361 protein-coding genes, 9 pseudogenes and 2 riboswitches (2 of these 372 only partly in view) are annotated in these 461373 nt (G+C 38.6%); of the genes and pseudogenes, 282 read left to right on the top strand and 88 right to left on the bottom strand.

Going from position 1 to position 461373, the window contains the following annotated elements; genetic code table 11:
- Positions 1-303, top strand: the end of a protein-coding gene (locus ACM26V_RS16460) for a Ku protein (protein ID WP_416147821.1). 540 nt of this gene lie to the left of the window's left edge; the window shows 303 of its 843 coding nt (coding positions 541-843); its start codon lies off the left edge, out of view; the stop codon is at positions 301-303.
- A gap of 69 nt (positions 304-372) precedes the next feature.
- Here the strand turns inward: ACM26V_RS16460 and ACM26V_RS16455 are convergent, their stop codons facing one another.
- Together ACM26V_RS16455 and ACM26V_RS16450 are read right to left on the bottom strand one after the other, a co-directional pair.
- A complete protein-coding gene (locus ACM26V_RS16455; protein ID WP_416147820.1) occupies positions 373-903 on the bottom strand; it encodes a YcxB family protein in 531 nt (176 codons plus the stop codon).
- Positions 904-979: 76 nt separating this feature from the next.
- The gene (locus ACM26V_RS16450) at positions 980-1810 is read right to left on the bottom strand and encodes a biotin/lipoate A/B protein ligase family protein (protein ID WP_416147819.1); all 831 of its coding nucleotides are present in this window, start codon (positions 1808-1810) and stop codon (positions 980-982) included.
- Between the two features lie 141 nt (positions 1811-1951).
- On the opposite strand from ACM26V_RS16450, the gene ACM26V_RS16445 reads away from it, so the two are divergent.
- The 3 genes from ACM26V_RS16445 (at position 1952) to ACM26V_RS16435 (ending at position 4190) form a co-directional block, all read left to right on the top strand.
- Entirely contained in the window at positions 1952-2176 is a 225-nt protein-coding gene (locus ACM26V_RS16445; RefSeq protein WP_416147818.1) for a DUF1450 domain-containing protein, read from the top strand.
- 202 nt (positions 2177-2378) lie between these two features.
- Positions 2379-3683 carry an HD domain-containing protein gene (locus ACM26V_RS16440; protein WP_416147817.1) on the top strand — a complete coding sequence of 435 codons (1305 nt, stop codon included), beginning with the start codon at positions 2379-2381 and terminating at the stop codon, positions 3681-3683.
- A gap of 3 nt (positions 3684-3686) precedes the next feature.
- Positions 3687-4190, top strand: a complete 504-nt coding sequence (locus ACM26V_RS16435) for a YwgA family protein (protein WP_416147816.1) — start codon at positions 3687-3689, stop codon at positions 4188-4190.
- A gap of 57 nt (positions 4191-4247) precedes the next feature.
- Here the strand turns inward: ACM26V_RS16435 and ACM26V_RS16430 are convergent, their stop codons facing one another.
- The gene (locus tag ACM26V_RS16430) at positions 4248-4433 is read right to left on the bottom strand and encodes a 2-hydroxymuconate tautomerase (RefSeq protein WP_416147815.1); all 186 of its coding nucleotides are present in this window, start codon (positions 4431-4433) and stop codon (positions 4248-4250) included.
- Between the two features lie 299 nt (positions 4434-4732).
- On the opposite strand from ACM26V_RS16430, the gene ACM26V_RS16425 reads away from it, so the two are divergent.
- Positions 4733-5275 (top strand): YwhD family protein, encoded by a 543-nt coding sequence (locus ACM26V_RS16425; RefSeq protein WP_416151899.1) that lies wholly within the window; start codon positions 4733-4735, stop codon positions 5273-5275.
- Between the two features lie 415 nt (positions 5276-5690).
- On the opposite strand, the gene ACM26V_RS16420 is transcribed toward ACM26V_RS16425, so the two are convergent.
- Entirely contained in the window at positions 5691-7802 is a 2112-nt protein-coding gene (locus tag ACM26V_RS16420) for a transglycosylase domain-containing protein (protein ID WP_416147814.1), read from the bottom strand.
- 232 nt (positions 7803-8034) lie between these two features.
- Here ACM26V_RS16420 and speE point away from each other — a divergent pair, with 232 nt between their 5' ends.
- On the top strand, positions 8035-8865 hold the full coding sequence (speE, locus tag ACM26V_RS16415) for a polyamine aminopropyltransferase (protein ID WP_416147813.1): 831 nt from the start codon (positions 8035-8037) through the stop codon (positions 8863-8865).
- A gap of 11 nt (positions 8866-8876) precedes the next feature.
- Entirely contained in the window at positions 8877-9749 is an 873-nt protein-coding gene (gene speB, locus ACM26V_RS16410; RefSeq protein WP_416147812.1) for an agmatinase, read from the top strand.
- Between the two features lie 337 nt (positions 9750-10086).
- On the opposite strand, the gene ACM26V_RS16405 is transcribed toward speB, so the two are convergent.
- Positions 10087-10773 carry an MOSC domain-containing protein gene (locus ACM26V_RS16405; protein WP_416147811.1) on the bottom strand — a complete coding sequence of 229 codons (687 nt, stop codon included), beginning with the start codon at positions 10771-10773 and terminating at the stop codon, positions 10087-10089.
- Between the two features lie 263 nt (positions 10774-11036).
- Between ACM26V_RS16405 and ACM26V_RS16400 the strand changes: the two genes are divergently transcribed.
- On the top strand, positions 11037-11474 hold the full coding sequence (locus ACM26V_RS16400) for a DUF1934 domain-containing protein (protein ID WP_416147810.1): 438 nt from the start codon (positions 11037-11039) through the stop codon (positions 11472-11474).
- Positions 11475-11480: 6 nt separating this feature from the next.
- A complete protein-coding gene (gene argS, locus ACM26V_RS16395; protein WP_416147809.1) occupies positions 11481-13148 on the top strand; it encodes an arginine--tRNA ligase in 1668 nt (555 codons plus the stop codon).
- 201 nt (positions 13149-13349) lie between these two features.
- On the opposite strand, the gene ACM26V_RS16390 is transcribed toward argS, so the two are convergent.
- Both ACM26V_RS16390 and ACM26V_RS16385 read right to left on the bottom strand, forming a co-directional pair.
- Complete coding sequence (locus ACM26V_RS16390) at positions 13350-13652, bottom strand: TIGR04104 family putative zinc finger protein (RefSeq protein ID WP_416147808.1); 303 nt, start codon at positions 13650-13652, stop codon at positions 13350-13352.
- Between the two features lie 191 nt (positions 13653-13843).
- Positions 13844-14029, bottom strand: coding sequence for a hypothetical protein (locus tag ACM26V_RS16385; protein ID WP_416147807.1), 186 nt, complete (start codon positions 14027-14029; stop codon positions 13844-13846).
- Between the two features lie 609 nt (positions 14030-14638).
- Here ACM26V_RS16385 and ACM26V_RS16380 point away from each other — a divergent pair.
- Both ACM26V_RS16380 and ACM26V_RS16375 read left to right on the top strand, forming a co-directional pair.
- Entirely contained in the window at positions 14639-14809 is a 171-nt protein-coding gene (locus ACM26V_RS16380; RefSeq protein WP_416147806.1) for a XapX domain-containing protein, read from the top strand.
- 62 nt (positions 14810-14871) lie between these two features.
- Positions 14872-15648 carry an alpha/beta fold hydrolase gene (locus ACM26V_RS16375; protein ID WP_416147805.1) on the top strand — a complete coding sequence of 259 codons (777 nt, stop codon included), beginning with the start codon at positions 14872-14874 and terminating at the stop codon, positions 15646-15648.
- A 125-nt stretch (positions 15649-15773) separates the two neighbouring features.
- Here ACM26V_RS16375 and ACM26V_RS16370 read toward each other — a convergent pair whose 3' ends face one another.
- A complete protein-coding gene (locus tag ACM26V_RS16370) occupies positions 15774-17714 on the bottom strand; it encodes a heavy metal translocating P-type ATPase (RefSeq protein WP_416147804.1) in 1941 nt (646 codons plus the stop codon).
- A gap of 230 nt (positions 17715-17944) precedes the next feature.
- Positions 17945-19141, bottom strand: a complete 1197-nt coding sequence (cls, locus tag ACM26V_RS16365; RefSeq protein WP_416147803.1) for a cardiolipin synthase — start codon at positions 19139-19141, stop codon at positions 17945-17947.
- Between the two features lie 68 nt (positions 19142-19209).
- Between cls and ACM26V_RS16360 the strand changes: the two genes are divergently transcribed.
- From ACM26V_RS16360 to ACM26V_RS16335, 6 genes are all read left to right on the top strand, one after another.
- Positions 19210-19419: a hypothetical protein gene (locus ACM26V_RS16360; protein ID WP_416147802.1), complete on the top strand. Its 210-nt coding sequence runs from the start codon at positions 19210-19212 to the stop codon at positions 19417-19419.
- Positions 19420-19682: 263 nt separating this feature from the next.
- Positions 19683-21794, top strand: a complete 2112-nt coding sequence (locus ACM26V_RS16355) for a heterodisulfide reductase-related iron-sulfur binding cluster (protein ID WP_416147801.1) — start codon at positions 19683-19685, stop codon at positions 21792-21794.
- A 604-nt stretch (positions 21795-22398) separates the two neighbouring features.
- Positions 22399-23577, top strand: a complete 1179-nt coding sequence (locus ACM26V_RS16350; RefSeq protein ID WP_416147800.1) for an acetyl-CoA C-acetyltransferase — start codon at positions 22399-22401, stop codon at positions 23575-23577.
- 131 nt (positions 23578-23708) lie between these two features.
- Positions 23709-24848: an acyl-CoA dehydrogenase gene (locus ACM26V_RS16345; RefSeq protein ID WP_416147799.1), complete on the top strand. Its 1140-nt coding sequence runs from the start codon at positions 23709-23711 to the stop codon at positions 24846-24848.
- Positions 24849-25085: 237 nt separating this feature from the next.
- The gene (gene rpoE, locus ACM26V_RS16340; protein ID WP_416147798.1) at positions 25086-25589 is read left to right on the top strand and encodes a DNA-directed RNA polymerase subunit delta; all 504 of its coding nucleotides are present in this window, start codon (positions 25086-25088) and stop codon (positions 25587-25589) included.
- Positions 25590-26069: 480 nt separating this feature from the next.
- A complete protein-coding gene (locus tag ACM26V_RS16335) occupies positions 26070-27671 on the top strand; it encodes a CTP synthase (RefSeq protein WP_416147797.1) in 1602 nt (533 codons plus the stop codon).
- A 686-nt stretch (positions 27672-28357) separates the two neighbouring features.
- Here the strand turns inward: ACM26V_RS16335 and ACM26V_RS16330 are convergent.
- Positions 28358-28885, bottom strand: a complete 528-nt coding sequence (locus ACM26V_RS16330; RefSeq protein WP_416147796.1) for a DUF2529 family protein — start codon at positions 28883-28885, stop codon at positions 28358-28360.
- A gap of 527 nt (positions 28886-29412) precedes the next feature.
- On the opposite strand from ACM26V_RS16330, the gene ACM26V_RS16325 reads away from it, so the two are divergent.
- The 10 genes from ACM26V_RS16325 (at position 29413) to ACM26V_RS16280 (ending at position 38544) form a co-directional block, all read left to right on the top strand.
- Entirely contained in the window at positions 29413-29781 is a 369-nt protein-coding gene (locus ACM26V_RS16325; RefSeq protein ID WP_416147795.1) for a response regulator, read from the top strand.
- 270 nt (positions 29782-30051) lie between these two features.
- Entirely contained in the window at positions 30052-30915 is an 864-nt protein-coding gene (fba, locus tag ACM26V_RS16320) for a class II fructose-1,6-bisphosphate aldolase (protein ID WP_416147794.1), read from the top strand.
- 100 nt (positions 30916-31015) lie between these two features.
- On the top strand, positions 31016-31660 hold the full coding sequence (gene fsa, locus ACM26V_RS16315) for a fructose-6-phosphate aldolase (RefSeq protein ID WP_416147793.1): 645 nt from the start codon (positions 31016-31018) through the stop codon (positions 31658-31660).
- 200 nt (positions 31661-31860) lie between these two features.
- Positions 31861-33147 carry a UDP-N-acetylglucosamine 1-carboxyvinyltransferase gene (locus ACM26V_RS16310; RefSeq protein WP_416147792.1) on the top strand — a complete coding sequence of 429 codons (1287 nt, stop codon included), beginning with the start codon at positions 31861-31863 and terminating at the stop codon, positions 33145-33147.
- 482 nt (positions 33148-33629) lie between these two features.
- Complete coding sequence (gene rho, locus ACM26V_RS16305; RefSeq protein WP_416147791.1) at positions 33630-34901, top strand: transcription termination factor Rho; 1272 nt, start codon at positions 33630-33632, stop codon at positions 34899-34901.
- Positions 34902-35092: 191 nt separating this feature from the next.
- Positions 35093-35335 carry a type B 50S ribosomal protein L31 gene (locus ACM26V_RS16300; RefSeq protein ID WP_416147789.1) on the top strand — a complete coding sequence of 81 codons (243 nt, stop codon included), beginning with the start codon at positions 35093-35095 and terminating at the stop codon, positions 35333-35335.
- Between the two features lie 356 nt (positions 35336-35691).
- Complete coding sequence (locus ACM26V_RS16295) at positions 35692-36315, top strand: thymidine kinase (protein ID WP_416147788.1); 624 nt, start codon at positions 35692-35694, stop codon at positions 36313-36315.
- Between the two features lie 415 nt (positions 36316-36730).
- On the top strand, positions 36731-37291 hold the full coding sequence (locus ACM26V_RS16290) for a hypothetical protein (protein ID WP_416147787.1): 561 nt from the start codon (positions 36731-36733) through the stop codon (positions 37289-37291).
- Between the two features lie 157 nt (positions 37292-37448).
- Positions 37449-37988 carry a hypothetical protein gene (locus ACM26V_RS16285; protein ID WP_416147785.1) on the top strand — a complete coding sequence of 180 codons (540 nt, stop codon included), beginning with the start codon at positions 37449-37451 and terminating at the stop codon, positions 37986-37988.
- Between the two features lie 115 nt (positions 37989-38103).
- Positions 38104-38544 (top strand): hypothetical protein, encoded by a 441-nt coding sequence (locus ACM26V_RS16280; RefSeq protein ID WP_416147784.1) that lies wholly within the window; start codon positions 38104-38106, stop codon positions 38542-38544.
- Positions 38545-38656: 112 nt separating this feature from the next.
- On the opposite strand, the gene ACM26V_RS16275 is transcribed toward ACM26V_RS16280, so the two are convergent.
- Positions 38657-39988: an FAD-dependent oxidoreductase gene (locus tag ACM26V_RS16275; RefSeq protein ID WP_416147783.1), complete on the bottom strand. Its 1332-nt coding sequence runs from the start codon at positions 39986-39988 to the stop codon at positions 38657-38659.
- A gap of 238 nt (positions 39989-40226) precedes the next feature.
- Between ACM26V_RS16275 and prfA the strand changes: the two genes are divergently transcribed.
- From prfA to ACM26V_RS16210, 13 genes are all read left to right on the top strand, one after another.
- Positions 40227-41297, top strand: a complete 1071-nt coding sequence (gene prfA / locus ACM26V_RS16270) for a peptide chain release factor 1 (protein WP_416147781.1) — start codon at positions 40227-40229, stop codon at positions 41295-41297.
- Positions 41297-42193: a peptide chain release factor N(5)-glutamine methyltransferase gene (prmC, locus tag ACM26V_RS16265; RefSeq protein WP_416147780.1), complete on the top strand. Its 897-nt coding sequence runs from the start codon at positions 41297-41299 to the stop codon at positions 42191-42193. The genes prfA and prmC overlap by 1 nt, the downstream gene beginning before the upstream one ends.
- Before the next feature lie 378 nt (positions 42194-42571).
- The gene (locus ACM26V_RS16260) at positions 42572-42667 is read left to right on the top strand and encodes a putative holin-like toxin (RefSeq protein ID WP_416147779.1); all 96 of its coding nucleotides are present in this window, start codon (positions 42572-42574) and stop codon (positions 42665-42667) included.
- Between the two features lie 562 nt (positions 42668-43229).
- A complete protein-coding gene (spoIIR, locus tag ACM26V_RS16255) occupies positions 43230-44000 on the top strand; it encodes a stage II sporulation protein R (RefSeq protein ID WP_416147778.1) in 771 nt (256 codons plus the stop codon).
- Positions 44001-44138: 138 nt separating this feature from the next.
- The gene (locus ACM26V_RS16250; RefSeq protein ID WP_416147777.1) at positions 44139-44588 is read left to right on the top strand and encodes a GNAT family N-acetyltransferase; all 450 of its coding nucleotides are present in this window, start codon (positions 44139-44141) and stop codon (positions 44586-44588) included.
- A 286-nt stretch (positions 44589-44874) separates the two neighbouring features.
- Positions 44875-45927, top strand: a complete 1053-nt coding sequence (locus tag ACM26V_RS16245) for an L-threonylcarbamoyladenylate synthase (RefSeq protein WP_416147776.1) — start codon at positions 44875-44877, stop codon at positions 45925-45927.
- A 75-nt stretch (positions 45928-46002) separates the two neighbouring features.
- Positions 46003-46551: a manganese efflux pump MntP family protein gene (locus tag ACM26V_RS16240; RefSeq protein WP_416147775.1), complete on the top strand. Its 549-nt coding sequence runs from the start codon at positions 46003-46005 to the stop codon at positions 46549-46551.
- 140 nt (positions 46552-46691) lie between these two features.
- Entirely contained in the window at positions 46692-47357 is a 666-nt protein-coding gene (locus tag ACM26V_RS16235) for a low molecular weight protein arginine phosphatase (RefSeq protein ID WP_416147773.1), read from the top strand.
- Positions 47358-47390: 33 nt separating this feature from the next.
- A complete protein-coding gene (rpiB, locus tag ACM26V_RS16230) occupies positions 47391-47828 on the top strand; it encodes a ribose 5-phosphate isomerase B (protein ID WP_416147772.1) in 438 nt (145 codons plus the stop codon).
- Between the two features lie 54 nt (positions 47829-47882).
- Entirely contained in the window at positions 47883-48446 is a 564-nt protein-coding gene (locus ACM26V_RS16225) for a TIGR01440 family protein (protein ID WP_416147771.1), read from the top strand.
- Between the two features lie 2182 nt (positions 48447-50628).
- On the top strand, positions 50629-51894 hold the full coding sequence (gene glyA / locus ACM26V_RS16220; protein WP_416147770.1) for a serine hydroxymethyltransferase: 1266 nt from the start codon (positions 50629-50631) through the stop codon (positions 51892-51894).
- Positions 51895-52165: 271 nt separating this feature from the next.
- Entirely contained in the window at positions 52166-52795 is a 630-nt protein-coding gene (gene upp, locus ACM26V_RS16215) for a uracil phosphoribosyltransferase (RefSeq protein WP_416147769.1), read from the top strand.
- Between the two features lie 282 nt (positions 52796-53077).
- A riboswitch (cyclic di-GMP riboswitch) is annotated at positions 53078-53179 on the top strand.
- Positions 53180-53212: 33 nt separating this feature from the next.
- Positions 53213-53389: an anti-repressor SinI family protein gene (locus tag ACM26V_RS16210; protein ID WP_416147768.1), complete on the top strand. Its 177-nt coding sequence runs from the start codon at positions 53213-53215 to the stop codon at positions 53387-53389.
- A 39-nt stretch (positions 53390-53428) separates the two neighbouring features.
- Here ACM26V_RS16210 and ACM26V_RS16205 read toward each other — a convergent pair whose 3' ends face one another.
- Positions 53429-54106, bottom strand: coding sequence for a Crp/Fnr family transcriptional regulator (locus ACM26V_RS16205; RefSeq protein ID WP_416147767.1), 678 nt, complete (start codon positions 54104-54106; stop codon positions 53429-53431).
- A gap of 352 nt (positions 54107-54458) precedes the next feature.
- Between ACM26V_RS16205 and ACM26V_RS16200 the strand changes: the two genes are divergently transcribed.
- The 11 genes from ACM26V_RS16200 to ACM26V_RS16150 all read left to right on the top strand — a co-directional run bounded on the left by ACM26V_RS16200 (position 54459) and on the right by ACM26V_RS16150 (position 65017).
- Positions 54459-56834: a S8 family serine peptidase gene (locus ACM26V_RS16200; protein WP_416147766.1), complete on the top strand. Its 2376-nt coding sequence runs from the start codon at positions 54459-54461 to the stop codon at positions 56832-56834.
- A 448-nt stretch (positions 56835-57282) separates the two neighbouring features.
- Entirely contained in the window at positions 57283-57516 is a 234-nt protein-coding gene (locus ACM26V_RS16195) for an AtpZ/AtpI family protein (protein ID WP_416147765.1), read from the top strand.
- Positions 57513-57893, top strand: a complete 381-nt coding sequence (locus ACM26V_RS16190; RefSeq protein ID WP_416147764.1) for an ATP synthase subunit I — start codon at positions 57513-57515, stop codon at positions 57891-57893. Before ACM26V_RS16195 ends, ACM26V_RS16190 begins: the two co-directional genes overlap by 4 nt.
- Positions 57894-58000: 107 nt before the next feature.
- Positions 58001-58723 (top strand): F0F1 ATP synthase subunit A, encoded by a 723-nt coding sequence (atpB, locus tag ACM26V_RS16185; RefSeq protein ID WP_416147763.1) that lies wholly within the window; start codon positions 58001-58003, stop codon positions 58721-58723.
- A 150-nt stretch (positions 58724-58873) separates the two neighbouring features.
- Positions 58874-59095 carry a F0F1 ATP synthase subunit C gene (gene atpE, locus ACM26V_RS16180; RefSeq protein ID WP_416147762.1) on the top strand — a complete coding sequence of 74 codons (222 nt, stop codon included), beginning with the start codon at positions 58874-58876 and terminating at the stop codon, positions 59093-59095.
- Between the two features lie 135 nt (positions 59096-59230).
- The gene (gene atpF, locus ACM26V_RS16175) at positions 59231-59728 is read left to right on the top strand and encodes a F0F1 ATP synthase subunit B (protein WP_416147761.1); all 498 of its coding nucleotides are present in this window, start codon (positions 59231-59233) and stop codon (positions 59726-59728) included.
- Complete coding sequence (locus ACM26V_RS16170; RefSeq protein ID WP_416147760.1) at positions 59725-60279, top strand: F0F1 ATP synthase subunit delta; 555 nt, start codon at positions 59725-59727, stop codon at positions 60277-60279. Before atpF ends, ACM26V_RS16170 begins: the two co-directional genes overlap by 4 nt.
- A gap of 11 nt (positions 60280-60290) precedes the next feature.
- Positions 60291-61790 (top strand): F0F1 ATP synthase subunit alpha, encoded by a 1500-nt coding sequence (gene atpA, locus ACM26V_RS16165; protein WP_416147759.1) that lies wholly within the window; start codon positions 60291-60293, stop codon positions 61788-61790.
- Between the two features lie 141 nt (positions 61791-61931).
- Positions 61932-62828: an ATP synthase F1 subunit gamma gene (atpG, locus tag ACM26V_RS16160; RefSeq protein ID WP_416147758.1), complete on the top strand. Its 897-nt coding sequence runs from the start codon at positions 61932-61934 to the stop codon at positions 62826-62828.
- Positions 62829-62980: 152 nt separating this feature from the next.
- On the top strand, positions 62981-64387 hold the full coding sequence (gene atpD, locus ACM26V_RS16155; protein ID WP_416147757.1) for a F0F1 ATP synthase subunit beta: 1407 nt from the start codon (positions 62981-62983) through the stop codon (positions 64385-64387).
- Between the two features lie 231 nt (positions 64388-64618).
- Positions 64619-65017 (top strand): F0F1 ATP synthase subunit epsilon, encoded by a 399-nt coding sequence (locus tag ACM26V_RS16150; protein WP_416151898.1) that lies wholly within the window; start codon positions 64619-64621, stop codon positions 65015-65017.
- A gap of 1323 nt (positions 65018-66340) precedes the next feature.
- Here the strand turns inward: ACM26V_RS16150 and ACM26V_RS16145 are convergent.
- A complete protein-coding gene (locus tag ACM26V_RS16145) occupies positions 66341-67207 on the bottom strand; it encodes a nuclease-related domain-containing protein (protein WP_416147756.1) in 867 nt (288 codons plus the stop codon).
- A 2013-nt stretch (positions 67208-69220) separates the two neighbouring features.
- On the opposite strand from ACM26V_RS16145, the gene ACM26V_RS16140 reads away from it, so the two are divergent.
- The 26 genes and pseudogenes from ACM26V_RS16140 (at position 69221) to ACM26V_RS16015 (ending at position 92764) form a co-directional block, all read left to right on the top strand.
- Complete coding sequence (locus ACM26V_RS16140) at positions 69221-69592, top strand: NADH-quinone oxidoreductase subunit A (protein WP_416147755.1); 372 nt, start codon at positions 69221-69223, stop codon at positions 69590-69592.
- The gene (locus ACM26V_RS16135) at positions 69583-70110 is read left to right on the top strand and encodes a NuoB/complex I 20 kDa subunit family protein (RefSeq protein ID WP_416147754.1); all 528 of its coding nucleotides are present in this window, start codon (positions 69583-69585) and stop codon (positions 70108-70110) included. Before ACM26V_RS16140 ends, ACM26V_RS16135 begins: the two co-directional genes overlap by 10 nt.
- Positions 70107-70586, top strand: coding sequence for an NADH-quinone oxidoreductase subunit C (locus ACM26V_RS16130; RefSeq protein ID WP_416147753.1), 480 nt, complete (start codon positions 70107-70109; stop codon positions 70584-70586). Before ACM26V_RS16135 ends, ACM26V_RS16130 begins: the two co-directional genes overlap by 4 nt.
- A gap of 14 nt (positions 70587-70600) precedes the next feature.
- Positions 70601-71713 carry an NADH-quinone oxidoreductase subunit D gene (locus ACM26V_RS16125; RefSeq protein ID WP_416147752.1) on the top strand — a complete coding sequence of 371 codons (1113 nt, stop codon included), beginning with the start codon at positions 70601-70603 and terminating at the stop codon, positions 71711-71713.
- Positions 71713-72672 carry an NADH-quinone oxidoreductase subunit NuoH gene (nuoH, locus tag ACM26V_RS16120; protein ID WP_416147751.1) on the top strand — a complete coding sequence of 320 codons (960 nt, stop codon included), beginning with the start codon at positions 71713-71715 and terminating at the stop codon, positions 72670-72672. Before ACM26V_RS16125 ends, nuoH begins: the two co-directional genes overlap by 1 nt.
- 4 nt (positions 72673-72676) lie before the next feature.
- A pseudogene (locus tag ACM26V_RS16115) lies at positions 72677-73063 on the top strand (NuoI/complex I 23 kDa subunit family protein); the annotation flags it as partial.
- Positions 73064-73563: 500 nt separating this feature from the next.
- The gene (locus ACM26V_RS16110) at positions 73564-74061 is read left to right on the top strand and encodes an NADH-quinone oxidoreductase subunit J (RefSeq protein ID WP_416147749.1); all 498 of its coding nucleotides are present in this window, start codon (positions 73564-73566) and stop codon (positions 74059-74061) included.
- A 1-nt stretch (position 74062) separates the two neighbouring features.
- Positions 74063-74383 (top strand): NADH-quinone oxidoreductase subunit NuoK, encoded by a 321-nt coding sequence (gene nuoK, locus ACM26V_RS16105; protein WP_416147748.1) that lies wholly within the window; start codon positions 74063-74065, stop codon positions 74381-74383.
- 136 nt (positions 74384-74519) lie between these two features.
- Positions 74520-76520, top strand: a complete 2001-nt coding sequence (gene nuoL / locus ACM26V_RS16100; protein ID WP_416147747.1) for an NADH-quinone oxidoreductase subunit L — start codon at positions 74520-74522, stop codon at positions 76518-76520.
- Positions 76517-78049 carry a complex I subunit 4 family protein gene (locus ACM26V_RS16095; RefSeq protein WP_416147746.1) on the top strand — a complete coding sequence of 511 codons (1533 nt, stop codon included), beginning with the start codon at positions 76517-76519 and terminating at the stop codon, positions 78047-78049. Before nuoL ends, ACM26V_RS16095 begins: the two co-directional genes overlap by 4 nt.
- Positions 78050-78054: 5 nt before the next feature.
- Positions 78055-79515, top strand: a complete 1461-nt coding sequence (locus ACM26V_RS16090; RefSeq protein WP_416147745.1) for an NADH-quinone oxidoreductase subunit N — start codon at positions 78055-78057, stop codon at positions 79513-79515.
- Between the two features lie 657 nt (positions 79516-80172).
- Positions 80173-80406: a DUF1146 family protein gene (locus ACM26V_RS16085; RefSeq protein WP_416147744.1), complete on the top strand. Its 234-nt coding sequence runs from the start codon at positions 80173-80175 to the stop codon at positions 80404-80406.
- Between the two features lie 559 nt (positions 80407-80965).
- Positions 80966-82294: a UDP-N-acetylglucosamine 1-carboxyvinyltransferase gene (gene murA, locus ACM26V_RS16080; protein ID WP_416147743.1), complete on the top strand. Its 1329-nt coding sequence runs from the start codon at positions 80966-80968 to the stop codon at positions 82292-82294.
- 780 nt (positions 82295-83074) lie between these two features.
- Entirely contained in the window at positions 83075-84175 is a 1101-nt protein-coding gene (gene spoIID / locus ACM26V_RS16075; protein ID WP_416147742.1) for a stage II sporulation protein D, read from the top strand.
- A gap of 118 nt (positions 84176-84293) precedes the next feature.
- On the top strand, positions 84294-84608 hold the full coding sequence (locus tag ACM26V_RS16070; protein ID WP_416147741.1) for a hypothetical protein: 315 nt from the start codon (positions 84294-84296) through the stop codon (positions 84606-84608).
- A gap of 3 nt (positions 84609-84611) precedes the next feature.
- Entirely contained in the window at positions 84612-84920 is a 309-nt protein-coding gene (locus tag ACM26V_RS16065; protein WP_416147740.1) for a hypothetical protein, read from the top strand.
- Between the two features lie 55 nt (positions 84921-84975).
- Positions 84976-85797 (top strand): peptidoglycan DD-metalloendopeptidase family protein, encoded by an 822-nt coding sequence (locus ACM26V_RS16060; protein WP_416147739.1) that lies wholly within the window; start codon positions 84976-84978, stop codon positions 85795-85797.
- A 386-nt stretch (positions 85798-86183) separates the two neighbouring features.
- Positions 86184-86471 (top strand): sporulation transcriptional regulator SpoIIID, encoded by a 288-nt coding sequence (spoIIID, locus tag ACM26V_RS16055; RefSeq protein WP_416147738.1) that lies wholly within the window; start codon positions 86184-86186, stop codon positions 86469-86471.
- Between the two features lie 287 nt (positions 86472-86758).
- Positions 86759-87763: a rod shape-determining protein gene (locus ACM26V_RS16050; RefSeq protein WP_416147737.1), complete on the top strand. Its 1005-nt coding sequence runs from the start codon at positions 86759-86761 to the stop codon at positions 87761-87763.
- Positions 87764-87824: 61 nt separating this feature from the next.
- A complete protein-coding gene (locus ACM26V_RS16045) occupies positions 87825-88649 on the top strand; it encodes a flagellar hook-basal body protein (RefSeq protein ID WP_416147736.1) in 825 nt (274 codons plus the stop codon).
- Positions 88650-88702: 53 nt separating this feature from the next.
- Positions 88703-89533: a flagellar hook-basal body protein gene (locus ACM26V_RS16040; RefSeq protein ID WP_416147735.1), complete on the top strand. Its 831-nt coding sequence runs from the start codon at positions 88703-88705 to the stop codon at positions 89531-89533.
- 99 nt (positions 89534-89632) lie between these two features.
- Complete coding sequence (locus ACM26V_RS16035) at positions 89633-90493, top strand: DNA-directed RNA polymerase subunit beta (RefSeq protein WP_416147734.1); 861 nt, start codon at positions 89633-89635, stop codon at positions 90491-90493.
- Between the two features lie 138 nt (positions 90494-90631).
- Positions 90632-91066 (top strand): 3-hydroxyacyl-ACP dehydratase FabZ, encoded by a 435-nt coding sequence (fabZ, locus tag ACM26V_RS16030; RefSeq protein WP_416147733.1) that lies wholly within the window; start codon positions 90632-90634, stop codon positions 91064-91066.
- A 906-nt stretch (positions 91067-91972) separates the two neighbouring features.
- Entirely contained in the window at positions 91973-92140 is a 168-nt protein-coding gene (locus tag ACM26V_RS16025; protein ID WP_416147732.1) for a hypothetical protein, read from the top strand.
- 131 nt (positions 92141-92271) lie between these two features.
- Positions 92272-92565 (top strand): hypothetical protein, encoded by a 294-nt coding sequence (locus tag ACM26V_RS16020; protein ID WP_416147731.1) that lies wholly within the window; start codon positions 92272-92274, stop codon positions 92563-92565.
- A gap of 58 nt (positions 92566-92623) precedes the next feature.
- Positions 92624-92764 carry a hypothetical protein gene (locus ACM26V_RS16015; protein ID WP_416147730.1) on the top strand — a complete coding sequence of 47 codons (141 nt, stop codon included), beginning with the start codon at positions 92624-92626 and terminating at the stop codon, positions 92762-92764.
- A 91-nt stretch (positions 92765-92855) separates the two neighbouring features.
- Here ACM26V_RS16015 and ACM26V_RS16010 read toward each other — a convergent pair whose 3' ends face one another.
- Positions 92856-94511, bottom strand: coding sequence for a Na/Pi cotransporter family protein (locus ACM26V_RS16010; RefSeq protein WP_416147729.1), 1656 nt, complete (start codon positions 94509-94511; stop codon positions 92856-92858).
- A 434-nt stretch (positions 94512-94945) separates the two neighbouring features.
- Here ACM26V_RS16010 and ACM26V_RS16005 point away from each other — a divergent pair, with 434 nt between their 5' ends.
- The 3 genes from ACM26V_RS16005 to ACM26V_RS15995 all read left to right on the top strand — a co-directional run bounded on the left by ACM26V_RS16005 (position 94946) and on the right by ACM26V_RS15995 (position 98398).
- Positions 94946-95143 (top strand): hypothetical protein, encoded by a 198-nt coding sequence (locus ACM26V_RS16005; protein ID WP_416147728.1) that lies wholly within the window; start codon positions 94946-94948, stop codon positions 95141-95143.
- 725 nt (positions 95144-95868) lie between these two features.
- Positions 95869-97485, top strand: coding sequence for a peptidoglycan-binding protein (locus ACM26V_RS16000; RefSeq protein ID WP_416147727.1), 1617 nt, complete (start codon positions 95869-95871; stop codon positions 97483-97485).
- Between the two features lie 130 nt (positions 97486-97615).
- Complete coding sequence (locus ACM26V_RS15995) at positions 97616-98398, top strand: hypothetical protein (protein WP_416147726.1); 783 nt, start codon at positions 97616-97618, stop codon at positions 98396-98398.
- A gap of 361 nt (positions 98399-98759) precedes the next feature.
- On the opposite strand, the gene ACM26V_RS15990 is transcribed toward ACM26V_RS15995, so the two are convergent.
- A complete protein-coding gene (locus tag ACM26V_RS15990; RefSeq protein WP_416147725.1) occupies positions 98760-99776 on the bottom strand; it encodes a peptidoglycan-binding protein in 1017 nt (338 codons plus the stop codon).
- Positions 99777-100091: 315 nt separating this feature from the next.
- Complete coding sequence (locus tag ACM26V_RS15985) at positions 100092-103130, bottom strand: peptidoglycan-binding protein (RefSeq protein WP_416147724.1); 3039 nt, start codon at positions 103128-103130, stop codon at positions 100092-100094.
- Positions 103131-103463: 333 nt separating this feature from the next.
- Between ACM26V_RS15985 and ACM26V_RS15980 the strand changes: the two genes are divergently transcribed.
- The 19 genes from ACM26V_RS15980 (at position 103464) to ACM26V_RS15890 (ending at position 137908) form a co-directional block, all read left to right on the top strand.
- Positions 103464-104921, top strand: a complete 1458-nt coding sequence (locus tag ACM26V_RS15980) for an acylphosphatase (protein ID WP_416147723.1) — start codon at positions 103464-103466, stop codon at positions 104919-104921.
- 501 nt (positions 104922-105422) lie between these two features.
- Positions 105423-107057, top strand: a complete 1635-nt coding sequence (locus ACM26V_RS15975; RefSeq protein ID WP_416147722.1) for an acylphosphatase — start codon at positions 105423-105425, stop codon at positions 107055-107057.
- Positions 107058-107347: 290 nt separating this feature from the next.
- Entirely contained in the window at positions 107348-108463 is a 1116-nt protein-coding gene (locus ACM26V_RS15970; protein WP_416147721.1) for a glycosyltransferase, read from the top strand.
- A 17-nt stretch (positions 108464-108480) separates the two neighbouring features.
- Positions 108481-109605 (top strand): glycosyltransferase family protein, encoded by a 1125-nt coding sequence (locus ACM26V_RS15965; RefSeq protein ID WP_416147720.1) that lies wholly within the window; start codon positions 108481-108483, stop codon positions 109603-109605.
- A gap of 23 nt (positions 109606-109628) precedes the next feature.
- Positions 109629-110399: a glycosyltransferase family 2 protein gene (locus ACM26V_RS15960; RefSeq protein WP_416147719.1), complete on the top strand. Its 771-nt coding sequence runs from the start codon at positions 109629-109631 to the stop codon at positions 110397-110399.
- Between the two features lie 41 nt (positions 110400-110440).
- Entirely contained in the window at positions 110441-111226 is a 786-nt protein-coding gene (locus ACM26V_RS15955; RefSeq protein WP_416151897.1) for an ABC transporter permease, read from the top strand.
- Positions 111227-111240: 14 nt separating this feature from the next.
- The gene (locus ACM26V_RS15950; protein ID WP_416151896.1) at positions 111241-112749 is read left to right on the top strand and encodes an ABC transporter ATP-binding protein; all 1509 of its coding nucleotides are present in this window, start codon (positions 111241-111243) and stop codon (positions 112747-112749) included.
- 15 nt (positions 112750-112764) lie between these two features.
- The gene (locus ACM26V_RS15945; RefSeq protein ID WP_416147718.1) at positions 112765-115296 is read left to right on the top strand and encodes a glycosyltransferase; all 2532 of its coding nucleotides are present in this window, start codon (positions 112765-112767) and stop codon (positions 115294-115296) included.
- Entirely contained in the window at positions 115286-117940 is a 2655-nt protein-coding gene (locus tag ACM26V_RS15940; RefSeq protein WP_416147717.1) for a glycosyltransferase, read from the top strand. Before ACM26V_RS15945 ends, ACM26V_RS15940 begins: the two co-directional genes overlap by 11 nt.
- Entirely contained in the window at positions 117933-119360 is a 1428-nt protein-coding gene (locus ACM26V_RS15935; RefSeq protein ID WP_416147716.1) for an ATP-grasp fold amidoligase family protein, read from the top strand. The genes ACM26V_RS15940 and ACM26V_RS15935 overlap by 8 nt, the downstream gene beginning before the upstream one ends.
- Positions 119357-120988, top strand: a complete 1632-nt coding sequence (locus ACM26V_RS15930; protein WP_416147715.1) for an acylphosphatase — start codon at positions 119357-119359, stop codon at positions 120986-120988. The genes ACM26V_RS15935 and ACM26V_RS15930 overlap by 4 nt, the downstream gene beginning before the upstream one ends.
- Positions 120989-121014: 26 nt before the next feature.
- Positions 121015-122649, top strand: a complete 1635-nt coding sequence (locus ACM26V_RS15925; RefSeq protein WP_416147714.1) for an acylphosphatase — start codon at positions 121015-121017, stop codon at positions 122647-122649.
- Positions 122650-122691: 42 nt separating this feature from the next.
- Entirely contained in the window at positions 122692-123747 is a 1056-nt protein-coding gene (locus ACM26V_RS15920) for a CapA family protein (protein ID WP_416147713.1), read from the top strand.
- 37 nt (positions 123748-123784) lie between these two features.
- Complete coding sequence (locus tag ACM26V_RS15915) at positions 123785-125479, top strand: acylphosphatase (protein ID WP_416147712.1); 1695 nt, start codon at positions 123785-123787, stop codon at positions 125477-125479.
- Positions 125480-125598: 119 nt separating this feature from the next.
- Complete coding sequence (locus ACM26V_RS15910) at positions 125599-128751, top strand: peptidoglycan-binding protein (RefSeq protein ID WP_416147711.1); 3153 nt, start codon at positions 125599-125601, stop codon at positions 128749-128751.
- Positions 128752-128850: 99 nt separating this feature from the next.
- Positions 128851-131304, top strand: coding sequence for a peptidoglycan-binding protein (locus ACM26V_RS15905; protein ID WP_416147709.1), 2454 nt, complete (start codon positions 128851-128853; stop codon positions 131302-131304).
- A gap of 127 nt (positions 131305-131431) precedes the next feature.
- Entirely contained in the window at positions 131432-135208 is a 3777-nt protein-coding gene (locus ACM26V_RS15900) for a peptidoglycan-binding protein (RefSeq protein ID WP_416147708.1), read from the top strand.
- A gap of 306 nt (positions 135209-135514) precedes the next feature.
- On the top strand, positions 135515-136927 hold the full coding sequence (locus ACM26V_RS15895; protein WP_416147707.1) for a sugar transferase: 1413 nt from the start codon (positions 135515-135517) through the stop codon (positions 136925-136927).
- 36 nt (positions 136928-136963) lie between these two features.
- The gene (locus tag ACM26V_RS15890) at positions 136964-137908 is read left to right on the top strand and encodes an NAD-dependent epimerase/dehydratase family protein (RefSeq protein ID WP_416147706.1); all 945 of its coding nucleotides are present in this window, start codon (positions 136964-136966) and stop codon (positions 137906-137908) included.
- A 260-nt stretch (positions 137909-138168) separates the two neighbouring features.
- Here ACM26V_RS15890 and ACM26V_RS15885 read toward each other — a convergent pair whose 3' ends face one another.
- Positions 138169-139203: an LCP family protein gene (locus tag ACM26V_RS15885; protein ID WP_416147705.1), complete on the bottom strand. Its 1035-nt coding sequence runs from the start codon at positions 139201-139203 to the stop codon at positions 138169-138171.
- Positions 139204-139756: 553 nt separating this feature from the next.
- Between ACM26V_RS15885 and ACM26V_RS15880 the strand changes: the two genes are divergently transcribed.
- Entirely contained in the window at positions 139757-141544 is a 1788-nt protein-coding gene (locus ACM26V_RS15880) for an SH3 domain-containing protein (RefSeq protein WP_416147704.1), read from the top strand.
- Positions 141545-141645: 101 nt separating this feature from the next.
- Here the strand turns inward: ACM26V_RS15880 and galU are convergent, their stop codons facing one another.
- A complete protein-coding gene (gene galU / locus ACM26V_RS15875; RefSeq protein WP_416147703.1) occupies positions 141646-142542 on the bottom strand; it encodes a UTP--glucose-1-phosphate uridylyltransferase GalU in 897 nt (298 codons plus the stop codon).
- Between the two features lie 373 nt (positions 142543-142915).
- Between galU and ACM26V_RS15870 the strand changes: the two genes are divergently transcribed.
- From ACM26V_RS15870 to ACM26V_RS15825, 10 genes are all read left to right on the top strand, one after another.
- Entirely contained in the window at positions 142916-144007 is a 1092-nt protein-coding gene (locus ACM26V_RS15870) for an LCP family protein (RefSeq protein WP_416147702.1), read from the top strand.
- A 433-nt stretch (positions 144008-144440) separates the two neighbouring features.
- Positions 144441-145397 (top strand): carbohydrate ABC transporter permease, encoded by a 957-nt coding sequence (locus ACM26V_RS15865; RefSeq protein ID WP_416147701.1) that lies wholly within the window; start codon positions 144441-144443, stop codon positions 145395-145397.
- Between the two features lie 57 nt (positions 145398-145454).
- A complete protein-coding gene (locus ACM26V_RS15860; protein WP_416151895.1) occupies positions 145455-146234 on the top strand; it encodes a carbohydrate ABC transporter permease in 780 nt (259 codons plus the stop codon).
- 29 nt (positions 146235-146263) lie between these two features.
- A complete protein-coding gene (locus tag ACM26V_RS15855; protein ID WP_416147700.1) occupies positions 146264-147673 on the top strand; it encodes an ABC transporter substrate-binding protein in 1410 nt (469 codons plus the stop codon).
- Between the two features lie 109 nt (positions 147674-147782).
- A complete protein-coding gene (locus tag ACM26V_RS15850; protein ID WP_416147699.1) occupies positions 147783-149564 on the top strand; it encodes a cache domain-containing sensor histidine kinase in 1782 nt (593 codons plus the stop codon).
- Positions 149565-149580: 16 nt separating this feature from the next.
- Positions 149581-151191, top strand: a complete 1611-nt coding sequence (locus ACM26V_RS15845; RefSeq protein ID WP_416147697.1) for a response regulator transcription factor — start codon at positions 149581-149583, stop codon at positions 151189-151191.
- Positions 151192-151471: 280 nt separating this feature from the next.
- A complete protein-coding gene (locus ACM26V_RS15840) occupies positions 151472-152113 on the top strand; it encodes a YesL family protein (protein ID WP_416151894.1) in 642 nt (213 codons plus the stop codon).
- A gap of 293 nt (positions 152114-152406) precedes the next feature.
- Positions 152407-154245 carry a hypothetical protein gene (locus tag ACM26V_RS15835; protein WP_416147696.1) on the top strand — a complete coding sequence of 613 codons (1839 nt, stop codon included), beginning with the start codon at positions 152407-152409 and terminating at the stop codon, positions 154243-154245.
- 227 nt (positions 154246-154472) lie between these two features.
- Positions 154473-155018: a DUF6036 family nucleotidyltransferase gene (locus ACM26V_RS15830; protein WP_416147695.1), complete on the top strand. Its 546-nt coding sequence runs from the start codon at positions 154473-154475 to the stop codon at positions 155016-155018.
- A 4-nt stretch (positions 155019-155022) separates the two neighbouring features.
- Positions 155023-155526, top strand: coding sequence for a hypothetical protein (locus tag ACM26V_RS15825; protein ID WP_416147694.1), 504 nt, complete (start codon positions 155023-155025; stop codon positions 155524-155526).
- A 379-nt stretch (positions 155527-155905) separates the two neighbouring features.
- On the opposite strand, the gene ACM26V_RS15820 is transcribed toward ACM26V_RS15825, so the two are convergent.
- Together ACM26V_RS15820 and ACM26V_RS15815 are read right to left on the bottom strand one after the other, a co-directional pair.
- Positions 155906-157762, bottom strand: coding sequence for a DUF2264 domain-containing protein (locus ACM26V_RS15820; protein WP_416147693.1), 1857 nt, complete (start codon positions 157760-157762; stop codon positions 155906-155908).
- Positions 157763-158051: 289 nt separating this feature from the next.
- Entirely contained in the window at positions 158052-158243 is a 192-nt protein-coding gene (locus ACM26V_RS15815; protein WP_416147692.1) for a hypothetical protein, read from the bottom strand.
- A 470-nt stretch (positions 158244-158713) separates the two neighbouring features.
- Here ACM26V_RS15815 and ACM26V_RS15810 point away from each other — a divergent pair, with 470 nt between their 5' ends.
- A complete protein-coding gene (locus tag ACM26V_RS15810; protein WP_416147691.1) occupies positions 158714-164053 on the top strand; it encodes a peptidoglycan-binding protein in 5340 nt (1779 codons plus the stop codon).
- An 870-nt stretch (positions 164054-164923) separates the two neighbouring features.
- Complete coding sequence (locus ACM26V_RS15805) at positions 164924-168298, top strand: peptidoglycan-binding protein (RefSeq protein ID WP_416147690.1); 3375 nt, start codon at positions 164924-164926, stop codon at positions 168296-168298.
- 527 nt (positions 168299-168825) lie between these two features.
- Here ACM26V_RS15805 and ACM26V_RS15800 read toward each other — a convergent pair.
- On the bottom strand, positions 168826-169776 hold the full coding sequence (locus ACM26V_RS15800; RefSeq protein WP_416147689.1) for an LCP family protein: 951 nt from the start codon (positions 169774-169776) through the stop codon (positions 168826-168828).
- A gap of 273 nt (positions 169777-170049) precedes the next feature.
- On the opposite strand from ACM26V_RS15800, the gene ACM26V_RS15795 reads away from it, so the two are divergent.
- From ACM26V_RS15795 to ACM26V_RS15725, 15 genes are all read left to right on the top strand, one after another.
- Positions 170050-170796 (top strand): YveK family protein, encoded by a 747-nt coding sequence (locus ACM26V_RS15795; RefSeq protein WP_416147688.1) that lies wholly within the window; start codon positions 170050-170052, stop codon positions 170794-170796.
- A complete protein-coding gene (locus tag ACM26V_RS15790) occupies positions 170786-171487 on the top strand; it encodes a CpsD/CapB family tyrosine-protein kinase (protein ID WP_416147687.1) in 702 nt (233 codons plus the stop codon). Before ACM26V_RS15795 ends, ACM26V_RS15790 begins: the two co-directional genes overlap by 11 nt.
- Positions 171488-171672: 185 nt before the next feature.
- Entirely contained in the window at positions 171673-172437 is a 765-nt protein-coding gene (locus tag ACM26V_RS15785; RefSeq protein WP_416147686.1) for a tyrosine-protein phosphatase, read from the top strand.
- Between the two features lie 909 nt (positions 172438-173346).
- Positions 173347-175167: a polysaccharide biosynthesis protein gene (locus ACM26V_RS15780; RefSeq protein ID WP_416147685.1), complete on the top strand. Its 1821-nt coding sequence runs from the start codon at positions 173347-173349 to the stop codon at positions 175165-175167.
- 22 nt (positions 175168-175189) lie between these two features.
- Positions 175190-175834 carry a sugar transferase gene (locus ACM26V_RS15775; protein WP_416147684.1) on the top strand — a complete coding sequence of 215 codons (645 nt, stop codon included), beginning with the start codon at positions 175190-175192 and terminating at the stop codon, positions 175832-175834.
- Positions 175831-176697, top strand: coding sequence for an NAD-dependent epimerase/dehydratase family protein (locus ACM26V_RS15770; RefSeq protein ID WP_416147683.1), 867 nt, complete (start codon positions 175831-175833; stop codon positions 176695-176697). Before ACM26V_RS15775 ends, ACM26V_RS15770 begins: the two co-directional genes overlap by 4 nt.
- Positions 176698-177807 (top strand): glycosyltransferase family 4 protein, encoded by a 1110-nt coding sequence (locus ACM26V_RS15765; protein WP_416147682.1) that lies wholly within the window; start codon positions 176698-176700, stop codon positions 177805-177807.
- On the top strand, positions 177804-179183 hold the full coding sequence (locus ACM26V_RS15760) for a nucleotide sugar dehydrogenase (protein WP_416147681.1): 1380 nt from the start codon (positions 177804-177806) through the stop codon (positions 179181-179183). The genes ACM26V_RS15765 and ACM26V_RS15760 overlap by 4 nt, the downstream gene beginning before the upstream one ends.
- A 1-nt stretch (position 179184) precedes the next feature.
- Positions 179185-180171, top strand: coding sequence for an SDR family oxidoreductase (locus tag ACM26V_RS15755; protein WP_416147680.1), 987 nt, complete (start codon positions 179185-179187; stop codon positions 180169-180171).
- Between the two features lie 38 nt (positions 180172-180209).
- Positions 180210-181031, top strand: coding sequence for a glycosyltransferase (locus ACM26V_RS15750; RefSeq protein WP_416147679.1), 822 nt, complete (start codon positions 180210-180212; stop codon positions 181029-181031).
- A 1031-nt stretch (positions 181032-182062) separates the two neighbouring features.
- On the top strand, positions 182063-183442 hold the full coding sequence (locus ACM26V_RS15745) for a hypothetical protein (protein WP_416147678.1): 1380 nt from the start codon (positions 182063-182065) through the stop codon (positions 183440-183442).
- Positions 183443-183487: 45 nt separating this feature from the next.
- The gene (locus tag ACM26V_RS15740; RefSeq protein ID WP_416147677.1) at positions 183488-184879 is read left to right on the top strand and encodes a lipopolysaccharide biosynthesis protein; all 1392 of its coding nucleotides are present in this window, start codon (positions 183488-183490) and stop codon (positions 184877-184879) included.
- A gap of 189 nt (positions 184880-185068) precedes the next feature.
- Positions 185069-186229, top strand: coding sequence for a polysaccharide pyruvyl transferase family protein (locus tag ACM26V_RS15735; protein ID WP_416147676.1), 1161 nt, complete (start codon positions 185069-185071; stop codon positions 186227-186229).
- A 4-nt stretch (positions 186230-186233) separates the two neighbouring features.
- Positions 186234-187868 (top strand): cytidylyltransferase domain-containing protein, encoded by a 1635-nt coding sequence (locus ACM26V_RS15730; protein WP_416147675.1) that lies wholly within the window; start codon positions 186234-186236, stop codon positions 187866-187868.
- A 12-nt stretch (positions 187869-187880) separates the two neighbouring features.
- Positions 187881-188954 (top strand): N-acetylneuraminate synthase family protein, encoded by a 1074-nt coding sequence (locus ACM26V_RS15725; protein WP_416147674.1) that lies wholly within the window; start codon positions 187881-187883, stop codon positions 188952-188954.
- Positions 188955-189462: 508 nt separating this feature from the next.
- Here the strand turns inward: ACM26V_RS15725 and galE are convergent.
- The 5 genes and pseudogenes from galE to ACM26V_RS15700 form a co-directional block, all read right to left on the bottom strand.
- On the bottom strand, positions 189463-190482 hold the full coding sequence (gene galE, locus ACM26V_RS15720) for a UDP-glucose 4-epimerase GalE (protein ID WP_416147673.1): 1020 nt from the start codon (positions 190480-190482) through the stop codon (positions 189463-189465).
- A gap of 597 nt (positions 190483-191079) precedes the next feature.
- Complete coding sequence (locus ACM26V_RS15715; RefSeq protein ID WP_416147671.1) at positions 191080-192153, bottom strand: EpsG family protein; 1074 nt, start codon at positions 192151-192153, stop codon at positions 191080-191082.
- A gap of 298 nt (positions 192154-192451) precedes the next feature.
- Positions 192452-192721 (bottom strand): annotated as a pseudogene (gene tnpA, locus ACM26V_RS15710) (IS200/IS605 family transposase); the annotation flags it as partial.
- Between the two features lie 62 nt (positions 192722-192783).
- Positions 192784-193263, bottom strand: a complete 480-nt coding sequence (locus ACM26V_RS15705; RefSeq protein ID WP_416147670.1) for a competence protein ComK — start codon at positions 193261-193263, stop codon at positions 192784-192786.
- Between the two features lie 369 nt (positions 193264-193632).
- A complete protein-coding gene (locus ACM26V_RS15700; RefSeq protein ID WP_416147669.1) occupies positions 193633-193923 on the bottom strand; it encodes a helix-turn-helix domain-containing protein in 291 nt (96 codons plus the stop codon).
- 725 nt (positions 193924-194648) lie between these two features.
- Between ACM26V_RS15700 and ACM26V_RS15695 the strand changes: the two genes are divergently transcribed.
- From ACM26V_RS15695 to ACM26V_RS15645, 11 genes are all read left to right on the top strand, one after another.
- The gene (locus ACM26V_RS15695) at positions 194649-194954 is read left to right on the top strand and encodes a T7SS effector LXG polymorphic toxin (RefSeq protein ID WP_416151893.1); all 306 of its coding nucleotides are present in this window, start codon (positions 194649-194651) and stop codon (positions 194952-194954) included.
- A gap of 115 nt (positions 194955-195069) precedes the next feature.
- A complete protein-coding gene (locus ACM26V_RS15690) occupies positions 195070-196926 on the top strand; it encodes a pre-toxin TG domain-containing protein (protein WP_416147668.1) in 1857 nt (618 codons plus the stop codon).
- A gap of 1 nt (position 196927) precedes the next feature.
- Positions 196928-197329, top strand: a complete 402-nt coding sequence (locus tag ACM26V_RS15685; protein ID WP_416147667.1) for a contact-dependent growth inhibition system immunity protein — start codon at positions 196928-196930, stop codon at positions 197327-197329.
- 211 nt (positions 197330-197540) lie between these two features.
- The gene (tnpB, locus tag ACM26V_RS15680) at positions 197541-198713 is read left to right on the top strand and encodes an IS200/IS605 family element RNA-guided endonuclease TnpB (RefSeq protein ID WP_416147666.1); all 1173 of its coding nucleotides are present in this window, start codon (positions 197541-197543) and stop codon (positions 198711-198713) included.
- Positions 198714-199090: 377 nt separating this feature from the next.
- On the top strand, positions 199091-199219 hold the full coding sequence (locus ACM26V_RS15675) for a DNA/RNA non-specific endonuclease (protein ID WP_416151892.1): 129 nt from the start codon (positions 199091-199093) through the stop codon (positions 199217-199219).
- Positions 199220-199233: 14 nt separating this feature from the next.
- Positions 199234-199692, top strand: a complete 459-nt coding sequence (locus tag ACM26V_RS15670; RefSeq protein WP_416147665.1) for a DUF600 domain-containing protein — start codon at positions 199234-199236, stop codon at positions 199690-199692.
- Between the two features lie 122 nt (positions 199693-199814).
- Positions 199815-200924, top strand: coding sequence for a hypothetical protein (locus ACM26V_RS15665; RefSeq protein WP_416147664.1), 1110 nt, complete (start codon positions 199815-199817; stop codon positions 200922-200924).
- Positions 200924-201442 carry a hypothetical protein gene (locus ACM26V_RS15660; protein WP_416147663.1) on the top strand — a complete coding sequence of 173 codons (519 nt, stop codon included), beginning with the start codon at positions 200924-200926 and terminating at the stop codon, positions 201440-201442. Before ACM26V_RS15665 ends, ACM26V_RS15660 begins: the two co-directional genes overlap by 1 nt.
- A 315-nt stretch (positions 201443-201757) precedes the next feature.
- On the top strand, positions 201758-202066 hold the full coding sequence (locus ACM26V_RS15655; protein ID WP_416147662.1) for a hypothetical protein: 309 nt from the start codon (positions 201758-201760) through the stop codon (positions 202064-202066).
- Positions 202067-202499: 433 nt separating this feature from the next.
- The gene (locus ACM26V_RS15650; RefSeq protein ID WP_416147661.1) at positions 202500-202727 is read left to right on the top strand and encodes a hypothetical protein; all 228 of its coding nucleotides are present in this window, start codon (positions 202500-202502) and stop codon (positions 202725-202727) included.
- Complete coding sequence (locus ACM26V_RS15645; RefSeq protein WP_416147660.1) at positions 202688-202975, top strand: hypothetical protein; 288 nt, start codon at positions 202688-202690, stop codon at positions 202973-202975. The genes ACM26V_RS15650 and ACM26V_RS15645 overlap by 40 nt, the downstream gene beginning before the upstream one ends.
- 374 nt (positions 202976-203349) lie before the next feature.
- Here the strand turns inward: ACM26V_RS15645 and ACM26V_RS15640 are convergent.
- Positions 203350-204500 (bottom strand): IS3 family transposase gene (locus ACM26V_RS15640; RefSeq protein WP_416147659.1). Its coding sequence is split into 2 segments (ribosomal slippage): positions 203350-204242 and positions 204242-204500, totalling 1152 coding nucleotides; the frame shifts between segments, so codons are not numbered across the junction.
- A 175-nt stretch (positions 204501-204675) separates the two neighbouring features.
- On the opposite strand from ACM26V_RS15640, the gene ACM26V_RS15635 reads away from it, so the two are divergent.
- The 4 genes from ACM26V_RS15635 to ACM26V_RS15620 all read left to right on the top strand — a co-directional run bounded on the left by ACM26V_RS15635 (position 204676) and on the right by ACM26V_RS15620 (position 208162).
- Positions 204676-205125 (top strand): SMI1/KNR4 family protein, encoded by a 450-nt coding sequence (locus ACM26V_RS15635; protein ID WP_416147658.1) that lies wholly within the window; start codon positions 204676-204678, stop codon positions 205123-205125.
- Positions 205126-206398: 1273 nt separating this feature from the next.
- Positions 206399-206980 carry a CGNR zinc finger domain-containing protein gene (locus tag ACM26V_RS15630; RefSeq protein WP_416147657.1) on the top strand — a complete coding sequence of 194 codons (582 nt, stop codon included), beginning with the start codon at positions 206399-206401 and terminating at the stop codon, positions 206978-206980.
- Between the two features lie 125 nt (positions 206981-207105).
- On the top strand, positions 207106-207660 hold the full coding sequence (locus tag ACM26V_RS15625) for an HPP family protein (RefSeq protein ID WP_416147656.1): 555 nt from the start codon (positions 207106-207108) through the stop codon (positions 207658-207660).
- Between the two features lie 25 nt (positions 207661-207685).
- A complete protein-coding gene (locus tag ACM26V_RS15620; protein WP_416147655.1) occupies positions 207686-208162 on the top strand; it encodes a DinB family protein in 477 nt (158 codons plus the stop codon).
- 200 nt (positions 208163-208362) lie between these two features.
- Here ACM26V_RS15620 and ACM26V_RS15615 read toward each other — a convergent pair whose 3' ends face one another.
- From ACM26V_RS15615 to ACM26V_RS15600, 4 genes are all read right to left on the bottom strand, one after another.
- On the bottom strand, positions 208363-208914 hold the full coding sequence (locus ACM26V_RS15615) for a hypothetical protein (protein WP_416147654.1): 552 nt from the start codon (positions 208912-208914) through the stop codon (positions 208363-208365).
- A 319-nt stretch (positions 208915-209233) separates the two neighbouring features.
- Positions 209234-209509, bottom strand: a complete 276-nt coding sequence (locus tag ACM26V_RS15610; protein ID WP_416147652.1) for a hypothetical protein — start codon at positions 209507-209509, stop codon at positions 209234-209236.
- A gap of 733 nt (positions 209510-210242) precedes the next feature.
- Positions 210243-211274, bottom strand: a complete 1032-nt coding sequence (locus ACM26V_RS15605; protein ID WP_416147651.1) for a FecCD family ABC transporter permease — start codon at positions 211272-211274, stop codon at positions 210243-210245.
- Complete coding sequence (locus ACM26V_RS15600; protein ID WP_416147650.1) at positions 211271-212266, bottom strand: FecCD family ABC transporter permease; 996 nt, start codon at positions 212264-212266, stop codon at positions 211271-211273. The genes ACM26V_RS15605 and ACM26V_RS15600 overlap by 4 nt, the downstream gene beginning before the upstream one ends.
- 120 nt (positions 212267-212386) lie before the next feature.
- Here ACM26V_RS15600 and ACM26V_RS15595 point away from each other — a divergent pair, with 120 nt between their 5' ends.
- The 9 genes from ACM26V_RS15595 to ACM26V_RS15555 all read left to right on the top strand — a co-directional run bounded on the left by ACM26V_RS15595 (position 212387) and on the right by ACM26V_RS15555 (position 224228).
- Positions 212387-213367: an ABC transporter substrate-binding protein gene (locus ACM26V_RS15595; protein WP_416147649.1), complete on the top strand. Its 981-nt coding sequence runs from the start codon at positions 212387-212389 to the stop codon at positions 213365-213367.
- A gap of 606 nt (positions 213368-213973) precedes the next feature.
- Positions 213974-214879: a 2,3-diaminopropionate biosynthesis protein SbnA gene (gene sbnA, locus ACM26V_RS15590; RefSeq protein WP_416151891.1), complete on the top strand. Its 906-nt coding sequence runs from the start codon at positions 213974-213976 to the stop codon at positions 214877-214879.
- Positions 214880-214948: 69 nt separating this feature from the next.
- Complete coding sequence (gene sbnB, locus ACM26V_RS15585) at positions 214949-215983, top strand: 2,3-diaminopropionate biosynthesis protein SbnB (RefSeq protein WP_416151890.1); 1035 nt, start codon at positions 214949-214951, stop codon at positions 215981-215983.
- A 216-nt stretch (positions 215984-216199) separates the two neighbouring features.
- On the top strand, positions 216200-218020 hold the full coding sequence (locus ACM26V_RS15580) for an IucA/IucC family protein (RefSeq protein ID WP_416147648.1): 1821 nt from the start codon (positions 216200-216202) through the stop codon (positions 218018-218020).
- Positions 218017-219810 carry an IucA/IucC family protein gene (locus ACM26V_RS15575; RefSeq protein WP_416147647.1) on the top strand — a complete coding sequence of 598 codons (1794 nt, stop codon included), beginning with the start codon at positions 218017-218019 and terminating at the stop codon, positions 219808-219810. Before ACM26V_RS15580 ends, ACM26V_RS15575 begins: the two co-directional genes overlap by 4 nt.
- A 202-nt stretch (positions 219811-220012) precedes the next feature.
- Positions 220013-221929: an IucA/IucC family protein gene (locus ACM26V_RS15570; protein WP_416147646.1), complete on the top strand. Its 1917-nt coding sequence runs from the start codon at positions 220013-220015 to the stop codon at positions 221927-221929.
- A 2-nt stretch (positions 221930-221931) separates the two neighbouring features.
- Positions 221932-223134 (top strand): type III PLP-dependent enzyme, encoded by a 1203-nt coding sequence (locus ACM26V_RS15565; protein ID WP_416147645.1) that lies wholly within the window; start codon positions 221932-221934, stop codon positions 223132-223134.
- A gap of 13 nt (positions 223135-223147) precedes the next feature.
- Positions 223148-223906, top strand: a complete 759-nt coding sequence (locus tag ACM26V_RS15560; protein WP_416147644.1) for a ParB N-terminal domain-containing protein — start codon at positions 223148-223150, stop codon at positions 223904-223906.
- A 118-nt stretch (positions 223907-224024) separates the two neighbouring features.
- Positions 224025-224228: a hypothetical protein gene (locus ACM26V_RS15555; protein WP_416147643.1), complete on the top strand. Its 204-nt coding sequence runs from the start codon at positions 224025-224027 to the stop codon at positions 224226-224228.
- A gap of 403 nt (positions 224229-224631) precedes the next feature.
- Here the strand turns inward: ACM26V_RS15555 and ACM26V_RS15550 are convergent, their stop codons facing one another.
- Together ACM26V_RS15550 and ACM26V_RS15545 are read right to left on the bottom strand one after the other, a co-directional pair.
- On the bottom strand, positions 224632-224796 hold the full coding sequence (locus ACM26V_RS15550) for a hypothetical protein (protein WP_416147642.1): 165 nt from the start codon (positions 224794-224796) through the stop codon (positions 224632-224634).
- A gap of 216 nt (positions 224797-225012) precedes the next feature.
- Positions 225013-226124, bottom strand: a protein-coding gene (locus ACM26V_RS15545; protein ID WP_416147641.1) for an IS3 family transposase whose coding sequence is annotated in 2 segments (ribosomal slippage) — positions 225013-225875 and positions 225875-226124 — 1113 coding nt in all. Because the reading frame shifts where the segments join, the coding sequence is not laid out codon by codon here.
- Between the two features lie 614 nt (positions 226125-226738).
- Here ACM26V_RS15545 and ACM26V_RS15540 point away from each other — a divergent pair.
- The 3 genes from ACM26V_RS15540 to ACM26V_RS15530 all read left to right on the top strand — a co-directional run bounded on the left by ACM26V_RS15540 (position 226739) and on the right by ACM26V_RS15530 (position 228237).
- On the top strand, positions 226739-227005 hold the full coding sequence (locus tag ACM26V_RS15540; RefSeq protein ID WP_416147640.1) for a type II toxin-antitoxin system Phd/YefM family antitoxin: 267 nt from the start codon (positions 226739-226741) through the stop codon (positions 227003-227005).
- On the top strand, positions 226992-227312 hold the full coding sequence (locus ACM26V_RS15535) for a type II toxin-antitoxin system RelE/ParE family toxin (RefSeq protein ID WP_416147639.1): 321 nt from the start codon (positions 226992-226994) through the stop codon (positions 227310-227312). The genes ACM26V_RS15540 and ACM26V_RS15535 overlap by 14 nt, the downstream gene beginning before the upstream one ends.
- Positions 227313-227580: 268 nt before the next feature.
- Positions 227581-228237, top strand: a complete 657-nt coding sequence (locus tag ACM26V_RS15530) for a hypothetical protein (RefSeq protein WP_416147638.1) — start codon at positions 227581-227583, stop codon at positions 228235-228237.
- A 79-nt stretch (positions 228238-228316) separates the two neighbouring features.
- On the opposite strand, the gene ACM26V_RS15525 is transcribed toward ACM26V_RS15530, so the two are convergent.
- The gene (locus ACM26V_RS15525) at positions 228317-228796 is read right to left on the bottom strand and encodes a competence protein ComK (RefSeq protein WP_416147637.1); all 480 of its coding nucleotides are present in this window, start codon (positions 228794-228796) and stop codon (positions 228317-228319) included.
- A gap of 1152 nt (positions 228797-229948) precedes the next feature.
- Between ACM26V_RS15525 and ACM26V_RS15520 the strand changes: the two genes are divergently transcribed.
- Both ACM26V_RS15520 and ACM26V_RS15515 read left to right on the top strand, forming a co-directional pair.
- A complete protein-coding gene (locus ACM26V_RS15520; RefSeq protein ID WP_416147636.1) occupies positions 229949-230944 on the top strand; it encodes a hypothetical protein in 996 nt (331 codons plus the stop codon).
- A 66-nt stretch (positions 230945-231010) separates the two neighbouring features.
- Positions 231011-232087, top strand: a complete 1077-nt coding sequence (locus ACM26V_RS15515; RefSeq protein ID WP_416147635.1) for a S8 family serine peptidase — start codon at positions 231011-231013, stop codon at positions 232085-232087.
- Between the two features lie 381 nt (positions 232088-232468).
- On the opposite strand, the gene ACM26V_RS15510 is transcribed toward ACM26V_RS15515, so the two are convergent.
- Entirely contained in the window at positions 232469-232969 is a 501-nt protein-coding gene (locus ACM26V_RS15510; RefSeq protein ID WP_416147634.1) for a competence protein ComK, read from the bottom strand.
- Between the two features lie 1166 nt (positions 232970-234135).
- Here ACM26V_RS15510 and ACM26V_RS15505 point away from each other — a divergent pair.
- Together ACM26V_RS15505 and ACM26V_RS15500 are read left to right on the top strand one after the other, a co-directional pair.
- Positions 234136-234408, top strand: a complete 273-nt coding sequence (locus ACM26V_RS15505; protein ID WP_416147633.1) for a hypothetical protein — start codon at positions 234136-234138, stop codon at positions 234406-234408.
- Positions 234409-235254: 846 nt separating this feature from the next.
- On the top strand, positions 235255-235503 hold the full coding sequence (locus ACM26V_RS15500) for a hypothetical protein (RefSeq protein ID WP_416147632.1): 249 nt from the start codon (positions 235255-235257) through the stop codon (positions 235501-235503).
- Between the two features lie 38 nt (positions 235504-235541).
- Here the strand turns inward: ACM26V_RS15500 and ACM26V_RS15495 are convergent, their stop codons facing one another.
- Positions 235542-235859 (bottom strand): helix-turn-helix domain-containing protein, encoded by a 318-nt coding sequence (locus tag ACM26V_RS15495; protein WP_416147631.1) that lies wholly within the window; start codon positions 235857-235859, stop codon positions 235542-235544.
- A 365-nt stretch (positions 235860-236224) separates the two neighbouring features.
- On the opposite strand from ACM26V_RS15495, the gene ACM26V_RS15490 reads away from it, so the two are divergent.
- The 7 genes from ACM26V_RS15490 (at position 236225) to ACM26V_RS15460 (ending at position 244576) form a co-directional block, all read left to right on the top strand.
- Complete coding sequence (locus ACM26V_RS15490; protein ID WP_416147630.1) at positions 236225-237532, top strand: extracellular solute-binding protein; 1308 nt, start codon at positions 236225-236227, stop codon at positions 237530-237532.
- A gap of 19 nt (positions 237533-237551) precedes the next feature.
- Positions 237552-238925: a carbohydrate ABC transporter permease gene (locus ACM26V_RS15485; RefSeq protein ID WP_416147629.1), complete on the top strand. Its 1374-nt coding sequence runs from the start codon at positions 237552-237554 to the stop codon at positions 238923-238925.
- Positions 238926-238935: 10 nt separating this feature from the next.
- The gene (locus ACM26V_RS15480; protein WP_416147628.1) at positions 238936-239778 is read left to right on the top strand and encodes a sugar ABC transporter permease; all 843 of its coding nucleotides are present in this window, start codon (positions 238936-238938) and stop codon (positions 239776-239778) included.
- A gap of 43 nt (positions 239779-239821) precedes the next feature.
- Positions 239822-240976 (top strand): glycoside hydrolase family 53 protein, encoded by a 1155-nt coding sequence (locus ACM26V_RS15475; protein ID WP_416147627.1) that lies wholly within the window; start codon positions 239822-239824, stop codon positions 240974-240976.
- A 347-nt stretch (positions 240977-241323) separates the two neighbouring features.
- Positions 241324-241881 (top strand): hypothetical protein, encoded by a 558-nt coding sequence (locus ACM26V_RS15470; protein ID WP_416147626.1) that lies wholly within the window; start codon positions 241324-241326, stop codon positions 241879-241881.
- Between the two features lie 176 nt (positions 241882-242057).
- On the top strand, positions 242058-242402 hold the full coding sequence (locus ACM26V_RS15465) for a hypothetical protein (RefSeq protein ID WP_416147625.1): 345 nt from the start codon (positions 242058-242060) through the stop codon (positions 242400-242402).
- A gap of 509 nt (positions 242403-242911) precedes the next feature.
- Positions 242912-244576, top strand: coding sequence for a glycoside hydrolase family 53 protein (locus tag ACM26V_RS15460; protein ID WP_416147624.1), 1665 nt, complete (start codon positions 242912-242914; stop codon positions 244574-244576).
- A 241-nt stretch (positions 244577-244817) separates the two neighbouring features.
- Here the strand turns inward: ACM26V_RS15460 and ACM26V_RS15455 are convergent, their stop codons facing one another.
- Positions 244818-248483 (bottom strand): DEAD/DEAH box helicase, encoded by a 3666-nt coding sequence (locus ACM26V_RS15455; RefSeq protein WP_416147623.1) that lies wholly within the window; start codon positions 248481-248483, stop codon positions 244818-244820.
- 402 nt (positions 248484-248885) lie between these two features.
- Between ACM26V_RS15455 and ACM26V_RS15450 the strand changes: the two genes are divergently transcribed.
- From ACM26V_RS15450 to ACM26V_RS15430, 5 genes are all read left to right on the top strand, one after another.
- Complete coding sequence (locus ACM26V_RS15450) at positions 248886-249206, top strand: hypothetical protein (RefSeq protein WP_416147622.1); 321 nt, start codon at positions 248886-248888, stop codon at positions 249204-249206.
- A gap of 326 nt (positions 249207-249532) precedes the next feature.
- On the top strand, positions 249533-250612 hold the full coding sequence (gene wecB, locus ACM26V_RS15445; RefSeq protein WP_416147621.1) for a non-hydrolyzing UDP-N-acetylglucosamine 2-epimerase: 1080 nt from the start codon (positions 249533-249535) through the stop codon (positions 250610-250612).
- A 332-nt stretch (positions 250613-250944) separates the two neighbouring features.
- Entirely contained in the window at positions 250945-251715 is a 771-nt protein-coding gene (locus tag ACM26V_RS15440; protein ID WP_416147620.1) for a hypothetical protein, read from the top strand.
- 3 nt (positions 251716-251718) lie between these two features.
- Positions 251719-252951 (top strand): glycosyltransferase family 2 protein, encoded by a 1233-nt coding sequence (locus ACM26V_RS15435; RefSeq protein ID WP_416147619.1) that lies wholly within the window; start codon positions 251719-251721, stop codon positions 252949-252951.
- Position 252952: 1 nt separating this feature from the next.
- Positions 252953-253930 carry a hypothetical protein gene (locus tag ACM26V_RS15430; protein ID WP_416147618.1) on the top strand — a complete coding sequence of 326 codons (978 nt, stop codon included), beginning with the start codon at positions 252953-252955 and terminating at the stop codon, positions 253928-253930.
- A gap of 145 nt (positions 253931-254075) precedes the next feature.
- Here ACM26V_RS15430 and ACM26V_RS15425 read toward each other — a convergent pair.
- Together ACM26V_RS15425 and ACM26V_RS15420 are read right to left on the bottom strand one after the other, a co-directional pair.
- Positions 254076-254488 (bottom strand): annotated as a pseudogene (locus ACM26V_RS15425) (competence protein ComK).
- Between the two features lie 458 nt (positions 254489-254946).
- A pseudogene (locus ACM26V_RS15420) lies at positions 254947-255357 on the bottom strand (Lrp/AsnC family transcriptional regulator).
- A 117-nt stretch (positions 255358-255474) separates the two neighbouring features.
- Here ACM26V_RS15420 and ACM26V_RS15415 point away from each other — a divergent pair.
- Together ACM26V_RS15415 and ACM26V_RS15410 are read left to right on the top strand one after the other, a co-directional pair.
- A complete protein-coding gene (locus tag ACM26V_RS15415) occupies positions 255475-256236 on the top strand; it encodes an MBL fold metallo-hydrolase (RefSeq protein WP_416147617.1) in 762 nt (253 codons plus the stop codon).
- Positions 256217-256345: a hypothetical protein gene (locus ACM26V_RS15410; RefSeq protein ID WP_416147616.1), complete on the top strand. Its 129-nt coding sequence runs from the start codon at positions 256217-256219 to the stop codon at positions 256343-256345. Before ACM26V_RS15415 ends, ACM26V_RS15410 begins: the two co-directional genes overlap by 20 nt.
- Positions 256346-256662: 317 nt before the next feature.
- Here ACM26V_RS15410 and rbsB read toward each other — a convergent pair whose 3' ends face one another.
- The 7 genes from rbsB to ACM26V_RS15375 all read right to left on the bottom strand — a co-directional run bounded on the left by rbsB (position 256663) and on the right by ACM26V_RS15375 (position 263203).
- Positions 256663-257595: a ribose ABC transporter substrate-binding protein RbsB gene (rbsB, locus tag ACM26V_RS15405; RefSeq protein WP_416147614.1), complete on the bottom strand. Its 933-nt coding sequence runs from the start codon at positions 257593-257595 to the stop codon at positions 256663-256665.
- A 13-nt stretch (positions 257596-257608) separates the two neighbouring features.
- Positions 257609-258553, bottom strand: a complete 945-nt coding sequence (locus ACM26V_RS15400) for an ABC transporter permease subunit (RefSeq protein ID WP_416147613.1) — start codon at positions 258551-258553, stop codon at positions 257609-257611.
- Complete coding sequence (locus ACM26V_RS15395) at positions 258540-260039, bottom strand: sugar ABC transporter ATP-binding protein (RefSeq protein WP_416147612.1); 1500 nt, start codon at positions 260037-260039, stop codon at positions 258540-258542. Before ACM26V_RS15395 ends, ACM26V_RS15400 begins: the two co-directional genes overlap by 14 nt.
- Before the next feature lie 16 nt (positions 260040-260055).
- Entirely contained in the window at positions 260056-260445 is a 390-nt protein-coding gene (gene rbsD / locus ACM26V_RS15390) for a D-ribose pyranase (protein ID WP_416147611.1), read from the bottom strand.
- Positions 260442-261338: a ribokinase gene (gene rbsK / locus ACM26V_RS15385; RefSeq protein WP_416147610.1), complete on the bottom strand. Its 897-nt coding sequence runs from the start codon at positions 261336-261338 to the stop codon at positions 260442-260444. Before rbsK (ACM26V_RS15385) ends, rbsD begins: the two co-directional genes overlap by 4 nt.
- Positions 261335-262324, bottom strand: coding sequence for a LacI family DNA-binding transcriptional regulator (locus tag ACM26V_RS15380; RefSeq protein WP_416147609.1), 990 nt, complete (start codon positions 262322-262324; stop codon positions 261335-261337). The genes rbsK (ACM26V_RS15385) and ACM26V_RS15380 overlap by 4 nt, the downstream gene beginning before the upstream one ends.
- 372 nt (positions 262325-262696) lie before the next feature.
- Positions 262697-263203, bottom strand: a complete 507-nt coding sequence (locus ACM26V_RS15375; protein ID WP_416147608.1) for a hypothetical protein — start codon at positions 263201-263203, stop codon at positions 262697-262699.
- A 458-nt stretch (positions 263204-263661) separates the two neighbouring features.
- Between ACM26V_RS15375 and ACM26V_RS15370 the strand changes: the two genes are divergently transcribed.
- The 3 genes from ACM26V_RS15370 to ACM26V_RS15360 all read left to right on the top strand — a co-directional run bounded on the left by ACM26V_RS15370 (position 263662) and on the right by ACM26V_RS15360 (position 266781).
- Positions 263662-264435, top strand: a complete 774-nt coding sequence (locus tag ACM26V_RS15370) for a DUF5995 family protein (protein WP_416147607.1) — start codon at positions 263662-263664, stop codon at positions 264433-264435.
- A gap of 695 nt (positions 264436-265130) precedes the next feature.
- On the top strand, positions 265131-266027 hold the full coding sequence (locus ACM26V_RS15365) for an ABC transporter ATP-binding protein (protein WP_416147606.1): 897 nt from the start codon (positions 265131-265133) through the stop codon (positions 266025-266027).
- Positions 266020-266781, top strand: a complete 762-nt coding sequence (locus tag ACM26V_RS15360) for an ABC transporter permease (RefSeq protein WP_416147605.1) — start codon at positions 266020-266022, stop codon at positions 266779-266781. Before ACM26V_RS15365 ends, ACM26V_RS15360 begins: the two co-directional genes overlap by 8 nt.
- Positions 266782-267159: 378 nt before the next feature.
- On the opposite strand, the gene ACM26V_RS15355 is transcribed toward ACM26V_RS15360, so the two are convergent.
- Complete coding sequence (locus ACM26V_RS15355; protein ID WP_416147604.1) at positions 267160-267288, bottom strand: Atu4866 domain-containing protein; 129 nt, start codon at positions 267286-267288, stop codon at positions 267160-267162.
- A gap of 80 nt (positions 267289-267368) precedes the next feature.
- On the opposite strand from ACM26V_RS15355, the gene ACM26V_RS15350 reads away from it, so the two are divergent.
- The 10 genes from ACM26V_RS15350 (at position 267369) to cntE (ending at position 277332) form a co-directional block, all read left to right on the top strand.
- Complete coding sequence (locus tag ACM26V_RS15350; protein WP_416147603.1) at positions 267369-267545, top strand: helix-turn-helix domain-containing protein; 177 nt, start codon at positions 267369-267371, stop codon at positions 267543-267545.
- Between the two features lie 255 nt (positions 267546-267800).
- A complete protein-coding gene (locus tag ACM26V_RS15345) occupies positions 267801-268634 on the top strand; it encodes a diaminopimelate epimerase (RefSeq protein WP_416147602.1) in 834 nt (277 codons plus the stop codon).
- Positions 268635-268658: 24 nt separating this feature from the next.
- Positions 268659-269450, top strand: coding sequence for a nicotianamine synthase family protein (locus ACM26V_RS15340; protein WP_416147601.1), 792 nt, complete (start codon positions 268659-268661; stop codon positions 269448-269450).
- A 29-nt stretch (positions 269451-269479) separates the two neighbouring features.
- Entirely contained in the window at positions 269480-270778 is a 1299-nt protein-coding gene (locus ACM26V_RS15335) for an opine metallophore biosynthesis dehydrogenase (RefSeq protein WP_416147600.1), read from the top strand.
- Between the two features lie 157 nt (positions 270779-270935).
- On the top strand, positions 270936-272552 hold the full coding sequence (gene cntA / locus ACM26V_RS15330) for a staphylopine-dependent metal ABC transporter substrate-binding lipoprotein (RefSeq protein ID WP_416147599.1): 1617 nt from the start codon (positions 270936-270938) through the stop codon (positions 272550-272552).
- A gap of 180 nt (positions 272553-272732) precedes the next feature.
- Positions 272733-273665 carry a nickel/cobalt ABC transporter permease gene (gene opp1B / locus ACM26V_RS15325; RefSeq protein ID WP_416147598.1) on the top strand — a complete coding sequence of 311 codons (933 nt, stop codon included), beginning with the start codon at positions 272733-272735 and terminating at the stop codon, positions 273663-273665.
- Complete coding sequence (gene cntC / locus ACM26V_RS15320; RefSeq protein ID WP_416147597.1) at positions 273666-274562, top strand: staphylopine uptake ABC transporter permease subunit CntC; 897 nt, start codon at positions 273666-273668, stop codon at positions 274560-274562.
- Positions 274563-275390: a staphylopine uptake ABC transporter ATP-binding protein CntD gene (gene cntD, locus ACM26V_RS15315; RefSeq protein ID WP_416147596.1), complete on the top strand. Its 828-nt coding sequence runs from the start codon at positions 274563-274565 to the stop codon at positions 275388-275390.
- Positions 275377-276123 carry an ABC transporter ATP-binding protein gene (locus ACM26V_RS15310; RefSeq protein WP_416147595.1) on the top strand — a complete coding sequence of 249 codons (747 nt, stop codon included), beginning with the start codon at positions 275377-275379 and terminating at the stop codon, positions 276121-276123. The genes cntD and ACM26V_RS15310 overlap by 14 nt, the downstream gene beginning before the upstream one ends.
- Before the next feature lie 45 nt (positions 276124-276168).
- Positions 276169-277332, top strand: a complete 1164-nt coding sequence (cntE, locus tag ACM26V_RS15305; RefSeq protein ID WP_416147594.1) for a staphylopine family metallophore export MFS transporter CntE — start codon at positions 276169-276171, stop codon at positions 277330-277332.
- Between the two features lie 954 nt (positions 277333-278286).
- Here the strand turns inward: cntE and ACM26V_RS15300 are convergent.
- Both ACM26V_RS15300 and ACM26V_RS15295 read right to left on the bottom strand, forming a co-directional pair.
- Positions 278287-279810, bottom strand: coding sequence for a hypothetical protein (locus ACM26V_RS15300; protein ID WP_416147593.1), 1524 nt, complete (start codon positions 279808-279810; stop codon positions 278287-278289).
- Positions 279811-279813: 3 nt separating this feature from the next.
- Positions 279814-280398: a hypothetical protein gene (locus ACM26V_RS15295; RefSeq protein WP_416147592.1), complete on the bottom strand. Its 585-nt coding sequence runs from the start codon at positions 280396-280398 to the stop codon at positions 279814-279816.
- 38 nt (positions 280399-280436) lie between these two features.
- On the opposite strand from ACM26V_RS15295, the gene ACM26V_RS15290 reads away from it, so the two are divergent.
- The 4 genes from ACM26V_RS15290 to ACM26V_RS15275 all read left to right on the top strand — a co-directional run bounded on the left by ACM26V_RS15290 (position 280437) and on the right by ACM26V_RS15275 (position 284211).
- Positions 280437-280643 (top strand): hypothetical protein, encoded by a 207-nt coding sequence (locus ACM26V_RS15290; protein WP_416147591.1) that lies wholly within the window; start codon positions 280437-280439, stop codon positions 280641-280643.
- A gap of 1110 nt (positions 280644-281753) precedes the next feature.
- A complete protein-coding gene (locus ACM26V_RS15285) occupies positions 281754-282458 on the top strand; it encodes a hypothetical protein (RefSeq protein ID WP_416147590.1) in 705 nt (234 codons plus the stop codon).
- 240 nt (positions 282459-282698) lie between these two features.
- Positions 282699-283280 (top strand): TetR family transcriptional regulator, encoded by a 582-nt coding sequence (locus ACM26V_RS15280; protein ID WP_416147589.1) that lies wholly within the window; start codon positions 282699-282701, stop codon positions 283278-283280.
- Positions 283281-283293: 13 nt separating this feature from the next.
- Positions 283294-284211 carry a cation diffusion facilitator family transporter gene (locus tag ACM26V_RS15275; protein ID WP_416147588.1) on the top strand — a complete coding sequence of 306 codons (918 nt, stop codon included), beginning with the start codon at positions 283294-283296 and terminating at the stop codon, positions 284209-284211.
- Between the two features lie 390 nt (positions 284212-284601).
- On the opposite strand, the gene ACM26V_RS15270 is transcribed toward ACM26V_RS15275, so the two are convergent.
- On the bottom strand, positions 284602-286203 hold the full coding sequence (locus ACM26V_RS15270) for an ATP-binding protein (protein WP_416147587.1): 1602 nt from the start codon (positions 286201-286203) through the stop codon (positions 284602-284604).
- A gap of 366 nt (positions 286204-286569) precedes the next feature.
- Between ACM26V_RS15270 and ACM26V_RS15265 the strand changes: the two genes are divergently transcribed.
- The 7 genes from ACM26V_RS15265 to ACM26V_RS15235 all read left to right on the top strand — a co-directional run bounded on the left by ACM26V_RS15265 (position 286570) and on the right by ACM26V_RS15235 (position 294079).
- On the top strand, positions 286570-287331 hold the full coding sequence (locus ACM26V_RS15265; RefSeq protein ID WP_416147586.1) for a transposase: 762 nt from the start codon (positions 286570-286572) through the stop codon (positions 287329-287331).
- Between the two features lie 926 nt (positions 287332-288257).
- The gene (locus ACM26V_RS15260; RefSeq protein WP_416147585.1) at positions 288258-288983 is read left to right on the top strand and encodes a glycerophosphodiester phosphodiesterase; all 726 of its coding nucleotides are present in this window, start codon (positions 288258-288260) and stop codon (positions 288981-288983) included.
- A gap of 88 nt (positions 288984-289071) precedes the next feature.
- On the top strand, positions 289072-289926 hold the full coding sequence (locus ACM26V_RS15255) for a metallophosphoesterase family protein (protein WP_416147584.1): 855 nt from the start codon (positions 289072-289074) through the stop codon (positions 289924-289926).
- Positions 289919-290986: an ABC transporter ATP-binding protein gene (locus ACM26V_RS15250; RefSeq protein ID WP_416147583.1), complete on the top strand. Its 1068-nt coding sequence runs from the start codon at positions 289919-289921 to the stop codon at positions 290984-290986. The genes ACM26V_RS15255 and ACM26V_RS15250 overlap by 8 nt, the downstream gene beginning before the upstream one ends.
- A 2-nt stretch (positions 290987-290988) precedes the next feature.
- Positions 290989-291861, top strand: a complete 873-nt coding sequence (locus ACM26V_RS15245) for a carbohydrate ABC transporter permease (RefSeq protein WP_416147582.1) — start codon at positions 290989-290991, stop codon at positions 291859-291861.
- 15 nt (positions 291862-291876) lie between these two features.
- Complete coding sequence (locus ACM26V_RS15240; RefSeq protein ID WP_416147581.1) at positions 291877-292704, top strand: carbohydrate ABC transporter permease; 828 nt, start codon at positions 291877-291879, stop codon at positions 292702-292704.
- Between the two features lie 79 nt (positions 292705-292783).
- Positions 292784-294079, top strand: coding sequence for an ABC transporter substrate-binding protein (locus ACM26V_RS15235; protein WP_416147580.1), 1296 nt, complete (start codon positions 292784-292786; stop codon positions 294077-294079).
- A gap of 651 nt (positions 294080-294730) precedes the next feature.
- On the opposite strand, the gene ACM26V_RS15230 is transcribed toward ACM26V_RS15235, so the two are convergent.
- Together ACM26V_RS15230 and ACM26V_RS15225 are read right to left on the bottom strand one after the other, a co-directional pair.
- On the bottom strand, positions 294731-294820 hold the full coding sequence (locus tag ACM26V_RS15230) for a hypothetical protein (RefSeq protein WP_416147579.1): 90 nt from the start codon (positions 294818-294820) through the stop codon (positions 294731-294733).
- 627 nt (positions 294821-295447) lie between these two features.
- Positions 295448-296434 (bottom strand): LacI family DNA-binding transcriptional regulator, encoded by a 987-nt coding sequence (locus ACM26V_RS15225; RefSeq protein ID WP_416147578.1) that lies wholly within the window; start codon positions 296432-296434, stop codon positions 295448-295450.
- A 325-nt stretch (positions 296435-296759) separates the two neighbouring features.
- Here ACM26V_RS15225 and ACM26V_RS15220 point away from each other — a divergent pair, with 325 nt between their 5' ends.
- The 9 genes from ACM26V_RS15220 to ACM26V_RS15180 all read left to right on the top strand — a co-directional run bounded on the left by ACM26V_RS15220 (position 296760) and on the right by ACM26V_RS15180 (position 309811).
- Positions 296760-298121 (top strand): ABC transporter substrate-binding protein, encoded by a 1362-nt coding sequence (locus ACM26V_RS15220; protein WP_416147577.1) that lies wholly within the window; start codon positions 296760-296762, stop codon positions 298119-298121.
- A gap of 72 nt (positions 298122-298193) precedes the next feature.
- Positions 298194-299081 (top strand): carbohydrate ABC transporter permease, encoded by an 888-nt coding sequence (locus tag ACM26V_RS15215; protein ID WP_416147576.1) that lies wholly within the window; start codon positions 298194-298196, stop codon positions 299079-299081.
- Positions 299081-299908, top strand: a complete 828-nt coding sequence (locus ACM26V_RS15210; RefSeq protein ID WP_416147575.1) for a carbohydrate ABC transporter permease — start codon at positions 299081-299083, stop codon at positions 299906-299908. Before ACM26V_RS15215 ends, ACM26V_RS15210 begins: the two co-directional genes overlap by 1 nt.
- 18 nt (positions 299909-299926) lie before the next feature.
- Positions 299927-301408 carry a glycoside hydrolase family 32 protein gene (locus ACM26V_RS15205; protein ID WP_416147574.1) on the top strand — a complete coding sequence of 494 codons (1482 nt, stop codon included), beginning with the start codon at positions 299927-299929 and terminating at the stop codon, positions 301406-301408.
- A 227-nt stretch (positions 301409-301635) separates the two neighbouring features.
- Positions 301636-302583, top strand: coding sequence for a carbohydrate kinase family protein (locus tag ACM26V_RS15200; protein WP_416147573.1), 948 nt, complete (start codon positions 301636-301638; stop codon positions 302581-302583).
- A gap of 14 nt (positions 302584-302597) precedes the next feature.
- Entirely contained in the window at positions 302598-304067 is a 1470-nt protein-coding gene (gtfA, locus tag ACM26V_RS15195) for a sucrose phosphorylase (RefSeq protein ID WP_416147572.1), read from the top strand.
- Positions 304068-304173: 106 nt separating this feature from the next.
- Positions 304174-304956 carry an alpha/beta hydrolase gene (locus tag ACM26V_RS15190; protein WP_416147571.1) on the top strand — a complete coding sequence of 261 codons (783 nt, stop codon included), beginning with the start codon at positions 304174-304176 and terminating at the stop codon, positions 304954-304956.
- 892 nt (positions 304957-305848) lie between these two features.
- A complete protein-coding gene (locus tag ACM26V_RS15185) occupies positions 305849-307195 on the top strand; it encodes a glycoside-pentoside-hexuronide (GPH):cation symporter (RefSeq protein ID WP_416147570.1) in 1347 nt (448 codons plus the stop codon).
- A gap of 51 nt (positions 307196-307246) precedes the next feature.
- A complete protein-coding gene (locus ACM26V_RS15180; protein WP_416147569.1) occupies positions 307247-309811 on the top strand; it encodes a beta-mannosidase in 2565 nt (854 codons plus the stop codon).
- A 135-nt stretch (positions 309812-309946) separates the two neighbouring features.
- Here the strand turns inward: ACM26V_RS15180 and ACM26V_RS15175 are convergent, their stop codons facing one another.
- The gene (locus tag ACM26V_RS15175; RefSeq protein ID WP_416147568.1) at positions 309947-311179 is read right to left on the bottom strand and encodes an AraC family transcriptional regulator; all 1233 of its coding nucleotides are present in this window, start codon (positions 311177-311179) and stop codon (positions 309947-309949) included.
- A 630-nt stretch (positions 311180-311809) separates the two neighbouring features.
- On the opposite strand from ACM26V_RS15175, the gene ACM26V_RS15170 reads away from it, so the two are divergent.
- From ACM26V_RS15170 to ACM26V_RS15150, 5 genes are all read left to right on the top strand, one after another.
- Positions 311810-312961 carry a PrsW family glutamic-type intramembrane protease gene (locus ACM26V_RS15170; protein ID WP_416147567.1) on the top strand — a complete coding sequence of 384 codons (1152 nt, stop codon included), beginning with the start codon at positions 311810-311812 and terminating at the stop codon, positions 312959-312961.
- Between the two features lie 142 nt (positions 312962-313103).
- Entirely contained in the window at positions 313104-313793 is a 690-nt protein-coding gene (locus tag ACM26V_RS15165; RefSeq protein WP_416147566.1) for a response regulator, read from the top strand.
- Positions 313790-314797 carry a sensor histidine kinase gene (locus ACM26V_RS15160; protein ID WP_416147565.1) on the top strand — a complete coding sequence of 336 codons (1008 nt, stop codon included), beginning with the start codon at positions 313790-313792 and terminating at the stop codon, positions 314795-314797. Before ACM26V_RS15165 ends, ACM26V_RS15160 begins: the two co-directional genes overlap by 4 nt.
- A gap of 103 nt (positions 314798-314900) precedes the next feature.
- On the top strand, positions 314901-315662 hold the full coding sequence (locus tag ACM26V_RS15155) for an ABC transporter ATP-binding protein (RefSeq protein WP_416147564.1): 762 nt from the start codon (positions 314901-314903) through the stop codon (positions 315660-315662).
- Positions 315652-317595 (top strand): FtsX-like permease family protein, encoded by a 1944-nt coding sequence (locus ACM26V_RS15150; protein WP_416147563.1) that lies wholly within the window; start codon positions 315652-315654, stop codon positions 317593-317595. The genes ACM26V_RS15155 and ACM26V_RS15150 overlap by 11 nt, the downstream gene beginning before the upstream one ends.
- A gap of 418 nt (positions 317596-318013) precedes the next feature.
- Here the strand turns inward: ACM26V_RS15150 and ACM26V_RS15145 are convergent, their stop codons facing one another.
- A complete protein-coding gene (locus tag ACM26V_RS15145; RefSeq protein ID WP_416147562.1) occupies positions 318014-322615 on the bottom strand; it encodes a hypothetical protein in 4602 nt (1533 codons plus the stop codon).
- 923 nt (positions 322616-323538) lie between these two features.
- The gene (locus ACM26V_RS15140; protein WP_416147561.1) at positions 323539-323673 is read right to left on the bottom strand and encodes a hypothetical protein; all 135 of its coding nucleotides are present in this window, start codon (positions 323671-323673) and stop codon (positions 323539-323541) included.
- 387 nt (positions 323674-324060) lie between these two features.
- Between ACM26V_RS15140 and ACM26V_RS15135 the strand changes: the two genes are divergently transcribed.
- The 10 genes and pseudogenes from ACM26V_RS15135 (at position 324061) to ACM26V_RS15090 (ending at position 345471) form a co-directional block, all read left to right on the top strand.
- Positions 324061-330594 (top strand): Cna B-type domain-containing protein, encoded by a 6534-nt coding sequence (locus ACM26V_RS15135; RefSeq protein ID WP_416147559.1) that lies wholly within the window; start codon positions 324061-324063, stop codon positions 330592-330594.
- A 225-nt stretch (positions 330595-330819) separates the two neighbouring features.
- Positions 330820-330936 (top strand): annotated as a pseudogene (locus ACM26V_RS15130) (hypothetical protein); the annotation flags it as partial.
- A 589-nt stretch (positions 330937-331525) separates the two neighbouring features.
- On the top strand, positions 331526-332854 hold the full coding sequence (locus ACM26V_RS15125) for an ABC transporter substrate-binding protein (protein WP_416147558.1): 1329 nt from the start codon (positions 331526-331528) through the stop codon (positions 332852-332854).
- 111 nt (positions 332855-332965) lie between these two features.
- Positions 332966-333820: a carbohydrate ABC transporter permease gene (locus ACM26V_RS15120; RefSeq protein WP_416147557.1), complete on the top strand. Its 855-nt coding sequence runs from the start codon at positions 332966-332968 to the stop codon at positions 333818-333820.
- Entirely contained in the window at positions 333817-334650 is an 834-nt protein-coding gene (locus ACM26V_RS15115; RefSeq protein ID WP_416147556.1) for a carbohydrate ABC transporter permease, read from the top strand. The genes ACM26V_RS15120 and ACM26V_RS15115 overlap by 4 nt, the downstream gene beginning before the upstream one ends.
- Before the next feature lie 15 nt (positions 334651-334665).
- The gene (locus ACM26V_RS15110; protein ID WP_416147555.1) at positions 334666-336393 is read left to right on the top strand and encodes a beta-galactosidase; all 1728 of its coding nucleotides are present in this window, start codon (positions 334666-334668) and stop codon (positions 336391-336393) included.
- 13 nt (positions 336394-336406) lie between these two features.
- The gene (locus ACM26V_RS15105) at positions 336407-338656 is read left to right on the top strand and encodes an alpha-galactosidase (protein ID WP_416147554.1); all 2250 of its coding nucleotides are present in this window, start codon (positions 336407-336409) and stop codon (positions 338654-338656) included.
- A 5-nt stretch (positions 338657-338661) separates the two neighbouring features.
- Positions 338662-340605, top strand: coding sequence for a beta-galactosidase (locus tag ACM26V_RS15100; RefSeq protein ID WP_416147553.1), 1944 nt, complete (start codon positions 338662-338664; stop codon positions 340603-340605).
- An 88-nt stretch (positions 340606-340693) separates the two neighbouring features.
- A complete protein-coding gene (locus ACM26V_RS15095) occupies positions 340694-341677 on the top strand; it encodes a LacI family DNA-binding transcriptional regulator (RefSeq protein WP_416147552.1) in 984 nt (327 codons plus the stop codon).
- 302 nt (positions 341678-341979) lie between these two features.
- Entirely contained in the window at positions 341980-345471 is a 3492-nt protein-coding gene (locus ACM26V_RS15090) for an alpha/beta hydrolase-fold protein (RefSeq protein ID WP_416147551.1), read from the top strand.
- Between the two features lie 97 nt (positions 345472-345568).
- Here the strand turns inward: ACM26V_RS15090 and ACM26V_RS15085 are convergent, their stop codons facing one another.
- Entirely contained in the window at positions 345569-347098 is a 1530-nt protein-coding gene (locus ACM26V_RS15085) for a gluconokinase (protein ID WP_416147550.1), read from the bottom strand.
- 30 nt (positions 347099-347128) lie between these two features.
- Positions 347129-347986, bottom strand: a complete 858-nt coding sequence (locus ACM26V_RS15080; RefSeq protein ID WP_416147549.1) for a MurR/RpiR family transcriptional regulator — start codon at positions 347984-347986, stop codon at positions 347129-347131.
- 220 nt (positions 347987-348206) lie between these two features.
- On the opposite strand from ACM26V_RS15080, the gene gnd reads away from it, so the two are divergent.
- The 4 genes from gnd to ACM26V_RS15060 all read left to right on the top strand — a co-directional run bounded on the left by gnd (position 348207) and on the right by ACM26V_RS15060 (position 352490).
- Complete coding sequence (gene gnd, locus ACM26V_RS15075; RefSeq protein WP_416151889.1) at positions 348207-349106, top strand: phosphogluconate dehydrogenase (NAD(+)-dependent, decarboxylating); 900 nt, start codon at positions 348207-348209, stop codon at positions 349104-349106.
- Between the two features lie 99 nt (positions 349107-349205).
- Positions 349206-349685, top strand: coding sequence for a tripartite tricarboxylate transporter TctB family protein (locus ACM26V_RS15070; protein WP_416147548.1), 480 nt, complete (start codon positions 349206-349208; stop codon positions 349683-349685).
- A gap of 100 nt (positions 349686-349785) precedes the next feature.
- Positions 349786-350847 (top strand): tripartite tricarboxylate transporter substrate binding protein, encoded by a 1062-nt coding sequence (locus ACM26V_RS15065; protein WP_416147547.1) that lies wholly within the window; start codon positions 349786-349788, stop codon positions 350845-350847.
- Positions 350848-351008: 161 nt separating this feature from the next.
- Positions 351009-352490 carry a tripartite tricarboxylate transporter permease gene (locus ACM26V_RS15060; RefSeq protein WP_416147546.1) on the top strand — a complete coding sequence of 494 codons (1482 nt, stop codon included), beginning with the start codon at positions 351009-351011 and terminating at the stop codon, positions 352488-352490.
- 199 nt (positions 352491-352689) lie between these two features.
- On the opposite strand, the gene ACM26V_RS15055 is transcribed toward ACM26V_RS15060, so the two are convergent.
- A complete protein-coding gene (locus ACM26V_RS15055) occupies positions 352690-353232 on the bottom strand; it encodes a DUF6155 family protein (RefSeq protein ID WP_416147545.1) in 543 nt (180 codons plus the stop codon).
- A gap of 212 nt (positions 353233-353444) precedes the next feature.
- Positions 353445-354425 carry an iron-hydroxamate ABC transporter substrate-binding protein gene (locus ACM26V_RS15050; RefSeq protein ID WP_416147544.1) on the bottom strand — a complete coding sequence of 327 codons (981 nt, stop codon included), beginning with the start codon at positions 354423-354425 and terminating at the stop codon, positions 353445-353447.
- Between the two features lie 232 nt (positions 354426-354657).
- Between ACM26V_RS15050 and ACM26V_RS15045 the strand changes: the two genes are divergently transcribed.
- The 15 genes and pseudogenes from ACM26V_RS15045 (at position 354658) to ACM26V_RS14975 (ending at position 371444) form a co-directional block, all read left to right on the top strand.
- Positions 354658-354783: a hypothetical protein gene (locus ACM26V_RS15045; protein WP_416147543.1), complete on the top strand. Its 126-nt coding sequence runs from the start codon at positions 354658-354660 to the stop codon at positions 354781-354783.
- Between the two features lie 284 nt (positions 354784-355067).
- Positions 355068-355950: pseudogene (locus ACM26V_RS15040) on the top strand (RNA-guided endonuclease TnpB family protein).
- A 177-nt stretch (positions 355951-356127) separates the two neighbouring features.
- Complete coding sequence (locus tag ACM26V_RS15035; protein ID WP_416147542.1) at positions 356128-356856, top strand: nucleotidyltransferase family protein; 729 nt, start codon at positions 356128-356130, stop codon at positions 356854-356856.
- 911 nt (positions 356857-357767) lie between these two features.
- Positions 357768-358715 carry a carbohydrate ABC transporter permease gene (locus tag ACM26V_RS15030; protein WP_416151888.1) on the top strand — a complete coding sequence of 316 codons (948 nt, stop codon included), beginning with the start codon at positions 357768-357770 and terminating at the stop codon, positions 358713-358715.
- The gene (locus ACM26V_RS15025) at positions 358715-359554 is read left to right on the top strand and encodes a carbohydrate ABC transporter permease (RefSeq protein ID WP_416147541.1); all 840 of its coding nucleotides are present in this window, start codon (positions 358715-358717) and stop codon (positions 359552-359554) included. The genes ACM26V_RS15030 and ACM26V_RS15025 overlap by 1 nt, the downstream gene beginning before the upstream one ends.
- Before the next feature lie 127 nt (positions 359555-359681).
- Positions 359682-360302 carry a YesL family protein gene (locus ACM26V_RS15020; protein WP_416147540.1) on the top strand — a complete coding sequence of 207 codons (621 nt, stop codon included), beginning with the start codon at positions 359682-359684 and terminating at the stop codon, positions 360300-360302.
- 202 nt (positions 360303-360504) lie between these two features.
- The gene (locus ACM26V_RS15015) at positions 360505-361851 is read left to right on the top strand and encodes an ABC transporter substrate-binding protein (protein WP_416147539.1); all 1347 of its coding nucleotides are present in this window, start codon (positions 360505-360507) and stop codon (positions 361849-361851) included.
- A 396-nt stretch (positions 361852-362247) separates the two neighbouring features.
- On the top strand, positions 362248-362376 hold the full coding sequence (locus ACM26V_RS15010) for a sugar phosphate nucleotidyltransferase (protein WP_416147537.1): 129 nt from the start codon (positions 362248-362250) through the stop codon (positions 362374-362376).
- A complete protein-coding gene (locus ACM26V_RS15005; RefSeq protein WP_416147536.1) occupies positions 362360-362593 on the top strand; it encodes a hypothetical protein in 234 nt (77 codons plus the stop codon). The genes ACM26V_RS15010 and ACM26V_RS15005 overlap by 17 nt, the downstream gene beginning before the upstream one ends.
- Positions 362580-362957 (top strand): nucleotidyltransferase family protein, encoded by a 378-nt coding sequence (locus tag ACM26V_RS15000; protein ID WP_416147535.1) that lies wholly within the window; start codon positions 362580-362582, stop codon positions 362955-362957. Before ACM26V_RS15005 ends, ACM26V_RS15000 begins: the two co-directional genes overlap by 14 nt.
- 159 nt (positions 362958-363116) lie before the next feature.
- Positions 363117-364052: a M14 family zinc carboxypeptidase gene (locus ACM26V_RS14995; protein WP_416147534.1), complete on the top strand. Its 936-nt coding sequence runs from the start codon at positions 363117-363119 to the stop codon at positions 364050-364052.
- 336 nt (positions 364053-364388) lie between these two features.
- The gene (locus ACM26V_RS14990; protein ID WP_416147532.1) at positions 364389-367382 is read left to right on the top strand and encodes a peptidoglycan-binding protein; all 2994 of its coding nucleotides are present in this window, start codon (positions 364389-364391) and stop codon (positions 367380-367382) included.
- A 541-nt stretch (positions 367383-367923) separates the two neighbouring features.
- The gene (locus tag ACM26V_RS14985; RefSeq protein WP_416147531.1) at positions 367924-369120 is read left to right on the top strand and encodes a hypothetical protein; all 1197 of its coding nucleotides are present in this window, start codon (positions 367924-367926) and stop codon (positions 369118-369120) included.
- A 255-nt stretch (positions 369121-369375) separates the two neighbouring features.
- Positions 369376-370563, top strand: coding sequence for a TVP38/TMEM64 family protein (locus ACM26V_RS14980; RefSeq protein WP_416147530.1), 1188 nt, complete (start codon positions 369376-369378; stop codon positions 370561-370563).
- Between the two features lie 596 nt (positions 370564-371159).
- Entirely contained in the window at positions 371160-371444 is a 285-nt protein-coding gene (locus ACM26V_RS14975) for a hypothetical protein (protein WP_416147529.1), read from the top strand.
- 158 nt (positions 371445-371602) lie between these two features.
- Here ACM26V_RS14975 and rbsK (ACM26V_RS14970) read toward each other — a convergent pair whose 3' ends face one another.
- On the bottom strand, positions 371603-372496 hold the full coding sequence (rbsK, locus tag ACM26V_RS14970; RefSeq protein WP_416147528.1) for a ribokinase: 894 nt from the start codon (positions 372494-372496) through the stop codon (positions 371603-371605).
- Between the two features lie 282 nt (positions 372497-372778).
- On the opposite strand from rbsK (ACM26V_RS14970), the gene ACM26V_RS14965 reads away from it, so the two are divergent.
- Positions 372779-373309, top strand: coding sequence for a D-glycero-alpha-D-manno-heptose-1,7-bisphosphate 7-phosphatase (locus ACM26V_RS14965; protein WP_416147527.1), 531 nt, complete (start codon positions 372779-372781; stop codon positions 373307-373309).
- Between the two features lie 233 nt (positions 373310-373542).
- On the opposite strand, the gene ACM26V_RS14960 is transcribed toward ACM26V_RS14965, so the two are convergent.
- The gene (locus ACM26V_RS14960; RefSeq protein WP_416147526.1) at positions 373543-374817 is read right to left on the bottom strand and encodes an MFS transporter; all 1275 of its coding nucleotides are present in this window, start codon (positions 374815-374817) and stop codon (positions 373543-373545) included.
- A 405-nt stretch (positions 374818-375222) separates the two neighbouring features.
- Here ACM26V_RS14960 and ACM26V_RS14955 point away from each other — a divergent pair, with 405 nt between their 5' ends.
- The 7 genes from ACM26V_RS14955 (at position 375223) to ACM26V_RS14925 (ending at position 385172) form a co-directional block, all read left to right on the top strand.
- Positions 375223-376227 carry a sugar-binding protein gene (locus tag ACM26V_RS14955; RefSeq protein ID WP_416147525.1) on the top strand — a complete coding sequence of 335 codons (1005 nt, stop codon included), beginning with the start codon at positions 375223-375225 and terminating at the stop codon, positions 376225-376227.
- Positions 376224-377666, top strand: coding sequence for a sensor histidine kinase (locus ACM26V_RS14950; RefSeq protein ID WP_416147524.1), 1443 nt, complete (start codon positions 376224-376226; stop codon positions 377664-377666). Before ACM26V_RS14955 ends, ACM26V_RS14950 begins: the two co-directional genes overlap by 4 nt.
- Before the next feature lie 17 nt (positions 377667-377683).
- Positions 377684-379258: a response regulator gene (locus ACM26V_RS14945; RefSeq protein WP_416147523.1), complete on the top strand. Its 1575-nt coding sequence runs from the start codon at positions 377684-377686 to the stop codon at positions 379256-379258.
- A gap of 353 nt (positions 379259-379611) precedes the next feature.
- Positions 379612-380697, top strand: coding sequence for a D-xylose ABC transporter substrate-binding protein (gene xylF, locus ACM26V_RS14940; RefSeq protein WP_416147522.1), 1086 nt, complete (start codon positions 379612-379614; stop codon positions 380695-380697).
- Positions 380698-380754: 57 nt separating this feature from the next.
- Positions 380755-382272 carry a xylose ABC transporter ATP-binding protein gene (locus ACM26V_RS14935; protein ID WP_416147521.1) on the top strand — a complete coding sequence of 506 codons (1518 nt, stop codon included), beginning with the start codon at positions 380755-380757 and terminating at the stop codon, positions 382270-382272.
- Entirely contained in the window at positions 382269-383417 is a 1149-nt protein-coding gene (locus tag ACM26V_RS14930) for a sugar ABC transporter permease (RefSeq protein ID WP_416147520.1), read from the top strand. Before ACM26V_RS14935 ends, ACM26V_RS14930 begins: the two co-directional genes overlap by 4 nt.
- Positions 383418-384311: 894 nt before the next feature.
- Entirely contained in the window at positions 384312-385172 is an 861-nt protein-coding gene (locus ACM26V_RS14925; protein WP_416147519.1) for a hypothetical protein, read from the top strand.
- Between the two features lie 92 nt (positions 385173-385264).
- Here the strand turns inward: ACM26V_RS14925 and ACM26V_RS14920 are convergent, their stop codons facing one another.
- Positions 385265-386269, bottom strand: coding sequence for a Gfo/Idh/MocA family protein (locus ACM26V_RS14920; RefSeq protein WP_416147518.1), 1005 nt, complete (start codon positions 386267-386269; stop codon positions 385265-385267).
- 361 nt (positions 386270-386630) lie between these two features.
- Here ACM26V_RS14920 and ACM26V_RS14915 point away from each other — a divergent pair, with 361 nt between their 5' ends.
- A complete protein-coding gene (locus tag ACM26V_RS14915; protein WP_416147517.1) occupies positions 386631-387155 on the top strand; it encodes a VanZ family protein in 525 nt (174 codons plus the stop codon).
- A 69-nt stretch (positions 387156-387224) separates the two neighbouring features.
- On the opposite strand, the gene ACM26V_RS14910 is transcribed toward ACM26V_RS14915, so the two are convergent.
- The 3 genes from ACM26V_RS14910 to ACM26V_RS14900 all read right to left on the bottom strand — a co-directional run bounded on the left by ACM26V_RS14910 (position 387225) and on the right by ACM26V_RS14900 (position 389745).
- Positions 387225-388664: a hypothetical protein gene (locus ACM26V_RS14910; protein ID WP_416147515.1), complete on the bottom strand. Its 1440-nt coding sequence runs from the start codon at positions 388662-388664 to the stop codon at positions 387225-387227.
- Positions 388651-389214: an RNA polymerase sigma factor gene (locus tag ACM26V_RS14905; RefSeq protein ID WP_416147514.1), complete on the bottom strand. Its 564-nt coding sequence runs from the start codon at positions 389212-389214 to the stop codon at positions 388651-388653. The genes ACM26V_RS14910 and ACM26V_RS14905 overlap by 14 nt, the downstream gene beginning before the upstream one ends.
- Positions 389215-389280: 66 nt before the next feature.
- The gene (locus ACM26V_RS14900; protein WP_416147513.1) at positions 389281-389745 is read right to left on the bottom strand and encodes a rhodanese-like domain-containing protein; all 465 of its coding nucleotides are present in this window, start codon (positions 389743-389745) and stop codon (positions 389281-389283) included.
- A 141-nt stretch (positions 389746-389886) separates the two neighbouring features.
- On the opposite strand from ACM26V_RS14900, the gene ACM26V_RS14895 reads away from it, so the two are divergent.
- The 18 genes and pseudogenes from ACM26V_RS14895 (at position 389887) to ACM26V_RS14810 (ending at position 407364) form a co-directional block, all read left to right on the top strand.
- Complete coding sequence (locus tag ACM26V_RS14895; protein WP_416147511.1) at positions 389887-390036, top strand: helix-turn-helix domain-containing protein; 150 nt, start codon at positions 389887-389889, stop codon at positions 390034-390036.
- A 76-nt stretch (positions 390037-390112) separates the two neighbouring features.
- Positions 390113-390223: pseudogene (locus tag ACM26V_RS14890) on the top strand (helix-turn-helix domain-containing protein); the annotation flags it as partial.
- 144 nt (positions 390224-390367) lie between these two features.
- Positions 390368-391281: pseudogene (gene tnpB, locus ACM26V_RS14885) on the top strand (IS200/IS605 family element RNA-guided endonuclease TnpB); the annotation flags it as partial.
- A gap of 120 nt (positions 391282-391401) precedes the next feature.
- Positions 391402-391581, top strand: coding sequence for a hypothetical protein (locus ACM26V_RS14880; RefSeq protein WP_416147510.1), 180 nt, complete (start codon positions 391402-391404; stop codon positions 391579-391581).
- Between the two features lie 51 nt (positions 391582-391632).
- Positions 391633-392097, top strand: a complete 465-nt coding sequence (locus ACM26V_RS14875) for a LysR family transcriptional regulator substrate-binding protein (protein ID WP_416147509.1) — start codon at positions 391633-391635, stop codon at positions 392095-392097.
- 47 nt (positions 392098-392144) lie between these two features.
- Positions 392145-393002 carry an aldose epimerase gene (locus ACM26V_RS14870; RefSeq protein WP_416147508.1) on the top strand — a complete coding sequence of 286 codons (858 nt, stop codon included), beginning with the start codon at positions 392145-392147 and terminating at the stop codon, positions 393000-393002.
- Positions 393003-393117: 115 nt separating this feature from the next.
- Positions 393118-394017 carry a hypothetical protein gene (locus tag ACM26V_RS14865; RefSeq protein ID WP_416147507.1) on the top strand — a complete coding sequence of 300 codons (900 nt, stop codon included), beginning with the start codon at positions 393118-393120 and terminating at the stop codon, positions 394015-394017.
- A gap of 138 nt (positions 394018-394155) precedes the next feature.
- Positions 394156-394695, top strand: coding sequence for a hypothetical protein (locus ACM26V_RS14860; RefSeq protein WP_416147506.1), 540 nt, complete (start codon positions 394156-394158; stop codon positions 394693-394695).
- A 267-nt stretch (positions 394696-394962) separates the two neighbouring features.
- A complete protein-coding gene (locus ACM26V_RS14855; RefSeq protein WP_416147505.1) occupies positions 394963-396675 on the top strand; it encodes a sensor histidine kinase in 1713 nt (570 codons plus the stop codon).
- On the top strand, positions 396676-397809 hold the full coding sequence (locus tag ACM26V_RS14850) for a helix-turn-helix domain-containing protein (protein ID WP_416147504.1): 1134 nt from the start codon (positions 396676-396678) through the stop codon (positions 397807-397809). It begins immediately after the preceding gene.
- A gap of 128 nt (positions 397810-397937) precedes the next feature.
- Positions 397938-399197 carry an ABC transporter substrate-binding protein gene (locus tag ACM26V_RS14845; RefSeq protein ID WP_416147503.1) on the top strand — a complete coding sequence of 420 codons (1260 nt, stop codon included), beginning with the start codon at positions 397938-397940 and terminating at the stop codon, positions 399195-399197.
- A gap of 102 nt (positions 399198-399299) precedes the next feature.
- Positions 399300-400181 carry a carbohydrate ABC transporter permease gene (locus ACM26V_RS14840; RefSeq protein ID WP_416147502.1) on the top strand — a complete coding sequence of 294 codons (882 nt, stop codon included), beginning with the start codon at positions 399300-399302 and terminating at the stop codon, positions 400179-400181.
- Complete coding sequence (locus ACM26V_RS14835) at positions 400181-401002, top strand: carbohydrate ABC transporter permease (RefSeq protein ID WP_416147501.1); 822 nt, start codon at positions 400181-400183, stop codon at positions 401000-401002. Before ACM26V_RS14840 ends, ACM26V_RS14835 begins: the two co-directional genes overlap by 1 nt.
- A 21-nt stretch (positions 401003-401023) precedes the next feature.
- Positions 401024-402418, top strand: coding sequence for a glycoside hydrolase family 32 protein (locus tag ACM26V_RS14830; RefSeq protein ID WP_416147500.1), 1395 nt, complete (start codon positions 401024-401026; stop codon positions 402416-402418).
- Positions 402419-403522: 1104 nt separating this feature from the next.
- Entirely contained in the window at positions 403523-404803 is a 1281-nt protein-coding gene (locus ACM26V_RS14825; protein WP_416147499.1) for an extracellular solute-binding protein, read from the top strand.
- 28 nt (positions 404804-404831) lie between these two features.
- Positions 404832-405713 (top strand): carbohydrate ABC transporter permease, encoded by an 882-nt coding sequence (locus tag ACM26V_RS14820; RefSeq protein WP_416147498.1) that lies wholly within the window; start codon positions 404832-404834, stop codon positions 405711-405713.
- Positions 405710-406564 carry a carbohydrate ABC transporter permease gene (locus ACM26V_RS14815; protein ID WP_416147497.1) on the top strand — a complete coding sequence of 285 codons (855 nt, stop codon included), beginning with the start codon at positions 405710-405712 and terminating at the stop codon, positions 406562-406564. Before ACM26V_RS14820 ends, ACM26V_RS14815 begins: the two co-directional genes overlap by 4 nt.
- A 155-nt stretch (positions 406565-406719) precedes the next feature.
- A complete protein-coding gene (locus ACM26V_RS14810; protein ID WP_416147496.1) occupies positions 406720-407364 on the top strand; it encodes a YesL family protein in 645 nt (214 codons plus the stop codon).
- Here ACM26V_RS14810 and ACM26V_RS14805 read toward each other — a convergent pair.
- The 7 genes from ACM26V_RS14805 to ACM26V_RS14775 all read right to left on the bottom strand — a co-directional run bounded on the left by ACM26V_RS14805 (position 407361) and on the right by ACM26V_RS14775 (position 416353).
- Positions 407361-408272: an ROK family protein gene (locus ACM26V_RS14805; protein ID WP_416147495.1), complete on the bottom strand. Its 912-nt coding sequence runs from the start codon at positions 408270-408272 to the stop codon at positions 407361-407363. The two genes, ACM26V_RS14810 and ACM26V_RS14805, sit on opposite strands and share 4 nt — an antisense overlap.
- A gap of 15 nt (positions 408273-408287) precedes the next feature.
- Positions 408288-409721, bottom strand: coding sequence for a glycoside hydrolase family 1 protein (locus ACM26V_RS14800; protein WP_416147494.1), 1434 nt, complete (start codon positions 409719-409721; stop codon positions 408288-408290).
- 24 nt (positions 409722-409745) lie between these two features.
- Complete coding sequence (locus ACM26V_RS14795; protein ID WP_416147493.1) at positions 409746-410624, bottom strand: carbohydrate ABC transporter permease; 879 nt, start codon at positions 410622-410624, stop codon at positions 409746-409748.
- A gap of 22 nt (positions 410625-410646) precedes the next feature.
- Positions 410647-411519, bottom strand: a complete 873-nt coding sequence (locus ACM26V_RS14790; protein WP_416147492.1) for a carbohydrate ABC transporter permease — start codon at positions 411517-411519, stop codon at positions 410647-410649.
- A 90-nt stretch (positions 411520-411609) separates the two neighbouring features.
- Entirely contained in the window at positions 411610-413157 is a 1548-nt protein-coding gene (locus ACM26V_RS14785) for a response regulator transcription factor (protein WP_416147491.1), read from the bottom strand.
- A 19-nt stretch (positions 413158-413176) separates the two neighbouring features.
- Positions 413177-414946 (bottom strand): sensor histidine kinase, encoded by a 1770-nt coding sequence (locus tag ACM26V_RS14780; RefSeq protein ID WP_416147490.1) that lies wholly within the window; start codon positions 414944-414946, stop codon positions 413177-413179.
- A gap of 90 nt (positions 414947-415036) precedes the next feature.
- Positions 415037-416353, bottom strand: a complete 1317-nt coding sequence (locus tag ACM26V_RS14775) for an ABC transporter substrate-binding protein (RefSeq protein WP_416147489.1) — start codon at positions 416351-416353, stop codon at positions 415037-415039.
- 565 nt (positions 416354-416918) lie between these two features.
- On the opposite strand from ACM26V_RS14775, the gene ACM26V_RS14770 reads away from it, so the two are divergent.
- From ACM26V_RS14770 to ACM26V_RS14750, 5 genes are all read left to right on the top strand, one after another.
- The gene (locus ACM26V_RS14770; RefSeq protein WP_416147488.1) at positions 416919-421916 is read left to right on the top strand and encodes a bacterial Ig-like domain-containing protein; all 4998 of its coding nucleotides are present in this window, start codon (positions 416919-416921) and stop codon (positions 421914-421916) included.
- 386 nt (positions 421917-422302) lie between these two features.
- Positions 422303-422938 (top strand): pyridoxamine 5'-phosphate oxidase family protein, encoded by a 636-nt coding sequence (locus ACM26V_RS14765; protein WP_416147487.1) that lies wholly within the window; start codon positions 422303-422305, stop codon positions 422936-422938.
- A gap of 82 nt (positions 422939-423020) precedes the next feature.
- Positions 423021-423215, top strand: coding sequence for a hypothetical protein (locus tag ACM26V_RS14760; RefSeq protein WP_416147486.1), 195 nt, complete (start codon positions 423021-423023; stop codon positions 423213-423215).
- A gap of 180 nt (positions 423216-423395) precedes the next feature.
- The gene (locus ACM26V_RS14755) at positions 423396-423866 is read left to right on the top strand and encodes a hypothetical protein (RefSeq protein WP_416147485.1); all 471 of its coding nucleotides are present in this window, start codon (positions 423396-423398) and stop codon (positions 423864-423866) included.
- A gap of 208 nt (positions 423867-424074) precedes the next feature.
- Entirely contained in the window at positions 424075-426735 is a 2661-nt protein-coding gene (locus tag ACM26V_RS14750; protein WP_416147484.1) for a cation-transporting P-type ATPase, read from the top strand.
- A 472-nt stretch (positions 426736-427207) separates the two neighbouring features.
- Here ACM26V_RS14750 and ACM26V_RS14745 read toward each other — a convergent pair whose 3' ends face one another.
- Complete coding sequence (locus ACM26V_RS14745; protein WP_416147482.1) at positions 427208-427330, bottom strand: hypothetical protein; 123 nt, start codon at positions 427328-427330, stop codon at positions 427208-427210.
- 226 nt (positions 427331-427556) lie between these two features.
- Positions 427557-429041, bottom strand: coding sequence for a methyl-accepting chemotaxis protein (locus ACM26V_RS14740; protein WP_416147481.1), 1485 nt, complete (start codon positions 429039-429041; stop codon positions 427557-427559).
- Positions 429042-429463: 422 nt separating this feature from the next.
- Here ACM26V_RS14740 and ACM26V_RS14735 point away from each other — a divergent pair, with 422 nt between their 5' ends.
- Positions 429464-429634, top strand: a complete 171-nt coding sequence (locus tag ACM26V_RS14735; protein WP_416147480.1) for a hypothetical protein — start codon at positions 429464-429466, stop codon at positions 429632-429634.
- 542 nt (positions 429635-430176) lie between these two features.
- On the opposite strand, the gene ACM26V_RS14730 is transcribed toward ACM26V_RS14735, so the two are convergent.
- Entirely contained in the window at positions 430177-431064 is an 888-nt protein-coding gene (locus tag ACM26V_RS14730; protein WP_416147479.1) for a helix-turn-helix domain-containing protein, read from the bottom strand.
- A gap of 630 nt (positions 431065-431694) precedes the next feature.
- Positions 431695-432153: a hypothetical protein gene (locus tag ACM26V_RS14725; RefSeq protein WP_416147478.1), complete on the bottom strand. Its 459-nt coding sequence runs from the start codon at positions 432151-432153 to the stop codon at positions 431695-431697.
- Between the two features lie 202 nt (positions 432154-432355).
- On the opposite strand from ACM26V_RS14725, the gene ACM26V_RS14720 reads away from it, so the two are divergent.
- Positions 432356-433057 (top strand): HAD family hydrolase, encoded by a 702-nt coding sequence (locus ACM26V_RS14720; protein ID WP_416147477.1) that lies wholly within the window; start codon positions 432356-432358, stop codon positions 433055-433057.
- 143 nt (positions 433058-433200) lie between these two features.
- Here ACM26V_RS14720 and ACM26V_RS14715 read toward each other — a convergent pair whose 3' ends face one another.
- Positions 433201-434313, bottom strand: coding sequence for a hypothetical protein (locus ACM26V_RS14715; RefSeq protein WP_416147476.1), 1113 nt, complete (start codon positions 434311-434313; stop codon positions 433201-433203).
- 237 nt (positions 434314-434550) lie between these two features.
- Here ACM26V_RS14715 and ACM26V_RS14710 point away from each other — a divergent pair, with 237 nt between their 5' ends.
- The 6 genes and pseudogenes from ACM26V_RS14710 to ACM26V_RS14685 all read left to right on the top strand — a co-directional run bounded on the left by ACM26V_RS14710 (position 434551) and on the right by ACM26V_RS14685 (position 445101).
- Positions 434551-436587: an ATP-binding protein gene (locus ACM26V_RS14710; protein WP_416147475.1), complete on the top strand. Its 2037-nt coding sequence runs from the start codon at positions 434551-434553 to the stop codon at positions 436585-436587.
- Positions 436588-436873: 286 nt separating this feature from the next.
- Positions 436874-436954: riboswitch (ZMP/ZTP riboswitch) on the top strand.
- Between the two features lie 229 nt (positions 436955-437183).
- Positions 437184-438383 (top strand): phosphoglycerate dehydrogenase, encoded by a 1200-nt coding sequence (locus ACM26V_RS14705; RefSeq protein ID WP_416147473.1) that lies wholly within the window; start codon positions 437184-437186, stop codon positions 438381-438383.
- A gap of 1522 nt (positions 438384-439905) precedes the next feature.
- Positions 439906-442632 carry a carbohydrate binding domain-containing protein gene (locus ACM26V_RS14700; protein ID WP_416147472.1) on the top strand — a complete coding sequence of 909 codons (2727 nt, stop codon included), beginning with the start codon at positions 439906-439908 and terminating at the stop codon, positions 442630-442632.
- A gap of 128 nt (positions 442633-442760) precedes the next feature.
- Positions 442761-443453: pseudogene (locus ACM26V_RS14695) on the top strand (family 16 glycosylhydrolase); the annotation flags it as partial.
- A 66-nt stretch (positions 443454-443519) separates the two neighbouring features.
- Positions 443520-443846 carry a carbohydrate-binding protein gene (locus ACM26V_RS14690; protein WP_416151887.1) on the top strand — a complete coding sequence of 109 codons (327 nt, stop codon included), beginning with the start codon at positions 443520-443522 and terminating at the stop codon, positions 443844-443846.
- Between the two features lie 175 nt (positions 443847-444021).
- Complete coding sequence (locus ACM26V_RS14685) at positions 444022-445101, top strand: LacI family DNA-binding transcriptional regulator (RefSeq protein ID WP_416147471.1); 1080 nt, start codon at positions 444022-444024, stop codon at positions 445099-445101.
- Positions 445102-445560: 459 nt separating this feature from the next.
- Here ACM26V_RS14685 and ACM26V_RS14680 read toward each other — a convergent pair whose 3' ends face one another.
- From ACM26V_RS14680 to ACM26V_RS14665, 4 genes are all read right to left on the bottom strand, one after another.
- On the bottom strand, positions 445561-446418 hold the full coding sequence (locus tag ACM26V_RS14680) for a GNAT family N-acetyltransferase (protein WP_416147470.1): 858 nt from the start codon (positions 446416-446418) through the stop codon (positions 445561-445563).
- 1298 nt (positions 446419-447716) lie between these two features.
- Complete coding sequence (locus tag ACM26V_RS14675; RefSeq protein WP_416147469.1) at positions 447717-448100, bottom strand: DUF302 domain-containing protein; 384 nt, start codon at positions 448098-448100, stop codon at positions 447717-447719.
- A 61-nt stretch (positions 448101-448161) separates the two neighbouring features.
- Positions 448162-448488 carry a rhodanese-like domain-containing protein gene (locus ACM26V_RS14670; RefSeq protein WP_416147468.1) on the bottom strand — a complete coding sequence of 109 codons (327 nt, stop codon included), beginning with the start codon at positions 448486-448488 and terminating at the stop codon, positions 448162-448164.
- Between the two features lie 28 nt (positions 448489-448516).
- Positions 448517-448876 (bottom strand): rhodanese-like domain-containing protein, encoded by a 360-nt coding sequence (locus ACM26V_RS14665; protein WP_416147467.1) that lies wholly within the window; start codon positions 448874-448876, stop codon positions 448517-448519.
- A gap of 456 nt (positions 448877-449332) precedes the next feature.
- Between ACM26V_RS14665 and ACM26V_RS14660 the strand changes: the two genes are divergently transcribed.
- Positions 449333-449764 carry a hypothetical protein gene (locus ACM26V_RS14660; RefSeq protein WP_416147466.1) on the top strand — a complete coding sequence of 144 codons (432 nt, stop codon included), beginning with the start codon at positions 449333-449335 and terminating at the stop codon, positions 449762-449764.
- Positions 449765-449910: 146 nt separating this feature from the next.
- Here the strand turns inward: ACM26V_RS14660 and ACM26V_RS14655 are convergent, their stop codons facing one another.
- Together ACM26V_RS14655 and ACM26V_RS14650 are read right to left on the bottom strand one after the other, a co-directional pair.
- Complete coding sequence (locus tag ACM26V_RS14655; RefSeq protein WP_416147465.1) at positions 449911-451917, bottom strand: LuxR C-terminal-related transcriptional regulator; 2007 nt, start codon at positions 451915-451917, stop codon at positions 449911-449913.
- Positions 451918-452458: 541 nt separating this feature from the next.
- Complete coding sequence (locus tag ACM26V_RS14650; RefSeq protein WP_416147464.1) at positions 452459-453052, bottom strand: hypothetical protein; 594 nt, start codon at positions 453050-453052, stop codon at positions 452459-452461.
- A 246-nt stretch (positions 453053-453298) separates the two neighbouring features.
- Between ACM26V_RS14650 and ACM26V_RS14645 the strand changes: the two genes are divergently transcribed.
- Both ACM26V_RS14645 and ACM26V_RS14640 read left to right on the top strand, forming a co-directional pair.
- A complete protein-coding gene (locus ACM26V_RS14645; RefSeq protein ID WP_416147463.1) occupies positions 453299-454771 on the top strand; it encodes a type II secretion system protein in 1473 nt (490 codons plus the stop codon).
- Positions 454772-454826: 55 nt separating this feature from the next.
- Entirely contained in the window at positions 454827-455720 is an 894-nt protein-coding gene (locus ACM26V_RS14640; protein ID WP_416147462.1) for a hypothetical protein, read from the top strand.
- 210 nt (positions 455721-455930) lie between these two features.
- Here ACM26V_RS14640 and ACM26V_RS14635 read toward each other — a convergent pair whose 3' ends face one another.
- From ACM26V_RS14635 to ACM26V_RS14615, 5 genes are all read right to left on the bottom strand, one after another.
- Positions 455931-457250, bottom strand: coding sequence for a hypothetical protein (locus ACM26V_RS14635; protein WP_416147461.1), 1320 nt, complete (start codon positions 457248-457250; stop codon positions 455931-455933).
- Complete coding sequence (locus tag ACM26V_RS14630) at positions 457240-458316, bottom strand: DUF58 domain-containing protein (protein WP_416147460.1); 1077 nt, start codon at positions 458314-458316, stop codon at positions 457240-457242. The genes ACM26V_RS14635 and ACM26V_RS14630 overlap by 11 nt, the downstream gene beginning before the upstream one ends.
- Positions 458317-458391: 75 nt before the next feature.
- On the bottom strand, positions 458392-459360 hold the full coding sequence (locus ACM26V_RS14625; protein ID WP_416147459.1) for an AAA family ATPase: 969 nt from the start codon (positions 459358-459360) through the stop codon (positions 458392-458394).
- A 355-nt stretch (positions 459361-459715) separates the two neighbouring features.
- Positions 459716-460510 carry an ABC transporter ATP-binding protein gene (locus ACM26V_RS14620; protein ID WP_416147458.1) on the bottom strand — a complete coding sequence of 265 codons (795 nt, stop codon included), beginning with the start codon at positions 460508-460510 and terminating at the stop codon, positions 459716-459718.
- Positions 460497-461373: the 3' portion of an ABC transporter permease gene (locus tag ACM26V_RS14615; RefSeq protein ID WP_416147457.1), read on the bottom strand. It continues 137 nt past the right edge of the window; the window shows 877 of its 1014 coding nt (coding positions 138-1014); its start codon lies beyond the right edge, outside the window; the stop codon is at positions 460497-460499. The genes ACM26V_RS14620 and ACM26V_RS14615 overlap by 14 nt, the downstream gene beginning before the upstream one ends.

Raw genomic sequence — 461373 nt, 5'->3', positions numbered from 1 at the left:
GATCAGAATATCACGAAAAAGGAACTAAGCACTGCACTGATGTTAATCAAACAATTGACGACCGAGTTTGATCCTGAGAAATACAATGATGACTATCGAACCGCCTTAATGGACCTGATTGACGAGAAGCGATCCGGGAAGGATACTGTTGAAACGAAGGATCCACAGAAACCAGCCGCTTCAAATGTAACCGACCTAATGTCTGCTTTACAAGCATCCGTTGATAAAACAAAAAAGAAATCAGCTAAAACAACTGCAAGGAAAAAACCGTCAACGCAAACGAAAATAAAGAAGAACGCCTAGTAGGGATAGAGAACTTCGAATCTTAAACGGAGGAGGTCCCCTTGTGAGGACCTCCTCAGATAACAGACTCTATTTAAAGCCTCTCATCTTTTCCTCACCGACATGTTTATTGACAAGAGCTTTAAACAGAGTAATATCTTTTTGCGAACCAAAAAATCGCTTCGGCATCACAAGAACTTTGTTTTTAGAAATATACACCCGAAACATCTCCTTATGTTCGTATGCTTTCAAAATATCCGCCCACTCAATATAAACATTCGATTTTTTGATCTGCTGATTGATCCCCTCATCGCTATAAATGTATCTTAATTCATTTTTAATCATCTGATCGCTTTTGAATTCTTTCCGTATTCGAAAAGTGATCAAAAGTATTAAAATCAACGTTGTAATTCCAGCGACAATTGCAGCAATAACCAATGATATCAGTAAAACAAGCGAGGGACTTCCTGAAAAAACGGAGGTAATAAGCATGCTGAAAACGAGTAATAGAGCAAAGAGAAAGAATCCAATTAAAATATTTTTTTGATGATGAAAGTTGTGTTGTTTGAAATCTTTATACGATAAAGTTCCTTTAATAGAAACCTTTTCCATGTTAGACATACTTGATCCACCTTTTAAGAAAAAATCTGTTTTGATTTGCTTGCACTTTTGCCGAGACACAGACGGCATTTTTAAATCAGGGAGAAACGATTTGATTTCGCTTCAGCATGCGCGTAACATTATCTTCATAGCGATCCCAGTCCGTAGAGTTCAACTCATACATTGCTAACTGATCACTCAGTTTTTGCAGACGTAAGAGGATTCGGTGATTCAACTCATCTGAAGTAAATCGATGACCAGATAATTCTTCGAGTGACGCCATTTTTTCAGGATCAATCCGAGGGTAGTGAAATTTCGTTGCAGCACCATTTACGGCTCGATTGTAAAACTCACGAATGAGATGAGCACGATCAGAACCGCTCCCATTCATCGCTAAATAAATTTGAACAGCAACCCCACCACGCAATCGTCGTTGGGAAATCCCAGCAAATTTCTGGCCATTGACACTTAAATCAAAGCGACCAGGACAATAAGATTCTTTGATTTCCCCGTCCACAATCGATTCTCCTAATTCATCAAGGACAGAGCGAGTAAATGCGACCATCAGATCATACCCGCGGTCAATTGTCAGTCCCTTTTCTTCTCGGAAAACAAGCGACAGATTATAGATCCCAGGGTCAAGCACGACAGCTAGTCCACCTGAATTACGAATAATTACCTGATAGCCTTTTTCGGTTAAAAAATCGATGCCAGCTTGAATAAACGGGAGGCGACTGTCCTGAATTCCTAACACAATCGTTCGATCATGTACCCACGAGCGGGCGATAGCTGTATCTTCTAATTCTGCTGCACGACGACATAACGTGTCATCCATCGCAAACGAATACATCGGGTTCATCGATAATCCTGACACTGATTGGTCGAAAAATAACCAATTCTTCCGATACAGTAATTGTTGAATATTCATTGTTGTAACTCCTCTACGAACACTTTTCCATTCGTGAAAATTATATCATATTTGTTAAGAACGTTTTGTGAATTCTATTGCATTATCTCACTAAAAAGTTGTAAAATAAATCCGATGTCAATCGGAAGGTGTGGTTAATTAATGGCAAATAAATTTGATATATGTGATGAATGCCAGGCCACGAATATTAAAACACTCATACCGAAGTTGAAGGAACTCGATCCTGAAGCAAATATTTATGTGGCTTGTCAGTCTTACTGCGGCCCAGGCAGAAAGAAAGTTTTCGCGTTTGTAAATGAGCGTCCTGTCTCTGCTTTAGATGAAGATCAACTGTTGGAAAAAGTGAAAAAACGAATGAAAAAATAAACGAGCTCAACAATATAAAAATGACCATCAAATAGCGTGCTAATTTGATGGTTATTTTGTTGATAAAGAAGAATCACCTGATTTTTGCAGTCAATCAAAAAATGACTCTATTTCTTCCCCGCAATAATCCTGTATAATATAACCAGACAAACGAACGAGATAAGCAAGTGCGAGTCGTACATAATGAAAGGGGTAGACCTAAATGAACAGGCCAGACGGAAAATTAGAAGAAGAAAAAGTCTTTAAAGACCCCGTTCATCGCTATATTCACGTGGATGACGAGCTGATTTGGCAATTAATCGGGACGAAAGAATTCCAAAGGTTACGGAGAATTCGCCAGTTGGGAACGACTTATGTTACGTTTCACGGCGCCGAGCATACGCGTTTTAACCACTCGCTCGGAGTGTATGAAGTGATGCGAAGAATGGTGAAAAACTTACAGAAAAACAGCGAATGGGACGAAGACGAACGTCTAGTTTGTTTAGCGTCTGCTTTGCTTCACGATGTCGGACACGGCCCATTCTCGCACTCCTTTGAACATATTTTCCATTTGGATCACGAAAAATGGACAAGGAATATTATCACTGGAGATACAGAAATCAACGAAGTTTTACAGAAGATGGGCGATGATTTCCCCACAAAAGTGGCAAATGTCATTGCGAAGACCTATGATAATAAACTACTGGTCAGCCTGATTTCTAGCCAAATCGATGCCGACCGGATGGATTATTTGCTGCGCGATGCGTTTTACACCGGTGTCAGTTACGGCCAATTTGACATGGAGCGCCTGCTGAGAGTCATGCGTCCGGACGAAGATCAAGCTGTGTTCAAGCATAGCGGCATGCACGCCGTGGAAGATTACATCATGAGCCGATATCAGATGTATTGGCAAGTCTATTTCCACCCAGTAACAAGAAGTGCGGAAGTTATTCTTAGTAAAATTCTTCATCGTGCCAAAGAGTTACTTGCTGACAATTACCCATTCAAAATCACGCCAGTTCATTTCAAGTCGATGTTTAATGATGAAGTGACCCTCAATGATTATTTAAAGTTAGATGAATCAATCATTTTATACTATTTTCAAGCCTGGGAGGAAGAAGATGACCCGATTTTAAGCGACTTGTGCAAGAGATTTATGAACCGTCGCCTGTTTAAGTACGTCGAATGTGATCCAAGTAAACAAGTAGTTATTTGGGAAGAGCTTAGACAACTTTTCGAAAAAATCGGGTTGAATCCAGATTATTATTTAGTGATTGATTCCTCATCTGATTTACCATATGACTTTTACCGTCCAGGAGAAAAAGATGAGCGCGTACCAATTTATTTATTAATGCCAAACGGAAGTCTAAGTGAACTTTCTCGCCAATCGGATGTTGTCGAAGCCATTTCAGGCAAGAAACGAACCGATCATAAACTCTATTTTCCGAAAGACTTTCTCACGGATGAGACAAGTTTTCCAGAAGAGAAACGGCGAATTATGGCTTTACTCTTGAGTCAGGAGGAATAACAAATGCTTCACGAACACGGAAAACTACTTGCTTTATTAAAACAAACAGGAGAGATTGTTGGTCGAAAAAAATTGCAGAAGATGGTTTACATCGCGCAAAAAATGAATCTTCCTTTTCACGAAAAGTACCAGTTTCATATGTTTGGGCCATACTCTGAGGAACTATCGCTACGAATGGAAGAAGTGTGTCAGCTTGAATTTGTTTCTGAAGTGAAAGAAAAGAAATCAGGCTATCAGCAATATCGTTATCAACTTTCAGAAAAGGGAAATAACTTTTTAGAAATGGTCGCATCTGATTTCCCGGATGCAACGGCAATGCTATCTGATATGAATGAGCGAAGCGCGAAATTTCTTGAGTTGGTTTCCACGGTGCTGTATTTCGAAGACTTTTCGAGAGAAGAAGTGACGAACAAAGTTTTTACATTAAAGGCGAAGCAAAATTACACAGAGCAAGACATGGACGAAGCTTATAATTACATTGCTCGTTTGCAGAAGACAGCAATTTAGGAGGTCAGCTCTTTCAAAAAAGAATCCTTGATTATAATCAAGGATTCGATTTCATTTCTATTTATCACTGGCGCGTGTGCCGGCGACACCATAATGGTTCGGCGACATTTCTTCAATAATTACTGATACCTTTTCTTTCGGTGCTTTCGTTGTTTCAGAAACCGCAGCTGTCACTTTTTCGACCAGTGCGCGTTTTTGCTCGTCATCACGACCTTCTAACATTTTCACAGTTACAATAGGCATTCTTATAATCTCCTTTCACAACATGTTTTGTAGATTGGCTCTGTTGGTAAAAAACGTTATGCAGTATTTAGTTTAGCACAACATCCTTACAAAAGTGAGACAATTCCCTCATCTATCGACCTTTCCCCTATAAAAAACTAGATTTTCTCGGTGTGCATCTTGTGCATCATAAAAACGTAGTATGATAAACTAAAGCAAAGAATAGTAATGTGGGTAATTTTTCGGTAACTTTTTATACCGCATGTAATAATAGCGAGTTTAATCGCTCAGATAAAATGAACGGAAGTGAGGGATCGATCATGAATGAAGAAGATAAGCAAAAGAATGAAAAAATCAAAAAAATGAGCAAAAGTTTCAATATCCTGAGTGGAGATTCGACTGACGGACACGGTGGTTACGGAGTCGGAACATTGAACTTAAATAATATTACCCCTGTTTTTGTTAATGTAGACGAAGGTACAGCTGAAGTTGATATGGGCGCGCTTCATGCTCGTAGTGCGGTAGAAAAAGGTATCAAATTTTTGAAAACGAAAGAGGAAGTCCCAAATGGCCGACCTTTTTGGCTCGTTTGGGTGACAGTTGAGCCTGTAACTGGTGGACCAGCATATGTCGGAGTAACCGGATGCGAAATGACAGTTGACAGAAGCATACGTCGAGGCTATAAAAGTCTCCCCGAACATGTGAACAATATGGATAAGTCATTGAAGCGAAAGATTATCGTGTCACAGATGGATGACCGTTCAAAATCGATCCTTAAAGATTTTCTAGAAAACTTTGATAATGGCATGTGGGAGCGTGCTGACGATCAGTTAAAAAAAGATTTAGCTGTTGAAGAGAAATAGCATATGGTGAAGTGATGGTGCCTATGAAAAGGGAGAATGTGAACAATTTGTGAACTTAGTTATTTCACTATTGCTAGAAAGAAGTAACTTTTGTAAAATTAACTCCACACACATTTTCATAAATGCACTAAGACAGAAGAACAGACGAAGGTGGACTCGGCGCCCCTTCGTCTGTTTTTCTGTCTTCATTTGTTAGGTAGGACAAACAAATGTGCCGTTTGATTTGGGTTTCCTTCACGAGAGGAGCAGAGTCTGAAGGGAACGAAACGAAGAGTAGCGTTCCCTTCAGGAGAGAGTGAAGATCCGAAGGGAACAGAAAAAGCTAGATAGTTTCTTTTATATCCGCATAGCTACGTGAAGGGAACGCAATTCTCCAGCAATAAGATACAACTAAGTAGCGGCGAGATTAACGAAGCTAGTTAATCCAATCGACGAAGCGATCCAACCATTTCTTTTTCTTTTCGTCTTCTCGCTGTTTGTATTTCTCCGCCATCTCTTCATCGTACGACTCTTCTTGTTCCACTTCCTTGATATGCTCCGTACAATATTCTGTTGGTTCCGTGCCGTTAAAGAATAGCGTCGGTCTGCTAACTGGGCAGTCTTCCGTAGCCAACAGGCCATTATACGGATTAATCTCGACTTCAGTCACATTTTTTGGAAGGTCAAAAGTCAATTTTAACTCCCCGTCTAACGCTTCTTTCATAAATGACGCCCAAATTTCTTTCGCATGACGAGCATCTCCACTTTTCAAATCACGCGCATCATCATAGCCAGTCCACACGCCAGAGACAAGTTGTGGTGTGTAACCAATCATCCAACTGTCCCAGTCCGTCGAACCACTTTTTCCGGCAACAGGTCGGTCGAGGACATCAGAAATACTCCCACCTGTAACTGCTGCATAATCGCTGCTTAACTCCGGTTCAAACATGCCTTTCATCAAATTAGTCATAATCGCTGTGTAAGCAGGATTTAATTCTAGTGTTGGTTCTTGCCTTTCGGACTCTGCATCGAATAATACATTGCCATCGCGATCTACGATTTTTTCGACAAAGTGGGGTTCCATCTGATAGCCTCCATTGGCGAACGGACTGTAGCTATTGATTAATTCTAGGACACCGACATCACTCGACCCTAACGCAAGAGACGGAACCGCTTTTAAGTAACTTTTGATACCAAACTGAGCGGCAGTTTCCTGCAAATCTTCAAACCCTAACAGGAAGTGTGTTTTCATTGCAAAAATATTGTCTGAGACAGCTAATGCCTGAAGCATTGTAATGTAATCATCGGCGTAACGTTGATTGAAATTGCCCGGTGAATAATCTTGACGACCTTCATCATAGATGAAGGTCGTTTCTTCGCTTTTTAACATTGAATTGGGACGAAGACCATGTTCAAGCGCAGCATAATACAAAAACGGTTTCATCGTAGAACCAGGCTGCCGACCGGCTTGGACCGCACGGTTGTAGGGACTTTCTTGATAGTTTTTCCCACCAACAAGCGTTTTTACTTTGCCTGTCCGTGGATCCATTGCGGCAAAGGCTATTTCTAGTTCATGATCGCCTTTCATTTCATTAGCGATGATCTCTTCAGCCTGTTTTTGCATTTGAGGATCTAAGGTCGTGTGAATAGTAAGACCTCCACCAACAATCACGCTAGGATCGATATTGTATTCTTCTGTAAGTTGATGACGTACGGCATCCTGGAAATAAGGAGCAACCCGTTTGCCATCCATACTCTGATCACCGGAAAAAGTTAGTTGCTCAGACTTGTATTCAATTTGCTCATCTTCGGAAATGTAGCCTGCCTCTGTCATCGAATGAAGTACAATTCCCTGCCTTTCAAGAGAAAGATCTTCATTTAACAACGGTGAATACACGCTTGGCCCTTTTGGAATACCTGCAAGGACTGCCGCTTCACTGTAGCTCAGATCCTCAGCGCTTTTTTGAAAATAAAGGTTTGAAGCCGCTTCAATTCCATAAGCTCCATGACCGTAATATATCGTATTTAAATAGCCTTCGAGAATATCTTTCTTGGAGTAGTGGAGTTCCAATCTTAATGCGTACATCGCTTCATTCCATTTTCGCATCCATGTTTTGTCATGTGTTAAAAATAAATTGCGCGCATATTGCTGTGTAACCGTGCTTGCACCTTGTGCCTTTGAACCAGATTGAAGGTTAGCAAGAATTGCACGGGTAATTCTGATCGGATCAAACCCATAATGGTCGTAAAAACGCCGATCTTCAATTGCCAGCGTCGCTTCAACAATCGGGTCACCCATATCCTCATATGGAATCCAATATCGGTTCTCCCCTTGATGAAATTCACCGATGATCTCACCGCTTGCAGAATAAACGACCGTCGTTTCAGGGACCGTAAGCGATGGTGCTTCCATCTGATACGCATAGAAAACAAGCGCACTAAGTGCCATAAAGCCAAAAAAGACCGACAATACTCCAGCCCAGACTACTTTTTTCCATTTTGATATACGCCGACGCTTCCAATACGCCGTCCTCGTCATTGTATCCATTCTGTTTTGCCCCCTAAAAACTCCAATAGCTAGATTAACAACTCGATTCGACTAATAAGCTAATTGTTTCCAGTTTCTTATGATTTCCACAGTTTTCCACAAAACTATCGCAACTATACGTGATTTCGGTATTTAGGAAGGGGAACAAGTTTCTTTTTAGGGTTGATTCAGCTATAATTTTCTAGTAGCTTCAGTTGATAAGAGAGATAATCAGATAAATGGGGTGGCTAGATTGAGTATTTGGTTTACAGAAAAGCAAACAGAGCATTTTGGTATTACCGCAAAAATCAAGCAGACGTATGTGAGTGAAAAGACGGAGTTTCAACAACTTGATATGGTAGAAACAGAAGAGTTTGGCAACATGCTTCTCCTTGATGGTATGGTGATGACGACGGAAAGAGATGAATTCGTTTATCACGAAATGATGGCTCACGTTCCACTTCACACACATCCAAACCCGAGAAATGTCCTCGTTGTTGGTGGGGGAGATGGCGGAGTGATTCGCGAAATCTTGAAACATCCAGAAGTCGAAAAAGCAACACTTGTTGAAATCGATGGGAAGGTCATCGAGTATTCCAAGCAGTACTTGCCAACTATTGCAGGTAAACTCGATGATCCACGCGTAGAAGTCAAAGTAGATGATGGCTTTATGCACATCGCCCAAAGTGAAAATGAATATGATGTGATCATGGTCGATTCAACAGAACCAGTAGGACCTGCAGTTAGTCTTTTTACAAAAGGGTTTTATGAGGGGATTGCGAAAGCGCTCAAAGAAGACGGTGTGTTTGTTGCGCAAACAGACAACCCGTGGTTCCAACAGGAACTTATTAAAACAGCCTATCGTGATGTGGCGGAAACATTCCCGATCACGCATCTTTATACAGCAAATATCCCCACTTACCCAAGTGGCTTGTGGACATTTACGCTCGGTTCAAAAACGCATGATCCTTTAAAAATTTCAAACGAGCGTTTTCATGATTTGGAGACGAAATATTACACGAAAGACATCCATCATGCTGCCTTCGCCTTGCCAAAGTTCGTGGCTGATTTAGTTGAAAAATAGGGGGAATGGCTATGTTTTTTGATGAAGGATATTCAGGAAGAAAATTTATTATGGCAGATAAATCCTACGTGGAAAGTGACATTGTTTTGTTCGGTATGCCGATGGATTTCACTGCTAGTTTTCGCCCGGGATCACGCTTCGGTCCGAATCGTATTCGCGAAGCATCGATCGGCCTAGAAGAATACAGCGTCTATCTCGACCGTCATCTAGAAGAATTGTCGGTGCATGATGCTGGTGATATGCTACTCCCTTTTGGTAACGCGGCGAAAAGCATTGATATGATCGAGTCGTTTGCCGATCAACTCATAAAAGACGGGAAATTTCCAGTAGGACTCGGGGGCGAACACCTCGTCACATGGCCAATCATTCGATCGATGTTCAAAAAATACGGAGACCTTGTAGTCATCCATATCGATGCGCATGCCGATTTACGAGAAGAGTATGAAGGAGAAGTTTTGTCCCACTCGACACCAATCAGAAAATCTTGTGAGCTAATTGGAGCCGAGAATGTTTACTCATTTGGGATCCGTTCGGGGATGAGTGAAGAGTTTCAATATGCCCAAGAATCAGGCATGCATATGAGTAAATTTGATGTCGCCGAGCCTTTGAAGCAGGCTCTTCCAGAGCTTTCGGGACGCTCCGTTTACGTTACGATTGACATTGACGTACTCGATCCAGCATTCGCGCCTGGAACCGGGACCGCCGAAGCCGGAGGAATTACTTCGAAAGAATTACTCGAGGCGATTCATTTGATTGCCGGCTCGGATGTGTGTGTCGTTGGCTGCGACTTAGTGGAAGTCGCACCAGCATATGACCCTTCCGAACAAACCTCAATCGCCGCCAGCAAATTCATCCGCGAAATGCTATTAGGATTTAATAAATAAGTATTCATCTGTTACCTCATTTTGGTTGAAAAACTGATTTGGGGTATTTTTTGTTGGGGGTTGTTGTTGGTACCGGTGCTAGGCTGATTTTGAGGGGACTTGTGGCCCATGTGAGCTAGAATATGGGAGGAGGGGGCACCACATGAGGGAGCGGCTTGAGCCCCCGGCACTTCAACACAAATACGATTTTAACAATTTATATCGATCAAACTAAAAACACACTCATAAAATAAGTGTGCTTTATATGATAGTATGACAGCCAACCGATCACTTAAATAGCATTTCTCACATCACATTCCCCGTCATACAATAAAACTTTCATTCATCTCTAGCCAGTCTAAATCCCCTTTAATCTTCCTCTTGTATCCTCTACCGCACCATTTAATCGTTTCGCCAAAGTTTCTCTCCAACTGGCAGATAGCTCATCGACTTCTAAAATTTTATTAATGCCCTCTATGTTCTTTTTATCGTGATGCATAATTTGATTAGCGAAGGATATTGTTACGTTTTTCGGATGTTTTCTAATAAGTTTGATAGACATATCTTTTGATACCAAGCCTTCTTGCAAAACTCTAAAATAATAGCCAGTATAGCCTGAGTCTTGAAACCACAATGGTAATTTTGGCTCTTTATATCTTTTAGCTAACTTGTGACAAGGTTGACGCGGTTGTGTAACTTGAACTTGTGTTTCACCTAATTGATACACATCACCGATACATACTTCTTCTTCTGTCAGACCATTAACTGTAATGTTTTCGCCAAAAGCTCCATATGAAAGGGGGATTTGTAATTTATTTGTCCAATAGGGGTAATGATTATAAGAATAGACGCATACTGCTTTATCTACTCCACCATGATGAACAAGGTCAGCTTGGCCGTCGCCTGCAAAATTTTCTTTAGATAAAAATATAGGTTTATTTACCTCTTGTTTATGAATGCCAGTTAATAGTTCCTTTTCATGATTCTGCATGTTCCTAGGCATTCCGACATTAATTGATACCAACTTATTCAAATGAAAGTCCATAGTTTTCCCTCCACATATTTATTATAACAAGCTATCTTTTTGTGAAAAAAATTGAATCGATTTTTTACGTTATCAATATCCTAATTTTAACATAAAGATCGAAATACTTCTTTTAATCACACGATGACAACGCACCGATTACTTTTTAACTGAGGAGCAACAACCCGTTTCAAAACCATTTATGTCTACCTCTTGAACTTATCCCATTTATTTCGTTATAATAGTAGAGTTATTAACTAGGAAGGATTAGGTGATCAAACGCCATGTCTTCAAGCGGATTAGCTGTGAACATAGAAATGAAAACAACCATCAAGGATGGAAAACGTAAAGAAGTCCATACGATGGAAGCGACCGGTGAACTGTTTCAACGTGGACAACTGACCGTGCTTCGTTTTTCAGAGCCGAAAGAAGAGGGCGAAGAGCAAGCAACGACTCAGATAGTGAGGCTTAGCCGAGATGGAATGACCGTTCAGCGCAAAGGTGCGATCACGATGAATCAACGCTTTCTTCCGGGAGTTGAGACGGAAGGAATGTACAATAGCGCGTTTGGACCTATGAGCATGTTGACGAACACAAAAAAAGTGAATTATGACTGGGATCAAGACACTCGCAAAGGATATATTGCCTTGCAATATCATCTCGTTTTACAAGGGTCTGATACTGGGAATTACGATATGTACGTGAAATTTAAGGAGGTCTAGTGGACGATGAGCCAAGTAGAACAGTTAAAAGAGGGATTGAAACTGGAGCTAATAGCTGCTGTGAAAAAAGCAGGTCTAGCGACTGAGGAGCAAATACCAAATATCGTCATTGAAAAACCGAAAGAAAAAACGCACGGAGATTTTGCATCAAATATTGCGATGCAGCTAGCTAGCATTGCTAAAAAATCGCCAAAAATGATTGCGGAGGATATCGCAGCTAACTTTAATCACGAGTTGGCAAAAACAGAGAAACTTGATATCGCCGGGCCGGGTTTCATTAATTTTTTCATGAAAAATGATTACTTAACAGACATTGTTGCAACAGTTCTCGAACAAAAAGAGAAATTTGGTGAATCGAACCTTGGCAAAGGGAAAAAGATTCAAGTCGAGTTTGTTTCAGCCAACCCAACCGGAACGCTCCACCTTGGACATGCGCGTGGTGCGGCAGTTGGGGATTCCTTATGCCATGTGTTAGAAAAATCAGGCTATCAGGTAGCGCGAGAGTATTACATTAATGATGCAGGAAACCAGATTGATAATTTGACACTTTCCCTTGAGGCGCGCTACTTGCAAGAGATAGGCGAAGAGGCAAAAATGCCTGAGGGTGGTTATCAAGGCAAAGATATTATTGGCTTTGCTAAAGAAATTGTTGAGTCGTATGGCGATCGCTTCAAAGGGGAAGCGGTGGAAGAACGACGAGAATTTTTCCGTGAGTATGGATTAAAACGCGAGCTTGATAAGTTAAAAAATGATTTAGCTGATTTCCGTGTCGCATTTGACAACTGGTTTTCAGAGACGTCTCTTTATACAGATGGCAAGGTGACAGAGGCGCTGAAAGACTTGACAGATCGCGGAGAAACATTTGATCAAGACGGGGCAACGTGGTTCCGTTCAACAGCTTACGGTGACGATAAAGATCGAGTCCTCGTGAAGAGTGACGGCACCTATACGTATTTAACGCCAGATATTTCGTACCATAAAGACAAATTTGCTCGTGGATTTGATGAGTTGATTAACATTTGGGGAGCGGACCACCACGGTTACATTCCACGAATGAAAGCGGCAATTCAAGCACTCGGTCACGATAAGGACGAGCTGGATGTCAAGATCATTCAGATGGTTAATTTATTTGAAAACGGCGAAAAAGTTAAGATGAGTAAACGTACAGGAAAAGCTGTCACGATGCGCGAATTAATGGAAGAGGTTGGCATTGATGCGACTCGATATTTCTTTGCGATGCGCGCGGCCGATACACATTTGGACTTTGACTTGGATTTAGCCAAATCAAGCTCAAACGAAAACCCGGTTTACTATGTGCAATATGCTCACGCTCGAATTTGTAGCATGATTCGCCAAGCAGCTGACAAAGGGTACAACGTGAGTTACTCTGCCGACCTTTCAAGCCTTGTTGCGGAAAAAGAGCAAGATTTGATGAAAAAAATCGGTGAATTCCCTGAAGCGATTGCTGATGCAGCGAAACGTCGGTCACCACATCGCATCACGAATTATGTTCATGAATTGGCTCAAGCGTTGCATAGTTTTTACAACGCAGAAAAGGTGATTAGCGACGACGAAGCTCTAACCCATGCTCGTCTAGCTTTGATGGAAGCCGTCAGAATCACACTAAATAACGCGCTTGATCTTATTGGAGTCAAAGCTCCGGAAAAAATGTAATTTCATATAACCAATAACCCACTCTTCGATTCGAAGAGTGGGTTATTGGTTATAAGTAGAGAGGTAGAGTGACTTGTGCCCCATGGCGAGCTGAATCAGGAAAGAAGGGTCACAAGAGCTTTATGCGAGCGAGATCCAAAAAAATACTGAACAAGAAGAAACCTCTTTTTGTTCAGTATTTTAAAATCCCTTGTTATTTTTCTACCATCTGACAGGGTCTTCATCATTTGATAATTCTATATATAACGGAGAAAGTCCGATTGTTAATAAAGCAAATCCAATAATTAAAAACAACGATATGATAGCTGATACATTAAAGAACATAGGAAGTAGCATTGGAGACAGGATGAAAAGGGTACAAATAAAATTGTTTCTTTTTGATTTAGTAGTGAGATATTGTGTTTTCCCACAATGAGGACATTTCATACCGATGTCTATAGTGAATCCACTTTTCAACGTTTGTTTCCAAGTCCATTTCTTATAACAATTTTGACAAGTAGGCAAGTTGTCACACTCCTTTCAATTTCAACCAAACAAACCTACACTGTTCATAAAAGTAGTTGTTGTTTGCATCCCCACTTTTAATTAAAGCTAAAGATAACTACTAAATAATCCCGCCTACCTCTTTCGGAAAACGAATCGACGAATTTAAGGAGATTCGGCATTTCAACACTGGAAAGAGAAGTTATTCATGCCTAATCAAAAAACACGTAATAGACAACTCCTGAAAGCGCAAATAATGGTATTAGGCACAATAAAGTCTTTTTAAAAGTATTAATAAAGGGATGAAAACCTGCACCTCTGTCCTCGTACGTCGCGAACTCTAAACCCGTCCAAACAATTGTTATAATGACTAAGCCTAAACCAATGAACCAATTCACTACATACACCCCCGAAATTTACTCATTAATATAGTTACGAACAACATTCGTTTAGGTTGCATTGGATAACCATTTTTTGCGGCGGTTGCAGAATTTCAGTTACCATCAATCCACCAAAAAATAGTTTTCAGAAAATTTCATAGAAACTCTTATCCTATAAAAAACATCGCGTACCTCTATTAATAATCAATTCTACAGAAATCAGCAAAATCCTTTCTTTCCCCAAAAAATTCCCAAATTTTCTTCCCCATCACCGTAGCTGAAAATGTTTTGACGTGTTAGAAGATCTGCCTAGAATCAGTGAATTTCAACTTTTGGTAGATTCATTCCACTATTATGTCAAATAATTTAACATAAATGATGCAGAACTATAGATGTACGTACCTCTTTCTGTTAGGATAGGAAGGACCATAAATATATAAGGTAGCTAAGTCACTGTGATGTGAAATTTCTACAATTGAGTATACAAACAAGTAAATGGAAAGTATAAGTGTATTCAATAGTTATCATTCGGTTCGAAGTCGACTGCTTTCTAAGCATCAACTTCCTTGTCCAGTCCCACTTAGCGACAGCTGCACTGTTTGAATAAAATTAAGAAGGTGAATAGAAATGCAAGAAATATTATTAGCTTTACTCGCTGGTTTAGTCGTCGGGTTTCTCTTTGCACTTATTAAACTGCCGATTCCAGCACCACCAGCTTTGCCAGGCGTGATCGGAATATTTGGTGTTTATTTAGGCTTCAAATTGTTTCAATGGGTATCCACATCATTTTTTGGATAAAAAATTCTTGAACGGCATAAGCTATCGACAATGATCGAACATACCGATGGAGGGTGAAGCGAATGCCGTGGACAACAGGCCGGAAGAAAGCCGCAATATATTATGAAAAGGAGGGGAAGGGGATTCCGCTCCTTTTTGTGCATCCTCCTTCGATGGGGCACGTTACATTTCGCCGCCAAAAAACAGGGTTGGCAAAATATTTCACAGTTATCACAATGGACCTTCGAGGTAACGGCAGAAGCAACCATGATAATCAGCCTCTTACAATGGAACTATTGGCAGATGATGTCGTACGTGTGTTAGATGCAGCGAAAGTGAAAAATGCCGTTATTTGTGGCTATTCAAACGGAGGTTCGATCGTGCAGGAAACGGCGATTCGTTATCCTTGCCGCGTACGTGGGATCATATTAATGGGAGGATTTTCTGAAGTGAATAGTTTTTTGCTTCGAAACGAATTTCGACTGGGCATTCTCGCAGCAAAAGCAAAACAGATTAGCTTAATCGCGGCTGTCCTATCATTGGCTCATGAACGAGAGGCGAGCAAAAAAGAAGATTTATCGAGTTATATCAAAAAAATGTCGCCAAAATTATTAGAGGAATATTATCGACTTGGGCTCGCGTATACTGCGACGGATCGATTACATAAGATACACTGTCCTGTCCTCCTCCTTTACGGAAACAGAGATGACTATGTTCATCACTATAGACATGCGTTCCGAACATGCGCATCAGGCCCTGTCCACACGGTACTCGTCGGAGATGTTGGCCATCAACTTCCGACCAAACGAGCCTCAGCAGTAAAGCAAGTCGTCAGACAGTTTGTTGCCGGGCGTTTTTGAAAAAAATGTTTCCTAAATTCCATTTAGGAGAATAAAACGGAAAAAACGATGGAAGTGCTTACCACTCCGCAAAAGAAGTGCGCACTTTCATCGTTAGCATTTTCACATATAACTTCCAATCGATACTATTTCAACAAACGTAAGCCATTTAGAATAACAAGAATCGTACTCCCTTCGTGGGCAATAACACCAAGTGGGAGGGAAAGATTTTGCGCGAAATTTGCCGCTATCAATAACAGAATCACAGATACAGAGAATACAAGATTTTGCTTGACGATCCGATTTAATTTCTGCGAAAGCTTAAAGGAGGAATTGATTTTTTTGAGCTCACTCTTCATCAAAACAATGTCGGCTGTCTCAATCGCAACATCAGTACCCGACCCCATCGCAATGCCAATATCCGCTTTCGCCATCGCAGGAGCATCATTGACACCATCACCAACCATTACAACCGAACCGTATTTCTCTCGCAAACGGTCGATTTCAGCAACTTTACGTTCCGGAAGACAGTGAGATACCCAGTCATCGAGCCCGGATTCATCCGCGATCGACGCTGCTGTTGCCTCGTGGTCACCAGTAATCATAATCGTTTTAATACCAAGCTTATGCAAACTAGCGATCAACTCCTTCGCTTCGACCCTCACTTCATCTTTAATTGCAACCATTCCGACTACTTGATCGTTTCGAGCAATGTAAACGACTGTTTTTCCTTGAGATTGCCATGACTTAGCGAGAGGCTGATTAACGGTGAAATCTTCCATCAACTCACCTTGCCGCATCATGTCGTAGTTGCCAATCATCCACGTCTCATCAGAAATCTGTGCTCTCACGCCATAACCTGTGACATCTTCACTCTCCAGCACCGTTTCGTTCCCATCGACTGCTCGTTTTGTACCGAAATGGACGACCGCCTTTGCTAACGGATGATTCGATTGCTTTTCGATTGAAACAGCATTATTTAAAACTAACTGCTCACTAACACCATCGGAAACGTGAAAGTCGGTCACTGTTGGTTCACCTTTCGTCATCGTGCCCGTTTTATCGAAAGCAATTGCCTGTGCTTTCGAAAGTTGTTCTAAATACGTCCCACCTTTCATCAAAACACCTCGCCTTGCACTGTTCGAGATAGCAGCAAGTAGTGCAGGCATCACCGACGCGACCACAGCACAAGGCGACGCCACGACAAGAAGAACCATCGCCCTATAGAAAGTATCTTGAAAAGGAGTGCCAAAGATGAACGTCGGGACAACAAGCATGAACGCAACGAATGTAATCACGGTGATCACATAAGGACCTTCCACCTTTTCAATAAACTGTTGCGCAGGCGGACGACTCGACTTTGCCTGTTCAACGAGACGAATCATTTTTTGAAAAATCGAGTTAGCGTTCTCTCTCGTGACTTCAACGACAATCGATCCCCGTCCATTCATCGTGCCATTAAACACGTCATCGTTTATTACTTTGTCGACCGGAACCGCTTCACCAGTAATTGTCGATTCATCAATCGATGTCGTGCCGCGAATCACGACACCATCAGCAGGAACACGTTCGCCACCGCGAATCATAATCAGATCACCCACAGATAACTCATTAACAGGAACAACCTCAACTTCATCAAGATTAAGTCGATTAGCCTCCATTGGTGCCATTTCCACTAATGCTGATAAATCTTTTTCACTCTTTTGCCACGTGTACGTTTCCAGTGCGCCGCTTAATGAAAAAATAAAAATAAGAACTGCACCTTCATTCCAATACCCAATCGACGCAGCACCTAAAGCTGCAAGCAGCATTAAGATTTCGACATTTAACGAACGATTTTTGATTAAATCCGCTAACCCTTCTTTTGTTTTGAAAAATCCGCCAACTGCGTAAGATATAACGTAGAAAATGACTGCTAAGGAAACTGGAGCCCCTTCATAAATCTCTGTGAGGAAACCTGCAAGCAGAAAAGCCCCACCTCCTAAAGCAAGCACTAATTGCCGATGAGTAACGAGTTTTTTGAGTAAAGGTGGGGTAGTAAAAGGTAGTTGAGAAACGGGATTCGGTTTTACTCGATCTAATTCCATCTAAATCAGTCCCTTCGAATGTTGAGAACGACTATCATCATCATTTCGGCCGTAAAACTAGAAATTGCTGCCACCTATTGGTGACAGCAAAAAAGCTCAGTGCATATATAGAGTTTAATTTTTGAATGTTCCTGTTGTTAAAAAGTATATTCCCTTTCCCGAAAAAAAGAAACAGATATTATTGAAGTAGGTTAAACCTTTTTACAAGTTTGTCAGCGATGTGACGAAGTTCATAGAAATGGCGATAAAAGTGTAGCCACTTTTTCTTTCAATTTTTCTAAAACAGACCGATTTTCGATGTCTTTTAACGTGATTTTTTCAGCACTCTCATAAAAATCTTTCTCAACTTCCTTCTTCGACGGAGCAACCCAGCTTTGCTTGTCGATAATACAATTGATTTCATTATTTACATGAAAGCTACGTTTATCAAAATTCGATGTTCCAATATCCATTAGTCGATCGTCAATAATGATTATTTTTGAATGGTAAAAACCTTGATAAAATTGACGGATGTCTGCACCTGCCTTTATCAACTCTGAGAAATAAGGATAACCCGCATCCTTCACAAGCGGATGATCAGGATATTTTGGGACAAGTACTTTTACATTTACACCAGCCTCGGCAAGTTTGACGAGCTTGTTTTTCACAGACTCACTGGGAATGAAATAAGGAGTGCCAATAAAAATGGAATTCTCAGCTCTATCTAACATGTCATGAATTGAGTTGATAATGTGAGAGCCATCAGAGGGAATGATCTGAATTGGAATATCTCCAGGTCGTATTGGCTTTTGCTTAATATCTCCCATCTCATGCTGAGTCTCTGAAGCACCGTTCCAATCGATCAGAAATTGTTGTTGCAAATCCTCGCTCGCTGCTCCTTCTATGCAAAGGTGATAGTCGCGCCATCGCCCCATTTTTTCATCTCTTCCCAAATACTCATCGCCGATATTATACCCACCTATGTAACTATGCGCGCCATCAATGATGGTAACTTTGCGATGATTCCGCTGATGAATTGAATAAAACAGAAACGGAAACGACGGGGTATTTGTCTTTGCCAATTCTACACCGGCTTTTTTCAACGAGACCTTCGCCTTTTTTGAAATCTTATATCCAGCCCAATCAACGAGTAGTTTAACTTGAACGCCTTCCGAGGCTTTTTTCTTTAGCAAATCGAGGAATTTCGTGCCAATATTGTCATCGCGAAAAATATAAAATTGCATGTGTATCTGATGTTTGGCTTTATCAAGGTGCTGGAGCATGTGATCAAATAACTTATCGCCTTGCGAAAAAAAGTGAATATCGCACTGCCGAATTTTAGCAGGGGCTTGTTTTTTAATTCGAGATTGATGAAGACGTGTACCAATGTTTAAATCAACTGTAATCCAAACAACAAGGAACACAAGTACGATAGTAATAATACCCATATCAACCCAACTTTCGAAAAGAGAATATCAGAAATATGATTCCCAAACACCCCTCAATTCAACCATTTTTGGAAAAACAGGACGATTCCGTTCGCAATAAGTTAAGAAAAAGATCCGAATGCCTAAAACTTAAGCCGAACAAAGCAGGAAAGCAGGGAGTAGGGATTGAATCAGCGAGATTAGAGCCGAACGAAGCGGGAAAGCGAGGAGTAGGGATTAAACTAGCGAGATTAGAGCTAAATCCAAAGCTAAATAGTTATATTTGGCTTGAAAGATGAACGGACGAGACACTACGAGAGGAAGAAGCGAGAGGAGTGACCAGAAAGAGGAAGAATCAGGACACTGCGAGAGTAAGAATCATGTGCGGTGTCCAAGAAGCATGAGAATCGAGACACTCGGCAGGAGGAACGCATCCGCAGTGTCCACCAAAAAAATCTTTTTAATAAATATTTATGAATGAATACTCATTCATCGATTTTTATGCTATAATAAAAATCAAATTGATCAACAACTTCTGATTAAATCGAAAGGAGCTGGTTCTATGAACCCGATTATGATTAACTGGATTATGTTCATTCTTGTAACCGGTTACGCGGTCTACTTGTTCGCATCCTTAGTTCGAACGAGGATGGAATATATCAAGCTCGGAAAAAAAGCAGAGTTTATTATGACGATGAAAGAACGTAAAGAAGCCATGATAACGATGGTGTTTGGCCAAAAGAAATTATTGAAGGATAAGAAAAGTGGGATTATCCACATCATGTTCTTCTACGGATTTTTACTCGTACAATTTAGTGCAATTGACGTGATTTGGAAAGGCCTCAGTCCCAGCCCTGGTGGACACTTGCCGCTAGGCCCTTTATATCCATTTTTTACATTTTTCCAAGAGCTCGTTGTACTAATGATCTTAGTAGCTGTCGTATGGGCGTTCCACCGCCGATATGTCGAGAAACTCGTTCGCCTCAAGCGCAACTTCAAAGCGGGGCTTGTCTTGATTTTTATTGGAGGGTTAATGATATCCAAATTGTTTGCCAAAGGAATGGAAATGATTTGGTTAGACAAATCAACCACGATCGCGGAGCCAATGGCATCAACGATTGCAACAGTTTTTGCTGGCATCAGTCCGACAGTTGCATCGGTAGGTTTTTTCATTTTTTGGTGGGCACACTTGCTGTTTCTCCTCACATTCCTCGTCTACATTCCGCAATCCAAGCACGCGCACTTAATTGCTGGACCGGCGAATGTATGGTTAGGTCCGACGCACAGACGAGGGCAACTTGAAGCGATTAATTTTGAAGACGAAGAAGCAGAGAAATTTGGAAAAAATCAAATTGAAGATTTTGACCAAAAACAGCTAATCGATTTGTATGCATGTGTCGAATGTGGTCGGTGTACGAATATGTGTCCCGCTACCGGAACAGGGAAGATGCTGTCACCGATGGATCTTATTTTAAAAATGCGCGATCACTTAACGGATAAAGGGGCGGCAGTTACGTCACGAAACCCGTGGATGCCAAGTTTCGCTTTCAGCAATACGAAGGGAAATCAACTTGCAGCAACGGGAACAGAAGAAGCCGCAGCAGCACTCGATTTTAATCCGTACGACGTTAATTTAATTGGCGATGTCATCACAGAAGAAGAAATTTGGGCCTGTACAACGTGCCGAAACTGTGAAGATCAATGTCCGGTTATGAACGAACACGTGGATAAAATCATCGACATGCGTCGTTATCTCGTTTTAACAGAAGGTAAGATGAAACCAGAAGCGCAGAAGACGATCCAGAACATTGAGAAACAGGGAAATCCATGGGGAATCAACCGAAAAGAACGTGAAAACTGGCGCGACGGACGCGATGATATCGACGTACCGACAGTAAGAGAAATGAAAAAACGTGAGGAAGAATTTGAATACCTATTTTTCGTAGGATCGATGGGTTCTTATGACAAGAGAAGCCAGAAGGTCGCTCAGTCGTTTGCAAAAATCATGAATGAGGCAGGTATTAAATTTGCGATTCTAGGAAACAAGGAAAAGAACTCCGGGGACACACCTCGTAGAATCGGAAATGAATTCTTGTTCCAAGAACTAGCTACAGCTAATATTCAAGAATTCGAGAAAAATGATATTAAAAAAATTGTGACGATGGATCCGCATATTTACAATTCATTCAAAAACGAATATCAAGACTTTGGATTGGAGGCGGAAGTCTTCCACCATTCAGAGCTATTGTTCCAATGGATTCAAGAAGGACGAATTAAACCAACTCATGAAGTTAACGAACAAATCGTCTATCACGATTCGTGTTATCTTGGCCGTTACAACGATGTATACGATCCACCACGTGAAATTTTAAAAGCGATTCCAGGAATTGAATTAGTAGAAATGGAACGTAACCGCGAGAATGGAATGTGCTGTGGTGCAGGTGGCGGAATGATGTGGACGGAAGAAGATACAGGGACACGTGTCAACGAAGCTCGAACAGAGCAGGCGTTAGAGACGAAATCTAGTGTCATCGGCAGTGCCTGTCCATACTGCTTAACGATGATGAGTGATGGCACGAAAGCGAAAGAAGTAGAGGAAGAAGTTAAAACGATGGACATCGTCGAAATATTAGAAAAGTCGATTGTGAAAAAGGACGATCCAGTTCCTGTATAACAAAATAATCAAGCCAAACTATGATACTAGAATAATAGATTGATTTCGGATGTCTTAGCAAATTTGCGAGGCATCCGATTCCTCCTTAGAAAGGGAGGAAACAGAGCTTGAAGCCGGGTTGTTGTGCCCATTGTCGAGTCAATTCGGAATCAAGGGTCATAAGAGAGAGCAACTTGAGCCCCATATCGAGTGGATTTGAGAAGGAAGGGTCACAAGAGAGAGCGTCTTGTGACCCTTGGCGAGTGGATTTGGAAAAGAAGGGCCACAAGAGAAGGCGACTTGAGCCCTTTGTCGAGTCAATCTGGGAAGGAAAGGTCACAAGAAGAAGCGACTTGTAACCCATAGCGAGCTAATTTGGAAAAGAAGGGCTACAAGAAGAAGCGTCTTGAGCCCATTGTCGAGTCGATATGGAAAAGAAGGGTCACAAGAGAGAGCATCTTGTGACCATTGGCGAGTGGATTTGAGAAAGAAGGGTCACAAGAAGAGGCGTCTTGTGCCCCATGGCGAGTCAATCTGGATAAGACACGGATTTCGATCATATATAAGGAAAGAGAGCGTGATTTTTAGCAGAGAAAAAGGATTATTATAAAGGGGGAAACGGTGTATGGGCAAGACGGTCATTGTCAGTGGGGCACGGACACCTGTCGGGAAATTAGGGGGTGCCCTAGCCAGCTTTACAGCATCAGAGCTTGGTGGAAAGGCGATCAAAGCAGCGCTTGAGCGAGCGCGGCTAGCAGGAAAGGATATAGATCACGTTATTCTTGGATCAGTCCTGCAAGGCGGACAAGGGCAACTCCCCTCGCGACAAGCAATGCACGAAGCTGGAATCCCGTGGGAGACGGAAACGGAAACGATTAATAAGATGTGTGCTTCAGGGATGAGAAGTGTGACATTGGCGGATATCCTTATTCGCGCGAAAGAATACGATACGATCGTTGCAGGTGGAATGGAATCAATGAGTCAGGCACCATTTTTCGTCAAAGGGGCGCGATTTGGTTTAAAAATGGGCGAGCAATCATTCCACGACTTGATGGTTCACGACGGATTGACGTGTACGTTTACAGGCGTTCATATGGGAACCTTCGGAAATGCGACCGCACTAGAACACAACATTTCACGCAAAGCGCAAGATGAGTGGTCGTATCAAAGCCATCAAAAAGCGGGGGACGCAATCGCATCAGGCAACTTCACGGAAGAAATTGTTCCAGTAGAAGTGCCACAACGAAAGGGAAATCCACTTGTCGTAGAACACGATGAGTCACCGAGAAAAGATACCTCGCTTGAACGGTTAGCGAAATTGAGTCCGGTATTCGGGAAAGACGGAACGATCACCGCGGGGAACGCTCCTGGCGTCAACGATGGCGCGGTAGCTCTCGTCGTCATGTCTGAAGATAAAGCGCAAGAAAAAGGCCTCAAACCTTTAGCGACAATTGTCGCGCATACACAACTAGCAGTCGAGCCGGAAAACTTTCCGAAGACACCCGGACTTGTAATAAATAAATTACTAAAGAAAACAGGCAAGTCTGTTGCAGACATTGATTTACTTGAAGTAAACGAAGCATTCGCAGCGGTCTCTTTAGCAAGTGAACAAATTGCTGGACTGGACCGAGATAAAATGAACGTTAATGGAGGCGCGGTTGCTCTTGGACACCCGATTGGTGCGAGTGGTGCGAGAATTATCTTGACGCTTGCTTATGAACTGAAACGCCGTGGTGGTGGAATCGGGATTGCTGCGATCTGCAGTGGAGGCGGCCAAGGCGACGCGGTGATGATTGAAGTGTAACGAACAAAGTCGCATACATGTTTCTGAAAATAATAGAAACGTTTACACGATTCGAAATTCAGCGTATTGACATCAATCATCATTCGGTGAAAAACTGCGGCAACATATATGAATACAAGGGGGAAAAGACAGTGAATTTTCAACTAACGGAGGAGCAAGACATGATTCGCAAAGTGGTCCGTGATTTTGCCAAGAATGAAGTAGAACCTTCAGCGGCAGACAGGGATGAGGAAGAGCGTTTCGATCGGGCGATTTTTGATCAGATGGGGGAGCTTGGGTTGACGGGTATTCCGTGGCCTGAGGAGTATGGTGGGATTGGCGGCGATTATATTAGTTATGTTGTTGCTGTGGAGGAGCTTTCACGTGTTTGTGCGTCAACGGGTGTGATGCTTTCGGCTCATTTGTCTTTGGCGGGTTGGCCGATTTATACGTTTGGAACGGAGGAGCAGAAGCAACGGTTTCTTCGTCCGATGGCGGAGGGAAAGAAGTTGGGAGCGTATGGACTGACGGAGCCTAGTTCGGGTAGTGATGCGGCGAATATGAAGACGACGGCGAAACGTGATGGGGATGATTATATTCTAAATGGCTCGAAAATTTTTATAACGAACGGCGGGGAAGCTGATACATATGTTGTGTTTGCGATGACGGCTGCGGACGAGAAGCATAAAGGGTGCACGGCGTTTATCATAGAAAAAGGGATGCCAGGTTTCACGATGGGTAAAAAGGAAAGGAAGCTTGGCATTCGATCTTCACCAACGTTAGAAATTATTTTTGACGAGGTTCGTGTGCCTGAAGCGAATCGACTCGGGGAAGAGGGGGAAGGTTTTAAGATTGCAATGATGACGTTGGATGGTGGCAGAAACGGGATCGCGGCTCAGGCAGTTGGAATTGCGCAAGGGGCGCTTGATGCGGCTGTCGACTATGCGAAGGAGCGGAAGCAGTTTGGCAAGCCGATCGGTGCTCATCAAGGGATTGCGTTTAAGCTTGCTGACATGGCAACGAAGGTTGAAGCGTCACGTTTGTTGACGTATCAAGCGGCGTGGAAGGAATCGGAGAAGTTACCATACGGGAAAGAATCGGCGATGTCAAAGTTGTTTGCTGGAGATTCGGCGATGGAAGTTACTACGGAAGCGGTGCAGGTGTTTGGTGGCTATGGCTACACGAAGGATTATCCGGTCGAGCGTTATATGCGCGACGCAAAAATCACGCAGATTTATGAAGGGACAAATGAAGTGCAACGTCTTGTTATAGCAAAAATGTTGTTGAAATAATTTAATCGGGGAATGCAAGGTAGTTGCTTATTGGCGGCTACCTTGTTGTACTTTTCCGCCGTTATTTCAATATTTTTTTTGTAAACTTCACCTTCCTATAGCATAAATGGTATCATTGTGTTTATAATGGAAGGTATGGATTTAAGACCCAACGACAATGATTTTTAAGATAGCAGTGGTTTGATCACTGTAGAGAAATGAATTAGTGAATAATATATAGGGTGAAAGGAAGTGCCAATGATGATGAAGTTAAAAGATTATTCAAAAGAGCAAATTAGTGAAGTGTCCATGATTGAAGTGGCATTTGCATTGCTATTTGAACAGAAAAAGCCGGCGGAGTATCATACGTTGCTCAAGCGTGTTGGTGAAGTGAAGGGGTTACCCGATGAATTTTTGACACAACGAATTTCCCATCTATACACAGAAATGTCTGTTGATGGTCGTTTTGTTAACCTTGGAGACAATAGTTGGGGGCTTCGTTCATGGTATCCATTCGATCAAACGGAAGAGGAGCTTTCGCAGGCAGCTACGAAAGTACGTAAACAGAGAGCGAAGGATAAAGAAGACGAAGGTAAGTTTGATGAGGATCCAGAAGATTACGATGAGTTCGAAGATTTGGAAGATGAGTTAGACGATCTTGCTAATGAAGAAGATACAGATTTTGCAGATCTTGATACGGAAGAATTTCCTACTGATGTCGTCGATAAATCGGATGATGATGACGAAGAAGAGGACAAGTAACAAAATTGAAGCTTGACTTTTCAGTGAGATCTCGCTAAAATCATTTTTGGGCTTCACAAAACTTTTTATTAAAAAAACGTCAAAATAGATAGAGAAATTTCGAATTCGGAAGATTCTCTCACTAAAACAAAAGCGCCCCCTCTGTACACTTTTAGGAGAGGGGTCTTTTGTTTTTTATACTTTATAGGAGTTTTGCTTCTGCGAAAACGGTAGAAGAAATCCAAGTATTCAGTTGATTTATAAGGATTTAAGGATTTTTTTCCTATGCTATCAAACAATAATGGCGACAGATGTAGGGTGGAATCAAATAAATTTGGTTTCCTCATAATAAGTGCGAAATCGTAAACATCTACCCCAAGTATGATTGGTGGAATAAAAAGATTCTGGTAAATGTTGTTGATTTTCGAATGTTACGTCATCATCAGAGAATTTCAACAAGGTTCGATAACAGAGTCAATAAAAAAAGCGAGGGATTGGACTATGTCAACGAAGTATATTTTTGTTACAGGCGGAGTGGTATCGTCATTAGGAAAAGGAATTACAGCCGCATCTCTTGGTCGATTATTGAAAAACCGTGGAATGAAAGTGACGATTCAGAAGTTTGATCCGTACATCAACGTAGACCCTGGAACGATGAGCCCATATCAGCACGGTGAGGTATTTGTCACCGATGATGGTGCAGAAACCGATTTGGATTTAGGGCACTATGAACGATTCATTGACATTAATTTAGGAAAGTATAGTAACGTGACGACGGGAAAAATTTATTCTACTGTTTTGCAAAAGGAACGTCGTGGAGACTATCTAGGTGGAACGGTCCAAGTCATCCCTCATATTACGAATGAAATTAAAGATCGCGTTCTCCGCGCAGCACATGAAGGTAGCCCAGATGTGGTTATTACTGAAATTGGCGGAACCGTCGGAGATATTGAAAGTTTGCCTTTCCTTGAAGCAATTCGCCAAATCAAAGGTGATGTAGGCGCAGAAAATGTTATGTACATACACTGTACGCTAATCCCTTATTTGAAAGCTGCTGGGGAAATGAAATCGAAACCGACACAACACAGTGTGAAAGAATTAAGAAGTTTAGGAATTCAGCCAAATGTGATTGTCGTCCGTACGGAGCGTCCTGTCCCAGAAGAGATGAAAGACAAGATTGCGCTTTTCTGTGATATTGATAAAAATGCTGTGATTGAAATGCAAGATGTGGATACGTTGTACAAAGTACCTCTTGCGCTTCAAGATCAAAAATTAGATGCGTTTGTTTGCAATTACCTAAATCTTAATTGTAAAGAAGCGGACATGACAGAGTGGATCGGTCTCGTCGACAAAGTGACGAACTTATCAAAAAAAGTACGCATCGCATTGGTAGGGAAATATGTTGCACTTCCTGATGCCTATTTATCAGTTGCTGAAGCGTTGAAACATGCAGGATTTATGTTTGATGCGGATGTTGAAATTGAATGGGTCAATTCAGAAGAAGTCACAAATGAAAACATGGCTGAGAAATTGTCGAATGTTGATGGCATCTTAGTTCCTGGTGGCTTCGGTGATCGTGGAGTTGAAGGGAAAATAAAGGCGATTGAATATGCGCGTTTGAACAATGTTCCATTCTTTGGAATTTGTCTCGGTATGCAGTTAGCTTCTGTGGAATTCGCACGCAATGTTCTTGGCTTTGAAGATGCAAATTCTGCTGAGTTGAATCCAGAAACTAGCCACGCAGTTATTGATTTGTTACCGGAACAGAAAGACGTCGAAGATTATGGTGGCACACTTCGCCTTGGTCTATATCCTTGTAGGCTTGAAGAAAATACGAGAGCTTATGAAGCATATGATGAACAGGTGATTTATGAACGTCACCGTCATCGCTATGAGTTTAATAATCAATATCGTGAAGCAATGGAAGCGAAAGGCTTTATTTTCTCTGGGTTAAGTCCAGATGGACGCCTTGTAGAGATTGTTGAACTAAAAGATCATCCTTACTTCGTGGCGTCACAATTTCACCCAGAGTTTGTATCTCGTCCGACGAGACCACAACCATTATTCAGGGAATTTATCCGCGCGAGTGTAGGGGAAAAATAAAGAGTATGATTTATCCGCCATGGAAGGGACTCCTTGTCCTTTCTATGGCGGTTTTTTTTGGTTGGGGGGGAGGCGGAAGTTGCTGTTATTATAGTTTGTGCCCTAAGCAAGCTGGATTCAGGAAAGAAGGGTCACAAGAGGAAGTGTCTTGAGCCCTAAGCGAGCGGAATCTGGAAAAGAAGGGTCACAATCGGTAGCGGCATGTGCCCCAAGCAAGCCGAATTTGGAAAAGAAGTGTCACAAGAGGAAGCGTCTTGAGCCCTAAGCGAGCGGAATTCAGGAAAGAAGTGTCACAAGCGGAAGCGTCTTGAGCCCTAAGCGAGCGGAATCTGGAAAAGAAGGGTCACAAGAGGTAGCAGCATGTGCCCCAAGCAAGCGAAATTCAGGAAAGAAGTGTCACAAGAGGAAGCGTCTTGAGCCCTAAGCGAGCGGAATTCAGGAAAGAAGTGTCACAAGAGGAAGCGTCTTGAGCCCTAAGCGAGCGGAATCTGGAAAAGAAGGGTCACAAGAGGTAGCAGCATGTGCCCCAAGCAAGCGGAATCTGGAAAAGAAGTGTCACAAGAGGCAGCAGCTTGAGCCCCATGCGAACTGGATCCAGGAAAAAAGGGTCACAAGCCAAGAGTTGCCGCACCACCAATCCTTCCAATCAAAAAAGACCGGACTTAAACTCAAGTCCGGTCGTTACTTCAATCTAACTCATCGTGTTCCTCCAATATTTCCATTACCGAAAAATACAACTGATAGTAAAGCTGAAGCGCGACCAACAGATGAGGTCTGCCTATTTTCTGACCTGATTCCATTGGAACAAGACCATGAACGACGCCAGTACAAAAAGAAAAATCGACTTTTTCAAACAAATTAAATTCTTTCACCGATTCCTTGTTTGAATAAATGGCAATTACATTAGCTCCTACTTCGCTAGCTCTCTCTATTAGCGAACTGATTACCGCTCCCGAAAGATTCCTAGTGGCGACAATAAATGTATCCATTTTTGAAAATGTCGTCTCCTCGTCAGCGCGAAGACTTCCTTTCCATTTGTCTTCTCCGACACAAGCTTGTGATACGACGCCTTTCAGTTCATGTTCTCCGTACCAAAAAATCTTTCCATCACTTATAATACTTTGTGCAATTACTCGAGCAGCATCCTCTAAATCTTCTTCATATTGCGCAAGTTTATCGACTAACCCCTGTGTTTGAGTAGTAAAAATTTTCATACTAATTTGGTCCTTTCTCGTTACAGATTGATAAGATAAATTTATAATTGTGTCATTAGTATAATGAGAAACATAAACTTTCACAGAAAGCGAGGTTGCAGAAAGCGAGGTTGCTCGTTTCAGCACCCCTCTCTCTATGCAGATCGATTTATAATTAAAGATAAGGGATGGTATGATTATAATTTAATTTTACCAGTCAACAAAATGAAAAGCACGAAAGTTAGTGTCCAAGAGAGATATAACAATTCGACAAGATTTCCGTTCGTTAAAAAGCACAAACCTAGTAATCTCATTGCTTTGTAGCGAATGTTTCTATATAATTATAACAATAGTCATAGTGATAAAGAAATAAATTCTGGAAAAGTAAAAAGATGCTAGTTCATCCCACAAAAGTATGAAGGATTTTTTTGCTTGCGCAACGAAATAAAATAAAGAGAATAAGAGAAAATTAATAAAGTTTGTTAATGATTTTGGTTTCTAGTGCGGATATCACTATAAAGATAAAGTGAATTGAGGGAGGGTCTACTATGAGTGAGAAATTGTTAATAGTTGATGACCAATTTGGGATAAGGGTGCTTTTAAAAGAAGTTTTTGAGAAAGATGGGTACGAAACATTTGATGCAGCTAACGGAAATCAGGCGCTGTCAATTATTAAAGAGGAAGAGCCGGACCTCGTTCTGTTGGATATGAAAATCCCTGGAATGGATGGATTAGAGATTTTAAAAGAAATTCGAAAAAGAGAAATGAAAGTTAATGTCATTATGATGACAGCATATGGTGAATTAGAAATGATTAATGAAGCGAAAAAACTAGGAGCATTAGCGCATTTTGCAAAACCATTTGACATTGATGATGTCCGAAATAGAATTAGTGAATTTTTCAAAACTATTAAATAATTTTTACTTGTACATGAATTTTTCATATTCTATTCGTGAAAAATACAAGCTATGTGCTATAATAGCTTTGTAAGTCTGCCTATTAGGTGAGTTGTATTCCATGATATTTCGTGGCTTTTTACATAAAACGTCCGAAATGTACAAATGATCGGATCAAGGAGTCGTCAACGGGCTCCAGTTAATCCTGTTATTTGTATGTTTGTTTTGTGAAATTCATCTACAGACACAGACAGACTAATACGCACGAGAATTCAAAGGAGGAAACAAAGAATGCCTTTAGTATCAATGAAAGAAATGCTTGAAACAGCAAAAGCAAACTCGTATGCAGTTGGACAATTTAACGTAAACAACTTGGAGTTTACACAAGCTATTTTACAAGCAGCAGAAGAAGAGCAATCTCCAGTAATTTTAGGTGTTTCAGAAGGAGCAGCGCGTTACATGGGTGGATTCCACACAGTTGTAGCGATCACTGAATCTTTGATGGCAGAGTATGAAACAACAGTTCCTGTGGCAATTCATTTAGACCACGGTTCAAGCTTTGAGAAGTGTGTTGAAGCGATGTACGCAGGTTTCACTTCTGTTATGATCGATGGATCTCACTTAGTACTCGATGAGAACATTGCATTAACAAAAAGAGTTGTTGAAGTAGCTCACACGCTAGGAATTTCTGTAGAAGCTGAACTTGGCCGAATTGGTGGACAAGAAGATGATCTCATCGTTGATGATGCAGAAGCAGCATATGCTATTCCTTCAGAGTGTGACCGCTTAATCCGTGAAACAAACGTTGACTGTTTCGCACCGGCACTCGGTTCTGTTCACGGTCCTTACAAAGGTGAACCAAACCTTGGCTTTGATCGCATGGAAGAAGTTTCTAACTTAACTGCTGTTCCACTTGTTCTTCATGGTGGTACAGGGATCCCAACTCACGACATCAAAAAAGCGATTTCTTTCGGTTCAGCAAAAATCAATGTAAATACTGAAAACCAAATCACTTCTGTAAAACGTGTTCGTGAAGTATTAAATGAAAATCCAGATATGATCGATCCTCGTAAATATCTTGGACCAGCTCGTGAAACAATTAAAGAAACAGTTATCGGTAAAATGCGTGAGTTCGGTTCTTCAGGGCAAGCGTAAAATCAATAAATACAGGATAGCACCAACAAAGTTGGTGCTATTTTACCACATATAAAGAAAGCGCTATCATGAAAAAATTATAAGATCGGACTGATAAAAGATGAAATTTTTCATTGATACGGCTAATTTGGCTGAAATAAAGGAAGCAAATGCATTAGGAATATTAGCAGGGGTCACGACAAACCCCTCACTTGTTGCAAAAGAGGGAGTAGATTTCCACGAGCGGCTAAAAGAGATTACCAGCTTCGTTTCAGGGTCTGTTAGTGCCGAAGTGATTGCTACAGATGCTGAAGGAATGATTGAAGAAGGAAAAGAACTAGCAGCAATTGCTCCTAATATCACTGTGAAAGTACCGATGACATTAGAAGGTTTAAAGGCTGTTCGGGCGTTCAGCCAGCTTAATATTAAAACCAATGTCACACTCGTTTTTTCTGCAAATCAAGCGCTTCTTGCAGCAAGGGCTGGCGCTTCCTATGTTTCACCATTTCTTGGTAGACTAGATGATATTGGTCATAATGGTTTAGAAGTGATTTCTGCCATTTCTGAAATTTTTATTATTCATGATATTGATACAGAAATTATTGCCGCTTCGATCCGCCATCCACAACATGTGACAGAATCAGCTTTAAGAGGAGCTCACATTGCAACAATTCCCTTGAAAGTGATTGACCAACTTGTGAAACACCCATTAACGGATTCGGGGGTAGAAAAATTTCTTTCTGACTGGAATAATGCGAAAAAATAGGTTATGTTTGATAATTAACGAAAACGAGAATATGATAGAAGAAAAGACACCTTCATTAGGTGTCTTTCGATTTCTAGCAACTGTTTAAAATATTCTCTAAATTTATTTTCTAATTGACCTTTACATCGTGTAAAATAAGAGATAAGAAATTTTATCATGAATTACGAATAATTAATGCAAGACAGAAGGGAAGCTGTTTTATGGAAAAACTATTGATCGAAGGCGGCCATCCATTGGAAGGGACCGTTCAAATCAGTGGCGCAAAGAACAGTGCCGTAGCTCTTATTCCAGCTGCGATACTGGCAGACTCTACAGTAACAATTGATAATTTACCGGACATATCTGACGTGGAGACACTTGCTTATTTACTCGAAGAGATCGGCGGAAGCACAGAACTTTCTGATGACACACTTGTCATCCACCCTGAAAATATGTTCTCCATGCCACTTCCGAATGGACGAGTAAAAAAATTAAGAGCCTCCTATTATATGATGGGCGCAATGTTAGGGAAATTTAAAAAAGCAGCTATTGGGCTCCCCGGGGGATGTAACCTTGGACCTCGGCCGATTGATCAGCATATTAAAGGATTCGAAGCATTAGGAGCGAAAGTCACGAATGAACAGGGCGCAATTTATCTTCAAGCAGATGAATTAGTTGGAGCTCGGATTTATCTCGATGTCGTTAGTGTAGGTGCAACAATTAATATTATGCTAGCAGCTGTGAAAGCGAAAGGTCAAACAGTCATTGAAAACGCCGCAAAAGAACCAGAAATTATTGATGTGGCTACACTATTAACAAGCATGGGTGCCAATATCAAAGGTGCTGGAACAAATGTCATACGAATTGATGGTGTGGATAAACTGAATGGTTGTCGCCACTCCATTATCCCGGATCGTATTGAAGCAGGTACGTATATGATTATTGCCGCCGCTATGGGCAAAGGCGTTACAGTCGACAACGTCATTCCGCTCCATTTAGAATCGGTGAGCTCTAAACTCCGTGAAATGGGAGTACATGTAGAGGCGAGAGATGATTCTATTTATATAGAAAGCCACTCAGTTCTCTCACCAGTAGATGTGAAAACCCTCGTTTATCCTGGTTTTGCCACCGATTTGCAGCAACCATTTACGAGCTTACTAACGAAATCGGATGGTTCTAGTATTGTTACGGACACGATTTACTCAGCAAGGTTTAAGCATATTGATGAGTTAAGGCGTATGGGAGCAAGCATTAAAGTAGAAGGTCGCTCAGCCCTCGTTAATGGAGGAACTCGCCTGCAAGGCGCCAAAGTGAGAGCAAGTGACTTACGGGCAGGAGCAGCCCTCGTCGTTGCTGGATTGATGGCAGAGGGTGTAACCGAAATTACTGGCGTGACCCACATTGATCGAGGATATGCCTTTCTTGAGGAAAAACTAAAAGGGCTCGGAGCTAATATTTGGCGTGAACCGCTGAATGCGGAAGAGTTAGAAGAAGTGAAAAGCTCTTAATCGGCTTAACATGGCAAAAAACTATTGTTACGATTTATTTTTGGTGAAATAGTCATTCTAGTATCTGCCTCTCATTTATGAATTCGTTGCAGGACTGAACATACGTCATCACGAACTGGTATTTAAGTGGACAAGGTTTATTTGTCGCATCCAATGCCGTTGGAAACTTATATTTAATCCTTCACTGAGGGGGTGATCCCCCTCAGTTCCCTATTAAACATGACTTGTTTTCAGAAGAGAAGTATGCTTAGATAAGGAGTGGACGAAGCTAGATAACAAACTCTCGCTTGCCCATCTATTTAATAATGAATGGCAAAAATTTAACATTCATACCTCACGATCCTTCTTCATTAGCTACTGGTTACTTCAAATAAATTCACCCGGAAAAAGAGCAGTTAACCTTAATGACTAATTTTAGTGATCGTTTATACGATGTTAAGTAAATAGAATGAAAGTAATAAAGAAAAGGTGTGATGAAACGCATGAGCGTGACTTTAAAACAAATGGAGCACTTGAAACTGAAGGAATTATACGAACTGGCAAAGGAACACAAAGTTCAATACTACAGTCAATTATCAAAAAAAGAATTGATTTTTGCGATATTCAAAAAACAAGCAGAAAATGAAGATTTGATGTTTATGGAAGGGATATTGGAAATCATTACAGCAGAAGGATTTGGTTTCTTACGGTCAAACACATACAAACCAAGTTCGCAAGATATTTATATTTCCGCCTCGCAAATTCGCCGTTTCCAACTAAGAAATGGGGATACCGTTTCAGGTAAAGTGCGGAAACCAAAAGAAAATGAACGTTACTACGGACTACTTCAAGTAGCAGCAGTCAATGGTGAAGACCCCGAGAAGGCGAAAGAAAGACCTCATTTCCCTCAGCTCACTCCGTTATACCCGGAGGTTAAGCTAACACTAGAACATCAGCCGGACATGATAGCTTCTCGAGTATTGGACATGATTTCTCCTGTAGGATTTGGTCAACGTGGACTGATCGTTGCACCACCTAAAGCCGGAAAGACTTTATTATTAAAAGAAGTAGCAAATAGTATTGCGAAAAACCACCCTGATGTCGAACTTATGGTGTTATTGATCGATGAACGACCTGAAGAAGTAACAGATATGGAACGTTCGATTAAAGGCGAAGTCGTTAGCTCTACGTTCGACGAAGTCCCAGAAAATCATATCAAAGTCGCAGAGTTAGTTCTCGAGCGCGCAATGCGCCAGGTAGAATCAAAGAAGGACGTCGTCATCTTGATGGATAGTCTTACCCGTCTAGCACGAGCTTATAACCTCGTTGTTCCACCAAGTGGACGAACGCTTTCCGGAGGGATTGATCCCGCTAGTTTCCATCGTCCAAAACGTTTCTTTGGTGCAGCAAGAAACATTGAAGAAGGCGGTAGCTTAACGATTCTAGCTACAACTCTAGTAGAAACAGGATCGCGCATGGATGATGTGATCTATGAAGAATTCAAAGGAACCGGCAACATGGAATTACACCTCGATCGTAAATTGGCAGAACGAAGAATTTATCCAGCGATTGACATACGCCGTTCAAGCACTCGTAAAGAGGAGCTCTTATTACCGAAAGATCAAATTGAGAATCTATGGGCGATTCGAAAAACGATGAATGACCAACCAGATTTCTTAGATCGCTTCTTGAAAAAAGTTCGCAATACCGAAACGAACGAAGAATTTTTCAAAGCTCTCGAGCAGGAAAAATCAGGTAAGCCTAGTCGCAAATAGAACCGGAATCTCCCTCACTATGGATAGGCGGATTTTGTTTACGCGTTAAAGAATGACGAAGTTTTTTTCATAGCGCCTATTGCATTTAAGGCAATCTGTTGTTATAATTTCGTCATGTGTGAAAAAGGTCTAATATAGACTGGAATCGTAACTCTGTTTCGAAAGATTCAGGGCGGAAGGAGATGAAAAGCATGAAACAAGGAATTCACCCAGAATATCGTCAAGTTGTCTACAAGGATACAAGTACAGGCTTTATGTTCTTGACAGGATCAACTCGTTACTCAAAAGAAACAGTTGAGTGGGAAGATGGTAACACATACCCATTACTCACTGTTGAAGTAAGTTCTGATTCCCACCCATTCTACACAGGTAAGCAAAAGTTTGCCGATGCAGGTGGACGTGTGGACAAGTTCAGAAAGAAATACGGTATGTAATTACCAACGACATAATCAAAACAGGCAAGGATTGCCCTTGTCTGTTTTTTTATGATTAATTTAGAATATTAGCCTAAAAGGCACGCATGAAAAATCAGGGATTTCATCAGAGGCGAGATCCAGAAATGTTTCTCATAATCAAGTGAAACACCGAAAGATTTTAAAAAAAGTAATTCGTCCTAATTCTTAAAAATCCATTGTTTTGTGGAACAATCCACGACTATAATAGAGGAGTCACCTTTCAACATATTGTGGCATTTAATGTGAGGATTATTGTAAATACTTAGAAATTGGTTTTATATAAATCATTGTGAAATAAAAATCAAGCAAAGTTTTAAAAGAACGGGAGCGGTATCATGCATTTAACAAGAAGAGAAGGCTGGCTAGAAATGGTTTGTGGAAGTATGTTTTCTGGAAAGTCAGAAGAACTGATTCGTCGTGTGCGCAGAGCTAGTTTTGGCCGCCAAAAAATTCAAGTTTTTAAACCGATTATGGATAATCGCTACAGTGAAAAAGAAGTCGTTTCACATAATGGAACGAAGGTTTATGCGATACCGGTCCAACAAGCAACCGATATTCTTGATCACCTTGAAAAAGATACACAAGTTATTGCGATTGATGAAGTGCAATTTTTTGACGACAAAATAATTGGGATTGTTCAATATTTAGCTGATGAGGGCAGTCGCGTTATTGTTGCTGGTCTTGACCAAGATTTCCGTGGAGAACCATTCGGTTGTGTGCCGGCACTCATGTCTCTCGCAGAAACGGTGACAAAACTTCAAGCGATTTGTTTATCATGCGGATCTCCTGCAAGCAGAACGCAGCGTCTCATTGATGGGAAACCTGCATCTTTCGACGAACCGATTATCCTCGTTGGTGCATCCGAGTCTTATGAACCACGTTGTCGCCATTGTCACGAGGTTCCAGGAAGCCCAGTTCTCGACGACATCAAAGAGCAGACAATCACGACGAGTAACTAATTGAGTTGGTTCTCGTGACGGAACAGGTAACGAGCAATGATTAAAAGACTAATAGTCATTTTTAATTAACCGTAATTTCAACCCCCTCGCATTTGCGAGGGGGTTTTGTTTTTGTATGAAGTAAGAAGTTGTGGAGAGGACGAACTAGTGCGATCTAGAAGCGTGTGTTGGGAAGGTAACAAGGAGAGGAGTCTTGTGGCCTAAAGCAAGCGAAATCAGGAAAATAGGGTCAAGACAAGACGACATAACATGTGCCTCTATCCGAAAAAGATGGAACAAGTCGAAAAAACCACCTCCGAACTAGCGACATCCCCTACAAGTCGACCCCCCCCAACTAAAACGAACAATTTATATCCATTTGTTTGTATGGATTGGCACTCTTACGGAAAATATGTAATGTAAGAGGTGATTAAAAATGAAAACAAAAAATATCATGATTATTTTGATGATAGGACTCTTATTCACAAGTGCAGCAGCATGCAATCGACCGAACCCTCCAGAAGCGGAGCTAAATAACCAAGCCGAGTCGTATACTTCTCCACATGCGCAAGGTTATATTCAAGTCCATCCACATCCTCACGGTGGTGAGAACGTTACAAAGAGCCTATTCGAAACAGAGGCAGTGAGTTACGAACCAACAGATCAACAAGCTCAATCCTACGATAAGGCGATTGAAACGATTGACGAGATAGGAGCCGAAACAGGTTATAGCCCACTAAACGAGCAAAGCGATGCAGAGGTTGAAGAGGAACAACGTCAACTAATAGAAAATGTGATTCGTGACATGGATGAAGTGACGCCGATCTCGGTTACCATCATTGATGGACGAGCTTGGGTGAATGTATCATATGAAAGATCTCTAACACCTGAAGAAGAAGAGGAGAAAAAAGCTTTCATTTTAAGTGAATTAGACAGAAAAAACCCTGAGTACGAATATGAAGTAAAAATATACGGTCAAACAGAAGACAATTTTTAAAGAGGTTGATGACCGAACCAACGACACTTGCCGAATAACTGTATTGCCGCCCATCTGATTAGCTGATTTTTTTCCAATAATCTACGCATATAAACTCTATATTGTTTTGCATGAAAAAATCTCCTACGGAAAACCTATAACGTAAGAGGTGATTAAAATGAAAGCAAAACAAATGATGATTTGTTTAACGATAATAGCTTGTTTTTTAGGCGCGTGCAATAACCAGAATCCCCCTGAAGAAGACGAGAATGTTCAAGGTCAAGCAGACGGGCAATTCCAAGAAATCGACCCGGAACAGACGGCACCAAAAAAAGATTGGATGAAAAGTTTGTTTGGCCCAGGGCCAGCTAATTACGGATTTATCGGTCATAGATCCGACCCCTATGATCCAGAAATTGAATCAAATGTAACTGGAAAAAGCTTTCGCTCACTTAATGCCCCTAGACAGACAGACGGTGATGATCAAAACCTGATTGAGGCAACTATTTTAGACTTGCCTGGGTATACTCCTAACTATGTCATTCTGGTTGGTGGGCATGCATGGGTAAATGTGACAGCTGAAACGGGTTTGAACCAAGAACAACTAGAGCAACAAATAGCTTATATCAAACGGGAATTGACGAAAGCGAATCCTCGCTACGAGTACGAAGTGACTGTTAATGGAGCGACAACAGGGAAGGAAGAACCGACTTTTTAAAAGGTAGCCAAACGAAGTGGGATTGCAATGCGTCGATACCGTTTACAGTATGGAAAAACGCCCTTATGGGAAACCTGTAACATAAGAGGTGATCTCAATAAAAACGCAAAAACTCATGATCAGTTTATCGATAGTGTTGTTTTTAATAACGGCTTGCAATAATCCGAAGCTACCTGAAGAAAATGAAAACGTCCGAGGTCAAGCAGCTCAGTACCAAAATCAGCTCCGTCAAGGTATGGCGAAAACCGATGAGTGGATGGAAAATATATTTGAAGATGGCTTAACTAACTATACTGGAGAAGGGTTTCCCTCTGTACATGTCCCAGAAGAAAACGCGGGTGACTATCAACTCGTTATTGAAAATATCATTTACGACATACCGGGAGTCACTCCGGGACAAGTAATTGTTGTAGGGGAACGAGCATGGGTAAATGTATCATTTGAAAGAGAACTGACGGAACCAGAAGCAGCGGAACAAATAGCTAATATTAAGGAACAATTAAATCAGGCAATCCCTAACTTGCACTACGAAGTCATCATTAACGAATTCATCTAACCCAAAAACCCTAGCCCTAGGCTCAAACAACCCGAAAGGCAGCAACTATTTACCAAGTAGTCGCTGCCTTTCTCACATATTATCGGGACAAGTTAACTTGCGCGACTAAAACCTAGATTCTCCGAGCGCCTTGTTGCAACGGATCCCACACAGAATTAAAAGGTGGAGCATAACTAATATCCAAATTTTCCATATCCTCTGTCGTCATCTGATGATAAAGAGCCGTCGCAGCAACGTCAATTCGCTTATCAACCCCCGTTTTGCCAACAGCTTGTACCCCCAACAAACGATCGGATACCTTATCTTTGATCATCCGAATATACATTACATCAGCTCCAGGATAATACCCCGCGAAAGGAGCCGTCTCGTAACCAATCACCTCATAGTCAAGCCTTAAATCCTCCGCTTCTTTCACACTTAAACCCGTCTTGCCAATCGTCAAATCAAAGAACTTCACAATCGACGTACCAACCATCCCTTTGAACGTTTTCGATCCACCAGAAATATTCACACCAGCCACACGTCCTTGCTTGTTCGCATGAGTTCCCAACGGTATGTAATCCGCATGTTCCTTGATCCGATGATATTGCGTAGCACAATCACCAGCAGCATAAATATGTTTCACATTCGTTTCCATAAAGGGATTCACAAGAATCGCGCCAGATTCGTGCAAATGAATACCCGATTTTTCCACAAACGCACTATTTGGTTCGACACCAACCGCAACGACGACCATATCCGCTTCATACTCGCCTTTATCAGTCCGCACAACCTCCACACGAGAATCGCCCTCAAACGACCTGACAGACTCTCCTAGCACGAGCTCAATCCCATTAGCAATTGCCTCATCTTGAATATACTCACTCACCTCAGCATCATATACAAGCCCGAGACGATCAGCTAAATCGATGATTCTTACCTTCTTTCCCTGCATAGCTAAGTTTTCCGCCACCTCAAGTCCAATATAACCACCACCAACGACAGTCACGTTAAGGACATCCTCTTTCATATCAGCGACAATTCTCTCCGCATCTGGAATCGTCTTTAGCACATGAATCCCAGCTAAATCTCTCCCCTCAAACGGCGGCATCACAGGCGAAGCACCAGAAGCAATCAACAACTTATCATACTTCACAGAAAACGTATCATCCGAACCATCAAGCACTCTCCCCCTTACAACACGATTTTCCGCATCGAGTTCTTCAACCTTATGATAAATCCGCGCATCTATCCCGAATTTTTCCTCGAAGACCCCCCGCTCACGTGCAATCAATGAATCACTGTCACGAACAATCCCACCAATATAATAAGGCAACCCGCACTGCGCATACGAATATACCGCCCCCATCTCAAGCACCGTCACATTCCAATCAGGCTCAGCACGCACCACCTGCATCGCCGCACTCATCCCAGCCGCATCGCCACCGATAATTACCACATTCATCCTAATTCCTCCTCTTCGAAAAATCGAGTCTAGTGTATTAATAAAACAATCGCAAAATCGCTCTCTAAATACGTCTACTACAAGTATTCCACTATTATGCTGATTAAAAACATATACGATTTAGGGTATAAGATAAAATCAGGTAAATCCAATCGAAAAGAATAACAGATTGATTTTAACGAACTTAGGTCCTATACTATAGAAAGACTGAAATAGTCATTAAAATGAGGTGAAGAATGTGTTTGACCGCCTACAATCTGTAGAAGATCGATATGATAAACTGAATGAACTGCTTTCAGACCCAACAGTTACAAGCGATACAAACAAACTCCGCGAGTATTCAAAAGAACAATCAGATATTCAAGAAACAGTGGAAGTGTATCGCCAGTACAAAGACGTAAAAAGCCAAATCGCCGAAGCAAAAGAGATGTTTAACGACAATCTTGACGATGAAATGCGCGAAATGGTGAAGATGGAATTAGAAGAATTGGAAGACCAAATCCCGCAAATAGAAGATAAACTACACTTTCTTTTATTACCAAAGGATCCAAACGACGACAAAAATGTTATCGTTGAAGTTCGTGGAGCCGCAGGGGGAGATGAAGCTGCATTATTTGCCGGTGACCTGTTCCGCATGTATTCCCGCTACGCTGAAATTCGCGGCTGGAAAATGGAAGTCATCGAATCGAACGAAACAGGCATTGGTGGCTTTAAAGAAGTTATCTTCATGATCAACGGCAAAGGCGCCTACTCACGCATGAAATACGAAAATGGCGCTCACCGCGTACAACGTGTGCCGACCACCGAATCAGGTGGACGTATTCATACGTCTACAGCAACCGTCGCCGTCTTACCTGAAGCCGAAGAATTTCAAGTTGACGTCCACGAGAAAGACATCCGCGTTGACACATTTACATCGAGCGGACCAGGCGGACAAAGCGTTAACACAACGATGTCAGCCGTGCGATTAACTCACTTGCCAACCGGAACCGTCGTACAGTGCCAAGACGAGAAATCGCAAATCAAAAATAAAGAAAAAGCGATGAAAGTTTTACGAGCAAGAATTTACGACAAACTGCAAAAAGAAGCACAAGCCGAAATTGACGAGGACAGAAAATCAGCGATCGGAACAGGCGACCGCTCCGAGCGAATTCGCACATACAACTTTCCACAAAGTCGCGTAACTGATCACCGAATCGGTCTGACACTTCAGAAACTCGACACGATTCTCGAAGGCAAAATCGACGAAATCATCGAAGCGCTTATCGTAGAAGAACAATCATCACTCATGGAAAACCTGGACACATAATGATGAGTCCAAACGAAACAACCAAAGTATACGAAGCCCTTAACTGGGCTTCGTCTTTTTTAGAAGCCAACCAATACGAACGACAAATCGGCGATCGACTCCTGCAGCACCATACAGGCTGGACACGCACACAACTGCTCACCGAACTACAAACCGAGCTCACAAGCACCGTTCACTCCCAATTCGTTCGCGACGTAGAACTCGCAGCAACCGGCATTCCCGTCCAACACATTACAGGCAACGAAACCTTTTACGGACGCGAATATGCCGTCAACCAACACGTCCTCATCCCGAGACCCGAAACCGAAGAACTCATCGAAGCAGTCTTAGCCGCAATCGATGACCTTTTCGCAGACCTTGCTGGGAAAAATCAAGCGGAACCGCTGCAAATCATCGATGTCGGGACAGGTAGCGGAATCATTGCTATCACGCTAGCATTAGAGCTCGCACACAGTCGCGTTCTCGCATCAGATATAAGCACCGAAGCCCTCGCTGTCGCGAAACGGAATGCAACCAACCTTGCAGTGAACATCACGTTTTGCGAAGGTGACTTATTAACACCGTTTCTCGAATCGAACGAAAAAGCTTCGATTATCGTGTCCAACCCACCCTACATTCCAGAAGGGGATCGGAAAGAGATGAAGTCGAACGTTACTGATCACGAACCAGAGAACGCCCTGTTCGCAGGGGGAGACGGCCTCGATATTTATCGACGCCTCGTCAAGCAAATCCCAAATATCTTATTAACACCAGGCATCGTCGCCTTTGAAATCGGCCACGACCAAGGCGAATCCGTTCGTCAGCTACTCGCAACCGAACTACCAACGAACGCAGACATTCAAATCATTAACGACATCAATAATAACCAACGCATCGTCCTAGCCAAAGTTAAATAATCAACAAAAAGTCAGCTCGCTACTTAGCAGCTGACTTTTTGCGTGCCGAGCACTCGCACCGATATTGAGCGCCCCTCTTAGTTGTAAAAGCAAGGTGGAAGACATTTGATATGTCACTTTGTGGGCGGAGTATGTAAAGGAGGATATATGATATCAAGAGCAACATCCGTAATTCTAATTTGTTTAGTGAATTGAAGTATGGGACAGGCGGATTTGTGGAAGAATTAAAAGATTGGATTGACAAGAATAAACCATAAGTAATGCGTGGGAATAATTGTAAAAAATCATCTATTACTCATGATAAAACCAACATTAGTAGAAGGGAATTTGATATAATAGACGGTAGCAAGTGTTACTTACAGGGTGGCGATAAGACCGATGAATGTATTAATGTTACTTTTCACTGCAGGTATTTTCATCTTAGCGTTATTGACATTTGTTGTAATGCTTATCGAAAAAATCGCAAAAAAATAACCCATCCTGTGCTTTGACGGGCGTGGAGGGTTACTTTTTTGTTAGAAATAACGGAAAGTAGAGTTAAAAGCCGACCGTTAATCATTGGTTGTAACATTTGTTAGAGTCAAGATGTTAATCGCATCTTGGCTTGTTCTATTGTATACATTTCTAACTAAATTATACCTATGTCGACTTGTTTAAGTCAAGGTATACCTTATACAAAATATATACGATTTTCTGATGTATGTAAATTGTACAACTGTCATTTTACTTAGAAGTGAGTAAATGAACCAACATTATATTTCATAGATAATACTGTAGATACGTGATGTGAACGGAATGAATAATAACGTTTCAGACGATCATATTTCGCTCACCACAATGAGTAGGGATTCTAAAGTTCTTCGAGAGAAACTTAAATATATAGATTAAGTTGGGTCAACTGAATAACTTAGGTTTCTTCAAGGATGATTCACTTTTATCAAACAACAAACTTACCTTATGTCTCAATTTGTCGGACGATTCCCCGTTTAAGCAAACCCCAACCTGCCGAGAATGATTAGCATGAGGGGGAATCATCATGGTTAACAAAATAAAGTCAAATTACAAGTTTACGAGAATTGCAAGAATGCCATTATACGTAGTTTTTATTGTTTCATTATTATTTTTAAATTGGGAAGCACATTTCTTTTATCCAAACTATGCAGGGGCAAGCGTGTTATCGATGTCGGCTATGGTCGGTGCCGAAGAGGAAGCAATTCCAGAAGAGTCGATTCGTCTCAGAATTAAATCAAATAGTAACTCACCGGTCGATCAACAAGTGAAAATCAACATTCGCAATGAAGTCAATAAGGAAATTAGCATGTGGACAGGGAATATGGGCGATGTGCAAGATGCACGCAGAGAAATTCAGGCGCGTATCCCAGAGCTCGAAACGATTGTCAGCGATGAGTTAGAGAAACTTGGGGTACAGACATCTTCCCGTGTCTCGCTTGATTACACTGATTTTCCAACAAAGCAATATGGAAGCAGAGTATATCCAGAAGGAGAATACGAAGCTGTTTTCATCGAACTAGGCGATGGCCTTGGGGATAACTGGTGGTGCGTCTTATTCCCACCGCTATGTTTTGTCGATGTTGCCGAGAAAGATGAAGAAAAAACGATCTACTCAACAAATAATCAACAGCAAGAACAGGAACACATAGAACAAGACAGTGAACAGGTGAACGAAAAAGATCGTGAAAAATCGGGACGTGATCGAGAAGAAGTCCAAGAAGACGAAGAAGAAATAGAAGTGTCTTTCTTCGTAGTTGATGTCGTAAAAAGCCTTTGGTCAAAATTACCTTGGTAAATTTGAGAGGTTGTCCACAAGATATCCACAACGTCGATCAAAAGAGTGGATAACTACGTCGGCAAAAATTATTCATAATCCCAAATGTCTTGAATAGTTTATAGTACAAGCTATTTTTAGAGAAGGAAGGGATCTTGAATGAGCGTGATTATCCGAGAAGCAGTCGAAGAAGATGTGCTACGAATACAACACTTTATTAGCAAAGCAGGAGTATCAAGCTCCTTTGTTCTAAATGACTGGCAACCATTTATCGTCGCTGAAGACAACCAAAGAGAACTGATTGCGACAGCAGCATTGCAACCTGTAAACGACAACGAGACGTTGATCCGATCTGTCATCGTTGACGCAGACAAAGTTAATGGAAGTTTTGTATTGAAAATGCTAGAAACAGCAATACAATATGCGTGGCAAAAAGATGCATCCGTCGTTTATGTGATGGCAACCCAGGCAGGCGATATGCTTGAGAAAATAGGATTTAAAAAAGTACGAGAAGCAGACCTTTCGAAGGAACTTAAGGAAGTACCTGAAGTTGCTACTTATCTTGAAAAGAAAGATTATTTGTATGGACAAGCAAAGAAATGTGGATAAACAATTGACTTATACCCACTCTTCCACATAATTATCCACAGGATCGGCAACGTTATCCACAGATGCATGTGGATAACGTTGTTTTTTGCGATTTTTGAACATGATTGCTTGGCCCTCTTTAAAAAAAATTGTGAAGTACCATTCACGACGAAAATGACAAAGGGCATTCGAAGTAGCTTAGCCCATAGTTATAATCTAGCTAAATCTCCTTCAAGAACCTTCGTTGCTACGCTTGACATTAAACACAATCAAACGGACAATAATGAGCAGCAAGGAGGATGAAATAATGAGAAATCAACAGACAAAACAGTGGGTTGTGGATAACGATGTGGATAGTGTACTAACATCGACAGAAATTCTTGAAGCAGCCCAGCAAATCATACATAATCACGTCGTTGCGTTCCCAACAGAAACAGTTTACGGATTAGGAGGGAATGCAAAATCTGATGAAGCGATTACGCGTATTTTTGCCGCGAAAGGTCGCCCATCGGATAATCCATTGATTGTCCACATCGCAACAAAAGATCAAGTTGAGAAGTACGTGGAACAAATCCCGGCAAAAGCGAGACAATTAATGGACGCTTTCTGGCCAGGCCCTCTAACGATCGTTTTCAGACATAATCATACGTTATCAACAAAAGTAACAGCAGGTTTGCCTACGGTTGCGATTCGTATGCCTGATCACCCTGTTGCGTTAGCACTAATTCATGCAGCGGACTTACCGATTGCTGCCCCGAGTGCGAACAGATCTGGTCGGCCGAGTCCGACAACCGCGGCTCACGTGAACGATGATTTAAATGGTCGAATTGCTGGGATTCTTGATGGAGGACCGACTGGGGTTGGTGTTGAATCAACCGTTGTCGACTGTTCGTCAGAAGATGTCATGATTCTCCGCCCAGGAGGAGCGACGAAAGAAGCGATCGAACGTGTAATTGGCGAAATTACCGTTGATCCAGCGCTAACACAACTTGACGAGGCGCCTCGCTCGCCTGGAATGAAATATACACACTACGCACCAACTGCTCCATTAACCCTTGTGGATGGAGATTTTCGTTATTTTTGCGAAAAGATCAATGACGCTCGTGCTGAAGGGAAAAAAGTAGGCGCGTTGATAACGGATGAATATCGTGGTGAGACGAATGCTACGAAGGAGGTACTCCTCGGTTCTGTCAACAACTTATCCACAGTTGCCAAGCAGTTGTATCCTTCGTTAAGGTCGTTTGCTGAAGATGAGGTTGATGTGATTTTCGCGCAAGTATTTCCTGAAACGGAGCTTGGCAGTGCGATTATGAATCGACTCAGAAAGGCAGCAGGTGGAACGGTCGTACGTCAACGGTAAAATTCACCGCAAATTAGCGATACTAAATTGCCTTGGACATGCATAAATTGAAGTAGTTGTCCAAGGAGGGATTTTGTGTTTAATGAACTGATAACAATTGGCATCATGGCGATTGCGCTAAGCATTGACGCATTCTCCATATCAATCGGGTTAGGATTATTAGGAATTAAATATCGTAGGATGGCGCTGATTGGCTTAACTGTTGGTGTATTTCACGCAGCGATGCCCCTGTTTGGCATGCTAATCGGCAGAATTCTTTCGCAATATATGGGGACTGTTGCATTTTTTATTGGCGGGAGTGGTCTTGTGATTTTAGGGGTGCAAATGGTCCTGTCAAGCTTCCGATATGAGCAGTCGTTGATTTTTTCACCTAGAGGGCTCGGTCTACTTATTTTTGCTGTTAGCGTGAGTATTGATAGTTTTTCGGCAGGATTAAGTTTGGGGATGATCGGTCTAAAAACAGGGGTCACTGTGGCAAGCATTGCTATTGTCAGTACTTGCTTCACTTGGGCAGGACTTGTCGTCGGCAAAAAAGTCGGACCCTTGGTTGGAAAACGAAGTGAATGGATTGGCGGTTTGGTTTTGATCTATTTTGGGGTAAAAATGATAGTAGGGGTATCCTAAATCAATAAAAGCGTGAGGAAAACTTTTTCCTCAAAATAATTCCCTAATTGTGATAGAATAATGGGAAGATGGTCCTTACTGGCTCGTATAACAGAACAACAGGAACGGCAAAAAAGTAGATAAAGAAGGAAGTGAATAAAATGGAGAGAATCCTTTTTGTTTGTACAGGAAATACGTGCCGTAGTCCCATGGCAGAAGCAATATTTGAAAGCAAAAAACAAACGGAGAACTTTGAAGCGCGCTCTGCAGGTATTCATGGAATCGAAGGGATACCAATGTCAGAAGGTTCAAAAGCGGCGCTTGCGAAACGTGGAATCATTGAAAGTCATCAATCCTCGACTCTTACCGAGGAGTCGATTCGTTGGTCTGATATCGTCTTAACGATGACGGAGACGCATAAACGGCTTGTATTGGAGCAGTTTCCTGAATTAGCGGACCGTGTCTATACACTAAAAGAATATACGTTAACCGATCCAGAGTTACTCAAGAAAATTGAGGACTTAAAGGACCACACGGCACAACTTGAATTAAAGCGAGCCTCTTTTTTAGCGGCAAATCAAGATAAAGTCGAGGAGTATAATCAAAAGAAAGAAGTTAATAACCAAGAGAGCTTAGAAGCACAGTTATTAGATCAACTGCATCCGCACCAAGCTGCGATTGACCGCATCGAGTGGGACTTGCCATCATTTGATATCCTAGATCCGTTCGGCCACGATCAAGATATTTATGAAAAAACGCTCCTGGAAATCGAATCAGCAATTGAAAAACTTCTTGAGAAACTAGATCAAAATGAGGAATCTAACTAACAACTCTTTAAGAAAAAATGGAGGTAACTATTAATGAAAATTGCAATTGGGTCTGACCATGCAGGTTATGCCTTAAAAGAAGATATTATTAATGTCATCAAAGAATTAGGACACGAAGTCAAAGATGTCGGCTGTGATTGTGCGGATTCCGTTGATTACGCAGATTTCGGAATTCCAGCAGCAGAAATGGTTGCTAACGGAGAAGTCGACCGTGGCATCATTATTTGTGGGACAGGCATCGGCATGTCGATTTCAGCAAACAAAGTAAAAGGGATTCGTTGCGCACTCGTTCATGATCTTTTTTCGGCAAAAGCAACGAGAGAACATAACGATTCGAACGTGTTAGCGATGGGGGAACGTATCATCGGGCCAGGGCTTGCGCAAGAAATTACCAAAGTTTGGCTAACTACTGAATTTGAAGGTGGCCGCCATGCGAGACGTATCGGAAAAATTACAGAATATGAAGCTTAATGAAGGGTGATTTCATCCTTCATTTCTTTCTATCTTTAATGAGGAGGGATTGTTATGAATGACTCATTCACAGGGCAATTGGCGGCAAAACTGACGGAGGCGCTAAACGAATTTCAGCAAGTTGCTCAACTTGGCGAAGATGACCTATTCGTGATTGGCACAAGCACAAGCGAGGTGATCGGAAAACACATCGGTAGCGCCGGAACAACCGAAGTCGCGACTGAATTGTGGACTGCTTTAGATGCTTTTCGTGAAAAAACGAAGGTACAACTCGCTTTTCAATGCTGTGAACACTTGAATCGTGCACTCGTGCTTGAAAGAAAGGTTGCAAAGCAGCACAACTTAACTCCCGTATCTGCGGTTCCTGTACCAAAAGCAGGTGGCTCTATGGCATCGTTTGTTTTCAAAAATATGATGGATCCCGTTGTCGTAGAAGAAATTGCCGCTGACGCGGGCATCGATATTGGTGACACCTTTATTGGCATGCATTTGAAAAAAGTTGCCGTTCCTATTCGCACGTCGGTGAAACAAATCGGTGAAGCGCATTTAACGCTTGCACGAACAAGGCCAAAACTAATTGGCGGCGAGAGAGCCGTTTACACATTAAGTGAGTGTTAACAATCATAAAAAAGGAAACACAGTGTAACTTTAAATGGTTCGGTTTCGGTGGAGAAAATAAAAATAACCAATCAAAAAGAGTGCAAAACGTATAGTGATTTGCTCTCTTTTTTGGCTAGTACTTGGGTGGGAAATGCTTCTATACATAATTTAAGAATATTGCATTTATTTTTTCTCTCGTTTTTTATTAATTGATTTAGCTAAATATACAATGATAAAAAAGATGAGATACAAGATGAAAATTAAAATAATAATAGAGCTGACAATATTGCCATATCCATAGAGATGAATAAATATCCAATTAATTGTAATAAGTAATAGCGCTAGTATCAGTTTTGTCCAATAATACTTATTAGGGTCTAAGAGGAATTTCTTTATGTTATTCGCCAAACTATCACCTACCTTGTTTGATGTGAAAGAAAAGAAAATGTGTCTTTTTAAACATTATCTGATAACAAATATAGGTTTATTGGCAGTAAATCCATCCTATAGGTGAATTAACTGAATCTTACAATCATTATCGATTTAATCCAAATTCGATAGTCTACTTTTAACCAAGATTACTTTAGAATACATAGCTCCATGCTATCGTATACTCTTAATTTGGGCAATCTGTGTGATTATTTTCGATTTTAATGTGATAATTAAGCTGTTATTTCACAATTTCTCCTCAGTGTCGGAACTACTTAGGCACAACACGGAGGATTTTTTTGGTTTGGGTATTGCCAGAAGAAACTATTTAATCTTTGGTGTAGTGGGAAAGGAACGGAGGTAGTTGTGACCCATGCGAGCTAATTCTAGAAAGGAAGGGTCACAAGAGAGAGCGAGTTGTGCCCCATGCGAGCTAATTCAGGAAAGGAAGGGTCACAAGAAGGAGCGTCTTGTGCCCAATGTGAACTATTTCAGGAAAGGAAGGGTCACAAGAGAGAGCGAGTTGTGCCCCATGCGAGCTAATTTCAGGAAAGGAAGGGTCACAAGCTGGAGCGTCTTGTGCCCCATGCGAGCTAATTCAGGAAAGGAAGGGTCACAAGAAGGAGCGTCTTGTGCCCCATGCGAGCTAATTCAGGAAAGGAAGGGTCACAAGCTGGAGCGTCTTGTGCCCCATGCGAGCTAATTCTGTAAAGGAAGGGTCACAAGAAGGAGCAGCTTGTGACCCATGCGAGCTATTTCAGGAAAGGAAGGGTCACAAGAAGGAGCAGCTTGTGACCCATGCGAGCTATTTCAGGAAAGGAAGGGTCACAAGAAGGAGCAGCTTGTGCCCCATGTGAGCTAATTCTGTAAAGGAAGGGTCACAAGAAGGAGCGTCTTGTGCCCAATGCGAGCTAATTCAGGAAAGGAAGGGTCACAAGAAGGAGCGTCTTGTGACCCGTGCGAGCTAATTCTAGAAAGGAAGGGTCACAAGAGAGAGCGAGTTGTGCCCCATGCGAGCTATTTCAGGAAAGGAAGGGTCACAAGAAGAAGCAGCTTGTGCCCAATGCGAGCTATTTCAGGGAAGGAAGGGTCACAAGAAGGAACGTCTTGTGACCCGTGCGAGCTAATTCTAGAAAGGAAGGGTCACAAGAGAGAGCGAGTTGTGCCCCATGCGAGCTATTTCAGGAAAGGAAGGGTCACAAGAAGAAGCAGCTTGTGCCCCATGCGAGCTAATTCAGGAAAGGAAGGGTCACAAGAAGGAGCGTCTTGTGCCCCATGCGAGCTATTTCAGGAAAGGAAGGGTCACAAGAAGAAGCAGCTTGTGCCCCATGCGAGCTAATTCAGGAAAGGAAGGGTCACAAGAAGGAGCGTCTTGTGCCCCATGCGAGCTAATTCAGGAAAGGAAGGGTCACAAGAAGGAGCGTCTTGTGCCCCATGCGAGCTAATTCAGGAAAGGAAGGGTCACAAGAAGGAGCGTCTTGTGACCCTTGGCGAGTAGAATTGGAAAGAAAGGGGCGCAAGATACAGCACTAACTAAATAAATGTATCTGCTTAGCGAAAGATAAACGCCAAAGCCGAAATGTTACAGCCATAATAGTCCGAAGATTCGTCATTTTTCAAATTGAAAACGAATTCATTCGTCTGACAAGTGGTTTGCCCTTTTACAATGGAGGAAGAACAGTATAAAATAAAGAACAGATTGAAAACTAGAACACGTATGACCAAGTATCAACAAAGTTAGCGTGAATGAGTTCAGGGAGGGTTTTGACTAATGGCAACAGAAAACAATCAAGCTTTAAGTCACGTAAGTGCGCAAGACAAGGATGTTTTTAATGCAATGCAAGATGAGTTAAAGCGTCAACAAGACAACATAGAATTAATCGCATCGGAAAACTTTGTATCAAAAGCAGTCATGGAAGCACAAGGATCTGTCTTAACGAACAAATACGCAGAAGGTTACCCGGGAAAACGATACTATGGCGGATGCGAACACGTAGACATTGTGGAAAATATCGCTCGTGATCGAGCCAAAAAACTTTTTGGTGCAGAATTTGTAAATGTTCAACCCCATTCGGGTGCACAAGCAAATATGGGAGTTTACTTTGCTTTTCTTGAGCAAGGAGATACAGTGCTCGGCATGAATTTGTCGCACGGTGGTCACTTAACACACGGAAGTAAAGTCAACTTTAGTGGGAAGCAATACAACTTCGTCGATTACGGTGTTAACAAAGACACTGGTCTCCTCGATTATGAAGATGTGCGTGCTAAAGCAATTGAGCACAAACCGAAAATGATCGTCGCTGGAGCAAGTGCCTATCCGCGTGAAATTGATTTTGCTAAATTCCGTGAAATAGCCGATGAGGTTGATGCATACTTAATGGTTGATATGGCTCACATTGCTGGATTAGTTGCAACAGGTGATCATCAAAATCCGGTTCCTTTTTCTGATTTTGTGACGACAACAACGCACAAAACCCTCCGTGGACCACGTGGTGGGATGATTCTTTGTAAAGAAGAATATGGAAAGAAAATTGACAAAGCGATGTTCCCAGGCCTTCAAGGTGGACCGCTTATGCACGTGATCGCTTCAAAAGCGGTCGCACTTGGTGAAGCACTACAAGACGATTTCAAAAAGTATTCTGCGCAAGTCAAAATGAATGCCGCAGCACTTGCCGCCTCTCTGAAAGAGGAAGGCGTCGATCTCGTCTCTGGAGGAACGGATAATCATTTAGTATTACTTGATTTGAGAGGATTATCTTTGACAGGAAAAATCGCCGAGGAAGCGTTGGACAAAGTGGGGATTACTGCGAACAAAAATACGATCCCGTTTGACCCAGAAAGTCCTTTTGTTACGAGTGGTTTGCGCATTGGTACGGCTGCTGTGACATCTCGTGGTTTTAAGGAGAGCGAATTGCAGAAGGTCGGTAAGATTATTGGCCTTGTGTTGAAGAATGTGGAAGATGAGAATGTGTTGAATAATGCGAAGGATGCGGTTCTTGAGTTAACGGGACGCTTCCCGCTTTACGCAGATGAATAAATAATTGATGAGCAGCTGTCGGTTTTTTGGCAGGTGCTCTTTTTTGTTGATGGGATTCTAAGTTGACTCTTGAATATAACTGTTGTTTTGTGTAGAATTTCTTAGGAGCGTGTAAGTGATTAATGAATCTTTTTGTACTTTAAGAATGTTTAACTTTGTTAAAGGATTAAAGTATAAGATAAACTAAGGCTTTCGCCATGAAGGATTTGGCGAGAAGCCAAGTTTTTCTAGTAAAAATAAATGGATTCTATCTATAAAGGAGCGGGTTTTAATGGGTAAAGTGTATGTGTTCGATCATCCTCTCATTCAACATAAGTTAACGTATATTCGCAAGAAAGAGACTGGTACAAAAGAGTTTCGCGAATTAACAAATGAGATTGCTGGGTTGATGGCTTTTGAAATCACGAGAGAGCTTCCGCTTCGTAATGTTGAGGTGGAAACGCCGGTAGCAATGGCGAATTGCCAGACGATTGCTGGTAAAAAATTAGGAATTATTCCGATTCTTCGTGCAGGGCTAGGTATGGTTGATGGCATCATGGGGTTAATTCCTGCAGCTAAAGTGGGACATGTTGGTTTGTACCGCGATCCTGAAACGTTGATGCCGGTGGAATATTATGTGAAGCTTCCAAAGGATATTGAGGAACGTGAATTGATTGTTGTTGATCCGATGCTTGCAACTGGTGGTTCAGCAATTGAGGCAATCAATGTCGTGAAAAAGCGTGGTGGGAAAAACATTAAATTGATGTGTCTCGTCGCGGCACCTGAGGGCGTTGAAGCGATGGAGAAAGCTCATCCTGATGTGGATATTTATCTTGCGGCGTTGGACGAGAAGTTAAACGACCACGGCTACATAGTACCAGGCCTAGGTGACGCTGGAGACCGCTTGTTCGGAACGAAGTAATTGGCGAACTTATCACGTTTAATAGCATAGGTTATCTTAGAGGAAAAGCAGACGCTTTTTCTCTTTCTTTGGTTAGACTGAAGCTTAGCGTATTCAGAAATTAGTGGAATGTGGTGTTGGTACAAATGGAATGTCTGCCGCATTGTTGAGATTTTTCATATATTTCAAAAAATGTAAGTTAGCTAACATCTTTTGATAGTTAAATTGTGTAAAATAAAATGAAAGATTGATTATCTGTCAATAAGAAATCCTTGATTTAAAGCACACAATCATTTTTCTTTTACTAGTAAAAGGCAAACCTGTCGAAAGGCAGAGACGCAAAGCTTTGGGTCTAAAGGTGCACCAAGTCGAGTAGCTTGCACCAATGATTGCCAGGCCTCCTTAGTTTAAAAGAATTATAGGAAAGGGGGCGTGGTGATGGTTAGAAAAAGTATTAACGCAGATTTGGACAAAGAGTGGCAGAGTTTGATGATCAAAGCAAAAAATCAAGGGATGACGGCAGAGGAAGTTAGAAATTTCCTTCAAGATCGAAGAAGTGCATTTTCTCGAAGCATTGTAGAACAGACGAAGCGACAAAAGAGCTCATCTGCTTAATTAAGCAGATGAGCTAATGAAGAAAATGATAAGACTTTGTTATCGATAATCAGCAACTTTCTCATTCATGTTTAATTGATAAAAACCATTTTTACGCCTAATAACATTGTTTTCTTCAAGATTTTTAACTATTAGACTAATCGTTTCTCTTGATGAGCCAACCATTGTTGCCAAATCAGCTTGAGTTAATTTTACTGAAGCAGTCAGCCAAGAGTCATCAGAAGTAGCTAGCGAATGAGTTAATTTGTTAAGGATGAAAAGCAATCTATCTTCGACTGGGTCCAAGGCAATTTTTTCACTTAATTGGTACGTATTTTGTAAGCGAACAGTTAAGATATCGAGTAGTTTCAAGGCGACTGACGGATTTCTAGTTAAAAAGAGGGTGAACTGCTCATTGCTTATGCAACAAACATGACATTCTCCTATCGTTTCTACATAATAGAAATCACTATCGGGAGATGATTTACCGATAGAGCCAAACATATTGCCATCAGTGAAAATATCGAGCGTAAATTGTTTGCCAGCTTGATTTACTCGGTACAAACGGACTTGTCCTTTTTTGAGAAGATAAACAGTGTTTGTTGGTGTATTCGGAGAGGCGACAATTGTTCTTTTTGGATGAATCATCTCCTTACTCATCTCTCCTAGCATAATCAGTTCTTTTTCAGGTAACTCCCTTAACAAGTTAAAATGAGATAATAGATTTAATTTGTCCATAACCACAACTCCTCAAAAAAATCAAAATACCCAATGCAGAGTATTATTTTACCATATTTCCTAGACGATTCCCCAATATTATTTGGAAAATTCAAGAGGTGCCTCTTTTTATGGTTGTAAAAAGCAGTGTGAGCTTGTTGAGTTTAACAGGATATGATATCGCTCGAATCCCTTAAAAGAAGGTTTCCCCAGACATTCCTGTGAACCAGCAACCGCACCCTAAGACTCACTCTGCAACTCCTCGCAACAAAACTCACCACCTTAACCAGTTACAATCTCATTTCAATGGATAAAAGAGCAATAAATAGTAAAAGATAGAGGGGCAGGAAAAGTGACGAAAGGGGATTTAATATTGAACAAACGTTTTAACCTTCGCTCTCTATATAAACAAATTAGTCTCATAGCGCTAATCATTCTTTGCCTCACCGCGGTACTATTTCCGCTTATAGGCAGCGCACAAAATGACACCTATGATCGACTCGAGCATCCGAGATCAATTGAAATCAACAACAGTAACAATAACAACGACGAACAAGAGACGATCACCTTTCCCGATCGGCCCGAAATTCACGATGGCGTCCTGCCGATCAGTACGACAAATGATCAACCAGCAATTTATATTATTGAAGCAAAAAACAATCCAAAAAAACTAGCAAAAAAAGTAGAACAAACGATAGAAGGTGCAGAACGAAGAAAGATGTTCAAGCACATTTTTAACGGATTTTCGATACAACTTTCCGAAGAACAAGCCAACAAAGTCGCAGCACTAGACGAAGTCGCAAGCATCGATAAAGTCGCATTCTATCAGCCCTACGTTGATGAAAGCATTCCATTTATCGGCGGAACTTCAGGGAACACGAACAGCCTATTTACTAGGGGAGACGACAACTTGACAGGTAAAGGTGTAAAAGTTGCCGTCATTGATACCGGCGTTGATTATGCCCACCCCGATTTAAAAGATAATTATCACGGAGGCTTTGATGTCATCGATCAAGACGACGACCCGATGGAAACAAAGAAAGAACAAGGGGTCCCGACCATCCATGGCACTCACGTCGCCGGAATCATATCAGCTAACGGAAAACTAAAAGGCGTTGCACCCGAATCAGAAATTCATGCCTATCGCGCGCTCGGACCTAACGGAATGGGCACAACCGAACAAGTCATCGAAGCAATCGAGAAAGCCGTCGAAGATGAAGTTGACGTCATAAACTTATCACTCGGCAACACAGTCAATGGACCCGATTGGCCAACGAGCAAAGCACTTGATCAAGCCGTCGAAAAAGGAGTAGTTGCCGTTACATCGAATGGAAACAGCGGGCCAAATTTATGGACAGTCGGCTCCCCAGGCACATCAGCAAAAGCAATTTCAGTCGGAGCATCAACACCACCAATGAAAGTCCCATACTTGATTACCGACACCGACCGCAAAACAGAAATCGTCGTTCAACCAATGCAAAACGCAACAAAATGGAAATTTCAACGCTCCTATCCAATCATAGACGTCGGCCTCGGCAAAGAAGAAGACTATGAAAACATCGACGTGAAAGACAAAATCGTTTTGGCGAAACGAGGGATTATCAGTTTTACAATCAAAGCGAAGATTGCGCTAGCAAATGGGGCGAAAGGGGTGATCGTATACAATCATCAGCCCGGCGAATTCGCCGGCATGCTCGAAGAACCCCTGGATATTCCAGTCATCAGCGTTCCAAAAGAAGATGGCGAACGACTGACAAATATCATTAAACAAAATGATCAAGAGCAGATTCGCACGATTTATCGTGAAGAAGAAGATCGCATCGCACCGTTCAGCTCTCGTGGTCCTGTCACACATACGTGGGAAGTGAAACCAGATCTCGTTGCCCCTGGAGTCGAAATTGACAGCACGATTCCAAGCGGATATTTGGACTTGAACGGTACGAGTATGGCATCCCCACACGTTGCGGGAGCCGCAGCTTTGCTCATCGAAAAATATCCAGACTGGTCACCTGAACAAATTAAAGCTGCCCTGATGAACTCCGCGAAAGTGCTGACTGATGAAGAAGGAAATCCTCATCCACCACACATTCAAGGAACAGGGAGAATTCAACTCGATCAGGCATTATCGACAGAAACACTCGTATATCCAGCGCAACTCAGCTTTGGACAGTGGTTGAAAACGGATAGTCGATTACAGAAAGACGTAACCTTGACGATTGAAAACCTCTCGGACGAACGAAAAAAATATACGATCGAACCACCCTTTGAGGTACCAGACGGGATTCAGTGGAAAGTTCCTTTCTCCGTTTGGATCGAGCCAGGTGAAAAAAAAGAAGTAGAGGTTAGCATCGATGTATTTCCTTCCGTTTTTGAAGCAGGAATCTACCACGACCGTATCTCGGTAAAAAGCGGAGATGATGTGACAGAAATCCCATATTTATTTTTTGTCGAAGAACCTAATTATCCAAGGTTGATGTCGTTTATGTTTGAAAATGAAACGGAGAAAAATCAGTATCATTATGAAGTGTATTTGCCAGGAGGTGCCGATGAACTAGGAATTGCCCTCTATGATCCTGATACATTTCAATTCATTTCCTATTTAGATGTCGAAGAAGAGGTCCACCGTGGCATGTTTGAAAAAGACCTCATCGTCGAAGAAGTGCCACCTGGAATCTACAAAGCATTAATATTTGCCAAAAAAGGAGATCAAGAAGACACCGTCGAACAAATGCTCTATCTTGGTGAATGACTAGTGCGTGACCGAGAGCAAAGTGTCTAAGTTTTTAGGGGGTAGCGGAATGGAAGGAGCCTATTAAATTGAGTGCCGCTAACCCTAGTACCTTTCTAAAAAAAAATTCTATGAATTGGTCTTGTTTTTAAAAACAACAAAAACCTTATGTAAATCATTGAAACATTAAAAAAATATATTTTCTAGGAATTTCACAACACACGAGAGCAAAAATTATGTATAATAGTAAACGTGCGAAAAGTCACTATTTGTAGATTTTCTGACAAATAAATTGTAGATTTTAAATTGCGGATCTGCAAACGTTTTATCAAATGAGGAATCCGTTTACAAATAGTTTCTACAACACAGTGATATATTGACACAGAACCACGCCTGTTGTACGATTACAAAGGATGTCTACCATATTAAAAAATGTTGAACGTAGCTTCAACAGACTAGGTGGGGAACGATGTCTGAACCTTCCAAGAATCGTCATTTAATGAAAGCCTTCGCACTCATGACGACGATCAGCTCTTACTTTGTTGGCTCGATTTTATTGGGCATTTTTGGTGGGAGATGGTTGGATAATCAGCTGAATGGTGACGGACTATACCTTGTTATAGGGATGCTTGTCGGTTTAACGACCGCAACTTACGGTATTGTCAAAGCAATTCAGCAATTTATGGGAGACGATCGATCATGAATGACATTCGCGTCTTAATTAAGCGTTATTCCCTTTACACATCGATTATCATCGTTTTGATGGTGGTCGTAGCTTTGTTTGCGACTGAATCGACATTTTTCTTAGGAATGGCCTTTGGGACAAGCTTTAGTTTAGTTATATTGTTAAGTACATACTTTCAGGTGAAGCGTATTGGGAAGTCAATGCAAGACAGGAAATATCGGTTTTCAGTTGGAACGCTAGGGCGAATGGCCGCTGTGGTGACAGCGATTATCGTAGCTCAGCAATTTCCTCACTACTTGAATCTAACAGGAGTGATCATCGGTTTAGCAGTAACGTATATCATCCTCTTGATAGATCCTATTCTCCAGATTAAAGCATTTGCAGAAGAAGAGTGAGAGGGAAAACTGCCTGTTTTAAAAGTGGTAGCTAAGGTAATATTCATGCACCAACTTAAAAAACAGCATGTACGCTCCTTGCAATTAGAGAAAAGAGGTGAAAAGGATTGGATAGTAAGTTTTTAAAATTTGATCTGTTTGGGGTTCCGTGGTTAACGGTGAATGTTCCTAACTTGATCTTGGTCACTGTTGCGATGACAATTGTCTTCTTTATTGCCTTTTTCATGTCTAGGAAGATTCAGATGTATCCGACAGGTGCGCAAAACATGTTAGAGTGGCTCACTCAATTCGTCAAGAACATTATCAGCAGTACGATGGATTGGAAGCAAGGCAAGAACTTTGTCATGCTCGGGATTACATTAATTCTCTATGTTTTCGTATCAAACATGATGGGTGTTCCTTTTGAACTTGCCACAGAAGAACACTATGTTTGGTGGAATTCACCTACATCAAATCCTGTATTGACGATCTCGTTAGCAGCCTTTGTCATTGTGCTGACTCATATTTATGGGTTGAAATTAAAGGGGCCGAAAGAATACGGGAAAGATTATTTCCGTCCGGCTGTGTTCATGGCACCATTCAAAATTATTGAAGATTTCTCAAACACACTGACACTCGGAATGCGTCTTTACGCCAACATTTTTGCAAAAGAAGTACTGATGTTGATGATTGTCGGTCTTGGTGCATCTAGCGTGGTTTGGGGATTTGCTATGTTTTTTCCACTCGTTGTTTTCCAGGCATTCAGCGTGTTTATCGGGTCATTACAAGCGTTTATCTTCTGTATGCTGACAATGGTTTACATGTCGCATAAAGTAAGCGAAGATCACTAAAATTGAGGTTGAATTTGTAAAAAATAAGTAACTATTAATCAACCAAAGCAAGACACAATTTCTTGAATAAGAACTCTTTTACATAAACATAAGTAAAGAGTGATTTATTTTATAAAAAAAATATATTATCAAAATAGGAGGATTTTTATTATGGGTACTATCGCTATTGCAGTCGCAATTGTAGCAGGTGTAGCAGCTATCTCAGGAGCTTTCGGGGTGGCAATCGTTGTCAAAGCAACACTTCAAGGGATTACACGTCAACCGGAAATTCGCGGTCCACTTCAAACAATCATGTTCATTGGTGTACCATTGGTTGAGGCGCTTCCAATCTTCGCCATCGTTATTGCCTTTATCCTCATGGGTAACATGTAAAACAATTTTTTAAGAAAAGCGTTAGTCAGCCACTTAGGCTAAGCAACGCTCAAGAAAAGTGGCGAAGAAGGTTATCCAAACAATCTTCGCCACTCCTTTTAATAGGAGTGACTGAGAAAAAAGGAGGCGAAATCGTTGTTTGATGTCAATGAAATTGAATGGATCAATGCCGCTTATCAACTCGTAGCATTTCTATTTTTGCTATTTCTTTTGAAAAAGTTTGCATTCGGTCCAATTATGGACATGATGGAAAAGCGTGAAAACCACGTGGCCGATCAAATTGCTTCCGCGGAAAAGAACCGTAAAGACGCTGAGAAATACTTAGCAGAACAACGGGAGGCGATCCAAGCTGCCCGCCAAGAAGCAAAAGAAATTGTCGAAAATTCAAAAATAATGAGCGATCAACAAGCGAAAGATGTATTAAAAGATGCTAGAAACGAAGCAGAACGCATGAAACAAGCAGCTATATCTGAAATTAATACAGAGAAAGAACAAGCCATCTCTGCCCTTCGTGAACAAGTTTCGACCTTGTCTGTACTTGTCGCATCGAAGGTCATCGAGAAAGAGCTCGATGAGAAAGAGCAAGAGAGACTCATTCAAGAGACACTTAGAGAAGTGGGCGGAAACCTATGAGGAGACACCCAGTAGGTTACCGTTACGCCTATGCGATGTTTGACCTTGCCGAACAGCAAGGAACTCTCGTAGAGACGTTAGAAGACCTTGAAGTTGTATCACAAGTATTTGAGGATACGAACCTTCTTGACGAAGGGTTTAGACATCCAAACATTACGGACACTCAGAAGAAGAACATCCTAACGGAAGCTTTTTCAGAGAAAGTCAGTACACATGTGTTACATCTTTTGCTATTGCTCATTGAAAATAAAAGAATTGATGTACTACATCCAATTGTGGATAACTATAAGCAACTCGCAAATCAAGCACAAGGCATCGCTGAAGCAACAGTACAATCAGCGAAACCGTTAAGTGAACAAGAACAAGAGACAATTGCCGGAGTTTTTGCTATCCGAGCAGGTAAAAGAAAGTTAAATATTACTAATATCGTAGATAAAGAAATCATCGGTGGACTCAAAGTTCAAATTGGAGATACCGTTTATGATGGAAGTGTCTCAAACCAACTTGCACGTATTAAAACGCGCATGATACACGGGAACGTTAGTAGATAGGGGTGAACGAAATGAGCATCAGAGCAGATGAAATTAGCTCGCTGTTAAAAAAGCAGATCGAAGGCTATCAATCTGAAATTGAGGTTAACGATGTAGGGACCGTCATCCGTGTCGGGGACGGGATCGCCGTGGCTCACGGCCTAGAAAACGCCATGGCCGGCGAGCTACTAGAATTTTCAAACGGTGTCATGGGAATGGCACAAAACTTAGAAGAAAACACAGTTGGTATTATCATTCTCGGACCATTTAGAGATATTCGCGAAGGAGACGAAGTTCGTCGAACAGGACGAATCATGGAAGTTCCTGTAGGCGAAGAACTTCTTGGACGCGTTGTTAATCCACTAGGTCAACCGCTCGATGGATTGGGTCCAACTAAAACAAATAAGACTCGTCCAATTGAAGGTGGAGCACCAGGTGTTATGGACCGTAAATCGGTACACGAACCACTGCAAACAGGTATCAAAGCGATTGACTCGTTGATTCCAATCGGTCGTGGTCAGCGTGAGTTGATCATCGGTGACCGTCAAACTGGTAAAACATCGATCGCAATCGATACAATTATTAACCAGAAGAAAGAAGATATGATTTGTATTTATGTCGCTATCGGACAAAAAGAATCAACGGTAGCAGGTGTTGTTGATACACTTCGTCAGCACGGCGCGCTTGATTACACGATTGTTGTAACAGCAAGTGCTTCACAGCCCGCACCACTTCTTTTCCTTGCACCATATGCAGGGGTAACAATGGGTGAGGAATTCATGTATAACGGCAAGCACGTGCTTGTCATTTATGATGACTTAACGAAGCAAGCAACAGCATATCGTGAACTTTCCTTATTACTTCGTCGTCCTCCAGGCCGGGAAGCTTTCCCAGGGGATGTATTCTACCTTCACTCGCGTCTATTAGAACGCGCAGCGAAGCTTAGTGATGCGAAAGGCGCTGGTTCATTAACCGCCCTTCCATTTATCGAAACGCAAGCAGGTGACTTAGGAGCTTATATTCCAACCAACGTCATATCGATTACAGACGGACAGATTTTCCTTCAGTCCAACCTGTTCTTCTCAGGTGTTCGACCAGCGATTGACGCAGGTTTATCCGTATCACGTGTTGGTGGTTCAGCCCAGATCAAAGCGATGAAGAAAGTTGCCGGGACACTTCGTCTCGATCTAGCTTCTTATCGAGAACTGGAAGCCTTCACGCAGTTCGGTTCAGACCTTGATGCTTCGACGCAGGCGAAGTTAAACCGTGGTGCGCGAACGGTTGAAGTATTAAAGCAAGGCCTTAACCAACCACTTACAGTCGAAAAACAAGTATTCATCCTTTTTGCCTTAACAAAAGGCCTCTTAGATGATGTGGAAGTAGACGATATTCGTCGCTTTGAATTGGAAATGTACACATTCTTAGATCACAATCGAAAAGAGCTCCTGGCGCAAATCAAAGACACTGGAACACTAGCTGATGAAGCTGATATGAAGAACGCGATCGAAGAATTCAAGAAAACATTCCAATAAAAATAAAGAACCGACTAAAAAGAGGATAAACGGCTAGCAATGATAACGAAGGCGAGAATCGAGATTCAACAAAAGAGTCAACATCCTCGCCGAAACGTTACCGAAGTGCTTGCGCGTTTCAACAAAAGGTGGTGAAGAACGATGGCCTCTTTAAAAGATATAAAAACAAGAATTGGATCAACGAAAAAGACGAAACAAATCACCAAGGCAATGGAAATGGTCTCGGCTTCCAAGCTTAATAAAGCACAAGGAAAAGCAGAAGCTTTCCAGCCTTATACAGATAAAATTCGTGAAGTAGTCGCAAGTATAGCAGCCGGTTCAGACGATTCAGAAAGCAATTTGCACCCGATGCTAACGGATCGTGAAGAAGTCAAAAAAACAGGTTATATTGTTATCACATCAGACCGCGGTCTATGTGGCGCTTATAACAGCGGCTTACTGAGAGAAACGATGAAAATAATTAATAAACGACACAAATCAGCAGATGAGTACGGAATCATCGTGATGGGACGAGTCGGTCGTGATTTTTTCAAAAAACGTCACATGCCGATCTTTCAAGAGATTGTTGGTTTAGCAGATCAACCGGATTATACAGACATCAAAAACATAGCTTCAACTACTGTACAAATGTTTGAAGATGAACTATTCGATGAAGTGTATATCCATTACAACCATTTCTTAAGTGCGATTAGCCAAGAAGTTACTGAGTCAAAGCTGCTACCATTGACGAGCATCACCGAAGAAAGTGACGGAGAAGACGGAACGCAAGCGGCACAGAACTTAGATTATATCTATGAACCAGATGCCGGAACGATTCTCGAGAAACTACTCCCTCACTACGCAGAAAGCTTAATCTTCGGCGCATTACTTGACGGGAAAGCCAGTGAATTTGGGGCAAGAATGTCCGCCATGCGTTCTGCTACAGACAATGCAGACAACATGATCGGCGACTTGACCCTCAGTTATAACCGGGCACGCCAAGCAGCAATTACACAAGAAATCAACGAAATTGTCGGTGGAGCCTCAGCGCAAAGCTAAGCAACTCCCCCTTCATACACATAATCGCTTTTAAATTGTTATTTTTTTGCAAAGGTGACTTAGGTCAACTCCGGCCATTGTTGACGCAGCTTACACATGCGACTCCAGATAAGCCGAGTCTAGGCCCACCTTTCTGAGAAGGAGGAAAGAAGATGAATAAAGGACGCGTCACTCAAGTAACTGGTCCCGTTGTCGATGTTCAATTCGAACGCGGACAATTACCGATGATTTATAACGCAATTAAGATTGACTATAAAGCCCAATCTTCCGGAGAAGTCGACGTTGCTCTTACGTTAGAGGTTGCCCTTCACCTAGGTGATGACACCGTTCGGACGATTGCGATGGCATCAACAGACGGCCTCGTACGTGGCATGGAAGCTGTCGATTTAGGCGAGCCAATTTCCGTACCCGTTGGTGACGACACACTCGGACGAGTATTTAACGTACTCGGGGAAAACATTGACCTCGATGAACCGATCAATCCAGGTGTTCAACGTAATCCTATTCACCGTGAAGCACCCGTTTATGAAGAACTATCAACACAAACAGAAATTCTCGAAACAGGAATCAAAGTTGTTGACCTACTTGCACCATACGTAAAAGGTGGAAAAATCGGTCTCTTCGGTGGTGCCGGTGTAGGTAAAACCGTACTCATTCAAGAGCTGATCAACAACATCGCCCAAGAGCACGGCGGGATTTCCGTCTTCGCTGGCGTTGGTGAACGTACTCGAGAAGGAAATGACTTGTACTACGAAATGAAAGACTCTGGCGTTATCACAAAGACAGCCATGGTTTTCGGCCAAATGAACGAGCCACCAGGTGCACGTATGCGCGTAGCCCTAACCGGTCTGACGATGGCAGAACATTTCCGTGATATAAAAGGAGCCGACGTGCTACTTTTCATCGACAACATTTTCCGCTTCACCCAAGCAGGTATGGAAGTATCGGCCCTCCTAGGACGTATGCCATCCGCCGTTGGTTATCAACCGACCCTATCAACCGAAATGGGTCAACTACAAGAGCGAATCACATCAACAAAGAAAGGGTCCGTCACATCGATCCAGGCCATCTATGTCCCAGCCGATGACTATACAGACCCAGCACCAGCAACAACATTCGCCCACTTGGACGCAACAACAAACCTAGAGCGTAAACTTTCGGAAATGGGTATCTACCCAGCCGTGGATCCACTCGCATCTACTTCACGCGCACTCTCCCCAGAAATTGTCGGAGACGAGCATTACAACGTAGCACGAGAAGTCCAAATTACGCTCCAGAAATATAAAGAACTACAAGACATCATCGCCATCCTAGGTATGGACGAACTATCAGAAGAAGACAAACAAACAGTAAGCCGTGCCCGTCGAATCCAGTTCTTCCTATCCCAGAACTTCCACGTGGCCGAGCAATTTACAGGACAAAAAGGCTCATACGTCCCAGTCGAAGAAACCATTAAAGGATTCCGCCAAATCCTCGACGGCAAACACGACGACGTACCAGAAGACGCATTCCGCCTAGTCGGAAGCATCGAAGCCGTACTAGAAAAAGCAAACAACTAATCAACAACCAAGCATGACAACAACAACTCATGCAACAGAAAGCGAGCGATAACCGCCAACCATCAACCGCAAAGATTTTTCGGAAAAATCTCGACGGCAACTTCCTTATCAAGGTAAAAAGAATTCCTGATCTAGATCACCGAGTTCACGTACACGGAGATAAGCACGTTGCCACTGCGTTGATAGTTAGACGAATCGTCCCTTTCAAAAGGAGGGTGAACCGTGAAGACGATGCAAACGAATGTCGTCACTCCTGATGGCAGTGTATACAGTGGAGAGACAGAGATGGTAAGTGTAAAAGCAGCAGAAGGCGAGCTGGGAATACTCCCAGGTCACTTACCTTTAGTTACACCACTTACCATTGGTGCCGTCCGCATCAAGAAGGATTCAAAAGTGGAACTCCTCGCCGTCAGCGGCGGCTTCATGGAAGTCCGACCCGACGAAGTCAACATACTCGCCGAATCAGCCGAACGGCCATCCGATATCGATATTTCTCGCGCACGTGCTTCGAAAGAACGCGCACAACGCCGCCTTGATGAAGCCAAGCGAGATAACATCGATTTCAAACGCGCCGAAATGGCCCTAAAGCGAGCCGTCAACCGCCTAGAAGTCTCCGAAAACAAAATATAAATTAGATTAAGCGCCAATTGAGCCGGAATTTCCGGCTTGGATGGCGCTTTTTTGTATGATCCGGGAGTCGATTGAGATAGGAAGGGTCACAAGCGGGAACGTCTTGTGCCCCATGCGAGCTCATTCTGGAAAGGAAGGGTCACAAGCGGGAACGTCTTGTGCCCAATGTGAGCTTTTTTTGGAAAGGAAAGGTAACAAGAGGAAGCATCTTGTGCCCCATACGAGATCATTCTGGAAAGGAAAGGTAACAAGAGGAAGCATCTTGTGCCCCATACGAGATCATTCTGGAAAGGAAAGGTAACAAGAGGAAGCATCTTGTGCCCCATGCGAGTTCATTCTGGAAAGGAAGGGTCACAAGAAGGAGCATCTTGTGCCCCATGCGAGCTCATTCTGGAAAGGAAAGGTAACAAGAGGAAGCATCTTGTGCCCAATGCGAGCTCATTCTGGAAAAGAAGGGTCACAAGCGGGAACGTCTTGTGACCAATGCGAGCTCATTCTGGAAAGGAAGGGTCACAAGCGGGAACGTCTTGTGACCAATGCGAGCTCATTCTGGAAAGGAAGGGTAACAAGAGGAAGCATCTTGTGCCCAATGCGAGCTCATTTCGGAAAGGAAAGGTAACAAGAAGGAGCGCCTTGTGCCCAATGCGAGCTCATTCTGGAAAAGAAGGGTAACAAGCCGGAACGTCTTGTGCCCAATGCGAGCTCATTCTGGAAAGGAAGGGTCACAAGTGGGAACTTCTTGTGCCCAATGCGAGCTCATTCTGGAAAGGAAAGGTAACAAGAGGAAGCATCTTGTGCCCAATGCGAGCTCATTCTGGAAAGGAAAGGTAACAAGAAGGAGCGCCTTGTGCCCCATGCAAGCTCATTCTGGAAAGGAAAGGTAACAAGAGGAAGCATCTTGTGCCCAATGTGAGCTCATTTCGGAAAGGAAAGGTAACAAGAAGGAGCGCCTTGTGCCCCATGCAAGCTCATTCTGGAAAGGAAAGGTAACAAGAGGAAGCATCTTGTGCCCAATGCGAGCTCATTCTGGAAAGGAAAGGTAACAAGAGGAAGCATCTTGTGCCCAATGCGAGCTCATTCTGGAAAAGAAGGGTCACAAGCGGGAACGTCTTGTGACCAATGCGAGCTCATTCTGGAAAGGAAGGGTAACAAGAGGAAGCATCTTGTGCCCAATGCGAGCTCATTCTGGAAAAGAAGGGTTACAAGAGAGTCATTCGTATAACAGGATTTGAACTGGTGAATCAAAAAGGGTAATTAGTTTAGTTTAATCATCATAAATGAAGGGAGAATCGAATTCGATTCTCCCTTCATATAAGTATTTAATCATTTTAAGTCTCTATTAACAAAGTAAGTGGCGGGGCCATAGCCAACTTTATTAAAATTTCGCATTAAAAATTTACGGACTGTTTTTTTACTAGCTTTAAGATTTATCCAATCCATAATTAATTTTGTAGTAATCTGACGATCTGGAAAAAGTTGTTGAAACTCAGTAACGCTCCTTTCAATTCCAATATTTTTAAATTCACTCCTCCCACATGCTTCACAAACAAATTTTCTTTTTTGCGAAGACATAAATGACTTACAACGACTACATGTAACCCCTTTTTTAAGTGTGTCAAAATGATATTCAGGTAAGCGTTTGTAGGGAGATTCTTCTATTTGCGAAGCCAAAATTTTGGTCGCTAAGTCAAAATGCCTCTGGGTTACCTTAGGATTATTTGAAACATTTAATTTGTTTATAAATGAATTTATCTGACTTGGTAAAATAATGGGAATATTCATAGAGGCTTGGAATAACGTAAATTCAGGGTTCGTAAAAACTACATAAGGTAACAAGTCGATTTTTGGTCCCCGAAATGAGTACAGCAATTTTCTGAAATTCGTTTCGGCCCGTTCAACTTGATGTATTGGATTTTGTACATTTGCTTCGTATCGGGTTAACCATTTTTGAGTTTTATTCTCAATATAATAATCTCCATTAAAATATTTAACCTCAAATATCATAATTCCTTTTGAGTAAATGATCAAAGAATCAATTTGGAATTCACTCTGATTCACTTTAAATAAAAGGTCATTCAGTATAATGGAATCCATTGTTAAGTTTTCTAGCCAAGAGTCAAAGATCAATTCCCCTTGATACCCTTTCTCCATATTTTCAAATTCACGAACAACATTTTCTGAAAAAGCCATTCGAGGGTATAACATTCGAAGTAACGCTAATTCCTTACGCAGCTTGCGGGGTTTCATTATCATAAAACACCATCCTACCTTAGTTTTATGGAAAATGTGTAATTTTCTATCAACATTTACGCCTAGCCCAAACTTAACGACCACCTCTCATCAATTCCGCCAAACTTAACACACCAGATAGGCGCCGACTAGCTAGCACCCACCCGGTTCCACACACTCCACCAACTTCAAAAAATCATGCCGACAAACGATAATACCCACATATTGATTAATAACCTTGCGCGCAGAATTGAATATAATTTCTCCTTTTCTCGTCATTGGTGCCCCAAAATGAACGAATAAGAGGGGTGAAATTCATGAATGGCGGAAGATTTCTATCTTTCACAGAATCAAGATCTGACTTCAAGAAAAGATGATAGCTACTCCATTTGTAGTCTTCTGGATTACGCACAAGATTAATATCAACTGGGATGAAATGAATACCACGGCTAATAAGAAGCAATTCCCGAGGTGAATAAGCAGGTATAGATTTAAAACATTGAACAAACAAATTGCCCCGTAATTTGTACTTCCAATTATAATAGTCGGTGTAATGCCTCTTAAGAAAACTTAAAATATACGAGTATTCAAGGTATTCCGACTTCATTAGTAAATGAAAATGAGTTTTCATAAGAATGTATGAATGGATTTGAAAAGGGTAAATTCTGTTGGCTAACTCTAACAACCTAATAAAATAGCGGAAATCTTCATCATCTTTGTAAAGAAAATTATTGCGCTTTGATCTACATGTAACATGATAAGGTATTGTATGAATCCATTCGATCTTTTTGTACTGCATCATTTCCAACCCCTTTAATTAGTATAGTGGTACATATATATACACGAATGCTAATGGCTAGCGAAAAACATGAGTTATCACTGTACCAATCAACATGAGTGAACATAAAGATATCCTCACAAAAATCCAATAGATTCAGTTCTAAATAGTGAACAAGTGAGCAAAGGACTATAAATTAGGGAAGTTTGATTGTACAAAAAGAAAATGTAGTGGAGTCACAAAGAGGATTAGTAAGTACAATCGTAGAAGAAAATATTTACAAAATTATAATATAATATAAAATCTGATAAATCAAGCATATACCTAAAAAAATTACAAATATTTCTACGTAATTCGCCAGCAATGGAAAAAATACAGCATAAGTTTTACCCGTATGCGCATTATGTAAGTAATTTTAAAAAGGATATACCGCAAGAAAGACTATCATGTTCTTGTGCCCCGTGTCGAGCTGATTCTGGAAATAAGTGTCACATGAGAGAGCATCTTGTGCCCCATGTCAAGCTGATTCTGGAAAGAAAGGCCACAAGACTAACCCACAAATCCTAATGAGAATACCCACCCAAAAAACAAATTTTTAATTGTTCCAATAATCACTAAACGGACACAATTGCGAGACTAAACAGACACATATGTTTCATAACCCGCCTGTTACACTTAACAATCGAATGCTGTTACAACCCTTGAGAAACATTTCACAATCAATCAAATCAATCACAAATCCTATAAGGGAGCGCCTCAACTACATTAGCATTATCCAAATAAGAATTTTCACAACAGAACAAGAACAAGTGATATTAATCACATAATCGAGCCCGAAAATAACAGAAGGATCAAATCAACGAAACACAAATATAGCAATTATATAAATAATAACTATCATTTAATAATAATTATCGACAAAATCATCCCGAAACCAACCCCAAAACACCCCCGTCCCACTCACTAACCACCACCTGAATACCCCACTAAACCCTTACACACCAACGACCTGAGAAAACACACCACATAAATCCTGCCAATAATACATACACTTTAATACTATTACCACTGTAGTTACATTTCTTATCTGAGAATTCAGAATAATATAGACATAAAATTCATAGCTTTGTTATAATTTGAGGGAGAGTTAAGTTAAAGGTTCACATCAAGATTATAATACGGAGGGGAGTGAACGTATGGCGCTAGGTGCTTATTACGACAATTATATTCTCGTCTTGATTTTCATGCTATTAGGGGTTGCACTACCGGTAGTATCTCTAACGTTTGGAAGATTTGTAAGACCAAAGAACCCGTACAAACACAAATTAACAACGTATGAAAGCGGGATAACACCTGAAGGAGATGCACAAGTACGTTACCACGTGGCCTACTACATAGTAGCGCTAGAATTCATCATTTTTGACATTGAAACCGTTTTCTTAATCCCATGGGCTGTCACGCTAGATCAGCTAGGTTGGGTCGGTTTAAACATGATGTTAGTATTCATCGTAATCCTAGCATTAGGACTCGCTTATTCTTGGAAAAAGAAGGTGCTAGAATGGAACTAAAAGGATTTCAAGAATCAGAACAGTATGATCCTAGAATTCTCGAAGACGTCGATAAAAACGTCTTTTTCACAAAAGTAGATCAGTTAAAAGCTTGGTCACGCACAAGATCTTTCTGGCCATTAAGTTTCGGCCTCGCCTGCTGCGCCATCGAAATGATGGGAACCGGCGGATCACGTTATGACTTTGACAGATTCGGCGTCATCTTCCGGGCATCACCAAGACACTCAGATGTAATGATCGTCGCAGGAACCGTAACAGGTAAAATGGCACCAGTCCTAAGAACACTATACGACCAAATGCCTGAGCCTAAATGGGTAATTGCAATGGGATCCTGCGCAACCTGTGGTGGCCCCTACAAAGAAGCCTACAGCGTTCTTAACGGGGTAGACAAAATTGTTCCAGTCGACGTTTACGTGTCCGGTTGCCCACCAACTCCACCAGCCCTGCTCGACGGCGTAGACAAATTACGCGAAAAGATTCGCATGGAAGCCAGAGGAGAGAGGGTGCCAAAAGGATGAGCCAAGAAACTCTCGACCGCATCGCCGAAAAAATCACAACACTCCACGGCCAAGATTCGATCAAAGAAGCAAAGCTTAATTTCGGGAAACCAATGATTATTGTCGATTCGGAGACTTGGAATATCGCAACAGCCAAACTTCTCCACGATGACGAATCACTCCAGTTTGATTTCTTGACCTGCATTACAGGCGTGGATTACGAGGAGCATATGGAAGTGATTTATAATTTCTACTCAACAACATTAGACCAGTATTTATATGTGAAAGTACAAACATCCAGAGAGGAACCAACTGTTATGTCGGCAGATCCAATCTGGAAATCAGCAGATTACATGGAACGTGAGACGTTTGATCTATTGGGCATTGATTTCCCAGGTCACTGGCGTTTGAAACGTATTTTACTAGAAGACGATTGGGAAGGTTATCCGCTCAGAAAAGATTATATAACAGACAAAAAAGCTCTGGGCTTGGATTAGGGGGTGCAAATGAAATGTCGGAATTAAAAACAGAAACGATGACGCTCAATATGGGTCCACAGCATCCTAGTACACACGGAGTTTTCCGGTTGAAGCTAGAAGTTGATGGAGAAACGATCAAAGAAGCAACCCCGATCATGGGATACCTTCACCGTGGATCTGAAAAACTAGCAGAAAGATTTCTCTACTCACAGTTTATTCCTTATACAGACCGCTTGGATTATATGAATGCCATGACGAATAACTACATCTATTGTTCTGCCATTGAAGAATTACTCGAATGGGAAATTCCCGAAAGAGCAGAGTATCTACGTGTCATTACAATGGAACTGAACCGGATTGCCAGTCACCTTGTTTGGTGGGGGACATATTTGCTTGATATTGGAGCAATGAGCCCATTTTTATACGCGTTCCGTGACCGTGAAACGATTCTTGACCGCCTCAACGAAATCAGCGGTGCAAGAATGACGTTCAACTATCACCGCATTGGTGGAGTAAAATGGGATGCACCAGAAGGTTGGATTGAAAAAGTGCAAGAAACAGTGAAAGAGTTATATGACAACATCGCTCAGTTTGACAAGCTTGTTACGGGAAATGAAATTTTTCAAGCAAGAACGATCGGAGTCGGAATATTGTCAAAAGAGGACGTCATTAACTGGGGATTGTCTGGTCCAATTGCAAGAGGAAGTGGGATTGCGCTTGATGTGCGTAAATCAGAACCATATTCCGTTTACGATCAGTTTGATTTTGAGATTCCAACACGCGAAGAAGGAGATGTCTTCGCAAGATATAAAGTACGACTTGAAGAAATGTTCCAGTCGTTAAGAATTATTGAGCAAGCATGTGAGAAAATTCCTGAAGGCGACATCATCACGAAGAAGGGCAAAAGACTAATGATGATCAAACCACCTGCAGGAGAAGTTTATCGCCGCGCTGAAGCTTCAAAAGGAGAAATTGGGGTCTATGCGGTAAGCAATGGAAAAAATAAGCCATACCGAATTAAACTTCGTCGTCCATCTTTCGTTAACGTATCGATCCTTCAACACATGTTAGTTGGCGAATCGATTCAGAATCTCGTTGCGATCTTTGGAAGTTTAGACGTCGTTCTCGGGGAGGTCGATGCATAGTGGATTATGTAATGATGTTTTTGTACGCACTCGCTGTTTTGATGGTACTGCTTGGCGGGGTAACCTTTGCAATCCTTGCCGAGCGGAAAGTGATTGGAGCAATCCAGTTAAGACCAGGGCCGAACCGACATGGACCTTGGGGACTGTTTCAAACCGTCGCTGACGTATTAAAACTGTTGTTAAAAGAGGATATCATTCCGACAAAAGCAGACAAACCGATTTTTGTTCTTGCACCAGTATTGGCTTTTGCACCTGCATTCGCCGTCACGGCAGTGCTTGTGTACAGTAGTTCCGTTGGTGGGGCGGACATCAACATCGGAGTCCTTTATTTCTTAGGTGTCTCGTCGATCACGATGTTAGGAGTCTTAATGGGGGGATGGAGTTCCAATAACAAATATGCGTTATTAGGATCAATCCGTGGTGTCGCTCAAATGGTCAGTTACGAGCTCCCACTCATCCTCTCTATTATCGGGATTATCATCATGGTAGGCTCGCTTAACCTGACAGACATTGTTATGTACCAAGATAGAATGGGCATGTGGTTTATCATTCCGCAATTTCTTGGGTTCTGTGTTTACATGATCTCATCTATTGCCGAATTAAACCGTTCGCCATTTGACTTACCAGAAGCTGAATCAGAGCTAGTTGCCGGATATTTTACCGAATATACAGGATTTCGTTTCGCGATGTTTATGCTTGCAGAGTATACGTATGCAATTGCGATTGCCGGACTTGCTACAATCCTATTTTTGGGAGGATGGTTAGGACCTGCGTTTTTACCAGGAATCGTTTGGTTTCTATTAAAAGTCTGTGGTGTCATGTTCATTTGGTTCTGGCTAACAGCAACATTGCCACGAGCTCGTGTTGACCAGCTCATGAATTTCGGCTGGAAAGTGCTCATCCCGATAGCATTGCTCAACATTGTGATTACGGCGATTATCAAAGTGTGGATGGGGTGATAAAATGTTTCGATTATTAAAAGGATTCGGTGTAACCTTAAATTATTTTACAAAAAAGAATATTACCATCCAGTATCCAGAAGAAAAAGTGGTTATGCCTGAAAGATTCCGCGGAATTCAACGATTTTTTCCGGAAAAGTGTATCGTATGTAACTTATGTGTCACGGCATGTCCAACAGACGTGATCACACTGACAGGAAAAAAGGACGAAGAAAATCCAAAGAAGAAGATTATTGATACTTACAATATCGACTTCCAAGGCTGTATCTTGTGTGACTTCTGTACAGAAGTATGTCCAACGGATGCGATTGTCATGACCGCACGTTACGATAACTTAAGCGAATTCAACCGGTCGTCACACTTCAAAGATATTGAATGGCTAACGGATAACCACGTATATGGAAACTACACAGAGCCAGATCCAAAGGAAGAAGCGGAAAAGAAAGAGAAAGAAGCTAAAGCAGCGGCGGAAAAGAAAGCAAAAGCAGAAGCTAGGAAGAAAGAAGCTGTAACTGCAGGAGCACCCGAAGATGGCAAGTCAGAATCGAAACCAACAGCTGAGAAACCAACGTCGGATGCTACAAAAACCGACGATAACGCAGATGCGCCGCAACCGAAAACGAATCTAAAATCAGAATCGCAATCAAAATCAGAGCCAAAACCAACAGCAGAATCAGACAGCAAGCCGGCGGAAAAGAAAGAGTCTGATCCGCAATCACAAGCAAAATCAGAATCAATCGGAAAATTAGCGGATAAGTTTGAGGCGAAATCGACAACCAAGTCAACGACTGAATCAACGACTGAATCCGCAACACAGGAAACCGAGAAGCAAAATAAACCGACCGAAAACACTGAAAACAAAGGCGATGAGGAAGGGAGAGGTGACAACAAGTGAACACGCAAATGATCTTCTTCATTGTCCTAGCACTTATCGCGATAGTGACTGCCGTCTTGGTTATGGGCCTAAATCGCATTGCTCACCGAGTTGTCTCGATGGCCTTCAGTTTTTTTGCAGTAGCCGGGATTTACTTCCTATTAGGCGCAGAGTTTATTGGGATTATCCAAATCATGGTTTACGTCGGGGCAATCACGATCTTGTTCATTTTCGGGATGATGATGACCGACCACAGAGACATTGGCTTCGGTCCTGATCCACGAAAAGCACAACAAGTACTAAGCTTTGTAGGGGTTGCGACTTTATTAGGGATTATGCTTTACGGGATTTTTTCGATGGATTTGCCAACAGCAGAACCGTACGTCGGTACTGTTGAGTCAATCGGGTTGGAGCTTTATGGCCACTATTTCATCGCATTTCTCGGATCAGGTTTCCTATTAACTTCTGCTCTCATCGGAGCCGTTGTGATCGCAAGAAAGGAGGCCGACGAATAATATGGTGCCTATTCATCTCTATTTGGCCCTCGCAGCCATTTTATTTTGTATCGGATTGTTCGGGGTGTTAACGAGACGTCATCTAGTCATTGTCCTTGTCAGTATTGAACTTATGCTTAATTCAGTGAATATTAACCTCGTAGCCTTTTCAGCAATTGGCCCGTTTGCAAATATATCAGGGCAAGTATTTACGCTATTTGTCATTACTGTTGCGGCAGCAGAAGCAGCAGTAGGATTAGCGATATTAATCGCCTTGTATCGCAACCGAAACTCGATCGATGTCATCAAACATGACTTGTTGCGCGGAAAGTATTCAACATAAACATAGAAACAGAATCTGTGCTTAAAAAGCAGAACGGAAAACGTGATTTTTCCAAGGCAAGCAATGGACTTTGTTGACCTGAGAAGCTTTTAACACCCTTTAATAGAAAGAGACTAATCGAAGAAAAGGTGATGGTATGATACAAAATGCCTGGTTAATCCCGGTTTTTCCGCTTATCGCCTTCCTAATTCTGCTATTCATAGGTAAATATCTTAAACAGAAAGCCTCCTATGTTGGAATAGCGGCGTTGGCTCTATCGTTCATCGTTTCCGTAATGGTCTTGTTTGAACGAATTGGCGGAGAAACTTACACATACGTAATTGATTGGATAACCTTTGGGGAAAGCACGATCACCATGGGCTATGAGGTCACATCATTAAATGCGATGATGCTTATCGTCGTGACCCTCGTCAGCTTAGTTGTTCACATTTTCTCCCGCGAATACATGCATGACGACAAACGGATTCACATTTTTTACGCGTATCTCGGGTTGTTTTCATTCTCAATGCTAGGTCTCGTCTTAGCACCGAACGTTTTACAGCTATTTATTTTCTGGGAGCTCGTTGGACTTTGTTCCTTCTTACTCGTAGGATTCTGGTTTTTCAAACCGGAGGCCGCAGCAGCTGCAAAAAAAGCGTTTTTAACGACGCGCATTGGGGACGTAGGTTTATTTATCGGTTTAGCGATCCTTTTCAATCAAACCGGAAGTTTCGACTACGCCGACATTTTCGCAGCGGTTGAGAACGGATTAATTAACGATACGATGATAACAACAATCGCGTTACTCATCTTCATGGGTGCCGTTGGTAAATCAGCACAGTTTCCACTGCACGTCTGGTTACCAGATGCAATGGAAGGGCCAACACCAGTCAGTGCCTTGATCCACGCAGCAACAATGGTTGCCGCAGGGGTTTACTTAGTTGGAGTGATGTATCCATTGTTTTTAGCATCACCAACGGCGATGACCGTCGTCGCTTACACAGGGGCAATCACCGCATTTTTAGCTGCAACGATGGCACTTGTGATGACCGATATCAAGAAGGTCCTAGCATACTCAACTATCAGTCAGCTCGGATTTATGATTCTAGCATTAGGTACAGCCGGCTATGTCGCAGGATTGTTCCACCTAATGACACACGCATTCTTTAAAGCACTACTTTTCCTCGGAGCGGGAAGCGTGATTTACGCGGTCCATCATCGGCAAGATATCCGAGACATGGGCGGCCTTTGGGGAAAAATGAAAATAACTTCTATCACATTTTTAATCGGGTCATTGGCGATTGCCGGGGTGTTCCCGTTAGCAGGGTTTTGGAGTAAGGAAGAAATTCTCGCTTCTGCTTTAATCAATGGAGATGGATTCTTGTTTGCAATCGCACTCGTGACAGCATTTATGACTGCCTTCTATATGTTCCGACTGTTTTTCAAAACATTCACAGGCGAATATCGCGGTGGCGACCACGACGATGCGGATGCTAATGATCCAGGCGTCGATGCCCAAGGGGCAGCAGACGTGGCAGAAGCAGATAATCCTCGTGATGAATCGATGGATGAAGAAGCACACGTCGCACCAGCAGAAGATCATCACGATCATCACGCGCCGAAAGAAAACTCAGGTTTTATGACATTCCCGTTAATCGTGTTGGCTACGTTAGCCGCCGTTGCTGGTCTCGTTAATCTACCTATGTTCGGTCATCCGCTTGAAGGCTTCTTAACCGAAGGACTCAATCTCGGAGCGCAACCACACGGAGCACTTTGGCTTGCAATCCTATCCTTAGCCGTCGCAGCTGGAGGGATCGCACTCGCATGGGCAATGTACTATAAAGGATCGATTTCAGAAGATTACTTTACTAGTAAAGCGCCTGGCGTTCATAAGCTATTGCTCAACAAATATTATTTAGATGACGTCTATGTAACTGTGTTTGCCCGACCGACCGTCGCAATTGGACGATTCTTCTGGGAAATGGACAAAAGCATCATCGATGGCATTGTCAATCTAATCGGCCGCATAACGAGCAATACAGGTCGTTCGGCAGGCCGGCGACATAATGGCCAGTTACAAACGTACGGTCTCGTGTCGATCCTCGGAGGAATTGTTGTCATCGCACTTGCCTTCGTTCTAAGGGGGTATTTCGGATGATGGTAAACATCTTGACATGGTTAGTCTTTATTCCGTTAATTGGGGCCTTGCTCATCTTGACAATCCCAAAAGAAAACGTCAATGTCATTCGTTCACTCGCTGTCATGACATCAGGAATCGCACTAATCATCTCGCTTGTTGTCTGGGCAGGATTTGAACGCGGCGTTTCCGGACTACAATATGCAACGACATCCGAATGGTTCAACATTGGCTACTTACAATTTAACTTTGAAATTGGCGTAGATGGATTATCCGTCCCACTACTCGTCCTAACAACGATAGTGACAACGCTAGCAATGTTCGCATCCTTCTCAATCGAAAAACGAGTCAAAGAATTTTACATCTGGACACTCGTTTTACTGACAGGAATGCTCGGAGTTTTTGTCTCACTCGACATGCTGCTCTTCTTCCTATTTTTCGAGCTAACACTCATTCCGATGTTCTTCCTAATCGGCATATGGGGCGGAAAAGCGAAAGAATACGCATCGTTTAAATTCTTGATTTATACAGGACTCGGAAGTGCGATCATGTTTATGACCTTCATCGCCATGTTCTACGTCGCGTTTGAAGCAATGAACTATCAAAACACAACCTTTAGCATGATAGTCATGGCCGAAATCTTTGCAAATCCAGCAAACCCAGAAGTGCTAACAGGCGCCGTAAAAGGCGGACTATTCCTAGCCCTGTTTGTTGCCTTTGCGATAAAACTTCCAGTATTTCCATTCCACACTTGGTTGCCAAACGCCCACGTTGAAGCACCCACAGCTGTCAGCATGATTCTTGCGGGTGTACTGTTGAAAATGGGTGGTTACGGACTAATCAGGATCGGTATTGGGATTCTGCCAGATCAAGCCGCACGATTTGCTACATTGATTGCCATTTTGGGTGTGATTAACATCGTCTATGGAGCATATTTAGCGCTCGTGCAAACAGATTTAAAATCTTTAGTAGCCTACTCAAGTATCAGCCACATGGGGATTGTACTAATAGGAATTGCCTCGTTTACAACCGTAGGCATGCAAGGGGCAGTCTTCCAACTCGTCTCACACGGATTCATTTCCGCGTTGCTATTCTTTATGGTTGGAGCCATTTACGAACGAACGAAAACACGTACGATCTCAGAACTTGGTGGAATATCCAAGTCCGTACCAATTTTAGCTGGGTTCATGCTCGCAGCAGCAATGGCTTCAGCCGGTTTACCAGGACTTTCCGGATTTGTTAGTGAATTGCTTGCTCTCATCGGAATTTTTGGGGCATCCGCAGATATCCTTCCGCATGCAGCGACATTTGGTGTCCTTGCAGGATTTGGAATTATCTTAACGGCTGCTTACTTATTATGGGCGATGCAACGGACAACATTTGGTCCGATGAAAGATAAATTTATCGGCTTACCAGATGCACGTCCAATGGAATATGTACCAATGATTGGTTTGCTCGCGTTAAGCATTGTCATTGGCGTATACCCACACATTCTAAGTGACGTCATCAACACTACAGTAATCGACATCGTGTCGAAGATAGGGGGTTAAAGACAATGACAGCTTTTGATGCCAACTGGTCTTTATTAACTCCGGAAATGGTCTTAGGCGCTTTAGCCTTATTAGTTTTCACGATCGACTTTATGACAGGCATTCATGGAAAAAAACCGTTTATCGGAAAACTATCTGTGATTTCCTTGCTCGTTACGGCCGTTGTTGTTATTTTTATGAAAGGCAACGGAGGTCAAATTGCCGATCTTTACTTTGTAGACTCTTTTGCAATGTATTTCAAGCTCATCATTTTAATTGGTGTAGCGATGGTGATTATGATCAGCATGAATTACCTTGATCGTAATGAAGAAGTGTATCAAGGAGAATATTATTCGATCCTCTTGTTTGCAACCTTAGGTGCGATGATCATGGTATCGTCAGCAGATTTGGTCACGTTGTTTATCGGACTAGAAATCTTAAGTATTTCTTCTTACGTCCTCGCTGGCTTTAAGAAACATAACCGGCATTCAACGGAAGCGGCAATTAAATATGTCATCCTTGGTGGAACGGCTTCCGCCTTTATCCTTTACGGTATGTCGTTTTTATACGGACTGACAGGATCGACAAGCCTAGTTGAAATCGGGCAAGCAGCACCAACGTTGTTCGCTGACTATACCGTAATAATGACGATAAGCTTGATCTTTATGCTTGTCGGATTCGGATTTAAAATCTCGATCGTGCCATTTCATATGTGGGCACCTGACGTGTATGAGGGTGCGCCAACGCCGATCACTGCGTTTCTATCGGTCGTATCAAAAATCGCTGGATTCGCCATCGTTCTCCGCGTGTTCATCTACGGATTCATCGAGGTGCATGAAGAATGGACGATGATCATTGCGGTATTGGCAGCAGTATCGATGATTTTAGGAAATGCTATCGCCTTAACACAAAAAAATACGAAACGATTAATGGCCTATTCTGGAATAGCGCAAGCAGGATATCTACTCGTACCGATTGCTGCATTGCCAATAATTGGAGCCTTTTCGCTCAATGCGATTATCTTCTATAGTATTGCTTACTTGATGATGACGCTCGGTGCGTTTGCCGTTATCACGCTCGTCACAGAAGATGCTGGAACGACAGAGTTGAGCAGCTTTGCCGGATTGTTTAAACGTGCTCCTTACTTAGCAATAGCGATGACGGTATTCTTAGTCTCGCTTGCAGGATTACCACTAACAGCCGGATTTTTTGGGAAAGCACAAATCTTCATTGGAGCTGCCATGGCAGATATGCTCTGGCTTGCGATAATCATGATTGTCATGAGTGTCGTGTCATTCGTTTATTACTTTGGCTTTATTAAGCAAATGTTCATGGTTGAGCCGAAAGCAAACGACGAAGAATTGAAAGTGCCAGCAAGCATAAATGCCGTCGTTACGGTCGCATTAGCCGTTACCATTATCCTTGGTATCTTGCCAAACCTAGTGCTTGATCTCTTCAACAATCTTAACTGGTTTTCATTCTTATAAGTAAACCGAAGAATATTTTGGTACAAATTAAATAAATACGGACAGAACAAGACCTCTTTCGACGAAACCTCCCAATAAGGCGTCGAAAGAGGTTTTTTGTCGTTTAACGATTTCGTGCCCTTCAAATGAAACATTTTGGTAAAGGGAACGTAACAAGGAATATCGTGCCTTTCAGAAAGAATGACGTGCCCTTCACGAAGGAGCGGCGACCTGAAGGGTGCTAAGAAGGCTTCCTTTCACATAATAATCAAATAAAAGGTTTGACAAATTTGTGAACAGTGAAAGGGACAATAGGACCTCAAAAAGAAAAAAGTAACTTAAAATAGTGAAAAAGTCCTTTTGTTAGATCTCTCATTACAAATTTTTCAACTTTAAACGCTATTAATTGACATTTTTTAAAAAATTATTTGATCTTATGTGAAATTTATGCACAAAAATGAAAAAAATGACCAAAAGTCCTACTGGTAATAAAAAGAAATCGTCGGAAAATGGTGGCACGATCGGAAATTATCCGTTAAGATAATTACTATGCTAAAGTATACATTTTTGAAGATTAGTGTTAAAGCGTTAAAAGATCGAATACAATGAGCAAAGATTTGTTCGATTCTGAAGAGGATCGATCGTAAAAAGACCAGATTATCTCGGGGGTATTACTCAATGATCGAATCACTTGGGCAGGAATCATTGTTCAACATTTTAATTAGCTTAATGGTTCTAATTGTCGTGTGGTGGTCAGTCCAGTCAATTAAATTTGACTTATTTGTCAGAGATCCCGACGGCGTGAAAGCAAAAAGCCTAATGATTATCATTACGATTGCATTATCGCATATGGTAACCAGCTTTTTACTGAACTATTTAAACTGGTCAACAAATATTCGTTTCCTTTTTTGACGAAATTTTTATGGGGGCAATAACACAAATTGTTTAGCATTACGAAAAGAAATATTAAAAAGAAGGAGTGAATCACAACCGCTGTGCTCCGCGCTGATTAGCGGATACTTCCATGTATGCTTACTTCATAAAGGGCAACAATTTTAATAAGGGCAAAAATGAACGAAGCGGTCACAAATAAGACATGGAACTAAGGTCGGAAGCATATAAATGAACGCAGGTTGGACACTTCTTAATTGACGACAACAGAACTGAATAAAGCAAACAACATACTAATAACTTATATAATGAACTAAATATGACACTCACATTGAATGCATTAAAACAGTTCGGAAATCAGAATGAAGAAGCATAAGCGAAACTGCATCAGAGAACTAAATCGACCGCTCACATTCGAGCATGAATAACGCAAGCGAACTCGAGAACGGATCAAATGAAAGATTAACCGTTCATTCACCATTAATTTAGACAGAATAAAGCAATGCCAAATCAATTGGCACAGGAAAGATTATGATTGAATATGAATACAGTATACAATAAAGACGCGGAGGGGAATCTATTGGAAAAAATCATCGTCCGCGGTGGCAGGCAACTAAGTGGCACTGTCCGTGTCGAAGGAGCAAAAAACGCTGTTTTGCCAGTCATCGCTGCATCTATTTTAGCTAGTAAAGGAAAGAGTCACATTTATGATGTGCCGGCTTTAGCTGACGTATTCACGATAAACGAAGTTCTACGAAATTTAAATGCAGAAGTTACCTATGAAGGTAAAGGTCATATAGAAGTTGATGCACAAAATCAGTTAAGTATTGAAGCTCCATTTGAATATGTACGAAAAATGCGTGCATCATTTTTAGTCATGGGACCTTTGCTTGCTCGAGTTGGCCATGCTCGCATCGCTTTGCCAGGCGGTTGCGCTATAGGCTCACGCCCAATTGATCAACACTTAAAAGGGTTTGAAGCCATGGGAGCAAAAGTTGAAATTGGTAACGGATATATTGAAGCAAAAGTGGACGACCGCCTATACGGAAATAAAATTTACATGGACTTTCCAAGTGTTGGTGCGACAGAGAATATTATGATGGCAGCTACAACAGCCATCGGCACGACGATCATTGAAAACGCAGCGGAAGAGCCTGAAATTGTATGCCTTGCGAACTACTTAAACGCCATGGGAGCGAAAGTTCGCGGTGCAGGTACAGGAACGATCCGGATTGATGGGGTTGACGAGCTCGTTGGTGCTGAACACACAATTATCCCAGACCGCATTGAAGCGGGAACATATATGGTTGCTGCAGCTATTTCACGTGGCGACGTATTTGTTGAAAATGTTCTGACAGAACACTTACGACCATTAATCGCAAAAATGACGGAAATGGGCGTCGAAATTATTGAAGAAGACAATGGTGTTCGCGTAATCGGACCTGATAAACTAAAGGCCGTTGATATCAAAACGATGCCACACCCTGGTTTCCCAACAGATATGCAGGCGCAAATGATGGCACTCATGTTGAAGGCAGAGGGTACCAGTGTCATTACCGAAACCGTCTTTGAGAATCGATTTATGCACGTGGAGGAATTCCGCCGCATGAATGGAAACATTAAAATTGAAGGTCGCGCAGCAATTATCAACGGTCCGATGAACCTGCAAGGTGCTGAAGTTGCCTCCACAGATCTTCGTGCAGGCGCAGCGCTCGTTTTAACAGGCCTTGTTGCTGAAGGGTACACTCGAGTTACTGATCTTATTCATATCGATCGTGGATACGTTGATTTTGCCGACAAACTTTTTCAATTAGGCGCAGATATTGAGCGCGTTAAGGAAGATGAAATCGAATTAGAAAACCAAGAAGCTCCAGCACCATTAAGGCTGGATCCGAATTTTGCTTCCTAATTTTTTAACGCACTCTTCTTAATAACCTATTTATAAGATTAAACCTCCGTGAGAGAGCCATCTGAACCCCAGATGCCCTCTCATGGAGGTTTTTTGCGTTGGTGGGTAAATATGTTGTGTTTACGGAGTGGGATTGTCAGGCGCTGCGAGGAAGGCAGGATTTGTGACGATAGAAAAGCGATGGGGCTAGTTAAAGGGAACAAGCAGGTGGAGCATGTGACCAATGAAACTAGAAATAGCGAATTAAAGGGTACAAGAAGGTGAAGCATGTGACCAATGAAACTAGAAATAGCGAGTTAAAGGGAACAAGCAGGTGGAGCATGTGACCAATGAAACTAGAAATAGTGAATTAAAGGTAACAAGAAGGTGAAGCATGTGACCAATGAAACTAGAAATAGTGAATTAAAGGTAACAAGAAGGTGAAGCATGTGACCATTGAAACTAAAAATAGCGAATTAAAGGTAACAAGAAGGTGAAGCATGTGACCATTGAAACTAAAAATAGCGAATTAAAGGTAACAAGAAGGTGCAACTTGTGACCATAGAAATTAGAAATAGCGAATTAATGGGCACAGAAGTGCCACCCCCTGCATTCTTCAAGCGACTCAAACTTCCCATCAACATTATTCTTCCAACGTCTCTAGCACTCCTACTACCTATCTTGAAACAAAACTATTAAATTGACTCTCTTTTGTTCTAATCAATCGATAGAGTTCATAGATATGAGATGAGACATGCGATACAAATTAATAGAGACTTGTACAAACGAGGAGGACGTTTTATGGTAAAACGCTTTATGTTAGTGATCATTATTTTTATGGTGGCAATACTTGTTATTCCCGCCATTCTAGTAACAGGTTTTTCAACCGCAACTTCAGATAGCGAATTAAACATTACCATTCATGAAGAGGAAGAATTAGTAGACGGGGCAGACATCGGGTCACCGGTTCCAGAGGAAACTGAAATTGAAGAGACAGAACCGAGTAGTATGATTGAAACCGTTTCTGTTTTTCGCTCTAGTAATGAAACGATAGAGGAAGTTTCACTAGAAGACTATATCATCGGTGTGGTAGCGTCGGAAATGCCAGCCTCATATGAAAAGGAAGCGTTGAAAGCACAAGCATTAACAGCAAGAACCTATTTGATTCGACTGCTTTTGGATGGCGATGGATTGAATTTACCAGAAGGATCGGACGTAACAGATACAGTTATGCATCAAGTTTATAAAAACGATGAGGAACTCCAAGAACTTTGGGGGAACGATTATGAATGGCAAATTACAAGAATTCGACAAGCAGTTTTGGAAACAGAAGGGCAAGTAATCACATACGATCGAGAGCCTATCACAGCAACCTTTTTCTCGACAAGCAACGGTTATACAGAGAATTCAGAGGAATACTGGGAAAACGAAATCCCTTACTTAAGAAGTGTAGAAAGTCCATGGGACACAGAATCTCCTCGCTATATGGGAGAAAAAAGCATGACCGTAGAAGAGTTCCAGGGAGCACTAGATATTCAACTGGATGAAGGAGAAGTTGGAGAGATCATTTCAAGAACAACCGGAGGAAGAGTGGCAACCGTGAAAATTGGCGAAGAATCGTTCACAGGACGAGAAGTGCGAGATGCATTAGAGCTCGATTCTAGTGATTTTAGTTGGACACGGAGCGGCGAGAATATTGTCATTGAAACACGCGGATGGGGTCACGGTGTAGGGATGAGTCAATTCGGTGCAGACAGCATGGCTAAGGCAGGAAATACTTATCGAGACATTATTGAACACTATTATCATAACGTCGATATTGAAGAAGCAACAACCGTAATAGTCAATAACAGTTCACAATCAGAAGAAGATGTATCAAACAAATTAAGCTATTCTGAGTGAGGGACTTGAGCGGTATGTTAGTTGAATTTGGAGAGAAGAGGGCACAAGCGAGAAGTTTGTGTCCTTTGTCGAACGGATTTGGAAAGGAAGGGTAACAAGAAAGAGCGTCATGTGCCCAATGCGAGCACATTTTGGAAAAGAAGGGTCACAAGAAGGAGCAGCTTGTGCCCCATGTCGAGCGGAATTGGAAAGGAAGGGTCACAAGAAGGAGCAGCTTGTGCCCCATGTCGAGCGGAATTGGAAAGGAAGGGTCACAAGAAGGAGCAGCTTGTGCCCCATGTCGAGCGGAATTGGAAAGGAAGGGTCACAAGAAGGAGCAGCTTGTGCCCCATGTCGAGCGGAATTGGAAAGGAAGGGTCACAAGAAGGAGCAGCTTGTGCCCCATGTCGAGCGGAATTGGAAAGGAAGTGTCACAAGAGAAAGCGGCTTGTGACCCATGTCGAGCGGAATTGGAAAGGAAGGGTCACAAGAAGGAGCGTCATGTGCCCAATGCGAGCTCATTCTGGAAAAGAAGGGTAACAAGAAGGAGCAGTTTGTGCCCCATGTCGAGCTCATTCTGGAAAGGAAGGGTCACAAGAGAGAGCAGCTTGTACCCCATGCGAGCTCATTCTGGAAAAGAAGTGTCACATTAGAGAGCCACGACGCCCTATACCACCCCAAATTGAAAAAGAAAGGCTACAATACAACAAGAGAAAGCAACACCTCCCAACCGGCGCAAAACCACCCCGTTGATAAAATTTTCTAAATAATGTATAAACTTTCGGCAACTTGATCAGAATAGTTGCTGAGGTGGTGATTACATGAGCAATCATGAAGAAAGACAAGCTTCCAAATGGGAGCAGTTAAAGGCGAATTCCAAACGCCTGATGAAAAAGCGATGGGCGATGCCTGCATTGTATCTAACAATGATCGCAGTCGTGTTAACAACGTTTCTATGGATGACAGCTAGTGATGATGATTTAGCAGATTTACAACGAGACTCTGAGTTTGATATAGAGGGGCTCGAAGAAGGTGCTGATCAAAATCAAGACGCAGAAGCAGACGAAGATGCAGTTCCAGCAGTAGCCCATGATGAGGTATTTGACATGCCCACTATGGATGATGAAGAAGTTGCAGTTGTAGGTACCTTTCATGACTATGAAGCATCAGTAGAAGAACAGACAAAGTCGTTAATTCATTACGACAATTATTTTTATCAAAACAAAGGAATTGACTTATCGAAAAATGACGATGAGCCCTTTGAAGTGACTGCAGCCATGAGTGGTACAGTAGTGAAATCAGAAGAAGACGCTTTGTTCGGTCAGGTCGTTCACATTGAACACGATAATGACACTGTAACAATCTATCAAAGCCTTGATGGCGTAATAGTAGAGGCAGGACAAACAGTTAAGCAAGGTGACGTCCTCGGACAAGCAGGAAGAAATCTCTATAATAGTGATGCTGGAGTTCATGCTCATTTTGAAATTCGAAAAGGAGGAGTACCTGTCAATCCATTAGATTTTATGGAAAAAACATTGACTGAGCTCCCTGAATTTTCAGAAGATGAAAAAGACAAGCAAGATGCTCCTGAACAATTGCCAGAAGATCCTGATGAAGATCAAACACAAGAAGATGCATCGTAACTAATAGGCGCAAGAAAGAAATTTAAAAACCCGAGGATGCTTTTGCATAAGTAAATTAACCGCAGAAGCATCTAGAGGCGGTAACACAAGTCTATAAAAGAGAACCAGAAAGGAAAAAGCACAGAGGACAATCCTCTAGCTTTTTCCTTTTTCCGGTTTTTAGGCATATCTTCCTTCTTTGTCTAATAAAATTTAAAAAACCTTAACACAATTTCACAACAAGAGAAGGTCGTTCAAAGAGAATGAGGGTGATGGCAGACGAGCGGTAACATACAACGGAGAAGAGGTCTTACAGACTCACATCAAGTCTGTTATATGAGCTGCGAGCAAAAAGGCTGTCTTTTCTTCGTCTTTTTGAACTCAGAATGATGAGGGAGGCGAGAGATGTGCACGATTACATCAAAGAGAGAACCATCAAGATAGGAAGGTACATCGTAGAGACGAGAAAAACAGTCCGTACCATTGCAAAGGAGTTTGGCGTGTCTAAAAGCACTGTCCATAAAGACTTGACGGAGCGATTGCCTGAAATAAACCCTGAATTAGCCAGTGAAGTGAAGGGGATCTTAGATTATCACAAGTCGATTCGTCATCTTCGTGGTGGAGAGGCGACGAAAGTGAAATACAGGCAACCAGGAGAAACGGTACGACCCCCTGTTGCAGAACCGAAAGTTTAGCATTCAATCGTCTGGGCAAGCTACAACAATAACACGGAAACACCCACTTTAAATGAGAGTGGGTGTTCCCTTTCTTTCTAAATATCGACGAAAAAGATAAAATACCTACAAAAGAACGAAAAAAATACATATCTTTGTCCTCCGAAACGACATATTGTGGTAAAATATTAGAATGAATGCAAAGAATATACATAAGTGTTCAAAAAAATAGCTTTTTGAACCGAATATAAAAGAACAACGGATAGTATAAGCAGAAGATTTTTACTTAACTGGGGAGGCAATTACAGATGTTTGGAAGGGATATAGGAATAGACTTAGGTACAGCAAACGTGCTCATCCATGTGCGCGGCAGAGGTATCGTCTTAAATGAACCGGCCGTCGTAGCGATTGACACATCGACAAGAAGAGTTCTAGCAGTAGGAGAAGAAGCATTTCGAATGGTCGGTCGAACACCAGGAAACATCGTAGCGATTCGCCCATTGAAAGATGGAGTCATCGCTGATTTTGAAACAACAGAATCAATGTTGAAACATTTCCTTGGAAAAATAAGAGTGAAAAGCTGGTTCGTCAAACCAAGAATCCTCATATGTTGTCCGACCAATATCACTTCCGTTGAACAGAAAGCGATCCGTGAAGCCGCGGAAAAAAGTGGTGGAAAGAACGTATACTTAGAAGAAGAACCGAAAGTTGCTGCAGTTGGAGCAGGCATGGATATCTATCAGCCGAGCGGAAATATGGTAGTTGATATCGGTGGTGGAACAACCGACGTAGCAGTTCTATCGATGGGAGAGATTGTCACAGCCGCATCAATCAAGATCGCTGGCGATCGGTTTGACAGTGACATCCTGAGTTATATTAAGAAGAAGTACAAGCTTTTGATCGGCGAACGAACAGCAGAAACGATTAAAAAAGAAGTTGGAACAGTCTTCCCAGAAGCTCGAGATGAACAAATCGATATTCGTGGACGTGACATGGTTAGTGGTTTACCGAAAACGATCGTCGTCAACTCAGAAGAAGTCCGTATTGCCATGGAAGAAGCGGTAGGACATATCGTTCAAGCAGCAAAAGACGTGCTTGAACAGACGCCACCGGAACTTTCAGCAGACATTATTGATCGCGGCATAATTATTACAGGGGGCGGAGCATATTTACACGGAATAGATCAGCTTCTTTCGACAGAATTAGGAGTACCTGTTTTAATTGCTGAAGACCCAATGGACTGCGTAGCAAATGGAACGGGGATCTTACTAGAAAATTTAGATCGAATAAATAAAAATCGCGTAAAAGTTTAACAAAAACATGCTTTTAGCCGATATAGATAAGATAGAATCTTTTAAAAAGAGGTGAAAGTTTATGTTACGTGGTTTATACGGAGCAGGAGCAGGGATGATCGCTCAGCAGCGCCAACAAGAAATGCTAACAAATAATATGGCGAACGTTGAAACGGCAGGATACAAAGCAGATCAATCATCACTAAGAACGTTCCCAAGTATGATGATTAGAGCCATGGGTACTGACCATACACGTTTTGGTGGATCAAACCAAGTTGGTGAACTAGCTACAGGTGTATACATGCAAGAGCGAACACCAAATTTCCGCCAAGGTGACATGCAGGAGACAGGGAATAATACCGACATTGCTCTCCTACAAGGTCTTGTCCCAACAGATGAAGAAACAAATCAAGATGCATTGCTCGCATTTGAAACGTTAAACGATGATGGAGAACTACGGTACACAAGGAACGGGAACTTCACGATTGATGGAGATGGGTTCCTAACATCATCTGCCGGACACTATATTCTGGGCGTTGACGGCGAACCTATCGATGTGGGGAATGAAAATATCCGTGTCACAAATGAAGGCGAGATTTTTTCCACAGAGGACGAACTGCTTGGACAAATTAATGTTGCGGTGATTCCAGATCCTGCACAATTAGTGAAAGAAGGCGAGGGATTTCTTCGTTATGATGGGGATAACGACATCGTAGCTGCGTTGGATAACGCTGAGGTGACGTACCAACTTCAGCAAGGATTTGTAGAGCGTTCGACAGTAGACGCTGCACAAACGATGACGCAAATGATGACGGCTTTACGCTCGTTCGAGGCGAATCAGAAAGTACTTCAGGCGTATGATCAAAGCTTGGAGCGCACTGTCAATGATGTCGGCCGAGTCGGTTAATGATAAAAATTCTGTGAGCGTCTAGCTCATTATAAAAAAGTAGGTGAGTCAGAGTGAATCAATCGATGATCAATTCAGCTGTAACGATGGGCCAACTTCAACAAAAATTGGATACAACGGGCCACAACTTGGCTAATGCCAATACAACAGGGTATAAACGACGCGATACAAGTTTTTCTGATCTTCTCTTTCAACAGGTGAATAACCAATCAATTGCAGACCTAGAAGTTGGACGAAACACACCAAATGGACTTCGACGCGGATCTGGAGCAGCTGTTGCGCAAACGGCAGTTCGTTTTGAACAAGGGTCATTCCAAACTACAGGACGTGACTTAGATGTCGCGTTAACTCAACCAGGTTTTTTCTTTGAGATCTCGCCAACGGAAGAAGGTGAGCGTCGCTTTACAAGAGATGGTGCGTTTTATTTGAGTCCTAACCCAGCTGCGGCAGACGAGAATTTTCTCGTAGATGCTCAAGGTGAATTTGTCCTGTCCGCAGACGGCGAACCGATCGCATTGCCTACTAATTATGACGCTTTAACGATTACAGGCGAAGGAAATATCCAAGTTACTTTGGAAGATGGGACAGAGGAGAACTTTGGTCAACTGCAACTCGTCAACATCACGAAACCTCAGCTACTATTAAATAACGGAGATAATAACTTTGTTTTTGCTGAGCTTGATGAGTTAGACTTAGGAATCGCTGACGTATTGGATGAAGCAGCAGGAACAGGTGTCTTCCAACAATCGAGCTTGGAAATGTCCAACGTCAACATGGAGAGAGAAATGACAAACATGATCGAGGCACAACGAGCTTTCCAATTTAATTCTCAAGGCATCAGCATTACAGATCAGATGATGGGTCTAGTTACCAACCTACGTTAATTTCGTGTTGTTTTCAAAACTGAGTTAGAATCCGTTGTGCAAAAGCGTTTTGTGCTGTATGATAGTTGGGAATACACGTGAATAGACGAGGAGTTAGTCATGAGCAAAGAGAGAGATCAAAAGTTCCAACCAGAAGAAGGAAAGATTGATTCTTCTGCAACGGATGCTGATCAAATTCAACCATCACAACCAAATAACCACTCAAGAGACGGTGCTGATGACGACTTCATGAGGCCATTCGTTTCTGACAATAATGATACGACAGACGCTAAGCATGAATCCGATGCTGATAAATCTGAAGACGACATTCTCGCAAAAACAGATGAGGATTCTTCCGCACAAGTGAATGAAACCAACGAAGGTGAAAATGATTCGGGTAACGGGGAAGAACCTTCGCCCACACAAGGAGAGGACCCTGACGAGAACTCTGTAGGCGACGAGAGCGCCGGTAAAGACTCTGAAGATCTAGAAGCTGAAGACTCAGTAAGAAGCGAGACAAACGAGTCAGCGGACACTGAGGACATAAGTGAAGCTGAAACGCAGGACGCTGAAGAAACGATCCCATTTGAACATGAGATTGAGAGAGAAAATGAGACCGCAACTGATGAAGCAGACCTAAATGAAGAGGATACGATTGTGATGACACCAATTGCCGAGACAAACGAAGAGGAAGAACAGGCACCAGCAGAGACTGATGAAAAGCAAATGTCTAAGCGAGAACAACGGCGGAAAGATCGGAAACGAGAGAAAAAGAAACCTGGTCGAATTAGGTTAATTCCGATATGGGTTCGTCTTGTTCTGCTCATTGCCGTTTTGTTAGGGAGTGCGATTTTAGGTGCGATGATCGGGTTCGGGATTATCGGTGATGGTGGAAATCCACGAGATGTACTCGAGGAAGACACTTGGTTTCACATATACGATATGATTTTTGATGGAACAGATCGTGAACGTCAGCGTTAATCAAACGTTTCGGGAGCTGGACACGAATACGGAAAGAATCCGTATTCGTGTCCAGCTTCTCTTGTGTCTTGAGCAAAAAAAACGTAAACTTAACAGATAAAGATTTATAGTCAGTTAATATGAGGAGGTAATAAACCTATGTTAGATATTGAAGAAATAAAGGACATTATTCCCCATCGTTATCCATTTTTGTTGGTTGATCGTATTTTGGAAGTAGAAGAAGGTCAGAGAGCTGTTGGCATTAAAAATGTTACGGCAAATGAAGAATATTTTAATGGTCATTTTCCTGATTATCCAGTAATGCCAGGCGTCCTGATCATCGAAGCGTTGGCTCAAGTTGGTGCTGTTGCGATGTTGAAAAAGGAAGAGAATAAAGGTCGACTAGCCTTTTTTGCTGGCATCGATGCTTGCCGATTCAAAGGTCAAGTGAAGCCAGGCGACCAACTACGCTTAGAAGTTGTCATGACTCGCCTACGAGGTTCAATCGGCAAAGGAAAAGCAACTGCATCTGTAGACGGCAAAACCGTCGCCGAAGCTGAGCTCATGTTTGCCTTAGGTGATAAACAAGAATAATAATACGATGAAACGCCGCAACCGGCTGCTTTTGGCCGGTTGTGGCGTTTTTTTGTTGAGGGTTTAGTAGCGGGTGGGTGGCAATGGCAGAATTCATGTTTTTAGCCGTATGAGAAGCGACTTGAGCCCTAAGTGAGCAGGGTTTTGAGTGGAAGGGGCACAAGAGAGAGCAGCTTGAGCCCTATGACGAGTCAATTTGAAAAAGAAAGGTCACAAGAAGAAGCGACTTGAGCCCTATGTGGGCTGGAATATGAAAAGAAAGGTAACAAAAGAGAGAGAGGTCTGACCCCTATACGACAAGATCTCTTAGCGAGTTCTTTTCAGATAAAACAATCCACCACACCGAGATTTCATCCAAACGAGATGAAACGTACCCCTCCTAATCCTTTTCCTTCCGCTTTTAATACCAAATAAGCTTTTAAACAAACGTTTATTTAAGCATGCTCAAACATACGCGACTGTATGCTTGAAAGTAAAAACCGTCTAAAAATAGCTCATTTATGAAAAAATATGGTTTCAGATTGACAAAATATATTTTTATATACATTATTATTGTGATTTAAGCCAAAATACTCAAAAAATGAATAGATGGTAACTCTTACTAACACTGAGTTAATGAAAGCAAATCAAGGTTAAGCAGATTTTGAAATTCTGTGTGAAGAATATGAGAGATTATCTAAAAGCGATTAATTCCGTTTTGAAAGACTGCTTACGTGAAATAGACAGAATAGAAAGATCAGCTATTCGCTAATCAGAATAAATCAACTGTTTTGCTTCATAGGATCCCGAGGAAAACAACGATTTAAATTTCAACAGTGGCATGTAATTGATTATTGCCATTGTTTTAAAATAGATGATCTTCAAAATGTCCACCGCAAAAGGATAAAAAATTGAGGAGGAATAAACATGAAGAAAAAATTAATGGTTACAGCATTGTCAAGTATATTAGCGTTAGGTTTCTTAGGAGCTTGTGGAGAAGTGGAAGACGCACCATTGGATAACGATCCAGGAATGAACGGTGTTGATGGTATGGAAAACAACGGCTTAAATAATGGTGGCATGAATAACGAATAAATGGAGAAGAATATAAAAACAAGGATGACTTTTGAATAACTTAAAGGAAATAAATTATATGCACAAGTTGTTCATGGCATGGAAATTGAAATAAAATTTTATTACAAATTAGATAGTAGGAGGAATTTATAATGAAGAAAAAATTAATGTTAACAGCAATGTCAAGTGTAATGGCGTTAGGTATCCTAGGGGCCTGTGGAAATGCAGAGAACGACCCAATGAACGACCCAATGAACAATGATCCAGCAGTTCCTGATAATGGTGGAATGAACAATGACCTTGAGGGGAATAATGGAATGAATAATGATATGGGAGAAAACGATGGAATGAATAATGACTTGGGAGAAAATGATGGTATGAACAATGACATGAATGATGGCATGAATAACGATCTTGAAGAAAACGAAAATGAACTTAACGGTTAATTTGAAAGAATGAAACAATGCTTTAACAGCTCGATATAGAAAAAAAAAGGAGGGATGAATGATGAAGAAAAAATTTGTATTAACATTACTTTCGAGTATATTGGCTTTAGGTGTTTTAGGAGCATGTGGTGATGTTGAAAACGATCCAATGAATGAAGAACCATTAAATGATGGTGGCGGCATGAATGACGACATGTAAATTGTCAAAACAAAAAGACGTGCTGATGCACGTCTTTTTGTTTCGTTAAGGACTCCATATTGGTGTAATAAAGGGATGAAAGTTTTTGCGATTACTCCTCTCCAATAACTTCATCAGCAATATTAACTGCATGATCTCCTACTCGCTCTAAATTACTTACAATATCTACATAAATAATTCCAGCAGATCCAGTGCATTTGTTCTCATTTAAACGAATGATATGTTTCTTTCGAAGGTCACGCTCCATTTTATCAATCTTTTCTTCTTTTTCAAGAACTGCTCTAGCTTCATTGATATCTTCTGTATCCAAAGCTCGAATGGCTTGTCTTATCGTAGAAATCGTTAATTCAAACATGGTATCTAAATCATCTTTAGCGGATTCAGAAAATTCAACCTTGTTCGTAATTTGATATTCAACAAGTTCCATGATGTTTTCCATATGATCCCCAATCCGTTCAAGATCTCTTACTGTGTTCATTAGCGTATGGTGTACTTTAGAGTCTTGACCAGATATAGAGTGAGAAGAAACTTGGACAAGATAATCTGTAATTTTTTTATCTAAATTGTTTATTGCATCTTCATATTGCGGAATAACTTCCCGATGCTTTTTTGCTTGTGTTTTAAAATAAAGATTAACTTCATTAAGACCTTTCTCCGTTAATTCAGCCATACGTAGAACTTCCTTTTTTCCTTGCCCAATAGCTATTGCCGGAGATTGCCTAATAAATTTTTCATCTAAATGAACAGATTGATATGAAATGGCTGAATCTTGACCAGGAATGATCTTAATGACAACCCATGCTAGCACAGCGATGAAAGGTAACTGAATGATAGCGTTAGAGACATTAAATATTCCGTGCGCAAAGGCAATAGTCATTTCTGGGTTTAATCCTAAGCTATCACGAATGTATTCGACTAAGACGGTAAACGGCCTTAAAACAATTAAAACTATGGTTGCTCCAATCAAGTTAAATATCACATGTGTTAATGCTGCACGTTTAGCAGCAATTGATGCCCCTATTGCCGCGAAGACTGCTGTAATCGTTGTACCGATGTTATCACCGAAAAGAACAGGTAATGCAGCATCTAAATCCATTAAACCTTGTCCAAACAAAGTTTGTAGTAAACCAATTGCAGCTGTTGAACTTTGCACAGCCACCGTGAAAACCGTTCCAATTAAAACACCTAATAATGGATTGTCACTCATAGTTATCGTTAAATCAGTAAAAGCTTGCAAGTCTCTTAGTGGTCTAAGACCATCACTCATGAAATTAAGGCCTAAAAATAAGGCACCAAAACCGAAAATAACCTCACCGTAATTGTTCAGTTTTCTATTTTTAAAGAAGAAAATTAAGAATGCACCTACAGCAACAATAGGGAGTGCATATGCTGAAATTTTTATTCCTATAATAAATGCAGTTACAGTTGTTCCTATATTTGCCCCAATAATAACCCCAATTGCTTGCCTTAATGTCATAAAACCAGCATTGACTAAGCCAATTGTTAAGACAGTTGTACCTGTACTCGTTTGAAGTAAGACAGTTACAATAATTCCTGAAAGCATACCCATAACTGGATTTGTCGTAAAACGGTCAAGGAGGTCTCGAAGTCCATCACCGGCAACTTTTTGTAATCCATCACCGAGATACTTGATCCCAAATAAAAATATTCCCAAACCTCCAATAAACATAAACAGTACCGCTTGTATATCCACTTCAACATCCATCCCTTGTAAAAATTTCGACATGTTTCATCATATTATGATACTGTTCACATCATATATAAATATAATGTGAATGTAAATCGAGATAATGTTAAGGTTTTGTAAATTTTGTGTAAAGATTGAGGTTTTTATGTATATAACAGAATAAAATCAATCTACCTAAGTTGAATTATAGAATAATGCACACTTATAAAACGATAAGGAAGATAAATGAAAAGTTCTTAGTATAAGAATTCCCACCATATGCTGAAAAAATAAAAGTTATATAATGTAAAAAATAAGAAAGAATTTGATAAATTATGGAAAAGTGTCTAAAAGTAGTAAAACCTATTGCCTAAGTAATTTCTTAGAGTTAAACTAAGCTAAGTTAATCAAAGGAAAGAGATTAACGGTATGAGAGCACAGTATCTAAATTAGTAGATCTCATACCAACTAGGAAAAATCAGGAGGAATGAATTATGAAGAAGAAATTATCACTTTCACTATTATCAGGCGTTTTGGCATTAGGTGTATTGGCAGCTTGTGGCAACAACGACGACGCAGAAAACAATGATGCGGTTGACAACAATGCAGATGTTGAAACAGAAGTTAACAACGATGCTGCTAACAACGAAGTAGAAGTAGAACTGAACGAAGAAGAAGAAGCTAACGAATAGTATTTTACAACTATCCAAAGAGGTGGGCATTTGCCCACCTCTTTTTTTGTTATTTATAACAGAATAAAAGGGACGCACCTAGAGTTCCTGACCTCATATCTTCTACTTTGTATAGGCATTAATGGAATCCAATCTTTATATACTAATTTTCGCTCTTTAAAAATTATTTAGAGGGTTATGTTGAATAAAGGCATTCGATTTAATAAATAGATTATTATCCGGAAAATACTGGTGATTTTCATCATAATTCACTTTTCAAATTACCGTATTAAAAAAACAAAACAAAAAAACAAGCAGAATCTCCTTGGGACGAAGGAAAACCGCTTGTTTTTCTGTTTTCGAAGGACCGTTCCTTCGAATATATATAAGTCAATGATAGGGGGGAGAGATGAAAGTGGTGGATTTCAACTCCTATTCTAAGTTTACCCACCTATAAAATAAATCAAACATATAGTTTTACAATAATTATAAAAATCTGTGAATGCAATAAGATAATGTGCAAAAAGGTGGGTGGATAAAGACCTTATAACGAGAATAAACGAAGTGGGTGGATATATTTACCTTAATTCGGTCTAAAAGACATGACTATTTACCAAACATACGAAAATAGGACATTGGAACCTACTAAACTTACAGATAATTTGTTAGAATTAGCACAAAGACTAGTCTGTTATCACTATTTTTGTTCTCTATTGTGAAAAAAATAATATAAAAGAGGTGAATGAATGTCTTATTCTAAGTCAAAAGTTCGATCGTCAATTTTTGTTTCTGCAGCGGCATTCGGTGCGGTCATCGTTGCACCAAATATAGCAGAAGCATCATTTGGTGAAAATACCTTACGATTTGGTATGGAAGATGAAGAAGTGAAAGTATTGCAAGAGAAATTAAAAGATGAAGGATACTTTACCTTTCACACAGCAACTGGCTACTTCGGAGAAATCACACGAACGGCAGTGAAAAGTTTTCAAAAAGAACATCGTCTTTCACAAGATGGCATCGTCGGTCCGCAAACATTCAGTGTGTTAAATGGCAATCGTTCCAGTACTAACTCATCCACCTCCTCAAATAAGAAAGAATCTTCTAATAATGAGTCGTCAGCAGATACATATACTGAATCTGGTACATCGTCATCTCTTTCGAAGATTAGCAACACGAGTCAGGTAATGAGAAACGGTACACGAAACGGAGATGTCTCTAGACTTCAAGCTTATTTAAAAAAAGCAGGTTTCTATGAGCATCCGGAAATTACAGGAATCTACGGTAACATGACACAGCAGGCTGTTCGAAAGTTTCAGCAGGCACGTGGGTTAACTGTAGATGGACTTGCTGGGCCTAATACGTTCACTATGGTGAACAAAGAAATCTCAGGGACTAGTCCGACGAAGTCGACAGAAGCGTCTTCTAGTGCGCCGGAAAATAATTCTTCAGAAACCGTATCAAACAACAGTGGTTCATCTGATCTTTCTGGTGTCGTTTTGAGACAAGGTGCTAGAGGCAAGCAAGTAGAACAATTACAAAAAAAGTTGAAAGATTTAGGCTTTTACACGTCTTCAATTGACGGATCCTATGGTCCATTAACAGCAGAAGCCGTTCGAAAGGTACAACGACAGGCAAGTATTTCTGTAGATGGTGTTTTTGGTCCGCAAACGTACAAGCAATTAAATAAAGGTGAATCTAGTAACTCGTCAAATGGTTCGTCAAACGGGTCATCAAATTCATCTTCCTCCAGCTCGGCACTAAAAGAGGGGAGTCAAGGATCTAATGTAACAGAACTTCAAAATATGTTAAGGGCTACAGGTCACTTTAATCAGCAACCTACTGGCTATTTTGGTTCTGTCACAAAAGAAGCGGTGAAAAAGTTCCAAAGTCAATGGGATTTAGTTTCTGATGGTATCGCGACAACATCGACGTTGAACAAGCTTGAAGAAGTTGCAGCGATCCACATGAGTGAATCATCGTCCAATTCAGGATCAAAACAAAGTTTCGATGTGATGAATTTGGTTGCCGATGCTTCGAATTATATCGGTGTGCCTTATTTATGGGGAGGAACAACGGCGTCTGGGTTTGATTGCAGCGGCTTTATTCAACATGTCTTCCGTAATAACGGTGTGAATATACCAAGGACAGTCGCACAGCAATGGAATGCTGGAACGTCCGTATCAACCCCAAAAGTAGGGGATGTCGTATTTTTTGAAACATACAAATCAGGTCCTTCTCACAATGGTATCTATATTGGAAACAATAAATTCGTCCACAGTGGATCTTCAACTGGGGTAACGACAACCAGTATGAGTAATAGTTACTGGGCCCCACGTTATTTGGGTGCTAAACGTATGAATTAACGATTAATTGTGATCAAGCTGTATGCTACGTTTTATTAGCATATGGCTTGTTTTGCTAAATAGCTATAGTATTGGTAATGGTAATAGTATTTGTTATGTTGAGAGAATAAGGTTTTAAAGAGGTGAGTTTATGGTAAAAAAAATAACAGCTTTATGCATATTATTTTTGTCGGTAATGATGGTTCACAATATCGAAGTCAAAGGGGAAGAGGATGGAATAATAGGGAATCCAACACCTACTCCAGAATTAGGGGAACCACTACCAGTTCATACAGTTGAAGACGAAGAAAATAATAATGAACAAGAAGACCAAAAGCGAGAAGAAGGAGAAGGTGAGCCACAAGAAGAACAAGAGCGAGAAGAAAGAGAACATGATCAACAGGAAGAGCAAGAACGTGAAGAACAACAGGGACCACAAAACCAGCAAAATCAACAAAGTGAAGAACAAGAAGTACAATCCAATAATAATCCTTCTGGAAGCGGAAGCACAACAAATAATAATCAGACAAATAGTGTAGGTTCACAAGTCGAGTCTAATACGCCTTCTAATAATACAATTTCTGATGATTCGAATAATAGTAGCAATGAATTGAATGAAAGTGAAACAGAGGAAGTAGAAAACGAAGATACAAATGAAGCATTAAATCATGAAATAATTTATGAAACATACAAGATGGATAAAACAAAAGTAGAAAACAATGATGATAATAAATTGAAGACTGACATTAATATGGAAAAACAAGAAGAAGCAGCAGAAGAACTAGCAAAAGAAGAGAGAGATGAAGAAATTTTAAGTGCTAGTGAAGCTCAATCTACTGGATCATCTTTTCAGATGTTAGCCATTGGTACAAGTTTGTTAGTTGTTATAGGTGGAGGTACGTTTTGGTGGATAAGACGTGAGATAAAGGCTTAACGTTGGTGGATCCAAAGATGAATAGTACCTTTTAAAACTGCTCACCCTCGTGAAGGGAACGAAACATGTGGGAGCGTGTCCTTCCCGAGAGAACCCTCATTTAAAAGGAACCCAAACTCTCATTCCCATTTAACTCCACCTTCAAATTCTCATCATAAACCAAAAACCTCCTGGACAAGGAGGTTTTTTGGGGTGGAACTATAATGTTTATAAAATATATTATCGGGAAAAGGGATTATATAGTTAGCTAGATGATTATCATGTTGTATAGTAGATTGAATGTAATTTAATGTCATATTAAAGCTTTCTATCAATAGTCTAGTTTCAGCAAATAAGCGTATATATTTCGCTAAACTTTAAATTATAGACTACCAGCACCAACGTATGAATTGCTCCAATAACCACTATTCATGTTGGAAATTGTCACGCCAGTAGAAGAACCAGAGTGGATAAACTGACCTCCACCTAGGTAGATACCGTTATGAGATGGTCCGCCTCCTGATGGCGCGAAAAAGACAATGTCGCCAGCTTGTGGGTTAGATACTTTTGTTACAGTTGCCCACATTTGAGCTACTGTACGTGGAATGCTCTTTCCATGTTGGTTGTAAACATAATTGATAAATCCACTGCAGTCGAAACCAGCAGTTGTAGTTCCACCCCACTGATATGGTGTACCGATAACGCTTCTCGCTGTTGTAAGCATTGCACTTGTTGCACCGCCGGTTGAATTACTAACATGTGTTGCAGTGTTTGAACTTGAATTAGAGCTAGATGATGAACCTGAACTAGCTGTTGAGCCTGAATTACTAGAAGATCCACTAGAGCTAGAATTACCATTAATTGCACTATAAGTTTGTGGTCCAGCAATGCCATCTACAGAAATACCAGCACTGCGTTGGAAATCACGAACTGATTGTGCGGTTTTTGGACCAAATACACCATCAACATTACTTCCAGAATTATAACCACGGTCAGATAATGCTCTTTGTAACTGACGAACTTGGTCTCCACGCGAACCAGAGCGTAAAACTGTATTAAACGAAATCGTAGATCCGCTTGAATTACTTACTTGTGTAGCACTTGATCCACCACTTGATACTCCTAAAGCATTGAACGTTTGAGGTCCAGCAATGCCATCTACAGAAAGACCATTGCTACGTTGGAAATTACGAACTGCTTGATTTGTAATGGAACCGAAATAACCTGTTGACGTGTGATATGTAAAATGCCCTGTGTCCCGCAAAGCATCCTGCAACTCGGATACGTCCCCGTGTCTTGTTCCTTCACGTAATGTTTGATCCCCTAAGGCCGCATCGAAAGCTGTCGGCATAGCGAACAAACTGCCAGCTAAAATAACACTCATAACTACTCTTTTCATAAACTTAACTCTCCCCTTGTTTGTTGTTTTCTAATTGATTACAAGAGTAAGTCTATCGAATATTAAACCTTAAAACAATAGAATCTCAGATTAGTTAACGAACTATAATCTCTCTGTAAAACTTGTAATATAACTTGATGATATTTGACTACTTTATGTAATGATACTGTTATATAAATCGGGACAATTAGACAAATAACGACAAAAACAGCTATAAAATTCCTTTATCCATAGTTTTTCCAAAGCAATGCAAAAAAAGAAGCTTAGCGCAATAAATGCACTAAACTCCTTATCCTTATATGAAATAATACGATTTTATCTAAAGTAATTAATAAAACCATCGCGAATTGCCTCAGCTGAACGGTCACGATAACTACTAGATCGTAACTTAGTTGCATCACCTGCATGATCCATAAAACCAACTTCCAAAAGTGCACTAGGAATTTCAGTTTTTGCGATTACAACGAAAGCTCGATGACTGAAAACACCACGATTATGAGTCCCCATTTTAGCAAGAGTAGCATTTTGCATAGCATGTGCTAACCGTTCACTATTTCTTGCCTCATGTCTGCCGTACCAGAACGTCTCTGTGCCATTTGCTGACCCGTTGAAAATGTTAGCATGGACGCTTACAAAAGCATCTGCACCAGAAGTGTTAGCAATTGCGGCTCTTTCATCTAACGTCAAGAAAACGTCCGTAGTTCTGGTCATGATAACACTCGCTCCAGCTTCTCGGAGGAGTTTCTCAGCTCTGAGACTAACATCTAGGGCAAAATCTTTCTCTAGCATTCCACCGCCAATTCCACCAGAGTCGCGTCCTCCGTGACCAGCATCAAGAATAACCGTCTTTCCCGCTAATGGTCCAGTTGCCTCGGTAATATAAGTACCTGAAACATAACCAATACCACCATCAAAAGCAACTTTGTACCAACCGTTACTTTCTTGATGAATTATTTGAACAACCGTGTTTGCAGAAAGTTGACCTACTCTTTCACTATTCGCTGTTGGTGCTTTTCTGATGTTTAAATTACTAGCTGTAACAATACCGTGCGTACTACTATTAAGCGAAGCGACTAGTTGATTCACTAGTTCCCAAGTCGGTTCATCAGCAATCCCGTTAACGGCAAGACCATGATCAGCTTGAAAGTCTTTCACTCGTTTTTCAGTAAATGACCCAAATAAAGTGGTTACTGAGATATTTCCATACCCAAGACGGTTTAAGCTTTCCTTGAGAATTTTAGTGTTCTCGTGCCTTTTGCCAAGTTGAAATGAACTATTTTTTAGTTCATCTATTTTAGCAAATGTAGGCTCATCGGCAATACCGTTCACAACAAGTCCGTAATACCTCTGGAAATCTTCTACTTTTTGCTTTGTATAGCTTCCATATAAAGTGGAGACTAGAATGTTTCCAAAACCTAAAGCATTAAGATCATTTTTTAGATCAATTGAGCCATCATGACGCTCTCCTTCACGGAAAGGACTAGTAAAGACTTCATTGATCTTAGCTTGAGTTGGTTTATCAAGAATCCCATTCACTCTTAAACCGTAATAGTCTTGGAGCTCTTTGACTTTCTGCTCCGTATATGAGCCGAAAAGAGTCGTCACAGTAATATACCCAAAGCCAATATTATTCATTTGATCCTTAATGTTCAACAAGTCATTATGACGTTTCCCTTCTTGGAGAGAGCTGTTTAACAACGAGTCAATTTTGTTTAAGGTAGGTAGATTCGCTTTCCCTGTCGCTTCCAAACCATAGTACTCTTGGAAACTACGAACTTGCTGAGCGGTGAAAGAGCCATACAAATCAGACACTAGTATATTTCCAAAGCCTAATTTATTTAACCCTTCTTTCATATCAATAACTCCAGGGTTGCGGTTACCTTCTGTAAATCCTTTTTCAAATGTGTGCTCGATGGCCAGTTGAGTTTTCTCATCGATGATCCCATTAACTGGTAGGTCATGGTCTTGCTGGAATGACCGGATGCGTGATGCCATCCATGAACCGTAGTTCTCTGTCACTAAAATATGACCGTAACCAGTCCAGTTTAATTTCTGTTTAAGCTCAATTAAATCTTCATGGTTGCGCCCTTCTTGCAGTGGGCTGTCAAGTAGCTCATTCATCATTGCCCACGTCGCATCATTTGCAACTCCCGTAGGGCTAAGACCGTACGTTTCTTGGAAAGATGCAACCTGTCGTTTCGTAAAAGAGCCGTACAAATCAGATACAAGGATTGGTCCAAAGCCTAATAGATTCAATCCTTCTTTCAGTTCAATCGTATCAGGGTGACGGACACCTTCTCTAAAAGGTGTATCCAATACGGATTCCAATTTGTTTAACGTTTGTACATTCGCTTCACCGGTTACTTCCAACTCGTAATACTCTTGGAATTGACGGACACGAGTCGACGTAAAGGAACCATAAAGGTCTGAAACGAGAATACCGCCAAAACTTGTTTGATTTAACATCTCTTTTAAATCTACGATACTCGCATGTCTATTGTTGACTTTAAAAATACTAGCAAATGTTTCGTTAATCTTTGCTTCCGTGACAGGTTCAATAATGCCACTGACAGCAAGATTATGATCTCGTTGGAACGCTTTTACACGGGACTCCATCCAAGAACCAAAGTTTTCTGTCACTAATATTTGACCGTAGTCCATCCAGTTCAATTTCACTTTGAAACCAGCTAAGTCTGAGTTGCTTTTCCCTTTTTGATAAGGGTGGTCCAAGATACTATCTAGTTTTTCGAATGTTGCTTCATCCGCTACACCAGTCACTGATAAACCGTAATAGTCTTGGAACGCTCTAACTTGTGTTTCTGTGAAATTCCCAAAATTCTCGGTCACAGTGATGTACCCAAACCCGATTTGGTTTAAGCCTTCTTTTAATTCAATGATTTTCTCATGAGAATCACCCAACTCGAAACCTGAATTAATGGAAGCATTCATCACTTTTGTTTCTAATTCTTCAGTCTCATCTTCGGAGTCCTTGCCTTCCGAATCAACTTCCGAATTATTCTCTGAAGATTCACCATCATTATTTTCTGAAGGGATCTCGTCATCAGAAAGGTCATCTGTTGGCTCTTTTACGTCTGTTGAATTTTTTTTCTCAGATTCAAGACTATCTTCAGTCTCCCCCATATCAATCTCGTCTTGTGTAAGTTCTTCCGAAACATCAGAATCATCCTCTTTGTTTAGCTCATTTTCTTCTTCCTCTTCAACGATATTTGTGTTCTCATCGTTGTTTGCAGCTTCAGATTCTGAATTTGCAAGAACAGAGTCCAAGGAAGAAAACATCAAAGTGAAGATTAAGAAACCTACGAATAGAAGCTTATGAAGTTTTTTTTCTACCATTTGATATGTATACTCCTCCTTTATAGTGATATTTGTAGACGCATAGCTGATGGAAAAGTAAGTGTTTTATCAAGTTGACAATTTTCATAATTAAGTGGAATATGCGCTAACACCCCAATTATCACTATAGTGAACAAAAAAAGCAAGGGACTATTGTAGATGTATGGGAGTATTTCGGTAAAAATGTCAAAATTATATTAGTTTTGTCAAGTGCCGTAAGCGCAATTGTTTATTTGGTTCTTAAAACGGGGAAGATACAAATGATATAGTTCTGCAATAACCAATAGATTCAATATAGTGATCACACACCTAAGAATAAAGGAGAATAAAAAAATGGAAAATACGAAAGTTGAAACTGAAAAAGTAGAACTTCTTGATAATTTATCGAAAGATGTTGTTTTGGATATTAGTGGTTTTAAATTATGTTCATATCTCGTAGCCCTTGAGGGTTGGAGACGTGGATTGAAACTCACCTGGTATAAAGATGAAACAGAATTATGTAAATTGGATCGAATGAATAGCAGTACACAGGGGAAATTTTTCTCACTTTCATCCAAAAATCAAGAACATTATTTTTTTAGATCAAGAGGAGATGAAGTTTCCAATAGGTCTGTGAGAATTTGCCAAAATAAAGAAAAAACAAAAGCAACTCTTAATAAAAAAAATGTACCAATTCCAATTGGAGAAGTATTTGATACAAATAATGACGAGAAAATACTGAGTTATGCTAAAGAAGTTGGATTTCCTATCGTAGCAAAACCTTTAAAGGGGAGCATGGGAAAAGGGGTTTACACAAATATACAAAATGAAGATGAACTAAAAGAGGTCCTTATTGATTTAAAATCTCTAAATAATTACCCTGAATATATTATTGAGAAATATTATCCAGGGAAAGAGTATCGAATATACGTTGTAGGAAATAAAGTGGTTGGTGCCACGAATAGAATCCCAGCAAATGTGATTGGAGATGGTGAAAAGACAATTAAAAAACTTATAGAAGATAAAAACGAGGCAAGAAAAGGAAATCCATATTTAGCTCCAAAACCGATTAAAGTTGACTATGAAGTGGTTTCCTGTATGAAAAGAGTAGGGTACGATGTAAATAGTGTTCCGAAAAGTGGAGAGCAAGTTTTCTTGAGAGAAAAGAGCAATTTGTCCTCAGGTGGAGATCCAATTGAAGCGACGGACGAATTATCAAAAGATATTAGACAAATGGCTGTAGATGCTCTTAAAGCTTTGCCTTCTATTCCTCATGCAGGGGTGGATATTATTGTAGATCCAACATCAAATGATCAAGGCGTCGTGTTAGAAGTGAATGCGACAGCAGAAATAGGTTTTCACTTATACCCTTGGAGCGGTAAAGCTAGAGACGTACCAGAAGCAATAATTAGTTATTACTTCCCGGAAACGGAAAAGGTTCAAAAATCAAGTTTTTACTTTGATTATCACAGCGTAATAGAACCACTAAAAAGTTGGGCTTCTGATGAAGTTACTGTTGCACGTCCGCCCTCTAGCAAAATATATGGCAGAAAATTTGTCGTATCAGGGAAGATCCAAAAGGTAGATTATTTAGCTTGGATTAAAAGGCAAGCGCTTCGAAAAAATTTACATGGTTCCGCGCGTTACGTCGATGGTGGTGAAGTTGAAATTCGAATCTTGAGTAATAACGAAAAAGACGTAAGTGAATTTATAGATACATGTTATAAAGGTTCTAAAAAATCAGAAGTAAAAAAAGTGAACCAATACAATATAGACTTATCTGAATCCTTTAAAATTGGATTTACAATTTAAAGTAAATAGTTTCTATCATCGTCGTAGAAGCGCATTAGAGTTTTCCATATACTAACACGAAGAGCCATTCTTATAATTCTGTTGAGTTATCGTCACTCAGTAGTTTTAGTGGAATGTGCTCTTTTTTTATTATTTCGAAAGGGAATAGTTGCATATAAAAGGAAAATAGAAACATAATATGACAAATTATATGATATAATTGTTTATTGAAGCTTACTAAATAAATGCACGTAAACTACCAAAATTGATCAAACTTGCAACAAAGAAAAGAAATGAAAAGATAGGTTCCAAGAGCAAATTCGACTTTCAAAATTGTCAGAAAATTTTGATTTTCAAAAAGTAGTAGCAGGGTTCGAGAAGCTACGGATAATTAAGGAGGCACGTTAAAAGTAGTGGAAAAATTACTTTAAGAAGGATTAGCTAGATGATGGAAGGTGAAACCTGTTTTGACAATAGCTAAGTAGAATTTCATTAAGACAAAAGCATTGAGGAGTGTTTTATATGAAAGGAAATAGTGAGAACTGGTTACCTCATTTAGAAAATGCCATTCCAACTAAAGGATTTAGCAAGAAGCTTAGTGGGTTTGCAATAGGACTAGAAGGATGGAGGAGGGGGCTTGAATTAGAAATTGCACACCACAAAAGCGACATCTATAAAGCTCGTTATTATTATTCACTTTCATTAGGAGATAAAAAATATACATTTGCTTCTTCTAAGGGAGAGGTTGTTTCAGATGAAGCTTACCGAATATGTGATGATAAGGCTTTAACGAAAAAGTATTTAAAAGAGAGTAATATTCCGACCCCAGAAGGTAAGGAGTTTTCTGTAGGCTATTCTATCGATGAAATCATTAAAACTGCAAAAGAGATCGGGTTCCCGGTAGTTTTGAAGCCTCTAAATGAAAATGGGGGACAAGGAGTTTTCGTTAATATAGAAACGATAGACCGTTTAAAAACGGTAATATCGGTCCTGGAAAATGAATTAGGGTTTAAAGAAATCCTAATAGAAAAATTTATTTCAGGAGAAGAATACAGGGTAGTTGTTATTGAGAATGAAGTTGTAGGAGCTATGCATAGAGATCCAGCAAATGTTATTGGTGATGGTAAGACAACCCTTGAAGAATTAATTATACAAAAAAATAATATTAGGAAAAAAAACCCTCATTTAAATAGTCGTTTAATTAAACTTGATAAAGAATTAATTTATTATATTGAATCTATTGGCCTTTCATTAAGTGCTACTCCAAGAAAGAATCAAAAAGTATACTTGAAAAAGACAAGCAATTTAACATTAGGTGGCGATTCAATAATAATATCTGAATTGAATGATAACTTGAAAGAAATCGCGATAAATGCTACTAAGGCTATTCCAAATTTAAATGTCTCTGGTGTTGATATGATAGTAGATACTAATAGAATGGAAGCTGTCGTTATTGAAGTAAATGCCAGTCCAGGACTAGGTGGACACCTTTTCCCTGTAGTTGGTGAAGCGGAAGACATTCCAAAAGCGATGATAGATCATTGTTTTCCAGAAACGAAAGAATTTGCAAGATCTAACTTATATGTTGATTTTGACAATGTATTGTCACAAATTAGGGATGGGGGAGTTAAAAGTCTTACTATTCTTCCGCCGGAAAAGAATGTCGATTATTCTAAAAAATTTAAAGTATATGGTAATGTACAAGGTGTCGGGTATAGAAAATGGGTCAAAACTTTGGCTGATAAACTGAAGATTCATGGATACGTGAAAAATATAAGTGATGGAAGTGTAAGCGTTGTCGCAGCTTCAAGTAGTAGAGAAGTTCTTGTTGAGTTGGAAAGTAAATTAAGTGAAGGCCCTAAAAAGGCAATTGTAGAAAAGGTAAGAACAATTGGATGGACAAAACCGGTTAATGTAGGCTTTGATATAAAAGAAAATTCTACAACTTTAATGATGAAGTTAAGAACTGATTATGAAGAGAAAAACCTGGAACTTAACGAAATTCATAGAGAAAATAACAAGTTAAAAATTGACTATAAAAAAATAAAAAAAGAAAGAGATAAAATTAAAGAGGATTATATTAAATTTAAGAATAGTAGGTTTTGGAAAGCGTCAGCCCCTTTTAGAAACGTATTAGATTATGTCAAGAAATTTTAATGGTATTAATAATTTCGCTTCAGGATGCTGCTCTGATTACTCGTCGTAGATAAATGTGCTCGCTTTTCAGCAGGCAAAAGCTGAGGCCTCCTAGGGGAAACCATCCCTGTGGGGCTTCAGCTTTTGCTTTTCCTACTAAAGTCGCCAATTTCACTTTTAAAAGTTACTATTTTATATGAAAACTATGTTACCGATTCAGGAACAAAATATTATACTTACATGTTTCATGATATAATGGGCTATTGAATCCCTACTAAATGAACAGAATGATATGGAGAGGACATCATAACATGCCAAAAGTGAAAATTCTATTTTTTATATATGAAATGGGTGCAGGTGGTGCTGCTCGTACGCTTCTAAATATCATGAATAATTTAGACCGCGAGAAGTTTCAGCCGGTACTTGTTACATTAAACTTTGACGGATCATATGAGAAAGATCTCAAAGACGATGTTAGCTTCATTAAACTGCCGACGAAAAGGTTAAGTAGATCAATCTTCAAATTAGCAGCAATTATAAGAAACGAAAAGATAGACTTGGTTTTCAGCACGATTCCAAGAGTGAATACGATCGCAACAATTGCCAATAAATTATCGTTTACGAAAAGCAGGAATGTCGTTCGTGAAGCTGATAACTTAGGAGGCACATTAAAAGAAGACCTCCAACTACTTTTTTTCGGCTTCATTTACCGTCTCTCGAACCAAGTGGTATCACTATCAGAAGGTGTAAAGAATAATTTGGTCGAGAAATACAAACTAAAACCTGATAACATTAAGGTTATTTACAATCCCGTTGACTTAAAAAAAATCGAACAGCAGTTAATAGAAGCAATGCCACCAAATCACAATGAAATATTTCAGACCGATGAAAAAATAATCGTCACCGCTGGACGTCTCGTCAAACAGAAAGACCAGCGTACGTTGTTTGAAGCATTTAAGAAAGTACAAGCGAAGGTTGTCTCGCGACTTGTCATCTTAGGAGAAGGTCCATTGGAAACGGAACTAAAAGTACTAGCTGAAGAAAATGGCATGTCAGATCGGATCCATTTCATAGGTTTTCAACAAAACCCGTATAAGTATATTCATCAAGCAGACTTGTTTGCGCTCAGTTCAAAACACGAAGGATTCAGCCATGTCATCGCAGAGTCACTGGCGACTGGAACGATGGTAGTCTCGACAGATTGTAAATCAGGACCTTCGGAAGTATTGGACAAGGGGAAGTATGGCTATTTATGTGAAGTAGGAAACGCCGATGAGATGAGTCAACAAATGATCGAAGCATTGACGTTATCAGAACAACGAAAGCAGATGACCATCGAAAATGGTATAAAAAGAGCGAAAGATTTCGATGCGACCATCATCGTGAAGCAATATGAAAAAGTATATCTTGATGTACTAAGTAAGTAGTTGGGGAAGGTGACCACATGAGTGATAAAGGCAAAGTCGTACATATATCAACGGTTCATCACCCGATGGACCCACGGATCATGTTGAAAGAATGCCAATCTCTTGCCAAGATGGGGTTCGATGTCACACTAGTCGTGAAAGAAACAGAAGGTGTACCGACAGAATTATCCGGAGTGAAACTAATTTTTTTGAAAAAATATCATAGAAGATTCTTGAGCATGTTCTTATCTCCTATCGAAGCTTATCGAAAGGCAAAGAAGTTAGAAGCGGACTATTATCATTTCCATGACCCGGAGCTATTGCCAGTCGGGCGGATGCTAAAAACCAAAAACAACACGGTCGTTTATGATGTTCATGAAGACTATGAGAGTGGCATTGTGACACGAGATTACTTTAATAAAGCAATTAGACTCGGATTAAGTAAAATATATAAGATGATAGAAAGAGTCACAGTTAACCCAATGAAAGTTGTGTTAGCGGAAAAATATTATCAAGAAAAATACCCTAATGGAACATGTATCTTGAATTATCCAAAGGTCGATGATCAGAAATTGGCAAAAGTCGACAGAAACCTTTCGGGGAAACATCACCTGTTATATACTGGGAACGTGACTGAAGACCGTGGCGCTTTATTGCATGCAATTCTACCGGCACTTGATCCGACGATTCGAGTCCATCTAATTGGAAAATGTTCTAGCAACCTTTATGGAGCGATGAAAAGTATTGCTGGAGAGCATGCAGACCGTTTGTCAGTGACGGGAATTGATCAGTTTATTACAAAGGACATTATTGATAACACGTATAAACAAGATTGTTGGCTTGCAGGTGTAGCAATTTTTCCTGATTCGGACCACTATCGAAGAAAAGAATTGACGAAGTTTTTCGAGTATATGCTTGCTGGGTTGCCAATAATTTGTTCGGGTTTTCCAATGTGGAAAGAATTTATTGATAAATATCAATGTGGCATTACAGTGGATCCTGATAACAAGGAAGAAATGAAACGAGCTATTACATATTTAAAAGAAAACCCGTTAGAAGCGAAAAAAATGGGTGAGAATGGTAGAATAGCCGTATTAAAAGAACTTAATTGGGAAGCAGAAGCAACCAAGTTGAAAGACGTTTATTTACAAGAAGAAAAATAATATATACTAGTGGAGAGAATTTTATGAATTCACGTAACAACATCCAACCGAAAGTGTCCGTGATCACACCTTCCTACAATTCAGAACGGTACATAGGGAAGACAATTGAATCAGTGATTAATCAGACGTACCAAAACTGGGAAATGATCATTGTCGATGACGCTTCGTCTGACGAAACGGTTCCACTGATTAATCAATACAAAAAAGAGGACAGTCGTATTCACGTCATTGCACTCGAAGAAAACAAAGGAGCGGCAAACGCACGGAATGTCGCAATCCAACAGAGTGAGGGACGTTTTATCGCCTTTTTAGATAGTGACGATGAATGGATGGCTGAAAAGTTGCAGAAACAAATACAGTTTATGTTAGAGAAAGACATTGCTTTTTCTCACACGACTTACTGGGTCGTTGATCAATCAAATCAGTTCCTAAATCAAAGTGAAAAAATAGCCTCAACAACAACGTACAAGGATTTATTGAAGCAAAATACGATCGGTTGTTTGACGGTGATGTTAGATAAAGAAAAACTTGGACAAGTCCAGATGGTCGATATCCGAGCGAGGCAAGATTATGTTCTCTGGTTGGAAATTACGAAAAATGGTAATCTGGCTTATGGCATCAACGAATGTCTCGCAAAATACAGAGAAATAAGTAGTTCGTTATCAAGTAATAAATGGAACATGGCAAAGCTAAATTGGCAAGTATATCGTGACATAGAGAAATTTAGTTTGCCAAAAAGTTTATGGTACTTTGCTCACTTTGCGGTAAACAAAACAAGAAAATACATGAAATAACAGGTATGTTTCAATGAGAATAGGCGGTGTCTAAAGAGAGTATGAGAATGTATATTGATGAAATGATAAAAAGAAAAGATTTATTAATTTATTTAGTTAAATCTGGCTTAAAAGCAGAACATAGAAATAGTTATTTAGGTTACTTCTGGTGGCTGCTAGATCCTTTATTAAATGTCGTTGTCTATTATTTTCTCGTTTCAGTCGTTTTGGGGCGAGGAGGACCAGAGGGAGAAAGTTTTGCAGTATTTCTCGTGATAGGTTTGATTTCATGGAGATGGATTAGTACAACAATCAATACATCGTCCAAATCTATTCTTAAATATTCGTCGATTATCAATCAAGTGTATTTACCGAAATCTATTTTTCCTTTATCGTTCACATTTACACAGATGTTTAACTTTGCTTTTGGGCTTGTCGTCATTGCAGTATTTCTTGTGGTGAATGGCGTGATCCCAGGTTGGCAAATTATTTATTTGCCATTTATTATTCTCGTACAATTAATCTTTTTAATTGCAATTAGTTTTATCCTTGCATACGTGACAGTGTTTATCAGAGATATGGATCATTTATTATCTCATATAACGAGAGTATTTTTCTACTCCTCACCAATCATTTGGCATGGTAGCAGACTGCCAGATAAATATAGTTGGGCGGTCGATATTAACCCAGTTGCGATTATTATTACGTCCTACCGGGATATATTGATGTATAACTCGTCGCCGAATGTGAGTGGTTTGGCGGTTATCGGGGTAGTCAGCCTTCTAGTATCTATTCTTACACTGTATTATTACAGCAAAAATGAACACAAAATCATAAAAGCATTATAAAGAGGGTTTATATGATGGAAAATCAAATGGAAAAACAAGAAGTAGTTATAGAGGCAAAAAATTTAGGTGTTTTCTTTAAAGCAGGGCAGCAAGAAGATTACAAGTCAAGAATGATGGACCTGCTATCTAAGAAAACGAAAGAAAAAGCAGATGCCGATTTTTGGCCAATTAGAGACTTGAATTTTCAAGCATACCAAGGAGAAATACTTGGAATTATTGGATCGAATGGTTCTGGTAAAACGACGCTTTGCAAAATGCTAACAGGGATACTTCGACCCGATTCAGGTGAACTTACTGTCGATGGGAAAGTTTCTTCCTTATTCTCACTCGGTATGGGGTTCAAGAAAGAATTGACGGGGAGAGAGAATGTTTATTTAAACGGAATGATGCTAGGTCAACACCGTAGAAAAATTGACGACTATATTGAAACGATTAAAGAGTTTTCCGACTTAAATGAGTTTTTTGAGCGGCCGATGAAGTATTACTCCAGCGGGATGAAGGCAAGATTGGGTTTCAGTGTTGCGTCTCATTTAGAACCAGAAATCCTCATCCTCGATGAAGCGTTAAATACTGGTGATAGAGCCTTTGGACAAAAAGCTGCTGAAAAAATGCAAGATCTAGTTAAAAAAGCAAAAATGGTCATTATCGTGACACATAGTTTAAGATATGCAAAGAGGAACTGTGACCGGTTAATCTGGCTTGAAAAGGGAGAAATAAAAGGGGTAGGAAAACCGGCGGAAGTGATTAAGGAATATAAAAAGACCGTTCCCCGCAGAGACAGAAAATCGGCAAAGGTTGAACTTGAGAAAATTACGACAACAGTAGGGAACGAATCTGTCATTAAAGCAGAAAATATGGGAATATCATTTAAAATTAATAAAGAAGAGTTTTGGGCATTGCGTAATATTACTGTCGATATTAAGGAAGGCCAAGTCGTCGGAATTATCGGTCATAACGGTGCAGGGAAAAGTACGCTTTGTAAAGTGTTGACGAATATTCTAAGTCCGGATGAAGGTACCCTTGTGATGAATGGGGAGACAACGTCTTTACTAAGTTATGGAGCAGGATTTAACGAGCAATTGTCAGGGATGGATAACATTTACCTAAATGGCATGTTACTAGGAATTCCGAAACAAAAAATAGATGAAAAATATCAAGAGATTGTTGATTTTTCCGAATTAAATCAACACATCGATAAGGCAGTCAAAAAATACTCCAGTGGAATGAAAGCGCGGCTAGGATTTAGTATTGCAGCGATGCTCAAACCGGATATTTTCATCATTGATGAGGCACTGTCGACTGGTGATATGGCATTTAAGCAAAAGGCTAGTGAAAAAATCCAGGAAATCATGGGGCAATCGAAAGCTGTCCTGATCGTGACGCATAGTATGAGTGTTGCAACGAAGATGTGTAATCGCGTGATTTGGATGGAAAAAGGACAAATCATGTATGATGGAGACCCTGAAGAAGCAGTTGTAAAATATCGCGCCAGAGTGGATGAGTTAAGGGCGACTAAAGAATAGCGGTGGTGAAAAATCATGTTGAGACGTGGGCGGAAATCTGTGACAAATGCAGTCGAATGGCTCTTATATAAGAAGTTAAAGTCGAGCTATAAAGAAAGACTTTCTAACATGTTAACCGATGATCAGAAAGCTTTATTAAAAAGGATCATAAAGCCTGGCGATAAACGAGCGCAATTAAAGAAAGTAGACAGATTGAAACATCGCCTTACAAGCCTTGGTTTTCAAGAGAAAGCTTTAACAGATTTAAAGGAACTCTATACGCAAGAAGAAGACATGTTTCTCAAAAAAATGGCAGGATACGAATTATTGGTGTGGTATGCAAATTTACATAGTGAAGACGGCGCGCAAAACGCGCTCAAAATCGGCTCGGAAATGCTCAATGTCGAAAAAGACAGCGATCGTCTCCGCAAATTGATCATTATGCTTGCAGAAAGCTATCAGACATTAGGTAAGACCGAAGCAGCAACGAAAATCATCGAACGTCTGCACAAAACCGATCAACATCCCGACGCGATTCTTGCGCTTGCAAATGTGCAAGAAAGCGACGAAAAGAAACTCTCATGGATCAATCACCTTTATCGAAACGAAGGGAGAGCAGAGATCCAATTTGCCGAAAATAAGTCCGCCGAGCATAAATATGATTTATTGACGACAGAAGACACAACAAAACGAATAGCAACTTCAGAGCAGTCAGCGAAAGTATCGATCATTGTACCAGTTTATAATGCCGCAGATAACGTTGATACAGCGCTTAACTCTTTACTAAAGCAAACGTGGCAAAATATTGAGATCCTCGTTGTTGATGACTGCAGTACCGACGAAACCGCGACAGTAGTGAAACAGATGATGGAGCTTGATGAGAGAATTAAATTTTATCAAACAGCGACTAACAGTGGTGCGTATGTGGCAAGAAATGTAGCTTTATCCGATGCGACGGGGAAGTATGTCACGATCAATGACGCAGATGACTGGTCTCACCCTGAAAAAATAGCGCTGCAAGTGCAACATTTAGAGAAGAACGCCAAGTTAATTGGAAACTTCAGTAACCAAGCACGATTATCGAATAATCTTGACTTTTATCGTCGTGGAAAATTCGGCGTGTATCTATTTGCAAACTTCTCATCCTTTATGTTTCGTCGAGAAGAAGTAATGAATGAACTTGGATACTGGGATTCTGTTCGATTTGCAGGAGATTCGGAGTATGTGAAAAGAATTAAGAAAATCTTCGGTGAAAAAGCTTTAGAAGAAATTGATTCTGCGCCAATGTCCTTTCAAAGACAAACTGATGATTCATTGACAGGAAATTCTGCTTTTGGCTTTCCGGGCTTTTTCATGGGTGCGCGTAAGGAGTATGCAGAGTCCCATGAACATTATCACGAAAGTTCAGAGAGCTTGAAGTATCCGTTCCCGATGGAGGCGAGACCTTACCCAATCCCAGAGCCAATGAAGCCAAATCGATCGACGAACAAAGAAGAGCGACGGCATTACGATGTACTGATTGCTTCCGAATTCCGATTGTTAGGCGGAAACAACATGTCTAACATTGAAGAAATCAAAGCACAAAAGCAAGCAGGGTACAAGACAGGTCTGATTCAGTTATCTCGATATGATTTAAACTCTGTCGAAAAAGTTAACCCGCACGTGCGTGATGTCATCGACGGAGAGCACGTGCAAATGATTGTTTATGGCGAGAAAGTAAGTTGCGATGTCTTGATTGTGAGACATCCACCCGCTTTACAGGAGTGGCAAAAGTATGTGCCGGATGTCGAAGCGAAGAAAGTGCATGTGATTGTCAACCAACCGCCGAAACGTGATTACAGTGAAACAGGTGAAACGCTATATCGATTCGACGACTGTCTAAATAACTTGAAAACATATTTTGATGCTAGTGGAATATGGTCTCCGATTGGTCCGGAAATACGCCGGACGTTAGAAGAACATCATTCAGAAGAGTTAGCCGGTATTGAACTAGCGGAAGAGGATTGGGTGAATATCATTAACGTCAGTGAGTGGAAACGGGATCAATATGTGCCGAAGCAAGGTACGATCAGAATTGGTCGTCATTCGAGGGATCAGTATGTGAAGTGGCCGGAAACACGCGAACAGATTGAGAAAGTATATCCATCTACAACTCCCTATGAGATTCACGTTCTTGGAGGAGCGAAGAGTGCTACCGACGTTCTTGGTGACCTTCCGAAGAACTGGCATGTGAAGCAGTTTGGCGAAGAAGCGCCACAAGATTTTTTGAAAAATATTGATGTGTTTGTTTACTACACCCATTCTGATTGGGTTGAAGCGTTTGGACGTGTGATGTTTGAAGCAATGGCAGCGGGCGTTCCTGTGATTATCGAGCCCAAATATCAGCAACTATTTGGTGAGGCGGCAATGTATGCCGAAGCGGACGAAGTGAAACAGGTAATTGAGGCTCTTATTGGTGATGAGAAACGATACGTAGAACAGGTTGAAAAGGCACAAGCCTATGTAGAAAACAATTTTGGCTATTCCAAACATATCGCGCGGATTGCGAGGGATATGAGTGGAAAGTGAAGCTTCGAAATCTAATAAAACCGACGATGATCAGATCAGGGAAGATATAGACAGCACATTAAATCAAGAAAAAGAAAAACAAGTCCGGCTGCTTGAAGAAAACAGGCAGTTGGAAAAAGAATTTGAGACGTACCAAAATAGTCTATGGATGAAAGCAATTCAAAAAGTGAACAGACTAAAATATTACCTAAGACAACTAATGAAAATTGTTTCTGGTAAAAGAGATTATAAAGATGTTTTTAGCAAACCGCACAAAAAGAAAAAAGCGAAAAAACGAATCAAGCAAGTCACCTACCGCTTGTATGATTTAGGTTTTTCAGAAAAAGCGCTCAAGGAATTGGAATCAATAGTTACCCGTTCAGACAACCAGTTTCTTGTTGAACTTGCCGAGTGGGAACTTGTTAGTTGGTATGCAAATAAAGCGACGCTCCCCGACTATCAAAAGGCAGCGAGTTATATGCACAAAGTAGCCAAAAAAAGATCCGGTCTCATCCCTAAAAGAAAATTAGTGTTAATGCAGGCAGAAATCTATACTCAATTGGGGATGAAAGAGTTAGCTGAGGATACATTAGCTGAACGGATGGAATATGAAAATCACATCGACTTGTTTTTCGGTATGGCTAATATAAAGGAAGAGTTCTCTGAGAAAATCGCATGTATTAACGATGCGCTGTCGATGAATGGACAAATCGAAATAGATCTCCATCCAAATGAAAACAATAATAAAACGGCGTACGATCGATTGCAGTCGACAGCAAGAACCCTAGCTAACCAAACAAGCAATATCGAGGATATAAAGGTATCGATTATTGTCCCATCTTTTAATGCGGAAGAAAATATTGCAACGACGATGGATAGTTTGCTAACGCAAACGTGGACAAATGTCGAAATCATTGTCGTCGATGATTGCAGTAAAGACAACACGTTAGAAATCATTCAATCGTATGCAGCGAAAGACCAGAGAGTTAGCTTCTTGCAGAACGAGGAGAATTCTGGTCCATATGTAGGTAGAAACAGAGCGTTGGATATGGCTACTGGTGACTTTATTACGATTAATGATGCCGATGATTGGTCACATCCAGAGAAAATCGCCTACCAAGCGAAACATTTAATCACCCATCCAGACGTTGTCGCAAATACGTCCTTACAAGCGCGACTAACGGAAGACTTGACGTTTTTTAGACGAGGGAAAGCTGGTGTATATGCATTCGCAAATATGTCGTCGCTAATGTTCAAAAGAGAGATTATCAAGAATAAAATTGGATATTGGGACAGCGTTCGCTTTGGTGCAGATGCCGAATTTAAAAAAAGGTTAATCCACGTTTTTGGAAAAGAAGCGGTACAAGACTTAAATCAAGGCGTGTATTCTTTTCAACGGCAAACGACCGGTTCGCTTACAGGAAGTTCGACATTTGGCTATCATGGATTTTTTATGGGCGCACGTAAAGAGTATCGTGAAGCCTATTTGACGTATCACGAAAGTGCAGTGGAATTGAAGTATCCTTTTCCAATGGAAACACGGCCATTTCCAATTCCAGAACCAATGCAGCCAATCCGACCGAAAACGAAAGAAGCGATTCGCCACTTTGATGTGCTGATTGCTTCGGAATTTCGTCTGTTAGGTGGGACGAACATGTCCAACATCGAAGAAATCAAAGCGCAGAAACGCGAAGGACTTCGAACAGGGCTGATACAATTCTCAAGGTACGACTTGAACTCAGTCGACCGAATCAATCCGAATGTACGTGATACGATTGACGGAGATCTCGTGCAAATGATTGTTTATGGGGAAAAAGTCAGTTGTGATGCTCTGATAGTCAGACATCCACCTGCTTTACAGGATTGGCAGAAGTACGTTCCTACAATTGAAGCTAAAAAGGTTCATGTGATTGTCAATCAACCGCCGAAACGAGACTACAGTGAAACAGGCAAGACACTGTATCGAATCGAGGACTGCTTGAACAACTTGCAGAAGTACGTTGGTCAACGTGGATCATGGTTTCCTATTGGGCCAGAAATACGCCGTGTGCTAGAAGAGCATCATGCTGATGAGTTAGCAACGATCGACTTAGCGAGCTCCGACTGGGTCAATATTATCGACGTTAACGAATGGAAGCGGGACCGATATGAACCGAAACAAGGTGTAATCCGGATTGGGCGTCACTCGAGAGATCAGTATGTAAAATGGCCAGAAACCAGCGAGAAGATAGAGGCTGTATATCCATCGACATCTCCTTATCAAATTCATGTTCTCGGTGGAGCGAAAAGTGTAATGAAAATAATTGGCAAACTTCCGGAGAATTGGATAGTGAAACAATTTGGAGAAGAAACACCGCAGCATTTCTTGAAAAATATTGATGTGTTTGTCTATTATACCCATTCCGATTGGGTGGAAGCATTTGGTCGCGTCATGTTTGAAGCGATGGCTGCGGGCGTACCCGTGATTATTGAGCCAAAGTATGAGAAACTATTTGGAGAAGCGGCGATGTATGCCAAAGAGGACGAAGTGAAAGGGACGATCGAGAAACTGATGAATGATGAGACCTTGTATCAAAAACAAGTAGCAAAAGCGCAAGCGTATGTCGAAAAGAACTTTGGCTATTCCAAACATATCGCACGGATTGCGGGGGATGTACGTGGATGATCAACGTCAACAACAAATAATCGATAGGACGAAAAAGGAAAACGAATCGAAGAAATTGTACGAAGATAATAGACAGTTGAAAAAAAGAAACGCCCACATTAAAAATAGTAAGGCATGGAAAATCGGGAATGTTATATTTAAGCCTTTTAGGATGATGAATCGACTGTTGAAAAAGAAACCGTCGACAAAAAAACAATACATCGATGAGCTAGAAAAGCAAAAATATTACTTAGATCGCCAAGTAATAGCTTTAACAGAGAAACTAGAAATTCAACGAGATCAATTACAGATTCTCGCTAACGAATCGAGTAAATCGACGAAAGAGACGATTCGTGTAATAAGCAAAGACCCTAATTCGTTAGAGATGATTTTTGCTATTGTCGATGATCTGAAACAAACGAGAAAATCAAAGCAACAGACCCTCGACGCCATTGTAAATCAATTTAATTATTTAACAGGCGACGATAAAAAGAAACTCGTGTTCACAAAATTATTGGAAGCATATGACTTAAGTGAAATTCCTGAAAAAATCATTCGTCATTTGGAAGAAGATGCGGACTTAGAAAGCGATCAACTAATTGCTTCTTTCAAAACAAATTTGGCATTTCGATCGACGATGCGGAAATACCATCCATATTCATATGATCAGCTTTTAGATACAAAGTCCTCCGCTTATGATTTAGTAGACAAGATTAATGTCCGTCGACCTGTAACAAGCAAATCGACATATTCATTGAATCAGATAACTTTCAACGAAAAAACAGTTGTTAAACCACTAGATTCAGCGGGCGGAAGAGGCGTGTATATCATTTATACGGAAAAAAAGATCCAAAGAGTAAAAGATTCCACTATTTTTCAAGGGTACGATGAATTAAAATATAAGATGAACGAAGATCTTACTAAAGGTCTTGTTAGTAAAGATGAATGGTTTTCTGAAGAACTGATTATTGAAGCCCAAGAAGGTACGCCAGCAAGAGATTTGAAGTTCTATTGTTTTTACGGGGAAATTGGCGTGGTACTAGAGATTGTTCGATCTCCTCATCTACAATATTGTTGGTGGGATAACAAAGGAAATATGATTCGAACAGGTAAATATGAAAATGAATCTTTCAAAGGTATTGGTTTCTCAGAAGCAGAACGAGATACAGTGTTAGAAATAAGTCGCAACATTCCTGTTCCATTTATGAGAATTGACTTTTTGAAGACGGAAAATGAGTTTGTATTCGGAGAATTTACTCCGAAACCAGGTAATTACGATGAATTTAATAGTGAAACGGATCGTTGGTTAGGGCAGCTTTATTTAGACGCTGAATATCGACTTGTCGAAGATTTAATGAATGGAAAAACGTTTTACCAGTTCAAAGATATATATAATGATCATGAAGAGGCTGGGAAGGTCGATGAGGAGGAAGAATCATGACAGAGGAGTCTAATGGCAACTTTTTGCCCCATTTAACAGAAGAGATGGTAACAGAAGCAAAAGGGCCAGAGTTAGATGCTTTCGCCATTGCATTAGAAGGTTGGCGCCGTGGAATGACGTTAAAGTGGTATGCAAAAAATGCCGAAACGTTCCATGGGATGAATGTATGGAACGTAGAAAAACCAGGTAAATTATTTTCACTCGCTTCCAATGAAGGTTTTCATTGTTTTTTTAGAAGCCGAGGCGACTTGGTGACAAACGATGCGGTTGAGATATGTATGGACAAGCATCGTACGAAGGAAATCCTGCAAAAGTACTCTGTTTCGGTACCTGGAGGAAAAACGTTTAAATCAGTGACAGAAACAGAGGACGTGTTAATGTATGCGCATGAACTTGGTTTCCCTGTCGTTGTAAAGCCAGTTGATGGTAGTTTCGGCCGAGGCGTTTACTCAAATATTAAAAGCTCCGAGGAATTAACCGAAGTGTTGGCAAAACAATCTCAATCAGTAAACGGACCAGATTTTATTGTTGAACGGTTTATCCCGGGTGATGAATACCGTGTCTATGTTGTAGGTGAAGAAGTTGTTGGAGTGATCAAGAGAGTTCCAGCCAACGTAACAGGGGATGGAGAACGAACGATTAAAGAATTAATTGAAATTAAAAACGAAGAACGAGATCTGAACCCAAGATTGTCTAGCTGTCCGATTGTTATAAATGAGGAAATGATAAATTATCTCAAGGAGAATGACTATACGCTGGACACCGTTATACCTGATAAAGAACTCATTAAACTAACAGAAAAAAGCAATATATCAATTGGTGGTGATCCAATTAGTATCGAGATTGGTTCTGTTGGAAAAGTTCGTGATGAGGCAATCAAAGCAGTAACCGCGGTAGACGGTTTGCCCCATGGAGCTGTTGATGTGATCTGGGATAAAACGAGTGGGGACGTAGCTGTATTGGAAATCAATCCATCTGCGCAAATTGGATCGCTACTATTTCCGATGGAAGGGCCATCGTTTGACATTCCTTCTGCTATTATTGATTATTATTTTCCAGAAACGAAAAACATTAAAGTGGAAAAAGAAAAACTATATTTTGATTTATCGGACGTTTTATTCCCATTAAAGTCAAAAACAAGTGTGGTAACGAAGGTTACACCAGCTTTCTTAGGTGAGATTCACGTGGTGAAATATACAGTCACTGGAGATGTTGGTGGGATTGATTTTCATAGAGGGCTTAGAAAGCAGGCTTTTGAACGCGACTTGAGTGGCTTTGTGATGAACCATAGTGACGAAACGATGGAAGTTATTGTCGCAGGTAAAGATATTGATTGTGTGAAAAACTTTGAGCAGGCAATCTGGCAAGACCGTGAAAGGTCTGTCGTAGAACGTGTTGAATCATCTGCCTATACAGGCCCTGTCAAGATAGGGTTTGAAATTAAAGCAGATTTGAAAACACAGTTAGAAGAATTAAATTTTTTAAAATATGAAGTGGAACAAACTGAAAAAAAATACAAAAAATTAAAGAAAAGAAATGACCAATTAAGAAGCAGCCTTTCCTGGAAAATTTCTTCCCCGATAAGAGTTGTAGGGGACACAGTTAAATTGTTTAGAGTGAAGAGGTAAAGCATGTTAATCGGAGGTATAAAACGATGAACCAAGCAATCACATTGCCACATTTAACAAATGATATCGTGAACAGTGCAAGGAAAACACGACTATGCGCTTATACAGTTGCCCTTGAAGGGTGGCGACGAGGGCTGACATTAAAATGGTATACAAAAGACAGTGAAAAGTTTAAAGATATGGTCATTTTTGGAGTGAATCCCCCAGGTAGATTATTTTCGTTGACTTCAGATACGAAAACACATTATTTCTTTCGCACGAGAGGAGATAAAGTTACGAGTGAAGCGGTGGAAATTGGTTCAGATAAAGACTTAACGAAAGTCTGGTTGGAAAAATCAGGTATCCCTATTCCGAAAGGATTTGGATTTGATGCAAGTCATAGTGAAGACGACATCGTCGAAGCAGCCAAGAAATTGAATTACCCTGTCGTATTAAAACCAACGAACGGTAGTTTAGGTTACGGTGTTGTAACAAACATTGAATCAGAGAAACATTTAAGAAAAACGATCAATTACGTTCGAAATCAACTCGAATATGCTGAAGTTGTTCTAGAAGAACATAAACAAGGTCTGGAATACCGGGTGTATGTGATCGAAGACAAAGTGATCGCAGCGTATAACCGTGTTCCTGCAAATATTAAAGCAGACGGTGTTCATACAATTGAAGAACTTATTTCGTTGAAAAATATAGAAAGAAAGAAAAATGCAAGACTGCATAGCTGTTTAATCGAATTTGACGTCGAGATAGAAGAGTTTCTAGAAAAAGCAGGGTATAACTATGAAAGTGTTCCTCCAAAAGGGGAGAAAATTTATTTGCGAGAAAAGACAAATGTCTCTTCTGGTGGAGATCCAATCGATGTAACTGATGAAATACCTGAGTATTATAAAAAAGTAGCGATTGATGCAGTCAAAGCGGTGCCTGGTTTCCATCACGGTGGCGTTGATATTATTGTGGATGATACAAAGCCACTTGAAGAATCTGCAGTTGTTATTGAACTTAATGCAACAGCACAAATTGGAGGTATCCTATATCCACTAAGAGGTAAAGCTCGAGATATCCCAAAGGCGATTATAGACTACTACTTCCCTGAAACACAAGGTATAGACACGTCAAAATCAACTGTTTATTTTGACTTGCTAACAGCAATGGAGCCATTGGAGAATCGTTCTGCAATAGAGGTACAAATTTGTCAGGCTCCTAAAGGTGAATTATTTAGAAAGAAATATACGTTAACTGGAGAAGTAAATAGGCAAAGCTTTCATCATGCTATTAGCATCTATGCGCAAACCAATGGCATTCACGGAGGAATTAACAAAAATTTTAATGGTGAAATTGATTTAATAGTTGGATCTGATCAAAAAGAAAAACTAACTGATTTTAAAACGTATATTAAAGAAATAAAGCATCTTGCAAAAGTGGAAAAGATTCATGAAGAGTCTTGGAAAGACCCAATTAAAGTTGGTTTTGAAATCAATGAAAACTTTAATGTGAGTAAAAAAGAAAGTGTCAATCAAGCACTAAAAAGACTGAGAAGAGAACATAAAAAGCTCACTAAGGAAGTTTACAACTTAGAAAAAGATAATCTTAATATTGTTTCGAGTAGTTCATGGAAATTAAGCGGTGCAATTCGAAATATGAAAAATAAAATGAATAGATCTTAGTCCGATATTATATGTAAGTACTTTCTAAAAGGAGATGTTTTGATGGGTAACAACAGTAAAAAAATAACATTGGCCGCCACTGGAGATGTGTTACTTCATGATAGAGTTTACAAGAAAGCTAAAAAAAGAGGAGAATCAGGATACGATTTTAGTGAGTTAATGAATGAAGCGAGGCCTTTATTTGAAAAAGGCGATTTGAAAATAGTTAACCAAGAGTCAATTATCGGAGGAGTAGAACTAGGCCTATCCAACTATCCTAATTTTAACAGTCCTGTAGAAATCGGCTACCTTCTAAAAGAATATGGTGTTGATATTGTTAACTTGGCAAATAACCACATCCTTGATAAAGGAGAAAAAGGGATATTAAAGTCGATCGATAACTGGAATGAAATTGGTCTTCCTTATGTAGGAGCATACAATTCGCTTGAAGATCAACAGACTCTTCGTATTTTTAATAAGAATGGTTTACGTGTATGTTTCCTATCTTACACGAAAAGAATGGCAGGAATGAAAATTCCAAAAGGGAAGGAATATTTAGTAGATTCATTTGAGGGAGCGACTGTAACAAAGATCGCCAAATTTATTAGAAGTTTGAAAGCGAAAGGGTTATCAGATGTTATCGTTGTATCGATACATTACGGAAAAGAATACCATATGCTTCCGACAGCTGACCAAAAAGAAATTACAGCTACCATCTCTGATGCCGGTGCAGATGTCATATTAGGACACCATCCACACGTATTGCAACCACCTGAATACATATTTAATTCAAGAGGAACAGAATCTTTTGCGATTTATTCATTAGGAAATTTCTTCTCGGGACAAAAAGGAATCTATCGACAAATAGGAGGATACTTAACAATTGATATTGAAAAGCCTTCTGATGAAAGTCCGCTACTAAAAATCGGTAAACCTACTATGCAATTGACCTATGTAGACAGTACAGACGATAAAACGTTTAAACTGCATTTGTTGAAAGATGTCGTCGCTGAAAGAGAAATTATAAAAACGCACATGGGTGACTTTGAATCGCAACAAGTATATGACAAAATTACAAATCATTTAAAAAAATGGATTCCTGAATTTGACGTAACGTGATATAGATCATAAATGAAACTATAAAAGGATGGTAATTATGAAAGAAAGAAAAGTGACGTACCTACCTCAACTTGAGAACTCGATTCCTTTGGAAGCACATGGGTATTCTGTCAGCATGTACAGTTTAGCTCTTGAAGGTTGGCGAAGAGGATTGAAGTTAAAATTTGTAAATCGAAATAGAAGAAGATCAGAGGTAGAATATTCTTTGTCTAACGATGGAAATGAACATTTTTTTTCTGTCGTTAAAGGAGATGCAATACCGAGATCAGCCACAAAAATTTGCCTAAATAAGCAGTTAACCAAAGATAATCTCATTAAAGCCGGTGTTCCTACACCAGACGGAGAAACATTTGGAAATGATGTTAAAGATGAGTCAATTACTCGTTATGCGAGTGAACTTGGTTATCCGGTTGTTTTGAAACCCTCAAATGGCACTGCTGGAGCAGGGGTAATTGCAAATATAAAAAATGAAGATGAATTCAAAGAAGCGTTATCTTACGTAAAATATGATTTGAAGTTTTCGGAATTAATTGTGGAGAAGTTTGCAACAGGGGAAGATCATCGGATGTATGTGATAGATGATCAAGTTGTCGCGTCTTTTAAGAAAATTCCAGCTAATGTTATTGGAAACGGTAAGGATACGATAAATCAACTGTTAGAAGACAAAAACTTAGAACGGACAAAAACACCAGCATTAAGTAACCGACCAATAACAGTTGATAAAGAATCAGATACTCTGCTTCGTTCGAAAGGGTACACACTCGATAGCGTTCCACCAATGGGTGAAATTGTCTATTTAAAAACGAAGAACAACGTCTCTTCTGGTGGTGACCCAATTGATGTCACTGATGATATTAGCGATGAATTGAAGCAAATTGCGATTGATGCTGCCAAATCTATTCCAGGACTCGTTCAATGTGGTGTAGATATGATTATCGATCAAGACAAAGGGACTGGTGTCGTTCTTGAAGTGAATTCTAGACCGCATATTACCGCTCACTTGTTCCCGATGGAGGGGAAGGCAAGAGACATTCCAAAACATGTCGTTGATTACTACTTTCCAGAAACGAAACAAGCAGAATTTAACACCAACGTAGCCTTTTACTTCGACTTTAAAACAATTTTTGATGCGCTAAACAGAGGTGTTTGTGAAGAGTTTACTGTACCGAAAATTCCTGAAGGTGAACTGACCTCGACACGATTTAGAATAAAAGGTGAAAGACTAAATGAAGCCTATCAGAAATGGGTTCGTGGGCAGGCATTGAAATTAAATTTGCATGGATATGTAAAAAAACTCACTAATGGAGAAACGTCAATTGTCGTTTCTGGTCCAAACGATTCGATAACTAAATTTAGAGACATTGTCAAAAAACAAAGTCCAAACAAATCAAAAGTTAAGGCGGTAGATGAAAAAAATTGGGACAAACCGGTTAGAATTGGGTTTGAGATAGGCTCAGCGGGTCAATCGGTTAAAAAAGATTCTCCCCGCCCTCAAAAGAGTCATTCGAAAACTGGTGAAGTTGAAGGCTATCAGCCAGTCAAATTGGAAGAAGTATTTAAAAAGAATCCAAATGTAAAGAAACATTCATTAAGAAAAACACATTCTGTAGAGAAAGAAAGAGACTTATATAAGAAAAAGTACAACGAGATTGAAAAAAGTACGCTTTGGAGGGTGACTCGTCCGATACGTTCATTAAGCGATTTAGCGAAATCTTTTAAAAAGACAAAATAAGTAGGCTAGAAAGGAATGTCCCGTTCATAATTACTATATGAACGGGACATTCCGAATGATAACAACTACGGGTGGACCGATTACAATGTGCAATAAAAACGGTGAGGGGTTGGGAAATTTTGCAGAAAATAAAATACATAATTTTGGTAATGCTTGCACTTTTATTAATACCTCAAAGTATATTAGCGGAAGAGTTGAATGAGAAGGGACAGATCGAGACTAATGAGGAAGAAGAAAAGCAAGTAAATCAGGAAGAACCTGAAAATATTAATCAAGTGAACTCAGAAACAAATGACAGCGATGATATTATCGAAAATCAAGAGAATCTAGAAGAAAACGAACCTACTTCGAGCCAAGACGGTGATGAACTTGAAGTAGAGATTGAAGATTCGACTTCAGAATCAGAAGATGCAAATGATTTGGAAATTCAGTCTGTAGACGAACCGGAAGCCGATCCAGAAGAAGAGGCTCCTCAGGTCAACTCAGATTTTGAGTTTGGCGATCGTCACGAGCGAATCGTCGAATTGAAAGAAGGTTTGAATCAGATAGGATTTGGGACGATTCTTGTCACCGAATATTTTGGCAATTTTACAGCAACGCAAGTTCGTTCGTTCCAGGAATATTACGGTTTGCCAGTGACAGGAGTTGCAGATGAAGAGACATTTGACATGCTAGATAGTGTCTTAAATCATCCATATCAAGAAGGAAAAAGTCACGCTGACTTAGTTGATTTTAAAGTGAAATTGAACTGGATGGGTTACGGTCATATCTTAGTGACAGAAAACTTTGGATCATGGATGGATTCACGCGTGAAAGCATTCCAACAAGATCATAACCTTGCTGTCAGTGGAGTTATTGAACCTATCACAGAAGCCGCGCTAAACGAAACATTCGCTAGTATATTTAAACAAAACAATCGACATGAAAGTATTATAGAATTAAAAAATATGCTGAACCAAACGAGTTTTGGAGGCATTCTAGTCTCAAATTTGTATGGATCATACACGGCCACTAGAGTCAGCCAATTCCAAGAGTACTACGGCTTGGAAGCGACAGGCGAAGCAAATCTGGCAACGTTGAAGAAGTTGGAAGAAGTGTTGGACACGCCATTTCAAGAAGGGCGCCGTCATCCCGATACAATCGAATTGAAGGAAGGATTAAATCGATTAGGGTTTGGAACAATTCTAGTTTCAGATTTATATGGTTCCTTTACGAAACAACAAGTAGCGGCATTTCAAGACACGTACGGACTCCGACCAACGGGGATCGCACATGAGTTGACATGGGCGAAATTGAATGAACTATTAAACAGTCCCCTTCAAGAAGGTCAGAGTCATAACGACTTGATAGACTTGAAGCACAAGTTGAATTGGACTGGATACGGCCATATTTTAGTAACTGAGAACTATGGTTCATGGATGGCATCACGCGTAGAGTCATTTCAGAAAGATCATGGCCTACCAGTGAGTGGCATCATTGATGATAAAACACGAACGGCTATCGAGCGCACATTTGAGCAAGGGTTTAAAGAAGGGAACCGTAACCCTGGAGTTCGTCAAATGAAAGAAGGCTTGAACAAGTTAGGGTTTGGGAACATCCTCGTTTCAGATTTGTACGGATCTTTCACTGCTAAACAAGTTACGAGTTTTCAAGATTACTATGGATTGCAATCTACAGGGCAAGCCAATTTAGCAACCTTGAAACAGATAGATGAGTTGGTAGACAGTCCTTTCCAAGAAGGGAACCGACATAGTGATATTCCAGCCATCAAGGAACAAATGAATCAAATAGGCTTTGGTTATATTACGGTGACAACGCTTTTCGGTTCGTATATGGATCAGAAGGTCAGAGATGTTCAAGATTATTATGGTTTACGAGTGAATGGCATTCTTGATGATCCTACGCAAACCAAAATCAATGACGTGTTTAACAGTCCGCATAGACAGGGGATCAGGGACGAGGAAACAATTGCTTTGAAAGAGCGACTAAATCGAATCGGATTTGGAAATATATTAGTGTCAGATCTATATGGGTCGTTTACAGAAAAAAAAGTAATTGACTTCCAAAAACATTATGGACTTGTCGAAAATGGAATTGCAGATGAGCCTACTTGGGAAAAAATAAATGAAATTTATAATTCGCCATACCAATTAGGAAAAACGCACTCAAATATACCTGGATTTAAACGGACTTTAAATGCAATTGGTTATGGTTCTATATCTGTGACAAACTATTTTGGTAGTTTCACAGAATCTAAAGTGATAGAGTTTCAGAAAGACCATAATATTCCTGCTAGTGGAATTATTGAAAAAGAAACAAGACAGTTGTTAGACCGTTACGAGCGTTATCAAATTCCAAGAAATAGCCCTTTAATTGTTAATGGACGAAGTACCTATTCATACAATCAGATGTTGACGGATATAGACAAACTATTGAAACAATATTCAGGATTAACGGAGAAAAAAGTCATTGGCAAATCAGTTGACGGAAGAGATATCGTTGCAGTTAAAGTGGGTAAAGGTAGCCGTGAAGTATTTTTTAATGGCTCCCATCATGCTAGAGAACACATGACCACAAATCTAATGATGAAAATGATGGACGAATATGCACACCACTATTCTGCTCATACAAACATGGGAAATTACAATGTTAGGTGGGTTCTCAATGATGTTTCAATATGGTTTGTGCCAATGGTTAACCCTGATGGAGTCATGCTTGTTCAAGAAGGTGCATCTTCAGCGAATAATCCATCTGCCGCGATTGCGTTAAATAATGGTAGTACTAATTTCCGCCATTGGAAAGCCAATGTCCGCGGAGTCGATTTAAATAGACAATATCCGGCACGATGGGACACTATCGTTAACACGGCAAGTAGTCCAGGGAGTGAACTATATAAAGGGCCAAATCCCTTATCTGAACCTGAAACAAAGGCAGTTTACGACTTTATTAACGACCACAATTTTCGGGCAGTCCTTTCTTATCATTCGTCTGGAGAAGTTCTTTTCACAAGATATAATGTATCATATCCCTATTCACAGTCGATAGCGAACGGTGTATCATCATTAACAGGGTATAATGTTATCAATTTACAAGCTAGCCCAGGCGGAGGAGGTCTAACAGATTGGGTTATTTTGAACAAAAGAATTCCAGCATTAACGCCAGAAATTTCACCATACGTGGGAAATCGTCCTGTTCCGTTAAGCAATTGGAATAACATTTGGAATCAAAATAGGTTAGTAGGTCTTTATACCGCTAATATGGCAAGATATTAACAATGAGTGCGATGGTAAAAAGATAAAAATATTCACACATTACATGCTGTTCAAACATTATAAAATAGAGTGCTAACATGGAATAGGAGATGTATGAATATGCCATTTAAAAAAATGATGTTTATATTATTCGCCTTTATTATTTTTCAGTCATTTACAAACATGGAAACTGGTTATGCAAATAGCCCAGTAGATAATGAGTCTAATAATAGTAATGAAGAAATAGTAGAAGAATTACTAGAAGAAAACTCAGATGAAGAAACATCTGAAATAACAGAACCAGCAGAAAATGAAAATAAAGAACACGAAGATGAGCCATCAGAACCTGAAATGCCAGTAGAAGATGGGGATGAAGAACTCGAAGAACAGCCTACTGAAGCCGAAGGAGATTCAGCGGATAATGAGGTGGACGAGGAAAGTTCGGTAGAAGAAAATACCGACGATTCGGAAAATGATCAATCAGGAAACGAAATGGAAGGGGACGAGGAAGACGAAACCCCTGCGAAAAATTCAGACTTTGAGTTTGGTGATCGTCACGAACGCATCATTGAATTAAAAGAGGGTTTGAACCAGATTGGATTTGGAACGATCCTTGTCACCGAATATTTTGGCAACTTCACTGAAACAAAAGTACGAGCTTTCCAAGATTATTACGACTTACCTGTGACAGGAATAGCAGATGAAGCGACATTTGAAAAGCTTGAAAGTGTCTTCGATCATTCATATCAAAAAGGTAAAAGTCACGCAAACTTAGCTGACTTAAAAGTAAAGCTGAACTGGATGGGCTACGGTCATATCCTAGTGACAGAAAACTTTGGTTCTTGGATGGAGTCACGTGTAAAAGCTTTCCAACGAGATCATGGTCTTGCAGTTAGTGGAATTATTGAACCTATCACAGAAACGAATATGAACGAAACATTCGCTAATATTTTTAAAGTCAACAATAGACATGCGAGTATCGTAGATTTGAAAGAGTTGTTAAACCAAACAAGCTTTGGGGGCATTCTTGTATCGGACCTTTATGGTTCCTATACGTCGACTCGTGTTCGTCAATTCCAAGAGCATTACGAGTTGGAAGCAACAGGTGAAGCAAATCTAGAAACGATAAAAATGTTAGAGGACGTGTTAGATACACCTTTTAGAGTAGGGAATCGTCACCCTGATACGATTGAACTGAAAGAAGGATTGAATCGTTTAGGGTTTGGGCCAATCCTTGTATCGGATTTGTATGGTTCCTTTACGAAACATCAAGTTACAGCGTTTCAAGAAGCTTACGGTCTCCAATTAACGGGGATTGCAAATGATGCGACGTGGACGAAATTGAATGAACTATTAGATAGTCCTCTTCAAAAAGGACGTAGTCATGGAGATTTGATTGACTTAAAGCAGATGTTGAATTGGACAGGATACGGTCATATCTTAGTGACGGAGAACTATGGTTCTTGGATGGAGTCACGCGTACGATCATTCCAACAAGATCACGACCTACCAGTGAATGGGATTATCGATGAAAAAACACAACTCGCTATCGAAAGTACATTCGAACAGGGCTTTGCAGAAGGTAATCGTAACCCTGGAGTAATACAGATGAAAGAAGGGTTGAACAAACTAGGCTTCGGGAACATTCTCGTGTCCAATTTGTATGGCTCTTTTACTGCTCAACAAGTTCGTAGTTTCCAAAAATACTATGGTTTGGAAGCAGTAGGACAAGCTGATTTAGCGACGTTGAACAAAATTAACGAGCTTCTAGATACCCCTTTTCAACCAGGGAAGCGTCATGATGACTTGCTAAACATTAAGGATCAAATGAATGATATTGGTTTTGGTTATATTACTGTGACGACACTTTTCGGCTCGTATACGGAGCAGAAAGTCAAAGAACTTCAAGAGTACTACGGCTTGCGAGTGAATGGTATTCTTGATGAACCGACTAAAACAAAAATTGAAGAAGTGTTTAACAGCCCCTTCCGCGTTGGAAAGCATCATGAGGACACAATAGATATCAAAAATAAACTGAACAGCTTAGGTTTTGGTAAAATTATCGTGTCTGATTATTATGGAGAATTTACAGAACAACAATTGAAGAAATTTCAAGCCAGTTATGGGTTAGTAGTAAATGGTATTGCTGACGAACCAACGATGGACTTGTTAAATCAATTATCTAGTTTGTCGGAATTTGAATTGGAAGTAGTACTCTTAACCAATATTGAAAGAGAAAAAGAAGGTTTGTCGTCATTACTCATCGATCAACATGTTTCCAATGTAGCAAGAGAAAAATCAAATGATATGATTGTAAATGGTTACTTTAATCATGAAAGCCCTCAATATGGCACACCATTTGACATGTTAACCGAGTTTGGCGTGCCATACCGGTATGCTGGGGAAAATATTGCTGCTGGACATTCGTCACCTTCTCGTGTAGTCACTGCATGGATGGAGTCTCCAGGACATCGGTTTAATATTATGAATTCATCATTTACGCATATTGGTGTAGGCTATGATGTTGGTGGAGAATACACGCACTATTGGACGCAAATGTTCATCGGAAGATAAATACTAGAAGGATAGATGATACTATGAATGGAAAATCATTCATAGTATTTTTCAATAGCTACTTGATTTTGGAAAAGATTCTACCGATAATAGACTATGTAAGAACTAATAGGGGGTGTCGCAGTTAGTGAGATGGAAGAATATAATATTATTTACATTTTTGACTCTATTCGCTATAGTCATTTTTCCAGGTAGTAGTATCGCAGAGGATAATGGACAAGTGGTGGAAGAAAGCAACGAAGTAAATGATTCAAGCGATTCAGACAGTCAAGAAACAGATGAGGAAACAACAGAACCTAAAGAAGATAAAGGAGATGTTGAAGAGGACGCCGAGTCGAATGAACCAGAAGATCAGGGTTCAGAAGAGGAAATTGACGAAGAGACTGTTGAAAGTCAAGGTGAAAGTGACACTCAAGTAGACTCCGAGAATGAGAATGAAGATTCGGAAATGAAAGTGATGAATGCTACGTCCAATTCAGATTTCAAAGTCGGAGATAACCATGAGCGGATCATTGACTTGAAAGAGGGCTTGAACCAGATTGGCTTCGGAACAATTCTTGTCACCGATTATTTTGGGAACTTCACTGAAACACAAGTTCGTGCATTCCAAGACTATTACGGATTACCAGTGACAGGAATTGCAGATGAAGCAACTTTTGAGAAGCTTGATAGTATTTTGGATCATCCATATCAAAATGGAAAAAGTCACGCAAACTTAGCTGATTTCAAAGTTAAGCTGAACTGGATAGGCTACGGTCATATCTTAGTGACGGAAAACTTTGGTTCGTGGATGGAGTCACGTGTAGAAGCGTTCCAGCGAGATCATAATCTCGCTGTTAGTGGAATTATTGAGCCTGTCACGGAAGCGAAGATTAATGAGACATTCGCTAGTATTTTCAAAGTCAACAATAGACATGCGAGTATCGTAGATTTAAAAGAGATGTTAAATCAAACAAGTTTTGGCGGCATTCTCGTATCAGACCTTTATGGTTCCTTTACGTCAACTCGCGTTCGTCAATTCCAAGAGCATTACGAATTGGAAGTGACAGGTGAAGCGAATATCGAAACGTTGAAAAAGTTAGAAGATATTTTGGATACACCTTTTCAAGAAGGTATCCGTCATCCTGACACGGTTGAACTAAAAGAAGGACTAAATCGTTTAGGGTTTGGACCGATTCTTGTATCAGATTTGTATGGTTCGTTCACGAAACATCAAGTCGCAGCTTTTCAGGAAACGTACGGTCTTAGCCCTACAGGAATTGCTACAGATGCAACTTGGGCGAAGATGAATGACCTACTTGACAGTCCATTGCAAGAAGGGCGTAGTCATAATGATTTGATTGAGATTAAGGAAAAGTTAAATTGGACAGGCTACGGTCATATTGTAGTGACTGAAAACTATGGTTCATGGATGGCATCACGAGTACGGTCATTTCAGCGAGACCATGACTTACCAGTGAGTGGCATCATCGATGATAAAACGCGTGCCGCAATCGAAAGCACATTTGAACAGGGATTCACAGTAGGTAAGCGTAATCCAGGAGTTATTGAGATGAAAAAAGGATTAAATAAACTGGGCTTTGGGAACATTCTCGTGTCCGATTTATTTGGATCCTTCACCGCTCGGCAAGTTGCTAGTTTCCAAGACTACTATGGATTGGGAACATCAGTTCAAGCTACATTGGACAAAATTGAGGAATTGTTAGACACACCTTTACAACAAGGTCGAAGTCATCAAGACTTAATTGACATTAAACACAAATTGAACTGGACAGGCTATGGTCATATCGTTGTGACTGAAAACTACGGCTCATGGATGGCATCGCGTGTACGCTCATTTCAAGACGATCATGGCCTTCCTGTTAGCGGAATGATTGATGATAAAACGAAAGCTGCGATTGATCGCACTTTTGAAAAAGGTTTTACAGAAGGTAACCGGAATCCTGGAGTTATTGAGATGAAGGAAGGTTTAAATAAGCTAGGTTTCGGAAACATTCTTGTATCGGACTTGTATGGTTCATTTACGGCTCAACAAGTTCGTAGTTTCCAAGAATATTATGGTTTGGATGCTACGGGAAAAGCGAATTTAGCTACCTTACACAAGATCGAAGAATTATTAGACAGCCCATTACAACAAGGTCGAAGTCATAGTGATCTTCCTGCTTTAAAAGAAAAATTGAATCAACTAGGATTTGGTGAAATTCTAATATCAGATTACTTTGGTTCCTTTACTACTTTGAGAGTACAACAGTTCCAAGATTACTATGGTTTAATAGTAAATGGGATGTTAGATGAACCAACACAGCAAAAAATCAATGATGTACTGAATAGCCCTTTCAGTGAAGGGAACAGGCATGATGATACACCGGCATTGAAACAGAAATTAAATCACCTTGGTTTTGGTTACATCAGTGAAACGACTCTTTTTGGATCTTATATGAAACAAAAAGTTGAAGAATTCCAAGGGCACTTTGATTTAGCTGTTAATGGGATTGCGGATGAACCGACAAGACGAAAAATCAATGATGTATTCAACAGTCCTTACCAAGTAGGCAAAAGTCATCCCGATATGATTGGGTTTAAAGAACAGTTGAATGACATTGGATACGGGTATATCTCCATTAGTGAAACGTTTGGAGATTTTACTGAACAAAAAGTGAAACAATTCCAAGAAGACATGGGACTACCTGTCAGTGGGATTTTGGATGAAGTGACGATTCGTGTCTTACAAAGTACATTTGAAAGACAACCGATCACACTTTATACGGAGTATCCTATTTCTTTAGAGGATGCATTAGATATACAAATGTCAATGAATCCTCCGCCTCAGACAGATAAATACAGAAATGATCCGGGGTTTGTTCGGACATCTAATTTAGACTTCTTTGAACGAGGTGCTATTACTGGTAGTGGTGTGAACGTTAGAACAGAACCTGATTCTGGATCTGGAAGTGGTAATATTGAAGCAAATCTATCTAATGGCACAACATTTGATTATATTAAAACAGTTAGAGGCAACTCAGTTGGTGGAAGCCGTGATTGGTATGAAATTAGATATGACGGTAAAACATTGTATGTCCATAGCTCGTTAGCTAGTAAAGACGGAGGCTCTTATGCAAAATTAAAAACAGCTTCGAATATTTACCAGTCTAACAGCACAAATAGTCATATCTTCTATAGAGCATCGAGTGGAAGTGAGTTTTCTATTGTGCAAAGAGGGAGTACTTGGACACAATTATCCGTCAGAACTTGGCGCAATGCGAAACGCAATGAAGCTAAGGAATATTTTGATCCTGAAAAACAAGATATCTTTCAACACCTAGTGCTTTCATCGAGTCCGGAAGTATCTAGTAGTCAAATTAACAACATCCTTAATGATCGAGGGATATTACACGGCAAAGGCGCTGCTTTTATCCAAGGAGCAAGGGAACATGGTGTAAATGAAATTTACTTAATTTCACATGCTTTCTTGGAAACAGGAAGTGGTTCGTCTCAACTATCAACTGGAGTAAGAGTAGGTAAGAATTCTAATGGTACATTGGTACTTGAGACTCCAAGCAATAAAAATAACTTAACTGATACGAAAACAACATATAATATGTTTGGGATCGGAGCCTTTGATAGTGATGCTCATCGGGCAGGAGCAGTAAGAGCTTATGAAGAAGGTTGGTTTACTCCTGAATCAGCAATTGTAGGAGGAGCCAAATTTATTGGTGAACGTTATATCCATAATGCATATGGTCAAAACACAATTTACAAAATGCGTTGGAATCCAGCTAACCCAGGATATCCACAATATGCAACAGATATGGCTTGGGCGGCGAAACAAGTTGCTACTATCAAGTCGATGTATAATCAGTTAGAACAACCTATGATGGTATTTGACATACCGAAGTATCGATAATTTCAAAGTTAAATAGTTTCAAAGCAAGTTTTACCCGAATGATGGATTGTACAAACGTCCATTATTCGGGTATTTTTTGTACTTTAAGGATGTTTAACTTCGCTAAAGGATGAAAGTATAAGATAAAGACAGGGCAAAGTTTTTCTAATGTGAAAAATACAAATATCATTCAAATATACCAATTTCCAAATATGGTGGATAATCCTTTGTGTTAATATTATAATGTAAGTCGAGAAATGTTTACATTAAGCTTGCGTGTAGATAATTAAGACACTCTTGCTTCTGATAAAGAAAGAGGTTTTCCAAATGACGAACATCGGCGACTCAAGGGTTCATAAATTTATTTTGATTTCAGGCGATTTACTTTGCATTCTCATGGCTTATATTAGTGCGTTCTACATCAGATATTTGGATTTTCCTAACCGGAACTGGGATGCGTTTATCTCCTTACTACCGTGGATCCTCCTAATAGGACTGTTCTTTATCTCTGTCTATGAACTGTATTCGCTTGATCGAAAAAATTCAATCAGTGATATTCTTAGGAAAATTCTCGTCGCGGTTGCGATGATGAGCTTTTTTACGATGGCTGGTTCTTACTTATTCCGTGAATTTGCAATGCCTCGTTCGGTTGTATTAATTGCAAGTATTTTCATGGTGATATTATTACTCTTGTTCAAAGTGGCGTATTTAAAACTAACAAGAAGAAATGTCGTTGGGAAAGTGCTACTGATTGGTAATGAAGGGAATACAGAGAAATTAATAAATAAGATCAAACATCCGATGCTTAAGGGTACGGATGTAAAGCATATTCAACAGAGTACGCCAATTGAAAAAATCGACTTCTTACTTGAGGAATCTGACTATGTTGTGTTGTGTACAGATATATCGAAAGAAACGAAATCACAAGTGATTTATCATGCAATGGAACGAAATAAAGTTGTTTACGTCATTCCTACGTTGTATGAACTACTCTTGCAACGAGCGACTATTTCACCACTCGAAGATACGCTCGTGATGGGTGTGAAACCATTTGGCTTAACATGGGACAAAGTTTTTGTGAAGCGATTATTTGACTTCGTGGCTTCCTTATTGATTCTAGTAATCATCTCGCCAGTGTTGTTATTTGTGGCAATCATAGTTAAATTAGAAGATCGAAAAGGTGACATCATATACTCGCAAGAACGATTGGGAAAACACGATAAACCATTCACCATTTATAAATTTCGCTCGATGATCAGTGGGGCAGAATCTGGGACAGGACCAGTATTAGCATCGACGAATGATACACGAATAACGAAAGTTGGTAAATTTATTCGATCGACGAGGTTGGACGAGCTCCCACAAATCTTTAATGTTATTAAGGGCGATATGTCGCTTGTAGGTCCAAGGCCAGAACGAGAATTTTTTATTAAAGAACTTGCACAAAAATATTATCACTATGGTTATCGCAATCGCGTGCAACCCGGGATCACTGGATACGCACAAGTAATGGGGAAATATACGACTCAAGTTGATGATAAACTACGGTTTGACCTTTATTATATTCGGAATTACAGTCTATGGCTTGATATTATCATTATCTTAAAGACGTGCCTTGTCGTGTTTGATAAGTCTAAATCTGAGGGAGAAGAGGTTACATCTTCTTCGGAAAACGATAATGCGAACGAAAATAACGAAGAAAAGATAGAACAGAAAAGGAATTCGAGGAGACATGTCTGATCAACAGACAATCCTTAAAAGAGGGGGAAGCATATCATGAGAAAAACACTCGTTACCGGAGGAGCAGGATTTATTGGATCCCATTTGGTAGACCTGCTTGTTGAGCGAGACCATGAAGTGATTATTCTTGATGATCTTTCTTCTGGAAACAAAAAAAATATTAACCCAAGTCCGCTTGTATCATTCATCGAAGGGGATGTCAGAAACGAACAAATAGTGATGGATACGTTTCGGCAGTATCCGACGATTGATTCGGTTGTTCATTTAGCTGCACAGAGTAAAGTAGGACCCTCATTAAAAAGTCCACAAATGGATTTGGATATAAATGTACTAGGAACGGTCAATGTGTTAGAACAAGCACGTAAACACGATGTAGCGAATTTTGTGATTTCTTCATCAGCAGCGGTATATGGTCATGTCGAATCACTGCCTGTCTCAGAGCAAGCTACGCCCGCACCGCTTTCTCCCTATGGTGTGTCAAAGCTCTCTGGAGAAGAGTATGTCAAGGCGTATGGCAGACTTTATGGACTCGATGTATCAGTTCTCCGTTTCTCCAATGTGTTCGGCCCAAGGCAAAGTGCCGCAACGGAAGCAGGTGTGATCACAATTTTTATTGAACAATTATTAGCAGGTTCGGCACCTATGATTGAAGGAGATGGGCAACAGACGCGCGACTTTATTTACGTGAAAGATGTTGTCAGTGCCGTTGCAAACTGCCTTGATATGCCAGATAAGACGTCTCACGATCGCGTGTACAATGTAAGTACAGAAACGATGACAAGTATTGAAGATTTGTTACGAATTCTTTGTTCGGCGGTTGATCAACCATTTAAGCCGATCTATCGTGAAGAGAGGCAAGGGGACATCAAGCACAGTTATCTGACGAACAAGAAACTTTCAGATGCGTTTGATTGGTCGCCACAAACATCTTTACAGGATGGTCTGAGGGAAACCGTGGAATATTATAAATCACTTAGTTAAACGTAAAGCCAACTACTGCCTGGATCCAGTCAGGTGATAGTTGGCTTTTTTGTGTAATGGTGTTGAGTCAGGGATGAATTGAGGGATAGCGTGCCCTTCACGAGAGAGTGTAGGAATCAAGACACTCTAGAAGGAAAGGGAAAAGAGAGTGTCTAGAAAGAGATTATAAGAAATCTCTCCGGTCGCTACAAATCAAAAAAACCCACAAAAAAACATGCCTCGATTAAATCGAGGCACGCTTTAAATAATATTCTCTGAAGTTATTCACTCCCAAGTTGAGTTTGATTATCGGGAGAGTTTTCACCATAGTGCTCCATCGATTCAATCTCTAAATGGTCACGGAAAATGCTAGAAATTTCGTTGACGGATACCTCATTAAGTTGGTAGTAAGAGACACCATTCATCCTGACGTTGTCGCCATCAAAGGTTAATGATTCTATATTGTCCAGCTCTCCTGCATATGAATGCATACTTACTAAGTTGCTGAAGCTAAGATTCATACTAAGATTCCGTTCAAGGCTATCGACGAGTGAGCCGAACCTTGTAATCGTCCGAAAGTTTGCCGATTGACGAATAATTGCTTCTATAATTTCTTTTTGCCGATCGCCCCGGCCGAGATCGCCGCGTGGATCCTGTTTTCTCATCCTTGCATACGTTAGCGCTTCTTCTCCATTTAGCGTCTGAAGACCTTCATCAATTTCAATCGTGCCATACGTGGCATTATCTGTATCACTAATTGGCTTCTCAACATCCACTTCGATGCCACCAATCGTATCAACAATCTCCATAAATGCGGTGAAATTTAATGAAACGACATAGTCGACAGGAATATTAAGTAAATTCTCGACGGTGTCAAGGGTCATATTTACGCCACCGAAAGCATGTGCATGGTTGATTTTGTCCATATTCTGTCTTCCTGGGATTTCAACATAAGAATCACGAGGAATGTTAATCATTTTAATCGAATTTTCATCAGGATTAAATGTCGCTAGAATCATCGCATCCGTTCTACCTGATAAATCATCTTCACGACTATCTAACCCAAGAAAAAGAACGGAAATTGGGTCATTGACGGGATCGACGACAACTTCTCGGAATTCCGATTTTTCTCCTCGATCAAGCTCTTGCTGTGAACTCTCTGTAGCACTTGATATTTCCCAAATCATATATCCGACGAAACCGCCTGCGATGATGGCTAAACCAAGTATAATAAATAACATATATTTTAAAAATCGCCGAAATGGTGAACTTCTTCTCTTGGACTTCTTTTTTTCTGTTCGCTTAAAATCTGTCAAAAAATGACACTCCCCTTAACGTTCATGTAATACGAATGACGAATCGCTTGAACTAATTTTGTTGTTTATATGCTAATCTAATTCTTTTTTTTATTATACCACTTTTAAATACTAAAAGATGACATATTATTTGACGATAAATGAGATAGAAAAGTTACAAATTCTTAAACCAATTGTTGCGATAGATGTGATATATGATTTTTCTGCAAAATGTCTCTTCACATAATGATTATATCAGTTCCGTTCACAAAAAAATAATGAAATATGTAATATTAAAACGAAAAAAATCGACTGTACAGAGATTATCGTACTATGTACACAGGAATTAATATAGAGTAAAATGTATGTAATCATTGTCATTGGAGGATCATTTTATGAAAAATTTACGATGGGGTTCACCTGTCAGTGTGGCGTGTTTAGGTGTTTTTTTATTTGGATTAGCTAGTTTACTAGACGTAATTTGGAAGTATTTTCTGAGTTACGGTTAAATTTCTTTATTAGAAGCTTTATTTTAAACTAAAGCACAAATTTTTTTGACGAAGGAGGTGTATCGGTGAAAAAGGGTATATTATGGTTTCTTACAATTATTTTGGTTACGAGTGTCTTGTTCGAGACGACGGGAAGTTCACTAAAAAGTACATATGCCGATGCCGTCGACAAAGGGGAAATTACGGCCTCATCATTAAATATTCGCTCACAACCAGCAACAAACGCGAGTATTATTGGTGGATACACACGAGGTACAAAAGTAGACCTTCATGAAAAAACGGGTAACTGGTTCAAAGTTCGCCACAATAATCGCTGGGGTTACATCCATGGAGACCACGTTAAAGTGACGAGTTCGTCAACAAGTTCTGGATCTTCGTCATTGATCGGAAGTGGGGAAGTAACAGCAACTAACCTTAACGTTAGAGCGTCGGCGACAACGAGTTCTTCGATCATTAGCAGTATTCGAAAAGGAACGAAAGTCGACTTACTCGAAAAATCAGGAAGTTGGTATAAAATTAAAGTAGGAAGTAGAACTGGTTATATTCATGGGAATTACGTGAAAGTAACCAATACTTCAAGTGGATCAGGTTCATCAGGAGGAACGGACTCATCGTCAACGATTGGAAACGGCGAGGTGACGGCAAGCAACCTGAATGTCAGAGCATCAGCATCAACGAACTCTTCGATCATTAGCAGTTTGCGAAAAGGGACAAAAGTCGACCTCCTCGAAAAATCAGGTAATTGGTATGAAATTAAAGTTGGAAGCCGAACAGGTTACATTCACGGAAGTTATGTCAATGTAACAAATGCTTCAAGTGGATCAGGTTCATCAGGAGGAACGGATGCATCGTCAACCGTTGGAAGCGGCGAGATAACAGCAAGTAACTTAAATGTTAGAGCATCTGCATCAACGAATTCTTCGATCATTAGCAGTTTACGAAAAGGAACAAAAGTCGATCTTCTTGAAAAATCAGGTAATTGGTACAAGGTGAAAGTTGGAAGCCGAACAGGATACATTCACGGGAATTACGTAAAAGTGACAGAAGCCTCAAGTGGATCAGGTTCATCAGGAGGGACGGATTCATCCTCATCAGTCATCGAGACTGGAGAAGTAACGGCAAGCAACTTAAATGTGAGAGCTTCTGCTTCAACAAGTTCGTCGATTGTTAGCAGTTTACGTCGAGGAACGAAAGTCGACATTTACGAAAAATCAGGTAACTGGTTGAAAATAAAAGTTGGTAGCGGATGGGGTTATATCCATGGCTCATATGTAGCTGCAGCAACATCAAACTCAAACGGATCCGGATCAGGCAGTCTCAATGGGAAAACGATCTTCCTTGACCCTGGACACGGAGGGCGTGATCCAGGAGCGGTTAATGGAAGTACTTACGAGAAAACAATTGTGCTCAACCTTAGTAATAAAGTGAAACAAGCGTTAGAACGAGAAGGTGCTAAAGTTTCTATGAGCCGGACGAATGATAGCTATATTGCATTTGGGACGCGAGCGAATTTGGCAAATCAAGCGAATGCCGACCTATTCATTAGTATTCACGCCAATTCATTTACAAGCTCGGCTGCGAGCGGCGTAGAAGTTCTCTATAGTGAAACTAAGTATCCAACAGAAAGCCGTAAATTGGCGCAACAATTGCAAACTGCGATCGCTAGTGGGATGAATATGCGTGACCGTGGTATTGTGCGGCGTAATCTGCAAGTTCTTACAGGACCAAACATGCCAGCTGTTTTGATTGAACCTGGGTTTATGTCAAATCCTTCTGATTTAGATAAACTTCTAAATCAACAAGATAAGCTTGCTGGAGAAATTGTTCGTGGTATTAAAGCGTATTACCAATAACGTAAAGGGTAGGCTGATTTTCAGCGTAACTAACTTGCCATTGAAAAAAATATACAAAAAAGGAGAACCGTTTTTTGCGGTTCTCCTTTTTGTAATATAGCTTATTCCTGATTTTTCAAATGAACTTCCGAAATCTCTGCTAAGTAGTCGAGCATATCGTGTTTTAGGTCTTCTCTTTGTAAGGCGAAGTCGACAGTAGCTTTGACAAAACCAAGTTTGTCACCGACATCGTAGCGTTTCCCGGTAAATTCATATGCAAGCACGACTTGATTTTCATTAAGTTTCTTAATCGCATCAGTAAGTTGAATTTCATTTCCAGCGCCTGGTTCAAGTTGGTCTAATATGTCAAAAATTTCAGGTCTTAGCACATAACGACCCATAATCGCATGGTTTGAAGGTGCGTCTTCAAGTTTTGGTTTCTCGAAAAGGTCATCTACGTGAATGACACCAGGTTCAATTTCAGAAGATTTAGGAGAAACAATCCCGTATTTAGAAACATCTTCATCTGGTACAGGTTGAACCCCTACGACGGATGAGTTATAGCGCTCAAACACATCGATGAGTTGTTTGAGGCATGGAGTACCCTCGGTTTGCACTATATCATCCCCTAGTAGGACGGCGAAAGGCTCGTCACCAATAAAGTGTTTCGCACACCCGATCGCATGACCTAACCCTTTTGGTTCCTTTTGGCGGATATAATGAATATTTGCCAAATTAGAAATCGTTTGAATTTCTTCTAGCAACGCCATTTTTTCTTTTTTTAACAAAGTTTCTTCTAGTTCATATGATTTATCAAAGTGGTCTTCAATCGCTCGTTTGCCTCGACCGCTAATAATGATAATATCTTCAATTCCAGAAGCAATTGCTTCTTCGACTATGTACTGAATCGTTGGTTTGTCAACAATCGGCAACATTTCCTTAGGTTGCGCTTTTGTTGCTGGTAAAAATCTTGTTCCAAGACCAGCAGCAGGGATAATTGCTTTTCTTACTTTTGCCATGTGATACACTCCTTTCTTTCTAATTTCTACAATACATCCAAATATTTGTACAGGCAAGAATAATCTAGACATTTTTCGGGTTAATTTTATCGATTACTAGACTTCACCAAAAACAAACGAAAAAAGTCTCAGTATTCTATGAAATTAATAAAATTTTAGCAAAAAATCTTTACCTTCATAGTAATTTAAAGTAAAATTAATTGTTGAGGATTTTATCACATAATTTAGAGTGAAAAGAATACTATTAGTATGTTTATAATACTTTAAGAATGTTTAACTTCGCTAAAGAATTAAAGTATAAGATAAACTAAGGCATTCGCCATGAAGGACTTGGCGACAAGCCAAGTTTTTCTAATAAAAAGGAGTGTCTATAGTGACACAATCAAGAATAGATAACAAAGAACCGAAACCAAAAAGGCGTACATTATTAAAAATTAGCCTATTTACGCTATTAGCCGTTTTTTTGTTAGTGGGAGGAACTTTATTATACATGGGTTCACAAGTCGCTAGCGTGACGTCGAGTGCACAACAAGATTTAGAAAGAGGCGAACGCTCTGAATTCCGAGAAACGGCGGTAAATCCGAGTAGTGATCCTGTTTCTGCGTTGTTCCTAGGACTCGATACACGCGATGGTGACTTAAGTGGGCTTACGGATGCAATGGTGCTCGTTACGTTTAATCCTGATGAAGGATCAATTAAGATGCTTAACATCCCACGTGACTCAAGAGTGGAGATTGTTGGACGATATGGATTAGACAAAATTAATCATGCCCATGCATTTGGCGGAGTTGATATGACGCTTGATACCGTTGAGAACTTACTCGACATTCCAGTTGATTATTTTGTTTCATTGAACTTCGATGCCTTTATGGAAATTATTGATGAATTGAATGGGATAACCGTAGATTCACCGATGACTTTTACTGAAACGGATAACGCTACTTATGGAACATTGACGATTCATGAAGGTGAACAAGTTCTTATGGGCGAAGAAGCTCTCGCGTATGTAAGAATGAGAAAATCCGATCCTGCAGGAGATTTGGGACGTGGTGAACGTCAAAAAGAAGTGATCGAATCACTGATTAGAGAAGTGGCATCATTTAGTTCGATTACTAACTTTAATTCGTTAATGAATACGATAGGGCGTAATTTAGAGATGAATATTGATTTTAATGAGATTATCTCGATGCATTCCTATGCAAGTGACTTAGATAATATTGAATCATTAAATTTTGAAGGTACGGATTTGATGCTTGATGGCATTTATTACTACGAGATTGATGAGCAATCTTTAGAGCATACGAAACAACGTCTACAAAAGCATTTAGGGATTATTGATGAAGTCGATCCTATTTTTACGACATCGCCAACAGAACCAGGGGCTGAAGGTGAAGTAGAATCTTATGAATCTGAGGATCATGGAATCGAGGTCGAACAAGTGCCTGCAATCGAAGGACAACCATAAATATAGCCAAACTGTCTCATCAATTGATGGGGCAGTTTTTTGTTGAGGGGAAAAGTCTATCAGAGTGGAATAACTCTTTCATGGCTTCGTTTGATTCGGATCCCCATTCTCCCGTAAAGTGCACGCTAACCTTCGCTCCCTTCCCTTCGCCCTTTCACCCATAACACCTCACCAATCATTAATCACAAATGCCAATATTTTTTCAAAAGTCAAAATAGTTTCATCAGCAGTCATTTTTATTGCATGTAAGCGAATACATAGTCGAGTAAACTGAACATACAGAAGAAAGGATAAACAGATGATAGGAGTTGTTGCAAGACACTTTAATTTTTCAAAAATACCATGAACATTAAAATTTATGTAAAATCATCACCTAACTTAAACTAGTTATCACGGACTAAAAATATAAGATTATCGGAAGGGGTGACGTTGATTGGATCCAGTACAAGGAAATCAAAACTTGAAGGCAAATCCGGCAAATGCAAAGGTTCCTAAGAAAAAAAATTATTATAAAAAGAAAACAAAAGAAACGTGGGCAGGTTATTTCTTTATTGGCCCAATGCTGATTGGTACGTCGATTCTAGTCATATTCCCAATTATTATGGCAGCAATTGTAAGTTTCACAGATTGGGTATTTATTGCTGGTATAGGAGATATGAACTTTGTTGGCCTTGAAAATTATCAGAGGTTACTAGATGATGATCTATTTCTTCGATCAGTAAGGAATAATATATGGTTGATATTCGCTGTTCCGATTACAATGTTTTTATCTTTAATTCTTGCAGTAATCATAAATAAACATGTGTATATGAAGTCGTTCTTCAAAATTGTTTATTTCATGCCGTATATATCGAGTATCGTAGCGATTGCAATCGTATTTCAATTACTTTTTCACCCATCATATGGACCGATTAATGAATTTTTGATGGCGATAGGAATTGCTGATCCACCGCGGTGGCTAGCCGATTCAAGGTGGGCGTTAGTATCAGTCATGATCATTAGTATTTGGACTTCGATTGGGTTTAACCTGATTATTTATCTCGCAGCTTTGCAAAACATTCCATTAGAATTGTACGAAGCGGCAGACATTGATGGTGCAGGCGTGATGAAAAAATTCAGGCATATTATGTTGCCGATGGTATCACCTACAACATTTTTTCTATTAATAACAGGTATTATATATAGTTTCAAATCCTTCGAACTAATTGTTGTTCTAACTAGTGGAGGGCCAGGGCATTCGACATCTGTTATCGTTTATTATTTATATGAGCAAGCGTTCGAATACTTAAGGTCTGGTTATTCATCTGCTATCTCAATGTTCTTACTAGTTATGTTATTTGTAGTAACTGCTATTCAGTGGGTTGGACAGAAGAAGTGGGTAAATTATTGATGCAAAGGAGGTAAAATAGTGAAAGCTAAAATAATAAAGCTGGTAATTACTTTGATCATGTTTACGATAGGAATTGTATTTTTACTTCCATTTATTTGGATGATTTCAGCATCATTAAAACCAGAAATTGAAGTTTTCAGATATCCGATCGAATGGATTCCAAGTGATTGGCGTTGGTCAAATTATGCGGAAGTTTGGAGCGGTAATTTCCCATTATACTATTGGAATTCAATCAAAGTAACAGTGGCGACAACATTCATATCACTGGCAGTCTCAACCATGGCTGCATATGGATTTTCAAAAATAGAGTTTAAAGGAAAAAATATTATTTTTATGCTAGTATTAGCAACTTTTATGATTCCGGCTCAAGCGATATTAGTTCCTCAATTTATGCTTTATATGTATTTAGACTTATTTGATACACACATAGGGTTGATCTTGTTAAATAGCTTTAGTGTACTAGGGACGTTTATGTTGAGGCAATTTTTCGTAGGGATTCATGATGATTATATCGCATCTGCAAAAATAGATGGTGCAGGACACTTTATCATTTTTACAAAAGTGGCGGTTCCACTCGTTTTACCTGCAATATCAACGTATGGTATTTTAAGATTTATTTGGACTTGGAATGATTATCAAGGACCGCTTATTTTCTTGAGATCCGATCATTTAACGACGGTTCAACTGGGGATTTCAAGATTTTCATCGATGAGCGGTGAGTATTACAGTTTAATCATGGCAGGTGCAGTGTCGGCTATTCTTCCACTATTGATTATTTTCTTCTTTGGCCAAAAATATGTGCTTGAAGGAATTGCAATGGGTGGAGTTAAAGGATAAGTATAAATATATGAAATGGAGGGTTTATTATGAAGTGGAAAGTGATTATTTTAATACTATTTAGTGCAATGTTAATTGGAATGATGGTAGCTTGTGGAAATGATTCGAATAATGCTGGGGCTGATGAAAATAACGATGAACCAGAAGCAAATGAGACCGAGAACAATAACGAAAACAATAACGAAGTAAATGATTCAGAAGAGGCTGGTGATTCAGAACCTGTTACGATTCGTCTTCATCACTGGTATAATACAGAACAAGACAATTGGGATGTTGTCATAGATGCTTTTGAGGCAGAACACCCTCACATTAAAGTAGAGTCAATTACTCCTGAGAACAACGATGCAAATGAAACGATGCAGCAAATTGACTTAGCAGCTGCTTCCGGAGATGACCTTGATGCGATCATTGTCAATGATGCTGCGAACTACTCACAGCGTGTCAGTCAAGGAATGTTTGAACCATTAAATCAGTATTTAGATGATAATGGGATAGACTATGAAGAAGAATATGGTGTAGATACAAGCGTCGATGGCGATTATTATGCATTACCAGGAAAGTTTAACGGATTCTTCGTTATGCTCAACCAAGATGCACTAGAAGAGAATGGATTAGACGTACCTGAAGAGTGGACATGGGATGAGTACATGGAATATGCAGAAATTCTTTCTGAAGGTGAAGGATCTGACAGACGTTACGGAACATTCTTCCATACGTGGACGGATTATTTGAAATTAGCGGCATTTAATCAGCATGAAGATAGCAATTTAATTAAAGATGACGGTGTAACGTCAAATGTTGATAGTGATCGCATTCGTCAATCGTTAGAAATTCGTCAACGAGGCCATGAAGAAGACTCAGCAACGCCATACGCGGATACGATATCTCTTGATTTGAATTATCGACCGCAGTTCTTTGGTGGTAGTGCAGCGATGATTATGACTGGAACGTGGATGATCAATGATAGTGGTGGTGTTGAAGAGGGGACTGAATTTACAACAGCGTTCGCTCCATATCCACAAGCACAAGAAGGAGATCCGATTACGTCACCATCAGGCGCTGACTTCATGGCCATGTACTCTGGTTCAGAACATAAAGATGAGGTTTTTGAGTTCTTAAGATGGTATACTACAGAGGGAATTGTGACACAATCGAAATTTTTACCTGACTTTCAAGGGGTAGATATGGAAGAAGTGGTAAACAATCTACTAGAAGAAAGTGACGTTAATGTGGACTTGATTAATATGGAATCACTTATTCATACGCTTGAAGTTCAAGAGGCGGCTGCTCTGAGTATCCCACCTGCGTTTATATCGGAAGTTGAGACCGCTTACTCTGGTGAGGTTGAGAGATTCTTACTAGATGAGCAAGATTTAGAGACTACGATTGAAAATGCTCATGAAGCTGTGCAAAATGTGATTGATCAGAATGTAGAGTAAGTCTATAAAACATGAGAAGTTAGAAGCGCAAATTGCTTCTAGCTTCTTGTTGTCAGTTTATAAGATTCAGAATGTCTGGTAATGGGAAGTGACGTGCATGCGAGATTTCATGGAGAAATTGTTAGGAAATGTGCGGATAAATACATTCAGAAAAAAACTTTTCTTGACTATTATTGCATGTACGGCAGTTCCAGTTTTATTTAGTATGGGGAATATCATCTACACGAGTCTTAATGTCGTGAAAGAACAGACGATCCAAAGCGAAGAGTATAATTTAGAACTAGCTAAACTTACAATGTCTTATGAAATAGATGAATTAATCAAAACAATGAATTTCATTCACTTTGATGACGAAATTCGAAGTATGTTGAATGCTAGTAATCGTGGTTCTATCTCTCCGCTAGCATATGCAACGATAAATGCTAAATTAGATGATCAAACGCGTAACAGTAATATTACGATTGCGATTATTCCGGCAACAGGTGAAAATTATTTTTCTAATTATAGATTTAGCGGTGGCTTTGAGTTTGACAGACTAAGTGAATGGATTGAGATACTTGAAAGCGTCCCAACGTTTCGAGTACATGGATTCAGTGCGGTCAGTATCGATGATGGAAGAGCAGAGGGGCATTTATTAGAGAATAATAATCAAACGATTTTGCTAGGGAGAAGACTAACAAGTTATGCAGGTGAAACGAGTGCATATGTATTTGCTGGACTCGAGGATCTGCAAAGTATTGAGATGAATGATCAAACGTATGATAGAAGCTTGGTTTTATTAGACGAAACTGGCCATATATTGTATGACCAAGATGAAACTAATGTTGGGAAGGAATTCCAATACTATCAACGGTTGAAAGATACGCAATCTTCGATGATAATTTCTCACGAAGGGAACGATATTTTACACGTTCAACAAGAAATGCCGTTTCATGACTGGACTTTGGTGAGTTATATGCCATATGACGAGGCGATTGATGAGCTTAGTAATGCCTACACAGTAAATATCTATGTGATTACGATGGCATTATTTGTTTTAATTATGATTTTGCTTTTCATTGTCAATCGATTTACGCGGCCGATAACACAGCTCGCAGATACAGCGGAAGAAATTGAAGCAGGTAACTTACAAATTAGGTCAAATATTGATAGAAATGATGAAATAGGGCGTTTGAGTGTGGCGTTTGATGTCATGCTTGACCGGATTCAGGATATGTTCGAAAAGCTAAAAATAGAGCAAAAAATTAAACGTAAGGCAGAGATAGCTGTGTTACAAGGGAAAATAAAACCGCACTTTATATTTAATATCTTAAATACGATTCGGATTCAAGTCTACAAAAATGGCGACAAAGAGACGTCACAACTTATTTTGTCATTTAATAAATTTTTGAGAATGGTCTATAAGGGAGAAGAATGGATCAGCTTTGAGGAAGAATTAGATCATACGAGGAATTATCTACACTTAATGAATTCTATGAATAAGACTCCTATAGTGTTGGTGTTAGATATAGATACGGAGACGCTAAATACCGAAGTTCCAAGGTTTTTTGTGCAGCCAATAGTAGAGAACTCATTAAAACACGGTTTTAAAAGTATGAGTGGGAAGATATCAATTTTAGCGAAAATGGAAGAAAAGCACATGATCGTCACGATTTCAGATGATGGCAAAGGCATGGAAAGGGCAGATTTAGAACGTGTTCTGGCTAGTCTATCTGTGAGTAAAGAAGGCATGATTGCAAGTTATAATGAGGATGACGAACAAACAGGAATTGGTTTAAAAAATATTAATGAAAGAATGACCTTAATATATGGAGAAGAATTTAAGATGCAAGTCGACAGCAAGAGGGGAGAGGGCATGTCAGTATTGTTCCGTATTCCACTAAACTATTAGGGGGGGCAAGAGAGCTATGAATGCATTATTAGTAGATGATAACTATCAAATGCTAGAGTATATGAATGCGTGTATCCCATGGTTAGAGAAAGGCATTAACGTTGATATGTGCGAGTCAGGGAAGGAAGCAATGGACTTCGCAGCCAAAAGAAAACCAGATATCCTCATTACTGATATTGACATGCCCGAAATGAACGGATTGGAACTGATTGATCAAATGCATGCGATCAACCCGAACTTAGAGTCTTTAATTATTTCGTGCCATGATAATTTTGATTATGCGAAGCATGCTCTCAAATTGAATGTGACAGAATATATCCTCAAAGACATGCTTGAACCAGAAAATTTCGTTGACTCGCTTGATGTCCTTATCTCTAGAATTGAAGAAAGAAACAAGTCAAAAGGAGAAGTGGAGAAATTAAAATCCTACAGGGATCAAAATCAATTGCGGTTAAAAAGGGAATTATTACGAAATGTATTGGAAAAATCTATTACTAGTTCAGATGATTGGAAACAGGAATTTACTACCTTTGGACTACACCTTGATAAATATAAATATATCCCGCTGATTGTGAAAATTAATAATCACGCAAAATTGTTGGAGAAGTACCAGTCATCAGAGCTGTTAATGTTTGCAATCGACAATATTATCTCCGAGATAACGGAGGGACGAGAAGAATTGATTAGTTTCACAAACGATGAGAATGAAATGATCTGGTTTGTGAAAGTAAAGTCATTGATAAAGAGTAATCCTTATGTGGAAATGAAAAAAATAGCGACTCATTTTCAAAAAGTTATTCATAAATACTTACATGTGGATACGTCGATGGTTCATTATCATCAGCCAATCAGCAATTTGACTGAAATGAAACAGACGGTTAGCAAATTAATGAACATTGGAAGTCACTGGTTTTATGTAGAAGGCAAAAAGATGGTTTCTACTAGTGAAATCAATCAATCTTTTTCGCAAAGTAATATATTTTCAGAATATACGAACTTTTACGAAGAAATTGATAAGGTGGTTTCTACCTTAGATGAAGATGTGATGGAAGAAGTTATCCTAAAATGGATAAATATATTTACTGCAAAGAAGTATCATCCAGACGAAGTGAAGAGTTTGATTCATAGTGTGTTGATAAATGTTTCGATTAGATACCAATATTTGTATCAATTGCATTCTGATAAAGCGAAAGTGCTCCATTCACAAGTTAATGCAATCAGTAATATTACGCAAATAAAAGATTACATGTACAAATTTATGGAAGATATTATTCACTACTTAGGTACGGAAACTGTCACGCAACACGAGGAGATTATTAAAGCGAAGCTGTATGTGGAGGAGAATATTGATAAGAAAATCCGCATGGAAGATGCATCGAACCATTTGTATATGAATTCTAGTTACTTTAGTAGGTTATTTAGAAAAGAAACGGGAATGACGTTTACGGAATATGTGACGAAAACAAAGGTTGAGAAATCTAAGACATATTTGATTGAAACAGATTTAACTGTGGAGGAAATATCTAACAAGTTAGGTTATGAGAATACGAGTTACTACATTAAGCTATTTAAAAAGTATTATGCTACACCACCGATGGAGTATCGGAAAAATTATAAGTTTTCGTGATATATAAGGGTAGGAATGCCTCTTTCATGGCTTCGCTCTCTGATGACGTCCGCCAAAAACCCGGAGACTCCTGCAGGAAAAGCAATGGCTGAAGATCCATAGGGCGGTTTTTACCCGATTAGCTTCAGCGTTGCCTGCGGAAAGCGTAGGGATTTTTGCACGGACACAATATACTCTACGTTACTATAACAGGGCGTTCCTTAGAGGTTGATGTTTAAAAGTGGTAATTCAAGGGCGTTTCTATTACTTTACATAACATAAATTAGAAAGAGTGATTTCTATGCAATATGGCGGGTTGATGGGTGGTATTTATAAAGTAAGTGATGTGTTAATGAGGTTAGCGTACGTTAATTTCCTGTGGATTGTCGGTCTTCTACCTGGACTTGTCATATTTGGGGTCATGCCTTCAACAGTCGCATTATTTAATGTTGTTCGAAGCTGGCTGCTTGAAGATGATGAGCTAGTTATTCATAGGAAATTCGTTGCCACATATAAGAAAGAATTTTTTAAAAGTAACTTACTTGGGTTGCCTATTTTAGTAATTGGTTACGGACTGTATATTAATTCTCAATTTTTAGGCGTTGTTAATGATGGGGCATTTTTGACGTTGGCTATATTGATTTGTAACATCCTCGTTGCGATTGTCGCAGGTTTATTTATTTTATATATTTTTCCTGTCTATGTTCATTTTGAGATGGGACTTTTTCAGAAAGTAAAACTTTCTGTCATGCTTGGAATCACATATCCACATATTACGTTTGCTTTGGTTGTTATTTTATTTTTGTTTGCAGCACTTTTTATGGTTGTTCCTGCGCTAATCTTTTTCTTTAGTGCAAGTGGGATTACATATTGTGTGATGGGGATTTATTTGCATAAAGTTAATGATATAAAGGATAAGTATTATAGTGTGAAACATGCTTGATGGAGGTTGGTGTTATCTTATAAGGAAAGGGATGCCTTTGCCATGGCTTCGCTTTCCGCGGTGAAGTCGTCAAGCCGCTTCGGGCAAAAAAATGTGTTTCTTCCTCTGCTAGTAAGGCTCTGAAGCGGGATCCGTCGAGACAACTCGAAGCTTACTCGTGAAGAAAACGCTCGTCCCTGCAGGGTCTTGCCAGGACTTCCATTACCGCAGGAGTCTCGCCATGGCAGAGGCATCGCAAGTTATTTCATCAGGTTGTATTCTATATGATTTAAACGTTAGGAAGGGTGGACGTAATGGATCAGGGGAAAATGAGAGAGATATTGAAAAATACAGACAATGATTTTCAATTAATTGATGGTAGTGTGCGGGGGAAACTTGAATCGTTGCTGCAAGTCAAAGGACAGTCAGCTTATTTGAATGAGATTACCAGCGATGCGGAGCAATTATTAGAGCAAACGATTCCTCACCTGCCATTTCAATTATTTATCGATTTTGCGAAAACAGGCCGGCGGAAAGAGTTTGAGAACGTTTATTTTCTCAGGAGGAGAAGGTTGAATACGTTTGCGATTATGTCTATCGTTTATCCAGCTAATGTCGCCTATAAACAGGCGTTGGAAGATATTATTTGGGCGATCTGCGCTGAACCGTCTTGGTGTTTGCCTGCTCATCTAGATATTGATACAGACGATACAGTTAAGCCAATGTCAGATATCGATCAGTGGTCGCTTGAAAACAAGCAAATTGATTTGTTTTCAGCGGAAACGGCGTTCGCATTAAGCGAAATTTATTCATTAGTAAAAGACCTCATTGAACCAATTGTACTAAATAGACTGAAACAAGAAGTGAATACCCGAGTGATCGAGCGATTTGAACAAAAACGCGGCTATGAGTGGGAGTCTGCCACACATAATTGGGCTGCGGTCTGTGCTGGGTCTATTGGGATCGCAACAATGTATCTAACAGATGATGTTGAAGTGGAAGTTAGTGTGTTATCTCGATGTGTGAATACGTTGTCGACTTATTTAGACGGGTTTAATGACGATGGTGTCTGTTTAGAAGGGTACTCGTATTGGCAATATGGGTTTAGTTTCTACACTTACTTTGCTGATATGTTTAGAAAGAGAACAGCAAATAGACTAGACTTATTTGATAAGAAAAAAGTGAAAGAAATAGCATTATTCCAACAAAAATGCTTTTTGTTTGAGGACTACCAGGTTCCCTTTTCAGACTCTGTAAAAGGGGCAAAGACGTTAGAAGGACTTAGCCATTACTTGCATCGAGAGTATAAAGAGGTTGAATTACCACCCATTACTACGATAGCTGGCTATTTTGATGATCATTGCAGTCGCTGGGGGCATGTTATTAGGAACCTTATTTGGCGTGAGGCGAGCAACAGAACAATCAAGAAATGGGGAAATAAAGTACACTATCTTAAAGATAGCCAATGGTATATCTATAGTGTATCGAAAAACACCGATCACTATAGCTTTGTCGCAAAGGGAGGGCATAACCTCGAACCTCACAATCATAATGACCTTGGCCAGTTTGTAGTGATGAAAAATAAAGATACTTTTCTGTGGGATTTAGGTGCAGGTGAATACACGAAAGAATATTTCAGTCGCAATCGCTATTCGATTCTGAACAATGGATCGCATGGCCATTCGGTGCCTGTGATCAATGGTTATCATCAAGCGGAGGGGGAAAGGTATGTTGCTGTCCTAAGTGACCCCGAGACACGTGACACTGGCGAACATCTAGAGGTTGATTTATCGCAAGCATACCCTTGTGATGATGTGAAGTCGTTCATACGTAAATTTACTGTCAATCACACCGAGGATGGGTTCATATTAAAATTAAGTGATCAGTTTGCTTTTCAGAAATCAAAAAAACTAGTAATTGAAGAGAACTTTGTAACCGAAGCGGATAGCATAAAACCAGTTGAAAATGGACTACTTATTTACAAAAATCAATCTGCCATGGAAATGAACTTCGATACAACTACTCTTACTGCGAGTGTAAAGAACGTATCGTATAAAGACCACTTTGGCGGAGAATCATCCTGTTCGATCATCACATTGAAACAAGAAGTGATCGCCGACGAGAGTACGATTGATATTACGTTTTTATGTTAAATCCCTTAATCAAGTCAGGTAGTTTTAGACAATCGTGTTACAATAATATTATAAGACTGCCTTTGAAAAAGACTTAAATGATTAATGTGATCGTGTTAAGTAATATTTTTTTTGGTAGATCTATGGGTTTTTCAACAAAGGACGGGGATTTTCCTCCTAGTCAATATATTAGTCATTTACAAGTGGAATATTGAAATGCTAATTAAATATTTATTGGGAGTGATAACATGAATAAGGAGTTTCGAAATAAACAGGATATTATCGAAACATTGTATAAAATCGATTATGAATTAGGGGGAATACCTATAAAAGGCAAGGTTTCCTTAACTATCTTTGGTGGATCAGCATTACTTTTAAAGAGTAACATTCACGCTACTAGTGATATTGATGCCTTCGTTAGAATGGAACACGAGGATGCTCAAGTTCGAAAGATTTTAGCTAATTACTCTGTAAGTAGCAGTATTGAAAGTGTGATGGAACTCCCGCCATTAGAGGATGTACGTAAGGAATTTGAACGATTAAATGTTGCGTTTAATCATTTAGAAGTTTACTTGCCATCAACAGAGCATCTGATTATATCTAAATTGTTTACAACTCGGCAAACAGAGAAAGATATGGAGGATATTTTAGAATCTGGAATTCTTGGCAATGCTAATATAGATAAACTAAAAGGATTGTACGAAGAGTACCTTCCATATATAATGTTACCAAGAAGACGTTATAATGAACTGGACGAATTATTAAAGCAATGGAAGGAAAGGAAGGGAGGATAAAGAGATGACCCAAGATGTGTTGAATGAAAAAGAGTTTTTTAATCGGTTGGAACAAGAACAGAGGTATTTAGCCTATGGTGATCATTCTTTTGAAGAGTTGTTGAAAATGAGTATGAAAGATCGACGAGTGCGAAACGTATTTGTGTTTTATGTCTTATCGAAGCCCGAATATTACCAAAGGTTCTTGCTCTTAGCAGAGAAGAAATACACAGTTCAACGGTTAAAGTCATCGCTTTACAAAGCACTTCAAGAAGTAGAAAAAGAGAGTGTGTATCGACCTGAAGTACGGAACCTTGCTAGGGTGTTACGAAACAAATATGTTCATCAATCACATGTGGTAACATCCACTGGACAAAGGAAGTACGATGAATCAAAAGAAATGGAGAAACTTTTTGTCTCTGTTGCTAATTACTTGGTTAATGAAAAAGAAGTAAATCCAGAAAAAGATGCTTATGTTGCAAATAGAATGAAAAAAGTAGATTTTGACAATTTATTTGTAACGAAGTAGAAGCACACTCTTTTAATTAAGAAGGGGTGTGCTTTTTGTATTGAACAAAAATAATATAGTCTAAAAGAAAACGGTTTAGTATAACTTATTTACAAAAAGATGACAAATTAAGAATTGTAAATATAGAAAAGTGACAGCACCAGAACCAAACTCCGGATGCTCAATATTAGGATACAATCCTCTTGAGGTTATAAAGCAAATACAAATGAATAATGGATTGTATTTTGACGTAACTCGAGGATCTGATGGAAATGCAAAAACCACAAAGAACATCAAAAAATGGCTATCTACAAAAGATTTAGGATGTAATCTGAAGGTACAGTAGAAGTGTGTAGTATTTCTCACGGAGAAACGGAAAGAAGAGATTCGTTCTTTCTGATTACACCTTCTTTTGAAAAACAATGTGTTTACTAGAATTCGCTGTGACGATGATTTTTTCACCTTTGGTTTCGACCGAGTAGGCATTTTGCCACTTGGTTGTTTGGCTATTGCCAGGTTCAGCAAACACGGAAGTAACAAGCCAATGCTTACCAGGGGACAGCTTACCTGTCACAGTAGGAATTACTGTTCTTGCACTCATTACGTTCGTATTTGACTGAGGATAAATAGATTCGGCTTTCCCGCCTCCATAAAGATGTTGGATCCCACTTTGTCCCCAAGGAAGTGACGTGAGAACAAGCTCGTCCGTCTTGGCAATATCCACATTTGTTTGATCATGTCCGATATTATCTAAACCAAGAGCAAAGCCGCCTTCGGCAAAATCTATATCCCTAGCAGAGTCGATGCAATGAATGCGTAAATGAATCGGTGCTCCGGGTAGAATCCACGTATTTACGACAACATCTGACCAAGGTTTCCACCTAGCATAAATGATGTCGTTGTCTATTTGAATCTCCTCGCACGACCTTTTTACGCGATAAATATTATCGCCTTCGCTTAAAGCAAGAGTAGAGTCAAATGCTCCTTGTTCGAGTTTCCACTCTGCACGAGGAACGCTAAATCCGAACACATTTGAATAGACAAATTTTTCGTATTTAGCAGAAGTATGCGTGTGATCATTCGTCGATAGATGACCGGAATTAAATGCGAGAATATGATTCGGTTCTGCTTGTCTGCACAAAACAAGGTGTGCTTTCTCTTGTACAGATGAAGCATCTAATTCAGGAAGCGGCAATTCTTTCGCTTGCCAGAACGGGTGGTCATCCTTCAAGGCGAGAATTAAGAATGTCTTCAGCGACCAGTACGGCGACCCAGGCGAATTGTAATTCTCAGCCATGATCTGATTTGGATACGTATATCCAATTGTTAAGAGACCATCTTTTGTAAAAATAGGTTGCTTGAACCACCAACGTAAATGATTTAAAATAATCCCTTTTGTTATGCCTAACGGGAATACTTTTACATCAGCAAATATGATCGCGCTCCAGAAAGCAACTTGTGAGAATCTGTACGTTAAACTTCTTCCGTACGGGATCGCGGATCCATCTTCGGCGAACCAATAAATAAAATGTTGTGCAAATAATTTTGCCCTCTCTTTATACACGTCTGATCGCGTTGGATCTTCTTTACCAATGATTTTCGCATAAAATAACCCGTAATAGTGAAGTGCAAAAGGGACGTAATAATCGCTGTGAGCATCTATCCCGTCCGCATACCAGCCATCTGACAAATAAAAATTATCAATTCGATCTAAATTTTGCTCGATGGTCTGCTGATTATAAGTAGCGCCTACCTTTTTCAAACCGATATTGACTAAAACTGGGAAAAACAACCAATTGCAGTCGTGGGCTTTACAATCGTTTATTTGCGAGAGCCATGAAGCGAAGTTCTGTTTTTCTTGGTCTGTTAATGGGTCCCAAAGTTTATCAGGAATAAGAGAGAGGGCATACCCGTAAACGGCCATTTCGACGATTCTTTGGTCGTAGTCATGGATTTCGCCCCAATATTCATCGTGAGAAGGGTTTGTACCATTTTTAATTCCTTCGAGACATGTTTCCCATAGCTCATCGTCTTCTCCACCAGCTAGTAACGGCGCCATTCCCCATAAAACTCTTGAGAATGCTTCCATTTCAGCGATGGAATCAGGATATGCAGCGCCTGTATTTCCAACGTGGATATGAGCACTGCCTTTACTGTAGGAAGATTTTAATGGATGGACTAATTGCTTCAATGCTTGTTGGAGATCTTGTTTTGTTTGAAGAGGGTTGGTAGCAATTGGCAAGTCAAAGGCTTTCATTTTAGTCATCTCCTCTTTATTTATGGGGGGGCTGAATTACTCGAATGTTTTGACTCTCTCAAATTTCATCATAACCACATTGTATACCGTTACATTTCGAATAAGGTATAACAATTTTTACTTATATGCTGCATTTGGTGCAAATAAATTTCATTTGTTGATTTAGGTTAGTTTAAAGAGAAAATGGAGGGGGGAACCGGTGGAAACAAAAGTGATCGAAATTAACAGAGCCAGGAATAGAAAGAAGGACTTTAAAAACATAAGAATTCATGTTTGAAATCCTCCTTTATTAGTTATTCTTTGTATTCAGTCTCGTTATCATATACTTATAAATTCTAAAAGAGATGACAGAAACTAACGCAATTCCTAACAAGGTACTTTGAGCATAGAAAGGGATATAAATTACTCGTGTTAACGTCAAAGTCCCTAAGATTAGAACTGCTAAGATCGCAAGCCATTGCCATAGATGTAAGCTTCTCAAATCAATCCCTCCTTGTATTCATTTAATTCCCATCTCAAAACCTAGTAAACTGAATTTATAATAAAAATACAAATTATTTTCCTCTCTTTTTCATTTGCTAGATTATTTCAATATTCTAGCAAATGAAAAAACTGAAAAGTCAAAATAATAGCATAAATAAGCAAAAAAGTTTTATGTAAACGCATACAATTTACGGTAAGATTTACCTTAGTAAGTGGTTAGTAGTGGTTTGTAATGCAAGTCGAAAAAATCAAAGGAAGGAGTTGATGATATTTGAAATAAATGAAAGAGGATCTGTTTCCGTTGAAAGAGCTATAAAACGGGAGCTTTTTTCAGTGTTAAAAGGATAGTCACTGAGAAAGTCGTAAGTAAAATGAAACCATTTTTGTGCGGAAGTATTCCACTCATCCGAGACTAGAAGAGAAGTCATGTTGTTTTATATCTTGAGCTAAGAGAGGAAGATTTAAAAAATGGTAAGTACAACTATCAACTTGAAAAAGAGTATCGTATATGCAGCTGTTGTTGTCATGGTATTAGGGTTCATTGCATTTATGGTAGGACAAGAAACAAGTGCGGAAGATAACAATCGAACAATTACAATTGATGGAAACGACGTAGATGAATATAACAGATTTAAAGGTTTTGGAACGGTATCTGGTAATAATACGTCTCGGTTAATGTTAGATTACAAGGAAGAGCACCCAGATGCGTATTGGGAAATTATGAATGAGCTATTTAATCCAGACACAGGGGCGGGTCTTGCTCACGTCAAAGTAGAGTTGGGTGGAGATATTAATTCATCTTCAGGGACGGAACCTGCAACGATGCGATATGCTGATGAACCAGCGAATGTTCTGCGAGGAGCAGGGTTCCAGTTTGCAGCTGATGCTAAATTCATTAACCCTGACATCACGACGGAAATTCTGCGTTGGGGTGAACCGCGTTGGACATGGGAAGGTGCTGCAAACGATGACTATGAAAATCGCTATCAATGGTATAAACAAACAATTGATGCTGTTGAAGAAGAGTATGGATTTAAACTAGATTACGTTGGGATTTCACAAAATGAAAGGTCCCAAGGTGGTAACGGCAAAGCTGAAGTTGATTGGTTAAAATACTTCACTTCCAATATTAAAGAAGAACCAAATTATGATGCTGACTATAAAGATATTAAACTTGTTGCTGCAGACGGGTATCGTGATACAGAAACAATTAGTCGAGCACTACTTGACAATCCGGATTTAATTGATGAGATTGATGTAATTAGCTCCCATTATGGACTGACTAGTTCAAATGAACTTCTTGAATTGCAGGACAAGTTGATTGCAGAAGGGAAACAACCGAAGGAAAATTGGGTATCTGAAGGAATTGCACCGATGATTAATGCGCGTTATCGAGAAAATATGGAGCCAAATTATCAAGGGCTTGGAGGACGAGCAGGGATTATCGATGCCACTTCACGAATCATTTCGGTGTATTCATGGGAAGGTGCAGGTGACAACTCGCTAAATGCGGTTTCATTTGACTTTCAACCTTCCGTTGCTGCCTTTTACCAAGGTTCTAAATATAACCCGAAACACTTAGTTAGTGCGTTTGATCCTTGGTCTGGTTTTTACGAAGTAGATGGTGGCGTACAAGGTGTTCGTCATGTGATGAACTTCGTTGGTTACAATGATCACACCACAGACGAAAATGAGAGGTGGCAATATATTAAAGATGCAACATATAGCGATGGGAATTTCTTTGACGGTGGTGTCGATGTCGATACGAGTACGCACAATTACTTAACGTTAAAAGACCCTGAAACGGACGACTACACAACCGTATTTGCAAATAATACTAGAGATACACGTAACTATACGATTAACACAGAAAATCTAAATGGCAAAGAGGATGCAACTGTCTATGTTTGGGAAACTCGTGGAGCCGACGATGGACAAGCATATGATGCAAATTGGTTCAAAAATATTGATGAAATCACTCCAGAAGATGGCGAATATGAAGTGGAAGTGAAGCCATATTCGATCGTGACTATTTCGACTTTAGATAGGGAATCTGAAGTGGAAGGCTTCGAATACCAATCAGAGCCGGTTGATTTAGCAGAAGATACGATTATGCCATTACCATATACGGATGATTTCGAATATACGGATTATGGTACGGATGAAAATGGTAGAGATTATGTGGACCGTCGTGGTGGTACACCACGTTATACGACAGACCAAATCGGGGCCTTCGAAGTTGTCAAAGAGGCGACGAAGCCAGGAACGAGTGGAAGTGCCGAACGTGTGGAGCGGGACATTCCAGAAGCAGAATCTCGTGGAAATATGTTGCAACAAATAATGAATACAGACATTATTGGAGCAGATTGGGCTGTATGGGGCGGAACCGATGGATCGGCAGCTGGCGTGAATCCGAACACCAACATTGGAGATTTCCGTTGGGTGAATTATACCGTTTCTTACGACTTTTTGTTAGATACGTACACACCCGAGGTAGACAACAGAGATAATTATGCATTAATTGGGGTACGTCAAGTGAAAGAGAGTTGGTCAGATTCTCAAGCGCCTTACAATGCACGAGTGTTTGCAGACGGATCATATGAAATTCTTAGACTCGGCAGCGTAGAAAAATCAGGTATGATTGATGATTTTGATAACGATGTTTGGCATAATTTAGCGTTTGAAGCGAAAGAAAATGTCTTCACACTATATGTTGATGGAGAAGAAATCGATACCTATACGGACGAAAACTCCACTGTCATGTCTGGAAGAGTGACCTTAGGTTCTGGTTATTATGAAACGCTCTTCGATAATTTGCGGATCGATCCAATTGATGGATACGCTTATGAATCAGACAAATATGATAGTGCACAAGGAAAAGTTTACGAGACGGAAGAAGCAGCTTTCAACAATACTGATCGATGGAATCCAATCGGGTATGTTGGAAATTGGTCATTTAATCAAGCTGGATACGCCCATTACAATCGCACGCAAATGACTGCGAATACAGACTTTCCTGTTTGGAGTGGGCTAACCGTAGGGCATCAAGATACAACTACGGAACAAGGGACGTTAAATCAAGTGTTCTATTCTGGAAGTTGGTCATCAAACAGTGGAAATGCCTGGGGGTCTGATGGTGCTTCCTTTGAAATTGTATTTAAGGGAAATGAAATTAGGTTATATGGTGAAACGAACCCAGGTAATGGGACAGCAGAAATTTATTTAAATGATGAATTAGTCGACGAAGTGAGTTATTTAAATAATAGCAGCGTCGAACAGATGGTCTGGTCAGCAGACGGTCTGGAAGAGACAGAGCACACACTGAGAGTAGTATCTAAGGATAGTTATACGAGTTTTACGAAAGTGGAGATAGAGACGGAAGATGAAGTTCCTGTAGATGCAGTCACAACTTTAGCACCGAATAATATCGTGCAAATTTCAGATGATGACGATATAGGAAATGAAGAGAACACTGTGTATGCATATAGAGAAGGTACAAATTGGGGCTCAAATAATTCGAATGCTTGGGCGAATTTTAACGACAATCCGTATATTTGGATTAACTTCACAGGAACCGGAATAGATTACTTGGGTGTGACAGCAGACCAAACTGCCTATAATTTCGAACTTAATGGGGAAGATGTTGGCGACCACACTGTAGGATCGAACGGCGTGAGGTATTCTGTCAGAGATTTGGAAGAAGGCGAGCATACGCTAAAAGTTTCGTTAAAAGATAACGAACAGCTCGAAACTTTCATGGATTACCGTGGAGTCAACATCTACAGTACACCTGATCAAGATTCGAGTACTAGCATGATCTTTGATTTTGAAGGGTCGGGATTCAACGTATTGGGAGGAACTCCAGATGCATTACTTGATGTGTATATCGATGGTGAATTAGTCGATGAGGAGTACCGGGTTTATTCCAAAGGCGATAGACAGACGTCTTATCAGATTCGTGGATTAGAAAACACGAATCATACCGCTAAAATTGTTGTTAAAGGCGGTACGTTTACATTAGATGGTCTTGATATTATTAAAGGTGAAAGTGAGAGTATGATAGATTCATCAGCGTTAGAGAACTTACTAGCCGAAGCGAAAGACATGACAAATGACGGCACGTATACGGAAGAGTCATTTGATGCTTTGCAAGATGCGATCGCTTCCGCGGAAGATGTTCTCGCAAATGAAACAGCGACGCAAGCAAGTATAGATGCAGAAGTGAGCCAGTTACAAGCAGCGATCGATGGTCTAGTAGAAGCGACAGATCCAGAAGATCCCGCAGATACGGAAGAACTTGAGAGCCTACTAGACACAGCGAAAGCTTACACAAATGAAGGAGAATATACAGAAGAAACGTTTGCTAACTTACAGTCAGGAATTGCAGATGCTGAAGAAATGCTTGCAAATGAAGAAGCGACGCAAGAAGATATCGATGCAGCTGTAACAGCCTTGCAAGCAGCAATCGATCAGTTAGAAGCAGCAACAGACCCAGATCCAGTCTTGAAAGATGGATATACAGGTGAAGAAGTTGTGACTCTGAAACAAAACTTATCGCAATTAGGATTTGGGAATTTCCCAGCTTCTCCATCAGAGCGATTTGGTCCTGTGACAGAATCGGTTGTCCGTTCCTTCCAGCATTACTTTGGACTTGAAGCAACGGGTATGGCAGGAGAAGAAACATTATCGCTTATCGATGAGATTTTAAATTCGATTTATACCGATGGAAATACAGCACCTGAAATCAGAGACTTGAAGCTAGATTTGACGCTTCTTGGATTTGGAAATTTCCCGACGGATCCATCGGAAAACTATGGGCCGGTAACGATGGGGGTTGTGAGTGACTTCCAAGCAGCGAATCAACTAGTTGTCAGCGGCATTGCCGATCCTGTGACGCTTGCGTTACTAGCGGAACAAGTGGATGCCTTGACGCTTGATGTTCCTTATAAAGACGGGGACACTGGCCAAGAGATCGTCACACTGAAAGAGAACTTAACACAATTAGGATTTGGGAATTTCCCAACTTCACCATCGGAGAGATTTGGTCCAGTAACGGAATCTGTCGTCATAGCGTTCCAAAGTTACTTTGGATTAGACGCATCTGGTGAAGCCGATCAAACGACACTCGACTTGATAGACGAGATTTTGAACGGCATCTATACAGATGGAAACTCAGCATCTGAAATCAGAGACTTGAAGCTAGATTTGACGCTTCTTGGATACGGTAATTTCCCGACGGATCCATCGGAAAACTATGGACCGGTAACGATGGGCGTTGTGAGAGCGTATCAAGAAGCGAATGATCTTGTCGTTAGCGGCATCGCAGATCCAGTGACCTTAGCGCTGCTCGCGGAACAAGTAGACGCAGTCAAGCTTGACGTTCCATATAAAGACGGAGATGTCGGCTATGAGATTTTCCTTCTTAAATTAAAATTATCAGAATTAGGATTTGGGAATTTCCCAGCATCTCCTTCTGAAGTGTATGGACCAGTGACAGAAGCGGTCGTCAGTTCGTTCCAAGTTTACTTCGATCTTGAAATGACGGGAGAAGCAAATCAGGAAACGCTTGACCTGATGGATGAGATTTTACATTCCGTCTACACAAATGGAAAGTCTGCACCAGAAGTGAAAGAGATGAAGTTGAAACTGACAGCCTTGGGCTATGGCAACTTCCCTTCAGATCCGTCTGAAAACTACGGACCGGTGACGATGGGCGTCGTCATAGAGTTTCAACAAGCAAATGACCTAATGGTGAGTGGAATTGCAGATCCGGTGACCTTAGCGAAACTCGATTCATTATCTGAATGAACGAGTAAGAAAACAGAAAACTAGCGTTCAAGTAGCTTGAACGCTAGAAAAACAATAGTGACGATTCTTAGAAAAAAACAAAATATGTAACCATACAAGGACACTTGAAGTAGCATCTACGAATGTATAACTAGTAAAAAACGTAGGTGCTATTTTGTTATCAGAGTGGGATGCCTCTTTCATGGCTTCGCTTTCCGCGGTGAAGTCGTCAAGCCGCTTCGGGCAAATGTCCTGCAGGGTCTTGCCCGGACTTCCAATACCGCAGGAAAGAGCATTTGCTTCGTCGAATTTACATCGATTTGTCTCGACGGATAAACAACAGAGCAATACTAGAAGAGGAAGAGACAGTCTTTTTCGCCATGAAAGAGTCATCCCTATTAGTAACCTTATTAATAGTAATATTTCCCTTTTAATTTAAAAGTAACAAGCTTAACCTGTCTCGAATAACTCTAGTCAATACAAAAATAGTCACAACATCTATAAATAATACAAATGGATACGCTCATAATACGATTCTCTCATTAAAATATACAAAATATTCAAAATATTATCCTAAAAACTAGCAGCCTCTAGTGGTAGTCTAATAGAGAAACGTACAAGTAAGCGCTATCATAATATTTAGTAGACCTGATTATGAGACCTATTTTTAGACGATTTTGTTGTGTAGTACTCCCTCATTGAACGAGTGAAACGTTTATAAAGGGAGAGAAAATAAATCATTTTAGTTCATGTTACTAAAGTAATTTAATAGGGGGAAGGGGGGCAAATTACGAGGTTTATAGAAGGAATATTCATGACATGAATATTCCGATGAAAACAACCAGTTAAAAGAGGGAGGAATTGTACATGTCATCGCTTTTCAAAAGGAAGATGAAAAAACGGGTAGTTTATAGTCTGATAGTGGTTCTTTTGCTGGGTGTGTTTTCTCCAGCGACATCATTGGCGCAAACTGATGGAGAAAGTTCAACTGAACGGGATGCTGAAATAATTAAGTTAGATCCAAGTTATCAACACGATCCTTTCGATGGGTGGGGAACAGCACTTGTCTGGTTTGCAAATGTCACGGGAGGATGGCCAGACGATGTGAGAGAAGCGTTAGCCGACGAACTATTTGCTGAAGAAGGGCTGAATTTTAACATCGGCAGGTATAATATCGGCGGAGGTGACTCTCCAGAAACAGAACCATATATGCGAAAAGGTGGTGCGGTCCCTGGTTATTGGGAACGACCGGATGAGTTTGCTCCACCCGAAGATGCTGGAAGCGATTGGTCCGAAGAGGAAAATTGGTGGGACCCAGAAAATCCGGATCATTGGAATTGGGAGGCAGATGCAGACCAATTATGGTGGGTAGAGGCGGCAATGGAAAGAGGAGCCGATACATTTGAAGCATTTTCAAACTCTCCACCATACTTTATGACGCAAAGTGGCGTCACTTCTGGTAACGAGGACTCTTGGGATGACAATATCAAACCTGACCAATTTGAAAACTTTGCGAAATATACAACAGGTGTTGTTGAATACTTGCAGGATCACTTAGATATGGAATTTCAAACCTTGTCTCCTGTTAACGAACCAAACAATGGGTACTGGGGTGCTTATGGAAGACAAGAAGGTGCAAACTGGTCACCGGCTTCACAGGCTAGAATTATTAATGAAGTGAAACAACAGCTGGATGAGAAAGAATTAAATACGGTCGTATCTGCGATGGATGAAACGAATCCGAGTAGGTTCAGACATAATTGGGAGCAGTATGACCAAGCGACGAAAGACAATATCGGACAATTAAACGTGCATACGTACTGGCCTGAACAACATACGAGTATTAGAGATATTGCAAAAGGCGAAGAAACACGATTGTGGATGTCTGAAGTCGACCTTGGACCGAGTGGTGTCCCGCAAAACTTTGAAGATATTCGTCCGGCCTTAGCTTTATCAGAAAGAATTCAAAAAGACATTCAGGAATTGGAACCGAAAGCATGGGTTCTGTGGCAAGCGATTGAAGATGAAGTAAATATGAATGCTAACAATGAAAATATGAACTGGGGACTGATTCACGTCGATTTTGACCCAGATGATTTTGAAAATCTCGAATATCATAAAAATAAAAAGTATTATGCGATGGGCAATTACAGTAAGTTCATACGTCCTGGCTATCAATTTATCAATTCGGATAATCGAGAGACGTTAGCTGCAATGGATGATGATAGTGAAACGTTAGTTCTTGTTCACACAAATCATTCTTCTGAAGAAAAGGCGCTTGACTTTGATTTATCTGGATTTTCGTCAGTAAATGAAAATGCAGTGGCAACACCACATGTCACATCTTCCACGGAGAATCTCGCAGAAAAAGACGGAATTGCTATTTCAGATGATCGGTTATCCGTCGTCGTTGAACCGGAATCGGTGACAACATTTGAAGTGACTGGAATATCTGGTGTTCATACAGATAAGGCATTCCTAAGTGAAGACGCAGCGTATAAATTTATTAATAAAAATAGTGGGAAAACAATGGATATCGCGGCAGATGGCGAATCGATTGTCCAAACTACAGATGAGAATGGACTTGAGAGCCAGCAGTGGAGCGTTGAAAAGGTAACGGATGGTTATAGTAACAGCGAATATTATTTAGTCGTAAATCAAGAAACAGGTAAAGCACTTGCTGTAAATGGTTGGGATGCTCTACTTAAAGATAAAGATGAAAATGACGAGACGCAAAAGTGGCTTCCCTCATCTTTTGGTAATGGTGAGTATACCTTACTAAACGCAGATGAAAGAGTTCTTTTGGAAGTGTATGGACAGTCTCAAAATGAAAATGCCTCTATCGGTTTATGGTATCCGAATTCAGGCAACAACCAAACTTGGCAATTAGTACCTGCAAATGACACGATTCAAGTGACGGGTGTTTCCCTTGATCCAGAAGTAGTCACATTAACAGAAGGGGAATCGATGCAATTAGAAGTAACGATTTCTCCAGAGGATGCTACGAATAAAGATGTTGTTTGGACAAGTAGTGATGAAGAGATAGCAATGGTTGATGAAGATGGCAATGTCACTGCACAAAATATCGGTACTGCACAAATCACGGTGACGACGGTTGATGGAGAGTTTACCGCAAGTAGTGAAGTGACAGTTGCAGGAGAAGCAACGCCAGAAGTAGATACGGAAGAGCTTGAAAGCTTATTGGACACAGCAAAAGCTTACACAAATGATGGCGAATATACAGAAGAATCGTTCGCAACATTGCAGTCAGGAATTACAGAAGCAGAAGAAACACTTGCAAATCAAGAAGCAACGCAAGAGGATATTGATGCAGCTGTGACAGACTTGCAAGCAGCAATCGATCAGTTAGAAACAGCAACGGATCCAGACCCAGAACCAACCTTGAAAGATGGGTATACAGGCGCAGAAGTTGTCACTCTAAAGCAAAACTTATCCGAATTAGGATTTGGTAATTTCCCAACTTCTCCATCGGAGCGATTTGGTCCTGTGACAGAAGCGGTTGTCCTTTCCTTCCAGCATTACTTTGGACTTGAATCGACTGGTATGGCAGGAGAAGAAACGTTATCGCTCATCGACGAGATACTTCATTCGATTTATACAAATGGAAATACGGCATCAGAGATCAGAGACTTGAAGCTCCACTTGACCTTGCTAGGATTTGGCAATTTCCCTTCGGATCCATCGGAAAACTATGGACCCGTAACGATGGGGGTTGTTAGTGACTTTCAACGAGCAAATCAGTTAGTTGTTAGCGGCATCGCCGATCCAGTGACACTTGCTTTACTAGCGGAACAAGTCGATGCCTTGACGCTTGACGTTCCTTATAAAGACGGGGACACAGGGAAAGAGATTGTCACACTGAAGGAAAACTTAACAACATTAGGATTTGGCAATTTCCCAGCATCTCCATCTGACATTTTCGGCCCGATGACAGAAGCGATTGTTGCTTCCTTTCAAGTTTATTTCGATCTCGAAGTGACGAGAGAAGCAAATCAAGAAACGCTTGATCTGATGGACGAGATTTTAAACTCCGTCTATACGAACGGAAAGTCTGCGGCAGAAGTGAAAGAGATGAAGCAGAAACTGACTTCATTGGGTTATGGAAACTTCCCTGCAAATCCGTCTGAAAACTACGGACCGGTGACGATGGGTGTCGTCAGAGATTTCCAACGAGCAAATCACCTTATCGTGAGTGGTGTTGCAGACCCAGTTACGTTAGCAAAGATTGAAGAATTGTATGAGTAATTAGCGGTTATTGAATCAATCTGGAAGTCTTGATTCTTAAGGAGGCGTGCGTTCCATTCGCGGAGAGATTGGCAACAATAAATAGGGTCTACTGAATATCATAGGTCTTTACAAAGATTCTTGGTTTTTTATCAGAGTTGGATGCCTCTTTCATGGCTTCGCTTTCCGCGGTGAAGTCGTCAAGCCGCTTCGGGCAAATGCCCTGCAGGGTCTTGACCGGACTTCCAATACCGCAGGAGTCTCGCCATGAAAGAGGCATCCTTCGTGTTTATAGCTGGCAAAACTCTTTAACGTGCAAGGTTTTTGGGCCTTATTGTGCTCATTCCTTTGCACCTAACTCCAATAAAATAGGTGGAAACCACTGTCACAATCAGTATTTTCAGTTATTCAGTAGCACCTAAATTTAACGAAGCTGTCTCGTCTATTGATGGGGGAGCTTTGTTGTTTTCTTCAATAAGAAAACAACAAACAAAAAAGAAGAGCCTACTTGGTGCTTAGACTCTTCTTCTACAAAACTGCTATTTATCCTATTCGTTCTCTTCTTCCTCATCATTCACAACAACTGAATCATCATCAAGCCCTAAGTGCGCTCGTAATTCTCCGCTAACACGTTGACGTTCTTCTTCAGGAACCATCAAGTACCAAATGCCGTCGATCGTTTGACCGGAACCTTCGATTTCATACGTTTCTTGATCATGTCTTGCGCCGAGATAGTTTTGTTGCAACTTTACCATTTCATTAAACTGTAAATTCGTTAGCATGTTATTACCCATGGCGTCTAAAATCGACTCGGCCCTTGTAATAGAACTGAATGATGCACCTTCTTTGATCATCCCAGCAACAATTTGACGCTGACGATCGTTCCGTCCTAAGTCACCGCGGGTGTCCTGTTTTCTCATTCGTGCATAAGCAAGTGCTTGATCACCGTCTAAGAAATTCTCACCTTCATCGAAGGTATAGCCGCTTTGATCGAAGCTAGAATCATTATAAACGGTAACGCCGCCAACAGAGTCAACCATCTCCTTAAACCCTTCCATATTGACAGTTAAGTAATAATCTATCGGAATATCAAAGTAATTCTCCACAGTCGCAATTGCCATGTCGGGGCCTCCAAACGCATAAGCGTGGTTTACTTTATCGTCAAAGCCTCGACCGACAATTTCCATCCTCGTATCTCGAGGCAAACTAACAATTTTCATTGACTCATCGTTTGGATTTAAAGTAACGACCATCATCGTGTCAGTACGTCCAGTTGTAGATTCATCTGCATCGACACCTAAGAGAAGAAATGAAACTGGGTCTTGTTCATCCATGTCAACCTCAATGTCTCTTTTTTCTGTAGTTGTGCGCTCTAATGGTGCATGCATCTCTGAATCAACCGTTGATTGGACAGATTTATATAGGTAGAAGCCATATCCACCAACAGCTAGTAAAAACACTAGCACGACTGATCCCAAAATAATAAATGCTTTTCTCATGTCATTTCTCCTCTTTATCTTTTCTTATTAATTCAAGTATAATAAGATTGCCATAAGTTAGCAATCAAAATAAAAAAGAATTTAGTATAAATGATTTACTTTATTGCCAATTTCAGATAGCATATATAAGAGTTATAGTCATATATTTTACACCCTCAAATTATTGCCATCTCGAAATGGCTAAAGTATAACGTCAATGAAGGATTTTACCAAAATGATCTGCTGATAAAGTCATGTTTTGTTAATCAATAATTAGATTTTCAGGAGGAAACCATGGAAGAAACAATTAGTTTAAAAGAAATTTATGATACGTTAAAAAAACGCATTAGTCTGATTATCGTGATTACAATAGCGGCAGTAGCTCTCAGCGCAGTAGTATCGTACTTTATACTCACACCATCTTATCAAGCGTCTACGCAACTATTAGTCAATCAATCTAACGAAGAAGGTCAAGCATACACATCGGGTGAACTTCGTACGAACTTAGATTTAATCAATACCTACAATGTCATTATTACGTCACCGAGAATTATTGAGCCAGCAATAGAACAGCTTGGGCTTGAGCGTTCAGCCGGAGCGTTAAGAAACCAAATCACTGTTAACAGCGAAGGTGATTCGCAAGTTGTATCGATCTCGGTTGAAGATGATGACCCAGCGATAGCAGTGCAGATTGCTAATACACTTGGGACAGTATTTCAAGAAGACATCGTGGAGATTATGAATGTGGATAACGTCTCTATTCTGACATCAGCAGAATTATCAGAGTCCCCAACACCAGTCAGTCCAAATCCACCTTTAAACATGGCGATTGCGATGGTCGTTGGACTCATGGCAGCAGTTGGGCTAGCATTCTTACTTGAATTCTTGGATAATACGATTAAGACAGAAGAAGATGTGGAACAAAAATTAGGAATTCCCGTCCTTGCCTCCATTGCTAGGATTGACGCTGGAAAAGTAACTGTGAAAGACATTTCTCATACTAGACGAGCCCGAACAGGACGTGAAACTTATGGCGCGTAAAAAACAAAATCAAGAACTTTCAGATAAACAACGAGCACTCATTACCGAATTTGATAAGAAATCGGCAATTTCGGAGCAGTATCGCACGTTACGAACGAATATTCAATTTGCATCAGTCGATCATAAAGTGAAAACGATTATGGTCACTTCGTCTTCGCCAAGTGAAGGGAAGTCGACAACGATTGCAAATTTAGGTGTTGTTCTTGCCCAACAACATAATAAAGTGTTGTTAGTCGATACAGATTTACGTAAACCGACCGTTCATTTTACGTTTCAAGTACCAAACCAAGCGGGTTTAACGAATGTTATTACGCAACAGGAGAAATTTGAAGACGTCGTCTTTGAGACGTCGATTCCGAGATTGGAAGTGTTACCATCCGGGCCGGTTCCACCTAACCCGAGTGAATTGTTAGGTTCGCGGGCTATGAGAGAATTTATTACTTCCGTATCGAAGAACTATGATTATGTCGTATTTGACGCACCGCCTGTTAACGCTGTGACAGATCCGCAAATCTTATCGCGCTTAGTTGATGGCACGATTATCGTTATTCGCAGTGGGCAAACGGAAGAAGAACATGCACAAAAGGCAATTGATTCATTGAAAAAGGTTGAGGCAAATATATTAGGTGCAGTATTAAATGACCGACATATGGAAGATTCTCAGTATTATTACTATTATGGAGAGGGGTAACCCCTCTCTTTTTGTTGGAAATTTATCATGTTGATTGGTCTAGAAGAGGTGTTACTTCGCCCTATTGTAAGTCTGTAAATGGCTAGATATAATTACAGGATATGAGGTTGTTATGATCATTATAGTTAAAACTAAATGAAAAACACGATGTATAGATAGATTTAAAACGAAAGGAGAAGTACATCATGATTGATATTCATAGTCATATTTTACCGGGCTTAGACGATGGTGCCCAGACAGAAGCAGATTTACTTAACATGGCAAAAGCGGCGATAGATGACGGAATTACGACGATTGTTGCTACTCCTCATCACCAAAACGGGAGCTATCAAAACAAGAGACAAGAGATTTTCACAGCAACGGAGATTGCTAATAACATTCTCAAAACTCACGAGCTAGATTTAAAGATTCTCCCAGGACAAGAGTGTCGTATCTATGGGGAACTCATTGAAGATTTAGAAAAAGGTGAGATATTACCTATAAACGAATCGAAGTATGTGTTTATCGAATTTCCATCTGCGCAAGTTCCACGGTTTAGTAAAAAATTGTTATATGATCTCCAACTTTCAGGAAAAGTTCCGGTAATAGTCCATCCTGAAAGAAACCAAGTGTTGATGAAAAAGCCAGACATGCTATATGATTTTGTCAAAAATGGTACATTAACGCAAGTGACAGCTGCGAGTGTTGCTGGTAAATTTGGCAAAAAAATAAAAGAATTCTCTTTGGATATCATTGAAGCAAATTTGACACACTTTGTCGCTTCCGATGCACATAATATTACGAACAGGGGCTTTCATATGATCGATGCGTATGATGTTATTCGAGAAGAGTTTGGCGAAGACCTTGTCTATTTCTTTAGAGAAAATGCGGCTTATCTCGTTGAGGATGATCATGTGATGATCGAGCAACCAATGCCAGTTAAGAAGAAGAAATTGTTTGGACTATTTTAATAAGAAACCACGATAACGAACATAAATAGCCTAATTATCTGAAAAATGAGTTGATAGACTCATATAACGAACGTTAACGAAAGTAAATATAACAATGATAACACTTATATAACGTTTACATTCAAGTGTGATAGGTAAAAAGACATAGGTGAAGGCATGAAATAATCGTTTAATCCGTAAAATTTACGTAATAGGACTAGGGTTGATCAATGAAAAATGTAAAATATACCTACATTTTGTCAAAGGAATATGGTAGGCTAGAAGAGTTCTGAATGGAAAATAATGACCTTTTGAAAAGCTATTTCAGATGGTACAATAAAGGGAAACAATTTTGCTTAATTACTAATAAAATAGATTTTTACGAGACTTTAATGAAGGTGTCGTAATTTTGAGACTACTGTTACCTATTACTGATAAATGACACAATCAATATAAGTATACATAAAACTGCGTATTATGTCGAATTTGATGTCGAATTTCGACGAAAAAAGTCAAAGTGATTTTGGGTGATTTCTCCAACACCTTTATCAACGGAGGAAACTCGGCTTTTCTGTGGGTTGATTCTATCAACCTTAGGCGCAAGTGGTTGCCACTGGTGAAGTGTGAGGTCAGGTTAAATGCCTTTTGTATTTTTACGTTAAGAGATATGCAATTTACATTCCCATGTTGTAAAAACGTTAAACCATGTTTCGTAGATAGAAATTCGTAGTGTGGTTTAGCGTTTTTGTAATAAATGATGCCGAATAGCAATAGTGATTGTTTGGAAGACGTGCCATGATGGGCTTACCTGTAGCAGACGGGTGAAACATACAACAATTAAATTTCAAGCACTTAACGAGAATAAAGTTATTATTACCGTTCGTTCCGACCGGGGACGATAATGTTACAACGGGAAGGGGAAGATGTTCTTTGAATTATAAAACGAGATTAAGTTTATTAGTATTCGTGGATTCATTAATTGTTTTACTATCGATTTTCTTTAGTTACTGGTTACTGATTCCAACAGCAGAGATTGTCTCGATGGCTATCGTTGTCAGTTCAATTGCACTATTTATTAGTCACCATGTTTTCGCACATGTGTTCAAACTTTACAAGAAGGTCTGGTCATACGCTAGTATTCAAGAGTTATCGGCGATCTTTATGGCGGTGTCGCTAACGATTGCGACGTTGGCGGTGATTCAACTGATTGGGTTTCAGACATTATATCTTAGGACGCTTCTAGTGACGTGGATGTTACATATCCTATTAATTGGTGCGTCGCGTTTCTCATGGCGGTTATATCGTGATACGAAGATGAAGGTAGATAAGAATAAAAAGCGGACACTAATCATTGGTGCAGGAAATGGTGGAACACTTGTAGCAAGGCAGCTAGTAAATAGTGAGAAGTCAGAGTTACAACCAGTCGCATTTATTGATGATGACCATTCAAAGCAACATTTAGAGTTGATGGGAATTCCGGTTCTCGGAAGACTCGAACAACTCCCCTCCGTTGTAGCAGATAAGAAGATTGAGCATATTATTATTGCGATTCCGTCACTTACGAAGCAACAATTAAATAATATTTTCTCTGTCTGTGCTGATACGAAAGTGAAGACACAAATTATGCCGTCGGTGGAAGATATCATGTCTGGAAAAGTATCGGTGAGTCAGATTCGTGATGTGCAAGTGGAAGATCTACTTGGACGAAAGCCTGTAGAACTTGACACAGAGAAGATCGGTAATAAATTGACGGGAAAGACAGTACTTGTTACCGGAGCAGGCGGATCGATCGGCTCGGAAGTATGTAGGCAGATTGCTAGATTTGCTCCAAAGAAACTAGTACTTCTCGGTCATGGTGAGAATAGCATCTATGATATTGAAATGGACTTACGTCCACAATATCCTAATATTGAATTAGAAACAGAAATCGCTGATGTTCAAGATCAGGAGCGGATGTTATCGGTGATGAAGAAACATCAACCGAGAGTTATTTATCATGCAGCAGCGCATAAACATGTACCGTTGATGGAGCGTAATCCACACGAAGCGGTCAAAAACAACGTGATCGGTACGAAGAATGTTGCTGAAGCGGCTGACAAAGCAGGGGTTTATGCGTTTGTGATGGTGTCGACGGATAAAGCTGTGAACCCAACGAGTGTGATGGGCGCGACGAAAAGAACAGCTGAAATGATCGTGCAACATATGGATATGATCAGTGAAACAAAGTTTGTCGCTGTTCGATTCGGTAACGTGTTAGGAAGTCGCGGAAGTGTAATTCCACTGTTTAAGAAACAGATTGAAGCAGGCGGTCCTGTGACGGTGACGCACAAAGACATGACTCGCTATTTCATGACGATTCCAGAAGCGTCAAGGTTGGTTTTGCAAGCAGGATCGATTGCGAAAGGCGGCGAAACGTTCGTACTAGATATGGGCGAGCCAGTTAAGATAGTCGACCTTGCGAAAAACTTGATTCGACTTAGTGGTTTCAAAGAAGATGAAATAGACATTAAGTACGCGGGTATCCGATCAGGCGAGAAGATGTTTGAAGAGTTACTTGGTGAAAACGAAGTCCATCAAGAGCAAATCTACCCGAAAATTTATCGTGGTAAAACTCCACCGGTGAATATCAATGTGATATATGAATTAATTGAGGAGTTTCAGGAGATGAAACCTGATGAGTTGCGGGAGCGGATTTTGGATATTGCTTGGTTTAGGGTGGAGAGCCTAGTGAAATTGAGTGCGGTGAAATAGATGAAGTTAGTAGGTGTTATGAATGAATAAATATATGAAAGTTAAAAGGTTGATAGATTTCAGCTTGTCTTTACTAGCTATGGTCATTTTGTGGCCATTTTTTCTTGTACTTGCGATTATTATAAAAGTCGATTCAAAAGGGCCGGTATTCTTTAAACAGAAAAGAGTTGGTATTCATAAACAACACTTTCACATCTTGAAATTTCGAACGATGAGAACTGATACACCGAAAGATATGCCGACGCACTTGTTACAAGACCCAGCTGCGTTTATTACGAAGAGTGGTAAGTTTTTACGGAAAACGAGTTTAGACGAGCTTCCTCAAATAATTAACATCTTAAAAGGGGACATGAGCATTATTGGTCCAAGGCCTGCACTTTGGAATCAATATGACCTTATAGAAGAACGGGATAAATACGGCGCCAATGATGTTCCTACTGGACTAACAGGATGGGCGCAAATTAATGGTAGAGATGAGTTGCCGATTGAAGTTAAATCACAATTAGATGGTGAATATGTTCAGAAGATGGGACTGAGAATGGACATTCGTTGCTTCTTTGGTACGTTTATAAGTGTTCTGAAAAATGATGGTGTTGTTGAAGGTGGCACAGGTGTGTCGCAAGCGAAAGAAGAAGTCGCAAGCAGCAAGGGGAACATGAGGGAATGAAGAAGATATTAATTACAGGATCGAACAGTTACATAGGAAATGGTTTAGAGAAATGGCTGGAGAACTATCCTGATTCCTATTCTATAGAAGCGATAAGTTTAAGAGATAACTCATGGAAAGAAAAGGGCTTCTCGGAGTATGATGTTGTGTTTCATGTGGCGGGAATAGCGCACGTTTCAACAGATCCTAATATGGAAGAACAATATTATAAAGTAAATCGCGACCTTACAATTGAAGTGGCACAAAAAGCTAAAATAGAGGGCGTAGAACAATTCATATTCATGAGTAGCATCATTGTGTATGGTGATAGTAGTAGCGATGAAAGAGTGATTGATAGAAACACTGAACCAAAACCAAGTAATTTTTATGGGAATAGTAAGCTACAGGCAGAAGAAGGAATAAAACCACTTGAAAATGAGGACTTCAAAGTAGTCATTATAAGACCGCCGATGATATATGGCAAAGGTTCAAAAGGGAATTATCCTAAACTTGCTAAAGTAGCTCGGAAATTCCCTGTGTTTCCGGATATTGATAATCAACGTAGTATGCTTCATATCGATAATCTTTGCGAATTTATACGATTAATGATTATAAATGAAGAAACTGGAACGTTTTTTCCGCAAAATGAGGAATATGTAAAGACGAGTAACATGGTAAAATTAATAGCTGAGCATCATGGGAAGAAAACTAGATTAACGAAAGTATTTAATCCTATTTTAAAATTGATGATAGGTAGAGTAAATATTGTTAACAAAGTGTTTGGTAATTTGGTTTATGAGAAAAGTATGAGTGATTATAAAGATGGTTATAGAGTTAGGGATTTGAGAGAGACCATAGTGGCGACAGAAGTTAGGGAGAAATAAATGAAAAGAGTACTCATTTTAGTTAATCATGATGTGGTTATATACAACTTTCGAAAAGAACTGGTTCAACAATTGTTAAGGGATGGCTATAAAGTTTACATATCCTCGCCATATGGTAAAAAAATTGAATCATTGATAGATATGGGATGTGAATATGTAGAAACAAATATTGAAAGACATGGAACGAATATAATTAGTGATTTAAAATTAATATCAGAGTATAGAAAAATGATAAAAAGAGTGAGGCCAGAGGTGGTTCTAAGTTATACAATAAAACCTAATATTTATGGAGGAATGGCGTGTAAATCTTTACAAGTTCCTTATATAGCTACTATTACAGGATTAGGGACTGCTTTAGAAAAAAAGGGATTAATGCAAAAGATTTTAGTATTACTTTATAAACTTGCTTTAAAAGATATCCAGACATTATTTTTCCAGAACAAAGAAAATATGAGTTTTTTTGAGCAGAATAAGATTGCAAAGTATTCACACAAACTTGTCCCAGGTTCGGGTGTTAATCTTGAAGAATTTACTTTAAAGAAATACCCTGACGAAAGAGACGAATTAAAAATCCTTTTTATAGGAAGGATTATGAAAGAAAAAGGTATTGAAGAATTAGCTCAAGCAGCGAAATTAGTTGAAGAAAGTAAAAGGAAATGTATTTTTGAGGCCGTTGGCTTTTATGAGGAAGATTATACTGATAAAGCCAAGGAACTAGAGAAGTTAAATATTATTAAATTCCATGGAGTTCAAGATAATGTTAAAGAGTTCATTGAAGATTGCAATGCCGTTATTCTACCGTCTTATCACGAAGGTATGGCAAATGTCTTATTAGAAGCTGCATCAATGGGGAGGCCAATTATAGCATCTTCAATTCCAGGATGTGAAGAAACATTTGATGAAGGTGTTACAGGTTTTGGATTAGAACCGAAAAATGTTGATAGTCTAGTTCAAGCTATTAATAAATTTATTGATTTACCTTACAATAAGAAAAAATCGATGGGTGTATTAGCAAGAGAAAAAGTAGAAAATGAATTCGATAGGAACGAAGTTGTTTTATCTTATCTCAATGAAATAGAGAATGTTGTTAATAAAGGAGGGAAGACATGAATTTATTTGAAAAAATCACAAACGGAACAGAGAAAATCTCAATAATAGGACTAGGGTATGTGGGAATGCCAATTGCAGTGGCATTTGCTAACAAGATTAATGTTATTGGGTTTGATGTTAACAAAAACAAGATTAATCTTTATAAAGCTGGAGTAGATCCTACAAAAGAAGTTGGAAACGATATAATACAAAGTACAACTGTTGACTTTACATCTGATGAAAATAGATTAAAAGATGCGAAATTTCATATCGTTGCTGTGCCAACACCAGTTAACTCTGACCATACCCCGGACCTTACGCCAGTGGAATCAGCAAGTCGTACTCTCGGGAGAAATTTAACTAAAGGGTCAATAGTGATATTTGAATCGACAGTTTATCCAGGAGTTACAGAAGAAATCTGTGTTCCTATTTTAGAGAATGAGTCTGGTTTAATATGTGGCAGAGATTTTAAGGTGGGGTACTCTCCTGAAAGAATCAACCCAGGAGACAAAGTACATCGCCTAGAGACGATTGTTAAAGTTGTAGCAGGTATGGATGAAGAAACCTTAGATATTGCGTCAAAAGTATACGAGTTGGTTGTTGATGTTGGAGTTCATAGAGCAGAATCAATTCAAGTCGCAGAAGCGGCAAAAGTAATTGAAAATGCCCAGCGTGATATTAATATTGCTTTTATGAATGAACTTTCGATTATATTTAACAAAATGGGTATAGATACAAATGCTGTATTAAAAGCAGCTGGGACGAAATGGAACTTTTTAAATTTCAGTCCTGGACTTGTAGGTGGGCACTGTATCGGAGTTGATCCTTATTACCTTACGTATAAGGCAGAGCAATTAGGATACCATTCCCAGATTATCCTGTCGGGACGAAAGATCAATGACGATATGGGAAAATATATAGCTGAAAATACAGTGAAAAAGATGATAAAAGCAAACAAGCAAATTAAGGGAGCTAAAGTGGCTATCTTTGGTTTTACATTTAAGGAGAACACACCAGATGTTAGAAATACTAGAGTAATAGATGTTATAAAAGAGTTAGAAGAATATGGAGTAGAAGTGAAAATTGTAGACCCAGTGGCAGACAAGGAGGACCTCTGGCGAGAATATCATATTGAACCTTGTGATGTGAAGGATATTGAAGGTGTAGATGCCGTTATTTTTGCAGTTCCTCATGAGGAGTTTAAAGCTATAACTTTAGAAGATATGAAGAAGATGTTTAGGTCAACAAGTGAGATACATGCAGATATGATCGATGAAGTTTCTGCAACAAAGGAGTCTCATTTAAGTATGAAACAAAATGATTGTGTATTAATAGACGTAAAGGGTATGTTTAATCGACAAGAAGCAGAAAGTAGCTTCTTATATTGGAGGCTATAAAATGGGATATGAAAATATAAGGTTTCCGGAGGGATCTACATTCCTGATAACTGGAGTAGCAGGTTTCATTGGTTCAAATTTAGTAGAGACATTACTAAAATTAGGTTATTCAGTGAAAGGGCTAGATAATTATTCTACTGGTAAAGAAGAGAATGTTAAATTATTTATTGGTAATCACAATTACACTTTTATTGAAGGTGATATCACAGATTTAAAAACTTGTGTTAATGCTTGTGAAGGTGTCGATTATGTTCTTCACCAAGCAGCATGGGGGAGCGTGCCAAGAAGCATTGAAATGCCCTTATTTTACGAAGAAGTTAATATAAAAGGTACATTAAACATGATGGAAGCGGCTAGACAAAACAATGTTAAGAAGTTTGTTTATGCATCTAGTTCTTCTGTTTACGGAGATGAACCAAATCTACCTAAAAAAGAAGGAAGAGAAGGGAATGTTTTATCTCCTTATGCACTGACAAAGAAGGTAGATGAAGAATACGGAAAGCTTTATACGAAATTATATGGACTTGATACGTATGCTCTTCGCTACTTTAATGTATTTGGTAGAAGACAGGATCCAAATGGGGCATATGCAGCAGTCATCCCGAAGTTTATAAAACAATTACTTAATGATGAACGACCAACAGTTAATGGTGACGGGAAGCAAAGTCGAGACTTTACTTATATTGAGAATGTAATTGAAGCAAACTTAAAAGCTTGTAAATCCCCCCGTGAAGCAGCAGGGCATGCGTATAACATTGCTTATGGTGGTAGAGAGTATTTGATCGATATTTATGATGGGTTATGTAAAGCGTTAGGGAAAGATGTTAACCCGGTATTTGGACCTGAGAGGGCTGGAGACATTAAGCACAGTAATGCTAATATAAGTAAAGCGCAAGAAATGCTGGGGTATGATCCTGAGTGGAGTTTTGAAAGGGGAATTATGGAAGCAATTGAATGGTATAAAAGTCATTTAAAAGATAATCTTTAAATACTTTTTGTATTTAATAATATTTTAGGAGATAAGTAATGAGAGAAGAATTAATTTCTGTTATCTGCACTGTAAAAAATGGTGAAACAACAATAAAGGAAACAATATTGTCTGTGATTAATCAAACTTATACTAAATTGGAATTTATAATTGTTGATGATGGATCTATAGATTCAACCAAAAAAATAATAGGTAAATTAGCAAGACTAGATAAAAGAATTAAGCCTATATACACAAATGGTATAGGTAGAGGGAATGCTTTAAATTTAGCTGTTCAGAAATCAAACGGAGGTTTAATTGCTAATATTGATGCAGACGACTTAATGCACCCCAAAAGACTTCGGATTCAGTTGGATAAATTTATTGAAAATGAAGGTATTTTTATAGTTTGTAGTAATTCTGTGATTATATATAATAGTGAGCCTGTTCTTTGGGAAGAGGGAGACACAGTAGGGGATAAAGTAATTACAGATAATTTACTTATTAAGAATAGAATAAATCATACATCTGTAATGTTTAATAAAAAACTATTAATTGAAGTTGGTTGTTACAATCAATCATTAAAGAGTCAGTTTGATTACGAGTTGTGGCTTAGAGCTCTAGCAAAGAAAAAAATCATGTTGATAATTCCAAATAAGTTAGTTGCAAAAAGAATTCATAAAAATCAATCATTTGAAAATAAAAAACGAGTTAGGTATTTAATCAGATCTCAAAAACTTCAAATAAAATATGCTCTTGTAATGAGAAAAAGAATTTTTATGGTTATAATGATAGCACCTTTGAGGATTGCACTTGGCATTTTACCGTTTAAAATAAGAAGAAAATTAATTCTTATATTCAAACATATAGGCTTTAATTAAGGCGGTACCGTAGATTAACATTTCTGCTTGATATATATTTTTATTATAAACAAAAAAACTGTCAGTGTTCTTTTTCCATGTACGAACTATAATACAGAGGTTTTAAATCATCACCATTATAATCTGTGAAAGTAGAGTATTGATTAAAGGTTTACATTAATTAATACTCATGTGTTATCGGAGGATTAAATCATGATAGCATTATTTTGGTTTTTGTCATTGATTGTTATAAGCTATTTATTATTTTAAAAAAGAAACTTTGATTTATTAAGTTTAACGGCAATCTTTTCCTTTCTTCTTTAGTAATTTTATTTGAAAAAGAAAATTTAAACTAGTACATTTTAAAAAATCCTCTTTTTAGCAGGAAATTTTGAATTTATACTAACGATTTATAAAGAATTTTATAGAAATATAATGATGCTAGATTTTAGAGGCGCTGGGAAGTACTAGCTTATGTCAGCACATATCAAAATGTATCTGTTTTTTCTGAATCAATTACAATTTTCTCAAGCCTTAACATTTTGATAGAATATAATAATCGACATTCTAGTAGCGATATTTTAAATCGTTTGGTAATTAACATACCTTCATACCTTTCTTTAGAAAAAGGGTTAATTTATTGTATTGGAGGAAAATTTTTAATAACTTGCGTTTTGCCTCAGTAGTAGGTGAAGAAGTACATTCCAGAATATATTGGGGTATGGGTAGTAACATATGGGGTGAAATGTATGCTATAGGTGGTATTATAGGTATTGTGATTTTTTCTTTAGTTTGGCTCCTATTTTTGTTTATTGGCAATAAGCTTTTGTTTAATAATATCGAAAAGTTTGTTTTCTCTTGCTATCAGAGCGTTTAAAGTCGTTTTTCATTATGCATGGTGACTTACGGGGTTTTTTATATTTTACGAAAAATTACTTCTACTTCTTTCCAAGCTTCAAATAACAAAATCTGATAAAATCAAGACTATTGGTAGATAGTCTATGAAGTGTTATAAATGTATGTATAATATATATTTTCCTTGGAGTGAATTTATGAATAGTATTAAAGAAGTGTGTGAAAAAATTTGGGAAATTGAAGAAGAAAATGATTTGTTGAGGGTTGAATTACAGGGTATAAAGGTTTGGGAAGTAATTAGGTTTAGTGTTTTCAATATTATCACAAATAAATTAGGTTTTTATGGCTCAGCACATTCAACTGCGAATAAAACTATTTTGAGTAAAATTAAAAAGGGTCAAATGCTGGTAGCTAATTCATTTACAAAGAATCCATTCAGAAGTTCTTTTAAAGGTAATACTATGATATTAGATCATCCAAGGAAAGTCAAAGTAAATGGTGACTATATAGATATATACTCACAAAAACTATTGAGTAATATGGATTCAGAAGGTTTCTTTGTCGTTGAATACCCCTATTTAGATAAACATTTTAGTGATCATAGTGATCCAAATCGTAGTTATATGGATATTTTTTATGCTTACGCTACCTTTAAGATGCCATTTATGTTATTTAAGTTTAATAAAGAAGAGCTAGATATTCTGTTAAAAATCGAAGGACTACTGAATGAGAGTTTTGACGTGAATATGAAGTTAAAAAATTTAATTTACAAAAAAATAATTACATTTAAATTAAAATATTATTTCTTTGATTCACTATTGAAGAAAAAAAAACCGGATAATATAGTACTTGTCGTCTCATACAGTAACTTTCCTCTCATCGCAGCTGCAAAGGATAACGACATTGAAGTAACAGAATTACAGCATGGTGTAATTACAAACTATCATTTTGCTTATAATTTTAGTGATCCTAAAAAAATAATAAAGTATTTTCCAGATAAATTACTAACATTTGGAGAGTATTGGGCTAAAACAGATGGCTTTCCGAAGCAGACGGAAGTGGAAGTTTATGGATTTCCGTATCTTAATCAACAATTAGAAAAATATAAAGGAACACAAAAGAAAAAAAGACAAGTTCTCTTTCTTTCACAGGGTACTATAGGTAAAGAGTTATCTAAACGAGCTAAAGAAGTTGCAGAAAGTATGCCTGAGTATCATTTTATCTATAAGCTACACCCCGGTGAATACTCACGTTGGAGAAAAGAATATCCAGACCTTTTAATGGGATCAAATTTAGATAACTTACAAGTCGTCGATCACAATGAGAAAAATCTTTATAGTTTTTTTGCCGAATCGGAATATCAGGTGGGGGTATATTCGACTGCAATATTTGAAGGTTTAACTATGGATTGTAAAACGATTCTCTTTAACTTGAAAGGGATTGAATACATGCAAGACTTGATAGAACAAGATTTAGTGATGGTTGCAAATGATAAGATTGAGTTTATTAATAATATAGAGAATTTTAATGTAAAACAAGTAGATAAAGGACATTTTTTTAAAACTGTTAATACTTGAGGAAATTGTTGGTGCATAAATTGTGGTTATAGGAAGAATGATTATATGATTAAAAATTCAATGATATATACAATAGGAACAATCCTACCGAAAATTGTAGTTTTTTTAATGTTGCCTATTTATATGATGTACCTAACACCAGCGGAATATGGAACTATTCAAATGATAAATGCCCTGGTAGGTGTTGTTTCGATCTTTTTTTTAACTTCATTAAGAGCTTCTGTTACTAGATTATATATTGATTATTCAGATAATAAGGATTCATTCACTTTCACTATTTTTTCATTTTTAATTCTATTTGCTTTTTTTTTGGGGACGTTGTTATATTTTATGAAGCCGCTTTTAGGAGGAATAGTATTTAATGAAATCCCTGTTGATCCTTATTATTTGTTTTTAATAGTTCTCTCGGCTTTAAGCGTTTTTCCTGTCGTACCTTTGAGTATGATGAGAATACAGGAAAAAGCATGGCTATATGTATCTATGAATATTATTGAAACATTATTAATTATATCTTTCACTTTGTATTTACTGATTTTTCAAGATATGGGAGCTTTAGGGGGAGTTTTGGCACTAGTTATTGCTAAAAGTATTATGGCGGTGTTATATACAACATATACTATCTCCTCTACGGGTTTTCATCTAAAGAGAATGAAAATTTTGTACCTATCATCTGCTTTATTGATAGGAATTCCTTTAATTCCTCATTTCTTAGCTGGATGGGTAAATAATTTAGCAGATAGGTTAATTATTGAAAACATTCTGGGGCTAGAGGTACTCGGTATATACAGCATAGGTGCACAGTTTAATATGGCGATACTGCTATTGGTCAATGCTTTTAACATGGCCTTTGCCCCGAGGTACTATAAAATGATGAAAGCCGAAAAATTTAGTCAAAAAAATTTCGATAAAATTTTCACTGTATTATTCTCCAGTATTACGACAGTAGCTTTAGTTATGTATATTTTAGTTCCAATTATGATCCGGCTTTTCGGATCTTCCGAATATGATGCTGATTACTCTTTTATTGGATTCTTGTTAGGAGGAGCGATTTGGCATTTAGCATATATTTTTGTGGTAGCCGCTCTAATATATAATAAAAAACCAGGGTATATTGCAGTTTCTACTGTAATTTCAGCTATTTTCAATATTTTATTAAATCTGGCTTTGTTACCTATTTTAGGCATTTTAGGTGCTGCAATAGCTACTTATGTAGCCATGATGGTACAATTCTTATTAATAAATAGAATTGCAAACAAATTAACTTATCATACTTATCAGTTATCTTGGAAACACTATCTACCAACTCAAATTTTGTACACAATTGTGATAATTGTCGATGTTGTTCTAGATAAAATAATTTTGTTTGGTTTTTCTAGCATTGTATTGATATTATTTTGTTTTAAATCATTTATTGATCAAATAAAAGTGAACAAATAGATGTAATAAAAAAAGGGGTAAGAGCATTAATTTCAAGTTGAACTCAATTATAGTCCAACCATTATAGATATCTATTATTACCGTTGTAATCTTTAAATAAGTACAAAATCAAGTTCCAACCAAAAATAAGATTTAATAATTACTAGTTATTTTCAATTGATTAATTAGTTTATCGGAAGGATGACATAAGTGCCTAAATTAAATAAGAAATATTATATCGCATTAACAGGAGCCAAAAAAAATGTGGGGGACTTTTTAATAACGGAAAGAGCGGTTGCTTTGTTAGAGCACCATGCTCCAGATTATGAATTTATAATAAGACCACATTGGAACGAATTAGATGATATTGAATTTGTTAATAACAGTGAAGGAATCATCATACTAGGAGGACCAGGTTTCCAAATGAATATGTATCCTGGTGTGTATAAATTGGTAAAGTATCTTAAAGATATTAAAGTACCTATACACACATTGGGAGCAGGGTGGAAGGGTATTCCAGGAGATAGAACGACTGAGAAGCTGTATGAATTTACTGTTTCAGCTAAGGAAATGTTAGATAAAATGAATGAAACTTCTGCTGGAATGAGTTGTAGAGACCACCAAACGGAGAGAACTTTGTATAATAATGGGTATAAAAATGTTACTATGACGGGGTGTCCAGTTTGGTATGACCTAGATTCTATTGGTAAGAAATTTATTGCTCCGAAAGAAATAAAGCGAATTGTTTATACTCCAGCACAAAGTGAATTTTTTTCCGTTCAAAGTATTCAGATATTAGAATTCTTAAAAAGTAAATACAGGGACTCTGAAATCATAGTATCGTTTCATAGAGGAATCGGTGAAGTTGATCAATATACTCCGAAAAGTGATGCGGAAAATACCTTAAAAATTGCAGATGCAGCCAAAAGAATAGGCGTAGAAGTGGTCGATGTTTCATCTGATGCTTCTAGGTTAAGTTTTTATGATGAATGTGATCTGCATATTGGCTACCGTGTTCACGCACATATATACTTTTTAAGTAAAAGGTTGCCAAGTATTTTAATTCATGAAGATGGACGGGGAAATGGAGTGTCAGATGCACTGAAATCCCCCGGAATAGATGCATACAGTACTTCAAATATATATTCAAAAATTTTTGGTGCGTTCAATAAAAATAGACGCGTTTTATCAATATATAGAAGACTAGCATTTAAAATTAATGACAATATTACTGATGATTTAAATGATGTAATTTCTGATCTCGAAAAAACGAACTACAAATGTTATATTCCTATATCAAAATATATTGATAGTAATTACAAAGTTATGGAGACATTCATCAAAAACATGATTAACAAGAATGGAGGTTAAGTTAGTGGATATATTAGTTATAATACCTGCTCGGGGCGGTTCTAAAGGTATTCCAAGAAAGAATGTTAGGTTAATGTGTGGCAAACCTCTTATTAGCTATAGTATAGAAAATGCATTAAATAGTATTTTTAATTTAGATGTGGTTGTATCAACTGATGATGAAGAAATTGAACGAATAGCCGAATTATATGGTGCAAAAGTTATTAAGAGGCCTGATGAACTAGCAACTGACCACGTTACTTTAGATCCAGTAATCTATAACACTTTAATAAAAATGGAGAATGAAAAAGGTATAAAGTATGATTATGTTGTTACCATGCAACCTACATCACCATTATTAACAACAGCTACTTTAGATAATGCTATAAAAAGCTTTATGGAAAATAGTTATGATACGGTGATTAGTGGAATTGATCGTCCACACCTTTCTTGGACTGAAAAAAAAGGGAAGATAATCCCGCTTTATAAAGAGCGGCTCAATAGGCAGTACCTCCCTAAAAATTTACTTGAAACTGGAGCATTTGTTATAACAAAAAGAGAATTTGTAAAAGAACAAAGTAGGTTGGGTCCTAGAGTATCAATATACGAAGTTTCAGAAAATGAATCTATCGATATTGACAGCCCACAAGATTGGTGGGTAGCTGAAAAGGAAATTTCAAAGAAAAGTATTTTAATTAGAACTGATGGATATGCTGAGATTGGATTAGGGCACGTATACAGGTGCTTACTTTTAGCATTTAATCTAATTGATCATGATGTAAGGTTTGTTGTATCAAGTCGTTCGGACATAGGTATTAAAAAAATCCGAGATAGTCATTTTAAATATCACATCATAGAAGAAAATTATGAAATTGATGAATTAATAAAAGAATATCAGTGTGATATTCTGATTAACGATATTCTCGATACCACAGAAAAATATGTTAGATATTGTAAAGAATTGGGTGTGCGGGTAGTAAATTTTGAAGACCTTGGTCCAGGAGCACTCCAAGCGGACGTAGTTATTAATGATCTCTATGAAAAAAGAAATGACTTTGAAAACCATTATTGGGGAAGTAACTATTATTGTATAAGAGACGAGTTTCTACTTGCAAAACCAACAGAATTTAACGAAGAAGTTGAAGATATTTTGATTATATTTGGAGGGACAGATCCTTGTAATCTTACTTATAGAATATTTAATATTTTAAAATTGATTCCAAATAATAATATTCACTATACTTTTATTGTAGGTATGGGTTATAAACATGCCGAAGAATTAATATCTGCAGCTAGAGACTCCCATCTAAATATCGAAATAATAAGAGACGTAAAACGTATGACAGAGTTTATGGGTAAAGCTGATATCGCAATATCGTCTCAAGGGAGAACAATGCTAGAGCTTGCATCAATGTCAGTCCCAACAATCTTGTTAGCTCAAAATGAAAGAGAGAAACACCATGAATTTGGTTATCTGAAAAACGGTTTTATTAATATAGGATTAGGAAGTGAAGTTGAAGATCGGACTATTAAAGAAACGTTAATTTGGTTGATAAATAGTCCACAGATAAGAAAACAAATGAAAGAACAAATGTTGAAAAAAGATTTAAAGAACGGTGTTCAAAGAGTAATTAATTTAACACTTGACCGAAATTTGTAATGGAGGGGTAAAATGAAGAGTCAAATTATAGAAAGAGCCATGGAAGAAAAGTTTGTATTGATCGCGGAGATAGGTGTTAATTACTATGATATTGCGGAAAAATTTAATATGACGTCTATGGAAGCGGCGAAATTAATGATTAAAAAAGCAAAAGAAGTAGGTATTCATGCTGTTAAATTCCAAAGTTACAAGGCAGATACATTGGCAGCCAAAGAATCACCTTCTTATTGGGATACAACAGAAGAGCCGACAACTTCTCAACATGAGCTTTTCAAAAAGTTCGATAGTTTCTCTTATAACGAGTATAGAGAGTTGTTAGAGTATTGTAATGAATTAGGTATAGAATTTCTATCAACGGCTTTTGATATAGAATCGGCGGATTATCTGTATGATTTAATGAATGTATATAAGATTTCATCATCAGATTTAAATAACCTCCCATTTGTTGAATATCAGGCAAAGAAAGGGAAATCAATTTTACTTTCGGTTGGGGCATCAAATGAGGAAGAAATTGAAAAAACTATTCAATTGATTAGAAAACATAATAGTGAACCTATTGTTTTACTCCATTGTGTTCTTGAATATCCTACTCCATTTGAACATGCAAACTTAAATAGAATTGTAACTTTAAAAAATAAATATCCAAAAGTAATTATTGGTTATTCCGATCATACAAAACCTGATGAGGACGCGGATGTAATTAAAACAGCATATAATCTAGGGGCTAAAGTAGTTGAGAAGCACTTTACTTTGGATAAGTCTTTACAAGGTAATGATCACTATCATGCGATGGACCCAAAAGATGCAAGTAGAATTCTAAAGGGTATAGATTTTATTGATGGGATAAGAGGTTCTTATGATATCAAATGTCTGGATACTGAATTAACTTCAAGGAAAAATGCTCGACGATCGTTAGTAGCCAATCGGAATATTGAAAAAGGCGATATTGTTAACAGAGAGATGCTCACTTTTAAAAGACCAGGTACTGGAATTTCTCCATCAGAGATTAATAATGTAGTTGGAAAAATTGCAAAGAATACTATTACTGAGGATTCTATTTTACAATACGAAATGATCGAAGAATAAAGATTATATAGTGAACCGCACAAACTATCAAGATTCTCGTGATCTTACTTGTTAACTTTAGAGAATTGTTGAATCAGAGAAATAAACCGGTAAGTGTTTGGAACTAATATTAGTATAAATAGCAAAATACTATATTTGAAAATGGGAGCTTGCTTGTCACTACCAAATGTTTAATATTATTTTGTGGAAATATATTAAACTCTACAGACTTTTATAATTTTATTTTCACTTCGTTCATTTTCTTACAACCATAGGATTTACAGGCAAATATTACGATATTATTAAACTTTTTCAAATAGAAAAAAGACATTATTACATTCCCGATTCACTGGTATAACTATACGAATGAATCGAGTTAAATCCATTTGGCAATAGGTTTTAAACCTATAGTGTCAAAGGCTTTTGACAATACCCATGGTATAATTATTCGGGAGGGCAGGGTTACCGTTATAATAAATTCTAAATCCAAAAGCGAGTGTTCATATTAATGAACACTCGCTTTTGCGATTTAAAATTTATCATTATATCCATGAGGATTAGTTTCCTGCCAACGCCAAGAATCACGACACATGTCTTCAATTCCCATCTCTGCAACCCAACTTAGTTCGTCTTTTGATTTTGTTGGATCTGCATAACATACTCCAATATCACCAGGTCTTCGTTCTGCTATTTTATATGGGACACTTCTTCCTGAAGCTTGTTCAAACGCTTTGACCATTTCTAAGACGCTGTAACCTCTTCCTGTTCCTAAGTTATATGTAAGTACCCCTGTAGTTTTATTAAACTTTTCCAGTGCTTTTAAATGTCCTTTGGCTAGATCAACAACGTGAATGTAGTCTCTTACACCAGTTCCATCTTCTGTGTGATAATCATCTCCAAAAACTTTTAGCTTTGACAACTTGCCAACGGCTACTTGTGCAATATAGGGCATGAGGTTATTCGGGATGCCATTTGGATTTTCACCAATACGTCCACTTTCATGAGAACCAATTGGGTTGAAATACCGTAACACAACAATACCCCAATCTTTATCAGATACATAGAGATCTCCTAATATTTCTTCAATAATAAGCTTGGAACGCCCATAAGGATTTGTTGCACTTAGTGGGAAATCCTCTGAAATAGGAACACGGTCAGGCATTCCATAAACGGTTGCCGAAGAACTAAATACAATCTTCTTCACACCATGGTTTTTCATAACTCCACATAGATTTACAGTGCTAGTAATATTGTTATGGTAATAATAAAGCGGTTTTTCAACTGATTCTCCAACTGCCTTCAACCCAGCAAAATGAATTACCGCATCAATCGGTTCATTATTGAATACATTCTCAATATCCTCTATATTTAATAGATCCCCTTCATAAAAGGGGAAGTGTTTCCCAGTAATTTCTTTCACACGTCTCAACGATTCAAACTGGCTATTAGACAAATTATCTAAAACGACGATGTCATTTCCTGCTTCTAACAATTCTACACACGTATGACTACCAATGTATCCAGCTCCACCAGTAACTAAAATAGCCATCAAACGGCCCCCTATATCTAAAATCTTCTAAACGAATATAAAAATCCACTTCAATATTTTAACACACATGAGTCAATTTCATAATGCATTTTCTGAATAAGGCCAGAAGTGCAAAATATCAAAAGTACTCTTTTAAAAATCGTCACTTTAAAAGCTAGTGTTGATAGTTGAAAACTTGCTGGCTTGCTACAAGCAATGCTTCAGCTAATCGGGGAAAATCACCCCGATGGATCATCTGCTCCTGCGGTTATTTGTCATCAAAAAAAGATGGCTATTGTTTTGCCTCAGGCGTCTCAAAGGTTTTTAATATCAACGATTAAAATTTCCGTGTACCTTTAAGTTAATTTTATTACTTGGTTTTTGTTTGTTTTTAGCCGTAATCCAGCGAATTCCATGGCATTGTAAATAAATGTAGAAAAGTCAAAATTAACTATAGCTCTTTCTCCTTTTCGATATCGTATATTGTTTCGTTGAAATTACTTTTTTAGATCCCACCACAGTTTAAGTAAATTACATAGAGAGTGGTTCTATATGACGAAAAGAAACGGAATACGGTTGTGTGACATCACCCTAGTGAAATTAATTCATTAGTCCGGATTAGAAAAACATCAATGATTGGGTGACGAAAGAAAATCCAACAAATAAGGTAAGTAATATCAAAGACAGAGTTACTTTATATTTAACGATGCTGGGATGGTTACTTTTAAAAATTGGATACCAAATTAGCAGAGGTATGAAAAACCAAGAATAAGCTGCTGTTCTGTCGGAATATGCTAAAAATCCTGTAAGTAAAAACATCGTATTGAAGACAAGGTAAACTTTTAATAACGCAGTATATAATTCGGAATTTTTCAAGAATTTTTTAAGGGAATAAAATGAAATAATAAAAATAGTAAAACTAAAAATCAAGAAATCAAATCGATTAACATTTCCATAGCCCGAAATACGATCTTGCGAAGAATAAATATCGATGTATGGTATAAAAGAAGTAAATAAGTTCGCAAGGTTTGCGTTTAAACCAGTTATATAAGTAAATGCAGCTAATGACCACAGCAAAATGAAAGTCTTTAACTTGAAATTGTATTTACGCATAACAAATAGTATTAAAGAAAGGGGTAATGCAGAAAAATGAAATAATGGCGCACTAACAATAAAAACAAAGAATAAAAAGCTCTTTTCCTTTTTGATCAGTAATATTGATGCTGCCAATAACAGTGAAGCGGCTACGCCTTGCTGAATGACATTTGTAGCAAAGTTAGCGGTTAAAAAGAAAACAGAGTAAGTATAAAAAAGAATCATCTTTTCCCAGGAAGAGGTTAATTTATTGAGAGAATAGATAAGTAAAGCTGACACCAATACCCAAATGAATACATGATAAACATTGGGGGTGGCTACTACCTTAGACAATAACCAAGAAGATATCAAAAAAAGATATTCACTATCAGCTATTCTCATTAAGGTGGAAAAAGACATATTTTCATAACTTAAAAACCTGTGTACGTACCTAGGCATATCTACTGTATTAATTTCAGAGAAAAATAAAGTTAGAGATATATAAGACCAAACGCAAAACAAGACGAAATTTACGTTGTATCGATTATTAATTATAGAATTTTGTGGAGTGCTAGAAATTAAATAGACCCAACCAGTTAGTGCAGTAGAAAAAATCATAAAGTATACCTCCAAAACAAATGTGAAATTAGTATACCATATTTTGCGACTAAATGAGTACTATAAACTGAACTACTGGACGCAACTAATCCCTATGTACAATCGGTAAGTGACAAGGCATTTTTGATCCTCCCTAACATCTTTTTTTCATTATAAATCAAAACCACCAGTGTGAACTGGTGGTTTGCTCTGCGGCTGAAAGCCTCTCTTACCGGCCTTGGCCTAAAAGGCCCACTGAACTGTTTCCCTCCTGCACCACACCCCCCCCCGCTAATTCTGAAGAATTTTTTATTTTTTCTTATTTTTTTTGGCCTGGAAACGGGTCATATTCTTCTAACAATGTTAATTGATCGCTCATATAGTCTTCTTTTAGCTGATTTCTAATATAGTCTCTTATTTTCCTTTTGTTTCTGCCTACAGTATCAACATAGAACCCTCGACATCAAAATTTACGATTTCCATATTTATATTTTAGATTGGCGTGACGGTCAAATATCATAAGGCTACTTTTTCCTTTTAAATATCCCATGAATTGAGATACACTTAATTTAGGTGGAATACTAACTAACCTTAGGAAATTACATGGAGTAGTACGGGGGGCGCTGAATCCCCCGCACCGTTAGATTATAATTATCCTTTTTGAGAAAAGCGATGAATGATGTGAGCGGTTCGATATTGTTGTCTTCTGATGATTTTCGGTGATACGTTGATGGTGATTTTTTCACCGTTTTTAAAGGTAATCAAGCATTGATTGGAAACTTTGGGGACGGGGCAAATCGAATGGATGTACTCGTAGAATATCCAGTGGCAGTGAAATAAGCTGGGTGAGCATGTTGGGAAGGTATAGATACCGTCGTGAGTGTTGATTGCGACGGGAACTTTTTTGTAGATGGCAAGTTCATGCATGGCAGCCAAACGCCTGCCATCATAAGAAGAGCCACCTTTGAAACAAGCTAGTTTGATAAGATCGAGAGGTTTTTGATTGATGTAATAGGTCGCGTTCTCCTCAATGACGATCGTTCTGTAATCGGTATGAGCAGCGGGAAGTAAAGCCATTGTTCGTTTGTTAATGGTATAGTCGTTCAAAATAGTGAAAGCTAGTTTGGTCATTTTTATGCACTCCTAGTTAGGTTAATGGAAGATTGGTTTAGCTTAGGTGCTAGCTGGAATTTTAGTGTAAGCGCTTGATTTAATTCGTGCGGAGGTTTATTACATCGCTTTCTATTGTTTGATATTTATCTAAACATAGAAATTAATAGATACTTTCTATGGAATTGTCGTAGTGGCGGACGAAGATTACAAAGGTCAATCATGCTCAAGTATTCACAATATATTTAGAATTGATGCCTAACACTTCCCTAGTTTAGTAGATATATGTGTGGAAAGAATTTAAGATTTGGAGGTTGTGAGAAGTGCATTAGTAATGTTTGTTTTTTAATATTGAAGGGGGAAAAAATATGTTTTTAGAAAGTTGAGGTTTCAATCAGTGGAGGAATTATCCATTCTATTTTGTATAAATGGATATATTTCTTTTTTTGATTGTTTAAATATTTGATCGAGATCATCTATTCCAAGTACTTGCGCAATCTTTAAAAGCTGAAAACTTGTCGGATCTTTATCTCCTCTTTCATATGAAGCAAGTGAATTAATGTGCAAGTCAGCACGATAAGATACTTCTTCTCTAGAAAGGCCTTTACTTTTTCTTGCTAATCGAAGGGCTTCTCCATTAAATTGTTTCACTCGTTCTTCCAATGTTTGATTATTATTCACTAGATAAGCCTCCTTCATAGGAATATTATCTAGTTGAACGTCACCATCATCCACACACTATCGTGTGTATTTTGGGGCAAAATAAATATAGTTAAAATTCGCAATCGCAGAAATGGTTCTTGTGATCGAAAAAGGACCGGACCCTTTCGGTTATATGAGTGGAAATGTTTCTGTGTTGAGGAGTGTTAACGGTGGTTAACGTGATGTGAAGTGGGGGGAAAATTGAGAAATAGTTTGGGGTATGGGAGATAGGGCACGATTTTCCCAGAAGTTTAGGTGTGACTCTCTAAAAATGGGTCCTCCCACTTAGGTAAAGTGTAAAGCATTAATCTCATAAAGTGCTGTTTAACTTTAAAATTCGCTTCTCTGAGGGAATTACCTGGCGTGATGAGGAGGAATGTGCTAAGTCGCCCCTAATCGTTAGATTATCCTTGTTGAGAAGAGCGGTAATGATGTGTGCGGTTCGATACATTTATTCTTCTTGTCTTACTTCCAATTCATATAAATTCATTTCTGCTTTGGACGAACCGTTTTGCCTAAATTTATTATTAGTTCGCTAATGTATGACGGTTTCCTGAATCTAAATTACAGTAGCGAAGTAGGGTCTATTTGCTAGTGAATAGACTAATAAATGGTAATATAATCCTATACCTCAACCTTATCAATATATGGTAAAGTATGACATATATTGTATGATTTATCATTGGAGTGTGTCTAAATTGAGAGTGGATATTTCGGAAGTGAAGACTTTTTATGAAGAGACGAAAAGCAATACGGCGTCTATTCGAGAAGAATTAGATAATGTCAAAGCTAATCTAGATCAGGTCATGCAAATGGATACGTTCCAGGGAAAAGCGGCAGATACAGCAAAAGAGTATTTTAAGGTATTGCACGAACCGCTTCTCCAAGCTTTTAAAAGTATTTTTGAACAATTAGAAAGAGACATAGCGAATCATCTCCAAGACTTCTACGAAGAGATTGATGCTAGTGATAAAGCGGTGATCGACGATACATATCTTGAAGAGAAGTAGTTCTCTATTTTAAGTCAGACAGGGGAACAAATGAGGGGAAATGATCAAGAGTTAGTATCAGCAAATCACTTCATTTTTGTCCACAGTCAATACGCTAAAGAAGAAAGGAAATTCTATGGGACATAAAGTAGATTTGTCAGAAGTGATAGCCTTCTCTGATGAATTTAAATCAACATCTGAAGATATAACCGTCAGTCTTTTAAAAGTAGCACAGAACATAGAAGACATTTGCAATATGAGTTCTTTTTCTGGGGAAACCGCAGATCAGGCAAAAAGTTATTTTAGTGATTTTCATATGACGATGTTGACCACGTTTAACGGGGTATTGCATGATATCCATCAAAATTTGAATCAACACATAGAAGATTTTCAATCAAAGGTAGATGAAAGTAGTAAAACGATAATCAATAGTGACTATGTTAGAGATACCATGGAAGATCTTCATGAACAAAATGAGGCTTTAGAAGTACTTCATAGTGAAGTGAGTAACATCATTCGTAGTGTTTCAGATATTAGCAGTGCAACGACGCCGTCCGTCCGTAACGTTAAGGATGATCATGATATGGCGATAAACGTAGCCGAGAATGTTATAGAAGATGTCCAATCATTCACAAGTGTAGGTCGACGTAGCGCGGCAGAAATAGAGACCCTATTACAAGAGATCAAAACAACGTTACATCGTGCAGGAGCTGTAAGTGATAGTGCTAGGTTTACAGATTATAAAGAAAGAGAAGCAACTGTAGGATTGGCCGCACTTAAAGAGTATAATAAAACAATAGGAACGCCTGTGGAAGTAAATCAAGATTCCATTAAAAATATGTCGTTATTGCAGATTAAGCAATTAAACGACGCTGCAGTAAAAGGTATGGATGAGAGAAATCAGAAGATTTTAAATCTTGCTTTTACAGATCTTATTAATGGAAAAATTACTCGAGCAACTTACTATAATATTTTCGTAACGATGAAAATATTGAGTCAAGGGGGTGTAAGTCGTCCAACTGTCAATCAAAGAAAATTAGAGATAGACACTTGGTGGGATAAAACGGTTACCAATAGCGTTCGTCAAACGGAATATATTTGGAAATTGGGATCCGGATTATACAGAGCCAAAGCTAGCACTAACGGGAATGTTGAACGAAAGGTTATTTCAACAGTGACAGATTTTATACCTGGTGTTAGTACCGTGAAGGCCGGTTATGAAACTGTGTTTGGAGTTGAACTAATTACTGGGCGTGAATTAGACTCCTGGGAACGTGCATTAGCTGGTACCCGGATTATTACGGGATCTAAATCCACTAGCCTTAATGGGGATAACGTGGATGTTAGTCGTCCAAAAGAAACTTGGTGGGATAAAACGGTTACCAATAGACTTCGCCAAGCGGAATTTATTTGGAAAGTGGGATCCGGGTTATACAAAGCCAAAGCTAGCAATAACGAGAATGCTAAACGAGAGGTTACTTCAGTAGTGACAGATTTTATACCTGTGATTAGTAACGTGAAGGCAGGATATGAAACTGTGTTTGCATCTGATCCGATTACTGGGCGTGAACTAGAATCTTGGGAACGTGCATTAGCTGGTGCTGGCATTATTGGGGGACCAATAATCAAGGGCGTGAAACATGGTGGTAAACTTATTAAGGGTACAGGTAATGTTACTAGAGCACAACAAAGAAATCTTGAAACTTTAGACAATATAGTAAATAAACATTTAACAGACAAAGATTTTTCAGGGACTTTAAGAGACCTACAAGGTATTCCTGTTCCTAAACCTGGTGGGGGCTATTGGAACCATCTTCAAGAAATGCAAGATTCATATAAAGGATTGGTTAAGATAAGAAAAGGGTTAGATGGTTCATTAAATAATCCGAACTTAGACGCTGGAACAAGAAAAGTACTGCAAGATGGTTTGGATAAGGCTAATAAAAATATAAAAAAAATAGAAGACTTATTTGAACCTTTTGGAGGGATATAGAATGAAGATAAGATATATTTATCAATTGCCGCAGGATGAAGTCCAAGAAGACTATGCATTGGATGAATGGTATAGTACTTTAATAAATAAAGATATTACAGAATTAGATATTATTGATTTATGTAGAATGATTAAACAGAATATTTTTATTGAATTAGCAATAGATAAAGCAATAGTGTTTCTTAAGCATAATCCTCTTGAAGGTGATGTCTATGATGGTCAGTTATTAGAGCTACTATTTTCTGTTAATATGGAAAAAGTTACAGAACAAAAGGAACCACTAAAAGAAGTACTTATGGACATAAAAGAAAATGTAGAAATGGATAATTTTATGAGTGATGAGGATTTTAATGAATATAAAGACTTAGTAGATAAATTTTTGACTAAAATAAACTTGTACTAAACTTTAACTTTTACCTTGATTGGCTAAATGCCTTGCAAGGTTTTCATTTGTTAGTGGGGCTATCCAGTGACGAATCGTTCATTTTATCGTTTTCCGCCAGAAGACTCCCTCTTCCATCGCGAGAAGGGCTTTTAGCCATGGCGGTTGGCGATAGCCAACAGACTCACCTCATGATATAATTAGAACATACGTTTGTAAATAAGGTGATGTCATGTTAGTAAAAAAAGCGTTCAAATTTCGTATTTTTCCTAATCCGAAACAAGTCGAGCTCATTCATAAAACGCTCGGTTGTTCAAGATTCGTGTTCAATTTCTTCCTCAGTAAGCAGAAGCAAAAAGACGCTTACTGGTACATCGTCGAAGAAATGGTGCAAAACGGTCATCTCCCTTCAAATAACTGGAAAGGAGAGTTTTTCAACAAATACGCGTCAGTTAAGGCGGTTCGCCAATTAAAAGAGCATTACCCTTTTTTAAAAGAAGTGGATAGTATTTCCTTGCAAAAGTCCGTTGAAAACCTCGCTGATTCTTACCAAAGGTATTATAAAAAACAAAACAAAGCTCCTAAGTTTAAAAGTAAAAAGAACAAGATACAGTCCTATGTCACGAAGCACACCAATGGAAATATCGCAATTTTAGGTAAACACATCACGTTGCCGAAGCTTGGTCTTGTTCGGTTTTCTAAAAGTCGTGACGTGGATGGGCGAATCATAAATGTGACCATACGACGCAATCCAAGTGGTAAGTACTTTGTGTCAATCTTAGCTGAAACAGACGTCGTTGAGATGCCGAAGACAAACACCAGTACAGGCGTTGATCTAGGACTAAAAGACTTCGCTATCCTTGCAGATGGAACAAGATATAGAAACCATCGTTATTTTAAGTCGTTAGAACAAAAGGTAGCAAAGGCTCAACAAGTTCTATCAAGGCGAGTTATTGGTTCTAGCAACTGGAACAAGCAACGAATCAAGGTCGCTCGAATTCACGAAAAGATTGAAAACAAGCGGACAGATTTCTTGCATAAGACCTCGACGGATATCATCAAAAACCACGATATTATCGGAATGGAGAGTCTGCAAGTATCGAACATGATGAAAAATAAGAAAACAGCTCAATCAATCGCTGATGTATCTTGGTCTCAATTTAAGAGCCTGTTGAAATATAAAGCTAAATGGTACGGGAAGACGGTGGTGGAAGTGAGCAAAACCTTCCCTAGCTCACAACGTTGTTCACGTTGCGGCTATAAAAACAAAGACGTTAAAGATCTGAATGTGCGTGAGTGGACGTGTGTTTGTGGCATGCATCACGACCGCGATATGAACGCAGGATTAAATCTCAAACATGAAGCTATAAGGCTTCTAACCGTCGGTGCGACGGGGCTAGCCTAATCAAAACTTTCGGTTACGAAGGTGTTCTTAGGAATCCCCCACTTCAAACAGTTCGCAAGAGCAGTTAAGTGGCGGGTAGTTCAAATATAGGTTTACCAGTAGTAGATAAAATCAAAGCGTATGGTTTAGGAACACAAGTCGTTTATACGGTTTAGATGACTAAGTCTTTTGTCTAACTTGAAAAGGGGTATATTCCTATATGAACTAAATAATACATCTATTTAATAGGGGATGATTTAAAGAGAAAGGCTTATTCGCTTATTTGATGCAGAACGCCTAGCGCCTCATTTTGACAGCTATCGAAAAGTATTAAGCTGTAGGATTGGCCGCACTTAACAAGTATAATAAAACAATAGGAAAACCAATGGGCAAATGGAATAAAAGATGGTAAACAAGTAAATGTAAATGTTAAGTTAGAGTATAGTGGAAATAGTAAAAGACCATCAACATTTGAGGTACAATATGAAATAGATGGAGAGCGGTTTATTAAGAATTTATTGAATTAAGGAAAGTGATGTATATGAGCAAGATTTTTGAAGATAAATTTAGCGAATTACAAGCAGACATGGTTTCCATTTGTTTAGAATATGTTGAAAATAGAGCAGAAAAAATATTTATATACTGCTCGTTTGAAGCCAAAGTTATTTCTAGTGACTTTTTCTATTGTATAAATGGCGAAATTATTATGAGGCATAAATTAAACAACGCTATTGATAATACACAAGAATTACAATATGATACTTCTGTTGAACGTCAAAGAGGAGTACTAAGTGTATTAAATAACAATATTAAGGAAATGATTGATTTATGTGAAGAATATAATAGAGAAATGCCATCGGAGATTAAGTTAATTTATAATGTAGTTAACAATAGTCTTAAAGCAGACTATAAATATGGTATAGTGTATTCTAATCATCCAGATAAAGTAGCAAATAACATTTCTATGGAATGGTTTGAAGAAATGAAATCTGATTTGTGAAAAAGATACCTTGATTGGCTCAGTGCCTTTCAAGGTTTTTTGTTGTTTTTATAGTTTTACTTTTATAAAATCTGATATCTGAACAAAAAACTGAATTTGTATTTTCAAGAAATTAGATCCCTGTGAGTAAAGTAGAGAAGACAACTAGTAAGATTGCTGACTTAAATAACTTTGAAAAACAATTGCCGGTGATTAAAGCATATATGGTAGAATCGAAGAAAAATTCTTTTTTTAGTAGCCTGCTTGTCTCTAAGAAAGATAAGACCAAACAATCATTGGTAGACTCAAGAGAGTCTCGTAATATAAATCAAAGAGGCGGCCTGCAAAAATACTCGAAAAAATCTTCTGCGAAAGGAATTTTTGAGCCAGTCACAAAATCAGTAAATAGCTTTAAAGAAATTGGTTTATCCATGTATGATGGAATGTTAGCAAGAAATGAGAAGAAATTTGATTCTAGTTATGATTTTGCGAACTATCTCATGTTTGGGTTACCGGGTGGTGCGATAAATAGTTATAATGGCTTGGAAGCAAGGTATGAGGCGATAAAAGATAACGGAAACGTAAGGGATTATCTAGATTACTTTAGCGTGGGTACATCAAGCATGCTAGAGGGAGCCGTCAATCCGGAAGAACCCTATTCAGCAGAACACTGGATGAGCAGTTTCGGAGTGGCAGGGTCTGTAACAGGTGGAGGACTGCTGGGGAAGGGTTTGCGAAACGGTGGAGGATTTGGAAAAGTAACGAATAGCACAAATGGAAATGTGGGTAACGGTAATATATTGGCAGGGTCTGTAACAGGTGGAGGAGTTGCGGGGAATGCTTTGCGAAATAATGGGCATGGACGATCACCGCATGTAACGAAAAGTCCTACTATAGAAAAAAATTCGGGTATAGATGTTGGTAAGGGTACTATAAAAGTTACACCTAATTTTGATCGGAAGATGGAGTATGTTTTTGGTAATACAACCGGCAATAAGCACAATATCGACCGTTCTATTGCTATGGAAAGGCAATTGAACAGTATTGGGGTTTTTGATAATAAAACTGGTAGGAAACGTTTTCTTGATAACTTAACTGATACGTTCAATGATGCTTCAAGTATCTTAAAGACTCAAGATAATGGTCGGATTGTCAGAGAGTCCATACTAACAGGTCCAAATGGAGTATTAAAAGTGGAATCTGTATGGGACGGAGAAAAATTGATAACTATTAAACTCTTTGGAGGAAAATAATGAGATTAGTTAATAAATATAATGATTATGAACTTTATGAATTTGAGTCACAGTCAGAACTTAAAGAATATGTTGAAGTTAACCAATCTATTCTAATCAATACTAAATGTGTGGATAAAAAGAAATTTTATGGGATAAGTATCAAAAGAAAAGAATCTACTTTTATTGGTATTTTTGGTGGAGTACATGGTATTGAGCCATCAGCACTGATAGGCAGAATGGAAAATTGTATTTTTATAAGTATTGATGAAAAAGTTTATTGTGTAGATTTGAAAGACAATGCAATGAGATGGGTGAAAGAGTTTGATTCAATTGTCTATGAAGTGATGAAAACATCAGACGTAACTTTTCTTGTCTTATGCGAGTTAGGTGTTGTTAGTCTTACTTTTAAAGGAGAAAAACATTGGGAGCATACTAGCGAAGTAATTACAGATTTTGAGCTAGATAGTAATATATTAAGACTATCTACTGACGAGGGAGATTATTCTCTTTTGTTGAATAGTGGAAATGTTATCTGACTATAGTTGGATATTAAGCTGAAGCATATAATAGAAAATATATGAGACTGAAAACGATGGGGGGAATATCTATCCATTGCTTTTATAAAAAAATAGAGATTTTATGAAATGACAACATAAACGATATTTTTTCTGAAATTCATAGCTCATGAAGATTGTACCATCAATGTAGAAAAAAGGTCGAAGAAACGGAAGACCAATTTATGAATTAGTATTCAACGGACAGAAACAAAGAATTGCTATAACTGTTGGAAATAATGGTTATATTGTAGGGGCAAATCCAAAATTATAACCATAATAAGAAGGGGGAGAACCATGAACATTATTAAGATATTTCTGGAATATCAATGCTATCCAATGTGGATATATAATGAACAAGGTGAATTAGTTGATAATGATTTAGTTGGAGAACTCGAGGGTGAAGACGAAATTGATAATATGCTTTTAGAGATACAGAATATATACGACAGTCTATTTGAAGACAATGATATCAACTTTGAGTTCAAAGGATTTTCAAAAGAAAATGAAAAGACCGTATTTTTTAAGAAGGTAGAAAAGACTATAACCTTAATTAAAGAAAAATTGGGAGATAAGTATTTAATTGAGAATAAGGTAGAAATTTAATAATATTTAAGAATAACCTTGATTGGCTAACGAACCTTTCAAGGTTTCTTTTATATTGGTGGGGCTACCCAGTGACGAGTATCTTGCAGGTGCAAAAGGAGTTAGTAATAATGGTATAAAGGTGAAATAGGGTCTGTAACAGGTGGAGGAGTTGCGGGGAATGCTTTGCGAAATAATGGGTATGGACGATCACCGCATGTAACGAAAAGTCCTACTGTAGAAAAAAATCGGGTATAGATGTTGGTAAGGGTAGGGTTAACCTTAATGACCCATATATGGTGTAAAACAAGCATTTGAATATTTAAAATCACTAGGAGTACCACGTCAATTCAGAAAGACTACATTAGAATCGTTTGAGATCGGTACAATTAAGCTTGATGTTTCTGGTTCAAATACTTATGGATTAAGATTCTATGACGATATTAATGCTACTGTGAAAGGGAGATATTTATTTGAAACATTTTCGCCACAAGTGAATAGAAGTAATTTAGCACTTCCACCAGATTGGAACAGAATGACAGGTATTCAACAATGGCAAGTTAAACCAGACACTATTATAATTAAAGGAAAAGCTGGCCCGCAGTTTCAAATGGGTAATCAATATATTGGAGGAGTAGAACAATGGTACATAACGAACCTAGACGACTTAATAAAACCTTAAACTTTATTAAGGAAGCTGAAAAAGTGAAAATAAAGTTAGACTGTGAAATTAAAGCTCACAAATTAGGTCAAGGTAAAGTGGGGACAATAAGTCAACTTGAAAATTTCTATAAAGATATAGAACTAATGATTGAATCTAAAAGTCATATCCCATCATATCCAAGGGTTATTACCGACACTTGGGATTTTAATAGCGGACTTGGAATTAAACTATTAGATTTATATGAGTTTTATAAAAAACTGGGATAACTAACTTCAAATGCTACTTATTATTAAGAAATGATATAAGAGATAACTAGGTGGTAGGAAGTTCAAAAGTTTTTAAGGAAGTAGGTTAAGTTCAACCAATGGTTTTAAAATATATATTATCATAGGGAAAAGCCTAGAACTTCGATATTAAACAGAATTTTTGGTTTGAAGTTAGGAATAGTAATGAATTACTTTATATAGCTATCTAAAAAGCACTTGATTGTCTTTTTTAGGCAACAGGTGTTTTTTGTTTTTTGATACTATGTCAAGAAAATGGAAAAAGAGAATACGGAGATTTCAGTCAAACCCTACCGCGCTCTGCTTGTTGTCCTCCCCGTAAAAGTAAGGTACTTCTACAGCGAGGATCATTTATTCTACACAGCTTTGGAATACTGCTTTTCATAAGCCATTGGAGACATATAATTATTGGTTGAATGGATTCGCTTGTAATTGTAAAAGCTCACAAGATATTCAAAGATGCTTCTTTTCGCTTGATTTCTAGTCTTATAGTTTTCATGAAAAATTAACTCACGTTTAATCACACCATGAAAGGACTCTATGCATGCGTTGTCGTAACAGTTACCCTTTCTACTCATGCTTGATCTCACGTCATTTTCACGTAATAACGCTTGATAATCGTTGGAGGCATATTGGCTGCCACGATCGGAATGGTGGATAAGACCAGGTGCTGGTGGCTGTGTAATCATCGCTCGTTTCAGAGCTGTTATAACAAGTTGCTTCGTCATCCGTCCATCCATTTCCCAGCCTATAATACGCCTTGAATAAAGGTCCATCACCGATGCTAAGTACAGCCAACCTTCGCTCGTCCATATATACGTAATATCAGCTACCCACACTTGTCCTGGGCGTTCTACTGTAAACTGTTGATTTAATAGATTTGGATAGATCGGTAGATTATGCTTAGAGTTGGTTGTCGCTTTGTACTTTTTAACCGTCTTAGAACGGATGCCATTTTCCTTCATGATTCGTGTCACGGTTTTCTGAGAAATCCTGACGCCCAAGCCCTCCAATACTTTTGTGATCTTTGGGCTTCCGTATGTGCTCCTTGACTCTAAATGAATTCTCTTAATGCGTGCGGTTAACTTTTCTCGTTTCTTTTTTTGATAACTCGTAGGACGCTTTAACCAAGCGTAGTAGCCGCTTTTAGAAACACCTAATACTTGGCACATCTTCGCTACACGGTGATCGTGTCGGTGCTGTTTAATGAAGTCATAAATTACTTCTGGTCTTTGGCGAAGATGCCCATAGCTTTTTTTAAGATCGCATTTTCCTCTTCTAAGTCTCGAATGCGTTTCTTAAAGTCACGTTCAGCCTTGTCTTCCGTACTGGCATTCCCACTACCTACAAAGGCTGCTTCTTTACCGATCTCGTATTTCTTTATCCAGTTATGCAGTGTTTGTTCTGCCAGGTCTAATTCTCTAGCGATTTCAGCTATTCTTTTCCCGTCCTCCTTTACCATACGGACTGCTTGGACTTTAAATTCCTTATCATACGTTTTTCTCATATTGGACACTCCCGTTAAATTGTTAGGTATCATTATACTAGAATTTCTCCCAATTTACCGTGTCCACTGTTTAGGCTAACATCATTCTTGTGGATAAAGATATTCATAGGGAATTTACTCATGCTGGCGGAGTATCAATTGTTAATGGAAAATAAATTGAGAGGGGGATATTATTATGGTAAAAATTGAAAACTCACATAAGAAACTTTCTATGGAAGAGATTGATCAGTTTGAAATAGAAAATGGTGTGAAATTAACGGAAAAATATAAGAGATTTTTACTTCAATGGAATGGTGGATACCCAGAACTTAGTATATTTAATATTTCTGATGAACTTGGGAAAAGTGTTTTGAATGTATTTAATGGAATTGGAGATATGTATGATAATTTAGAGAAGGTTATAGATATATATGAGTTTAGGCTTGCGAAGGGCTTTATTCCAATTGCAGATGATTCAGCAAGTAATGTTATATGCTTAGGTACTAAAGAGCCATATTATGAAAAAATTTATTTTTGGGATCATGAGCAAGAACCAGAAGATCCTGATGATATGAGTAATATGTATTTTTTAGCAAATGATATTGATGAATTCTTGGATAATTTATATGAGGACACCGAAGAATAAAAAGTATTAGCAATGAAATATATTATAAAGCTAACTATAAAGCACTTGATTGTCAAATAGACAACAAGTGTTTTTTTGTGAGCATTTTAAACTATGGACGACATAAAAATGCTTGTGTGAAATTCATAACTCATGAAGGTTGTATCATCATGGAATATTGTTTTAATACTTAGATGAACTGAAAGATAACGAGAAATGGACGAGATGATATTTTAAATGGCAGGGGTAAATTTGCTGGTGGTACTATAGGGAAATGGCTTGGTAAGGGAGATGGAAATCGTGTAGGTAATTTTGCAGGAAAAATTAGTGCCGATAATATTCCTAACATGACTAAAAATGATATAGTAAAAGGGCTACCAAGTAACTGGAAACACATGGTGACCGCGGGGACGGTTCTTTTGGTCGAATTGTCCTTTTAGAACTGGTGCTTCCGGCGCTATGTGAAGGGACCTCCACACGGCTTTTTGCGACAGACAAGAGACGCCCCCAATTTACTAACGACAAATCTCTTTTACAGATATCCTTCAATTTTAATACTTAGCGGGACTATTATATTAGGCAAGGAAATCCAGTGCCAGCTGCCTTGTTAAGTAAAATGGGATGTAAATAAAATGAGCCAATTGTCTTAAAAAAGCGTGCTTTGGAATAATCATTTGATTGGAAATCGACAGAGCTAGAAATTGCAAACAAGCAGATGAAGTTGCAGATTGAACGGTTTTACCTATCATTGGTGTAGAACAACTAAAGGTATAAATGGAGAAAGGTTGAATGATACCCATCAGAGAACTTCGGAAAGAAGTGGAACAGGGGTGAAGCATTATTTTAGTGGCCAGTGTAGATCTGTGGTCATGTAAAAAGATTTACTGGGAAAAGATTTTTAGTCACACCTTCTAGTTTTGCTTCAATGGTATCAAATCGATTGTGCATTTCTGATTTAAAGAAAGGATATCTGATTTTGCGCTTTTCATTTTTTTATTCATTTCTGTGAGTAGATCAAGAATTTGCTTCTCCACTTTATCACCCCTATGATGATAAGCAAATAATCACTTTGTGGCAATCGTTTCTACTTTTCAAGGAGGATAAGATGTAGCAGTAAGTGCAGCGCTGATTTATGCGGGAATTAGTACAATATGCTTATTTGCAAAAGAAATTGTTGAAATCATCACTCGATAACAGCTGGCTAATATGAATCAAAATGCTGATATAATGAATATAACCGTTTAATATTTATTTTAATGGTTATAATACAATAGGAAAATTGGAGGTAAACTTAATGACTGAAACGAACAAATTTCCACTTATATCAGGTTATCTTTCTCTTGATTTAGTGAACACGGAAATAGTAAGGCGTGGTCAGCGTCATAATCTTATGCTCTCGGAAGAGGATTTGATGGACTGGCTTCATGTAATAAAAGAGAGGAACTCCTATTGGGATGATAATCAATTTTTAAAGGTTAGAGAGAGGATCGGACAAGTATTATTATGTATTATAGAAATGCGGACTGTTTTAAGAGACAATTTTGAATTAATAGCAGATGGACAGTCAGTTCCAGATCAATTTATTGATTTTTTAGAAAAAAATGTTGAAAAAGCACCATTCAGATATAAATTAATCCATCAAAAATTGATTCCCATTCCTGTTGGTGAGATAGAAGATACCCTTTTATCGTTGATTTCCTTTGATGTATTAACTTTAATTGAAACAAAAAAACTGTCCTCCCTCAAACGATGCTCCAACCCGGATTGTGTACTTTTGTTTTTTGATGAAAGTGGAAGACGCAAGTGGTGTTCAATGAAGATATGCGGAAATAGAAAAAAAGCAGCACGGTTTCAACAACGTAAATCCGATGATTGATGACGAACCAACTTATTTCAAGAGTTGGTTTTTTTGTACACAACTTAACTAACCTCTAAAATATATCTTTACAGGTTAGTTAAGTTGGTGTAAAGTAAAAATAATTGGAAGGGAGGGGGAGAACGATGGAGCGCGCTACAACAGTAAAGCGAGACGATACACATATATTTCACGTACAATATTTAACTAAAATGAAAGGAAAAGGGAGAAGTCCATTAAAGGTAAATGTAAAGGACGTAATAACCGGGTTAATCGGTGGATTTATAACCATTTTTGCGTTAGTACTTTTAACAAATACGACAGCAACTGTATGGTTAATGGCTCCTTTTGGCGCAAGCTGTGTGTTGGCATTTGGTGCATGGAACGCACCTTTATCACAGCCGAGAAATATTATTGGGGGACACTTTGTTTCAACATTCGTTGGAATAGTCATATATCAGTTATTGGGTAATGAACCTTGGGCGATTGGTTTAGCTGTCGGTTTAGCGATTGCATTTATGATGATTACAAAAACGACTCACCCACCAGCAGGAGCAGATCCACTTGTTGTTATGCTAGGCGCGTACAGTTGGAGTTATTTAATTACACCGGTATTAATCGGATCGATGACAATTGTTTTCTTTGCATTGATTATTAATAATTTGCGCAGTAACCGGGAATATCCTACATTTTGGATATGATTATGAATGTTCAGGAGGGAATAAAGTGGAAAACTATATTTTTAAACAATTAAGATTTGTTCGGGATAATACGATTGGTCATGTGGAAGAAATGAATGATGAGACAGCACTTACCATTCCAGAAGGATTCAATAACAATATTAAATGGAATCTTGGACATATATTTGTCGTGCAAGAAAAGTTCGCCTTTTATTCGGCTAGGGAAGAAATGAACATACCTGATCGATTTACAGAATTATTTAATCCAGGCACTAAACCAGGCGATTGGGGAGAAGAGGTGCCATCAATTCATGAATTAATCTTTTTGCTCGAAAATCAAGTCCGTAGGGTTGAGCAAGTATTGAAATTTAAGGTGAAAGAAGATGTAGAACAACCTTATACAACATCCACAGGTCTTACATTATCAACAGTAGAAGAATTTCTTAGCTTTTGTTTATACCATGAAGGCATGCACTTTGATGCGATTAAATCAATCAACCGAATTATTCAAAGTGGGAGATGAGAAGTATTCGGGAGGGAATAGAAGTATTAGAATAAAGTCTTATTTTTTAACAACATTATTCTTGAGTTTCGCACCTTGAAGATACGGTTTATTTTTCGAGGTGCGGATTACTGAAAGGCTAAACTAAAAGAATTATACTTGATTCCAGTTTAATGTTTTAAGCGGCCTTTTGACGCTATTCAACTGATTGTATAAAAAAACTAATCTAAAAACCCATATTTCTCTAAATTCTCTAAATAATACTGAAAATAGTCATCGTGAATGTCTTCAGGATACTCTGCTAGTCCTCTTTCTAATAAAATACCAACTACTAATGCGTTTAGATACCCTCCAACGGCCTCACACATATTCCTAAGTTTAAATTCTGTGATCACTTCTCCGTCCTTACTTTCTAATACAATATCAATGCGACGCCCTTCCAGTTCATCCATTAGGATATGATTATAATCCCATTCTTTCACTTTTCGTGGGTTTAACGGGTTTTCCCTATGGTCTAAAAGTTCTTCACGATGGCATTTTCTTTCTTCATCTGAATAAAGACCATGTAATATCTGTGGATCATCGATCACAAAACATTTATAGATTTTATCATATTCAAAGTGATCATCGTTTTTTAAGTCAAGTAAATACTCTTTTGGAAAGGACGTTGCTTTAAATTTTTTAATGATAATACGTTCTACATCTTCTTTTGTAAAACATAAGTGATCTTTTCTGTGTAAGTATTTCTTATAAAGACTTTCATAGTTTTTCATTGTGTCACCTTTCTTATTTCACTGGACTCCCATAAAACACGTGAGCTTTTGGTGTTCTCTTATACGGATGCCAATGATAATATCTCCCTTTCCTTGGTTTGTTATTTAGCTGATCAACCTCATTTATTGGCGATCCACTAATATAAATCACCATCTCTACGAATGGCAGCAAAATGATTGTATTTTTTGGATTTCTTTGCTTGTGTAGCTACTACGTAGGCAGACAATAATCATTGCTCCCGTATGAAAAAGTGCAGTCAGTGTAGCTTGAGTCATCACAATACCGATGGGTATAACAGATGCTATTGATGCTATCCCTTCAAGTTTCCCCAATTTCACTATTCGTGAAAGAGGCAATCATGTTTTCGTTATCCATATCATCAATTGTAACTAAATATTTTGTTTCAGTTTCGCTTTCATCCTCATCCACTTCGATAACAGTCAGGTCAAAGGTATTTTCACCCGGTTCAATATCTATTATTGATTGAACTAAATCGTTATCAGCAGTGTCAATTTCAGACGTCACCGTTAATTTATCGGCACTTATGTCTAAGTCTGAAACTGTCATATTCTCTTCTTTCAAAGTTTCATTCATTTCGTTCATGAGATGATCTTCAGTGTATATATTTTCCTCATGTTCTTCTGCATTAATTTCGCTTAAAGGGAGGCAGTTACCTAACACTCTGCAAAACTCTGTACCAACTTTGCTTGTTGATCCTATTCGTTGTTATGGAAACTTAAGGTGACTTTAAGAAAAATTCCGCCTTCTAAATTTATTTAATACTAAAAATATACAATTATCTATATAAATTCTATACTTTTATAAATATAGTTAAATATCCTCATTTTTAGGAGGGGTTTGACCCTTACATTTGTATGATTAAGAGATCGTCTAAATGAGAAGGTAGCATTCTCGGCTTCGATAAAATTACCAATTTAGTAAATATTGCATGCGAAATCACATCCTCCCATTTTGTGTGCCTAAATTGGAGTTGTCTTCATCAAATGAATCTCACGCCTCTCTAGTAAGCTCTTACGAAAGAGGCGATCATTTATTTCCTGATCCCTTTATAAGGAACGGCTGTCGATTTTATAACCGTCTAGATAAAGTCCAATTCTGTTCAAATCTTTCTGAATCTTTACGAGGTTAACCCTGTATTGTTTCGTCTGGTCAAACTGTATTTTCGGGTTGGTGCTCTCATCTACCCAACCACGTTGTATCCAATCTTTACATATCGATGGTAGGACGTATGGAGGCATGTTGGTCTACGTATCTTCAGCTATCTCTTCGGCTGTTTTAAAAAAATTATGTTATCCATTTGATCGACTTATAAATTCTTTCTACCAAAAAGTAAATATAGTAGATAAGGTGCTCCTATTATTGCCGTAATGACTCCTACTGGAATTTCATAAGGGGTTAATACTGTTCTTCCAATAAGATCGGATGTAACAACAATAAGTCCGCCCATCAATGCGGAAGCTGGTAATAAGATTCCGTGATTAGTAGTACCTACCAATTGTTTAGTGATGTGAGGAGCCATCAAACCGACAAAATTGACGGCACCAGCTGTAGCAACAGAAACTCCTGCTAAGGCAACACTTAGTAAGATTAAAATGCCTCGGTCCCATTCAAGCCTGATACCCAACCCTTTGGCTATATTGTCTCCAAGATGTAAGATATTTAAATTCTGATAAAAAATGAATGTAATTGGTAACAAAACGATTAACCAACTAATTAAAGGAAGCAAATGTTCCCAACTTCGTGCATAAACACTTCCTGTCATCCAAATTGTCGCTTGAGTAACGAGGTTGATATTTCCGAACATGATAATTACTGTCAAAAATGCATTGGCTAACGTTGAGACACCGATTCCAACAAGGATAAGTCGAATAGGAGATGTGCCGCCCTTCCATCCGAAGATATATGTAACTAAAGCTGCGAGTAAAGCACCGCCAAAAGCAGCGAAGGGCAATAAAGATAACGGTAAAGACGGGAGTAACACAATGACAATCACTGCAGCAAGACTTGCTCCGGCATTTATCCCAATAACCCCAGGAGAGGCAAGGGGATTCCGAGTTATCCCTTGAAGAATTGTCCCTGAAACGGCTAGTCCTACTCCAACAAGAAAGGCAACTAATGCTCTTGGTAACCTTAATGAATAGACAATGAAATCGTAATCAGGGTTTCCCATACCAAAAATCGTTTTTAAAACATCGAAAGGTGCAATGAAATATTCACCTACGCCGATGCTTATAAGTAACACGAAGATATTGGCAATAATTAAAACTAATAAGAGAAGGAATGTTCGTGTATCAACTAGAAAATATTTTTTACTGTCTAAGCTATTCGATAGTTTCATAGTTTATGTGCCTTCTTTCTAGCGAGGTAAATAAAGAATGGAACTCCAACCATTGCAGTCATGACACCAACTGGCAACTCTTGATTATTTAAAACAAAACGTGCGGTTATATCGGCAAGTAAGACTAAAATAGCTCCCAAAATTGCTGAATAGGGAATAATCCATTTATAATCAGTTCCTACGATCGAACGGGCAATGTGAGGAACAGCTAAACCAACAAAGCCAATAGGTCCTGCGATGGCTACTGAACTTCCAGCAAGTAGAACGACAATAATAATTGAGATCGTTTTAATAGCCTTCGTTTTTTGTCCTAGTCCTACTGCAGTCTCTTCCCCTAGACTCAAAATGGTTAATTGTTTACTCATAAAAAAAGGCACAACTAGTCCAATCATCATATAAGGTAAAATTTGCATAAATAATGAAAGATCTCTACCAACTACCGAACCAGCTAACCAAAAACGCATATTATCTAAAGATTGTTGATTAACGATCATAATCCCCTGAATTAACGAGCTCATCAATGTTGTCATAGCGGCACCAGCAAGAATTAATCGTAATGGTGTCATGCCTTCACGGCCCATGGAACTAAGTAAATAGACTACTGTTGCCACAATCCCTGCTCCGGCAAATGCAAACCACGTATATGTAGAAGGGTCGGTCATATCAAACAAAAATATAGAAATGACCACGAATAAGGCCGCACCGTGATTAACTCCGAGAATTTCAGGTGCCGCTAAAGCGTTTCTCGTCAATGCTTGCATGATTGTTCCTGCCACAGCAAGACAGCTTCCGACCATCATCGCAATCACTGCCCTTGGAACACGTGCGTTAAAAATAATTAAATGTTCTCTGGACCCGTTAAAATTAAAAAAAGACTGATAAACGGTTTTAAGATTAATGTCGGCAATTCCGAAAGAAATACTTATCACAACAAGAAGAGTAACAATGGTGAGGCCAATCAAAATCAATAAGGCATGGTGAATCAACTTCATGTGATGTTCCCCCAAACTAAAATGTAAAAAAAAGGGTTGCAATATATTTATTATTAAGTATAGTAAGTGATAGTGATTATCATTATCACTACATTACCATTTTTAGGGAGGGAATACAATATGAAAATGAAATATCAAAGTTTCATAAAGTTCTTTGTTTTGTCTGTTATTCTTATTTTTTCGCTAGCTGCTTGCAGTAGTGATAGTGAAACGTCTGTACAGCAAGAAACCAATACGGAAGAAGAACAGACTGAAAATGAGAATGGTGTCGATCAAAAAATTGTTACCCATGCAATGGGTAACACAGAGGTTCCGGATAACCCGGAGAGAATTGTTGTATTAGATAATGGTGCTCTAGATAACCTTTTAGCAATGGAGGTTGAACCTGTTGGTGCTGCATCGATATTTTTGGATGAACCGTTTATGTCCTATCTTGAAGTTCAAACGGAAGAAATTGAAAATGTTGGCACAGTAGACGAACCAAACCTTGAGTCAATTGCAGCAGCAAATCCTGATATTATCCTGGGGAATAAAGACTTACATGAAAAAATTTATGATAAGCTTTCAGAAATCGCTCCAACTGTTCTTACTGAAGCATTAGGTTTAGATTGGAAAGAAGACTTACAAATCCAAGCTGAAGCAATTGGCAAAACGGAAGAGGGCGAGGATCTAATTGCTGATTATGAAAAACGGGTGGAAGAATTTAAAGCTGAAATGGGAGATGAACTGGAAACAACTGAACTATCTATCCTCCGTCCTAGGGCTGATCATGTTCGAATTTATCTCTCGGAATCTTATAGTGGTCAATTTATCGAAGAACTCGGATTTCCTCGTCCTGCTGCTCAACAAGAGGAGACTTTCGGTAAAGAGGTAACGGAAGAACAAATTGCTGATTTAGACGGGGATGTTATTTTTTGGTTTGAACGTGATCCTGAAAATATTATAAATACGAAACTAAAAGAAGATCCATTATGGGCAACACTAGAAGCAGTACAAGCAGATAAAGTTTATGAGGTATCGCCTGATACATGGTTAAGTGGCATGGGAATTCAATCACGAAACCTTATGTTAGATGACGTTAATCAATATTTAGTGAAATAATAAAAAGGGTTAATCTTTCTTTTGAAGAGAGGTTAATCCTTTTTATTTATCGTTATTTTTTGGCTCGTATCGAATGCAGAGATTGTATTAAAAGGTGTGGAAAACCCATGACTTCTTGAAGATCCTTTAGTAATTGATTATTTCCTTGTAGTGGTCTTTTGGCATTTTTAGGTAATTAGTAGCAGTGATATTTAGAAATTATCTAGTTATTAAGGAATGGATATCATTTTTAAAATAGTACTAATTATTCAAATTAAACAAATATGAAAGTTTATGATTGTAATATCTGTAATAATTTACTAGAGTTATAATTGATAGTGATTATCATTATCAATTAGGTAATAATAATATATTCAAAAAGGGGGGATTACATAACGAAAAAAATTCAATAAAAAGTTGATAGGAGAGGGTTCTTAAAACTCTATTAGCGCAAAAACTGATAATCATTATTGAACATGGATGTGTCTTGCCAATTTACTTGTTAAAAAGTTGAACGTTAATTTATAACGATAAAGTGAGGGGATTAATTTGCATAAGATTCTATTAAAAAGTAAGAAAACGCAAGCAGTTTATAATTCGGTAGTAGGTTGTGTGGGTCATACACCAATGGTCATGCTAGAAAGGTTATTTCCCGAGAGAGGACTAGAAGTTATTGCAAAATTGGAGTATATGAATCCCGGTGGTAGTATGAAAGATCGTCCAGCGAGATTTATTATAGAACATGGTATTCAGGATGGAATGATAACATCCAATACTCATTTAATTGAAAGCACTTCCGGTAATCTCGGTGTTGCAGTTGCAATGGTCGCAAGGGTTTATGGAATAAAATTTACTTGCGTTATTGATCCAAAAACAACAAAAACAAATGTGAAAATTCTTGAACAATTAGGAGCTAATGTGGAGATGGTACAAGACCTTGATGACCAAGGTGGATATCTAAAAACTCGAATCCAGAAAGTAAAAGAGCTTGCGAATAAAATACCTAATAGTTTTTGGTTGAATCAATATGCTAATCAGCTTAATTGGCAGTCACATTATTATGGAGCCAGCAGTGAAATAGCGGAGGAGCTAAGTGGGCCGATCGATTGTCTTGTTGCAGCTGTAAGCACATCGGGTAGTATTATGGGTTGCGCACGGCGCCTTCGTAAAAAGCATCCGAATCTTAAAGTTGTTGCAGTGGATGCTGTCGGATCGGTTATTTTTGGAGCTAAACCTGCTTCCAGAGAACTTCCAGGAATAGGATCGAGCCGAATTCCAGAAATACTTAATCGGGACGAGATCGATGAAGTTGTTTATGTGAGTGATAGGGAATCTGTACAAGGATGTCGTGACCTTTTATTCTATGAGGGGATTCTTGCAGGGGGTTCCTCTGGATCAGTAGTTGCTGCCATGCAAAAATTGCTACCAACATTACCTGATTCTTATCGTATCGTAACGCTTCTTCCGGACAGAGGGGACCGATATATTGACTCGGTTTATGATGATGATTGGGTTTCCAAGCTAAGGGATTAGAACTAGTTTATACGTTATGAGTAGTTAAAAATCCCATGTGAATACAGAAAGGAGTTACATTACGTGTTAATAAATACAGAAAGAAATGAACAGAAAGAGGTTCCTTCTCTTATTTATCTAAATAAACGCGACATTATTGAGTTAGGAGGAGACAGTTCAAATATTTACGTAGAAGCGATATCCGATGTACTAGAAAAACATGCGCGGGGGGAATATGTTCAACCATTAAAACCTTATCTTCGGACTCAGGGAAAGGAAGGGCATATCGCCGACCGTATCATTGCCATGCCAGCTCACGTTGGTGGTGAAGAGGCAGTCTCAGGGATTAAGTGGATTGGAAGTAACCACCTTAATCCGACAAGAGGGTTGGAAAGAGCAAGTGGTGTTATTATCTTGAACGATCCTGAAAGCAATTATCCGATAGGAGTCCTGGAAGCAAGTTTAATTAGTAGTATGAGAACTGCTGCGGTAACAGTGGTTGCTTCTCGTTATCTTGCCAAAAAGGGATTTAACCATGTTACAACGCTTGGATGCGGTTTGATTGCAAAAACACAAATCTTATCAATGTTAGAACAATTTCCGCAAATAAAAACGATTCATCTGTTCGATTTAAACCGAGAGTTAGCTGGGCATTTAGCTGTTGAATTAAAAGAGCGCTATCCTACTGTAGAATTTGTAGTTAACGATTCCGCGGAGATTGCAGTTAGACAAGGGGAAGTGATCATAACATGCACGGTAACTGACAAGCCCTATCTTGAATACAACTGGCTACAAAAAGGGGCATTTATTAGTAATATATCAATCATGGATGTACATAAGGAGGTATTCTTGAAAGCAGATAAGGTCGTAGTTGATGACTGGGAGCAATCAAATCGGGAAAAGAAGGTCATTAACCAGCTTGTGGTTGACGGAACTTTTTCGAAAGCACAGTTGCATGCGGAATTGGGAGAAATCTTAATTGGCAAAAAGTCAGGTCGCGAAACCGATGATGAAATTATTATTTTAAATCCAATGGGTATGGCCATTGAAGATATTGCGTGTGCACAAAGAATTTATCAAAAGTCACTACTAGACAATGTTGGAATAAAGTTGAGTTTATATTAAAACTTTTCAAAAGATACCTTCTGACTCAAAACTACCATATTTGGAAAATCAACGGTAGCATATGTTGCTCAGTTAGGATGTTCCGAGTGTAGGTTGAGCAAGGACATGTTTTAAGAGAAGTACAATAAGCAGTTGGATCTTCGCTCATTCGTAACGGATGTAATTTTGACAGTGGATGCTACTGTTTATCTATCGATCTGAAAAGGACGTGAAGCTATGAAGATGCCATTAGAAAAATCGATTCGCTCTGATATTTCTCATTTAGCACATCAAGAGGCAGTCACTAGAATTCTTAACACGTATTTACGTGAAACAGGTGACTATGATCCAAGAATTAAACTAGATGAAATCGATTATTATCCTTTTCAAGCCGAACAAGGAAACATATTTATTGTAAATTGTACTAAGACAGCTACCGCTATCGTAGGAGTATTTACTTATTGGTCGCAAGGAGGACACCACGCCTACGGTACTAAATTTTATTTACAGAAGACAAACAAATCAACTTTTATCCCAGCTGATTATCGCCAAGTGATAGCTTGCGTCCTTGATGAACTGGCATACTTGGAGCCCGATGAAAAGATACGTTCAAACAAACGTGAAAATATGTTGAGAGCAATCGGTAACAGTATTACAAAGACAGAAGCGTACCTCCAAAATTTACAAGTAAACAAGAAGGTAGAAGATCGAACATTTAATTTTTTACGTTCTGAACAGTCATTATATTACGGGCATCCTTTTCACCCTGCACCTAAAAGTTCAGAGGGATTTTCTAACGAAGACATCGAAAAATACGCGCCTGAGTTTGGGGTTTCTTTTGCCCTTCATTATTTTGCCGTTTCCCCAGAATTAATCCGAGAGGAATGGATCGGGGAGGAAGGAGAAGGTATCGCTGAAAAAGGCATTCCTGAGAAGGTTCAAAGAGAAGCCAAAAGGAAATTGACAGCTGAGCAAAAAGATTTTAAGTTACTTCCGTGTCACCCGTGGCAAGCCAATTATTTATCTAATTGGGAGATGCTTATTCAGCTGATGGAGCAACAAAAGGTTATTGATCTCGGCCCTTTGGGAAACGTTGTTTCTCCTACTTCGTCAGTCCGAACGGTTTGGGATCCTAATCATAAATTTATGTTTAAATTACCGTTAAATATTAGGATCACAAATTTCATAAGGGTTAACACATCGGAACAAATTAGACGATCGCTGGATGCTGGAAAGCTAATTGCAGCTTTACGACAAGATGTTGAGCATGAAACTATCGGTTTTTTATTGGAATATGGATTCCGAACGTTATTACTTCCTTACTCATCTGAGGCTGACAAGGAACATGCGACGGAAAGTTTTTCCGTGCTTTTTCGGGAAAATTCAGCTGATTTCCAGCAGGTAGATAGCCAAATATTTGTTGTTGGGTCGCTATTGGAAATTCCACTAGGTGAAAGTGAGCCTTCATTATTTTCGATCATGCGTCAAAGCCAACAAGGGGAGACGCCAGACATTACAAAATGGTTGCTTAAATACCTCAATATTACGATGATTCCAGTTTTGACGCTGTTTGCTGAAACTGGTGTAAGCCTTGAGGCACATGCACAAAATTCGATGTTAAAGATGAACAATGGTTGGCCTGAAAAATTTTACGTGAGGGATTTGGAAGGCATCAGTATTGATAAAGAACAAGCTGAAGAGAAAGGGTGGATCGGTCAGCTGATTTCAGAAAACAGTCCGATTCTTTATAAAGAAGAAGAAACCTGGCAACGGCTAAATTATTATTATTTCGTCAACCACCTCATTCATATTGTTCACACTTTAGCGAAATATAGTGGAACCGATGAACTTGTGTACTGGCAGGTGGTAAGAAATCTCTTGCAAGAAGTAGAGAGAGAAAGCATTTCCCTTCGGTTAAAAAAATACATCAACCATTTATTGAACGACAGGACATTGGCTGCAAAGGCGAATCTGATAAGTCGGTTCCAAGCAAGAGGAGAAACACCGTTATACGTAAATATCCCGAATCCAATTTATAGCTGCGAGGAGAGATTATGAGTGATGAATTAGAGGTGACATTAGATAGTGTTGCGAATGCTCTCGATTCAGTACAATTTGTCCATGTCCGGAGGCGTATTTTCCGTCAGTTAATCGAATCATTGATTTACGAAAATATCATTGAACCGGAGATAAACAAATCAGAAGGCAGGAAAGAGGTATTTCATATCAAAGGATACGATGAAGCAGGAAATATCCTTTGGTATGTGTGCAGCGGCCAGCGTAAGTTAAGTTTTGATCGGATACGATTATCGAAACACCGACCTGTGATACGGGTTACAGGAGAACAGAAGAAGGAAGCAGATTCTTTAGCTATTTTTTTACTGGAGATTGCTCCTTGTATGAAAGAAAAACCAAAGAGGCTGCAACTATTCATGGAAGAGATTAATCAGACTTTGTTAAAAGATACAATCGCTCAATATCGTCGACATAAAATTAAACATGCTAAACAAGAGAAGGAGGATGAAAGCGAAAGAGGCTATGATGAACTCGAGGGAGATGTCATGGAAGGTCATCCGTATCATCCTTGCTATAAATCGAGGGTAGGTTTTGACCTGATAGATAATGAAGCATTTGGACCTGATTTAAAGCCGAACTTCAAGTTGATTTGGATCGCATTAAATAAAGATTATGCTAAGGTGTCGACTTCTGATGAAGATGAATATACAGCATTTATTCAAAAGGAATTGGAATCTGTGACTTATGCACGCTTTGAAAAGAAATTGAAAAAGCAAGGTGGAAATCCTGCGGATTACGTGTTTCTTCCGATTCACCCGTGGCAATGGAGAGAAAAGGTGTTAATGTTATTTTTTGAACAAATGAGAGCGGGACAAATCATCTTATTAGGTGAAGGCGAAGATAATTACCGGCCTCAACAGTCCATTCGCACGCTAGCAAATCAAACTTTCCCCCAGAAGGCGTACGTAAAACTTTCGTTAAGTATAACTAATACATCATCAAGCCGTGTTTTATTGCCTAGGCACGTCCGAAATGGGCCAATTGTTTCCGGTTGGCTGGATGAATTTTTGAAAAAAGATGATTATTTGCGGGAAGAGTTGGGTCTTGTGTTTTTAATCGAGCGAATAGGGATTTCCTATGATTATGATACTCTTCCAGAAATTATTCGCGAGAAATCCTATGGTGCTTTAGGAGTCATTTGGCGCGATGATGTTTATCGATACCTTCGGCCGAATGAAAAGGCAATTCCTTTCACATCTCTGTGTCATATTGAAGCTAACAATCGTCCTTTTATCGACTCCTGGGTAAAGGAATACGGATTGGAAAATTGGCTGAAGCAGGTACTGCAAGTTTCATTACCGCCATTACTCCATTTGTTATATGCACATGGGGCTGCAATCGAAGCTCATGCTCAAAACATGATAGTAATCCACCGCCAAGGAATACCAGTCAGATTGGCCGTTAGAGATTTCTCAGGAGGGGTGCTCTTTTACAAAGAAAAGGATCCTGATCCGGACCTTCCAGAAACGGATCAACCAACAGAAGTGAGAAACGTTTTCCATAATGCTTTCTTTTTTATTAATCTTGCTGAACTATCGATGTTTTTGGAGGAACAGTATGACTTGGATGAGTATCTATTCTGGTTGCTTGTAGTGGAAGTAATTAGATCCTATCATCAGCAGTTCCCTCATTTAAAGAATCAGTTTAAAAGGTTTGATTTATTTCAACCAACAGTGGAGATAGGTCAGTTAACTAGGCGGAAAATAGTGGATCCGATAGATAAAGGAGATCATAAAGTCGCCAATGTTCTTAACCTTTATGATTCTATTTAGGTAGTGCTGAACAAGTCTAGTTCAAGAAGAAAGGGTGTTATTGCTAGGAAGTATGAGATGCCACTTCCATTGCTTGCTTTACGCGGATTGATAAGCCTACTCAAGCTGGCGCTTTTGTGGGGCTTATCAATCCAATGGGAGGTAAGAAATCTACTGATATTCTTCCCCCTATTTATACAACTTAAAAGTGCGAGGTGACAAGATGAGTAGAGAAAATAATGAATTGCGACAGAAAAACGATTCAGGGACGACTATGAAAAGATCGGAACAACAATTATTTCAAATTGAATCGGCTCTCCAGTCGACACATTTTATCGACGTGCGGAGAAGAATTTTTCGTCAATTAATCGAATCGATGATATTTGAGGGATTAATAGAACCGAATGAAACCTTCTTGGCAAACGAGCAAGTAGAATACAGAATAAAAGGTCAGGATACCGCGGGTAATCACATTTTTTATACGTGTTTGGGTAGACGTAAAATTAGTTTTGGCAGGATTCGCTTATCCAGAGACTTTCATGTACAACGAGTGGAAAAAGGCAGAGAAGAGGAAGCCGAATCTTTAGTCATCTTCTTACATGAAATCGTTCCATTTCTTTCGGAAAGAGCGAAAAAGTTACCAGAATTCATTGAGGAAATTGAACAAACCTTGTTAAAAGATACGATGGCTCAATATTATCGTCAGCAAGAAAACCGTAACAAGGATGGACAAGGTACACGAAATATGACCGATCGAACCTATGAAGAACTGGAAGGAGATGTTTTGGATGGACATCCGTATCACCCCTGCTATAAATCGAGGATAGGTTTTGATTTATTGGATAATGAAAGATATGGTCCCGATTTTAATCCTAAATTCAAACTTATTTGGGTTGCTGTTGAAAAAGAATGCACGATTTCGTCGTTATCAAAAGCGATTAACTATCCAGATTTTATTAAAACGGAACTGGGCATAGAGACGTTTACACGGTTTGTTAACAAACTGGAGGATCGGGGAAAAAATTCAGAAGATTATTTGTTTATTCCGATTAGTCCATGGCAGTGGCGAGAGCATACTGTAAGTACATTTTTTCAACAACTTCAATCTGGGCAAATGGTGCTGGTAGGCGAGGGGGAAGATGAGTATCAGCCACAGCAATCAGTACGAACATTGTCTAATCAAACATCAAGGAGGAAATCGCATGTCAAAATAGCATTAAATATCACAAATACTTCGGCAAAACGAATCATTGGTACCCATCATGTGGAAAATGCCTCGCCTGTGTCTGATTGGTTAGAATCAATCAGGCTGAAAGACAAGTACCTCCATGAGGATTTAGAGTTGATATTTTTGAAAGAAATTCTAGGCGTTTCTTTTGATTACGAAATTCTACCAACTGAACTTCAGAAAAGAGCATATGGAACACTGGGCGCAATTTGGCGAGAAAGTCTCCACAGCTACCTTAAAAAAGATGAACGGGCAATTCCTTATACGGCGATATGTCACATTGATGCAAGTGGTCGTCCTTTCATTGATCCGTGGATTCATGAGTATGGCCTGTATAACTGGGTAAGACAAGTATTAGAAGTGTCGATACTTCCCTTGATTCATCTATTATACGGACATGGGATTGCAATGGAATCTCACGCACAAAATATGGTGCTTGTCCATCGGAACGGAATCCCAGTACGTCTGGCACTCAGGGATCTTCCTGGAGGCATTCGTTATTATACTGGTGGCTTCGTGAAACAGTCACTTCCAACGTTTAGTAGCATAAATAAAAACCATGGGAACCATAGCTTATCGATGGGGACAAAAAAGGGAGTTGAGGTAAGGGATTATTTGCTTGATGGATTCTTTCATATCAATCTTGCGGAATTTGCAATGTTTCTGGAAGAACAATATGGACTTGAGGAAACAATTTACTGGGAAATCGCTGGAGAATTGATTCGGGCTTATCAACAGCGGTTTCCGGATTTCAAAGATAGATTTGAAATGTTTGATTTGTTTGAGGAAACGATCGAAGTCGGTCAATTAACTATTCGACGTTTGTGTGGAGAAGGTACCAAAAGAGATCATGATGTAAAAAATCCACTTTCAAAATGTTATGTAGATCATCCCAAAGACTCAGAGGTGTAAAAATGGAACAATTGATAGAGGTCATAAAACAGAAGAAAATCGATGATAAGCAACCTGTGTGTGCCTTTTATTACGACATTGAAAAATTAAGAAAGCACCTTCATAATGTTGTAAACGCTCTTCCGGAGAATTGTCACATGTTTTATGCGATGAAAGCGAACTCTGACCAACACCTTTTACAAGTAATCAGCGAGTACGTACACGGTTTTGAAGTCGCATCACTCGGTGAGGTAAAAAAAGCCAGGGCAGTTCATTCAAAAATTCCGATTATTTTCGGTGGTCCGGGAAAAACAGATGAAGAAATCCTAGGGGCTATGGAGTACAATGTCAAGTTGTTACATGTAGAAAGTATACACGAGCTACAGCGTGTAGAGATGATTGCAAGTACTTTAAATAAACACGTTTCCATTTTGTTACGGATCAATTTAAGAGGGCCGTTACCTTCAGCGACGCTGCAAATGGCAGGAAGACCCACGCAATTTGGGATTGATGAGTCGGAGATTACAAATGCGATTGAGATGGCAAAAATGTGCGAACATATTCACTTAAAAGGATTTCATCTTCATTCAATCTCCAATAATTTAGATTACGAAAAGCACTTACAACTGATCGGTCATTATTTTGAGAAAATAGCAGCATGGAATAAGACATATCATCTTGATGTTTCTTACCTAAATGCTGGTGGAGGGATCGGAGTTAATTATGCCGATTTGGATAATCAGTTCAAATGGGAGGATTTTACAGCAAAATTGCCAGATTTGATGGGGGATTTCGGTAGTGGATCCCGCAAGTTAATTTTTGAGTGTGGTCGGTTTTTGACAGCCCACTGTGGTTATTATGCTGTGGAAGTTTTAGATATTAAGGAGAATCATGGAAAACATTTTGTTATTGTCAAAGGAGGGACTCAACATTTTAGACTTCCAGTTTCATGGCAGCACAATCATCCATTTGATGTTGTACAAATCACTCAATGGGACTATCCGTTTAAAAGAAAAGCGTTAAGAAGCAGTGAAGTAACGATTGTTGGTCAACTGTGTACGCCAAAAGATGTATTTGCACGGAATGTTTATGTCGAAAATATTAGGATAGCAGATGTGATTGTATTTCGATATGCTGGAGCCTATGGCTGGGATATTTCTCATCATGATTTTCTTAGTCATCCTCATCCAGAACATATCTATCTAAGGGATGATCCAGTAGTCTAAAGGGGGGATTAATGTGGAAGATGTTTTGTCATCATTAACATTGGTAGCTATTCATCAACTTTGCTTTCATGAAGAAGAGGAACCTTTTCGGCTAATAAAAACTGGTGAAAAAATAAAAGAAGATAACTATTTAAGACATCCTATTTTAGTTACTCCGATGCGTAATGGGCGCTATCTCGTCCTAGATGGTGTCCATCGTTGTGGTGCCCTGAGCGGAATGAATTGTAAAAGAGTGCCAGTGCAAGTTGTTAGACGTCACGAGTTTTCATATGGATCTTGGAACCATCTTGTGCCAGCAGGATGTTGGTTACCGACGTTATTTAACGATCCTTGTCTTCCGTGGACGGACAAGAAAGAAGAGAACCCATTCATTGAGGTTGTTGAACATAGCGGACGAAGAAATTATTTGTATTTAAACCAAGTACAGCATGAGTGGCTTCATGTATGGCATAAAACTACATCCAGCTATAGTAACAGAGAGGAAGTGACAAGGCTTCCTCCTGAAGCGGATGATTTAGTGGAGACAGGGAAAGTATTGGTAAAGTATCAAATGGTAGCATTTGATACTTTGGTGGAACTAGTAATGAAGCAATGCGTTTTCCCGGCTGGTGTCACGCGATTCCATGTCAATGGTCGATTGTTAAATTTACAAATTCCTCTTCATTTGTTAACGGAACAGCAATTTCAGATTGCTGAATGGAACAAACTTATTCTGTCATGGAAAGAATCCTTACGTATGTATACAGAAAAAGTATACTTATGTGAAGGATGACCAACACGTTGGAAACTCACGTGGAAGTTTAAACGAAGATAAATAAGTGGAATTATAAAAACACCTTCATAAATGTTACTTTGCTAAGATGGACTCTAACGGGAGTGTTTTTGTATGAGTGAAAAAAGTAATAATCTTATTTCTTTATAGCATCTTATTTTTTCCAGTCATGGCTATTGTACAAGCGTGTATAACTGAACGTTCTGAAGAAACGATTACTCAAACAAATTATGAAAAAATAGGAGCAGGCGTCGAGAAACTATGTACGGATATACTTGTTAGACTCCGAAGATTTAATGACACTATCGATAAATTGAGCTAATATATTTGCAGAGTGACTAACCTTTGTGCGTGAAATTAAAGACTATTTTTAAAAGCCTCGGATTGGTGTTTCGATCATATGAGACCAGCATATTTGACAACGAATGCTTGTCCTTTCAATACTGCCTAGCTCAGCTAATATACCGGCGCAGAAAACCGATCCTATGCCTAGAATAGTCAGGAGCGTTACCACTTCCGCCCCCCTAAGATTCGTACGTGTGCCTTTTATGGTCACCGTATTTACGAATAGGGGGATGACAAGGAAGTGGTTATTTAAAATGTTATGGATTTTGAAAGATAAAAGAGCTTAATTTTCTCCGTCAGCAGGTATTTTCAATAAACAGGCATGATTGTTAAGCGGATAAGTTAACAGGGTATATTGTTTTAATTTTTAGGATTGACTCTCATAATCGTTCCGCATGGATCAGAAATCCAGTACCCCTTTGAGTTCTCGTGTTTCTCCACGTCGTCTCTTCTATTAACGTGACCTCACCTAAATACTCTGTTGCAGTTTTTACGTTGTTCGTCTGAATTTCCAACCATACATCTTGCTGAGAATAATTATCCATCCAGTCCAACCAGGTGTTGTGTTGTTACCAAATTGAAAAGCATGAGATTCAGACATGAAACCCAAATAGGGCAGATTTATTACATCTTTATATAAAAATGGACCGTTTCGTCATACTTGAATTTTAGAATTTTTATAGCAAGGTTATTTCCACCTTTAAAGTCTACACATTTCATTTCCATTTACATGGTATGTCAACACTAAATCAAACAAATTTTTAAAGGTTCACGAACTTGTATTCAGTAGGTGTTAAGTAATCTAATGACCCATGAATTCGAATGTTGTTAAACCAATGAACGTAATCAAAAAGTTCCAGGTCAAGTTCGTGTTGGTTAGCGAAAACCGCCCCGCGAACAAACTCCGTTTTGATTGTCTTAAATGTGGCTTCAGCGACGGCATTGTCATGTGGTGTTCCTTTCTCACTCAATGAACGTTTGATATCAAAGGTTTTTAGTGCCTGATCAATGAGTTTGTTCTTAAACTCACTACCTCGGTCTGTATGAAACAATTCGAGGCGATGAAGATTGTATTTCACCGAGGCGAAGGCACGCTGAACTAACTCAGCACTTTTATGAGGACCTGCGCTATAGCCGATAATTTCACGATTATATAAATCTACCAACACACAAATATAATGCCATTTCTGCTGCACTCGAACGTATGTTAAATCACTCACAATCACTTTGAGTTCCTGATCCTGTTCAAACTCACGGTTTAATACATTACCGGTTTTTGACTCATTACACGTCGTTTTTCTAGGCTTATATTGGGCAACAGTATACTTTGAAACAAGACCTTGCTCTATCATGATACGGCCAATTCTGCGTCGGGAAACCGTCCAGCCAAGTTTTCCAAGTTCTTTCTTGATCTTTCTCTGACCGTAGATATTTCGGTTGGTTTGAAAGATATCAACGATCAATGTTGTCAAATCTTCGTCTTGGTTATCACGTATTTTCGCTTCATAATAATACGTACTTCGGGCAAGTTGTAGGACGGCGCACATTGCTGATACCGAGTATTTGTGACGGTTGTTTCGAATCACATCTACTTTCGTCCCATGATCAGCGCGGCTTGCTTTAAAATATCATTCTCCATTTCAAGCTTTTGATTTCTTTTCCTTAGTTCGATCAACTCTTCCTGCTCAGGCGTGCGGTTATCTTGTTCTTTGAACGAGCCACTGTCCTGGTGTTGCCGAACCCATTTGTCAAAGGCAGATGGCGTCAACTCATATTCTTTGATAATTTCAGCTCGAGGCTTTCCAGATGCATGCAACTGAACAATTTGTTCTTTGAACTCCTTAGAAAAGCTTCTTCTTACTCGTTTGGTCATATTTCATTCTCCTCGGTTATTTATTTGAACCAAGTCTAACTGACCTTAACTGATTTGTCTAATCAAGTGTAACCTATCCAACACACCTACCTGTCTTTTATTTTTTGGGGGTTACTATACTAAGTGATAATAACATCTTAACAAATGATTCAGTTTCTTATAAATTGCTATTTTAAGAAGTATAACTCCACTTGAGCTTTAAATGTAGCGCTTGATGTTCTAATCATCTTTATTTTCAACTGAGAATCCAATATCATCTGAAATAAAGAATCAAGTCGACTGTATATACAACATCCAAAATACAAAGGTGAATATAAAGTCCACTTCTGTAAAACAGATGACGGAGCAGTTCTGACGCCTGTCACTTCCCACTTTTTGTCGAATAAAACCGAAGGTTCGTATGTATGGATTGCATGGCTGTATGTATGATTAAAAATTTGAGTTTTAATAAGATCTAGCTCTTTGTAAGAAATGTCATAGTAAAAAGACAGAGCTTGAAGATGGTGGTTTTGGGAAGGTACCTAAAAATTGAAATATAGATGAGTAAGTAGATTGGTGGCGAATCATAATTATGTTATAATTAGATCATAATAATGATACAAGGAGATGGTGTTATGCCTCAAATTCGTCCGATAAAGGATTTAAGAAATACAATGGAAATCTCTGAACTTTGTCACGAAAGTCAAGAACCGCTTTTTATCACAAAGAATGGTTATGGAGATTTGGTTGTCATGAGTATGGAAACTTATGAGAAATCTTTAGCGAAGTTAGAATTGTACCAAAAGTTAGCAGAAGCAGAAGCACAAATTAAAAATGGAGAAGAACTTATAGATGGAGAAGATGTCTTTAAGGATCTAAAGAATAAACATGGAAGAAAATAAATACGCCATGAAGATTACACCAAAAGCATTTGAAGATTTAGATGAGATTTATAGCTACATCTCTACGGATCTTTACAATAAAGGTGCTGCTGACAACCTCATGGAAAAGCTTGAAACGAGTATCATGAGACTAAAGGAATTCCCTTTTTCCTGTAGTTTTGTAGTAGATGAAATATTAAAAGAAAAAGGTTATCGTAAGCTCATCGTAGAAAATTACATTGCATTTTATCTAGTCAGAGAAGAAGAGAAGCAAGTTGTTGTCATGCGTGTTCTTTATGGCAGACAAAAATACCAAGATCTTATTTAATACAGTGTCCTCTTAGGTTATGGTGATCCCACTCAGCTCTACCCAACCCGGAGTAAGAATCTCTTATAGCAAGGATACAAGGAATTGTGGAATAAAGAAAATTGGGTATAGCGAAATTAAAGGTATAGGCATACCATGGATACTGTAGAAGAGCGCGTATGGAGGTAAACTGATGGAACCTAGAAGGGTGAAACGTTCCAGTGAAAGTGAAACAAGTTGGTCGTTCAGGTTGGGAAGGGAAGGTATAGGTGTGTAGATGTCTTCGTGTGTGTTTATGGCAACGGGGACTTTTTCAGAAAAAACAGCGCTTGACTTATTACCATTATTTCGCGGTGCGAAAGTTGAGTTAATTACAATAGTAAAACTAAAAAATATGATGATTTTAAGTTTAAATAAGGGAGGTAGGATATTGTTAGTAAAGTGTATATCACAAAAAGGGTACTTGCATGAACCAAATATGGTTAAGGATGGTTATACTGATCTTACTGATTATAATGAGATTTCAAAAGATACATGTTATTTAGTGTATGGAATTATTCATTATGGTGGAGGTTTTAGGTATCTTTTATTTGATGACTTTGAAATGACGTATTGGTACCCTGCTGAACTATTTGAAATAGTAGATTCATCTACACCAGCAAATTGGTATTTTAAGTTTTATGAGCATGATGCAGATGCTGTTAGTGCAGTATGGGGATACAAAGAACTTTTATCACCTAGTCATATTGATGGGTTAGGTGAACTCGAAGATAAACATGTACAAATTTTCTTAAAAGCAAAAGATGAGACTTACAAAAATCTAGAAACAACCGGAGGAAACAACCGGGGGGACGGTTCTTGCGGTCGAAAAAGAACTGTGGCTTTGAATTTATTATTATTCACCTCACTAGTTAAGAAAATCTGGTGCAGACCACCACTAATCTAAAGTGTATGTTGAATCATTTGAAGATTGCAATGGCATGGTGCGGGGGATGCGCTGAATCCCCCGCACCGTTAGATTATAATTATCCTTTTTGAGAAAAGCGATGAATGATGTGAGCGGTTCGATATAGTTGTCTTCTGATGATTTTCGGTGATACGTTGATGGTGATTTTTTCACCGTTTTTAAAGGTAATCAAGCATTGATTGGAAACTTTGGGGACGGGGCAAATCGTATGGATGTACTCGTAGAATATCCAGTGGCAGTGAAATAAGCTGGGTGAGCATGTTGGGAAGGTATAGATACCGTCGTGAGTGTTGATTGCGACGGGAACTTTTTTGTAGATGGCAAGTTCATGCATGGCAGCCAAACGCCTGCCATCATAAGAAGAGCCACCTTTGAAACAAGCTAGTTTGATAAGATCGAGAGGTTTTTGATTGATATAATAGGTCGCGTTCTCCTCAATCACGATCGTTCTGTAATCGGTATGAGCAGCGGGAAGTAAAGCCATTGTGCGTTTGTTAATGATATAGTCGTTCAAAATAATGAAAGATTGTTCGGTCATTTTTATACACTCCTAGTAAGATTATTGGTAGATATTTTTTAGAGAGTTTGGTTTATTGTTAGCGGAATTTCGGTGTAAGCGCTTGATTTCATTCGTGCGGAGGTTTATCACATCGTTTCCATCGTTTGATATTTATGTTGATATAGAAAATAAACGGATATTTTCTATGGAGTGGTACACAGTGTGGATAAGATTGGAGTTTGAGTTTTTATGCTCAATAAATCACAAATATTTTTATAAATAACTGTCGTTAAATTCGTTAATAAATGTAATAAGAAACTTAAGGTAGATAGAAGTAGTTTTCAAGAAATCAGGTAGCCTTCACTCATCTAGGATTAAATATTAAGATATTAAAAAATATAAACCTTAAATTATATTCTGAAAAACTAGTTGACTAATTATGAGTTTTAGATTATATTATTTTAGTAATGTAATTATTTTCCTTTGATATTAATATCTGTAATTTTTGGAGGGGTGCCTAAAAGAGTAAAGTACTGATATCAAAATTATAGTATTAAGCTATTTAAGAGAATTTAATTTTTTCTTCGTTCTCAAACACCAATGAAAATCTGATTGTAGCTAGGGGAGTGAAATTAGTAACCCCATATTTATTTACAATTCAGTATGACACGGAAAATTTAAAAGTTAAGATTGCTGTTTTAGATAGTGGGTATTAAAAAACGTCAAGTTTTAAAAGAAGAAGTAGCTGGGCCATGCGGTAAGATATGAAAGTCTTTCAGATAGCGACAAAGTCCTGTTAAAACTCCAGTAGGAGATCTGAAGCCGTTCGTATGACACGTTAGTCATTCGGCTTTATAATTTCAAGATAAAATGTATTTTACTGTGAAAATTGAGGCGGTACTAATCGTTGAAGGGCATGTGGTATGTTCTATGAACGATGAAATTAATGATTTTGATTGGACTGTCGCACCTCAGCAATTAATAGAGCTTCTTGATGATACCTATAAAAAGAGTAACAAATAAAAAATATTTGAAGTCAACTATAACAGTGGATAGCAAGCTCATCAGAATACATCAAGAAATACCTACCTATTATAGTCTATAGACTATGAAAGTAGAGTTAAGTATATAATTTTACTGTTTCAAATAATTAATTACAAATAAAATAAAGATAATATTTGGAGGTTTAGTATGAGAAAGTTCACAATAAGTTTTGCAACAATGTTAGTAGCTCTAAGTATTATAGCGGATAAATCTATAGCTTCGGATGAACACTTAAATTCAGTAGAAGTGGAGAATGTTTTAATAGAATATGGCTATGAATCTGAAGATTTAAATTATTATACTGATGAAAATAAACTAGAACTTGCTGAAGTAATACTAGAAGATCCGGAAAAATTGGAAGTTAATACCACGTATGTAACTGTTGATAATGTTGCTACTATAGAATATTACACAAATACAAGCGATGAAGAATTATTTGCTAACGGAGCTACAGAAGAGGAGATTGATTTAATTAGAGAAAAGCTTAAGAAACTCTTAGAACAGCCTGTTGAAGAAATTAAAGAAAATTATAATTTATCCAATGGTGAAGTAGGCTTAATTAAAAATGCCGTTGAAGAAAATCCAAACTATGTTGCACCAGAAGATTTTGGTTCTAAAGAAGTTACAGCGTCGGCACAAATAGCAACATCAAAACTAAGTTTTACCCAATCAGTAAAAAATAATTCTACCTCTACAAAACCAAATTATAAAGTTACATTAAACCATAACTGGAAAACTCCATTTTTCTTTGATATTGTTTCTGACAATGTTGCAGCTGCCTGGGGCGGAAATCTCGATGTGAAAGGAATTAGTGGATTAGTATTTTATAATAAAGGAGATTGGTATAGTGGTAAATTTGGTTCTGGAATAGGTTCGGTTGCACCATCATCTACTGTTACACCAAATAAAGGAATTGTTTTTTCGTTTAAACAAAAGCTAACTGGACGAAACCAAGCGAAATCTGGAACATATAATTTCACTGTCTTTCAAAATAAAAAAAAGGGATACTCGACATCTCTTGTTTCCCAATATGCCCATAAAAGAATGACTGTTTCAAATATATCTATTTCAAAAACTCCAACTATTACAATTGGCACGGGAAAAGATGTTTCTGCACAAAGAAAGGCAAATATAAATTATTAACAAATGTGTAGTCTTCCATTTTCACAGAAGGTGGAAGGCTGCACATTTATTTTAAAGGAGAAAGAAATGAAGGGTACGGGAATAAAATATATTATATTTAGTATTGCGGCATGTATTGTTATATCCTCATTCTACTTGTTAATATTTAAAAGTGATGCTACAAATTCTAGTGGGTTAGATTTAGATATAAACAGAAACCAGTGGGCTCTTTTAAATTTTGGTCAAGATGTTAATGGTGAGAAAGGGATTGAAGGTTATGATATAAATGCGCAGGAAGTATGGGAAATAACAAAGGGAAATAAAGATGTTTTAGTAGGTATTTTAGATACTGGAATTGAGTCGCAAAATCCCGTTATTAAAGATAGTATTTATGCAAACAAGGAAGAAAGAAAAAATGGTAAAGATAATGACGGGAATGGGATGATTGATGACATCAATGGTTGGAATTTTTATGATGATAATAATAAAATTTATGAAAGAATGACTCTAGACTACCATGGTACTTTTATCGCATCTGTAATTGCTGGTAAACATACTAAAGAAAATGAAGTATGGGGAGTAGCTCCTAATGTGACAATTGTTCCATTAAAGTTCATGAGTGGAACAGCAGGAAATATGAAACTTGCAATAAAAGCAATAGATTATGGATATGATCTTGGAGTTCGAATATTTAATGTCAGTTGGGATACTTTTGAATACGATGAAGACTTATTTCATGTTATGCAGAAGTATGAAGATGCTATCTTTATTACTTCATCAGGTAAAGGGAAAAATAATATTGAACAAAATCCAGTCTATCCATGTAGTTTTGAATTAAATAATGTTATTTGTGTTTCTGCGGTCGACAGTAGAGGTAATTTAGAAACATATTCTGGTTATGGTAAAGAATTGATATTTGCCCCAGGAGCAAATATTTATGGTATGTTACCTGAAGGTGAATATGTTTTTTCTGATGGAACTTCTCTCGCTACAGCACATGTTACTGGTATTGTAGCATTAGCTATGAGTTTAAATCCTAATATATTAATTAATGAACTAACGACTATTATTAAAGAAAGTAATTTACAAATAGAGTTAGAAGATCAATCTATTGAGATAATCAATTCCAAAGAGGTTCTAGATAAAGTAGATAACACTAGGTAATCTATAATAATAAGAGAATGAGGTGGAATATGTATTTATTATTAATAGTATCAGGGATTCTATTTCTAATTTTACAATTTGTATTTGCTAAGAAAAGGCTTAAAATAACTACATTCTTTATTGCATTGTTTTATACAATTCTAGTTGTCTATTTTTTAATTACTGGTATTGAAGTCTTATTAATTTTCTTACCTTTATGTGCTTTATTGTATTGGATATTGTTTTTTTGGTCATTAAGGAGTAGAGCATAACTGTTGAGTTTAACCGGTGGTAACCGGTGGGACGGTTCTTGCGGTCGAAAAAGAACTGTGGCTTTGAATTTTATTATTATTCACTTCACTAGTTAAGAAAATCTGGTGCAGACCACCACTCCGCTAAAGTTCATGTTGAAACATTTGAAGATTGCAATGGCATGGTGCGGGGGATGCACTGAATCCCCCGCACCGTTAGATTACAATTACCCTTTTTGAGAAAAGCGATGGATGATGTAAGCGGTTCGATACAGTTGTCTCCTGATGATTTTCGGCGATACGTTAATGGTGATTTTTCACAGTTTTTAAAGGTAATTAGGCATTGATTGGAAACTTTGGGGACGCGGCTAATGTTACGTATGTACTCGTAGAATATCCAGTGGCAGTGAAATAAGCAGGGTGAGCATGTTGGGAAGGTATAGATACCGTCGTGTGTGTTGATCGCCACGGGGATTTTTTTGTAGATGGCAAGTTCATGCATGGCTGCCAATCGTCTGCCATCATAAGAGGAGCCGCCTTTGAAACAAGCTAGTTTGATAAGGTCGAGAGGTTTTTGATTGATATAATAGGTCGCGTTCTCTTCAATGACGATCGTTCTGTAATCGATATGAGCAGCGGGAAGTAAAGCCATTGTGCATTTTGTTAATGATATAGTCGTTCAAAATAGTGAAAGATTGTTCGGTCATTTTTATACACTCCTAGTAAGATTATTGGTAGATATTTTTTAGAGAGTTTGGTTTATTGTTAACGGAATTTCGATGTAAGCGCTTTATTTAATTCGTTCGGAGGTTTATCACATCGCTTTCTATCGTTTGATATTTATCTAAACATAGAAATTAATAGATACTTTCTATGGAATTGTTGTAGTGGGGGAAGAAGATTACAATGGCTAATGATGCTCAGTTATTCACAAATTTGTTTGAAATTCAAAATCATCGAGATCGTTATCATGAACAGTAATTATATTTGGAAAAGTGAGAGTATAAAAAAGAAAAGAGGTTTGATTTAGTGGAAGAGGAAAGTGGAAGGTGTATTGTAAAGTTATTTTGATAAATCGTGAGCGATTTTTAACAATTCATGGGCTTCCATATTTAGCCCAATACAAATTTTTTCGAGGTTTAATATGGTAATGTTAAGTTTACCGTTATCAACTTTTCCTATGTATTTGTGTGTTTGCCATCGAGTTGAGAATCCCCGGCAAGGTCCTCATGCGACATTTTTTTGCTTTTCGTGCATGGCGAACCGCTCGGCCAAAACCTATTATTAATTCACTATCGTGAGATTTATCCATAAATAACAAGCCCCTTCTGACTCAATTATTAAATGGATTTTCTAAACCTACCACGTCATATATGACACCTTTTGAAATAAATTTTATTGGGATTATTTAAGCCAATCTAACTTTTATATTTGATGATCTGTTATTAACAAGAATAAAAAGGGACACCAATTGCAGCGTAAGGAGCTACTAATAGAACTATTATTTTATGAATAGATCAAAAGCCAACAGAAAAATACTTTCTGTTGATTGTAAGTTGAGTCAAAGGTAGTGGCGAACTACCGAAATTACACTGTCTTAGGCAAAGTAGCGTAGCACTGTTACTGTGTGCACATTATTGAGAATCAGGGTGATTTTTAGGAAATTATTACAAATTTAAGTTGTAATTGGAATAATTATGTTAACATGATACTAGAAAATACAAGAGTATGTGATTTTTTCACTTAATGGTAATGGGGAGAAGAGTTCAACAATGATTTGTAACCGAAGATAGTCTTTGAAAGAAAGGGGATTTCAAAATGTCAATTGAAGTAGGAATTATAATTTTAATAATAGTAATAGCAATAGCAATAGCATGCATACTCAGTGTGAATAAGTCGAAAAAAAGAAAACTTATTGTGTGGGGACTAACTACAATGTTAGCAATAGCACCTTTGCTCTCGTGGTTAATCAGTATTTCTTATGCAATTAGTGAAGGTAGTGGCTGGGCGGGAGTTGGTTTAATGTGGATTTTGCTCCCACTTTTACTTTTGGTTGGTCTTGTGCTTATTGTCGCGGGATTTCTAGAATAGAGGAAATAGAAGCTATCGTGAAGAGTTGTTCTCAAGGAGAGTAGCCCATCTTGTGATAGTTCAATGATATACAATGGTAATTTTAAAGGTGAAGTAAAAGGTCAAAACTCCGCATAACTGGCTAAATTTATACGCAATACTCAATTTGTAATCTCCTGTTAGCATTAACAATTCATCTTTAATCACCGAACGTTTAAATTCTGTCACTTGAATCATCCTCCGTTTTTATTTTCGTCTTTCACTGGATAGGTACCTACGAAAAAAGAAAGAAGGGAAGGTATTATGAATAGGTGGACATAAATATCATTTTTCATAGGTGAGTTCGGAAAATCGGACTTAATGAAGGTGTCACTACCCCGATTATGTAGTATTATGTCGAAACAATCGAAAGGTAGTAGGAATAACTATAAACAGCGATGCGTGAAGAACTCTTCACGCATCGCTGTTTATTTGTTTTTTGGAACCCTTTTACAGTTGGTAGATGCAATCTCGAAATAGATTAAACGAAGTAATTAAAGTCGTCTCATTTAATGCGTTGAAAAAAATAATTAATCCCACTCCTTTTCATCCTTACAGATCGTTATGATGCCATTTATATCATTAATTTCTAAAGTATTTGCAATTTTTTAATATGTTCAAGTTGGATTCGTTATCTTTTGCCATTAGTAATTTCGCTAAGGGGAGACTTTTCGAATCCAACCAGAAGAACCGTCCCTCTGGTTGCCCTCTGGTTGCCCTCTGGTTGCCCTCTGGTTGGGAAAACTCGTACTCATAAGCGTACAAGATTTGATTTGTTATGGTGTATGATTTAGATATAGGACGGAATGTGTAAAAGGGAGGGGCATCTTGCAAGATCGTCTGTTAGCTGATTTAAACAAAAAATGGATCTTGAATGACATGAAGCTTCGCGTGATTAAAGTGGTGTGTAATTTAATTGATGATGAGTGTTACATGAAGAGTGATGCAATTGTTCCGTTGTTAGAAGTGGTTGAGTTAATGGAACAACAAGAAAAAATGATTGATCCGAAAACAGTTGATAGAGGTGACCATCTAGATAATGACTATGTAGTGCATGAAAAAACACATGCAAGATAGCGGTGGTGCACTATCTTGCATGTGTGACGGAAATCGTATTATTTGCTGGTGTCTCTGTTAACAATCGACGCAATGAATTTTCCTAGATATTCTCTTTCTTCCTCAGATAACTTCTGAATGTTTTCGATAATTGAATGAATATCTGGTGGAAGGGCGGAGGTGTCTCCAAAGAAATCACTGAGAGAAACTTCTAAAACGGTACAAATCGATTGTAATCGATCGAGTGATGGTGTCGTTCTACCATGTTCAATATCGCTTAAATATGGCTGTGAGATAAATGCTTTTTTCGCTAATTCGGTTGATTTTAGTTGTTTTGCTTTCCGAAGGTTTTTAATTCTATTTCCTATTTGCATCATTATCACCTAAGTATATTATAGAATTCATCTTTATCGAAAAGAGGCTAAATAAGTCAAAATATATCGTAAATAACGATATTTACACTTGAAATATAATCTATATATGATATATTTAGTTTGTCCTTGTTAGAAGTACATGATACAGGGACGTAATACTGCTTTTCTATCGATCTGTTATTGGGTTTGAGAATGCGTGAGACTACGTTTGTGATTATGTGAGCAAAGGCTTGGCGATCGGTTAGTAGATTTATTTTAATTTTGGCAGGAAAAGGTTTGGGGACTTTATTAAATAAATTAATTAAGTGTGGGGGGTGAGATGGGAAGGTTCGTTGGTTGGCTATTATTCTATTGATTTGGAGGGGTTAATGATGAAAGTATTGTTTCTTAGTTTGTTGGGGTTGATGGTGCTAGGTGGGTGTGGAAATGATGAGGTGTTGAATGATGCTGGTGATGATGGGGAGATTGTTTGGGATGATGTTGCTTTGGAGTATGTGATGGAGGAGGCGGTTGCTTCTGGTGAGGAGGCGTTGAAGGTTTGGGTGGAGTATGAGAGTTATGGGGATGCGCTTGTTGAGGCGTTTGGTGAGGTTTATCCGGATGTTGTGGTGACTTATGAGGTGATTGCGAAGGTGGATAGTGTGGAGCGGATGGCGCTTGATGGGGAGGCTGGCAGTGGTGCGGATGTGTTTATGGCGAATCATGATCATTTGGCTGGTGCGATTGATCATGCGACGGCTGCGCCGCTAGGGAATTATGGTGGGGCTTTGCGTGAGCGGGTGTCGGATGCGTTTGTGGAGGTGGTGAGTCGGGATGATGAGATGTATGGTGTGCCGGTTGCTACGGAGTCGATTGCGCTGTTCTATAATAAGACGTTGCTTGAGGAGTTGACGGGTTCTTCGAAGCCGGCTGAGACGTGGGAGGAGATAATAGAGCTTGCTTCGGTGTACAACGATAGTGGGGCGAATCAATGGACGATTCGGTTTATGGCGGGTGAGCTTTATTATGCGTATCCTGTGCTTTCTTCGCTTGGATGGAGTTTGTTTGCGGACGGGGATGTTGAGAGTGTTGATCTTGGTGCGGGGGAGTTACGTGAGGGGTTGGAGTATTATCAGTTGCTTCGTGAGATTTGGGATGTTAATTCGGCGGATGCGACGTATGATTCGATCGAGAATGAGTTTGTGAAGGGGGAGACGCCGTATGTGATTACGGGGCCGTGGGTCTTTAGTGATTTCGATACGTATTCTGAGGAGAATGGGTTTGAGTATGGTGTGACAACTCTTCCGCGGGCGAAGGATGGAGAGACTGCGGCTTCATTGACTGGGATTTCGGTTGCTGTGGTTTCTGGTTATACGGAATATCCTGCTGCGGCGCGGGTGTTTGCGAATTTCATGGCGTCGGATGCGGGGATGACTGCGCTGTATGAGTCGACTGGGGCGATCCCGGCGTTAACAGAGGATCTTGTGACTGAAGTTGATGGGATTGCTGGTAATGAGAAGTTGGCGGGTGTGATTGCTCAATCGGCTGCGGCTGATTTAACGCCACAGATTCCGGAATATTTATATACGGCGGGCAATGAGCTTGTGGTGAATGTGTGGGATGATGTGCTTTCAGTCGATGAGGCGCAGGAGCGGGCTAGTGAACAATACGAGGAGTTAAAATCTTTGGCTGAGTAGAGATGGGTGGCGGAATGACATGGAGAGAATTCAACGTGAGAACAGGAAAGGATGGGTTGTTGGTCTACTGTCTGCTTTGATCTGGGGACTCGGCCAGTTTGTCAATCGTCAATACTTGAAGGGTCTTTTGTTTCTGGGGATAGGCGGAGCAGTGCTGATGACTGAGTGGGTTACGGGGCGGTACGTGTATTTAGTGGACGGATTTCAGATTAGCGAGCATGGTGGATTTTTTGTGAAGGGAATTTGGGGGTTGCTGACGCTTGGAACGGAGCCGCGGACGATGGGGGTGAGTGGTCTCTCAGGAGGGGATCACTCGATTGTCCTGATGGTGAATGGGATTATTGCGGTACTGTTTTTAATGATTATTTTGTTCTTCTATTGTTGGAATATTAGGGATGCTGTAAAGGTACGAAAGAAGATGGTGTTGAGTGGTGAGCATGCAGAGTCTTCGCTGAGCTACTTTTCGAAGTTGTGGGAATCGATGTATGCCTATCTCGTTTTGTCACCGGGTCTGATTTTGTTGCTGTTTGTTTCGGTTCTGCCGATTACGTTCGGCATTATGATTGCATTTACGGATTATACGCGGTCGAATATTCCGCCGACGAATTTGGTTTCTTGGGTTGGGCTAGAAAATTTCAAAGTGTTGGTGGAAGTTTCTTCGTGGATGAATACGTTTCTAGGCGTTCTTGGATGGACGGTGGCTTGGGCGGTGCTTGCTACAGTGACGACGTATTTCTTCGGTTTCTTCCAAGCGGTGATTATTAATGATCCGGTCGTGAAGTTTAAGCGCGTGTGGCGGAGTATTTATATTTTGCCGTGGGCGATTCCGGCGATGATTTCTGCGTTGGTCTTCCGGTCGATGTTTAACGGGCAGTTCGGACCGGTCAGCCAGTTTCTAATGGATATTGGCTTAACTTCAGAGCGGATTTATTGGTTTACCGATCCGGCGAATCCTAATTTGGCGAGGGTGCTTGCGCTAACGATAAACCTATGGCTTGGATTTCCTTATTTTATGGCGTTGATTAGTGGGACTTTGACGAATATTTCGGAGAGTTATTATGAGGCTGCGAGGATTGATGGGGCGACTAATTTGCAAATGTTTCGAAACATTACGTTTCCATTTGTCTATAAGGCGACGGCTCCATTGATTATTCTTGCTTTCGTGAATAATTTCAATAACTTCGGTGTGATCTATTTTCTTACAAGTGGAGGTCCGTCGAATCCTGGGTATCAATTTGCGGGAAGTACAGATTTGTTGATCACATGGCTCTATAAGCTGACGTTGGATAATCGTTTGTATAACATGGGGGCGGTGATGTCGATGATTGTTTTTGTGATCGTTGGTGCTTTCTCGTTGTGGAATTTGAAGCGTGCAAAAGTCTTTGAGGATTGAGGATGAAGTGATGATGAAAAATGTCAGAACGAGGAAAAAAGTAAGGGCGGTCTTTATTTACTTGGAATTGATTCTAATGGCGATAATTGTGATTTATCCGGTGATGTGGATTGTCGGTTCGTCGTTTGGGAGTTCGCTAGGATTAGCGAATGCGTCAGCGATACCGGAGAATCCAACATTGCAGAACTACCGTGATCTTTTTGCTAATACGTCATTTCCAAGGTGGTATTTGAATACGATTTATGTGGCAGTGGCGAACATGTTCTTTGGTGTGCTGCTATCGACGCTGAGTGCGTATGCGTTCTCGCGGTTTTCATTTAAGGGGAAGAAAGCGAGTTTGTTGACGATTCTTATTTTGCAGATGTTTCCGACATTTTTGACAGCGATTGCAGTTTATATGCTGTTTCTAAATTTCGGTTTACTCGATCGACTGACGGGATTAATCGTAGTTGGTGTGGCGGCTCAGCTTCCTTATAATATGTGGTTGCTGAAGGGGTATATCGATGAGATTCCTATGAGTTTCGATGAAGCGGCTTTGATTGATGGGGCGACGCGGACACAGATTTTTGTGCAAATTATCTTGCCGTTGACTCGGCCGATGCTGACGTTTGTGGCGGTGACGCAATTTGCTGCTCCGTGGATGGATTTTATTCTGCCGAGATTGTTGATTTCGAGTGAGGAGAAGAAAACGGTGGCGATTGGATTGTTTACGATGATTGATGATCAAACGAGAAATGAATTTACACTTTTTGCTGCGGGGGCTGTTTTAGTGGCGGTGCCAACGATACTTTTGTTTGTGTTTTTGCAGAAGTATTTAATAAGTGGTTTGACTGCAGGGGGAGAAAAGGGATAAGGCTAGAGTTGACGAGAAATTGTGAAGAGAGGAATGGTGAGAAATGACGGAAGAATTTATTAAGGGTGTGGATGTTTCTATGACGTTGGAGGTTCAAGAGTTGGACGGGAAATACTTTCTCGAGGGAGAGGAGCGTGATTTATTTGAGATTCTCGTACTTAAGGGAATTAATGCGGTCAGGCTAAGGGTTTGGGTCGATCCGTATGACGACAAGGGAAAGTCTTATATGGGTGGGACGAATGACTTGGCGAGAACGATTCTGCTTGGGAAGCGGGCGAAAAAGGCAGGGATGAAGCTTCTTCTTAATTTGCATTATAGTGATTTCTGGACCGATCCAAAGAAGCAGGCGAAACCGAAGAAGTGGGAGGATTTAAATGGCAATGAGCTGGAGGAAGCGGTTTATTTATATACGTATGATGTTCTCGAAGAATGTCGGTTTAATGGTTTGATCCCGGATTGGATTCAGGTTGGAAATGAGATTACAAATGGGATGTTGTGGCCGGAAGGAAAGACACCTGTTTATTTGTCTGAGAAACGAAAATTTGAAAAAGTAGCGCCGGAGAAAGAGGAGGCAGCTTACGATCGACTATCGAATTTCCTTTATGCAGGTATTCGTGCTGTGCGAGAATTTACAAGAGGGAAAAAGGAGAAGGAGATTCCTGTTATTTTGCATTTGGACTATGGTGGAGCAAATGATCTTTACAGGAAGTGGTTTGATGAGATTGGGAAGCGGAATGTCGACTTCGACATCATTGGTTTATCCTATTATCCGTTCTGGCACGGGAGCCTTGATGAGTTATCGGTGAATATGAATGATATTAGTGAACGGTATGACAAAGAGGTGATGGTTGTTGAAACGGCTTATGGATTTACAACAGAGCCAATTCCGCATGGAGGTCAAGCGATTTTCTCGGAAGACATTGCTGAGAAGGGAGGATATCCTCTTTCTATCGAGGGACAGGGACAGTTTCTACGGGATCTAATGAAGGTGGTCAATGATGTTCCGAATGGTCGCGGGGGCGGTGTGTTCTATTGGGAGCCGGCGTGGTTGCCTGTTAAGGGTACGAGCTGGGCGAGTAAAGCGGGTATGGAATATGGAAATGATGTTGCCAAAGGTGGTAATCCGTGGGCGAACCTGGGGCTGTTTGATTACGATGGGAATGCGCTGAAGTCGTTGGATGTGTTTGGCGGCGGTTGACCGGGGTTACCGGGGGGACGGTTCTTGTGGTCGAAAAGGGTTGGTCGGGTGGTGCCTAGTTGCACTTCTCGAAATTAGTCGAAAGAATCGTAGACTCCTGTGTATGTGAAGTTTTTGGATCAATTGGAAGGAGAAAAAGTACAAGGGTGGATTTTATTAAATGTAGTAAGGCAGACGGGGAGCGGAGTGATACTTTCTGTCTGCCTTGTTTTAGGTTTTTAATTCATAAAATAGTCATAGGTTAATGAATTATCTTATATTACCTTATACTTTTTGTGAAATACTTTAATTTGATTTATTTTATTCTTATAGAGTAGAAGGTTAAGAGGAGAAAGGAGTGAATCGATTTGTCTTTTAATGATCTAGTAAATGGTAATAAACTTCCGGTTTTGTTTATAGGATCAGGATTTAGTCGGCGTTATTTAAATTCACCGGATTGGGAGTCATTGTTAAAAAGTGTTTATCAATTCATGGGGAAGAGTGAAATAGACTATAAAACCTTAAAATTAAAAATCAAAAGTAATCGGGAATATAGAGACTTAGGAGATGGGGAAATAAATGCTGTTATTGCTGAAGAGATGGAAATGCAATTTAATTACCATTTTTATGAAAGTTATTTAGCGCAACAATATCCCAAATGGATTGAAGATGAAGTCAGTCCATTTAGACAATGTATCTCAATAATTTTAAGTCAGCTTAAATTACTAAAAGAAAAGGAAGAAGAAATACAAGTTTTTAAAGAATTGAAAAATAAAATAATGTCAGTAATTACTACTAATTATGATACCTTGTTGGAAGAATTATTTGATTTATCAAAAGATAGTACATTTATTGGACAGCCTCAGTTATTCAGTCCTGTTTCAATGGAACTAGGAGAGTTATACATAGTTCCATTTATAGAATAACCGATAAAAATCACAGGATTTTCAGATATTAATGTAAGTAACAATTCTTTTTACTTGCTTGACTGTATTTAAATTCATCGCTGGAGTTAATTCATTTAGCTTTTGATATACGTCTAAGTAATTATCTGTACTAATAACCGTTATTGGGAAAGTAGTTATCTCACCTTGATACGATTTTGCATGAAACAGTAATTCTTTCTCAGGAAGAAATTGAAGAAAGTCCAAATGTTGCTAACTATGTTGCCACACACTCTAAGAAAAGTGACTATCTAAATGCAGGCATCATTAGATCTCTTAAAAATATGCCAGATGGAAATAATATGACTGAAATGCCGTCAATTAATAAAGGGAATTCATATAGGACCTATTTGTGGATTATAAAAAACTTTGAATTATTACCCTTGGAGGAAATTAGAGGATTTTTGCAAAAGGAATTTGAACATTATGGTCAATTTGATGGTAATCAACAGAGTAGTTATAGAAGGCTAGTATCGTTATATGACTTATTTAAGTATAAATAATAAAAATAACCCCGTGGAGTGTTCATATTTTAAAATATGAATTCCAAGAGGTTATTGTTCTTCAATAATTATTATGCGTTTATTATAATCGTTTATTACTAATTCGTCAATTAATTATTTTGAAGTGCCTGTTACTTTCTAGGTTCTTACAGTGGCGGATCGTGATTAAATGCAGCGAGGCAGGTGGGGAACGGAGTGATGCTTCCCGTATGCCTTGTTTTAGGTTTTTAATTCATAAAATAGTCATAGATTTATCCGTTATTTTATGGGTTACATGTTAAATTAATCTTAAAATGGATGCGTGTTTTTATTTTGGAAAGCTATTTAAATACATAATCGTTTGGTGTTTCATTACTCTTGTTTTTTCTACAGGCAGAAAAGTAGCTTTGAACAGACAAAGCTATTTTTAAATTATTGAAATGAATCTTACACTTCATGCATGAAGAAAGGAGGATTGTGAAATTTATGAAGTGTGGTCATAATATACTACGAAAAGAGGCATGTAACAAATGAAATGGTTCATTAGCCGGTTTGTTGTCAATGTTATTCTCCTAGTATGTTTATTATTCGAGTTATTTTTTCCTTCACAAGCATTCTCTGCTGGCGTTCAAGAAAAGGGGTTAAATTCATCATTAATAATGGGTGGAGACGTTTCTATGCTTCAAGAAGTTGAAGAAAGAGGTGCGGAATTCTTCGAGAATGGTGTTCAAAAAGATGCGCTAGAAATCATGAGCAATGGAGGCATGGATTTGGTACGTCTTCGATTGTGGGTCGATCCGTATGATTCAGAAGGGAATGATTATGGAGGAGGTACAAATGATTTAGAGGAGACGATTGCACTTGCAAGAAGAGCCAAAACGGAAGGTATGGGTTTTATGTTGAATTTTCATTACAGTGATTTTTGGGCAGACCCTGGTAAACAAAATAAGCCAAAAGCATGGGAGGAACTTTCTTATGAGGTACTCGTTCAAACTGTATATGATTATACAAAGAACACGATGATCCAACTTGAGGGAGAAGGTCTTATTCCGGATATGGTGCAAATAGGGAATGAGATCACTTCTGGAATGCTATGGAATCATGGGCGTGTTGGAGATGGTTACGGAGATTTCACGCAACTTGCTGAACTTCTTATGGCAGGGATAAATGGTATTCACGATGGGATAAGAAACAGTGAGAATGTTGAAATTGTGCTCCACTTGGATCATGGAGGGGATAACCAATTATATCGATGGTGGTTTGATGAGATTACGGAGCAGGGCGTTGAATTCGACATCATTGGTTTGTCTTATTATCCATTTTGGCACGGGGCTATGGGAGAATTAAAATATAATTTAAATGATATAAGCAGAAGATATGATAAAGACGTCATGGTTGTAGAAACATCTTACGGATTTACGTTAGAGGATGGAGATGGCTTAGGAAATTCATTTTATACGGAAGAGGAAGCAATAGGAGGGTATGGAGCATCGGTTCAGGGACAAATGAACTTCTTACGAGATTTAAAAGCAATCGTAGCAGAAGTGCCCGAACAACGAGGAAGAGGTGTCATTTGGTGGGAGCCAGCTTGGCTTCCGGTTGAAGGTGCAAACTGGGGGAGTGAAGCAGGTGCAACTTATAATAACGATACTGGTCTTTTATCGAACCCTTGGGACAACCAAACCCTGTTTGATTTTGATGGCAATGTGCTAGAAACCCTTTCAGTATTTGGTGAGGGGATGCGTGAAAACTTAGTCTATAATCCAAGTTTTGAAATGGATGATTGGACAAATGAACCTTCAGGATGGGGCGTTTGGTCTGCTAATTCAAACGATTATCATGCGATTTTTACTGAAAGACCAGGCGTAGTTGGGGACTATAAATTAACTCATTGGAAGGACACAGCATATACCGTTTCGACTTATCAAGTACTAACAGGACTTGAAGATGGACTATACTCGTTTTCAGCTTGGATACTGAATAGTGGAGGACAGGATAGTGTCTATATGTATGCTAAAAATTATGGGGGGTCAGAGTTGCAGATTGACCTTCCAGTAAGTCCTGAAATATGGACGAAGGTATCGATTGAGAATATTGAGGTGATAAATGGACAATGCGAGATCGGTGTGATCTCCTATGCTAATGAAGGAACGTGGATGAATTTTGATGGGGTCAGTTTTATTCGGAATGATTAGTAATAACTTTATAATCGTCAAGCCAGCATCTTACTCACAAGAAGTCTTTAAACGAACGTTTGACAGAAATCTCCACTTTCAAAATTTTGGAGTATGTTAAGTAATTCCTGGTGCCTATAACTATCCGAAGTAACAAAGAAAATTTTTAGAGAGGAGTCAAAGTAATTTATGCCTCCTCTCTAAATTTGTAATATTTGTTGCAGTAAAAATCTATAGGTGTAATGCATCTTAAAGTATAAACTTAAAGACCTGCAGAATTATTAATTAATCTATTAGTAATCTGAAATATCTTTGACTGCTTCCAAACATTATAGTCTCCTATAACGTATAACCGATATTTAGCACGTGTTGCAGCTACATTAATAATATTAGGCTTGACCCATCTTACAGCGCCACTTGCATTCTCATCACAACCAAGGATAAATATTACTTCTTTTGCCTCTTTCCCTTGAAATTTATGAACAGTACCACAATTTGTTTCCAACCAGGTATCAAGTTCATTTTTATAGGGTTTGAGTTCTTTAGATTGTTTCACTAAGTTTCTTACGCCGTTTATAACAGTAGTGAATGGTGAAATAACATACAGATCTGGGAGGCCGCTATATGACTCAAAACTTTTAATTATGATTTGAACTGCCTCTTGGCCTTGCTTATAAACAAAATGATCTTTTTGACCATTTTCTTTACCGGAGATATTTAACCAGCATGATTCACCAAGCACAAACTTCATTTCATCTTCCTCTTTTGCTTTTGCGGTTTGTATTTTCATTGTGTGGTCATAAGAAAGTGCATTAGAAATATCAAACATAGGATTAATACATCTACGATGAACGATAAGTGGACAACCAACCCAAGTAGGTGGCAAGTCTTCATTCATTGAATCCTTTATATAGGAACCAAATCTATTGATCTTATCAGCAAATTCCTGTACTGATATTGTTTTATCCAAATATGGTAATAAAGTTTTGTCAGAGAATGCCTTCTTGATAGCATCTGCATCAGCTGTAACCACAGGCTCTACCTGTTTAGGATCACCGACAATAATAGCTTTTTTACTTCGCCATAATGCCCCAATTGAAATATGTGGAGCAGCTTGTCCAGCCTCATCTATAATTAGAAGTCCTAAACTTCCTTGTTCCTTGATATCTCCTAAGAAACGCCCTACAGATGCAAAGGTAGTGGACATTACAGGGGTCAATAGGAATAACGTATTGAGTAAATGTGGGAACGCTGTTTCTTTATCTTGCTTCGAGTAGTTACATAATTCTTTTTTATCGTTTTCTTTATATTTCCACATCATAAGCAGGTTTTTAAAATTATCTCTACATGAAATCGAGGATAGAATGAATTCTTTATGGACCTGCAAGCCAAGATAAAATAACGTTTCTCTTGCTCGGTTATATTCGTCAGTCAGCCATGGATTGGATGTTTGTGCACTCGTATTAATCTTGATGTCTTTGGAAGTGAAATCATTCCAAAAGTTATCATTAATAATAGTCATATCCTTTCCACGTTCTGATAACTTCGCTTGAACTTCCTTTCTATCAGATTCGATCACTCTTTCTGTGTCCTCTATTTTTAATTTTTCATTCTTAATATTAATCTCTAATTTATCTATGGACTCCTGCGTCCGTTTTATTATTTTTTCTATTTCACTTTTGTCAGATATTAATTGTTGTTTTAATCTTTGTGATTGGTCAAATTCAATGTTCAATTTATTTATTGTATTCTCTATATTAGTCGTATCTGAAATATTTACTTGTTTTTTCTGTTTCCAATCTTTTATTTGTGTTAATCGCTCAGTATTAATCCATCTACTGAATAATAACTCATAGATTTTTCGTTCATCCTCATGTTTTGATAATTTTTCACTAATAAAGTTTAATTGTTCTTTTAAAATCTGAAGGTGTTGACTTTCTTTTTTTAGCTTTAGTTGCATGGATTCACGAATATTATATTGTTTTGAAATTTCCTCATCCTTACTAGCAATTTTCGCTTCAAGTACCTGAAGATCTTTTTCCTGATGAAATAAATTATCTTTTAAGCCTTTAATTAAAATATTTGATGAACTAATTTCACTTCTATAAGTTGCTTCTGTTCTACTTTGTTCTTCCGATAAGCGACTAACTTTGTTTAAATTCTCTTTCATTTCATTTACTAATGCTAATTGTTCTTTGAATTCTTTTTTTGCATCTTCAAATTTTTGATGTCGGTCCTTTATCATCTGATTGTTTGCATAAAAACTATCAATTAAACTGTGTAAAACTTTATAGCTATAGTTACGGATATTACTTGATTTACCCATCGGAGCAGAAATAATACCCCAATATTTCTCTTCTACCGCATTATCATCTTCTGTGAATAATTTGTTAGCTAGGTGAGAGAAATAGACATCATTTTTTTCTATATATTGCGGTTTACTTCTCGTATTATTGTTTGGGAATTCAGAATACGTTTCCATATTCTTAGTTTTAGAAACATCAAATAAGGAACTAACTGAAGACAAGCCGTCCTTAGTTTCTTGGCTATCTTTATCATGTGAAGTAAGACTTGAAAGGATTCCATCCATATCTGGAAGTTCCTTTGTAATATTTTCAACAGCTGCATTGTTATTAGATGCTACAAGGATACTATATTGAGATATTCGCTCATCCTTTAATGCATAAAATTTATTGCAATATTTATCATAACTATTATTTATTTCTTCTCCATCATTAAAATGACGTTTTTCAAAAGCATCATCAGACTTAGCGTAAGAACATAGAATATTGGCTCTATCAACAATGTTTGAAACAATAACTTCTTTTAGAAGTGTTGTTTTTCCTGTGCCCGGTGGACCATTTACAGAAAAAATGTTTCTAGTTTTCTCTGAATCAGAAATTCCTATATTTATGGCGATTTGTTGCATAAGAGCGGGACTAAATTTTGATGGCCACTTCCCATTTGGAGCTAGATCAGCATATAACCACTTTTCAATATCTCCTTTACTTTCCCGAATATTTATCCGGTCTTCGACAGTATTATTCTTACCTTTATCAGTATTCTGGTAATAGGTACTAACAATATAGTCAATTATATCTAAAAGCATAGGAGTAGATTTAAAATTGTCTAAAGAGTCTCTTACAATTTTTAAATCGCTAGAATAAAAGCTCTTTACAAGCTCACTTACATCATGTAATTTGCTATCTTCCCGCAAAAACGTTTTTTCATTGGAGTACCGAGTATATATAAATTTGCCTTCTGGTTTACTATCAAATTCTTGTGTTAACATTGGTTTGAGATATTTATCGCAGATTTTTTGATATAATGTTAGTATATCTGTTGTCTTTAATAGATCTGTTTTATTAATTTTTTCTTCAATTAATTTTATTTCCCTCTGATAATTATCATAAGATAACTGCGATTCTAAGTTGCCATTTGCTATATGGCACTGGTAAATTCCCCAAACTAAAGGGGAAAGTCTAAAGCTATTCTCCTGATAAACACCGTTCTTATCTACTTTTAAGCTATAAAGGCAGATGTTGCCATTATCTAGTTCTGGTCTATCATCTGCTAACTTTAAAATTCGGTATAGTTCCTTAATAAATATTTCTCTTCTTAGCCGTCCAATGCATAAGTGAAAATTATTACTAAGAAATGTATGTCGTTTAAAGTCGGTATTATCTCCATCTATTATCTCTGATATTTCATAACGACCTGGATAATCATGCAAAGGAGTAATTTTACTTTGTATTTTATGAACTTCGGAATTTTCCCTACCATGTAAATTTTTTTCTTGCTGAATATTTTTAGTGTTCTCTTTAGAACTTATTGGGAAGGATTCTTGGTCTAGAAAATCAACAATATACCAAAAATCTAATATCTTTTTAGCTATATTAACCTTATCATTTAGTTTTGCTTTACTCATCGAGGATTCCCTTCTTTCATTTTCAAATTGCGCATCTACAACTATATAGTGATCTATTTTATTTTTTATGAGGTAAAGGATACGTTCAATCAGGACTTCACTGACTATGTAGAAGTGTAACATTATTAAAACTATACCATAATTTTGCAACATAAAGTGGGGGTGATGCATGTCGAGTAAGTCCTCCAAGGTAAAGGGAAACTACGGTTTGTCCCCCTCCCCGATGCGTTGGCAGTATTTGAAGAACTGTCTTGTTTGAAGGTAAGTAAGATTACCTGATGTATTTAACAAGTTCCCGAAGATTCCCTTCGAATGATTCTTTTTCTCTTACACTCCTATTGTTTCATGACCAATCATATTCACCTCCGCATTCAAACGAAAAACGATTACATTTAAGATATTATGAAAGAACTCCATTCCCGATATGCGATAGGCTTTAATAAAGAACATCATTATATCAGCCATTTACTTCAAGGTCGTTATGGTGCCAAAGTAATGGGATACCGGTGCTTATTTTGTAAAAGTAAGTCGCTATATCACTTGAATCCTGTCGAAGCAAGCATTGTCCGTCATCCTGAGAATTACCGGTGGAACAGTTACAAGGCCTACATATTGGGAATGACCATCGGACAACAACGAAAGTTCTTGCCTATTATTATGTTAACCTATGGTATTTTTTCTGTTCTAATACTCGTTTCATTGGAAAATGCAGAAGGATGGTAACCAATTTTCTCTAATGTATCATCTGAAAGTTCAAAAGAGAGAGTGAATGTCTTTGTTACATGTGTAGAAATCCGACTAAATCTCTATTATTTTAGTATGGAATTGATAATTATTACTATATATACAAAAAATGTAGTATTATAGACACAATGACTGTGTTATAAAATATGAAATGCTAAATAAGTAAGGATAAGGTGCTTAATTTATCAACAAATTTTCAAAGAGTTTAATATATTAATTTTATTTGATTCACCAAAATTAGTTGTAGATATAGCTAGTGCAATGATTTTAAATTAAGGGAGGCGTTTAAAATTAAGAAAAAAATCATGGTAGTTTTTGGAACAAGGCCCGAAGCAATAAAGATGTGTCCTTTAGTAAAGGAATTGAAAACAAGAGATAAATTAGATGCAGTTGTTTGTGTTACAGGTCAACACAAAGAAATGCTAGATCAAGTTCTGAGTGCATTTGATGTTTTTCCAGATTATAATTTATCAATCATGAAAGAAAAACAGACGTTATTCGATGTAACAATAAATATCTTAGAAAAAATGAAATCCACGCTGGAAGAAGTTAAACCGGATGTGGTGTTAGTGCATGGCGATACATCGACTTCATTTGTCACATCATTGGCTTGCTTTTACTTACAGATTCCAGTTGGTCATGTTGAGGCTGGATTAAGAACTTATAATATCTATTCTCCTTATCCAGAAGAGTTCAATCGTCAAGCAGTGGGGATTGTTTCGAAGTATAACTTCGCTCCAACAGAGATGTCCAAACAAAATCTCTTAAAAGAGGGGAAGGATCCATCTTCTATATATGTGACAGGTAATACTGCCATAGATGCACTTACCACTACGGTTATGGAGGAGTATTCTCATCACCAGATCGATTGGGCATCAGGTAGTAGGCTTATTATGGTAACTGCCCACAGAAGAGAAAATCTAGGTGAGCCGATGAAAAATATGTTTAGAGCTATTAAAAGAATAGTCGATGAATACCCAGATGTTAAAGTAGTATATCCGATACACATGAACCCGGTTGTTAGAGAAGTAGCAAATGATATTCTAGGTAATTGTAATAGGGTGAAAATTATAGAGCCATTGGAAGTTTTAGATTTTCATAATTTCTTGTCAAGATCCTTTTTAATACTGACTGATAGTGGTGGTATTCAAGAGGAAGCTCCAAGCTTAGGAAAGCCAGTGCTTGTTATGCGTGATACGACAGAACGCCCTGAGGGTATAGCAGCTGGAACATTAAAATTAGTTGGAACAGATGAAGAGAACATTTATAAGTCATTTAAAATACTACTTGAAGATAAAGAAGAGTATGAAAAAATGAGTCAAGCAAGTAACCCCTACGGTGATGGTTTAGCTAGTAAGAGGATATCGGATATTTTAGAGGGATAGATTTTTCAATGCACAAGTTATTTCAGTGATAAACAACAGAAAAGCCTTTAATCTGCTGATGACTGATCACTAGCGGAGATTAAACATATTTTTTAATATGTTTGATTTTAATCTCATTTTAATTTTTCTAGTTCATAATAGTGAATAATAGCTGAGTTAGAAATTTAAATTTTTTTTAGATTCACATACTCGTGGTTTAAGGATTAATTTTAAATAATTAGATTTAGGAGGATCATATATATAAAATAGGATGTATTACGGAACTAATGGTATTTTTAAAATTTTTTATATTAATTTTCACTATAGTGAATAAATTAAAAAGGGTGATTATCATGAGTAAATACCGATTGTATATCTCTTTGGGTTTTTGGAGTATTTCTCTTATTCTTCAATTATTACTACCAGAAAATTTTATGCTGCTTCATGTTGGAATTATGTTGCTTGCTCTAACAGCTATGCTTTTTTTCAGAACAGGCGTTAATTTCCTGATCCTTTTAGGAATATCATTAATCTATGGGTTCGCCCTTACAGCCTATGCTATGGCAGACCAGATATTTGACCAACAGCAATATATATTGATGCTCGCGCACTTATTATTAACAGCAACGCTGCTATCTCTTTGGTTAATTCTTCACGACTCTAAAACGCTTTTTGAAGAGAATAAGATGTTAAAGGAGAAGGTTCGACTTTTAGTGAAGTTTGATGATCAGACTAAAGCACTTTCATTTCCCGAATTTATAGATCGAGGTTTAATTATCGAGACGGGGATGCGAAGAAGAAATGAAACAGGACAGCTACTTTATTTTAAAATGATGGAGCACGTGCCTAAATCTGCAAAAAAACCTCTATGCATAGAATTAATCACATACGGGCTGGAATCAATCCGATCTGAATATGATTTAATCACATCACCCTCAGAGGGGGAAGTGATTATTCTTCTTCAAAATACTAGTGAAGCAGGTAGTGAAGTTGTATTACATCGTATTCAGGATAAGCTTAAGACAACAATCAATTATATTGACCTTCCTTTCACCATTGAAAAAATTGTGATCGGAAATTTAGAGGCTGCACTTGACCGTTGTCTTCAAAAAAAGGGGGCATAACAAATGAATATAATTTTAATACTTATTATGCTGTTTTTTTGGCTCCTGCTTGCGTTCTATTCGATGCTCACACTTATGGGAGTTTACTTTCGTGTGAAAAAACATGAAAGACCGGTTATTAATCATTATCCTTCCATTTCAATTCTAATTCCTGCACATAATGAGGGAGTTGTAATGGAGAATACACTAACTGCAATGAGCCGGATTAAATATCCGGGACAACTCGATATTTTTTTGCTTGACGATAATTCTTCCGATGATACGCCCGTTATTGGTAAAGCTTTTCAAAAATCCTTTAGTCGTTTCCATTACATTTCTGTCCCTAGTGGGGAACCGAAAGGGAAATCACGAGTTCTGAATTATGGGCTTTCTTTTATTAAATCTAAATATTTCCTTGTATATGACGCCGATAATCAGCCTGAAGCCGAGGCTGTAAAGCTTCTCGTCGAAAAAGCTGAAACAACAGATAATGCAGCCGGTGCTGTAGGATATGTAAAAACTCAAAACGCAAAAAAGAATTTACTGACTCGTATGATTGCACTAGAGTTTCAGGTGTTTCAACTTCTTATGCAGTGTGGCCGTTGGCAGTGGATGAAGTTAGGGTCATTGGCTGGAACTAACATGTTACTGAGAAAAGAAGTTGTTGATGAATTAGGAGGGTATGATGTACATGCCTTGGCGGAAGATGCGGAATTAACAATTCGATTGACAGCAGAAGGTTACACCCTTCCAATAGTCCCATTATCTAAGACTTGGGAACAAGAACCTGAAACCCTAAAAACGTTTGTTAAGCAGAGAACACGCTGGCTTATTGGGAATATCTATTTGCTTGAAAAAGTATTCATTTCAAAACAATTCTGGCGTAAACGAGCATTCTTCCATTCTATACAACATATCACCGTTTACTTATTTTTTGCGCTGCTGCTACTTTTTTCACATTTATTTTTTGTTGGAAGCCTTTTTAATTTTTTTGAACCAACTTACGTTGCCCCGATATTAATGCTGTGGTTTATGAGTTATATCGTTTACACTTCTCAGATAATAGGAGCAATTGTGCTAGATCGGGATGTTTCTACCATGAATGTGCTTGTTGCAATAATAATGTACTTTACTTATGCTCAACTTTTCGCCATTTTACTTGCCCGAAGTACTGGAATTTACGTTTGGAAACGATTTATTAAAAATGAAGTTATAGGCTGGGATAAAACAAAACGCTTCAAAAAAAGAGCGATATAGTATGGCAGTAAAAAATAAAAAAATAATGCTGTCTTTAGTTGGTGGGATAATAGGGGGAACGGTTATACTATTTTTTATCTTTTGGGGCCGTGATGATTCACTAAGTTGGACAGCAGATGATTTTAATCAAATAGTTAAGACGCATTACCTTACAGAAGATGGACTTATCCGTTCATATGGAATAGATAGTAATGACCATTATTTATCTGAATCAAGTGGATTATATATGAAGTGGTTACAAGATAATCATTTTGAAGAATTATTAAAAGTTCAGATTAGCAATTTGAGTTCATATTTCTTGGTAGAGAAAAACAATGATTATTTTCTGTCATGGGAAATTAACAATGACGAAGAGGCAACTGCTAATGCTTGGATTGATGATATTCGTATAATCGATGTTTTAGGGTCAGAAAACGCAATTGCTTTGAAACTTGTGGAATCTATTAAAAAATATCAGATACAGAATGGAATGATTTCTGATTTTTATGATTGGAAACAAGATGCTGCAAGTGATCGAGTCGTATTAAGCTATGGTTCATCGGACAATCCAGAATTCAACTTGCCTTCGATGGACACTGTTTTTCAGCTAGCTACCGAGAGGGAAACTACTTTTTTTCCAGAACAGTACAAGTTTGATAGTAAAAAATTTGAAGAAGCATCAGTAGTTCACATGGTTGACCAGCTGCTTATAGCAATTGAACTCGAAAAGGAGGGGGAATCTATTGATAAGTTTTGGACATTTCTTATTAATCAATGGAATCAAGAAGGGATCATTTCGGGGCGATTTGACCGTGAGGGTCTAGAAGGTAATATGATTGAGTCAGGATCTGTATACGGGATAGCTTCTAAACTTGCACAAATACGAGGAGAAGATGAAATAGCCGGTGAATGGAAAAATCGAGGCATAGAGATAGTCTATCAAAAAGACGAGGACTATTCTGATGTTCATTTTTTTGATCTGATATGGATAGCTCCTTAAGAGAGAGGGACAAGGGGTACAGATTACAGATCCCTTGTCCCCGCATTTTTTAGAGTAATCAATATTTAGTTTTGCCAAATAAAAACGACTTGAACGTGATAAAAGGCGTGGTGAGGCGAATGTGCTAGATCCCCCCGTCGATACATTAGTCTTGTTGAGAAGAGCGCTGGATGATGTGAGTGGTTTGATACAGTTGTCTTGTAATGCCTTTCGCTGACACGTCGATGGTTACTTGTTTACCATTTTTAAAGGTAATTAAGCATTGATTGGAAACTTTGGGGACGGCGCAAATCGTATGGATATATTGTAGAATAACGAGTGACAGTGAAACAGGCTTGGTGAGCATGTTGGAAAGGTATAGATATTGAGTGCCGCGGGGACTTTTTTGTAGATAGCAAGGTGGTGCATAGCTGCAATACGTCTGCCATCGTAAGAGAAACCACCGTTGAGACAAGCTAGTTTAATAAGTTCTAGTGGTGTTTGATTGATATAATAGACCGGGTTTTCCTCAATGACAATTGTTCTGTAGTCTATATGAGCGGCAGGAATTAAAGCCATCGTACGTTTGTTAAACAGTATGGATAAGACTAGTGTCTAAGTTTTATGCTCAATAACTCATAATTGGTGCTATAAATAACTGTCGTTAAATTCGTTATTAAATGGTCGGATTTTATAACTAGTTTGAGGTATGGTGTTGCTTGGGGAGCGACGGAGCGATCTCTATTCGTTACTTCTTTGTTCCGCTTGTTTCTTTAATATTAGGAAACATATTTTTACCAACACTTGCGATGAAATTTAATACTTGATGTCACCATTTTAACCAATAAAAGAACGTCAACGATTTTAAGCGAAAAAGCCTAATCCCATTTATATGTAAGGAACTAGGCTTTGATATCGAATATTATTATGTACCGTGTAGAAAATTAATTCTTTGAACTATAGGTCTTCTTTACATTATGGTGACTTTAAGTGTATTAATTTAAGTGTATTAATTTACAAATATCCACTATCATGTACTATTTATTAATGATTATCGACAATTTATATTGAACATGGTTGTTTAAATCTATCAAAAAATGATCTAACTATTCATTAGATGGAAATTTACATTCAAGAAGGTAACAACTATCTCCACTAATTTTGTAGTTGTTTATGACATATTGTTCTTTTGTTTTTATGAATGAAAGATAAGGTTGATGATGTGGACTTTTTGTCCAGATACTAATCAAAGCATGTATAACATATCCTAATTTAACTTGATTTACTTTAATGGTGTACCCCTCGATAATGCCAAGTTCCTCTAATTTCACCACTCTAGCTGAGGCAGCTGGTCCAGTCAGATGGACTTTCTCACCTAATTTTTTCATCGTGATCCTACTATTCTGTGATAGTTCATCTAAAATAAGCATATCTGTTTGATCTAACATTTATAAACCCCTTTCATTTATAAAGTCAAATGGGCAAAAGACTTTATTTAACCTATGTAAGTGTTAATTGATCATAGTATAAACTATATGTAATTTAATGAAAAGGAGATAATAATCATGAATATACAACTCATTCGAAATGCTACACTAGTTGTTCAATTTGCAGGGAAAAAGTTTTTAGTAGATCCATTTTTAGCAGTGAAGGGGACTTATCCACCTTATCCAAATTCAGTAAGACAAGATCAGAACAATCCTTTGGTGAGTTTGCCAACCTCTATTGATAATATTATCCAAGATATTGATGCGGTCATTGTCACTCACCTGCATCTTGACCACTGGGATGATGCTGCCAAGGAAGCATTGCCAAAAGGAATTAAAGTATTCTCTCAAAATGAAGAAGATGCGACAGAAATTCGTAACGCTGGTTTCCAAAATGTAGATGTTTTACAAGAGGATACAGTCTTCGAAGGTATCCAATTAACGAAAACAAAAGGCGAGCACGGAAGAGGCAAAATCTTAAAATTTACTGGTCTGGTATGCGGCGTAGTCTTCAAACACTCATCGGAAAAAACATTGTATGTTGCTGGAGATACGGTTTGGTATGATGCAGTTCAAGAAGTAATTGATACACATGAACCGGATATTATCGTTGTAAATGGTGGAGATAATCAATTCTTTGAAGGCGGTTCTCTAGTTATGGGAAAAGAGGATATCTATAATGTGTATAAGGCGGCACCGAACGCAAAAATCATTTCTGTCCATATGGAAGCTGTCAACCACTGGACATTATCCAGAAAAGATTTAAAAATCTTTTCTGAGGATAAAGGCATGTTATCTCATGTTTTAGTGCCAAATGACGGTGAATCATACTCATTCTAGTAACGATGGGCAACCGTGGGGACGGTTCTTGTGGTCGAAACGTAACTGTCACTTCGGTTCTTTGCTTAATGGATATGTTGCTGTGATGAGTGGTGTTAACAGTGGTTAACCTGATGTGAAGGGGAATGTAAGGTGAGGAATGGTTTGGGATATGGGAGGTAGGCCTCGATTTCTGTTATATTTCGTCGGGAAAAGCGAAGATTTATATTGAATAGATAAAGTAATAATTATCAAACTGCCATACGTGAGAGTAGCACTTCACGTATGGCAGTTTGAATTTATTTACAGGACCTGGCGCCGTTGTTAAAGCTTTCGAATTCGAAGTGGATTCAACGAAATGAAGGACTTGTGAATTTGAAGGTTATTCAGCCATCCCTCACTAGGTATGCCGAGCGCTGACCGGAGGAACCGTCCCCCCGGTTATCACTATTCCTCAACAACTAATTCAAGTCTAACAGGAATAAACTCTTCCACCGTATCTCCGTTCAATAAAGCCAATGCTGCATCCAACGCTTCTTCACCAATTAAAACGGGTTGTTGTGCCACAGTCCCTGCTAAACGACCATCTTCAACTGCCGCAACAGCATCATCTGTTGCATCAAAACCAACAATGACGATATCATCATTTCCAGATGCTTCAATTGCTTCCAACGCACCTAACGCCATTTCGTCATTATGTGCAAATACACCTTTGATATCGGGATTACTTTGAAGAATATTTTCCATAACCGTTAACCCTTCGGCGCGATCGAAGTTTGCGGATTGAGATGTAACCACATCCAATGAATCACCGGCAATATTATTGAATCCTTCTCCGCGCTCGCGGGCTGCTGATGATCCCGGTATTCCTTCAAGTTCAGCCACTTCTGCACCTTCCCCAACAAGATCTACTAGAAATTCTCCGGCCATTTCTCCACCTGCTACGTTATCAGATGCAATATGAGCTTTGATTTCTCCACCATCAGCACCTCTATCTACAGTGATAACGGGAATGTCATCTGCGTTTGCCAACTCGACAGCCGAAATAACGGAAGCCGAATCTGTAGGGTTAATTAATATTAAATCAACGCCTTGTTGAATCAAGTCTTCTACGTCACTTACTTGCTTCGCATTGTCATCTTGCGCATCAACCATGATTAACTCTACGCCTAACTCTTCCGCTTTTTCTTCTGCACCTTCTTGTAATGTAACAAAAAACGGATTGTTTAATGTTGAAATTGAAAACCCAATCGTGTACTCACCATCTCCACCAGTATTGTCTTCATCATTTGCACCATTACTACCAGGTCCATCAGTTGAACAAGCCATTAATACGATTCCTAGCACGACAACCATCATCCATAACAAAGCTTTCTTCATTTAAAACTCCCCTTTACGCATTTTTTTTGCGGTCTAACAATACCGCTAATAGAATGACACTACCCTTCACGACTTGTTGGAAGAAGGAACTTACTCCCAATAAATTGAGGCCATTGTTTAGCACCCCTATGATCAAGGCACCAATTAAAGTGCCGACGATCCAACCTCTACCACCAGTTAAACTTGTTCCACCTAACACAACTGCAGCAATAGCGTCTAACTCATACATAGCACCTGCTGTTGGTTGGGCTGAATTGAGCCTTGAAGTCAAAATAATTCCAGCCATTGCTGACAAAAATCCAGTCAATGAGTAAACGTATATTTTGATTCGATCAACCTTAATACCAGATAAAATCGATGCTTCTTCGTTACCACCAACTGCGTATACACGCCGACCAAACGTCGTTTTCTTCAATATTAAGTACAGAACCAAAAAGCTGATCATCATCGTCATCGCAGGAACTGGTACCCCAAAAAAATATCCTTTTCCTAGCATTTCAAAAGTCACAGAGTCTCCTAAACCAGTAACCGGGCGCCCATCCGTAAACATTAGTGTTAAACCACGATAAATGGTCATCGTTGCTAAGGTTGCAATAAACGGAGCCACTTTTCCTTTTGCAATCACAATACCATTGAAAGCACCAAGCAGTGCCCCTACAATTAAACCAATTATCATTGATAGAATTGGATCAAATCCCGAGGCCATCAACGTGGCAGAGACTGCTCCTGACAAGGCAAGAATTGAACCAACTGACAAATCAATTCCTCCGGTTAAAATGACAAACGTCATTCCGAATGCGATTAATGCATTAATAGATACTTGTCTTAAGACATTTAATATATTTGATACTGACATAAATCCAGGATTTAAAATCGTTATAATTATTACGATTACTAATAGTCCAATGAAAGGACCTAACAATCCTAATAGCGACTTGACTTTTTTATTTCCGAACATGTTTATCTCCCCCCGTAGCATAGTGCATGATTATTTCCTCATTTAATTCTTCTCTATCTAAAGTGTTCATTAGTTTTCCCTCACTCATAATACCAACTCTTGAACTTAAACCAATGATTTCTGGGAGTTCTGATGAAATCATGATGATCGCTACGCCTTGCTTAGCCAACTCATTCATAATCGTATAAATTTCTTTTTTTGCACCCACATCAACACCACGAGTTGGTTCATCAAGAATTAATACTTTCGGTCGGATCCACAACCACTTCGCAATGACAACCTTTTGCTGATTTCCACCGCTAAGTGATTTGGCCGTTTGGTTGGCTCCGGAAGTTCGAATGCCTAATTTTTCAACTAGCTGATCATATAAATCCAATTCTTTCTTTGCTGAAATCCAACTAGACGTTGAAATACCATCTAAGTTAGGTAAAGTTAAGTTATCTTTCACACTGAAATCAGTAATAAGTCCTTTTGTTTTTCTATCTTCTGAAATAAATCCTAACCCATGTTGAATCGCGACGTATGGATTTGAAATGTCGACTTTTTTTCCATCCAACAATACTTCTCCACCACTGAGTTTTCGGTAGCCGAATAGTGTTTCAACCAATTCAGATCGTCCTGCACCCATTAAACCTGAAATGCCAAAGATCTCACCTTCGCGAACAGAAAAAGAAATATCCTCAAATTCTCTTTCTCTTGAAAAATGCTGTATTTCCAACTTCACGTTGCCAGGATTTAAATCATAGTTTGGATACCTTCCACCAAGCTCACGACCAACCATCATTTTTACAATCTCGTCAAAACCTGTGTCTGCAATGACTTTCGTTCCTACTAATTCTCCGTCTCTTAACACAGTTATTCGTTGACAAAGTGAGAAGATCTCTTCCATTCGGTGAGAAATATATATGAACGTCACACCTTTATTTTGTAAATCCCGAATCGTTTTAAACAAAGTATCAATTTCTCTTCCTGTTAATGCTGCTGTTGGTTCATCCATAATAATAATATCTGACTTCGTTTTGAGCGCTTTGGCAATTTCAATTATTTGTTGTTTTCCTACAGATAGATTTCCCGCTTTTTCCGTTGCTTTTATAGTCAACCCAAGCTCAGCGAGAAGGTTCTCTGTTTCGTCATTCATTTCTTTTGTTTTTAACCAGTTCGTTTTTCCATACGTTTTTTCATTACCTAAAAAAAGATTTTCCGCTATCGACAATTCAGGCAAAATATTCAGTTCTTGATGAATCACTGCAATCCCGTCAAATTCTGCCTCTTTTGGGTGCTTATATTCCACTGTTTTTCCCTTCACTTCAATCGTGCCATTATCTCTTGAGTGAATGCCAGTAAGAATTTTCATTAAAGTTGATTTACCGGCACCATTTTCACCCATCAACGCGTGAATTTCTCCTTTGTCAACGGAGAATGAGACATTTTTCAAGACTTGGTTTCCGCTAAATGATTTATCAATTCCTTGCATCTGAACGATCAAGAACTACACCCCCTTTTCAAAAAATAACATCAGATTGTAGGATCACATTGGCGTAAGGTGTATTTTCACCTGTACGAATGATCGCTTTCACATTAGATAATTGCTGCTTAAATAACTCATGCGACATATAAGAGATTGAAATATTTTTTTTAGTAATATAATGATTGATCTGTTCATTATTTTGTTTAATTTCATCTGCTAAGACTAATCTTTCAACAGCCATGTCTTCTAATACGGCATCTAATACATCAATAAAGGATGGCATTCCTTGTCGAATAGTTAAATCTATACAAGGAATATGATCAGGAATCGGTAATCCACAGTCTGCGATCGCAATCGTATCTGTATGGCCCATTTTTGCTAAAACGGAAGAAATATCTCGGTTTAAGATGCCATTTTTTTTCATGATTTCTCCTCCTGTTCGTCCAAAAAGTTGTGGACTTCCTTTCGTATAGGCATTCCACCTTGTGCCCCAAATGATGTCACTGATAATGCTGCTGCCGCATTTGCAAATTCGATCGCCTCAGGAATCAATTTTCCCTCTGCTAAGGCAACGGCCAATGCGCCGTTAAATGTATCTCCTGCACCAGTTGTATCCACAGGTTTTACGCGATAACCAGGAACGGTAAAAGGTGTATCTTCTTCATAATAAATAGCGCCTTTATCACCTTTGGTTACAATTACTTTATTTCTTAGAGCATCAGGAACAAACTTTCCAAATAACGTTTCTGATTCTGTTTCATTTGGCGTCAAGTATGTCAGTTTATCAAGATAGAAAGGTTGAATCGTTTGTGCCGGTGCAGGATTACAAATAATAGGAATCTCGTTTTCAGAACAAACATCTGTTACGTATTCCACCGTTTCCATTGGAATTTCTAATTGAATTAACACTATATCACTCGTTAATAAGATCTCTTTATATTTCTTTATATAGTCGGGACTAACATGATAATTTGCACCTGGTGTAACAACAATACGATTGTTGTCGTCTGATATAATAATTGTCGCAACACCAGAACTACAATCTGTAACCGGTTCCACACTGTCGGAAAAAATTCCCTCAGATTGCAAACTATGTTTTAGTACAGTTCCAAAAGAATCATCTCCTACTCGACCTATCATACGTACTTCAGCATCAAGCCTTGCCGCAGCTACTGCTTGATTTGCCCCTTTTCCTCCTGGAACCGTTACAAAACTTTCTCCAACTAGTGTTTCCCCTTGCTCAGGGAAAACGTTAGTGACTGTCACCATGTCCATGTTGATACTTCCTACAATGGTGATTTTTGGTTTTCTTTTCATGTTATTTCACCTCTTTGTCTTGTCGTTTCTCTTTCCTTTAAAGTAGTTGGTAACTCATAATAATAAGAGTCTAACGGGACTTTTTCAATTTGCTTAATCAACAATCTTGCTGATAAAGCCCCCATTTTGTAAATTGACTGCTCTACCGTTGTTAAAGAAGGGACTAGCATGTCTCCAAGTGGAATCCCATCAAAACCAACTAATTTTAAATCTTCAGGAATTTTCTTCCCGACCGTATGAGCTGCTTTCATCACACCGGCTGCCATTACGTCACTACTAGCGAAAATACCATCAATTTTTGGATTTTTTGTAAGGATTTCTCTCGTTACTTTTTCTGCTTGGTCAATATTAAAATTTGCATCGACAACAACATTAGGAATTCCAAGTTTATTGACCACTTCTTTGAATCCAATATATCTTTCATCTGCTGGATTTACCCCTCGAGGTCCTCTAATGTGCGCAAGAAATTTACAATCACACTTGACTAAATGTTCTGTGGCAGTCTTTCCTCCCTCTCGGTTGTTAGAAACAACCGTTGGAATATGATCACCAATCACTCGGTCCAATGCAACGATAGGTAAGTCTAATTCTTCATATTCGTCAAAAGATAAACTACTCGTTGTTAAGATGATCCCATCGACATATTTTTGTTTTAAAGCGTCAAAATACTTTTTTTCTTTTTCTATTTCTTCATCTGTGTTGCAAAGTACCACAGTATAGCCATAAGTTAATGCTACATCTTCAATTGCTCTTGCTAGCTCTGGAAAGTATGGATTTGAAATGTCTGGGAGCACGAGACCGATCATCCCTGATGTTTTATGATACAACGATCGTGCTACAGAATTTGGTCGATAATTTAATTCTTTAATAGATTTTAAAACAGCATGTTCAGCTTCTTTACTCACGTAACCTTTTTTATTTGTCACTCGGGATACTGTTGCTACTGAAACATTGGCATGCTTCGCTACATCACGAATGGTTGTCATCTTCATCCCGCCTTTTTTCAAATCACTAATCTGTAACCGGTTACACATATTGTAATTGGCATCTATTTAATTGTCAATATTTTTTTGGAAGAACTGGAGAAATTGCGACAACCGGCAACCGAGGGGCAACCGAGGGGACGGTTCTTGTGGTCGGAAGGACCGTCCCCTCGGTTCTATGCTTAGTGGAACTGTTGCTGTGATGAGGGGGGGGAACAGTGGTTAACTGGATGTGCGGTGGAGGTGAATGCAAAGTGAGGAATAGTTTGGGATATAGAATATTGGCCTCGATTTTCCAAGAAGTTTTGGTGTCGCTTCCTGAGTTTTGTGGATATATGTTGAAAGATTCGGAGATACAGTGGGCCTTGCACCAAATCATTTCGCACTTTGCTTTTCTCGGTAAAGGTACAAGATCTCAAGAAGCATGATAATTAATGCTACTCCCACTGCAATAATAAAGCTGTTTGCTTGCTGTACGCCTATGATTAGCCCTATCATATGAAATGCAAATATTCGAGAAAGCAGTACAAGAAAGAAGGTAATCTTGTTTTTGCCTGTTATATATTCCACCAGTTTTTCAATCACACTATCAATTGTAAATAAATAGACTAGTATGAAGATTGTTAGTGTGATTAGCTGGTTCCTGCTAAAGCCCAAAGAAAACAGGGTGTCCAGCACATTGGCGGAACCAAGTAAAGCAAATAGGAAAACGGCAATGACTGCCGTGGGGGCCAATGCTATTAATCCTGCGACAAAAAGCAGAAGAAATAACCCCATCTTTTCTTTCTCAGATTCTTTTTTATTCTGAGTATATATAAATGCAGCTATAGGCAAGAAACTGATGCCATAAACTGTAGAGATTATTAGAATGAATGATTGCATCTCATCACCTCAGGTATGTATACTAACATAAATTGAATGGGCGTGGGCGGTTATTCCAAATTTTTGAAAAATGAATTGGATTTAGTTGCATAGGATAAGGACAATATATTTCTAAAAACCTACGTCTAAAGTTTTGTCTTGCAGATTCGGGTAACTGGTGGATGGGGAAGCAAGAAGAGATCCGCCCCTATGATTTTTGGGCAAGAGAGTTTCTTTGTTTAGATAGATGAAATCGGAGAAAATTATAGGGTTTGTTTTATTGTCTTTATTGGAGCTTATTAAAATCGAATGAATGATTGATTTCACCAAATAGAAATGACTCTTTTTCAGCCACAAGAACCGTCCCGTAGTTTTCAGAATTCTCTTTACATCCATAATTTGCTATGCTAATCTTTTTTTAACGTAGGCATATTTTCTTCATAGAAACTTGGAATTTTCACTGTTTTAGGGGGAGGGATATGGGGATTTCTAGTAATCTAGTTGGTGAAAAACAAACATTAATACATGTTATCGATATAATGACGAAACGACTTCATGTGCTTCAAGAGAAAAACGATTATCGCCAAGTTTTTCAACGTGTTTATCTACTAATGACAAAGGAAATGCAGCTGCGCATTGAGTCAGGCTTTTTTCGAGATCCAATATGGATGGAAAGAGTGTTAGTTAAATTTGCTCATTATTATTTTAATGCAAACGATGCTTTTGAATCTGGAGAAAGTTGTTCGCCTGCTTGGGATTTAGCCTTTCGTTTTGCGGAAGAAAAAAGAGGGTTTGTCTTACAAGACGCATTACTTGGTATTAATGCCCATATTAATAGTGATTTACCATTCGTACTCCATAATATACTGGCAGAAGACAATGTTTGGCCAGATGCTCAGCTAATGATGAGCCGTCGAAAAGATCATGAGCTAATCAACGATGTACTGGCAGACCTAATTGATTTAGTACAAGACGAGCTTGTTCGCCATTATGCTCGCCTAATTCGCCCGATTGATTATTTAATGGGCAACAAGGATGAATCTCTTGCTTCTTTTTTTCTTGCTCATTGCAGAACGAAGGTTTGGTACGACACACAGCTTATGCTGGAAGCTCTTGACGAAGAACAACGAAACGTTCATCGGAAGCGTATTGAAAACGAAGCTCTCAAATTTGGTCTTCAGGTTGCCGACATACGACCATTTCGGTTTACAAAGATGTTAGCTCCATTCACTAGACGAGTTCGCTGGTTTTGACCAGGGGTGACCAGGGGGACGGTTCTTCTGGTGGGGCAACCGCGGGGACGGTTCTTGTGGTCGAGGAGTCCTTTCAGAACTGGTGCTTCTGTCGCTATGTGAAGGGAGCACCAGATTACTGCTGACGGTATCCGAAAAACCGCCTTATTTGAAAGACAGCAAGATTACCTGATGTATTTAGCAATCCTCGAAGATGTCCGTCGAATGACTCCTTCTTTGTTACACTACTTATTAGATTCAAAGAAGTATCAAATATGAGGGACCTCCACTCGGCTGCTTGCGACAGACAAGAGACGCCCTAATTCACTAACGACGATTTTTATTCGAAATGATATAGTATAAAATAAAAGACAGCCATGCGTGAAGAAGAGTCATTCGCGGATGGCTGTTTATGTTTTGTTCGCCAACGGCGCAGTTGTTAAAGTGAAGCTTATTCAGCCGCACCCTAAATAGGTATGCCAAATCGAGACTAGAGGAGGATAATTGGAATTGCCGAGCGCTGACCGGAGGAACCGTCCCCCCGGCCCTGGTCCCCCCTTCCGGTCCCTTTAAATAAAATGAAAATTCTAACTTTTCTAAAAAATATTGAATACACAGGGTATAATAAGATATAATAAGTGTTAAATATTTGATTTTTTGAATTAATTTGTATTTTTGGTGATGATCCAATCGGGGTCCATATTAGGGGGGATACAATGTTAAGTATAAAGAGTATTAATAAATTTTATGGCAAGACTCAAGTATTGAATAATATTGAGTTCGAAGTAGAAAAAGGGTCAATATTTGCAATTTTAGGCCATAATGGAGCAGGGAAATCTACATTAATTAATTGCATAATGAATTTAACAAACTATGATGGAGAAATTGCTTATTCATTTGATAAGAGTCAATTGTATAAAAAAGTGGGGCTTCAAATGCAATCTTCTTCTTTTGAAGGAGGCGCGAAAGTAAAAGATTTATGCTTACTTTATAAGAGAATATTAAAAACAAATGTAAATATCGACGAGTTATTAAATGAATTTGAATTACTTGATTTTAAGAACAATTATATTACTAAGTTATCTGGTGGAGAGAGGCAGAAGCTCTCTATATTACTAACGCTTATTGGCGATCCTGAGATGATTATATTTGATGAAATTACGACTGGACTAGATGTTGTTGCAAGGAGAAAAATATGGAATATTATTAAAAAAATCAATAAGGATAGAGGAATAACAGTTGTACTTACGAGTCATTTTTTAGAAGAGATAGAATTCTTAGCTGATAATGTCTTTATTATTGAAAAAGGAACAAAGAAAATTAAAGGTACTGTCAAAGAAATAATAAATAATACGTTTGGACAGAAAAAACTTGTTAGTTTTATCTTAGATAAAGGTAATGCAAAAGAACTTAGTAAACAATTTGATTTGAATACGGATGAAGAAGGAAGATATTCGATTGAATTTGCCCCCTCGAATGAAGGACATGTTTTAAATGTTCTTTCAAAACTAGGTGCACAGGATATATTAATGAAAAATTATACATTTGAAGATGCATTTCTAAAAAATTTAGGTTATGTTATCAATCAGAAAGGAGAAACCCAATATGTCTAATATGGTTACATTTTCTTTTTTCCAATTGAAACTTCTCATGAGAGGGTATAAGGATACTGCGATTGGGTTTATTTTACCAGTAGTGATGTTCATTATTTTTAGTAATGTATTTGCGGGTGAGATGATACTGGAAACGGGTTTTAGTTTAGTAGATTATTTATTACCTGCTTTTATTTTTATTATTATTATCAATGCAGTAATTGTCATTTACGGACAATACTATTCCGTTTATAAAGAACAGGGTAATCTTTTAAAGTATCGATTACTTGGCTTAGACCACTTCACAATCTCCTTAGGTATCTTACTTCCCACCTTAATTTTCCAATTATTAGCTATAACCCTCTTAGTCGCAACTGCAATAATAACATCAGAAGTGCCTATTCCTTTCAATAATATGCCTTCGGTTTTATTGGTAATTTTTTTAGTGAATGTATTTCAATACTCCCTAGCGGCACTAATTTTCACAGTAACAACAAAAAGTTCTGGTTACCAGTCTATTGCACTTATGTTTTTTTTCTATCAGATGTTCCTAGGTGGTTTAACCTTTCCGCCAGAGATGTTTCCTGATTCTATAAAAATAATTGTGGAGTTTTTTAATCCCATTTATTATGCTTTGATTGCTTTTAGAGGAGTATGGACAGAAGGGGATCCAGTATATTTATACTTTCAAGAGTTGGGCGTAATTATTATCGTAACAGCTATATTAATGTTTGTTGTAAATATAATCACAAAGAATAAGCGTGTTATAGAGTAACCGAGGGGACGGTTCTTGTGGTCGAAAAAGAATTGTCCTTTCAGAACTGGTGTCCCCGGCGCTAGGTGCAGATTACTGGTGACGGTATTCGAACAACCTCCTTATTAGAAACACAGCAAGATTACCTGCTGTATTTAGCAATCCTCGAAGATGTCCGTCGAAAGATTCCCTCTTGGTTACACTACTTATTAGATTCAAAGAAGTATCAAACTCATTGATGTAGAACAACTAAAGGTAGAAGCGCGCTGTTGCTTCTCCGACCCCGCTGCTGGCACCTGTAATAATAACTGTTCTTCCGTGAAGTGAAGACATAAAATTCGCCCCCTTCTTTTTTTGCTTCCAGATATAGCACCATTTCTGCGTGATGCAGTACACTGTCTAGAAATCACCATCTGCCGTAAAGGCTGTATCATTCACATAATCGATATGGTTGCCTTCGATAGTATAACTCCCTTTGTAAGCACTGTTGCGACCACCTCGGGCTTCATCATTTCTTCCGTTTGGCATTAGTTCATGTCAAATATGGCCATCTGAGGTGATCCGAATGCCAACATATGTAAGTTGAAGAATTGGCGAAGGAAGTACGAATGAGCTCATCATCCTTCTACAGTTATTTCAAGGAGTTCAGTGGTATGAGCCCGATGCAGTATCAGAAACAGTTCCGCCTTCAGAAAGCTCGCCAGCTACTCTTTACAGATGAACTAAATTCGGCAGAAGCTTCGTTGCAGGTAGGATACGGAAACCCCTCACACTTTAGTCGTTAAATAAAGCTATCCTTTCAACTCCCCAATAGGCATCTATTGAGTTTTTTTCTGTTAAAATATGGAAGCCAAGTGCTTGTATCTTAACTTGATTTCTAACAACTTTACATTTACAAAAAATTTACTTATTGACTGTATGGAAAATTATGCTATAATCCAATTATATGATGATAATCGTAATCATTACTATTTGTAAGAGTGTATTTATATGAAGCAAGGACATTGAATTTAAAAAATATAAGTTTAGAGGTAGTTTAGGTGAAATACGAAATAGATTTTATAAAATTTAATCCAACACAAAACATGACAATTCTTATTAAAACTAATTATCCGGTTGAGAAGTATAAGCTCATTGCTTCAAAAATTATGGCGTATGACAATGTCTACGCTGAACAAGTAGGTTTTATACAAAAGTCGATAAATAATAAAGCGGCTGCGCATTTACAGATGGCAGGTGGTGAGTTTTGTGGTAATGCATGTATGACATTGGCTACTTATATTGCTTCTGAAATCGGATTAAAGAAAAACCATTTGACAGAAATACTATTAGAAGTTTCAGGAACCGATAAATTAATAATGTGTCAAGTGAAAAGAAATGTAGAAGAATATCATTGTCAAGTTACTATGCCAATTCCTGAGAAGGTAGAGCAGAAAACGGTAAAATATGGTGGAAGTAGTTTAAATATGACAATAATTAGATATCAAGAATGTATACATATTGTTTTAGAAGTGGACAAATTTAGTAAGGAGATAAAGAAAAAAGCACAATCATTAGCAAAGTTGCTGGGTGTAACATTAGGTTCCAAGTTGATTGGCGTTTTATTGTATAAACCGAAGTCTGATGAATTGGTTCCTCTTATTTATGTTCCACACTTAGATAGTATGGTTTGGGAAAGGGGGTGTGGTTCAGGTACAGCTTCCGTAGGTGCATATCTAGCGTGGAAGAGTCAAGGGGAAATAACCGCAAAGTTAAGACAACCTGGAGGCACTATTAATGTATTTGCTGATTATTATGAAGGAGTATTTACAAACCTAAAGATTGAAGGGGCAGTCAGAATAGTTGCAAAGGGAAAAGCGTTTATAGATGTTTGATTACATTGAATAGGGGTGACATTAGTGATTAAGTTAGAAACTTTTCATGAATATTTAACTTCCTACCTAGAGAAATTCGATGAATTAGCAAGAAAATATGATCAGACATACAATAATTGTCTAGTTTTAGAGAGTTTAATAGATGATTATTCAAAGTTCATCACAAGCCATACCAATAGAGAAATATGGGACCTTGCACAACAAGAATCTAGTGATTTTAATCAGCTTATGTTGGATTTAAGAAAAAAATCAACACATTGTGTTGCTATTATGGAAAAATATCGCGCGTTGAAGTTATTGAACGGAAATGATGTGATGTCCGATTATTTTAAAAACATAGAGTCATGTATTGAGAAGGAATTTGGTAGTTTTCAGATCAATTCTGAATCAAAAGTATTATTAATTGGATCAGGTTCATTTCCGATGACACCGTTATTAATAGCTAGGGAGACTGGGGCAAAAGTTGTTGGTATAGATATTGATAATGAGGCCATTAAACTTGGATTAAATGTTGTAAAAAGATTAGGTAGTGAATTAAATATTAGACTAGAACAAACAACAGTGGAAGATCTTAATTTCACAAAAGAAGCTACCTACATTATTTTTAGTTCAACAGTTGAAAAAAAATATGAAATATTGGATCAACTACATACTTTGACGAATCAAAAAGTTGTAGTGGCTATGAGGTATGGTGATCGCCTGAAATCATTATTTAATTATCCGATGAAAAAGGTTAATGAACAAAAATGGGAACTGGTTGAAAATATATTACGTCCAGACCATGTGTTTGATATTGCGTTGTATAAAAAAGTTTAGAATAAGTTTTTATAGAAAGGGAGGATTTTATGAGTGATTTGAAGCGAGTTTTAATTTTAGGAACTGGTCCTACTTCAATTCAACTTGCTGTAAATTTAAAAAAACAATTGGATTGTTACATAGGGATTGCGGGAAGAAAATCTGTTCGTTCAGATACATTTTTCTCTGCGCTTGATCAAAGTAATCATTTAGTTCGTGTAAGTATTCAGAATGAAAAGCACCTTGCTATGAAAGGTGAATGCATTATTGACCAAGTTTTTAATAGGTATGAAATGATAGAAGGGGAATGGGACACGATTATTCTATCTGTAACAACTGATGCCTATATAGAAGTAATAAAACAAATCAGTAATGTCGTTTTAAAAAAGGTGAAGTGTATTGTTTTAATCTCTCCAACTTTCGGTTCTAATTACTTAATACAAAATTATATGAATCAATCTAAGTCAAATGCGGAAATTATTAGTTATTCTACATATTATGGTGATACTCGCTGGATGTATGATAAACCCTCTAATCATGTTTTAACAACAGCAGTCAAGAAAAAAATATTTATAGGCTCAACGGACGATCAGTCTAAAAATGTTGAGATACTATATAAGGTTTATGGGCAAATAGGGATTGCACTAGAAGTTATGGATTCTCCACTTGAGGCGGAAACAAGAAATATTTCTCTATATGTCCATCCTCCTCTGTTTATGAATGACTTTTCATTGAATGCAATATTTGGAGAGTTAAATAATAAAAGATATGTGTATAAAATTTATCCTGAAGGGCCTATTACGCAATATTTAATTCGTGATATGTTGGCGCAATGGAAAGAAATGATGCATGTTTTAGAGAAAATAAATATAAAAGGTATAAATTTACTTAAATTTATGACAGATGATAATTATCCGATAAGAGTGGATAGTTTATCTCGTCATGATATAGAAAATTTCACTTATTTAGATACTATTCATCAAGAGTACTTGTTATATATACGTTATACTTCACTGTTAATTGACCCTTTCTCAGAACCAGATAAGGATGGAAGGTATTTTGATTTTTCTGCAGTTCCAATTAAAAAAATGTTTGTGAACAGAGAAGGCGATTTGGATATTCCAAGAATGCCTAAGGAAGATTATTACCGTATAAAGATAATACAAGGTATAGCAAAGTATTTAAATTTAGATTGCCCAACAACGGATAAATTCATTAAAACATATGAGAGTAAAATTAAAGAAGTAGCTCAATTTCATGAAAACCAAACGTTGTCTAATGCCTTTGTCGTTCAAAGTTTTGCTGAAGATTTGAATATGATATGCACTGAAATAGGGCGAAGTATCTGATCAAATTGGAACATGGGTCGACTTAAACTAATAGATAAATATACTGTTTAAGTAGTATTAGTTGTGATTTATGGAAGGGAGATGGTCATAATTTAACTACATTTGAACAGCAAAATGAATTAATTTAAATTAAATTATTTTAAGGGAGAGAAATACATTGTTCAATAAAAAATTCAAGTTAGTAAGTTTAATATTTTTGGTTATATTTATATTGTCTGCCTGCTCTACTGGTAATTCTACTAGTGAGACAAATGTTGATGCTGCAAGTGGTGAAAATGAGTTAGTTTATGCATCAGCCATAGATATTAATGATATGAACCCGCATTTATACACAGGTTCAATGCCAGCTCAAGGGAAGGTCTATGAATCATTGGTTGAAAATACGGAAGATGGGATCAAACCTTTGCTAGCCGACTCCTGGGAAGTTTCAGAAGATGGTAAAGTATACACGTTTAATTTAAAAAAAGATGTGAAATTCCACGACGGTGAGCCATTTAATGCAGAGGCAGTGAAGAAAAATATTGAAGCTGTACAAAATAATGCAGAAACGCATGCTTGGATTAAGTTATCTACAAAAATAGAAAGTGTAAATGTAGTAGATGAGCATACAGTTGAATTAGTCTTGTCGGAAACCTACTATCCAACTTTATTAGAATTGTCTATGACCAGACCTTATGTATTCATATCACCCAAAGATTTTATAGATGGGGAGACTAAAGATGGTGTAAATGATTTTAATGGTACAGGCCCATATATGCTCGATGAACATAAGATTGACGAGTTCGCCACGTTTAAAGCCAATGAAGACTATTGGAATGGTGCACCTGAAATCAAGAAAATTGCGTCTAAAGTACTTCCAGCTGGGGAGACGACGTTGTTAGCATTACAAAAAGGTGAAGTCAATTTTGTATTTACTGATGATCGCGGTGCAGATAGTATTGCTGTCGAAGCTATGAATCAATTAGTCGACTCCGGAAATTATCAACTTGTAAGAAGTGATCCGATGAACACAAATATGATTGTAGCTAATAGCAGTAAAGCTGATAATCCAATAAGTGAGACGCCAGTTCGTGAAGCTATTTGGTACTCGATTGATAGAGAAACAATCAGTGAGGATATTTTTGATGGAACTGAATCAGTGGCGAATACGCTATTTTCATCTAATGTGAATTATGCGGATGTTGATTTAAAGGAACGAGGTTATGATCTAAAGAAAGCTGAGGAGATTCTAGAAGAAGCAGGATGGAAGTTAGAAAATGGTGATGAAATTAGAACTAAAGATGGAACAATATTAGCCATGAACCTCTATTATGATAGCAATTCTACTTCCCAAAAAAACCAGGCTGAATTTATTCAAGCTTCATCAAAAGAGATTGGACTTCAATTGGAGATTATTGGTGAAGAATCAACATCAATTGCTAATAGAAGATCGACAGGAGATTATGATTTATTATTCAATCAAACTTGGGGTCTAGCATATGACCCACAAAGTACAATCTCTGCTTTTACTTCTGATGCTTCTTATTTGCACACGACAAAAGGGATTGAAAAAGCAGATGAACTATACAAAAATATTGAAAAAGTTATGGTGTCAACAGACGAGGAAAATAGAAAGTCATTGTACGCTGATATTTTGACGATTGTTCATGAAGAAGCAGTTTTTATTCCTATTTCGAATGGAAGTGTTACTGTAGTAGCCTCAAACGATTTAAACGGAATTTCATTTAAGCAAACTCAGTTTGAGCTGCCATTTGAGTTGATGAACTTTAAATAGAAATAAAAAGGGGGATTTTCCCCTTTTTATTTATACTTTAAGAATGTTTAACTTCACTAAAGGATTAAAGTATAAGATAACCTAAGGCTTTCGCCATGAAGGACTTGGCGACATGCCAAGTTTTTCTAATGAGAAAGTGTCGTTTTAAGTAAAAAATATTTTAATGGAAAGGAAATTTCTATGAAAGTTTACATCATGAAGAGGATTCTCTTATCGTTTCCTTTACTTTTAGTTATTTCGTTTTTGACTTTTATCTTAATTAATCTTTCTCCATTAGACCCAGCTGAAGTGGTATTACAAGGTCAGGGTGTTCCACAGATAACAGAAAAATTATTAGAACAAACAAAAGAAGAGTTGGGGATGGATAAGCCTTTTTTTATACGATATTTTGACTGGCTGATTTCCTCCCTACAGTTGGACTTTGGAGATTCATATATTAATGATAAACCAGTATGGACATTAATAGGACCAGCATTTTTAAATACGTTAAAGTTAACGTTAATTTCATCAGTTGTCATTATCTTTATGTCCATCCTGTTGGGGGTTATTTGTGCGTTGACAGCAGGGAAAATAATCGATAAATCGATAAGAGGATTATCGTTTTTCTTAACAGCGATGCCGTCATACTGGTTGGCAACGCTCATGATTTGGTATGTATCTGTCAAATTAGATTTATTACCAACAAGTGGAATGGATTCGTATAGAAGTTATATCCTACCGGTTATTGTTATTACAATAAATTATGCTGGTATTTATTTTAGAAATGTTAGAACATCTATGTTAACAAACTTAAATGAGGACTACGTTCTGTATGGGAGGGCGTCCGGGTTACCTGAGAAGAAAATTACGATGCATATACTAAGGAATTCATTGCAAGTATCTATTTCAATATTTGGTATGGCTATACCAATTATATTGGGAAGTACAGTCGTTATAGAGAATGTCTTTGCTTGGCCAGGGTTAGGAAGTCTAAGTGTAAGAGCAATTCTAAGCAGGGACTTTCCTATTATTCAAGCATATGTGCTTATATTAGCAGCATCCTTTGTTTTGTTTAATACAATTTCCGACATTATAAATGCTGCGATGAATCCTAAGTTAAGGAATGATCTTTAAATGACGGTATTTAAAAACTTAAGTAAAGATAAGTTGGGCATGATGTCTTTAATAGTCATTGTTGTCACAATAATAGTTGGTATTTTTGCACCATTAGTTGCACCTTTTGACCCCTATGAAGTTAATATGAACCTTCAATATGCTTCACCTTCATGGGAATATTTATTAGGTAATGACCATCTAGGAAGATGTGTTTTATCGAGAATAATATATGGGATTCGCCCAAGTGTATTATGGGTATTAGTCGTTTTGTTAATTTCTGTGTTAATCGGTGCGATCTTAGGGTTTTTAGCTGGTTATTTCGGAGGAAAAGTCGATGCACTAATTATGAGAATGTGTGACACGATGCTTTCTTTTCCTGGATACGTTATGGCACTTGCAGTTATTGGAATATTGGGTGTAGGTCTTGAAAATATCTTAATTGCCTTTGCTTTGATTAAATGGGCATGGTTTGCTCGAGTTATTAGAACTTCTGTTATGCAGTATGCTGAATTAGACTATGTAAAGTTTGCTAAAGCATCAGGTATTAGTGATATAAAAATAATTTCCAACCACATAGTTCCACTTACCTTTGCTGATATTGCTGTGATTTCGAGTGGTACCATTGGTTCAATGATTCTGCAAATTTCAGGGTTCTCATTTTTGGGTTTAGGAATTCAAGCTCCAAGTCCTGAATGGGGTATGATGTTGAATGAAGCAAGGGAAGTCATGTTTACGAGACCAGAATTAATGTGGGTCCCTGGTTTATCCATTGTCATTGTGGTATCGGCATTTAATTTTTTATCAGATTCACTACAAGTTGCTCTAGACCCTAAACTAGTAAGCTCTAAAAACAATTATAAAGAAAACTCACCACTTTCTAAAATAAAAGTTCCAAAAAAAGAGGTGGCTAATTAGATGACGAATATATTAGAGGTTGAAAATTTAAAGGTGTGGGATGGCCACTCCGGGAAAAAAATTATTCGCGATAGTTCATTCCGCTTAACAGCTGGAAGCTGCCTTGCAATTGTAGGTGAAAGTGGAAGTGGCAAGTCTGTTACTTGTAGGGCGATCATGAGATTAAACAGCCCCTCCCTGCAACAGTCAGGGGAAATAATTTTTAAAGGGGAAAAACTTAATTATCTCTCCACAAATGAGATGAGAAAGAAAAGAGGAAGAAACCTTTGCATGATTTTGCAAAATGGCATGAGTGCTTTCGATCCTTCTTGTGTGGTCGGTGTACATTTAAGAGAAACACTGGCTGAACATTTTCAATGGAGCAAAAAAGAAATAGAAGTAAAAATGACAAGTGCCATGCAAAGTGTCATGTTGAAATCACCACTAGAAATTATGAATAAATATCCACATCAGTTGTCGGGTGGAATGCTGCAACGAATCATGATTGCGCTGGCCATTGTCCTAGAGCCAGATATTATTATCGCTGATGAACCGACATCATCACTTGATACCATCTCGCAATTTGAAGTAGTTGAACAATTTATTAACTTGCGGGAAAAAATGGGGTGTACGATGATCTTTATTTCTCATGATTTAGGTGTTGTAAGAAAAATTGCTGATGACGTTTTAGTGATGAAAGATGGAGAAATCATGGAAAGAGGAAATACTGAAAAGATTTTTTCAGGGGCAGAACATGAATATACAAAATACTTAGTCTCTACTAGGCTAGCGCTGAGCAATAATTTTAATAGAATAATGGAGGGAGGGACTAGAGTTGCTGAAAGTTGATAGAGTGGAGAAATCTTATAAAAAAGGTGGGTTGTTTTCCTCAGGAAGGCAAATGATTTTGAAGAATGTAAGCCTTGAATGCAGAAATGGAGAGTGTCTTGGTATTATCGGAGAAAGTGGGAGTGGTAAGTCAACTCTAGGACGCTTGATGTTGGGAATTGAAAAGCCAGATCGTGGAATAGTTTTGTTTAATGGTATGAATGTAGACGATAGAAGAGTGAGGTCAGGTAATTTAAGTGTTGTATTTCAAGACTATAAATCTTCTATTAACCCATTTTTTACTGTTAAAGATGCAATCCTAGAACCCTTGAGGATTCATAACAAGAATAGAAAACAGAATGAAGACAAGCTTGTTATTCTCTTAAACCAAGTTGGATTGCCTTCGTCTTATCAAAATAAATACCCCCATGAGTTATCAGGGGGAGAGGTCCAGAGAGTCTGTATTGCAAGAGCTATCTCAACTGAACCAAAATGTATTATATTTGATGAGGCAATCAGTTCACTAGATGTATCTGTTCAAACACAAGTTCTAGAATTGCTTAAGGAATTAAAAAGAATCTACAACATGAGTTACATTTTTATCACGCATGATATCCAGGCTGCAGCCTACATTTGCGACAGGGTCATCATTTTTAGAGATGGACAAATTGAAGAAATAGTTGACATAGAACACTTGAAAGAAGTTAAGTCTGTTTATGCAAAAAAATTATTAAAGTCGTTGATAACGTTTTAATTAACTACATATAACTGAATTTTCACAGATTTGGAGGGCGAAAATGTGAGTGGAGCTATGTCTTGGCCTTTTCTACGTTTGTATCTGTTAGTACTACTTTATTTTAGTGCCAACGCTATACTAAATGTTATTATTCCTTTACAAGGAGGCGCATTAGGCGCTACCAATACAACAATAGGTTTGATTATGGGGGCATATTTGTTTACGACCATGTTTTTTAGACCATGGGCAGGTCAAATTATTCAAAAACATGGTCCGGTAAAAGTGTTGCGTATCATTCTTATTATTAATGGTTTCGCTTTAATCTTATATACGATAACTGGGCTAGGCGGCTACCTAATTGCTCGCATGTTGCAGGGGGTATCTACAGCATTCTTTTCAATGGCCTTACAGATTGGCATTATTGATGCATTGCCAGAGAAAGACCGTTCTCAGGGAATTTCACTTTATTCCTTATTTTCGTACATACCGGGTATTATAGGGCCTTTATTAGCATTGGGAATTTGGCAAGCTGGAATGGAATACTTTGCAGTCGCAATGATAGGAATTGCAATATTTACTGGTGTCTTTGGCTATAGTGCCAAAATGGATAATGCTGAAGAACAGCCTGCGACAAAAAATGCTGAACAAGGTGTTAATCCGTTTCATTCATTTAGTCAGCTAGTGAAAAACCCGCACTTATTTAAATGTAGTGTTCTAATGTTAGTGGGGTCGATTGTATTTGGAGCAATTACTGTTTTTATACCACTTTATGCGGAACATCTGGAAAATGGAAACGCAGGAATTTACCTGATGCTTATGGCGATAACCGTTGTAATATCTCGTTTTACCCTAAGAAAAAATATCCCTTCCGATGGCAAATGGCATTCAAATTTTATGATGGGGACGATGCTTCTTTTAGCGTTGGGCGCACAATGTGTAAGTTACGGGGTGGGAATATTTTTCTATGTTGGTGCTGTATTAATAGGAATAGCTCAGGCTCTTATCTACCCAACATTAACGACGTATTTAAGTTTTGTCCTTCCTAAGATGAGTCGAAATATGTTACTCGGTTTGTTTATCGCAATGGCTGATTTAGGTGTGTCTCTTGGTGGGGTCGTAATGGGTCCCATAGCTGACATATTCTCATACTCAACTATGTATCAAATATGTGCTATCTTAGCTGTGGCAATGATTTTCTTTTCGTATGAACGACGAAATGACCAATGACCGAGGGGACGGTTCTTCTGGTGAGTCCTTTCAGAGCTGGTGCTTCCGGCGCTATGTGAAGGGAGCACCAGATTACTGCTAAAGGTAATCGAAGAACCGCATTATTGGAAAGACAGCAAGATTACCTGATGTATTTAGCAATCCTCGAAGATGTCCGTCGAATGACTCCTTCTTTGTTACACTACTTATTAGATTCAAAGAAGGATCAAATATGGGGGACCTCCACTCGAATGTTTGCGACAGACAAGAGACGCCCCTAATTCACTAACGACCAGACTTCCTTTTCAGATATTGTTCAATTTAAATACTTAGCTTCTGAACTGAAAAAGAAAATTTGGCGGGACTCTATGAGGCAAGAAAATCCAGTGCCAGCTACCTTGTTTAGTAAAATGGGATATAAATAAAGTGAGCAAATTGACTTTAAAAAGCATTCTTTAGAATAATCATTCGATTGGAATTGGACAGATCTAGTAAATTACTAATAACAATTTTAATGAAACGTACTTAGTATTGTCAGATGAAGAAGGAAAACAATTAAAAGAAGAGGTGAAAGAGAAAACGAAGGTTAGCAAAAGGATAAAGTTGCAGATTTAACGGCCTTATTTATCATTGATGTAGAACAACTAAAGGTTAGAAATGAAGAAAGATTGAATGATACCCGTCAGAGTGACGGAACCATAAAAAACCGATTTTTATTCGAAGTGATATAGTATAAAATAAAAAACAGCCATGCGTGAAGAAGAGTCATTCGCGGATGGCTGTTTTTGTTTTGTCCGGTCCCGGTGCCGTTGTTAAAGTGTACGATTCCAAATGGATTCAACGAAATGAAGCTCTTGTGAATGTGAAGCTTATTCAGCCGCGCCTAACAAGGTATGCCAAATCGAAACTAGAGGAGGATAATTGGAATTGCCGAGCGCTGACCATAAGAACCGTCCCCCCGGTTAGTCCCCCCGGTTATCTAACGTACCCAATTTGGTTCACACCGATGACGCCTCTTTGTAATATTGTAAGCCCAAGCGTTTCGTAAGTAAATTGATCAAATTCAAAGGTATCGACTTCAAAACTAGCGGTTTCAAATGATTCTAGTTGCATTCTTTCATATTCAAACGTCGATAAACCAATTTCTTCTAGTAACTCTTGTGGTAGCTGGTGATCTTGTTCCACGATGCCGAACATGGTGAACCCAGAATCGATGCAAAAGGAGATATATGTTTTATACGAAGTAGCATAAGCAAAAGAACCGATGCTTGATCCGATAAAACTTCCTAACATGAATCCGAATACTGGGATCGAGATAAAGCTTTGGGTAATGCCACCTACAATTAGAGCACATGATGATACATACATGCCTCTAACCAAGTTGTCAACGAGTTCTCCTTTTGTCATTCTTCCGTTGGCGACTAAAAATGAATTCTTCATCACATCTAAAACTAGTACCGTGACGACACCGATAACAGCGGGATTGACAGTCTTTAATGCTTCGCCCCATAATCCTGTTTTACAGGCAGTTGTCAGTGCGGCAGAGATTGTTCCGCGAACGAAGCCTTCTGATGCCCCTTCCAAAGCAGCAAATCCTAATTTTTGAAACTGTTTTTCATCCAGTTCTCCAGTTTTAATTAAGTAGTCGATTGCTTTATATATTTCTGGAGCTGCTTTCAAGACGATGGATATGGTTGCTGCAGTTAGGCCCGCTTTAAAAGCTTGCTCCATCACATATTTGTATTTCACGAGTTCTTCTGTTGTAAAACCATTGTCACTAGCATCGTATTCACCTTTTTTGGCTAACCGTGCAAGCACTTCTGACTCTTGTCTTGAAAGAGGAATCGACTCCGTGCCTTTGGATGTTTTTATTTTATCTTTTAACATGTTTAGAGTATCTTCATACCGCTGAACTTGGTCAGGTCTATTGATGCTTTCCTTAGCGATTTTTCTCTCAAGCCAGGTAATCGCTTCGTGCATTTGATCCTTAGGAATGATCCTCACTTGTCCAGCATAAATGGGGTCATTTAAAAGTTCGACTTCATCGTAACCACGTACTTTCATAAACTCGTCTAATGAATCAAAAGGTTTGTCGGCGCGGATCGCCTTTGCTTTATATTTGGAATACCGTTCGAAAAAACTTACAGCTTGGGATTTAGCACTGTCTGTCCCAGTTTGATAGTATTTCATTCCGTATTCAGTTCCGTAATTATCGATAACGTCAGCAGATGCAAAATCATGACTTCTATCGACTGTTGTTCTGATAGAATCTCCTTTTAAAGCGGCATCAATATTATGTGTTCCTGAATGCCAAAATTCAGCGACATCGCCTTGTAATACGCCGGTGTTTGTTTGAAAGCCTTGGAATTGGTTGATGTCTGATTGTAATTTCTCTATTTCTCTATTAATGGAAGAAATATATTCATTGCCGGCATGTGCCCCTTCAAACGCAGAGGCATTCTTCCTAAAGAATTCATATCCCTTTTTAAAAGAATCCATGTTTTAATCCTCCAAAAACGAAGTTAAGGAATTCATATAGAAATGGTACGTGGCGATGTGGTATTGTTGTTTCAATATTTTTTTCTTTGCCTTATTTTTTGCAATCACACTAATAATATTTATAGATAATAAATGAGAATTTAGAAAGTTTACGCTTGGGATTTTATGTAATAGGTTGAACTTGACTTTTTCATCAATTTCTTTTTGTTGCTGGTTGCAAAAATCAGTGAATCTATCGTACTCTTTCTTTTTAAGTAATTTATCTTCAACATAAATGACAGCCTGATTCCCGAGCCATCCATAATGAATTCCATATTGATTGAATTTCTCTGTGACATTTGGAATGACTGATTTTGCAGGCTTACTATTACCAATAAACAAAATGTTTTGATCAGACGAAATATTGGCCTCATTTGCAAGAAAGTGCTTTTCTTCCCACACACTCGCTACTACGGAACCATCTTTACTTCCGATTACTTCGTTTTCCTGATCGTCATTCGCGCTAATTAGCTGGGATAATTGATTTGCATATATCTTCGTTTTCTCATCACATACAATAAGTAATTTGATTTTTTCGGCCTTAAACATTCTCTTAAACCTCCTGTTGGTCTCTTCGCACATTGGATATGGACTATTACATTGTACCAAATAACTGTGTAACTGTGGGTAACCGTGGGGACGGTTCTTGTGGTCGAATTGTCCTTTCTGAATTGATGTCCAGCTCCCCCGATGTGCTATGTTACCAGGTAACTGTTCTCGGTAATCGAAGAATCGTCTTGTTTGAAGGCAAAGATGACCTGATGGATGTAACAATCCCCGAAGATGTCATTTGAATGACACCTTTTCTGTTATGCTACTTATATTAGATTTAACGCAATAGAAAATTTGTGTGTGGGGGGAGACTCTCCAGCTTTATCTATTATTGATGTAGAACAGCTTAAGGGTGAAATGACGAAATATTGGAAGGTGCCTGTGAAAGCGACCGAGCCTTACCTATCCGATTTTTGTTCGAATGGTATAGTATATAATAAAAAAACAGCTATGCGTGAAGCAGAACCATTCGCGGATGGCTGTTTTTGTTTAGTCCGCCTCCAGCTCTGTTGTTAAAGTGTACGAATTCCAAATAGAATCAACGAAATGAATCACTTGTGAATGTGAAGCTTATTCAGCCGCCCCTAACTAGGTATGCCAAATCGATATTAGATGAGGATAATTGGAATTGCCGAGCGCTGACCGTCAGAACCGTCCCCCCGGTCGCCCCCCCCGGTCGCCCACTCTCGTCGTAAGAAAAGGTGCCTTTCGTATCGCTGGGCGATACGTTTACGATATCGACAAAGAACCTTCATCTTATAGAAATAGAGTGTTGATTTTTATGCAAGGTTAGCAACTAAATGAACGAGAGACCTATCGTGTATAGTGATGGTAGTGGTATACTTAATATGCAATTAATGAGGAATAATCTCAGCATTCCCCGGGAAATGTCGTTTTACCGAAAGTGGGAATGTGGTAATAATTAGTGTCGTATCGGCGGGCGATATAACTCGAAATTCGGAATTGAGAGGGCAATTGGCGTATGTTCGTTCAATTCGATATTGTAGAGTAAAGCGATACGCATAAGTCCTTGGATGATAGAATTGAGCTAAAGGTATTGAGTGAAAAAAGTGTTTAGCAGAATCTAATGAGAGAATTTCATTACAAACGAACAGGCTAAGTGAAATTGACGGGATATATACTTAAGCGATTTGCAACCACTATATGAAGGTGATGCGAGCTAGCATCTTTAGTGAAATAAGCGTTGAAGTAATAGATAGCTTTGATCAATAAAAGGTCCCCTTAAATAGAATCCCTCTTATAAAAGGCTTCGTATCGTATCGCCTAGCGATATGATACGCAAATTTATCGGAAAATCAACATATTTAATAAAATAGAAAAGGAGACGTAATATGCGACATGATATTCAACCGAATGAACGATCTTTTTCTACAAAGGAAGTTGCAGAGCAAGTAGGAATTGCAACACCCACGGTTCGAAAGTATGGTCAAATCTTAGAGAGAAATGGATATGAATTTTTTAAGGATGCAGAACGGCGTATCTTTGTTCAATCAGATATAGAAGCACTTATAGCGTTACGCGATACGAACAGCCCACTAGACGATACAGCTAAAGAACTTATGGTTCAACAAAAAAAGAGGCTAGAATCTCCTAAAGAAACAGGCGTAGCGGCACCCGATACATATGATAATTTACTGCAAGATCCAAATCAATTAAAAGAGTTCTTAGGCTTTTTAGCGAACGAACTGGCAGCAACACGTGAGATGAATAGCCAACTTTCAACCAATATGTCTGAACTTAAAACAACAATTTCCCGCCTCCAGCAAGATCAACATGTTATAAGTTCAGGTATTGGAAATTCTGCACAAAAAACGCATGCTAAAATCGAAAAATTAACAGAACAACAGAAGACTGATTTCGAAAAATTGCTGGAACTTGAAAAGCAAAAAAGTGAATTCTTACAAAAAGAACTCCAAATAATGCGGGACGAACAGCAAAAAGAATGGCGTGCACAAACCGATTTTAATAAACGTTTAGAGAATAAGGTACAAGAACCTAAAGGGATTTTGGAGAGGCTTTTATCCAAACTGCGTTAACTGGAGCTGCCACTTCCTGATTTTTGTAGAATGATAAAGCGGGAAATAGAAAATGGCAAGCTTGAAGAGTAGCACTTCACGCTTGCCAGTAAATTTGTAGAATGTCGTTTATATTTGGTAGACAGAACGAAAGTCACCTCATAATAGGTAGATCGGTTGACGAAAAGAGATGTGTACGATACGGTAGAATTAAATGACTGACTGTCAGTCATTTAATTCTACCGCCATATGGAGGTTGCGATGAAAAACGAATCAACCAAGTATCAGCAAATTGTCCAATCAGCTGTTGAAGTTATCCGAGATAAAGGCTTTGAAAAAACATCTGTATCTCAAATTGTTAGTAAAGCTGGTGTTGCACAAGGAACATTCTATTTGTACTTCAAATCAAAGAATGGGCTTGTTCCAGCGATAGCCGAAACAATATTAAAGGAACAGTTAACAAGAATAAAAGAAACATATGCTACTAAACCTTCGTCATTAAGGGAACTGGTCCAATCTCTGGTCGATGTTTCTTATGAATTGACTGATGAGTACAAGGAATTGATCACATTTATATACTCAGGGATGGCTTTCTATCATTCGTTTGAAACATGGGATAACATTTATAAACCATATTATGAATGGCTCGAAGTTCAGTTTAAAGAACTTCGTGTGTCATCCCTTTTTAAAGATGACGGAAGTATTTCTCATTTAGCAAATTTCACTGTAGGTCTTGTCGAACATGGGGCGGAATCATTTCATTTGTCACATGCCAATGCCGATGACCCTAACCGGTCAAAAAAAGAATTGGTTGAGTTTTTAACGAAAGCATTATCAAACTGAGGTGTAAAGAATCATGGTACGAAAATTAAATAAAGACAAGAAAGTGTTAATGATCTCTGTTTATGCCGCGATTGCTTTTTCAGGGGCTGGAATTGTCTTAGGTACGTTATTTCAATCACAAATGATCTTGTTCGATGGTTTATACTCTTTAATCAGTGTTGTTTTATCACTTATTTCACTAGCAGCAGCCACGTTCATGTCAAAAAATGATTCGCGCCATTTTCCATTTGGAAAAGATGTGATAGAACCACTTGTCATTACATTTAAGTATGTAATCATTTTAATCTTAGTCATCGGTTCACTAATGATGGCTATCGTTTCTATTTTTCAAGGTGGGAGAGATGTAGCAGTAGGTGCCGCGCTGATTTATGTTGCAATTAGTACTCTTGCATGTTTGATCATCTACCGCTATTTAAATAAACATGCTTCGGAAAGTACAACGGGCTTCATTTCAGCCGAATCGAATCAGTGGCTAATGGATACGCTCGTAAGCTCAGGGGTTCTGATTGGCTTTGTAATAGCTGCTATTCTCCAATATATTTCATCAATGCAAGCTCTTGTACCATATATAGATCCACTGATGGTTGTCATTGTTTCTCTATATTTTATTAAAGTTCCATTGGTAGAGATAAGGCATTCCATGAGAGAGGTATTGGTGATGACTCCTGATAATGAATTGACGAGAAAAGTTGAGGACGTTATTTATAAAATTGAATTAAAGTATGATATGGAAGAAACGATCTTACGCATATCTAAAGTAGGAAGTACCTTATCCATAGAGGTAGACTTTATCGTGAAAAAAACGTCGAAAGTTCAAACTATATCTGACCAAGACTACATCCGTGAAGAGATATCAACGAAAATTCAAGACATCGATCATACGAAATGGCTAACTGTATCCTTTACGAATGACCGAAAATGGGCGATATGAGTATCTGGTGCTTCCTGAATTTGGAGGATGGTCCTGGAGCTTTCTTTTGCTGAATTGAGAGTCTATGCACAAAAACTCGAGGGTTATGCTGAAAATTTGAGTGCTATTGCACAAACAAAGAGAGTTTATGCACAAATTTCATAGTTTTATGCTGATATCAGCACCAACTGATTTTTCCACAAAATTTAGCAAAGCCCCAGGAGGTTGGTCCTGGAGCTTTCTTTTTGCTGAATTGAGAGTCTTTATGTACAAAAACTCGAGGGTTATGCTGAAAATTTGAGTGTTATTGCACAGAAAAGAGAGTTTATGCACAAATTTTATCGTTTTATGCTGATATCAGCACCAGCACCAACTGAGATTTATACAAAATCAAACATTAACGGGAAAGTGTTAAGCATCAACTGGAAGGGTGATTTGGAAGGTTGTGCCTCTGTCTTTTTCACTATCGACGTCAATTTTCCCTCCGTGTTTATATACTGTACTATAAACCATCAGCATTCCAAGCCCTGTTCCTTCTTCTTTTGTAGAGTAATAAGGATCTCCCATACGTGATACTTCCTCTTTTGTCATTCCTACTCCTGAATCTTTTATGTAGATGATAATATTACCCTTATGTTCTTTAATATGAACAGTAAGAATTCCACCTGTTTCAGACATAGATTCAATCCCATTTTTATACAAATTAATCAAACACTGCTGAATTTGATTTTGATCGAAATTACTACACAACCCATTTTTGAAATGAAAATCAAGCGTAACTTGATGCAAGTTTGCGTATGCAATCATTATGTTATTGACGTATTCGATTTCTGCTTTCAAATTCGAATAAACCATATTTTGAGCTTGGGGTTTGGCAAGTGAAAGGAAGTTGCTCACAATTTTTTCGGCACGGTTTAATTCTTGTAATGAAAGTTCTATATATCCTTTTTCCTTCACATCTACGTTCGGTGAACGATTTAAAAGTTGCAGAAAACCACTCGTGACCGTTAACGGATTTCTAATTTCATGTGAGACACTCGCAGATAGTTCACTTATGACATTTAAACGGTCTGATTGAAATAACCTCTCCCGTGTGTTGACATTGTCAGTGATATCTCTGAATTGACCAAACGCACCTATAACCGTGTTTTCTCTATAGATGGGTTGAGCATCAAATAAGCAAATGATTTGATCTCCATCTTGATTAATAAAAGTTAATTCTTGATTCTCAAATTTTTCTTCCTTCACTAACACCTTTTTGAAAAAATGACCCGTCAGTTCTGACTTATAGATGCTCTGTCCAATGACAGTTTCTTTGCTGAGGTTAGAAATTTTTTCGGCAAATTCATTAAATTCTGTCGTGACTCCGTGTTCATCTGTAATAATAATGCCATTCTTCGTTCTGCTAAGCATGATTTGGTTCATGATATAAAGTTTATCGTTTTGTTTTCTAAGGAGTAACTCTCGCTCAATCGAATCGACAACTTGAGATAACATCGTTAAATATAGTGGATTTTGAAATTGAATGGGCATCATGATACACACACTGCCTAGTAAATTATCTTCATCCGTGTAGTAAAAGGGTGCACCGTAACAAGCTACTTCATGAAGAAACGTATGATAATGGTTTTCTCCAATCAAACTTACCGGATGACGATGTTCCAAGGCTAAGCTGATAACGTTGGTTCCTGTATCTTCTTCCGTAAACAGGCTACCTTTCTTAATACCGAAATCCTCCACTGTACGCTTTATTGTTTTGTCACCTTCCATCTCTAGCAAATACCCTTCAGAATCAGAGATGGAGATTAAAATGGGAGTGCCTTTCAAGGATTTTAATAGTTTATTAGAGAAAAAACGAACAACTGACAAAATTTCATTGTATGAGTGCCTTCTTTTTTCCATTTCATGACCGGATAATAATTTTTTCGGAGAAGCTATGACATTCGGATCCATTCCGCTTTCTTTACAGAAAAGCTTGGATTTTGTAATATAATGTGGTTCTTTGTGCTCCATTATTTGCTACCTCTCTTATAAATCTGCATTTAAGTTTTATTTTATAGCAAAAGGTGGGGCCTGTCACCTAACCGAGGGGACGGTTCTTGCGGTTAAAATCAACCGTACCTTTTACTACAAAGGAATTTTCATAAAAGGGGCCAGAAAAGCTTGTACGTTTTCAATTACCTCCAGCATTGAAGCCTAGCCATTGTTACTGATTGAGAAACAGGAACCGAAGGAACCGTCCCTCCGGTTGCTCCCTCCGGTTGCCCGGTTGCCTCCGGTTGCGGCTTGTAATGAGAATGTACGTTTGCTATAATTTAATTGTAATAATCTGAAAGTGTAGGAGGAAATGATAAATGAATTAATCTGTGAGGTGATATCATGCCAAGAAAGGCGAGAAGAAAAAGCAAAACAGGAATTTATCACATGGTTTTACGAGGTATTAACAAGCAAGTTATTTTTGAAGAGAAGGAGGATAGTCAGCAGTTTTTAAGAACGTTGATAAAGTACAAAGAAAAAAGTAACTATACTATCTACGCATATTGTTTAATGGGAAATCACATTCATATTCTCATTAAAGAAGGTGAAGAAACGTTGGGTATGGCAATGAGGCGAATCGGTGCAAGCTATGTCTATTGGTATAATTGGAAATATGATCGAGTAGGCCATTTGTTTCAAGACAGATACATAAGTGAAGTCGTGGAGGATAAAAGATACTTATTAACGGCGTTAAGATACATCCATCATAATCCATTAAAGGCAGGGATCGTAGAAGATCTACAAGACTACCAGTGGAGTAGCTTTACAGAATATTCATTGGAAAATGAAAAAATAGTTGATATAGACTTTATTTTAAACCTATTCCATAGTGATCGAAGGAGAGCTATCTTGCGATTTGAAAGATACCATCAAGTAGAGAGCGAGAGAAAATGTTTAGATGTAAATGAAATATCCCGAATGAAAGATAGCGAAGCAATCAGCGTGATTAAAAATATATGTAATATTGCTCATTCTACAGATATTCAAAAACTTGATAAAGAGAGGAGAGATAAATATATAAAAGAGATAAAAGAAAAAGGGTTATCAACAAGACAAATATCTAGGCTAACAGGTATCAGTCGACACATTGTTTTGAACGTATAAGAGTGAAAAAAGTCAGTACCATCAATAGATGAAACCATCTAAATGTTTTCTACAAGCATAGATGGTGTCCCTCTCTCAAAGGAAAACTACATCCCCCTACTATAGATCAATCTCTTTAGTACTATTGAAACAAATAACAAAAATAGAAAATATAATCTAACGTATTAATTTCAGCTAGTTAACTCCTACCATTCAGCCTCTTCAGAAAGGACAAAGTCTCCTTAAAAATGCTTACTTTCCTATATCAAAAATAATCGCATTGTCAGGGTCAAATAAAACGTCATTTTTTGTAGCTCAGTTGAAGATAGATTTCTAACTATTTTCACGACTACTAATGAGAAATTCATGATAAATAATGCAGTTCAAACTAACTCCTTCGACTCTTTTAAAGAGCAATCTACTAATTTTAAGACAACAATTGATTTTGTTATGTCGATTACTCACATTTATATTTAAACACGATACCTTTACAAGCATTTAAAAATGCTTGTTATTTTTTGTGGATTTTTTCCTTACAATACGTCGAAATCATACAAATTTTATACTACCTAATCGCGATATGCTAACAAGAGACCAGCATCACTGACCGAAGGAACCGTCCCCCTGGTTTTGGTTTCCCCGGTTTACATTCAGTTATTATAATTCATTTTTTTAAAGAAATATTGTCAATCTAAGAATAATAATAAATCGAGCAAAACGAAGCGAAGACGGATTTCCAGCCCGTAATGAGAGGCACTTGAGCCTATCAGAGCTAATTGAACAATCATGATTAAATGACAGAGACAAGGTTGTGAAATATTAAAAATATAATTAGACCATCATAAAGTTTAATAAACTTTAACCTCTTTCCAATTTTTAGTTAATAAATATTGCGTAACATGTGAATTGAAAGATAACAAGAATTAATCATTAGGGAGGTTAAAAAGATGAACAATTTCGTTGCACATCGAGGTTGGTCTGCAAAAGCTCCAGAAAACACGCTAAGTGCTTTTGAAATGGCCGCGGAACATTCAAATGTTTCTATGATTGAGTTGGATGTTCAAATAACGAAAGATGGTGAATTGATTGTCATCCATGATTTTACGTTGGACAGAACTACTAGTGGAACTGGCTATGTTGGGGAGAAAACACTCGCTGAAATTCAAAGTCTAAAAATAAAAGAGACGTTTGAAGGACAAGTATTTGATGAATGTGTACCGACGTTAAAAGAAGTTTTTAGTCTACTAAGGTCAAAAATTAATTTAAATATCGAAATAAAAAAGGCTGGATCTATGTACCCGACAATTGAAGAGACATTAACGGAGTTAATTGCCGAATACAACATGCAAGATCAAGTAAGGATCTCATCGTTTAATCATCAATCTATTCAAAAAATACATTTACTAAATCCTGATTTAAACAAAGGTCTAATCGTTTATGGGCAACCTGTGTTGTTAAAAGAGCAGTTGAAGGCAACGGGCTCGAAGTTTCTATCTATACATTATAGCTTTTTAACAAAAGCACTTGTAAAGGAAATGAGAAAGAATGACATACAAATCGGGGTATGGACAGTAGATGATTTACTAGTGATGGAGAAAATATCCAATATTGATCCAAATATAACTATTTGTACAAATGACTTAGATGTTGCTTCCAAACTAGTAAATTCGTAAATAAAACCTTTTAACTTTTCAAAAAAGACCAACATCCACTTTGTCATGGTGAATGGTAATGATAAGTAAAAAAATGGAGGGATATATTATGTTGAAATTGGCTTTAATAGGAGACTTACATTATCCAAGATTAGAAAAAGAAACAGAGGAGTTTATGCGAGCAAGAGATTACTTTTATCAAAGTTTCATAGACCAATTTACGGCGGAGGAGGCGAGCTTTCATATTTCCATAGGGGATTTAACACATCATGGTTACATGAATGAGTTAGAAGATATTTATCGATACCTTGGTCAACGAACGATAAATTTTCGTCATGTTCTTGGTAACCACGATGCTTATACAAATAGAAAGTCTGATATCTTAGCAATGATTAACCAACCTCGCTATAACAAAGTGGAAACAGAGGAAGCAATTTTGCTTTTTCTCGATACAACGAGAGAGATGAACGCAGATGACTGGAGTGGTGATATGGACCAAGAACAACTAGAGTGGCTAGACAAATCTATCGAGGAATCGGGAACGAAAGCCGTGATGATTTTTGGCCACCATCCAGTTTACGATACGACGGATCGCTCCACCTTCAAAAACCTTTCGATCGTACCAGAAATAGATATGAAGGCGATTTTAAACAAAAAGAAAGGTCCTGGTTTTTATTTTTGCGGACATAACCACAGTCACTCTATTACCCAAGAGAATCAATGGACGTTTGTTCAAACGGCTGATTGCTTAGATCATCAGTCATATCGCTTAATCGAAGTTGATAAGGATCAAGTGCAAATTAGCATGATTACTATTGAAAATGAACACATGTCTGCTCAGGCTAATGTTGTCCATAACGAACTATATCCGAAAGGAGTGCCATTTGATTTCCTCGGCAAAACAGATGACCAGGAAAGGGTCATAGAACTCTCAACACTAAGAGGAGTGATCGGACGTGGCTAAGATTGTTCTCGATAACATTGTAAAGAGGTTTGAGAATGATACGGTCGTGAACAACCTCAACCTTACGATAAAGGACGGGTCATTTACTGTGATTGTGGGGCCTTCAGGATGTGGGAAATCGACAACTTTACGAATGATAGCGGGGTTGGAGAAGCAAACAGAGGGCGATATATGGATTGGAGATCGCTGTGTTAATGATGTGAGTCCCGGAAAAAGAGACGTTGCAATGGTTTTCCAGAATTATGCCTTATATCCAACGATGACGGTCAGAGGTAATATCGAATTTGGTTTGAAAAATCGTAAAATTCCAAAGCGAGAAAGACAGCAGTTAATTAATGAGATTTCAGAGATTGTTGGGCTCACCAATTATTTAGACAAAAAGCCGCAAACACTTTCTGGTGGTCAACGACAAAGAGTAGCTTTAGCGAGGGCGATGGTAAAAAAACCTGAAGTATTTATCTTGGATGAACCTCTTTCCAATTTAGATGCAAAACTAAGAAACCAAATGAGAGCTGAACTTGTAGAATTACATCAAAAATTAGGCACCACATTTGTGTACGTCACACATGATCAAATGGAAGCAATGTCGATGGGAAGTGACATCGTTATTTTGAATGAAGGAGAAATCCAACAAGTCGATCCTCCTTTGGACGTGTATCATTCACCAACAAATTTATTTACAGCCCAGTTTATAGGGACACCACCGATGAATGTCTTGAAATGTGATGACATTTATCCAATAAAAGAAGTTCAGATTACCGATGTTAAGGCTATCGGGTTCAGACCTGAATATGCTCAATTAGTTGATGCACCAACTACAGATAGTTTCTTTATTAAAGGTAAAATTGTGACAAGAGAAACGTTAGGGTCAGAGATTATCTATCAAGTCAAAACCTCAGCAGGAATGGTGAATGTGAAAGAGTACCTACAGAATATGAAATATATAAACGACGTGTATGTTCAAGTCCCAGAAGAAAGACTTTATTATTTTAAAGAAAATGGCGATTGCATGAAAACAAAAGCAAAAGCAAAAAAAGTCAAGGTGGCAGGAGGTGTGTGATCATGATTTCTTGGAAGCAACTTCGGCCTTACGTCATGATTACTCCAGCACTTCTTGTTTTCATCATCTTCTTCATATATCCGATTGGGTATATGATTCAGTTGAGTTTTTTTGATTGGGATTTTGTAAGTCCGACAAGAGATTTCGTCGGGTTACAAAACTTTTCAGATTTGCTTGGAAGTGAAGGATTTAGGCAAGTGTTAAACAACACTGTAGTGTACACTTTCTTGACGGTTACCTTTACGATTGTAATTGCTCTGCTGTTAGCACTCTGGTTAAACAGGGCAGGAGGGATCTTTGGGTTTGTCCAAGGGGCGATCTTCACGCCACACATCATTGCATTAGTTTCCGTTGCGATGCTATGGATGTGGTTGTTCGATCCACAGTATGGGTTGATAAATTGGATGTTGACCTTAGTTGGCCTACCGCAATCTGAATGGTTAACCCATCCAAATACGTCCTTAATATCGTTAGTTATCGTAGCTGTTTGGAAAAGTGTTGGTTTTAATGCGCTTGTATTTATCGCTGGATTACAAAGTATCCCGAAAGATATGTATGAAGCAGCAGAACTAGACCAATCCAGTAGGTGGACGACTTTCTATAAAATAACGTTACCCATGCTGTCACCGACGCTATTTTTTTTAGTAGTTATTAATGTGATCGGGTCCTTTCAAGTATTTGAAAGTATTCAAATTATGACTCAAGGGGGTCCGATCAACTCAACTAGTACACTCGTTTACTATATATATGAATATGGATTTCGTTACTTTCAAATCGGTTATGCGTCAGCGGCAGGCGTTATTTTACTCATTGTTATTTCGATTATGACATTCTTTTATTTTCATTTATTAAGCAAGCGGGTTCACTATCGTTAGGGAGGAAGACAGACTATGAAATCTGTATCGCTATTGCTACGAGGGGCAAATACTTTAGGATTAGTTATTCTCGTCGCTATTTTTGCTACACCATTTCTGTGGATGATTGTGACGTCACTAAAAACATTGCCGGAAACAATTGTATTCCCTCCGACATTATTACCAGAGAACTTTGTTTGGGGAAATTTTCTTACAGCTTGGAACTCAGGTCCGTTTCTTAGGTACTTAGTGAATAGTTTAATTGTTTCAATTTCCATTTTAGTTTTACAATTTTTCACCATTATTCCTGCAGCCTATGCTTTTGCCCGATACCGTTTCAAAGGTGATAATGTTCTGTTTGGATTAACGATGGTGACGCTAATGATTCCACCTCAGCTCATTTTTTTACCAGTGTATTTGTTATTAAGTACATGGGGGTTAATTGACACTCGGTTAGCATTGATTTTACCTTTTATGGCAACTGCTTTTGGAATCTTTTTATTACGGCAAACTTTCAAGCAAGTGCCGGAAGAATTACTTGAGGCTGCTAGACTTGATCAAGCGAGTGAATGGAAGATTATTTTCAAAATTATGGTTCCGATAGCGAAACCAATGATCATTACCTTTGCATTATTTAGTTTCATTTCGACTTGGAACGATTATTTCTGGCCTTTAGTAATGACAACTTCTGATGTAAGTCGAACGTTACCAATTGGAATTGCAAGACTACGAGATGCAGAAGGAGGGGTTGCTTGGAACGTTATGATGGCAGGAAATGTAATTTTAGTTGCACCGATTTTATTTATCTTCTTTTTCGCGCAGCGACATATTATTCGAGCGTTTGTATACACAGGTGTTAAATAAACGAGCTAAAGTCGGAAAACGTGTTTTTAATAAATGTGGGCTCTTCTGAGCTAATTTCAAAAAAAAGGAGATGGAATGAATGAAAAGGATAATTTCTTACACCGGGGTTCTTTCGGTAATCTTGTTAGCAGCTTGTTCCGAAAGTACGAGTGATGCAGAGACAAATGTGGACATTCAAAATGACAACACAAATGATGAAAAAATTGAAATTGAATATTGGTATGCATTTGGAGATAAGATTGGTGAAAATAATGAAAATCTAGTAGATCAATTTAATGAGTCACAGAATGAGATTCAAGTCAATGCACATTATCAAGGAGATTATGCAGACCTACACGCAGGAACACAGGCGGCAGCAGCGGCAGGGAATCCTCCACATGTGACTTTGAATGAGATTGCCTCTGTAGGTACATTTGCACGCTCAGGTATGACACAAGATATGACGTCTTATGTGGAAAGAGACGGAGTCGACATGGATGATTTTGTGGATGGTTTAATGGGGAATTCCTATGTAGATGAAGGTCTGTATGGTCTTCCTTATTTACGTAGTACACCGATTTTGTATGTCAATGCAACGATGCTTGAAGAGGCAGGATTAGATCCTTCAGGCCCCAGTAATTGGGAGGAATTTGCTGATTTCTCACGAGTTTTAACCGATGATGATACGGTAGGAATGACTTTTCCAATCGGGATATGGATTTATGAAGGGTTAGTTGCTCAAAGTGGTGGCAGCGTATTATCTGAGGATGAGTTGGAACCATTATTTAATGAGGCACCAGGAGTTGAAGCGGTTGAATTCCTAATGGGTCTTGAAGAAGAAGGTGTTATTAAAATTCCAACAGGTGATGAGTCAGGGCAAGTAGCTGGTCAGGATTTTGCCAACCAAAATTCCGCTATGATATTTGGATCTACAGCAGGTTTGACGAATTACCTTGAAATTGCAGAAGGAAATGGTTTTGAAATAAATACGACATTTATGCCAGCTAATGTTGATTATGGTGTTCCAACGGGTGGAGCAAACTTGGTAATGATTGCAGACCATCCTGATGAGGAGAAGGAAGCAGCTTGGGAATTTATTAAATGGATGACTGATACGGAACAGACGATTTATGCTAGTACATTTACAGGCTATTTACCAAGTCGTCACTCAGCAGTTGAAAGCGATGAAATGAATGAGTTATACGAAGAAATTCCTCAGTATAAAGTTGCTGTTGATCAACTCGAGTACGCTCGTCACCGCCCAATGAATACAGGCTATCCAGAGGTGATGTCAATGATTGAAGATGCGATAGCGACAGCGATACTTGATGATAACGTATCGGCACAAGAAGCGTTGGACGACGCTGCCGAAAGAGCCAAAGAGTTGCTGGACTAGACCGTAAACCGGGGGGACGGTTCCTGTGGTTGAGTAGAACTAATGGAGTCAGCCAGACGGGGGATGGAACAAACGGTATTTTTAGTTATTCAGTACCCCTATGATCCGGTTCGTTGCAATGTTACTCTTTGCAAGGCCCATCATTCATAATCGGTGTAGACCTTTCTATGCTTAGGAAGTTGAAGACAGAGGTGGGAGGAATTTTGCAAAATGGTGTCCAAAAAGATGCGCTAGAGATTTGAGCGAAAGAAGGATTAGGCGGCTACTACGCAATCATAACCAATGAATTGGAGAATTTGATGAGAGTGAATTATTGATATATATTGAAGGTTGTAGTGAATCGAAAGGCTTCCAGTAGCCATTTTTAGAAAAATTACTATCTGTTTAATTATTTTGATGCATTACTTGCCGATATTTGAGAATATATTATCTTGAGTTTCGCAGTAAAACAAATTAAAAAACAGCCTTGAACCGGATGGTTATTGAATTCCTTACTGTTGCTATTTTTTCTGAAGGAAATATGTTATTTATCCTTTTCTTGACCTCTCCTCTCTGATATTGCTAGCTATGTCATTTATTATTACTCCACCATTTGCACAAAAAAGGGCTTTGGAAGAATCCAAAGCCCTTTTACATGATTTCATCCTATATTTAGACTAAATTACTTTTCCTCTTTCTGTAATAAAATATCAGCGTAGCACCAACACCAAGTAGTAATAATAGGAACCCGATGAAAAGCATATTATATGCTCCTGTTGCAGTCTCGGGGAGCTCCTGACCTTCCTTTTCATCGGAAGTGCCAGACTCTTCGGTGTTATCGTCCGTTTCAGTGCTCCAATTGTCATCGTTCTCACGATCACTATCTTGATAACTATCGTCATTGTCAGAGGATCTTGGTCACTCTTCACTGTCTCCGTCGTTATCCTATGCACGGCTGTTTTGCTGATTAAACAGCCATTCACGCTGCCTCTCCAGAAAGAACAGTCTCTTTTAAGAACTTTTTACTAACTTTAAATAAATTTAAAGCAAGCGCATGTTCAATCACAAATTTCTAACAGTAGATAGTATTAATGACTTTCACGTCTGGATAACTATTGATTTCGTTATTACTCGCACTACTGCTGGAACTCGATATCTTTACAAGCATTCTACCGCTTCTATTTTTCCCTACTAACCTTAAGAACTGTCCGGGACTGCTGATAAAGTCCAACTTTTTAAAAACGAAAAATACTTAAAGAAGAACGAGCCCTCAGAATCGCTTCTAAGCAACGTTTAGTATACGGTGAGACATTTTTATGTCCAATAAAACGACCGTTTTTCGAAAGTCACTACTTTACCACTGGTCTCGAACCGTCCCCCCGGTTCCTTTTATGTCGTATCGCCTTGAATCAGTTCAACATCAAAGATTGTACGTTCAGCAAGGGGTTCCTTGTTCTCAATTTGTTTGACTAAAGAACGAACCAGTTGTTTAGCTAACAACTCAATAGGCTGCTTTATTGAGGTTAATTTAGGAGATTGCAGCATCCGAGTGAAACTATGGTAGTCATATCCAATTACTTTTAAATCTTCAGGGATGTTGATTTTATTTTTGGAAGCATATATGGATAGGGCGTATGCCATTAAATCATTGCTACAGAAGACGCCATCATATTCCGATAAATGTTCACTTACTTCTTCTTCGATGAAACGATAATTATCATCGAAAGTCGCATCAACTTTTGCGCCCTCAACTACTTCCCATTTGATATTGTGACGTGTACACGTCATTTGAAAGGCATCAAATCGGCGATTTGAAAGCATTTCAAAATTAAGAGGTCCAGAGATATGCAGTAACGTTTTACATCCTTGATCAATTAAATGGCGTGTTGCTAGTTCACCGCCATGATAGTTATCACTAGCAACGTAAGGGATTTTAGAAGAAATAATCCTGTCAAATGAAACACTAGGGATGGAAAGTTTTTTATAAACCTCTGTGTCTAAAGTATGGCTGCACATGATAACACCATCAGCACGGTGTTCTTTTAACATTTGTAAGTAGCCGTGTTCTTTTATTTTATCGTTTACTGAATTACAAATAATAATTTTATAGTTTTTTAAGCTCGCGTAATACTCAACCCATTGCATTATTTCACTAAAGAAAGGGTTTTTCATTTCTGGAACAATCAGACCGATTAAATGTGATTGATTAGAAAGTAATGAACGGGCAATTTGATTAGGTGAATAATCAAGTGTTGTAATAGCATCTTCAACTTTTTTGCGTGTTTCTTCTCCAATGTATCCTCGATTATTCATGACGCGAGAAACAGTTGTAACAGAGACTCCTGCTTTTATTGCAACATCTTTAATTCCAACCATATGACATTCCTCATTTATATATTTAATAGCTTCATTGTAACATATGTTAAAGGTTTTCACTAAAATAGTATATTAAACGCTTTCTTGTATGTATTTTTATTGAATGTACCAATTTTATATTGCGTTATAAGTATATATATCAGTCTTTTAAAAGGTATAAAAATATATGAAAACGATTGACACATAAAATTAACAATGCTATTATTAGCTCATTAAGAAAATATAACGACAAAAGGAGGTTATTAGGCTATAAATAAACAATGATGTATTTAATTCTTTTTTTTAGCAACACGTTGTTTGCGCTTACAAATAATAAGGGGGTTTAATGATGAGTAAATATGTTAAAGGTTTAATAGCATTAATGTTAGTAGTCTCAATATTGGCAGCTTGTGGAAATGATGATGATGATGTATCAGAGAATACGAATGGTGAAGAAGAGGAAAGTTCTTCGGAAGAAAACACGGCCGAAGGTTCTGAAGGTTTAGATTTATCAGGAACAGAGATTTCTATTTTGTTAAGTAAACCAGAAATTGCTGGTGAATTTGAAACTGCAGTGGATGAGTTTTCTACTGAAACTGGTGTTGATGTAACGATTATTCCATTAGCAGGCGGCAATGCTTTTGAAAGAATGACCTCACTATATTCAGCCGGTAATGCTGCTACGCTCATGATGGTAGGTAATGAGTTTAAGACATTCCAAGATAGATTGTTAGATTTATCAGAGGAGTCATGGATGGAAAATGTACAACCTGGTATGACAGATTTTGTTACTGTTGACGATAAGGTGTACGGACAGCCATTAACGGTCGAAGCATTTGGATTCATTTACAATAAAGCTATTTTAGATGAAGTAATTGATGGAGATTTTGATCCTACATCAGTAAGAACGCATGATGATCTTGAAAATTTAATGAACGAATTGGAAGCATTTGAAGGCGTAGAACCTGTTCATGTATCTCCGATGGATTGGTCACTAGGTGCTCACTTAAGTAATCCGCTTTTCGCAGCTCAATCAGAAGATCGTGATGAACGTCATCAATTTATGGAAGACATGATTGCTGGAGAAGTAGCATTAGAAGACAATGATGTATTTATGGGGTGGTTAAAAACGTTTGATATGATAAAAGAATTTAATGATAGTAAAAATTCTCCATTAGCTCCACAGTATGATGATGGACCAGCTGCACTAGCAGGTGGAAATGTTGGCTTATGGTTTATGGGGAATTGGGCATATCCGCAACTAAAAGAATTAGATCCAGACGGTGACTACGGATTTATTCCAGTCCCAATTAGTAATGATGCTTCTGACTATGGAAATGCACAGATTTCAGTTGGTGTACCTTCTTATTGGGTTATTGACGAATCACAATCATCAGAAGAGGAACAAGAGGCTGCTAAAGTCTTTCTAGATTGGCTAGTTAATACAGAAGCAGGGCAAAATCATTATGTGAATGAGTTTAATTTGATTCCGGTATTTGATAACTTTACTGTAAGTCCTGAGGATCCTATTTCTCAATCGGTACTTTCGTATATGGAAGAATTAAATACATTAGAATGGATGAACTCATATTATCCTACTGATGGATTTCCGGCGATGGGTGCGTCAATGCAAAAATACTTGTCAGATGCAACCGATCAAGAGGGTTTCATTAATGAAATGGAAGAATACTGGGCTAGTGTAGAGTAATACGGATTACAGAATTAATGGGGTAAGCTCTTTGGTTGCTTATCCCATTTTGATTTTTAAGGAGGGTTTGAATTGTATAACGAACGTAATTTTAGTGATAAATTTAAAGTATTTGCCACGTTTGCTGCTATTCCATTATTTGCATTTTTGGTTGTTGTGTTACTACCTGTTGTAACGGGTATTGCTATGACATTTACAACTTGGACTGGCTTCTCAGGCTCTTTAATGGATTTTGTTGGTCTTACCCATTATCGTGATGCTTTTGCGGATGCTCTATTTTGGGATTCTATATCAGTTACGTTTAAATATGTCCTTTTCACATTAATTCTTACCAATGTCATCGCATTTGGTTTAGCTTTACTTGTAACAAGTGGTATGAAAGGTCAAAATTTCTTTCGAATGGGATTTTTCACTCCAAACTTAATTGGTGGAATTATTCTAGGATTTATTTGGCAATTTATTTTTGCTAGAGTACTTGTCTATTCTGGAGATTCGCCATATTTAGATCTATTCTCATCTTCGTGGCTGGCAGATCCTGATAATGCCTTTTGGGTGCTCGTGATTGTAGGGGTATGGCAAAGCTCAGGTTATATGATGCTTATTTATATTGCAGGGTTAATGGGGATTAATAAGTCTTTACTTGAAGCGGCAGAATTGGATGGCGCTAGTGCATGGAAGCAAATGATGAAAATAAAAATACCCCTAATGATACCAGCATTTACAATTAGCCTGTTCTTGACGTTGCAGCGAAGTTTCCTAGTTTTTGATGTTAACTTGGCATTAACAAATGGTGGGCCATTTAGATCAACAGAATTGATAGCAATGCATATTTATAATGAAGCTTTTTTATATCAAAACTATGGTTCAGGGCAAGCGAAAGCTTTTATTTTGTTTATAATTGTAGCAATTATAGCTTTATCTCAAGTTGGTATTATGAAGAAAATGGAGGTTGAGTCATAATGCGTAAAAGAAAACAGATAAAATATATTGCGCTTTTTGTAGTTTCTCTCATAATGTTTCTATTATATTTCTTTCCTTTTGTTCTAGTTATATTAAACTCTTTTAAAGAAAGAACGGAGATTATTGATAATCCATTAGCTTTACCTGAACAGTTTTCATTTGATAACTATGTTGAAGCATTTAGTACAATGAATTTTATGTTGGCGTTGTGGAATTCGGTATTAGTTACCGTTGTCTCGGTGACAATAATTATTTTATTCTCATCCATGTTGGCCTATTTTCTAGTTAGATGGAAGTGGAAAATGAACCGTTATTTATTCATGATATTAATTGCATCAATGATTGTACCGTTTCAAGCATTAATGATTCCATTTGTTTCAATATATGGGAATTTAGGTTTGTTAAATAGTCATTGGATGCTTATGTTCTTTTATTTAGGATTTGGACTTGGACTTGCAACATTTATGTATCATGGTTTTATAAAAAATATTCCTGTTGAACTAGAAGAAGCGGCAGTGATTGATGGTGCTTCTCGTTTACAAGTATTTTGGAAAGTTGTATTTCCAATGTTAAAACCTATCTCTGTGACGATCATTATCCTAGATGTGTTATGGATTTGGAATGACTTCTTACTACCATCGCTAGTGTTTGTTTCAGAAGACAAGAGAACGATCCCGTTATCTACGTTTTATTTCTTTGGCCAATATACGTCAAGCTTTGGACCGGCAATGGCTGGTTTAATTCTAGCGACTATCCCTATTCTTGTGTTCTTCTTGATTTTACAGAAACAAGTAATTAGAGGCGTTATTGACGGTGCGATTAAATAGGTTTAGGGGGAGGTTTACATGGCTGAGCATACTAAAGAGATTAGTAAGGCCAATGAGGCACTAAGATTGAATAAATTACAATATAAAGAAACAAAATATAAGCCGCTGTACCATTTCAGTGCGCCTAGTGGTTGGATTAATGATCCTAATGGATTTATCCAATATAAGGATCAATACCATTTATTTTACCAACACCATCCATACTCATCTGATTGGGGACCAATGCACTGGGGACATGCAACAAGTGATGACTTAATTAACTGGAATCATGAGTCAGTCGCTCTCGCTCCTACTGAAGACTATGATCGAGATGGCTGTTTTTCAGGAAGTGCCATCGAAAAAGATGGCACGTTATATCTTATGTATACCGGTCACACTTGGACAGGGGAAAATCATGATGAAGATTTAAAACAGGTACAATGCCTAGCGAAAAGCGAAGATGGAATAAACTTCAATAAAATAAAGGGTAATCCTGTTATTGATCAGCCTAATTTTGAATCTGTTCATCCTAATCACGTTAGAGATCCAAAAATTTGGATGAAAAACAATACGTATTATTGTGTGATTGGGTCAAAAAATCGTGATAACGTTGGTCAAGTAATCATGTATGAGTCTAAAGATCTGAAAGAGTGGGAATTTGTAAATGTTATAACAAAAGGTGAAGGCAACGCAGGTTTTATGTGGGAATGCCCTGATCTGTTTCATTCAAATGGGAAAGATGTATTAATTTATTCTCCTCAAGGAGTAAAACCAGAAGGATGTTTATATCACAACTTACATCAATCGGGATATGTTGTAGGAGATCTTGATTATCAGACAGGTGAATTCGAACATGATGCGTTTCAGTTGCTAGATTACGGGTTTGATTTCTATGCACCGCAAACGCTAATTGATGGATCTGGTCGGCGAATTTTAATTGCATGGATGAACATGTGGGAAAGTGAGATGCCAGAAAAAGAAGAGGGATGGGCTGGTGCATTTACGCTTCCTCGAGAACTTAAAATAGAAAATCAGAGGTTAATTATTCAGCCGATTGTAGAGGTAAAGGAACTAAGAACCGATCGGGTTAACTATAATAATCTTTTAATAAATGAATTAAAAGAGATAAAAGGCGTGAACGGTCAAACGATTGAAATTGATTTAATAGTTGATATGAAAAACGCTGATTTATTCGGTATGAAACTATGTACTAACTCAGAAATGACGGAAAAAACAATGATTCAGTATCGTAAATCTAAGGAAAAATTAATGTTGAACCGTGATAAATCTGGAAAAGGACCAATCGGAGAAAGAGCGGCGTTTGTTAAATTAAAAGATAACAGACTGCATCTAAATATATTTTTGGATTACTCGTCTTTAGAAGTATTTATAAATCATGGAGAAAAGGTTATGTCTGCAAGAATATATCCGGATAAATTATCTGACAGAATATTGTTTTTCTCTGATAATGACACAGAATTGGTAAAGTTAGAAAAATGGAAAATGGGACAGAAGATATAAGTGTAAGATGGAGAAGATCAACGGAAGACGAAGAGTCTAAATAAACGTATGTACGTCTTATTAAAATCAAAAAGCTATCATTATAACTAATCTATGACGTTTCAATAGCGCTGAATAAGAATGTAGTTTCTGAGATTAAAGAGATGAATCCTTTGTTTAGACGTCTCTTTGAAGTGTGAATATGTTTACAGAGCAAGGTAATTCTTTAAGTTGAATGGGGGTTCTAGATGGTTACTTTAAATCAAACATATTCATTGAGAAATAAATCAATTGATGTTTTATCAATTGGAGAAATCTTAGTTGATATGATTTCAGATAGTTATGAAAATCTACATGGAAATAATCGCTTTCAAGTCTTTTTTGGAGGTTCCCCTGCTAATATTTGCATGAACGTTAATAAACTTGGCGCAAAAGCAAAGTTGTGTGCGAGTGTTGGGAACGACAGATTCGGTGATTTTTTAGTTTCACATTTAGAAAAACAAAAAGTTGAAACAGATTTAATCCAACGAACGAAATTACCAACTAGTATGGTCGTTGTTAATAAAAGCAAAGATACACCAGTCCCAGCTTTTTACCGTGGGGCAGATTATGGCTTTCACTTCACAGAACAGCTAAAAAAAGCGATTGATGAGTCGATGATTCTTCATATCTCTTCGTGGCCAATTTCTAAAAAAGCATCACGGGAGGTAATTAACCAGGCAATTGATTATGCAAAAGATCAGGGGGTATTGATTGGTTTCGATCCAAACTATCACCAAGGTTTATGGGAAGATAATGAAGATGGGACTGAAATTATTAAAGAAGTGATAGGAAAGGTAGATATTCTAAAGCCATCAGAAGATGATGCAAATCGTTTATTTGGTGAGGATACACCAGAGAATCAAATAGAAAAATTTCATGAGTTAGGTTGTCAGTTTGTGATTATGACTTTAGGAAAAGACGGAGCGATTGTCTCTTGCGAAGGGGAGAAAGTATCTCATGAAACAAAGGCAACTGATATTGTTGATACTACAGGTGCTGGAGATGCATTTTGGTCCGGATTTTATACAGGTATTACACAAGGTGAAACGATCGAAAAAGCAGTTGAAATTGGTTTGTTAACTAGTGCTTATAAACTAAAATTTGTCGGGGCTGTTGTTGATTTACCGCATTATCAAGATTTGTATCAAATTTAGTAGGAGGAATTTAAATGGCATTGAAAAACAAAGTACAATTAATTACTTATCCAGACTCTTTCGGTGGCGACTTAAAAACACTCGATCGTGTGCTTGATACTTATTTTAAAGATCTATTCACAGGTGGTATTCATATTTTGCCTCCATTTCCTTCGTCTGGAGACCGAGGTTTTGCTCCTTTAACCTACCTTGATATTGAACCGAGCTTTGGAAACTGGACAGATATAAAACAATTGGGAGAAACGTATGATATTTTGTTAGATTTGATGGTTAACCACATTTCCAGGAAATCAGTGTATTTTCAAGATTTTCTCCAGAAGGGGAGGGAGTCGGAGTATGCTGACCTATTTTTGACTCTTGATAAAATATGGAAAGATGGACAGCCAGTGAAAGAAGATATTGACAAAATGTTTTTAAGAAGACCTTTGCCTTACTCTACCTTTCAGATTGACGAAACAGGAGAAACGGAGAGCGTATGGACTACGTTTGGTAAAGAGAATCCTTCTGAACAAATTGATTTTGATATTAACTCTGCTAAAGTTAAGCAGCTTTTTACAGAATACTTCAGAAACTTTAAGGAGCAAAATGTAAAGATTGTAAGACTGGATGCGGTCGGTTATGTGATAAAAAAACTGGGGACAAGCAGTTTCTTCGTGGAGCCTGAAATCTATGAGTTCCTTGATTGGATAAAGGAACTGGCAGATTCGTTGGAAATTGAATTGCTTCCAGAGGTCCATGCGCATCATTCCATTCAAAATAAACTTGCGGCTCATGGATTCTGGATTTATGATTTTATTCTTCCATACCAGATCCTTGATACACTTTTAAATCGATCAAGTAAGGATTTAAAAGAATATTTAAAAGACCGCCCTGAGAAACAATTTACCATGCTCGATTGTCATGATGGGATTCCTGTAAAACCGGACCTTGACGATCTGATCGATACGAAAAAAGCTAGAAAAGTAGTGGATAGAACTCTAGACAGGGGCTCTAATTTGAGTCTTATCTTATCAGATGACCACAAAGATGAAGACGGTTTTGATGTGCATCAAATAAGGTGTACTTATTACTCTGTTCTTAACAAAGATGATGATGCATATTTAGCTGCAAGAGCAATACAGTTCTTTGTTCCAGGCATCCCACAGGTTTATTATGTGGGTCTCTTAGCAGGAGAAAATGACGAAGAAAATATAAAAGCAACAGGGGATGGCCGTGCGATTAACCGCCATAATTATACAGTTGAGGAGATTGAAAAATCCTTGAATAAAACAGTTGTTCAAAGGCTGTTGAAGCTCATTCGCTTTCGCAATGAATATGACGTATTCGATGGGGAGTTCGAGGTTTTGAATTCTTCTAATACGGAAATACACCTGTCTTGGAAAAAGGGAGAGAATTATTGTACATTATTTATTGATCTGAATGAGATCAAGTCTGTGATAGAATATAAAGATGAGAACGGCCATAAGACACAATATGTTGTTTAGGATTACCGGGGGGATTACCGGGGGGACGGTTCTTGTGGTCGAAAAAAATTGTCAAGATAAAATTAATTAAAATTTACCTTTTAGTTTCTTAGGAGTGTTAATGAAAATGGCAATGTTACAGGTTAGTTATTATTCAGAAGCGATGCGAAGAGAAGTGACATTTAATGCACTGATTCCGTTGGATACAATGGAAGGTAAACAAGAAAACGCACAACTGCCGATGAGATCCCTTTATTTGTTACACGGATTAACAGGTAGTTTTACTGACTGGCTCAGCTATTCGCGAATTCGAGAGTTGTCTGATAAGTATCATATAGCTGTGTTTATGCCGTCCGGCGAAAATCACTTTTATTTGGATGATACGGATATAGGAGCGTTGCATGGTGAATTTGTTGGAAATGAGCTAGTAAACTATACACGTAAGTTGTTCCCGATATCCAACCGTAGAGAAGATACATTTATCGGGGGACTGTCGATGGGAGGATTTGGAGCGATCCGAAATGGGTTGAAATATGCAGAGAACTTCAGCAAAATTATTGCATTATCTTCAGCGCTTATTACTTACAATGCACAAAATGCAAAATCTGACTATAATGATGGCATTTCAGATTATAACTATTTGAAGAGAGTCTTCGGAGATTTAACCCAACTTCAGGGAAGTGATAAAGATCCTGAAGCTTTGATAACGAATCTGAAACAATCAAACGGTAACATTCCTGAAATTTATATGGCATGTGGAACAGAGGACTTTCTAGTGGATTTGAATCGCAGATTTCGAGACTTTCTCAATACGGAACAAGTTGATTTCACATATGTAGAAGATTCAGGAGATCATAATTGGGCATTTTGGGATAAGTACATTGAAAAAGGGTTGTTATGGTTACCGTGACCGGGGGGACGGTTCTTGGGGTCTAGATAAAATCTTACTCTTGTTTTTTTCATAGAATCGGTATGAAGAATAACCCCAAAAGGCAGACAGTATGTTAATGACTAATGGCTGTTTTTTGGGGGAAAGACTACAACAACATCTTAAGGAGAGATAAATATATAAAAGAGATTAACGAAAAAGGGTTATCAACAAGACAAATATCTAGGCTGCAGATATCAGTCGACACATTGTTTTAAACGTATAAGAATGGCAAAGTCAGTACCATGATTACATGAAACCATCTGAATGATTTCTAAAAGCATATATGGAATTCCTCTCTCAATAGAAGACTAGATCCCCACTGATATAGATCAATCCTTTTAGTACTATTGAAATAAATAAAAAATGGAAAATATAGTCAACGTATTAATTTCAGATCTTTAACTTCTACCATTCACGCTACCTCTTCAGATAGAACGGTCTCTTTTAAGAACTCTCTACTAACTCTAAATAAATTAAAAACAATCGCATGTTCAAGCACAAAATCTAACAGTAGATAGAATTAACGCCTTTCACGACTGGATACTAACAGTGATATTATGTATAGAATTACTAAAAATAACTTTTTTGATTCTTTAAAAAGGTACCTCCTGATCCTACGACAACAATTGATTTAGTTATTACTCGCACTTCTGTTGGAAACCGATATCTTTACAAGCTTTTTACCGCTTGTAATTTTTTTGCGTATTTTTCCCTCTAACACTTACTAACCGGAAGAACCGTCCCCCCGGTTAGTCCCCCGGTTACCCGAAACAACCAATAATATGAGATAAATAAACTTGGATTTGTCATTAATTAATCGAGTATTCAGAATAAAATGAAAACAGACCTATGTAAAGGAGGGAATCTTATTGTGAAGGAAAAAAGGGGAAGATCAAAAGTAAATGTTGGTTACTCGATAGGGCTATTTGGGCAGAACATACTTTATGGGTTCATGGGAACATATATGATTATTTTTTACACGGATGCACTTGGAGTTAGTGCTGCGCTAGCTGGCTCGATCATTTTATTTTCAAGAATTTTTGATGCAGTGAATGATCCTGTGATGGGAATTGTTGCTGACAAGACAAGAACGAGATGGGGGAAATTCAGACCTTATATCCTGTTTCTTCCTATCGTTATTACTATTCTGGGAATTCTAGCATTTACTGTTCCCGAAAATGGCACGTTAATTTACATTGCCATTACCTATGTCTTGTTTTGGATAGCTTATACGGCTCTTGATATTCCTTACTGGTCACTTCTACCGGTTATTGCTAAAACTCCAGAAGAGAGGAATAAAATTAATGCGGTTGCCAGTCTGTTTACACTTGGTGGTGCATTAGTTGTCAGTGTGGTTGCTGTTCCTTTAATTATCTTTTTTGGAGGGTCTACGAGCAACCCTGAAGGTTATGTTCCTGTAATAGTCATAATCGGTGTGATTTTGATGATCACCTGTTTCATCACATTCAGATCGACTAGTGAGGGAAAAGTTGACGTGACTCATCAGAGAGAAAAGGCTAAGTTAATAGATTATATTCGTCTTATAATCAAAAATCAGCCGCTTCTTCTCATCATGATTAGTTATATTTGCTTTCAAATTCCATTCGTTCTAAAGCAATCGGTTCAGGTTTATTTCTTTAAGTATGTGATAGGTGGGGAAAGCATGGTAGCTATTGCTGGTGGAACCATGATGCTATTTATGATTATAGGTCTTTTTGTATCTCCTGTTGTGGCAGGTAAAATCGGCAAAAAAAAGACTTGGATATGGGGACTAATCATTTGCTCTTTGTTTAATGCTGCGATCTATTTTGTTGCAGATAATCTTATTCTGATACTTTCATTCAATGCTCTTGGTAGTTTCGGACTGGGGATGGGAATTGTCGCGACAGGTTCAATGATAGCTGATACGGTGGAATATGGAGAATGGAAAACTGGTAAGCGAGCAGAAAGCATGATTTATTCGTCTAGAACGTTTATTACAAAACTCTCGACTGCAATTGCGGGCGGAATGTTAGGGTTAGGCCTAACAATTATCGGATATCAAGCAGATACGGTTCTGTCTACATTTGCTACAACTGGAATGGTCATTCTCATGTCGTGGCTGCCAGCAGTGTTTACTTTACTAGCTATCGTGCCCATGAAGTGGTACACACTAACTGAAGAAAGACATCAAGATATTGTCAATGAACTAGCAGAAAGGCAACATTCAGCACAGTAGCTGAGTTTTTGTTTAGTATTAATTTAATGCGCTTACATTAGGAGGTTCATCATGTATACGATTGATTTGAATGGGAAATGGAAAATGAGAGATACGCGTCACAAAAACTGGATAAGTGCTATAGTTCCAGGAACTGTCTTTACAGATTTAATTAATGCAAAAGTAATGAAAGATCCTCTTTTTAGAGACGCGTCGGATGAAGCGCTGGCATATTCTGACTCTCATTATGAATATACAAGACAATTTGAATGGGCGGAAAATGTCAGAGACTTTGATCAAATAAGATTGAGGTGTGAAGGACTCGATACAGTGAGTGAAATCAGGTTAAATGGCGAAAAGGTTGCAGAAACGGATAATATGCATAGAACGTATGAATTTAATGTTAGGCATCTATTGCAAAAAGGAATGAATACGATTACAATCATTTTCTACTCCCCAGTAGAAAAGATAAATAAAAGAAATAAGGAGTATCCTATTTATTCATTGGCTGAGGCAATAGGGATACATGGTTTTCCCCATTTGAGGAAGGCTCATAGTATGTTCGGCTGGGATTGGGGACCTAAAGTGCCGGATGCCGGGATATGGCGTAATATCAACATTCAATGTTATCGTGTAGCGGCTTTAGATGATATTTATGTGTCTCAAGAGCATAGGACGGACAGTGTGAAAGTCGATGCCCAAGTGTCGGTCGATATATGGGACGAATCATTTGATCATTTGGAGGTTTCGTGGGAAATAGAGGGACCGGACCATAGTCAAATTTGCAGAGGCTCATCTCCTGTTATTTTTCAAAATAAGAGAGAATGCAAGTTGTCGACCGAGATCAAAAATCCAGAATTGTGGTGGCCAAATGGTTATGGCTCCCAGTCTCTCTATCATCTTAAATTTTATCTCAGTCGAGGAGAGGAAGTACTGGATAAAAAAGAAATGAAAATCGGCTTGAGAGAATTACATGTTCTTCAGGAAGATGATGAATGGGGAGAATCCTTTGCTTTTCAAGTAAATGGGGTGGCTATCTTTGCTCAAGGAGCAGATTATATTTTAGAGGATAACCTCATGTCTAAATATTCAAAAGAGCGGACGGAACAACTTATTAAAGACTGTGTTGAATCTCATTTTAACTGTATACGTGTCTGGGGAGGTGGGATTTATCCCGATAATTATTTCTATGATCTATGTGATCAATACGGATTGATTGTATGGCAGGATTTCATGTTCGCCTCTATAGAATATCCATCAGAGAACGAGACTTTTATTCGTAATGTTGAGAAAGAATTGGCTGATAATATCAAGCGATTGAGGCATCATGCCTGTATAGGTCTTTGGAGTGGTAATAATGAAGCGGAATGGGTCATGCTTATTTTGGAACAGAGCGATGTGTTTGGACTATCAATCGATAAAGAGCAGTTCCCAATCGAAAAAATGAAGAAAAAATACACGGAATTTTTTGAAGAGTATATTCCAGAAGTCGTAAAAAAATACGATCCTAATCGATTTTACTGGCCATCATCTCCTTCATCGGGCGGTGGCTTCGATAATCCTAATGATGAAAATAGGGGGGATGTACACTTCTGGGATGTCTGGCACAGGATGAAGCCATTCGAAGAATATAGAGATTATGTATTTAGGTTTTGTTCAGAATTTGGCTTTCAGGCATTTCCGAATATCAAGACGGTAAATGCATTCACTTTGCCCGAGGATAGGAATGTTTTCTCATCTGTGATGGAGAATCATCAAAAAGGGGAAGATGGGAATAAGAAGATTGTTACGTATATGGCGGACTATTATAAGTATCCTGAGAACTTGGATGGTTTCATCTATACTTCCCAGCTACTTCAAGGAGAGGCAATTAAGTATGGAGTGGAGCATTGGAGACGAAATAGAGGGAGAAGTATGGGGGCAATCTACTGGCAATTGAATGATTGTTGGCCTTGTATTTCCTGGTCAAGTATTGATTATTATGGTAGATGGAAGGCATTGCATTATTTCGCTAAACGGTTTTATGCACCAGTATTGATTTCTGCTGCTGATGTCGGAACTGATGTCACATTGTATCTTACAAATGATCAATTGGAACCAGTTAAAGGAATGATAGAATGGAAATTAAGGGATAGTGGCAATAACATTGTTAATTCAGGACAGCATCATTGTGAGGTACAATCTCTTTCTGCAAAGGCATGCACGACAATTCAAATGGAGAAATATATGACAGATGGAAATAGCCATCGTTTATATTTGCAGTTTTCCGTTCAAGCTGAAGGGAAGTGTTTGGCAGAAAACACATTATTGTTTGTGAGACCTAAGTATTTTGATTTTAAAGATCCTCAAATCGTCGGGGAAGTGAAAGAAGATGATGAAAGCTTCGTGATTACATTGCGATCCGTCGCTTTTGCCAAAGCAGTTGAGCTAGACTTAACAGAAGCAGATGCCCATTTCAGCGATAATTTTTTCGATTTGTCGGCAGGAGACAAAAAATGTGTGTATCTATATAAAGACAATATATCCGAGCCATTACATGTATCAGAAATTAAGGAACAGCTGACCGTACGTAGTTTGTTTGATACCATTGAATATGTTGGAAATGATATGCAACGAAACAGTTTAATTAGAAAGTAATACACAGGTTAGTCCCCACAACTGGAGTTATATAAAACGAATACACTATGATTTTAAGAAAAGAAACTATTTATAGTGAAAAAAGTTGTTGGGGAGTCAACCTATATGATTATTTAAGGATGAATAGGTAGAGGCCTATTCGTCTTTTTCTGTATGTTTTCTGAAAGCTTCAGGAGACATGTTCTTTGCGTTCGAGAAGGTGCGGTAGAATGTCTTGTAAGAATTATAACCAACTTGATAAGCGATATCAGTTGTTGACATAGTAGTGGTAGAAAAAAGAATACAAGCGTTCCAAATACGAATTTCGTGTAAAAGGTCATTAAAACTTTGGCCTGTATAGCGTTTAAGATATTCGTTTATATGTGATTCACTAAAGTGAAAGTGAGCTGCCGTTTTTCTTAATGTCAATTCATCCATGTAATACAGATGCATATGGTAAATAATCCGCCAGACGAGCCCAGAACAAGAAGGCATTGTGATGACATTGGAAGGATTAGGCTGATATTGTGTGAGGTCATTTTTGCGAAATTGATCAGGGGAAATCCCCTTAATGCTTTTAAATACGCGAAAAAATGTTTTCGGTGAGCGGTAACCGACGGCATGGCTTATTTCGGTAATTGACATATCAAAGGATGTAATAAGGGCACAGGCATTGCGCACTCTTATTTCGTGTAATAAATCTGTGAAATTCTGTCCTGTATGTTTTTTAATTGCGCCGCTTAAATAGGATTCATTAAAATGAAACTTTTTAGCGATTCTCGATAATGTAAGGTCTTCTCTGAAATGAGCATGGATAAAATGGATGATGTTCCATATATTTGTATCTGTATTTGGTGCTTCTGGAGAGGGCATTTCTCGATTTTTATTGTTTCGAAATCGATCAAAATGAATTAATAGTTCAATAATTTTTGTTTTGAAGAAAAGATCTTTCCATAGGTGGACATGATTTAATTCATCAAGCATTATTTCGTAAATAGCTTTTATTTTTGCCGTGTCGGTAGTTGATATATCAATATAAGGAGTTTCATATAAATTGTCAAAAACAAGATGATTTAGTTCTTCATACTGTTGGTCTTCCACTAGCATATTTACACCGAAATTACATTTGTATAATTCAAGAGGATGATTAGTATCTGGAATAATTTCATGTATGTACCAGGGGGTCATGAACGTAAATGTACCCGGTGCGAGATTATGTTCTATACCATTAATTATTTCTTTCCCAAATCCTGATATAACCAGAGTTATCTCAAGATAATCATGCCGATGGGGAGGTATAGGAGTTGTCAGGTGATCGAGAGCAACAAAAAAGGGAAATGAACTCTCATTACCTAAAAATCCTTCAAAATAATAGTTGTTTTTACTCACTGTTATCACATCTCCTCTAACCAGGGGTAACCAGGGGTAACCAGGGGGACGGTTCTTGTGGCCAAAGAGTGATCTCACCTTCAAAAGACACAGTTTCGTCTTTGCATAAACTTGAGTATTAAATACTCTCTAGTTAATAGAAAAACGAATCTAACAAGCTAATGAGGTTTGGATTTATCGAAAGTGAACCATCGGAACCGTCCCTTCGGTTCAGTCCCTTCGGTTCATTATACCAATTATGCAAAAGTATTATTGTCATAATATTAAAATAAAAGTGATGAATAACAACAAAAAACGCTAATATTAGACAAATATACTATTTTTCGATGAGCCTTGGACCTGTTGCCTGGCACTTTGCGATGTTTGTCGAATAATAAAAGAGAAAACAGTCATGCTTGAGGAGTACTTCACGCATGGATGTTTGTTTGTTGTGTACCTCTAGTATTTTGTAGAAAAAAGACTATATCTATGTGTGATATAGTATAATAGACACATTATTAATGTCACGGCATAGGAAGTGCTAAACAAATACGGGCAAGGTGCCTTTATTATTAATAAAGTTTCATAGAATTTAAAAATCAATAGATTTCTTTAAATTAGGATTGATCAAATAAAGTTGGAGGTATAGCTATGAAAGCTCGGTTTTGTTCTGAATGTGGGAAAGAAAGAGTCGAAGATGCTGCTTTTTGTGGGCACTGTGGTAATAAATTTGAAGAGGAGACGACGGTCGGCGGAGAAACTTCTGCGACCAAGGAAGTACCTGCGACTCATTTTTCTGATCAAGTGAAAGGGATCTTCTTCCAAGCAACAGAGAAAGTGAACAGCATGGTAGGTGAAAAAGGAAACATAGATTTAAAACTAAGCGATGTTTTTTCTGCTGTGTTAAAAAAACATACAAAGGAAGAAGGGGAAGTGCTCTTTATAACAGGAACTTCTTTAACCACTCCTGATGAAAGTGAAATATCAGCATCATGGCCGAAACCGTGGTTGTTCTCAAGAGTATTTTTGATATTAGCTGCTACATATCTTTTATTGTACATATGCACGTTTACTTTCCAAAATTCCAACGCCGTACCAGGTTTAATGATGATTGGAGCGTTTGCTGTTCCTTTTTCGTTGCTAATTTTCTTTTGGGAAACGAATGCTCCGAGAAATATAAGTATTTTTGAAGTGGTGAAGATGTTTTTTGTGGGTGGTGTGGCTTCTTTAGTTGCTACTCTCTTTATTTTCTCTTTCTTTCCAGTTTATCAATTGGATTATGCTGGTGCTATTACGGTCGGAGTCATTGAAGAGGTTGGTAAGTTAGTTATTGTCGCTTATTTTATTAAACAATTGAATGTGAAGTTTATCTTAAATGGACTTCTAATTGGGGCTGCTATAGGAGCAGGATTTGCAGCTTTTGAAACGGCAGGATATGCCTTTAATTATGGATGGATATATAGTGATCAAGCGATGCAGGCAATTATTGTTGACCGTGCTTGGCTTTCCGTAGGTGGACATGTCGTTTGGGCTGCGATTTCAGGTGCTGCACTTGTTTATGTAAAAGGGGATCAACCACTCACTAAAAATCATTTTACAGACCCTAGGTTCATTCGGTTATTTCTCGTACCGATAATTCTCCATGCGATTTGGAATAGTCCACTTTATTTTTTGCATGGATTTTACTTTTTATACATTGTATTGATTGTGGTCGCCTGGATCTTCATTTTCACCTTCATAAATGCAGGATTGAAACAAATTTCTAGATTGGGTGCCTATCACTCCCCGAAGTCTGTCGAATGATACAGTGATAAGTAACAAACTGCTATGTGCGCATGGCAGTTTGTTTGTATTTTATTTTACTTTCCGGTAGTTTTACTTTTCCCATCATTCCCTTTTTCCCAAAGTTTTTGCTATACTTTTAATGAAAGTGTAGGTGACTACGTTGTTTAAAATATTATTAATTGAAGATGATGAGACTCTTTTTAAAGAGATGAAAGATCGACTATTAGATTGGGAATATGACGTGTATGGGATTGATAACTTTCAAAGAGTGATGGAGAGCTTTGCTGAGACCCGGCCAGAATTAGTGATTATCGATATCCAACTTCCTAAATATGATGGATTCCATTGGTGTCGGATGATCCGTGAGCATTCGAATGTTCCGATTATCTTCTTGTCTTCTCGCGATCATCCGACAGATATGGTCATGTCGATGAATTTAGGTGCAGATGACTTCATTCAGAAGCCCTTTCACTTTGAAGTGCTCGTCGCAAAAATCCAAGCGATTATGCGTCGTGTCTATAATTACAGTACAACCTCTTCCGTTCTAAAGACGTGGATGGGTGCGACGATTGACATCGAGAGAAACCGTGTATTAAATGAAACAGGAATGATCGAGCTTACGAAAAATGAAATATATATCTTGAAGCTGCTTGTTGAACGGAAGAATAAGATTGTCAGCAGAGAAGATTTAATGAACTTGCTGTGGGATGATCAGCGCTTTATTAGTGATAATGCGTTAACGGTCAATGTAAACAGGCTTCGCAAAAAACTAGCTGAAATTGGACTTGGGAGTGGTATCGAAACGAAGGTTGGTCAAGGCTATATTGCGATAGAGCAGGTGACAAAATGATTCGAAAATTCGTGATGGAGAGAATAAGCTGGTTGATATTGGTTGTATTTTTACTGCTGCTTTCTTTATTGATGGCATACCTAGACCCGTCTCTTTCGCTTGACTCTATGTTCTATTATGTCTTTCTATCACTCGTGATTTCTATCCTGTTTGTCGTTCATCGCTATTTCAAGGAGACGTCATTTTTCAAAGAGCTTGACACGCGGGATTCTACGACGGATATTACGAGTCTTCCTGAACCGAACAGTCCATTTGAATCATTCATTTATAAGCAAATCACTACTCCGATCGAACAGTTAGCAAAAGATGTTTCTACGAATCAGCTTCTCCTAGAAGAAGAGAAGGATGATTTGCTTGCTTGGATTCATGAGGTGAAAACACCATTAACAGCTCTGCGATTAATCATTGACCGTACGGAAGATCAGCAATTAAAATCCGAGCTTATGTATGAATGGTTAAGAATCTATTATTTGCTTGATCAACAGCTGCATCAAAAGCGGATACCTTTCATTGAAAATGATTTGTTCATTGAAAACGTCGAACTGGAGTCCCTGCTATATAGTGAAATTCGTACGCTAAGGTCTTGGTGTTTAAAAAAGGGAATTGGCTTCGATGTAGAATTACATTCAACACATGTGCTCACTGATACGAAATGGCTGGCCTTTATTCTCCGTCAACTTTTAACAAATGCCGTGAAATACAGCGAAGAAGGTTCTGAAATTACGGTACAATCGACAGACCAAAAGGGACAAACAATCTTAACTGTAGCAGATAATGGCAGGGGAATTGATTCTCGTGATGTGCCAAGAATTTTCGATAAAGGCTTTACCTCTACAGGCAAAAATCAGGATCAACATGCTACAGGGATGGGTTTGTACTTAGCAAAAAAGGCAGCGATCCCACTTGGCATTCATATTTCTGTTCGGTCAATTATCAGCAGTGGGACAACCTTTACCCTTACTTTTTCAAAAGAGAACCGATTTCTCGAAATTCAAGGCGTGTGACAATAATGTCACTCGCTTTTGCTTTTTTGTTAGGAGAATCGAAGGACTCTATCTGCAAAACTTTATAAAATAAGGGTATCTTAACAAGTGGAGGAATTTAGATATGAATATTCTTGAAGCTAGAAAAATCCAAAAAAGCTATGGTAATAAATTTACGAAAGAAGAAGTGTTAAAAGGGATTGATATTAGCATTGAAAAAGGCGAATTTCTAACGATCATGGGCGCATCAGGATCTGGGAAAACGACGTTATTAAATGTGTTATCCACGATTGACCGACTAAGCCATGGTTCGTTAATAATCGAAGGGGAGGATCTAACGAAAAGCAAGGAAAAGAAGCTCGCAGAATTTAGAAAACATCATTTAGGGTTCATCTTTCAAGACTATAATTTACTTGATACGTTAACAGTAAAAGAAAATATCTTATTACCACTTTCGATCACCAAGACTGCAAAAAAAGAGGCACTAGAGAAATTTCAAATCGTCGCTGCCGAGCTTGGAATTGAAGAGGTAGCGGATAAATATCCAAATGAAATATCGGGCGGGCAGAAACAAAGAACTTCTGCTGCGAGGGCTTTCATACACGAGCCAAGTATCATCTTTGCTGATGAGCCGACTGGTGCGCTTGATTCAAAAACAGCGTCTGATTTACTTGGTAAATTAAGCAAATTAAATGAAAAGCGAAAAGCAACGATCGTGATGGTGACTCACGACCCTGTTGCAGCAAGTTACAGTAGCCAGGTTATTTTTATTAAAGATGGTCAAGTCTATACGCAATTGAACAAAGGAGAAGAGAGTCGCAACGCGTTTTTAAAAGATATTATGAAAACGCAAGGAGTGTTAGGCGGGGTGCACTATGAGCATTAATCAGCTTATTTTCCGCAGCTTTAAAAAGAACCTAAAGAGCTATTATTTGTATGTGTTTGCTCTCATCTTTAGTGCCGCCCTCTACTTTGCTTTCGTCACCTTGCAATATGACCCTTCAATGGATGATGCATCGGAATCGATGAGAGGATTAGCAGCTATCCGCTCGGCATCTGTACTCCTTATCGCGATTGTGACTGTATTTCTTTTATACGCAAATACCTTATTCATCAAAAGGCGTAGTAAAGAGATTGGCTTATTTCAACTCATTGGAATGACTAAAAACCGTATTTTCATGATCTTGAGTGCTGAAAACTTTCTGCTATATTTCGGCTCGCTTTTAATCGGAACGTTTGTCGGCTTTGCCGTTTCAAAATTAGTAGCGATGATTTTATTAAAAATTACTGGTTTGGAAGCTGTTGCTTCTCTTTATTTTTCGGCTAATGCCTTCGTCGAGACGTTGCTCGTTTTCGGTGGTATTTATCTTTTAATTATGCTGATGAACTATTTGTTTATTAAGCACCAAAGCATTTTGTCCCTCTTCCGTGTGAAGAGTAAAACGGAAGGAAGAGTCAAGAAGGTTTCGATCGTAGAAATTTTGATTGGTATTTTTGGGATCGTATTAATCGCGACTGGTTACTTTGTATCGGCGAGACTTTTTGATGACAGTGTCGTGTCGATGAACAACTTATTCTTAGCGATGCTCTTTATTTTAGCGTCTGTTATTATTGGGACATATTTTTTCTATAAAGGTTCTGTGAGCTTTATTGCCAACATTATTCGAAAAAATAAAGGCGGATACTTGAACATTAATCAAGTGATGTCACTATCCTCCATCATGTTCCGTATGAAATCAAATGCGATGCTGCTTACAATCATTACGACCGTATCAGCCCTTGCAATCGGACTGCTATCCTTAAGCTATATCTCCTACTATTCAGCTGAAAAAAATGCTGAGAGCACTTCTCCTGCTGATTTCACATTTGTAACAAAAGAGAATGCAGAGGCTTTCGGGGAGGAATTAAGTGAAAATGGGATTGCCTACACGGAACAAACGATTGATGTGATTCAAGTGGAAGTTGATATAGAAGAGATTGTGGGTAGAGATATGGAGTCCTTTCAATTTGATGGAGGCATGATGACCATGTCTGTTATTAGTGACCGACATGTTGAAGACATTCATGTACATGAAGACGAGACGATATTCTCTGGATTTAGTGATGCGATGCAAGCACTGCTAAACTTGAAAGATTCTGGAACACTTATTTTTCATGGGTCCGCAACATCTATTAGTCAAGAATATTTAGGATTATTAGAAGATAGCATACTACCTCTATATTTTACAGGTGGAATGCCTACATCTATTGTGAATGAAGCCACATTTACAACACTCTCTAATGACATGAATCCAGATATTCAGTTAGACTCATCTATTTATATTGGCTATTCATTAGATGATCGAGGAACAGTGAGAAAAGCTGATGAGCTTTTTAACAGCATGCCGTTCAGTCAAGATTTCGGCAATAGTTCTCAATTCTCAGAAGCGGAACAGCAAAAAGTGAATATGGGCGTTATTATGTTCATTGTCGGGTTTCTCGGTCTCACCTTCTTAATTACATCAGGCTGTATTCTATATTTTAAACAAGTAGAAGAAGGCGACGAAGAACAACCGAATTACAAAATCCTAAGACAACTAGGCTTCACGAAAAAAGATCTTTTGCAAGGCATAGTTGGAAAGCAGCTATTCAATTTCGGTATCCCTCTTGTATTTGGCCTAATGCACAGCTACTTTGCTGTCCGATCGGGCTGGTTCTTTTTCGGCACAGAGCTATGGACACCAATGTTCATCGTCATGGGCTTGTATGCAGCACTTTACTCAATATTTGGCATCCTGTCTGTGCTTTATTATAAGCAAGTTATAGGACGAAGCTTGTAGAGGAACCATGGGGACGGTTCTTGTGGTCGAAAAATGACCGCGGGGACGGGTCTTATGGTCGATAAAGAATGGGGGCACTTTCCGGTTTTTGTCGAATAGTATCGTGAAAAATAGAAAACAGCCATGCGTGAAGAATAGAACTTCAGGCATGGCTATTTGTCTGTATTGCCGGCTCCCGATGAGTGTGATAAAATATGTGGACACTAATTTGATCTCGAGAAGTGAAGTACTTTATATTATGCTTTAGAGGACAGCTTTTGATTTGGGATTATTCCCTGACCGAAGGAACCGTCCCCTAGTTACTATGCTCCAAAAGTAAGAGGAAGGGATCGCAAGTGCGATCCCTTCCTCTTCGAATTGTGTTTACTAATGTGTTAAAGAGTCAGACCAACTCTTCTCTTAATCCAAATTCTAATTGTTAAATATTCTGAGTGCAGTTCCTTCGTCCCGTTTTACGTGAGATTAAGAATGTTGCAGTTCCTATAAGGAGTAAAACTAATCCTAAGAGAAGCATTGTATACATACTTGTTGAAGTTTCGGGTAATTTCTGGTCCCCTACAACTGTTTCTGTGTCGCCTTCTCCAGGTTCTGTACCACCATCACCTGAGTCGGTTCCTGTGTCACTTTCTCCAGGGTCTATATCACCATCGCCTGAGTTGGTACCTGTGTCACTTTCTCCAGGGTCTGTATCACCATCGCCTGAGTTGGTACCTGTGTCACTTTCTCCAGGGTCTGTATCACCATCGCCTGAGTTGGTACCAGGATCAGTTCCTGGTTCATCTCCAGGATCGGTCCCTGCTTCACCATTTCCAGAGTCTTGAGCAGATTCTTCAAAGACCGCAAAAATACTAAAGTGTGTTGTTTTTCCAATAACTACTTCTCTTTCTTCATCATATGACACACTATCTAAAATATCCTCCCATTGCTCACTAGTTTCATTGAAATAACGAATGACTAACTTGTCAGGATTATCTTGTGAGTCAACAGGTATTTCAATTGTAACTGCTTCAGCAAAGTTGGAAGTATCCATGCCTTCAAGTGTAAATTGGTATACATTGCTTTTCACTTTATCTCCATCTGTTATATTATCTTTATTCACTTTTGAAACTGTATACGTTACATCGCCTGTTACACCTTCAAAAACGTTTGCTGGAATAGTAACTTTTACAATCTTACCATTTTCATCTTCTATTTCGAAATTCACAGAAACATTTTTACTTGATAAAATTGATCCATTAAATGTCACTGAATTCCGACCTTCACTTAGTTTTACAGTGACCGTACTTGACTCTACAAGGTTTTCCTCATTAAAGTCAACGACCCCCTCTTCATTTGGTTCAAATGTTTCCGGTCGATCTACAGGATCTTCGGGATTACCAGGATCAGTACCAGGTTCGTCATCACCAGGATCACTTGGATCCTCAGGTTCAATTGCGTCTTCTATTTCACTACAAATATTCGCTGTACTATTATCCAAAGTTATATTTCTAAACACAATATTATCTCCACATGGCGATTCAACAATTTCTGAATTTCGTACAGTTAGGTTTTCCATAAGAATATCAGAATTGTTAGGCATGTCATCACGTGCTGCAATTCGGATACCACTTGGTCCTTCAACGATACCGCCTTTAATTGCAATGTTATAGCCGTTCTCTAGGAGGATAGCATTGTTTCCAGTGTTTGCAATGTCAACATATTCAATGACAGCGCCACCACTGCGAGATACACTAAAGATTCCTCTACCACCACCACGGGCAACGACTTCACCTATCCTGTTATTGGTCGTGTATTCATCATCAATATGACCATTTCTATTTGCCATTCGGAATGCAGCATAGCCCGTTCCGGTTCCAGCTCCAAATCCGTATACGGCGTCTACATCTGCATTAATCGTATCATTCAATAACACACCAGAGTAACCAGTATTTACGGCGGTAACAGTACCAATACTAATACCATCTACACCATACGTTTCTACTCCATGAGCACTTGTTCCAGAAACGTACACATTATCAATTTGAACATTTCGAGTACCGTAAACGGAGTCATCATCACGACTATCGATACGGATTCCAAGTCCACTATCTAATCTTAAGTCAATTTGACCTAAGTGAATATCTTCTGATGTACGTACGTAAATACCAAAGTTAGGGCTTCCTGTTAAATTTAAGTACGGAACAGAAACATTCTCCGCATATCTAATTCGAACAGGTGCCTGATGGTTATCATAATCAAATTCACCTTGCCCTTCGACATGGATAGTTCCGCATACCTCGAAAGAAGTATGACTTGGTAAATCAAGTGACGCATTTGTTGGAATTGTTCCAGAACCACGAACAACGACACTTTCTTGTGTTGTACGGTCAGGAGTTAGGCTGTCGACTGCTGTTTGCATTGCTTCAAGCATGTCGTGTCCAGTATAGATGACGTCATCGTTAATCACCTGCCATGAACCATCTTCCATTTCGATTACTTCTGCATCAAATTCCCCAGCACCGCACACTCTTAATTCTAGTTTTTCTCTTTCTTGTGCCTCTAAAACATGTGATGCTTCTGAGATTCCACCTTCATTTACAGCTCTTACCACATAGTAATATGGATTTGGTGAGAAAATATCTTCATCTGTAAACGTTGGGTGTTCCGTTTCTCCAATTCTCTCAAAAATATTTGTATCCGGAAAATCCTCAGGATTATATCGCGTCCGGTAAACATGGTAACGAACAGCATTGTCCACACCGTTCCATGAGAATGTCACTTCACCTTGCGATTGATCTCCCACTGATAATCCGTCAGGACTAATTGGTGCTTGAACACTTTCATCCACAACGGCCGCCGTGACCTCATTACTTCTTGGCGATTCGACACCAAATTCATTTACTGCTGTTACTGCATAAGTGTAAGTATGACCTAATTGAACATCTTCATCGTCAAAACTTGCTTCAGTTGTATTTCCGATTAGAGTAAAACTATCTTGTCCCTCTTCTTTTCTGTATACATTAAAGCTTGCAGCGGAACTATCTTCATCCCAGCTTAGATGAACCGTCTCTGGTGAAAAAGAGAGGTCTGAAACCTCTAAACTAGAAATCTCTGTCAAGGTCATAATCTCTAATCCATTAATTCTTCCATTTTCACCAATTTCAACATTAAGTTGTCCATCAGTGATATTTACTGTATGAGTTAAAACACCAAAGCTCCCAGCACCAGATGTAACATTACCAAGGTTTTCCCCCTCAACAATAAAGCTAGATCTGTTAAATGCAATAGTGTCACCGGCAATAATTCTAACGAAATACTCACCATTAGGAATATCAGCCTTAAATTCATAATTACCATCTAAAATAAAGTCTCGCCTTAAATCGTCAGGCTCTCCTCGATCTCTTTCTGCTACATTTTTATTTATGCCGTAGCCTATTTCCTCATTATAAAGCGTCGTATTTGTTACTTGTTGGTATCCGTCTGCTACAGGACCATTACCAAAATCGAACATAAGATAAAAAGGTTCATCTGGATGCGTTGGCGCCTCTTCTTCAACGGAAACTTGTACAATTTCAATTCCGTTTATTCTGCGATCATTTGTCACCTCGATATTTAGCTGTGCATCTTCTACTGTAATGGTATCCTCAAATTCGATATAATTTTCAGATGCTACATGAGTATTGCCTTTATCTTCCCCTTCAATAATAAAACCAGTACGATTTGCAGCCGCATCATCTCCGGATATGATAAGCACGTCATATTCACCATTCGGTAGATCGACTTTAAATTCATAATTACTATCATGGTTCGTAAAATCTCGTCTTAAGTCATCCGGTCCACTACGATCACGATAACCCACTTCTTTATCTAGTCCATAGCCTCTTTCTTCGGAATAAACCATTGTATTTGTGACTTGTAAATATCCATCCTCTACTGGACTCGACGTGCTACCAAAGTCAAACTTAGAATGGATTAGTTCTGGTTCCGATGGCTCTGTTGGTTCTGATGGATCCGTTGGGTCCGCCGGCTCTGTTGGCTCAAAAGGATTACCCTCTTCATCAGCAACTTGTACAATTTCAATGCCGTTTATTCTTCTGTCATTCGTTACTTCAATATTTAGTTGTCCGTCTTCTATTGTAATAGTTTCCTTAAATTCAATATAATTTCCAGATCCTACATGGGTATTGCCTTTGTCTTCCCCTTCAATAATAAAACCAGTACGATTTCCAGCATCCTCATCACCGGATATGATGTGCACATCATATTCACCATTTGGCAAATCCACTTTAAATTCATAATTACCAGTGAAAATCGTAAAATCTCGTCTTAAGTCATCAGGTCCTTCTCTATTACGGCTATCGACAACTTGATCAAGTCCATATCCTATTGTTTCCTCATAAACTAAATCACTAGCCACCTGTGTGTACCCATCTTCTACAGGACTTGTTGCTGATCCAAAGTCAAACTGATAGTGAACGGGTTCATCAGTACTCTCTTCTACACCTAAAGGAACAATTTGAACAGCGTTAATACGTGCCCATTCGTTTGAAAAACTAATGGCTACCTGGCCATCCTCAACAGACACATCTTCCTCATAAGTGATAAATTCTCCTGCTCCTGAACGATCCCCGCCTTTCACCTCGTCACCCTGAAGTGAATAGCTTGTTCGATTATTGTCAAATTGGGATCCTGTCACTATTAAAACTTCGTATTCTCCATTTGGTACATCGACCTTGAAGGTATTACCACTTGCTAATACAAAGTCTCTTAATAGGTCACTAGGATCATTTTGATCTCGCGAATCTCCTGCTCTCACTAATTCAAGCCCAAATCCTTTTTCACTAGAATACTCAGTCAACTCAGATACCTTCGTATATCCTTCTGCTACAGGGCTTGACTCCGTTCCAAAGTCAAAATTGAAAGTTGGAAATTCACTTTCTTCTTCATTTAAAGTAGTTGCATTGGCAAAGACACCACTGCTAGCAAATAATGAAAAAAACATTAAAAACACCATAAATATTGTTAGCTTCTTTTTTACCATTCTGACACTCCTCCATTTTGATAAAATGTGCAAACAAATCTTTTCTATCACCCCCTTAAAAAAGCAATTTGTAAGCGGTAACATTTTTAATGAAATGAAACCGTTATCATTTTTAAATGATTATATTGGTATGTCACTATAAATGTAGAGAAAGTATGAGAAGTAAATTCTAGGAGGTATGTAAATTAAGTCAGAAATTCAGATGTATTATATATATCTATTACATCTTAGATTCGTTATTAGAATTTTACAATAATAAAAATGTTAAAACATCTTTGAAAAATAACACAGATAGGGGAGCCGGTCATGGGTGACCATGGGTGACCATGGGGACGGTTCTTATGGTCGAAATATTTAGGCGGAGGATGGACCTTTCCTTTTACTGTATTGAGGATTTATGCTGAAAAATCGGAGTTGTATGCACAAAACTCGAGGTTTATGCTGAAAATTAGGGAGTTAATGCACAAAAGAAGCGGGATTATGCATATATTTTTTGGTTCTATGCTGATATCGGGATCCGTGAGAATTCGGTCCCCTTTCACTTTAAATATTCTGAGTGCAGTTCCTTCGTCCCATTTTACGTGAGATTAAGAATGTTGCAGTTCCTATAAGGAGTAAAACTAATCCTAAGAGAAGCATTGTATACATACTTCAGCAAAGTCGGAAGTATCCATGCCTTCAAGTGTAAATTGATACACATTAAATATAGACCAATTCTATTAGTACTAATGAAACAAATCACGGCTATTAAAAATATAATCTAAAGTATTAATTTTAGCTCCTAGCATTCGTTCTGCAGAAAGGACAGACTCCTTTAAGAAGTTTCTACTATTAATATATCAAGAATAATCGCATGGTTAAGTCAAATAAGGGCCATTCTTTTTATCTTAGGAGGAGATTAATGGCTACTAATAGTAAATTATTTATATACTGCTGCTGAAACTAACTCCTTCGATTCTTTTAAAAGTATCTGGTAATCCTACGACAATAATTGATTCTATTATTTCGCTTACTAGCACTTCCACTTCTACTTGAAAATACGATACCCTAATAAGCATTTTAAATGCTTGTTTTTTTTGCGTATTTTATCCCTGCAATACATCGAAATAACTTAAATTAATTGACTGCGATACGTTAACACGAGAGAAGGATGATTGGAATTAACAATCGTTTACCGGAAGAACCGTCCCCACGGTAAACAAAAACTAGGAATAAAAATACAAAATAGCAATATTGTAGGAAGGAGCAAGCTTACAAAAATATCAATATTATAGGGAGGAATATTATATGTGATTAGTAAACATTTTTCTTTAAGGGGCGAACTAGAAATTGGAAGATTCAACTGATTTACGTGTGAGTGAATCAGTTGTTTTAAGTGTGCCAATGAATCAAGTTCTTAAATGATTTACCTATTCACAATGATGGAATAGAAAGAGGGAATTAACATGGCTAAAAAGACGTTGAATATGTTGTTAATCATGACATTGGTTTTTCAGACAATCTCAAGCAGTCTATTTATTCCGCTCGGAGCTGCAGCAAGTAATATTGATCCGAGTGTGTTTAAAGATGTGACATTCGCTGATGAGGAAGGTCAGAAAGTTGATTTGGACAAGTTGGAAGAATCAACAAAAATAGAAGTAGAAGTCTTATGGTCTAGTTCAGAGGTAGAGATAAAAGAAGGTTATTCTGAAGTACTTGCTTTACCTGATGAACTACATCTAGAACAGGAAATGTCAGGTGCTGTGAATGTTGATCAGGATGTAGAGGAAGACCTTGTGGAAGTGGGAAAGTATGACATAACACTTGATGGAACATTAACTGTGACGTTCAACGAGATTATTGAAAAATATGAAAACGCTGAAGGAACGATCCACTTCGAGGCTGTAGTTGAGATTGAAGAAGAGGAGGAAGGAAATAATCTCGATGAATCAGCTGATACGAATGCAGAAGAAGTGTTAGAAGAAGAATCTAGTTCATCCGATGAGCAATTTAATGAAGAATCTGGTGAAGAGACTGAAAATGAAACAGAGCAAGTGACGGAAGAGAACGACGGAAATGAAAATGAAGATGACATAAAGGATAAGGTCGAGGAAAGTGGTGAGCCTCAGTCTGAAGAAGAGTCATTAGTACCAACAGAAGATTTTTCTGTTATGAGTACTGAAATTACGGAAAATATCATCACTGGAGTGACGTTGACAAAAGATGGGGTTGAGCTCCAAAATGGTGAAGAAATAATTATCGAGAGTCCTTATAATCAATCAGAGCTCGTGCTGAAATATGAATTTGCTTTACCTAATAATCATATTTATGGTGATGGGTCAACCTTCACAATCCAAGTGCCTGACATTTTCAAGATTCCTCATGTTCCAGAAACAGAACAACAGGATCTGGCGCGTGGAGATGGTACTATTTTTGGTTCTTTCTACACAGAAGGTAATGACATTATTATTACCTTCAATGAAAATATTCAGATGGAATCAAATATTACAGGGAATATTAAGCTTGAATCTAATTTCGATGAAAACTATGACGGACCAGCCATTGGTGACACGATTATAATTCCTATTTCAGGGGAAGATAATTTGGAGTTCCCTATTATATTTATTCCCGATGCGGCTGCCATTGAAAAGCGTGGGATTGGGAATCGTGGCTACAATACAGAAACGATTGAATGGACGGTTGATTTAAATAAAAACCTGCAAACGATCGAAAATGCTGTATTAGAAGATGTCCTTACAGAGGGTGATCATTCATTTATAGATGGCTCTTTAAGAGTTTATCAGCTGAATATGAATGCCAACGGTGAAGTTGATGGCGCTACAGAGTTAATGGATCATGAGTTTGGCTCTGTGTTCCCGCTTGAACTGGGTACGATTGATTCAGCTTATCGAGTGGTTTATAAAACAGAAGTCAACGATATGATCGGTCAAACATATAAAAACAATGTAACATTATCTGGAGATGAGTATGATCCAGTCAGTACACAAGCGAGTGTTTCTGTAAATCGTGGCCAACCACTTGAGAAGGAGGCTACACATTACGATGACGTTTCCCAAACAATTAGTTGGGAAGTAAGATATAACTATGATGAAAAAGTCATCTCACAGGATGATGCGAAGCTGGCTGATATTTTTGGCGATAATCAAAAATTAGTCGACAGTAGCTTTGTTGTGATGGCTGTGGAGATTGATCAGGATACGGGAGAAGAAGTGGGGACAACATCTGTTAGCCCTGATGATTATACGCTAACAGTGACAGACGAGGGTTTTAATTTTAATTTTAAAGAACAGATTCATGGAGCTTATAAGATTATTTATGAGACAACAGCAATCGATCGTGTGGATGCCGATATCACGATAGATAATACGATATCAGATGAATTTGATAACACGTCAGAAGGCAGTCGGCCGATTAGGCAAGGGATCTTCATTAAATCTCACGGTTCAACTGACTACGAAACAAAAGAAACGAACTGGTCGGTGTTAATAAACCGTGATGAACGAGTGATGAAAGATGTTATTTTCACGGATACTTTACCAGAAGGGTTTACACCGGAGAACTTACAAGTGACGCATGATGGCGATACTTGGGGAGACGGTGACCAGTATGATTATAGCTATGATGAATCAACTGGAGTAATAGAGATTCAATTCAATCAAGATTTAGAAAAACGTGTTTATATTACGTATACAACTTCATTTAACATAGATGAAGCGGGCAGAGGAAGTGATGGTTACACAAACAGTGTTTCGCTTGAATGGGTGCCTGAAAGTGAAACTGAGCCGGTAACGCGTGAGGATGACGCTACGTTTGACCCAGATGATTATACGAAAAATAACGGTTTTAAACACGGCAGCTATGACCTTGAGAATAAAGAAATCACGTGGACCATCGGGGTTAACTATAATAAGGAAACACTCGATAATGTCGTCGTGGAGGACTTTATTTTAGGGAATCAGAACTTTGAGATTGATAGTGTTAAAGTTTATCAAATGAATTTAACTGGAAGTGCAAATGGTTACGAAAAGGGAGAAGAGGTTACGGGGTTTGTGATCGAAGAAGCAACAGGTCCTGAAGGTGAACCCGGATTTACCGTAACTTTAGGTGATATTACAACTCCTTTCATTGTTGAGTATACAACAGACCTTAACGATCGGGTCGTTAAAGGTAAATACTTTAATGAAGCGACTATAATAAGTAGTAACAAGGATGATATTGATCTGTCTGCGACGGTAAATCCTCGTTATGGTGGGGAGTTTTTGAATAAGCGCGGACAGCAAAATCAAGCAAATGGTCGGATCGTAAATTGGAGTATTAATATTAACTTTAGCCAATCTACAGTATCAGACCTAGTAATAACAGATATTCCAAGTATCAATCAGACGATTCTAAGAGATACGTTAGTTATCTATGAAACGACGATCAATGGGAACAATATTAATAAGAACTCGAACGTGACTTTAGAAGAGGGGGAAGATTATACACTAGAATTTAGCGAAGACGAAAGTGGCCAAGAGTCGTTTACGGTTGCATTTGAAAACGAAGTCGACAGTGCTTACGTTCTAGAATATGATTCGTATATTCTTTACGAGGGCGATGGGACAATTTCTAATAAAGTAACGTTTGAAGCGAAAGGCGAAGAAGAAATCGTTGATAGCAACGAAACATCAAATAGGATTAGTTTTAATAATATCAGTGGTTCAATTACTGGTGAAGTCGGTTCACTACAAGTGACAAAAGTTGACTTTGATGACACCGATGAAGTATTGGAAGGGGCAACTTTCGAACTTTACGATGAAACCGGAGTTGTGCTACTCAGAACTGCGACAACAGATGCCAATGGAATTGCTGCGTTTAATAACCTGTTGTACAGTAATTATCTATTAAAAGAATCAGAAGCTCCTGAGGGTTATGTAGCGGGAATTGAAGATACCGTAACTGTTACGGTTAATCAGGTCAATTCAGAAATAACTGTAAAAAATAAATTGATTCATGGAAGTGCTGAAATGAAAAAAGTGGACGCCGAGGATGGATCAGGACTCGAAGGTGCACTATTTGAAGTTCAGACAGTATCAGGTTATTTTGTACGAACTGTAACATCTGATGAAAATGGCTTCGTTAGTACGGGAGATTTGCGCCCAGGGAATTATCAATTAGTGGAAACCCAGGCCCCATTTGGATTTACGATTTTAGATGATGAGCCAATTCCATTTGAAATTGAGTTAGGTCAACAAGATCCGATTGAAATTGGTACGGGTACAATTGAAAATGAAGTGAGAGCAACATCTATCAAACTAACGAAAAAAGATGACATTAATGGTAAAACGCTTGAAGATGCTGCATTCACTTTGATTTATGTAAGTGGGAAATATACAGTTGATGAACAGATAGCAACAACAAATGAAGATGGAATCGTTATTTTTGACGATTTAAAACCAGGAACCTATCAAATAGAAGAAAGTGCATCACCAGAAGGTTATATCATAAGTGATGAGCCGATTGAAGTAGAGGTTACACTTAATCATGTTCACCATACTCAGACGATAATCGTAGAAGTTGAAAACAGCCCATATGCAGATATTCAGCTGCAGAAAGTAGATGCAGACAGTGAGTATATTCTAGCAGGTGCAGTTTTTGATGTGGTGAATGCCAATAATACGGATGAAACAATCGATGGTTTTACTGGCTTAGTGACAGATACGAACGGTGAACTACGTATTACAGGATTACCAGAAGGCGAGTATCGATTACAAGAAACAGAAGCACCAACTGGTTATACCATTCAAGGTGACGGGGTAACTGAACCGTTTGAAGTAAAAGCTGGAACAAACACGGAAACGATTTATATAGGAAAGGTCGAAAACGAAATTATTACAGGAACAGTCGAACTGATTAAAGTTGATGGTAATTCTGAAGATACGTTAGAAGGTGTAGCGTTCACATTAAATGCCGTTTCATTAGTCAATGATGGCACGTATGATGAAACTATTCACTCAACTGATGAAAATGGTCAAATCATAGTAGAAAATTTACGGCCAGGTCAGTATGTATTTGAAGAAGTAGAGCCGCTTGAAGGTTATCAAGGGCTTAGGGGAGACATTCCATTCGAGATTGAATTTGGTTCTGATGCTAGAGTTGAAGTACAAGTTCCAAACTATCAATTAGTCGATATCAATATTGTGAAGATATGGAAAGACGATAATAATCAATCTGGTTTGCGCCCAGACTCGATTACCGTTAACCTTTTGCAAAACGGGGAGAGGATTAATGAGGCAGAGCTGACAAGTGATGATAATTGGACCTACTCATTTGAAGGTCTTGATGCAATTGATGCAAATGGAAATGAATATGACTATACGATCGAAGAAGAGCGAGTCAGTGGTTATGAAACGTCGATCGATGGTTATGAGATTACAAATTTGCGTGTTGGATCTACTGAGGTAGAAGGGACAAAGACGTGGTTAGATAACGAGTCAGAAGATCGACCAGATTTGATTGAAGTTCAGCTTCTTCAAAATGGTGAGGTCTTAGAGGTACAGGAAATTACGAATGATACAAACTGGCGTTACAGTTTCGATGAGCTGGATGCATTCGATGAAAACGGTGTTGTGTACGATTATACGATCGAAGAAGTACCGGTTGATGGTTATGATTCGATCATCGATCACTACGACATCACGAACGTCCGGTCGGGTGAAACATCTGTAGAAGTGACGAAAGAATGGTTAGATGCCGAGTCAGAAGATCGTCCGGACATGATCGAGGTGAACCTTCTGCAAAACGGTGAGATTGTTGGAACAGAAGAAGTCACCGCGGAGAATGGCTGGGTCTATACCTTCGAAGATTTGCCAAAATATGATGAGCAGGGTGTGGAGTATAGCTACACGATCGTCGAAAAACCAGTGAGTGGATATGAAACATCGATTGATGGTTATAATATCACGAATTTACGCGTCGGAACGATTGATGTAGATGTGAGCAAAACATGGAGAGACGATGATCCAGAAGATCGACCGGAAACGATTGTCGTAAACTTACTAAAAGACGGCGCGGTTATTGAGACACAAGAAATAGATGCAGAGATGGACTGGGCATATAGCTTTACCAATCTTGCTGAATTTAATGAGCAAGGGAAAGCTTATGCATACACAGTGACAGAGCACGGCGTACCTGGATACGATTCAAAAATTAACGGTTACGAGCTTATCAATACGCGAACGGGTGAAACATCTGTCGCGGTGACAAAAGCATGGTTGGATGACGAGTCAGAAGATAGACCAACCTCGATCACGGTCGATCTGCTCCAGAACGGAGCCGTGTACGAGACGGTAGATATGACGGCAGACAATGACTGGCAATATCAGTTTGACTATTTAGCTGCATACGATGAGAACGGTCAATCGATTACGTATACCGTGGAAGAACATGAGGTCGATGGATATACAACGTTAGTTAACGGCTACGACATCACGAACGTCCGATCAGGAGAAACATCGATAGAGGTAACGAAATCGTGGTTAGATGACGAGTCGGAAGACCGTCCAGACATGATAGTTGTCAACCTTCTTCAAAACGGTGAGAATGTCGGAACAGAAGAAGTCACCGCGGAGAATGGCTGGGTCTACACCTTCGATGAGTTGCCTAAATACGATGAGCAAGGTGTCGAGTATAGCTACACGATCGAAGAAGAGCCAGTCAGTGGTTATGAAACGTCGATCGATGGTTTTGATATTACGAATACACTAATATCAACTGTTGCCTATGAAAAGGAAAAAGAAAAGGAAACAGGAGAAATATCTGATGAAACTATTCAATCTGAAGATATGGAAAAAGAAGTAATTGATACAACCGAGGATGATGATGGAGGTTTATTACCTGATACAGCAACTACCACATATAATATGATTATATTCGGAATAGGTCTAGTAATTATTGGATTAGCTTTCTTGATTCTTACCAGAAGACAAAGAAAAGCTTAAGTGCTGCTACTGTTGACCGCGGGGACGGTTCTTGTGGTTGGTAATGGGGTGCGACTTCCCGATGTATATCGAATGATAGGTATTGATTTTGCAATGAGGTAGGATTAGAAAACAAGGGGACAGCGTGCGTTGTCCCCGAAAAATAATAGTTGAAAATTATCGCACTTACAAATAAATTTCCGGCCGAAACTTCACAAGGGCCAAGCGATTATTGTTCGTTGTACAGGCACCGAGCTAGGGGCACCGATGATCATTGTCATGGGATTGTATGCCACGCTGTACTCGATATTTTGCATCCTGTCTGTGCTTTATTATAAGAAAGTAATTAAGATGTCGCTGTAGGGTGGCGAGCAAAGCTCCAGGAGGTTGTCCTGGAGCTTTCTTTTTGCTGCATTGAGAGTTTATGCACAAAAATTTGAGGGTTATGCTGAAAAATCAAGACTTATGCTGAAAAATCGGTGGCAATGCACAAAAAAAGAGAGTCTATGCACAAATTTCTTCGTTCTATGCTGAAATCAGTACTATTCTTATGATTTATAACTGCATATCATGTTTTCTTTCCGCACAAAATAGTAGTGTGCTTTACTCAGGGTGGAAACGAATCGGGTGGGTGAATAGTGATAATTAGAAAACTGCCATGTGTGAGGGAAAGCACTTCACGCATGGCAGTTCATTTGTATTGCCGAAGCAGTGGGGAGGTTGGCTATATAAATTGGATATGCACAAAAACTCGTGTGCTATGCTGATAAATAGAGAGTCAATGCATAAATTTAAAGAGTCTATGCATATATTTCAGATTTTTATGCTGAAAATCAAATTAATAATATATTTACTAAATTATTTACTAAATAGTTGTTGACTTATTTACTTGTCCCATTTATGATATGAGAAAGGGCTTACATATAAGCTACTTCTAAGGAGGCGTCATCATATGAAAAGAATTAAAGTTGGAGCAGCGCTTAGTTTAACGGCTTTGTTGTTAATCGCTTGCGGAGACAATAACGGCGGGAACAATGATGAAAACGCGAATGAAAATGCAACTGAAAACGCAGGTGAGAACAGCGACAATGCATCTGAAGAAACGACTGTATTAACAGCGTGGGCATGGAATATTAATATTCCAGTGCTTGAAGAGGCTGCCGATTTATTCGCAGAGGAAAACCCAGGCTTTGAACTTGATATTAGGGAAACTGGAACGCCAGATGTGTATCAACAAATTACAACTGGTTTACAAGCAAATGGTGAAGGATTGCCAGATATTATGCTTGTCGAAGACGACAGACTGCAAGGGTACTTAAATTCATTTCCTGATGACTTTTTGAACCTTTCTGAATATGGTTTTCTTGAAGAGCATGGCGATAAATTTCCGGAATTTAAGACAGAATTACTATCCATTAATGATGAAATTCACGGTGTGCCATTTGATGCAGGCCCAACAGGCGTTTTTTACAGAACTGATCTTTTCGAAGAGGCAGGAATTGATGCCGAATCGATCGCGACATGGGACGACTTTGTTGATGCCGGTCACCAGCTAAGAGACGAACTCGACGTAGCGATTACTGGTGTAGATGTTAACAATGACGATGGTCTTTTTAGAATTATGCTTAATCAACAAGGGAAATTTTATTTTGATGATAACAATAATATCGATATAGATTCTCCAGAAGCTGTTCAAGCGATGGAAATTGTTCAACAACTTGATGCAGAAGGTTTAAATGAAAACCTAGTTGGCTGGGATGCGTGGCTAGGAGGATTAGCGAATGGTACGGTAGCAACTGCTCCAACTGGAGCATGGCTTACAGGTTCTTTAATGGCACAAGCTCCTGATCTAGAAGGACAATGGGGGGTAATGCCTCTTCCAGCCTTTGAAGAAGGTGGAAACCAATCAGCAAACTTAGGTGGAAGTAACTACGTAATTTCATCTCGCACAGAAAATCCAGACTTAGCGTATGAATTCATCGAGTTTTTCTCGACATCTGAAGAAGTTCAGTTGATGGCAATGGAAGGTGGGCTTTTCCCATCATTAAACACAATTTACGATGAAGATGTCTTCACAGCTCCAGATGCTTACTTTGGAGATCAAGCGATCTGGGAAATGTTTGCTGGAATGATGGAAGATATTCCTTACGCAAACTACACAGGTAACTACGCTGTAGCTCGTGATGAAGCAGAAACGGCGCAAGCAGAAGTTATTGGTGGAATGGACGTGCAGGAAGCTCTTGAAGCGGCAGCTGCACAGTTAGATAATCGCATTAATTAGTTTGGAGGCGCGAAAAGCCTTTTCTACATGGTTTTTCGCGTCTTTTTCTTATTAAAAGATAAATAACACTATTAAACATCGTGACTAAGATGTTAGAAAGCTGGGTTAGCTATGAACCATTCAAAAAGGACACCCTATATTTTTATTGCACCGGCAGTGATTTTGTTTGCGATTTTCACGGCCTATCCAATTTTAGCTTCTTTCTACTTAAGCTTTCAAAAGTATGAAGCAGGGGTTTATTCTTTTGCAGGATTGTCGAACTATATTCGGTTGGCAGGAGACTCTATTTTCCGAACCGCATTGACGAACACCTTTACGATTTTTATTTTTCAAGTGCCGATCATGATTGTATTGGCAATGGTGTTAGCCGCAGTACTTAATAGTCAGCTCTTAAAGCTTAAAGGTTTCTTCCGGGTTTCATTCTTTTTGCCAGCGGTTACTTCTTTAGTGGCATATTCACTACTCTTTTCCATTATGCTGCAAAATAATGGGCTATTTAATGAATTACTCGGCTACATCGGAATTGGTCCTATACCATGGCTTTCCGACTCGGCGTGGGCAAAGGTCTCGATTATTATGGCGATGACTTGGCGTTGGACTGGATACAATATGATTATTTTTCTTGCCGGGCTTCAAAATATCCCTGAACAGCTTTATGAAGCCGCATCGATTGATGGAGCAGGGAAGATTAGACAATTTTTCTCTATTACGGTTCCTTCCCTAAAACCAGTCATTTTGTTTGCGGGTATTCTTTCTACGATCGGTACATTGCAGCTTTTCGATGAGCCATTTAACTTAACAGGTGGCGGACCGGGGAATGCAACGATGACTTTGGGACTATATATTTATGAAAATGGATTTGAATATTTCGATTTCAGCTACGGAAGTGCAGTGGCTTATGTAGTCGTAGTACTTGTAGCGATATTATCGTACCTCCAATTCAGAATTACGGGTGATGAATCATGAATTCAACAAAGACGAATAAAACCACAGGAAAAATCGGTATGTACGTTCTTCTCACCATCTTTTTAATTATTTCTGTTTTTCCTTTTTACTGGATGGTTATTGGATCAACGAACAGCTCGGATAAAATGTTCACTAGTCCTCCAACCTTAATTCCAGGCGATCAATTTATGACGAATCTAACAAATCTAGATAATGCGGTAGGAATCTGGAGAGTTTTGTTTAATTCCCTTTTCGTATCAGGAACGTACGTTATTCTTGCGTTAATTGTCAGTACAACAGCGGCATATGCTTTTGCGAAATTTGATTTCAAAGGAAGAAAAACGATTTTTACAATCTTTATTCTATCGATGATGATCCCATATCAAGCGACGATCATTCCACTTTTTCAAATGATGGGAAGCTTTAATTTATTAAATACGTACTTTGCGCTTATTGCACCTCAGCTTTGCTATCCGTTTGCGATCTTTTTAATGCGGCAAAATTTCTTATCCTTTCCAACTGAACTGTTAGAATCGGGACGGTTAGATGGAGCAGGGGAATTTAGAATTTTTATGCAAATTGTCTTGCCATCGATGAAACCGGCACTTGCTGCGACAGCTATTTTCCTTTTCATGTTTCAATGGAATAATTTCATGTGGCCGCTCGTTGCAATACGTACGCAGGATATGTTTACTTTCCCAGTGGCATTGTCGACATTAAGCGGTGTATCGTTTACAGATTACGGACAAATGATGGTCGGGATTTCGATCGCTACTATCCCTATTATGATTTTTTTCTTAGTTTTGCAAAAGCATTTTATATCTGGAATGCTCGGCAGTGCTTTGAAATAGAAAGGAAGAATCGACATGCTAGAAACAAGAGGGAACGAATTTTATTTAGACGACAAGCCCTTCCGTATTTTGTCTGGGAGCATTCACTACTTTCGAGTCGTGCCAGAACTATGGGAGGACCGCCTGTTGAAACTGAAAGAATGCGGGTTCAATACAGTGGAGACTTATCTCCCGTGGAATGTGCATGAGCCAAAGAAGGGAATGTTTAACTTCACAGGCTTAGCAGACGTTGAAGCCTTCGTTAGACTCGCTGAAAAACTCGGACTGTATGTTATTTTACGGCCATCACCCTATATATGTGCAGAGTGGGAATTCGGCGGTCTTCCCGCATGGCTTCTTAAGGATAAAAATATGCGCCTGCGCTGCTCAGATCCGGCCTATTTAAAGCAAGTGGAAGAATACTTTGACGTTCTTCTCCCAAAGCTTGCTCCACTACAGCGAACACAGGGCGGACCAGTCATAGCGATGCAAATTGAAAATGAATACGGCGCGTATGGAGATGATAAAAGCTATCTGCGAGCGATAAAAGAGATGTACGAAAAACACAAACTCGACGTCCTTCTTTTCACCTCAGATGGCCCAGATATGATTGAAGCGGGATCCCTTCCGGATGTTCTAACAACCTTGAACTTCGGTTCGCGTGTCGATGAAGCAGAAGAGCACCTCGAGCGATTGAAACCCGGCAGTCCGAAATTCTGTGCAGAATTTTGGATTGGTTGGTTTGACAGTTGGGGAAATCCACACCATGTGCGAGGTGAAGATGACACAGGTGAAATTTTCGGAGAATTGCTTGATAAAGGCTGGTCTGTTAATTTCTATATGTTTCACGGCGGAACAAATTTTGGCTTCATGAATGGAGCTAATCACTACGAAACCTATGATCCAACCATTACAAGCTACGATTATGACGCCCTTTTAACGGAAGATGGTGAACGAACAGCCAAATTCTATGAAGTGCAGAAAATCCTATATGCTTTCCAGAAGCTTGATGTACCTGCTAAGCAGGAATCAAAGAGAGTACGGACAGAAGAAATGACCGTCAAGTTAACAGAAAAAGTCAGTTTATTCGCTGCGCTAGATACGGTTGCAACCTTAACAAAAGCACCTGCTCCACTAAGTTTTGAAGAACTAGATCAGAATTATGGCTACGTTCTTTACCGTACACAAATTAGCGGCAGTGGAGAAAAGATTATCGACCTCACACCCGTTCAAGATCGAGCGTTAATCTATATAAATGGAGAATTTCAAACGACATACGACCTTAATGAAGACAAAAAAGAGCGCACATTTTTCTTTCCAGACGAAGTAAACACATTGGAATTACTCGTTGAGAATATGGGGCGTGTCAATTACGGAAAGCATCTTCAAGATTCGAAAGGACTCGTAAAAAATCTGTGGATTAACAATCGATACCACTTCGACTGGGAAATGTACAGCGTGGCGTTTGAGGATGTTAGCATGACATTGCCTGAAGCTGGAGAATCGCGTTATCCATTTCTTCTAAAGGGTGAGGTAACGATCAGCGAGCCACAGGATAAGTTTGTTTCGCTAACAGGATTTACGAAGGGAAATGTTTGGATTAACGGCTTTCATCTTGGTCGTTACTGGAATATCGGTCCTCAACAAACCCTTTACTTACCAGCTCCGCTCTTAAAAAAAGGGGAAAATGCCGTGCTAGTACTCGAACTTGAGCACACCAATACAACCAACATTCAATTATTAAATAAAGCTGTTTTAGGATAGGAGCCAGTTCATTATGATTTACGTCAACGAGAGTAAGATGGAATTTCACCTGCAAAATGAGAGCATAAGCTATATTTTTCATGTGATGAAAAATGGCCAGCTTGGCCAGCTTTATTATGGGAAACGGATTTCTCAGAAAGATAGCTTTGCTTCGCTTATTCAGGTGAATTCCCCAACCCCGAACACTGCTCATCCTTACTTGGAGGATCCTGCCTTTAGCCTTGAAACACGGCTGCAGGAATTTCCTAGTTATGGAACAACAGATTTTCGCGATCCTGCACTTGAATTAGAAACCGAAAACGGAGCAACTATATCGAATTTTGTCTATTCTTCTTTCGAGATCCACAAAGGGAAAAAGAAAATAAATGGATTGCCAGCGACGTATGCCGCTGATCATGAAGCAGAAACCCTCGAAATTCGATTATGGGATCGTTTGTTAGAAGCGGAGCTGAAGCTTACGTATACGCTTTTTGCAGATCTTCCTGTTTTGACGCGATCGGCATCGATTACCAATCACCGATTAGAAGCATTAAAGCTTAATCGGCTCATGAGTCTAAGCTTCGATTTACCCACTAGTGACTATGAGTTCCTTCACCTCTCAGGAGCGTGGGCGAGAGAAAGGAATCTCAAAAAAAGGAAGTTAGAGCAGGGGATTCAGGCAATTTCAAGTGTGAGAGGATCGAGCTCGCACGCGCAAAATCCGTTTGCTGTATTAAAAAAGGAAGAAACGACTGAATTCAGCGGAGAAGTAATTGGGTTTTCACTCGTGTATAGCAGTAACTTCTTAGCACAGGTAGAGGTTGATCATTACGGTACGACACGTTTTCTTTTAGGGATTCATCCCTTTCAATTTTCATGGGAGCTTCAAAAAGGCGATACCTTTGATACACCAGAAGCGATTATTGTTTTTAGCGATCATGGCTTGAACGGAATGAGTCAGGTCTTTCACACTCTGTACCGTGAGCATTTAGTACGTAAGACGAATACGGCAAAACCGGTTATGATCAACAATTGGGAAGCAACATACTTTGACTTTGATGAAGAAAAATTATTTGAAATAGCTTCAGCATCACAGCAATTAGGTGTTGAACTATTCGTACTTGATGATGGCTGGTTCGGAAAAAGAAATAGCGATAAAACCTCTCTTGGAGATTGGTTCGTCAATCGAGACAAATTTCCGCAAGGGCTAGATACGTTAGCAGCAAAAATTCAAAAGCTAGGTATGCAGTTTGGATTGTGGTTTGAGCCTGAAATGATTAGCAAAAAGAGTGAATTAATGACGGAGCATCCCGACTGGGTTATTCAAACACCTGATCGTACGTCATCGTTTGGAAGAAATCAATTTGTGCTTGATTTTTCAAAGCAGGAAGTGGTTGATTATCTTTATCAAAAAATCGATACGATCATAAAAAGCACGAAGCTTAGCTATATAAAATGGGATATGAATCGAAATATTACCGAAGCTTATTCTAATAGCCTACCTGTGCATCGTCAAGGTGAATTTTTTCATCGCTACATTTTAGGTGTCTATCAATTACTAGAACGACTGACGAACGCTCATCCGACTATTCTTATTGAAACGTGTGCAGGAGGAGGCGGGCGCTTCGATTCGGGGATGCTGTATTACTCTCACCAAGCATGGACGAGCGACAATACGGATGCGATTGACCGCTTATCCATTCAATATGGAACATCTCTTTTATATCCGATTGAAACGATGGGATCTCACGTCTCTGCTGTGCCAAATCATCAAACCTATCGGACTGTTCCGCTCTCAACGCGAGCGAACACAGCCTTTTTTGGGACGTTCGGCTATGAGCTTGACCCTTTAAAGCTTAGTGAGGAAGACCGCGAAATCATAAAAAATCAAATTAAATTTTTCAAAAAACATCGTTCTCTCCTGCACGGTGGAACATTTATTCGTCTAATGAACCCGACCACCAACCAAGCAGCCTGGATGGTACGAAATGGGGACGGATCTGCGGCGATCGTAGGCTATTACAACATACTAGCTGGAGCAAATCCTGCTCAAGCTAAAAAACTGCGAATCCCATCCTTAAATCCTAATGAAGCATACAAAATTGTGTCCTTCGAGCCTGATGGAGAAGTAGACGAAAAACATGAACGGTTAATGGGTGATGAGCTGATGAATAGTGGCCTTGCTCTTAAGCTGCGATTTAATGGGGTCAATGCCGAGATGGCTGAAACTGCCGGTGATTTTCATTCTGAGGTTTATTATTTGACCTCACTTTTAGAGGAGTGAACGATATGCGTCTAGGAGTCGACTATTACCCAGAGCATTGGGAGAAAGAGAAGATCGATGTTGATTTAATGCGAATGAAAGAGATGGGTGTCAATGCAGTGAGGATTGGCGAATTTGCCTGGTCTTTAATGGAACCTAGCGAAAATAAATTTGATTTCACGTTCTTTGATCATGTGATCGCAAAGTGCAAAGAATATGAATTAGAAGTGATGTTCGGAACGCCGACAGCGACATTTCCAGCCTGGCTAGGAAAAAAGGAACCGAGCATTTATATTATTTCTAAGGACGGTCAGAAAATGGCATTTGGGGGCAGACGGCAATACTGCTATAATTCTCCAGAATACCTTTACTATTCGTTAAGAATCGTAGAGAAGCTTGTGACCCATTACCGTACAGAAGAATCCCTTTATTCTTGGCAAATCGACAATGAACTCGGTCATGAGGGCAGTGATGATTGTTATTGTCTGAACTGCCATCAAGCATTCCAGACGTATTTGCGCTCGAACTATGTAAATATTGAGACATTGAACGAAACGTGGGGGACAATTTTTTGGGGACAGACGTACCATTCCTTTGAGGAAATTCCAATGCCTACCGAGACGATTACGGTCCACAATCCAGCGATGAGATTGGATTGGGCAAGGTTTCGTTCCGCATCGTTAAATCAATTTGCGCAAAAACATATCGAAAAAGTCCGCGAGTTAAAGGGTGGACATCAAACCGTTACGACCAATCTTCCTGGAGGTTTTTTCGAAAAATGGTTTGATCATAATGAATTTAGCCGTTCTCTTGATTATGTTTCCTATGACAATTATCCTGTTTGGGGCGGCTTGGAGAAGCCAGTGAGTCCAGCAGCACTTTCACTTTCATTGGATTTTGTCAGAGGGTTAACAGGGAAGAACTTTACAGTAGTAGAGCAGTTGATGGGTGCGCAGGGTCATGATATAACTGGCTATCTTCCGCGCCCGAACCAAGCGAAGCTTTGGTCTTATCATGCCATGGCTCATGGAACGAACAACCTTTATTATTTCAGGTGGCGTGGGATGACGCGCGGAGCGGAGCAAAACTGTTTAGGAATACTGGATGCGGATGATCAAAAGACCCGTAAATACGAAGAAGCAAAAGATTTTTTTGAAGATATATCTGACTATAAAGAAGCGATCGATGGACCAATTAAAGCAGAAATTGCACTCTTATATGACTTCGATAGCGTATGGGCATGGCGAATTCAACGAGAAAGTGCACGTTTTAATATTAATGAAGAATTTCTTCGTTTATATGAACCTTTTTATAAGAAAAATCTGCCGATCGATGTCATTCGAAAAGATGCCGATTTAAGTAACTATAAGATTCTACTTATCCCAGTTATGAAAATCACGGACACCTCTTTCACAGCTAAGCTTGAACAATTTACGAAAGATGGAGGGACAGTCGTTTTCTCCTTTAGAGCGGGAGTGAAGGATGAGCATAATAACTTGCGTTTAGGATCACGTCCACCAGGACCTTTCTCATCCCTACTTGGTATTTCCATTGAAGAAGTAGAATCATTAGGGGATGGACAGCGCTTTTCGGTTACAAACGGAACGGAAGAATACCATAAGGGCGAGGTATGGCGAGAAATGGTTCGAGTGAACGAAGCCGAGGCCCTGTACACTTATAACGATGCTTTCTATTCTGATTATGCAGCAGTTACCGTTAACAAATTTGGCGCGGGGCAAGCGTATTATATTGCTGGCGGAATCGAATCCGGTATAATCGATCGTTTGGCTAAAAAAATGCTAGAAAAGCAGAACCTTGAAACGATCGCTTCAGATGAAGGTGTTGAAGTAGTTCAAAGGTCGACACTAGAAGGCAAAACATATCAATTTGTTATGAATCATACCGGTCTTCTTAAGCAGCATAACGGGATCAATTTAGAACCGTATGAATGCAAGATCCTTAACTTATAAGGGAAAATAACTTTCATTTTTTACATGACGAGGTTGATTAAATCATGTACGATAGGAATTAGAAGATGAGAGGGAAGGAGAACCCATAGTGGCTACAATTAAAGATATCGCTACAAAAGTTGGTGTTTCTGCATCGACGGTTTCACGTGTATTGAATTATGATCAGTCGCTTTCTGTAACGGATGATACGAAGAAAAAAATATTTGAAGTTGCTGAAGAACTTTCCTACAACAAAGGAAGAGGCAAAAAAAAGATCGAACGAAAAATCGCCTTTTTGCATTGGGTGACGGAAAAAGAAGAACTTGATGATATTTATTATATGGCGATCCGATTTGGAATTGAGAAACGGGCGGAATCATTCAATTGCAAATTAATTAAATACGTAGAAAATGATTACGATTCGATCGACCGATCGATCGATGGAATTATCGCAGTCGGAAGATTTAATGCGGATCAAGTAAAGGAACTGAAAAAGATTCATAAGAAAATCGTGTTTGTCGATTCGAATCCCGACGAAGGCTATTCCGATGCGGTTGTAATCGATTTTGAAAGGGTCTCCAGACTGATCATCGATTATTTTATAAGTAAAGGGCATGAAGAGATCGGCTTCATTGGAGGATACGAAACGTTTAAGGATACGATTTCACCGATTCAGGATGAGCGTGAAAAATATTTTCGGATGTTTATGAAGGAACGAGGTCTGCTTAATGAAGAGACAATTTTTGTCGGTAGTTTTTCGGTAGATGACGGTTATCGCCTCATGAATGAGGCAATTGAAACGCTTGGCGATCGTCTGCCAACTGCTTTTTATATGGCAAATGACCCTCTCGCAATCGGTGCCTTACGAGCATTGAATGATGCAAATATTGCTGTTCCTGATCGCGTCAGCATTATCGGCATAAATGACATTACGGTATCGAAATACGTATACCCTCCTTTAAGCTCAGTAAAAATTTATACGGAGCTTATGGGAGAAACAGGGGTCGATCTGCTTCTAGAACGAATTAACGAAAATCGCAGAGTCTCCAAAAAAGTGTACATTTCGAATAAATTGAAGGTTAGGCAGACGTAGGGGTTGGGCGGTGCCTAAATATTAAATTCATGCGGGCTTAAGTGGGATATGTATTTTATGAGAATCTAGAGAATAAAGCATATCCCCCTTTAAGCCTAAATCTAAAAAAATACAAATTTTAATTAATGTGTAAACATACCTAAAGATTGTTCTAACTTGAGAATCTTATTTGGTATGCTCAATAAGTGGTTTTGTAAACGATTACAGTTAGAGGATTAGCTATAAGAGGCAGCATGTTCAACTGAAGAAAAACACAAAAGCAGTAGAGGAATTTAATTGATTTAAAAACTAGGAGGTTCAAGATGAAACAGGGGATAAGAATTTTTGCATTAGTTATGGTGATAATTTTAGTTTTATCCAATCTTAATTTCAATACTTTAGCTGCAGGCGAGGTGAAGGAGGTTTCAATGGAAGGTTACAACGTGTTACTCCCACAAGGATATGATGATGACAACGGACGAGCATATCCAGTACTATATTTGATGCCGGAAGATGGGACAGCGTCAAAAGGTGATGAAATGGTATCGATGATTCAAAGTGAGATGGAAACAGATCAAGCAGGTAATATGATTAGCGTTATGCCGACTTTTGATGGAAATGAAGATTTTCGTATTGCGATGGATAAAGTGATCATTGATGTCGATAGTAACTTTAATACAATTCCTACAGCTAATCAGCGTGCTGTTCTCGGTGTTGGGATTGGAGGTTACATGGCATACATAATGGGTATGACAGATGAGGAAACCGTGCATAATCAACCTGATACGATTAAAAATATCGGCAGTATTCGTGGTAATTTTACAGGTGATGATAATGGATTATATGAACAATACGGCAATGTATATGACATTATTTCAACGATAGGGAAAGACAACATTAGTAATTATTATACGTATCTTGATGGTCCAACAGAGGATTCCTATACGTATTTGGATAAATCAACGAATGCAATTGGCACGTTATTCATTAATTGGGATCCTATGATGTCATATGATGTTCATGAATACACGGCGCGCTATGGGTCTTATGATGATGCTTATTTACAGGAATCTGTTAGTCGTGTTATTAATCGCTTCAGCCAACAGTTCTATTCTGATATGGTGAGTGGGGATGTGTCATTGTCTCCACAGGTAGCAGCAAGTTCTGTCGAACACATTGAAGTCGATTATACAATTGACATAAATGATTCGTTTAGTGAGCTTTCTGAACATGCGACGGAGATGACAGTGGAAGTGAGCTTAACAGATCCAGAAGACGGAAGTTTACTACATTCCGATAAGAAGGCAATTGATGTTAATGGACCAGATACTTTTGAAGGGATGTTTAGTATTCCGAATATTGTGAATGGGACGAGCTCTACTGTGTCGGTAACGGCTGAAATGCTCGGTTTTAAGATTGATATAGGTAGCAAGTCATTAGTACGTATTATGGATACTGGTTTAGTACCGGATGAACAGTTAATTGATCTGATGGGTGACTGGAAATTCAATGCGTATAAACCTTACTCGAATACCGAAAGTGTCCCACTCGATCAAATCGATAACGTAACGAAGGATGTATGGAGCAGTTGGGGAACAGTCCAACCAGCACTTGGATGGTGGTCAGCTGATTTTGATGAGAGCCTTGACGGGAATTCCAATTGGTTAGGCTATGCATGGTATGTACGTGAATTCGATATACCTGCTAATTTTGCAAAGGAAGATTTAATATTAGCACTTGGTAAAATCGATGAAGCGGATGAATCATATGTAAATGGTGTTCGTGTTGGTGCTAATGGCATTCCAGAAGCCGGAGGAGCCTTTGATCAAAGCAATAGCAGTCCGTGGGACGTGGAACGTGTATATGATTTAGATGCTTCGATTCTAAATTACGGTGGGACCAACACGATTGCAGTTAGAATGGCAAATTCTAATGGCGGTGGCGGCTGGTATGAAGGGCCCGTTGGGATATATTCACCTGCAGCTTATAATCGAACCGTTGGATTACCTTCTGAACTAACAGACACTGCTGTTAAGGATCAGATTGTCAATTTTGTAGAAGGGCAACATGCAGCAATTGAGGCAAAAGATCTTGACGCCTTTGCTGAAACAGTGGCACCGGATTATTTCCAAGCTGGTTTCGATAAAAATAGATTACTTAATAAAGTAAAAGCAGATGTTGCTGGAGACGGCGATGTAACTGTAACGGATACTAAGGTGAACGTTTATAACTATCAGGGTATGTACTTGTATCAGTCGGAAAGAACTATTCAGTTGGCAAATGGTGAAACTGTTTCTGAAGAGGTTAATGATTACTACATCATTGAAGACGGAGAAGTGATCCTTTATGGTGATCACGATACCTTCTATGTAGATAGTTATCCTTCAACCTATGCGGCAAGTGAAAAAGGTCTTGAAGGTGAGACTGAAATGAATTATCGTGTCTATCTTCCAGATGGCTACTTTGATTCAAATAAGAGATATCCAGTTTCCTATCTGTTGCACCAGTTTAATAGTACAAGTAAATCTTATGAAATGGATGGGATTGACGGTCTTCTAAGCGAAGGTATGGCAAATGGCGACATCGAGGATACTATTGTCGTTATTCCTGATAGTGACGGTCTGAGTTGGTGGCGTGATGACTGGGAACTAATGGTGACGGAAGAATTGGTTCCGTTTATTAACGAAAACTACCGCACAATTGAGGATGCACGTTTTAACGGGACAGCGGGTGCTTCCATGGGTGGTCAAGGAGCATATGGAATTGGCTTACGTAATCCAAACCATTTCTCCTCTGTCATCAGTTTCTTTGGTGCATTTAGCTATGGAGGAGAAAACAGCCCAAATGTTATTGCGGAAGAAGTAAGTGATACGTATTTACAAAATTTCAGTCACTACTTTATCTCTGGTAATCGTGATGTCTATGGATTTGGCGTTCCAGCAATTCAGTTAGACAATCAGCTACGTACAAGCAGCGTAGATCATGTTTTTGAGATAGAAAATGGGGAACATGATAGCGCGTTTTATACTCCATACGTGATCGATGCATTCGGTTATGTAAGTGATCATATGTATAGCACTGGCGGAGCAATTGCTGACCATGCAATTGGAGGAATGGAAGCAGAAGTGGACGGAGATGTATTAAAGCTATCTGCAAAACTAGAATTGAATGATTTTACACGGTGGATGAACGTTATCCCAGATTCTAGATATACAGAGAATACTAATCCTGACATGGTCATCCCAGTTACAGTGAAAATTGAACAAGATGGAAAAACTGTATTTACAGAGGTAGATTATCCAGCTGTAGTAGGTTCAGAATCAATAGATTTTGAAAAAGAAGTTATTCTTGGCGGTTCTGTTGTGGATCCGGAAAATCTAGTGGCAGCTGATGTGGACCTTGAGAAAGACTTTACAGCAACTGTGTTTGCAAGCTTACTAGATACGAATAAAGAATTAGGTACATTTGAATATGCTGCACCTAAGGAAGAGGATCCAGTTACAGATCCAATTGAAGAAGAACCAACACCTGGTGAAGGAGATAGTAATGAAGAAGAGCCAGTTGCACCTGGTGAGGGAGATAGTAATGATGGAGAAGAGCCAGTTGCGCCTGGTGAGGATAAAGAGGTTGTAAAGGACGATAAAGAAGGCAAAGATAAGGAAGAAATATCGGATAAGAAAGCTGCAAAAGGAGAAAATCTTCCAGATACCTCAACAAATACATTCAACATCGGCTTAATAGGATCACTATTTTTCCTATTTGGAAGCATCGGTTTTGGTGTGATCTGGTGGAGAAAGAGAAGGTTTGCTTCTTAAGGTGCCTGCCACTTCCCGGTTCTTGTCGAATGAAATAGAAAACAGCCAAGCGTGAAGTAGCACTTCACACATGGCTGTTTGTTTGTATTACCAGATCCTATCCCCTAAACGAATGCAACTGGTCAAATGTTGGTTTCAATGCTCCATATAGATTTCGATAGACAGGATAAAGATTTCGATAAACCTCAACGTTAACCCCATTTGGCTGAACAACAGCTTTCATTGGAATATGTTGTTTGATGGATGGTAAGTCGCTAACTTCCCCAATAGCAAACAAACTTATCCATGCAGCACCCCAAGCCGAGCTTTGATGGGATTGAGGCAAGTGGACGTCTTGACCAAAAATATCGGCGAGCATTTGAACCCAAAAAGACGATCGGGCAAATCCGCCACTTGCGTACAAAATCGATGTTTTTCCTGCTAATCGGTCTAACGCTTCACTCACGTTCAATAAGCTAAATAGAACTCCTTCTAATCCAGCTCTTGTCATGTGTTCTTTGCGATGATCCATAGATAATCCTACGTACGCGCCGCGAGCTTTCGCATCCCAATGAGGGGCTCGTTCTCCATTTAAATAGGGGAGAAATATCAGTCCGCCAGCTCCAGGCACAACGTCCTCAGCAGAAAGAAGTAACTTAGAATAAGCGTCCCCACCATGGTTGAGAGCCTCATCGATTTCTTTTTGACCGAGTACGTCTTTAAGCCACTGCAAGACGATCCCACCGTTATTTGTTGGTCCGCCGAGAACCCATAAATCATCAGTAAAAGAATAGCAAAAGGCCTCCTGCTTCTCATCAGTTAAAGGTCGGTCAGCCATTTGCCGGATTGCTCCACTTGTTCCAATCGTAATCGCCGTTTCACCAGGATTGATCGCACCAATTCCTAAATTAGCTAGTGGGCCATCGCTTCCACCTGCTGCGAAAGGGAGATCGACAGGAACTCCCATTTCCTTAGCAACTTCTTGATCCATTCCTTGAAAAATAAACGTTGGAGGAACCGGTTTTGATAGCTGGTCACTGTTAATTCCAGCTAGAACCAACGCTTGTTCATTCCATTTCTTATTTTTTATATCAAATAATCCCGTAGCAGAAGCAATCGAGTAATCGACGGCATCGACACCAAACCATCTGGATGTTAAAAATTCTTTGATTGATAAAAACTTTGCTGCCTTAAGGAAAGGCTCAAAACTAGTCTCTTTCATCCAAATCAGTTTCAAAAGTGGTGACATAGGATGAATAGGCGTACCTGATTGCAGATAGATTTCTGTTCCTAAAGAAGCCGCTTTTAGCGACATCGCTTGGTCATCACTTCGCCTGTCAGCCCAAGTAATAGAAGAAGAAAGAGGCTTGTTCTGATTATCGACACAGATTAAAGAATGCATCGCAGCGGATAACCCAACAGATGAAATTTGCGCCCCGTTAATTCCTTTGTTTTCTAATGAATTTTTGATCGCTTGAATGGCACTTTGTTCGATCAACAATGGATCTTGCTCTGCCCATGAAGGGTGTGAATGGAATACTGGATAACTTTGTTCGTCCTCGGAAACTACAACCCCACTTTTTTGAAAAATCACGGATTTAGCGCTGGTTGTTCCAATATCTAGTCCAATCACATAGTCTTTTGTCATCTTATTAATCCTCCTTGTACTAGCAAATACTTATATTCGTTTACTTGAAATGGCTTTACGCATTTTTTTAATTGATCGTTGCATAAGCTCTTTTCTCCCAATGCTAACATTGACATAAAGCGCATCAATGATACTTAGTTGAGCAAGTCTTGATGATAGTGCTTCAGATCGAAAATCTGTTTCCTTTGATACCGTATATAAAGGAACATCAACGCGTTTACTTAAAGGAGATTTCGTAAGTGTCGTGATCCCGATGGTTGGAACTCCTTGTTCCTTAGCAACCTCGAGTGCTTGTAAAATATCTTGATTTGTCCCTGAATGTGAAATCAGGACAACGACGTCTTGTTCAGTAAGCTGTGAAGCAGACATGACTTGGAAGTGAGAGTCGCTATATGCAATGGTTGGAATTCCTGTTCGCATAAATTTATGGTGAGCGTCCATTGCAATCACACCGGATCCACCATTGCCGTAAAACTCCACCCGATTTGCTTTCAATAGAAATTGAACAGCCTTTTTAAAACTATCGCTATCAAGGACAGAAAGTGTGTCTTCTAACGTGCGAATATTTGATTTGAACACTATTTCAGCGACAGTTTTTTCATCGTCGCCTTCTTGAATTGTCTCATGGATGTCTTTTATGCCTGTGACAACCTCAGATGCTAAGGCGATTTTCATCGCTTGATATCCCTTAAAACCAATTTTTTTACAAAAACGAAAGACGGTTGCTTCTGCCACATCGAGATTAGCAGCCATTTGATTAATGGTAGAATGAATAATTTTTTCCGGGTGATCCAAAATATAATCAGCAATTTTTTTTTCTTTTTCGCGAAACGTGTTATAGGAAGCCCTTATACGATGTTTGCAATGACCATTTTCTGCTTGGTTCATAAAACCACTCCTTTTATTAGGAAAGAATTTAAAATTTTGTTTCTCAAAAAAATTCCAGTCATGATTGTTGTCTTCGTCCCATTATATACGAAAACGAAAAAAGAAAAAATATTTTTTAAATAAAACACTTGATAAAAAATTATTTTATCTTATAATGAGAAAAGAAAGAAAAAATATTTCACAAAAATTTGAGAAAAGAATCTTTGAAAGGAGTGAAATGATGAGGTTAGGAATGATCGGTCTCGGAAAAATGGGATATAACTTGGTACAAAATCTTCTTGATCACAAACACGAGATAATCGTAAACGATGTGAACAAAGAACAAGTAGATAGCCTTAAGAACGAAGGTGCTATTCCTGCTTATTCGATAGAAGAGCTGGTGAATCAGTTGGAGAAACCAAGAACCATTTGGTTAATGGTTCCAGCAGGTGAGATCACGGAAAGTCTAGTAGAAAAGCTTTATCATTTTTTAGACAAAGATGATGTCGTGATTGATGGGGGAAATTCCAATTACAAGGATTCAATACGAAGAGCAGAATTTTTGAAAGAAAAAAACATTCATTTGTTAGATGTTGGGACGAGTGGAGGAATTAAAGGTGCTAGAAATGGTGCCTGTATGATGGTTGGAGGAACAAAAGAAGTCGTTCAGCGTGTGGAGAGTATTTTTGACGATACGACAATTGAGAACGGTTACCTTCATTCTGGTGAAGCAGGTAGTGGTCACTTCTTGAAGATGATTCATAATGGCATTGAATACGGCATGATGCAATCTATTGCTGAAGGTTTCGATATTTTAGAAAAAAGCCCGTTTGATTATGACTATGAAAAGGTTGCGAATGTTTGGAACCATGGTTCTGTCATCCGTTCTTGGTTAATGGAACTTAGTGAAAGTGCCTTCTCAAAAGATCCGAATTTGGATGGAATTAAAGGGGTGATGAATTCTTCTGGTGAAGGTAAGTGGACAGTTGAATCAGCACTGGATTTTCAAGTACCTGCACCTGTTATTACATTATCGCTAATGATGAGGTATCGATCATTAGAAGATGATACTTTCACTGGTAAGGTTGTTGCTGCATTACGAAATGAATTTGGCGGACATGAGGTTGTGAAGAAAGATTAGCTAAAAGTAGCTTAAAACAATGAGCAGTTCAAGAAGTTTCCTTCAAAAATTTTGTATTCGTATTGTAGCTGTTCGTTGCTTTCTTTTCACAGTGTAAAGGTGGTGTTTATCATATTATCTAATGTCATATTTGGCGTAGTATTAATAATCTTTTCTATTATCGCTTATATCCAAACATTGGATTTACCTGACAGGTCTGCATTGTTTCCTCAAATCATTTTGTATGGAATGGCAATCACAGGAGTTCTAATGATTATTGATGCCCTAATAAAAAGAAAAAAGCAAAAGGAAGAAAATGAATCAACATTAACAAAAAATACGTTTATCTTTCATATTGTGATACCTGGTGCCATTTTACTAACAGCATATGGTTTATTATCACAATTGGGATTTTATATCACTTCCTTTTTATTAATAATGGTATTGTTTTTTTATCAAACATACAGATCGTACGAGGCTAAGTTAACGGTCAGGCACTTTCTTAAAGGGTTATTGGTAGCAACAATTGTAACCGTTTTAATGTATGTGGTATTCACAGTACTTCTTAGCTTGCCGACACCAAGTGGTCGTTTTTTCTAATGATACGGTGTAGTGGCTTCATTTAAATCGAATGAGTTATATAATATAGAAAATTTTCTTGAGGATTAATATTAAAAAATTATAAGGAGCGTGTGAATTTATGAGCAAAAAATTACGATTATTAGTATTGGTTATGGTCCTTTCACTAGCAGTTATGGTCGGGTGTGCAGGGAATAATAATAACGAAGAAGCTGGCGATTCAGCCAATAACAACAATATGGCAAATGAAAACAATGAAAACAATGAAAATGGTGAAACAGCAACGGATTCAAACTATCCTGAGCAAAACATTCAACTTATCGTTCCTTATAGCGCTGGCGGTGGTGGAGATACTGTAGCTCGTATCTTGGCAGATGCTCTAAGTGACGAATTAGATCAACAAATTACTGTTGTTAACCGAGATGGAGCAGGCGGAGAAATTGGTATAGCTGAAATGGCAGCTAGCGATCCAGATGGCTATACTTTAGGTGTCTTTGGTTACCCAGATAATCTTATATTAGAAAAAACAGGAAATACAGATTTTACATTTGATAGTTTTGAATATTTGGCTGCGTTCGATGATGTAGCACACGCTCTATTCATTGGGCCAGGAAGTGAATTCGAAGACGTAGAAGATGTTGTTGAATATGCAAAGGAAAACCCAGGTAGTTTAACAATTGGTGAATCAGGTGCACTAGGCCTGTTAAAAATTCTAGCTTTCGAAAGTGAAGCAGGAATTGATGTAACACCTGTATCTTACGATGGTGGCGGTGAACTTATCAATGGATTGTTAGGTGATCATATTGAAGTAGCGTCATCTTCCATTACAGCAGCAGATCAAGTCGTCGGTGCTGGCGGGAAACCATTAGGATATGCAGCAAGTGAAAGAATTGAAATGTTCTCGGAATATCCAACACTTAACGAGCAAGGATACGATCTTGAATTGGGTGTTGCTCGTGTACTCGTTGCACCTGAAGGTCTTCCAGAAGATGTAAAAGAGGTATTGACAACAGCGTTAGATAATCTTGGAAATTCTGAAGAGTTGCAAAAAAGTTTTGAAGAAGCAGTTCTTCCATACAGATACTTGGATAATGAAAGTCTAACTGAATATTTAAATAATAGTAATAGCGTGTTAAATCCACTTATTGATGATAATATGGATGACTTTACAGGAGGAAATTAAATTTTTCTGTAATTGAAAGAGAGCAAAAAGCTCTCTTTTGATTATACTTTAAGAATGATTAACTCCGCGAAAGGATTAAAGTATAAGATAAACTAAGGCTTTCGCCATAAAGGTCTTGGCGACAAGCCAAGTTTTTCTAATGTTTTTAGGAGGCTTTGTTAATGGATGCACTTCAAATATTACTTGATATTCTTACTCCCAGTGTTCTTTTTATTGTGTTCATAGGTGTATTAATTGGAATCATCGTTGGCGCAATTCCTGGTTTAAATGGTGCGATCGGAATATCCTTATTGTTACCATTAACCTTTGCGCTAGAGCCACAAATCGGCATCCTCCTCTTGGGAGGTATTTACATGGGGGGAATGTATGGAGGATCAATTACTGCTATTTTGTTAAATGTACCAGGTGATATTGTTGCTGCCCCTGCAGCAATGGAGGGTTATCCATTAACGAAACAAGGCCGTTCAAAAGAAGCACTGTATTATTCTATTTTTTCAAGTATGATCGGTGGTTTCGTAGGTGTTATTGTTTTGATTTTGTTTACCCCACCATTGGCAAATTTGGCATTAAAATTCGGTCCTGCTGAGATGTTCTTCATTTCTCTAAGTGGTCTAGTTATTATTGGTGCGATTGCGGGGAATAATATTTACAAATCCTTTTTCGCAGCTTTGTTTGGACTGTTTATTAGTACTATAGGATTAGATATGGCTGTTGGAGCCGAGCGGTTTACGTTTGATAGCATGGCGCTAAGGTCTGGAATTTCAGTTATACCTGTGGTGTTAGGAATGTTTTGCTTTGCTGAAATGTTTCTCAATATCGGTAGGAAAGCAAATGAAGTCGTCACATATAAGGAACAAGAGATTAAAAGGGTAACTGTCTTTAAAGATATTATGAGACATAAGATCCTCGTAATGAAATCATCATTAATTGGAACATTTATCGGATTGCTACCTGGAGTTGGCACAACCCTCGCTGTATTTATGTCATATGGGGAAGCAAAAAGAGTCTCAAAAAAGCCTCATATGTTTGAAAAGGGGAATACAGAAGGAATTATCGCAGCAGAATCAGCCAACAATGCTACTGTAGGGAGTTCAATGGTTCCATTATTGGCGTTAGGTGTCCCAGGAAGTCCGACAACGGCAATTATAGCTGGTGCTTTGATTATTCATGGAATTATTCTAGGGCCAGATTTATTTATTACTCGTCCAGATGTTGCTTATACGTTCTTATATGGAATGCTCTTAACTGTCATTGCAATGGCGATTATTGGCGCAGTGGGCATTAAGTACTTTTCATATATATTGAAAATTAAAATGGAGTATATCGTTCCAAGTGTTCTTGTATTTGCTCTTTTCGGTGCATACAGTATCAGGAATAGTTTATTCGATGTGTTGATAGCGATTGTATTAGGTATTATGGGTGCCGTTTTCAAAAAAATTGATGTACCTCTTGCGCCTATTATCATTGGAGTTGTCCTAGGTCCATTAATCGAAAGAAATCTCGTTCGATCTATGACGATCGCTGAAGCAAGGGATCTTCCTTTGATTCAATACATGTTAACGAACCCTCTTGCAATGGTTCTGTTTACCTTAGTATTCGTAATCTTGTTTGTAGTCATAAGAATGCAACGTAAAACAGTGTAGCGGGGTGACCGGGGGGACGGTTCTTGTGGTCGGGAACCTGGTGCCACTCTCGATTTTTGTCGAAAGGATCAAATCAGTTTACCAAATAACAATTGAACTATTGGGCGTGAAGCCCTGACTTAATTGTGAAGTGGCCCTTCGTTTTTAAAAAGCAGTGTTTAAAGAAGAAACGCGAGAAGTTCTCGCGTTTCTTTTCACGTTATTCTTCCATAACACCGACCATTGAAAAATATAATTCATCTAAGACATCATGATATCCCCAACCAATTCCATCTGAGTCTTCTACAACGGTATCCATGCGGTCTTTAAACTTTGCATAAAGCTCCTCATTCTTTAGACACTCATTCACGACTTTTTCAAACATTGAGACCATACTACCATAAAAACTTTCATCAATATCGCCATATGTATTGGTGAACTCGGTGCCTATCTCTACATAATAAAGCATCAAATCTACGGTTCTAATTAAATCGTTAGTCATCTTTTTGAAATTGGAAATGGACTTCTTTGCTTCCTTTAATCTAAGCTTCTCATCTTCATCTCCAGGAAAAAATTCATCTTTTATCTGCTTCTTAGATTTCAAAAACAAGGCTTCTACAGCTTCATCACCAATAAATTTGATTGATAATAACTCTTGCGCATCTTTGTTCACTTTGTATAACTCCACGATAATCTGGGTCAATTCTTTCTCATTTAATCCCTTTAGTTCTTTTTTTAACTCATTTAATTTAATTGTAGTCACTTATATTACCTCCCACATCGTTTTATCCATAATAACATTTATAAAGATTTATATTTTTTATTCATAAAAAAACGATTGGTTAGGTCAAAATACTAATTAAATAAAAATTGCGCGACAAGAATGGCGCGAAAAAAGGACAAGTTTAGGAGTCCACATAATCGAAACGAAAATTAAAAGACCCCTCTAACAGTTAGAGGGGTCTATGCTTCTGCCTATTCATTCAAAAACGAATCTTTAAAAATTTCTAATAGATATTCTAATGAAATTGGATCACTGTAGGTAACCTCTTTGCTGTTTAATTCAATTACTTGATTGTTTTGAACAGCAGGAACGCTTTGCCAGGTGTTTGTCTCAAAGAATGAATTATCGTAATCAGGACTTTTACTTAAGACGATATAATCACCGGAAAACTCAGGGACTGCCTCTAATGAAAGGGTGTAAACACCTGATTCTAGTGCCATTTCTTCGACTTTTTCTGGCATTTTTAACTTCATTTCTTGATACAGGATCTCTGTGCCTCGAGCATAGTTATCGCCAAATACATAAAGTTCATCGACGCCGTTTTCAATCACAGAAACAGTAGCGTCTTCACCAATTTTTTCGCGAATCGCTTCTCCCGCTGTTTGACTACGTTCTTTGAAATCGTTCACCCATTCTTCTGCTTCTTCTTCTTTGTTCAAAAGTTTTCCAATTTCGATTTGCTGTGTTAAATAATCTAATTCTCCCCATGTGTAGATAACAGTAGGGGCGATTTTGCTTAGATTTTCAAGGTTTTCTTGCCAAGACCCTGCGATGATGAGGTCTGGATTCAAGTTCTGAATTTGTTCCATGTTTGCATCGGATACGATCTCAACTCCATCTAATTTCTCATCAAAAAGAGGGTTCGCTTGCGTCCATTCATCAATTCCAACTATATTTCCATCTAAAGCAAGAATGTTTGGTCCATTCGTGAGAGCAACAATTCTTTGTGGGTTGGTAGGAACCTCGACTGGGCCCGATTCAGATTCGTAAGTAAATGTTTCAGATTCGGTTTCTGTATCTGATTTCGTTTCATCTACATTATTTTCTGCATTATTGGCGTCTGTTGTTTCATTTTCCTCTGGCGCTTCAGTTGCCTCGGTAGCTTCGTTATCCCCACAAGCACTAAGGAAAAGGATAATTAAAAGGAAGAACGGTAGTAATAGCTTTTTCATTGTGTGTTTACTCCTCACATAAATTTATAATGACTATATCCAATATATTGATAATGATAATCATTGTCAACTGTTTATTTTAGAAAGTCGAAGGGAGCAGAAGAACCGTCCCCATGCTTCTTAAAAAAAGTTGATCTAGTCTACAATTTTCGACTAGATTCGCATAAAGTTTATGATATAGTACTAGCTACATATAGTACTATATTTTAAAATGATTAGGGGTTTTAACTGAATGAGCGTAGATGAATTGAAACGGTTGATGGAAGATATTAAATGGCGCGCCGCAGGTCAGTCTTCTGAAGAAACAAATGACATAATGAAGTTTATCGAAACTCGCTTAAGAGAAATAAGTCAATAAGATGGAAGCGGAGGGACGGTTCTTTTGCTTCCTCCTCATCCGACATCTCGAATGAATGAGTGATGATGGATCGGGAGCAAAAGTGGCCAAATGGTGCAGGGATTTCCAAGTGTACGTGTTAGACGCTTGGAGAATTTCTGCATTTTTAATTTTATATTTATCGTTTTCCGCCAAAAGACTCCCTCTTCCATCGCGAGAAGGGCTTTTAGCCGTGGCGGTTGGCGATAGCCAACAGACTCACCTCATGATATGATTAGAACATACGTTTGTGAGAAGGCGATGTGATGTTAGTAAAAAAAGCGTTCAAATTTCTTATTTTTCCTCATCCAAAACAAGTCGAGCTCATTCATAAAACGCTCGGTTGTTCAAGATTCGTGTTTAATTTCTTCCTCGGTAAGCAGAAGCAAAAAGAACAAGATACAGTCCTATGTTACGAAGTACACCAATGGAAATATCGCTGTTTCAGATAAACACATCAAGTTGCCGAAGCTTGGTCTTGTTCGTTTTGCTAAAAGTCGTGACGTGGATGGGCGAATCATCAATGCGACCATCCGCCGCAATCCAAGTGGTAAGTACTTTGTGTCAATCTTAGCTGAAACAGACGTCGTTGACATGCCGAAGACAAACACCAGTACAGGCGTTGATTTAGGACTAAAAGACTTCGCTATCCTTGCAGATGGAACAAGATATAGAAACCATCGTTATTTTAAGTCGTTAGAACAAAAGGTAGCAAAGGCTCAACAAGTTCTATCAAGGCGAGTTATTGGTTCTAGCAACTGGAACAAGCAACGAATCAAGGTCGCTCGAATTCACGAAAAGATTGAAAATAAGCGGACAGATTTCTTGCATAAGACCTCGACCGATATTATCAAGAACCACGATATTATCGGAATGGAGAGTCTGCAAGTATCGAACATGATGAAAAATAAGAAAATAGATGCATCCATCGCTGATGCATCTTGGTGTCAATTTAAGAGCTTGTTAAAATATAAAGCTAAATGGTACGGGAAGGCGGTGGCGGAAGTGAGCGAAACCTTCCCTAGCTCCCAACGTTGTTCAAGTTGCGGCTATAAAAACAAAGACGTTAAAGATCTGAATGCGCGTGAATGGACATGTATTTGTGGGATGCATCACGACCGCGATATGAACGCAGGATTAAACCTTTAAAATGAAGTTATAAGGCTTCTAACTGTCGGTGCGACGGGGATAGCCTAATTAAAACTTTCGGTTACGAAGGTGTTCTTAGGAATCCCCCACTTCAAACAGCTCGCAAGCTGTTAAGTGGCGGGTAGTTCAATTAGAGTATCATCTATAGTATAGAAACATAAAGGAGAGTTTTGTGTTATGAAATGTATTATATTGGCAGCAGGATATGCGACTAGGTTGTATCCACTCACGAAAAATACTGCGAAACCACTACTAAAAGTTGCAGGGAAAACGATTATGAATCACATTATGGAAAAAGTTGAAGAAGTGGATGTCATAGACGAAATTTTTATTGTGACTAACGATAAATTCTACGCAAGTTTTCAAAACTGGGCGAATGATTTTCAAAGCAAGAAGACGGTCCATGTGATCAATGATCAGACAACAACAAATGATAATCGATTAGGGGCGATTGCTGATATTCAATACGTATTAGATCAAGCGGAAATCACGGATGATTTAATGGTGCTGGCTGGAGATAATCTGTTTGAATTTCAGTTAAAAGATTTCGAGCACTTTTATCGTAAGGTGAACGCTGACTGTATTACTACTCATGAGTTAGACGATGAGGCAGAAATAAAATCAACTGGTGTGATTGAAATTGATGGAGAAAATAAAGTCACATCATTTGAAGAGAAACCGCAGAATCCAAAGTCAAATCTCGCTGTACCACCAATCTATATTTATCAGGAAAAGACGATTCCTCTCATCAAACAATACATAAATGAAGGCAACAACCCAGATGCGCCCGGCAATTTCATCCCTTGGCTTATTCAACATAAATCTGTACACGCCTTTAAATTCGAGGGCATGAGATATGATATCGGTACCCTTGAAAGTTACCAAAAGGTTCAAAACCTATTCTAGAAAGCAGAGTTATTTGCTTTCTTGGGTGGTGAAGTTTAAATGACATTTTTAATAATTTTATTTTAACTCTTGGCTTTTCAAACCGAACCTCTTAGAATTTAGGATTATTAGAGTAACTGCTTGATTTCATCCGAAATTAATCCGTATATGTTGGTGTATTAACTCAAAAAATAAAACTTTGTACGTTTAAATATAGTTTTAATAAGGTCAAAGATTAAGGGTCTAAAAAATTAAAGTGATAATAAAGTACATAATAATTAATAAATCCACTACTCTAAAAATATAATTTCAGGCTCAATTTCAAAATTATACACATTTATAATTTAAAAATTACTGTAAAATAATCGAGTTTTTGGGTGGGTTGTCTACAATTAAATTACTAATTATTACTAAAATGAAATTATTGTAATTAAGCAACCCTCTTTATATATATATGTACGTATATATTCATTGTAAATCCCTCTAATAAAACTAAGTTATTGTAGGAGTTTGGTTGACATGCAAGGATAGCAGTAATATAATGAAGTCAAGTTAATTATGAATACGTTTACATTATATATTTTTGAATACGTTTACATTTTAGGTTTTGTCTACTTACGACCGTTTGATTACCTTAGTTATTTAAGTGTATATGTCAAAATATTAATATTAATTTAGGTATTATTTTATCAGAAGATTCATATTATTTTGAACTCTTACTTTATAATTCGTCCTGTAGGTCTAATGAGGTTTTGAACAGTTAGTTGTACAACATGATAATAGTTATAAGAAAGGGAGGGCTAATTGTAAAACATAATAGATACTATTTAATGGAACAACTAAAATTTATCTTAATCGTAAACAGTACTTTAAAAAAGGGAGACAGAATGAATATTGCATCTTAAATTAATAAATAATGAGGGGGTCTCATGATGCAACCAGTAAAAAGTACGGAGCAGAAACTGTTGCAGCCTAATGGTAAAAAACGAAAAAGTATTCCTGATTATTTAAATTCTAAAAAAGTTGTTCCGTATGTATTTATCTCACCATTTATTATTTCATTTATAATATTATCGTTATATCCAGCTATACAAGCTGTTATTATGAGTTTTCAAAGAGTGCTGCCTGGAGATGTTAGTTTTATAGGGTTAAGTAATTATTCGAGAATCTTAAATCCAACTTTTTACACGGCATTACAGAATACGGTTATCTACGTTATTTTAACTGTAGTTATATTGGTAACCGTGCCAATATTGTTAGCAGTTTTCTTAGATTCAAAGATTGTAAAGTCTAAAACCGTCTTTAGAACTGCGTTATTTATACCGGCGTTAACTTCTGTAATTGTTGCAGGTATGGTTTTTAGACTTATGTTTGCGGAAAGTGATACTGCAGTAGCGAACCAAATACTTAACTGGGTAGGTTTAGAAGCTGTTGAGTGGAGATATAATGCCTGGTCAGGTATGTTTTTAATGGTAGTGCTTGCCTCTTGGCGCTGGATGGGGATAAATATTTTATATTTCCTAGCAGCTTTGCAAAATGTACCAAAAGAATTGTATGAAGCTTCTGATATTGATGGTGCGAGTGTAGTACAGAAGTTTTTTTATGTTACATTACCATTCTTAAAACCAGTAACAATTTTTGTTGCTACAATTTCTATTATAGGTGGTTTCAGAATGTTTGAGGAAAGCTTTGTTTTCTGGACAGGAGGATCACCTGGGAATATCGGTTTAACTATAGTTGGTTATTTGTACCAACAAGGTATTCAGCAAAATGATATGGGATTCGGTGCAGCCATTGGAGTTGTATTGATGGTAATTATTTTCATCATTACATTTATCCAACTTTATCTCACTGGTGCTTTCAAAAGGGGGGATGAGTAATGAAGAAAAATAAATATACGGTAATAACGTGGATAATAACTGTTTGTTTCGTTGGTATATCTTTCGTTGCACTATTTCCTCTATTTAATTTAATACTTGGTGCATTTAGACCATCAACTGAATTGATGCGTAATGGAATTACCCTAATTTTTGATCCAAGTACATTAACCACTGACAATTTTGTATACATCTTTACTGAAGCTAGTTCTTATTGGCGATGGTATGGTAATAGTTTGATAATATCAGCAGTTATTATCGTCACGTCACTATTTTTCTCATCGATGGTTGGTTATGCTCTAGCAGTATATGATTTTTTTGGAAAAAACTTCTTCTTTATACTTGTATTGTTTATATTGATGATCCCATTTGAAATTTTAATGTTACCACTTTTTCAATTAATGATTGAGTTGAGGTTAATTGATACCTATGCATCCGTTATAGTTCCTGCGGTTGTTGCTCCAATAGCTGTCTTTTTCTTTAGGCAATATGCATTAGGTCTACCTAGAGAATTGATGGATGCAGCAAGGATAGATGGATCTTCAGAATATGGGATATTCTTTAAAATTATGTTACCACTTATGGGGCCATCATTAGCTGCGATGGCGATTTTACAAGGGTTAAATAGTTGGAATAACTTTCTATGGCCGTTAATTGTATTACGCTCCAATGAAATGTTTACATTACCAATCGGTTTGGCAACTTTATTAACACCTTATGGTAATAACTATGATGTATTACTAGCAGGATCAGTCATGACAATTGTTCCAATTGTTATACTGTTCATTTTCTTCCAGCGTTTCTTCGTGGCTGGTTTAACGCTAGGAGGAGTAAAGGGGTAAGAAGTATTCTTTATACTTTAGGAATGTTTAGCTTCGCTAAAGGGTTAAAGTATAAGATAAACGAAGGCTTTCGCCATGAAGGACTTGGCGAAATGCCAAGTTTTTCTAATAAAGGTGGTATAAAGTGATGGATGGAAAACAAGTAGTATCTTCACTTGATCGTATTCTTCGATGGATGATGCAATTAGCTGCTATAAATCTATTGTGGTTCTTCTACTCTCTTTTAGGTTTAATTATAGGTGGAGTTTTTCCAGCTACGTTAGCAGCTCTAGGGGTATCAAGAAAATTGATCATGGGAGATCGAGACATTAAGATATGGAAAACTTTTAAGCAGATCTATTTAAAAGAGTTCATTGTATCTAATGTAATGGGGTGGTTTCTGTCCATCATAGGAGGTTTGCTTTACCTTAATTATAGGGTGATAGCAAATTCACCTGGAGAAATTGTATTTGTAATTCCATTTGCTTTCTACCTCGTTTTGTTTTTCTATATCATTATTGTTTTATGGTCTTTTCCATTATTAGCCCATTACCAAACTTCATGGTTTAGGCACATTCGAAATGCATTAATTATAGGTTTGACAAAACTTCATTATACTTTTGCCAGTGGATTTGTCGTTTTTACAGTAGTTTATTTGTCTTTAGATTTCCCAGGGTTTATACCATTTTTTTCAATTAGTTTCGTTTCACTAGGTTGTATGTGGTTCTCTATGAAAATATTTTGGGAATTAGATCATAAAACTTCATAAACTTAAGGAAGCAAATTCTGATTTCATATCCCGTTCGATTGATTACAAACTAAGTAATTCTAAACCAAAATGAAAACGTTTACTAATTTTGGAGTAGTTTTGTTTAGTTCTTAAATGAGGGGGGGTGATCATATTCAGTGAGATTATCTAGAGTTTGTATCATATGTAGATTTAAAATTGAAACAATAGGGGGTAAAATATTATGAAAAAGCTAAATTTTCCAATTGTACTTTTTGGCATAATGGCTTTAGTTTTAATGGCATGTGGCGGTAATAATTCAAGCTCGGGAGATGGAGAGGCAGATGATACGACGGTAGTAGGTGATGATATAGACGGCGCTACAGAACTCGTATTTTGGACGTTTAGTGAATTACACATGGAGTTCTTTGAAGATGCAGTACCTGGGTGGAATGAAGAGAATCCCGACAAACCCATTAAGTTAGTTGCTGAAACTTATCCATTTGACCAAATGCATAATAATTTATTATTAGCATTACAGTCTGGGTCAGGTGCACCGGATTTAGCGGATATTGAAATTGCCCGTTTCCCGAATTTCCTCCAAGGGGAACCGCAGTTGTTAGCAATGAATGATTATGTAGAGCCTGTTATAGATGATTTCATTGAGGCACGTTTTGATATTTATGCAAAAGATGGGGATTATTATGGAATGCCATATCATGTTGGGGCGTCAGTTATGTACTATAATAAGGAAATTATGGATGAAGCTGGGGTAGATATTGATTCGATTCAAACTTATGATGATTATACTGAAGCTGGTAAGCAAGTTGTGGCAAATACAGATGCTGTGCTAACTAGTGTTCATACTGGCGATTTCTTACCATATTGGCAACATATCAGTCAACGAGACTCTGATTGGTTTGACGAAGATGGTAATTTAACTTTAGACTCTCAAGAAAATATTGATACATTACAATACTTTCATGACTTGATTTATGTTGACGAAGTTGCGGAGCTTAGTCCAGGTGGAGAGCCACATGCGGAAGAATTTTACGCATATATGAACGAAGGAGGAGCTGCATCCATTGCAATGCCGATCTGGTTTATGGGCAGATTCACTGATTATATGCCTGATCTAGCAGAAAAGATGGTTATCCGACCATTACCTGCTTGGGAAGAGGGTGGAAAACGCTCAGCAGGTATGGGTGGTACAGGAACAGTAGTTACGAATCAAACAGAAGATGCGGAACTTGCACAAGAATTCTTAGCCTATTCAAAGCTTTCAATAGAAGCAAACGAAAAAATCTGGACTGTACTTGGGTTTGACCCTCCTCGTTGGGATGTTTGGGAAAGCGATGCAGTTCAAGAAGATAATAAATTCTACCAATATTTTGGGGATGATATTTTCGATACGCTATTAGATATTAGAGATGAAATCAATGCAGTTAATATTACTGAATATACTCCTGACGTATCAACTGAGCTTGGTACAAATGTATTGAATAATGTGTTTAGACAACAATCTCATACTCCTGAAGAAGCGCTAAGAGAGGCACAAGAGACAGTTGAAAATAATATGACTGATGATTAATCTATAGTATTTGAGGGTGTTCCGAAAGAAGATCTTTTGGGACACCTTTCTTTTTTATAATCAAATGAGAATGGAAGAGATATACGTTAGGTTCGTGATAACAAATTCCCTGCCTTTTCTACTCAATATGCTAGAATAAAAGTGTTCCAGAGAAAGAATGTCGGCTGCTTTTTTTATTGAGCAAAGCGTTCTCTTAAATCATCAATTAAAAAAAGGACATTTATTCTGTATTATCGAACCCATTCATGTACGATAGAAAGAAGAGGGTGGGAAGCGCAGGGACGGTTCTATTGCTTCCACATCATTCATAGGTTAACTGCATACATAAGTGAAAAATAAAAGTCCACGGAAATGATTGAGCAAGAATAACGAGATAGTAAAAGAGAGTTTTGTGACATGAAAAGTATTATACTAGCTGCGGGTTACGCAACAAGGCTGTATCGACTTACTAAAAATATTGCTAAACCACTTCTTAAAGTTGCGGGAAAAACTGATTATGGATCATATTATGGAAAAGGTAGATGAAGTCTCTATTGTAACGAACGATAAGTTCCACTCGAGTTTTCAAAAGTGGGTGAACGAATTTCAAAGCAAGAAGTCGATCCATGTCATCAATGATCAAACAACGACAAACGATAACCGATTAGGTGCGATTGCCGATATTCAATACGTATTAGATCAAGTAGAAATTGCTGATGACTTAATGGTGCTGGTTGGAAATAATCTGTTTGAATTTCAGTAAAAGGTTTCGAGCATTTTATCGTGAGGTCGATGCTGACTGTATTACGACACATGAGTTAGACGATGTGGTAGAGATAAAATCAACTGGTGTGGTTGAAATTGATTACGAAAATAAAGTCACAGGTTTTGAAGAGAAACCGCAAAATCCAAAGTCAAACCTGGCTGTCCTTCCATTCTATATTTATAAGGCAAAGACACTCCCGCTTATCAAACAATACATAGATGAAGGTAATAACCCGGACGCCCCCGGCTACTTCATCGACTGGTTGATCCAACGCAAACCTGTACATGCCTTTAAATTCGAGGGGATGAGATACGATATCGGTACGTTTGAAAGTTACAATAAAGTGCAAGAGCTATTCTAGGAAGCTGAAATTTTTGCTTCCTTTGTTTGAATAGCAATTAGAGGAAAGTTTTTCAGTTGCAAAAAAATAAAATAGATTAGACATGCCTGTGCTCCTTTATTAATATAAGGGGACAGAAAAATGGTCGATTCTAGGCGGTTTGTTTGGAGGTTGATGATAGTGCGGATTAAAAATATACAGGATTTTTTCAAAAGGAAAATCATAAATAAGAAAGATTCTCAGAATTCAAGCTTGGAAATAAGAAAGATACCTTATAAATTTGAAGGCGAGGTTGCCTATCAGCCATACAGTGCTGTTGAATCAAGAATTAATGCATTTAACGATGTTTCCGTCATCGGGAAAGATGCAAGCGGCGATTTCAATATGTATCTTATAGAACTGGGTGATAAGAGCAAACCGACGATTATGGTGTTGGCAAGTTTACACGGATCAGAGTGGCAATCTACGCAATACACGTTAACATTTATGGAGCAGCTAAGGGACAATATTCTCGAAGATCAAGCGTTTCGGGATGTATTATTAGATGAATTTCATATTGCTTACATTCCGGTTGGGAACCCTTGGGGATACGAGAGGACCAGACCTCATGCCAGACTGAGGGGGAGGAAAAATGCCAATCGTGTGAATCTAAATAGAGATTTTAAAGCGTTCTCTCAACAGGAGTCGCAAAACATAAAAAAAATTATGGATGATCTAAAGCCATTTTCCTATATAGATTGTCATTTGATGGCACCAAAGAAAGATGGTGGGCAGAACTATCAAGATTTAATCGTAGGTAATGTCGATGGTGCATCAAATATTTATAGGGATTTTATAGCTGACTCGCTTTCTTTATTCGCTGGTAGGCCTGTTGAAAGATGGGATGAGAGAACAAATGAAATGCACCAAGGGCTATCAAGACGTTATTTGGTAGGTAAAAACAATCCCTATACTGCAGATACGTTTACATATATTTTAGAAATATATCGACCTGTCGACGATGGCGAAGGAGTTATTCGATATCTTTCCGACCATGAAATTAAGAAATTTGGGATGGCTGGACTTTATTTTTTCTTGCAAGCATCGATGAAGCACTATCAATCGAGGGGAAAGTAAGAAGTATTTGGCTTGTTTATTTTTAGGAGAGGTAAGGTGACTATTTAGTAACTAAACTTATGACGATCTTCTAAGTTTATGATATATTTTAACAGTTTTCAAAATGTAGATAAAAGCTGATATACAGCCATTTTCTTACTGAGCTGTGTATTTTTATGCTGGAATGATGAGGTAAGATCGAGGGATTTTTTCTAAATAATAACAATTGAAGTAATATTGAGTATTAAGACCTATAAAAGAATGAATTATGACGATTGCAAGAATGATCCTAGTGAAGGATACTGAAGATAGTAGTCTAATAGACTTACACAGCTACACACATGGGGGCATATATATATGAAAAGGAAAAAACCATTTATTTTATTTGTTTTGTTGATTATGTGCATGAACCTTATTTTTACTGCGCCTGTAGCGGCAACAGAAAGAATAAGCCTTGAAACACAAAATGATCAAATATTAGTTGAACAAGAAGAATCTGGCGAAAAAGAGAGTGAAGTAATAAAGGAAGATATTAAACTAAAACAGCAAGATAAAAATGGTCGAAGGGATACAAAGGAAGACGATAAAGATAAAGTTATTGTACTGTTTAAAAATAATGCGAACCAAGAGCTAATTACCAATTCAAATGGAACGGTTCATCATGAATTTGAAAACATACCTGCCTTGGCAATTTCTGTACCTCAACAAGCAATTGGCGGGTTAAAGAATAATCCGAATGTCATATCGGTTGAAAAAAATGAGCGGTATGATATTCAAGGGCAAACAACACCTTGGGGCATAGCAGCTGTTGACTCACCGCAAGCTTGGAGTAACGATGTCACTGGGAAAGATGTGAAAGTTGCCATCATCGATAGTGGAGTTGACACTTCTCACCCAGATTTGAGTATTGCTGGATGTTATGGTGCGTCAGATGCGGCAACCTGCGAAGATGTAGACGGACATGGAACCCACGTTGCAGGAACCGTGGGTGCAAGAAATAACGAGATTGGAGTCGTCGGTGTTGCACCTGATGTTGACATTTACGCTGCAAGAGTAAGTAATCTCGACGGGGAAATCTGGTCAACTAATGTATTGGCCGCAATTGACTGGGCGATTTCAAAAGAAGTTGATATTATCAATTTGAGTTTAGGGTCTAATGAATATTCTCGTTCAATAGATGAAGCCTTAACGAATGCATATGATAAGGGGATACTAAGCATTGCAGCATCGGGAAATGATTCCTCTAACAGTGTAAGCTACCCAGCAGCATTAGCGAATGTTATTGCTGTTTCAGCAACTGATAAAAATAATGAAATTGCTTCGTTTTCAAACACTGGGGAAGAAATTGAATTTAGTGCTCCTGGAGTAGCGATTGATTCAACAACGCTGAACGGAGACTATGCGAAAAGTAGTGGAACTAGTATGGCAACACCTCACGTTGCAGGTGTTCTTGCATTATTAATAGAGACCTATCCCGACATGAATAGAGATGATCTTAGAGCAACTTTAAGAGATAATGCCTTAGATTTAGGGCCAAAAGGAAGAGACTCTCAGTTTGGTTATGGATTGGTACAAGCACCAGATGTTGGGGGCGACTCTTCAGCCAATGTCCCTGATCAACCATCAAATCTAGCAGTAGATAGTGTAAAGAGTGACTCGCTAAAAATTACGTGGAACGCTCAAGAATATACAGATTATTATAAAGTTACTGTTAAAGACGTTGGTGAATTTGAAACGACAGAACCTGAATTTCAAATAAACGATTTGTCACCTAATACTACTTATCAAGTGAATGTCTCGGCTATTAATACCGAAGGATTTAGTGAAGATTCTAGTATTGATGTTTTAACACTTCTTTCACCAACGGAGCTTGATAGTGAAAATGTCACGTCAAATATTATTGAATTACGCTGGGTAAAAAACAACGACGCGACGTATTATGAGTTGTATCGTGATGATTCACTCATCTATTCAGGTACAGAGAAACGATTCATTGATAAAGAATTACAACCTGAAACAACATATAGCTATCATCTTATAGCTAAAAATAATAATAATAAAAGTGAACTTTCAATGAAATACACAGTTGAAACATTGGAGAATTTTACTGACGAGATGGAAGAGAAAGTCTTGAAGTTACAAACAGATTTGAAAAATTTGGGTTTCTTCGATCAGCAACCTAATGGTAAATTAAACAATGAAACAGAAGCTTCAATCATAGCATTTCAAGAGTACTTTGGTTATGAAGTAACTGGTCTTGTAAATGAAGACACGTTGTTAAGCGTCGTAGAAGTACTATCAAGTCCATTAAGGAATGGTCAATATCGTGAAACAGCTATTCAACTAAAGAAGGATTTGGCATATCTAGGATTTCATATATCGAATCATCCAACGACTTTCTATGGACCGAAAACGGAAGAAGTAGTTCGAGATTTCCAAAAAGAGCAGGGCTTAAGAGTGAATGGAATAGCAGACGAAGTAACATTGAAAAAGATACAGGAGCTTTTAGAAGCCCCTATGGCGAATGGGACATACCGTCAAGATGTGATCATGCTAAAAGAAAGATTAGCTACATTAGATTTCTATATATCGAACAATCCGACGATATTTTATGGACCAGTCACAGAGGAAACCGTAAGAAGTTTTCAAAAGTATTATAAATTAGAAGAAACGGGCGTAGCAAGTAAAGAAACTTTAGCAAAAATCGATGAAGTTTTATCAAGTCCATTAAGGAATGGTCAATATCGTGAAACAGCTATTCAACTAAAGAAGGATTTGGCATATCTAGGATTTCATATATCGAATCATCCAACGACTTTCTATGGACCGAAAACGGAAGAAGTAGTTCGAGATTTCCAAAAAGAGCAGGGCTTAAGAGTGAATGGAATAGCAGACGAAGTAACATTGAAAAAGATACAGGAGCTTTTAGAAGCCCCTATGGCGAATGGGACATACCGTCAAGATGTGATCACGCTAAAAGAAAGATTAGCTACATTAGATTTCTATATATCGAACAATCCGACGATATTTTATGGACCAGTCACAGAGGAAACCGTAAGAAGTTTTCAAAAGTATTATAAATTAGAAGAAACGGGCGTAGCAGGTAAAGAAACTTTAGCAAAAATCGATGAAGTTTTATCAAGTCCATTAAGGAATGGTCAATATCATGAAACTGCGATCTCATTAAAAGAAAATTTATCGCATTTAGGTTTTCATGTGTCGAATCATCCAACGACTTATTATGGCCCAATAACTGAAAACACAGTAAAAGCGTTCCAAAAACAACATGGTTTAAGAGTTAGTGGCATAGCAGATAAGCTGACGTTGAAAAAAATAGAAGAACTTCTCTAATAAACTGGGAAGCAAAAGAACCGTCCGGAAGCAAAGGGACAGTTCTTTTGCTTCCTTCGTGTATCTAAATCCCCACTTATTTTTTCGGCAAATAAGAGGTTCATCTTTACCAATCTTGCAATCTTTCTTGTTATAAAAAATGGGTTTGAAGATGTGTTTTCTGCTCACGGCTTATTAGCACCTCATAGATGAGCATGTTGACTTTAATCCTAGCGGTGACCGCTTTTTCAATTGGTTCTACCAAGCCTTCTCTCTTACTTGGTGCTAATAGCTGTAAGAAGAATGTTGTTCGAGCATCAAGCTTCTATTTTAAGTTATTTAAACGTAGGCTGTATGTTGCGTTTATCTGGATTTGTAGGTTGGACTCTGGGACTTTATGATTGATTAGTGTGAAAAGGGTGTCTAATGTAGCCGCTAATATAGCCAATATTTATGTTTTTATGTAAAATAATAGTCATAAGGTATTAGGTTAATTGTAGCGATTTTGTAATATTAAATATATATTAGTGGTACTTAAGAACATCGAGGAGGCTTGTTGTATATGGGGAGAATAAACTATTCAACAGTAGTCTTCGTATTCCTATTGCTTGTAGTTGGGTGCGGTGGCAACGAACAAAATGAAGGGTCCAATGGTGGGGTTATTAAAGAAACGAATGAATATGATGTTATTGCTATTGATTCAGTAGAAGCTCAACAGCAAGCTGATGATAGCGAAGTGGCGAGTGGGCAAGTATCTGCAAATGTCGAAGAGGACGCTGCTGATGATAACCCACTTAGGTACATTCATCCTCAGGGGCTTTTTGAAATGAAATTTTCTGATCAGTGGGATGGTATGTTCATGCCAATTGAAGTTGGAATAAGAAATGAAGAGGCTATTGATCAATCGTTCGAGTCTGTTATATTTGAAATAGTTTATGACGAGGTTTGGCAAGAGGGAGAGGCGATTTTCTCGATTCATATTTTCGATGAAGTGATTTCCGTACAGGAATGGTACGAGTCTGAGAGATGGATAAATGGTTGGGAGTATATAGGCACGGCAGATGGTCGTACGTTCACATTAGATTATCATTACTTAGAGCCTTCAATGTTTTTAACAAATGAAGAGACATTCCATGAATTTGAGCCTTTGCTTAACGACATCCATAATCTTATTGACGATGCGTTTCAAGTGGCAAGTGGGATAGAAATTACTGCAATAGATAATAATATTTATAATGAAGAAGAAGCTAAACAATATTTTTCTGAAAAATTTAGTGTGGAAATAGGTACAGTGGAAACTTTGTCTTTAGATTTAACAAATGATGATTTGGAAGAAATGGTTCTGTTTAATCCTGTATATCCTACAGATCCCCAAGATTGGAAAAGTAATGTAATGGTTTTTAATAGTGAAGGGAGTCCGTTAATTAATACGACGATGGAGATGTTGCGCTATCCGTCAAACGATATACTAGATATCGAGGTTATTTCGCATCCTACTCTCGGAGATAGTCTCGGTATTTATTCCGGTCACAGAACGTATCATATGGGTGTATACGGTTTTGAGCACCATCGATTTAGTTATCTTGATGAATTTGCTGAAATGGTTGGGATTGATTTTATTGATCGCAATGGTGATGGCGCGCATGACGGTGTTGTTGTCGAAAGCGTTGACTATGAGGAGTCTGAGGGTATGGCAGGTTCAGAAATAGTAGAAATTCATTATGATTGGAACGACGAAGCAGGTCGATGGGTGCAATAGGTTGGCGGAAACGGAAGCAGGAAGCGCGGGGACGGTTCTCCTGCTTCCTTCGTGTATCTAAATAAAGCTATGTTTAGGTCAATAACTAAGCCTCTAGGCGTGAAGGGAATCTCTTGCGCATAGGGGTTTTTTGGCGGATTGACTGTTATAATATTTCGTTTACTTGTTTATCAATGTTAGTTATAATTTGTATAAATTATAGTTATATAAATTCGTGCGTTTGTTGTGGCGACTTTTATGCTCGGAGGGTAATGGATGAATGTTGTAAAATGGTTTGTTGGTTTATTGAAGACTTTTTATGTGTGGTATTTGGTTAGTTTAGCGGTTTCGATTTGTTTCGTTCCGTGGTCGTGGGTAGAGATGAAAATCTATGTTAGTGGATTTATTACTTTATCTGTTATTTTTGCAGTTCTCTTTTATGTGCTTTATTCCTTGTTTAAGTTACCAAGTCGAGAGATTTCGCTGTTTTGGCTGAAGCGTTTTTGGAGTGAAATGATGATTTGGGGGAGTTTGGGAGTTATTCTTCTTCTGAGTCTGTTCCAGACAGTGGGGCTTGCGACGTTACCTGCTTCATTAACGAGGGATGGTCTCTTATGGGGGGCATTTTCTCTTGCGCAAATAAATATTGTTATCGTGGTGATCGTTATCTTGGGGTATGTCTGTCATGATTTGTTTCATCGTCTGTCTTTGCAGAAAACTAAAGATGAAGCGCCAGAGCATCGTGACCGTAGAGTGGTAATTTCTTCTTTTCAATGGCAAAATATATTGATTGTCATTGCTACAACGTTTGTTTTTGCTTTGCTCTATTTTGTGCATATTGAGTTCCAGGGCTTTATTCACGAAGCGTCGTCAAAGATTATGTCAGGGAATATTGAGGTTTTTCGAGACTATTTACTTTCGTTTGGTGTGTGGGCGCCGGTTGTGTCAGCATTGTTAATGATTTTTGTGCTTGTGATTGCTCCTCCATTACCGGCTTTTGTCGTAACTTTTACGAACGGACTTTTGTTTGGTGCGGTTTGGGGAACGTTGCTATCTTGGTCAAGTGCGATGATAGGTGCTGCGCTGTGTTTTTATATTGCGCGTGCTGTAGGGCGTCCGCCTGTAGAAAGGTTTATTCCGAAGCCTGCATTAGAATGGACAGACCGCTTTTTTGAAAAATATGGTGTACATTCTATATTTTTAGCTCGTCTTATACCGGTGATGTCATTTGCTTTCATCAGTTATGGAGCTGGATTGACAAGGATGCGGTTTACGGGGTATTTTATCGCGACGGGTCTTGGTCAGTTGCCAGCGACGATTATCTATTCTTGGCTCGGTGAGAATGCATCTGGGTCTGTCATGTATGTATTTTGGGCATTTGTAGCCGTTATTACGTTAGCTGTAATTACGTCTGCATTTAAACCTTGGTTTGAAAAGAGAGTGGGTAAGACAGATCATACGTGATAATTTAGTGGAGTGGTATGGGGAACTAAAGCAGAAGAACCGTCCCTGCGCTTCCTAGGAAGCAGAGGGACGGTTCTTCTGCTTGTTTCGGTTATCGAAATAAATTAATGTTGAATAGTTGTGACTTAACTAAGTGGTTGTCCACATCGTTTTTCATAACATTGACTCTTTTCATAGTATCTTATTAAAACAAGCAAGATATAAATAAAAGAAAATATATAAAATAATAAGGAATGTTTGTGTCTTCCAATGTAAAGGTTTAAAAACGAGATTTTTCATATAATTCAATGGTTTCATGTACAGGATTGGAAAATCTTTGTCTCTTTTCTTTATAGTTTGAAACATGTGTGTTATTTACCTCCCTTTGAACTGAATTATTTTACTTATTAACTATTTATTTACTTATTTACGGGACCTCCACCTCGAAATTGGTGGTTGTGGATATTTTCTGAATATTTAGTTATATTAACTGTTTTATTTCTATATAATTAGGGGTAAATACATAATAGTGACAATGTTTTGTAAGTGGGCAGTCTTTATTCCGTTCGATTCTCGTACATATTTCTAGATAAATAGAGAAAGGGTGAAGATAAAAATTGGCTAAACATCAAGGTGCATCTAAGAGTGCTATGGTCATTAGGAACGAAGCAGGGAAAGGGATCGATATGATTTCAGCGAAGCATATTGCAAGGGCTCTTAAAAAGGGTGAAAATATTTTTGAATTGTTGGAAACGTTCTCAAATATTATTAAAATTAAAGATTCATTTAATGATGGCAATGAAATTGAAGATGTTTCAGCGACATATCAAAATAAATTAAATAATTTTACGTTTACCGTGAACCGATGTAAAAAGAATATAATCAGTTTTTATCATTACTAGGGGTTTGAGAGTGGAGTTTGGAAGCAGAAGAACCGTCCCCGCGCTTTTTAGGAAGCGGAGGGACGGTTCTTCTGCTTCCTTAAGAGAAAGACCCAAACATGAAAAAATGTTTGGGTCTTTCTTTGTACAGGGCCAAATAACGGGATTTTTATATAGGGTTAGTTTTGGCTGTCCTTTATAATTGCTGCTACTTGTTCTTGGTTAGGCATTCCAGCTTGTGCACCGAATTTTTGCACGGATAGTGCGGCGGCTGCATTGGCAAATTTTATGGCTTTTTCTGTCGGTTCTCCACTTGCGAGTGCTACGGCTAATGCTCCGTTAAATGTATCTCCGGCGCCTGTGGTGTCGACAGATTTAACAGGATAACCTTTGATAAATATCTCATGATCATCTGCATAAAAGGATGCGCCTTCTTTACCTCTAGTAACGATAAGTTTCTCCCGCAATGCTTGTTCTTGAAGAGGTTTATCTCCAAATAGTTCCCTTTGTTCTGATTCATTTGGAGTAATATAAGTTGCCATTGCTAAAGTATCGTGCTCTAATTTTTGGGCTGGTGCCGGATTTAGTATTACTGGCACTTTATGCGTAGAGCATAATTCGAGTATATGTTTGACGGTTTCAAGTGGGATTTCCAATTGAAGTAGTACCAAATCACTGGTCACGATGTCTTGTTTGAATGTGTCGACGTAATCTATTGTCACGTGCTTATTTGCTCCGGGTACGACAATGATACGATTGTCGTTATCTGTTAAGAGAATTGTAGCAACCCCTGAACTGCATTCGGTTACAGGTTTTACTCGGTCGCAATTTATTCCGTTAGTTGCTAATGATTGTTGGAGGTGTGGGCCGAATGTATCGTCGCCAACTCTTCCGATCATTCGCACGTCAGCACCTAATCTCGCTGATGCAACTGCTTGATTCGCACCTTTTCCTCCTGGGATAGTCGAGAAATTTGTGCCTAAAATCGTTTCACCTTGCTCGGGGACTAAGGTTGATTCCGTTATCATATCCATATTTATACTTCCAATGACTGTAATTGAAGGCTTCCTCATTGTCTTCCTCCTTGTGTTTTGCATTTATATTAGATTTACTGTATGAGATTTGTGAATCGTAACTAATATGTAACTGGTTAGAAAAAACTATTAAAAACTATTTTGCGATTTTATTAGTTCATTTTCCATTATAAAACAATGGATTCAAATGAGAAAGTTTGATTGCGAGCTAAACTATACAGTGATCAACCTCCTTGGTAGCTGTTGCTGCTGAGTGGCTTTATTTGATTAATGAAAGGGAAGAGATAGAGACAGACTATTGGATGAAACGGAGATGATCTGATGAATAAGGCGATGTTTTTGGATCGGGATGGTGTGATTAATGAGGTGCTTAGTGAACGGGTGGAGTTTGTGAATGAGCCGGATGATTTTCATTTGCTCGAGGGGGTTGGCGAGGCGGTGAGGTTGTTTAATGAGGCGGGGTTTAAGGTATTTGTCGTGACGAATCAGGGTGGAATCGGACTTGGATTTATGGGTGAATCAGCATTAACTAGTGTACATACGAGGATGGAAAATGATTTGGCAGTGTTTGGAGCTCGGGTCGATGATATCGCTTATTGTGCTCATAAGCCCCATGAGCAATGTGCGTGCCGGAAGCCTAAGCCTGAGATGATTCTAAGGTTGGCTGAAAAATACGATGTGGATTTGGGAAATAGCTATATGGTTGGTGATCGTGCCCCTGACATTGAGGCTGGAAAGGCTGCAGGGACAAAGACGATTCTCGTTGGTGAACAAAAAACAGGGGATGCGGGGGCGGACTTTGTATTTCCTGACCTTCTTTCGGCAGCGTGGGCGGTCTGCAAGAGGGAGTGAAAGTTTTAGTGGTAATTTAGTTTTCTGGTAACTTGCAGAAGAGGAGTGTTGAGCAGTATAGAATCGAGATAGGATTAAATAATGCACAAGTTAGTAACTCCCCGCCATTAGCGAATTTAGAAATAAAGACTCATCAAAAAAAGATGGAAATTCAATTGGAAGCAGGAGAACCGTCCCTGCGCTTCCCCCCTTCTGCTTCCTGCGCCCCACACCCACCGCCTAAGTAATTACGATTATTTTGCCTGCTCTGCTGTCTTCTCTGGTTTGGTTGCTAGGAAGGAGCAGATAATTCCAATGATTGGAAATGTGAGAGAGGCTAACAACACCGGTGTGTAGCTTTGGAGAAGGTCGAACCCAATCCCGAATGGCAGTGGGCCGAGAGATGATGCTGCGACGCCCATCGTGACGCCGACGCCATTGATGCTCCCGATATATTTCCGACCAAAGTAGTCTGGCCAGATGATGTTGGTGGCGATTCGTCCTAATCCGTTTGCCATTCCCCACACGATTCCGACGATAACGGCAATGATATAGTTCGTTAAAACGAGTAGGAGTAAAAGCAGAATGATTTCAATCACAAACACCATGACGAGCATATAATTTGTTTTGATTCTTTCGGTAATAAAACCTGATACTAGCGACATCGGAATGCCGACGACGGCCATGAGGCTCAACACCATTGCCGCAACTTCTGGGCCAATTTGATTGGAACCGAAAATAGAAATGATATGGAATGTGATCCCGGTATTCACGAGTGAAGGGATTCCAATACAAATTAAAATCATCCAAAATGCTCGTGTTTTTATTGCTTCGTTTAATTGCCAGCTCACTTCTGTTTCAGGGATATTTATGCCGAGCTTTCCGCCAGTAAGTTCGTCTTCTTTAGTCACAATGCCATCTGGAACAAGCCCGACGTCTTCTGGACGGTTTCGCACACCGAATAAGGCTACCGGAACAAAAAGAATCAACAACGCAATTCCCCAAAACTGCCAGGCAAACTGCCAATCCCAGGTTTGAATTAACCAGTTATTAATAAGTGGGAACGACATTGCACTTGCAAAGCTGGCTAACGAGATATAGCTGACGGCGCGGCCGCGTTTTTTTATAAACCATTGGGCGACTAATGTGTTGGGAATTAATGCCATACTGCCTTGCCCGAGTAATCTGATCAGGAAAAAGCCAACGACAAACATCCACATCGAGGAGACGATACTGTTAAAAAAACAGGCTGCTGCTAGGAGCGAACCGACAAGGACCATCATTGTACGTTGGCCTAAGCGGTCGATAAATTTTCCGACAAAGATCATCGTGACTCCTGCTGCTAATGTGGCGACGGAGTATAATCCTGATACTTGCGATCTTGACCAACCAAATTCGAGTATGTATTGATCAACAAATATGGAATTGGAGTACGTTTGACCTGGTCCGGAGAAGAAGACTCCTAATGCGGCAATAAATACGATCACCCAACCGTAATAGAACTTTTCGAAAAAACGATGTTTAAACATACGAACACCACCTAGTTTCTATAAATATATCATTTAGTAGGCAGGGAAAAAAGGGTTGGACCTAGAGTGGGGGCTAGGAATGTTTTTTAGATAGATAGTGTTCCTAATGATACATATTCCTTTTAAATAGAAACTGTTCTTCGTTCATTACAAAAAACACCCGTCTGTTGCGAATTGGAGCCGTACCATTTCTTGTCGGTACGTCTCGAATAGGAAGCGCAAGAACCGTCCCCACGCTTCACCGTCCCCACGCTTCATAGGAAGCAGGAGAACCGTCCCTGCGCTTCCCCTGCGCTCCTTGCGCTTCGCACACGCTTCCCAGACTGCTCCTTCTAATTGTAATTGAAAAATGATTCGTATAGAATGGATGGTAATCGCTTTCGAAGATTGTGTGGGAGGTTTGAGATGAAAAGGAAATCTATCATATATATTGTTCTAATCGTAGCTTTTATTGGCACGTTATTTTTATCTTACTATTATTATACGAAAGCAGATTACTATGATGCGCAAATATCGAAAGCCTTAAGTATTGAAACATCGACTAAAACACACCATTTCGCTTTAATTACCGAAGAAATGGATCATGAATATTGGAATTTGGTTGGTGAAGGGGCGAAACAAGCGGAAGATAGTTATGATGTGTTTGTTGAGTACATGGGAACACGAGGTGCTAACCCGGAGGAACAAGTGGAACTTATAGATATGGCGATTGCAGCAAAGGTGGATGGAATTATCGTCCAAGCGATCCGTGATGAGGTGTTTGATCCAATGATTGATAAAGCGATTAACCAAGGAATTCCTGTCATAACAGTTGACTCAGACTCACCAACCAGCTCAAGGCTCGCTTATATTGGCACAGATAATTATCAATCTGGTCGCATGGCAGGGGAAGCTTTAATCAACGATAATAACGGGGAAGCAGTGGTTGGGATTATTACCAACAGCGTCACTTCATCTAGTCAAAATCTTCGAGTAAAGGGTTTTGAAGATGCGCTTGCAGACGCGGAGGGAATTGAAGTAGTTACGATTGAAGAATCAAGTAACTCGCGAGTTATAGCTGCACAAAAAACGGATATGATTTTAACAGAATATGAGCATATTAACGCATTTTTTGGGACGAGTGCTTTAGATGGACTTGGGATTTCTGCAAGTATTCAAGAGAGAGATCAGAAAGACGATATCTATATCATCGCTTTTGATGCATTAGATGAAACGCTTAAATTATTAGAAGATGAGAAAATTGATGCCGTTGTCTCCCAGCAACCTTTTCAAATGGGGTTCCAAAGCGTTGAGTTAATGCTAGATATTATTAATGAGCGGCCGGTTGAAGAAGTGACTCATACAGGGACAGATATCATTCGTAAAGCCGATATTAAACATTTTAATAAAAGACTTGGTGGATTACGATGATAACAATTCGCACAAGGTTACTAGCGTATTTTACTGTCGTCGTTGTATTCACAATCATTATTTTTATTGTGCAAAACCAAAGTAATGAAAGGATTTTCAACCTTTATGATGATAGTTTGGACCAGTTTTTTCAACTAAATGAGATATCTCAAAAAACGGCTGACACATACGAATCACTGCACATCTATGTTCTCGACCCATTACCTGAAAACTTAGAAACATTTAATCAAAACAGAGAAGAGCTAGCTATCTTAAAGCAGTCATTAAATGATATGAATCGTTATGAAGAAGATGCTACATTAATAAACAGCTATCAAAATATGATAACTAGTTTCCAAGAACAGACAGCAGACACGATAGATGGCGTTTATGAGAATCAGGTTCAAGTTTATTCATACCATTTAAATGAAGCTGAAAATATCTCACAATATATTCATGAAACGACATTAGAATTGATTGATAATAGTTTGACAAGCTATTACCATGTTTCACCCATGATAGACCAGCAAGTAGAATACACAAAGAAAGTTGCAACGACTGTGTTGACATCGCTTCTATTGCTCGGTATTTTGATTGCACTATGGTTTTCGAGTGGCGCTACCAAAACAATACGCAAATTAACTGAATCTGCAGAGGAGATTTCAGCTGGCCGTTTTACAGGAAACGACGTTGAAGTTTCGACAAAGGATGAACTCTGGTTTTTAACAAAAACATTTAATGAAATGAAAACCAATATCAATACTTCAGTGAAAGAAATTGAAGAAAAATCTCGACTTACCGAGCTTTTGAAAGAAACCGAATTGCGCAGTTTGCAAAATCAAATCAATCCACATTTTCTTTTCAACACACTAAATACGATATCACAGACAGCCTATATTGAAGGAGCAGACAAAACGAGTGAATTAATTACATCGGTGTCAACATTGCTTCGATATAATTTAGGGAATTTAGAAAACCCAACCGTTTTAGCAGATGAAGTCAAGATAGTCAGTGAGTATTTCTTTATTCAAACGACTCGTTTTCGGGGGCGGGTGACATTTCAAGAAAATATTGATTATGACTGCTTGCAAACGCCAATTCCATCTTTAACACTTCAACCTATTGTCGAGAACGCATTTATGCACGGAATTGAAGACATGCCTTCCGGGGCAAAAATCGAGTTGTCCGTTTATAAAAAGCAAGGATTTGTTTTTATTGAAGTTAAAGATAATGGCGTTGGCATGAATCAGGAGACGATTGATAGATTACTACTTTCTGAGGAAGAAGAAAGTGGGAAGGGACAGACCAGAATGATAAAGCATTCAGGTCATTCGACTGGAATAGGATTAAAAAATGTCATCTCGAGATTACACTTATTCGATAATGAGAGTGAGGTTAAAGTCGATTCGGAATTAGGAAAGGGAACAACGATCACGATAAAACTGGCTAAAGTTTTATGAAGAAATGGGGGAGTTTCATGACCATGATTAAAACGATGTTAGTCGATGATGAACCGATCGAAAGAGAAGGTCTTAGGCTGTTGTTGGAGAGAAATCGCGGGAATGTAGAGGTGGTTGCTGAAGCGGAAAATGGACAGGAAGCGATTGATCTTGCGCTGATATATAAGCCAGACGTGATTTTTATGGATATTAAAATGCCAGAAGTAAATGGTGTAAATGCCGTGAAAGAAATTCTTTCGGCTCTGCCTATGACAAAATGTATCATGATGACAGCTTTTGATACGTTTGAATATGCGCGAGAAGTGATGAAACAAGGCGTTAAGGAGTATTTGTTAAAACCAAGCAAGAGGCCAGAAGTATTAGCAGCTTTTGATCGAATGGTCGATGAGATTGAAGAGGATCAGAAAATAGAGGCAGAAAAAGTCGAGTTAATTCAACGGCTTGAAAAGGTCGGATCGTTTGTAGAATCTAAATTTATTATTTCATTAATGATGGATTATGTGCAAGACTCTAGTATGGATGAATGGAGTGAATGGTTGGACCTTGACGGCGAAAAAGGTTGTGTTGTTGTTTTCTCTTTTGAATCTGATCAGTCGCATCCCTCGTCAACCGAAAAAGCAGAATGGTACGAAGTGTTGAAAGATTCGATACATGGCCATATGCACCAATCTCTTGTAGGCCCGTTAATTAGGTTTCATGTACCAGTTTTCATTTTATACGAGCGGGACGTGGGTGGAGAACAGCCTGTTAGGGAAGATGATGTGCGTAAAATTATTCATTTATTTCAAAGCAAGGTTCCAAGCTGTAAGCTATTTGCTGGGGTTGGTACGGTTATTTCTGAATTTACGCAGTTTTCTAGGTCCTATGGTGAGGCAACCTATGCTTTGGAATTAGTATACAATCAGCCGAGTGCATCTTACATGATCTATGATAAAAGAATCAAGCAGAAGCGGAATGAACTTCTCCCATTTGAAAAGGAAAAAGCGCTGCTTGAAGCAGTGAAGCAAGGACATTTGCAGAAAGGGATGCGTCTGTTTGATTCGTATTTCCAGTCAATTAATGAGGCTTGTGATGACCATCTTCATACGGTGAAAAGAAGTATGGAAGAGTTCTTTATTGTGTTAACGAGAAAGATGAGGGAGCTGGGAATTGAGGATAATATTCAGTTGCAATTTCAGCAATTAGAGACGCCAATGCAAGTTAAGGAATCGGCGAAAGTTTATTTAGCGGATGTGATTAACCGAATTGGGACTTGGCGGTTGAATGATATGAAAGGCGTCCTCGAAAAAGCAAAAGACTATATTGATAGTCATTACCATAGATCAGTTACTTTGGAAGAAGTGGCTGAAGAAGTCGATTTAAGCTTTTATTATTTAAGCAAGCTGTTCAAGGATCGCTTTCAGTTAACATTTAGTGAATATTTAACGCAGGTGAGAATGGAAAAAGCAAAGGACTTCTTACTTGATTACACCATTCCATTGAAAGAAATTGCAATAGACATAGGCTATAAGGACCCGAATTACTTCAGCCGCGTTTTTAAAAGGGAAACGGGATTAAATCCTAGTGAATATAGAGAGAAATTGAAACAATGAAACAGTGAAACGGAAGCAACGCTATGTTGTTTCTTTTTTTGTATTTTAAGATGAGATTAGTTGTGATTTATGGATGGCAGAGGCGGCTTGTGCCCCATGCGAGCGGGAATTGAAAAATTAAGTCACAATAAAACGTGATTTTTCCCAAAAAAAAGCACGAAAATGGTAACGTTTGCAAATTTGTCTAGATGATCACTAATAAGTGAAGATGAAAGCGGTATCATACTCTGAGAAAAATGATAAATTTTAGATATCAAGAAAAAACCAAGAAAACAAGGAGGGGAAAGAGAAAAAAATGAAAGTGTAATCTTTGTTTTGGAGCAGTTTTAAATTTAATTAAGGGGGATTTTAGTATGTTGAAGAAATTAGGATTAAGTATGTTTCTGAGCTTTGTTTTAATAGGACTTGCAGCTTGTGGTGAAGATACAGCAGGCGGAGGTAACAATAACGGAGATGATTCAAATTCAGATTCAGATTTAACGATTGGGCTAGCGGTTGCAGACCTTACTTTGGAGCGGTGGCAGAATGATAGAGATATTTTCGTAGAGACTGCGGAAGGATTAGGGGCGGAAGTAATCGTCCAGTCAGCAGATGGTGATGAGGCGGAACAAACAAGCCAAGTGGAGAACATGTTAACGCAAGGGGTAGATGTGTTAGTAATTATTGCTCATAACTCTGATAGTATTGGTTCGATTGCCGCAGAAGCAAAGGCGGAAGGTGTTCCAGTTATTGCTTATGACAGAATGATTAATAATGCAGAGATTGATGCTTATATTTCATTTGACAATGAGCGTGTTGGTGAGATGCAAGCGGAATTTTTAGTTGAACAAGTGCCGACTGGGAATTACTTCCTGATGGGCGGAGCGCCAACTGATAATAATGCTCAGATGTTCAGAGACGGACAAATGAATATAATTGAGCCACTCGTTGAAAGTGGGGATATTGAAATTGTTGGTGATCAGTGGGCAGATGGATGGTCTGCGGATGCGGCATTAGAAATTATGGAGAATGCCTTAACTGCAGCTAACAATGAAATTGATGCAGTAGTTGCTTCAAATGACAACACTGCAGGTGGTGCCATCCAAGCTCTTACTGCTGAAAACTTAGAGGGTGATGTCGCAATTTCAGGTCAAGATGCTGATTTAGCAGGTGTACAACGCATTGTTGAAGGTACACAATCGATGACAGTGTATAAGCAAATTCATTTAATTGCTTCTCAAGCAGCAGAATTAGCAGTTAATATTGCGAGAGGCGAATCAGTTGATTTTGATGAAGAAATAAATAATGGTGCGATTGATGTTCCTTCTGTGTTGCTAGATCCAATTGCTGTCAATGCAGATAATATTATCGAAACTGTGATTGAAGATGGATTTCATAGTTTTGAAGACGTATATAGCAATGTTCCGGAAGATGAGCGACCAGACTACGATGGTGAATAAACATTCGAATGGGGAGTTTCTCTCCCCATTCATTTCTAGTCAAGAGGTGGTGAGGTAATGGCGACGATCTTAGAAATGAGAGAAATTACGAAGGCGTTTCCTGGAGTTAAAGCGCTGGATTCTGTCAATTTCAAAGTGAATAAAGGAGAGATTCATGCTCTTTGCGGCGAAAATGGAGCAGGAAAATCAACATTAATGAAAGTGTTGAGTGGGGTGTTCCCAAATGGTACTTACGATGGAAAGATTCTCATCAATGAAGAAGAGCAAACTTTCAACCGAATCAAAGATTCAGAGAATGCTGGGGTCACGATCATTTATCAAGAATTAGCACTTGCAAAAGAAATGACTATTGCGGAAAATATCTTTTTGGGTAATGAGTGGAAGTCCAAGGGTTTAATTGACTGGGACCGAATGCATATAGAAGCAGATAAGTTGTTAAAAAAAGTCGGTCTAACGATTGATTCTAGTATAAAAGTAGGGAATCTCGGAATCGGCCAACAACAGCTCATTGAAATAGCTAAAGCACTGTCAAAAGATTGTGAAATTATTATTATGGATGAACCTACTGCAGCCTTAGCTGAAGAGGAAGTTGAAATCTTAATTGAAATCTTACATCAACTACGAGAAAAAGGAATTACTGTCATTTATATTTCACACAAGTTGAAAGAAGTGATGAGTATTTCTGATCAGGTGACTATTCTAAGAGACGGACAAACGATCTCTACTGTAATGACAAAAGATGTGACTGAGAATGACATTATTTCATTGATGGTTGGCCGTGAATTAAGTGATTTATTCCCGTATGAAAACAATGCAACGGATGATATTGTGCTAGAACTGAAAGATTTTTCTTTCATAAACCCGAAGACGAATATACCTGTTACGGAGAATATCTCTTTTAAACTTCATAAAGGAGAGGTCTTAGGTATTGGCGGTTTGATGGGGGCAGGAAGAACGGAATTAGCGACTAGCTTATTCGGTGGCTATGATGGGAAAACTGAGGGATCTATCTATATAGATGGGAAGGACTATCATATAAAAGATCCAAAAGAGGCGATCGAACAAGGGTTAGCGTATGTTTCTGAAGATCGGAAAAGGTATGGACTTGTTTTAGGGATGGATGTTGCTAAAAATACGACGATGGCGTCATTAAATCAAATTTCTAGTTTGTCTTTTCTTAACCAAGAGCAAGAAGTTGTAGAAACGCAAAAGTACAACAAAAAAATGCGTGTGAAAACACCTACATTGGAAACGAAAGTAGTGACTTTGAGTGGTGGTAATCAACAAAAAGTTGTTTTAAGTAAGTGGTTGATGTCAGATCCGAAAGTTCTGATTTTAGATGAACCGACTAGAGGTATCGATGTTGGAGCAAAGCAAGAGATTTATAAACTAATGAATGAATTGACAGCAAATGGGGTTGGGATCATTATGATTTCTTCGGAACTTCCAGAGCTATTAGGAATGTCAGACCGGATGCTAGTCATGGCAGATAAAAAGGTAATGGGTGAAATACCTAAGGAAGAAGCAAATCAAGAGAATATTTTAAAGCTTGCAACAGGAGGTGAGCATAAGTGAAGAATAAATTGAGTTTTAAGTTAGATGTTCGCGCCTATACACTTATTTTAGCTTTGATTGCTATCTTTGCCATTTTCACGGTCTTAACCAATGGTGATTTTATTTCATCTCGTAACATTACGAATCTATCACGGCAGATGACGGTGATTGGTGTATTGGCCGTAGGAATGACCTTGATTATTGTAGCGGGTCATATTGATTTATCTGTTGGATCGCTACTAGGATTAACAGGGGGTATAGCTGCGATTCTTCAAGTTTGGTACGACTGGCATACGATTCCTGTCATAATTGTCACGATAATAGCTGGGATTTTACTTGGGTTGTGGCAAGGTTGGTGGGTCGCGTATAAAGGGGTGCCTGCCTTCATTGTTACGCTCGGGGGAATGATGATCTTCCGGGGGATATTGTTAGGTATTAGTGGTGGTCAAACTGTATCACCGATGGATGATGGCTTTCGTGCGATCGGACAATCTTTTATCCCGTATTCGATTGGATATATTATAACGGCGGCTTTCATCGTTTTAGGTTTTGTGATGGTGGCTAGGAAAAGAACGAGACGTCAACAGTTAGGTTTAGACTTACAGGCAAAGGCTGTTGATTATGGAACGATGGCAGTTGTTGCAGTATTAATTTCACTGTTTGTCTACATGTTAAGTCGATATCATGGTGTTCCAGTGCCTCTTCTTATTTTATTAGTTGTTGCTGGTATTCTAATTTTTATAACGAAAAATACAACATTCGGCCGACACATTTATGCGATTGGTGGTAACAAAGAAGCGGCGAAACTTTCAGGTATTAATATCAAACGCAATGTTTTGTATGTGTTTGTATTAATGGGTGCTTTATCAGCCGTTGGTGGTATTATTCTAACGAGTAGGTTGAACGCTGGTACGGTTGGTGCTGGTGAAATGTATGAATTAGATGCGATTGCTGCTGTAGTTATTGGTGGAACCAGTTTAATGGGTGGTGTCGGAACAATTGTAGGTTCCCTCTTAGGTGCCCTCATCATGGCGAGTATCGACAACGGCATGAGCATGATGAATGTTGCCCCTTTTTGGCAGTACATTGTAAAAGGTCTGATCCTTATCCTAGCTGTATGGCTAGACATTTCATCGAAGAAAAAATCAGGTGCAGACACCAGTTGACCGAAAGAAGCAGAGGAAGCGGAGGGACGGTTCTCCTGCTTCCTTTTCTTTCGTTCTGACCAGGCAAGTCCATCCCCGCAAACCGCCTAGATCCGATATGGCGATTGCGGGGATGGGCTTTTTTTGAGAGTGAAAAGGTGACTGTTGGTTGTGATTAAACTAAGTTGTTAGATTCGATTTGGGTGATATTGAAAAGTTGATGATCGAAAGTCATGAGTGGTAAGATCAGTGCATTAGGGTCTGTGTCGTGTCAAAAAGCATGCGGATGACAATATAGACATAGAGTCCACAAGTCATCGGAGAATTACTGGAGGGGTTGGAATTGAGGAACATGAAAAACAAGATCGCTCGATACATGCAAGGTAGATATGGGGCAGACGAATTATATATGGCGTTAATTGTCGGTTATTTTATACTTTTTGTTATTAATCTTTTCCTTGCTTCAAGCATTTTATCAGGTTTCATGTGGGGACTTATAATTTTGGCGATTTTCCGCATATTTTCACGTAATATTTATAAAAGACGAAGTGAAAATCAGAAGTTCTTGAAAACATGGCGTCCGATTAAGTCTAAGATGTCATTAATGGTGCGGAGAGTCAAAGAAATAAGGACGCATCGATATCGCCGTTGTCCGAAATGTAAAACAGTTCTTCGTCTCCCTATAAAAAAAGGCGAGCATCCAGTTAAATGCCCTCGTTGTAAAAATAAATTTAAGATACATATCCGCACTTAATAGAGAGAGTGCGGAAGCAGAAGAACCGTCCCTGTGCTTCCTAATTGTAAGGGGTTTGGGTTGGTGATATGATATGGAGTATGAAATGGATGAGTGGATGTTTACTATAAAGATTGCTTCTATCTGTTTTTTCTGCTGATATTAAAGGAAGTGAGATTGAAATGGATTTAAAAACAGCCTATCAAATTATGGATGTTGAAGAAGGCGCGACGGTAGATGAGCTTGATGAAAAATATATGTTATGGATTAGAAAAGAAAAGGCACAGCAGGATAAAGGAGAGAAAGTGGCTTCCTCAAGTGAGGATTTTATTGATATAGATAGAATAACTGAGGCCTATCAATTCATATTAAATCAAAACAATCGTGATACGGAAGTTGAATATGGAACACTCGGAAAGATCAAACATTATGTTTATTATTATAAGTTTCATGTGATTGGTATCCTTTTTGTCGTTATTTTTGCAGGGTTACTGATTAATACTTTCGTTGAAGATCGAATCGAGAAATCTCGACTAGCGGCTCTCCCTGATCCTGACTTTGAGGTGTTGGTTCTCGGAAGCTTCGATTTCCCTGAGGAAAATATCTCTTCTTTAGAAGCGGCGATTAAAAGTGAGTTTTCTGATTGGGAGAATGTGAAGGTAACCGTGGAACATTCCCTTGCTGGTGCAGATTCACAAGCTCAATTGGACTACGCTGAGAGAACAGTTTTGCTAATGACATTGCGCGAAGAACAACCGGACATCTATCTTGTCGATGAAAACCATTATGATATACTGTTCGATTATGAACTTTATTCGCCTTTAAACATCGACGATGACCTCGACGAAAATACGGCGGATCATTTATTGAGGTTTGATCGATTAGAAGGAGGATCAGAACAGTTATATGGCGTTGATTTAGCTGAAAGCGACCTTTTTAACGACTTGGAATTGGGGCGCAATGAAATCATTGCATCCATTCGAGAGGAATCAGAAAAACATGAAGAAGCATTACAACTGATCGAAAAACTACTACAAGAATAAGGAAGCAGAGGGACGGTTCTACTGCTTCCTCTAAAAAATAAGTCAGTAGAAAAGCCCTCAGTACTTCTGAGGGCTTTGTTTGTCACGAATTTTTACGATAGTTTTACGCTATTTCCTGTGTTTATTGATTCAAAGCATGCATCAAGTACTCTCGCATGATCCATCATGTGCTGTTTCGAATACGATGGTTGCTTCTTTTCTATAATACAATTTGCAAAATGTTCTGCTTGGATTTTGTATTGGTCTCCATCAATTCTGTGCTCTTTTGTTCCGTCACTATTTTCGACTTGGATGACACCCTTGCCATCGTCAACAACATCTGGGCGATAAGGCGATGAGGCTTTCACTGTTCCGTCTTTGCCAAACAATTGGTAAGATTGTTTGAAAGCAGCTTCAAAACTAGTATCAAACGATGCTTCGATGCCACTTGCGAATGAGAGCACTCCGACAACGGTTGTATCAATCTTGAATTCTGGGTGTTGCTTCGCTCTTGCGTACACTTGCACAGGTGTTTCATTTAATATATTACAAAGCGAGTGGACAGTGTAACAGCCTGCATCGTAAAGGACGCCGCCACCTAATTCTTTGTTTAAACGGATGTTGGTAGGGTCTGCATCAGTGTCTAATACAAATGAAAAGCTAGCATGAGCATGTCCAACCTTGCCGATAGTGTTCGAGCTGAGTAACTCTTGTACTTTTTCGTGTTGTGGATGGAATTGATACATAAATGCTTCCATAAAAATCACGTTGTTTTCTTCGCAAACGTCAAACATTTCTTTTAAATCTGCTGCGGTCAATGCTGCAGGCTTCTCACACAAGACATGTTTGCCTTGTTTCGCAGCTTTGATAACCCATTCTTTATGAAGTTTGTTCGGTAATGGAATATAAACAGCATCTATTTCTGTATCCGCTATCAATTCTTCATAACTAGAATACGCATGTGGAATTCCAAGTTCATCGGCAAATTTCTCCGCCTTATCTCCACCTCTACTTGCAACTGCATAAACTTCACCATTCTCTGATCTCTGTATTGAAGGTATCACTTGTTCTTTACCAATATTAGCAGTACTTAAAATACCCCATTTTATTTTGTTCATAAGTATCCCACCTCTTATTATTTTAATCTAGCTTTATCATATACCAATACGTCCCTTTTATAAAGGAAAGCGCTTCCTTACGAAGCGTAGAGACGGTTCTTGTGCTTCCAAAACCGAAGCACAAGAACCTGAACTCTATCAGGTTTCCTTCAGAATCTTCCAAGGTCGCTTCTGCTTATATCTTCAGTTATTTTGACGGTTCTTTTGCTTCCACTATGGGGCAGAGAGGGTAGTACGATAGATCGAAACGAGGAAGCAGAAGAACCGTCCCCATGCTTCCAAAAATGTGGTACAGTTAGGTTAATGAAAGTTTTCAAGATTTATTGGAAACTGAAGTACATAGCAAAGGAAGCTTATAATTATGAGGGTAAACAAAATAATTTCTTGGGCATCTGTGGTTCTTTGGATGTCATTAATTTTCTACTTATCGCATCAACCGGCAACAGAGTCGAGTGAGTTAAGTACGGGAATATCAGAAGTAATCATAAAAATGGTAGAGAGTATAGCACCTAATGTTGATTTTCATCTTCAAGATTTGAACCATATTGTGAGAAAAAATGCGCATTTCATTGCCTATTTTGTACTTGGCGTTTTAACATTAAATGCGTTAAGGCGAAGTGGCATTCGAGGTGGCCGAAGTGTCGTTATCGCTTTGATTGTTTGTGTGCTTTTTGCGATATCAGATGAAGTACATCAGCTATTTATTCCCGGTAGAAGCGGGGAAGTAAGAGATGTGCTTATTGATAGCGTCGGATCGAGTACAGGGATCGGCGTATACTTACTTATTAGTAAACTGATCAGCTGGCGAAATTCGAGAAAAAACGTAAGCACAGGAAGCAAAGGGACGGTTCTACTGCTTCCATTTCTGAAATCTGTTATATTTTAGAAATAAGCCACATAAAAAAGGAAGGGTTCTAAATAAAAGAACCCTTCCTCCTTTTAAATAACGAATGTCTTATTCCCATTCAATAAATTCTGTGAACATATCTAACCATGTATTATACATGACTCCATTATTATCTTCTCTTTCTGAATGATGATGTTTGTAATACCAATTATCGGAAATCTCCAAAAGTTGAATATAGCCTTCGATATCATAATGCCTGCTTCCATCATAATACCCATATCCATACATGCCGCCACCACCTAAATCTTCATGATGTGCTTGATCAATATTAAACGCATCAAACATAATGTCTTTTCCATCCTCTAATGGGAAATCTTCTTTTAATTTCCCGAATGAATAAAAACTATTTTCAGAAAAATCCTTATCAGTAAAGCGAAATTCGATAAAATGCTCGTGCTCGATTCGCTCATCTTCAATGTTCAGAGGAAGATAGCTCGTCAATCCCAATTCTTCTATTTCATAAAGCTCAATATCAGCTTCATGAAAAGAGGCCGCGCCTTCAAGCAAAATGACGGTTTTCTCCAATGGTCGATCGAGCTGAGAGTGAAGTTCACCTTCCGTTCCTTGAATAATATAAGGGGTTTTAGTCAGGCCCATCCGGGGAAAAAACTTCCATGACAAAGTCCAGCTCTCTTTGTCTTCAAGAGGAACATCCAGCTTATAAATCATCGGCTGACCAAATAGTTCAGATATATATAGCTCTGTGAAGCGACCAGATTCCTCATCAATAAAGGCGTACATTTCTGTCTTTTCGTAATCAAAAGGAAACATTGAGGAAAACACCGTAGGAATCTGATTCTTCATGATGAATTCATCATTAAAGATCTCTGGCGACACAGTTGTCTCTTCCGTTTGTGTTATCTCAGAAATAGTTTCTTCAATATTATCTGCTATTTGTTCTTGACTGACATCTCTATCAAACAGAATAAAATCGATTCGTTCAGAGTCAGGTCCAGTCATATGAGTCGAATGAATATTATCCTCTTCCTCTTCTTCAATAGACCATTCATATGGAAGGTAGATAGAAAATGCCTCGTTTTGAATCTGACGCCTTGACATCGTATTTAAATCATTAAGATCAAAATATGGTCGATCAAGTATTCGTTCAACTAATGCTTCGTTTTCTTCCACATCTTCTAAAATAATATTTTGTTTCTCTTCATTTTCATCTTCCACCGTTTCAATGAACGATTCTTCCCCATTATTTTCATCTTCACCAGAATCAAGGAGACCATCGTCTTGTACAAAATCATAATTTATAAATATAAGGCTTGCAATCCCAACTGCGGCAACAGAACCAAATGTAACAAAAAAACGTTGTCGAAGTTTTTTGCGATAATGCTTCCTTTTTTGTCTAGGGATAATATCTTTTAAACCGTCTTGAAAAGTGAGTAGACTTTTTTCACGAGCGTCTGTGGAAGCTTTCACCGCTTCCTTTTGTTTCATTATGTGGCGAAATTCTTCATCTTTATATTTATGATGGTTCATGACTACTCACCTCCAAATTCATTTGCTCAGAAAGCGCCGATCTTGCACGTCGTTGCATGGATTTCACTGACAACGTTGACTTTCCCATGATGTCAGATGTTTCTTGGATAGTAAATTCCTCAATAAACCTTAAGTGAAGCACCGTTCGATAATGACTTGGAAGCCTATCGATTAGTTGAAGCACTTCATCTATATGGAAATTTCTAAGAACGGTTGTTTCTGCCGATTCGTTTTCTCCAACAACATCTTCTAAAAAATCTTTTTCCATTGCTATCGATTGACGCTCCTTGTTTTGCTTTCGATAATAATCAATGACAACGTTTCGAGCAATTTTAAATATCCACGTTTTAAAAGAAGCTTTTCCTTCAAAATGATCTAGTTTTCTTGCTACTTTGAGGAAAACATCTTGCAACATTTCCTCTGTGTCGTGATAACTGTTCGTTTGTGTATATATGTAATGAAAAATACGATCTACATATCGTTCGTGTAACTTCGTAATCGCTTGTTGATCTCCTGAAAGAATCTCTCGAATCAGATCATGATCTTCCATATTGCCACCCTCCATTTTTCTGTCATAAGTATAGACGGTTTAGAAGGGGAAAAGGTGCTTAGTTTTTCAAATTGGATATTGGGGAACACTACATTTTCCAATACAAGTCAGCTTTTTCACTAACGTCCCCTCTACCTCTCCTTGCTCCTTGCGCCAATATTCGATTCCGCCGATAAGTTCCTTGACCATAAATCCTAGTTTTGCAAACTTAGCAGCAGCTCTTGTAGCACCGTTACACGCTGGCCCCCAACAATAAGTAATAATGACCTTTTCCTTTGAAAAATCTTGTGTTGTTTCTTCGTTAATATTATTACTTGGGATAGAGATTGCTGTTGGAATATGGCATTCTTCATATGATTTTAGATCTCTAACATCAACTATTACAATCCCTTCGTACCCTTTCTTTATATCTAATGAAAGGTCTGCAACATCTGTTTCAAAAGATAATTTTTTCATGAAATGGCTATAAGCGACACTTGGAGTAGCAGGTTCAACCTCTAATGATAATAAAAATCTCGGTTTTTTTGTCATCGTTTTAGCTCCCTTATTTTATGATAATTTTATATTACCTTGTTTTTCGTATTGTAGTTATAGATAATTATAGATAGTAATTATCTATATTACTGATAGAAAGGGTGACCAATTATTGAACTGCTATATCTGAAAACTTTTGTGAAAGTAGTTGAATGTGGAAGTTATACACGTGCAGCCGTGGAGTTGGATTACGCTCAATCAAGTGTGACAAATCATATACAAAAACTTGAAGAAATTTATCGTTTTCCGCCAGAAGACTCCCTCTTCCATCGCGAGAAGGGCTTTTAGCCATGGCGGTTGGCGATAGCCAACAGACTCACCTCATGATATGATTAGAACATACGTTTGCAAATGAGGTGATGTCATGTTAGTAAAAAAAGCGTTCAAATTTCGTATTTTTCCTAATCCGAAACAAGTCGAGCTCATTCATAAAACGCTCGGTTGTTCAAGATTCGTGTTCAATTTCTTCCTCAGTAAGCAGAAGCAAAAAGACGCTTACTGGTACATCGTCGAAGAAATGGTGCAAACCGGTCATCTCCCTTCAAATAACTGGAAAGGAGAGTTTTTCAACAAATACGCGTCAGTTAAGGCGGTTCGCCAATTAAAAGAGCATTATCCTTTTTTAAAAGAAGTGGATAGTATTTCCTTGCAAAAGTCCGTTGAAAACCTCGCTGATTCTTACCAAAGGTATTATAAAAAACAAAACAAAGCTCCTAAGTTTAAAAGTAAAAAGAACAAGATACAGTCCTATGTCACGAAGCACACCAATGGAAATATCGCTTAGGTAAACACATCACGTTGCCGAAGCTTGGTCTTGTTCGGTTTTCTAAAAGTCGTGACGTGGATGGGCGAATCATAAATGTGACCATACGACGCAATCCAAGTGGTAAGTACTTTGTGTCAATCTTAGCTGAAACAGACGTCGTTGAGATGCCGAAGACAAACACCAGTACAGGCGTTGATCTAGGACTAAAAGACTTCGCTATCCTTGCAGATGGAACAAGATATAGAAACCATCGTTATTTTAAGTCGTTAGAACAAAAGGTAGCAAAGGCTCAACAAGTTCTATCAAGGCGAGTTATTGGTTCTAGCAACTGGAACAAGCAACGAATCAAGGTCGCTCGAATTCACGAAAAGATTGAAAATAAGCGGACAGATTTCTTGCATAAGACCTCGACGGATATCATCAAAAACCACGATATTATCGGAATGGAGAGTCTGCAAGTATCGAACATGATGAAAAATAAGAAAACAGCTCAATCAATCGCTGATGTATCTTGGTCTCAATTTAAGAGCCTGTTGAAATATAAAGCTAAATGGTACGGGAAGACGGTGGTGGAAGTGAGCAAAACCTTCCCTAGCTCACAACGTTGTTCACGTTGCGGCTATAAAAACAAAGACGTTAAAGATCTGAATGTGCGTGAGTGGACGTGTGTTTGTGGCATGCATCACGACCGCGATAGGAACGCAGGATTAAATCTCAAACATGAAGCTATAAGGCTTCTAACCGTCGGTGCGACGGGGCTAGCCTAATCAAAACTTTCGGTTACGAAGGTGTTCTTAGGAATCCCCCACTTCAAACAGTTCGCAAGAGCAGTTAAGTGGCGGGTAGTTCAAGGAGGCAAGTCATTATTAGAGAGGAAAGGTAGAAGTATGAAACCTACTTCTTCTGGAGAACTTCTATTGGACTATGCTATAAAAATACTTTCCTTACACGAAGAATCACATTCAGCTTTAAAAGAAAGAGAGATCAAGACTATTTCAATAGGTACAATTGAAACGCTAGCAATCTATTTTTTACCTGCGATACTAGAGAAATTCAAAAAATTATAACCTGATGTTCTAATACGAATTATCCCAGACTCAGAACAAAACATTATACGAATGGTTAAAGAGAAAGCGATCGATTTTGGATATATTCTCGATTCTCCTTGTACTGTATCCGGTATTGAAAGCCTTCATGTTGAGAAGCAGAGCATGGTGATTGTTATCCCTTTAAATCACCCATTTACCGAATGCGAAACAATTCATTTAAATAAGCTAGAAAACGAAACGCTAATCTTAACAGAAAAGGGATGCACGTATCGTGCTTTTTTACTAGATAAGCTAAATAAAAATAATATTCCTCACAATATTTCAATGGAACTTAGTAGTGTGGAGACGATCAAAAAGGCGGTTGAAAACAATTGGGGAATCGGTTTTCTACCAGCTTTCACAATTGGAAAGAGTGATAATGTAGTAGCGATAAGGTATGCTGATGATGAGTTGAATTTTTATAGCCAATTGATTTACAAGAAAGAGAAAACAGAACAAAAAGTATTTAATTCATTTATGTCGTTATTCAATTAAGGAAGCACGGGGACGGTTCTCCTGCTTCCAACAAAGGAGTGGGATGGATGTATGATGTGAAAGAGTTATTCGATCAGCAATATAAGGTGTATGAATTGAGCGATAGGGGAACGAATTCCTGGGTGAAGGTTGCGCCGGAGCGTGGTGGAATTGTCTATTCTTATGGTGTTGCAGGGGAAGAGTTACTTTATCTTAATGAGGAGACATTTTATCAGACAGACAAGAATGTTAGAGGTGGGATTCCGATTCTATTTCCGATTTCAGGTCAGCTTACGGATGGAACGTATGAGTGGGAAGGGAAAACGTATGAGATGAGTAATCATGGATTTGCGCGAAATGCTGCATGGGAAGTGGTTGGTCGTGATAGGAAAAACGGAGCATCTCTCACATTGAAACTGGTAAGTAATGAACAGACAAAAAAATCTTATCCGTTTGAGTTTGAGGTGTTGTTTACATATGTTTTAGAGAATGGCAAGTTCACGATCCAGCAAGAATACAAGAACACAGGGGCGTGGGCAATGCCGATGTATCCCGGGTTTCACCCATATTTTAAAACAAGTGGCAAAGACCTAGCGTATGAAACGGATGCGACAACATACGTGGACTATAATGACGGTGAAAAGAAAGAGTTTACGGGAAGAGTTGATCTGACAGATTTGAAAGAATCGGTTGTTTTAATCGATCCGAAGCAAAGACACATCTCCTTTCAACCTTGTGCAACGATAAAAAAGATAAGGTTGAACTACGGCGAATCGTTTAAGTATGTCGTATTGTGGACAGAAAAAGGGAAAGAGTTTGTTTGTGTGGAGCCTTGGATGGCGAAAACGGATGAATTAAATCGTAAAGAAGAGCTCTTGATGATTCCCGCGAAAGATAGCCTTAAAACAGAGTTTAGCATTGAGTAGGAATTGGTGCGAAGTGCATGTCGTCGGTTTTTTCAGGAAGCGGGAGAACCGTCCCTGCGCTTCCTCGGAAGCATGGGGACGGTTCTCCTGCTTCTGACGGAAAGGGGGAGTTATCTTGATTAATCGTTTTGAGATGAAGGCTGATGTTAAAATAAATAGGGATGCGACGTCTTCATTTGTGAGCCCATTTTCCTCATTGGAGAAAATAAAAATGGTCGATCTATTTTCAGAAGCGAATGGAGTTCGTGCGTTTAATGGCAAGTCTGTTCGATTGGACCGGATAAGAAATAGAGGGGATGTTACGTGTGTCGACATCGCTATCGTTGATTTTTTTGATTTTATATCAACAACGTTGGTTTATTATCAACGCGATGCTTTGATCGATTATTGTGAAAGCCATGACAAATGCGACGAACTAGAGCTTATTAAAAAGTTGATTCGTTCGATGAATGAGATTGGGAGTCATTCAAGTTTTCAAGATATTATTCACAAAAAAGAGCTATCGAATATTTTAGCTGTCAGCGTCTTAATCGAGGATGTCAATGGAGATGTAGGTGTGATTCATCGTTCAGAAAAGGTTGCTGTTTCGTCTGGGATATTCAGTGTCTCGGCTACGGGGGCGCTTGATGAAATCGATTATTATGCTGACAATCCAATTATGTCCTGTGCAAAAAGAGAGGTTGAAGAAGAGCTTAATATCCGGGGGGATGCGCTTGTGTTTGATGAACTAGTGATGTCAAAGCAAAAATTACAACCAGTAGCGTTGCTAAGTTTAAAACTTGAACAGAGTTGGAAAGATATCATCTCGTCTATTAAATCGGCGGAAGACTTCCATAAGGAGACACAAAAAATCTATGCTGTGCCATCTGCCCGATTAGTTGATTTTCTGGGGACGGAGACATTTACGGAAGTGGCGACTTATCAACTACGTAAGAAATATTTTGATGAAGGTGATGGCAACGATGAAAAGGGTCCTAACAATTTCTGTTTTGATAAAGATGATTATCTATTGTGAGTGGAAATGAAAGCATTGGAACAGACCTCCTAGCAGCCAGGAAGCGAGAGAACCGTCCCTCCGCTTCTTGGCTTCGGTATGGCGTTGACCTAGCCTAGATGGTAAATTAAAATAGGAATAAAAGGGGAAATAAATAATATGAAAAAGCCATTAATCATCATAGTAGTGAGCTTAATAGCAATAGTAATCTTGATAGCATATGGTGGACTAGAGGATAATACAGAAACGGAATCTGTCCCGGATGAAGAACCAACGGAAGTAAATGTAGATGAGGAAAATTCTTTAGACGAAGCTGAATTTGCTAGAGCAGAACAGGGCATGATCCAATTCTATGACGCGATTGCATCATCTGACAGAGAGGTAATTGATGATTTCGTAGAAGAATATGTAGGCAATGATATGTCTGACATGATAATTGCTGGTTGGCAGGAATATACAGATGAAAGAAGAGCAGAAATAGAAACAGATGTTACCATTATTGATAGTATAGAGATTGAAGAATATCGTGATTATGAAAATGCGATTGCGGTATTAGCCGATATTGATAATGAGTTAGGTGAAGGTGAACGTGAAGCAATCATCATATTTGTCGAACAGAATGGAAGATATATCTTATTAACTGAATTAGATTCTTATAATGCAGAAGGAAACTTTGAAGAAGTAAGAGAGTTATTTTAATAGGTAGCAGGGAAGTTCTCATGCATCCTTATCTAAAGGAATGAAGAGGTTCGTCTACACATTCGACGAACGATTTATCAAAAAAAGTTTTGAGTACTTATTTAAACCGCTCAAAACTTTTTTGTTTGGAAGCGCAGGGACGGTTCTCGCGCTTCCTTGGAAGCAGGAGAACCGTCCCTGCACTTTCCCTGCACTTTCCCTGCGCTTTCCCTGCGCTTTCCCTGCGCTTTTTATTGAAACTTAACTTACTCCAAGGTGGTAGCTGAAATGAATATCCGAAAAAGATTTTATACTTTGTTTTTCACGCTTGTTATCATACCATTGCTACTAATTGGATGGATGACATATGAATTTTCATCAACGATTTATCGTGGACAAATTAGTGAGCATATGCAGGATACTCTTGAATCGATCGATTTGAATATTAATACACTGATGAGTGAAGTAGAAATGTTCACGGAATACGTTGTTACATCCAGCCCTGTGTTGCACCATCTCAGCTTAGAGGAATGGCCAACCGCCTATGAGAAAAATCGAAATGAAGATACGATTTCTCGACTTGCTTTCAGCAATCGATTAGTGAACGATTTTTATTTGTTGAGTGAGAGGGACGATCAGGATAATTTACATTTTCTTATTCCACCGGAAACTCGGTTCGAGAATCTTGAGGAATCAATTTTTATGGAGGAGGTCCAGAAAAGGCGAGGTAACACTTACTGGATTGGTCCTGCAAGCGAAGAACTGGAGGAAGAGAACGCCGCTTTCTTTACGGTGGGGCGAAGTGTAATTCATCCACAATCGCTGGAGGAATTAGGTCAATTCTTTTTATTCGTAAGTCCGGACCTCCTGCAGACAGCAAACTCGTTAGGAGACAATAGTGAAACGGAATGGATTATTGTTAATCATGATGGGGAAACGATTTATAATACGGCACCTGAATTATTAGGAGAGATGATCGATCTTCGACAAATCGAAGATAACGTTGATGGAACTTACTACAATAACAAGGGTGATGAATTCCTATATACGTCAAAGTCAGGATTTCAAGATTGGACGCTTATATCTTTTAAAACGATGGAAAGTATGAACGCAATTTTATTACCGGTACGTTTTTTTACGGTTGGTATAGTTAGTACCCTTTTAGTTATGTTACTCCTTTTTCACAAATTCTTTTCTCAGCGTCTTATTCAGTTTATTCAACGTTTTAAAGAGGGTATGACGAAAGCGGCAGAAGGGAATTTATCTGTTAGAATGGAGCCTTATAAAGAAGAGGAATTTACAATGTTGACAACGAGCTTTAATGATATGGTGACACAACTAAGATCGACGATTCAACAGGTAGAGAAAGAGCAAGAACAAAAACAGGATGCAGAATTCAAAGTGCTTCAGCATCAGATCAACCCACATTTCCTCTATAACACGCTTGAATCTGTCAATGCACTTGCGAGTTTAAATAAAATGGAAGAAGTTCAGCGCTTAGTCACGAATTTAGGAAAACTTCTTCGTATTAGTCTGAATGGACCAAATGAAATCCCTTTAAAAGAAGAGTTGAAACATGTGACAAGCTATTTGGAAATTCAAAAGATACGCCATTCCAATCGTTTTCACTACGATGTAAAGATGGAAGATAATACAGTCAATATTCCAGTGTTAAAACTAATCCTTCAACCACTCGTTGAAAATGCGATCGAACACGGTAGAAAATATGCTTCCTTTCATCGGATAGAAATCGAGACTTTATGCAGTGAAGAAGCTCTGATTCTTCGTATTACAGACGACGGTCCAGGTTTTCCGAAAGAGGTACTTGATCATTTAAATAAGCGTTCATCAATAACGGCATTTACTGGTCATGGGGTACTAAACGTCCACGATCGTATTCAATTGTATTATCGCGAACAAAGTGGCCTTATCATTTGCAGTGAACCAGGACATACGACGATTCAAATCCGTATTCCATTACATCAAGAGGAGGAAGCATAAATGTATAAGGTACTACTAGTTGATGATGAAGAATTACTTGTAGAGAGCTTGGCAAAGACGTTTCCATGGAAGAATTTCGAATGCGAAGTTGTAGGTACTGCATTAAATGGAATAACTGCTTTAGACGCCTATCGTAATCTTCGTCCAGACATCGTCGTGACAGATATAAAGATGCCAGACATGGATGGCATTGCTTTCTTAGAGGAGATATTTGCAGAGAGAGGGACAGACGAAGTCATCGTGCTAAGTGGTTTTGATGATTTTAATTATGTACAAAATGCGCTCCGATATAAGGCATTTCACTATTTGTTAAAACCACTAGATCGTGAAGAATTAAAAGACGTTATTGATAAAGCTATTAAGGAAATCGTCAAAAAGAAAGAAACGGAAACAACGAAATGGAAAACGTTCTTGTTTGATCATGCTTTTAAACGAAGTGAAACTAACGAACAAACCGAATTGTTTTCGTCTTTTGGGACGATGATTGTGAAATATTTAGAAGATGGAAACGTAAGAGACGAGCATTCAGACAATCATTTTCTTTTTACTTATCCATTATCAAACAAAGAATTGCTTATTATTGGAGCAGGTGACTCTACAGAAGACAGACTACTCTCACTTGCTGAGGATCTTTTATCTAAAAACAAGCATGCAATTGCTTCATTAGGACCAATCACTGGCTTTGTAGAAGAACTCTCCGATTCATTGGAAGGAGCTCAACTATTTTTAGAAAAACAGCAATTTATTGATCAACGGCTTGTCACCCAAGGTGTTTATGATGAATATCGTTGCTTAGAAACTGAATCATTATCTGCACTTCACGATGCAAAAAGATATATTGAGAAACACGCCAATCAGCCTTTAAGAAATGACGATGTTGCGAAGCGATTTGCCTTTAGTCCAAGCTATTTCAGCACGATTTTTAAACAGGTTCACGGTATCTCTTTTTCGGAGCATCTGAAACAAACAAGAATTAACCAAGCGTGTGAACTTCTAAAGGAGACTAATAAACCAGCGTATGAAATTGCAAATGCTGTTGGATATGAAGATCAACGATATTTCAGTCAAGTTTTTAAGAAAGAAACAGGGCAGACGCCTAGTCAATATCGAAAGTCACACTTCCCCCCTTCTTAAGGTATTCAAAGAGAGGGGGATTTATTTTTGTAGATACATTCGAAAAATATTCTACATAGATCAAATCATCACCTCGTTACGGAAACGCTTTCTTTTCTGTAAGGTTAGAACCAAGGAGGGATTCACAAATGAAAAAACTACTTTATGTACTATCTAGCAGCATGGTCATACTATCACTTACCGCGTGTGGAAATGGAAATGACGAAGAATCAACGAATGGTGAAAACAGCGGTGAAGAAGACAAAGCTACGATTGAATTTTTTCAAGTGAAACCAGAAGCAGTAGAAACATTTGATACGCTTATTGAACAGTTTGAATCAGAAAATCCAGAGATTGAAGTTGATCAAAATACGGTGCCGGATGGTATGACTGTTTTAACAACAAGATTCTCGACAGGGGATATTCCGGATTTATTCATTACATATCCAGTCGAATCTGACTACGTTTTACGAGTGAATAACGACTACTTGTTGGATATGACAGATGAATCTTTCATCGACAATATTAATCCAGAGATTCAAGATCTTTATTTGGAAAACGATCGTATGTACGGAGCGGCACTTTCCTTGAATGCTAATGGTATCCTTTACAACAAAGCGATTTTTGAAGAACATGGCATCGATATTCCTAACACATGGGATGAGTTTACATCAGTTCTTGAAGAACTTGAAAATGCGGGAGAGACACCAGTTATTATGGGGAATCAAAACCTCGATCAAACGTCTGTTTTTAATTTAAACTTTATCGCTCAGAAATTTGATGCAGATTATTGGGAGCGTTTCAATAATGGGGAAGAATCGGTTGTAGGCGATCCAGATTGGGAGGAAGCAGCAGAAAAGATGCTTGAAGTATTAGATTATGCACAAGCCGACCATATGGGAACTGATTATGACCAAGGTAATCAACAATTCGCTAATGGAGAAGGAGCCATGTACTTTATGGGTGCTTGGGTACTTCCAACATTGCGTGGTATGAATGACAACTTCGATGAAGAGTTCGGCTATTTTCCATTCCCGCAAACAAATGATCCAGAAGAGAATGTGACTATTTCTGGAGTTGACGTAGGTCTCTCTATTTCAGCTGATAGCGAATATCCAGAAGAGTCTTTGAAGTTCGTCGAATTCCTTATTGAGGAAGCGCAACAGTTCTCAAATATGGACGGATCATTTAGTGCAGTGGAAGGTGTTGAAGTGCAAGACGAAGTACTACAAGGCTTATTGCCACACATGGAAAATAATCAAATTAAAAACTGGCCAAATCATTATTGGGCTGGTGGAACAGCAGCGGAAGCAGATTTCCGTTCGCACAGCCAAAACTTCTTTAACCACGAAGATCCAGAGCAGTTTTTAAGCGATCTACAGGTTATGTTTGAGAGTTATAGAAATTAAAAATAGATAGATGAACGAACGCAACGACGTGGTTGCTAAAGGAGCTGCCCATTCCTAAGGACAGCTCCTTCCAATTAAATAACCAGATTGGAGTGAAATCAAATGAAGAACAGTGCCTATACCAGTCTGCGAAAAGGCTATTTGATGCTGTTGGCGCCGGGATTAATTCTTTTACTTCTATTTTACGTATATCCAGTACTAAGTGCTTTCTATATGAGTATGACAAACTGGGATGGAGTAAGCCGTACCCGAGATTTTATCGGATTAGAAAATTATTTGAATGTCTTCCAAGATGGTCGGTTTTTAAATGCGCTATCTTTTACAGTCAAGTATGCTGTCATCTCAACAGTACTCTCGAATGTTATCGCACTTAGTGTCGCTCTAGCACTCGTACAAAAAATAAAATTCCGTAATATGTTTCGTGCGGTTTTCTTCTTCCCAGCGGTGCTTAGCATGTTGATCATCGGGTACATTTGGAAACAAATTTTCTATCATGTTATCCCTTATTTAGGAAATCAATTGAACATAGAAGCTTTGCAAACAAATATGTTAGGAAATCAAGATCTCGCTTTTTGGGCTCTCGTAATTGTCACGGTATGGCAAGCATCTGCTATTCTTGTCGTCATTTATATGGCAGGACTTCAAACGATTCCTGAGCAAGTCTATGAATCTGCGGCTATCGATGGGGCAACTGGATGGAAGAAATTTACGGGCATCACGCTTCCGCTTATCGTACCTTCGATTACGATATGCACGATTCTTGCGATGAAGCAACACTTGATGGTGTATGACTATATCATTGCATTAACAGGCGGTGGTCCTGGATTTGCTACAGAGTCCGTCACGTTACTCATTTATAACTTAGGTTTTTTAAATAATCGTTTTGGTTATGGCACTGCAGTAGCGCTTGTCCTATTCCTATTTATCGTGATCGTCTCAATTATTCAAATTAGCATTCTGCGTAAACGGGAGGTGCAGCTATAATGGAAAATCGAAAACAAAAATATGGTGTATATACGTTTATCATTATTGGCGCACTTTTTATTTTATTCCCATTGTACCTAACTGTGGTTACCTCACTAAAAACGCCAAATGAAACGGCAGAGTCACTGTTAAGTTTACCTAGTAGTCTGAATTTTAGTAATTTCTTACAAGCGGCAGAAATGAGTAATTATGTCGGTGCTTTTTTTAACTCTTTTTTAATAACAACGATCTCAGTCGTCGTTATCATTGCAATAGGATCGATTGCTTCTTTTGCAATCGCACGGAACCAAGATCAAGTATTCTACCGCGTCATGTACTACTTTTTCGTCAGTGGATTATTCATCCCGTTCCAGGTAATGATGCTTCCCCTTGTGCAACAATTGAGTTCCATTGGTATGATGAACAAATGGGGATTAATTTTGCTTTATGCAACGTACGGACTTTTCCAAAGCGTATTTCTCTACGTTTCTTATTTCCGTTCGATTCCTCGTGAAATTGAGGATGCCGCACTTATTGATGGGTGTGGAGTGTTCCGAATGTTTTGGTACATCCTTTTCCCGATGCTTAAACCTATGACAGTGACATTAATCGTACTAAATATCATCTGGATATGGAATGACTTTCTGATGCCACTAGTCATTTTGAGCGATTCATCGGATTGGACTTTGCCTCTGATGCAGTATGTATTTGAATCACAATATGCGGCTAATTATAACTTAGCATTCGCCTCTTATTTAATGGTGCTTGCTCCGGTGATTGTTGTATATTTATTTTTACAAAAACATATTATTGGTGGCGTTTCTGATGGAGCTGTCAAATAATTAATGGAAAGGAGAATTCATATGACAGGTTTAGTCACAGAATTTTCACGTGAAAGAGCGGATCAATTTATTAAAGAGAAATTGTCATTTCTACCTAGTAGTGCCTACCGTCCGGCTTACCATATTACTGCGCCACTAGGGTGGATTAATGATCCGAACGGTCTCGTCTACTTTCGAGGGGAATATCATGCGTTTTATCAATTTTATCCCTATGATACTGAGTGGGGGCCGATGCACTGGGGGCACGTGAAGAGTAAGGACCTTCTTCACTGGGAACATCTCCCTGTTGCCATTGCACCAGAATACGATTATGAAAAAGAAGGTTGTTTCTCTGGGAGTGCGGTTGTCCGCAATGATAAAATGTACCTTATTTACACAGGGCATAATGAAAAAAACTCTCCAAAAGAGGTGCAGTGTATTGCTGTATCGGACGATGGTATTCACTTTGAAAAGCTAGCTACGAATCCTGTTATTGCCGCACCACCTGAAAATGGATCGGAAGACTTTCGCGATCCAAAGGTGACATATATTGATGGTGTGTGGTACATGTTTATCGGCACGGCTTATCACAACGAAGGAAAAGCGATTTATTATACTTCTAAGGATTTAGAAAACTGGGAGTATGGTGGTGTGCTACTCGAAAGTGATGGGACGCAAGGAACGATGTGGGAATGTGTCGATTTTTTCCCGCTTGACGGCTACGATGTCCTAATTTTTTCGCCAATGGAATTAAACAATTCGAAAACGAAATACATTGTTGGTCACTGGAACGGTGGAACATTTGAGCGAGTTACGGAAGGTGAAATAGATCTCGGACCAGACTTTTACGCACCACAAACATTCGAAGATGGGCAAGGTCGTAGACTGATGATCGGTTGGATGAACATGTGGAAAAAATCGATGGAGGAGAAAAAAGAAGGATGGGCCGGTGCGCTAACGATGCCGCGTGAGTTAGCGATAAAGAATGAGCGACTCGTCATGCAAGCCCCAACAGAGTGGCAGGAGAAAAAACGTCAACGATTATATTCTGCAGAGGAAATTTCTAGTGGCGAAGAACGGGCCATAAATGTTACCTTTTCTTCGCTTTACCTTCATGCGTCTGTGGAAACGACAGCCTCTTCCACTTGGGCGATAACGTCGGTAGCAGGAGATACGTTATCGATCCGCTATGATGCAAACCAAAGTATTCTATTTGTCGACCGACGAGACATGCACTATGGTGACAAAGATGAAATTGCTATTCCACTTGATAAGAGTAGCGACGAATTAACATTCGATGGTTACATAGATCATTCTAGTCTAGAATTGTTAATCAATAAAGGCGAGGAAATTGCAACTTTCCGCGTGTACTTCAAAGACCCTAACGTGACAATAAAACAGCACCAACCAGGAACATTTATCGTCGAACATTTTTAATTAAAAGGAAGCGGAGGGACGGTTCTTCTGCTTCCTTCAACATCCAATCTGACCCAAAAATAAATTCCAGGACACCTTCCCCTAAAGATCTCTGTTTCTCCTCATCAAATCGGCAACTTCTCAATTCCCTTGGAAATATACATACCACTTTAGACTGCATACACACCCAGTTAAATAACAAGTCCTGTGCGAATCGCAGAAAATCTATCTGCTGTACAGGGCTTTTTTCTGCTCCAGGTATACGAAAGCTTCAGGCGAATCCGCTCAAAGAACGCAAAGGCGGTTCTCTTGCTGAGGAAGCAAGAGAACCGTCCCTACGCTTCCAATAAGTCTATTATATTAATATATATATTAATTATTACTAGGTTGTTTTATTGTGTTTTAAAGCAATGTCTCTTTTACTATATTCAGATGAAAAAGGCGAATCTGTCGTTTCATAATCCATTATTTTATTATCCTCAGAACAATTCTCACATTTTTACACAATCGGTTGAAAATGGTGTTATCTCAATACTGATAAGTTTTCGTTTAATTTAGTTAATAAATATATTAATTGACAAACTTTTTCATTATTGTTAACGTTTACAGACACACGATCGTTTTCATTTATTCTCGAGAGTGGTTGATCGAGGTTCTTGAGCTAGAATATGAAGTTTATTTTTTTAAAAGTCAGTTACAATCACTGCTGCGTTTAAATTATTTTGAATGGAAAGGAGAGAATTTAATGTTCCAAAGAACTAAACTATCTTTCCAGGATTCATTAGTTTATTTTTAGATGAGTGTAGCAGCGACTGACAAACAACGGATGATGTAAGGATAGAGATTATTTAATGGATGCTGTTTTTGGGGAATCTTGAATGCAAGAAACTGTAGACAATTACAACGATTGTGAAGATGATACGTAAATATCGATATGCAAGATTTTGAGGAGACAAAAAGGGTTCGTGGTATGGAAGGGATTCTAACTAGAAGGTTAACAATAGAGGGAATTGATTGGATGATAGATGAAATTGAAATCGTAATCATTTAGTTTCTACTTGATTTCTTATATCTGTAACATTGTTCTGTTAGAAGAATTCTTTCTCAAAGAAAGGGGAAATTGACATGGCTTCAAAAATGAAGGTTACTTTTATCATAGGATTTCTTTCCTTAATGCTTATGGCTTGTGGAGGGAATCCACAAACAACGGATGATGGTCGAATGCAACTGACATATTGGGTATTGTTCGGAGGGGGTGATATTGATTTCATGCAAAGTATTGTTGATGAATATAACGAAAGTCAAGATGAGGTTTACGTAAATATGGTTTTACAAGATTTCGAGGATTATTATACGAAGCTTGTGACAAGTGTTGTTGCAGATAGAGGACCCGATGTTGCTGTCATTCATGGTGCTGTGCTACCGGAAATGGTAAATCAAGGGCTAACAACTCCGCTTGATTCATTAGCTGCGACTACTGGACTCGATTGGAATCAATACAATGATAACATTCTTGATGCCATGGATATTGAAGATGAATACCATGGACTTCCTGTGGATACACATCCGCACATTATGTATTTAAACACGGATTTAGCTGAAGAAGCAGGGATGGTCGATGACGATGGTAACTTGCTAATGGACAGCGATTCTCCAGAGGATTTTGTGGAACTATTTAGTCGCGCAAAAGAAACGCTTCCAGAAGTAGCTCCATTGTCTTTACCGACAGGAGGAGGAGATGTATTTAACTTTTGGTGGGCTTTATACCATCAAATGGGGGGAACTCCAATTTTCTCAGGTGATGACCTTATCGATGTCGATGTGACGATAGATAAAGATGTTGCTGTTGAAGCGGCAGAATATATTAAAGGGTTCTTCTATGAAGAGGAATTGGTACCACTGCACATTGCTGATTTTTATCAAGAATTTCAAAGTGGTAATGCAGTAGGCATTATTACAGGTGTGTGGGCAACTGGTATTTGGGAAGACACAGAAGACATGAATTTTAGAGCTTACCCGATTCCAACACTATATGAACAAGAAGCGGCAGCAGGGGATTCCCACACATTGATTATTCCTGATAATGAAGATTCAACCGATGAAAGACGGGAAGCAACGATGGAATTCATGGAGTTTGTAACTGACGAAGGTGGAGTGACTTGGGCTGGTGCTGGACACATTCCTGCTAATGATGAGGTTGTCGAGTCAGACGAATTTAAAGAGCTGCCTCACCGTTCAGATTATACAGAAGTTGCTGATCAAGTAGTTTATCCGCCTGAATCTATCTATTTCAATCCTGCGGAAACTGAGATGGTAAGAAGTATTGATGAAATCATGGCCGACAGAGTGACCCCTGAAGAAGGTATTGATCAGATGGTGGATGAACTAGAAATTCTTATTAATTAAATTCATATTGAAAGGAGTGCAAAATAATATGAACCAAGTAAATTGGAAAAAAATAATGCGACCAGTCCCATTTTTGTTACCTTTTTTAATTGCCTATTTACTATTTACAATCTATCCGATTTTTAAAGGCATGCAAATGAGTTTTTATAATTGGACGTTAATTGAACAACAAGAATTTGTCGGATTAGACCAATATACTGCATTGTTTACCGACCCAAACTTCTGGGAAGCTTTTCGAAACACAGCCTTGTTTGTATTATTGTCTACGCCTTCGATGGTGATTTTAGCCTTGGGGTTAGCATTATTAGCAAACGTAAATACGAAGCTAAAAACATTATTTAGAAGTGCTTATTTTGTACCGAGTATCTTATCTGTTTCTGTTATTTCGTTTGTGGCTATCTTCATGGCACAGCCTTATACAGGGGTAATCAATAACACGATTCAGTTATTTGGGATAGATGCGGAACCATTTTGGCTAGCGGAACCTTCGCTTGCATGGGTGCTGATTATTGGTGTGACCCTTTGGTGGACAGTAGGTTTTAATATGATTTTATTTTTAACGGCGCTTCAGGATATCCCAGACGATTTGTATGAAGCTGCAGAAGTTGATGGTGCTACACGAATGGATATGTTTTGGTCTATCACATTGCCACAATTGGTGCCGATTGGAAAAGTGATCTTGTTGCTACAAGTACTTGCTTCATTTAAAGTATTTGCTCAGATTCTATTAATTACAGGTGGGGGACCAGGTACAACGACCCGACCGATTATCCAGTACATATATGAGATGGGCTTTGAACGGTATGATCTAGGTTATGCTGCAGCTATGTCTTATGTATTGTTTATGTTATTACTAGTATTATCGATTATTCAACTTCGATTTGGTGGAAGAGGGGGGAGAATGATATGAGTTCAAAAAATGGACAAACGCTATTGGATAAAAAGCGAGATCCACTGCATTTTCCAAAGGTATTGCTCGGTTTAATCGTTGCTTTGATCTTTTTATTTCCGATTGTATGGATGATCTTCGTATCGTTAAAGCCGATGACCGGTGCACCGACGAATCCAATTGATTGGTTCTTACCTCCATATACATTTGAAAACTATATAGATATTATTATGGGTAGTGATGTGTTGCTTTGGACATGGAATAGTTTCGTTGTTGGTATTCTTACAACGATACTGACGTTAATCATCACGTCATTAGCTGCATTTGCTATATCAAAAATGAATTTTCCGTATAAAAGATCGATTTTTATTTTCTTTTTAGCTGGGTTGATGGTCCCAGGGGAAGCGATGATTATCCCACTCTTTGAAATTGTCGGTACGATGAACATGCTTGATACGTATGGTGGTTTGATTTTTCCAATGATTGCTTCGCCTTTGGGGGTTATTATCTTGAAGAGTTTCTTTGATGGTGTGCCCGATGAATTGATCGAAAGTGCCAGAGTTGATGGCTGTACAGATTGGAGGTTGTATTGGAACATCGTTTTGCCATTGGCCAAGCCTGCGATGGCAGCAATCGGTATTCTAACTTTCATTGGTTCATGGAATAACTTCCTATGGCCTTTCTTAGCGATCGTTTCGGAGAATTTATACACGTTGCCAGTAGGTATTCCGATGTTTAACTCTGCGTATTCCGATACGTTTATTCAACCGATGACAGTAAACGCCGTGGCTTCACTGCCAGTAATCATTGCGTTCCTATTGTTTGAAAAACAAATTGTTAAAGGTGTCAGCTTTACAGGGATTAAAGGCTAACCAATGGTTAGTGATTGTGAGGGGCGGCATTTCACCGCCCTTTCTAAACTAATGAGTAACGTTGAAGGTTGAGATTACTTGTTTGGTCATGATAGAAACTAGCTTTATCGATACATGACAGTGGCTGGATTTTTCGGAAAAAAGGGGTGAATGACATGGCTCAGAAAGAGTTGGATGATACGATATTATTTAAAATTACGGATTGGATTGCGAAGTTGGCTTATGTGAATCTTTTATGGGTTGGCTTTACGATTATGGGTGGGGTCGTGTTGGGGTTGTTCCCGGCGACTGTTGCTTTGTTCTTTATTACTAGGAAGTGGGTGTTGGGCGAGAAGCCTGTGTCGTTAGTGAAGTCTTTCTTTCAGGCGTTTCGTGAGGATTTCTGGAAGGCGAATGCGATTGGTTATTCTGCGGGGGCGTTAGGTGTGTTTTTGTTTACTGATGTGTTTTTGGCGTCTACGTTGGATAATGCTTTTGGGTTTTGGCTGACTTTTTTCTTTTCTGTGCTTTTTATCCTTTTTCTGACGATGGTGGTTTTCTTGTTTCCTTTATTCGTTCATGTGAAGGAGAGTTTCTATCATTACTTTAAGTTTGCTTTCTTAATTGGATTATCGTCGTTGCATTATTTGCTTTTCATTATTACCGGTTCTGCTCTTGCGATTGCTCTGTTTGCTATGGTCCCGGCAGCTGCAATTTTCTTTGCGGCAAGTGTTTTTGCGATGATTATTACGTTATTTTCTATGAAGGCATTTGATAGGGTAGAAAATAGGAAGCGCGGGGACGGTTCTCTCGCTTCCTAGGAAGCAGGAGAACCGTCCCTCCGCTTTCTCCGCTTCCTAAAAGCGTACACGGCGCCTAGTAGGTTTGCATCTTGTTTGAAGGTGCAAACCTTGATGTTGGGTTTTACTTTAGCGAGCTGAATGACAGATAATAGCGCGTCTAGTTTCCGATCAATTTCTGTAGGTAACCGCTCTTGCTGACTAATCCCTCCTCCAAGCAATATCACTTCGGGGTCAAACATATATTGCAAGTTGTAAAGACCGACGGCAAGATAATGGTAAAATTCATCCAGTGCTTGTTGGCAGTCGCTATCACCCGCATCAGCAGATTCAAAGATAGTTTCACCGCTCCACTCCGATGGATCACATTTCTTCAATTCAGCAACTTTCCGAATCAGGGAACTTGTAGAAGCAACTCGACTCCAAATATCATTTTCGCTAGTGTAATTTTTATTCATTAACATATAGCCGAAATCGCCGCCGTGTAAATGTGCACCTTTATGAATGACTCCATCTTTAATAACCGCTCCGCCAATAGAGGTGCCGATAACAACAGCAAGAACGTCCTTTTTTCCTTTAGCAGCACCATTCCACACTTCAGCGTAGCCAACGCAATTGGCATCATTTTCGATGTGAACCGGCATCCCAGTTTTCGCTTCAATTAACTTTCTAATATTGTCCTTCTTGTGCAAATAGGTGATTGCGCTCGATCCGTAGATGATCCCATCTGGAGAGACAGCACCAGGTGCACTGATAGCTATCCCTTCACAGTCTCGATGTTTCTTCGTGACGAAAGCAATATGCTCGAGCAGATCGTCGAGTGTCGCTGGCAACGGGATTTTGTTCGTTTGCGTTATCGATCCGTCTTCTCCAATGATGCCGTCCTTCACAAATGTTCCGCCAAAATCAAAGGAAAGATATTGTTTCATGATTATCCTCCCTGATCATTTATAGACACTTTTATCTTCAACAGTTAGCAACCTTGTTTCGATTACCTCTTTGAACCAATAAGCCGATTTTTTTAACGACCGGGCTAAGTTGTTTTCTAAATCTATCGAGACGAGTCCATATCTATTTTTGAAGGCATTCATTGGTGAAACATTGTCTGAGAACGCCCAGAGCATGTAGCCTTTGCAATTTGCCCCATGTTCAACCGCTTTTAACAACGATGCAAGATGATCGCCAATGAAATCGATGCGATAATCATCTTGAATCACCCCTTCCTCGTTTTTAAAACGTTGTTCGTTCTCTACGCCCATCCCATTTTCAGCGATAAACCATTCAATATTACAGTAGTCATTTTTTAATCTCATCGCCATGTCATACATAATTTCCGGATAAATTTCCCAACCTCGGTACGGATTCATCTTCTTTCCCGGCATGTCGAAGGTTTCATAATAATACTCTGGATGAAAAGGTGCATCCGGATTCCACCCCGTAGTACGAGCTTTGATTCGATTTGGAAAGTACAAATTGATGCCGACATAATCGACAGTATGTTTCTCAATAAGTGCAAGTTCGTCTTCACGCAAATCGACAGAAACATCATGTTTTTCCAATAATTCAAATAGCTCTTGCGGGTATTTACCAGTAATACATGGATCTAAAAACGTTCGGTTGAAAAAGAGGTCAAACATTCTTGTTGCTTCTTGGTCGTGAGCAGACGTTGAGCGAGCGTAAGTAACGGCTGGATTTAAAATAATCCCAATTTTTCCATCCTTATGAGATCGTGTCTCTTTATATAACTTGACGACTTTGGCTGTAGCAAGTACTTTATGATAATTCCATTGCATCCAAGTATGTGTATTTTGCTCGAAAGGATAACGGATAGCGTCTAAATAAACACGTGTCTGCACGACAATCGGCTCGTTAAAAGTGAACCAATGTTTGACACGATCACCAAATCTCTCGAGCGCCTTTTCAGCATACTTAACAAATAAATCGACAACGTGCTTCGAGCCCCAGCCCCCGTATTTTTGAAAAAGAACAGCAGGCACTTCATAATGTTCCAGACAAATCATTGGTTCTACACCTTGACGAAAACATTCATTGATCACGTCATTTATATAGTCCGCATAGTTTTCATCAACAGTAGCATCTTCATAATCAGTGAGGAAACGCGCCCAATTAATCGATGTACGAAAGTGCGTTAGTCCTATTTGTTTCATGTACCCAATGTCTTCTTTATAGCGATTCTTGAAGTCGGTAGCAGTCTTTGGACCATAGCCATTATGCCAGACATTTTTGTTATTTTTATACCAGAGATCCAAATAAGAGTCCTGAGAATCCTTTTTACCTGACCACCCTTCCGATTGCCAAGCAGATAACGAAGCTCCGAGCATGAAATCATCAGGAACGTTAATCGTCTTTAATTTCATAACTGTACACTCTCCTTTTGTGGATTACCCTTTGACCGCCCCTTGCGTCATCCCATCAACGATTTGTTTCTCCATAATTAAATAGAAGATAATTGTTGGGATTAACACGGTTGTGAGCCCGGCCATTTGGGCTGGATAATTCGTTGTATAAGCGCCCGCGAAATTAGCTAAACCAAGTGGCAATGTTTGCATCGATTCATCGCTTATCAATACTAAAGCGAAGGCAAATTCATTCCAATTGTTAATGAAATTGATGACAACAGCCGTTGCAATTGCCGGTTTTGTCATTGGTAAGATGATCGACCAGAAAATTCGAAACACACCTGCACCATCCATAATTGCAGATTCTTCAATTTCGCTCGGTAACGATCTCATAAAACTCGTTAGTAGAAAAATTGTAATCGGCAGATTGAAGGCAACGTATGGAAAGATCAACGACCAATAAGTATTTAACAGACCGATATTTTGCATGAGAATATACATTGGTACTAATGTTGAGTGAATCGGGATAAGTAAGCCAAGTACTAAAAAGCCATATAATAGTGCTTTTCCTTTGAATTGAAAACGGGCAAGGAAAAAGGAAGCAAGGGCACCTGTAAGGATAGCGATGACAACAGAAACTAATCCAACAAAAACACTATTAAAGAAAAATGTTCCGATGTTCGCTGTCACCCAGGCTTCTTGGAAATTTGTGAATACCCATTCCATTGGTAAACCGAATGGATTTAATGAGAATTCTTGCGAAGACTTGAAGGAATTCATCACCATCCAAAGAATCGGATAACCATTTACAATCGCGAAAAGGATTAAGATGAGATATAAAAGTGATCGTCTAGTTTTCTTCTTTATCGTTGCATGTTTTATCGAGGTCGGTTGTGTGTGATTACTTGTGTTTATCTGCATAAATGAAGCCTCCTTTCTTAGATTAATCCTTGCTGAAGCGCATGATTCTTGTTGTGATAAAAATGAGAACGAGACTGAATATCAGGATTAAGACAGATATCGTACTTCCGTAACCGTAATTTAGTCCATTAAACGTTTCGTTGTACATATAAGTGGCCATCACTTCCGTGGCATGAGCAGGTCCTCCGTTTGTCATAACATAAATTAAATCAAACGTTTTTAAACTTCCGCTAATACAGAGTACGATCGCTACTAGAATGATATTTTTGATTGATGGAACGGTAATGAAAAAGATTTTCTGAAATTCTGTTGCACCGTCGAGTTCAGCTGCTTCAAGGATATCTTTTGGCACAGTTTGTAAGGCGGACAGGAAAATGATGAAATATAAGCCGACGAATTGCCAAATGATCGTGACCAAGATCGCAAACATCGCGGTATTAGGATTTCCTAACCAATTTTGCTGTAAAAAACCTAAATTTAATGTTTCTAACAAATTATTCAACATACCTTCACGTGAATTGTAAATCATCCGCCATGTAATCGAGATAACAACGGTTGAGATAACGACGGGCAAAAAACCAATTGTGCGGAAAAACTTTCCACCTTTGATTTTTTGATTTAATAATATCGCTAGGCCGAGGCCGATGGTAATTTGCCCAAACACGGAAGCAAATACGACGAGAATATTATTTTTAACAGACCGCCAAAATGTTGCGTCTTGAAATACGTCTAGATAGTTTGTGAATCCGATGAATACCATGTCTGAAAATCCATCCCATTTCATAAAAGAGTAATAAATGGAAATGAAAATTGGAACTATGCTGAAGACTAAGTAAATGAGAAGTGGTGGTAATAAGCCAAGTGCGATCTTCCAGGGGTTTTTAAGTAAATGCATAACTTCACTCCTTTGCTGTCGTAACCGTTTTCATAGGTTCATTATATAAGCCTGCAAAGGAATGAAGAATCTACTTTTTTCATATAACATCTAATTTTCTATGGTATCTGCGTGGAGAGCTCTAAAGTGCGTGGGGGTGACACCTTTATGATTTTTAAATACTTTAACGAAATACTTATATTCACTGTATCCGACAAATTCTGCGATCTCAAATACTCTGTTAGAAGTAGTCAAAAGCAAATCAGAAGCTTTATTAATTCGAATGGCATTGAGGCACTCAGAAAAACTTTTTCCCGTTTCTTGTTTGAACAACACACTAAAATGGTTTGGTGTAATAAAATGATCTTCGGCAACTTGCTGTGCTTTAATATCTTTTTGATAGTGGGTTTCCATGTATTGAAGTGCTTGATGAATGATCCAATTTCTCTTATTCGGTTGATTCCGTTCACTCACTAATACGTTCAAATCTATTAGTAATAGATACTCCATCGCTTGATAGCTATTATATATTTTTAAATCGGGTTCACCTTGTAATTGTAACGTCAACTTGCTTCTTTTTTTCATCAGATCATCAATATTACTTAGCAAAATAATTTCCATTTCCCGAAGCGATTTAAAAACGTTATTTACTGACAGTGCTTCCTTCTGAAAATATTCAAACAACTGAGTTGATGTTTCGGATAGTGTTTGTTTATCTCCATTTAAAATAGCAATCTGTAATTGTAAAACAGTGTTGTTCGGAATTTGCAAAATCTTTGGTTCTGCTTGTTGGTGGAAGATTTCAACCAGTTTATTGTCATGGCGGATGTGATCTAGTATGTCTCGGGCTTTTTGATATTGATAGTGTATGTGACTTAAACCAGAAGCGCATGATGAGAGACCATGCTTCAATTTCGCAACATTATTATTATCAAAATCTTGGCAAAGTTGTTTGATTGCATCGTTATCAGCAGTGTTACTTGATTTTTCAAAGAAGACAGTAATCAGTTCATTCAGGTGATTTTCTACAATGAAGCTTTCTGTATGAGTTAGTGATGGACTGCTTTCAAGGTAGGCGGTCCATAAGCTTTTCCAATCGCTCTGACTATCTTCACTTGATAAATAATAGTCAGTCATCTCAGTAACGAGCACGCGAAAGTGATAGTCGTGGACCCATGTGGGAAAGGAGGTTTGGTCGACATTTTTTTGAAAAATTACATGACGGATCCAATGAGCGATTGTCGGATTTGAATCTTGGGTGTGATCGTGTTGTCGACTTTGCTGCATATCCTTATCCTGTTTGATCCTACTAACAAGCGCTATCAGCTCATCTATATTTACTGGTTTTAATAGATAATCTTCCACACCTAGTCGAAAGGATTGCCGAGCATATTCAAATTCGTCATATCCGCTAAACATGATAATATTAATATGATCGTGTTCATCTGACAAGTATTCGGCAAGGGCCAGACCGTCCATTTCTGGCATGCTTACATCTGTTAAGACAATATCGATGGGGTGTTCTTTAATGATCTCAATTGCTTCTCTTCCATTGGAAGCAATTCCTACGACAGCAACTCCAATGTCTTCCCAGGCGATCGTTTTTTGCAGTCCTTCACAGATCACGGGTTCATCATCGACGATGAGCAAGTTCATCATTTGCATTCCTCCTTGTTTGTCATTCGCTTACGTTTTCGTCTTCCGTGTATGGAAACTGAAGGCGGATCCAGGTACCCTGTTTTTTCGGGTGGTCCATCAAGGATAATCCATATTGTTTACCGAATGCATGTGCAATTCGATCGTTAATGTTATTTAGGGCGAAACCGGATTGTTGGTTTGCGCTCGTTGATGAAAAGGTTTTGCGCCAGTATTTCATGCCTTTGCCGTTGTCGAATACATCGATGATAATGTTCGCTTCAGAACGGTACACCCGAATGTAAATTCTATTTTCTGAACTTCTCCTGATAAATCCGTGTTTGATACTGTTTTCAACGAGTGGTTGAAGGATCAACTTCATTACGCGCGCTTTTTCAATGCCTACTTCAGTTACAATATAAAACGATAAAGCAACCCCTAAACGCCGTTTTTGTAATTCTAAATAACTTTTGACGTTCTTTATTTCTTCCTCTAGGTTGACCCAAATTTTGCCGCTGCTAAGACTAGTTCGAAAGATTCTTGATAAGTCTTCAATACTTTTTCCGGTTTCAGGAGCATTTTCTAAACGTGCCGACCAACGAATCATATCTAACATGTTGTAAAGGAAGTGAGGATTAACATGACTTTGTAATGCTCGTAATTCTGACTCTTTATTTTGAATTTCTAATTTGTATTTCGTTTCGATTAAGTGCTGCACTTGAGTGACCATTTTATTAAATCTTGCGCCTAACAGTCCTATCTCATCTTGAGAACGTACTTTTACTCGTGCGCTAAAGTCGCCACTTTCAACCCGTTTTGTTTCCCTTGTTAATTCAATGATAGGTTTAAGGATTGTGAAAATGAAGCCAACAATTGCGATAAGACTTAAAATGACAGTCGCAATAATGATATTTTGCGTTGTTTTCCTAATTTCAGATAATTCATTCAAGATGAATCGTTCTTTGACCATCGATACGAGGTAGAAGTCATCGACTTTATCAGCTGCGATATAGTAAGTTTCGTCATTTAATATATATTGAAAAGCAGGATCACTTGATTGTTGAATAATCGATACGAATGTATCATCAGGAAAAGGCTCTCCAACCATGTCTTTGTCTTCATGAGATAAAATAAGGCCGTTTTCTCGCAAAATAAATACTTCGTGGTCGGCATGCGGGTCTTCGTACATCATTTGATGAAACAGTTCTTCTTCTTTTAATCGAATTCTAACTTCTCCTATAGGTTCGATAGCGTTGTGCTTGTTATTAATTACTCTAAATAAAGAAATGACTTCGGTCTGCTTTACTGGATAGTCTGATTCAATATGATAAGGGTCAGTCCACAGGACACTACCTTGTCGTTTCTTAGATTCATTTGCCCATTTCTCCTCACTATTTAAGACAATGTCGCCTTTATTAATGACTAGCCCATTCCTACCTTCAATTTTTACTGAATTGAAATAAGATTTGTTTGATAGATGGAATGTGAAAAAGGCTTGCAATGAGTTATCGAGCCCGTTAATTTCCCCTTGAGTCACGTCACCTGGAGATAGAGTCATAAATTCATAAAATTCATCGCTATAAATAATGTATTCCGACATATCTTCTATATCTTGGATAATTTTTTCGAAATTAGATGAGGCGACATTTAAATTTCGATACGACGTGTCGATGACTTGTTGCTGTAGAATATTGTTAGATTGATAGAAAAACAATGCGCTAATCGAAGCAATCGGAAGTAATCCAAGAATAAGTAAGATGATGGCGGCTTTCCATTTCATGCTCCAATCCTGTACTTTCCACTTTTTCTTCATAAGAAATTTCCTTCCTTCAAGTAGTTTTGCAAGTGGAAAAGAAGAGAGTGACCCTAATGATCACCCCCTCCTAAAATTATGACATTGGAATTACTCTTCGATTGTTACTTCTTTCTGAATTTCTTCCGCAGCCTCTTCTGCCGTGTACTCTCCAATCGTAATTGATTGAAGGGCGTTTTGCATTGTATTTATAATACCGGTTGGCAAAACGGCATCGTAAACGGGTGATTGATCAGCTGACTGAATCAATTCAATCATTTTAACACTAAGTGGATCAAGATCCTCTTCTGGAATGTCAATATCGCCTGGAACGGGTTTACCTAAAGATAGGAATCCAGAAAATACATCTTCATTATACACCTCTTTTAGAAATGTCTCGACAGCGGCTCTTTTTTCTTCAGACAGATCACTATTAATTGCACTTACGTTCCCCATCGTCGTTGGTATTGTATTGCTGTCTCCGAGTGGGAATATCGCTATGTCGATATTTTTATCATCTGGGCTATTTTCAGCTATTGTTGCTGATGACCAGTTGCCGTCAATTACCATTGCAGAGTTGCCTTGTAAAAAGTTGTTGACCATCTGTTGATTATCTATCGTGTTTAAATCCTCATTGAAAGCTTCGAGTTCTACTAATTCTTCAATAACTTCTAAGGCTTCGACAAAATCTGAATCAGTGAATTTTCTTTCACCTGATTGGACTTGATCTAGGAAATCACTGCCAGTAAAACGATCCGCGATACCGGAAAGATAGACAGATTGAAGAACCCATGGTGACGAATTTCCTAATGAGATAGGTGTGATGTCAGCGTCATTTAAGTCATTTATTAACTGGATAAATTCATCATATGATTCCGGGAAAGAATCGTATCCGACGTCGCTTAGCATGTCTACATCATAGTAAATAAATTGTGTAGGATTACTATTAATTGGCAAGGCATAAACCTCACCGTCCATCGTGAATTCGCTTAAGGAGTCCTCAGTTAATAATCCTTCATCAATCCAATGGTCCTTAAAGTCACTGATAGAACCTGCGCTCCCGCTATTAACAATGTTTGTTAAGGCTGAAATAGGGGTGATTTGAAAAATGTCAGGCAATTCACCACCAGCTGCTCTTGTGGTTAATCTTGTAGAGTAGTCATTATGTGCAACGCTTTCAATCTTCAAGTCAATATTGGGATGGTCTTCATCAAATTGGTTGACTGCATCAATAAATAATTCATAATCTGGTTCACCGGCCTGTGAAGCGACAAAATATTCAATTTCGACAACGTCATTGGCTTCGTTGCCATCAGAGCTTTCGTTACTTCCGCTACTTTCCTCTGAATTCCCACAAGCCACCATAATTCCTGCTGCCCCAATAAACAATGCGAACATACTAATACGTTTGACATTCGACTTCTTCAATTTAACACCCTCCATTTAATATAATAGTTTCAAGCCCCTTATTCAATAATCATTTCGATTTCGATCCATCAGCAACTTGAAATCGCTTACAATATATAATTTAACACAGCAAATATCTGAGGAGGATACCACATAATTCAGATAACATCTAATAATTTAGGTAGTTGAAGGAAAGCGCGGGGACGGTTCTTCCGCTTCCTAGGAAGCGGAAGAACCGTCCCCGCGCTTTCTCTGCTTTTCGTAAATTTTTGCTTCTCACTTCCTATTGACAACATATTTGGAAGCGATTACAATAACGGTGGGTAACAACGTTGTTATTGATAAGGGCGTGAAAATATCGACCTCACAAAATGTATTGAGTTAAATAACAACGTTGTTATTACACTCGCTCTCTAGGACATCATAGACACCTCACATACATCAGTAAAAATTCCAGCTAAGATTTCACTACATAGAGTTCTTCAGATGTTTCCATTAATAGAAAAGGAGGGTGCTAGACTAGATTCGCTTGTTAGGTGCGTGGTTTATTTTGTTGCTTTCAATTTACTGAGGAGGTTTTTGATCAATGAACTTTAAGCATAAGCGTATTTTTGCAGTGATGATGATTTTTCTATTACTATTTCCTAGTTCAGCGGTACCCGTTTTGGCTGTTGATACAGACGAAGAAGCGGAAGTAGAAGAACCAAGCATGATTGATATTTCTAGCGACTGGCAAGGCAGTGTGATGGGGGATACAGGGACAGACGACATTAATTATGAAAACTATGAAATTACCGAACATGAAGATGCTTCGGTGACGATGCGTGTCTCAAATAATAGAGGCAAAATGGCGAGCGGAAATGAGGGACTAGCTTACTATTTTAAACAAGTCGATCCGGATGAAAACTATGAAATGACGGCGACGGCACATGTCGATTCGATTGATGCAAATAATCAAGTCGGATTCGGAATAATGTTGAGAAGCAATATTTTGATGAATGAACGTGATGGGAATTTCACTGGTGATTATGTTGCCGTAGGTGGGATTCGTCAAGATGTCAGGGGTTTTTATAAGTATGCAGATGGTGGGTACCAATACCCTGATGAATTGGACTTTAACACGACCGTTCCTGCTAGTGGGGAAGAGTATCAGCTTAGTATTCGAAAAGTTGGCGATATTTATCAATTAAAAGTAAATGGTGAAACGCAACAACTGGTAGATTACGATGGGGAAATGAATTATGCGGGGCTTTTTGCTTCGAGAAATGTGACAGTTACTTATAGTGATATCAATTTACAGATCGATGGTCAGGTGGAACTTGGCGATTGGGATTTTAGTGCTTTTGGATCAAACACAAGTATTGTGAGTGATCCGATTCGAAACACAGATCCAACATTAAATGAAGACGGATCTGTTTTTATCGAAGCGTCTGGTGGAAAGATTTCTAGTTCTGAAGACGGAATTTCTTTCTATCATAAAGGACTATCAGCTAATGCAAACTTTGAAATTCATGCGAAAGCGAAGGTTCATAGTTTCACAGCAAATAATCAAGTCTCGTTCGGTTTAATGGTTCGAGATCAAATCGGAGGCCACGGTGACTCCGGTGGTCATGAAGCGAATTATGTATCGGTAGGTGCGTTAGATCAAGTGATGAAGGGCTTTTATAAAAAAGCTAGTTTAACGAAACTCGATACTTTTGCTGGGAGTCGTGATCCGGCAACAGATGAAGTGTACGATTTGTCTATTAGAAAGTCAGGCGACATGTATGTCGTATCTTCAAATGGAGTAGAAAGTGATCCAATCCATCTGGAAGACACGTTTATGGATGAGATTTTCGTTGGGCTATATGTTGCGAGGGGGGCAGCGGTGACATTCAGTGACTTCGATATTGACGTAGATGCAAGAACGGTTGCTGACTTACAAGTGGATGCTACGGATATGAAAACGTCGTATTTAGTTGGTGAAGATCTTGATTTAACAGGATTGAATGTCACAGCTGTGTTTAGTGACGGTAGTGAACAAGTGCTTTCTGAAGGCGATTATATCGTTACTGGTTTTGACAGTAGTGAAGTTGGCGAAAACACTATTACTCTTAACTATAATGGAAAAACAGCGACGGTCGTTTTAGATATTGAATCTTTGGATGTGACGGATTTACAAATCAAGTATTTCCCTGCGAAAACGGATTATTATAAAGGGGATACATTTGATCCGCAAGGGTTTGTTGTGATAGCGGAATATAATCACGGGTTTGCCTTTGCTGAATTAACGGAAGATCTTTATCGTTTTTCGATTGCAGGGGAAGACGTGACGGACGAAGGGTTTATCTTTGAAAATGGAGGACCGGAAACTGTCACTGTGAGATCAACTGAAACAGAGGATGTGACGACTACTTTTACTATCGTTGTGAAAGAAGCGAATCTAACGGAGATAGAACTTCGGCGTGCACCGACAAAGACACTCTATTTTTTAGGAGATGAATTGGATCTTTCGGGTATGTCTGTCTATGCAATATATAGCGATGGGGCGGAAGTGAGGTTGATGGCAGACGAGTATGCTGTTTCTAATTTTGATTCGTCTGTGCCGGATGAGAGTCAAGCGTTGACGATTTCGCATAAAGGTGAGGAAGTCGTGTTAACTGTGCGAGTCAAGGAGAGGGAGCTTGAAGGGATTGAAGTGACCGATTATCCGAAAACGACGTTTTATGTGAATGATGCGTTTGAAAGTGATGGGTTAGTTGTTTCGGAAGTTTATGATAATGGTGATCTAGAAGTGTTGGCGACGGATGCTTATACGATTGATTCGTCTGGATTTGATGCTTCGGAAAGTGGAACGTATGGTATTGATGTTGTTCCGGACGATGTGAGTATTGATGCGATTACGTATCAGGTAACAGTGAGAGATGAGACGGAGGTTGACTGGAAAACGATTCGTTTCGGACAATCGACGTCGGATGCGAACAATACGATCGATGTTCGGGATGATGGTACGGTTGAAATTGTTGCGCTAGAAGGTGGTGGGAAAATTACTGGGGACCATGATGGTATTTCTTTCTACTACACGGAAATTGATGCGACGGAGGACAATTTTACGTTATCGGCAAATGTGAAGGTGACCGATTATGCGAAGACGCCGCACGATGGTCAGGAATCGTTTGGGATTATGGCGAGAGATGCGTTAGGTCCAGCTAATGATGCTGGGGTGTTTGCTTCGAATATTGCTGCAGTAGGAGGCTTTAGTGGTGGTACTCGTGATGACAATGGCACGCAAGCATTTGTCCGAACGGGAGTATTGGCTTCTGATGGGGAAGGTAGCGAAGGGATTCAAAAGCAGATGTTACACGATGTGAGGCCTTCGATAGATAATACGTATCCTGCGGAGGAATACCGTTTGACACTTGAAAAAACGAACAGTGGTTATATCGGGAAACTAAATGATGGGGATGGTGCGATATTTTTTGAGCCAGAACTGTTGAATGTGCAAGATGATAAAGTATATGTCGGATTTTATACGGCGCGATTAGCAACGATTGAGGTAAGTGATATTGTGTTTGATGTCACGGCAAGCGAGACGGATGCTCCGAAAGTGGAGCCGCCGATGGAACCTGTGACACCTGATTTTGAATATGTTTCTTTAGGTAAAACGTCGCTCGAAGATTATACATTGATGCTTAAAGCAAATGTCGATGGTGTAGTGACAGTGAAACAAGGTCATGATACGATTGCGCGCGATCAAGAGGTGAAAGCAGGGGAGCTGGTTGAAATAGCTGCGACGCTTTTACCGAATAGTGATACGAACTTTAGTACAACGTTTTTGCCAGATGATACGCAATTGTTAACGTCGTACGATAAAATCGTTCATAACGTGACAGTGTCGATGAAAACGTTTGGAGAAGGTGGTGCTGATATTTATGTGTCACCAACAGGGACAAGCGCTGGTGATGGTACGAAAGAGGATCCGTTAACGATTGATACGGCGATTGATTACGTTAAGCCGGGACAAACGATTTATGTGATGGAAGGTACTTACGTCCGTGATGCTAAAATTGAGATAAAGAAATTCAATGATGGTACGGAAGAAGCGATGAAGTATTTGGTTGCTGATCCAGACGCTTCGGAACGTCCGTTGATTGATTTTGATAAACGCTCTGAAGGTGTCGTTCATAGTGGGAACTATTGGCATGTTAAAGGAATTGACTTTGCCCGTTCGGCCGGAAATACGAAAGGTTATACGATTGGCGGGAGTCACAATATTATTGAAAATGTCGTGCTCTATGAACACGGTGATACGGGATTGCAAATTAGTCGCACGGACACTTCTGAAAACGATAAAGCTAAGTGGCCATCGCACAATTTGATTTTGCACAGTGTTTCTTATGACAACCGAGACCCGGCGGAAAACAATGCTGATGGTTTTGCGGCAAAACTAACGGTTGGTGTTGGGAATGTGTTTGATGGCAACATTTCGCATAACAACATTGATGATGGTTGGGATTTGTATACGAAGGTTGGGACTGGTGCGATAGGTCCTGTCACAATCAGGAACAGTATTGCGTTTAACAATGGGACGTTATCGAGTGGTTATGTAGGGAATGCGGGGAAAAATGGATTTAAACTTGGTGGAGAGGGTGTCCATGTGCCACATGTGATTGAAAACAGCATTGCATTTGGCAATGGTGCCTATGGGTTCACAAGTAATAGTAATCCGGGGGTAATCGCGAACAGTAATATTGGTTGGAACAATGACGGCGCAAACTTGAGTTTGACGACGTACAACCATATTGAAACTGACTTTATGATGGATGGGTTTGCTTCTTACCGGACAGACGGGATAGCGGACGAAAATGATAGTTATCCAGCGGAATTAGCTTCGGATATAAATTACTTGTTCCAATCAGGACAGTCTGAAAATGCTTCAGGGGACTTGTTGTCTGAGGAAATTCTTGAAAGCATGGAGGCTTTGTTTATTTATGACGACGCTGGAAACATCGTATCGGTTAACAGAAACGACGAGGGTGAGATCGTTTGGGGTGATCTGTGGGAAGTTTACAATAGCTATATGGGAATAGAGGAAGAGGATCCAGTGACGCCACCGGGTGAAGGAGGAGAGGAAGAGGATTCAGTGACGCCACCGGGTGAAGGAGGAGAGGAAGAGGATCCAGTGACGCCACCGGGTGAAGGAGGAGAGGAAGAGGATCCAGTGACGCCACCGGGTGAAGGAGGAGAGGAAGAGGATCCAGTGACGCCACCGGGTGAAGGAGGAGAGGAAGAAGATCCAGTGACGCCACCGGGTGAAGGAGAAGAGGAAGAAGATCCAGTAACTTCGCCGGGTGGAAGTGGAGACGGTGAAAAATCTACAGATGATAAGGATGAGGATGGCAAGAAGGAGTCAAGTAAAGACAAAGATAAGAGTGGAAGTAATGGTGCAAGCAAAAATGAAAGTAAAGGTGATAGCAAGGGTGATGGCAATCTTCCAGACACAAACACCGGGATATATAACGGTTTGATTGTCGGGCTTATGATGTTTGCCGCAGGATTGACTCTATTTATAACTAGAAAAAGAAAAGAAAACGAAACAGTTTAAACGATTGGTAATGAAGCGAGTTCCCAAATTTTTTTAGGGGCTCGTTTTTTTATACTTTATGAATGTTTAACTTCGCTAAGGGATTAAAGTATAAGATAAACTAAGGGGTTTCGCCATGAAGGACTTGGCGACAAGCCAAGTTTTTCTAATAATACACGTATGTGAGGTTTGAAGCGGTTTGCTTTTAAATAATTTAGGTGAATAGAGGACGAATAATTTTTATCCAATAAAAACAGTGTTAAAATTAAGTGCGCCGTTGCTTTATTCCCCGTTGGCGGACTTTCGTGGGTTAAAGCCGCAGTTACTAAGACAGCATACGATAATCTTTAAAAGAGGAATTTAGTTTAGAATAAGCAATATCAATATGAAATGAGGAGCGTAGTGATATGAATAATAATCCTTTCGGAAGTACGGTATCATCGGTTAAAGAGTTGAGAGATATTTTGGGGTACCCAGGGGAATTAGTGAAAAGAAAGACTATTGACCACATAGATGATCATTGTACAGACTTTATCTCCAAGTCTCCCTTTCTGCTAATTTCTTCATCTGATCAGAACGGATTTTGTGATGTCTCTCCTCGTGGGGATGCTCCTGGCTTCGTCCACGTTATCGATGAGAAGCATTTACTAATCCCAGACCGTCCTGGTAATCGACGTGTTGATTCTATCGAAAATATAATTACCAATCCTCATATAGGAATCTTATTTCTTATTCCAGGGTTAGGCGAGACGTTGAGGGTGAACGGAAAAGCATATGTAGTAAATGACCCTAATTTGCTCGAGGTTACTGAAGTAAAAGGGAAAGTTCCGTTATTAGGCATTGGGATTGAAGTGGAGGAATGCTTTATCCATTGCGCCAAATCATTGATTCGTTCGGATTTGTGGAATACTGATTCTTGGTTAGCATCTGAAGAGTTACCATCTCCTGCAAAAATCTTGACAGACCACGTCAAGAGTTCGAAAATTAGAGAAAAAGAGATGGAAGAAATGTTAGAAGGAAGTTATAAGCACGAGCTTTATTAATAGGGGGTGCTTGCTTTGTCGCCTCGAATAAGACTTACTTCGTATTGAATTGGTCCCTGAAGATGAAGAAGATAGGTGCAAAATGGAGTTTACACACACTTTCGATGATCGGTCGATGGCTGTTTTTATGGCAGCGGGATGGCATCGTTGTCTTGATGCGCTAGAAATGATTGTTGAGGAAATTCCGGTAAAATGGCCGGAGAATGCAGATGAACTCCGTAAAGTTTACGGTGAGATAGTAGCAAAAGGAGATATACAAGAAAGTAATAATACATGAGTTTAGCAAGTACATGGCACATAGTTGGAAACAAAGAGGAAGTGAGGGGTGTTTTCACTTCCTTTTTCGAATTTCGCGAATGCAAATGGACAGTTTTTTAGTCCGTAGTGGTACGTCCGTCATCTTGTACATAGAGTAGTACAAAGCTCAATCACTCAGATAAGATGAGGAGGGTCTTTGTTGAGAAATAGGATGAGGCGGCGACGGCTTCCGAATCATGCTCCACTACTGATTATGGGCGGTGCAGGCTTTCTTATTATGATTATAATTTTCGTATTTATTTCGCACGGTCCGGAAGAAAAAATAGTTAATAAATTTTATCAATATGAACAAGATCAGGAATTCTGGAACTCTTATGAATTGTTTCATCCTCAAATGAAAGAGCGGTTTTCTAGAAGCAAATATATTAACCAACGCTCTCACATTTTTGTCGACCACTTTGATGTAGATACGTATGACCTTGAAGTTGGAAATTCTAAAAAAATTAAAAACTGGCAGATGTCTGAAGAGCAGGAGCCTTTAACAGATGTATATGAGATTCCTGTTACGAAAACGTATCAAAGTCAGTTTGGAGAATTCTCAATCAATCAAAACGTCTATGCAGTAAAGGAAGATGGTGAATGGTATATGATGTGGGATTATCATTATTAGCCCGGCAACACCTCTATTAGTGAGAGGAATGCTGGGCTTTTTTCTATTTAGCTTCTGTGCTCGGTGTCTGTTTGCAGGTGCCTCGAAGGAGGAGAAGAAGGAAGCAGAAGAACCGTCCCTTCGCTTCCTCTTTTTTACAGTTGTGTTATAGTATTTACATAGCTAAAAATGAGCAGATTAACAGAAAGAAGTGGGAGGAGGATATGTTATGTCAGAGCCGAAGAAGTGGTTTCATTTAGAAGTCGACAACATTATAGAGGAGTTAAATACGGATCAAAAACTAGGTCTATCAAAAGGTGAGGTAGATGAACGGGCACGGAAGTGGGGCAAAAACGAGCTGCCAGAAGCAGAAAAAGAGCCAGAGTGGAAAAAATTTATCAAACATTTTAACGATGTGCTCATTTATGTGCTTTTCGCTGCTGCGATTATTACCTTATTACTAGGTCATTACATTGATACGGCGGTTATTTTACTAGTGGCAATTATCAATGCATCGATTGGATACATACAAGAGAACAAAGCGGAAAAAGCTCTTGAAGGAATTCGTAACATGCTTTCTGCAAATGCAAATGTTATTCGAGCAGGAGAAAGAATCGAGGTTCCCGCTAAAGACCTTGTAGTGGGGGATATTGTTACCCTCAAAGCAGGCGACAAAATTCCGGCAGATATTCGTTTAATTCGTACGGAAAACTTTAAAGTAGAAGAATCCCCACTAACAGGCGAGTCAACATCAGTTGAGAAGGCGACAGATGCCCTCCCAAGGGATACAGTGCTTGGCGATCGTACGAATATGATTTTCTCAGGCACTGCAGTTGCAACAGGTTCGGCACAAGGAATTGTTGTCGAAATTGGTGAAAACACAGAGCTCGGTAAAATCAATCAATCGATGTCCGAAGTGGAGGAGATTAAAACGCCGCTTCTAAAACAAACGGACGATTTCGGCAAGATGATCTCGATCGTTATTTTATTTTTAGCAGCAGCCATGTTCGCTTACGGATACTTCTTGCAAGATTATGAAGCATCAGAACTATTACTCGCAGTCATCGGCCTTGCAGTAGCAGCAATACCAGAGGGACTTCCGGCAATCCTTTCGATCATTTTAGCGATTGGTGTTCAGACAATGGCAAAAGAAAATGCGATCGTGCGGACGTTGCCTTCCGTGGAAACACTAGGCGCAGTTTCCGTGATATGTTCTGATAAAACCGGCACACTAACAAAAAATGAAATGACGGTTACTTCACTGTTAATGAAAGATGTCGAGTATGACGTAACTGGAACAGGGTACTCTCCTGAAGGCACGATTCAAGTCGATGGTAAGGAACAAAAACCATCTGAGGATAGAAAGTTGCTGCAGTTTTTAACATGCATGAAAACGGTCAATGACACGTATTTACGCAAAAATGATGAGGGTCAGTGGATTATCAATGGCGAACCTACAGAAGGCTGTTTGATTACACTCGCCGAAAAAGCCGCAGAGCCGATTGAACGACATGATTCGATTGCAAAAATCCCGTTTGACTCTTCCTATAAATACATGGCATCTCTCATTGAGGTAGATGGCGAAAAAATCATTTACGTGAAAGGTGCTCCGGATAGATTATTTGAAATGGCTTTTTCAGCAGAAGAAAAGCAAGACCGTTCATATTGGGAAGAGCAAATGGTTGAGCATGCTAAAAAAGGTGAACGTCTAATTGGAGCGGCTATGAAAAAAGTCGATGCTGCAAAACAAGATCTCAATCATGAAGATATTTCGTCAGGATTAATTTTCTTAGGGTTAGCTGGTATTATCGATCCTCCGCGTGAAGAAGCAATTGATGCGGTTAGTCAATGCTTGAATGCGGGTATTCAAGTTAAAATGATTACTGGTGATCACCGTGAAACGGCGATGGCGATTGGAAAACAAATGGGGATTGGTGATGGCAAGAAAGCATTAGAAGGACGCGAATTAGATGACATGTCACTTGAAGAATTACAAAATGCAGCAGTTGAGTATGACATTTTTGCACGGACAAGCCCTGAAAATAAGTTAAAGCTAGTCCAAGCTTTACAAGCGAATGATTTAGTTACCGCAATGACTGGTGACGGGGTCAACGATGCTCCAGCTCTCAAGCGGGCAGACATTGGTATTGCTATGGGTATAAAAGGAACGGAAGTAGCAAAAGATGCATCGCAAATGGTTCTTGCGGATGATAACTTTAAAACAATTTTTAATGCCGTTCGTGAAGGTCGTAGAGTATACGACAACTTGAAAAAAACGATTTTATTTATTTTACCAACAAACGGTGCGGAAGCGTTTCTGATTTTTGCGAGTATATTATTGGGTACGATGATGCCATTGACACCCGTGCAAATCTTATGGGTGAATATGATCACGTCGGTAACGATTTCCCTAGCACTTGCCTTTGAACGACTGGAAGCCACTTCAATGGATCGACCGCCACGCCCGAAAGATACAAAATTATTAAGTAACTACTATATTTTCAGGATTATCTTTGTATCTTTGTTAATAGGTGGCGCGATATTACTAATGAACTCTAATTTGATTGCCGATGGATATGATCAAGGCGTCGTCAATACGATGACATTACATGCATTAGTGATAGCGCAACTGTTCCATTTATTTAATTGCCGAACAGAGCGTAACTTTGCGCTTAATAAAGATTTCTTTGCAAATAAAACAGCTTTTCTCGTTTCAGGTATTTTAATCGTTGTTCAAATTGGAATTACGTATGTTCCATTTATGAATACGATTTTAGGCACAGTGCCAATTGATGCAGAGTATTGGGTCATTCCCGTCGTCATCGGTGCCGTCGTATTTATTGCCGTAGAAATCGAAAAAGCCATCACCCGTCTAGTCGTAAAAACATAAGAAGCGGAGGGACGGTTCTCCTGCTTCCTCCTCCTTGCCAACCGGAGGAAGCAATCGAAAATTATCAAGACCAGAGTCAATTTCATAATGGATTTTCTGAACAAAAGTTAGAAGTAGAGAATATCACTATGATCATTGAAAAATTGGTGCTGTAAAAACTAATGTTGATAGTTGAAAACCATGCTCGCTTGCCGCAGGCAATGCTTCAGCTAATCGGGGACAAATCCCCCGATGGATCTTCAGCCATTGCTTTTCCTGCAGGCATCTCCCAGGTTTTCAACATCAGAGATCAAGATTAATTCGTATTTTGGGAGGTACACCTTTTTTCATTTCTTTAATCTTTTGGGCGACAAGGGCTATGAATTATGCAATTGATTCACCTAAATAAAAAAAGATAGATAAATTTAAAGGACATGACATATTTCATATGACTAATATGTCATGTCCTTCTTATTTAACGAACCAATTCAACCTATCCGAGCCATTGCTGATAATAAGCTATTACCCCTAAAGCAGCTCCAGATAGAGCACCAATTACTAATGCGGTTAAAATTACAACTGGACTTTTATAATATTCCCTTATCTTTCTCTTCATGAATAGAGGGCCTCCTCATTAAATAATATCATTGTCTTACAAATTTCCTGGAAATCAAATGCAAATGCTATATATCCAATTTGTTTTAATTTATTCTATTAATATTACTATATTTTACCATATATTGAAGGTGGTCACTAGATCCTTTTTTAGTACCCTCGAACCGTCCACAAGCTCACCTATAGAAAAAAGAGCAACTCGTCTCGAAAGACAAGTTGCTCTTTTTTTAGTTGTCTTTATTTAACGTTGTTTCTAATTCCTTCAGGTTGGTTAATACGTCAGTATTACTATTTAAACAGTTTTCTAATGTCGCTGTTACTTCCTCAATGGATGCCGTTGATTCTTGACTAAATGCGGCTAATTCTTCTGTCGATCCACTAATAGTTTTAACCGAATCTGTAATAGATTGTGTCAACTTGTTGCTGGCAACTGATAGATCATTTAATTTAATGATTGCCTTGTTAATGTAAGTGAATGAATCGTTTGTTTCTTCCGTTATTTTATGACTTTCCGCCATGCGCTCTGCTACTTGTATCATTTTATTTCTCGTCTGATCAGACTGTTGTGAAAATGTGTTAAGCTGCTCGGATATTTTTTCGGCAGACTCGGTAGACATTTCTGCCAGGTTGCGGATTTCGTTTGCAACAACGGAGAAGCCTTTTCCATGTTCACCAGCACGAGCGGCTTCAATACTAGCATTAAGTGATAGTAAGTTCGTTTGATTAGCGATCTCTTTGATCGTATTACTAAATTGGTGCGTTTCATTTAAGTTTTCAATTAGTTGACTAATTTCTTCGGACATTCCGTCGATGTCAGCTTTAAACTCACCAATCGTTTCTGTCAAAGCGTTGATTTGTTGTTGACCTGTCTCGGATAGCTGTTTCGTACTGTCTGATTCGTCAGTAAGAGACGTCATCGTTGTTCCCATCTCATCCAATTTAGAACTCATTCCTAAAACGGATTCGTTAATGTTCTGTGTTGAATTACTCTGTGAAGTTGAGCCGTTTGCTATTTCCTGGAAAGCCGCACTCATTTCTTTAAATGCTAGATTGCTTTCCTCACTATTTTTCGTAATGTGTTCTGTTTTGTCAGAAACTTGCGTAATAAGATGGAGTAATGATTGCTTTTGGTTTTCTTGTTCTATTGATAGTTCTTCCGCTTTTTTTCTAGAATCTTCAATTTGCTTAATCATGTAGTTTGATACTTTTAATAAGGAGAAAGTAACGACGGAAATAAGTAGATAATAAATAATGTAAGTAAATTCCGCTCCTTCTTCAAGGGCTAAGACATCTGCTTGGAAAAACAACATGTAACAGATGATTAAGAAACCATAAATATTTATACCTATTGATAATTTCATATCCATATAAATCAAAGTTAAGATGACTAGGTAGAAAACGGTTATCACATTCATTGTAGTGGGTGCAGTGATGACTGAAAAAGTGGTTGAAAGTGCACTACCTATAATTGCTATATATTTTATGTGAAAGATCCACCTTCTTGATAAATGTAGAAATAGAAAAGGTAGCCAAATGAGTAATGTAATAAATAATATTATTAATGTATCGATAGAAATTTCGAACGCCAAAACCGCAACCACTACTAACGAAGTAACGATGGCTAAAGCAATATTAACAGCCGAATTTCTTTTCACCATATCCTTTTCTTGCGTACTGAGCCCTGCATCAATCTCTTTTCTTCTACTAAACACTCTTATCATCTCCTGGTAAGAATTTGTACCTAGTTATAAAATACTAAATATCACAACGAAATTCACTAGGTATAATATATCTTTATATTCAATAGGAAGCAGAGGGACGGTTCTCCTGCTTCCTTGGCCTTTCGTGAAAAGTAACCAAATTATATAGCAAAATTAATACAGCAAAAAGAAGTTGGCTTACCGGTTTAAGCGGTGGATAGACTTCTTTATTCCTATTGGCTTTGTTAAAACGATTGTGAGAATAGAAAACTTGGACCTTCCTTCCCCTCTTAATAATAAAAAACAGAATTATCATAATAATCAGTTAATAATTACAAACTTCGACAGAGTTTTTATACATCCCATGGTAGAGTTGTGTTGAGATTGTCGTAATCAGGGATGCGTAAATTCGGAATGGGGGGGGGGGGGCACTAATGAGTTTGAGATTACAAAATATTCATCAAATTGGACCTGACCGTGCCGAGCAAATTATTAACATGAGAAGTACCCCGTTTAACTCATATAGTGATTTGACAAGAATAAGTGGAATAGCAGATGCAAGAGTAAATGAAATTAAAGATCAAGGGATCATTTGTTTTAATTAATATCCTCTTAGGATATGCCGTGTGTGGCAGTTGATATCGGGTTTCATAAACGTTGCAAATAGATATAACATTCTTATTATCTCGCCTCTTATGTAAAATTATTACAGAGGGGCGTGTTAATATAAATATACTTATACCATCTTACGCATATGTGAGTGCAAACGATAAGGTGCTATATTTAATAACACAGATGATGTTATATGATGGATACGAAAAATTAAAAATTATGGCATGATAAGGTAGAAAGCGGTTAATAGAGAAGAGGGGCGTAAACAGAGTGCACAGGTACACAGTTAAGTTTTTTACAGAGAAAAAGGAGAGGGATTTCTTGTTATCTGATAAAAAAACAGACCAATTGTGTAAGAAGGAAGAAACGAAGAATACTGAGCTTCATAGAGAGTTTAAACAACTCTTTCACCGACTACGGAAAAAGGAAGAACAAGAGGAAAGCTTAACCACTTCTAATTTTAACAAAAAAAAGAGGAACTCTTCTAGCAGTCTGAGAACAAGAAGAGCACGGCATCTTTTAAGGCTAAATCGTATTAATCCGTTGTGGCATGGATCTTGTTAATTTCAGCTTCTACTAAATCATAAAAAGGTTTGTTCTCCGTTTGCCCAAATATCCACAGAGCATCTTTCATTAGTTTGACCGCTGCTTCGATTTTCTTATCAGATTGAAGGTAGAGACATTCACCCTTTTGATAAAACAGTTCTCCCAATAGATACAATTCTTCATGTTTCAAACATAACTTGATCCCTTGTTCCGCACGTTTGATCGCTTCTTCGACTTTGCCTAACGAAATCGATGTTTTACTGCCATTGTAACAAATGTTAATAGCGATTCTCGGTTTTTTTAACAGTGGCGACGTTCGGATCTCTTTCAATAACTGTTCAATGATGCGATTAGCTTCTTTCGATTGGTTCGATTGACTAAGCAGTATCGCTTTACTGTTCAAAATCTTCATTTTATCTTCAGAAAGGTTTTTCCCCGTAGATTCCGTTAAAGAGAGAGCCTCATCAATCAGTCTTAAGGCATTAGCCAAGTCATGATTTAATTGAAACGAGCAAATTGCTTCTCGCCATAATAGAAGTTGCTGTAATTGAGGATGTTTAAATAATGGATTCTTTTTCTCTACTTTAACGATTCGTAATACTTCTTCATAGTTGGTAAGTCTGACTGCTTGATCAAGGTCTTCTATCACTAACCTAGCGTAATCCTGGCTAGGTGTTTTTGTGATTGTGAAGAAATAGTTCATATCTGTGCCAAGTCTTGTAGAAATTTTATATAGAATTTCAGATGTTGGGATCGTCTCGCCACTTTCAATTTGACTTATCAAAGCTTGCGTACAAATCCCTTTAGACAGCTCTGACTGAGAAATTTTGAAGAAGGTTCGTAGTTCTTTAATTTTGTTCCCAATTTGAAATTCCATATAATCCCACCTAAAAATAAATATTTTTATAGTTGATAGAGTATTCTGTGGAATCATGTAGTTTTATAGGGGGTAAACTCGCATGAACATATCAGATCTAAATTACACAAATTTTCAATAAATGTAAAAATATAAGTGTGTACAAAATGAGTGTGAGAGAGGTGAGAATGTGAAAAAATATCTTCTATTTGTTGCAATGACAGTTGTGATTACAATGGGTGCAGGGTCTTTCATTAGTGATCCAGGGATCATGAAAATTGCAAGCCTACCATATATCCATATGTAAGTAGGAAGTAGTAGATGGATTTTTTTAATTCCAGCTTAGAAAAACATACATTAACAAAGAGGTGCTATTTAATTATAGCATCTCTTTTAAATGTGTAGAAGAGAAGGAATGGAAGACAATGAAATTATGAAGAATGAAAAGAAAGCATACCTTTTTAGTTATTTCAGCAAAAAAGAAGTAGTGGAGCTTTTCCGTCACCTAAAAAAACCATCATTTCCCATTATTATAACGGAAATGATGGGCTTTTAATTTTGTAAACATAAACCTCTACTAGAATGATTCCCTTCCAATCTTCCAAAAAGATAGACTTTTTATTTTATCTATTAGAAGTGACCATCCTATTTTTAAGATACAAATAGAATCATTGCTACAATGGAAATAATGGGCAAGGCACTCAATAGGGATATACTAATAAATGTTAATGTATTGATATAATTTTTTGATTGATTATCAATGTCAGAAATGGAGGCGATTCTACCCCGCATGGAAATCACCTTAACAATCGTGAACAATAAAACAACCATTACTAACGCAAAAGGAACTACCACGTCGCTAAATTGTCCCGTTCCTTGCACCTCGTCTAGCTGAATAAAGCCGAAAATAACAAGAAATATCGGAACAATTTCAATTATTGGTACTTTAATAAAAAAGCGAGTTACTTCTTTTTGGAAATTATCTTGGGTGACTCTTTCTTTATCTAGCACTCGTTTCTCAAATGATGCAACTATTGGCTTATACGCAATAAATATTCCTATCACGGCTATGTATGCAGCAATGACAAATAACCAAATGGGATTTTCCAATACAATCACTCTCCTAGAATATTATGACATTATTAACACTATTCTATAGCAAATTCCTTATCCTTGCAATTTTTCTGGGGAAACAAGAGGAAAGCGGAAGCTAAGGGACGGTTCTCATGCTTCCAAAACTTCGCGGAAGCTCGAGAATCGTCCTTTCGTTTTGCTATGTTATAATAGCGGAATGTATAGGAAGGTGATGAGAATGGAAACGATTATTTTTGACGTAGATGACACGTTATACGATCAAGTTTTGCCGTTTAAAAATGCATTTAGGAAATTGGTAGATGAACCTTTTACCGATGAGGAAATTGAGGAGATTTACATAGAAAGTCGCAAACACAGTGATGCGTTATTTGATAAGAATTTAGCAGGCGAGGTATCGCTAGAAGAGATGCATAAATATCGAGTGACAGCGGCTTTTAAGAAATTTAATATCGAGGTAAATGACGAAAAGGCAATAGCATTCCAAGCTACATATTTAGCTGAGCAACAGAAAATAACGTTGTATGAGGAGGTGGAACAATTATTAGATTTCCTCTTGGCAGAAAACAAGCAACTTGCTGTTCTAACCAATGGGGAGGAAGGCCACCAATCGATGAAAATTAGGCAGTTAAATCTAGCAAGATGGATTCCAGCAGAGCACATATTTATTTCTGGCAGTGTTGGACATGCGAAACCGACAAAAGAAGTGTTTCAAATCATTGAAAACAAACTCCTACTAAACAAAACAAAAACAGTTTATATTGGCGATTCGTTTGAGAATGATATTGTCGGTGCTAAACAAGCTGGCTGGCAAGCGATTTGGATGAATCATCGCAACAGAAACGCACCAGTGACCGTACCAACCGTCAAGCCAGACAAGGTAGTTTACACTGCAAAAGAGCTCCTGTATCTGTTTAAGTGAAGCAGCGTGATTAACTTCAGCTTTTCAGCATAACTCTGAAGTTTTGTGCATAGAACGAGAACCGACCTAGGAAGCAGAAGAAGCAGAAGAACCGTCCCTCCGCTTCCTAGGAAGCGCGGGGACGGTTCTTCTGCTTCGGTTTGTTATGCCATGATGGATTGTAATCTGGAAAGTATTTCGATGCGAAGTTCAACGAGTTCTGGATAGTCGTAAAAAAATGAGATTTTTTCGTCTTGAACACGATTAGTGTTATCTGGGAAAAGTTGGAGAACGAAATATGTGAAGCTTTCAGCAATGTCTTCTTCTAGACTTGATGCTGCGTAGTCATTAACGAAATTGTCCTCGTTGTCTAAATAGTAGTCGTATAACATGTCAGGATCACTGGCAAGACTGTTTACCTCATCGCGGATATCGACCCAAAATTTATCAAAGAACACTTGGATGTAGGAGTCAGATTGCGTGCATCCTTCATCTAATAATAGAAATTGACAGGATTTTTCAGAAACGTAGGGGGTGACTTGATCTTCGCCCAACGTGAGTAAGTGGGCAAATTCATGGATGATCGTAGCGCTTCTTTCAGTTTCGGATTCGATATCAATTACATTCATTGCGAAACCCCAGTCAGTCGGCAAGTCATCTTCGTAAGTGAATTGTTCGACATATCCTAGTGTGTAATCGTGGGCAAAAACAGTGTAATCAACAACGGATAGTCGATATTCTCGTGGAATTAGTTTAATGAAGTGGTCCCAATTTTTTTCGTGTTGTTCTCTATCGATCTGGTAATCTTCTAAAAAGTTTGGAACAGACATATCGTACGAATCAACCAGGGTATTTTCATCGACGTCATACCAAATCAATACTTCCTCTTTGTCTGTAAAACCATAGTCTAAGAGGACCTCGTCATAGTCTTCCTCCGCTTCTTCTGTTAGGAATATTGTTCCGTCTGCAGTGAGTCCAGTCACTAATTCATTTCCAAGATGTATTAATTGTTCCTCTGTTTCGCATGTGTAAGAATAATATTGGAATTCCTTTTCTTCAAGATAAATGTTTTCTTGGGAACAGCCTTCGATTTCAACAGCAGTAAACGATAAATTATCTGTGATGACAGGTTCGTTTGCAAGCTCAGTGGGATCCGATACTTCTATGACGTTTTCTTCATAATCATTCAACGTTGATATTTCTTCGTCGCCATAAAAATAAAGTTCGCTCAGCATAAATAGTAACAATAACAGGACAACACCAAGTACTTTTTTCATAGGCAAGCCCCCATCATAAGTTTTTTAAGTTATCTAATTATAATCGATCACTCCCCAAACAGGAAGCAGAAGAACCGTCCATGCGCTTCCATGCGCTTCCCTTTTATGATGCATTATATGGATTTTAATACCTATTAAATAGGTATTAAATTTATTTGTGTAACTTAAGAAGGGTGTCATATAGTATACTATTTAAAAAGAAGTAAAATACGATCTATCAAGTGAGGCGAAGGCAAGATGGGTAAAATAAGCGCTTATTTTATTATTGGATTTGCCTTGTTTATTATAGGTATTACGGCTTATTCGATGTTATTTTCGGAAGTGGAACAGACTGGAAATGAGATTAATAATACGCCCTCTAATCAAGGAGAGTTTTTCGCTTTGGATGGTGAGTGGGAATTTTACTGGCAGCAGTTGTTGACTCCGACGGACTTGGAAGTAGAAGTAACAGAACCCTCTTATATAGAAGTTCCTGGCTCTTGGAAAAACCAAACTGTTAATGGAGATGCATTAACGAGTAGTGGTTATGGAACGTATCGAACATATTTCCAGATTCCTATTAGCGATATTGAAACGCATAAAACGCTGTCTTTATATTATGTTGGAAGTGCTTATCGTGTTTGGATTGATGGGGAAGAGTATGATGGTTTAGGGACGGTCGGTACAAATAATAAGGAAGAAATTCCGCAGATACAGAGAAACATTATTTTTTTTCAACCAAAAGAATCGGTCGTTGAAATTGTATTGCAGGTGTCAAATTATTCCTTTCGAGAAGGCGGGATAAGTAGTGAAATCTTGTATGGAGAGCCTGAGGTACTTATTTCAGATATATTAAGCGGGACATTTATTACGTTGGTTATAATAGGTGGATTTATTTTCATTGGCCTGTATCATCTGATTATTTTTGCGAAGAGAAAGAATGAATTGGTCATCCTATTTCTTGCTTTATCTGCACTGGCTATCGGTATTAGATCGTTTGTATATACTGAATTTCTTGCCACCATGCTTTTCCCATTTATTCGTTGGGAAACGATTATACAAATTGAATATCTTTGTAACGTCGCTTTTTTTATCTGTTTGGTATTAACGATTAAGCATTTGTTCCCTGAAGAAGTCCACGATTTTATGATGTGGCTGTCTTATATACTTACGATTATTGTTACGATATTTATAGTCTCCACGTCATCACAGATGTTTACGAGTGCATTGCCTTACTTGGTGGTGGTTATGGTACTTATGATGTTATATTTTACGCTTTATGTAGGTACGATAGCTAGTCTTAGAAAAAGGGAAGGGGCACATATACATTTAATAGGGGTGCTAATCATTGTTTTGGCGGCGGTAAATGATACTCTTGTGAATATTATGGTAATTGATTTTTTTCATATGCTTGAAATATCGTTTATCATATTTATCCTATTACAAGCTTTGATTGTTTCAAATAAACACGCTCTTTTGTTAAAAAATAATGCCGTACTTACGAAAGAATTAATCGATTTAAATTATACTTTAGAAGTGAAAATTGCTGAAAGAACGGAAAAGTTACAGGAGAAAAATAAGGAATTAATCGAATTGCAGAAAACGAGGACAATGCTGGTAGCTAATATTGCTCACGATATCGGCACACCAATTGCAGGGATGCATCTGTATTTGCAAATGATAAAAGAAGATGAAATGAACATATATGCCCAAGGGGTTATTCCAAAATTGTTAGACAAATTGTCTTATATTCAAGAATTGAATAATGATTTACTCGATTTATCAAAGTTGGAATCAAATAATTTATCTTTTTACAAAGAAAAAGTGATGGTGAAGGAATATGTTACGGATCTGTACCACTCGTTACGAGATGAGATAAATGATCCGCTGATTTCGATTGTGTTAGAGACGTTGGAGACAAACGTGGCAGGAAAAGAAGTATTTGTCAATATTGATAAGTTGCGGATTAAGCAAGTTATGCAAAATTTGGTCGGAAATGCGATGAAATTCAATGCGCGGGACGACGAGACCATGATTACACTTCATTGCTATATTGTAAGTGACGAACAGTCGTCTGAAGTGGTTGTCGAAGTTAGCGATAATGGTATTGGTATTGCCGATAGTGAGCTCGATTATGTCTTCCATCGTTTTTATAAAAAGCAAGAGAATATTGAAGGAAGTGGTCTTGGTTTAGCAATTGTAAAAGGAATCGTTGAGCAGCACGGTGGTCACGTTGGAGTAGATAGTAAACTAGGAGTAGGTAGCAAATTTTATTTTAGACTACCAGTTTTCTAGGTGCAGAGAGTTCACATAGCTCGAGGAATGGCAAGCACATATTATGAGAAAGCTTCATTTGGCCTCCGGTACTTTCAATATGCAAGTAAATTTTTACATTGTTTTTTAATAATTTGGGATAAATCATTGATACGTTTATGTATTAAAGCACGAGTGTGGTTGATATACGGTGAGTTCTCTAGAATTACTAGTTAACAAAAAATCAGAATGTTTCAAACGTTTGTGTATGGAAAACAATTTTATGGTTGAAGATTGTCAGATAATTTGATAATATAAGGTCATTGAAAAGACTATGTGTAACTGGCGAACACGGATAACCGTGAGGGAGCACATAGTTATCGAGTAGCCGTTCGCCTGGGCAGAGGTAAGGAAATTTTCCTTGCCTCTTTCTGTTTAAATAAGGAGGGAAGTCACGTCAAACACTAATAATTTGATGAGGGCCACGAATAACAGGAATTTCTTCAAGGAAGGATGCAACGGCCCTTTGCAAAAAAATGGAATCTTATTTTTATAATCAGGTAGGATCTATTTTCTTTCATGTGAGATTTTGAACAACCTAGTGAAACTATTATATGAAGAGAAAGAGGAGAAATGATATGAGTACAAAAATTTTGGACAACACGAAAACAATAAAAACACTAAATAATATTGCAGAAAGTGGCCTAAATGTTTTAAAAAACGCTGAGTATACGATTGATAATGATAGTGAAAATCCTGATGCTATTGCTGTTCGTAGTTTTAACATGCATTCTATGGAATTCGGCACTAATTTAAAAGCAATTGCGCGTGCCGGTGCAGGTGTCAACAACATTCCAGTTGATAAATGTACGGAAAAAGGTATCGTTGTTTTTAATACACCAGGAGCTAATGCGAATGCTGTAAAGGAACTTGTTCTTACGACATTAATCGCTTCATCACGTAACCTTTTTGATGGTATTGCTTGGGCTAAGACTTTAGAAGGTGAAGGCGAAGAAGTGGCCAAACTTATAGAAGCAGGCAAGAAAAATTTTGTTGGTAAAGAAATCAAAGGGAAAACGCTTGGTATTATTGGGTTGGGTGCTATCGGTTCACTTGTAGCAAATGATGCGCTTGATTTAGACATGGATGTAATTGCATATGATCCGTTTATCTCTGTTGATATAGCTTGGAGCTTGTCTCGTAATGTTCACCGTGCGATGGCGATCGAAGAATTGTTTGCTAAATCTGACTACATCACAATTCACGTTCCGTTAACGGAAGATACGAAAGGGATTATCAATGAAAAGGCGATTAGTTTCTTGAAGCCTGACGTTCATATTTTGAACTTCTCTCGTAATGGACTCGTTGATGAAAAAGATATTGCAGTTGCACTTGAAAACGGTAAGGTTGGCAAGTATATTACCGACTTCCCGAATGAAGATATCTTGAAGATGAAAAATGCAATTGCGATTCCTCATCTAGGTGCTTCTACGAATGAAGCGGAGGAAAATTGTGCAATTATGGCGACTTACCAAGTAAAGAATTATTTAGAAACAGGCAATATTAAGAACTCAGTAAACTTCCCAAATGCTTCTTTACCATACACAGGAAAACGTCGCGTTGCAGTTTTCCATCGTAATGTTCCAAACATGGTAGGACAACTATCATCTGCAATATCAGACTATAAGTTAAACATTGCAGACATGGTTAACAGAAGCCGTGGAGATTATGCGTATACGATGATTGACATTGATAATAAAGTCAATGGCGAAACTCTTCCTGGTTTAGAAAAAAAGATCAAAGAAATCGATGGCATTGTTTCCGTACGCATTATCTAATTGATCTCGGTGGGGAAGCGGAGGGACGGTTCTCTTGCTTCCTTTTCTGTAGAATCTGCTAGTTCTCGTTTCATGCGAGTGGATGAGTTCCTAGTTCAGGTTGTAAATTTTGATGACTAGACTGGTCAATGATATGTAATAAACGTTGTTCAGTGGATAATGAAACTGGTGCCGACTGGACAAAGATCGTTTAATTGATAACCCCCTTGGTGAGTTGCGTGCTTACCGAGGGGATTTTTTTGGGCTCATTAATTTCTAAAACCTAAAAAACTCTAAAACTAGTAAGTCAACCTGAGTTTTCAAAAAGGAAAAAGCATTACCATTTCTGAAGTAATGATTTTTCTTGTGAAAATTGAGAACTAAAATGTCTTTTCAAAATTGATATTCCGTTCCGAGCTATGCCCTGACATGGTATGAATTTAATAATTATAATGACTTTGATTGAAAAATTTTTGTTAATGGACCTGTAGAGCTTTTCTTGAAATATTGCTTGCTTACTTGATCCTTTAAAAGTTTGATTCCGAAAAACTCCAGTGGTGTCCAAATCCGTTTCAAGTTATAGTACGGCATACCTAAAATCCCTCCTATTGAATAAGTGCTAAAGAACATTATGATGTGAAAAATCCAGTCAATTGTTCTTTAAATAGAATATAATCTTATTTTATAACGAACAAAGATAAAAGGAAAACGTGATTTAAGCTGATTTAATTCTATATAACGAATAAGTTACCATGATATATCTCGTTTACTAGATATATCTAACCATTACTATTTTTGTTTTAAGGTTTCCAGATTCTTATTAAAGAATTTATGGTGGCGAGGAAACAAGGCGACCGTTCTTGCACTGCTGAGCATGTTTGCGTGCCGTTCGCGTAGGTGTGTTGATATTAAGGGGAGCGGGAAATGAACTGCGCGACGTTTATAGTGGCCAACGTTAGCTGAACGGCACAATAAGTCCGCAAACTCGATAACTCAACAAATTATTTTCGTCATCGGGGAACCAGACGAAGAGTCCGGGACCTGTGAGAAGTGAGAAAGTCTATTAAGTTAAAAACGCAGGCAATTATTTTAAGAAAAAATGATTGAATTTTATAAAATTATAGTTTAACATCATTATTGAAAGCGTATTCCATTATTGCTAATAAACAAATGACAAGGTTTAGCAAACATCTTAGATATTACATAACAGAGTTAATAGTGTTTTTTTTACTCAATTACTAACGCGCGTTAGTAATTGGTGTTAGTGACCAAGCCCATTCGATAACCTTATCGGAGAAATATACTTTCCTGACGTAAAATGAATAGCTGTTATGGAACGTCAAGTAATGAAGCTCTAATTAATTGACATTTTTAGTTCATGTAGCTATTAAACGGATCATCTTTGATAGATTGCATATTATTCAGATGGTCAATGTTGTCCAAAGTTAAAATTGGCGGGTAAGTGCTCTATATAAAGGAGGTGATGCTTAAATACAATCTGTAACACTATACATTAATAAATTATTTGGAGGCTAGGTTAATTATGAATTTTAAAAAAATGGTCTTTGTTTTACTAGCAGTTATTCTTATTAGTTCCAATTTTACCTTTATAGGCAATGTTTCCGCTGTTGATAATCTAGAACAGGATTCAAGTCAGGATTCACAAGATTGGGAATTGGTATGGTCCGATGAATTTGATGGCAATGAGATAAATATGGAAAATTGGAGTTATGATGTTCCTACAAATGGTAGATGGAACGGTGAAATACAATCGTATACAGAAAATAACGCTTTTATTGAAGATGGGTCTCTTATTCTTGAAGCAAGGGAAGAAGAAATTGAAGAAGAAGATGGTCAAATATATAACTACTCTTCCGCTAAATTAATTACTCGAGGGAAGCAAGAATGGACTTATGGTAAAGTGGAAGTGAAAGCAAAAATGCCGACAGGGCAAGGGATTTGGCCAGCAATTTGGATGATGCCTGATGAAGGCTTTTATGGCACATGGCCAGTAAGTGGAGAAATCGATATTATGGAATTGTTAGGTCATGAACCTGACGAAATCCATGGAACTGTACATTACGGTAAACCACATCAACAAATTCAAGGAACGTATAGATTACCGGAGGGACAAACTTTTGCTGATGATTATTATGTATACAGCATCGAATGGGAGCCAGGGGAAATTAGGTGGTATATCGATGATCATTTGTACCATACTGCAAATGACTGGTTCACTAAACATGATGAAAATGCAGATGCCTATACTTATCCAGCCCCATTTGATCAAGATTTCTTTTTAATTTTGAACATATCAGTTGGTGGGGGATGGCCAGGGAATCCAGATGAAACAACTGTATTTCCACAACAAATGGCAGTCGATTATGTGAGAGTTTACGAGAAAGATGAATACCCAGTACATGAAAAACCTGAAAGCACAGAGGAACGTGAAGGAAGAGCACCACTAGCAGATGGTAACTACGTATATAACGGGAGCTTCGACAGTGATGACCCTGAAATTGAAGGAATAGAAGGGATTCAGTATTCTGATTATTGGACATACTCACAGGCTGGAGGGGCTAGCGCCAATCTTGCTGTGAATGATGGTGTGATGGATGTACAAATTGATTCAGGTGGTAATGTTGAACACGGAGTCCAGTTACTTCAAGCCCCAATACATCTTATAGAAGGAGCTAGATATAAAGCTTCCTTTAAAGCAAAAGCAGAGACTGAAAGACCGTTAAAAGTGAAAATAGGTGCAGATGGAGATCGAAGTTGGGTGGATTATGCTGATCAAGACCCAATAACTATTATTGATTCTTGGGAAGATTATCAATTTGAATTTACGATGGATCATGCAACTGATCTTAAAGCCCGATATGAATTCAATATGGGGCAAAACGATAGTAGTATCTCATTTGACGATGTTAGATTAGAAAAAATTGCGGATCCCGAAGCTGTTGATCCTTCAGAAACAGTAAGGGGCCCACTTCCAACTGGAAACTACATCTATAATGGTACTTTTGATCAGGGTACTGATAGAATGGGATATTGGGAATTCAACACCGATGAAACGGCAGATGCAACTAAATATATAGGAAGTGCAGTAAATGAACGGAGATTTGATGCATTAATTACCAATGGCGGTAACAATGTTAATTCTGTACAGTTAACTCAAAGCGGATTTAGTTTAGAAAATGGTAGAGAACATCAATTAACTTTTGATGCAAGTTCAGAAACTGAAAGAGATATTCAAGTAGCTTTTACAAACTCTAATTCTGAAGTAGTTCATGAAGAAACGATCAAGTTAACACCAACTACAGATGAATATACGGTAGATTTTAATATGAATGGTTTAACTGATAATAACTCAGAACTGCAATTTAACATTGGTGGTAATGAGAATGATGTCTACATTGATAATGTATTTTTGAAGAAACTACCATTAGAGCAGATGGAAGGGAACCTTGTTAAAAACGGCATCTTTGATGGACTAGCAAATTGGAGAGCAGAAGCATTTAATCCTGGTAAAGCAAATTTTGATGTGAATGAAGAGGGACAAGCTAAAGCAGCTATTTCTGATATAGGCACTGCCGATTGGAATATTCAATTATTTCAAAATGGAATCGAAATGGAACAAGATGCTACCTATGAGGTTTCTTTTGATGCAAAATCAACTGTTGATCGACCATTACGTGTGCAAATTCAACATAATGGTGAAGAAGATGACAATTGGACAGGATATTTTGATCAAACAGCATCATTAACAGACTCATTAGAAACTTTTACCTACACATTTGAAATGACAGAACTTTCTGACCCTGGGGCCAAATTTGGTTTTGCTTTAGGGAAAGATGCTGATGGATTAACACCAGGAGAAGGACATGATGTATTTATTGACAATGTTCTGGTTAAAAAGATAGACGCTGAGGCAGAAGAGCCAGGAACTGAAGAACCAGGGACAGAGGAACCAGGGACAGAGGAACCAGGGACAGAGGAACCAGGAACTGAAGAACCAGGGACAGAGGAACCAGGAACAGAGGAGCCAGGAACTGAAGAACCAGGGACAGAGGAGCCAGGAACTGAAGAACCAGGAACAGAAGATAAAGAAGAGGGAAAAACTGAAGACGCAAAAGAATCTAGTGGTAAAAGCAGTGATAAATTACCGAATACAGCTACTTCCGTATATAACTATTTACTAATTGGTCTTTTAGCTCTTGCAACTGGTATTGTCATTTACTTTAGAACAAGAAGGAAAGTAATAGAGTAATAGAAACTATATTGCTAACATCAAGATCAATCTACTAATTATAGTAAATTGTTTAATAAAAACTATATTTAGGAGTGGTTACAATTAAAATTAACATAACTATTAGGATCGTGGTGTTAACTCTACTAATGACGTCTTTAACGTCGTTGACTTATGCGAACAACCCCATGACAGATGAAGAGGTTTACCATTCGTTTGATAGTCATGATGAGGGAAACTGGCAGATTTCTGATGGTTGGAAGAATGGCGATGATTTCTTCGGTTGTTACTGGAGTGAAAACAGGGTTAATTTTAATGGTGGAGAAATGGAATTATCGCTGCGTCCAAATTATTCATACGCAACTCCGTATAACTATGATTGTGCAGAGTATACGACGAGTAATTTCTATGGATATGGTTTGTACGAAGTATCTATGAAACCAGCAAATGTGTCGGGAGTAATTTCTTCTTTCTTCACATATACAGGACCTTCATATAATGGGGCACCATGGGATGAAATTGATATTGAATTTCTCGGAAATGATACAACGAAGGTTCAATTCAATTATTACACGAACGGTGTAGGTGGGAATGAAATACTTTACGATTTAGGGTTTGATGCTGCAGATAGTTTTAATACGTATGCGTTTGATTGGCAAGAGGACTACATTAGGTGGTATGTCAATGGTGAGTTGGTAGCTTCAGCAACAGATAACATTCCGAGTAACCCGAGTAAAATCATGATGAATATGTGGAATACGTACGGAATTGATGATTGGGCAGGGGCATACGGAGGTGAGGACGCTAATGCCTCCTATGAGTGGGTTCGATATACACCAAATAATGGGGATAGATCCCCTGCGATTGCTCCTGACTTCCAATTACAAGCTTGTGATTATACGAGTGGAATGGGGATAACATCTTGGAATTGTGGCGTAGGAAATTTTTATTCTGGTAATTGGATTAAATTTGATAATGTTGATTTATCTACAGGGTATAATGCATTTGCTGTTAATTATGCGTCGCCAGAAAGCGGTAGTTTTGATATTAGATTAGGTAGTCCTAATGGGAATATAATTGGGTCTGTAAACTATGGCGCAACTGGTGATTGGTCAAACTATCAGTGGAGCGGCACCCCTTCATTAGATGTAACTGCAAGGGGAACTCAGGATATATTCATCGTTTCTACGAGTGGGTCAGCTAATTTAAGAGAATTTTGGTTTAAAAATGAATAATCTAATGGAACAAAAATAGTATTTAAATAACAAAGAGTGGAGGTTGTCAAAAAGGTTAATGTGACCTAACGACAGCCTCTTTTATAAGAAAATAGATAAAGCTAATTTTGGAATACATAACCAATGCTATTTTCTGATATAATAGGACAAATATCAGTGATTAGGTGGAATTTTTATGCGTAGTGAGGACTTAGCTAAACTTCTGGGCTTGTCTAGAAGTACAATTTCAAGAGTTATTAATAATTATCCAGATATACCAAAAGCCACAAGAGAAAAAGTTTGGAAAGCGATCGAAGAAAACAATTACGCTCCCAATGCTTCAGCACGAAAGTTAGCTGGGGTAAAAAATAAAATGATAGCGATCATTTTATTAGATGTAAAAGATAATGATGAACCTCACCATTTAAAAACAACGGATGATACTTTAATACATGATAATCCGTTTTTTTCTCCAATTGTTAACGCAGTAAGTGACCAAGCGAATAAAATGGATTATTATGTCCTTGTCTCTATTTCATATTCAAAAGAAGATTTAAAGAAAGTTAACAGCATTTTTCATCAAAAGCTAATTGATGGAGCTATTTTTGTAGGAACGCAAGAAGCAGAGAATGAGCTTATATTTAATCTCATTGAACAAAAACATTTGATTGCTATGATTGATACGAGTGAAGTTTATAACAGAAATCACAATGCGATATATATTAACCCGGATAACTATGAGGGGAGTGTTAAAGCGGTATCGTATTTATTGGAACTTGGACATACTTCTATTGGTATTATTACTGGGAACTTAAATAAGTTGTCTGCAAAAGAAAGGCTAGTAGGCTTCGAAACAACGCTAATGCAACATGGAATAGAGATATCAAAGGATGATATTTACTATGGTGACTTTACAGAGAATAGTGGATACGAAGGTATAAAATATTTTCTTAGAAGGTCTAATCCGCCGACGGCTATTTTTGTAAGTAATGATACGATGGTAATAGGTGCATATAAAGCAGTAAGTGAATTAGGGTTGCGTATTCCAGAAGATATATCAATCATTGGATTTGATAACTCATTTTTTTCATCATATTTAAATCCACCCCTAACAACAATTGAAATCTCATTTTTCGATGTAGCTAAAAGAGCAACAACACTTCTAATTGAATCAATTGAGCAAGAAGAGCAACGAGGGATTGTGGAAAAGGTAAATGCTACACTTATCAAAAGAGGGTCTTGTCAACCCATTTCAAGTGATGGCGAGACTAAATAGCATTCAGAGCTGCCGATTTAGGCAGCTCTTTCTACTGGTTAAAAAGTCTCACTGTAGCTTATAATTATGTATTCTCTATTTAAAATATCTACTTTAATTAATGTGCAAAACAGTGCTTATTTTTATTGGGAAGAATAGTCATGTCATCCTCCTGCAAAGCAAAGCCTGAAGAGTATTGATGTCTTCTCCGCGGAATACGTGTTTGCACAGGGCTTATCCATCACTCTATCAGATTACTAAATAATTATAAATCAAATCTTAATATCGATTTCCACTGGTTCTGGACGGTTCTTTCGCTTCATAATTAAGGAGGCAAAAAAAGTTTAAACTAGTCTACCCGAGAGTTGTTACAATAATATCATCTGGTAAAAAATAAATACTTAAGACTGAAAAACAAAGACTTTTTCAGCCTATCTCAAAACGTCATCTCACTTCCAAATATGCTCTCACCTTTCGACTTTACTTCTTATCTTCGCCATGTAGGATCCATTGAGATAGGAGGGAGAATGGGTGATCTGCTGGAAGAGTTTGCAGTGCGTCGTTCGTTAAGTCAATCCAAATCCGCGTTTCTTCGCCCATTTCCTCGGTTAATTGGCGGTAGGAATGGGAGATCGTTTCCCACAACCCTTCTTGCGAGGAGATGTCATTCCATGGGTAGACGGTATGCAAATAATCAGTTCCTTTACTATCATGTTTTGTAATCACGAAACGTGTTTTTTCGTCGTTTTCAAAGAAAGACCATTTCCTTAGATGTTCTTCTGGAAACAACGGTTCCGAAGCGGGGAAAGGATAGTAACATTCATATGGGAAAACCTTCGAATCATTTAAAAAAGCTTTCTGAAGCCATTCTTTCTTTCGTTCAAGCGAATGTACTGGTTGCCATAAATTCGCTCCAAAGTCTAATGAGGACAAGTCTTGTGTTGTCGCTGTATGTAGCGTGATGTACGGAGTTAACCCTATTTTTTCGAGAATGTGTCGTGTCGGTTTGTTGTGTTCCTCGGTATTTGCACCGACCCATTCAACGCCGCTTACTTGAAATGCTTCGTCTCTGACATACGCCATTATTTCACTTGCATACGATTTCCCTCTAAAACTACGAGCGGTTCTTAATCTCCCAAGCATCGCATAACGTTCTGCAACGATAGTAAATCCAGCAACTGCTGCCAACTGGTTATCAATAAATAAACCGTACAACTGGTTATTATCGGTTGTCAGGTAGTTAAAAATCACCTTAATATAATCATCTTCTAAACTAGTATCCATCGCCTCGTAAAGCGGAAAGTCGTCACTGGTTAATACACGAATCGTTTTCTTCATATTAGTACCTCACTTAGTTAGTATCATCATTAATGTGATAATACCACGAATGCACATGTCGGTAAACGAGGAAGCAGAGGGACGGTTCTCCTGCTTCCTCCGTCCATCGTCGATCTGTATTCGCAGCAGCTAGGCGGCGAAAATCCGCATAGTCGGTAGCTTTAAACGATCATCCTGATGCTCATCATCAAGGGCGGGGTGATCTCATCTAATTAAGTGTAGAAAATTGAATTTATGCTGTCTTTCATGCCCTGCGAGTAGGAAAAAAATACTTCGTCTAAATATCTCTATAAACTTAGTTATATTTAAATGAATTTCTCTAGAAAATAAGGTCTATTAGGTATATTTTATAATATGATTTAGTGCAATAATTTACTATAACTATTTAGGAGGTGCATAGTTATGAATGACTTTTTTAATTTTAACAAAATGATCACCCCAACGGGTATTTAAATCTTGTTTTAGGTATGCGTAGTGTTTTCTGTTATTTCTGGTCTATTAATTATGTTTGACGGGGCAATTTCTGTCATTTTAGGGTTATTAGGTCTTGTTATAGGACCGATTATATCTTGCGTATATTGTGAGATATTAATTGTTTTTTTTAAAAAGTAAGAGTCCTTTTATTCTCTTGACAAACGAGTTAATGATTTTCTAATAAGATTAATAGTTTCGATTCAGTAGAACAAAAGTGAGAAGTACGCGGCTACTTTGAAAATAATCTGGGATGAAAGTCTAAATATTTTGCTGCAAGTCTAATAAGCTAACGAACCATTTACAGTGGTTCGTTAGCTTATTATTCGTACATTAGTTATTTGCGAGATGGGCATAACTTTTTTACTGGACCCTTTGAACTTTTTCTAAAGTATTGCTTACTGTGCCGATCCTTTAAAAGTTGAATCCCAAATATTTCCAAAGGTGTCCAAATACGCTTCAAATTATAATAGGGCATATCTACTTTCCCTCCTGCTAGATTTTTTAAAAAATAGTATGAATGGCTAGAATTTTATTTGACAGACACTCAATTCTTTAAATAGAACACAACATTATTTTATAACGAATTCAAACAGAATGAAAACCTAATATGAAAGCGTTTTTGACTATATAACGAACAAAATCAATCTTTATATCGAATTTACTCGCTGTGGCTTACTGGTACTATCTTTTTTAGAAAAATCAGCAAGTAGAAAATAGAAAGCGGACAACAGATCGGAGAAAAGGGAGTAAAAAGTCGAAACAGGAAGCAAAAGAACCGTCCCCCTGCTTCCATAGAAACGTGGGGACGGTTCTTCATTAATCAATTAAATGCTTTTATCGATACAGCCGATTAATCGTTTCTCAATATCGACCGCGAGCTCCTTTAAACCTTCATCTTCAACCATGCTAATAAGTTCGGAAGGTTTAGGCATGCCGATTTTTGTCGTCCCGTGATCATCATAGACGACAATTTTACATGGGAGAAAATATCCGACGAGGTTGTTTTGTGACAGCACTCTTTCTGCTTCGTGTGGATTGCAAACCTCTAAAATACGATAATCTTGTTGGAAATCTAATCCTTTTTCTTGCAGTTTATCTTTTACATTGAATGACCAAAGAACTCCAAACTTCTCAGCAGATAAACTTTCCTCTAAAGAACTGATTGCTTCGTCGATTGACTTGTTCGTTTCCACCGTATAATGAAACATGAGACATTCTCCTTTTTTTGTGAAAAATAGTTTTTATTTTTTTGAGCGAAAAACGAACCAATTAGTTGCTCGTGTGTTGAATTGTACTTTCTTGTTCAACAGCGGCTTCCCATGCCATCATACCACCAGTCATATTAGTCACTTCAAAGCCATGACTTTGCAATAATTGCGTAGCCAAACCACTTCTAGCGCCGGATCGACAAACGATAATATAGTCTGTTGCTCTATTTAACTCATGCATGCGAAACTCGAGTAGGTTTAAAGGAATATTAATTGCACCTGGGATTTTTCCAGTAGTTAACTCAACTGGTTCGCGGACATCAATAATGGTCAATTTCTGATTATCTTTTAATTGTTCTTCCACTTGATTTGCGTCTATCTGTTTCATTGTGTTCATCCCTTTCGATTTTTATTATTTATGTCCAAGCGTTCATGCCACCTTTGACATTTGTAATGTGCTTGTACCCTTGTTTTTTCAATACCTTACAAGCTTTACTGCTTCTCATGCCACTTCGACAAATAACAACGACTTCTGAATCTTTTTTTAAAAGATCTGCTTTTTGTGGCAGATGTTGTAGCGGAATATTTTCAAAACCTCGAATGTTACTGCTTTTGAATTCAGCGGGTGTCCTGACATCAATAAACTGTTTCCTTTTATCTTTCAGCTGATTCTTTAATTCTGAAGTAGAAATTTGCTGAACACCTTTTGTTGGTAAAAACTTCATTATCACTAAAAATAATGCGAACGCGAAAATAATATAATTTAAATATTCCATCCTTATCCTCACTCCTCATGTCCACAATATACCCTGCAAGGTATATTGTCAAGGAGGAAGCGGGAGAACCGTCCCCGCACTTCTGGCGTCCTCTACAGGAGGCGTGTGTGGCACACGAAGGGAAGGGAAAAGCAAGTTAGCGTGCAGTACAGGAGTAGTGCGGCGCATGAAGGGAAGCAAAGACAAATTTGCATGCCATACAGGAGAGGGGGGGCGAAACATGAAGGGCACAGTAAAACCCCACCCTCCAATAACCAAATACATTGCTGCTAGAAACTAACGGTAGCTATCCCATCCGCGCCACCTTCAAAAAGGAAGCAGAAGAACCGTCCCCGCGCTTCTTTGCGCGTCCTCTATATATATAACGTATACGAAAGTATACTATATAATCATATCCTTCCTATGCTAAAGTTAACTTATTATAATATTTTGATAATTGAAGGAAGGGGTTATATTATGTCAGAAGAAATGAGTGCTACATTGAAATCCGGAGCGAAAGATGTGGAAGATAATAAATTAATGGCGGTACTTGCTTACTTAGGAATTCTTGTTCTGATTCCATTACTTGCAGCAAAAGAATCGCGCTTTGCCCAATATCATGCAAACCAAGGACTTGTCCTAATTATTGTTGCAATAGCTTCTTTTACGGGACTCTTTATTATTTCTACCGTAGCAACGTTTGTACTCGGAAACATCCCAGTTTTAGGACCATTATTAGGAATATTACTTGGCACTCTCCTATATTTTGTAGCATGGGTCGGTTTAATGGTGTTGATGATTATGGGCATCGTAAATGCTTCGAAGGGTAAAGAGAAGCCTTTACCGATAATCGGAAAATACAAAATTTTGAAGATAGCTGAGCCAAAAGCAGAAGAATCAACAACTTGAAAATAATGTAAATAACAAAAGTGAAAGAAGAACTCTTTTCAAGTGAAAGGAGTTCTTCTTCATAAGAATAATGGCATTCTCCATTGACGCTAGCGATACTAATAAATCTTAGCACCTTTATTCATCCACTAACCAACATCCAATGTTTAAATATTCTCCATTACTTTTTTCACTAATTGCGCACGATTTTTAACACCTGCTTTTTTAAAAATTCTTGAAATATGTTTTTTTACAGTGATTTCAGCGACGTACAATTGCTTTCCAATCTCAGTATTCGTGTTGCCTTCGATAATTAATTTTAATATCTCACCTTCACGGACTGTAAGATTTAAGTAGTCAGAAATCATTTTGTATTGGTTCGTCTGAGAAAGATCTTTAGAAAGATGGCTCATGTATTCAATTAATCGAGCCCCAGATAAATCGAGTTCATATGTTGGCGATGGACTTGTTTCTCCATAATCATAGTGGAGTGCTCTTGGGATTTCTATAAACCCGAAACTCTTTACCAACTCTTGAAAAAAAGGTAGTGGTGAGGAAACAATAATTTTTGCTCCAGTTAAGAGGAGCGGCAGCAAGTCATACATAAGGGCGATACGTGCATCTGTATCGCTAGGATCGACAAAGTCTAAGAATCGAATGAAGTATGCTCCTGCATCTTCCTTTGGACATTGTAATTTCTTCCATTCACCATCAGTTAACTGGTTAAAATAAGCTCGAGATACAGGTTGTTTACTTAAATGATCGATTGTCCCTTTATGAACAGGAACAACAACAGATATCGCATGAAGGTTACCTGAATAATCACGAAGTAACTTGGTTGAATCGAGCCCCATAAGCTGAATATAATCAGGGCCAATCAGCTTTAATTCTTTTAAATTGTGTTCAGACGATGCAAAAAAATGAAATGTTTGGTTTGATACACGGTTATAAAATGCCGTTTTGCTGACACCAACATCATGTTTTATTTTTTCAAAAAAGCAAATAACATCAGGGAAGTTATAGTCATCAACTAGTTCTATATAAAAACGATTCTTATCTATCGTTTTAGAATGAAAGAAAACAGATTGAATCAAATCGTCACCGATATGATAGAAAAACATTGCAATATCATCAAGATTTCGTGTTTGAATCAGCCGTTTTTGATAGTACCCAACTACTTTTCCTTTAAAGTACGCAAATTTTTCTGGAGACCGTTGCAACAAATCAACTTTAATTGAATCTTGAATAAGTTCGTGAAAATTCCAATTATTCTGATTCTTTTGAACGAAAGAAAGGCTTGTTAATTCTATGAAATTTTCATATGATATCTCACGTTCTAACACAACCGACAGAGAATGCTGATTAAACTGTTTAAACATCGCAGCTGCTTCGATCAAATTAAGAATGTCATCATTGCTTACTTCGGAGAGCCAGCGCTTCGTCAGTTCTAGTAAAACATGTTGAATTTCAGTGGATCGAAAGTCAGCTGAATCCTCCTGCTCTTGGAATGACAAACAAGCTAGAGCTAATGCAAGGGGATGGCCTTCGGTAAAATCATGCAACGTTTTGATCATACTTTCATCTTCAATATTTCTTTGATTAAGAAACAAAGTTATTTCTTTTTTTGTGAAAAAATTAAGTGGATTATGCTGCACTTGAGCACGCCATATAGGAGATTCTACCCATTCACCACTTAACCGGTGGCGACCAGTAATAATTATTTTTATAGAAGGGTCTGTGTGAATTAAAAAAAACTGTCTAATCCATCGATCTAAATCGGCCATGTTTTCATACGTATCTATCGCTATAATCACGCGGGAAGATTGAAGCAATTGAGCCAGCTTTATTTTTAAGTCAAAGATGGTCGGATTAGTTTCTGTCATAGGTTGTGTATAGGATCCAAGCGAAAGGTTAACATGTGCGATAAAGTCATGGGGAGTATGGTTAAAGTCAGAACTATCCATTCGAATAAAAATATCTCCGTCATTTAGTGAAAGTTGTTCTAATACGTTGAGAAGGTAGGTCTTCCCTATACCAGCTTGCCCATAGATGTTCATTACTCTTAATTGGTCAATGGCTAAGAAATTCCGAAATCCAGTTAGCTCACTCTCCCTACCAATTAAATAGTCCGAAAACGTGTGTAACTCATTGAAGTCAGTTTGAATTTCCCCCATAATAACCCCCTTCTGTACTTTTGGAAGCAGAGACGGTTCTCTTGCTTCCTTATTAGCAAAGAAATGAATTCAGCAAATACATATTTGCGTGACGTCTCGTAAAGACGCCAACAAGCGAACTAAAACAGGAAAATAAATGCAAATAAATTATTTGCTTCATGAACAGCTAACTAAGTCATAAATCAGTATTAAATAATATGAGAGTGATGAGAAAAAAGCTACATATACTATTGTGATAATTGGTGCAAACAGTATATGCCTATGTAGTCTGAGCTTAAATGAAAGGAAAGAATATCGAATTCAAGGGTGCTCCCGAATAATTGCAGAATGATAAGATTCCAAAAAAATTTTTATAGCAATGTAAGTAGCGGGGTCATGTTGTCTTAGGCTAAATGTTTGTAAAAATATGATGATAGCAAACGTTAACAATATGAATATACAATTATATCAATTTCCTGTCAAATAGCACCAAATAACCCATGAGGCCCAAATTGGCTTCATGGGTTTAAATAAAATTACTTTTTCAGCTTTGAAACATCAATTATCGCGCTTTTGCGACAGTTAATATTACGACGTTCTCCTCATCTTCTGCATAGTTTGTAATTGCAAGAGAAATAGCATCTCGGGTATCTTCCATTGTTCCTTGAACAGTATAGTTCGTATCAGACTCAAATTCTCTAACATCATCATAACCGTAACTGTGAGCATAATCTTTGTACATCTCATATACTTTTGTTGCCTCTTCTGCATATATAAACTGAACGGTGTACATTACTTCATTGTCATCAGAAACTCGTTGTGATCCGATGATTTGACTGCTATCTGGAAATGGAATATCGCTTGGGAATTCTTCGTGTAATTCTGATGATGCACCGGCGCCAAAAGAAAATGATTCTTCACCATCATCGCCTGTACCAGAAATTTCAATCGAACCGTCTTCGTCTGTTTCAAAACCTATGGTTTGTTTTGACCCATCTTCGTCTGTGACTGTCACGACATCTTCCGTATCACCACTAAACAGTCCAAAAAGATTGATTTCTACTTCCTCGTCATCGTCACCCGAAATTGTAAAACTTCCGCACCCTGTTACTATCAAAGCACCACATACAATAAATAAAGGCATGAACCACTTCATTATAATCCTCCTCAGTTGTCTAATAGCTTCTTTACATTGTATTAAAAACACTCTAGGTGCGTAAGTATACGGAAGTATACCTTTCTGAATTGAAACATGGCGGCAGTTAGGGGAGGGGTTCTAAACAACCAAGAAACTACTAGTTAAGTGCTGGAGTGTTCTGAATTGAGCGGAAAGTAAGGATAGCGTCCTATGAGCTTATAGATGTTATAATGAATGTAATTCAATGAAATGGAGGGGAAGGGCATGCGAAGTATCCGAATGATCAAAAATCAATCTGGTATGACATTAATAGAGTTGCTTGTTTCCATCTCCATTTCTACTGTAGTTTTTGGCGTATTGATTGCAATCTTATTATCGACATTTAACCAAAGCCAGCTATCTCAATCTCATATAAATGTAAGGCAAGAGGGAAATATATTAGTCAGTCAGTTGCAGCAGATTCATAGAGAGAAAGACTATGTGGTTTGTTATGAGGATGGCTCTTTGTTTATGGGAGAGGATGAAAATTCATTAAGCGAAGTTGAAGGGCGAATAAAGTTAAACGAGGATGATGTTCGACTAAAGGGAATGGAAGAGGACAACGGTGACCATGTCATTTTAAAAAATGATGATGCAAGTCTGCTTGCGGGAGAAGGAGCATCTTGTGATAACAACAGTCTGTCGGTAGATCATGAAAAACCTCTGTATGTGTCCATGACGCTGATTGATGAAGCGGATAGAGAATATGAGGTTAATACGGTGGTTGATAGACTTACCGCTTTTACAGCAGAGGATCTACCTGTGGGTTCAGACCCAGACCCAGACCCAGACCCAGACCCAGACCCAGACCCAGACCCAGACCCAGACCCAGACCCAGACCCAGACCCAGACCCAGACCCAGACCCAGACCCAGACCCAGACCCAGACCCAGACCCAGACCCAGACCCAGACCCAGACCCAGACCCAGACCCAGACCCAGACCCAGACCCAGACCCAGACCCAGACCCAGACCCAGACCCAGACCCAGACCCAGACCCAGACCCAAGTGAGGGAGGATATCTCGAATTTATTATTGATCAACAGCTATTTATCGACGGTGCCGCGTTAATTTTTTCTGGAAGTTCGATTAATGGAGAAGGAGCATCGATACGAATCAATGGTGCTCTTAATTCTAATGAATTGCAAGGTGGCTCTAATATTAATGTATCTAATATATATATTGATGGACCGCTCAACTTCAACAGTTCTATAGGTAGGCTTGGTTCTCAGAATACTCCTGAAAAAATTTACGTCAATGGTAATTATGAGTTTCATGCTGGCGGAACGCAAGTATATGGGAATGTTTATATCAACGGTAATGCTAATATTAGTCAAGGCACCCATCATGGTGACATGTATATAACGGGTAATGCGAACTTATCGAATGGTGAATTTTGGGAAGATCTGATTATAGGTGGAAATCTAGATTTAGTTAACGCCACAATACATGGGGCTGTATATGTAGACGGTGATGTAGATATAGCATATACACCAACTTTAAGAGAAAATGCGCGGGTCTATTATACAGGTGAATTAACTCATCCAGTGAATATGAATGAGAATATAACATCGAAATTTATCTCTCAGGACGAGGTCCCTGACGTCCCGACGTTCACAATTCCAGCCAATCATGTTCCATCTTTACGAAACGCCCAATGGTTTGCTCGTCCCACCTATCTTCGCAAGTGTTCTCAGTAGTGCGAACCAAGCGGAGCAAACGGAAGAGAGCAGGCAAATTGAGCATATGACGGAAATGGGAAAGCTGTATGCGCGCAATACAATTCTGGCAAAAATCGATGGGATTGCTGAATATCTAAATGATGAGAGCATTGATAATCCGGTGCGAAGTGATATTATTATTTTTTTAAAAAATGAGCTAAACGGTTTCACTATCGAGAATATTATATATGAAGAAGACTACAGTGGCGAAGTAGAAGTTGTCGAATTTAAAGTACATGAGGGCGAGAATAATGACGAAATTAATATTGATTATGAGGTGGTTGCTTCATATCCAAGATTGGATAAACAAACCGGACAAGAGCAAGAAACTTTCACGATAAGAGCTGATTCGGTGGGAGGGTCTGGGAATGGTGGATCTGGGAACGACGATGTAAACTGGGATGACCGGTTTGATGACAATAAATTCGAGCAAAGGGATGGCAGTAATGGAGTGATAAACTATAACGAGGACGCGATAATCGATGGAAATGTGCGTTTCTTGGACAGGTTACGTATCGGTGCTAATCGTCAAGTTACAGCAACTGGTAACATTGCGCTAGAAAGCGGTACTAGATTCCCTAATAGCGGAGAGCTTGTCGTTGAGGGAAGTTTTTTTGCAGAGGGTTCGCAAATTGACCTAAATCAAAGTTCGAGAATACTAGTCAAAAAGAATGCATACCTTATTGATGTAGAAATGGATTATGTTTCAGGACAGAGGAATTCTCATTTATGCGTAGAGGGTGATCTTTATCTGTCTTATTCAGGGGGAAGCACTCCGCCTGCGTATGAAACAGTTCCTACTTGTGAAGTGGATGAGATTGATGATATAGGATTATATGTTGTTGGCGACGTTTTTGACTATGATCCTTCTAGTCGGAATGATGGTGGATCCGGATCGACTAGTTGGGTGCCAGTAGGGACTAGATAGTCGGTACTGCTATTAAATCAGGTCGGGATGCCATTTTCGCGGGATCGCTTCTACCAAGGAGTAAGTTCAGTACTAGAAGTCAAGAAAAGTTGTCACAAAACAAAGAAGACCTCTCATCAGTCGAGAGGTCTTCTTTTGCAAACTGAAATGTTCTTCAACGTTTACTTTATCAGTGACAAGGAAGCAAGAGAACCGTCCCTGCGCTTCCTGCTACTGGCGGAAAACTCGGTTAAATTCTCCTTCGGTTATGTCGCCCGTGTGATCTCCATAGCGGACTTTAGCGTAAACATCCGCTAACTCTGTTTCAGATAGATCGGTTAGGTTGCGATCTTCTGCTACTAATTCTCGTAGCGTTTCAGAAGGAGTAGCATTTTTGCGGAATTCGTACCCGTTTTTAATTTCCGTACGCAATGAATGACGGTATAAGAAACGAATTTTTTCATTTCGCGTCGTGTAATCGTCCATAGTAGGTGCTTTTGTGAAAGGTGCACTTACCCAATCTTTTACTTTGTCCTTGTTTTTCTTCCTCCAATCAGCCCAGTCGCGCAGGCTGATCTTTTCATCCACGTAAGGAGGTTCTTCTTCCTTCTCACTTTCTCCGCCGAACTTAGTGATTGTTCCTGCGAGCCATCCCCATAAACGACTAATTTGTTTCCGGAAAATCTTAAAAACAAGCAGAATTAATACAATGACTCCGACACCGGCAATGACTCCGACCGTATACATCAAAATCGTTTCAAAGATTTGGAGAAAACGAGAAGGTTCACTAGGTTCATCAGTAAGTGGACCTAAATCTGGAGGCGCCATGTCCATATCTGGAGAAGCAGGCGGTGGTTCATCAGAAGATGAGACACTAATTAATGAGCCGATAAAAGCAAAAACTCTCGAAAAGAATGCTTCCACGTACTGGGCGCTCGTAATTAAAAAAGCAAGCCCAATGATGATAGCCACTGCTAATTGATTTCGTACGCGTACAATCTTTTCAATATAAGGCTTTCTTGTTTTTGAAAGGGTGGCCCCTCGTAAATATTCTTGGTTTGCATAAAAAAGAGTGAACAAAATGATTGCAACGCCGGACCATGTGATTAATGTTTGGAAAGGGATGAGATTTTCCATTTCTCGATAGAAAAAGAAAGCGAAAAAATAGCCGATAATCCCACCTAATAAATAAAACTCATTAAACGGGTCACCAACAGGCTCTTTCCCATACCGAACCCCCCGTACAAGCATGATCAAGACAAGGATTCCCGTGAAAACAAGAGGAATCATGCTACTTGTCAAAACAAATGCCACACCAATACTAACGAAAACAGCTAAAATATAATAAAACCATCTATTTTTATTCGGTTTCCATTCATACAGTAAAAGACCAACGATAAACGTAAAAAGAATTACACTTAACCAAGTATAAAAATCTCCTTCTCCGATGAGCTGGGTCCATAAGAAGACAACAATTGGTAGCGCAACAAGCGCTTCTAGCATTCCCAAAAACCATTTGTATAGAAGAGTCAGAAATGGTTTACGCTCCATTAGAATGACCTCCTTCCTGCGTTGCTTCTTTGCTTTCGTGTACTGATTTGGCATCGTTAGTTAACCAAAGATAGTCGACAGTATTCCCTTTTCGTTGCAGGAGACGAATGTTTTTTTCAATATTCGCACTAGAAAACGCACTAATAAATAGATAATCGGTTTTCCGTCGATTTTGATTGACATCTTCTTTTAAAAATTTATGAAAAGGCATACTTCTGTCGATTTTTAGCTTCGCCATCGTTTTTAAAATTGAATATAAATGTGACTTGCCAGTTCGCGGTTCGAGCCGAACGGAATCTTTCAGACCACGTATCTTTTCTCCCGGAACATATAAATACCCATTGCAACCAAAACCAGTTGGAATTCCTTTCGACGTCGTATAATAAGCAATAGATGCTGCATAAGAAATCGCTTTTTCGACAAGTGCTTCGTCTGAAATCGACAGGCGAATATCTTCGTTTTGGTCAAAATTGACATAGATCATTAAGCGATAATCTGCCGTGAAATCCTTTTTATTTACTTGCATCGTTTGTGCTCGCGCCGATGCTTTCCAATTGACGGAGCGAAGCGAATCACCTGGCTGATACTCGCGCACTCCCGCATTAATAAACGGATCCTCAGCAATCCAACGTCTCACGAAATAGTCACCTTGCAATTGGTGAGAAGGAATTGGAAGATCCTTTATTGGACGAATTTCTGGATAAACAAGCAGCGAACTAACAGCTTCCACGTGTCGATATTTTTTCACGAGGCCAATTAAATCCCCACTTGTTAACTGCGCTTCTTTGAAATAAAAGTATCCGCGCCGCAAACAAGTTACTTCATGTGTACGAATAATCTTTTGGTAAGGCGTTAAGCTAAATAAACTGCTTAGGAATTGTTCACTTTCGACGCCAAGATTTTTTTGTTTTTCAAAAATTAAGCTAGGAGCCATCCTTGAAGCTAATCGAACCCATGGTACTGGAAGGATTTTATCGTTTTCAATAATTTCTTTCATCTCAACTTTATCGCCTGCAAAGACAGCGGGTTTGCTAAAATAACGCCGGTAACGAATGTTCTTAAGCACCAACCTAGAGAAGATAACTCCTTGCAGAAACACGAGGGTAACGATTGTGAAAATGAAAATATTCAGGGACATCGATTATTCGACACCTTTCAATAATTCTTCCTCGGAAGGAACTGCAATTTTCTCAATAATGCTATCGAGGAGTTCATGTTCATAACCAACCTTTAATTTTGTCATTTCATCAATGACGAGACGGTGGGCTAAGACCGGCTTGGCCATTGCTTTAATATCATCGGGGAGAACATAACTTCGTCCTTGTAGAATGGCATAGACTTGTACCGCTTTAAGCAGGGCCTGACTTCCACGGGGACTAACTCCCAATTCAATTTCGTCATGATTTCGTGTTGCTTCAACAATTTGAATGATATAATCCAACAAATCGTCTGACACATGCACATTAGAGTATAGCTTTTGCGCAGCAACAACTTCATCTTGGCTAGCTACAGGTTCGATCTTTCCAATTGGACTCCCTTGTTTAAATCTTTTTAGAATGGAAATCCCTTCTTCTTTCGACGGGTAACCCATTTCAATCTTCATTAAAAAACGGTCAAGTTGCGCTTCTGGCAATGGGAAAGTTCCTTGACTTTCGACAGGGTTCTGCGTGGCAATAACCATAAACGGTTTACCTAATGTATGTGTTTCACCATCAATGCTCACTTGTTTCTCTTCCATCGCTTCGAGCAAACTCGACTGTGTACGCGGTGTCGCTCGATTAATTTCATCTGCTAGGAGAATATTTGTAAAAATCGGACCTTCGCGAAACTCAAATTCCCCATTTTTTTGATTAAAAAAGTGGATCCCAGTTACGTCAGAAGGCAACAGGTCCGGTGTGAATTGTAACCGCTTAAATTTTCCTGAAATAGACTGGGAAAGCGAGTTAGCGAGTAACGTCTTCCCCATACCTGGAACATCATCCAATAGTACGTGACTTGAAGAAAGCAAAGCAATCACTAATTGGTCAATCACTTCTTCTTTTCCAATAATGACCGTTTGTACATTCTGTTTAATTCTTGTTGCCAAAGATTGAATGTCTGCGATTTCCATTGTAAAAAAACTCCTTCTCAAAGCTTAATATTTATCTTGAATATTAATTAAAACGCTATCATTCAATTCTAACAGTAAAAATACACATCTGTCATTGTCGAAAATCGTCGAAAAAAGAAGCGCAGGGACGGTTCTCCTGCTTCCAAACACACTAGCAATAGGGTAGGGAAGGTTGTTAGCTTTTGTCGAAATTAGGAAAATATAAAGTTTGTGAAATACTATGTAAAAACGAGCATATTCTCGAAAAATAAAACCCAGCAACTAGTTAAAAGCCTGCTGGGTTTGTTCTATTTGTCAACGACGACGACGGAGACGGTGAGGAAGCAAGAGAACCGTCCCCATGCTTCCGACCGCATTATCCTAAAACGGCTTTGTCGTTGGCCATCTTTTCGCCGCGGATCCGTTGAAATTCTTGTAACAGTTTTTCGATCGTTAAATCTTGCTTTTCTTCGCCTGTGACGTCTAAAATGACTTGCCCTTTATCCATCATAATTAGGCGGTTGCCAAGATCGAGAGCTTGCTGCATGTTGTGCGTGACCATCAGTGTCGTAAGGTTGAATTTCTTGACAATATCAGCAGTTAGATTTGTGATCAATTCCGCTCTGGCAGGATCTAGTGCCGCTGTATGCTCATCAAGTAACAATAATTTTGGTTGTGTAAATGTCGCCATCAATAACGAAAGGGCTTGACGTTCTCCACCTGACAACAGGCCTACTTTTGCTGAGAGACGGTCTTCGAGATTAAGGTTTAACGTCTCTAAAAACTCGCGAAACACGTCTTTTCGTTTTTTAGTCACACCGATTTTTATCGTCCGTTTCTTGTTGCGTGCATAAGCGATTGCCAAGTTTTCTTCAATCGTCATCGATGGGGCAGTGCCTGCCATCGGATCTTGAAACACTCGCCCGAGCATTTGTGACCGCTTATATTCAGGCTGATAGGTCACATTTTTATCGTCAATAATGACATCGCCAACGTCCGGAAGTAAACTACCGGATACAACATTCATCATCGTTGATTTCCCAGCACCATTACTACCAATAATCGTCAAAAATTCACCAGGTTCTAAGGAAAGGTTGATGTTTTCCAATGCATTTTTTTCATCGGGCGTGCCTTCATTAAAAGTGAGGTTAATATTGTTAAGGTCTAGCATTGTGATCGCCTCCTCCATTACTAGCGGCTTGTAACTTCGACAGCGCTGCCCGTTTTCTAAATCGTCTGCGCTTTTCTTTTTGTGCATCAATAATCTTTGGTGTGACGAGTGCAGCAATAACTATGATTGCAGTAATTAATTTCATATCGCTCGTATCTAAAAAATCTACGCGAAGGGCTAATGTCACAACGATTCGGTAAACAATCGCGCCGCCAATGACAGCAAGTGTGACCCTGGCAATCGTTTTTGTTCCAAAAAGGGCTTCTCCGATAATAACTGAAGCAAGACCAATGACGATCATGCCAATCCCCATACCAACATCAGCAAATCCGCCAAGTTGCGCGACTAGTGCGCCTGAAAAAGCAACTAGCGCATTCGACAATCCAAGACCATAGATGTAGAGCGAGTCCGTGTTTGCTGAAAAACTCCGGATCATTTTTTTGTTATCACCGGTCGCCCGGAGCGCTAATCCAACTTCCGTTTTCAAAAAATAATCAGTCAAAAATTTCACAACTAAGACAATCAAAAATCCAATAAAGAGGATACCCCATGTTCGAGGTAAGTTGCTGATCCCCATCGATGAGAGAAGTCCGTTCATAAAACTATCTACACCTATCGATTCGGAAAACGACCGTACTTCCGTAAATAGGGTCGTTTCATTTAAAAGAGGGACGTTCGACCTTCCCATAATTCGGAGGTTAATCGAATACAGCGCAATCATCATTAAGATTCCTGAGAGTAATGGATTCACTTTCCCTTTCGTATGCAAAAGCCCCGTCATACATCCCGCAGCAAAGCCCGCAAGAATAGCTCCCATCGTTGCAACGAGTGGCGGATAACCAGATACGACCATGATAGCTGCA

The organism is Salipaludibacillus sp. HK11, assembly GCF_047795645.1.
Taxonomy (GTDB): domain Bacteria; phylum Bacillota; class Bacilli; order Bacillales; family Salisediminibacteriaceae; genus Salipaludibacillus.
The sequence above is the reverse complement of the archived record's forward strand: the minus strand, read 5'-3'. Positions and strand labels throughout refer to the sequence as shown.

Coding starts and splice junctions, on each gene's coding strand:
- ACM26V_RS16455 (WP_416147820.1), bottom strand. CDS start 903: ATGTCTAACATGGAAAAGGTTTCTATTAAAGGAACTTTATCGTATAAA.
- ACM26V_RS16450 (WP_416147819.1), bottom strand. CDS start 1,810: ATGAATATTCAACAATTACTGTATCGGAAGAATTGGTTATTTTTCGAC.
- ACM26V_RS16445 (WP_416147818.1), top strand. CDS start 1,952: ATGGCAAATAAATTTGATATATGTGATGAATGCCAGGCCACGAATATT.
- ACM26V_RS16440 (WP_416147817.1), top strand. CDS start 2,379: ATGAACAGGCCAGACGGAAAATTAGAAGAAGAAAAAGTCTTTAAAGAC.
- ACM26V_RS16435 (WP_416147816.1), top strand. CDS start 3,687: ATGCTTCACGAACACGGAAAACTACTTGCTTTATTAAAACAAACAGGA.
- ACM26V_RS16430 (WP_416147815.1), bottom strand. CDS start 4,433: ATGCCTATTGTAACTGTGAAAATGTTAGAAGGTCGTGATGACGAGCAA.
- ACM26V_RS16425 (WP_416151899.1), top strand. CDS start 4,733: ATGAATGAAGAAGATAAGCAAAAGAATGAAAAAATCAAAAAAATGAGC.
- ACM26V_RS16420 (WP_416147814.1), bottom strand. CDS start 7,802: ATGGATACAATGACGAGGACGGCGTATTGGAAGCGTCGGCGTATATCA.
- speB (WP_416147812.1), top strand. CDS start 8,877: ATGTTTTTTGATGAAGGATATTCAGGAAGAAAATTTATTATGGCAGAT.
- ACM26V_RS16405 (WP_416147811.1), bottom strand. CDS start 10,773: ATGGACTTTCATTTGAATAAGTTGGTATCAATTAATGTCGGAATGCCT.
- ACM26V_RS16400 (WP_416147810.1), top strand. CDS start 11,037: ATGTCTTCAAGCGGATTAGCTGTGAACATAGAAATGAAAACAACCATC.
- argS (WP_416147809.1), top strand. CDS start 11,481: ATGAGCCAAGTAGAACAGTTAAAAGAGGGATTGAAACTGGAGCTAATA.
- ACM26V_RS16380 (WP_416147806.1), top strand. CDS start 14,639: ATGCAAGAAATATTATTAGCTTTACTCGCTGGTTTAGTCGTCGGGTTT.
- ACM26V_RS16375 (WP_416147805.1), top strand. CDS start 14,872: ATGCCGTGGACAACAGGCCGGAAGAAAGCCGCAATATATTATGAAAAG.
- ACM26V_RS16370 (WP_416147804.1), bottom strand. CDS start 17,714: ATGGAATTAGATCGAGTAAAACCGAATCCCGTTTCTCAACTACCTTTT.
- cls (WP_416147803.1), bottom strand. CDS start 19,141: ATGGGTATTATTACTATCGTACTTGTGTTCCTTGTTGTTTGGATTACA.
- ACM26V_RS16355 (WP_416147801.1), top strand. CDS start 19,683: ATGAACCCGATTATGATTAACTGGATTATGTTCATTCTTGTAACCGGT.
- ACM26V_RS16350 (WP_416147800.1), top strand. CDS start 22,399: ATGGGCAAGACGGTCATTGTCAGTGGGGCACGGACACCTGTCGGGAAA.
- rpoE (WP_416147798.1), top strand. CDS start 25,086: ATGATGATGAAGTTAAAAGATTATTCAAAAGAGCAAATTAGTGAAGTG.
- ACM26V_RS16335 (WP_416147797.1), top strand. CDS start 26,070: ATGTCAACGAAGTATATTTTTGTTACAGGCGGAGTGGTATCGTCATTA.
- ACM26V_RS16330 (WP_416147796.1), bottom strand. CDS start 28,885: ATGAAAATTTTTACTACTCAAACACAGGGGTTAGTCGATAAACTTGCG.
- ACM26V_RS16325 (WP_416147795.1), top strand. CDS start 29,413: ATGAGTGAGAAATTGTTAATAGTTGATGACCAATTTGGGATAAGGGTG.
- fba (WP_416147794.1), top strand. CDS start 30,052: ATGCCTTTAGTATCAATGAAAGAAATGCTTGAAACAGCAAAAGCAAAC.
- fsa (WP_416147793.1), top strand. CDS start 31,016: ATGAAATTTTTCATTGATACGGCTAATTTGGCTGAAATAAAGGAAGCA.
- ACM26V_RS16310 (WP_416147792.1), top strand. CDS start 31,861: ATGGAAAAACTATTGATCGAAGGCGGCCATCCATTGGAAGGGACCGTT.
- rho (WP_416147791.1), top strand. CDS start 33,630: ATGAGCGTGACTTTAAAACAAATGGAGCACTTGAAACTGAAGGAATTA.
- ACM26V_RS16300 (WP_416147789.1), top strand. CDS start 35,093: ATGAAACAAGGAATTCACCCAGAATATCGTCAAGTTGTCTACAAGGAT.
- ACM26V_RS16295 (WP_416147788.1), top strand. CDS start 35,692: ATGCATTTAACAAGAAGAGAAGGCTGGCTAGAAATGGTTTGTGGAAGT.
- ACM26V_RS16290 (WP_416147787.1), top strand. CDS start 36,731: ATGAAAACAAAAAATATCATGATTATTTTGATGATAGGACTCTTATTC.
- ACM26V_RS16285 (WP_416147785.1), top strand. CDS start 37,449: ATGAAAGCAAAACAAATGATGATTTGTTTAACGATAATAGCTTGTTTT.
- ACM26V_RS16280 (WP_416147784.1), top strand. CDS start 38,104: ATGATCAGTTTATCGATAGTGTTGTTTTTAATAACGGCTTGCAATAAT.
- ACM26V_RS16275 (WP_416147783.1), bottom strand. CDS start 39,988: ATGAATGTGGTAATTATCGGTGGCGATGCGGCTGGGATGAGTGCGGCG.
- prmC (WP_416147780.1), top strand. CDS start 41,297: ATGATGAGTCCAAACGAAACAACCAAAGTATACGAAGCCCTTAACTGG.
- ACM26V_RS16260 (WP_416147779.1), top strand. CDS start 42,572: ATGAATGTATTAATGTTACTTTTCACTGCAGGTATTTTCATCTTAGCG.
- spoIIR (WP_416147778.1), top strand. CDS start 43,230: ATGGTTAACAAAATAAAGTCAAATTACAAGTTTACGAGAATTGCAAGA.
- ACM26V_RS16250 (WP_416147777.1), top strand. CDS start 44,139: ATGAGCGTGATTATCCGAGAAGCAGTCGAAGAAGATGTGCTACGAATA.
- ACM26V_RS16245 (WP_416147776.1), top strand. CDS start 44,875: ATGAGAAATCAACAGACAAAACAGTGGGTTGTGGATAACGATGTGGAT.
- ACM26V_RS16235 (WP_416147773.1), top strand. CDS start 46,692: ATGGAGAGAATCCTTTTTGTTTGTACAGGAAATACGTGCCGTAGTCCC.
- rpiB (WP_416147772.1), top strand. CDS start 47,391: ATGAAAATTGCAATTGGGTCTGACCATGCAGGTTATGCCTTAAAAGAA.
- ACM26V_RS16225 (WP_416147771.1), top strand. CDS start 47,883: ATGAATGACTCATTCACAGGGCAATTGGCGGCAAAACTGACGGAGGCG.
- glyA (WP_416147770.1), top strand. CDS start 50,629: ATGGCAACAGAAAACAATCAAGCTTTAAGTCACGTAAGTGCGCAAGAC.
- upp (WP_416147769.1), top strand. CDS start 52,166: ATGGGTAAAGTGTATGTGTTCGATCATCCTCTCATTCAACATAAGTTA.
- ACM26V_RS16210 (WP_416147768.1), top strand. CDS start 53,213: ATGGTTAGAAAAAGTATTAACGCAGATTTGGACAAAGAGTGGCAGAGT.
- ACM26V_RS16205 (WP_416147767.1), bottom strand. CDS start 54,106: ATGGACAAATTAAATCTATTATCTCATTTTAACTTGTTAAGGGAGTTA.
- ACM26V_RS16195 (WP_416147765.1), top strand. CDS start 57,283: ATGTCTGAACCTTCCAAGAATCGTCATTTAATGAAAGCCTTCGCACTC.
- ACM26V_RS16190 (WP_416147764.1), top strand. CDS start 57,513: ATGAATGACATTCGCGTCTTAATTAAGCGTTATTCCCTTTACACATCG.
- atpE (WP_416147762.1), top strand. CDS start 58,874: ATGGGTACTATCGCTATTGCAGTCGCAATTGTAGCAGGTGTAGCAGCT.
- ACM26V_RS16170 (WP_416147760.1), top strand. CDS start 59,725: ATGAGGAGACACCCAGTAGGTTACCGTTACGCCTATGCGATGTTTGAC.
- atpA (WP_416147759.1), top strand. CDS start 60,291: ATGAGCATCAGAGCAGATGAAATTAGCTCGCTGTTAAAAAAGCAGATC.
- atpG (WP_416147758.1), top strand. CDS start 61,932: ATGGCCTCTTTAAAAGATATAAAAACAAGAATTGGATCAACGAAAAAG.
- atpD (WP_416147757.1), top strand. CDS start 62,981: ATGAATAAAGGACGCGTCACTCAAGTAACTGGTCCCGTTGTCGATGTT.
- ACM26V_RS16150 (WP_416151898.1), top strand. CDS start 64,619: ATGCAAACGAATGTCGTCACTCCTGATGGCAGTGTATACAGTGGAGAG.
- ACM26V_RS16145 (WP_416147756.1), bottom strand. CDS start 67,207: ATGGCTTTTTCAGAAAATGTTGTTCGTGAATTTGAAAATATGGAGAAA.
- ACM26V_RS16140 (WP_416147755.1), top strand. CDS start 69,221: ATGGCGCTAGGTGCTTATTACGACAATTATATTCTCGTCTTGATTTTC.
- ACM26V_RS16135 (WP_416147754.1), top strand. CDS start 69,583: ATGGAACTAAAAGGATTTCAAGAATCAGAACAGTATGATCCTAGAATT.
- ACM26V_RS16130 (WP_416147753.1), top strand. CDS start 70,107: ATGAGCCAAGAAACTCTCGACCGCATCGCCGAAAAAATCACAACACTC.
- ACM26V_RS16125 (WP_416147752.1), top strand. CDS start 70,601: ATGTCGGAATTAAAAACAGAAACGATGACGCTCAATATGGGTCCACAG.
- nuoK (WP_416147748.1), top strand. CDS start 74,063: ATGGTGCCTATTCATCTCTATTTGGCCCTCGCAGCCATTTTATTTTGT.
- nuoL (WP_416147747.1), top strand. CDS start 74,520: ATGATACAAAATGCCTGGTTAATCCCGGTTTTTCCGCTTATCGCCTTC.
- ACM26V_RS16095 (WP_416147746.1), top strand. CDS start 76,517: ATGATGGTAAACATCTTGACATGGTTAGTCTTTATTCCGTTAATTGGG.
- ACM26V_RS16090 (WP_416147745.1), top strand. CDS start 78,055: ATGACAGCTTTTGATGCCAACTGGTCTTTATTAACTCCGGAAATGGTC.
- ACM26V_RS16085 (WP_416147744.1), top strand. CDS start 80,173: ATGATCGAATCACTTGGGCAGGAATCATTGTTCAACATTTTAATTAGC.
- spoIID (WP_416147742.1), top strand. CDS start 83,075: ATGGTAAAACGCTTTATGTTAGTGATCATTATTTTTATGGTGGCAATA.
- ACM26V_RS16070 (WP_416147741.1), top strand. CDS start 84,294: ATGCGAGCACATTTTGGAAAAGAAGGGTCACAAGAAGGAGCAGCTTGT.
- ACM26V_RS16065 (WP_416147740.1), top strand. CDS start 84,612: ATGTCGAGCGGAATTGGAAAGGAAGGGTCACAAGAAGGAGCGTCATGT.
- ACM26V_RS16060 (WP_416147739.1), top strand. CDS start 84,976: ATGAGCAATCATGAAGAAAGACAAGCTTCCAAATGGGAGCAGTTAAAG.
- ACM26V_RS16050 (WP_416147737.1), top strand. CDS start 86,759: ATGTTTGGAAGGGATATAGGAATAGACTTAGGTACAGCAAACGTGCTC.
- ACM26V_RS16045 (WP_416147736.1), top strand. CDS start 87,825: ATGTTACGTGGTTTATACGGAGCAGGAGCAGGGATGATCGCTCAGCAG.
- ACM26V_RS16035 (WP_416147734.1), top strand. CDS start 89,633: ATGAGCAAAGAGAGAGATCAAAAGTTCCAACCAGAAGAAGGAAAGATT.
- fabZ (WP_416147733.1), top strand. CDS start 90,632: ATGTTAGATATTGAAGAAATAAAGGACATTATTCCCCATCGTTATCCA.
- ACM26V_RS16025 (WP_416147732.1), top strand. CDS start 91,973: ATGAAGAAAAAATTAATGGTTACAGCATTGTCAAGTATATTAGCGTTA.
- ACM26V_RS16020 (WP_416147731.1), top strand. CDS start 92,272: ATGAAGAAAAAATTAATGTTAACAGCAATGTCAAGTGTAATGGCGTTA.
- ACM26V_RS16015 (WP_416147730.1), top strand. CDS start 92,624: ATGATGAAGAAAAAATTTGTATTAACATTACTTTCGAGTATATTGGCT.
- ACM26V_RS16010 (WP_416147729.1), bottom strand. CDS start 94,511: ATGTCGAAATTTTTACAAGGGATGGATGTTGAAGTGGATATACAAGCG.
- ACM26V_RS16005 (WP_416147728.1), top strand. CDS start 94,946: ATGAAGAAGAAATTATCACTTTCACTATTATCAGGCGTTTTGGCATTA.
- ACM26V_RS16000 (WP_416147727.1), top strand. CDS start 95,869: ATGTCTTATTCTAAGTCAAAAGTTCGATCGTCAATTTTTGTTTCTGCA.
- ACM26V_RS15995 (WP_416147726.1), top strand. CDS start 97,616: ATGGTAAAAAAAATAACAGCTTTATGCATATTATTTTTGTCGGTAATG.
- ACM26V_RS15990 (WP_416147725.1), bottom strand. CDS start 99,776: ATGAAAAGAGTAGTTATGAGTGTTATTTTAGCTGGCAGTTTGTTCGCT.
- ACM26V_RS15985 (WP_416147724.1), bottom strand. CDS start 103,130: ATGGTAGAAAAAAAACTTCATAAGCTTCTATTCGTAGGTTTCTTAATC.
- ACM26V_RS15980 (WP_416147723.1), top strand. CDS start 103,464: ATGGAAAATACGAAAGTTGAAACTGAAAAAGTAGAACTTCTTGATAAT.
- ACM26V_RS15975 (WP_416147722.1), top strand. CDS start 105,423: ATGAAAGGAAATAGTGAGAACTGGTTACCTCATTTAGAAAATGCCATT.
- ACM26V_RS15970 (WP_416147721.1), top strand. CDS start 107,348: ATGCCAAAAGTGAAAATTCTATTTTTTATATATGAAATGGGTGCAGGT.
- ACM26V_RS15965 (WP_416147720.1), top strand. CDS start 108,481: ATGAGTGATAAAGGCAAAGTCGTACATATATCAACGGTTCATCACCCG.
- ACM26V_RS15960 (WP_416147719.1), top strand. CDS start 109,629: ATGAATTCACGTAACAACATCCAACCGAAAGTGTCCGTGATCACACCT.
- ACM26V_RS15955 (WP_416151897.1), top strand. CDS start 110,441: ATGAGAATGTATATTGATGAAATGATAAAAAGAAAAGATTTATTAATT.
- ACM26V_RS15950 (WP_416151896.1), top strand. CDS start 111,241: ATGGAAAATCAAATGGAAAAACAAGAAGTAGTTATAGAGGCAAAAAAT.
- ACM26V_RS15945 (WP_416147718.1), top strand. CDS start 112,765: ATGTTGAGACGTGGGCGGAAATCTGTGACAAATGCAGTCGAATGGCTC.
- ACM26V_RS15930 (WP_416147715.1), top strand. CDS start 119,357: ATGACAGAGGAGTCTAATGGCAACTTTTTGCCCCATTTAACAGAAGAG.
- ACM26V_RS15925 (WP_416147714.1), top strand. CDS start 121,015: ATGAACCAAGCAATCACATTGCCACATTTAACAAATGATATCGTGAAC.
- ACM26V_RS15920 (WP_416147713.1), top strand. CDS start 122,692: ATGGGTAACAACAGTAAAAAAATAACATTGGCCGCCACTGGAGATGTG.
- ACM26V_RS15915 (WP_416147712.1), top strand. CDS start 123,785: ATGAAAGAAAGAAAAGTGACGTACCTACCTCAACTTGAGAACTCGATT.
- ACM26V_RS15905 (WP_416147709.1), top strand. CDS start 128,851: ATGCCATTTAAAAAAATGATGTTTATATTATTCGCCTTTATTATTTTT.
- ACM26V_RS15895 (WP_416147707.1), top strand. CDS start 135,515: ATGACGAACATCGGCGACTCAAGGGTTCATAAATTTATTTTGATTTCA.
- ACM26V_RS15890 (WP_416147706.1), top strand. CDS start 136,964: ATGAGAAAAACACTCGTTACCGGAGGAGCAGGATTTATTGGATCCCAT.
- galU (WP_416147703.1), bottom strand. CDS start 142,542: ATGGCAAAAGTAAGAAAAGCAATTATCCCTGCTGCTGGTCTTGGAACA.
- ACM26V_RS15860 (WP_416151895.1), top strand. CDS start 145,455: ATGTTTACGATAGGAATTGTATTTTTACTTCCATTTATTTGGATGATT.
- ACM26V_RS15855 (WP_416147700.1), top strand. CDS start 146,264: ATGAAGTGGAAAGTGATTATTTTAATACTATTTAGTGCAATGTTAATT.
- ACM26V_RS15850 (WP_416147699.1), top strand. CDS start 147,783: ATGGAGAAATTGTTAGGAAATGTGCGGATAAATACATTCAGAAAAAAA.
- ACM26V_RS15845 (WP_416147697.1), top strand. CDS start 149,581: ATGAATGCATTATTAGTAGATGATAACTATCAAATGCTAGAGTATATG.
- ACM26V_RS15840 (WP_416151894.1), top strand. CDS start 151,472: ATGCAATATGGCGGGTTGATGGGTGGTATTTATAAAGTAAGTGATGTG.
- ACM26V_RS15835 (WP_416147696.1), top strand. CDS start 152,407: ATGGATCAGGGGAAAATGAGAGAGATATTGAAAAATACAGACAATGAT.
- ACM26V_RS15830 (WP_416147695.1), top strand. CDS start 154,473: ATGAATAAGGAGTTTCGAAATAAACAGGATATTATCGAAACATTGTAT.
- ACM26V_RS15825 (WP_416147694.1), top strand. CDS start 155,023: ATGACCCAAGATGTGTTGAATGAAAAAGAGTTTTTTAATCGGTTGGAA.
- ACM26V_RS15820 (WP_416147693.1), bottom strand. CDS start 157,762: ATGAAAGCCTTTGACTTGCCAATTGCTACCAACCCTCTTCAAACAAAA.
- ACM26V_RS15810 (WP_416147691.1), top strand. CDS start 158,714: ATGGTAAGTACAACTATCAACTTGAAAAAGAGTATCGTATATGCAGCT.
- ACM26V_RS15805 (WP_416147690.1), top strand. CDS start 164,924: ATGAAAAAACGGGTAGTTTATAGTCTGATAGTGGTTCTTTTGCTGGGT.
- ACM26V_RS15800 (WP_416147689.1), bottom strand. CDS start 169,776: ATGAGAAAAGCATTTATTATTTTGGGATCAGTCGTGCTAGTGTTTTTA.
- ACM26V_RS15795 (WP_416147688.1), top strand. CDS start 170,050: ATGGAAGAAACAATTAGTTTAAAAGAAATTTATGATACGTTAAAAAAA.
- ACM26V_RS15790 (WP_416147687.1), top strand. CDS start 170,786: ATGGCGCGTAAAAAACAAAATCAAGAACTTTCAGATAAACAACGAGCA.
- ACM26V_RS15785 (WP_416147686.1), top strand. CDS start 171,673: ATGATTGATATTCATAGTCATATTTTACCGGGCTTAGACGATGGTGCC.
- ACM26V_RS15775 (WP_416147684.1), top strand. CDS start 175,190: ATGAATAAATATATGAAAGTTAAAAGGTTGATAGATTTCAGCTTGTCT.
- ACM26V_RS15770 (WP_416147683.1), top strand. CDS start 175,831: ATGAAGAAGATATTAATTACAGGATCGAACAGTTACATAGGAAATGGT.
- ACM26V_RS15765 (WP_416147682.1), top strand. CDS start 176,698: ATGAAAAGAGTACTCATTTTAGTTAATCATGATGTGGTTATATACAAC.
- ACM26V_RS15760 (WP_416147681.1), top strand. CDS start 177,804: ATGAATTTATTTGAAAAAATCACAAACGGAACAGAGAAAATCTCAATA.
- ACM26V_RS15755 (WP_416147680.1), top strand. CDS start 179,185: ATGGGATATGAAAATATAAGGTTTCCGGAGGGATCTACATTCCTGATA.
- ACM26V_RS15750 (WP_416147679.1), top strand. CDS start 180,210: ATGAGAGAAGAATTAATTTCTGTTATCTGCACTGTAAAAAATGGTGAA.
- ACM26V_RS15745 (WP_416147678.1), top strand. CDS start 182,063: ATGAATAGTATTAAAGAAGTGTGTGAAAAAATTTGGGAAATTGAAGAA.
- ACM26V_RS15740 (WP_416147677.1), top strand. CDS start 183,488: ATGATTAAAAATTCAATGATATATACAATAGGAACAATCCTACCGAAA.
- ACM26V_RS15725 (WP_416147674.1), top strand. CDS start 187,881: ATGAAGAGTCAAATTATAGAAAGAGCCATGGAAGAAAAGTTTGTATTG.
- galE (WP_416147673.1), bottom strand. CDS start 190,482: ATGGCTATTTTAGTTACTGGTGGAGCTGGATACATTGGTAGTCATACG.
- ACM26V_RS15715 (WP_416147671.1), bottom strand. CDS start 192,153: ATGATTTTTTCTACTGCACTAACTGGTTGGGTCTATTTAATTTCTAGC.
- ACM26V_RS15705 (WP_416147670.1), bottom strand. CDS start 193,263: ATGACCAAACTAGCTTTCACTATTTTGAACGACTATACCATTAACAAA.
- ACM26V_RS15690 (WP_416147668.1), top strand. CDS start 195,070: ATGGGACATAAAGTAGATTTGTCAGAAGTGATAGCCTTCTCTGATGAA.
- ACM26V_RS15685 (WP_416147667.1), top strand. CDS start 196,928: ATGAAGATAAGATATATTTATCAATTGCCGCAGGATGAAGTCCAAGAA.
- tnpB (WP_416147666.1), top strand. CDS start 197,541: ATGTTAGTAAAAAAAGCGTTCAAATTTCGTATTTTTCCTAATCCGAAA.
- ACM26V_RS15670 (WP_416147665.1), top strand. CDS start 199,234: ATGAGCAAGATTTTTGAAGATAAATTTAGCGAATTACAAGCAGACATG.
- ACM26V_RS15660 (WP_416147663.1), top strand. CDS start 200,924: ATGAGATTAGTTAATAAATATAATGATTATGAACTTTATGAATTTGAG.
- ACM26V_RS15655 (WP_416147662.1), top strand. CDS start 201,758: ATGAACATTATTAAGATATTTCTGGAATATCAATGCTATCCAATGTGG.
- ACM26V_RS15645 (WP_416147660.1), top strand. CDS start 202,688: ATGGTACATAACGAACCTAGACGACTTAATAAAACCTTAAACTTTATT.
- ACM26V_RS15635 (WP_416147658.1), top strand. CDS start 204,676: ATGGTAAAAATTGAAAACTCACATAAGAAACTTTCTATGGAAGAGATT.
- ACM26V_RS15630 (WP_416147657.1), top strand. CDS start 206,399: ATGACTGAAACGAACAAATTTCCACTTATATCAGGTTATCTTTCTCTT.
- ACM26V_RS15625 (WP_416147656.1), top strand. CDS start 207,106: ATGGAGCGCGCTACAACAGTAAAGCGAGACGATACACATATATTTCAC.
- ACM26V_RS15615 (WP_416147654.1), bottom strand. CDS start 208,914: ATGAAAAACTATGAAAGTCTTTATAAGAAATACTTACACAGAAAAGAT.
- ACM26V_RS15610 (WP_416147652.1), bottom strand. CDS start 209,509: ATGAATGAAACTTTGAAAGAAGAGAATATGACAGTTTCAGACTTAGAC.
- ACM26V_RS15605 (WP_416147651.1), bottom strand. CDS start 211,274: ATGAAACTATCGAATAGCTTAGACAGTAAAAAATATTTTCTAGTTGAT.
- ACM26V_RS15600 (WP_416147650.1), bottom strand. CDS start 212,266: ATGAAGTTGATTCACCATGCCTTATTGATTTTGATTGGCCTCACCATT.
- ACM26V_RS15595 (WP_416147649.1), top strand. CDS start 212,387: ATGAAAATGAAATATCAAAGTTTCATAAAGTTCTTTGTTTTGTCTGTT.
- sbnA (WP_416151891.1), top strand. CDS start 213,974: ATGGTCATGCTAGAAAGGTTATTTCCCGAGAGAGGACTAGAAGTTATT.
- ACM26V_RS15580 (WP_416147648.1), top strand. CDS start 216,200: ATGAAGATGCCATTAGAAAAATCGATTCGCTCTGATATTTCTCATTTA.
- ACM26V_RS15575 (WP_416147647.1), top strand. CDS start 218,017: ATGAGTGATGAATTAGAGGTGACATTAGATAGTGTTGCGAATGCTCTC.
- ACM26V_RS15570 (WP_416147646.1), top strand. CDS start 220,013: ATGAGTAGAGAAAATAATGAATTGCGACAGAAAAACGATTCAGGGACG.
- ACM26V_RS15565 (WP_416147645.1), top strand. CDS start 221,932: ATGGAACAATTGATAGAGGTCATAAAACAGAAGAAAATCGATGATAAG.
- ACM26V_RS15550 (WP_416147642.1), bottom strand. CDS start 224,796: ATGGATAATTATTCTCAGCAAGATGTATGGTTGGAAATTCAGACGAAC.
- ACM26V_RS15540 (WP_416147640.1), top strand. CDS start 226,739: ATGCCTCAAATTCGTCCGATAAAGGATTTAAGAAATACAATGGAAATC.
- ACM26V_RS15535 (WP_416147639.1), top strand. CDS start 226,992: ATGGAAGAAAATAAATACGCCATGAAGATTACACCAAAAGCATTTGAA.
- ACM26V_RS15525 (WP_416147637.1), bottom strand. CDS start 228,796: ATGACCGAACAATCTTTCATTATTTTGAACGACTATATCATTAACAAA.
- ACM26V_RS15520 (WP_416147636.1), top strand. CDS start 229,949: ATGAGAAAGTTCACAATAAGTTTTGCAACAATGTTAGTAGCTCTAAGT.
- ACM26V_RS15515 (WP_416147635.1), top strand. CDS start 231,011: ATGAAGGGTACGGGAATAAAATATATTATATTTAGTATTGCGGCATGT.
- ACM26V_RS15510 (WP_416147634.1), bottom strand. CDS start 232,969: ATGGCTTTACTTCCCGCTGCTCATATCGATTACAGAACGATCGTCATT.
- ACM26V_RS15505 (WP_416147633.1), top strand. CDS start 234,136: ATGTCAATTGAAGTAGGAATTATAATTTTAATAATAGTAATAGCAATA.
- ACM26V_RS15495 (WP_416147631.1), bottom strand. CDS start 235,859: ATGATGCAAATAGGAAATAGAATTAAAAACCTTCGGAAAGCAAAACAA.
- ACM26V_RS15490 (WP_416147630.1), top strand. CDS start 236,225: ATGATGAAAGTATTGTTTCTTAGTTTGTTGGGGTTGATGGTGCTAGGT.
- ACM26V_RS15485 (WP_416147629.1), top strand. CDS start 237,552: ATGGAGAGAATTCAACGTGAGAACAGGAAAGGATGGGTTGTTGGTCTA.
- ACM26V_RS15480 (WP_416147628.1), top strand. CDS start 238,936: ATGATGAAAAATGTCAGAACGAGGAAAAAAGTAAGGGCGGTCTTTATT.
- ACM26V_RS15475 (WP_416147627.1), top strand. CDS start 239,822: ATGACGGAAGAATTTATTAAGGGTGTGGATGTTTCTATGACGTTGGAG.
- ACM26V_RS15460 (WP_416147624.1), top strand. CDS start 242,912: ATGAAATGGTTCATTAGCCGGTTTGTTGTCAATGTTATTCTCCTAGTA.
- ACM26V_RS15455 (WP_416147623.1), bottom strand. CDS start 248,483: ATGAGTAAAGCAAAACTAAATGATAAGGTTAATATAGCTAAAAAGATA.
- ACM26V_RS15450 (WP_416147622.1), top strand. CDS start 248,886: ATGAAAGAACTCCATTCCCGATATGCGATAGGCTTTAATAAAGAACAT.
- wecB (WP_416147621.1), top strand. CDS start 249,533: ATGGTAGTTTTTGGAACAAGGCCCGAAGCAATAAAGATGTGTCCTTTA.
- ACM26V_RS15440 (WP_416147620.1), top strand. CDS start 250,945: ATGAGTAAATACCGATTGTATATCTCTTTGGGTTTTTGGAGTATTTCT.
- ACM26V_RS15435 (WP_416147619.1), top strand. CDS start 251,719: ATGAATATAATTTTAATACTTATTATGCTGTTTTTTTGGCTCCTGCTT.
- ACM26V_RS15430 (WP_416147618.1), top strand. CDS start 252,953: ATGGCAGTAAAAAATAAAAAAATAATGCTGTCTTTAGTTGGTGGGATA.
- ACM26V_RS15415 (WP_416147617.1), top strand. CDS start 255,475: ATGAATATACAACTCATTCGAAATGCTACACTAGTTGTTCAATTTGCA.
- rbsB (WP_416147614.1), bottom strand. CDS start 257,595: ATGAAGAAAGCTTTGTTATGGATGATGGTTGTCGTGCTAGGAATCGTA.
- ACM26V_RS15400 (WP_416147613.1), bottom strand. CDS start 258,553: ATGTTCGGAAATAAAAAAGTCAAGTCGCTATTAGGATTGTTAGGTCCT.
- rbsD (WP_416147611.1), bottom strand. CDS start 260,445: ATGAAAAAAAATGGCATCTTAAACCGAGATATTTCTTCCGTTTTAGCA.
- rbsK (WP_416147610.1), bottom strand. CDS start 261,338: ATGAAAAGAAAACCAAAAATCACCATTGTAGGAAGTATCAACATGGAC.
- ACM26V_RS15380 (WP_416147609.1), bottom strand. CDS start 262,324: ATGACAACCATTCGTGATGTAGCGAAGCATGCCAATGTTTCAGTAGCA.
- ACM26V_RS15375 (WP_416147608.1), bottom strand. CDS start 263,203: ATGCAATCATTCATTCTAATAATCTCTACAGTTTATGGCATCAGTTTC.
- ACM26V_RS15370 (WP_416147607.1), top strand. CDS start 263,662: ATGGGGATTTCTAGTAATCTAGTTGGTGAAAAACAAACATTAATACAT.
- ACM26V_RS15365 (WP_416147606.1), top strand. CDS start 265,131: ATGTTAAGTATAAAGAGTATTAATAAATTTTATGGCAAGACTCAAGTA.
- ACM26V_RS15360 (WP_416147605.1), top strand. CDS start 266,020: ATGTCTAATATGGTTACATTTTCTTTTTTCCAATTGAAACTTCTCATG.
- ACM26V_RS15355 (WP_416147604.1), bottom strand. CDS start 267,288: ATGCCAAACGGAAGAAATGATGAAGCCCGAGGTGGTCGCAACAGTGCT.
- ACM26V_RS15350 (WP_416147603.1), top strand. CDS start 267,369: ATGAGCTCATCATCCTTCTACAGTTATTTCAAGGAGTTCAGTGGTATG.
- ACM26V_RS15335 (WP_416147600.1), top strand. CDS start 269,480: ATGAGTGATTTGAAGCGAGTTTTAATTTTAGGAACTGGTCCTACTTCA.
- opp1B (WP_416147598.1), top strand. CDS start 272,733: ATGAAAGTTTACATCATGAAGAGGATTCTCTTATCGTTTCCTTTACTT.
- cntC (WP_416147597.1), top strand. CDS start 273,666: ATGACGGTATTTAAAAACTTAAGTAAAGATAAGTTGGGCATGATGTCT.
- cntD (WP_416147596.1), top strand. CDS start 274,563: ATGACGAATATATTAGAGGTTGAAAATTTAAAGGTGTGGGATGGCCAC.
- ACM26V_RS15300 (WP_416147593.1), bottom strand. CDS start 279,810: ATGGATTCTTTTAAAAAGGGATATGAATTCTTTAGGAAGAATGCCTCT.
- ACM26V_RS15295 (WP_416147592.1), bottom strand. CDS start 280,398: ATGTTTAAGGCCGAAAAAATCAAATTACTTATTGTATGTGATGAGAAA.
- ACM26V_RS15290 (WP_416147591.1), top strand. CDS start 280,437: ATGGACTATTACATTGTACCAAATAACTGTGTAACTGTGGGTAACCGT.
- ACM26V_RS15285 (WP_416147590.1), top strand. CDS start 281,754: ATGCGACATGATATTCAACCGAATGAACGATCTTTTTCTACAAAGGAA.
- ACM26V_RS15280 (WP_416147589.1), top strand. CDS start 282,699: ATGAAAAACGAATCAACCAAGTATCAGCAAATTGTCCAATCAGCTGTT.
- ACM26V_RS15275 (WP_416147588.1), top strand. CDS start 283,294: ATGGTACGAAAATTAAATAAAGACAAGAAAGTGTTAATGATCTCTGTT.
- ACM26V_RS15270 (WP_416147587.1), bottom strand. CDS start 286,203: ATGGAGCACAAAGAACCACATTATATTACAAAATCCAAGCTTTTCTGT.
- ACM26V_RS15265 (WP_416147586.1), top strand. CDS start 286,570: ATGCCAAGAAAGGCGAGAAGAAAAAGCAAAACAGGAATTTATCACATG.
- ACM26V_RS15260 (WP_416147585.1), top strand. CDS start 288,258: ATGAACAATTTCGTTGCACATCGAGGTTGGTCTGCAAAAGCTCCAGAA.
- ACM26V_RS15255 (WP_416147584.1), top strand. CDS start 289,072: ATGTTGAAATTGGCTTTAATAGGAGACTTACATTATCCAAGATTAGAA.
- ACM26V_RS15245 (WP_416147582.1), top strand. CDS start 290,989: ATGATTTCTTGGAAGCAACTTCGGCCTTACGTCATGATTACTCCAGCA.
- ACM26V_RS15240 (WP_416147581.1), top strand. CDS start 291,877: ATGAAATCTGTATCGCTATTGCTACGAGGGGCAAATACTTTAGGATTA.
- ACM26V_RS15235 (WP_416147580.1), top strand. CDS start 292,784: ATGAAAAGGATAATTTCTTACACCGGGGTTCTTTCGGTAATCTTGTTA.
- ACM26V_RS15230 (WP_416147579.1), bottom strand. CDS start 294,820: ATGCTTTTCATCGGGTTCCTATTATTACTACTTGGTGTTGGTGCTACG.
- ACM26V_RS15225 (WP_416147578.1), bottom strand. CDS start 296,434: ATGGTTGGAATTAAAGATGTTGCAATAAAAGCAGGAGTCTCTGTTACA.
- ACM26V_RS15220 (WP_416147577.1), top strand. CDS start 296,760: ATGATGAGTAAATATGTTAAAGGTTTAATAGCATTAATGTTAGTAGTC.
- ACM26V_RS15210 (WP_416147575.1), top strand. CDS start 299,081: ATGCGTAAAAGAAAACAGATAAAATATATTGCGCTTTTTGTAGTTTCT.
- ACM26V_RS15205 (WP_416147574.1), top strand. CDS start 299,927: ATGGCTGAGCATACTAAAGAGATTAGTAAGGCCAATGAGGCACTAAGA.
- ACM26V_RS15200 (WP_416147573.1), top strand. CDS start 301,636: ATGGTTACTTTAAATCAAACATATTCATTGAGAAATAAATCAATTGAT.
- gtfA (WP_416147572.1), top strand. CDS start 302,598: ATGGCATTGAAAAACAAAGTACAATTAATTACTTATCCAGACTCTTTC.
- ACM26V_RS15190 (WP_416147571.1), top strand. CDS start 304,174: ATGGCAATGTTACAGGTTAGTTATTATTCAGAAGCGATGCGAAGAGAA.
- ACM26V_RS15180 (WP_416147569.1), top strand. CDS start 307,247: ATGTATACGATTGATTTGAATGGGAAATGGAAAATGAGAGATACGCGT.
- ACM26V_RS15170 (WP_416147567.1), top strand. CDS start 311,810: ATGAAAGCTCGGTTTTGTTCTGAATGTGGGAAAGAAAGAGTCGAAGAT.
- ACM26V_RS15160 (WP_416147565.1), top strand. CDS start 313,790: ATGATTCGAAAATTCGTGATGGAGAGAATAAGCTGGTTGATATTGGTT.
- ACM26V_RS15155 (WP_416147564.1), top strand. CDS start 314,901: ATGAATATTCTTGAAGCTAGAAAAATCCAAAAAAGCTATGGTAATAAA.
- ACM26V_RS15150 (WP_416147563.1), top strand. CDS start 315,652: ATGAGCATTAATCAGCTTATTTTCCGCAGCTTTAAAAAGAACCTAAAG.
- ACM26V_RS15145 (WP_416147562.1), bottom strand. CDS start 322,615: ATGGTAAAAAAGAAGCTAACAATATTTATGGTGTTTTTAATGTTTTTT.
- ACM26V_RS15140 (WP_416147561.1), bottom strand. CDS start 323,673: ATGCTTATTAGGGTATCGTATTTTCAAGTAGAAGTGGAAGTGCTAGTA.
- ACM26V_RS15135 (WP_416147559.1), top strand. CDS start 324,061: ATGGCTAAAAAGACGTTGAATATGTTGTTAATCATGACATTGGTTTTT.
- ACM26V_RS15125 (WP_416147558.1), top strand. CDS start 331,526: ATGAAAAGAATTAAAGTTGGAGCAGCGCTTAGTTTAACGGCTTTGTTG.
- ACM26V_RS15120 (WP_416147557.1), top strand. CDS start 332,966: ATGAACCATTCAAAAAGGACACCCTATATTTTTATTGCACCGGCAGTG.
- ACM26V_RS15115 (WP_416147556.1), top strand. CDS start 333,817: ATGAATTCAACAAAGACGAATAAAACCACAGGAAAAATCGGTATGTAC.
- ACM26V_RS15110 (WP_416147555.1), top strand. CDS start 334,666: ATGCTAGAAACAAGAGGGAACGAATTTTATTTAGACGACAAGCCCTTC.
- ACM26V_RS15105 (WP_416147554.1), top strand. CDS start 336,407: ATGATTTACGTCAACGAGAGTAAGATGGAATTTCACCTGCAAAATGAG.
- ACM26V_RS15100 (WP_416147553.1), top strand. CDS start 338,662: ATGCGTCTAGGAGTCGACTATTACCCAGAGCATTGGGAGAAAGAGAAG.
- ACM26V_RS15090 (WP_416147551.1), top strand. CDS start 341,980: ATGAAACAGGGGATAAGAATTTTTGCATTAGTTATGGTGATAATTTTA.
- ACM26V_RS15085 (WP_416147550.1), bottom strand. CDS start 347,098: ATGACAAAAGACTATGTGATTGGACTAGATATTGGAACAACCAGCGCT.
- ACM26V_RS15080 (WP_416147549.1), bottom strand. CDS start 347,986: ATGAACCAAGCAGAAAATGGTCATTGCAAACATCGTATAAGGGCTTCC.
- gnd (WP_416151889.1), top strand. CDS start 348,207: ATGAGGTTAGGAATGATCGGTCTCGGAAAAATGGGATATAACTTGGTA.
- ACM26V_RS15065 (WP_416147547.1), top strand. CDS start 349,786: ATGAGCAAAAAATTACGATTATTAGTATTGGTTATGGTCCTTTCACTA.
- ACM26V_RS15060 (WP_416147546.1), top strand. CDS start 351,009: ATGGATGCACTTCAAATATTACTTGATATTCTTACTCCCAGTGTTCTT.
- ACM26V_RS15050 (WP_416147544.1), bottom strand. CDS start 354,425: ATGAAAAAGCTATTACTACCGTTCTTCCTTTTAATTATCCTTTTCCTT.
- ACM26V_RS15045 (WP_416147543.1), top strand. CDS start 354,658: ATGAGCGTAGATGAATTGAAACGGTTGATGGAAGATATTAAATGGCGC.
- ACM26V_RS15035 (WP_416147542.1), top strand. CDS start 356,128: ATGAAATGTATTATATTGGCAGCAGGATATGCGACTAGGTTGTATCCA.
- ACM26V_RS15030 (WP_416151888.1), top strand. CDS start 357,768: ATGCAACCAGTAAAAAGTACGGAGCAGAAACTGTTGCAGCCTAATGGT.
- ACM26V_RS15025 (WP_416147541.1), top strand. CDS start 358,715: ATGAAGAAAAATAAATATACGGTAATAACGTGGATAATAACTGTTTGT.
- ACM26V_RS15020 (WP_416147540.1), top strand. CDS start 359,682: ATGGATGGAAAACAAGTAGTATCTTCACTTGATCGTATTCTTCGATGG.
- ACM26V_RS15015 (WP_416147539.1), top strand. CDS start 360,505: ATGAAAAAGCTAAATTTTCCAATTGTACTTTTTGGCATAATGGCTTTA.
- ACM26V_RS15010 (WP_416147537.1), top strand. CDS start 362,248: ATGAAAAGTATTATACTAGCTGCGGGTTACGCAACAAGGCTGTATCGA.
- ACM26V_RS15005 (WP_416147536.1), top strand. CDS start 362,360: ATGGAAAAGGTAGATGAAGTCTCTATTGTAACGAACGATAAGTTCCAC.
- ACM26V_RS14990 (WP_416147532.1), top strand. CDS start 364,389: ATGAAAAGGAAAAAACCATTTATTTTATTTGTTTTGTTGATTATGTGC.
- ACM26V_RS14985 (WP_416147531.1), top strand. CDS start 367,924: ATGGGGAGAATAAACTATTCAACAGTAGTCTTCGTATTCCTATTGCTT.
- ACM26V_RS14980 (WP_416147530.1), top strand. CDS start 369,376: ATGAATGTTGTAAAATGGTTTGTTGGTTTATTGAAGACTTTTTATGTG.
- rbsK (WP_416147528.1), bottom strand. CDS start 372,496: ATGAGGAAGCCTTCAATTACAGTCATTGGAAGTATAAATATGGATATG.
- ACM26V_RS14965 (WP_416147527.1), top strand. CDS start 372,779: ATGAATAAGGCGATGTTTTTGGATCGGGATGGTGTGATTAATGAGGTG.
- ACM26V_RS14960 (WP_416147526.1), bottom strand. CDS start 374,817: ATGTTTAAACATCGTTTTTTCGAAAAGTTCTATTACGGTTGGGTGATC.
- ACM26V_RS14955 (WP_416147525.1), top strand. CDS start 375,223: ATGAAAAGGAAATCTATCATATATATTGTTCTAATCGTAGCTTTTATT.
- ACM26V_RS14950 (WP_416147524.1), top strand. CDS start 376,224: ATGATAACAATTCGCACAAGGTTACTAGCGTATTTTACTGTCGTCGTT.
- ACM26V_RS14945 (WP_416147523.1), top strand. CDS start 377,684: ATGACCATGATTAAAACGATGTTAGTCGATGATGAACCGATCGAAAGA.
- xylF (WP_416147522.1), top strand. CDS start 379,612: ATGTTGAAGAAATTAGGATTAAGTATGTTTCTGAGCTTTGTTTTAATA.
- ACM26V_RS14935 (WP_416147521.1), top strand. CDS start 380,755: ATGGCGACGATCTTAGAAATGAGAGAAATTACGAAGGCGTTTCCTGGA.
- ACM26V_RS14925 (WP_416147519.1), top strand. CDS start 384,312: ATGGATTTAAAAACAGCCTATCAAATTATGGATGTTGAAGAAGGCGCG.
- ACM26V_RS14920 (WP_416147518.1), bottom strand. CDS start 386,269: ATGAACAAAATAAAATGGGGTATTTTAAGTACTGCTAATATTGGTAAA.
- ACM26V_RS14915 (WP_416147517.1), top strand. CDS start 386,631: ATGAGGGTAAACAAAATAATTTCTTGGGCATCTGTGGTTCTTTGGATG.
- ACM26V_RS14910 (WP_416147515.1), bottom strand. CDS start 388,664: ATGAACCATCATAAATATAAAGATGAAGAATTTCGCCACATAATGAAA.
- ACM26V_RS14905 (WP_416147514.1), bottom strand. CDS start 389,214: ATGGAAGATCATGATCTGATTCGAGAGATTCTTTCAGGAGATCAACAA.
- ACM26V_RS14900 (WP_416147513.1), bottom strand. CDS start 389,745: ATGACAAAAAAACCGAGATTTTTATTATCATTAGAGGTTGAACCTGCT.
- ACM26V_RS14880 (WP_416147510.1), top strand. CDS start 391,402: ATGAAACCTACTTCTTCTGGAGAACTTCTATTGGACTATGCTATAAAA.
- ACM26V_RS14875 (WP_416147509.1), top strand. CDS start 391,633: ATGGTTAAAGAGAAAGCGATCGATTTTGGATATATTCTCGATTCTCCT.
- ACM26V_RS14870 (WP_416147508.1), top strand. CDS start 392,145: ATGTATGATGTGAAAGAGTTATTCGATCAGCAATATAAGGTGTATGAA.
- ACM26V_RS14860 (WP_416147506.1), top strand. CDS start 394,156: ATGAAAAAGCCATTAATCATCATAGTAGTGAGCTTAATAGCAATAGTA.
- ACM26V_RS14855 (WP_416147505.1), top strand. CDS start 394,963: ATGAATATCCGAAAAAGATTTTATACTTTGTTTTTCACGCTTGTTATC.
- ACM26V_RS14850 (WP_416147504.1), top strand. CDS start 396,676: ATGTATAAGGTACTACTAGTTGATGATGAAGAATTACTTGTAGAGAGC.
- ACM26V_RS14845 (WP_416147503.1), top strand. CDS start 397,938: ATGAAAAAACTACTTTATGTACTATCTAGCAGCATGGTCATACTATCA.
- ACM26V_RS14840 (WP_416147502.1), top strand. CDS start 399,300: ATGAAGAACAGTGCCTATACCAGTCTGCGAAAAGGCTATTTGATGCTG.
- ACM26V_RS14835 (WP_416147501.1), top strand. CDS start 400,181: ATGGAAAATCGAAAACAAAAATATGGTGTATATACGTTTATCATTATT.
- ACM26V_RS14830 (WP_416147500.1), top strand. CDS start 401,024: ATGACAGGTTTAGTCACAGAATTTTCACGTGAAAGAGCGGATCAATTT.
- ACM26V_RS14825 (WP_416147499.1), top strand. CDS start 403,523: ATGGCTTCAAAAATGAAGGTTACTTTTATCATAGGATTTCTTTCCTTA.
- ACM26V_RS14820 (WP_416147498.1), top strand. CDS start 404,832: ATGAACCAAGTAAATTGGAAAAAAATAATGCGACCAGTCCCATTTTTG.
- ACM26V_RS14815 (WP_416147497.1), top strand. CDS start 405,710: ATGAGTTCAAAAAATGGACAAACGCTATTGGATAAAAAGCGAGATCCA.
- ACM26V_RS14810 (WP_416147496.1), top strand. CDS start 406,720: ATGGCTCAGAAAGAGTTGGATGATACGATATTATTTAAAATTACGGAT.
- ACM26V_RS14805 (WP_416147495.1), bottom strand. CDS start 408,272: ATGAAACAATATCTTTCCTTTGATTTTGGCGGAACATTTGTGAAGGAC.
- ACM26V_RS14800 (WP_416147494.1), bottom strand. CDS start 409,721: ATGAAATTAAAGACGATTAACGTTCCTGATGATTTCATGCTCGGAGCT.
- ACM26V_RS14795 (WP_416147493.1), bottom strand. CDS start 410,624: ATGCAGATAAACACAAGTAATCACACACAACCGACCTCGATAAAACAT.
- ACM26V_RS14790 (WP_416147492.1), bottom strand. CDS start 411,519: ATGCATTTACTTAAAAACCCCTGGAAGATCGCACTTGGCTTATTACCA.
- ACM26V_RS14785 (WP_416147491.1), bottom strand. CDS start 413,157: ATGATGAACTTGCTCATCGTCGATGATGAACCCGTGATCTGTGAAGGA.
- ACM26V_RS14780 (WP_416147490.1), bottom strand. CDS start 414,946: ATGAAGAAAAAGTGGAAAGTACAGGATTGGAGCATGAAATGGAAAGCC.
- ACM26V_RS14770 (WP_416147488.1), top strand. CDS start 416,919: ATGAACTTTAAGCATAAGCGTATTTTTGCAGTGATGATGATTTTTCTA.
- ACM26V_RS14765 (WP_416147487.1), top strand. CDS start 422,303: ATGAATAATAATCCTTTCGGAAGTACGGTATCATCGGTTAAAGAGTTG.
- ACM26V_RS14760 (WP_416147486.1), top strand. CDS start 423,021: ATGGAGTTTACACACACTTTCGATGATCGGTCGATGGCTGTTTTTATG.
- ACM26V_RS14750 (WP_416147484.1), top strand. CDS start 424,075: ATGTCAGAGCCGAAGAAGTGGTTTCATTTAGAAGTCGACAACATTATA.
- ACM26V_RS14745 (WP_416147482.1), bottom strand. CDS start 427,330: ATGAAGAGAAAGATAAGGGAATATTATAAAAGTCCAGTTGTAATTTTA.
- ACM26V_RS14735 (WP_416147480.1), top strand. CDS start 429,464: ATGAGTTTGAGATTACAAAATATTCATCAAATTGGACCTGACCGTGCC.
- ACM26V_RS14730 (WP_416147479.1), bottom strand. CDS start 431,064: ATGGAATTTCAAATTGGGAACAAAATTAAAGAACTACGAACCTTCTTC.
- ACM26V_RS14720 (WP_416147477.1), top strand. CDS start 432,356: ATGGAAACGATTATTTTTGACGTAGATGACACGTTATACGATCAAGTT.
- ACM26V_RS14715 (WP_416147476.1), bottom strand. CDS start 434,313: ATGAAAAAAGTACTTGGTGTTGTCCTGTTATTGTTACTATTTATGCTG.
- ACM26V_RS14710 (WP_416147475.1), top strand. CDS start 434,551: ATGGGTAAAATAAGCGCTTATTTTATTATTGGATTTGCCTTGTTTATT.
- ACM26V_RS14705 (WP_416147473.1), top strand. CDS start 437,184: ATGAGTACAAAAATTTTGGACAACACGAAAACAATAAAAACACTAAAT.
- ACM26V_RS14700 (WP_416147472.1), top strand. CDS start 439,906: ATGAATTTTAAAAAAATGGTCTTTGTTTTACTAGCAGTTATTCTTATT.
- ACM26V_RS14690 (WP_416151887.1), top strand. CDS start 443,520: ATGGGGATAACATCTTGGAATTGTGGCGTAGGAAATTTTTATTCTGGT.
- ACM26V_RS14685 (WP_416147471.1), top strand. CDS start 444,022: ATGCGTAGTGAGGACTTAGCTAAACTTCTGGGCTTGTCTAGAAGTACA.
- ACM26V_RS14680 (WP_416147470.1), bottom strand. CDS start 446,418: ATGAAGAAAACGATTCGTGTATTAACCAGTGACGACTTTCCGCTTTAC.
- ACM26V_RS14675 (WP_416147469.1), bottom strand. CDS start 448,100: ATGTTTCATTATACGGTGGAAACGAACAAGTCAATCGACGAAGCAATC.
- ACM26V_RS14670 (WP_416147468.1), bottom strand. CDS start 448,488: ATGAAACAGATAGACGCAAATCAAGTGGAAGAACAATTAAAAGATAAT.
- ACM26V_RS14665 (WP_416147467.1), bottom strand. CDS start 448,876: ATGGAATATTTAAATTATATTATTTTCGCGTTCGCATTATTTTTAGTG.
- ACM26V_RS14660 (WP_416147466.1), top strand. CDS start 449,333: ATGTCAGAAGAAATGAGTGCTACATTGAAATCCGGAGCGAAAGATGTG.
- ACM26V_RS14655 (WP_416147465.1), bottom strand. CDS start 451,917: ATGGGGGAAATTCAAACTGACTTCAATGAGTTACACACGTTTTCGGAC.
- ACM26V_RS14650 (WP_416147464.1), bottom strand. CDS start 453,052: ATGAAGTGGTTCATGCCTTTATTTATTGTATGTGGTGCTTTGATAGTA.
- ACM26V_RS14645 (WP_416147463.1), top strand. CDS start 453,299: ATGCGAAGTATCCGAATGATCAAAAATCAATCTGGTATGACATTAATA.
- ACM26V_RS14640 (WP_416147462.1), top strand. CDS start 454,827: ATGGGAAAGCTGTATGCGCGCAATACAATTCTGGCAAAAATCGATGGG.
- ACM26V_RS14635 (WP_416147461.1), bottom strand. CDS start 457,250: ATGGAGCGTAAACCATTTCTGACTCTTCTATACAAATGGTTTTTGGGA.
- ACM26V_RS14625 (WP_416147459.1), bottom strand. CDS start 459,360: ATGGAAATCGCAGACATTCAATCTTTGGCAACAAGAATTAAACAGAAT.
- ACM26V_RS14620 (WP_416147458.1), bottom strand. CDS start 460,510: ATGCTAGACCTTAACAATATTAACCTCACTTTTAATGAAGGCACGCCC.